General features: G+C 33.7%; 383 protein-coding genes, 1 tRNA gene, 2 other RNA genes and 3 pseudogenes (1 of these 389 only partly in view). 169 read left to right on the top strand and 220 right to left on the bottom strand.

Annotated elements, in window-relative coordinates; genetic code table 11:
- A partial coding sequence (locus tag ABS764_RS00005; RefSeq protein WP_408078688.1) for a PKD-like domain-containing protein occupies positions 1-1955 on the bottom strand: 1955 nt, incomplete at its 3' end.
- A 566-nt stretch (positions 1956-2521) separates the two neighbouring features.
- Here ABS764_RS00005 and ABS764_RS00010 point away from each other — a divergent pair.
- Genes ABS764_RS00010 through ABS764_RS00025 form a run of 4 tightly spaced genes read left to right on the top strand, consistent with a single transcriptional unit; the run spans position 2522 to position 6589 of the window.
- Positions 2522-3007 carry a SixA phosphatase family protein gene (locus ABS764_RS00010; RefSeq protein WP_408078690.1) on the top strand — a complete coding sequence of 162 codons (486 nt, stop codon included), beginning with the start codon at positions 2522-2524 and terminating at the stop codon, positions 3005-3007.
- Positions 3008-3010: 3 nt separating this feature from the next.
- Positions 3011-5083, top strand: coding sequence for a polyphosphate kinase 1 (ppk1, locus tag ABS764_RS00015; protein ID WP_408078692.1), 2073 nt, complete (start codon positions 3011-3013; stop codon positions 5081-5083).
- 26 nt (positions 5084-5109) lie between these two features.
- Positions 5110-6000, top strand: a complete 891-nt coding sequence (locus ABS764_RS00020; RefSeq protein WP_408078694.1) for a Ppx/GppA phosphatase family protein — start codon at positions 5110-5112, stop codon at positions 5998-6000.
- Between the two features lie 4 nt (positions 6001-6004).
- Positions 6005-6589 (top strand): TMEM175 family protein, encoded by a 585-nt coding sequence (locus tag ABS764_RS00025; RefSeq protein WP_408078695.1) that lies wholly within the window; start codon positions 6005-6007, stop codon positions 6587-6589.
- A gap of 1 nt (position 6590) precedes the next feature.
- Here ABS764_RS00025 and dnaX read toward each other — a convergent pair whose 3' ends face one another.
- Together dnaX and ABS764_RS00035 are read right to left on the bottom strand one after the other, a co-directional pair.
- Positions 6591-8300, bottom strand: coding sequence for a DNA polymerase III subunit gamma/tau (gene dnaX / locus ABS764_RS00030; protein WP_408078697.1), 1710 nt, complete (start codon positions 8298-8300; stop codon positions 6591-6593).
- An 85-nt stretch (positions 8301-8385) separates the two neighbouring features.
- Entirely contained in the window at positions 8386-8685 is a 300-nt protein-coding gene (locus tag ABS764_RS00035) for a hypothetical protein (RefSeq protein ID WP_408078699.1), read from the bottom strand.
- Positions 8686-8814: 129 nt separating this feature from the next.
- Between ABS764_RS00035 and rnpB the strand changes: the two genes are divergently transcribed.
- Positions 8815-9169: RNase P RNA component class A (gene rnpB / locus ABS764_RS00040), an RNA gene on the top strand.
- 80 nt (positions 9170-9249) lie between these two features.
- Here rnpB and ABS764_RS00045 read toward each other — a convergent pair.
- The 5 genes from ABS764_RS00045 to ilvD form a co-directional block, all read right to left on the bottom strand.
- Positions 9250-10083: a DUF6048 family protein gene (locus tag ABS764_RS00045; RefSeq protein ID WP_408078701.1), complete on the bottom strand. Its 834-nt coding sequence runs from the start codon at positions 10081-10083 to the stop codon at positions 9250-9252.
- Entirely contained in the window at positions 10055-10579 is a 525-nt protein-coding gene (locus tag ABS764_RS00050; protein ID WP_408078703.1) for a DUF6452 family protein, read from the bottom strand. Before ABS764_RS00050 ends, ABS764_RS00045 begins: the two co-directional genes overlap by 29 nt.
- Positions 10580-10671: 92 nt before the next feature.
- Complete coding sequence (gene rlmD, locus ABS764_RS00055) at positions 10672-12084, bottom strand: 23S rRNA (uracil(1939)-C(5))-methyltransferase RlmD (protein WP_408078705.1); 1413 nt, start codon at positions 12082-12084, stop codon at positions 10672-10674.
- A gap of 112 nt (positions 12085-12196) precedes the next feature.
- Positions 12197-12694, bottom strand: coding sequence for a YdeI/OmpD-associated family protein (locus ABS764_RS00060; protein ID WP_408078707.1), 498 nt, complete (start codon positions 12692-12694; stop codon positions 12197-12199).
- A 156-nt stretch (positions 12695-12850) separates the two neighbouring features.
- Complete coding sequence (ilvD, locus tag ABS764_RS00065) at positions 12851-14539, bottom strand: dihydroxy-acid dehydratase (protein ID WP_408078709.1); 1689 nt, start codon at positions 14537-14539, stop codon at positions 12851-12853.
- 152 nt (positions 14540-14691) lie between these two features.
- Between ilvD and ABS764_RS00070 the strand changes: the two genes are divergently transcribed.
- Positions 14692-15141 (top strand): hypothetical protein, encoded by a 450-nt coding sequence (locus tag ABS764_RS00070; RefSeq protein WP_408078711.1) that lies wholly within the window; start codon positions 14692-14694, stop codon positions 15139-15141.
- Positions 15142-15190: 49 nt separating this feature from the next.
- Here the strand turns inward: ABS764_RS00070 and ABS764_RS00075 are convergent, their stop codons facing one another.
- Complete coding sequence (locus tag ABS764_RS00075) at positions 15191-15802, bottom strand: NAD(P)H-dependent oxidoreductase (protein WP_408078713.1); 612 nt, start codon at positions 15800-15802, stop codon at positions 15191-15193.
- Between the two features lie 95 nt (positions 15803-15897).
- On the opposite strand from ABS764_RS00075, the gene ABS764_RS00080 reads away from it, so the two are divergent.
- Positions 15898-16794, top strand: a complete 897-nt coding sequence (locus tag ABS764_RS00080) for a LysR family transcriptional regulator (protein ID WP_408078714.1) — start codon at positions 15898-15900, stop codon at positions 16792-16794.
- Between the two features lie 41 nt (positions 16795-16835).
- On the opposite strand, the gene ABS764_RS00085 is transcribed toward ABS764_RS00080, so the two are convergent.
- Together ABS764_RS00085 and ABS764_RS00090 are read right to left on the bottom strand one after the other, a co-directional pair.
- Positions 16836-17822 (bottom strand): aldo/keto reductase, encoded by a 987-nt coding sequence (locus ABS764_RS00085; protein WP_408078715.1) that lies wholly within the window; start codon positions 17820-17822, stop codon positions 16836-16838.
- 12 nt (positions 17823-17834) lie between these two features.
- The gene (locus ABS764_RS00090) at positions 17835-18461 is read right to left on the bottom strand and encodes an SGNH/GDSL hydrolase family protein (protein ID WP_408078716.1); all 627 of its coding nucleotides are present in this window, start codon (positions 18459-18461) and stop codon (positions 17835-17837) included.
- A gap of 147 nt (positions 18462-18608) precedes the next feature.
- Between ABS764_RS00090 and ABS764_RS00095 the strand changes: the two genes are divergently transcribed.
- Entirely contained in the window at positions 18609-19664 is a 1056-nt protein-coding gene (locus ABS764_RS00095; RefSeq protein WP_408078717.1) for a sensor histidine kinase, read from the top strand.
- A gap of 72 nt (positions 19665-19736) precedes the next feature.
- Here ABS764_RS00095 and cysM read toward each other — a convergent pair whose 3' ends face one another.
- Together cysM and epsC are read right to left on the bottom strand one after the other, a co-directional pair.
- Positions 19737-20624 carry a cysteine synthase CysM gene (gene cysM / locus ABS764_RS00100; protein WP_408078718.1) on the bottom strand — a complete coding sequence of 296 codons (888 nt, stop codon included), beginning with the start codon at positions 20622-20624 and terminating at the stop codon, positions 19737-19739.
- Entirely contained in the window at positions 20625-21416 is a 792-nt protein-coding gene (gene epsC / locus ABS764_RS00105) for a serine O-acetyltransferase EpsC (RefSeq protein WP_408078719.1), read from the bottom strand. It abuts the gene before it with no gap.
- 245 nt (positions 21417-21661) lie between these two features.
- Between epsC and ABS764_RS00110 the strand changes: the two genes are divergently transcribed.
- Together ABS764_RS00110 and ABS764_RS00115 are read left to right on the top strand one after the other, a co-directional pair.
- Positions 21662-21844 carry a hypothetical protein gene (locus ABS764_RS00110; protein WP_408078720.1) on the top strand — a complete coding sequence of 61 codons (183 nt, stop codon included), beginning with the start codon at positions 21662-21664 and terminating at the stop codon, positions 21842-21844.
- Positions 21834-22382 carry a Smr/MutS family protein gene (locus ABS764_RS00115; RefSeq protein ID WP_408078722.1) on the top strand — a complete coding sequence of 183 codons (549 nt, stop codon included), beginning with the start codon at positions 21834-21836 and terminating at the stop codon, positions 22380-22382. Before ABS764_RS00110 ends, ABS764_RS00115 begins: the two co-directional genes overlap by 11 nt.
- A gap of 79 nt (positions 22383-22461) precedes the next feature.
- On the opposite strand, the gene ABS764_RS00120 is transcribed toward ABS764_RS00115, so the two are convergent.
- Positions 22462-23433, bottom strand: coding sequence for a hypothetical protein (locus tag ABS764_RS00120; RefSeq protein ID WP_408078724.1), 972 nt, complete (start codon positions 23431-23433; stop codon positions 22462-22464).
- 82 nt (positions 23434-23515) lie between these two features.
- Here ABS764_RS00120 and ABS764_RS00125 point away from each other — a divergent pair, with 82 nt between their 5' ends.
- Positions 23516-24640 (top strand): cysteine desulfurase family protein, encoded by a 1125-nt coding sequence (locus ABS764_RS00125; RefSeq protein ID WP_408078726.1) that lies wholly within the window; start codon positions 23516-23518, stop codon positions 24638-24640.
- Between the two features lie 107 nt (positions 24641-24747).
- On the opposite strand, the gene ABS764_RS00130 is transcribed toward ABS764_RS00125, so the two are convergent.
- The 23 genes and pseudogenes from ABS764_RS00130 to ABS764_RS00235 all read right to left on the bottom strand — a co-directional run bounded on the left by ABS764_RS00130 (position 24748) and on the right by ABS764_RS00235 (position 45562).
- Positions 24748-25818 carry a DUF262 domain-containing protein gene (locus tag ABS764_RS00130; RefSeq protein ID WP_408078728.1) on the bottom strand — a complete coding sequence of 357 codons (1071 nt, stop codon included), beginning with the start codon at positions 25816-25818 and terminating at the stop codon, positions 24748-24750.
- Positions 25818-26402 (bottom strand): hypothetical protein, encoded by a 585-nt coding sequence (locus tag ABS764_RS00135; protein ID WP_408078730.1) that lies wholly within the window; start codon positions 26400-26402, stop codon positions 25818-25820. The genes ABS764_RS00130 and ABS764_RS00135 overlap by 1 nt, the downstream gene beginning before the upstream one ends.
- Positions 26403-26831: 429 nt before the next feature.
- A complete protein-coding gene (gene trpA, locus ABS764_RS00140; protein WP_408078732.1) occupies positions 26832-27593 on the bottom strand; it encodes a tryptophan synthase subunit alpha in 762 nt (253 codons plus the stop codon).
- Positions 27594-27603: 10 nt separating this feature from the next.
- Positions 27604-27924, bottom strand: coding sequence for a gamma-glutamylcyclotransferase family protein (locus ABS764_RS00145; RefSeq protein WP_408078734.1), 321 nt, complete (start codon positions 27922-27924; stop codon positions 27604-27606).
- Between the two features lie 149 nt (positions 27925-28073).
- A complete protein-coding gene (gene trpB, locus ABS764_RS00150) occupies positions 28074-29255 on the bottom strand; it encodes a tryptophan synthase subunit beta (protein WP_408079736.1) in 1182 nt (393 codons plus the stop codon).
- Between the two features lie 39 nt (positions 29256-29294).
- A pseudogene (locus ABS764_RS00155) lies at positions 29295-29978 on the bottom strand (phosphoribosylanthranilate isomerase); the annotation flags it as partial.
- A gap of 46 nt (positions 29979-30024) precedes the next feature.
- Positions 30025-30804 (bottom strand): indole-3-glycerol phosphate synthase TrpC, encoded by a 780-nt coding sequence (gene trpC / locus ABS764_RS00160; protein WP_408078736.1) that lies wholly within the window; start codon positions 30802-30804, stop codon positions 30025-30027.
- Positions 30805-30861: 57 nt separating this feature from the next.
- Positions 30862-31098: a four helix bundle protein gene (locus tag ABS764_RS16260; RefSeq protein WP_456264501.1), complete on the bottom strand. Its 237-nt coding sequence runs from the start codon at positions 31096-31098 to the stop codon at positions 30862-30864.
- A 6-nt stretch (positions 31099-31104) separates the two neighbouring features.
- The gene (locus ABS764_RS16265; protein ID WP_456264495.1) at positions 31105-31230 is read right to left on the bottom strand and encodes a four helix bundle protein; all 126 of its coding nucleotides are present in this window, start codon (positions 31228-31230) and stop codon (positions 31105-31107) included.
- Positions 31231-31330: 100 nt separating this feature from the next.
- The gene (gene trpD, locus ABS764_RS00170; RefSeq protein ID WP_408078738.1) at positions 31331-32323 is read right to left on the bottom strand and encodes an anthranilate phosphoribosyltransferase; all 993 of its coding nucleotides are present in this window, start codon (positions 32321-32323) and stop codon (positions 31331-31333) included.
- 60 nt (positions 32324-32383) lie between these two features.
- The gene (locus tag ABS764_RS00175; protein ID WP_408078740.1) at positions 32384-32950 is read right to left on the bottom strand and encodes an anthranilate synthase component II; all 567 of its coding nucleotides are present in this window, start codon (positions 32948-32950) and stop codon (positions 32384-32386) included.
- A gap of 92 nt (positions 32951-33042) precedes the next feature.
- Positions 33043-34443 carry an anthranilate synthase component I family protein gene (locus ABS764_RS00180; RefSeq protein WP_408078742.1) on the bottom strand — a complete coding sequence of 467 codons (1401 nt, stop codon included), beginning with the start codon at positions 34441-34443 and terminating at the stop codon, positions 33043-33045.
- Between the two features lie 331 nt (positions 34444-34774).
- Positions 34775-35341: a YceI family protein gene (locus ABS764_RS00185; protein WP_408078744.1), complete on the bottom strand. Its 567-nt coding sequence runs from the start codon at positions 35339-35341 to the stop codon at positions 34775-34777.
- Between the two features lie 27 nt (positions 35342-35368).
- On the bottom strand, positions 35369-36001 hold the full coding sequence (locus ABS764_RS00190; RefSeq protein ID WP_408078746.1) for an NAD(P)H-dependent oxidoreductase: 633 nt from the start codon (positions 35999-36001) through the stop codon (positions 35369-35371).
- 12 nt (positions 36002-36013) lie between these two features.
- Complete coding sequence (locus ABS764_RS00195) at positions 36014-36466, bottom strand: MarR family winged helix-turn-helix transcriptional regulator (protein ID WP_408078748.1); 453 nt, start codon at positions 36464-36466, stop codon at positions 36014-36016.
- Positions 36467-36632: 166 nt separating this feature from the next.
- On the bottom strand, positions 36633-37595 hold the full coding sequence (locus tag ABS764_RS00200) for an alpha/beta hydrolase (RefSeq protein WP_408078750.1): 963 nt from the start codon (positions 37593-37595) through the stop codon (positions 36633-36635).
- Positions 37596-37606: 11 nt separating this feature from the next.
- Positions 37607-38824, bottom strand: a complete 1218-nt coding sequence (locus tag ABS764_RS00205) for a cation:proton antiporter (RefSeq protein ID WP_408078752.1) — start codon at positions 38822-38824, stop codon at positions 37607-37609.
- 230 nt (positions 38825-39054) lie between these two features.
- Positions 39055-39348 carry a chaperone modulator CbpM gene (locus ABS764_RS00210; RefSeq protein WP_408078754.1) on the bottom strand — a complete coding sequence of 98 codons (294 nt, stop codon included), beginning with the start codon at positions 39346-39348 and terminating at the stop codon, positions 39055-39057.
- Positions 39345-40244 (bottom strand): DnaJ C-terminal domain-containing protein, encoded by a 900-nt coding sequence (locus ABS764_RS00215; RefSeq protein WP_408078756.1) that lies wholly within the window; start codon positions 40242-40244, stop codon positions 39345-39347. The genes ABS764_RS00210 and ABS764_RS00215 overlap by 4 nt, the downstream gene beginning before the upstream one ends.
- A gap of 274 nt (positions 40245-40518) precedes the next feature.
- The gene (locus ABS764_RS00220; protein ID WP_408078758.1) at positions 40519-42756 is read right to left on the bottom strand and encodes a cation:proton antiporter domain-containing protein; all 2238 of its coding nucleotides are present in this window, start codon (positions 42754-42756) and stop codon (positions 40519-40521) included.
- Between the two features lie 140 nt (positions 42757-42896).
- Positions 42897-44243, bottom strand: coding sequence for an adenylosuccinate lyase (gene purB, locus ABS764_RS00225; protein WP_408078760.1), 1347 nt, complete (start codon positions 44241-44243; stop codon positions 42897-42899).
- A 97-nt stretch (positions 44244-44340) separates the two neighbouring features.
- On the bottom strand, positions 44341-45036 hold the full coding sequence (locus tag ABS764_RS00230) for an SIR2 family NAD-dependent protein deacylase (protein ID WP_408078763.1): 696 nt from the start codon (positions 45034-45036) through the stop codon (positions 44341-44343).
- A 4-nt stretch (positions 45037-45040) separates the two neighbouring features.
- A complete protein-coding gene (locus ABS764_RS00235; RefSeq protein ID WP_408078765.1) occupies positions 45041-45562 on the bottom strand; it encodes a GNAT family N-acetyltransferase in 522 nt (173 codons plus the stop codon).
- Positions 45563-45683: 121 nt separating this feature from the next.
- Between ABS764_RS00235 and ABS764_RS00240 the strand changes: the two genes are divergently transcribed.
- A complete protein-coding gene (locus ABS764_RS00240) occupies positions 45684-46346 on the top strand; it encodes a TrmH family RNA methyltransferase (protein WP_408078767.1) in 663 nt (220 codons plus the stop codon).
- Positions 46347-46413: 67 nt separating this feature from the next.
- Here ABS764_RS00240 and ABS764_RS00245 read toward each other — a convergent pair whose 3' ends face one another.
- The 10 genes from ABS764_RS00245 to ABS764_RS00290 all read right to left on the bottom strand — a co-directional run bounded on the left by ABS764_RS00245 (position 46414) and on the right by ABS764_RS00290 (position 60175).
- Entirely contained in the window at positions 46414-48009 is a 1596-nt protein-coding gene (locus ABS764_RS00245) for a PepSY domain-containing protein (protein WP_408078769.1), read from the bottom strand.
- A gap of 82 nt (positions 48010-48091) precedes the next feature.
- Positions 48092-50242 (bottom strand): TonB-dependent receptor, encoded by a 2151-nt coding sequence (locus ABS764_RS00250; RefSeq protein ID WP_408078771.1) that lies wholly within the window; start codon positions 50240-50242, stop codon positions 48092-48094.
- 94 nt (positions 50243-50336) lie between these two features.
- Complete coding sequence (locus ABS764_RS00255) at positions 50337-50717, bottom strand: hypothetical protein (RefSeq protein WP_408078773.1); 381 nt, start codon at positions 50715-50717, stop codon at positions 50337-50339.
- A gap of 112 nt (positions 50718-50829) precedes the next feature.
- A complete protein-coding gene (locus tag ABS764_RS00260) occupies positions 50830-51345 on the bottom strand; it encodes a GNAT family N-acetyltransferase (RefSeq protein ID WP_408078775.1) in 516 nt (171 codons plus the stop codon).
- A gap of 156 nt (positions 51346-51501) precedes the next feature.
- Entirely contained in the window at positions 51502-53652 is a 2151-nt protein-coding gene (locus ABS764_RS00265) for a KAP family P-loop NTPase fold protein (RefSeq protein WP_408078777.1), read from the bottom strand.
- A 154-nt stretch (positions 53653-53806) separates the two neighbouring features.
- Complete coding sequence (locus tag ABS764_RS00270; RefSeq protein WP_408078779.1) at positions 53807-54727, bottom strand: hypothetical protein; 921 nt, start codon at positions 54725-54727, stop codon at positions 53807-53809.
- 422 nt (positions 54728-55149) lie between these two features.
- Positions 55150-56778: an acyl-CoA carboxylase subunit beta gene (locus ABS764_RS00275; RefSeq protein WP_408078781.1), complete on the bottom strand. Its 1629-nt coding sequence runs from the start codon at positions 56776-56778 to the stop codon at positions 55150-55152.
- A gap of 266 nt (positions 56779-57044) precedes the next feature.
- Positions 57045-58043, bottom strand: coding sequence for a UDP-3-O-(3-hydroxymyristoyl)glucosamine N-acyltransferase (gene lpxD, locus ABS764_RS00280; RefSeq protein WP_408078783.1), 999 nt, complete (start codon positions 58041-58043; stop codon positions 57045-57047).
- 203 nt (positions 58044-58246) lie between these two features.
- Positions 58247-58696, bottom strand: a complete 450-nt coding sequence (locus ABS764_RS00285; protein WP_073245529.1) for a YhcH/YjgK/YiaL family protein — start codon at positions 58694-58696, stop codon at positions 58247-58249.
- 399 nt (positions 58697-59095) lie between these two features.
- On the bottom strand, positions 59096-60175 hold the full coding sequence (locus tag ABS764_RS00290; RefSeq protein WP_408078785.1) for a phosphatidylinositol-specific phospholipase C1-like protein: 1080 nt from the start codon (positions 60173-60175) through the stop codon (positions 59096-59098).
- 252 nt (positions 60176-60427) lie between these two features.
- On the opposite strand from ABS764_RS00290, the gene ABS764_RS00295 reads away from it, so the two are divergent.
- The 4 genes from ABS764_RS00295 to ABS764_RS00310 all read left to right on the top strand — a co-directional run bounded on the left by ABS764_RS00295 (position 60428) and on the right by ABS764_RS00310 (position 67073).
- Positions 60428-60928 (top strand): RNA polymerase sigma factor, encoded by a 501-nt coding sequence (locus ABS764_RS00295; protein ID WP_408078787.1) that lies wholly within the window; start codon positions 60428-60430, stop codon positions 60926-60928.
- Between the two features lie 109 nt (positions 60929-61037).
- On the top strand, positions 61038-61949 hold the full coding sequence (locus tag ABS764_RS00300; RefSeq protein WP_408078789.1) for a FecR family protein: 912 nt from the start codon (positions 61038-61040) through the stop codon (positions 61947-61949).
- A gap of 78 nt (positions 61950-62027) precedes the next feature.
- Positions 62028-65303, top strand: coding sequence for a SusC/RagA family TonB-linked outer membrane protein (locus tag ABS764_RS00305; RefSeq protein ID WP_408078791.1), 3276 nt, complete (start codon positions 62028-62030; stop codon positions 65301-65303).
- A gap of 3 nt (positions 65304-65306) precedes the next feature.
- Entirely contained in the window at positions 65307-67073 is a 1767-nt protein-coding gene (locus ABS764_RS00310) for a RagB/SusD family nutrient uptake outer membrane protein (RefSeq protein ID WP_408078793.1), read from the top strand.
- 79 nt (positions 67074-67152) lie between these two features.
- On the opposite strand, the gene ABS764_RS00315 is transcribed toward ABS764_RS00310, so the two are convergent.
- Positions 67153-68664 (bottom strand): hypothetical protein, encoded by a 1512-nt coding sequence (locus ABS764_RS00315; RefSeq protein ID WP_408078795.1) that lies wholly within the window; start codon positions 68662-68664, stop codon positions 67153-67155.
- Positions 68665-68805: 141 nt separating this feature from the next.
- Here ABS764_RS00315 and ABS764_RS00320 point away from each other — a divergent pair, with 141 nt between their 5' ends.
- From ABS764_RS00320 to ABS764_RS00335, 4 genes are all read left to right on the top strand, one after another.
- Positions 68806-69240: a PaaI family thioesterase gene (locus ABS764_RS00320; RefSeq protein ID WP_408078797.1), complete on the top strand. Its 435-nt coding sequence runs from the start codon at positions 68806-68808 to the stop codon at positions 69238-69240.
- Between the two features lie 39 nt (positions 69241-69279).
- Complete coding sequence (locus ABS764_RS00325) at positions 69280-70341, top strand: chorismate-binding protein (protein WP_408078799.1); 1062 nt, start codon at positions 69280-69282, stop codon at positions 70339-70341.
- Between the two features lie 80 nt (positions 70342-70421).
- Positions 70422-71138 (top strand): bacillithiol biosynthesis deacetylase BshB1, encoded by a 717-nt coding sequence (gene bshB1 / locus ABS764_RS00330; protein WP_408078801.1) that lies wholly within the window; start codon positions 70422-70424, stop codon positions 71136-71138.
- Positions 71139-71213: 75 nt separating this feature from the next.
- Positions 71214-71287: transfer RNA gene (locus ABS764_RS00335), tRNA-His, on the top strand.
- Between the two features lie 136 nt (positions 71288-71423).
- On the opposite strand, the gene ABS764_RS00340 is transcribed toward ABS764_RS00335, so the two are convergent.
- The 7 genes from ABS764_RS00340 to tsaD all read right to left on the bottom strand — a co-directional run bounded on the left by ABS764_RS00340 (position 71424) and on the right by tsaD (position 77246).
- Positions 71424-71993 carry a hypothetical protein gene (locus tag ABS764_RS00340; protein WP_408078803.1) on the bottom strand — a complete coding sequence of 190 codons (570 nt, stop codon included), beginning with the start codon at positions 71991-71993 and terminating at the stop codon, positions 71424-71426.
- A complete protein-coding gene (locus ABS764_RS00345) occupies positions 71974-73176 on the bottom strand; it encodes a class I SAM-dependent methyltransferase (RefSeq protein WP_408078805.1) in 1203 nt (400 codons plus the stop codon). The genes ABS764_RS00340 and ABS764_RS00345 overlap by 20 nt, the downstream gene beginning before the upstream one ends.
- Before the next feature lies 1 nt (position 73177).
- A complete protein-coding gene (locus ABS764_RS00350) occupies positions 73178-74269 on the bottom strand; it encodes an AI-2E family transporter (protein ID WP_408078807.1) in 1092 nt (363 codons plus the stop codon).
- A 33-nt stretch (positions 74270-74302) separates the two neighbouring features.
- On the bottom strand, positions 74303-74806 hold the full coding sequence (locus ABS764_RS00355; RefSeq protein ID WP_408078809.1) for a TrmH family RNA methyltransferase: 504 nt from the start codon (positions 74804-74806) through the stop codon (positions 74303-74305).
- 6 nt (positions 74807-74812) lie between these two features.
- Entirely contained in the window at positions 74813-75451 is a 639-nt protein-coding gene (locus ABS764_RS00360) for a DUF4159 domain-containing protein (protein ID WP_408078811.1), read from the bottom strand.
- Positions 75452-75512: 61 nt separating this feature from the next.
- Positions 75513-76220, bottom strand: a complete 708-nt coding sequence (locus ABS764_RS00365; protein WP_408078813.1) for a 16S rRNA (uracil(1498)-N(3))-methyltransferase — start codon at positions 76218-76220, stop codon at positions 75513-75515.
- Positions 76221-76223: 3 nt separating this feature from the next.
- The gene (gene tsaD / locus ABS764_RS00370) at positions 76224-77246 is read right to left on the bottom strand and encodes a tRNA (adenosine(37)-N6)-threonylcarbamoyltransferase complex transferase subunit TsaD (protein WP_408078815.1); all 1023 of its coding nucleotides are present in this window, start codon (positions 77244-77246) and stop codon (positions 76224-76226) included.
- A 207-nt stretch (positions 77247-77453) separates the two neighbouring features.
- Here tsaD and ABS764_RS00375 point away from each other — a divergent pair, with 207 nt between their 5' ends.
- The 5 genes from ABS764_RS00375 (at position 77454) to ABS764_RS00395 (ending at position 85579) form a co-directional block, all read left to right on the top strand.
- The gene (locus tag ABS764_RS00375) at positions 77454-81893 is read left to right on the top strand and encodes a translocation/assembly module TamB domain-containing protein (RefSeq protein ID WP_408078817.1); all 4440 of its coding nucleotides are present in this window, start codon (positions 77454-77456) and stop codon (positions 81891-81893) included.
- Between the two features lie 262 nt (positions 81894-82155).
- A complete protein-coding gene (gene pfkA, locus ABS764_RS00380) occupies positions 82156-83142 on the top strand; it encodes a 6-phosphofructokinase (RefSeq protein WP_408078819.1) in 987 nt (328 codons plus the stop codon).
- 78 nt (positions 83143-83220) lie between these two features.
- Positions 83221-84225: a type I glyceraldehyde-3-phosphate dehydrogenase gene (gene gap / locus ABS764_RS00385; protein WP_408078821.1), complete on the top strand. Its 1005-nt coding sequence runs from the start codon at positions 83221-83223 to the stop codon at positions 84223-84225.
- Between the two features lie 122 nt (positions 84226-84347).
- Complete coding sequence (locus ABS764_RS00390) at positions 84348-85199, top strand: N-acetylglucosamine kinase (RefSeq protein WP_408078823.1); 852 nt, start codon at positions 84348-84350, stop codon at positions 85197-85199.
- A gap of 5 nt (positions 85200-85204) precedes the next feature.
- Complete coding sequence (locus tag ABS764_RS00395; RefSeq protein WP_408078825.1) at positions 85205-85579, top strand: methylglyoxal synthase; 375 nt, start codon at positions 85205-85207, stop codon at positions 85577-85579.
- Here the strand turns inward: ABS764_RS00395 and ABS764_RS00400 are convergent.
- Entirely contained in the window at positions 85569-85949 is a 381-nt protein-coding gene (locus tag ABS764_RS00400) for a RidA family protein (RefSeq protein WP_408078827.1), read from the bottom strand. The two genes, ABS764_RS00395 and ABS764_RS00400, sit on opposite strands and share 11 nt — an antisense overlap.
- Positions 85950-85998: 49 nt before the next feature.
- Positions 85999-88728: a putative LPS assembly protein LptD gene (locus tag ABS764_RS00405; RefSeq protein WP_408078829.1), complete on the bottom strand. Its 2730-nt coding sequence runs from the start codon at positions 88726-88728 to the stop codon at positions 85999-86001.
- Between the two features lie 81 nt (positions 88729-88809).
- Here ABS764_RS00405 and ABS764_RS00410 point away from each other — a divergent pair, with 81 nt between their 5' ends.
- The 8 genes from ABS764_RS00410 to ABS764_RS00445 all read left to right on the top strand — a co-directional run bounded on the left by ABS764_RS00410 (position 88810) and on the right by ABS764_RS00445 (position 96528).
- A complete protein-coding gene (locus tag ABS764_RS00410) occupies positions 88810-89862 on the top strand; it encodes an N-acetylmuramoyl-L-alanine amidase family protein (RefSeq protein ID WP_408078831.1) in 1053 nt (350 codons plus the stop codon).
- 45 nt (positions 89863-89907) lie between these two features.
- Positions 89908-91029, top strand: a complete 1122-nt coding sequence (locus ABS764_RS00415; RefSeq protein ID WP_408079738.1) for an N-acetylmuramoyl-L-alanine amidase family protein — start codon at positions 89908-89910, stop codon at positions 91027-91029.
- A 47-nt stretch (positions 91030-91076) separates the two neighbouring features.
- Positions 91077-92036, top strand: a complete 960-nt coding sequence (locus tag ABS764_RS00420; RefSeq protein WP_408078833.1) for an MlaD family protein — start codon at positions 91077-91079, stop codon at positions 92034-92036.
- Positions 92037-92045: 9 nt separating this feature from the next.
- Complete coding sequence (locus tag ABS764_RS00425) at positions 92046-93383, top strand: 4Fe-4S dicluster domain-containing protein (protein ID WP_408078835.1); 1338 nt, start codon at positions 92046-92048, stop codon at positions 93381-93383.
- Positions 93384-93454: 71 nt separating this feature from the next.
- Entirely contained in the window at positions 93455-94246 is a 792-nt protein-coding gene (locus tag ABS764_RS00430) for a (Fe-S)-binding protein (RefSeq protein ID WP_408078837.1), read from the top strand.
- Positions 94247-94303: 57 nt separating this feature from the next.
- The gene (locus ABS764_RS00435) at positions 94304-94786 is read left to right on the top strand and encodes an ABC transporter ATPase (RefSeq protein WP_408078839.1); all 483 of its coding nucleotides are present in this window, start codon (positions 94304-94306) and stop codon (positions 94784-94786) included.
- A gap of 130 nt (positions 94787-94916) precedes the next feature.
- The gene (gene bshA, locus ABS764_RS00440) at positions 94917-96080 is read left to right on the top strand and encodes an N-acetyl-alpha-D-glucosaminyl L-malate synthase BshA (RefSeq protein ID WP_408078841.1); all 1164 of its coding nucleotides are present in this window, start codon (positions 94917-94919) and stop codon (positions 96078-96080) included.
- Positions 96081-96096: 16 nt separating this feature from the next.
- Entirely contained in the window at positions 96097-96528 is a 432-nt protein-coding gene (locus ABS764_RS00445; RefSeq protein ID WP_408078843.1) for a protease complex subunit PrcB family protein, read from the top strand.
- A 180-nt stretch (positions 96529-96708) separates the two neighbouring features.
- Here ABS764_RS00445 and ABS764_RS00450 read toward each other — a convergent pair whose 3' ends face one another.
- On the bottom strand, positions 96709-99324 hold the full coding sequence (locus ABS764_RS00450; protein WP_408078845.1) for a beta-glucosidase: 2616 nt from the start codon (positions 99322-99324) through the stop codon (positions 96709-96711).
- 274 nt (positions 99325-99598) lie between these two features.
- Between ABS764_RS00450 and ABS764_RS00455 the strand changes: the two genes are divergently transcribed.
- The 11 genes from ABS764_RS00455 (at position 99599) to ABS764_RS00505 (ending at position 116690) form a co-directional block, all read left to right on the top strand.
- Positions 99599-103939 (top strand): hybrid sensor histidine kinase/response regulator transcription factor, encoded by a 4341-nt coding sequence (locus tag ABS764_RS00455; RefSeq protein ID WP_408078847.1) that lies wholly within the window; start codon positions 99599-99601, stop codon positions 103937-103939.
- 224 nt (positions 103940-104163) lie between these two features.
- On the top strand, positions 104164-105849 hold the full coding sequence (locus ABS764_RS00460) for a glycoside hydrolase family 43 protein (protein WP_408078849.1): 1686 nt from the start codon (positions 104164-104166) through the stop codon (positions 105847-105849).
- Positions 105850-105864: 15 nt separating this feature from the next.
- Positions 105865-107094 (top strand): glycoside hydrolase family 88/105 protein, encoded by a 1230-nt coding sequence (locus tag ABS764_RS00465; RefSeq protein WP_408078851.1) that lies wholly within the window; start codon positions 105865-105867, stop codon positions 107092-107094.
- 7 nt (positions 107095-107101) lie between these two features.
- Positions 107102-108769 (top strand): glycoside hydrolase family 28 protein, encoded by a 1668-nt coding sequence (locus tag ABS764_RS00470; protein ID WP_408078853.1) that lies wholly within the window; start codon positions 107102-107104, stop codon positions 108767-108769.
- Positions 108770-108842: 73 nt separating this feature from the next.
- The gene (locus ABS764_RS00475; protein WP_408078855.1) at positions 108843-109481 is read left to right on the top strand and encodes a TetR/AcrR family transcriptional regulator; all 639 of its coding nucleotides are present in this window, start codon (positions 108843-108845) and stop codon (positions 109479-109481) included.
- Between the two features lie 55 nt (positions 109482-109536).
- The gene (locus tag ABS764_RS00480) at positions 109537-110871 is read left to right on the top strand and encodes a TolC family protein (protein WP_408078857.1); all 1335 of its coding nucleotides are present in this window, start codon (positions 109537-109539) and stop codon (positions 110869-110871) included.
- An 11-nt stretch (positions 110872-110882) separates the two neighbouring features.
- On the top strand, positions 110883-111926 hold the full coding sequence (locus tag ABS764_RS00485) for an efflux RND transporter periplasmic adaptor subunit (RefSeq protein WP_408078859.1): 1044 nt from the start codon (positions 110883-110885) through the stop codon (positions 111924-111926).
- Between the two features lie 7 nt (positions 111927-111933).
- Positions 111934-114987, top strand: coding sequence for an efflux RND transporter permease subunit (locus tag ABS764_RS00490; RefSeq protein ID WP_408078861.1), 3054 nt, complete (start codon positions 111934-111936; stop codon positions 114985-114987).
- Between the two features lie 35 nt (positions 114988-115022).
- Positions 115023-115826 carry an SDR family NAD(P)-dependent oxidoreductase gene (locus tag ABS764_RS00495; RefSeq protein ID WP_055092979.1) on the top strand — a complete coding sequence of 268 codons (804 nt, stop codon included), beginning with the start codon at positions 115023-115025 and terminating at the stop codon, positions 115824-115826.
- A 1-nt stretch (position 115827) separates the two neighbouring features.
- A complete protein-coding gene (locus ABS764_RS00500) occupies positions 115828-116265 on the top strand; it encodes a PaaI family thioesterase (RefSeq protein ID WP_408078863.1) in 438 nt (145 codons plus the stop codon).
- A gap of 242 nt (positions 116266-116507) precedes the next feature.
- Positions 116508-116690, top strand: a complete 183-nt coding sequence (locus ABS764_RS00505; protein ID WP_408079740.1) for a helix-turn-helix domain-containing protein — start codon at positions 116508-116510, stop codon at positions 116688-116690.
- A 588-nt stretch (positions 116691-117278) separates the two neighbouring features.
- On the opposite strand, the gene nagB is transcribed toward ABS764_RS00505, so the two are convergent.
- The 21 genes from nagB to ABS764_RS00610 form a co-directional block, all read right to left on the bottom strand.
- On the bottom strand, positions 117279-119204 hold the full coding sequence (gene nagB, locus ABS764_RS00510) for a glucosamine-6-phosphate deaminase (protein ID WP_408078865.1): 1926 nt from the start codon (positions 119202-119204) through the stop codon (positions 117279-117281).
- A 41-nt stretch (positions 119205-119245) separates the two neighbouring features.
- Positions 119246-120631 carry a sugar MFS transporter gene (locus ABS764_RS00515; RefSeq protein ID WP_408078867.1) on the bottom strand — a complete coding sequence of 462 codons (1386 nt, stop codon included), beginning with the start codon at positions 120629-120631 and terminating at the stop codon, positions 119246-119248.
- Positions 120632-120655: 24 nt separating this feature from the next.
- Entirely contained in the window at positions 120656-121444 is a 789-nt protein-coding gene (locus tag ABS764_RS00520) for a gluconate 5-dehydrogenase (protein ID WP_408078869.1), read from the bottom strand.
- Positions 121445-121701: 257 nt separating this feature from the next.
- Positions 121702-122832, bottom strand: a complete 1131-nt coding sequence (locus ABS764_RS00525; RefSeq protein ID WP_408078871.1) for a DUF4861 family protein — start codon at positions 122830-122832, stop codon at positions 121702-121704.
- 162 nt (positions 122833-122994) lie between these two features.
- Positions 122995-127083, bottom strand: a complete 4089-nt coding sequence (locus ABS764_RS00530) for a hybrid sensor histidine kinase/response regulator transcription factor (RefSeq protein ID WP_408078873.1) — start codon at positions 127081-127083, stop codon at positions 122995-122997.
- 247 nt (positions 127084-127330) lie between these two features.
- Positions 127331-130096 (bottom strand): DUF4962 domain-containing protein, encoded by a 2766-nt coding sequence (locus ABS764_RS00535; protein ID WP_408078875.1) that lies wholly within the window; start codon positions 130094-130096, stop codon positions 127331-127333.
- Positions 130097-130141: 45 nt separating this feature from the next.
- Positions 130142-130996: a DUF1961 family protein gene (locus ABS764_RS00540; protein WP_408078877.1), complete on the bottom strand. Its 855-nt coding sequence runs from the start codon at positions 130994-130996 to the stop codon at positions 130142-130144.
- Between the two features lie 76 nt (positions 130997-131072).
- Positions 131073-132161, bottom strand: coding sequence for a polysaccharide lyase (locus ABS764_RS00545; RefSeq protein ID WP_408078879.1), 1089 nt, complete (start codon positions 132159-132161; stop codon positions 131073-131075).
- A 37-nt stretch (positions 132162-132198) separates the two neighbouring features.
- Positions 132199-132906, bottom strand: a complete 708-nt coding sequence (locus tag ABS764_RS00550; protein WP_408078881.1) for a DUF6250 domain-containing protein — start codon at positions 132904-132906, stop codon at positions 132199-132201.
- 51 nt (positions 132907-132957) lie between these two features.
- The gene (locus tag ABS764_RS00555) at positions 132958-134340 is read right to left on the bottom strand and encodes a sulfatase family protein (RefSeq protein ID WP_408078883.1); all 1383 of its coding nucleotides are present in this window, start codon (positions 134338-134340) and stop codon (positions 132958-132960) included.
- Positions 134341-134655: 315 nt separating this feature from the next.
- On the bottom strand, positions 134656-135969 hold the full coding sequence (locus ABS764_RS00560; RefSeq protein ID WP_408078885.1) for a sulfatase-like hydrolase/transferase: 1314 nt from the start codon (positions 135967-135969) through the stop codon (positions 134656-134658).
- Between the two features lie 71 nt (positions 135970-136040).
- Positions 136041-137273 carry a glycoside hydrolase family 88 protein gene (locus ABS764_RS00565; protein WP_408078887.1) on the bottom strand — a complete coding sequence of 411 codons (1233 nt, stop codon included), beginning with the start codon at positions 137271-137273 and terminating at the stop codon, positions 136041-136043.
- A 365-nt stretch (positions 137274-137638) separates the two neighbouring features.
- Complete coding sequence (locus tag ABS764_RS00570) at positions 137639-140152, bottom strand: polysaccharide lyase family 8 super-sandwich domain-containing protein (protein WP_408078889.1); 2514 nt, start codon at positions 140150-140152, stop codon at positions 137639-137641.
- 11 nt (positions 140153-140163) lie between these two features.
- Positions 140164-140505, bottom strand: coding sequence for a hypothetical protein (locus tag ABS764_RS00575; RefSeq protein WP_408078891.1), 342 nt, complete (start codon positions 140503-140505; stop codon positions 140164-140166).
- A 39-nt stretch (positions 140506-140544) separates the two neighbouring features.
- Positions 140545-141993, bottom strand: coding sequence for an alpha-L-fucosidase (locus tag ABS764_RS00580; RefSeq protein WP_408078893.1), 1449 nt, complete (start codon positions 141991-141993; stop codon positions 140545-140547).
- A gap of 10 nt (positions 141994-142003) precedes the next feature.
- The gene (locus tag ABS764_RS00585) at positions 142004-143890 is read right to left on the bottom strand and encodes a RagB/SusD family nutrient uptake outer membrane protein (RefSeq protein ID WP_408078895.1); all 1887 of its coding nucleotides are present in this window, start codon (positions 143888-143890) and stop codon (positions 142004-142006) included.
- Between the two features lie 16 nt (positions 143891-143906).
- Positions 143907-147059, bottom strand: coding sequence for a SusC/RagA family TonB-linked outer membrane protein (locus ABS764_RS00590; protein ID WP_408078897.1), 3153 nt, complete (start codon positions 147057-147059; stop codon positions 143907-143909).
- Between the two features lie 480 nt (positions 147060-147539).
- Entirely contained in the window at positions 147540-149513 is a 1974-nt protein-coding gene (hepC, locus tag ABS764_RS00595; protein ID WP_408078899.1) for a heparin-sulfate lyase HepC, read from the bottom strand.
- Positions 149514-149600: 87 nt separating this feature from the next.
- Complete coding sequence (locus ABS764_RS00600) at positions 149601-154088, bottom strand: chondroitinase family polysaccharide lyase (RefSeq protein WP_408078901.1); 4488 nt, start codon at positions 154086-154088, stop codon at positions 149601-149603.
- A 212-nt stretch (positions 154089-154300) separates the two neighbouring features.
- A complete protein-coding gene (hepC, locus tag ABS764_RS00605; protein ID WP_408078903.1) occupies positions 154301-156283 on the bottom strand; it encodes a heparin-sulfate lyase HepC in 1983 nt (660 codons plus the stop codon).
- A 6-nt stretch (positions 156284-156289) separates the two neighbouring features.
- A complete protein-coding gene (locus ABS764_RS00610; RefSeq protein ID WP_408078905.1) occupies positions 156290-157522 on the bottom strand; it encodes a glycoside hydrolase family 88 protein in 1233 nt (410 codons plus the stop codon).
- Positions 157523-157768: 246 nt separating this feature from the next.
- On the opposite strand from ABS764_RS00610, the pseudogene ABS764_RS16270 reads away from it, so the two are divergent.
- Together ABS764_RS16270 and ABS764_RS00625 are read left to right on the top strand one after the other, a co-directional pair.
- Positions 157769-158562 (top strand): annotated as a pseudogene (locus ABS764_RS16270) (IS982 family transposase).
- 2 nt (positions 158563-158564) lie between these two features.
- Positions 158565-159796, top strand: a pseudogene (locus tag ABS764_RS00625) (IS256 family transposase).
- Positions 159797-159868: 72 nt separating this feature from the next.
- Here the strand turns inward: ABS764_RS00625 and ssrA are convergent.
- Both ssrA and ABS764_RS00635 read right to left on the bottom strand, forming a co-directional pair.
- Positions 159869-160266, bottom strand: a transfer-messenger RNA (tmRNA) gene (gene ssrA, locus ABS764_RS00630).
- 94 nt (positions 160267-160360) lie between these two features.
- Positions 160361-161569, bottom strand: coding sequence for a serine hydrolase domain-containing protein (locus ABS764_RS00635; protein ID WP_408078912.1), 1209 nt, complete (start codon positions 161567-161569; stop codon positions 160361-160363).
- Between the two features lie 216 nt (positions 161570-161785).
- Here ABS764_RS00635 and ABS764_RS00640 point away from each other — a divergent pair, with 216 nt between their 5' ends.
- On the top strand, positions 161786-162994 hold the full coding sequence (locus ABS764_RS00640) for an NAD(P)-dependent oxidoreductase (protein WP_408078914.1): 1209 nt from the start codon (positions 161786-161788) through the stop codon (positions 162992-162994).
- A 113-nt stretch (positions 162995-163107) separates the two neighbouring features.
- Here the strand turns inward: ABS764_RS00640 and fumC are convergent, their stop codons facing one another.
- The 3 genes from fumC to arsC all read right to left on the bottom strand — a co-directional run bounded on the left by fumC (position 163108) and on the right by arsC (position 167950).
- Entirely contained in the window at positions 163108-164493 is a 1386-nt protein-coding gene (gene fumC / locus ABS764_RS00645; RefSeq protein WP_408078916.1) for a class II fumarate hydratase, read from the bottom strand.
- 526 nt (positions 164494-165019) lie between these two features.
- The gene (locus ABS764_RS00650) at positions 165020-167515 is read right to left on the bottom strand and encodes a TonB-dependent receptor domain-containing protein (RefSeq protein ID WP_408078918.1); all 2496 of its coding nucleotides are present in this window, start codon (positions 167513-167515) and stop codon (positions 165020-165022) included.
- A gap of 75 nt (positions 167516-167590) precedes the next feature.
- Positions 167591-167950 carry an arsenate reductase (glutaredoxin) gene (gene arsC / locus ABS764_RS00655; protein WP_408078920.1) on the bottom strand — a complete coding sequence of 120 codons (360 nt, stop codon included), beginning with the start codon at positions 167948-167950 and terminating at the stop codon, positions 167591-167593.
- Positions 167951-168047: 97 nt separating this feature from the next.
- On the opposite strand from arsC, the gene ABS764_RS00660 reads away from it, so the two are divergent.
- Positions 168048-168971 carry a CPBP family intramembrane glutamic endopeptidase gene (locus tag ABS764_RS00660; protein WP_408078922.1) on the top strand — a complete coding sequence of 308 codons (924 nt, stop codon included), beginning with the start codon at positions 168048-168050 and terminating at the stop codon, positions 168969-168971.
- Between the two features lie 2 nt (positions 168972-168973).
- A complete protein-coding gene (locus tag ABS764_RS00665; protein WP_408078924.1) occupies positions 168974-170023 on the top strand; it encodes an AMP-binding protein in 1050 nt (349 codons plus the stop codon).
- A gap of 2 nt (positions 170024-170025) precedes the next feature.
- On the opposite strand, the gene ABS764_RS00670 is transcribed toward ABS764_RS00665, so the two are convergent.
- The 5 genes from ABS764_RS00670 to ABS764_RS00690 all read right to left on the bottom strand — a co-directional run bounded on the left by ABS764_RS00670 (position 170026) and on the right by ABS764_RS00690 (position 173967).
- Complete coding sequence (locus ABS764_RS00670; RefSeq protein ID WP_408078926.1) at positions 170026-170724, bottom strand: Crp/Fnr family transcriptional regulator; 699 nt, start codon at positions 170722-170724, stop codon at positions 170026-170028.
- A gap of 190 nt (positions 170725-170914) precedes the next feature.
- Positions 170915-171469, bottom strand: coding sequence for a DUF1697 domain-containing protein (locus tag ABS764_RS00675; protein ID WP_408078928.1), 555 nt, complete (start codon positions 171467-171469; stop codon positions 170915-170917).
- Positions 171470-171487: 18 nt separating this feature from the next.
- Complete coding sequence (locus ABS764_RS00680) at positions 171488-172123, bottom strand: HAD family hydrolase (RefSeq protein WP_408078930.1); 636 nt, start codon at positions 172121-172123, stop codon at positions 171488-171490.
- A 13-nt stretch (positions 172124-172136) separates the two neighbouring features.
- Positions 172137-172784, bottom strand: coding sequence for an HAD family hydrolase (locus ABS764_RS00685; protein WP_408078932.1), 648 nt, complete (start codon positions 172782-172784; stop codon positions 172137-172139).
- A 166-nt stretch (positions 172785-172950) separates the two neighbouring features.
- Positions 172951-173967: a M28 family peptidase gene (locus ABS764_RS00690; protein WP_408078934.1), complete on the bottom strand. Its 1017-nt coding sequence runs from the start codon at positions 173965-173967 to the stop codon at positions 172951-172953.
- Between the two features lie 227 nt (positions 173968-174194).
- Here ABS764_RS00690 and rocD point away from each other — a divergent pair, with 227 nt between their 5' ends.
- The 16 genes from rocD to ABS764_RS00770 all read left to right on the top strand — a co-directional run bounded on the left by rocD (position 174195) and on the right by ABS764_RS00770 (position 189195).
- Complete coding sequence (gene rocD, locus ABS764_RS00695; protein ID WP_408079742.1) at positions 174195-175445, top strand: ornithine--oxo-acid transaminase; 1251 nt, start codon at positions 174195-174197, stop codon at positions 175443-175445.
- Positions 175446-175452: 7 nt separating this feature from the next.
- Complete coding sequence (locus ABS764_RS00700) at positions 175453-176415, top strand: arginase (RefSeq protein WP_408078936.1); 963 nt, start codon at positions 175453-175455, stop codon at positions 176413-176415.
- A 230-nt stretch (positions 176416-176645) separates the two neighbouring features.
- Positions 176646-177818, top strand: a complete 1173-nt coding sequence (locus ABS764_RS00705) for a molybdopterin molybdotransferase MoeA (RefSeq protein ID WP_408078938.1) — start codon at positions 176646-176648, stop codon at positions 177816-177818.
- 7 nt (positions 177819-177825) lie between these two features.
- The gene (locus ABS764_RS00710; protein ID WP_408078940.1) at positions 177826-178395 is read left to right on the top strand and encodes a molybdenum cofactor guanylyltransferase; all 570 of its coding nucleotides are present in this window, start codon (positions 177826-177828) and stop codon (positions 178393-178395) included.
- A gap of 5 nt (positions 178396-178400) precedes the next feature.
- Positions 178401-179201 carry a uroporphyrinogen-III C-methyltransferase gene (gene cobA, locus ABS764_RS00715; RefSeq protein WP_408078942.1) on the top strand — a complete coding sequence of 267 codons (801 nt, stop codon included), beginning with the start codon at positions 178401-178403 and terminating at the stop codon, positions 179199-179201.
- Positions 179201-179437 carry a MoaD/ThiS family protein gene (locus tag ABS764_RS00720; protein ID WP_408078944.1) on the top strand — a complete coding sequence of 79 codons (237 nt, stop codon included), beginning with the start codon at positions 179201-179203 and terminating at the stop codon, positions 179435-179437. Before cobA ends, ABS764_RS00720 begins: the two co-directional genes overlap by 1 nt.
- Before the next feature lie 30 nt (positions 179438-179467).
- Positions 179468-180523 (top strand): molybdopterin-synthase adenylyltransferase MoeB, encoded by a 1056-nt coding sequence (gene moeB / locus ABS764_RS00725; RefSeq protein WP_408078946.1) that lies wholly within the window; start codon positions 179468-179470, stop codon positions 180521-180523.
- A 56-nt stretch (positions 180524-180579) separates the two neighbouring features.
- Positions 180580-181011, top strand: coding sequence for a molybdenum cofactor biosynthesis protein MoaE (locus ABS764_RS00730; protein WP_408078948.1), 432 nt, complete (start codon positions 180580-180582; stop codon positions 181009-181011).
- Positions 181012-181013: 2 nt separating this feature from the next.
- Entirely contained in the window at positions 181014-181928 is a 915-nt protein-coding gene (gene moaCB / locus ABS764_RS00735; protein WP_408078950.1) for a bifunctional molybdenum cofactor biosynthesis protein MoaC/MoaB, read from the top strand.
- On the top strand, positions 181915-182922 hold the full coding sequence (gene moaA / locus ABS764_RS00740; RefSeq protein ID WP_408078952.1) for a GTP 3',8-cyclase MoaA: 1008 nt from the start codon (positions 181915-181917) through the stop codon (positions 182920-182922). The genes moaCB and moaA overlap by 14 nt, the downstream gene beginning before the upstream one ends.
- Before the next feature lie 696 nt (positions 182923-183618).
- Positions 183619-184449, top strand: coding sequence for a 1,4-dihydroxy-2-naphthoyl-CoA synthase (locus tag ABS764_RS00745; RefSeq protein WP_073245717.1), 831 nt, complete (start codon positions 183619-183621; stop codon positions 184447-184449).
- A 112-nt stretch (positions 184450-184561) separates the two neighbouring features.
- Positions 184562-185524, top strand: coding sequence for a 1,4-dihydroxy-2-naphthoate octaprenyltransferase (gene menA / locus ABS764_RS00750; RefSeq protein ID WP_408078955.1), 963 nt, complete (start codon positions 184562-184564; stop codon positions 185522-185524).
- A 98-nt stretch (positions 185525-185622) separates the two neighbouring features.
- Entirely contained in the window at positions 185623-186300 is a 678-nt protein-coding gene (locus ABS764_RS00755; RefSeq protein ID WP_408078957.1) for a metal-dependent hydrolase, read from the top strand.
- 123 nt (positions 186301-186423) lie between these two features.
- Positions 186424-187623: a tetratricopeptide repeat protein gene (locus ABS764_RS00760; RefSeq protein WP_408078959.1), complete on the top strand. Its 1200-nt coding sequence runs from the start codon at positions 186424-186426 to the stop codon at positions 187621-187623.
- Positions 187624-187660: 37 nt separating this feature from the next.
- Positions 187661-188074 (top strand): hypothetical protein, encoded by a 414-nt coding sequence (locus tag ABS764_RS00765; RefSeq protein WP_408078961.1) that lies wholly within the window; start codon positions 187661-187663, stop codon positions 188072-188074.
- A gap of 74 nt (positions 188075-188148) precedes the next feature.
- Positions 188149-189195 (top strand): o-succinylbenzoate synthase, encoded by a 1047-nt coding sequence (locus ABS764_RS00770; RefSeq protein ID WP_408078963.1) that lies wholly within the window; start codon positions 188149-188151, stop codon positions 189193-189195.
- Positions 189196-189206: 11 nt separating this feature from the next.
- Here ABS764_RS00770 and ABS764_RS00775 read toward each other — a convergent pair whose 3' ends face one another.
- The 5 genes from ABS764_RS00775 to ABS764_RS00795 all read right to left on the bottom strand — a co-directional run bounded on the left by ABS764_RS00775 (position 189207) and on the right by ABS764_RS00795 (position 191294).
- Entirely contained in the window at positions 189207-189428 is a 222-nt protein-coding gene (locus ABS764_RS00775) for a hypothetical protein (protein ID WP_408078965.1), read from the bottom strand.
- Between the two features lie 23 nt (positions 189429-189451).
- Positions 189452-189832, bottom strand: coding sequence for a DoxX family protein (locus ABS764_RS00780; RefSeq protein ID WP_408078967.1), 381 nt, complete (start codon positions 189830-189832; stop codon positions 189452-189454).
- A gap of 11 nt (positions 189833-189843) precedes the next feature.
- Complete coding sequence (locus tag ABS764_RS00785) at positions 189844-190263, bottom strand: VOC family protein (protein ID WP_408078969.1); 420 nt, start codon at positions 190261-190263, stop codon at positions 189844-189846.
- A gap of 93 nt (positions 190264-190356) precedes the next feature.
- Positions 190357-190794, bottom strand: coding sequence for a VOC family protein (locus tag ABS764_RS00790; RefSeq protein WP_408078971.1), 438 nt, complete (start codon positions 190792-190794; stop codon positions 190357-190359).
- A gap of 233 nt (positions 190795-191027) precedes the next feature.
- Positions 191028-191294 (bottom strand): hypothetical protein, encoded by a 267-nt coding sequence (locus tag ABS764_RS00795; protein WP_408078973.1) that lies wholly within the window; start codon positions 191292-191294, stop codon positions 191028-191030.
- A gap of 203 nt (positions 191295-191497) precedes the next feature.
- On the opposite strand from ABS764_RS00795, the gene ABS764_RS00800 reads away from it, so the two are divergent.
- Complete coding sequence (locus ABS764_RS00800; protein ID WP_408078975.1) at positions 191498-192475, top strand: GlxA family transcriptional regulator; 978 nt, start codon at positions 191498-191500, stop codon at positions 192473-192475.
- Positions 192476-192481: 6 nt separating this feature from the next.
- On the opposite strand, the gene ABS764_RS00805 is transcribed toward ABS764_RS00800, so the two are convergent.
- The 13 genes from ABS764_RS00805 to ABS764_RS00865 all read right to left on the bottom strand — a co-directional run bounded on the left by ABS764_RS00805 (position 192482) and on the right by ABS764_RS00865 (position 204606).
- A complete protein-coding gene (locus tag ABS764_RS00805) occupies positions 192482-193714 on the bottom strand; it encodes a cation:proton antiporter (protein ID WP_408078977.1) in 1233 nt (410 codons plus the stop codon).
- A gap of 50 nt (positions 193715-193764) precedes the next feature.
- A complete protein-coding gene (locus ABS764_RS00810; protein ID WP_408078979.1) occupies positions 193765-195507 on the bottom strand; it encodes an APC family permease in 1743 nt (580 codons plus the stop codon).
- A gap of 113 nt (positions 195508-195620) precedes the next feature.
- The gene (locus tag ABS764_RS00815) at positions 195621-196106 is read right to left on the bottom strand and encodes a nuclear transport factor 2 family protein (protein ID WP_408078981.1); all 486 of its coding nucleotides are present in this window, start codon (positions 196104-196106) and stop codon (positions 195621-195623) included.
- Positions 196107-196220: 114 nt separating this feature from the next.
- The gene (locus ABS764_RS00820) at positions 196221-196745 is read right to left on the bottom strand and encodes a hypothetical protein (protein ID WP_408078983.1); all 525 of its coding nucleotides are present in this window, start codon (positions 196743-196745) and stop codon (positions 196221-196223) included.
- A gap of 7 nt (positions 196746-196752) precedes the next feature.
- A complete protein-coding gene (locus tag ABS764_RS00825; RefSeq protein WP_408078985.1) occupies positions 196753-197217 on the bottom strand; it encodes a hypothetical protein in 465 nt (154 codons plus the stop codon).
- Position 197218: 1 nt separating this feature from the next.
- Positions 197219-197842 (bottom strand): peptidoglycan DD-metalloendopeptidase family protein, encoded by a 624-nt coding sequence (locus ABS764_RS00830; RefSeq protein WP_408078987.1) that lies wholly within the window; start codon positions 197840-197842, stop codon positions 197219-197221.
- 156 nt (positions 197843-197998) lie between these two features.
- Positions 197999-198739: an acyl-[acyl-carrier-protein] thioesterase gene (locus ABS764_RS00835; protein WP_408078989.1), complete on the bottom strand. Its 741-nt coding sequence runs from the start codon at positions 198737-198739 to the stop codon at positions 197999-198001.
- A gap of 31 nt (positions 198740-198770) precedes the next feature.
- Positions 198771-199694 carry a tRNA (adenosine(37)-N6)-dimethylallyltransferase MiaA gene (miaA, locus tag ABS764_RS00840; RefSeq protein WP_408078991.1) on the bottom strand — a complete coding sequence of 308 codons (924 nt, stop codon included), beginning with the start codon at positions 199692-199694 and terminating at the stop codon, positions 198771-198773.
- A complete protein-coding gene (locus tag ABS764_RS00845) occupies positions 199694-200527 on the bottom strand; it encodes an ion transporter (RefSeq protein WP_408078993.1) in 834 nt (277 codons plus the stop codon). Before ABS764_RS00845 ends, miaA begins: the two co-directional genes overlap by 1 nt.
- Positions 200528-200538: 11 nt before the next feature.
- Positions 200539-201900 carry an exonuclease domain-containing protein gene (locus ABS764_RS00850; protein ID WP_408078995.1) on the bottom strand — a complete coding sequence of 454 codons (1362 nt, stop codon included), beginning with the start codon at positions 201898-201900 and terminating at the stop codon, positions 200539-200541.
- Positions 201901-201976: 76 nt separating this feature from the next.
- On the bottom strand, positions 201977-202639 hold the full coding sequence (locus ABS764_RS00855) for a YggS family pyridoxal phosphate-dependent enzyme (RefSeq protein ID WP_408078997.1): 663 nt from the start codon (positions 202637-202639) through the stop codon (positions 201977-201979).
- A 27-nt stretch (positions 202640-202666) separates the two neighbouring features.
- Positions 202667-203554, bottom strand: coding sequence for a 3-hydroxyacyl-CoA dehydrogenase family protein (locus tag ABS764_RS00860; protein ID WP_408078999.1), 888 nt, complete (start codon positions 203552-203554; stop codon positions 202667-202669).
- A gap of 86 nt (positions 203555-203640) precedes the next feature.
- Complete coding sequence (locus tag ABS764_RS00865; protein WP_408079001.1) at positions 203641-204606, bottom strand: Gfo/Idh/MocA family protein; 966 nt, start codon at positions 204604-204606, stop codon at positions 203641-203643.
- 123 nt (positions 204607-204729) lie between these two features.
- Here ABS764_RS00865 and ABS764_RS00870 point away from each other — a divergent pair, with 123 nt between their 5' ends.
- Complete coding sequence (locus ABS764_RS00870) at positions 204730-205371, top strand: protein-L-isoaspartate(D-aspartate) O-methyltransferase (RefSeq protein WP_408079003.1); 642 nt, start codon at positions 204730-204732, stop codon at positions 205369-205371.
- A 10-nt stretch (positions 205372-205381) separates the two neighbouring features.
- On the opposite strand, the gene smpB is transcribed toward ABS764_RS00870, so the two are convergent.
- Positions 205382-205837, bottom strand: coding sequence for an SsrA-binding protein SmpB (gene smpB / locus ABS764_RS00875; protein ID WP_408079005.1), 456 nt, complete (start codon positions 205835-205837; stop codon positions 205382-205384).
- A gap of 70 nt (positions 205838-205907) precedes the next feature.
- On the opposite strand from smpB, the gene ABS764_RS00880 reads away from it, so the two are divergent.
- Positions 205908-206135 carry a VF530 family protein gene (locus ABS764_RS00880; protein WP_408079007.1) on the top strand — a complete coding sequence of 76 codons (228 nt, stop codon included), beginning with the start codon at positions 205908-205910 and terminating at the stop codon, positions 206133-206135.
- A gap of 7 nt (positions 206136-206142) precedes the next feature.
- Here the strand turns inward: ABS764_RS00880 and ABS764_RS00885 are convergent, their stop codons facing one another.
- Positions 206143-206712: a DUF3575 domain-containing protein gene (locus ABS764_RS00885; protein WP_408079009.1), complete on the bottom strand. Its 570-nt coding sequence runs from the start codon at positions 206710-206712 to the stop codon at positions 206143-206145.
- A gap of 119 nt (positions 206713-206831) precedes the next feature.
- Positions 206832-207686: an aldose 1-epimerase family protein gene (locus ABS764_RS00890; RefSeq protein WP_408079011.1), complete on the bottom strand. Its 855-nt coding sequence runs from the start codon at positions 207684-207686 to the stop codon at positions 206832-206834.
- 120 nt (positions 207687-207806) lie between these two features.
- Between ABS764_RS00890 and ABS764_RS00895 the strand changes: the two genes are divergently transcribed.
- Both ABS764_RS00895 and cmk read left to right on the top strand, forming a co-directional pair.
- Complete coding sequence (locus ABS764_RS00895) at positions 207807-210062, top strand: M1 family metallopeptidase (protein ID WP_408079013.1); 2256 nt, start codon at positions 207807-207809, stop codon at positions 210060-210062.
- A 154-nt stretch (positions 210063-210216) separates the two neighbouring features.
- A complete protein-coding gene (cmk, locus tag ABS764_RS00900; RefSeq protein WP_408079015.1) occupies positions 210217-210912 on the top strand; it encodes a (d)CMP kinase in 696 nt (231 codons plus the stop codon).
- 130 nt (positions 210913-211042) lie between these two features.
- Here the strand turns inward: cmk and ABS764_RS00905 are convergent, their stop codons facing one another.
- The 4 genes from ABS764_RS00905 to ABS764_RS00920 form a co-directional block, all read right to left on the bottom strand.
- Positions 211043-212161 (bottom strand): PepSY-associated TM helix domain-containing protein, encoded by a 1119-nt coding sequence (locus ABS764_RS00905; protein ID WP_408079017.1) that lies wholly within the window; start codon positions 212159-212161, stop codon positions 211043-211045.
- Positions 212162-212206: 45 nt separating this feature from the next.
- Positions 212207-214651 carry a TonB-dependent siderophore receptor gene (locus tag ABS764_RS00910; protein ID WP_408079019.1) on the bottom strand — a complete coding sequence of 815 codons (2445 nt, stop codon included), beginning with the start codon at positions 214649-214651 and terminating at the stop codon, positions 212207-212209.
- 458 nt (positions 214652-215109) lie between these two features.
- Positions 215110-216300 carry a DUF4998 domain-containing protein gene (locus ABS764_RS00915; RefSeq protein ID WP_408079021.1) on the bottom strand — a complete coding sequence of 397 codons (1191 nt, stop codon included), beginning with the start codon at positions 216298-216300 and terminating at the stop codon, positions 215110-215112.
- Positions 216301-217196: 896 nt separating this feature from the next.
- Complete coding sequence (locus ABS764_RS00920) at positions 217197-218465, bottom strand: Shedu anti-phage system protein SduA domain-containing protein (RefSeq protein WP_408079023.1); 1269 nt, start codon at positions 218463-218465, stop codon at positions 217197-217199.
- Positions 218466-219002: 537 nt separating this feature from the next.
- Here ABS764_RS00920 and rpsA point away from each other — a divergent pair.
- From rpsA to ABS764_RS00945, 5 genes are all read left to right on the top strand, one after another.
- Complete coding sequence (rpsA, locus tag ABS764_RS00925) at positions 219003-220778, top strand: 30S ribosomal protein S1 (RefSeq protein WP_408079025.1); 1776 nt, start codon at positions 219003-219005, stop codon at positions 220776-220778.
- A 221-nt stretch (positions 220779-220999) separates the two neighbouring features.
- Positions 221000-223159, top strand: coding sequence for a gliding motility-associated C-terminal domain-containing protein (locus ABS764_RS00930; RefSeq protein WP_408079027.1), 2160 nt, complete (start codon positions 221000-221002; stop codon positions 223157-223159).
- A gap of 31 nt (positions 223160-223190) precedes the next feature.
- A complete protein-coding gene (locus ABS764_RS00935; RefSeq protein ID WP_408079029.1) occupies positions 223191-224126 on the top strand; it encodes a PorP/SprF family type IX secretion system membrane protein in 936 nt (311 codons plus the stop codon).
- A gap of 10 nt (positions 224127-224136) precedes the next feature.
- Positions 224137-226194, top strand: a complete 2058-nt coding sequence (locus ABS764_RS00940; RefSeq protein ID WP_408079031.1) for an OmpA family protein — start codon at positions 224137-224139, stop codon at positions 226192-226194.
- 169 nt (positions 226195-226363) lie between these two features.
- Positions 226364-226918 carry a fasciclin domain-containing protein gene (locus tag ABS764_RS00945; protein ID WP_408079033.1) on the top strand — a complete coding sequence of 185 codons (555 nt, stop codon included), beginning with the start codon at positions 226364-226366 and terminating at the stop codon, positions 226916-226918.
- A gap of 83 nt (positions 226919-227001) precedes the next feature.
- Here the strand turns inward: ABS764_RS00945 and pheT are convergent, their stop codons facing one another.
- From pheT to ABS764_RS00980, 7 genes are all read right to left on the bottom strand, one after another.
- On the bottom strand, positions 227002-229422 hold the full coding sequence (gene pheT / locus ABS764_RS00950) for a phenylalanine--tRNA ligase subunit beta (protein ID WP_408079035.1): 2421 nt from the start codon (positions 229420-229422) through the stop codon (positions 227002-227004).
- A gap of 123 nt (positions 229423-229545) precedes the next feature.
- Positions 229546-230409 (bottom strand): bestrophin family protein, encoded by an 864-nt coding sequence (locus ABS764_RS00955; RefSeq protein WP_408079037.1) that lies wholly within the window; start codon positions 230407-230409, stop codon positions 229546-229548.
- A gap of 112 nt (positions 230410-230521) precedes the next feature.
- Entirely contained in the window at positions 230522-231832 is a 1311-nt protein-coding gene (locus tag ABS764_RS00960; RefSeq protein WP_408079039.1) for a TolC family protein, read from the bottom strand.
- Positions 231833-231838: 6 nt separating this feature from the next.
- On the bottom strand, positions 231839-234940 hold the full coding sequence (locus ABS764_RS00965; RefSeq protein ID WP_408079041.1) for an efflux RND transporter permease subunit: 3102 nt from the start codon (positions 234938-234940) through the stop codon (positions 231839-231841).
- Positions 234941-235055: 115 nt separating this feature from the next.
- Positions 235056-236117 carry an efflux RND transporter periplasmic adaptor subunit gene (locus ABS764_RS00970; RefSeq protein ID WP_408079043.1) on the bottom strand — a complete coding sequence of 354 codons (1062 nt, stop codon included), beginning with the start codon at positions 236115-236117 and terminating at the stop codon, positions 235056-235058.
- Between the two features lie 212 nt (positions 236118-236329).
- Positions 236330-238441 (bottom strand): ATP-dependent DNA helicase RecG, encoded by a 2112-nt coding sequence (recG, locus tag ABS764_RS00975; RefSeq protein WP_408079045.1) that lies wholly within the window; start codon positions 238439-238441, stop codon positions 236330-236332.
- Between the two features lie 126 nt (positions 238442-238567).
- A complete protein-coding gene (locus ABS764_RS00980) occupies positions 238568-239029 on the bottom strand; it encodes a cupin domain-containing protein (RefSeq protein WP_408079047.1) in 462 nt (153 codons plus the stop codon).
- Between the two features lie 161 nt (positions 239030-239190).
- Here ABS764_RS00980 and nadC point away from each other — a divergent pair, with 161 nt between their 5' ends.
- The 4 genes from nadC to priA are packed head-to-tail and all read left to right on the top strand — an operon-like array spanning position 239191 to position 243942.
- Positions 239191-240051 carry a carboxylating nicotinate-nucleotide diphosphorylase gene (gene nadC / locus ABS764_RS00985; protein ID WP_408079049.1) on the top strand — a complete coding sequence of 287 codons (861 nt, stop codon included), beginning with the start codon at positions 239191-239193 and terminating at the stop codon, positions 240049-240051.
- 20 nt (positions 240052-240071) lie between these two features.
- The gene (locus ABS764_RS00990; protein ID WP_408079051.1) at positions 240072-241019 is read left to right on the top strand and encodes a YihY/virulence factor BrkB family protein; all 948 of its coding nucleotides are present in this window, start codon (positions 240072-240074) and stop codon (positions 241017-241019) included.
- Positions 241016-241447, top strand: a complete 432-nt coding sequence (locus ABS764_RS00995; protein WP_408079053.1) for a DUF2147 domain-containing protein — start codon at positions 241016-241018, stop codon at positions 241445-241447. The genes ABS764_RS00990 and ABS764_RS00995 overlap by 4 nt, the downstream gene beginning before the upstream one ends.
- Positions 241448-241488: 41 nt before the next feature.
- Positions 241489-243942: a replication restart helicase PriA gene (gene priA, locus ABS764_RS01000; protein ID WP_408079055.1), complete on the top strand. Its 2454-nt coding sequence runs from the start codon at positions 241489-241491 to the stop codon at positions 243940-243942.
- Here the strand turns inward: priA and ABS764_RS01005 are convergent.
- A complete protein-coding gene (locus ABS764_RS01005; protein ID WP_408079057.1) occupies positions 243939-244634 on the bottom strand; it encodes a LytR/AlgR family response regulator transcription factor in 696 nt (231 codons plus the stop codon). The genes priA and ABS764_RS01005 overlap by 4 nt on opposite strands.
- A gap of 167 nt (positions 244635-244801) precedes the next feature.
- Here ABS764_RS01005 and rpsF point away from each other — a divergent pair, with 167 nt between their 5' ends.
- From rpsF to ABS764_RS01090, 17 genes are all read left to right on the top strand, one after another.
- A complete protein-coding gene (gene rpsF, locus ABS764_RS01010; RefSeq protein WP_071185910.1) occupies positions 244802-245143 on the top strand; it encodes a 30S ribosomal protein S6 in 342 nt (113 codons plus the stop codon).
- Positions 245144-245148: 5 nt separating this feature from the next.
- Positions 245149-245445: a 30S ribosomal protein S18 gene (rpsR, locus tag ABS764_RS01015; protein WP_007138295.1), complete on the top strand. Its 297-nt coding sequence runs from the start codon at positions 245149-245151 to the stop codon at positions 245443-245445.
- A 62-nt stretch (positions 245446-245507) separates the two neighbouring features.
- Positions 245508-245951, top strand: coding sequence for a 50S ribosomal protein L9 (gene rplI, locus ABS764_RS01020; RefSeq protein ID WP_408079060.1), 444 nt, complete (start codon positions 245508-245510; stop codon positions 245949-245951).
- Positions 245952-246103: 152 nt separating this feature from the next.
- Positions 246104-246577, top strand: a complete 474-nt coding sequence (locus ABS764_RS01025) for a DUF6495 family protein (RefSeq protein WP_408079062.1) — start codon at positions 246104-246106, stop codon at positions 246575-246577.
- 76 nt (positions 246578-246653) lie between these two features.
- Positions 246654-248654, top strand: coding sequence for an NAD-dependent DNA ligase LigA (gene ligA / locus ABS764_RS01030; protein ID WP_408079064.1), 2001 nt, complete (start codon positions 246654-246656; stop codon positions 248652-248654).
- A gap of 155 nt (positions 248655-248809) precedes the next feature.
- A complete protein-coding gene (locus ABS764_RS01035; protein WP_408079066.1) occupies positions 248810-249328 on the top strand; it encodes a DUF6913 domain-containing protein in 519 nt (172 codons plus the stop codon).
- A gap of 9 nt (positions 249329-249337) precedes the next feature.
- On the top strand, positions 249338-250219 hold the full coding sequence (dapA, locus tag ABS764_RS01040) for a 4-hydroxy-tetrahydrodipicolinate synthase (RefSeq protein WP_408079068.1): 882 nt from the start codon (positions 249338-249340) through the stop codon (positions 250217-250219).
- 136 nt (positions 250220-250355) lie between these two features.
- Positions 250356-251150, top strand: coding sequence for an outer membrane protein assembly factor BamD (locus ABS764_RS01045; protein WP_408079070.1), 795 nt, complete (start codon positions 250356-250358; stop codon positions 251148-251150).
- A 9-nt stretch (positions 251151-251159) separates the two neighbouring features.
- Entirely contained in the window at positions 251160-251477 is a 318-nt protein-coding gene (locus ABS764_RS01050; RefSeq protein ID WP_073243113.1) for a DNA-directed RNA polymerase subunit omega, read from the top strand.
- A 6-nt stretch (positions 251478-251483) separates the two neighbouring features.
- Positions 251484-252695 (top strand): bifunctional phosphopantothenoylcysteine decarboxylase/phosphopantothenate--cysteine ligase CoaBC, encoded by a 1212-nt coding sequence (gene coaBC / locus ABS764_RS01055; RefSeq protein ID WP_408079073.1) that lies wholly within the window; start codon positions 251484-251486, stop codon positions 252693-252695.
- Positions 252688-253572 carry a type IX secretion system protein PorD gene (gene porD, locus ABS764_RS01060; protein ID WP_408079075.1) on the top strand — a complete coding sequence of 295 codons (885 nt, stop codon included), beginning with the start codon at positions 252688-252690 and terminating at the stop codon, positions 253570-253572. The genes coaBC and porD overlap by 8 nt, the downstream gene beginning before the upstream one ends.
- A 53-nt stretch (positions 253573-253625) precedes the next feature.
- The gene (gene recN / locus ABS764_RS01065) at positions 253626-255278 is read left to right on the top strand and encodes a DNA repair protein RecN (protein ID WP_408079077.1); all 1653 of its coding nucleotides are present in this window, start codon (positions 253626-253628) and stop codon (positions 255276-255278) included.
- Positions 255279-255378: 100 nt separating this feature from the next.
- The gene (fabV, locus tag ABS764_RS01070) at positions 255379-256569 is read left to right on the top strand and encodes an enoyl-ACP reductase FabV (RefSeq protein WP_408079079.1); all 1191 of its coding nucleotides are present in this window, start codon (positions 255379-255381) and stop codon (positions 256567-256569) included.
- Between the two features lie 152 nt (positions 256570-256721).
- Positions 256722-257720 carry a glycosyltransferase gene (locus ABS764_RS01075; RefSeq protein WP_408079081.1) on the top strand — a complete coding sequence of 333 codons (999 nt, stop codon included), beginning with the start codon at positions 256722-256724 and terminating at the stop codon, positions 257718-257720.
- Positions 257721-257723: 3 nt separating this feature from the next.
- Positions 257724-258299: a dephospho-CoA kinase gene (gene coaE / locus ABS764_RS01080; RefSeq protein WP_408079083.1), complete on the top strand. Its 576-nt coding sequence runs from the start codon at positions 257724-257726 to the stop codon at positions 258297-258299.
- A gap of 80 nt (positions 258300-258379) precedes the next feature.
- The gene (locus tag ABS764_RS01085; protein ID WP_408079085.1) at positions 258380-259960 is read left to right on the top strand and encodes a sensor histidine kinase; all 1581 of its coding nucleotides are present in this window, start codon (positions 258380-258382) and stop codon (positions 259958-259960) included.
- Between the two features lie 3 nt (positions 259961-259963).
- Positions 259964-260668: a response regulator transcription factor gene (locus tag ABS764_RS01090; RefSeq protein ID WP_408079087.1), complete on the top strand. Its 705-nt coding sequence runs from the start codon at positions 259964-259966 to the stop codon at positions 260666-260668.
- A gap of 91 nt (positions 260669-260759) precedes the next feature.
- Here the strand turns inward: ABS764_RS01090 and ABS764_RS01095 are convergent, their stop codons facing one another.
- The 13 genes from ABS764_RS01095 to clpB form a co-directional block, all read right to left on the bottom strand.
- On the bottom strand, positions 260760-263168 hold the full coding sequence (locus ABS764_RS01095; protein WP_408079089.1) for an alpha-ketoacid dehydrogenase subunit alpha/beta: 2409 nt from the start codon (positions 263166-263168) through the stop codon (positions 260760-260762).
- Between the two features lie 184 nt (positions 263169-263352).
- The gene (locus ABS764_RS01100) at positions 263353-266190 is read right to left on the bottom strand and encodes a gluzincin family metallopeptidase (protein ID WP_408079091.1); all 2838 of its coding nucleotides are present in this window, start codon (positions 266188-266190) and stop codon (positions 263353-263355) included.
- 92 nt (positions 266191-266282) lie between these two features.
- Positions 266283-267011, bottom strand: a complete 729-nt coding sequence (locus ABS764_RS01105) for an LOG family protein (protein ID WP_408079093.1) — start codon at positions 267009-267011, stop codon at positions 266283-266285.
- 260 nt (positions 267012-267271) lie between these two features.
- Complete coding sequence (locus tag ABS764_RS01110) at positions 267272-268147, bottom strand: DUF808 domain-containing protein (RefSeq protein WP_408079095.1); 876 nt, start codon at positions 268145-268147, stop codon at positions 267272-267274.
- Positions 268148-268296: 149 nt separating this feature from the next.
- Complete coding sequence (locus tag ABS764_RS01115; RefSeq protein ID WP_408079097.1) at positions 268297-268620, bottom strand: hypothetical protein; 324 nt, start codon at positions 268618-268620, stop codon at positions 268297-268299.
- A gap of 55 nt (positions 268621-268675) precedes the next feature.
- Complete coding sequence (locus tag ABS764_RS01120; RefSeq protein ID WP_408079099.1) at positions 268676-268798, bottom strand: hypothetical protein; 123 nt, start codon at positions 268796-268798, stop codon at positions 268676-268678.
- A 240-nt stretch (positions 268799-269038) separates the two neighbouring features.
- Entirely contained in the window at positions 269039-270223 is a 1185-nt protein-coding gene (gene nhaA, locus ABS764_RS01125) for a Na+/H+ antiporter NhaA (protein WP_408079101.1), read from the bottom strand.
- A gap of 144 nt (positions 270224-270367) precedes the next feature.
- On the bottom strand, positions 270368-271126 hold the full coding sequence (locus tag ABS764_RS01130) for a GDSL-type esterase/lipase family protein (protein WP_408079103.1): 759 nt from the start codon (positions 271124-271126) through the stop codon (positions 270368-270370).
- Positions 271127-271241: 115 nt separating this feature from the next.
- Positions 271242-272141: a pirin family protein gene (locus ABS764_RS01135; protein WP_408079105.1), complete on the bottom strand. Its 900-nt coding sequence runs from the start codon at positions 272139-272141 to the stop codon at positions 271242-271244.
- A 120-nt stretch (positions 272142-272261) separates the two neighbouring features.
- Positions 272262-273053, bottom strand: coding sequence for a 3-keto-disaccharide hydrolase (locus ABS764_RS01140; protein ID WP_408079107.1), 792 nt, complete (start codon positions 273051-273053; stop codon positions 272262-272264).
- Between the two features lie 243 nt (positions 273054-273296).
- A complete protein-coding gene (locus ABS764_RS01145) occupies positions 273297-273455 on the bottom strand; it encodes a hypothetical protein (protein WP_408079109.1) in 159 nt (52 codons plus the stop codon).
- 411 nt (positions 273456-273866) lie between these two features.
- Positions 273867-275615 (bottom strand): AIPR family protein, encoded by a 1749-nt coding sequence (locus tag ABS764_RS01150; protein WP_408079111.1) that lies wholly within the window; start codon positions 275613-275615, stop codon positions 273867-273869.
- A 460-nt stretch (positions 275616-276075) separates the two neighbouring features.
- Positions 276076-278685 carry an ATP-dependent chaperone ClpB gene (gene clpB, locus ABS764_RS01155; RefSeq protein ID WP_408079113.1) on the bottom strand — a complete coding sequence of 870 codons (2610 nt, stop codon included), beginning with the start codon at positions 278683-278685 and terminating at the stop codon, positions 276076-276078.
- Positions 278686-278831: 146 nt separating this feature from the next.
- Here clpB and ytxJ point away from each other — a divergent pair, with 146 nt between their 5' ends.
- On the top strand, positions 278832-279221 hold the full coding sequence (gene ytxJ / locus ABS764_RS01160; RefSeq protein ID WP_408079114.1) for a bacillithiol system redox-active protein YtxJ: 390 nt from the start codon (positions 278832-278834) through the stop codon (positions 279219-279221).
- A gap of 141 nt (positions 279222-279362) precedes the next feature.
- On the opposite strand, the gene ABS764_RS01165 is transcribed toward ytxJ, so the two are convergent.
- The 14 genes from ABS764_RS01165 to ABS764_RS01230 form a co-directional block, all read right to left on the bottom strand.
- Positions 279363-280364 (bottom strand): DUF4421 domain-containing protein, encoded by a 1002-nt coding sequence (locus ABS764_RS01165; RefSeq protein ID WP_408079115.1) that lies wholly within the window; start codon positions 280362-280364, stop codon positions 279363-279365.
- A 15-nt stretch (positions 280365-280379) separates the two neighbouring features.
- Positions 280380-281234 carry a hypothetical protein gene (locus ABS764_RS01170; protein ID WP_408079117.1) on the bottom strand — a complete coding sequence of 285 codons (855 nt, stop codon included), beginning with the start codon at positions 281232-281234 and terminating at the stop codon, positions 280380-280382.
- Positions 281235-281435: 201 nt separating this feature from the next.
- Positions 281436-282716: an argininosuccinate lyase gene (gene argH / locus ABS764_RS01175; RefSeq protein ID WP_408079119.1), complete on the bottom strand. Its 1281-nt coding sequence runs from the start codon at positions 282714-282716 to the stop codon at positions 281436-281438.
- A gap of 153 nt (positions 282717-282869) precedes the next feature.
- On the bottom strand, positions 282870-283940 hold the full coding sequence (locus ABS764_RS01180) for a M20 family metallo-hydrolase (protein WP_408079121.1): 1071 nt from the start codon (positions 283938-283940) through the stop codon (positions 282870-282872).
- 103 nt (positions 283941-284043) lie between these two features.
- Entirely contained in the window at positions 284044-284823 is a 780-nt protein-coding gene (argB, locus tag ABS764_RS01185) for an acetylglutamate kinase (RefSeq protein ID WP_408079123.1), read from the bottom strand.
- 44 nt (positions 284824-284867) lie between these two features.
- Positions 284868-285818, bottom strand: coding sequence for an N-acetylornithine carbamoyltransferase (locus tag ABS764_RS01190; RefSeq protein WP_408079125.1), 951 nt, complete (start codon positions 285816-285818; stop codon positions 284868-284870).
- Positions 285819-285901: 83 nt separating this feature from the next.
- Positions 285902-286663 (bottom strand): glutamate 5-kinase, encoded by a 762-nt coding sequence (proB, locus tag ABS764_RS01195; protein ID WP_408079127.1) that lies wholly within the window; start codon positions 286661-286663, stop codon positions 285902-285904.
- A gap of 95 nt (positions 286664-286758) precedes the next feature.
- On the bottom strand, positions 286759-287955 hold the full coding sequence (locus tag ABS764_RS01200; RefSeq protein WP_408079129.1) for a glutamate-5-semialdehyde dehydrogenase: 1197 nt from the start codon (positions 287953-287955) through the stop codon (positions 286759-286761).
- 65 nt (positions 287956-288020) lie between these two features.
- On the bottom strand, positions 288021-289157 hold the full coding sequence (locus ABS764_RS01205) for an aspartate aminotransferase family protein (RefSeq protein ID WP_408079131.1): 1137 nt from the start codon (positions 289155-289157) through the stop codon (positions 288021-288023).
- Positions 289158-289283: 126 nt separating this feature from the next.
- Entirely contained in the window at positions 289284-290261 is a 978-nt protein-coding gene (gene argC, locus ABS764_RS01210) for an N-acetyl-gamma-glutamyl-phosphate reductase (RefSeq protein ID WP_408079133.1), read from the bottom strand.
- 101 nt (positions 290262-290362) lie between these two features.
- Positions 290363-291556 (bottom strand): argininosuccinate synthase, encoded by a 1194-nt coding sequence (locus ABS764_RS01215; protein ID WP_408079135.1) that lies wholly within the window; start codon positions 291554-291556, stop codon positions 290363-290365.
- A 39-nt stretch (positions 291557-291595) separates the two neighbouring features.
- Positions 291596-292261 (bottom strand): GNAT family N-acetyltransferase, encoded by a 666-nt coding sequence (locus tag ABS764_RS01220; protein WP_408079137.1) that lies wholly within the window; start codon positions 292259-292261, stop codon positions 291596-291598.
- 419 nt (positions 292262-292680) lie between these two features.
- The gene (locus ABS764_RS01225) at positions 292681-293865 is read right to left on the bottom strand and encodes a hypothetical protein (protein WP_408079139.1); all 1185 of its coding nucleotides are present in this window, start codon (positions 293863-293865) and stop codon (positions 292681-292683) included.
- A 135-nt stretch (positions 293866-294000) separates the two neighbouring features.
- On the bottom strand, positions 294001-295470 hold the full coding sequence (locus tag ABS764_RS01230; protein WP_408079141.1) for an MFS transporter: 1470 nt from the start codon (positions 295468-295470) through the stop codon (positions 294001-294003).
- A gap of 278 nt (positions 295471-295748) precedes the next feature.
- Between ABS764_RS01230 and ABS764_RS01235 the strand changes: the two genes are divergently transcribed.
- A complete protein-coding gene (locus ABS764_RS01235) occupies positions 295749-297776 on the top strand; it encodes a beta-N-acetylhexosaminidase (protein ID WP_408079143.1) in 2028 nt (675 codons plus the stop codon).
- Between the two features lie 149 nt (positions 297777-297925).
- Positions 297926-301165, top strand: coding sequence for a cytochrome c biogenesis protein CcsA (gene ccsA, locus ABS764_RS01240; protein WP_408079145.1), 3240 nt, complete (start codon positions 297926-297928; stop codon positions 301163-301165).
- 115 nt (positions 301166-301280) lie between these two features.
- Here the strand turns inward: ccsA and ABS764_RS01245 are convergent, their stop codons facing one another.
- From ABS764_RS01245 to ABS764_RS01260, 4 genes are all read right to left on the bottom strand, one after another.
- Complete coding sequence (locus ABS764_RS01245; protein ID WP_408079147.1) at positions 301281-302078, bottom strand: serine protease family protein; 798 nt, start codon at positions 302076-302078, stop codon at positions 301281-301283.
- Between the two features lie 184 nt (positions 302079-302262).
- Positions 302263-303207 (bottom strand): tRNA dihydrouridine synthase, encoded by a 945-nt coding sequence (locus ABS764_RS01250; RefSeq protein ID WP_408079149.1) that lies wholly within the window; start codon positions 303205-303207, stop codon positions 302263-302265.
- Positions 303208-303313: 106 nt separating this feature from the next.
- Positions 303314-304099: an anti-sigma factor gene (locus tag ABS764_RS01255; protein ID WP_408079151.1), complete on the bottom strand. Its 786-nt coding sequence runs from the start codon at positions 304097-304099 to the stop codon at positions 303314-303316.
- Positions 304100-304103: 4 nt separating this feature from the next.
- On the bottom strand, positions 304104-304634 hold the full coding sequence (locus ABS764_RS01260) for an RNA polymerase sigma factor (protein ID WP_408079153.1): 531 nt from the start codon (positions 304632-304634) through the stop codon (positions 304104-304106).
- Positions 304635-304849: 215 nt separating this feature from the next.
- On the opposite strand from ABS764_RS01260, the gene ABS764_RS01265 reads away from it, so the two are divergent.
- The 10 genes from ABS764_RS01265 to ABS764_RS01310 all read left to right on the top strand — a co-directional run bounded on the left by ABS764_RS01265 (position 304850) and on the right by ABS764_RS01310 (position 323955).
- Entirely contained in the window at positions 304850-305422 is a 573-nt protein-coding gene (locus tag ABS764_RS01265; protein ID WP_408079155.1) for a glutathione peroxidase, read from the top strand.
- A gap of 163 nt (positions 305423-305585) precedes the next feature.
- Complete coding sequence (gene menD / locus ABS764_RS01270; RefSeq protein WP_408079157.1) at positions 305586-307247, top strand: 2-succinyl-5-enolpyruvyl-6-hydroxy-3-cyclohexene-1-carboxylic-acid synthase; 1662 nt, start codon at positions 305586-305588, stop codon at positions 307245-307247.
- Between the two features lie 299 nt (positions 307248-307546).
- On the top strand, positions 307547-309973 hold the full coding sequence (locus ABS764_RS01275; RefSeq protein ID WP_408079159.1) for a TonB-dependent receptor plug domain-containing protein: 2427 nt from the start codon (positions 307547-307549) through the stop codon (positions 309971-309973).
- Between the two features lie 212 nt (positions 309974-310185).
- Positions 310186-312621, top strand: coding sequence for a hypothetical protein (locus ABS764_RS01280; RefSeq protein ID WP_408079161.1), 2436 nt, complete (start codon positions 310186-310188; stop codon positions 312619-312621).
- A gap of 11 nt (positions 312622-312632) precedes the next feature.
- Positions 312633-315014 (top strand): Plug domain-containing protein, encoded by a 2382-nt coding sequence (locus ABS764_RS01285; RefSeq protein ID WP_408079163.1) that lies wholly within the window; start codon positions 312633-312635, stop codon positions 315012-315014.
- A gap of 32 nt (positions 315015-315046) precedes the next feature.
- Complete coding sequence (locus tag ABS764_RS01290) at positions 315047-316252, top strand: carboxypeptidase-like regulatory domain-containing protein (protein ID WP_408079165.1); 1206 nt, start codon at positions 315047-315049, stop codon at positions 316250-316252.
- Positions 316253-316275: 23 nt separating this feature from the next.
- Positions 316276-318720, top strand: coding sequence for a hypothetical protein (locus ABS764_RS01295; RefSeq protein WP_408079167.1), 2445 nt, complete (start codon positions 316276-316278; stop codon positions 318718-318720).
- Positions 318721-318732: 12 nt separating this feature from the next.
- Entirely contained in the window at positions 318733-321183 is a 2451-nt protein-coding gene (locus tag ABS764_RS01300; RefSeq protein ID WP_408079169.1) for a hypothetical protein, read from the top strand.
- Positions 321184-321268: 85 nt separating this feature from the next.
- The gene (locus ABS764_RS01305) at positions 321269-322867 is read left to right on the top strand and encodes a family 43 glycosylhydrolase (protein WP_408079171.1); all 1599 of its coding nucleotides are present in this window, start codon (positions 321269-321271) and stop codon (positions 322865-322867) included.
- A gap of 233 nt (positions 322868-323100) precedes the next feature.
- On the top strand, positions 323101-323955 hold the full coding sequence (locus tag ABS764_RS01310; protein WP_408079173.1) for a CvfB family protein: 855 nt from the start codon (positions 323101-323103) through the stop codon (positions 323953-323955).
- Between the two features lie 103 nt (positions 323956-324058).
- Here the strand turns inward: ABS764_RS01310 and ABS764_RS01315 are convergent, their stop codons facing one another.
- The 21 genes from ABS764_RS01315 to ABS764_RS01415 form a co-directional block, all read right to left on the bottom strand.
- Complete coding sequence (locus tag ABS764_RS01315; protein ID WP_408079175.1) at positions 324059-324610, bottom strand: acyl-CoA thioesterase; 552 nt, start codon at positions 324608-324610, stop codon at positions 324059-324061.
- Positions 324611-324639: 29 nt separating this feature from the next.
- Positions 324640-326085, bottom strand: a complete 1446-nt coding sequence (locus ABS764_RS01320; protein WP_408079177.1) for a rubredoxin — start codon at positions 326083-326085, stop codon at positions 324640-324642.
- Positions 326086-326170: 85 nt separating this feature from the next.
- Positions 326171-329689 carry a molybdopterin-dependent oxidoreductase gene (locus ABS764_RS01325; RefSeq protein WP_408079179.1) on the bottom strand — a complete coding sequence of 1173 codons (3519 nt, stop codon included), beginning with the start codon at positions 329687-329689 and terminating at the stop codon, positions 326171-326173.
- Between the two features lie 378 nt (positions 329690-330067).
- Positions 330068-330526 carry a DUF305 domain-containing protein gene (locus ABS764_RS01330; protein ID WP_408079181.1) on the bottom strand — a complete coding sequence of 153 codons (459 nt, stop codon included), beginning with the start codon at positions 330524-330526 and terminating at the stop codon, positions 330068-330070.
- A 102-nt stretch (positions 330527-330628) separates the two neighbouring features.
- A complete protein-coding gene (locus ABS764_RS01335) occupies positions 330629-331180 on the bottom strand; it encodes a dihydrofolate reductase family protein (protein ID WP_408079183.1) in 552 nt (183 codons plus the stop codon).
- 94 nt (positions 331181-331274) lie between these two features.
- Entirely contained in the window at positions 331275-333185 is a 1911-nt protein-coding gene (locus ABS764_RS01340; protein ID WP_408079185.1) for a hypothetical protein, read from the bottom strand.
- A gap of 168 nt (positions 333186-333353) precedes the next feature.
- Positions 333354-333704: a hypothetical protein gene (locus ABS764_RS01345; RefSeq protein WP_408079187.1), complete on the bottom strand. Its 351-nt coding sequence runs from the start codon at positions 333702-333704 to the stop codon at positions 333354-333356.
- Between the two features lie 273 nt (positions 333705-333977).
- Positions 333978-334799, bottom strand: coding sequence for an ABC transporter ATP-binding protein (locus ABS764_RS01350; protein ID WP_408079189.1), 822 nt, complete (start codon positions 334797-334799; stop codon positions 333978-333980).
- Positions 334800-334992: 193 nt separating this feature from the next.
- The gene (locus ABS764_RS01355; RefSeq protein ID WP_408079191.1) at positions 334993-335832 is read right to left on the bottom strand and encodes an ABC transporter ATP-binding protein; all 840 of its coding nucleotides are present in this window, start codon (positions 335830-335832) and stop codon (positions 334993-334995) included.
- 77 nt (positions 335833-335909) lie between these two features.
- Complete coding sequence (locus ABS764_RS01360; protein ID WP_408079193.1) at positions 335910-336998, bottom strand: ABC transporter permease; 1089 nt, start codon at positions 336996-336998, stop codon at positions 335910-335912.
- A gap of 185 nt (positions 336999-337183) precedes the next feature.
- Positions 337184-338557, bottom strand: coding sequence for a CmpA/NrtA family ABC transporter substrate-binding protein (locus ABS764_RS01365; protein WP_408079195.1), 1374 nt, complete (start codon positions 338555-338557; stop codon positions 337184-337186).
- 28 nt (positions 338558-338585) lie between these two features.
- On the bottom strand, positions 338586-339848 hold the full coding sequence (locus ABS764_RS01370; protein ID WP_408079197.1) for an alginate export family protein: 1263 nt from the start codon (positions 339846-339848) through the stop codon (positions 338586-338588).
- A 365-nt stretch (positions 339849-340213) separates the two neighbouring features.
- A complete protein-coding gene (locus ABS764_RS01375) occupies positions 340214-340636 on the bottom strand; it encodes a DoxX family protein (protein ID WP_408079199.1) in 423 nt (140 codons plus the stop codon).
- Between the two features lie 106 nt (positions 340637-340742).
- Positions 340743-342299 carry a S41 family peptidase gene (locus ABS764_RS01380; protein ID WP_408079201.1) on the bottom strand — a complete coding sequence of 519 codons (1557 nt, stop codon included), beginning with the start codon at positions 342297-342299 and terminating at the stop codon, positions 340743-340745.
- A 172-nt stretch (positions 342300-342471) separates the two neighbouring features.
- A complete protein-coding gene (locus ABS764_RS01385) occupies positions 342472-342774 on the bottom strand; it encodes a hypothetical protein (RefSeq protein ID WP_408079203.1) in 303 nt (100 codons plus the stop codon).
- Between the two features lie 485 nt (positions 342775-343259).
- On the bottom strand, positions 343260-344144 hold the full coding sequence (locus ABS764_RS01390; RefSeq protein WP_408079205.1) for an XAC2610-related protein: 885 nt from the start codon (positions 344142-344144) through the stop codon (positions 343260-343262).
- Positions 344145-344293: 149 nt separating this feature from the next.
- Complete coding sequence (locus ABS764_RS01395; protein WP_408079207.1) at positions 344294-344881, bottom strand: hypothetical protein; 588 nt, start codon at positions 344879-344881, stop codon at positions 344294-344296.
- Between the two features lie 168 nt (positions 344882-345049).
- The gene (locus tag ABS764_RS01400; protein WP_408079209.1) at positions 345050-345247 is read right to left on the bottom strand and encodes a tyrosine-type recombinase/integrase; all 198 of its coding nucleotides are present in this window, start codon (positions 345245-345247) and stop codon (positions 345050-345052) included.
- 210 nt (positions 345248-345457) lie between these two features.
- Complete coding sequence (locus ABS764_RS01405; RefSeq protein ID WP_408079211.1) at positions 345458-346687, bottom strand: ATP-binding cassette domain-containing protein; 1230 nt, start codon at positions 346685-346687, stop codon at positions 345458-345460.
- 149 nt (positions 346688-346836) lie between these two features.
- Positions 346837-347607, bottom strand: coding sequence for a patatin-like phospholipase family protein (locus tag ABS764_RS01410; protein WP_408079213.1), 771 nt, complete (start codon positions 347605-347607; stop codon positions 346837-346839).
- Positions 347608-347680: 73 nt separating this feature from the next.
- Positions 347681-348118: an acyl-CoA thioesterase gene (locus ABS764_RS01415; RefSeq protein ID WP_408079215.1), complete on the bottom strand. Its 438-nt coding sequence runs from the start codon at positions 348116-348118 to the stop codon at positions 347681-347683.
- Positions 348119-348261: 143 nt separating this feature from the next.
- Here ABS764_RS01415 and ABS764_RS01420 point away from each other — a divergent pair, with 143 nt between their 5' ends.
- Entirely contained in the window at positions 348262-349101 is an 840-nt protein-coding gene (locus ABS764_RS01420; RefSeq protein ID WP_408079217.1) for a transglutaminase-like domain-containing protein, read from the top strand.
- A gap of 24 nt (positions 349102-349125) precedes the next feature.
- On the opposite strand, the gene ABS764_RS01425 is transcribed toward ABS764_RS01420, so the two are convergent.
- The 3 genes from ABS764_RS01425 to ABS764_RS01435 all read right to left on the bottom strand — a co-directional run bounded on the left by ABS764_RS01425 (position 349126) and on the right by ABS764_RS01435 (position 351769).
- Positions 349126-350409, bottom strand: a complete 1284-nt coding sequence (locus ABS764_RS01425; protein WP_408079219.1) for a serine hydrolase domain-containing protein — start codon at positions 350407-350409, stop codon at positions 349126-349128.
- 33 nt (positions 350410-350442) lie between these two features.
- Entirely contained in the window at positions 350443-350832 is a 390-nt protein-coding gene (locus ABS764_RS01430; RefSeq protein ID WP_408079221.1) for a DUF1398 domain-containing protein, read from the bottom strand.
- Between the two features lie 73 nt (positions 350833-350905).
- Positions 350906-351769, bottom strand: a complete 864-nt coding sequence (locus tag ABS764_RS01435) for a mechanosensitive ion channel family protein (RefSeq protein ID WP_408079223.1) — start codon at positions 351767-351769, stop codon at positions 350906-350908.
- A 367-nt stretch (positions 351770-352136) separates the two neighbouring features.
- Between ABS764_RS01435 and dnaK the strand changes: the two genes are divergently transcribed.
- From dnaK to ABS764_RS01465, 6 genes are all read left to right on the top strand, one after another.
- A complete protein-coding gene (dnaK, locus tag ABS764_RS01440; RefSeq protein ID WP_408079225.1) occupies positions 352137-354017 on the top strand; it encodes a molecular chaperone DnaK in 1881 nt (626 codons plus the stop codon).
- Positions 354018-354631: 614 nt separating this feature from the next.
- Complete coding sequence (locus ABS764_RS01445) at positions 354632-355852, top strand: hybrid sensor histidine kinase/response regulator (RefSeq protein WP_408079227.1); 1221 nt, start codon at positions 354632-354634, stop codon at positions 355850-355852.
- Between the two features lie 20 nt (positions 355853-355872).
- Positions 355873-359433: a hybrid sensor histidine kinase/response regulator gene (locus ABS764_RS01450; RefSeq protein WP_408079229.1), complete on the top strand. Its 3561-nt coding sequence runs from the start codon at positions 355873-355875 to the stop codon at positions 359431-359433.
- A 14-nt stretch (positions 359434-359447) separates the two neighbouring features.
- A complete protein-coding gene (locus ABS764_RS01455) occupies positions 359448-359813 on the top strand; it encodes a response regulator (RefSeq protein ID WP_408079231.1) in 366 nt (121 codons plus the stop codon).
- Between the two features lie 2 nt (positions 359814-359815).
- Positions 359816-360625 carry a CheR family methyltransferase gene (locus tag ABS764_RS01460; RefSeq protein ID WP_408079233.1) on the top strand — a complete coding sequence of 270 codons (810 nt, stop codon included), beginning with the start codon at positions 359816-359818 and terminating at the stop codon, positions 360623-360625.
- Positions 360622-361188, top strand: a complete 567-nt coding sequence (locus tag ABS764_RS01465; protein ID WP_408079235.1) for a chemotaxis protein CheB — start codon at positions 360622-360624, stop codon at positions 361186-361188. Before ABS764_RS01460 ends, ABS764_RS01465 begins: the two co-directional genes overlap by 4 nt.
- An 18-nt stretch (positions 361189-361206) precedes the next feature.
- On the opposite strand, the gene ABS764_RS01470 is transcribed toward ABS764_RS01465, so the two are convergent.
- The gene (locus ABS764_RS01470) at positions 361207-361641 is read right to left on the bottom strand and encodes a DUF6526 family protein (RefSeq protein ID WP_408079237.1); all 435 of its coding nucleotides are present in this window, start codon (positions 361639-361641) and stop codon (positions 361207-361209) included.
- Between the two features lie 205 nt (positions 361642-361846).
- On the opposite strand from ABS764_RS01470, the gene corA reads away from it, so the two are divergent.
- From corA to ABS764_RS01485, 3 genes are all read left to right on the top strand, one after another.
- Complete coding sequence (gene corA / locus ABS764_RS01475; protein WP_408079239.1) at positions 361847-362917, top strand: magnesium/cobalt transporter CorA; 1071 nt, start codon at positions 361847-361849, stop codon at positions 362915-362917.
- Positions 362918-362966: 49 nt separating this feature from the next.
- Positions 362967-365060, top strand: coding sequence for a phosphate acetyltransferase (gene pta / locus ABS764_RS01480; protein WP_408079241.1), 2094 nt, complete (start codon positions 362967-362969; stop codon positions 365058-365060).
- A 63-nt stretch (positions 365061-365123) separates the two neighbouring features.
- Positions 365124-366308: an acetate/propionate family kinase gene (locus ABS764_RS01485; RefSeq protein WP_408079243.1), complete on the top strand. Its 1185-nt coding sequence runs from the start codon at positions 365124-365126 to the stop codon at positions 366306-366308.
- Positions 366309-366310: 2 nt separating this feature from the next.
- Here the strand turns inward: ABS764_RS01485 and ABS764_RS01490 are convergent, their stop codons facing one another.
- The 4 genes from ABS764_RS01490 to ABS764_RS01505 form a co-directional block, all read right to left on the bottom strand.
- On the bottom strand, positions 366311-367414 hold the full coding sequence (locus ABS764_RS01490) for a PAS domain-containing sensor histidine kinase (RefSeq protein ID WP_408079245.1): 1104 nt from the start codon (positions 367412-367414) through the stop codon (positions 366311-366313).
- Between the two features lie 259 nt (positions 367415-367673).
- On the bottom strand, positions 367674-368537 hold the full coding sequence (locus ABS764_RS01495) for a hypothetical protein (protein ID WP_408079744.1): 864 nt from the start codon (positions 368535-368537) through the stop codon (positions 367674-367676).
- A gap of 15 nt (positions 368538-368552) precedes the next feature.
- A complete protein-coding gene (gene kdsA / locus ABS764_RS01500) occupies positions 368553-369371 on the bottom strand; it encodes a 3-deoxy-8-phosphooctulonate synthase (RefSeq protein WP_408079247.1) in 819 nt (272 codons plus the stop codon).
- Positions 369372-369486: 115 nt separating this feature from the next.
- Positions 369487-369912: a 2-dehydro-3-deoxyphosphooctonate aldolase gene (locus ABS764_RS01505; RefSeq protein WP_408079746.1), complete on the bottom strand. Its 426-nt coding sequence runs from the start codon at positions 369910-369912 to the stop codon at positions 369487-369489.
- A 280-nt stretch (positions 369913-370192) separates the two neighbouring features.
- Here ABS764_RS01505 and ABS764_RS01510 point away from each other — a divergent pair, with 280 nt between their 5' ends.
- Both ABS764_RS01510 and ABS764_RS01515 read left to right on the top strand, forming a co-directional pair.
- Positions 370193-370750, top strand: coding sequence for a YeeE/YedE family protein (locus ABS764_RS01510; protein WP_408079249.1), 558 nt, complete (start codon positions 370193-370195; stop codon positions 370748-370750).
- A gap of 95 nt (positions 370751-370845) precedes the next feature.
- Positions 370846-371259: a DUF6691 family protein gene (locus ABS764_RS01515; RefSeq protein ID WP_408079251.1), complete on the top strand. Its 414-nt coding sequence runs from the start codon at positions 370846-370848 to the stop codon at positions 371257-371259.
- Between the two features lie 73 nt (positions 371260-371332).
- On the opposite strand, the gene ABS764_RS01520 is transcribed toward ABS764_RS01515, so the two are convergent.
- From ABS764_RS01520 to ABS764_RS01545, 6 genes are all read right to left on the bottom strand, one after another.
- A complete protein-coding gene (locus tag ABS764_RS01520) occupies positions 371333-371608 on the bottom strand; it encodes an ATP-dependent Clp protease adaptor ClpS (protein ID WP_408079253.1) in 276 nt (91 codons plus the stop codon).
- A gap of 44 nt (positions 371609-371652) precedes the next feature.
- On the bottom strand, positions 371653-372486 hold the full coding sequence (gene prmA / locus ABS764_RS01525) for a 50S ribosomal protein L11 methyltransferase (RefSeq protein WP_408079255.1): 834 nt from the start codon (positions 372484-372486) through the stop codon (positions 371653-371655).
- Between the two features lie 107 nt (positions 372487-372593).
- Positions 372594-373346: a triose-phosphate isomerase gene (gene tpiA / locus ABS764_RS01530; RefSeq protein ID WP_408079257.1), complete on the bottom strand. Its 753-nt coding sequence runs from the start codon at positions 373344-373346 to the stop codon at positions 372594-372596.
- A 43-nt stretch (positions 373347-373389) separates the two neighbouring features.
- Positions 373390-373896, bottom strand: coding sequence for a TlpA family protein disulfide reductase (locus tag ABS764_RS01535; RefSeq protein ID WP_408079748.1), 507 nt, complete (start codon positions 373894-373896; stop codon positions 373390-373392).
- Positions 373897-374164: 268 nt separating this feature from the next.
- Positions 374165-375265 carry a BT_3928 family protein gene (locus ABS764_RS01540; protein WP_408079259.1) on the bottom strand — a complete coding sequence of 367 codons (1101 nt, stop codon included), beginning with the start codon at positions 375263-375265 and terminating at the stop codon, positions 374165-374167.
- A gap of 7 nt (positions 375266-375272) precedes the next feature.
- Complete coding sequence (locus ABS764_RS01545; RefSeq protein WP_408079261.1) at positions 375273-375821, bottom strand: DUF1599 domain-containing protein; 549 nt, start codon at positions 375819-375821, stop codon at positions 375273-375275.
- Positions 375822-375902: 81 nt separating this feature from the next.
- On the opposite strand from ABS764_RS01545, the gene folP reads away from it, so the two are divergent.
- Both folP and ABS764_RS01555 read left to right on the top strand, forming a co-directional pair.
- Positions 375903-376727, top strand: coding sequence for a dihydropteroate synthase (folP, locus tag ABS764_RS01550; protein WP_408079263.1), 825 nt, complete (start codon positions 375903-375905; stop codon positions 376725-376727).
- The gene (locus ABS764_RS01555; protein WP_408079265.1) at positions 376727-377365 is read left to right on the top strand and encodes a hypothetical protein; all 639 of its coding nucleotides are present in this window, start codon (positions 376727-376729) and stop codon (positions 377363-377365) included. Before folP ends, ABS764_RS01555 begins: the two co-directional genes overlap by 1 nt.
- Before the next feature lie 18 nt (positions 377366-377383).
- Here the strand turns inward: ABS764_RS01555 and ABS764_RS01560 are convergent, their stop codons facing one another.
- From ABS764_RS01560 to ABS764_RS01570, 3 genes are all read right to left on the bottom strand, one after another.
- A complete protein-coding gene (locus ABS764_RS01560; protein ID WP_408079267.1) occupies positions 377384-378283 on the bottom strand; it encodes a mechanosensitive ion channel family protein in 900 nt (299 codons plus the stop codon).
- A gap of 134 nt (positions 378284-378417) precedes the next feature.
- Positions 378418-378891, bottom strand: coding sequence for a 23S rRNA (pseudouridine(1915)-N(3))-methyltransferase RlmH (rlmH, locus tag ABS764_RS01565; protein WP_408079269.1), 474 nt, complete (start codon positions 378889-378891; stop codon positions 378418-378420).
- Positions 378892-378996: 105 nt separating this feature from the next.
- A complete protein-coding gene (locus ABS764_RS01570; RefSeq protein WP_408079271.1) occupies positions 378997-380205 on the bottom strand; it encodes an MFS transporter in 1209 nt (402 codons plus the stop codon).
- A 100-nt stretch (positions 380206-380305) separates the two neighbouring features.
- On the opposite strand from ABS764_RS01570, the gene ABS764_RS01575 reads away from it, so the two are divergent.
- The 3 genes from ABS764_RS01575 (at position 380306) to ABS764_RS01585 (ending at position 382538) form a co-directional block, all read left to right on the top strand.
- Positions 380306-381100, top strand: coding sequence for an AraC family transcriptional regulator (locus ABS764_RS01575; protein WP_408079273.1), 795 nt, complete (start codon positions 380306-380308; stop codon positions 381098-381100).
- A gap of 131 nt (positions 381101-381231) precedes the next feature.
- Positions 381232-381837, top strand: coding sequence for a transcriptional regulator (locus ABS764_RS01580; RefSeq protein WP_408079275.1), 606 nt, complete (start codon positions 381232-381234; stop codon positions 381835-381837).
- On the top strand, positions 381831-382538 hold the full coding sequence (locus ABS764_RS01585; protein WP_408079277.1) for a DUF3307 domain-containing protein: 708 nt from the start codon (positions 381831-381833) through the stop codon (positions 382536-382538). The genes ABS764_RS01580 and ABS764_RS01585 overlap by 7 nt, the downstream gene beginning before the upstream one ends.
- Positions 382539-382645: 107 nt before the next feature.
- On the opposite strand, the gene ABS764_RS01590 is transcribed toward ABS764_RS01585, so the two are convergent.
- Positions 382646-383686 (bottom strand): agmatine deiminase family protein, encoded by a 1041-nt coding sequence (locus ABS764_RS01590; protein WP_408079279.1) that lies wholly within the window; start codon positions 383684-383686, stop codon positions 382646-382648.
- Positions 383687-384240: 554 nt separating this feature from the next.
- Here ABS764_RS01590 and ABS764_RS01595 point away from each other — a divergent pair.
- Positions 384241-385503: an OmpA family protein gene (locus ABS764_RS01595; protein WP_408079281.1), complete on the top strand. Its 1263-nt coding sequence runs from the start codon at positions 384241-384243 to the stop codon at positions 385501-385503.
- A 289-nt stretch (positions 385504-385792) separates the two neighbouring features.
- Here ABS764_RS01595 and ABS764_RS01600 read toward each other — a convergent pair whose 3' ends face one another.
- On the bottom strand, positions 385793-386680 hold the full coding sequence (locus ABS764_RS01600) for a carbon-nitrogen hydrolase (RefSeq protein WP_408079283.1): 888 nt from the start codon (positions 386678-386680) through the stop codon (positions 385793-385795).
- A gap of 218 nt (positions 386681-386898) precedes the next feature.
- Here ABS764_RS01600 and ABS764_RS01605 point away from each other — a divergent pair, with 218 nt between their 5' ends.
- Together ABS764_RS01605 and ABS764_RS01610 are read left to right on the top strand one after the other, a co-directional pair.
- A complete protein-coding gene (locus ABS764_RS01605) occupies positions 386899-391257 on the top strand; it encodes a PKD domain-containing protein (RefSeq protein WP_408079285.1) in 4359 nt (1452 codons plus the stop codon).
- Between the two features lie 15 nt (positions 391258-391272).
- Positions 391273-392274 carry a PorP/SprF family type IX secretion system membrane protein gene (locus tag ABS764_RS01610; RefSeq protein ID WP_408079287.1) on the top strand — a complete coding sequence of 334 codons (1002 nt, stop codon included), beginning with the start codon at positions 391273-391275 and terminating at the stop codon, positions 392272-392274.
- A gap of 8 nt (positions 392275-392282) precedes the next feature.
- Here the strand turns inward: ABS764_RS01610 and ABS764_RS01615 are convergent, their stop codons facing one another.
- Positions 392283-392645: a winged helix-turn-helix transcriptional regulator gene (locus tag ABS764_RS01615; protein WP_408079289.1), complete on the bottom strand. Its 363-nt coding sequence runs from the start codon at positions 392643-392645 to the stop codon at positions 392283-392285.
- Between the two features lie 120 nt (positions 392646-392765).
- Here ABS764_RS01615 and ABS764_RS01620 point away from each other — a divergent pair, with 120 nt between their 5' ends.
- The 6 genes from ABS764_RS01620 to kdsB all read left to right on the top strand — a co-directional run bounded on the left by ABS764_RS01620 (position 392766) and on the right by kdsB (position 396675).
- Positions 392766-393644 (top strand): SDR family oxidoreductase, encoded by an 879-nt coding sequence (locus ABS764_RS01620; protein WP_408079291.1) that lies wholly within the window; start codon positions 392766-392768, stop codon positions 393642-393644.
- Between the two features lie 105 nt (positions 393645-393749).
- Positions 393750-394580 carry a 4,5-DOPA-extradiol-dioxygenase gene (ygiD, locus tag ABS764_RS01625; RefSeq protein ID WP_408079293.1) on the top strand — a complete coding sequence of 277 codons (831 nt, stop codon included), beginning with the start codon at positions 393750-393752 and terminating at the stop codon, positions 394578-394580.
- Between the two features lie 106 nt (positions 394581-394686).
- Positions 394687-395025 carry a type II toxin-antitoxin system RelE/ParE family toxin gene (locus tag ABS764_RS01630; RefSeq protein WP_408079295.1) on the top strand — a complete coding sequence of 113 codons (339 nt, stop codon included), beginning with the start codon at positions 394687-394689 and terminating at the stop codon, positions 395023-395025.
- A gap of 4 nt (positions 395026-395029) precedes the next feature.
- The gene (locus ABS764_RS01635; protein ID WP_408079297.1) at positions 395030-395323 is read left to right on the top strand and encodes a helix-turn-helix domain-containing protein; all 294 of its coding nucleotides are present in this window, start codon (positions 395030-395032) and stop codon (positions 395321-395323) included.
- A gap of 44 nt (positions 395324-395367) precedes the next feature.
- Entirely contained in the window at positions 395368-395868 is a 501-nt protein-coding gene (locus tag ABS764_RS01640) for a hypothetical protein (protein ID WP_408079299.1), read from the top strand.
- 81 nt (positions 395869-395949) lie between these two features.
- Positions 395950-396675 (top strand): 3-deoxy-manno-octulosonate cytidylyltransferase, encoded by a 726-nt coding sequence (gene kdsB, locus ABS764_RS01645; protein WP_408079301.1) that lies wholly within the window; start codon positions 395950-395952, stop codon positions 396673-396675.
- A 70-nt stretch (positions 396676-396745) separates the two neighbouring features.
- Here the strand turns inward: kdsB and ABS764_RS01650 are convergent, their stop codons facing one another.
- Complete coding sequence (locus ABS764_RS01650; protein ID WP_408079303.1) at positions 396746-397411, bottom strand: spermidine synthase; 666 nt, start codon at positions 397409-397411, stop codon at positions 396746-396748.
- 178 nt (positions 397412-397589) lie between these two features.
- Here ABS764_RS01650 and ABS764_RS01655 point away from each other — a divergent pair, with 178 nt between their 5' ends.
- A complete protein-coding gene (locus tag ABS764_RS01655; RefSeq protein WP_408079305.1) occupies positions 397590-398591 on the top strand; it encodes a hypothetical protein in 1002 nt (333 codons plus the stop codon).
- Positions 398592-398646: 55 nt separating this feature from the next.
- Here ABS764_RS01655 and ABS764_RS01660 read toward each other — a convergent pair whose 3' ends face one another.
- Positions 398647-399111 carry a helix-turn-helix domain-containing protein gene (locus ABS764_RS01660; protein WP_408079307.1) on the bottom strand — a complete coding sequence of 155 codons (465 nt, stop codon included), beginning with the start codon at positions 399109-399111 and terminating at the stop codon, positions 398647-398649.
- A gap of 313 nt (positions 399112-399424) precedes the next feature.
- Here ABS764_RS01660 and ABS764_RS01665 point away from each other — a divergent pair, with 313 nt between their 5' ends.
- From ABS764_RS01665 to ABS764_RS01680, 4 genes are all read left to right on the top strand, one after another.
- Positions 399425-400579, top strand: a complete 1155-nt coding sequence (locus tag ABS764_RS01665) for a M14 family metallopeptidase (protein ID WP_408079309.1) — start codon at positions 399425-399427, stop codon at positions 400577-400579.
- Positions 400580-400656: 77 nt separating this feature from the next.
- Positions 400657-401136: an Lrp/AsnC family transcriptional regulator gene (locus ABS764_RS01670; protein ID WP_007139244.1), complete on the top strand. Its 480-nt coding sequence runs from the start codon at positions 400657-400659 to the stop codon at positions 401134-401136.
- A 111-nt stretch (positions 401137-401247) separates the two neighbouring features.
- The gene (locus tag ABS764_RS01675) at positions 401248-403833 is read left to right on the top strand and encodes a phosphoenolpyruvate carboxylase (RefSeq protein ID WP_408079311.1); all 2586 of its coding nucleotides are present in this window, start codon (positions 401248-401250) and stop codon (positions 403831-403833) included.
- 10 nt (positions 403834-403843) lie between these two features.
- The gene (locus ABS764_RS01680) at positions 403844-404359 is read left to right on the top strand and encodes a DinB family protein (RefSeq protein WP_408079750.1); all 516 of its coding nucleotides are present in this window, start codon (positions 403844-403846) and stop codon (positions 404357-404359) included.
- 1 nt (position 404360) lies between these two features.
- Here the strand turns inward: ABS764_RS01680 and ABS764_RS01685 are convergent, their stop codons facing one another.
- The 6 genes from ABS764_RS01685 to aroB form a co-directional block, all read right to left on the bottom strand.
- Positions 404361-404837, bottom strand: a complete 477-nt coding sequence (locus ABS764_RS01685; protein ID WP_408079313.1) for a DNA-deoxyinosine glycosylase — start codon at positions 404835-404837, stop codon at positions 404361-404363.
- 4 nt (positions 404838-404841) lie between these two features.
- The gene (gene recQ, locus ABS764_RS01690; RefSeq protein WP_408079315.1) at positions 404842-406956 is read right to left on the bottom strand and encodes a DNA helicase RecQ; all 2115 of its coding nucleotides are present in this window, start codon (positions 406954-406956) and stop codon (positions 404842-404844) included.
- Positions 406957-407047: 91 nt separating this feature from the next.
- Complete coding sequence (locus ABS764_RS01695; protein WP_408079317.1) at positions 407048-407452, bottom strand: DNA primase; 405 nt, start codon at positions 407450-407452, stop codon at positions 407048-407050.
- A gap of 10 nt (positions 407453-407462) precedes the next feature.
- Positions 407463-408434 (bottom strand): deoxyhypusine synthase family protein, encoded by a 972-nt coding sequence (locus tag ABS764_RS01700; protein WP_408079319.1) that lies wholly within the window; start codon positions 408432-408434, stop codon positions 407463-407465.
- Between the two features lie 99 nt (positions 408435-408533).
- Complete coding sequence (locus tag ABS764_RS01705) at positions 408534-409934, bottom strand: type III PLP-dependent enzyme domain-containing protein (protein ID WP_408079321.1); 1401 nt, start codon at positions 409932-409934, stop codon at positions 408534-408536.
- A gap of 294 nt (positions 409935-410228) precedes the next feature.
- Positions 410229-411299, bottom strand: coding sequence for a 3-dehydroquinate synthase (gene aroB / locus ABS764_RS01710; protein WP_408079323.1), 1071 nt, complete (start codon positions 411297-411299; stop codon positions 410229-410231).
- A gap of 89 nt (positions 411300-411388) precedes the next feature.
- On the opposite strand from aroB, the gene ABS764_RS01715 reads away from it, so the two are divergent.
- Positions 411389-412558 (top strand): proline dehydrogenase family protein, encoded by a 1170-nt coding sequence (locus ABS764_RS01715; protein WP_408079325.1) that lies wholly within the window; start codon positions 411389-411391, stop codon positions 412556-412558.
- Here ABS764_RS01715 and ABS764_RS01720 read toward each other — a convergent pair whose 3' ends face one another.
- The 3 genes from ABS764_RS01720 to ABS764_RS01730 form a co-directional block, all read right to left on the bottom strand.
- On the bottom strand, positions 412559-412975 hold the full coding sequence (locus ABS764_RS01720; RefSeq protein ID WP_408079327.1) for a thiol-disulfide oxidoreductase DCC family protein: 417 nt from the start codon (positions 412973-412975) through the stop codon (positions 412559-412561). It abuts the gene before it with no gap.
- A 64-nt stretch (positions 412976-413039) separates the two neighbouring features.
- Positions 413040-413663 (bottom strand): hypothetical protein, encoded by a 624-nt coding sequence (locus ABS764_RS01725; RefSeq protein WP_408079329.1) that lies wholly within the window; start codon positions 413661-413663, stop codon positions 413040-413042.
- A 94-nt stretch (positions 413664-413757) separates the two neighbouring features.
- Positions 413758-415923 (bottom strand): endonuclease MutS2, encoded by a 2166-nt coding sequence (locus ABS764_RS01730; protein ID WP_408079331.1) that lies wholly within the window; start codon positions 415921-415923, stop codon positions 413758-413760.
- Positions 415924-416055: 132 nt separating this feature from the next.
- Between ABS764_RS01730 and ABS764_RS01735 the strand changes: the two genes are divergently transcribed.
- Complete coding sequence (locus tag ABS764_RS01735; RefSeq protein WP_408079333.1) at positions 416056-416721, top strand: uracil-DNA glycosylase; 666 nt, start codon at positions 416056-416058, stop codon at positions 416719-416721.
- Positions 416722-416782: 61 nt separating this feature from the next.
- On the opposite strand, the gene ABS764_RS01740 is transcribed toward ABS764_RS01735, so the two are convergent.
- The 4 genes from ABS764_RS01740 to porX form a co-directional block, all read right to left on the bottom strand.
- A complete protein-coding gene (locus tag ABS764_RS01740) occupies positions 416783-417160 on the bottom strand; it encodes a DUF4258 domain-containing protein (RefSeq protein ID WP_408079335.1) in 378 nt (125 codons plus the stop codon).
- 37 nt (positions 417161-417197) lie between these two features.
- Positions 417198-418397, bottom strand: coding sequence for an alanine dehydrogenase (locus ABS764_RS01745; RefSeq protein ID WP_408079337.1), 1200 nt, complete (start codon positions 418395-418397; stop codon positions 417198-417200).
- Between the two features lie 212 nt (positions 418398-418609).
- Positions 418610-419017 (bottom strand): tRNA (adenosine(37)-N6)-threonylcarbamoyltransferase complex ATPase subunit type 1 TsaE, encoded by a 408-nt coding sequence (gene tsaE, locus ABS764_RS01750; protein WP_408079339.1) that lies wholly within the window; start codon positions 419015-419017, stop codon positions 418610-418612.
- Between the two features lie 89 nt (positions 419018-419106).
- Positions 419107-420660 (bottom strand): T9SS response regulator signal transducer PorX, encoded by a 1554-nt coding sequence (gene porX, locus ABS764_RS01755; RefSeq protein ID WP_408079341.1) that lies wholly within the window; start codon positions 420658-420660, stop codon positions 419107-419109.
- A gap of 246 nt (positions 420661-420906) precedes the next feature.
- On the opposite strand from porX, the gene ABS764_RS01760 reads away from it, so the two are divergent.
- Positions 420907-421344, top strand: coding sequence for a CBS domain-containing protein (locus ABS764_RS01760; protein ID WP_408079343.1), 438 nt, complete (start codon positions 420907-420909; stop codon positions 421342-421344).
- A gap of 26 nt (positions 421345-421370) precedes the next feature.
- On the top strand, positions 421371-421559 hold the full coding sequence (locus ABS764_RS01765) for a membrane or secreted protein (RefSeq protein ID WP_408079345.1): 189 nt from the start codon (positions 421371-421373) through the stop codon (positions 421557-421559).
- A 2-nt stretch (positions 421560-421561) separates the two neighbouring features.
- Here ABS764_RS01765 and ABS764_RS01770 read toward each other — a convergent pair whose 3' ends face one another.
- The 7 genes from ABS764_RS01770 to ABS764_RS01800 all read right to left on the bottom strand — a co-directional run bounded on the left by ABS764_RS01770 (position 421562) and on the right by ABS764_RS01800 (position 428561).
- A complete protein-coding gene (locus ABS764_RS01770) occupies positions 421562-422566 on the bottom strand; it encodes an FAD:protein FMN transferase (RefSeq protein ID WP_408079347.1) in 1005 nt (334 codons plus the stop codon).
- 9 nt (positions 422567-422575) lie between these two features.
- Positions 422576-423841 (bottom strand): NADH:ubiquinone reductase (Na(+)-transporting) subunit F, encoded by a 1266-nt coding sequence (nqrF, locus tag ABS764_RS01775; RefSeq protein ID WP_408079349.1) that lies wholly within the window; start codon positions 423839-423841, stop codon positions 422576-422578.
- Positions 423842-423860: 19 nt separating this feature from the next.
- Positions 423861-424475 carry an NADH:ubiquinone reductase (Na(+)-transporting) subunit E gene (nqrE, locus tag ABS764_RS01780; RefSeq protein ID WP_408079351.1) on the bottom strand — a complete coding sequence of 205 codons (615 nt, stop codon included), beginning with the start codon at positions 424473-424475 and terminating at the stop codon, positions 423861-423863.
- A gap of 10 nt (positions 424476-424485) precedes the next feature.
- Positions 424486-425166 carry an NADH:ubiquinone reductase (Na(+)-transporting) subunit D gene (locus ABS764_RS01785; RefSeq protein WP_408079353.1) on the bottom strand — a complete coding sequence of 227 codons (681 nt, stop codon included), beginning with the start codon at positions 425164-425166 and terminating at the stop codon, positions 424486-424488.
- Between the two features lie 12 nt (positions 425167-425178).
- Positions 425179-425913, bottom strand: coding sequence for an NADH:ubiquinone reductase (Na(+)-transporting) subunit C (nqrC, locus tag ABS764_RS01790; RefSeq protein ID WP_408079355.1), 735 nt, complete (start codon positions 425911-425913; stop codon positions 425179-425181).
- Complete coding sequence (locus ABS764_RS01795; protein WP_408079357.1) at positions 425906-427087, bottom strand: NADH:ubiquinone reductase (Na(+)-transporting) subunit B; 1182 nt, start codon at positions 427085-427087, stop codon at positions 425906-425908. The genes nqrC and ABS764_RS01795 overlap by 8 nt, the downstream gene beginning before the upstream one ends.
- 118 nt (positions 427088-427205) lie before the next feature.
- The gene (locus ABS764_RS01800) at positions 427206-428561 is read right to left on the bottom strand and encodes a Na(+)-translocating NADH-quinone reductase subunit A (RefSeq protein WP_408079359.1); all 1356 of its coding nucleotides are present in this window, start codon (positions 428559-428561) and stop codon (positions 427206-427208) included.
- A 228-nt stretch (positions 428562-428789) separates the two neighbouring features.
- Here ABS764_RS01800 and ABS764_RS01805 point away from each other — a divergent pair, with 228 nt between their 5' ends.
- Positions 428790-429275: a GyrI-like domain-containing protein gene (locus ABS764_RS01805; protein WP_408079361.1), complete on the top strand. Its 486-nt coding sequence runs from the start codon at positions 428790-428792 to the stop codon at positions 429273-429275.
- Positions 429276-429412: 137 nt separating this feature from the next.
- Positions 429413-430540 (top strand): chromate efflux transporter, encoded by a 1128-nt coding sequence (gene chrA, locus ABS764_RS01810; RefSeq protein WP_408079363.1) that lies wholly within the window; start codon positions 429413-429415, stop codon positions 430538-430540.
- 84 nt (positions 430541-430624) lie between these two features.
- On the opposite strand, the gene ABS764_RS01815 is transcribed toward chrA, so the two are convergent.
- The 4 genes from ABS764_RS01815 to ABS764_RS01830 are packed head-to-tail and all read right to left on the bottom strand — an operon-like array spanning position 430625 to position 436837.
- The gene (locus tag ABS764_RS01815) at positions 430625-432025 is read right to left on the bottom strand and encodes an efflux transporter outer membrane subunit (RefSeq protein ID WP_408079365.1); all 1401 of its coding nucleotides are present in this window, start codon (positions 432023-432025) and stop codon (positions 430625-430627) included.
- Positions 432026-432029: 4 nt separating this feature from the next.
- Complete coding sequence (locus ABS764_RS01820; RefSeq protein ID WP_408079367.1) at positions 432030-435182, bottom strand: efflux RND transporter permease subunit; 3153 nt, start codon at positions 435180-435182, stop codon at positions 432030-432032.
- A gap of 19 nt (positions 435183-435201) precedes the next feature.
- Entirely contained in the window at positions 435202-436314 is a 1113-nt protein-coding gene (locus ABS764_RS01825; RefSeq protein ID WP_408079369.1) for an efflux RND transporter periplasmic adaptor subunit, read from the bottom strand.
- 22 nt (positions 436315-436336) lie between these two features.
- Positions 436337-436837 carry a GbsR/MarR family transcriptional regulator gene (locus ABS764_RS01830; protein WP_408079371.1) on the bottom strand — a complete coding sequence of 167 codons (501 nt, stop codon included), beginning with the start codon at positions 436835-436837 and terminating at the stop codon, positions 436337-436339.
- Positions 436838-437019: 182 nt separating this feature from the next.
- On the opposite strand from ABS764_RS01830, the gene ABS764_RS01835 reads away from it, so the two are divergent.
- The 23 genes from ABS764_RS01835 to ABS764_RS01945 form a co-directional block, all read left to right on the top strand.
- Positions 437020-438249, top strand: coding sequence for an HD domain-containing protein (locus ABS764_RS01835; RefSeq protein ID WP_408079752.1), 1230 nt, complete (start codon positions 437020-437022; stop codon positions 438247-438249).
- 39 nt (positions 438250-438288) lie between these two features.
- Entirely contained in the window at positions 438289-439335 is a 1047-nt protein-coding gene (lpxD, locus tag ABS764_RS01840; protein ID WP_408079373.1) for a UDP-3-O-(3-hydroxymyristoyl)glucosamine N-acyltransferase, read from the top strand.
- Positions 439328-440719, top strand: coding sequence for a bifunctional UDP-3-O-[3-hydroxymyristoyl] N-acetylglucosamine deacetylase/3-hydroxyacyl-ACP dehydratase (locus ABS764_RS01845; RefSeq protein ID WP_408079375.1), 1392 nt, complete (start codon positions 439328-439330; stop codon positions 440717-440719). Before lpxD (ABS764_RS01840) ends, ABS764_RS01845 begins: the two co-directional genes overlap by 8 nt.
- A gap of 80 nt (positions 440720-440799) precedes the next feature.
- A complete protein-coding gene (lpxA, locus tag ABS764_RS01850) occupies positions 440800-441585 on the top strand; it encodes an acyl-ACP--UDP-N-acetylglucosamine O-acyltransferase (protein ID WP_408079377.1) in 786 nt (261 codons plus the stop codon).
- Between the two features lie 117 nt (positions 441586-441702).
- Positions 441703-442269, top strand: coding sequence for an elongation factor P (gene efp / locus ABS764_RS01855; protein ID WP_408079379.1), 567 nt, complete (start codon positions 441703-441705; stop codon positions 442267-442269).
- Between the two features lie 76 nt (positions 442270-442345).
- Positions 442346-443302: a UDP-3-O-(3-hydroxymyristoyl)glucosamine N-acyltransferase gene (locus tag ABS764_RS01860; RefSeq protein ID WP_408079381.1), complete on the top strand. Its 957-nt coding sequence runs from the start codon at positions 442346-442348 to the stop codon at positions 443300-443302.
- 144 nt (positions 443303-443446) lie between these two features.
- Positions 443447-444319 carry a succinate--CoA ligase subunit alpha gene (gene sucD, locus ABS764_RS01865; protein ID WP_408079383.1) on the top strand — a complete coding sequence of 291 codons (873 nt, stop codon included), beginning with the start codon at positions 443447-443449 and terminating at the stop codon, positions 444317-444319.
- Between the two features lie 205 nt (positions 444320-444524).
- Positions 444525-444947: a hypothetical protein gene (locus tag ABS764_RS01870; protein ID WP_408079385.1), complete on the top strand. Its 423-nt coding sequence runs from the start codon at positions 444525-444527 to the stop codon at positions 444945-444947.
- Positions 444948-445082: 135 nt separating this feature from the next.
- On the top strand, positions 445083-445829 hold the full coding sequence (gene fabG / locus ABS764_RS01875; protein ID WP_408079387.1) for a 3-oxoacyl-[acyl-carrier-protein] reductase: 747 nt from the start codon (positions 445083-445085) through the stop codon (positions 445827-445829).
- Positions 445830-445938: 109 nt separating this feature from the next.
- On the top strand, positions 445939-447966 hold the full coding sequence (locus ABS764_RS01880) for a hypothetical protein (protein ID WP_408079389.1): 2028 nt from the start codon (positions 445939-445941) through the stop codon (positions 447964-447966).
- Positions 447967-447987: 21 nt separating this feature from the next.
- A complete protein-coding gene (locus ABS764_RS01885) occupies positions 447988-448965 on the top strand; it encodes a YeiH family protein (RefSeq protein ID WP_456264498.1) in 978 nt (325 codons plus the stop codon).
- A 325-nt stretch (positions 448966-449290) separates the two neighbouring features.
- Complete coding sequence (gene hisG / locus ABS764_RS01890) at positions 449291-450148, top strand: ATP phosphoribosyltransferase (RefSeq protein ID WP_408079391.1); 858 nt, start codon at positions 449291-449293, stop codon at positions 450146-450148.
- An 87-nt stretch (positions 450149-450235) separates the two neighbouring features.
- Positions 450236-451519: a histidinol dehydrogenase gene (gene hisD / locus ABS764_RS01895; protein ID WP_408079393.1), complete on the top strand. Its 1284-nt coding sequence runs from the start codon at positions 450236-450238 to the stop codon at positions 451517-451519.
- A 104-nt stretch (positions 451520-451623) separates the two neighbouring features.
- A complete protein-coding gene (gene hisC / locus ABS764_RS01900; RefSeq protein WP_408079395.1) occupies positions 451624-452670 on the top strand; it encodes a histidinol-phosphate transaminase in 1047 nt (348 codons plus the stop codon).
- A gap of 25 nt (positions 452671-452695) precedes the next feature.
- Entirely contained in the window at positions 452696-453466 is a 771-nt protein-coding gene (locus ABS764_RS01905; RefSeq protein ID WP_408079397.1) for an abortive infection family protein, read from the top strand.
- Between the two features lie 47 nt (positions 453467-453513).
- Entirely contained in the window at positions 453514-454650 is a 1137-nt protein-coding gene (gene hisB / locus ABS764_RS01910) for a bifunctional histidinol-phosphatase/imidazoleglycerol-phosphate dehydratase HisB (RefSeq protein WP_408079399.1), read from the top strand.
- Between the two features lie 67 nt (positions 454651-454717).
- Positions 454718-455305, top strand: coding sequence for an imidazole glycerol phosphate synthase subunit HisH (hisH, locus tag ABS764_RS01915; RefSeq protein WP_408079401.1), 588 nt, complete (start codon positions 454718-454720; stop codon positions 455303-455305).
- Between the two features lie 92 nt (positions 455306-455397).
- The gene (gene hisA / locus ABS764_RS01920; RefSeq protein WP_408079403.1) at positions 455398-456120 is read left to right on the top strand and encodes a 1-(5-phosphoribosyl)-5-[(5-phosphoribosylamino)methylideneamino]imidazole-4-carboxamide isomerase; all 723 of its coding nucleotides are present in this window, start codon (positions 455398-455400) and stop codon (positions 456118-456120) included.
- Positions 456121-456196: 76 nt separating this feature from the next.
- Positions 456197-456952: an imidazole glycerol phosphate synthase subunit HisF gene (gene hisF / locus ABS764_RS01925; protein WP_408079405.1), complete on the top strand. Its 756-nt coding sequence runs from the start codon at positions 456197-456199 to the stop codon at positions 456950-456952.
- Positions 456953-457054: 102 nt separating this feature from the next.
- The gene (gene hisIE, locus ABS764_RS01930; protein ID WP_408079407.1) at positions 457055-457654 is read left to right on the top strand and encodes a bifunctional phosphoribosyl-AMP cyclohydrolase/phosphoribosyl-ATP diphosphatase HisIE; all 600 of its coding nucleotides are present in this window, start codon (positions 457055-457057) and stop codon (positions 457652-457654) included.
- 140 nt (positions 457655-457794) lie between these two features.
- Positions 457795-458928 (top strand): alpha/beta hydrolase, encoded by a 1134-nt coding sequence (locus ABS764_RS01935; RefSeq protein ID WP_408079409.1) that lies wholly within the window; start codon positions 457795-457797, stop codon positions 458926-458928.
- Positions 458929-460359 carry a leucyl aminopeptidase family protein gene (locus ABS764_RS01940; RefSeq protein WP_408079411.1) on the top strand — a complete coding sequence of 477 codons (1431 nt, stop codon included), beginning with the start codon at positions 458929-458931 and terminating at the stop codon, positions 460357-460359. It abuts the gene before it with no gap.
- Between the two features lie 4 nt (positions 460360-460363).
- Positions 460364-461373, top strand: partial view of an ATP-grasp domain-containing protein gene (locus ABS764_RS01945; RefSeq protein ID WP_408079413.1) — the 5' portion only. Its footprint extends 205 nt past the window's final position; 1010 of the gene's 1215 nt are visible here — the first part of the coding sequence; the start codon lies at positions 460364-460366; its stop codon lies off the right edge, out of view.

Here is a 461373-nt window from a genome sequence, read left to right on the forward strand (position 1 = left end):
CCAGCACAATTATCCGTTGTAGTTGGAGCCGTAGCTGTAGCGGTACATTCACCCGTTACATCTGCTAAAATTGGTTTTACCGGTTTAGTAACATCTTTAACAATTACATTTTGAGTAGCTGTTTGGGTATTTCCATTACCATCATCAAAAGTCCAAGTGATTACATGAGTACCTTGAGTAGTGTAAGTTAAAGCATCAGTAGTAGTTGCTGTGATTGTTCCAGCACAATTATCCGTTGTAGTTGGAGCCGTAGCTGTAGCGGTACATTCACCCGTTACATCTGCTAAAATTGGTTTTACCGGTTTAGTAACATCTTCAACATTAACTGTTGATGGCGCAGAAGTAGTTTCGCAAGAAGTTAAACTATTAGTTATTTTTACTTTATAATCTCCATTGCTGTTAACTACTAAAGTAGATGATGTTTCATTAGGGATAACAACATTATTTTTGTACCAAACATAAGTTGGAGAAGTAGCGTTTGTATTAGCTGTTAAAATTGTGGTTAAACAAGCTGTTAGTACACCGCTAATTGTTGCTGTTGGTGGATCATTTACAGTAATTGTAGCAGAACCTGTTTGTGCTTGAGAACAAGTTGTTGTACTAGCATCTTTAACACTTACTAGTGAGTAAACAAATGAGCCTGCAGTACTAGTTGGTACTGCCACTGTAGCAGAATTACCACTTGTAGTTGTGATTGTTAAATCACTTCCTCCATTAATTTTATAAGTAAAAGTATACGGAGCTGTTCCAGATGCCCCCGTAAAAGTTATAGTTGGAGGTGTACCATCTTTACATACCGCATTTGTTCCGTTAATAATAGCTGTTGGCAATGGATTTACAGTAACAGTAACAGTAAAAGGAGTACCAGTACAGGTACCAGATTTTGGAGTTACTGTATATACTACATTTACAGGAGCGTTGGTTGAATTAGTAAGTGTGCCGCTAATGTTTGTAGCATTTGTTCCAGCCATTGTTCCTGTAATTCCTGTTACACTTGGTGCGGTCCAGCTATAAGTAGTACCCGATGGAACGACTTCTGAACCACCATTGACAGGAGTAACAGTAAATGTACTTCCACAACAAATTGAAGCAGTCTTATTTGCTATGACAGGTGTAGTACAACAAATACCTGCGGAAATATTTGAAACTGTTTCGCTATCTACATTTTGAGGAGTTGATCCATCGGTTACAGTTAATTTTATGTAGTAAGGATTATTATTTCCTGGTGAAAACGTTGGAGATTGAATTGTAGAAAATTGAGTCCAAATTGAACCATCTGTAGAACTTTCCCATTTATAAGTATAATTATTGTTTCCTCCAGTAGTAGTGCTATTTAAATTTATTACACCGAAAGATGTTCCTCCAGGACAGTTAGGGGTGTAGTTAAATTTTGCAACTAATGGAGTAGCAATTATAGTGTTACCATAGGTTCTACATTTAGAATTTGGTATACCTTGACAAGTTTCTTGGCATATAGATCCACTACCAGAACCCCATCCAACAAATGGATTAGTCATCGTAAGTTCTTCACCACAAGTCCATGTAAATGGAGTAGGATCTACAGCAATTGTTGGAGTACCATTGTTTAAAATTACATCAAAGCATCTTGCATAAGAAATAGTATTCCCCGCAGATGAAATATTTCCCGCTAAAAAAATACCTCGTCTGGATGAGTTAGTACCATTTGTAATACTTACTGCAAGATAAACATTTACATTGCCTAGTTGTGAACAAGCTGAAGTAGCTAAAGGAGTTCCTGCTAAATCAGATGCAAGGTAAATTTTATTAAGTGTAAATTCTCCCGAAGAACCTGGAGAACTCCAACATGATTGAGAAACTTGAGCAGATGTGGATAACGATATAATGCTAAAAAGTAATAAATAAAAAATCGGATTTAAAATCACTCCTAATCTTATTTTTTTATTTTGTTTTAGGTTAGGTAGAATTGTTTTCATATAATCAATTTTAATATTGTTGGAGCTTAATATTATGTCTCAGTGTAAAAAAATACGGTATTCTATAATTTGATACGAATCTAGATACATTATAATTCAAGAATAAATTTTCTCTTCAAACAACCTAAAAACTCGTTAAAAAGCGTTTTTAATTGTGGAATAAAACTTATAACTTGGTTAAAATTTTCTTATAGGTTTAGTTTTGTTCTTAAAAACGTGTTAAAAAGTAATTTTCCTTTTTTATTTTATTAGACGATAAATTGTTAATAAAATATATAGTTCTTGTTTTTTTAGCAAAATATTTTTTATAATCTCAAATTGGAATAAAACGCAAAATTTAAGAAATTAAAAAACCGATAAAATGTAAAAAAAACGGGTAAAATACGTTAAACGTTAATAAAAGTAAGTTAATTATTATAAAATAAATGTTTTGAAAAAATACTCAGGTGTGGTTTAATGGTAAAACTAAGAGATGTTTATTTTGTTTTGATTTATAATTTATTCCCAGATTAATTGTATCTTTCTAATAAAGAAATTGTAAAACAGACAGTCATAAAAATAATGATATGAAAAATTTAATATTAGTAAGGCATGCCAAATCCAATTGGGATATGCCTTTGAAAGATATAGACAGACCTTTGGATCAACGGGGCTTAAATGATGCTCATCTGGTTTCCTCGAATATTCAAAAGCATATTCCTGGAAAATATATCATCTGGAGCAGTATTGCTAAAAGAGCTTCGGACACAGCGGTAATTTTTGCGCAGAATATTTTATACCCTATCGAAAATATTTTGTACAAAGAAGATTTATATACTTTTGATGAAAAACAATTAGAACAAGTTATCAAATCATGTAATAATAGTTTTGATAGTGTAATTCTTTTTGGTCATAATGCTGCCATTACAAATTTTGTTAATAAATTTGGAGATGAATTTATAGAAAATGTGCCCACCAGCGGCTTTGTTTCACTTCAGTTTGAAAGCAATTGCTGGGAAGAAATAAGTAAGGGAAAAACTAAAAAAATAATAATTCCAAAAGATTTTAAATAAAAAATGTTTGATCAAAAATATATTGACAGAGAAAAAAGTTGGTTAGCATTTAACGCCAGAGTACTTCAGGAAGCCGCAGACGATTCGGTTCCATTATTAGACAGATTACGTTTTTTAGGAATTTTTTCCAATAATTTAGATGAGTTTTTCCGAGTCAGATTTGCAGCCATTCGGCGATTAAGTTTGTCGGGTAAATCCGGTGAGAAAATATTAGGAGGCATATCAGCGCAGCAATTGGTGAAAGACATTACTGAAATTGTAATTGAACATCAGACTGAAAGTCTGGCAATCCTCAGAGAAATAGAATTAAGATTAGAAACGGAAAACATCTTCATTATTGATGAAAGTGAAATTTCAACAGAACAGGAAGTTTTTTTAAAGGATTATTTTATTCAGACTCTGAGTCCTGAATTAGTGACGATTATCTTAAATGATCTGGCTGAATTTCCATTGTTAAAAGATAATATTGGTTATTTAGCCGTGAAATTAGTAATGAAAGAGGATGAAGCCGTTCATTATGCCATAATTGAAATTCCAAAAACAATAAATCGTTTTGTTGTTCTGCCTTCAAATGATAATAAAAAATACGTCATTCTTATTGATGACGTGATTCGACACAATCTAAAAAGTATTTTTAATATTTTTGATTGCGAAAGTATTTCTGCACATATGATTAAAATAAGCAGAGATGCCCAGCTCGATATTGATAGTGATTTGAGCAAAAGTATGCTGGAAAAAATTTCTACCAGTGTAAAAGAAAGAAGGATAGGGGAGCCGGTACGTTTTATCTACGATCAGATGATTGAAGAGGATACATTGCAGTTTTTTCTGGATAAAATGAAAATTGTTTCTACTGACAGCATTATTCCCGGGGGAAGATATCATAACAGAAGAGATTATATGGAGTTTCCTAATCTGGGAAGATTTGATTTATTGTATAAAAAGAATATTCCGTTACCTATTCCGGGATTAAATTTGGAAGGCAGTATTTTAGAAAAAATCAGCAAGAAAGATTATCTTTTACATGCTCCTTATCAGTCATTTTCTTATTTGACAAAATTTTTAAGAGAAGCCGCCCTGGATCCGAAAGTGACTTCCATAAAAATTACTTTATACCGACTGGCTAAAAATTCCCAAATCATCAGTTCCTTAATTAATGCTGCTAAAAACGGGAAAAAAGTGACTGTTCAGATTGAATTGCAGGCACGTTTTGATGAAGCATCGAATATTTCCTATTCCGAACAAATGCAACAGGAAGGAATTGATCTTATTTTTGGTATCAAAGGCCTGAAAGTACACAGTAAAATTTGTGTTATCGAAAGAATTGAAAACGAAAAAACAAAACGCTATGGCTTTATTTCGACAGGAAATTTCAATGAAGCCACTGCAAAAATTTATACTGATGTAACCCTTTTTACCAGTCATCAGCAAATATTGAAAGATATTTCTAAAATATTCGATTTTTTTAATATCAACTACAGGGTTCATCGTTACAAGCATCTAATTGTTTCACCGCATTATACCAGAAGTAAATTTTATAAATTTATCGAAAGAGAAATTTCTCATGCACGTGCCGGCAGAATCGCTTATATGAAATTAAAAATGAACAGTCTGTCTGATTTTGCTATGATTGATAAGCTGTATGAAGCAAGTAATGCAGGCGTGAAAATCCAGTTGGAGGTAAGAGGAATTTGCTCTTTAATTCCGGGTATAAAAGGAATGAGTGAAAATATTGAGGCTATAAGTATCGTAGATAATTATCTGGAACATTCCCGTATTTACATTTTTGGTAACGGAGGACAAACAGAAGTTTACATTTCATCAGCGGATTTTATGACGAGGAATTTAGATGGCAGAGTTGAAGTCACCTGTCCTATATATGATGAAGATATAAAAAATGAATTAATTGAGAACTTTGATATCGCCTGGAAAGGAAATGTTAAAGCTCGTTTTCATTCGTATAAACTGGATAATAAATACCGTAGCAATGACGGAGAAAATATATTCAGGGCACAAATTGAAACTTATAAATATTACCAAAGAAAGGTAGGACTATCAGAGAAAATTATTCTTTAATAAGAAAATAACACAAGTGAGAATAAATGATTAAAATTAAAAAATATGCAGCCATCGATATTGGATCTAATGCCATGCGCTTGTTAGTAGTCAATATTGTGGAACAGGAAGGAAAAGAAACTCAGTTTAACAAAAGTGCTTTGGTGCGTGTTCCTATTCGTTTAGGTCAGGATGCTTTTACTGTGGGAGAAATATCACAAGAAAATTCAGATAGAATGGTAGATGCTATGAAAGCATTTAATCTTTTGATGAAAGTTCATAAAGTAGAAGCCTATAAGGCTTTTGCAACATCAGCAATGCGCGAAGCTTATAATGGTAAAGAAGTAGTAGCGCTGATTAAGAAAAAAGCCGATATAAAAATTGAAATTATTGATGGGAAAAAAGAAGCTGCAATTATTGCATCAACTGATTTACATCATTTGTTAAAAACAGATAAAACCTATTTGTTTGTTGATGTAGGTGGTGGTAGTACAGAATTTACGTTGTTCTCTGATGGAAAAATAGTGACCTCCAGATCATTCAAAGTGGGAACAGTACGTTTACTTAACGAAATGGTATGTGATGTGGTATGGCAGGAAATTGAAAAATGGATTAAAACCAATACTGCTGATTTTGATGAGATTTCTTTAATAGGTTCCGGTGGAAATATCAATAAGTTATTTAAAATGTCAGGGAAAATGCAGGATAAGCCGTTGTCTTATTTGTACATCAATTCCCAATATGCTTTTTTAAACTCACTTACTTATAATCAGCGAATTTCAGAACTTGGATTAAATCCCGATCGAGCCGACGTAATTATTCCTGCTGTTCGTATTTATCTGAATGCCATGAAATGGAGCGGATCGAGAAATATTTATGTGCCTAAAATTGGTCTTTCTGACGGTATTGTGAAAGCAATGTACTTTGGTAAAATATAAAAAAATGAATAAAAACAGATTAGAAGCTTTTAGTGATGGCGTTTTGGCGATTGTAATTACCATTATGGTCTTGGAATTAAAAATGCCCGAAGAGGAACATTTTAGTGATTTGCTTCCTCTTTTTCCTGTATTTATGAGTTATATTTTAAGCTTTATTTATGTTGGAATTTATTGGAACAACCACCATCATTTGTTACATAGTGCAACAAAAGTAAATGGTAAAATTTTGTGGGCAAATCTTCATTTGCTTTTTTGGCTTTCCTTAATTCCGGCCTCTACAGCCTGGATGGGAGAACATAATTTTGCAAAAGCTACGGTTACCGTTTACGGAATTGTGCTTTTTATGTCGGCGGTGGCATTTGTTATTTTACAAACAACCATTATTAGTTTAGACGGTAAAAAATCGTTTCTGGCTCAAGCCATCGGAAAAGATATTAAAGGAAAATTGTCAGACGGATTGTATTTAGCAGCAATTATTATTTCTTTTTTCAATCAGTGGATTTCACTGGCCATTTATCTTATAGTTGCCTTAATGTGGTTGATTCCGGATACCAGAATTGAAAAGAAAATTTTAGAAAAGCAAAATTAAACTAAGCATTTATATCTAATCCAAATGTAGAACGTAACAAGTCTATGTTTGGATTTATTTCTTGTAAACGATTGTATTTATCCTGGTCGTTTAATGCTTTCTTGATTGATACATTTTCATTTACAATTACTTCTATCGTAACATTGTGATTGTGAAGATGTCCCCTAAGATGCCCTAAAAGGCCGTTCATTTCTTTTTCAAAATCCAGTTTCGAACCTTCATTGGGTAATTCAATACTTATTGTGGTTCCGTTTAAAACAGGGTCATTAATCAGTAATAAAGATTCCATGATTCTAAAACCTTTATCACCTAATCTTTTAGCATAATTAGTCCATTGCAATAGCATTTCGGTCTCTGTGAAAGCTTCAGTAGGCAAATCAACGGTTTCCCGGACTATTACTTTTTTAGTTTCTTCTAATGCTTTTTTGGCACGAATACTTGATAGTGATAGTGCTGAAAACTGAGGACCTGTTGGTTCTGCTTTTTTTACAGCTTCCGGAGAAGGTGGAGTTGCAACAGCGGCTTCTTTTGGAGGAACTGCCGGTGATGAAACCGTATTTTCAATAGTTTTTTTAGGTTGTTCAGCTATTGAATAATCATTTTTTCTAAAATAAGTGGGCGGAATTATAAAGGACTCAGCTTTTTTTTTTTCTCCATCAAAAGTGACAGAGGCTAATTGCATTAAGCAAAGTTCAACCAGTAATCGCTGGTTTTGACTTAATTTGTATTTTAAATCACATTCATTTGCAATAGCAATTCCTTGTAAAAGAAATTCCTGAGTACATTTTTGAGACTGAACTCCGTACATTTTTTGTGCTTGTTCACCTACTTCCAATAAACTTAAAGTGGCAGGTGTTTTACTGACTAATAAATCTCTGAAATGAGATGCTAAACCCGCCACAAAATGATGTGCATCAAATCCTTTAGCAAGAATATCATTGAAACTTATTAGTAAATCAGGGATTTTATTTTCTAAGATTAAATCGGTTACATTAATGTAGGTTTCATAATCCAGTACGTTCAGGTTTTCGGTAACAGCCTGACGTGTTAAATTGCTTCCGCAATACGAAACTACACGGTCAAAAATAGACAAAGCATCGCGCATAGCACCATCGGCTTTTTGAGCGATAATGTGCAAAGCATCATCTTCAAACTCAATCCCTTGGTTTTGTGCTACTTCAGCCAGATGTTCCTTAGCATCTTTTACGGTAATTCTTTTAAAATCAAATATCTGACAACGGGATAAAATCGTTGGAATAATTTTATGTTTTTCGGTCGTTGCCAAAATAAAAATGGCGTGTTTAGGTGGTTCCTCTAATGTTTTCAGGAAAGCATTAAAAGCTGCCGATGACAACATGTGCACCTCGTCAATGATGTAAACTTTGTATTTTCCGGTTTGTGGCGGGATTCGAACCTGATCAATCAAATTACGAATATCGTCTACCGAATTGTTTGAAGCAGCATCCAATTCGAAAACATTAAAAGCAAAGTCTTCGTTAGGATCGTCATATCCGGGCTGATTGATTTTTCGGGCCAGAATTCTGGCACAGGTAGTTTTTCCAACACCTCTGGGACCTGTAAATAAAAGGGCAGAAGCCAAATGGTTGTTTTCTATAGCGTTCAGTAAAGTATTGGTAATCGCTTTTTGTCCCACAACATCATTAAATGTTTGCGGGCGGTATTTGCGTGCTGATACTATAAATTGTTCCATAGAAATTTTATTCGAAAGCAAATATAGGGTTTAATTTAAAGATGGAAAAATTTAAATATTGAAAGATTTTAGAAAAAATTGACGACTATTTTTTCCTCGCTTTAATACTAAGATTGATTAATAACTGAGCTGTTTCAGTAATAGAATTAGCAGCAAAACCGGTTACATAAACTCCTTTTTTTCCTGATTTAGACTGGATACCAAACACAATAGCTTCATCATCAGGATTGGATTCTCCTTCATAACGATAAATGTGTTTGATTTGGTAATTATCAGGATTTTTTAATATCACATCTTCATGTTGATTAAAATCATAATTAAAACCATTTTCGTTCAGTTCATCTAAAGCTTTTGAAACCGATTTGTAGTGATATACAGCATCCATAATGTTGGTTTTTTAGAAGTTAAAAAAGTTACTTAAATATAACTATTTTATTTTGAATGTGTTGTATGAAATATCAGTTAATGTACTTTTATCGGAGTTGTTAGCATGGTTTTATTATTGTACTTTTGCAGCGCAGACCGCCTTATCGCTTTATACTGAACTTGTTTCAGTGTCTTAATTTAAGTTTCCGAATCAAGTTCGGAATAAAGAGGAAAGTCCGGACACCACAGAGAAGCATAGCGGGTAACACCCGTCATCCGCCGCGGCGGATAGGACAAGTGCAACAGAAAGTATGTACAGGTAATGCTGTAGTGAAACCAGGTAAACTCTATGCGGTGAAATACCAAGTATATCAGCATTTAAGGATTTCTCGTCCGTTGCTGAAGGGTAGGTAGCTCGATCTTGTTGGTAACAACAAGGCTAGATAAATGATAAGGGTTCGCCTCGGCGAATACAGAATCCGGCTTACAGGTCTGTTTTTTATTTAAAAATAAAAAAGACCGATATTGAAAATCAATATCGGTCTTTTTTGTTTCAGAGATTTTTTATCACGGAATCTGAAAATTATTTTTTCGGTGTTTTTTTAACTTCTTCAGCGGGTTTTACTTTCTTTTTATAAAGAGGCACAAAATAAGTTACGGTGTAATTAAAACCAACTCCAAAATTACCATTATAGGTCCGGTTGAATCCCGGAATATACAGGTTTTCAAAATTATCCGGTTGTTTGTTAGTAATCAGTCTGTTGAACCGGAGACTGAATCCCATAAATACATTATTAAATACCTTAGCTTTCATTCCGGCTACTACTTCAATCCAGCTTGCTGTTAAACCATTGTATTTTTGTCCGGAATTGACTGGGGGAATTTCTCCAAAATATTGGTTGGTGTTGTAAATTTTATAATTATTTAATTGCTGGTTAAAAGTACTGAAACCATAACGCAAACCTATAGAAATTATGTTTTCCATATCGAGCCAGTTTTCGTAGCCGTTATAATCAAAACCTGCTTTTATATAAGAACCCTTGGTTGTGAAATTAAGGCGCGCATCATCGGTAGTTTTGTTTTCATTTCCTACCTCGGCAGCGATGTAATATTTTTTATTTAACCGATAATCACCTACTAACTCTAATCCTGTATAATCTTTGTCATAAAAACTGCGACTCAGTTTAAACAAATCAATTCCCAACCGTATTCCGTAACGATTTGTTTTAACAGGAACAACAACCGAATCTTTTTTTATAGTTACCGTATCTTTAGCAACAACGGTTTTAGAAGATACAGTAGCACTTGTAACGCTGTCTTTGAGTTTAAGCTGCGGAGCTTCTTTTCTTTGCGCATTCGCTAAGAACAATGACAACAGGAAAATAAGGTTAAAAATAGATTTCAAGATGTGTTTCATTTTCGTTAGCTATACTATAATTATTAACTGCGATAACCTGCATCCATAATAAATCCGGTGTTGCAGCATCTGTTTGTACAAATGGAGTTATCGGGTCTAAAGTAAAATTGGTCTTAAATCCGCAGGCACGTGATACATATACATTTTCGGTTTTGTAATTAAAAGTAATGATATCTTCGTTGGCCGGTGCTGCCGGATTGGTACTGCCAAAATTTCTTATGAAACGAAAAGTGGTTGTTTCGGCATTTGTTTGCAGCGGAACAGCAACTGTACTTCCGTTAATTAATGTGCTTCCGTTATAGCTAATACCTTCTTCCATACCCTCAGCAATTATGGTCAGATTGGTTACGCTTTTTTCTACTGAAGAATTGTTGAAATCATAAAAAGTAATGACTAATCGCGATGTTGTCACTGTATTAGCATCACAAATATCATCTTTCTCACAACCAGAGAAGGTGAAGCAGAGTATTAATAAAAGTAATATCGTTTTTTTCATATTTTTTAGTCTTAGTCCCTAGTTATTAGTTCTTAGTCCTTAGTCTTTGGTTATTTTTTTAAAACTAAGGACTAGGTACAATGTACTAATTGCTATCTTCTTTCTAACAACACCACATTTTCTACGTGATGTGTTTGCGGAAACATATCTACAGGACGTACTTTAGTTACTTTATATTTCTCGTCCATTAAAGCCAAATCACGCGCTTGTGTAGCCGAATTACAACTTACATAAACCACTTTTTCAGGAGCAATTTTCATGATTTGTTCAATCACGTCTTTGTGCATTCCATCACGTGGTGGATCCGTAATAATAACGTCAGGCTGACCCTGTTGTGCAATAAAAGCATCGTTGAAAACGACTTTCATATCTCCAACAAAGAACTCACAATTGTCAATGTTATTGCGTTCGGCATTGGCTTTAGCATCTTTAATCGCATCCGGAACACTTTCTACACCAATTACTTTTTTTGCTTTTTTAGAAACAAATTGTGCAATAGTTCCTGTTCCGGTATATAAATCATAAACGGTTTCTTTTCCGGTCAATCCGGCAAAATCCCGCGTTATTTTGTATAATTCGTATGCCTGATCTGAGTTGGTCTGGTAAAAGGATTTGGCATTAATGCTAAATTTTAAACCTTCCATTTCTTCCAGGATGTAATCACGTCCTTTGTACAGTTTAATATCCTGATCGTAAAGCGTATCATTTGCTTTATTGTTCACTACATATTGCAACGAAGTGATTTGCGGAAATTTGGCATACATGTGATCTAATAATAATTCCCTGTTGGCTTTATCATCTTCGAAAAACTGAATCAAAAGCATGATTTCGCCAGTCGAAGCGGTACGCAACATAACGGTTCTCAACAAACCCGAATGTTCTCTGGGATTAAAGAAAGTTAAATCATTTGCGTTAGCAAAATCACGAATTTCATTTCGAATTGCGTTTGAAGGATCTTCCTGCAAATGACATTTTTTGATGTCCAGGATTTTGTCCCACATTTTTGGGATATGAAAACCAAGGGCATTTCTGTTTCCTAAATCTTCATCGCTTCCAATTTCAGCTTCGGTTAACCAACGGCTGTTGGAGAACGAAAATTCCATTTTATTTCTGTAGAAAAACTTTTTCTCCGAACCTAAGATCGGTTCGAACTCAGGAAGTTCAATTTTTCCAATGCGTTGGAGGTGATTTTTTACTTCGTTGTGCTTGAAAAATAATTGTTGGTCGTAGTTCATATTTTGCCATTTGCAACCACCGCAAACACCAAAATGCTCGCAGACAGGATCTACACGATGCTCTGAAAATTCATGGAATTTAACCGCTTTTCCTTCGTAATAGGCTTTTCGCTTTTTGAAAGTTTGGACATCCACCACGTCACCCGGAACCACATTTGGAATAAACACTACTTTTCCATCGGGAGCCTTTGCTACCGAAACGCCTTTTGCACCTGCATCAAGGACTTTTATCTGATGAAAGACAACTTTGTCTGTATTTTTTCTACCCATGGCGCAAAAATAAGTGTTTGTTCGCTTTTATAAATTCAAATTGGGAAATATTTTTGAAAAGTGGCGAATTTTATTGTAGTTGCAATTTGTAAGTGCCTTTTCTATTGCAAAATCAAGGCTTCTCTCTCCCTATAAATTTTTCTTTTCCTAATAAAAAGTCAATAGATTTAAGTACATTTTTATCGACACTTTCTTCCGTTTTTAAATGCGAAATGTATCGAATGATTTCATGTTGTAATGAAGGTCTTAAATTTTGAAAAACAGTATTAGCTTCTTCGTTTTCGTTTAAAGCTTGTAAAAGTTTGGGGTGAATGGGGATTTCTCTTTTTTCAGCATCATAACTTATGCTAATTTCTATTTGTTCTCCAATTCTTTTAGGTGAATTTTTAAGCATTTTAGTATTGATGTACAAACGCCATTCCCCCTTAAATTTCATTAAAGTTTGAATATAAGGAAGTGAATTAACAGTTCCTTTAATTGGAATAGGACCTTTGGATTTTCCGGCTTGTTCAAAAATGGCATTTAAAATTTCTTCGGGTACAAAAACAAACGGATTGATACCAATAATTTCAATGGTTGCCAAAAAAGTATAGCTTGTTTCTACTGCCATAAAGAAAGATTTTATCTATTTGCTAAAATAGAAAAAATGCTCTGGAATTTAGTAAATACAAAACCTCGTTTACCCAAAATTGGAAAACGAGGTTTTGTATTTTAAAAGAAGGAATTTTTCAATCCTTCAATCTTTTAATCTTTCAATATAAAAAAATTACAAATCCGATTTTAAAACCGCACCGTTGCTGGCATTGGTTACTAAAGAGCGGTATTGTCCTAACCATCTTGAAGTTAATTCTTTTTTCAACGGAACAAATTCCGCTTTTCTTTTAGCAATTTCTTCATCAGATAAGTTTACCGATAAAATGTATTGATCTACGTCGATGTGAATTTCGTCTCCATCTTTCAATAAACCAATCATTCCACCTTCGGCAGCTTCCGGAGAAACGTGTCCAATAGAAGCTCCACGTGTTGCACCACTAAAACGACCATCGGTAATTAAAGCAACCGACTTTCCAAGTCCCATTCCCATAATTAAAGAGGTAGGAGCCAGCATTTCCTGCATTCCCGGACCACCTTTAGGACCTTCGTAACGAATAACAACAACATTTCCTGCTTTGACTTTTCCGCCAAGAATTCCTTCAATAGCTTCAGCCTGTCCGTCAAAACAAACGGCTGTTCCTGTGAAAACACGGTCTCCGGTAATTCCGGCAGTTTTAATAACAGCACCTTGTTCCGCCAGATTTCCGTACAAAACCGCTAAACCACCCACTTCAGAATAAGGGTTGTCGATGGTGTGGATAATGTTTGTATCCTTGATATAAGCATCTTTGATTTTTTCTAAAATCGTTTCTCCTGTAATAGTAAGGTTGTCTAAAAGGATGTCATCACCACGTTTGGTCATTTCTTTCATTACGGCATTTACACCACCTGCAGTGTTAATGTCTTCCATGTGAACGGTTGATAAACTTGGAGAGATTTTAGCAATGTGAGAAACTCTTTTTGAAATTTTATTGATGTCTTCCAAATTAAAGTTAACATTCGCTTCTTTAGCAATAGCCAACATGTGTAAAACCGTATTCGAACTTCCGCCCATAGCCATATCTACTGCAAAAGCATTTCTTACGGCATTTTCATTAAGGATGTTTTTCAACTTGAATTTTTCGGTTTGTGCACTGTCTTTGGCAATTTCGCAAATTCTTCTTGCCGCCTGACGGTATAATTCTTCACGTTCTTTGGTTAAAGCTAAGATGGTTCCGTTTCCAGGAAGTGCAATTCCCATGGCTTCCATCAAAGTATTCATAGAATTAGCGGTGAACATTCCGGAGCAACTTCCTCCTGATGGACAGGCATTACACTCAATGTCTTTTAATTCTTCATCGGTAATTTCACCTAATTCGTGTTTTCCTACAGCCTCAAAAGCCGTAGCCAAATCGATAGGCACACCATCTTTAGTATGTCCTTTTTTCATTGGTCCACCACTCACAAAAATAGTAGGAACATCAACTCTTAAAGCTCCCATAATCATACCCGGAACAATTTTATCACAGTTAGGAATCGCAATCATAGCGTCCAGCTTGTGAGCGTTCATTACAGTTTCAATAGAGTTTGCAATAAGTTCTCTTGATGGTAACGAGAAAAGCATTCCGTCATGTCCCATAGCAATCCCGTCATCCACTCCAATAGTGTTGAATTCAAAAGGAACGCAGCCATTGGCTTTAATTTCTTCTTTAATCACTCTTGAAACTCTGTCCAGGAAAAAGTGTCCGGGGATAATTTCGATATAAGAATTGGCAACCCCAATAAATGGCTTGTCAAAATCTTCATCGACTAAGCCTGTTGCTCTGAATAATGATCTGTGCGGCGTTCTTTGATGTCCTTTTTTTACTTCATCACTTCTCATAATAAACTTAAGTTTTTATATACTTTTGTAATTTGTATGATTATTTTTTTTTCGGCGGCAAAGATAAGTAATCTTAGAAATAAACTTTTAATGAATTCTGTTATTATTAATAAAAGAGCTATTTTATCTTTGTTTCTAAATTAGTTAAGAAAATGAATTTTATATCAAAAAGGAAAGTAGTATTTATTAGCTTTTGTACTATTGTTTGTGCTGTGTTTTATAGTTGTGCAGATGCTAATAAGGAAGGTGAATATTTTTATTATCGTGCCATAAATGACAGGGATACTGCTTTGCTTCGCTATACCAAGTTAGAAGACAATCGTATTTTTGGTCAGTATGAAGTGATTTATAGTCAATCCAGAAAAGATTCAGGCGAAATAAGAGGCATTATTTCCGGTGATACTCTTAAAGGGAGTTTTTATTATCATCCTTATGGTGGCGGAGTTTTAAAGAGATATCCTGTTGCTTTACTGAAACGAGAAAATAAATTATTGTTAGGTAAAGGAGTAATTTCAATTTATATGGGAATTCCTTTTTTTTTAAAAGGGGATACCATAGATTATAGTAATCCTGAGTTTATATTTGAAGAAATTAAAAAATAAAGTTGATAAAAATCCGTCCCTTTTTTTAGAATGAAACGGATTTTCATTTTTAGTCCAAAACTACTAAACAATCAAAAAATGTTTCTTTTAAATGTTGGTTGTAAGTTTTCATGTCTTTTTCAATATTGGCATTTTTTTCCACATCATGAAAGTGATAACTTTTTAATGGAGTCATTCCTGTAAAAGCATTCATGCGGTGGAAACCAAAAAAAGGTCCTTCGTCAACGGATTTTTGATTGAAAAATTCGCCTGGAAGTGTAAAAGCGGTGGCAGGAGCATTCCAGGTGGTAGTAAGCATGTATTTTTTGCCATGCATCATTCCGCCCGTACCGTAATTGATGTCCGGATTGCTTGATTTTCTGCCGTCACTGCGATAAATTCCTTTGTTGTGTCCTGCAGTAAAAACTTCGTCTATGTATTTTTTAAAATTGTATGGCAATTGAAACCACCAAACGGGTGTGTGGTAAATAATAACATCAGCCCAGACAAATTTGTTGACTTCTTCGTCAGCTGTGTATCCGTTTTCGATTGTTGTGGTTTGAACGATTATATCTTCTGCTTGTTCGAAAAATTGCTGAGTAGTTTCAGTAATGGTGTTGTTAAACAATCCGCCGGAATGACCAAAACGTTGTCCTGCATTTATGATAAATATCTTTTTCATACATGTTTTATTTTTATGTTGGTACAAAGTTAGAGTAGATATTAGTATTATTAAAATAGTATAATTTATATATTTGTATTATAAATATAATAGTTATGGTCAATTTAGAATGGTATCGTACTTTTAAAGCGATTTATAAAACAGGAACATTAACAAAAGCTGCCGATGCACTTTTTATTTCGCAGCCCGGCGTGAGTTTGCATCTGAGTTCCTTAGAAAGTTATGTAGGTTATAAACTTTTTGATAGGACAGGACGTAAAATGATTCCAACTGAAAGAGGCAAAATTTTATACAACGCCATTGCTGAAGGTTTGAAAATTCTGGAAGATGCCGAGAAAAATTTTCAACGCAGTACTGAAAAGCACACGCCAACAATTAGTATCGGAATGTGTTTTGAGACTTTCCAAATTACTTTAGAACAATACATTTCGACCTTACCCTTTAATGTGATTATTCGTTTTGGTGAATATCCTGAAATGCTCGAAAATTTAAATAAGGGAATTTTAGATTTGGTAATTTCTCCACAAAAAGTAGATTCAGTTAATATTTCCTATGAAGCATTTTCGTCAGAAACCATTGTTTTGGTTGGAGGAAGTGAAGTTGATGATTCGGAGTTACAGCAATTGGTCAAACAAAAAAAATATAAAGCAGTTGAGAATTATTTGAAAAGTCAAAAATGGTATGGAACAACGGGAGATATGGAACATCTTTTTCGTTTTTGGCAACTCAATTTTGATAATTTTCCGGATTTCAGACCCAATTATATTGTTCCCAATATCCATTCTATTGTGCGATGTTTAAATGGAGCCAACGGATTAGCTGTTATTCCTGATTTTTTATGTAAAAAAGAAGTAGAAAGTGGCACTGTAAAATTGCTTTGGGAAGGACATAAAAAGTTGAAAAACACGCTTTATTTTGCGAACAGAAAAAATACTGCTTACGAGAAAGAGCTCGATTTAATAAAAGATTTGTTTAAAAAGGTGATGTTGTAAAATCAACACAGCCCGTTACCGGACTATGTTGACTTTTATTTTTACCATAAATGCTGTACTTCTTTTTTGATGTAGTGCTCGTAGATTTCGTTCATGGCAGCAATTTTTTCCGGATTTAATAAAGGCAAATCTAATGTTGAAAGATTGGACATTACGTGACCTTCGGTAGAAGCCCCGGGTATAATACAGCTTACTTCTTTAAAATTTAAAATCCATTGTAAAGCTAGAGGAGCCAGATTTGTTACTTCAGGAAACAATTTTTTTAATTCGTTTACAGCTATTAAACCCAATTCATAGTTAATGCCTGAGAAGGTTTCTCCTTTATCAAAAGAAGCGCCCTCGCGATTGAAAAAGCGATGATCTTTGCTGTCAAAAATAGATTTTTCAGAGAATTTTCCGGTGAGAAGTCCGCTGGCTAAAGGGACACGGGCAATGATTCCCACATCTTTTTTCTGTGCTTCTTTAAAGAAAAGTTCTGACGGACGCTGTCTGAAAAGATTAAAAATAATCTGAACTGTAGTCACATTTGGAAACTCAATAGCTTTGAGACCTTCTTCTACTTTTTCAACACTCACCCCAAGATTCTGAATTTTACCTTCTTTTTTTAATTTGTCAAAAAGTTCAAAAATTTCAGGACGGTAATAAACTTCAGTAGGGGGACAGTGCAACTGAATTAAATCGATGGTATCTAATTGCAGTCTTTTCAGGCTGTCTTCTACATATTTTTGTAACACCTTTGGCTGATAGCCTTCATTAACATGCGGATTAATTTGACGACCGCACTTAGTAGCGACATAAATTCGTTCGGAACGCGACCGGACTACTCTTCCTACAGCAGTTTCACTTAATCCATTTTCATAGACATCAGCAGTGTCAATAAAGTTCACTCCTTTATCAATTGCGGCATTTAACAATTCATCAGCAGACTCATTATTAAATGAAGAACCCCATTTTCCGCCCACCTGCCAGGTTCCAAGGGCTATTTCTGAAACTTCAAAGTTTGTTTTTCCTAATTTACGATAGTTCATTTTTGTATATTTTTATAAATTATTTATTATTTCCTGAATCGCTTTTTCGATAAGCGGACTCATAATTTCATAACCGGCACTGTTAGGATGCACCCCATCTTCTGACAGTTGTTTCTTTAAACCTTTTTGCTCATCAGCCATTTCAGGATAATAATCTACAAAAGAGATTCTGTGAGACAGTGCATATTCCTTGAGTAGTGCATTTAGTTCTGTAATTAAATCTGCTGGTTTTTCTTTTGGATTCCAATAGAAATAATTAGCCGGTAAGACAGAACAAAGGATTACTTTGATTTGGTGAACCTGAGCCAGTTCAACCATTGAATAAATATTATTGGTAATCATTTCAATTGTTGCCGGTCCTGTATTTCCGGCAATATCATTACCTCCTGCTAAAATTACAACAATTTTAGGATTTAATGCAATAACATCTGCTCTAAAACGCAGTAGCATTTGTGGTGTCGTCTGACCGCTGATGCCTCTGTTAATGTAAGATTTGTTTTGAGAAAAAAAAGGATGTTCCTTACTCCAGAACTCAGTAATTGAATCGCCTAAAAAAATTACTCTGTTTTCATCAGAAATGGGCAGAGGTAGTGAAGCATTCTCTTGTTGGTATTTTGATAAATAAGGCCAATCCTGCATAGCATATTATTTTTTAGCTTTCATAATAGCGTTATAAACAAAGCTAACAATTTTTTTGAAATTACTATTTAGTTTAAAAGATGGATTTTTAAGTATTAATATGATATTTTCGTACATTTGGATTGCACTGCAAAAACAAATGATTTTATGAGATTATATCAAAAATTAGGAACTATTGGTTTTCTTAAAAATAGTTACGTTTATAAATTTCTATTTGTAGCTTTTATTGGCATTCATATTCCGTTAATAGGAATTTTATTTTTTGTTATTTATACAAAAGTAAATTTTTCAGCAGCTTCTTTATTGGTTTTTTCTTTAATAATTACCTTACTGGCTACCGGAATGACATTATTTGTTTTAAATAAATTAATGAAGCCTATAGAATTAGCTTCTAATGCACTCAATGCCTACAGAATGAATAAAAAGATTCCTGTTTTACCATTAAATCATAGTGATGAAGCGGGTTTACTATTATCCAATATTCATGATTCTATTGCAGAATCTGAGAAATTTATTAGAGAAAAACAAGACTTAATTTATTTGCTTTCACACGATTTGAAAACATTTGCCGGGCATCCGGGATCTTTAGCAGCATTAATTTTAGAATCGGATCCAACAGAAGAAATAAAGGAATTAGCACAGTTAATTTGTCAGTCTTCAAATGAGCAATTTCAATATATTGACAAGTTTATAAAAATGCTGAAAGAACAGGATGAGCTGTTGAAAGTAAATTCAGAATTTAGCACGATTAATCTGGATGAAATGATAATTTCGATTGAAAATCAGTTAAGCAGACTTTTGAGTACTAAGAAAATCAGCTTGGTCAAAAATCTTGATGTTATTGTGGTAAATCTGAAAATAGATCCGGAATTACTCACTCGGGTGATTTTTAATATTATGCATAATGCTATTAAATTCTCTTTTACAGCGTCAAAAATTGAATGTTCCAGTTATGCGGATAATAAAAAAGTATACCTGCAAATTACAGATCACGGAGTAGGTTTTGATACGGATAAAAACGATACAATATTTGCTAAGTTTACTACAATGGGACGTTTAGGTACCTCTGACGAAAAATCTACAGGTTTGGGGCTGTACCTATGCAAACAAATTATTGAAAGAAATGGCGGAACTTTAACAGCTAACAGTGAAGGCGAAAATAAGGGAGCCTGTTTTACAATTGCTTTTGATATCATAAACTAATTGGCTTTTCATTTTATAAAAAAAAGGCAGCTTTAAGAATAAAACTGCCTTTTGGATGATTATAATAAAAAATTAGTCAAATAAATCAGAAGACAAGTAACGGTCACCACGGTCACAGATAATAGCTACTATTACACCTGATTCTAATTCTTCGGCCAGTTTTACAGCTACTGCCACAGCTCCTCCGCTGCTCATTCCGGCAAAAACACCTTCTTCTAAGGCCAGTCTTTTAGTCATTTCACGGGCTTCTTTTTCACTCACGTCAATAGTACGGTCCACTTTTGAAGGATCAAAAATTTTAGGCAGATATTCTGCAGGCCATTTTCTGATTCCGGGAATCTGAGAACCTTCTGAAGGCTGCGCACCAATGATTTGAATTTCCATATTTTGTTCTTTTAAATAAGTAGAAGTTCCGATAATAGTTCCTGTGGTTCCCATTGCCGATACAAAATGTGTAACCGAGCCGTGAGTATCATTCCATATTTCCGGACCTGTTGTTTTATAATGCGCTTTCCAGTTATCAGCATTAGCAAATTGATTCAGCATTAAATAACCACCATCGGCTACTTTTTTATCGGCATAATCTCTGGAACCAATAATTCCTTCTTTGGCAGAAGTAAGGATTACCGTTGCACCATAAGCACGCATAGTCTGAGTACGTTCTTTGGTGGAGTCTTCCGGAAGAATTAATTCGATTTCAATGCCTAATAACTGGGCAATCATGGCTAGAGCAATTCCTGTATTTCCGCTGGTAGCTTCAATTAATTTATCCCCTTTTTTGATTTCGCCACGATCCATGGCACCCTTAATCATAAAGTAAGCTGCCCTGTCTTTGACACTGCCTCCTGGATTATTGCCTTCTAATTTTAATAATAATTTTACGTTTTTATTTTTAACCAGATTGGTTGTTTCTACTAAAGGGGTATTACCAATCAGGTTTAATATTTTTTGCGGATCCATTTATTTTAATTCTTTTATTTTTACTTCGGTGGTAGTGGTATTGGTAACTATTGATCGTTCGGGAATGGATTTAGTTACCCAGGCGTTTCCTCCTACAATGCTGCCTTTTCCTATAACGGTTTCTCCGCCCAGAATAGTTGCATTTGCATAAATACAAACATTTTTTTCTACAGTAGGATGTCTTTTAGAATCTTTCATTTCTTTGCTTACGCTCAATGCTCCCAGCGTAACTCCCTGATAGATTTTTACATATTTCTCAATTACAGCTGTTTCTCCAATAACGATTCCAGTGGCGTGATCGATGAAAAAAGGCGAATCAATCTGGGCACCGGCATGAATGTCTGTTCCGGTAATCCGATGTGCATATTCACTCATTAAACGGGAAAAAAGCAGTAAGTCAAGTTTATATAATTCATGACTAATCCTGTAAATAGCAATAGCATAAAATCCGGGATATCCCAGATAAACTTCTTCAATACCATTTGATGCAGGATCGTTTTCTAAGATATATTGCGCATCCTGATTTAATTTTTCAAGCACAGCAGGCAATTTGTCAACAAAATCATCCCAGGTTTCATTGCACAAAGAGTTTGGTTTTTTACAGGCAATAGAAGCAATTTCTTTAAACTGTTTTTCTAATTCATCAATGCTTTCGCTCAACGGTGCATTTGCATCAAATAAAGTATAAAAAATTTTTTCTGTAAAGACTTCAACTTTTGTTTTAATACCGTAATTAATAGCGGTATGGCTTTTAAGCAAACCAATATTTTTTATAATCAGATCCTTTGTCATTGCTTTTGGATTGTATAGTTAGTAGAAGAGCACTACTTGATTCTAATCGTGTTGATAATTTAAAACAAATATATTGAACTATTTTGAATAATAAGAACAACATTCAGGATGCTTTCATACCGGAGTTCTGTTTTTTTGTTAAAAAGTTTTTCAGGATTGCAAAAATCAATTTAACCCAATTGAAACTGACTTTCGTGAAACAACAATTTTAAATTTATTACTTTTGAAAACTGATACGATTAAAAATGAAAAAAATAGTTTTTCCAATTATGTTACTTGCTATAGCTGTGGCTTTTTATGAGCAGACTGCAAACGAAAAAAATGTATATGTTACGGTAGCTGCCATAGCGGTATTTATGTTTGGAATGATGCAGTTGAGTGCAAAAATACCAAGTAAAAATCAAGAAAAAGAAGAAGATGCTGAATAAAGGGGATAAAGTTGCCGTGCTTGATGATGCTATTAATGGCGTAGTTCTGTCTGTAAAAGGAGAAGAGGTTACTGTGGAAACCGAGGATGGTTTTGTAATGAATTTTACAGCCGGTGAACTCATAAAAACAAATGATACCAGTAATTTAATGGATTCTGTCAGAAGAATTAATGTGGAAGAAATTAAAAAAGAAAAAACAATTCCTAAGCCCCGAAGTTTTGTGAAGGAACGTAAAGAAAAGGAAACGGGAGTTCCGGAATTTGATTTACACATTGAGAAATTAGTTAAAAACAAAAACAGAATGTCCAATTATGATATTTTGACACTTCAGGCTGAAACGGCTCAGAGACACATAGAATTTGCCATTAAAAACCGCATTCCTAAAATTGTTTTTATTCATGGCGTGGGCGAAGGAATTCTAAAAGCTGAACTGGATTTTTTATTAGGCCGTTATGATAACATTGATTTTCAGGAAGCCAATTATCAAAAATACGGACAAGGCGCTACCGAAGTTTTTATCAGACAAAGTAAAAAATAAACTAATAATCAGGTGTAAAAAAAACGCTCATTTGACAAGAGACAAATGAGCGTTTTTTTATTTAAAACTGCAACTACTGTTAATCTGTAGTAAATAATTCTCCTAAAGGATAATTGTCTCCGAGGGTAAAACTAACTATTCCTCTTTGTAAGGTAACTTTCTTTAGAACAATAGTATGTTTGTAACTGTTGGCTCCATTAGTGGTAGTAGTTACTTCTATTATACCGTTTGTTCCGCTTACGCCGGCAACACCAATCCATTCCTGATTAAGAACAGGAGTAACAGGAGTAGTAGGCTGACAAAAATAATCTCCGGTTAATAATCCGCCATTAACAAATGAACGATAAGTAAATACATTGGTAGTAGTTCCTATCAATCCTGTTCTGGGAGCATTGAGAGGTGTAACTTCGTTTGCAATCAGGGCAGGGTCAATATTTAAAATCAAAGCTTCACTGGTGTTGTAGTTATAAACTTCATTAGTAGCCGTACATTTTTCTAAAGTCTGATCAAATTTAAAAGGTAACGTGGTAATAGAAATTTTATAATTGCCAAAAGGAAATGTTTCATATACCTGAGTACCGTTGGACTTTGCAAAAGTTACATTTTTTAGTACAATATTGTAGTTGTAACCGGTAATTTTAGTACTGTTATTTGTTTCATCAGTACTTTTGTCTGCTGTAGTTACAATGCGTATTTTTCCGGATGTAGCTGTCCATTGATCTGTAATAACAGGAGTTGCCGGAACTATGGTTTCACATATGTTAGCAGAAGATACAATACCATCATAAAAACGATAAACAACCCTGTTAGCCGTAGCACTTATATCCAGTTCGATGGTATCATTAGCAGCAGTCAGCTCAGTGGGAAAATTGGTTTTTGGGATTTCCAGTATTAAGGCTTCCTGATCTTTAAGCTTGTAAATAATATTATTATTAGTACAACTTTGGGTTGCGGTAATATCTTCAAAGCTAATATCTTCCTGGGTTAAATTTCCATCATCACAGGCAACGAACAATGCCGCAAGTATCAATAGGTTTAGGACTTTTTTCATTTTTTAAATTTTCACAAAAATAGGTAAAAAATGATAAATGCTATTCCACTTTTGATAATTGATATTTTATAACTTTGCAGCAATGAAAAAAATATACCTCGATAACGCCTCAACTACCGCCATAAGACCTGAAGTTGTTCAGGAAATGACTAAAATAATGCTGGAAGATTACGGAAATCCATCTTCTACACATAGTTTTGGCCGAAATGCTAAAAACATCCTCGAACTTTCCAGAAAAAGTATTGCCAGACAGCTGAATGTCAATGCACAGGAAATTATTTTTACTTCAGGAGGAACCGAAGCCAATAACTGGATTTTGCGTTCTGCCGTTCAGGATCTGGGGATAAAACGAATTATCAGCAGTAAAATAGAACATCACGCTGTATTATCAACCATAGAGGAATTACAAAAAGAATATTCCATTCAGGTAGATTATGTAAAGTTGTTAGCTAATGGGGAAGTCGATTTAACTGATTTATCGGTATTACTTTCAAAAGATGTGAAAACTTTAGTGAGTTTGATGCACGTGAACAACGAAATCGGAACTATTTTAGAACTGGAACGTACCGCAGTAATATGCAGGCAATATAATGCGTTGTTTCATTCGGATACGGTACAGTCTATGGGCAAAATGAAACTGGATTTGCAGACCGCGACTGTAGATTTCGTGGTTGCCAGTGCTCATAAATTTCACGGACCTAAAGGTGTTGGCTTTGCTTTTGTTCGAAAAAATGCCGGATTGCAACCCTTGTTTTATGGAGGCGAACAGGAAAAAGGCCTGCGTGCCGGAACCGAAGCCGTTCACCAGATTGCAGGAATGGCAAAGGCACTGGATATTTCGTATGCCAATTTGGAGCAGGAAAAGCAACACATTACTGCTGTTAAACAGTATTTAATCGAACAATTAGAGCAACATTTTACGGGTTTTTCCATCAATGGAAACAGCGATGGTTTTTATAATATTATAAATGTTGTATTGCCTTTTTCAGAGGAGAAAACGGCGATGATTTTATTTCATCTGGATATGCGGGGTATTGCGGTTTCCCGTGGAAGTGCCTGCCAGAGCGGCAGCATCAGACCCTCACATGTACTGGCTGAATTACTCCCGGACAACTTAATACGAAAACCGAGTTTACGCATTTCATTAAGCCACTATAACACTACAGCAGATATTGACGGCTTAATCGAAGCCTTAAAAACAGTATAAACCATAAAATCCGTTTCTTTTTAAAATGAGACGGATTTTTTTGTGGTTTTTATTGTTGTGGGCACAAGCCGGACGCTTGTGTTAGCGTGAGGTTAGTGGCAGTTTTTTTATGTTATAGAGTTATCAATTATTTCATTAATATATTTATCTCTCAATTCCCTTTCTCTTTTATTATTTACAGCTTCGGTTGCTGATAGTTTATAATCACCTGGTATATCTTGTTCAAATAGTTCTAGATTATCTTTAAACTTTTCAATTTCTATACTATCAATATCTTCTATTTTATTTGCTATTGCAACTGTTAATGAAAAAACATTGGATTTATTATACCAATAGGATTTAGGTTTTAATTTTAGTTTAAGGATGAAATCAGCAGTTGATTCTAGTTTTAATATTATATCATTCTTTCCTTCAAATTCTAAAGCATAATCAACTAAAAAATCATTTGTTCTCTCATTTCTATTAAAAAAGCCTGTCAATGTTGTTGACATAATATTTAAAATGTGCATTAAGTGAGCTTTCTTAGCAATATCTCTAGAAGTAAAGACGTTTTTTCCAGTTATTAATTGATTAAATTTTGAAACTTTTTGCTTTCTTGCCCAAACAAAAAATTCTTTTGGAATATTTGGGTCTTCTTTGAAATCTTCATTATTATTTTCATTTTCCAAATCGATCTGGTTGCCAAGTAGCTTGGCAACTAACATATACTCTGAAGTTGAAAATTCTGAGGCCATTTTTTCAATTGCTGTTAATGAATTTGAAGTCCTGTTAATTCTCTGAAATATTTCTTGAACTTTAGGATCATCATTTTCTAAATCTAATTCGATTACTGCAATCTCATATTTAAGAAAGTCTGATTGTTCATCACTAGTCAAATCTTTATAAAATCTACCTTCAACATCAAAAGTATTTTCTATAAATCGATTTATTGCGTTAGTTCTTTGTTGACCATCAACAATGCAAGAAATGGTAGACATATTTTCAACATCAACTTTTCCTTTTGATATAAAAATTTGTGGAAAGGGATATCCTAAAAGAATAGTTTTTATAAAATCTTTGTTATGTATTTCCCTCCAGACTAGATTTCTTTGAAAATATGCATCAGGAATTAAAACTCCTTTTCTAATATCATTTACTAAATTAAGTAGTGAAACGGAACGTACTCTATAATCTATCATTATATCGCTTTTGTAGTTAAATAATCTTTTATAATTGAAGTTTGTTTGTGTTCAAAATATAATTGAGACATATAAATACCTGCATTTATTGTCTCAAATAAATCTTTATGTTTTGTAGATAATTTTCCGAAGAACATAAACCACTCAGCTCTTTTAGGACCATTTATCATTAAGTCAGGACGAAAAATTCCTTTTGTTATATAGCTAATATATTCATTATATGTTGATATTCCACTTCTTATGGGAAAAAGAGTTCTATCTTTAAATCCTCTTGAAGTTTTAAATACATATTCAGTGTAGTATCTATATAATTCGGGGTCAATTATAGCAATATCTAAATCAGATATTTTTGGTGTAAATGGTGTGTTTTTATGATAACTATTTCCAGTCTTTGCTGAGCCAGCTATTTGAACATTATTGATTGGAATGTTAAAAAATTCACTAATTTCATTAAGAATTGAAAACTGTCTTTCTTCGTCACCAATTAATGCTGAAGTTGGATAAGTTAGGTATACTTTTCTAATAATTTCAATATGAGGTCTCTTTTCATTTAGCCCTAATTCTATTGATTCTGTATGAGTCATTATTTTAAATGATTTCTTGTTTTTTGTGGGTAAAATAGCCGTTAACTTGTATGTGAATCCATGAAAATACTCAAATCTCCCAAAATCGGGTTGCTTTGTGTGATAAAGTCAGAGCTTATTTTTTTAGCTAATATATAAATAAATCTTACAAAATTTAATTAACTAACTTTATTTCTGAATTATTTCCAGCTGGATTTCCAGATTATCAATATAGGCAGTTTTCTCTTTCCCTTTTTTTCAATCATTGTTTGGAAGAATTAAAAAACACATAACAAAAATAATCTGTGCTAATCTGTGTAATTTGCGGTTAAAAAAAAAAGCAATTACAATGGCAATAGCAGTGAACTAATCGCCATTCAAAAAAAATACCGCAAATTCACAAAATTTTAATCTGAGAATCTGCGGTAAATAAATTTATAAAAATAAAAACTATCGAATTGCTTTTACAAAATCAGCAATTTTTCCGCTTCCGTTTTCTTTTAAGTGAGTGATAAATGCACTACCAATAATAGCGCCTTTAGCATATTGAGTAGCCTGCTTGAAAGTCTCGGCATTGTTGATTCCGAAACCTACAATTTGAGGGTTTTTTAGATTCAAATTGGCAATACGCTTGAAATAATCTTCCTGTGTGCTTCCAAAACCTGCTGAAGACCCTGTAACACTTGCCGAGCTTACCATATAGATAAACCCGCTGGAAACGCTGTCTATAAAACGAATACGTTCATCAGATGTTTGTGGTGTGATTAAAAATATATTGATTAAACCGTATTTATCAAAAGTAGCTTTGTATTGTTCAGCATAAACATCAACAGGCAAATCCGGAATGATTAATCCATCAATACCCACTTCGGCACATTTTTGACAAAAAGCTTCCACACCAAATTGCAACATCGGGTTGAAATAGCCCATAATTACCAAAGGGATAGCAACCGTTTTACGGATGTCTTTTAATTGGTCAAACAAGATTTGTGTGGTCATACCGTTGTGCAATGCAGTGGTAGAACTTGCCTGAATAGTAGGTCCATCGGCCAATGGATCACTAAAAGGCAAACCAATTTCAATCATGTCTATTCCGTTCTTTTCTAAGTCCCGGATAATTTGTACCGTATCGTTTAAGTTAGGGTATCCCGCCGAAAAGTAGATCGAAAGTATTTTTTTATCTTCCTGTAATTTTTGTTCGATTCTGTTCATCGTATTTTTTTTAATTAGTAACAATATATGCCCAGGCAGTTTGAAGGGATTCCAGAGTTACTTCAATGCGCTTGTAATGCAGGCCTTCATAGGTGTCCGCCATATGCAGGTCTTCTTCGGTAATATCATATACTAATCCTGTAACAATGTCATTTGGATTTTCGGTAGCAACAATAATAGGGTATTTTTCTATTCCAAATTCTTCTTCAATCTCGATATAATTTATTTCAAATCCGATTAATTTGTCTGGCGTTCCTTTTAGTGAGCGTCCAAAAATATTTTCCTGAATGTCTTTGTCCTTTAAAGTTCCGTAAGCGAATAATTTTTCCATTTGTTCTGGTTTGAAAATTGAACGTTCTTTATTGTTTTTGCGTTAGGGATGGCAGCGATATCCTTTTTATTTTGTCATGCTGAGCTTGTCGAAACACAAAATAAAAGATTTAGCGAACAGCCCGACCCGCCGCGGCGGGTAACGCTTTGTTAAATTTTAAAATGTTCGATATAATTGTTTAAATCCTTATCGCCCCGTCCTGAAAGGCAAATAATAACTATATCTTCGGGTTTAAATTTTTTATCGTTCAAGACCGCTAAGGCATGTGAGGACTCGATTGCCGGAATAATTCCTTCCAGTTTACACAGTTCCAGACCGGCGTCCATAGCGTCATCGTCAGTCACTGAGAAAAACTCGGCACGACCAGTTTCGGCCAGATGTGCGTGCATAGGTCCAACGCCCGGATAATCTAAACCTGCCGAAATAGAATAAGGCTCAGTGATTTGTCCATCTGGAGTTTGCATCAAAAGGGTTTTGCAACCGTGGATGATACCTACTTTTCCCAGTTTGCTTGTGGCAGCACTGTGTCCGGAATGGATTCCTTTTCCTGCTGCTTCTACGGCAATGATTCCTACTTCGGGTTCGTGTAAAAAGTGGTAAAAAGTTCCGGCAGCGTTACTTCCGCCACCAATACAGGCTACCACATAATCTGGATTTTCACGTCCTTCTTTTTCTTTTAACTGCCATTTGATTTCCTCAGAAATAATACTTTGAAAACGTGTTACCATATCCGGATAAGGATGAGGTCCAATGGCAGAACCGATGATATAATGGGTATCCACCGGATTATTAATCCAGTCGCGAATAGCCTCGTTAGTCGCGTCTTTTAGTGTTCTGGAACCTGAAAGTGCAGCACGGACTGTTGCGCCCAGCATTTTCATTCGGGCTACGTTTGGCGCCTGACGGGCAATGTCAATTTCGCCCATATAGACAATACATTCTAATCCCATCAAAGCACAAACGGTAGCGGTTGCTACACCGTGTTGTCCTGCTCCGGTTTCGGCAATGATACGTTTTTTACCCAGTTTTTTAGCGACTAAAATCTGTCCAATAGTATTGTTGATTTTATGTGCTCCGGTATGATTTAAATCTTCTCTTTTCAGGTAGATTTTAGTATTGTGCTTTTCAGAAAGACGTTTTGCAAAATACAGCGGACTAGGACGTCCTACATAATCTTTAAGTAATTGGTCAAACTCAGCTTTAAAACCAGGTTCGGCCATGATTTTTAAGTATTCCTGACGTAATTCCTCTACATTAGGATATAACATTTCAGGAATGTAAGCTCCTCCAAATTGGCCATAATAGCCTTTTTCATCAACGTTGTATGACATTTTATATGTTTTATTGGTAGTAATGCGTTGCAACGCATTTTTACATAATTGTACGTTTTTTAATCCCGGTTCTATTTCAAATTTACTGTTTACATCAATAGCATAAACCGGTAAATTGGTTTTTAGTATTTCATTAACAGCATCTGTTTCATCAGGTCCAATGCCTCCGCTTAAGAAAAACGGTTTCTTTGAAGGGTATTTTTCCAATACTTTCCAGTCAAATGTAGTTCCGTTTCCTCCGGGTAATTTTCCTTTGGTGTCAAAAAGAAAATAATCGCAGGCATTTTCAAAAGCTGCTAAAACAGAGAAATCAAAATCATCGGCTACCGAAAATACTTTTATAATTTCGATAGCGTTTGCTAATTCAGTTTTCAAATTTAAACAAAAATCTACAGATTCCTTGCCATGTAACTGAACTGCCTGCAAATCGTGTTGTTGTACTTTTGCAAGAATGTTTTCGATTGTTTCGTTGACAAAAACCCCCGTTTTTTTAATCGATTTTGGCAATTCAGGGATAACACCATCAAAATAACGAGCCGATCTTTCCCAGAAAATAAATCCCATATAATCGGGCAGGAGCGCGCCTACTTCGAGTATATTATTGGGATATTTCATGCCACAGATTTTAATCCCCACCCCAGCCCTCCCCGAAGGGGAAGGAGTCGTTGTGTTGTATTTGTTGGTATTTTCCATTTTATTTTGTAATAGTAAATCATTCCCCATTTTTTATTTCCTTAAAATTAGAGTTACCCTTCGGGGGCTAGGGGGATTATAGTTTCTCAATAAATTCAGTGGCTGCTTTTCCGGCATTGTCTGTTTTCATAAAGTTTTCGCCAATTAAGAAGCCTTTGTATCCATAAGGTTTTAATTCTTGTATTGCTTCCACAGAAGAAATTCCGCTTTCGGAAACTTTTACAAATTCATTTGGAATTAAGTCGGCTAATTGCTTGCTGAAATCCAGACTTACTTCGAATGTTTTTAAGTTTCTGTTGTTTACCCCAATCATATCCAATGTAGGCATGATGGATTTTTCCAATTCTTCCTGATTGTGAACTTCTAATAAAACTTCTAATCCTAAGCTTTTAGCAAACTCCGATAAAGATTTAATTTCTTCACGTGTTAAAACCGCTGCGATTAGCAAAATCAAATCGGCTCCATGGGCTTTGGCTTCTAAGATTTGGTATTCATCAACGATGAATTCTTTTCGCAACAGCGGAATATTCACAGAAGCTCTAGCCAACAATAAATCGTCTAATGAACCACCAAAATATTTTCCGTCCGTCAAGACCGAAATTCCGCAAGCACCGGCACTTTCATACCCTTTTACGACTTCTTCAACTGTAAAACCATAATTGATTTCAGCTTTAGAAGGGGAACGGCGTTTGTGCTCGGCAATAATGCCCGAATTACTGTTTCGCAAATTGTTGCTTAAAGAAATGGTTTTTTTATCAAAGAAAACCGAAGCTTCCAATTGAGAAACGGGAATGATTGATTTCTTAAGAATGACTTCTCTTTTTTTGTCAACGATTATTTTATCTAATATGTTCATTTATTTAATTTAAAGATTGAAAAATTAAAGATTGAAAAATTTGTGATGTGTAACAAATTACTCTTTAATTTTAGTGTTTAAATATTTTATAAAGTTGGATAAGTTTTGAGAAATCTCAACGCTTAAATTATAACTTTTTTCAATTTCTAATTGTGATATTAATTCTAATTCTCTAGCTAAAACTAGCATACTTCTAACTTCTGCACAACTACCTTTAGAAATTTTGAGATAACGTATTAATTGTTTGTTATTATTATATTCAGAACCTTCTGCAATATTATTCGTAATTGAAATAACGGCTCATTTAATTTGATCTTTAAAACTGAATTCTTTTTCGAAAGATTTATTTTCTAATAATTTAAAAATCAATTTAGCTAATTGAATTCCCTTTTGGTAAACTTCAAATTCTTCAAATGATTTTGTCATAATTTATAATTTAAATATTTAAGAATTTAAAGATTAAAAAATTTCTAGTGTATTATAAGTAGTTTAGTTTTTCAATCATTCAATCATTCAATTTTTTAATTTAAAGACTTAACTCTTGTAATTTTTTCAAAGCTGTTAATCCTTTGCCAGAGAATAAGCTTTCTTTAGCTTGTTCAAATCCTTGTAAAGGCGTGCATCCTGTTACGGTAGCAATTGCCATAGCAGCATTGGCACAAACCACATTGTTTTGCGCTTCAGTACCTTTTCCGGAAATAATATTCAGGAACATTTGAGCTGATTCTGCAACGGTGCTTCCACCTTCAATTTCACTTTGTTTGATTATATTAACTCCGAAATCTTCAGGATTTAGCATTCCTTCTGTACTATGCGTAATTACTTTGGTAGCTCCCGTTAGCGAAACTTCATCATAACCATCTAAGGCGTGTACGATGGTAAAGTTACTATCGGTATTTTGATAAAGATACGCATACATACGAGCCAATTCAAGGTTAAAAACACCTAATAATTGGTTTTTAGGGAATGATGGATTAATCATTGGACCTAAAATATTGAAAATAGTTCTTACTCCTAGTTCTTTTCGAATAGGTCCCACATTTTTCATAGCAGGATGGAATAGTGGAGCGTGAAGAATACAAATTCCAGCCTGATCCACACATTTCTTCAAGAAATCAGAGTCGTTACTGAATTTTATTCCTAAACTTTCCATTACATTACTGGAACCTGTAATAGAAGAAACACCGTAATTTCCGTGTTTGGTTACTTTAATTCCTGCTCCGGCTGTGATGAAAGAAGCCAAAGTAGAGATATTAAAAGTATCTTTTCCATCTCCTCCGGTACCTACTAAATCAATGGTGTTGTAATCGGATAAATCAATACGAACACACAGCTCCTGAAGCGCCTCTCTAAAACCAGCTAATTCGTCAATACTAATGCTTCGCATCATGTATACGGTTAAAAAAGCGGCTATCTGGCTGGTGTTATAGTCTCCGTTAGAAATGTTAACCAACACGTTTTTAGCTTCTTCTTTAGAAAGCAATTCGTTATTGATTAATCTATTTAATATGTTTTTCATTTTTTTTAAGTTGCTAAGAATCTAAGTAACTAAGGTTCTAAGTTTTTTATTAACTGAATATTATGAATTGACCCAGTTTTCAAGCATTTTTTTTCCATTAGGAGTCAATACACTTTCCGGATGAAACTGTACTCCGCGAACATCATAAGTTTTATGACGCAAAGACATCACTTGGCCGTTTTCGTCAAAAGAAGTAGCTTCTAAACTTTCTGGCAAAGTAGCATCAACTACCCATGAATGGTAACGACCGACTTCGAATTCTTTGTCTAAACCTTGGAATAAAAGTTCGTCGTCAACCACTGTTTTTACGTTGGTTGCTACTCCGTGATACACTTTATCTAAGTTAGAAAGTGTTCCGCCGTAGACTTCGCCAATGGCTTGTTGACCAAGGCAAACTCCAAAAATGCTTTTAACAGGACCATATTTTTCAATAACAGGTTTTAACAAACCTGCTTCATCAGGAATTCCAGGACCTGGTGACAAAAGGATTTTATCAAAATGAGCAATTTCGTCTAATTCAAATTCGTCATTTCTATACACAGTAACCTCACAATTCAAATCTTCAAGATAATGCACTAAATTGTAAGTGAAACTATCGTAATTATCTATAACTAGTATTTTCTTCATTTTTTCATTGAAAAATTAAAAGATTAAAAGATTGAAAAATTAGCATAGTAGTCAATCTTTAAATTCTTAAATTATTAAATCTTTAAATTATTTTAAATAGTTTCTGCTAAATCTAAAGCTGTATTTAAAGCTCTCAATTTGTTGTATACTTCCTGCATTTCACTTTCTTCATCTGAACTGGCCACAATTCCGGCGCCCGCTTGTGAATGCAATTGGTGGTTTTTACTCAGGAAAGTACGAATCATAATGGCGTGGTTAAAGTTGCCTTCAAAATCCATAAAACCAATGGCACCTCCGTAAAAATTACGATTTGTTTTTTCGTAATCTTCAATTAATTGCATGGCTCTGTGCTTTGGAGCTCCACTCAGGGTTCCGGCAGGGAAGGTATCGGCAACAACCTGCATTGCCGTGGCATTGTCATGCAAATGTCCGGTAACTTTTGATACCAAGTGGATGACGTGAGAAAAGAATTGAACTTCTCTGTAACGCTCCACATTTACATTATGTCCATGACGGCTTAAGTCATTTCGAGCCAAATCTACTAACATCACATGTTCGCTGTTTTCTTTCTTATCTTCCGATAATTGTTTGGCTAAAACCGCATCTTTTTCGTCATCACCTGTTCTTTTGAAGGTACCGGCAATAGGGTGAATTTCGGCTTTTCTGTTTTTTACAATAATTTGAGCTTCCGGTGAAGAACCAAATATTTTAAAATCGCCATAATCAAAAAAGAATAGGTAAGGGGATGGGTTGATGCTTCTTAAAGCGCGATACACGTTGAATTCGTCTCCTTTAAAACCTTGGGTAAAACGTCTTGAAAGAACCAATTGGAACACATCTCCCCGATGACAATGTTTTTTAGCTAAGGCTACATTGTGTTTGAATTCTTCGTCAGTTAAATTGGATTTCCCTTCGCCATCTCGTGAAAATTTATATGAAGGAATATTTCTGGATTGCATCAACTGCTCAATTTCTGAAATATTATTTGTATCATCTACACTGTGACAGAAAATATAAGCCTCATTTTTAAAATGATTGATGGCAATGATATTTTGGTAAACTGCATAATAGACATCAGGAATTGTGGTTTCTTCATCTTTTTTAGCGATAGTTACTTTTTCAAAATAACGTACAGCATCATACGAGATGTAACCAAATAATCCATTATTGATGAACTTGAAATTATTTTTCTCTGATTTGAATTGTCCAGAGAATTGCTGAATTACTTCTGGAATATTCGTTTTTGCATCGATAACACTGGTTTCGGAAGTTCCGTCAGGAAATTGTTTGACAATCGTTTCGTTTTCAATTTTTATCGAAGCAATAGGGTTGCAACAGATGTACGAAAAACTGTTATCATTTCCGTGGTAATCACTGCTTTCCAGTAATAAACTATTTGGAAATCTATCTCTTATTTTAAAATACACACTAACAGGAGTAATAGTGTCAGCTAGTATTTGCTTGAATTTTGTATTTAGTTTAAATTGTTTCAATGGGAATAAATTTAAAATTTGTAAGCATTTGTTTGTAATTCGTCTGGCATAAAAAAAAGGCCTGTCGTGATGACAAGCCTTTTATATTTATTTAGAATAATACCATAGGAGCTTAGTTCACGACTATTGACGTAAATTGTTCCACCACCAAGTATTATTTGTAATTGTTTTCATGTTGCAAATATAGGAATGTAATTTTAATTTACAAATACTATAAAATAAAAAATAGATTTTAATTTGATAAAAGATGAGGAATTTTAGCTAAAAAAGAAACCCCGACAAGAAAATGCCGGGGTTGTCTCCAGTAAAATGAGTATTAATTGCGTATTAATTAGAACTTTAAAGTTACTGCTAAGTCAAATTCGTCATTGATTGTTTTATCTCCCAGGTTTTGAAAGAAGTTACCAGAATTGTACTCAATGCCATATTTAGTTCTGTCTACCTTAAATGCTGTTGTTGCTGTATTTCCATTTACGGTAATATCAAAATTAACAGGTTTAGTAATTCCTTTGATAGTTAAATCAGCAGTTACATTGTAAACGTTTGCTGATTTTGCGCCAATTTTTTTGAACACTAATGTAGCAGTTGGATATTTATCTGTACCAAAGAAATCATCCGCTTTAAGATGCCCGTTTAATTTTCCTTGATATTCACCAGTTAAATCAGTGGCAGTAAGAGAAGTCATGTCAACTGTAAAAGAACCACCTGCTAATTTCTTTCCTTTAAATACTACAGCACCATCTTTAAAGTTTACCGTTCCTGAGTGTTCTCCGGTTACTTTTTTACCAACCCATTTGATAGTTGATGCTTTGGTGTCAATTTTTTTAGTTTGTGCATTTACTGAAATGCTTGCTACTGCTACGAATAATGCTACTGCAATTGTTTTTAAATTTTTCATTTTGTTTGAATTTGATTTAATTAATAATTATAATGTGATAAATAATTCTTCTTCTGATTTTCTGACTTTTTTATAATGCTGTGTAGCATCTTCTTCATGTCTGTACCCTAATGTTGCAATAAGCGAAGTGTTAAGGTTTAGTTTGTCCAGACCTAAAATTTCGTTTAGCTGTTCAGGAACAAATCCTTCCATAGGAGTAACATCAATTTTTAATTCAGCAGCAGCATTTAATAAGTTTCCTAAAGCCAAATAAGTTTGTTTTGAAGTCCAGATGTTTTTGGAATCATCGGATAGTGTTACAATTTTTGATTTCATAAAATCACCATAAGCGGCTAATGATTCTACAGGAATGTTTCTTACGGTACTAATATTACTAACATATTCATCTATATCAGAATTGTCCAGTTTTGTTTTATTTGCAAAAACAATAAGATGAGATGCTTCTGTGATTTGAGATTGTCCCCAGGCTGCAGGCTGGATTTTAGCTCTTATTTCGGGATTTTCAACAATAATAACTTTGTAAGGTTGTAAGCCGTAAGAAGAAGAACTCAGACGGATCGCTTCTTTTAAAGTTTTTAAATCTTCTTTTGATATTTTTTTTGTTGCATCAAATTTCTTTGTTGCGTATCTCCAATTTTGGTTTTCTAAAAAATTGCTCATGATATTCTATTGTTAATTTCTATATTTTTCTAATAAATTGTTTAATTGTTCTAATTCTTCGATAGTCAGATTATTTGTCAAAGCATTTTCGTGTTCAATCACTTTTGGATCCAGTTCGGCTAAAACGTTTAACCCTTTTTGAGTAATCAGAACTTCTATTTTTCTGCGGTTGTCCGGACAAACATTTCGGGTAACCAATTCCTTTAATAATAATTTATCTACCAGTCTTGTTGTATTGCTGGTTTTAGCAATCATTCGTTCCTGAATGACACACATATTAGCGGGATTCCCTTTTTGACCTCTTAGAATGCGCAATACGTTGTATTGTTCTCCTGATAAATCATAAGGTTTTAAGACTTCATTAAACTTTTCAGTCAAAACATTCTGTGTATACATGATATTGAGAATAATTTTTTTCGAAAGGTTTAATTCAACCGTACTTTTTATTTCATCTTCAATTTTCATTCCAATACTGTTTTTATTTGTTGGTACAAATGTAACACTTTTTTTATTTGTATATACAAGTATTTAAATAAAAATTTTGATTTATTTTTGTTGTTAAAACATAAAGAGTCTTGTTAAGTGTTGATTATACTGGGTTTTTGCATGTTTTTTTACAAAAAAATAAGTTTTAAAAACGATTTTTTTTTAATAAATCAGCTTTAGGAGGAGTGATTTCTGATTTGGTTTTGTCCATAATTCCCAAATCATAGAGCCATTCTTCACATAAGCTCGTCCATAAATTTATAGACTTTGGATTGTTTTTTAATGCGATAGAATGACCGCCTTCAGGAAAAATATGTAAACTTCCTGAAATATTTTTATCGGTAATGGCCTGATAAAACAGCATTCCGTTAACAGGATTTACAACAGGGTCATTTTGTGCCAAAACGATAAAAGCAGGCGGAGTAGTGGCAGTAACCTGTTTTTCATTTGAAAATAATTCTACTTTTTCTGGAGCCGGGTTTTTCCCAAAAAAATTATCAAGGCTTCCCTTGTGGGCATATTTACCCATGGTGATAACAGGAGAAATTAAAATCATAAAGTCAGGATGGAAAGAAAACTCATCGAGAGCATCTTTAATAGAAGAATAATCCTGAACGTGAGTTCCTAATGTTGTTGCCAGGTGACCGCCTGCAGAAGCGCCCATCACACCAATTTTAGATGAATTTATCCCCCAAACTGACGCATTAGAACGAATGAATTTCATAGCTCTTTGTGCATCCTGTATAGGACCTTTTTCTCTTTCGGTTAAGTCAGGTGATGTTGGCAAACGGTGAATCAATACAAAAGCATTAATTCCCAATGTGTTTAGCCATTTGGCAAATTGAAAGCCTGCAATGTTATAAGTTAATTTCGCATAACCTCCTGGAGGACATATTAGTACAGCGCTTCCGGTATTTTCCTCTTTAGAAGTAAGGAAAGCGTACATTCCCGGTTGTGCTACCTGGGTGATTCGCTCTCTCTCCTCAAGGTGTTCCAGTGACAATCCTTTGGTATTCGGCATTTTGTTACTGGGCCATAAAGGAAAAAATTCCTGAGCCTGTATAGTGCCAAAACTAAAAAGTAGTATAATAAATGTTTTGATTTTCATTTTAAATTTCATTATAGATCATTTTCCTGTTGCTGAAGTAATGCCTTTCTTGTTTCCTGAATAGATTTTTTTCTTTTAATTGTGGTCAGCATAATTCCCAGCATCATTATTATTGCTGTTAAGAGAATTACCTGAATAATGAGAGATTTGTTTACCAAATGAATTTGACTCTCCGGCGCAATAGATAAAAACAAAAGGATAGTAATTAATCCCCTTGGAGCAACAAATAACAAGGGGAATATTGGGATTCCTGAAATTTTTAATTGCAGAAAACGTAAAACCAGAGCGATTCCCACAATGACTAATGCCCATAGGATAGAGTCGGGGTTTATAATCTCAGAAGTTTTAATCAGATAACCAAACAGTAAAAAGAATAATGCTCTGATTAAAAAAGTAGCTTCAATAATCAATTCTTTAAATTTCTGAACTTCTTTATTCAATAAATCGAGTCTGAATTGGTGTGCCCATCGGTAATTTTTTAATTCGTCTAAATTACCTATGGATAATCCAAAAACCATTATAAAAAGAAGAGCAGGTAAATGGAATATTTTTGAAATTTCATAAATTAATATGATAAGTAAAATAATAGGTACGAACTTGATGTGATGATCTATTTTATTCAAAAGAAACGAAAGTAAAATAGTAGCAACAAAAGAAATAATAATGATAATTAAAATTTCCAAGCAAAAATAACCAAAAGTATTGACTCCAAAACTGGTGTTGAAAGCCACGAAATTAAAAAATATTACACCAAAAATATCCGACAGACTGCTTTCATAAATCACAAATTCTTTATGACTTTGACGTAAATTACGAACGCTGGGAATGGCGATAGCACTACTAATTACACAAAAAGGGATCGCGTTGCTAAGACAGGTTTTAAAATCAAATTCAGTATAATAATAAAAAAGATAAGCAAGAGTAAAGGCCATCACAATTAAAGGTAAAAAAGAGCCTAAAGTTGATTTCTTTATCAGACCGATTTTGGATTTATTCAATTCCAGTTCTAACGATCCTTCAAGTACAATCAATATTAATCCAAGGGTTCCCAGAATAGGTAAAGTAGAGCTTAGATCAGGAAGTTTTATAACGAAAAAAGTGGTTATTTCTTTTACTATCCAACCTAAAAGCAGCAACAAAATAACAGAGGGAATTTTTGTTTTTGAAGCACTTAAATCAAACAAATAAGAAACCAACAATAAAATGCAAAGTGAAATTATAATTGTCATATATTTTATTTTTTATACCATATGACTGTTAAAATACGCGGCAAAAGGTATCTTTAAGTTGGCATATGCTGTATTCTGATGTTAAAATATAAAAAAAAATATAATTTAAAGACTTTGGAATTTTGTTTTAAGTTAATTTTTTGAATTGTTGCAGGCAATTTTTTTGCTGATTTCTATAAGATGTTTAAAATCAGCTGTTTTTTTATAAACATAATGAAACAGTGTTGAGCTTAATTTTCATATAATAACAAACGATTCCTAACATTTAATAATTCTGTTTGTAAAGCATCAATTTTTTGAAGTAAATTAAGTACTACGTCAATTCCTTCTATATTTACCTCTAAATCTTTATGCATCCGTACTATTTTTTCAATTTCATAAATAGATTCTTTGTGGACATATTGTACCTGATCTACAAACTGAATTTCAATCAGACCATTTTCATTTAAAGTATTAAAAAAATTAATTTCTAATTTGTAATGCTGACAGAGCGTATTTAAAGGAATAAAATTTTCGGTATTCATGATGTTCGTAATTTAGAAAGTTCAGTAAATAATTCGGTTTCTTTATTGGAAAGATTTGTAGGTATCCTGATTTCGAAAGTAATATATAAATCACCAAAAGCACCTTCTTTCTTATAGACAGGAAAGCCTTTACCTTTTAGTTTTACTTTAGTACCATTTTGAGTTCCGGGTTTTATATTTAGTTTGACTTTTCCATCAAATGTAGCCACTGTAATTTCGCCTCCTAATACGGCTTTGTACAAGTCAATTGTTTCTGTAATATACAGATTTTCTTTATCTCTTTTAAAAACAGCATGATTGTTTATCGAAAAAGTAATGTATAAATCACCTTTAGGGCCACCACCTGCACCTTCGCCTCCGTGTCCGGCAATTTTGATGGTTTGACCGTTCTCAATTCCTGCGGGGATCGTAAAACGAATGTTTTTACCATTGACGGTAATAGTTTGTTTATGAGTGGTGTATGCATCTTCTAAATTTAAATGCAATTCACTACTAAAATCGGGACCTTTAAAGGCGTTACTTCTGCCTCGGTTTCTTGTTGCATTACCAAAAAGGGATTCGAAAAAATCAGAATAATCGTCTCCGTCTCTGCCATAAGATCTGAATTCTTCCTCCGATCCGCTGCTGCCATAATAGCGTTGTTGCTGATGTGCTTTTTCATATTCAGCAGCATGTTGCCAGTTTTCACCATATGCATCATATTTTTTCCTTTTCTCGGCATTGCCTAATACTTCATTGGCTTCATTTATTTGTTTGAATTTTTGTTCTGCTTCCTTATCGTTAGGATTGATATCAGGATGGTATTTTCGGGCTAGTTTTCGGTAAGCCTTTTTTATTTCGGCATCTGTTGCTTTTTTATCTATTTCTAATACTTTGTAGTAGTCTATAAATGCCATATTGAATTATTTTTAATTATTTTTTCGGTAGCGCTCTTATAGAATTTCCTTTTGGAAATATCAAAATTTAATTTGGTTTTAAATTATCTTACCCTTATAAAGTTACTCAAAATTCAATTTAAAAAAGTGATATGATCATTTATTTTTGAAAAAAAAATCTTTTTTAGTATCTCTTTTTCAAACTATGTATGGAATAATATCAGAAAATTAAAAATGCCCGGATCAATAAGAAACGGGCATTTTAAATTTGAATGTACTAATTAAATTCCGAAAATTAATCCTGGAATGTTTGTGCGAGCAGTTTTTTATCTCCTACAATCCACAGCAGATCATTTTTTTCCAGAACAATATGAGATTCAGGGTTCAGTATGCGCTGTCCTTTTCGTTCTATTCCGACTAATAAACCATGGGTGCGTTCTCTAAGTTTTGATTGTCCGACACTTTGTCCAATGAACTCATTACTTGTAAGTTCAATTTGGCGTAAAATAATTTCATCTGTTACTTTTGTCGGGATTTCAATTTCATTTTGTGTTAAAAAGTTGGAGAATTCTTTGATTTGAGCATCCGAGCCAATCACGCCAATTTCATCGCCGGGGAATAAACGTTCCATTTTATTGGGAATCGGAATCATAATTTCCCCTCGCTTGATGTAAGCGATATTGACCCCTACTAATTCCCTCATTTTTATTTCACGAAGAGTCTTTCCAGCTAAATTAGATTCTCTTGCAATTTCAAAAGTCGTCATGTGTCCGTCCCAAGGGGTTAAATTAGCATAACGACGGTCTATTTTCTTTTCTTCTCTGTCATTAAGATTGGTCAGAAAATGACTTTCAATTTTATGATATTGTTCGTGTAATTTCTTCGGAAAAAACAAATAAATAATAATTGCTGTTACCAAAGCAAAAAATGCAATTACCGGAGAGAAAAATATATTTAACAGAAAACCAATGTAAAACACCGCTAGTCCCATCCGGAAAAAGAAAAGCATTAAAATAGGACCCCGGTATTTTTTTTCTTCAAATAACATGTCTACTTCCTTTACGGCAACCCGGCGTAGTGACAGCGCCCATAAAAAAGGTGAAATAATTACCATTGTAATTAATGCTGCAATAGCATTTCCAAACTTAGAATTTTCGACTAATGGTAATACAAATTTTGAAGACATTAAAATCACCGATGTGATGATAATCGTATGTAATATAATTTGGAGTAAATGTGCTCTGATCACTATCTGCCAGGTGCTTACCGATCGTATAGCCTGAGCATTTGTACTATAACGGGCAATTCTTTTCACCCATTTTCGGGGTAGTTTTTTCTCTAAATAACCAGAAAAAGGAACAGCCATCTTAACCATAAAAGGCGTTGTAAAAGTAGTTACTGCTGATACCGCTACCACTACAGGATAAAGAAAATTACTGGTAACATTCATCGACATTCCCAAAGTAGCAATGATAAAGGAGAATTCCCCAATTTGAGACAAGCTCATCCCGGTTTGTACCGATTGTTTTAGCGGTTGCCCCGAAATTAGTGCACCAACAGTCGAACTGATTGACTGACCAAAAATAGTAACTAAGGTCAGAATCATTACCGGAATAGCATATTCATATAAAGTTGCTGGATTAATCAGCATCCCTACGGATACAAAAAAGACGGCACCAAATAAATCTTTTACAGGTTTTATTAAATGTTCGATGTGTTCTGCCTGAGTAGTTTCAGCAATGATAGATCCCATTATAAAGGCTCCTAAAGCCGGAGAAAAACCAACATTGGAAGCTAAAATTACCATCATTAGGCATAAAGCTAAGGAAAGAATCAACATCATTTCGTCTGTTAGTAAATGCTTCGTCTTTTTTAACAATGTAGGAATAAAAAAGATTCCGCCCACAAACCACGCAACCAGAAAAAAACCTAATTTAAGTACAGAAAGTAATAATTCGCCCCCTGAAAATTGCTGACTAACAGCAACTGTGGATAGTAAAACCATCATTAAAATGGCAACAATATCCTGAACAATAAGCGAACCTATTACTATACCGGCAAATTGCTGGGCTTTTACTCCTAATTCGTCAAAAGTCTTAAGGATAATAGTGGTAGAGGATATCGAGAGAATTACTCCCAGAAAGATACAATCCATTTCTTTCCATCCCATCCATTGTCCCACCAGATATCCTATAAGTACCATGGCTATAATCTGGGTAATAGCAGTAATAGAAGCAGTTCCGCCCACTTTCATCAATTTCTTAAAACTGAATTCAAGTCCTAAACTAAATAAGAGGAAAATAACCCCTATTTCGGCCCAGACTTCTACACTGTGAACGTCTTTAACCGATGGGAAAAAATCAAAATGATTTCCCGCTAAAAATCCGGCTATTAAATAACCCAGTACTAAAGGTTGTTTAATTATTTTAAACAGCAATACAGCTATACCTGCTGTCATAAGGATTAATCCTAAATCACTAATTAAAGGTTTCAGATGTTGCGATGCTTCAGCAACTGCTGCGACTGTACTCATATATTATTCTTAATTTTTGCAATCGTGTTAAATATACTAAAAGCAGTTTTTATTTCCTATTTCAGAATTAATTAAAAACAGATTCATAAAAAAAGCTATCGGTAAGGATAGCTTTTAAAAAAAAATTAAATGTCTTGTAATTATATTCCTAAAAAGGTACTTGGTGTAATTTGTAATAATTCTGCTTTAATAGCATCCGATACTTCCAGTGTTCCAATGAACTCATGCATCGATTTTTTAGTAATGGCTTCGTTAGTTCTGGTTAAACCTTTTAAAGCTTCGTAAGGATTTGGATAGGCTTCACGACGTAAAATAGTCTGGATGGCCTCAGCGACTACTGCCCAGTTGTTTTCTAAATCTTCATGGAATTTAGACTCGTTCAATAATAACTTGTTTAATCCCTTTAAAGTAGCTTCAAAAGCAATAATGGTGTGTCCCATTGGTACCCCAATATTTCTCAGAACAGTACTGTCAGTCAAATCACGTTGCAATCTTGAAACAGGCAATTTAGCTGATAAATGTTCGAAAATCGCATTCGCAATTCCTAAGTTTCCTTCGGAGTTTTCAAAATCAATAGGATTTACTTTATGTGGCATTGCCGATGATCCAATTTCTCCCGCTTTGATTTTTTGTTTGAAATATTCCATCGAAACATACGTCCAGATATCTCTGTCTAAATCGATAATGATGGTATTGATTCTTTTTAATGCATCAAAAAACGCAGCAAAATGATCGTAGTGCTCAATTTGAGTAGTAGGAAACGAATGGTGTAATCCTAAATTTTCCTGAACGAATTGAGTACCAAATTGTTTCCAGTCAATTTGTGGGTAAGCCACGTGGTGGGCATTGTAATTTCCTGTTGCTCCACCAAATTTAGCCGCAAACGGAATGTTGAATAACAAACGCATTTGTTCTTCGATACGTTCTACAAAAACAGCAATTTCTTTCCCTAAACGGGTAGGAGAAGCCGGTTGTCCGTGCGTACGGGCAAGCATGGGAACATCCTTCCATTCTACACTTAATTCTTTTAATTTTGAAATTAAAGCAATCAATGATGGCATGTATACGCTCTCAAAGGCTTCTTTTGTAGAAAGAGGAATGGCTGTATTGTTGATGTCCTGAGAAGTCAGTCCAAAGTGAATGAATTCTTTGTATTCGGATAAACCTAATTTTTCAAAGGCATCTTTGATAAAATATTCAACGGCTTTAACGTCGTGATTCGTAACTTTCTCTGTTTCTTTAATCCAAAGTGCGTCTGCAGTAGAGAAATTTTTATAGATGTCACGTAAACTTTCGAATAAATTAGGGTTTACATTTTTTAATTGTGGCAAAGGGACTTCGCACAAAGCAATAAAATATTCAATTTCTACCAATACACGGTACTTGATTAAAGCTTCTTCAGAGAAAAAAGGAGCCAATGAAAGTGTTTTATTTCTATATCTGCCATCAATTGGAGAAATAGCATTCAATTCGTTTAAAGTCGTCATTGTGTTGTTATTTTTTCGAAAGGCACAAATATAGACAGAATTTTAGGAATTTCGGGCTATTTTTTGAATAGATTTATCTACTTTTTTGAATAGATTGTTACTGAAATTCGGCTATTAATCTGTTTTTTAATTGCAGTACTCCTTCTGATGCCCGGAGCGGAAATGTTTCCAATGGATTTCTTAAATCAGGAATTTGGATTGGTTTAGGATCGATATAAAAAACAGGTACATGTGGAGGCACAAAAGCTATTAATCCTGCTGCCGGATATACCTGTAATGAAGTTCCGATAACGGCAAAATAATCCGCACTTTCAGTAATCGTAAGGGCTTCATCAAAAGCCGGTACCGATTCACCAAACCATACAATATGCGGACGCAATTGATTTTTATATGAATCCATATCTCCTAAATTCAAATCGCCTTCCCATTCTAAAATATACTTTGGGTTTTTGGTACTTCGCACTTTAAGGAGTTCACCATGCAAATGCAAAACTTTTTTGCTTCCGGCGCGTTCGTGCAAATCATCTACATTTTGGGTGATGATGTGAACATCATAATGAATTTGGAGTTGGGCTAATTCTCTATGTCCTGCATTCGGCTTTACCTCTTTGAGTTGACGGCGTCTTTGATTGTAAAAATCCAAAACCAATTCGGGATTTCTGTACCAGCCTTCCGGCGAAGCAACATCCATTACATCATGACCTTCCCATAGTCCATCACCATCTCTAAAAGTTCTGATACCGCTTTCCGCACTGATTCCGGCTCCTGTTAAAACGACTAATTTTTTCTTCATTGTATTATTTCAACATTAATTTCATCAGTAAATCAGTTTGTTCATCATCACCTAATTTAAAAATATGTGTATCAAATTCCATAAAGCCATTTTTTTTATAAAAATTTATGGCTCTGTGGTTTTCCTCCCAAACTCCTAACCAAAGATAGCTTAAATCTTGTTTTTTAGCTATTTGTATGGCTTTTTCATATAATAATTGTCCAATTTTAGCTCCGTGAAACTTTTTTAAAACATAAATACGTTCTATTTCTAAAGCATTTTTGTCTTTTAGCTCTGTTTGTTCTTCTCCAAAGTTAATTTTCAAATAGCCTAGAATTTCAGTACCACGTACAGCAAAGTAGAATGCTGAATTGGGATTTGTTAATTCATGGGTTAGACGGTCAATTGAAAAATTATTTTTCAAATATTCTTTCATGTTTTCTTCGGAATTCACTTCAGCAAAAGTTTCAAAAAATGTTTGCGTGCTTATTTGTTGTAGTTTTTCTAGTCCTTCAACTCCTGTTTTTTTTATTTTTACTGTTTCCATATTCTATTTTTTTTACGAATTTAACCAATCTTTTTTTGATGGCAGAAAAGCTCGATACTTTTAGTTGAAATCTAATAAAAAATAAAAAAATGTATTTTTGCGCCAAAATTAAACCACAACAATGATTGATATAGATTACTTAAATTATCTGGAAACAATATTGACAGACAATCGCAAAGAACGTTTTTTAGAAGTATTGCAAAACCGAACGAAGCATTTTACGGTAGCTGTAGAAGATGTATATCAATTGCATAATACTTCAGCAGTAATGCGGAGTTGCGAGGTTTTTGGTATTCAGGAACTGAATGTAATAGAAGAACGCTTTGGAAAAAGAATAGACAAGCAAATAGCTATGGGCGCTCAAAAATGGGTGGATATCAACCGACATGATTCGGTTTCCAACTGTATTTCAACTTTAAAAGAACAAGGATATCAAATTATAGCCACCACACCACATGAAAAGGATTGCACACTGGAAAAATTTGACATTTCAAAACCAAGTGCTTTGTTTTTTGGAACAGAAAAAGAAGGTTTGTCCGAAGAAGTGATGCAAAATGCCGATAGTTTCTTGAAAATTCCCATGGTAGGATTTACCGAAAGTCTGAATATTTCGGTTTCAGCGGCTATCATCATTCAGGATTTGACCAATAGATTGCGTCGTTCTGATATCGACTGGAAATTAACTGATGCCGAAATTCTTGAAAAACGATTGGATTGGGCCCGAAAATCAATTAAAGATATCAAACGAATTGAAGCCAGATATTTCGAAGAAAATCCTAAGTAAGTTGCTGAGAAGCTAAGGCTCTAAGTGAAAATGAACTCAGAATCTTAGCTTCTTAGGAACTTAGAAACTATTTCTTTATAAAAAGAATTAACCCTAACACACTCACAATTAAAATACAAAGTGCCGCTAGAACCATTGTTAAATCACGCACGTTTTTGCCAGCCCAATCCATAAACAGGTATTTGTGTAAAATAGCAAAAGAATAACCTTCCACCATATCTGAATTTTTAATTTTAGCAGCCAGCCTGGAAGTGGCAGTTTCAATAAAATAAGTTGTTTTTTCAGGTGTATCATAAGCCAGTTTTACAACCGGTAAACGCTTGTTGACAAATCCATATTCTCTGCTTTCAAAATTAGTAATCACTTTCGATTCTAATAATTTTACATTTTCTAAAGAAGCTTCTGATTCCTCAGGAATTTCCGGATTCATCATTTCACAACAGGCTGCTTTTGGTGCGCCATCTGTAAAATAATAAGCCAAAAATTCAGCATATTCTAAGTCTAAATCAGCAGCAATTGTATTTGTGGAAGCATTAATGTAAACCACTTCAGTTTTCTGATTGTCTTTTTTATTCCATTTTGAATTGGCATTTGACTTAGGTTTTTTGAATTTTCCACTTGCTTTTTCTTCTAATTCACAACGGTAATAAATGCTGTCATTAAAGGTAATCAGACTCGCATTTTGAAAACGATTCCAGTCTAAATTCAGTTTGTTGTTAGCCAGTTGAATTTCGCTGGTTTTAAATGTAGGCTCGTACACCATTTTGTCTAAAGTGTATGGATCCCACTTGGTAGTAGCATGATACCCGCCACTAAACGCAAAAGTTAGGGTAAACAAGGAAATCCATATTCCTATTTGTCGGTGGTATTTTCGGATTCCTTTTTTAGGTTCTACGCTGTCAGATTTTTTGAATTGTTTCCACAAAAAGCCATAAATCACAATTCCGCTGATGGCCGAAAGTCCAATTATCGACAACAAAAAAATCATCGTGATAATGCGAATACTGTTATTGCTGATCGCATCAATAAACGACCAGTTATGAAACACATCAAAAAACCAGATAAAAAACTGTCTTGATGTGGGGTTGTAAGTAGCCAATTTGCCGGATGAAGTTTCCACATACACTTCCATGGTGTCGGGACGGTCTAAAGTAACTTTATAAACCGGTAAATATCTGTTGACATACTTGTACTGATTGTCAAATTCAGTAATGATTTCGCTGTTTTTTACGCTGCTTTTCTGATCGTCCAGAAAGTAACGGGAGAGCCATTCTGCATATATTGTATCTCCGTTTTTAAGTTCATTTCCGTTGGCGGTATCAAAATAACGCAAATCACCAATCAGGTTTTTTACCTGATAAAAAGTAGTATTGTTGAAAGAAACAATCCTGAAATTAGTAAATTGTTTGATATTGTTTTTCTCTAAAACTTCCTGAATGGAAAGAGACAGCTTACTTTGAGGAATTGTTACAGTTTCTAATTTGTCACGGGCAATCTCCGGTTTGAAAAAATGCGCCATAAAGGGATGCATCAATCCTGATAATGTCCAGAAAATAACCGGAATGATAGTGATAATGCCAATGATTCTGTGCCATTGGTACATATTCTGCTTGATTTTCCGGATAAATTTGGAATCTTTTTTTCTGTTGTTTTTCTTGCTCATCTTTGAGGATATATGATTTATTTTTTAGCCACAGATTTAAAGTCTTCTTCTAAAATAGTTACAATCTGAGATAATTTTATTATTAGTTTTTCAATGAAAAATTATATTGTAATCCTAATAAGAAAGTTCTGGGAGCAGCAGCTAAATAAGAAGGTTGTGATGCACTTAGATTTCCTCTGGATACATTATAAGCATATAATTTATCAGTGAGATTTATAATGTTTCCGTAAATTTCAATGCACTTCCATCGGTAACCCGCTCTAAAATTAAAAATATCATAGCCGGAATATTTTACAGTGTTTATCTGATCCTGATAATAACTTTCCACATGTTGCCATTCTACAGAAGTCCTGAAATTAGGAAACCATTCCGGATAATAATAAAGTTCTGAATTTCCGGACCATCTTGGAGCAGCAGGCATTTCTTTTCCGTTTAAATTTTGTAAAGCATCTGTAGTTATGTCAGAAACTTTGAAATCAACATAATGGTGCTGGGCATAAGTTCCTCCAAGTCTAAAATTAATTTCTTTACAAGGTTTGTAGTTAAAACCTAATTCAATTCCTTTATGACGGGTTGCTCCGGCCGAACGATAATCGGTTGAATTATCTTCCAGTTTTACATTTAATAATTCGTTTTTACCTTCCATATAGTAAAAGGCGTAGTCAAAGTTGAGTTTGTTTTCGAATAAGCTCATCCAGCCGCCAATTTCATAATTGTTGAAAGTAGCAGGTTTTAGATTGTAATAAAACTCAGCCGCAATTCCTGTTGTTCCACCCGTTCCTGATTTAGTTCTGAAAATAGAAGTGATTCCCGGAGGAGCAAACCCTTGAGAATAATTACCATAAAATCCGGCATTGTCTAACGGATTATAATTGGCTCCAATTTTAAAAGTAGCTTTATCATAGGTTTTACTTCCTGATGAAAGGTCTATGGCATTTTCATAATCTACTTTCATGTTGTCATAACGACCACCTAACGAAAGCACTACTTTTTCAAAAGGGTTAAAACTCAATTGTGCATAAGCAGCACTGTTGTAAATATCGGCAGTGTAATCGGCTATTTTTAAGTCTGGGCGTTCTGCAATAATTTCATAATTGTTTACTGTGACTCCACCGGGATTTAAGTTGGCTTTTAAATCAATTCGGTAAGACCAGTAGGTAACCGGAGAATAGTCATATAAAGCACCCGCTACTAATTTGGTATTTAAGAAATCAAATTTTTGGGTGTGTTGTCCAATAGCACCATAACTTTTAAAGTTATTCGAATTAATTTCTCCGGTTGCAGTAGTTGGATTATTTGTGGGACTCCATCGAATGCCGTAAGAAGGGTTTTGTCCCAGTTTGTTGTTCCTGTGATAGACTGTTAAATAACTGCTCGCGTTTAAATTCCAATCGTGTTCCAGTGTTAATCGCGTACGCAAAGCATCCGATTTTCTATAGGTAAAATCAGAGGTGCTTTTGTAATCCCGATTGTAAAAATCATTCTCATTCACACCGCCGCTCATATCCGAATAATATTTACCCCACATGGTATTGCTGATTAATCGGGTAGAAGGACTAATATTATAGTCAATCCGTACATTCAGATTGTCTTTATTATAATCTGAAAAAGTCATCCAGCCATTTTCCTGTAAACTGGAAATTCCGGCAATATGAAAACCAATTTTTCCAATAGTGGCTCCTCCGGCAGCCTGAACTCTTTTATAACCCCATTGATCAGCCTGGATTCCAAATTTAAATTCCGGATTCATACTTGGTTTTAACGATATAAAGTTAATCGTTCCGCCTACTGCTTCGGGTCCGTAAAGAGAAGAAACCGGCCCTTTTACGACTTCAATACTCTGAAGATTGAACTGGTTGATTTCCAGCAAAGCATTGTGGTTGAAGATTCCCATGGGTCTGATGGGTAAACCATCTTCCAGATATAAATAATAAGCATTCGTGGTCATGGGCTGACGAATGGACATCATGTGTTGTTCATTTCCCAGATTCACCATCAATACACCGGGCGTTTTATTGATAATTTCGTAAGCGGCTGTAGCTTTAGATTCATCGATGGTTTTAGCAGTTAATTTGCTAATGGCGACCGGCGTTTCTTTACGTAAAGTTGCGGTACGATTGGCGGTTATAAAAACATCATGAAGTTCGTGGACATTTGTAGTATCGGATTTGCTTTTATTTTGAGCAATAACAAATTGGCTTATCACTAATAAAGCCAGAAACATTTTTTTCATTTTAATGGATATAAATTATGAAATAACGAGCTTTTCCCGGATTGAATCCAAGAAAATTTCTTTTCAGTAAGAAATTGAAAAGAGATATTAAAATTTATATCAAAACGGATGGAGGTCTAAAGGAAGAAAGAGAAACTGAAACGGGTTGCTTCTCTATTGTATAGAAATTAGGTTTGATAATAAAATCAAATGCTATTAACTTAAAATCATCAGCAACAACGGTATTTTGAATAAAAACCAAATCTACTTTGCTGTCGAGATTGTTTTGCATTCTTTTTTCGTTGTCTTCATATTTTTTAAGACTTTTTTGAAGTTCACAACGACCGTTACAACTGTTATTGATCATTTTTCGCTGTACACAAATGGTTTTTGCAATTTCGTCCTGATTTAATTTGAATGAAGTATAAACAAAGAAACTACCAAAACTAGGTAGTAATAAAAGGATAGAAAGTACTATGCTGAATAATGACTTCAAAAAAGCGGTCTTTTGTTTCGGCTGCAAAAATACAGTTTATTATTTTTTAGCGAATACTTTTTACTTTTTTTAACACAAAAAAACAGCTTTGTCTAAAACGGATTAGTTTTTTCTAGAGCTTTTTTGGCAATACTTTTTCAAAAGCTTTTCTGGCACTTCCTCTAAAATACACTTCACCACACAATTGATAACCTTGTTTTTCAAAAATTTTCAACATGGCGATATTGTCAAAATTAGTGTCGGCTTTGATGCTGTAAATTTGATTGCTCAGGGCAAATGCTTCAATGAAATTTAAAATTGTTTTTGACAAACCTTTCCCTAAATGCGCTTCATCAATAGCAACGCGGTGGAAAACCACAAAATCAGCATTAGTCAGCCATTGCCCAATGATGTTAGCATATTCAGGTTCGTCATTTATCATTACGGCGGTGTAACCGATGATTTCCTCGTTAAGAGTCAACACAAAACCCGCCTCTTTTTCAATGTCTTTTTGAATCACTTCAGGATTAGGATAGCCATCCTGCCATTGATTGCTGCCGTCTTCTTTGCGGCGCTGAATGGCTTTTTGTAAAATAGCCCAAATTTGAGGAATCTCAGCAATAGTGGCTTTTCTAAATTGATAATTCATGAATTAGACTTTTAATAAATTACAAAGATTTTTTCATAATTAGGGTAGTTGTGGGTGAAATTTTCATAGCAATATAAGGTAGAGCGGTTCCTTTCAACATGGGTTTCATTGTTGGTGCTACGAACGAAACGAAAGTCTATCTGTTATGTGACGTTTTTAATTTTCTACTACTTCTGTTATTCTTAATTTACTTTCTAAATCGTACCAATGCACAAATTGACGCATTGCATTTATATTATCTTGTCCTTCATTTGTGTCAAAAAAAATTGCTTCTTCGCTTCCTATTTCGGTAGAATATTCCTTAATTAAAATGCTGTAAAATTCATCAATATCACAATATTTTTTTAGTAATTCAAAACTATCTTTCTTAAAATCTATTTTATAAGGATTTGGATTAGATGAACTATATATAGTTGAAGTTAAAGCATATGTTATTTTAGAAACTATTTTTGAATTCAAATTAATTAACTCATTTATATATTCTCTTAACTCTTTCGTGTTTTTTTCGTACCAAATTTCTAGTAATGAAAATATATTATTTTCATATTTTTCAAATAAGTTAGTATTATTGATAGAACAATCTAATGAAGCTCTTTCAAGAAGTATGTTGTCTAATAATTTCATGTCAGAACTTTTTACTGTTTTTTCATCTTCTGTATTACCTACTTTTAACCATCTATTAATTTCTTTTGAAAATTCAAAAGGTATTTCATTTGTCATTAAGTATTTTGAAAATTCAAGTTTTTCAGGATAATTATTATGTTTTAAAAGTAATCTACTAATTGTTATTGCGGCTTGAGATTTTGGATTGCTAAATCCAAACATAAAGGCGCCACCTTTCATTCCTTCAAATTTATTTTCATTTTGACAAACTATTTTTGAAATTATTTGTCTTGAATTCCAATCTAAGTTGTCTTCATAAAAACTTATTTTATTCAGATATTCTAAAGCATCAACATTTTTTAATATTTCATTTGTTTCAGCTAAAATTTCATCAAATGTTTTTGAATCAAGGCTTTCCATATAGCTGTCAAAATAAACATCTGAAATATCATCTTTTGGAACACTGTAAATAAAGTATCTATTAAAATATTTTAGTGAAGTAATTCTTTTTCCTTTCGTCCAATCTTGGCTAGCATTCCTAAAACTATAATTTTCAATAGCTTCTTTTATATATGGAAATAAATTTTTAAGTAAGTTTAATATCGCTTTTTTTTCATTTTTAGACAATTTGCTGTTTAATTCTTCAATTTTGGATTTAAATTCCTCGATCTTTGAATTATCTTTTCCATTAGAGAATTTGTCATTATATGACTCAATAAAGTATTCAGGAGAATCTTTTATAAATTCGTAATGCTTGGGATAAAATATTTTTACTCCTTCAAAAAGAATTAAATCAGAAATATTAACTTCTCCTTTCAAAAGTGGAATTAAAAAGGATAGGGAATTTGAATATCTAATAGCTAACCTAGGTGTTTTTATTTTTAAAAGAATATTTTGTGAAATTAAATAACCAATATTTTGTTCCTCGTTTGTTCCTAAATCAATTTCATTTTCACTTAAAATATTATTTAATAATTCAAAAGTATAATTAAGTAAATCTTTACTCAACGCTTGAGGTATCCTTAAAGGAACTTGAATTATTTTTTCAAGAAAATTATGTCCTGAATTTCTATTTCCTTCTGCAAATCTTTCTCCAATTGCGGAAGCTACCATTTCATCATCAAATGATAATATATAATAAGTTTTTGAAAAATCACCTGTTAATTTAATAAGCTTAAACAATGAAAATAATTCTTGTTTATCAAGGCGATCAATATCATCGATTATAACGACAATTTTTTTATCGCTTTCTTGTAGAAAATCATTAACTCTATTTTTCAAATCCTCTAATTGTGTATCGGAGAAATTTTCACTTAATTTTGATAAATCAAAATTGAAAATACTTGTAACGCTTCCGTATTTTTTTAAGAAATCAACAAATTTTTCAGATTTAGTATTTAATTCTCTATTTAAAACTTCTGAGATGTTTTTCAGAAAATTTAAAATTAAATCATCTTCATCTTTAAATCTCCAAGGATTAAATTTTACAATTAGAACATCATCATTTGTGATCAATTCTTCTTCAATCATATTTAAAACTGAAGATTTTCCTTCTCCCCAAATACCATATAATCCAATTACTAAACCATCATTATCAATTCTTTTAGTTATAGTATTAGCTATTCTATTTGAAAATTTATTTCTGTTAAATCTATCTTGTGCTTTAGCAAAAATTGGTTTGTCAGAATTGTAAATTTGTTTCATAATTTCGTTATTTTTGGGTAAATGTCACATAACATTATTCTGTTTTGAGATGGCTAGAAATTCGTAAACGCTCAGTTTTCTGCTTAACGTAAACTTGATGCGAAACATTAATTCCACTAAATTCCAGCTATATCAAAATAGCTGTTGTGCATAGTTATTCTTTAAGATGTTCTAATACTTGATCTTTAGTTGTCAATATTTCTGATTGGTTTTCTTTCCACTCAAGATCGTTATTAATATCAATTTCTTTACAGTAATATTTTCCATTAGCAATTAGACTTTTCATTCCTTTTTTGTAAAGAATTTGAGTGCTGCAAATTTTTGGTTTTAAATATGTTCTAACCACTTCTGGTGTTAAAACAATATTTACTCCAAAATAATCTGTTTGTACACTTGGATAAGTTATTCCACTTACATCTGGATGTAAAAGAGCTATATTCGTATATGCTGCACTTATCTTGTATTCTTCTGGATTAATTACTTTTTTTGAAAACTCTTCACTTATAAATTTCAAAAACTCTAAGTGAAAAGCTATTTCTTGTGGCTCTAAATTATGTTCTTGAAGTAATTTTGTTTGATTTTCGAATGATTTAGCTATATCAGGATTATTTTTTAAAGCATATTCAGAGAAAACGACTTCTACGACTAATAGTTCTTTTTGAGTTTCCCATCTACTAACAGTGTAATGCTCTCCATCTGTGCAGTCTGTTCCAGATACTCTAAAAATATGTGAGGTTTCAGCTATTGCTGTAAGTCTTGGTTTGTCAATTAACGTTGTTTCTAATGCTCCATAAAACATAACCTGATGCGGATTATTTGCCCTGCCAAATGAGGTTAGTACATTGTCGATTACATTTTTATCTTTTATATACCCGAGGTCGTCGATGTGTCTAAATAATGCTGTTCCATTGTTTGGTCTTACTCTGTCTATAAAAGCATTTGTCCACAACTTGGCAATTGGAAGTGGAATAAATTTAATTCCATTTTTTAATAAATCATATATTTCTTCATATGATATTGAAGTTAGATTTTGTGAATGTTCCTTTAACTTTTCAAATGCTTGATATTTATCCATTTCGTTTTTCTATTATTACGCACAACTAATGAATACCCGAAGCAAACCTTCGTATATCTACCGAGAATCAGCTAGATTGGAGAAGTTTTGTTTCGCTTTATAGTTTTGCCAAATATATTGATTTTTTCTTACAAAGAATCAAAAGGGCTTTTTATTTGTTAACCACTTTTGGAATTAAGCAACAATTCTATTGATAGGTAACATTGAAAACCAGACGTACTACAATAGCCCCGATAGCAGCGACATCTCCCGCCTTTTTTGGCGGGAATATAGTGGATAGCGGGAGGGAAGTGATTATGAAAAGGAGTAGTTGTGCTGCTAATGAAAAAATATTAAAACGATTCTCGTCCCGATAGTTATCGGGACATTTTTTGTTTCGTTTCACTGCACAAAAAACACTCGAATTGACGTTTAATATTAGATTACACCTGAATCACACCCAGATTAAATTGCTTTTCAATAGGAGCGTGGTTAGCGGCTTCGATACCCATAGAAATCCATTTTCGGGTTTCCAGTGGGTCGATGATAGCATCTGTCCACAGGCGGGAAGCGGCATAATACGGCGAAGTTTGCTCATCATAACGCGCCTTGATTTTAGCGAATAATTCGGCTTCCTTAGCTTCGTCAACGGTTTCACCTTTGGCTTTTAGAGACGAAGCTTCAATTTGGGCCAAAACTTTAGCGGCCTGAGTTCCGCCCATAACGGCCAATTCAGCACTTGGCCAGGCTACAATTAATCGGGGATCATAAGCTTTGCCACACATGGCATAGTTTCCGGCACCATAGGAATTCCCCACAATCACAGTGAATTTAGGCACTACCGAATTGCTTACGGCATTGACCATTTTAGCGCCATCTTTGATGATTCCTCCATGTTCTGATTTGGAACCCACCATAAAACCGGTAACGTCCTGAAGGAAAACCAAAGGAATTTTTTTCTGGTTGCAATTGGCAATAAAACGAGTGGCTTTATCGGCACTATCAGAGTAAATAACACCGCCAAACTGCATTTCGCCTTTTTTAGTTTTGATTACTTTTCGTTGGTTGGCAACAATTCCCACCGCCCAGCCGTCAATACGGGCATAACCGGTAATAATAGTTTGTCCGTAGCCGTCTTTGTACGCTGCAAACTCCGAATTATCCACCATACGACTGATAATTTCCATCATGTCGTATTGCTCGGTTCTGGCTTTAGGAAGGATTCCGTAGATTTCTTTTTCGTCTAAAGCAGGTTTTACAGCTTTGATGCGGTTGAATCCTGCTTTATCATAATCACCTATTTTATCAACGATATTTTTTATTTTATCTAAGGCATCCTTGTCATCTTTGGCTTTATAATCCGTCACGCCTGATATTTCGCAATGTGTAGTAGCTCCGCCCAGGGTTTCATTATCAATGCTTTCGCCAATAGCGGCTTTAACCAAATAACTTCCCGCCAGAAAAATGCTCGCTGTTTTGTCAACAATAATCGCTTCATCACTCATAATAGGCAAATAAGCACCGCCGGCAACGCAGCTGCCCATAATAGCCGAAATTTGGGTAATTCCCATACTGCTCATGAGGGCATTGTTTCTAAAAATGCGTCCAAAATGTTCTTTGTCCGGGAAAATTTCGTCTTGCATAGGCAAATACACTCCGGCACTATCCACTAAATAGATAATTGGAATTTTATTTTCCATCGCAATATCCTGTGCACGAAGGTTTTTCTTAGCAGTAATTGGAAACCAGGCACCTGCTTTTACAGTAGCATCATTAGCCACTACAATACATTGTTTTCCTTTGATGTAACCTACTTTCACCACAACACCTCCCGAAGGGCAACCACCATGTTCTTTGTACATTCCGTCTCCCACAAAAGCTCCAATTTCGATACTTTCGGCTTTGTCATCCAATAAATAATCCACACGTTCGCGAGCGGTCATTTTGCCTTCGGAATGTAATTTTTGAATGCGTTTTTCGCCTCCTCCTAATTTAATTTTAGAGAATCTTTGTCTTAAATCAGAAAGTAAAAGTTTATTGTGGTCTTCGTTTTTGTTGAAGTTTAAATCCATAGTGTTTGTAATTGCAAGAAAATTGATGGCTAAAATACAAAACCAATTGAAGTTTTTTACTTTTTTACCCTATAAGTCATGTAAGTTTTTTGATTTTATCTGAAGAAAAAAGCTAAGCTCATATAAGGTTTAGTAATCTGTGTCATCTGTGGTAAAAACTTTTTAGACAGTATCTTTTTTTAATTGAATTTAGAAAAAAAAGAACCGCAGATTCACAAAGTTTAAATTTCATGAATCTGCGGTAAAAATAAAAAAAAATAAAAAAATTATTTTTTAGAGTCGTTTACGAGTCTTTTTAAGATTGCCCATTGTTTGAGTGCGTCACGAGCTTCCACAGCCGGGTACCCCAGCACGGTTTTACCCGCCGCAATATCGCAGGTTACTCCTGATCCGGCACCCACTACAGCACCATCGCCAATAGTGGTGTGATCTTTTATAGAAGCGCTTCCGCCAATGATTACACCATTGCCTAAAGTCACTGAACCTGCAAGACCGCTGTTCCCGGCCATAATACAAAACTGTCCTAACTTGCTATTGTGTCCTATTTGTACTAAGTTGTCTATTTTACAGCCATTCCCTAAAACGGTCGAGCTGAATTTTCCTCTGTCAATACAGCTGTTAGCTCCAATTTCGACATTGTCGCCAATAATTACATTTCCAATCTGTGGTATTTTAGCCAAGCCCTTTTCAGGACAAGGACGAAAACCAAATCCATCTGCCCCGATAGTTACATTTGGATGAATAATGCATTCATTTCCTATATGACAACGCTCTCTGATTACAGTACCGGACCAAATAATAGTATTTTCCCCGATGGTAGACTCATCCAGAATAGTGGTGTTTGGATAAATGGTAGTGTTTGCTCCAATTTTTACTTTAGGGCCAATATAGCTTCCGGCACCAATTTTAGCTCCGGGACCTATAGAAGCCGTTTGATCCACTACAGCTGTAGGATGAATAGCTACATGAAATTCAGGTAGTGATGGCGCAAAAAGTTCCAGAATCTGAGACATGGCCAGATCGGCATTTTTAACAATTATAAAGGCTCTGTTTTCTCCCGGTTCAATAGAAATATCTTCATTTACAACGGCAACACTTGCTTTTGAAGCGGCCCACAATTTTTCATACTTTTTATTTCCAATAAAAGAAATCTCAGAATCAGACGCTGCTTCAAGTTGCTCTGCCGCAGTAATGTTTTGAAGCGTATATCCTGATATAACGCCTTTTAGGACATCATTTATTTCCTGTATTGAATAAGATTTCATGTTTTGTTAAGAAGATTAGGTTAAATAGAAGGGTCAAATAAAGTGATTCTATATACATAATCCTAATTTTTTAAGAATAGCAGCAGAAGATTTAACATCAGCTTCTATTTAATGCATATTTGTAATAATTTTATTAAATAAAAAAAGTGTTAAAACAAAAAAAACTACTTGAGAAAGTAGTTTTTTAAGAAGTAAAGAGGTCTTTATATTTTAACCTTGATGACTATTTTTTTTATTTTTCCATTGCTTATCATGGCAGCATGCACATCTTCCGGAAATAAGATAGTAAACTGACCCGGATTTAGTTCAAAAAACATATCGGGTTGGTCAAAGAAAAATCGAACGTCTTTTTCATCGCTGTAATCGCCATTAGGGCTTACACATTTTTCTCTTGGTTTCCAGGCATAGGTTTCCGGTCCGGCAACGCAAACCTGAATGTCGATATTTTTATCGTGGCATTCAAAATGTACTAAACTTTGTTCCTTAGAATTTCCATTTCCTGAATTTACAATGATTTTTAAATCATCAGTATATTGGGTTACGCCATCAGCCAGATTAGCTAAATCATTTTCATTTAAAAATTGGAATGCTTTTTCGAAGGCTGGATGTAAGCCATAATATTTTGCAGCATTGTTTAATGAATCTACAATCATTTTAAAGTTGTTTTTTAAATTTTAGGTTTTAAATTTTAGGTAAAGTAATAATTCCGTTTTGGGAATAAAAAATAAAAATACAGTTTTAAATTTAATGGTCAGACAAAATTTGCAAGAAATAATGCTGTGACAGCCGAAGATTGAAACTAAGCCGTTGGGTGTAATTAGCTTTTGATAATGATTTTTCGTCAGTTCGAGTGATTTTCGATAAAATTGTATCGAGAACAAGAAAAATTATTATCAAAAAAGATTCTCGATACATTTTTTACTCCATTTTATTACGTAAAAAACACTCGAATTAAGGTTTTTGATAATTACACCCAACGGGCTGAAACTAATAAAAGCACAAAGGGATAATCAGTACTAATTATCCCTTTGGTTATATAAAAAAAACGATTGTTATTTTTTTTCTGAAGCTGCTGTTACGGGATTTACCCTTACATAACTGTTGTCCTTAAATTTTATTTGGTATGCAGAATCAAAAAAAGTACTTGGTTTGTAATAATCGGTGGTAATAATTTGTGCGCCGGAATTACAGGCCTGATTGAAATGAGTGTAGTCGTTTTTACGGGCTTCTTCAGTATTACTGTCGGCACGGGTTCTGATGATATATCCTTTTTTTACTAAATCGGTTATGGTTTTGTCTTCGGCGTTATTTCTAAATAAAGTAGCCGCTTCGGGAGTTCCCGGATTAGCATTTACAAAAACCATTCGGTCTTTAAGGGAAGGATGATTTTGCATGTATAAATCACGTTTTTTACCACTATCATCCAGGATAAATAAAAATTTTCCTTTGGCCTGAGCTAATGTTGGCCAGTTATTATTCCGTACCGCTTCTTCAAGAGTATTATATTTTCCTCGAACCATATCCGGAGTAATAACCTTATCCATTCCTAAATTAGTTTTAATAACCTGATCCACCTGATCAAATAATTCAGCGGTAAAAATTTCCGGTTCGGTACCGTATTGATTCTTTTTACCATCTTTAGGCTCTAAAGTAATAAATACCGGTATGTGTCCGGGATTTGCATCTGACCAGGATTTTAACGCCTGCAAACAATCTTCAAAAGTTAAAAACGAAGTTCTGAAATCAATATCCGGAATATGCAATATTTTGAATCCGGGCTTATTCATTTTTCCTTCAGCATCAAAAGGTTCTTTTGATGTTGCCAGTTCCAGACCTTTAGGTTTTGCATATTTTCCACCTTTACTGTCGGCATAAATATCGATTTCAAGATTACGTAAACCCATATTGAGCTGGTCAGTAATGGCAATGTGTTCGTATTGAAGCCCTTTTAGCTGGTGTAACGAATCTTTACTTTCCAAGTATTGGTATAAATCAGATTCGATTGCTTTTTTATAACTGTTATGAGAACCAATTAGCTGTATTTTATTTAATCTCAATTGGTCGTTTTGAGCTGACAACTGATAGGATACTGCTGTAGAAGCGATAAGCATTACTAAAGTAGAAAGTTTCATGTTTTTTGAATAAAAAAATTAATGCTGACAAAAATAGCTTGTAATACGCACTGTTCTTGTCGTTTAAAAATAATAAATGGTAATGTAAATGTTATTATTTAAATGTTAAAAATCTTTTTTACAACTATGTTGCTTAAGATAAAATTACTGTAAAAAATATTGCTGATTATTAATTTAAAAATAACCTTAGGATAAAATGCAGGGAAGTTAATTTTTATTATTTAGCACCTCACTTTGTTATGCTTTTTAAAAATGGGTTATTCTTTCGATTTCGAGAAAATATATAATGACTATTGGGAAAAGTTAACAGCATTTTCGTTAAAAATGACTCAGGATGAGCAACTGGCTCAAAATGTAGTTCAGGATGTATTTATAGATCTTTGGGAAAGGAAAGAAGACGTAAATATTGCTGCTGTTGAGAGTTATTTATTCAGAGCTGTAAAAAATCAGATTTTTAAGAGTTACAGAAATGAAAAATTTGACAAAACCATTCTGGAAGATAAATTTGAAAACTACCTTATAGAAAATCTTTCTACTGTAGAATCTGATTTGACCGATAAAATTTATGCTCTTTTGGATACTTTGCCGGAGAAGAGAAAGGAAATTTTACTGATGAATAAACTTCAGGATATGAATATTGATCAAATTGCCTCCGAATTAGATCTTTCGAAACAAACGGTGAAAAACCAAATTTCATCAGCATTAAAGCAACTGCGACACGGTTTAAAAGAGTTTACTTTTCTTTTTATGTAAGCTTATTTTAAGTTGTTTTTTTAAGATAACCTTCCATTAACAATCTCATAATATTTCCGGATAGTACGATTATTCAATTTGGGTACTTAGTAGTAGAAGACTATTCAGGATGACAAAAAAAATAAAACACAGTTTAGAAACTCTTATTGAGAAAAGTTTACAAAAAAAAGCAACACAAGCCGAAGAAGATTTGCTGGAGGGATTTATGCGTTCGGAATACGAAAAAACGAGTTGGGAAAAAAACTTAATGGGAACTGCTGTTAATGGATTCGGTAAGATAGAAAAACACATAGCTAAGAAAAGAATTTCCCGATACATCGCTTATGCTGTTGCAGCAAGTGTTGTGGTTTTATTGAGTCTGGGATTATTAATACAACCAGAGGTCTCAGATTCAGCTAAAATGCTGACATTAAAAACAGGGAAGTCTTCGGATTCTGTTCGTTTAGCAGACGGTTCGGTGATTTATCTGGCAGCCAATAGTGTTTTTGAGTATCCGGATCATTTTGAAACAGAAGACCGCCAGGTGAAACTAATTAAAGGAAAAGCTTTTTTTGAAGTGGCTAAAGATCCCCGGCATCCTTTTATAATTCGTTCAGGAGATGTACAAACAAGAGTGGTAGGGACTTCTTTCCACATTCAGATGAATAAATCAGGTTGTAATGTTATTGTAGTTACCGGAAAAGTAAATGTATCGGCTAAAAACCAAAGTGTCGATTTAGTCCCTAATGAAGAAGCCCTCTTTGAAGCTAATACATTAGTGAAAAAGAAAGCCTCCAAAATGCTGGTTGTAAATTGGTATAATGAGGATATCGAACTGAAAAACGTAAAACTGCATGAAGTTTTAGAACTATTGAAAAATAAATACAATGTAACATTTGAGGTAAAAAAAGATTCCCTTTTAAATACCTCACTCACTTTATACATTGAAAAAAATGCTGCATTAGAAAATATTTTAAAACAAATAAATTATATCTCTAACCTAAATTTTGAAACAAATGGCAATACCGTAACAGTGAACTAAATACCACAAAAAAAGAAGCCATAGTTGCTGTGAACAACCATGGCTCATAAATAAGTCATAAACTAATAACTTAAATAAATGTATTTTAAATTCTCTTATTTAAAACTAAAGAGTGCATTCTTTTTAGCAATCATCTTACTGTCTTTTCAAACAGTATATTCGAAAAAGATAGTAACCGAGGCACCAAAAATAACTATTAATTCTAAAAAAGCAACATTAATCTCTATTTTCTCACAGTTAAGCAAGCAAACAGCTTATAAATTTAGTTATGGTCAGGCAGTAATTCAGGATAAAACCAACTATGAGGTAAGTTATACCACTACATCATTAGATGCGGTTTTGAGTGATTTATCTAAAAAAGCTCGTTTTGATTTTAATATTGTTGAAAAAACGGTTTTAATAAAAAAGCAAGCTGTTCTTAAGAAAACTGTTGTTCAGCAACAAGTGGTAAAAGGAGTAGTTGTGGATGAGTCCGGTCAGCCTTTACCGGGGGCTACAATTATAGAAACAGCAACTAAAAATACAGCTGTTACTAATATGGACGGTGAATTTCAATTGAAAGTTGCTCAGGGTAAAACGGTTGAAGTGTCTTTTATTGGATATAAAACTAAAACAGTTGTGATTAAAGGATATACATTGAATATCACAATGGAACCGGATTCATCAGAACTAAATGAAGTAATGATTGTAGGGTATGGAAAACAATCTAAAGTAGATGTAACCGGTGCAGTAACGCAGTTAAAAGCGGCTAATTTTAAGGAAGGTGTTAATATCTCAGCAGATAATTTATTGCAGGGAAAGGTTGCCGGAGTACGGGTGGTAAGCACCAGTGGAGAACCGGGAGCAGGAGTGAATGTTTCTATTCGCGGGGTAGGATCTATCAGAAGCGGGAGTACCCCATTGTTTGTTGTGGATGGAGTGCCGTTGGCAAATGATGATGTGAGTCCGTCAGGCACAAATGTTGGTTTTGGAGCTTCGGCGGCTAAGAATCCACTGAATTTTTTGAATACAAGTGATATTGAATCTATCACAGTATTGAAAGATGCATCGGCAGCAGCCATTTACGGAGCAAGAGGTTCTAATGGTGTGGTAATTATCACGACTAAGAAAGGTTCTAAAGGAGAAGCTTCGTTTACAGTTGATTCCTATTTAGGATTCTCAACAGTGGCTAAAAAACTGGATGTGTTGTCGGCTGATCAATACAGAAACGCTATTACAGAACCTGCTTTTGATCATGGAGGAAACACCGACTGGCAGGATGTGATTTACAGAACAGCTGTTACTAAAAACAATTCCTTGTCATTTGCTAAGCAGACTAACTCAGGGAATTACTATGTTTCTCTGGCACAAATGGATCAGGAAGGTATTGTAAACCAAAGTAATTTTAAACGTACTTCGGCCAGAATTAATGCCGCAGAATCTTTTTTGGATAACCAAAGATTAAAATTAAAAGTGAATTTAACGGCAAGTGAAACGACAGACAATGGTGTTCCTACCAGTGATGACGGAGGTTCTAACGGGCAATTGATTATTCACACTTTAATGGCAAACCCTACCAGATCCGTATTCGATGAAAATGGCGAGTACACTAACTTTAATATGAATGCTCATTATAATCCGGCTTATTTATTGAGTATTTATGAAGACGAAACCCGCACTTTGAGAGTTTTGGGAAATATCGAAGCTTCTTTTAGAATCTTTAACGGACTGGAATACAAATTGAATTACGGAGTAGATCGTTCCATTGCAGAAAGAAATACAACTATTTACCCTAATATCACTGATTTAAATCCGATAGGAAGATATGCTCAGAATAATCTGGAGTCAAAGAGCTCACTTCTGGAGCATTATTTAACGTATAATCTCAATCGTGAAAAACATAAGTTAGAAGTATTAGGCGGTTTTTCATATCAAAAATTTGAAAGATCAGGAACCGCTTTCACCATTGATGGAATTGCTGATAAATCATCAGGAATTAAGCCTGAAAACAATCCGGCTTTTTCAGGAGTAAAACCCAATTTAACAGGATTTGCTCAGGAAAATGAATTGCAGTCTTATTTTGGAAGATTAAATTACACTTTTGACAGAAAGTATCTTGTAACTGCTTCTATGAGAGCGGATGGATCAACCCGTTTTGGTGAAAATAACAAATACGGTTATTTTCCTTCATTTGCTTTAGGCTGGAATATTAATGAAGAAAATTTTTTAGTAAATTCTGCTGTGGTTGATAACTTAAAATTGAGAACAAGCTGGGGACAAACAGGGAATCAGGAAGTTGAAAATAAAATTACACAAGCAAGTTATGCACTCGCAGGTGCAGATGGTTATTATCTTTATGATGATCTTGCGTTAGTAAACGGTATTTCAGTGACACGTACTCCAAATCCCGATTTAAAATGGGAGGTGGTTACACAATATAATGTGGGGCTTGACTTTAATTTATGGAGAGGGAAATTATACGGAACCTTAGATTATTATAATAAAACGACTACTGATGCCATTTTGAATATTCCTTCCCAGGTACTGAGTCCTACTAATACGGTTTGGGTAAATATTGATGGCAAAATTGTAAATAAAGGGCTTGAATTTATGTTAGGCTCTCAAGTTATGAAAACAGATAATTTCTCCTGGGATATTGATTTTAATGGTGCCACTCTTAATAATGAAATTAAAAATTTACCTGTTTCGGAAATTCTTTCCGGTACCATTTCCGGTCCCGGACAATCGGGAGTACTGGCAAATATCTACAAAAGCGGTCATGCTGCAGGTTCGTTCTATTTATTAGATCATATTGGATTTGATGAGGATGGAGCCGATATTTACAGAGATACTAATAATGATGGAGTAATTAACAATAGTGACCGTATTATTATTGAAGGAGCACTACCAAAATTCACTTATGGATTTAACAGCCAGATGCATTATAAAAATTTTGATTTTTCATTTTCTATTATTGGACAATCGGGAGGATATTTATTAAATAATACAGGGTTAAATGCGTTGAATATAAACAACCTGGCATCTGATCGAAATGTATCTTCAGATTATTATAATTCAGGTGCCAATGCGACGAATTCCCCTCAGCTATCTACATTATATTTAGAAAAATCAGATTTTATCCGACTGAACACTGCCCGTATCGGATACAATTTCAAAAATCAAAATTTAAAATGGATGCAGAGTTTAACACTCTACCTGACAGGTTCCAACTTACTTACGCTGACAAACTACAGTGGATATGATCCTTTGATTAACAGTCCAAAATCAAGTGGAGGAAATCAGTCTATTGGTATTGATTATTCCAGTTATCCTACATCCAGAACATTTATTCTTGGCGCAACTTTAAAATTATAAATTATGAAATTAAATAAATTAAAATCAAGTCTGTTAGTTGTATTTGCATTGTTGTTTCTAACTGGCTGTACTAACTTAGATGAAGTAGTACTTGATGAGGTATTGGGGGCAGATGCTTCCAGTGTTGATGGTGCTTTGGCAGCTGCATATGACCGTTTGGGAGACGGAACTTTTGTGAGCAAAAATGTGTTTGCCATGCAGGAATTCACTACTGATGTTGCTTTGCTGCCTACAAGAGGCAGTGACTGGGGTGATGGTGGAAAATGGAGAGCAATGCATGAGTTTACCTGGACTCCTGGTAGTGCCATTGTTACTGATAACTGGAACTTGCTGACGAATGGAATTACAAGATCACTTTCGGCTATTAAAATTATTAATAACAGTAATGATCCTCAAAAAGTACTATTTCTGGCTGAAGCCAAAGGACTTTTGGCTTTCTATACCTACACTACTTTAGATTTGTACGGTCAGGCTCCTTATCGTGATCCATATACTGAAGATGCATCTTTGGAGATTTTGAAAGCAGATACTCATATTGATCAGTTAATTTCAGATGTAGAAGCCATCATTCCGGATCTGGCTTCTTTAGGTCAGAATAATACGCATACAGGTCGATTTACTAAAGAGGCTGCTTATGGTTTACTTTCAGCAATGTACTTAAACAGAGCTGTTTTTAAAGATCGTTATAATAAGACTTCCGGTTTTAACTTTACTGAGCTGGCCGTTTCCGGCGAAGGAACGGATATGGACAGAGTAATCTATTACACTTCTTTACTGATAAATTCTGGAAAATTTACTCTGGAGCAAAATTATTTTGACAATTTTGCAATTGATAATTCAAACGGTTCGGAAATCATCTTTGCTATAGTTCAGAAAATTGATAATATCAGAAACGGAGATAATGATTTCGCTTATAACTCCATGGCACGTAATCAAAGAGCTTCCCCTGATAACAGAGGTACAAACGGTTCTTGTACTACTCCTGAATTTTACCACAGCTGGGATAATAATCATGATGATCCGCGTTTTGGAAGAGCTTATCAGTATGAAGACGGAACCTGGTTTACAAATACCGAAGAAGGAAGTGTACCTGCAAGCGATATTGTACCTAATAACAGCAAAAACTTACCCTGGTTTCATTTTACCAGAGGTATGATTGCCGGACCGCAATACGGTCCAAAATTAACTTCTTCAGGTGGTTTCGAAATGACTGCTGACGGAAGAATCAAAGTGTCCGAATTGTATATGGAAAAAAGTACGGGAACGAGAATGGATTTTACACCGGAATTGAATTTTGATGATCCTACAAAATCAGTATTTGCGCAAAACCAAATCAATCGCGGGGTACGTTGCTTTAAATGGGAATTTGATCCCGAAGCAGGAAACGGAGCCAGTAAAGTGGATATTCCTTTATTTAGATTAGGCGGAATTTACACGATGAGAGCCGAAGCTTATTTCCGTAAAGGACAAACAGGAGCCGCTTTAGAGGACGTCAACGCATTACGAATTAACAGAACCAGAGAAGCTTTGTATAATAATGCTCCGGGTAAAGCGCTGTTGTCTATTGACAGCGAAATATTATACAAAGAAATTGGTTTCGAAATGTATTGGGAAATGTACAGAAGACCGCAAATGATTCGTTTTGGAAAATTTGATTTGCCTTATACAGCTAAACCTGCTTCTGAACCTTTCAGAAGAATCTTTCCTATACCGCAACAAACATTGGATGTGACCAAAGAGTTTAAACAAAATTTTGGTTATATCGAATAATAAATAATTCAGATCAGATTACAGAATCCGTCCAATAATTTTTGGCGGATTCTTTTTTTAGATCTAATTGCTTTGTACTTTATTTAGGAAAAGGCATATTCTGATACGCACCTAAATCGGGAGGAGAAGTTCTGGATTTTCCATTAATATCCAGTGGAATCAGATAATTGGGATTTCCTTTTGCGAAAGCGGCAGAAGTATTATCAATATTAAGTTTGTTTTTTGCAATATCAAAAAAGCGGGGACTTTGATTTAAAATAACAGCATTGTAATGCATTTTATCATCAAAATTATACAATGGATTTGAATTATCAGATTCTGATTTTAACAAGCAATTATTGAATTGATAGTTAAAAGAAGCTTCGTTATTTTTATCTAAATAAAGCGCATTAGAATAGCTTCCGTAAATAATACAGTTGTTAAATGTAGCCTGTGTTAAAACTGAAGCTACCGGATTTAAGCCGGGTTTGTAATTGCTTATGGTTACTGTAGACTGATTTGGATTATTCCAGTAATTAGCAAATGTGCAATGAGTAAATTTATAATTGCCTCCATACGTACATGCTAAAGCAGCTTGTCCGGCAGTATTAATTACGATATTTTCGCCGATTATGTGTGCGTTTTGAGCTAAAATCCCATAGTTGGAAGTATTATAGATTTGGCTGTTTTTTATGGAAACGGTACTTTCGTCATGATTGTCAATTCGCAAACCAATGGTGGCATTTTTAATGGTTACATGATTAATACTGTGATTGGTGCTGCCATTACGCAACCAGATGGTACTCCATTGTCCGGGAATGTCAGCATATCCCGCTTCCAGACGATCGCCTTCAAAGACAATTTCATTTTCCTGTTTGCTGGTTTCAGAAGCTTTTCCATTGCATTGTAAACTGGCTGATTGTGGCACTATCAATCCAGAATCAGAATGAAAATATATTCTTGCTCCTGCATCAAAAGTCACTGTTTTTCCTTCGGGAACAGTGGCATATCCATAAATAACATAAGGTTTTTGATTGGTGAAATGCAATTCATTACCATTTACAATATCATTTTCATCCAGATAAAAACCGCTGAGTGCTGTATCGTCAAAAGTCACGGTTTCCTTATTTCCATTGCTTAAACGCTTTGGATATAAAAAAACAGCATCTTTCACTAAGGTCAATAGTGCTACTTTTTGCAAATTGGTTCCGCTGTCAAATTCAATATTGTCTGTATATAAAAAATCATCCGGATTTGCATCAGCAATGTTTGGCGTAGTTTCGATAAAAACATACATGCTGTCTCTGGCTAACAAAACGACATTGTTAAAAACTCTGTTATTATCTCCCTGCATGCCATCAACCGTCATCCGGTATTTAGAATTTAATCCTTTACTGAATTGAATTTTAGGGATATGGATGTCATTTTTACTTTGGTTATATACTTTTAAAAGATATGTACCGGAGCTGATAGTTGAAAAAACAGTGTCTAAAAAAACAGTGTCTTGTGAGAAACCTAATTTTCCGGAACTGGGTACGGTAGAAAAATCCGAACGGCACGAACTAATGGAGAGTAGCATTCCAAATATAAAAAGCAGTGGAAAGAAACGCATGGGTTTTTGGTTTTTTTGTAAAAATAGAAAAAAACTTATTCCTCACTGCTGAATTTTTAAATCCTTTGCAGAATATGCTTCTCATTTAGAGGATAGTCTCTATTCTTTTCTTTATTTTTACAATCGATTAAAATAAAATTCATGACATTCGATAAAGAAAAAATATTGGAATACTGTAATCGTATTTCAAAAAATACTTTAATGGAAACTTTAAATATAGAATATGTGGATGCAGGCGAAGGTTTTTTAACCGCTACTATGCCGGTTAATCCAAGTGTTCATCAGCCGATGGGCTTATTACACGGAGGAGCTTCGGTGGCCTTAGCAGAAAGTGTAGGTAGTGCGGCATCTTTTATATTCATCAATCCGGAAGTAAGTGAAGTAAGAGGTATAGAAATTTCGGCTAATCATTTAAAAGCCAAGCGGGAGGGTATTGTAACGGCAACGGCAAAAATCATTCATCAGGGAGCAAGTATTCATTTATGGGAAATCCGTATTACAGACGAGCGGGACAACCTGATTTCACTATGCAAACTGACAAACATGGTTTTGCCTAAAAGAAAAAAAACAAGCTAGATTTTATTGAGATAAATGAACCTTTAATAAAAACAATATATGATTGATTTTTTTATAAAAGTAAAGCAACAAGAAGCTCAGGAATTGCCATTTGTTATTTACAGCAAGCCTTACAAAACAGAAGTAAGAGGTTTTTTTCAAAAAAATGATCACCTTTATTTTGCCGAAACCTTAGATGAAACCGGTTTTGTATTTGCTCCGTTCCATGGCAGTCAGATGATATTAATTCCTAAAAATCAGTCGGTAATCTGGGAATCAGAAATTGATCCTTTAGAGGAAAATCCAATTGCTGATTTGGAGTTTACAGTAAATGAACAAGGAAGATCACAATTTGAAAATCTGATTCAAAAAGCAATAAAAGCTATTGAAAACGGGGAATTTACAAAAGTGGTTTTATCCCGAAAAGAAATTCTTGAAGTTCCTGACTTTGATTTGGTTACCGTTTTTACCAGATTGATACAGCGTTTTCCTAATGTTTTTTGCTATTGCTGGTACCATCCTAAAATAGGTTTATGGATGGGAGCTACACCGGAACGATTGTTAAAAGCCAGCCGGAAAAAATTTTGTTCGATGGCATTAGCCGGAACACAAAATTTTAATGGTACTACTGATGTTGTCTGGGAACGAAAAGAAATGGAAGAACAGCAATATGTTACTGAATTTATTTTAGAAAACCTGAAAGGCTTAACATCTGAAGTGGCTGTTTCGAGTCCGTACACCGTTCAGGCCGGAAATGTGTTGCATATAAAAACGGATATTGAAGGGATAATAAATAAGACCTCTAAGCTGACACAGGTTGTTTCTGTTTTACATCCTACACCTGCTGTTTGTGGTTTACCCAAAGATGCTGCAAAAGAATTTATCATGGAAAATGAAGGTTACGACAGAAAATATTATACCGGCTTTTTAGGAGAACTGAACAAGAAAGATTTTACAGAGAAAAAGCAAAAATCGGATTTGTTTGTTAATCTGCGTTGTATGCAAATAAAAGAAAAGCGTGCACATTTATATATGGGTTGCGGTATTACTAAGGAAAGCATTCCGGAAAAAGAATGGAAGGAAAGCGTGAATAAGTCGATGACCATGAAAAGCGTGCTTTGAAGGGAGTGTTCAATTAGCAGATTTCAGAAGGCAGAATATATAGAAAAGAATATAGAAAATAGAAAATAGAGAAGAGAGTAATGAAACTAGATATATTAGCATTTGGAGCGCATCCGGATGATGTTGAATTAGGTTGTGCAGGAACAATTTTAAAAGAAATCTCATTAGGGAAGAAAGTGGGTATTGTTGATTTGACCCGTGGTGAATTAGGAACCCGTGGATCGGCAGAAATTAGAGATCAGGAAGCTAATGCTGCGGCAAAAATCCTGGGGGTGTCAGTAAGGGAGAATTTAGGAATGAGAGATGGGTTTTTTATCAATGATGAAAAGCACCAGCTTGAAATTATCAAAATGATCCGTAAATACCAACCTGATATTGTATTATGCAATGCCATTGAAGACCGGCATATTGATCATGGCAAAGGAAGCAAGTTAGTTTCTGATGCCTGTTTTTTATCCGGATTAATGAAAATAGAAACAGCGCTGGAAGGAAAGCAGCAAAAAGCCTGGCGTCCTAAAGTAGTATACCATTATATTCAGTGGAAAAACATTGAACCTGATTTTGTAGTTGACATTTCTGGATTTACTGAAAAGAAAATCGAAGCTATTTTAGCCTATCGTTCTCAATTTTACGATCCCGATTCTACAGAACCGGAATCACCAATAACATCAAAAAACTTCTTTGAAAGCTTAAATTATCGCTCCAGAGACTTAGGCAGGCTCTCAGGGTTAGATTATGCTGAAGGTTTTACAGTTGAAAGATGTTTGGCAGTCAATAGCTTAGGTGATTTGATGTAAAAATCTTTGTTTTTTTTCAAAAAATAGTTTGCAGAAGCCAATAAACGTTGTATATTTGCAACCGCAAAGCAAATGGTGGTTGTAGCTCAGCTGGTTAGAGCATCGGTTTGTGGTGCCGAGGGTCGCCGGTTCGAACCCGGTCATCCACCCAAAAGGCAAAAGCCTCGAAGAAATTCGGGGCTTTTTTTGTACTCTTATTTTTCGTCAGATTTTTGAAAATCGGAACAAAAAAAACGGACTTGTTTCCAAATCCGTTCTTCTTAACTGAATGCTAAAACAGCTGTTTTAATTCTCAATACAGTGTAAGTTTTTCATGAAATAAGTTTCCGGTTCGTAAACGGTTCCGTTTAACTCTGAAGTTATCTTTTTTCTGATAACGTAATCTTCAATATCCGTTAAGAACTTAATTCGCATTAAGGAAACCGGCGAATTTTTTAAATCTTCCATCGTTCCTTTCATAAACATAAAAGTACCCACAATTACACGGTTGTCAAAACCATTTTCATCTCTAATCATGCTACCGCAATATTCTAAATCAGTATGAACAAGAGTAATTACTTTTCCGTTGTTTAATTGTAAATACAATCGGGAATTTTTGTTAAAGCAATTTGCTTTGATGAAACCTTTGCTTTTTTGAATAAGCTGTACATTTAAGGTGGGTAATCCATCGGTGGAGGCCAGCGAACAAAAAATGTAACTGGAAGTTCCTGCAAATACTTTTTCGGACATCAGGCATTCTTTGGTTACCTTATAAGTCCCGAGAGAGTCTGTAATATTAGTGGTATAATCGCAATTGGTCTGCGAAAAAGTGTTGATAGTTAATAAGAATAAAGTGCTAAGTAATAGTTGTTTCATTTTGATTTATTTTGGTGCAAATTAACACTATTTTATTATTATTAGCATCTGTAGTAAAAAAAGAATATAAATTTCCTCCTGTTTTGATTTTCCATTTAGTTCTGATTTTTTCTACTGTTTCAGGAAAATTCCGGGTAGTAATATGAAATTGTTTTCCTTGCATCTGCTGTTTCATTTCGGCTTTATTGTATAAAAAAGCAGCTGTGATTTTAAATGTTCTTCCGGGAAAAGAGATGATATCGTCTGAGGTGTACAAATGGGAATGTTTGTGTAATTTACTGATGTTATAATGCATAGCGACCTCGTCAAAACCGCCTGATTTCATAATGGCGCTATTGGGTTCAAATAAATATTTTTTTTGTAAACTATACGAAGGGGATACAGTATGTTGCTGCATTACAAATTCAAATGCATCCACAGTTTCTTTTGTAATATTAGCTGTTTTTAATGTGACTGCTCCTGAATAATCTTTATGTAACTCCCATAAAAGCTCTTTGACTTCATTGTCCAAAGCTATGATATGAATGGCTTTTACATTTTTTAACTCCGATAAACCGGCAGAAATATCCAGTAATGGTGCTGTTTTTATTAAAATTGCATTAGTGTTTTCAAAATAAAAATCAAGATTTTCAGGGACATTTGGTAAACAGTCTTTCAGCATAAAAACTTTACCTTTGGCATCATTTCGTCTCGAAGGATCGATATAAATCCAGTCCCATTTTTGATGCAGTTTTTTAAGAATTTCAAAGCTGTCTCCGGTATGGCATTCGATATTTTTAACTTGTAACTGGTCGAAATTATGTTGAACGATTTCAGAAAGTGCAGCATTGATTTCGCAATGAACTACCCACTTTACTTTTTTAGCAAAATAATAATCGTCTACCCCAAAACCGCCTGTTAAATCGATTAATTTTTCACCCGAAATGAGTTCGCTTTTATATAAAGCCGTTTTTTCAGAAGATGTTTGTTCTACCGAAACCTTTGAAGGATAAATAATATTATCGGTTTCAAACCACGAAGGAAGTTTGTTTTCCGCTTTTGATTTTGCTGTAATCTGATTTAAAATAACAGCAAAATCAATTTCCGGAAACGGATTTTTTTTCAACGCTAATTTCGTAATATCATTACTTAGATTAGCGTTTATGAATTGTTGTATTTCTGTGCTTAAAATTTCTGAAGTCAACTTAAATTCCTCTTGTTAATACTTTTACTACAGGATTTTCCGGGAAAAATTCTTTGGCAACTACCTTAATAATGGTGTAAAGCGGTACAGCTACAATCATACCTAATACGCCAAAAAGAAAACCACTCGCCAAAATTACAATAAATATTTCCAACGGATGCGAGTTGACACTGTTAGAAAAAATCAACGGAGTGGTCACATTATTATCAATGATCTGTGCCACAGAATAACCAATTAAAACGTATAGCGTGGTAGAGAGCATGTCGCCCTGAGCTTGGGGATCCAGATGACCGAGCATAGTTAAAACAGCCACTAAAATAGTAGCTATAAGTGGTCCGATATAAGGTATAATGTTTAACAGTGCGGTGATAAATGCTATAATAAGGGCATTTTGTACTCCAAAAATAAGCAGTACAATTAAATATAGCACAAAGAGAATGGTAATCTGACCAATCAAACCAATAAAATAACGGCTTAATAAATGATTGATTTTTCTGAATGAGTTTAGAATTTTGTCTTCATGTTCCTCAGGTAATATTTTTTTAGCATTTATAGTAAAAAGCTTTTTGTCTTTTAAGAAAAAGAAAGAGATGAAAATGATTGAACCAATTGCCATTCCAATGTTTCCAAGAGTTCCTAAAAAGGAGTTCAGGAAATTAGGAATGAAATTGAGATTGATTTTAGATGCAATATTAGATTCTTTCAGTAGATTTTGGGTGTCAATATTGCGATCTGAAAAATAATTGTTTAGACGTTCCGCAAGCTGTGTCAGGTCACCTTGAAGTTTTTCTGTATCTAAAAGTGATAAGTTTTCACTCTGCGAAATAATCAGCGGTACAAACATCATTATAAAACCGGCTAATAACAAAATAAAAAAAAGCATCGTCACTATCACGGCAGCAATGTGGGGAAATTTTAATTTTTTCTCTAAAAAATGTACAATTGGACTTCCAATCATACTTACAATTAATGCAATAAAAAGGAAATAAATAACGGGCTGAATCAGGTATAAAATGTAAAGTAGTAATGCCGCTCCCGCTGTGATGATTAAGGCACGCAGGATTCCGTTACCAATAGTTTTTGATGTTATCATAAGTGTGTTTTAGTTTATAAAGATAAAGAAATATCAAATCAATTTTGATGTAAATTCATATAAAGCAATACTGGCAGACTGAACTACATTCATACTGCTGTTTTTTCCAAACATATTGATGTGTACAATTTGATTGGAAACATCCAGAAGTTCTTCGCTGATTCCGTTAATTTCACTCCCGATAATAAGTGCAATTTTTTTACCGGAAGGCAATTTAACTTCTTTTAAAGGCTTACTTGAAGAGGCTATTTCTAAAGCAATTATTTCATACTCCTTTTGCTGTAAATAAGTAATTAGGTCGCTTTTTTCTTCAAATACAGTATGCGGAACGTGTAAATGTGTACTTCTGGAAGTTTTGTTTATTTTTCGGGGATTTAACGGGATGTCTTTTCCAAGAAAAATAATTTTCTCAATTCCGAAAGCTTCACCAATTCTAAAAAGGGAACCTATATTTTGCTGAAAATAAACAGCGTCACAAACTAAGGTGATCGGAAATTGAGTAGGTGTAAACTGGTTTTCTTCGTGTTTTAATTGCACTTGAATTTAGTTATTAAAAATGTAATGAATAATATTGGCTCCCATTTTCAAGGCTTTCTCACGAACTGCTGCAGGGTCGTTGTGGACTTCCGGATCTTCCCAGCCGTCGCCTAAATCACATTCAAATGTATACAAAAGGACTAATCTGTTGTCAATAAAAATCCCAAAAGCCTGTGGGCGTTTGCCGTCGTGCTCATGAATTTTGGGCAATCCATGGGCAAATAAATATGGTTTTTGAAAAATAGTGTGTGTAGCGGGAATTTCGACTAATTCTTTATTTGGGAATATTTTCCTGATTTCTTTTCTGATGTATTCGTTCATACCATAATTATCATCAATGTGTAAAAAACCGCCGCCTTTTAAGTATTTTTGGAGGTTCTGTACATCGGAAGGACTGAAAATTACATTTCCGTGCCCGGTCATGTGTACAAAAGGATAAGAGAATAATTCAGGACTGTCAGGTTCTACCGTTGCCGGTTTAGAGGTGATAGTAGTGTTGATATTGCTGTTGCAAAAGCGAATCAAATTAGACAAAGCTGTAGGATTAGCATACCAGTCGCCACCGCCGCGGTATTTTACCAAGGCAATTTCCTGGGAAAAAGAAGTGAAAGAAACTAATAGTAAAACAAGACAGAGTTTTTTCATTTTTTAGGTTTTAAGTCCTTAGTGTTTACTTCCTGGTTCTTAGTTACTAAGTGCTAATCAGCTATTCTTCATTAAAAAACACCACACTATGACAAGCCACTACAGCGGCTGTTTCGGTTCTTAATCTGGTGTTGCCTAAAGAAACCGGGATAAAATTATTTTCTAATGCCAAAGCAATTTCTTTAACCGAAAAATCGCCTTCGGGACCTATTAATAAAGTAATGTCTTCATTAGATTTTAAAACGGATTTTAAAGTTTTTTTATCCGTTTCTTCACAATGGGCAATGAATAAAGTACCGTTGTTTTTTTGGTTCATAAATTCTTTAAAAGTAACGGCTTTGTTTAATTTAGGTAAATACAATTCATTAGATTGTTTTAATGCTGATAAGATGATTTTGTCAAATCGTTCTTTATTAATAACCTTTCTTTCGGAACGATCACAGATTATCGGGGTGATTTCCTGAATGCCAATTTCTGTAGCTTTTTCAAGAAACCATTCGTAGCGGTCATTCATTTTAGTAGGGGCAACAGCCAAATGTAAATGGAATTTTGCTGTTTCTTTTTTTTCAAACGAATTGATCTGCACCGTGCATTTATTGTCTGACGCTAAGATAATTTCGCATTTAAACAAATAGCCTTTTCCATTGGTTACAAACAAAATATCACCGTCTTTTTTTCTTAAAACTTTGATAATATGTTTGCTTTCTTCTTTGTCAAAAGAAAAAGAGGCGGTTGCTTCATCAATATCTGGATTGTAAAATAATTGCATAGTTTAGAATTGGATTCGCGCTTTAGACACTACTGAAGCATCTTCGAAATTTTGGGCTAGAAATTTTTGATAACCTGTAATTCCTATCATTGCAGCATTATCGGTAGTGTATTCAAATTTTGGGATAAAAGTTTTCCATCCGTATTTTTGTTCGGCATCTTTCAATGTATTTCTGATTCCTGAATTAGCAGAAACGCCTCCGCCAATGGCTATTTGTTTAATTCCGGTTTCCTGAACGGCTAATTTCAATTTGTCCATTAAAATCCCGATAATGGTGTATTGTACAGAAGCACAAATGTCCTGTATATTTTCGTCAACAAAATTTGGGTTTTTAGCTTTTTCTTTTTGGATAAAATATAATATAGCTGTTTTTAATCCCGAAAAACTAAAATCCAATCCGGGTACTTTTGGTTTTGTAAACGAAAAAGCTTTTGGATTGCCTGATTGAGCATATTTATCTACCAACGGACCTCCGGGATAAGGCAGGCCGAGAATTTTGGCTGTTTTATCAAAAGCTTCTCCCACGGCATCATCAGTTGTTTCACCGATTATTTGCATGTCAAAAAAATGATTGACTTTTACAATTTGCGTGTGTCCGCCACTGATGGTTAAAGCCAGAAACGGAAATGTAGGTTTGTCAAAACCCTCTTCGTCAATAAAATGTGCCAGAATATGAGCGTGCATGTGGTTAACTGCAATAAGCGGAATACCCAGTGCTAATGCCATTGATTTAGCAAAAGAACTACCTACAAGTAAAGAACCCATTAAACCGGGACCCTGTGTAAATGCAATAGCCGAGAGCTGCTCTTTTTGAATGTTCGCTTTTTTAAGCGCGGCATCAATTACCGGAACAATATTCTGCTGATGGGCACGCGAAGCTAATTCTGGAACAACACCGCCATATTGTGTATGAATTAATTGATTTGCCACAACATTTGAAAGTACTTTGTCGTTACATAAAATAGCTGCTGCGGTGTCATCACAGGAACTTTCGATAGCAAGAATAAAAACCTCAGGATTTAGCATAAAAGCACACAATTTTTGAATTATCTATAGAAACCGATTTTATTTTTTTTAATTTTACGGCGCAGCCAAAATTAAAGAATTTTTATTTAAGGTTTCGCTCTTTGCCTGAGCAAAATAATATTTGATAAAATATAATATACAGAACATATCAAAAAAACGATTAAAATAATTTCGGGTATAATTCTTGGGCTCATCATTTTTTTACTGATGCTTGGTATTGCATTATCATTACCAACGGTTCAAACTGCCGTAGGCCGATATTTAATGAACCGGGTTAATAATGATTTTGGTACAAATATTAATATTGATAAAGTAAAGATTACAGCTTTTGGCGGTGTTAAGATTCAAAATGTATTGATTTTGGATCATCATAAAGATACTCTTATTTATACTAAAATTTTAAGCACAAATATTTTTGATCTTAACGGATTTGTTAATACCGGAGATTTGCTGTTTAAAAGTGTTCGTCTTGATGGTGTTTTATTTGATTTAAAAACCTATAAAAACGAAAGCAAAACCAATATTGATGTTTTTATTGATGCTTTTGATTCAGGAAAACCGTCTACAGGAAAACATTTTCTTTTAAAATCCAATAAAGCTTTTATAAGTAATGGTCATTTTAGACTTACTGATGAAAACAAGGAAAACCCAAAAGATGTAGATTTTAAAAATTTAAATATCGAGTTGACTGATTTTAAGTTATACGGTCCGGATGTAAATACTACCATTAATAAATTATCTTTTTTGGATTACAGAGGTTTATTTGTAGAAAACATGAGTACTGTTTTTAGTTATTCCAAGAAACAAATAAAGCTTGAAAATCTGGATTTGAAAACAGCTGCCAGCAAAATTAAAGCCGATGTAGCGTTAAATTATAAAATTGAAGATTTTGTCCAATTTAATGATAAAGTTAAATTTGATGTTAAAATTCATTCAGCGGCAATAGGAACTAATGATATCCGGTTTTTTTATAAAGAGCTAGGTGTTAATCAGTCCTTTTATATCAATAAAACTATTGTAAAAGGAACACTGAATAATTTGTATGTAAGTGATTTAAAACTCACTGATTCGGGAAAATCCAGTATTGAAGGCGCTATTAATTTCAAAAATATTTTTGGTAAAGAAAATCAGCCGTTTTATATGAATGGTGATTTTACCAAACTTACTTCCAGTTACGATAATTTAGTAACGTTGCTTCCAAATGTTCTGGGGAAAAAATTACCGTTGGAATTAAAGACTTTGGGTAATTTCTGGATGGAAGGGAATTTGCAATTAACAGCATCGGCGATTGACGCTGCTTTAAATATGAGATCTGAAATAGGAAGAATGCAGGCTGTTGTTTCTATGAACGATATTGATGTTATTGATAAAGCAACTTATAATGGAAATGTTGTTTTAGAAGATTTTAATGCCGGAATATTTTTAAATCGTGAAGATTTAGGGTTGGTTACCATGGATATTAATGTCGATGGTAAGGGGTTTACTGAAAAGTATCTGAATACACAGCTAAAAGGAATTATTAATAAAGTTCATTTTAAAAAGTATACCTATAGTAATATTTCTCTGAACGGGAATTTTAAATTGCCTTATTACAAAGGACAAATTGTAGTTGCAGATCCTAATTTAGAAATGGATTTTGACGGACTCTTAGATTTAAGTACTGCTGAAAATAAATATGATTTTCATATTAATGTAGTACAGGCTGATTTAAATAAGCTACATTTTGTTAAAGACAGTGTTTCTGTTTTTAAAGGAGATGTAGTAGTTCAGCTTACAGGAAATACTATTGAAAATTTGCAGGGGAATGTTTCCTTCAAAGAAACATCTTATCAGAATATAAAAGATACTTATTCTTTTAATGATTTTAATGTCAATTCTACTTTTGATAATCAGGGAATTCGTACTTTGACTATTGATTCTCCTGATATTATTGACGGAAGAGTAGTGGGACGCTTTCAGTTTAATCAGTTAGGCAGATTAACAAGAAACTCTCTGGGAAGTTTATACACTAATTTCAAACCTGAGAAAGTAAACAAAGGCCAGTTTTTAAGATTTAATTTCACTATTTATAATAAGATAGTTGAAATTTTATATCCTGAAATCGAATTAGCGACGAATACTGTTTTAAGAGGAAATATTAGATCTGATAATCAAGAGTTTAAAATGAATTTTAATTCGCCTCAAATTAGTTATGACAAAAATGTTTTTGATAATATCAGGGTCGCTATTGATAATAAAAACCCTTTGTATAATGCTTATATAGAGTTAGATAGTATTAAAACGCCTTATTACAAGATGCGTGATTTTAGTTTGATTAATATTACCACTAAAGACACTTTGTTGTTTAGATCGGAGTTTAAAGGTGGTGAAAAAGGGGAAGATTTTTTTAATTTAAACTTGTACCATACCATTGATAAAAATAATAATAATGTGGTAGGTATCAGTAAATCAGAAATGAAATTCAAAGAAAATATCTGGTATCTCAATCAAAATGATTATTCTGATAATAAACTGGTTTTTGACAAATCACTCAAGAATTTTATTTTTGATAATATTGTATTGTCTCATGAAAACCAGTCGGTTACATTAAATGGTAGTATAAAAGACGATTTTAATAAAGATTTAGAACTTCGTTTTAAAGATATTGATTTGTATAAAATTACCCCTTTAAGCAGTACGTTTGTTTTTAATGGTAATGTGAATGGAGCAGTTCATTTTAAACAAAATAATTTAATGTACAAACCCACTGCATCATTAGTTGTAAATAAGCTGAATATTAATAAAACGGATTTAGGAACACTGAAATTTAATATTGAAGGAAATCAAAACTTAGAGAAATTCACTATTGATTCCTACTTGCAAAATGACAATTTAGAATCTTTTAATGCAAATGGAAGTTTTGAAGTGGTAGATAAAAAGACCATTCTGGATTTAAAGGTAAAACTGGATAAATTTAATTTAGGTGTTTTTAGTTCGCTGGGAGGCAATGTTTTGTCTAATATCCGCGGTTATGTAACCGGTAATTCGGTAGTAAGCGGTGATGTTAACAAACCTAAAATCAGTGGCAGATTGTTTGTAGACGAGGCCGGAATGACTATTCCGTATTTAAATGTTGATTATCAGTTAAATGATCGTTCCATTGTGGATTTAATTGATGAGAAGTTTTTATTCAGAACTAATACCATAACCGATTCCAAATTTAATACAAAGGGGATGCTGAATGGTACTATTGAACATACAAATTTTTCTGACTGGCGACTGGATTTGGCAATTAACTCCAAAAGACTGGCGGTTTTAGATACAAAGGATTCGGAAGAAGCAGCTTATTACGGTACAGCATTTATTAATGGTGATGCTACTATAAAAGGACCAACAAATGCTTTGTTTATTAAAGTAGCAGCAAAATCAGAAAAAGGATCAGAAATAAAAATTCCTATTAATTCAGCTGAAAGTGTAGGTGAAAATTCCTTTATTCATTTTGTAACTACTAAAGAGAAGTACAATACTAAGATGGGTATTGTTGAGAATACAAAAAGATATAATGGTCTTGAATTAGAATTTGATCTGGATATTACTCCTGATGCTGAGGTCGAAGTGATTCTGGACAGAAATTCCGGTCATGGGATGAAAGGAAAAGGATACGGGTCATTGTTATTTAAAATTAATACGCTGGGCAAGTTTCAGATGTGGGGAGATTTTCAGGCTTATGAAGGGACTTATAATTTTAAATATGGCGGTTTAATTGATAAAAAATTTGATGTTAAAAAAGGAGGTTCCATCACCTGGGAAGGAAACCCAATGCGGGCACAATTAAATTTACAGGCTGTTTATACAACTATAGCTAATCCGGCAGTTTTATTAGCTAATTCTTCTTTTAACCGAAAAGTTCCTGTAGATGTAATTATTGGAATTCAGGGAGATTTAGCCAGTCCGGAACCTGATTTTACAATTGAGTTTCCTACGGTAAGTAATGTTTTAAAATCAGAAATTCAATATAAGCTCTATGATAAAGATGTAAGGCAGACTCAGGCTTTGTATCTGCTTTCTTCTGGTGGATTTTTGAGTCCTGAGGGAGTTAATCAGTCGGATTTTTCAGGAAGTTTATTTGAAACAGCTTCCAGTTTGCTGGGCGATATTTTAAAAACAGATAATGATAAATTTAAAGTTGGTCTGAATTATGTTTCTCCGGACAGAAGAATAGGAAGGGAAACTGATGGAAGAGTTGTGGCAACTATCTCGTCCAAAATTAATGAAAGGATATCGATTAACGGAAAAGTAGGTGTGCCGTTTGGAGGAATTAATGAATCAGCGGTTGTAGGAGACGTGGAAGTGCAGTACAGAGTCAATCAGGATGGTACTATGAATTTAAGGTTGTTTAACAGAGAAAATGATATTAATTATATTGGTCAGGGTATAGGATATACTCAGGGCATAGGATTGACTTATGAAGTAGATTTTGATACTTTTAGAGAATTGGTCAGTAAAATATTTAAAAAATATAAAATTGAAAGAGTAAATACTCCTAATGAATATTTTCAGGATTCTAATGTTACTCCCGAATATATCAATTTCAACAATAATAAAGAACCTGAAAAAGAAGATCCCGAGCATAATACTGAAGGAACTAAAACGGATGAGGAGGAATAATAATCTTACAGCATAATTCGTTAGTTTCGGTATTAACAGCATGTTATATTTTTAACAAATGTTAACTAAATATCATTAATAAGTTATTCTTAGTTATATTGTTTAAAAATCTATTTATATTAAAAAAATGATGCTTTTTTTGGTTTTTTTAAAACTTATTAACGAAAACGTTTGAATTTATAATGATTAGTTAAAATAATAACGCAGAAAGGGTTAAAGTAATTTATGTTTCCTAAATTTACACTTTAATACTTTAAAAATAATGCAAAAAACAATAAAAAAAGTAGGTGTTCTCACTTCTGGTGGTGATTCTCCCGGAATGAATGCTGCAATACGATCAGTAGTCAGGACTTGTGCTTATCACAATTTAGAGTGCGTTGGTATTTACAGAGGATATCAGGGAATGATTGAAGGTGATTTCATTGAAATGGGACCCAGAAGTGTAAATAACATTATAAATAAAGGAGGAACAATTTTAAAATCAGCGCGTTCCGCTGAATTTAGAACTCCGGAAGGAAGAAAGAAAGCCCACGATAACTTAGTAAAAGAAGGAATAGATGCTTTAGTGGTTATAGGTGGAGACGGAAGTTTTACAGGAGCTTTAATGTTCAATTCAGAATATGGTTTTCCGGTAATGGGAATTCCCGGAACTATTGATAATGATATTTTTGGAACCAGTCATACCTTAGGTTATGATACTGCTTTAAATACGGTAGTTGAAGCAATTGATAAAATCAGAGATACTGCCAGTTCACATAACCGCTTGTTTTTTGTAGAGGTAATGGGTAGAGATGCCGGACATATTGCCTTGAATGCAGGTATTGCCGGCGGAGCCGAAGAAATCTTAATACCTGAAGAAGATTTAGGTTTAGATCGTCTGCTGGAATCCCTTCAAAAAAGTAAAGCTTCAGGAAAATCATCCAGTATCGTAGTAATTGCCGAAGGAGATAAAATAGGTAAAAACGTATTCGAATTAAAAGATTATGTAGATGCTAATTTACCTGAATATGATGTGAGAGTTTCAGTATTAGGTCATATGCAGCGTGGTGGCGCTCCATCTTGTTTTGACAGGGTACTTGCCAGCCGTTTGGGAGTAAAAGCGGTAGAATCGTTATTAGACGGAGTATCTAATTTTATGGTAGGATTAAAAAATGATAGCGTAAATCTGACTCCATTAGTACAGGCAATAAAGGGAAAATCAGAAATTGACAGAGAATTATTGAGAGTTTCTGATATTATAACAACTTAATAAAATTTGTAGCAAAATTAATTATTAAATTTGCACAAGTTTTTTCATTCGAATAATAAATAATAAATAAAAATAGAAATGTCAAAAGTAAAATTAGGAATAAACGGTTTTGGAAGAATCGGAAGAATTGTTTTTAGAGAGTCTTTCAACAGAGACAATGTAGAAGTAGTTGCAATCAACGACTTATTAGATGTAGATCACTTAGCTTACTTATTAAAATATGATTCTGTTCACGGTCGTTTTGATGGAGATGTAGAAGTAAAAGAAGGAAAATTATATGTAAACGGAAGAAACATTCGTATCACTGCTGAAAGAAATCCAGCTGATTTGAAATGGAACGAAGTTGATGTTGATGTAGTTGCTGAATGTACTGGTATTTTTACAACTATTGATACAGCAAGTGAGCACTTAAAAGGTGGTGCTAAAAAAGTAATTATTTCTGCTCCTTCTGCTGATGCTCCAATGTTTGTAATGGGAGTAAACCATGAAACTGCAAAAGCTTCTGATTTAGTTGTTTCTAATGCTTCTTGTACTACTAACTGTTTAGCTCCTTTGGCTAAAGTTATCAATGATAATTTTGGAATTGTTGAAGGTTTAATGACTACAGTTCATGCTACTACTTCAACTCAGATGACTGCTGATGGTCCTTCAAGAAAAGACTGGAGAGGTGGACGTGCTGCTGCTATCAACATCATCCCATCTTCTACAGGTGCTGCTAAAGCTGTTGGAAAAGTAATTCCTTCATTGAATGGAAAATTAACAGGTATGGCTTTCCGTGTTCCTACTGCTGACGTTTCTACAGTAGATTTAACTGTAAAATTAGCCAAAGAAACTTCTTATGAAGAAATCATGTCTGTATTGAAAAATGCTTCTGAGACTTCATTAAAAGGAATTATGGGGTATACTGAAGATGCTGTTGTTTCTCAGGATTTTATTTCTGACAAAAGAACTTCTATCATTGATGCTACTGCAGGAATTGGTTTGAACTCTACTTTCTTTAAATTAGTTTCCTGGTATGATAACGAATACGGTTACTCTAGTAAACTAATTGATTTATCAGTTCATATCGCTGGTTTAAAATAATATTTTACAATTTTATAAAATCCCGTTCGATGCGTCGAACGGGATTTTCTTATTTTATACCTTTGATTAATGTGAAAATCACATTTTTAAATTAAAGAAAACTTCATCTAAAAACTAAAAAAATGAAATTAATAGTTGATAGTGGTTCTACTAAAGCCGATTGGATTGCAATAGATGACCATGGAAAAATATTGTTTACTACTCAAACTTTAGGTTTGAATCCGGAAATCCTGGAAGGAGATCAGATAATTTCCCGTTTAGATGAACGATTTGATATCCAGCAAAGTAAAAAAAGCGCTACTCATTTGTTTTTTTATGGAGCAGGCTGCGGAACAGACAGAATGAAAAGAAGCTTATCTGCTGTTTTTCAGGATTATTTTCCCCATGCCAAAATAGTAGTAGAAGAAGATACGTATGCAGCAGTATATGCAACTACTCCAAAAGATCAGCAAGCCATTGTTTGTATTTTAGGGACAGGCTCTAATTGCAGTTATTTTGACGGAAAGGAATTGCATCAAAAAGTTCAATCATTAGGCTATATTGTTATGGATGATTGTAGTGGAAATGTTTTTGGTAAGGAACTTATCAGAAAATATTATTTTAATAAAATGCCTCAGGAATTAGCCGTTGAATTTGAAAAGGAATTTAATGTTGATCCTGATTTTATTAAAAATAAATTGTATAAAGAAGAAAATCCAAATGCCTATTTAGCCACTTTTGCAAAGTTCTTAATTAAGCATAAAGACACTTCGTTTTGTCAAAAAATTATTCGCAAAGCAATGAAGTCTTTTATCAAAAATTATATTATGCAATATGAAAACTGCAGCGATGTACCAGTGCATTTTGTGGGGTCTATTGCTTATTATTTAAAAGACGAATTGCAACTGGCTTTTGATAAATATGATTTAGAATTAGGAAATGTTTTAAGAAGACCGATAGACGGATTAATTTCTTACCATATTGCTAACAAATAGATTTTATGGAAATTGCTATTATTTCACACGATGGTAAAAAAGTTGACATGGTTCAATTTTTAAATAAAAACAAAGATGTTTTATCCCGGGAAAGCATCCAGCTGATTGCTACAGGTACTACAGGAGGAAGAGCTGAAAAAGCAGGTTTTAATGTAATCAAAATGCTTTCAGGTCCAATAGGAGGAGATGCTCAGATTGCTGCCAGAGTAGCGGAAGGAAAGACGAATATGGTTTTCTTTTTTAAAGACCCTTTAGCAAGTCATCCACACGAACCAGATGTTAGTATGCTCGTTCGTGTGTGTGATGTACATAATGTGCCGTTAGCGACTAATGAAGCTACTGCTCAATTGTTATTAGATGCAATTTCGACTAGATTGTAGCAATAACAGAAATCTCAATATTTACATTTTTTGGTAAACATGCCACCTGAACCGTTTCACGAGCTGGAGCGGTTTTTTCGTTAAAATAAGAACCATACACGGTATTGATAGCTCCAAAATCATTCATGTTTTGGATAAAAATGCTGGACTTAACTACGCTTTCAAAAGTCATTCCTGCGGCTTCTAATATGGCTTTCAGGTTTTCCATAACTTGGGTAGTCTCAGCCTCAATAGTTTCAGTTATTAATGTTCCATTAACCGGATTTATTGCGATTTGCCCGGAAACATAAAGTGTATTTCCTGTAAGTACAGCCTGATTGTATGGACCTATTGGTGCCGGTGCTTTTTCAGTAAAAATTATTTTTTTCATGATAATAGCTTGTTAGATATAAAACTTATACTTGTGTTTATTTGTCTGATTAACGATTGTTGAAATTTCGTTTTTCCCACTTGATATCGCTTAATATACCTGATTTAATTCCGATAAAGAAATTCCAGTTGGCATTATTACCAAAAGGCATCCAGTTTAAACTCATTCGCCAGCTGGCTAAGTCGCGTTCAAATCGCAACTGTGTATAAGTAACCCCTTTTTGAACAAAATCATACCCTGTAGAAACGCCTACTTTCCATTTCGGTGTTAAATCGGTATTAGCAGATATCATCAGAGAGTTACCGGTAATCTTATTTTCTCTGTTGTTATTTCCATAAGTAAAGGAATAGGCAAAAGTCATATCCCATGGAATTTTAGATCTGAAAAATTCAGAAATAGTATCTTCTCCTTCTTCTTCACTGCCATCAAACATGCTTTTTCTGTTGTCTGTTAAATCGGTTGCTGTTCCGAATAAATCGTCTTCACGACCACCATTTCGGGCTGTCTGGTCTGTTTTTTTATTATTCTTATCATCACCATCTTTACTGGATAAAGCGTAGTTTAAAGTGATGTTAGCGCTAGTCATTCTAAACAAACTTCCGCCATTATCAATATTAAATGTATTAATTCTTCTGCCTGAATTATCAATTGCATAAGGATCTAATGTAGCTGCAAAGTTGGCGTTCAATTTGTTTTCAAAAAATTGTGCTCCCGTACTGACTCTCACTGGCGACCATGCTAATGTAGTGACACCATCGGCATCTAAATTATAGCTGGTAGAAAGGTTTAAATTGTTTAACAGCATCACTTTTTTCGGTTCTGTTTTAGTTGAATCCTTATCAGTTACCTTTGCTTCAAAGGTATTACTGATACTTATTCCCATGATATTTGAATTTGCTAATCCCGGTGCACCAAAAATACCGCCTTCGAATCGGGTGTATCGCTGGTCCATAGTTCCACTTGCATCTGAAGCATAGGTATCATAGTATTTTTCAAAGCTGGGTGTGTATGCATAGGATATCGATGGTCGCATTACGTGGCGGATAGCCTGAATTTTTTTGTTTTCTCCAAAATTAAAAGTACCGTAAACAGTAGTTCCTAAGCTGGCTGAGAAATTATAAGTTCTAAAGGCATCAAAACCATTTACAGTAGTATTTACCACAGTATTCTGATTTGGGTCATAAGCTTTACGAATGGTTTTTGTATACCATATTTCTTCATAATTAACTGATGTTGAAGCACTGAAATATTTAAAAATTTTAAAGTTAGTGCTTAACGGAATGCTGTGCTGAAATCCTATTTGTGCATCTTTGAACATTTCGGGTTTGAAAAATAACGAATCAGTAGTGGTGATGTAATTTCGACCGTTTAAGTTATATTGCAGGTTGATGTTTTTAAAGAATCCTTTCTTTACTCCGTCTTTCCCAACAAATGGATAGATTCTGTCCAGACTGAATTGCAATGTTGGCAACGTCATGTTGATGGATTCTGTCTGAGTATTTTGTGAATGAGTTGCTGTTAATGATAAACGAGCCTGAGGGATAATATTAAACGTTTTAGAGTAAGAAATAGAAGAACTTAATGTATTGTTTAACGATGAACCTATGTTTGACTGATTAATCGATTGTTGGAAATACTTACTGCTTCCTAAGTTAACAGAAGCAGAAAAACTTGAATTGGGATTTGCTTTTGTATCTCTGGAATGAGACCATTGAATATTGTAAATGTTTTGCTTGGAATAATCCGGATAACCTCTTTCACTATTAATCAGATTCTCAAAGCGAACATTTACGTTTCCTCTGAATTTATATCTTTTGGCATAAGAAGATTCAAATCGCATACCATAACTACCATTTGTATAATAATCGCCTAATACTGTTAAATCATAATGATCGCTTAAAGCAAAATAATATCCTCCGTTCTGCAAAGAAAATCCGCGGAGATTAGAATCATTATAGCTGGGTAATATCAAACCGGAAACACTGGTTTCTTTATTCATGGGGAAAAAAGCAAAGGGCAGCGCTATAGGGGTAGGAACATCTGCAATAACAAGATTTGTTAATCCTGTAATCACTTTTTTGCCCGGAATAAATTTTACTTTTGAAGTTCTGAAATAATATTCAGGATTTTCTTTATTAGTAGAAGTTGTAAAACGGGCACCCTTTAAAAAGTAAACAGAATCATTTTCTTTTTTTGTGATAGAGGCTTTTACATTAAATTCTCCCTGATCTGTTTTAGAGTTCCAGATTAAAGCTTTTTTAGTTTTAAAATTAAAACGTATCGAATCGGGTTCTATAATATTTGTTCCCTGTTTAAAATTTGGATATTGTGTGTATTTACCTGCTGAATCTTTAATTCTGCCCGCATAGACTTCGTTTTTTTCATAATCCATTATAATTATACCCGACTTTAATTCGATATCCTGATAATAAAGTTCGGCTTCATCATATAAAGTTGTGAGTTTTTGTTTGTTATCTAATTTGGTGTATCCTAGAGCTTTGTATTTCACTTTTCCATCCAGAAAAGCTTTTTTGGGTTTTATACTGTCATTTTCTTTTTTGATAGTGTCAGTACTAATTACCGTGTTTTTTTTAATAGTGTCAGTTGCTTTGTTTTGCTGCTTGGCAACAATGCCTTTTGTTGTTTTAATATCTTGTGAATATATGCTGGACACCCCAAATGTGAGGGAAATTGATAATAAAACGATATGAAATAAGTTTGTATGCAAAGGTATAAATGCTATTTTTGTAAAATTATGGCTTGTTTTTTGAGTTGTCAAACTTACAGATTATTTTTCGTCAAAAATAGTCAAATACAAAATTTATAAGCATAGTGTTTTTAATTAAATTAACTTTTAAAAATGAAATTTAATAGCAGGAACTTTTTTTTTATAACAATTTTAATGTTGTCAGGATTCAGTTCCGTTTTTTCTCAGAATAATAAAGTTTTTACAATCATTTTAGATGCAGGACACGGAGGGAAAGATCCCGGAAATTCTTATCACGGTTTTGTAGAAAAAAAAATAGCTCTTAAAACCGTTTTAAAAATTGGTGATTTTCTGGAAAAAGAAAAAGGAATTAAAGTCATTTATACCCGAACCTCTGATGTGTTTGTTGAACTGGCAGACCGCCCTAAGGTGGCAAATAATGCAAAAGCTGATTTATTCGTGTCTGTCCATTGTAATTCTGTTAAAAACGAAGGACCACATGGTACAGAAACTTTTGTGATGGGATTATCACGATATGATATGAATCTGGAGGTTGCCAAAAACGAAAATTCAGTTATTCTGCTTGAGAAAGATTATAAAACAAAATATCAGGGTTTTGATCCTAAAAAACCTGAAACATTGATAGGACTGACTATGGTTCAGGAAGAAAATCTAAATAACAGTATCAGTCTGGCATCAGGTATACAGAATAATTTCACAAAAAAATTAAAGCGAAATTCAAGAGGTGTAAAACAACAGCCTTTGTGGGTTTTAGACGCAGCTTATATGCCCAGTGTTTTGATAGAGTTGGGTTTTTTGTCTAATAAAACTGAGGGAGAGTTTTTAAATTCAGAAGAAGGACAAACTAAGATGGCGAAACAAATTGCCGATGCAATTCTAAATTACAAGCGTCAAAATTATGGAACAGCAGAATCAGCTTATACTGCAAATGATAAAACTGCTGATAAAAAGGACGCTGATTTATCAGCCGATTTATATAAAATACAACTTTTAGCAAGTTCGAGAAAAATAAAATTGGAACCAGGCAATTTTAAAGGATTAAAAAATGTATCTTATGAGTTTTCAAATAAGCTGTATAAATATATGTTTGGAGCAACTTCAGATTTTGCAGAAGCTAAAAAAAAGCAATTAGAAGCACGTAACGCAGGATATTTAAAAGCATTTATCGTCAGGGTAAAAAAATAGTTGGATTAGATTTAACAGATAAAAAAATAAAAGATTTTGGAATTAATAGTTAAAATTAAAAAAGTCACCGCAGTAATAATATTAATATTAGTATATAATTCAGTATATAGTCAGTCAGATGTTTTTAAAGTTACACTAGATGCAGGTCATGGAGATCACGATTTTGGAGCTTCTTATCATGGTTATGTAGAAAAAAACATTGCTTTGGCAGTTGTGTTAAAAGTGGGAAAAATTCTGGAATCCACTCCTAAAATAGATGTGATTTATACCCGAAAAACAGATGTCTTTATTGATTTAGTTGAAAGAGCTAATATTGCTAACAGAGCAAACGCTAATATTTTTGTTTCCATTCACTGTAATGCCAACAGGAATACTTCGGCTGACGGTACGGAAACATATGTGATGGGGATGACGAAGATTGCTTCAAACCTTGAAGCATCTAAAAAGGAAAACTCTGTTATTACTTTGGAGAAAGACTATAAAAGAAAGTATGAAGGTTTTGATCCTAATTCTCCGGAAACTATGATTGGTTTTACCTTGATGCAGGAAGAATATTTAGATAACAGTATTTCATTAGCCAGTAAGGTAGAAGGTCAGTTTGCCAGTTTAGGAAAAAAAATAAGAGGCGGTGGTGTAAAACAAGCTCCTTTTATGGTTCTTCATAAGGCTTATATGCCAAGAATTCTTATCGAGATGGGCTTTATTTCGAATCCTGCCGAAGGAAGAATATTGGCTTCTGAAGAAGGACAGAATGAGATAGCAAGAGCGATTGCTGATGCAATTATTAGTTATAAAAACGAATATTTTGGCTCAGGAGAGTTGGAACCAGCGGTAAAACCTTCGCAAAAAATGGTTGAAACTACAGCTCCGGAAGCAGCAGCTCCTAAAAAAGAAACTGTAGTTGAGGCAAAGAAAGATGTTGTTTTTAAAGTACAATTAGCTCTTTCGAGTAAAAAAATAGCATTAGTTCCTAAAAATTTTAAAGGATTAAAAGATTTATCTATTGAACCAATTGGTAAAAATTATAAGTATTTTTACGGTCAAACCAGTGATTATGAGACTTCAAGAGAGTTGTTAGCCGAAGCGAAAGCTAAGGGGTTCAGTTCAGCATTTTTAGTAGCATATAAAGATGGAGTTAAAATAGATATTCAGGAAGCAATTAAATAACGTCAGGTTTTAATATTTATATTAAATTTGCATTAAATACTTATATTTTGAAACTAACAAGAGAAATTAAAACAGCAATTTTAGTAATTGCATCTATATTATTATTTATTTGGGGATATAGCTTCTTAAAAGGGAAAGATCTTTTTAATACCTATACCACGCTATATGTACAATATAATAGTGTAGAGGGCTTAGCTCCCTCAGCAGCCGTTACTTTAAACGGTTTGGTTATTGGTAAGGTAGAACAGATTACAATTAATCCTAATGATGGAAAGTTATTAGTTGAATTGCAAATTAAAACCGATTTTCCTATTTCAAAATCCAGTCGTGCTGTTATTTATGAGCCAGGATTTATAGGAGGAAAGCAAATTTTAATCGAGCCAAATTTTAATGATAAAACGGTTGTAGAACAAGGTGATATGCTGGCAGGAAACGTTCAGTTAGGAATGACAGAATCCTTAAGCAAAAAATTAGTTCCACTTCAGGATAAATTAGAAAAAGTATTAACGAATATTGATACGTTAGTTACCGGAATTAATACTGTTTTAGATCAGCAAACCCAAAAAGATTTAAAGAAAACCATAGCTGAGTTAAGTAAAACAATGGAGCAATTTCATCAGGCTTCTGCGGGAATGAATTCTTTAATTACAGAAAATAAAACTCAAATTAACTCAGCCGTTTCTAACTTTAATAAAATGTCGGGTAATTTTGCTAAAATATCCGATTCTTTAAATAAAGCTGATATGGGAAAAACAGTTAAAAGTTTGAATACCACTTTAGCTAAAGTCAATGTGATTATGACAGATTTAGAATCCGGAAACGGAAGTATGGGGAAATTATTAAAAGACGAGGCTTTTTATAATAATCTTACCAAAACTACTAAAGAATTAGAATTATTGCTTCAGGATGTTCGACTGTATCCTACAAGATACATTAACGTTTCTCTTTTTGGAAAGAAAAACAAGCCTTACAAAGCTCCTGTAGATACAGTTTCTGATAGTAAATAATAACAAAATATGAGTTTTTTAGACAATATATTATTTGCAATAATTTTAATTATTAGTTTCGGCTATTTTATTTCCAATATTAAAAAAATCTATCGCAATGTAAATTTAGGAATTGATATTGACAGAAAAGACAATTCAAAACAGAGATGGAAAAACATGGCGATGATTGCTTTGGGGCAGTCTAAGATGGTTAAAAGACCTGTTGCAGGTTTTCTTCACATCATAGTTTATGCAGGTTTTGTAATTATAAATATTGAATTGCTCGAAATCATTATTGATGGATTATTTGGAACTCACAGGATTTTTGCTCCTTTTTTAGGTGGCTTCTATGATGTATTAATAGCATCTTTCGAAATATTAGCCTTACTGGTTATTGTTGCAGTAACGGTATTTTGGATCAGAAGAAATGTAATCAAATTAAAACGTTTTATAAATCCTGATTTGAAAGGATTTCCTAAAAATGATGCTAATTACATTTTGTATTTTGAAACAATATTAATGTTTTTGTTTCTTTTTATGAACGCTTCTGATTTGCATTTACAGCATGTTCCCGGAGGTTATTCTCATTTTGTTAAAGCAGGTTCCTTTCCGGTAAGCCAGTTTCTTGCGCCATTATTCAACGGTGTCAACAGTGATTTAGTAGCATTGTTTTATGAATTATTCTGGTGGTTACATATTGTAGGGATTCTGATATTTATGAACTATTTGTATTTCTCCAAACATCTTCATATCCTTTTAGCGTTCCCCAATACTTATTTTGCCGATTTGAATCCGCTTGGGAAATTTGATAACTTAGAATCAGTTACTAAAGAAGTGAAAATGATGATGGATCCTAACGCAGACCCGTTTGCAGCTCCGGCCGCAGCAGAAGGTGAGGTTCCGGCTAAATTCGGAGCCAGTGATGTTCAGGATTTAAACTGGGTACAACTGTTAAATGCGTATACTTGTACAGAATGCGGCAGATGTACTTCTGCGTGTCCGGCCAATATTACGGGTAAAAAACTATCACCTCGTAAAATTATGATGGACACCCGTGACAGGATGGAGGAAGTAGGTAAAAATATAGATGCTAATAAAGGCGTTTTTGTTCCGGATAATAAAACATTATTAAACGATTATATAACTCCCGAAGAACTTTGGGCCTGTACTTCCTGTAATGCCTGTGTGGAAGAATGTCCCGTAAGTATTAGTCCGTTATCGATTATTATGGATATGCGTCGTTATTTAGTAATGGAACAAAGTGCTGCGCCAGCTACACTAAATGCGATGATGACGAATGTTGAAAATAACGGAGCACCGTGGCCGTACAATCAGCAAGACCGATTGAACTGGAAAAACGAAATATAGTTAAATTGTTTATTCGGTAAAAACGTCTAGCCGATTAAACCATTAACAAATCAACGATTAAACAGAAAGAAATGTCAGAAAATTTAATAGTACCTACAATGGCAGAAATGCTCGCCCAAGGAAAACAACCTGAAGTTTTGTTTTGGGTAGGTTGTGCGGGAAGTTTTGACGATAGAGCTAAAAAAATAACGAAAGCATTTGTACGTATTTTAAACAATGCCAATGTTTCCTTTGCAGTGCTGGGAACCGAAGAAAGTTGTACCGGAGATCCGGCCAAAAGAACCGGAAATGAGTTCTTGTTTCAAATGCAGGCCATGATGAATATCGAGGTTTTAAATGCATATGAAGCCAAAAAAATTGTTACTGCCTGTCCGCATTGTTTTAATACTTTAAAAAATGAATATCCTGAATTGGGCGGTAAATATGAAGTCATTCATCATACCGAATTTTTAAAATCTTTATTGGATGATGGCAGATTAGCTGTTGAAGGAGGTCAATTTAAAGGTAAAAAAATTACTTTTCATGATCCCTGTTATTTAGGAAGAGCCAATAAAATATATGAAGCACCCCGTAATTTAATTGAAAAATTAGATGTAGAATTGGTAGAAATGAAACGTTCCAGAGCTAATGGATTGTGTTGTGGAGCCGGTGGAGCGCAAATGTTTAAAGATGCCGAAAAAGGGAATAAAGAAGTGAATGTTGAAAGGACCGAAGACGCTCTTGAAACCGCACCGGATATTATTGCTACAGGATGTCCGTTTTGTAATACTATGATGACTGACGGAATTAAAAATAAAGAAAAAGAAGGCGAAGTAAAGGTGATGGATATTGCCGAACTGATCGCTAATGCACAGGATTTGTAAAGGGAGTTTCTGATTTACTAAAAATCTAAAATCAACAATTTAAAATCTAAAATCAAAATGTACGTACCATTTGAAAATTTACCCGAAGAATCCAGAATCTGGATTTATCAATCTAATAGAAAATTTTCGGATGCCGAGTTTTCTGAAATTGAAAAAGATTTACAACAGTTCCTCGAAAACTGGGCTGCTCACGGAACTAGTTTGGAAGCTTCTTATCAGCTAAAATACAATCGTTTTATAATTATTGCAGTCAATCAGGAGGTACAGCTTGCTACAGGTTGCTCTATTGATGCTTCTGTAGCTTTTATTCAAAGCCTGGAGCAAAAATATCAGGTTGATTTGCTGGATAAAATGAATGTCACGTTCAAATTAGGAGAACACATTGCGCATAAACCTTTAATTGATTTTAAAAAAATGGTTAAAGATAAAGCAGTGACCGGAAACACTATTGTTTTTAATAACCTGATTAATACGATACAAGAGTATAATGAGTCTTGGGAAGTTCCCGCAATTGACAGTTGGCACAGTAGATTTTTTTAATAAAATAAAAAGGAGGAAAATTTTTCTCCTTTTTTTATGCTTTGTTTTTGCAGTATTAATAGTTAGTTTTAACTTAATTTAACTCTTTTTTAGTCCTTTTTGAGTATTTTCGTAATACTAAATTTTATACATGAAAATAGCAATAGTTTGTTATCCTACCTTTGGAGGAAGTGGTGTTGTCGCTACTGAATTAGGTTTAGAATTAGCCCGTTTGGGACATGAAGTTCATTTTATTACCTATAGCCAGCCAGTGCGTTTGGCATTATTGAATCCCAATGTTCATTATCACGAAGTAAATGTTCCTGAATATCCTTTATTTCATTATCAGCCGTATGAATTAGCTTTATCAAGTAAATTAGTTGATATGGTTAAACTCTATAAAATTGATGTCCTGCATGTGCATTATGCCATTCCACACGCTTATGCGGGGTATATGGCGAAGCAAATGCTTAAAAATGAAGGGATCGAAATACCAATGATCACGACTCTTCACGGAACTGATATCACTCTGGTAGGAAATCATCCGCATTATAAACCGGCAGTAAGTTTTAGTATCAACAAATCAGATGTAGTGACTTCTGTGTCCCAAAGTTTAAAAGACGATACCTATAAGTTGTTTAATATTAAAAGAGATATTCATGTAATTCCTAATTTTATAGAATTAGAAAAAAACAATATAGAATATAATGTTCCTTGCCAGCGAACGCTTATAGCCAAACCTGAAGAACGAATTATTACTCACATTTCTAACTTTAGAAAAGTAAAAAGAATACCGGATATTATTAGAATATTTGATAAAATACAACAAAACATCCCGGCTAAATTACTAATGGTGGGCGATGGTCCGGAGAAAGAAAAAGCCGAAATTTTATGTCAGGAACTGGGGATATTAGATAAAGTAATCTTTTTTGGGAACAGTAATGAAATCGACAAACTGTTAAGTAATTCCGATTTGTTTTTATTACCATCAGAGACGGAGAGTTTTGGATTAGCTGCCTTAGAAGCTATGGCTTGGGGAGTTCCTGTTATTTCCAGTAATTCAGGTGGTTTACCGGAGGTGAATTTTGAAGGAGTTTCCGGGTATTTAAGCAAAGTAGGAAATATTGATGAAATGGCTCAAAATGCATTAAAAATTCTGAAAGATGATGCCCTTTTAGCTCAATTTAAAGAAAATGCTTTATCAGTAGCCAAAAAATTTGATATCAAACATATTTTACCTTTGTATATTGATATTTACGATAAAGCAATAAAAAAGTATAATAAAAAGACGAAACATTCCAGTAAGCCTTCATAATAAAATAGTCATATAAATGAAAAATATTCTTCTTTTATCAGCCCTTGCTTTAGTATTATTTTCCTGCGGAACAAGTAAGAAAACAAATAGTTACGCTAACCGTATGTATGAGGTTTTGCTGCAACAGAATGATGGAGGCGGGAACATTCACTTTTATGAAATTCTTTCCGAAGCTGATGAGATTAAAATGTTGTTACATGATGAAAAACTAAAGGGAAAGATAAATGCTGCTGATGTACAACAATCTAATTTTGTAATTTTAAATATGGGTGAAAAGCCTACATCCGGATATGCAATAGCAATTGACAGCGTTATCGAAACCGATGAAAATATTGTAATAAAAGTACGTGAAATAAATCCTGATCCAAATGCGATGCTAATGCAGGTTATTACTTATCCTTATACAGTTGTAAAAATTAACTCGAAAAAGAAAATTATTATAAAGTAATTTTTTAGATAATTATCAGGAATACTCAGATACATTAACTTCCAATTTATTGATTTTTCAAAATTAACAAATGTCACGTAGTTAAATTTGTAAAAAAATATAACGTGGAATTAAAGTTCAATTCCACGTTACATAAAAAAGCAACAATTTTATAAATACCTGGGTTGCAACGAAAATATATTATTTATCGAAACCTGATATTTGCCTTTTAACTTCAAATCTTTGCTGTAACGTTTCATTCGAATCATCAGGCAGTTTTCCTCCCACAGAAATAGTAAACCAACCGGGTTCAATTACGCGCTCACCTTTTTTATTTATCAGAGAAAGTTGTCTGGGACTGATTGTAAAATGAACTGTTTTTGTTTCTCCACTTTTAAGGTGAATGCGTTCAAAACCTTCTAATTGCCATATTGGTCGGGGAGTAGAAGCTTTTTCATCTTTAAGATACAGTTCAGCTACTTCATCACCATCATACGTTCCTGTATTAGTTATGTCAACAGATACTTTAAAATCTTTTTCAGGGTTATTCATTTTTGGAACTTGCAAGTTGCTATATTTAAAAGAGGTATAACTTAACCCAAAACCAAAAGGGTACAATGGTTTTTTGTTAAAATAACGATAAGTACGGCCTTTCATGTCATAATTTTCGAAATCAGGAAGCTGGTCAGCCGATTTGTAATAAGTAACTGCTAATCGTCCAGCAGGATTATAATCACCAAAAATTACATCGGCAATTGCATTTCCGCCCTGTTGTCCGGGATATCCGGCGGTAAGGATTGCAGGAACATTATCGTTTGCCCAGTTAATAGACAGAGCACTTCCGTTTATCAGTACTAGAACCACCGGCTTTTTTGTAGCAACCATCGCCTTCATTAGTTCTCTTTGATTAACAGGCAGGTCAAGACTGGTACGGTCTCCGCCTGCAAACCCATCAGCTTCAACTTTCATTTCTTCACCTTCTAAGCGTTCATTCAATCCCAAAACTAATACTATAGCATCCGCCTGGTTAGCAACATCCGTAGCCTGCTGAATTAAATTTTCTTCTGGTTCTGCCCATAAAAGCTGAGCAATAGCATCACCATAGAAATTCTGGTATTTTACTTCTATTTTGTATTTTTTTCCTGCTTCTAGTGCTATTTTTTGAGCACGAATACGGGGATGGTGATTGTTTTTTCCACCGCTAGTTTCTCCTCCTTCAATGTTTACAGTCATATAAGGTTTTGACCATTCAGATATACTGTAAGTTCCGGTTTTTGGTGCTACAATATATCCCGTCCATTTTACACTGTAATTACCCATTTTCATGCGTGGGTCAGGAGTATTTATATCCCAGTGAAAATCTATATTATCATCTGTACGGCTAAAAAGAGGTTTTCCTTCCCATTCTTTATTGTCAAAATAATGAGCTGTTAAACCCTGTTTACCGTTTTCATTTTGAAAATAAACTGATGGAATCACTTTCATTTCTGGTACTCCTTTAGCCAGATCAGTACCTTTGGCATATAGCACATTTGTATTTGGTTCTAATTTGTTTTTAATGCCTTTTAATACGGTGACAGGATTGCTTGGAATACCGCTGTAATTGCCCCATAAAGATTGAACATCATCAGCATTTGGACCAATAACGGCAACAGTTTTTATTTTTTTAGAAAGAGGAAGTGTCTGATTCTGATTTTTTAATAAAACAATACTTTTCTGAGAAGCCACTCTGGCAAGATAATCGTGTGCAGGACTGTTGTTGACAGCATACGGAATCTGAGCATATTTTACCCTGTCTTCCGGATCAAACATACCCAGCTTAAAGCGGGCAGTAAAAAGACGTTTTAACGTAATATCAATGTCAGCTTCAGTAAGTAATTTAAAATCTAATGCTTTTTTTAAGTCTTTAAAACTACTTCCACATTCTAAGTCTAATCCGTTTTTTACGGCTAATGCCGATGCCGATGCTGCATCATTAGTAATTTTATGGTATTTCCAGATATCGGTAACAGCACCACAATCAGATACAATGTATCCATTAAAGCCCCAGTCTTTTCGAAGAATATTAAATAAAAACGGACTCGCACTGGCTGATTCTCCTCTAAAACGGTTATACGCACCCATGATCGAGTACACATGTCCTTCTTTTACCAGAGTACGAAATGCCGGAAGGTAAGTTTCATATAGATCAATGTCGCTGGTTTCAGCATTAAAATGATGGCGTGAAGGTTCAGGGCCAGAATGAACGGCATAATGTTTAGCCGTTGCAATTACTTTTAGATACTTAGAGTCGGTGCCCTGCAAACCATTTACAAAATTTAGTCCAAGTTGTCCCGTAAGATAAGGATCTTCTCCATACGTTTCATGTCCGCGACCCCAGCGAGGATCACGGAATATATTGATATTGGGTGACCAGAAAGTCAATCCCTGATACATACCATGTTGTCCATTTCTTAAATATTCGTGGTGTTTGGCGCGCGCTTCATCCGAAATGACAGTGGCAACGTCTAAAATTAACTGTCGATCCCACGAAGATGCAATAGATATAGATTGTGGAAAAACAGTGGCATAACCAGCACGGGCAACTCCATGTAAGGCTTCATTCCACCAATTGTATTGCGGGACATCAAGACGGTCAATTGCCGGTGAAGAATCCATTAACTGACTTATTTTTTCATCAATAGTCATTCTCGACACTAAGTCATTTACTCTTTGTTCAATTGGTAAATCCGGATTCTTATAAGGAAATTGTTTTTGTGCAAAGGTGCTTAGTGTTAAAAGACTAAATAATAACACCCCAATATGTGTTTTTGTCATTAATTTTTGGTTTAAAGGTTTTAGTTATATGAAAATATAAAATTTAATTACTGATCTAACAAATTTAGTTTTTAAAATATTCACTGGATTGGGTTAAATAACTATTTTACAGGTGAAGTAAAGCTTTTCGTTAGGTTTGAACTATTGACAGCATATTAAAATGGAGACAAAATGCTATTTAAAGGGTGGTAAATTGCTAGCAGGAAGTCATGATTTATGTTCCAAAAGTAAATTTGATACATTTGTACATCCGGTAATAAAAAAATAATAAATTTTGAAAAAAAAAATACTTCTTACTTTATTGTATCTGATTATTGAGAATTGTTTGGCTCAGCCTGTCGGAGTTTTAAAACATTTTTCTCATGATGTAAAGTTGAGTCAGTCAAATATTCTCGAGATTCAGCAAGATTCTAAAGGATTTATTTGGTTGGGTACATATAATGGTCTGATAAGGTATGACGGTAATAATTTTCAAAATTTTGAAGTGGTTCAAAAAGGAAGACTAAACTTGGCTTCTAATCGTGTTTCCAGTTTTAAATTTGATAAAAAAGGCAGAATTTGGATAAAATCTGAAAAAAAGGAAGTGTATTATTTTGATACTGCAACTCTTAGTTATCATTTTCCATTAGAAGAAAAAAATAATGCGTTTTCAAAATATTTCATTGTTGATTATAAAGTAATGCCTTCAGGAAGAGTATGGTTATCTTCTCAGAACAGCAGTAATTTGATTGTTTTAGAACCCAATAATGAAAAAAGAATCATTTTATTTAATTCCTCTAAACTTAAGGGAACAAGAATTCAGGAAATATTTGAAGATGCCATGGGAACTACATGGTTCTTAACAAAATATGGTATTTGCAGGTTAAAGAAAACAGAGATTCATCCTGAATATATGTTTTTTAATATGACCGGGCTTTCGGGAAAATCATATTCAATCAATACTGTAATGGAATTAAATGATGAATTATGGTTTGGGGGTACTAATGGAAAACTGATACGATATTCTAAAACCACAAGTACTTTTTTTGATGTTCAACTTCGTATTGATTCAAATATCACTAAAATTAAAAATGTTACAGCTGCAAAAATCTTGATTTTTACAGCCTCTTTGGGAATTTATTATTACGATATAAAGTCAGGTAAATCAACAATCTATAATAATAAAACGGTTGCAGGATTCCCTAATGGAAATATCAATTATATGGGGATAACCAATGAAAGAGAATTATGGTTTGATAACTCAGAATCGGGGATTTATCAGTTTAATTTAGAGACAAAAAAAGTAACACATCTCCATAGTGATATAAGTGACCCTACGGCGGCTAAAGTAAAAAGAAAAACTTTTTTCCTTACCGGAGCTGATGGAACCATCTGGATTCAGCCTAATAGAGAGTCGTTGTCTTACTGGGATCAAAAACAAAATAAATTGCTTTCGATATCCCATTGTATAAAAGAATCTATTGATGAAGCTTCAGATGTTATGCACGCAACAGCATTTGATAATCAGGGAAACTTATGGTTTTGTTCTTTTAGAAAAGGATTGGATTTAATAATTTTTAATAATCCCGTTTTCTCTACACTGAAATCAGATTTGTCTAAACGTAAACAGAATAATAATGTAAGAGCTTTAATGGAGGACAAAAAGAAGAATTTATGGGTTGCCAGTCGTTCTCAGAAAATTACAATATTTGATTCTGATAAGAAAAAAATAGGATATTTAGGATCTGACGGAACTTTATCGGAAAACAGTCCCGGATGGGGAGCCGATATCTATGCAATTTTTCAGGATAATAGCAGTAGAATATGGGTAGGAACCAGAGGAAATGGTTTATTTTGTTTGATACCAACAGAAAAACCGTTTAAATTTAAAGTGCTTCATTATACTTACAATGAATTAAATCCTTTCAGTATCAGTGCAAACGATATTTATAAAATTTTCCAGTCTGCTTCGGGTAAAATTTACCTGGCCACATGGGGAGGCGGGGTAAATCTTGTGCAGGAAACAAATCAAGGAATACGTTTTATTAATTACAGAAACATCTGGAAAAATTATCCTATAAAAATTGCTGATAGGGTACGCTCGATAGTGGAAGATAAGTATCAGCATTTATTTTTTGTTTCGTCGTATAATCTGTTTTCTTTTACAGAACAGAATAAAATTTCTGATAAATTAGAATTTAAAGAATTTCCTCAGGTTTCAGGCAATGATATTCTGGATATATTAGTGACTTCAGACAATAAATTACTGTTAGGAACTAATGGAAAAGGGATTCAGGTAGCTGATCTGAACAGGAAAAGGGAGCTGAATTTTCAAAATTTTGCTACAGAGAACGCTAATTTTCCTATGGATGAAGTCATAGGTATGCAGGAAGACAAGTCGGGCAAAATCTGGCTGATGGGGGACAATCAAATTGTTCGTTTTGATATTAAAAAAAATACAGCCGAAACATTTCCTAAAATAAAAGCACTTATTGAAAATGAAATTTTTTCAGAGGCAACAAAATGTCGTCTTGCTAATGGTCAGATTGTACTGGGGTATTCTGATGGTGCAATTTATTTCAATCCTGCTCATATTCCTTCTTTTGATTTTAAACCCTATTTGGCTATAACAGGATTTGCTGTTAATAATAAAGAACTCTATGAAATAAATCCTAAAAACCCTAAAAATCCGGATTTACTGAAAAAGGTTGTATTGGAACATGATCAGAATTTCTTAAGAATTCAGTTTGCTGCTTTAGATTATATCAAAAATGAGAATGTTGTTTATCAGTATAAGTTAGAAGGAGTTGATAAAGAATGGAATTATATAAAAGGCGGACAATCCATAAATTATACCAATTTAGGAAGGGGGAAATATACACTTTTACTGTCTTCTACAAACAGCCATAATTTATGGGTAAATAATCAACGAGAAATAGAAATCACCATACGTCCTTCAATGTGGTGGACCAATTTTGCGTTTGTATGTTATTTTTTGATAGCTATCGGTCTTTTTATTTTGATAAGACGAATTTTTTTAACCATCATAAAATTACGCAACGATGTACAAATTGAACAGGAATTATCAGAGTTAAAACTAAGGTTTTTTACGGATATATCACATGAAATAAGAACACCGCTTACTATGATTACAGCGCCGTTAGAAAAAATGCTGTCAGATAAAACAATTTCCGATTCGGTTAAAATTCAGCTTCAGGGTATTGAACGGAACAGTAACAGACTTTTAAATCTGGTAAATCAAATTTTAGATTTAAGAAGAATTCAAAACAAAAGATTAGAAGTCTCTGAGATTAATGTAGTGGATTTTGTTTCGAACGTTTGTGAAAACTTTAGAGAAATGAGCTTACAGCAGAAGATACGATTAGAATTAAAAATCAAAGCTTCGGATTTGAAAGTGTGGGCTGATTCAGATAGTCTGGATAAAATTTTAGTAAATTTAATTTCAAATGCATTTAAATATTGTCATAAAAATGATGTAATTAAAGTAATCATTGGAGAAACCGATAAGCATATTTTTATAAAAGTCAAAGATAACGGACCGGGAATTAGTCCTGTACTTCAAAAACGACTATTCAGACGTTTTTCCAATTACAATGAAAACCCCAATAACCCCAGTACCGGAATTGGACTTTCGATAGTAAAAGATTTGGCAGATAAGCATAAAGCTACTATACTGGTGGATAGTGAACCTAATAAAGGAAGTTGTTTTCAGCTTTATTTTTTAAAAGGTTATGAGCATTTTAATCATGAAGCAGATCTTGTATTTCAGCAAACAGATAAAGGTTCATCAGAAGCAGCTAAATCAGAAAATAAAAATATACTTCCGGTATCAGTGGAAATGAACAAAAATAAACCATCAGGATTAATTGTGGAAGACGACCCGGAGTTAAGAGCTTTTATTGTTTCGGTTTTAGAATCAGATTATAGTATACATATCGCCGAAAATGGTATACAAGGACATTTAAAAGCAACAACATTGAATCCGGATTTTATCATTAGTGATGTAATGATGCCCCAAATGGATGGGATAGAAATGCTAAAATTAATTAGAAATAATATTGCGACAAGTCACATTCCGGTAATTTTGCTTAGTGCTAAATCTTCTGTTGAAAGTAAATTAGAAGGAATGGAGTATGGAGCAGATGAGTATTTGACCAAACCATTTGAACTGAGTTATTTAAAAGCCAGAGTCAAAAATATTCTGGAACAACGGAAACGTCTTCAGTTTTTATATTCTACAGGTAATATTACTGAAATTCCAATCGAAAAAACTTTACAGATTTCTAATCAGGATCACAAATTCATGTTTCAGGTAATCAAATTAGTAAAGGATAATATTTCTAAAACTGATTTTTCAGTTGAAGAATTAGGTAAATTGATGTGTATGTCACGGGCAAGTTTTTTTAATAAATTAAAAGATCTTACGGGAGTATCGCCTGTAGTATTTATTCGGGACATAAGATTAAATGAAGCTGCGGAGATGCTTAAAAAAGAAGACATGTTAATAAAAGAAATATGTTTTGAAGTAGGTTTTAATGATTTAAAATATTTTGGAAAATGTTTTAAATCCAAATTTAATTATACCCCGGCAGAGTACCGTCGTCTTTATAAATAATGGATTTAGTTGTGTATTTTAGATAAATCACCCTTGTTATTTATCAATTTACCTCCCCCGGTTTTTTGTTTTTTACAATTTAAAAACCTGAGTATTAAAACCACCCGTAATGAAAAGCAATTTGTCTACCGGACTGGGGTATACTTTCTTTAGTTTTACATTCAACCAAAAGGAATATCTGGTATCGATATTTCTTAAGAACTATTTGATTAAAAAGATTAATTATGAGATTACGACAACTGTTAGTATTATTTAGTTTTACAATGTGTACTTTGAGTGCTAACGCTCAGGTATGGAATGCCGATTTAGGCAATGGAAAATATAAAAATCCAATTATCCATGTGGATTATTCTGATCCGGATGTATGCGCAGGCGATGATGGTTATTATATGACTGCTTCGAGTTTTAATAGCTCTCCCGGGCTGCCTATTCTTTATTCAAAGGATTTGGTCAATTGGAAATTAATTGGGTATGCCTTACAAGATCAGGTTCCCGTTGCACATTATCGAACCGTTCGTCATGGAGATGGTGTTTGGGCACCTTCTATCCGATATCATAAAGGAGAATATTTTATTTATTGGGGAGATCCTGATTTTGGGATTTACATGGTCAAAACTAAAAATCCTTCTGGTTCCTGGGAAGAACCTGTTTTGGTAAAAGAAGCCAAAGGAATTATTGATACCTGTCCGTTTTGGGATCAGGATGGAAAAGCTTATCTGTCCTATGCATTTGCAGGTAGCAGGGCAAATGTAAAAACAGTTTTAATGTTGTCAGAAATGGCAGCAGATGGAACTAAATTAATTGGAAATCCGGCTATGGTTTTTGATGGTCATGATGGTCATACAACTGCAGAAGGAACTAAAATTTATAAAAAAGAAGGCTACTACTGGATTTGGTCACCTGCTGGAGGAGTTAAACCCGGATGGCAATTGGCAATGCGGTCTAAAAATATTTGGGGACCTTATGAAGCAAAAATTGTATTGAATCAGGGAAATTCGGCAGTAAACGGACCACATCAGGGCGCTTATGTTGAAACACCAAATGGGGAGGGCTGGTTTATCCATTTTCAGGATCGTTGGGCTTACGGGCGAATTGTTCATCTGCAACCGGTAATCTGGAAAAATGCCTGGCCAATTATTGGAGTGGATACGAATAATGATGGTATAGGTGAGCCTGTTGAAGGATGGGAAAAACCTAATGTAGGGCGTAAATACCCTGTAACTCCTTTAGAATCTTCAGATCAGTTCAATTCGCATCAGTATGGTTTACAATGGCAGTGGCAGGCAAATCAAAATCCTGCTGAACAATGGGGATGGTCTTCTGCTAATTTAGGTTTTTTAAGACTGAACTGTATTCCACGTCCGGAGGAAATGAAAACCATGTGGATGATGCCTAATCTGTTTTTGCAAAAATTTCCGTCGGATAATTTTACGGCTACAACCAAAGTAACTTTTGAGAATAATCCGGATGCTAAAAAATGCAGTACCGGACTTATCATATTTGGAGAAGATTATGGCTATATCGCCATTGAGCAGGATAATGAAGGAAAGCTAAAAGTAGTACAACGTTCGATGAAAAACGCACGTACTTCTAAAGACACTGAAATTGAATTAGCCTCTTTACCAATTCAACAGAAAGAAGTTTTTTTTAGAACCAAAGTGGAAATGATTCAGCAAAAAGAACCATTTGATGCTAAAGTAACTTTTTATTACAGTTTAGACGGAGAGAAATATACCGCATTTGGAAAACCTTTTAAGCCAACAGCCGGACGCTGGGTTGGGGCTAAAATAGGTCTTTTTGCTACCGGAACTAAAGCAATTAACGATAGTAGTTATGCTAATTATGATTGGTTTGAAGTAGTGAGTAATAATGATGTTAAAAATTCTTCATTATCCAGTTTTCAGCAGTAAATACATTTTGTAATTATGAGAAATAAAATTAAATATTGCCTGTTTTCTGTACTCTTTTTCCATTTGATTTCATCAGGACAGTCAAGTCAGAAAGCTGGTTTTCAGGGGATTTCGCCAATTGAGTGGTCTAAAAAAATGGCTGATTCTGATCAAAAAAGGGTTCCGAATCCGGTTTTTCTGGACGGGGTTAAATATCCAAAATGGAATTATACCAATGGTTTGGTATGTCTGGCCAACCAAAAGTTATTTGATTACACCAAGGATAAAAAGTATTGGGATTATGCCTTTGAATATGCAAATCAATTGATTGATGATAAAGGGCAAATTTTGGGCGGGTTTGCTGTTGACAGATACAGTCTGGATCTGGTTAATTCCGGGAAAATTCTTTTTGATATTTATAAAAAAACAGGAGATAGTCGTTATAAAACAGCAATGGATTCACTTCATAAGCAGTTGGAACATCATCCCAGAAATACAGACGGAGGCTATTGGCATAAAAAATCATATCCCTGGCAAATGTGGCTTGACGGGGTTTATATGGCTGATCCGTTTGCTGCGCAGTACGGTGCTGAATTTAAATTGGATAAAGCCATAGATGATGCCATTTTACAAGTGGAATTAATCCAAAAACATACGTTTGATCCTAAAACGGGATTGAATTTTCATGGTTATGATGAAAAACGCCAGCAATTTTGGGCCAATAAAACAACAGGAACTTCTTCGCATATTTGGGGACGTGCTCAGGGCTGGTATTGTATGGCTTTGGTAGATATTTTAGATTTTGTGCCTGAAAATCATCCCAAGCGTAAAGAGCTGATAAAAATTGTTCAAAAAGTTTTTTCTGCTGTTTTAAAAGCACAGGATACAGAAACTAAGGTTTGGTGGCAGGTAATGGATCAACCTCGCAGACAAGGTAATTATTTAGAATCAACCTGTTCCACTATGTTTATCTATTCGTTTGCTAAAGCTTATAATAAAGGATATGTTGAATCCAAATTTCTCACTGCTGCGAGGACTGGTTTTGAGGGAGTTTTAAAACAGTTCATAAAACAGAATCCTGACGGAACAATTTCTATCACAAAATGCTGCGCCGTTTCCGGATTAGGAGGGAAAAATCCTCAGGATCGGGACGGTTCATTCGAATATTATATTTCTGAACCCATCAGAGAAAATGATGCAAAAGCGGTAGGTCCATTTATTTTAGCAGGTATTGAATTACAAATGATTTTGGATAAACACAACTAAAGTAACGATGAAAAAGATAAAAAGAGTAGCTTTTATTTTAGGAACAATATTTACTTTCTTTTGCAATAGTACCAATACTGTAGCGCAAATTGCAGGACAAAGTAAACTTCCTTTTGATATGCCTCAGGTGCAAATTCCCGTTTTTGAAAAGGACACTTTGAATGTTGTTGATTTTGGTGCCATACCGAATACCAATATTCTTTGTACTCAATCGATTAATGAAGCTATTGACCGTTGTTCTAAATCAGGAGGAGGAGTAGTGTTAATTCCTGCCGGTTTATGGACTACAGGTCCTATAAAAATGAAAAGTAATGTGAATTTGCACACCCAAAATGGTGCTTTTATTCAGTTTACCAGTGATTTGAGTCAGTACCAATTGATTGATTCCTATTTTGAGGGTAATAAAACCTTACGATGTGAATCTCCAATTATGGGCACTGAATTACAAAATATAGCTATTACCGGTCAGGGTATTTTTGACGGAAATGGTTCAGCCTGGCGTCCGGTTAAAATTGGTAAAATGACCTCAGGGCAATGGGAAGAATTGGTCAAATCAGGAGGTGTACTTGCTAAAAATGGCAAAACCTGGTATCCTTCAGAGGGTGCTTTGATAGGAAATGAAGAACAGGATAAATTACCTAAAGTGCGTACGGTTGAAAATATGGAACCTTACAAACAGGCTTTGCGTCCGGTTATGGTAAGTTTAGTGAATTGCAAAAAAGTATTGCTTGATGGAGTCACTTTTCAAAATTCTCCGGCCTGGAATGTAAATCCATTGATGTGCGAACATTTGACTCTTACTAATTTAACTATTCGTAATCCCTGGTATTCACAAAACGGTGACGGACTGGATATAGAATCCTGTCGCATTGGGACGGTTACTAATTGTCGTTTTGATGTAGGCGATGATGCCATTTGTATTAAATCAGGTAAAGATAAAGAGGGAAGAGACAGAGGAAAACCTACTGAATTATTTGTCATTTCGGATTGTGTAGTTTATCATGCTCATGGTGGTTTTGTTGTGGGTAGTGAGATGTCTGGAGGTGTACGAAACATTCTAGCCAGGAACCTCACCTTTATTGGAACAGATTGCGGATTGCGATTTAAATCCACCCGTGGTCGCGGTGGAGTAGTCGAAAATATTTGGATGGAAGATATCCGAATGAGTAACATCCCTACAGAAGCCATTAGGTTTAATTTATATTATTTCGGAAAATCGGCAAAAGAAGACCCAATTACAGGAGAATTATTAGTTGAGAATATGCCGGTAACGGAAGAAACTCCGGTATTTAAAAATATGTTTTTCAGCAATATCTATATCAATGGCGCTAAACAGGCATTGAAAATTATGGGACTCCCTGAAATGCCGGTTCAAAACATCCGATTTAAAAATGTATTTGCACTATCAGAAGTGGGAATGCAAATCAATTATGCCAGACAAATTGAATTTGACAATGTTGATTTAAACCTTGATACACAAGATTTTTCGGTTAAAATGGCTAACAGCCAAAACGTTCGTTTTCAAAATTTTAATTCTATAGGTCAAAAACAATTATTCTTAATTGGAGGAAATTCGACCAAAGCAATTTCCTTAAACAGCAAGAACAAAAAGATGGGTTTTCAGGAAATTAAAGTTTCTGAGGCAATTAAAAATCAGATTAAAATAATCCAATAGTAGCGTCTATTGGGATTGCCTATTTCTAAATTTTATCAAATAATTGAACATTGTTCAAAAAATAAACATATCTTTGCAGAAGAATTTATCTGATATGAGTGTAGCCGATAGAAAAGCAAGAGAAAAAGAAGCTTTAAGAGAACTTATCTTAAAAGGAGCTAAAAAACTATTTTTAGAAAAAGGAATAGAACAAACCACTATTCGAAATATTGCTGACGAAATAGATTATAGTGTAGGAACGGTATATGTTTATTTTAAAGATAAAAATGCCATATTACATGATTTACATTCTATAGGTTTTCAAGAATTGGGTAGTCATTTTGCTGATTTATTTAAAATAGAAGATCCAATGGAACGCTTGCGTAAGATGGGATTTGTTTACATCAAATTCGCATTGGAAAATCAGGAAATGTATGATCTGATGTTTAATGTAAAAGCGCCGATGGAATTTATTGAGAACTCAGAATGTTCTGTATGGAGTGAAGGAGATAACACTTTTGGAGCTTTAAAAACCACCGTTCATCAGTGTATAGAAAAAGGACATTTTGTAGGCAATAGATTAGAACCATTGGCTTTTATGATTTGGAGTTTGGTTCACGGTATGTGTTGCTTAGAAATTCGTCAAAGAACAAAAGGGGTAAAGTTTACTAATCCCGATACTATTCTTTATGACGGATACAATGAATATTTAAAAATTATAGAAAAATTATAGTTTTTTTTGATTTCAAAAATGAACACTGTTCAATTAATAAACAATGTAATTAAAAATGGAAAAAGTAGTAATTTTAATGAGCATTTTACTTGGATATCTGGGATATTCACAGAGTAAGTTAGACAGCTATATTGAGGCTGGGCTAAAAAATAATGAGATAATAAAGCAAAACAATTTTGATATAAACAAAAGCATGTATGCTTTAAAAGAAGCACAATCGTTGTTTTATCCGACTGTATCTTTAAATACAAATTATACTGTTGCAGATGGGGGAAGAACCATTGATATTCCTATTGGAGATTTGCTAAATCCAGTTTATAGCAGTTTAAATCAAATTACAAATTCCAATGCTTTTCCTAGTCTGCAAAATCAATCCGTTTTAATTAATCCGGATAATTTTTATGATGCTAAAATTCATACCACGATGCCATTGTTGAATTTTGAAATTATCTATAACAAGAGAATTAAAAGTCAACAAAATTCTTTGCAAAAAATCGAATTGGAAATCTACAAAAGGGAACTGGTTAAGGAAATTAAAATTGCCTACTACAAATACTTACAATCTGTTGAAGGTGTTAAAATTTACGAAGAGGCTTTAAAATTGGTTAAAGAAAATCAAAGAGTGAATCAATCGTTATTTAAAAATGATAAAATAAACCGAACAGCAGTTTTAAGAAGCGATAATGAAGTAATTCGAATTCAGGCTAATTTAGAAACGGCCAAACAAACCAGTAAAAATGCACAAGCCTATTTCAATTTTTTAATTAATCAAAAATTAGATGCTACAATTGAAACAGACCAAATTGAAACATTACCAGAAGATTGGCTTGCAGACAATACTCAAAATAGAGAAGAAATTAAAAAACTCAATCAGGTAAAAGAATTAAATGAAACTGTTGGCAAACTTACCAAGTCATATTGGTTCCCCACTTTAAGCGGATTTGCCGATTTTGGTTTTCAGGATTTTGATTTTGAAGTAAATAAAGATTCCCGATATTATTTTGCCGGTTTAGGTTTACAGTGGAATATTTTTTCAGGTAATAAAAATAAATTCAAACTGAAACAAGTAGAACAGGATACCCAAAAAATCAGTTCACAAATTGACAATGTGAAACAGCAATTATTACTTCAGTATCAGATTTCACAAAATAATTTGAAATCCGCTTTGGAACAATTCAATGCCAATAAAAATCAAAAAGTAGCTGCAAAAAAATACAATGAAGATATAACTAAGTTGTATAAGGAAGGTCAGGCCATTTATATAGAATTGCTCGATTCTCAAAATCAATGGGTTAATACTCAGTTGAGTACCAATATAGCACTTTATAATTCCTGGATTGCTTATGCTGAATTAGAAAGAGCCAATGCCACTTTTACCTTAAACCAATAAAAATTAAGATCATGAACAAATCAATAATCATTTCCCTATTCGTATTACCTCTCTTCTTCGCTTGCAAAGAAGAAAAAAAAGAAAACAATCCATTTGAATCAACTGATATTATTTCAGTAAAAACAGCAACAGTTGAATCATTAGCATTTGCCAACAATATAAGTGCTTCGGGATTAGTAACCACAGAAAACCAAGCTAATTACGGTTTTAAAATCGGTGGTGTGGTGAGTCGTATTTATGTAGAAGAAGGTCAGTTTTTCAAAAAAGGACAACTTTTAGCGAGCTTAAATAACACTGAGATAAGTGCAGGCTTAAATCAAGCAGATTTGAATGTCAAAAAATACGAACGTGACTATACACGTGCTGTTAATTTGTATAAAGACAGTGTTTATACTTTGGAACAACTTCAAAACACAAAGACAGGTTTAGACATTGCTAAAAAGCAAAAAGAAGCAGTAGCATTTAATTCCCGTTACTCCAAAATATATGCTACTACCGATGGATTTGTAGCCCATAAAATAGCAAATGAAGGTGAAGTAGTTGGTCCTGGATCCCCAATATTGGCAATCAATGAAACCAAACAAAACAACAATTATTTGTTGAAAGTAGGCTTGACTGATAAAGAATGGGCTTCAGTAAAAATAGGACAAAAAGCAAAAGTAACACTTGATGGATTTCCTGATGAAGAATTTGAAGCTAGTATTTTTAGAAAATCGCAAGCGGCTGATGCTGCGCTCGGGTCATTTCAAGTTGAACTAAAACTGAATATGAAAAATCGAAAACCAGCTGTAGGAATGTTTGGAAAAGCAGAAATACAAACCGATAAAGCTGATGATTTTATGGCTATCCCTTATAATTCACTTATTGAAGCTGATGGTAACAAAGCCTTTGTTTTTGTAGTGGAAAACAACAAAGTGAAACGTCAACCCATTACGATTTTCAAATTTGACAATAATCAGGTTTTTATAAAAGATGGTCTTCAAAAAACAGACCAGGTAGTAATTTCTAATAGTGCCTATCTAAACGAACAATCGACTATCAAAATAATTAAATAACAACATCATGAAAATAACAAATTTTTCAGTTAAGAATTATCAGTTTACACTGATTCTCGCTCTTTTAGTCGCTGTGGTAGGAGTTCTTACTTTATTCACGATGCCAAGAGCTGAAGACCCTAGTACGCATCCTCCACAATATTTAATTACAGTTATTTATCCAGGAACAAGTCCAAAAGATATGGAAGAACAGGTTGTAAAACCTATTGAAAATAAGATTTATGGCTTAGAAAATATCGAAAAAATATTAACGACTGTAGAAGACGGTGTGGCTGCTTTTCAGGTAAAATTCAAATATGGAGTTGATGTTGATAACAAATATCAGGAAATCTCTACTGAAATGAATGCTCTTAAAAGTAGTGAACTGCCAAAAGATATTTATCAAATCAAAACGGAAAAAATTTCGTCTTCAGATGTAAAAGTTCTGCAGGTAGCTTTGGTTTCTGAAAATGCATCTGACAAAAAACTACGAGATGAAGCTGATAAACTAAAAGCAAAAATTGAAAAGATAACCAATCTTAAAGATGTAAAATACAGTGGTATTCCGGAACAGGAAATCCGTGTGGATTTGAATTTAGAAAAATTGGCACAATTAAAAATTCCATTAAATATAGTGATGGGAAGTTTACAAAGTGAAGCTGCCGACATTCCCGGTGGAAGCATCAATCTGGGGAGCAAAGTTTTCAACGTAAAAACGAGCGGTAAATTCAAAAATGCGGAAGATGTTGCTAATACGGTTATTTACAATGCCAATGGAAAAATCATCTATATGAAAGATATAGCTGATGTGAATTACAAATCTGAAGTGCCCTATCACATTACAAGAATTAATGGACACCGATGCGTTTTAGTAACTGCCGGAATGAAAGACAATGTAAATATTAGTGATGTTCAAAAAGAATATTTACCAATTGTTGATGCATTCGCTAAAGAGTTGCCAGCAAACATTAAACTAATAAAAAACTTTGACCAAGCCGATATGGTATCAAAGCGTTTGGGGCATTTAGGTTTTGATTTTGGATTAGCTATTATTTTGGTTATTGTTACATTATTACCGTTAGGATTAAGAGCATCTGGTATAGTTATGATTTCCATTCCTTTATCTTTAGGTTTAGGATTAATCGCGATGAATGCTTTAGGATATTCATTAAATCAATTAAGTATTGTAGGGTTGGTTGTTGCTTTAGGATTACTGGTTGATGATAGTATTGTTGTTGTTGAAAATATTGAGCGTTGGCTTCGAGAAGGGCATTCAAAAATGGATGCTGTTTTAAAGGGTACAAAGCAAATAGGTATTGCAGTTGTAGGTACTACGGCAACTTTGGTTATAGCTTTTATTCCATTGGCTTTTCTTCCTGATATGGCTGGTGAATTCATCAGAAGTTTACCTATGGCGGTAATCACAAGTGTATTAGCTTCCATGATTGTGGCTTTGACCTTGGTTCCATTTTTAGGAAGTCGTTTCTTAAAAACACACGACCATGAAGGAGGAAATATATTTCTTCAGTATTTACAAAAATTCCTTACAAATACATATAAAAACATTATGCCTAAAGCATTGAAGTTTCCAAAAACTACGATTACCATTTCTATATTTTTAAGTGTTATTGCTTTTGGATTGTTTTCTGTAGCCGGATTTAAATTATTTCCTAATTCTGAAAAGCCGATGTTTCTAATCAATATAAAAATGCCGCTTCAAGCCAATATTTCAGAAAGCGACAGGGTAACAAAAATCGTAGAATCCGAATTAAAAAAACATAAGGAAATTGTATATTTTACTTCAAATGTTGGACACGGAAATCCGCAAATTTACTACAACGTGCATCCACAGGACAGAAAATCTGATTTTGCTCAAATTTTCGTTCAATTGGAAGAGGAAGCAAAACCTTCAGACAAAACCATTCTGATTGAAGAATTGCGTGAAAAATTCAAAACAATGCCTTATGCTAAAGTGGAGGTAAAAGATTTTGAGCAAGGAACACCATTGGAAGCCAATATTGTGGTGCGTTTATTTGGCGAAGACCAGGAAGTTTTACGCAAGCTATCTGCTCAGGTAGAAACTATTTTACGAAATCAGGAAGGAACGGTTTATATCAACAACGAGTTGAATACCTATAAAACAGATGTCAAAATAAAAATTAATAAAGAAAAGGCAAGAACTTTGGGCGTACTAACAAGTGAGGTCGATAAAGTCATTCGTCTTGCCGTTGCCGGTTTAACCGTTGGAGATTATATAGATAATCGAGGTGATACCAGAAATGTGACTATCACTTTGCCAAGAGATAAATTTTCCAATCTTGATGCACTGAAAAATTTATATGTAAATAATGTTCAGGGAACACCAATTGCACTCAATCAAATTGCAACAGTATCTTTTGAAACAGCACCTACGGCAATTAACCATTTTAACAAATCGCCTTTTTCAAAAGTTAGTGCCATGACAAAAGAAGGTTATTTAGCCAATGACCTGCTAGTGGATATTATACCACAATTGGATAAACTTAAAATGCCAAAAGGCTACTATTATAAACTATCCGGAGAAAAAGAATCAGAAGGGGATGCGTTAGGAGGTAATTTTCTGTCGGTGATTATATTGAGCACCTTTTTATTTATAGCCGTTTTGTTGCTGCAATTTAAAACGTTTAAAGGTATCATCATCGTCATGTCTATCATTCCATTGGGTGTTTTAGGAGGTGTACTGTTCTTAATAGCTTCAGGAAACCCAATGTCGTTGGTTGCTATCATAGGTTTCATTGGATTGTCTGGAATTCAGGTAAAAAACTCTCTGCTCTTAGTTGATTTTACAAACCAATTAAGACAGGAAGGAAAATCCATTGATGAAGCGATTGCTATCGCCGGTGAAACCCGTTTTCTTCCGGTAGTTCTAACATCCGTTACTGCAATTTGTGGTTTGATTCCGCTGGCTGTAAACCCCAATCCTCAAATATCTCCATTGGCGATTGTATTGATTGGTGGGTTGATAAGCTCTACCATTCTTGCAAGGATTGTAACACCCGTAATGTATAAACTGATGCCTCCTAAACTTGAGGAAATAGATTAAGAAATTTTAAAATGTATGTATTAAAAAATATCAAAATGAAAAAAACAATTTTAATAACAGGTGCAACATCAGGCTTTGGCTTGAAATTAGCAAACAAATTACACGAACAAGGCTACAATGTAATTGGTACTGGTCGTAATCCGGAAAAACTACAAAGCACAGTTCCTTTTAAGCTATTACCACTAGATATCAGTAATGATGATTCTATTACTTCTTTTACAAAAGAACTTTTTTCGCAAATAGAAAAGTTAGATATTTTAGTAAATAATGCGGGTTATTTCATAACAGGACTTGCAGAAGAAACTCCAATTCATGTTGGGTTAAAACAATTTGAAACCAACTTCTGGGGTACCGTAAAACTTACGAATGCAATATTGCCAAAAATGAGAAATCAAAGACAAGGAAAGATCATTAATGTCAGTTCATTTTTAGGTTTAATAGGACATCCAAACTTAAGTTACTATTCCGCATCCAAGCATGCTTTGGAAGGCTATTTTAAATCTTTAAGATTTGAATTAAATCAGTTTAATATCAAAATTAGTATGGTGGAGCCGATGTTTCATAAAACGAATTTGATTAACAATTCCATTTCGACTCACGGAACTATTAAAGATTATGATAGGTTTAGACAAAAAGTGCAATCTTATTATAACGAGGAATTTAATAAAGCTCCTGAACCAACAGCCGTTGTGGATACCATCATAAAAAGCATTGATTCCAACAATCCGAAATTCAGTTATCCTGTTGGAAAAGGAACTTCAATGATTCTTACTTTGCAACGATTTGCCTATAATGTTTTTGAAAGTGTTGTTTTAAAGGGAATAAACAAATCAAAATAAGATGGAAAACAAAAGACTTCAGTTACTTCAGCGTTTCATTGGAAAACCATTTTCAGGAAGTCCGTCACCATTTGCCAGGTGGCTGAATGGAACAGTAATTTCTGTTGATGAAAATTCGGTCGAATTTCAATTTGAGGTACGAAAAGAGATGACCAATCCTGCCGGAACGCTTCACGGTGGTGTTATTTGTGGAATGTTTGATGATTGTATTGGCATAAACTTTATGATTTTAGGCACAGAAAATTTCTTTCCAACGATTAATCTAAATGTGGAATTTTTTAGTGCGGTAAAAGAAGGATATATTGTAACAGTAAAAACAAAGCTTATAAAAAGAGGAAAATCTGTAATCAATATAAAAGCAGATATGTTTAATTCAGAAAGAATTATAGCTTCAGCAACATCAAATCTTGTTATAAGTGAAATGAGGATAAACATGTAGATAGATTTTGTATCAGGAATTAAATCTTAAAAGCCTCGATTTGGATACATCGCTCAGGGAATTGACTATTCTGATAATTTCAAGGTTTCAGGCCTTTGCTTTATAATTAGTGATTTAAAAAATGGCAACAAAAAAATTGGACAGCAGATAAAATTCCATCACAGCAAGGAAATTAACCAGGTTAAAAGTATTACCATCATAATACAAAATATAAGTATAATAATGAATTTGAGAAAATAATTATCACTCTGGACGAGTGGCTGAAGAAGAAAAGATTGGAAGAGGCTTATTTTCAGATTAGTGAGAACGGACAAAAACCAAGTGAAGTATATCTAAATGTAGGTTTTGAAGACCTTTCGCACTTTTCTTTTGTATCTAAGAAAGAATTTGGTATATCACCAAATAACTTAGTGAGATCATCCTGAATTGTTTAAGTAATATCTTTCGATTTCAAATAAATATATAGAATCATACTGTCTATTTTGCTTTAAAGAAAAAAATAAACAGAGCAATCTCATATTTTTTTAATATTTTGAAAATGAAGGATGTAAGCTTTCTTGTTTATGATAATAAAACGGGATAATTGAAAAATTATCCCGTTAAGTGGAGTCGATGGGATTACAGTCGAACACCTTATAACTATATTAATGTTCATTGATAACCTCGGTAAATAGTGTGTAATCCCTTTGCTTTATTGGGGTTACCGCGAATGATTTAATTTTTAAATTGTTTTTCAATATTAATAATCAGTTTGCTTTTTTTAGAATTTTTACAAAAAAGAGTCATTTAAAAATGGAGGATATAACTTTAATAGTAGCTTAAATTGTTCGTCGATCGAACACTTTTTTGGTTGTTATTTTGGATTAGTAATAAAATATATTATCAAGAAATAATATACTGATTTATTATTTTCATAGACTTAAAGTTTATATAAATACTTCTTCGTTTACCTTTTTCTAAATAAAAAAATGAGGCCTAAAGCCTCATTTTCTACTACAACAAATTAAAAAAATCTAAAATTCCCATCGTACAAAAGCTTCCATAGCCGCATAATGCGCTAATCCAAGCTGGTTGTATAATTGAGCAGTTTCACTATTTCTGTCTTCGGCTCTTTGCCAGAATTCCCTAGAATCAGTTCCCTGAAATACCACACCGTCTTTTTGAGACTGATGTTTGAAAATTCCGTGTCTTTTAGTTAAAACCTGATCCGGGCTCATGGGTACAGCCATTTCAATTTCATCAATTCCCCATTCTTGCCAAGCCCCTCGGTACAACCAAACCCAACAGTCTTTCATAAAATCTTTCGGTTTTAATTGTTTTACCGCTTCAAAAATAGCGTCCAGACATACTTTGTGTGTTCCGTGTGGATCGGCTAAATCTCCAGCAGCATATATTTGGTGTGGTTTTATCTTTTCGATCAAATCCATCGTAATTTGAATATCGGCTGCACCGATAGGTTTCTTCTCAATAGTTCCTGTTTCATAAAACGGAAGTTCCATAAAATGAATCTGGGCATCAGGTAATCCCACAAAATGACTTGTAGCACGCGCTTCTCCTTTTCGAATCAATCCTTTGATGTAACGAACTTCAGGAATATCAATCTCGCTGGCTTTTTTATTCTTTAAAAAGGCAGTTGCTTTTTTATAAATGTCTTCGGCTTCACTATTTTTGATTCCAAATTTCTCATTGTAATCCACTACAAAGCTGGCAAAACGTAAGGCTTCATCATCAGCAACGGCGATATTTCCTGAAGTTTGATAAGCCACATGGACTTCATGACCTTGCTCTTGCAAACGCATAAAAGTGCCTCCCATACTGATGATGTCATCATCCGGATGTGGGCTAAAAAGTAATACTCTTTTTCTTGCTGGTTCTGCTCTTTCCGGACGATTAGTATCATCTGCATTTGGTTTTCCACCTGGCCAACCTGTAATGGTATTTTGCAGTTTATTAAAAATGGCGATATTGATGTCGTAAGCAGGGCCTGAATCGGCTAATAAATCGCTCATTCCGTTTTCAATATAATCAGCATCGGTAAGCATTAAAATTGGCTTTTTCAAGTCCAATGCTAATCCTAAAACTGCTTTTCGGATTAATTTATCAGTCCACACAATTTTTTCTACTAACCAAGGTTTGTTGATTCGGGTTAGTTTTGAAGAAGCTTCTTTATCTAATACAAATACTGCATTGTTATGCTCTTGCAAAAAAGAAGCAGGAATTTGATGGGTTACTTCACCTTCAACCGATTTCTGAATAATTTTTGATTTTCCTTCACCCCAAGCCATTAAGATTACTTGTTTGGCTTCCATTATTTTTTTTACTCCTAAGGTAATAGCCGTTCTTGGTGTATTGCTCAATCCAGAGAAATCGCCACTTGCGGCCACTCTGGTAATGTGATCTAAGGCAACTAATCTTGTTTTTGAATTTTGCAAAGAACCCGATTCGTTAAATCCGATGTGACCGTTTCCTCCAATTCCAAGTATTTGCAAATCAATGCCTCCTAAAGCTTCGATTTTGACTTCATAATCAGCACAATATTCTGCAATTTCCTCTTTTGATAAAGTTCCGTCAGGAATATGATAATTTTCGGGTAATATGTCTACCTGATCCAGTAGTAATTCTTTCATAAAGCGCACATAGCTGTTTATAGAATCAGGTTGCATTGGATAATATTCGTCCAAATTGAATGTAATTACATTTTTAAAACTCAATCCTTCTTCTTTGTGAAGACGAACTAATTCAGCATACAATCCTTTAGGAGAAGAACCTGTAGCAAGTCCTAAGACACAAGATTCGTTATTTTCCTGTTTTGATTTGATAAGTGCTGCGATTTCCTGAGCCACAGCTTTAGAAGCTTCAGTTGAATTTTCGAAAACTATAGTGTTAATATTTTCGAATCGTTTTTCAAACCCTGTCGCTTTGTCTATTGTACTTTTCATCGTTTATTGATTTATTTTTATAATCTTGATTTTAATAGGTATTATTTTCTTGACCAGCTTCTGTATTTATGTCCTTTAAAGGCATAAAAAATGATCATTAAGTAGGTGGGTACTAATATTAAATAAGCTATTTGATTCCCACTTTTGGCTGTTGTAGCTACGCCATTTGCAACGTTAGCTGTATTAATAGTTTCTACTATGGAACCATAAATTAGAGGAAAAATCGCTCCCCCAATGATTCCCATAATCAATATTGCACTTCCTATTTTAGTATATCCACCCAAATCCTGTAGAGCCATTGGCCAAATGGCAGGCCAGCAAAGTGCATTAGAAAGTCCCATAAGTGCTACTAAAATAATAACTAGTGGCAAGGCAGGAATTCCAGGTAATTGAACAATTATAGTGGGAGAAATGGTAACAATCAGTAGTACTAAAATTAAACCTAAAATACCGGAAGCTTTTAGTGCCTGAACCTGAGAAACGTATTTTGGAATAAGCGTAATTCCCAGAATGTATCCTACTACCATTGCGGTCATAGTAAAGGAAGTTAGTTTCAAATAAAAATTACCATCTTCACCGTAAACACCTAGTTGTTTACCGAAACCGCCAATAGAATCTCCTGCTAAAACCTCGGCAGAAAGATAGAGCATCAAGGTAATTACTCCTAAAACGAGTTGGGGAAATTGGAAAGCATTTTGAATTTGCTTAAAAATACTCATGTGGGCTACATTTCCATCTTTGTCCAAATCGATTTCCGGTAGTGGAGAAAATTTTACTAATAAGGCTAAAACAAGAATTATAGCTCCCATATAAGTATAAGGAGTTTGTAATTGCAGTGCGAGTGTATCTAAGGCTGCCGACTTAGCCACGCTGTCAAGAGCTGTAATCTTATCGGCAGTGTAATCCTGCATGTTTGACAATACTAAAGCCGTTAATACTAAAGGAGCTATAAAGCCGGCTAATTTATTTGCAATTCCTAGTACGCTGATTCTGGCAGCAGCACTTTCTCGAGGACCAATAACAACCACATAAGGGTTTGCAGCTGTTTGTAAAATAGCCAGACCTGTTCCCATGATAAATAATGCTAATAAAAACAAACCAAAAGTTCTTGTTTCTGCGGCTGGGTAAAATAGAAATGCCCCCACAGCTATAGTAATTAAACCAAATGAAATTCCGTTTTTATAGCCGATATTCTCAATCACCTTAGAGGATGGAATAGCCATTACAAAATAAGCAATATAAAAGGCAAATGTCACAAAATAAGCTTGTGAAGATGATAATTCGCAAGCCAATTCGAAGAAAGGAATTAGCGGTCCGTTCAACCAGGTTACAAATCCCAGAATAAAAAACAAACTGGTTAAAATAAGCATTGGGATTAATGCACTGCTTCGTTGATTTTGATTTATTGTACATTCAATTGTTGACATAGTTTTTAGATAAGGTTCTATAATTTATTCATTTGAGGGCTTCCCAATAGTTGCCAATATTCCTCCGTCAACATAAAGAATGTGTCCGTTTACAAAATCACTTGCTTTTGAAGATAAAAATATGGCAGCACCCTGTAAATCTTCCGGGTCTCCCCAACGATTAGCCGGTGTTCTGCTAATGATAAACTCATTAAATGGATGTCCGTCTACTCTGATTGGAGCAGTTTGGCTCGTTGCAAAATAACCAGGACCTATTCCATTAGTTTGGATGTTAAACTTGGCCCATTCGGTAGCCATATTTTTAGTTAGCATTTTTAATCCTCCTTTGGCAGCAGCATAAGCACTTACAGAATCTCTACCCAATTCACTCATCATAGAACAGATGTTAATGATTTTTCCACCACCACGTTGAATCATTCCTTTCGCTACATTTTTAGAAACAATAAACGGACTAATTAAATCGACATTGATTACCGCTGCGAAATCTTTAACCTCCATTTCGATAATAGGGGTTCTTTTGATAATTCCGGCATTATTGATTAAAATGTCTATTGGAGCTACTTCTGACTCAATCTTGTTTATACTTGCAATTACAGCACTTTCATCAGTTACGTCAAATACATAGCCGTAAGCTTCAATTCCTACCGATTTGTATTCAGCAATTGCATTATCTAATGCCTCTTGCGAAAGATCGTTGACTACAATTTTCGCTCCTGCATGTCCCAGTCCTTTGGCCATTGCCATTCCTAAACCATGAACTCCTCCAGTTATTAAAGCTGTTTTCCCTGTTAAATCAAATAAGTTAATTGACATTGTTTTAATTGTTTTAGTTAGTATTTATTTTGGCTTTTATCAGTTTTGATATTGCGAAGTTATATTTGAAATCAAAAAAGCTATTTCAATATTTACCATTTAACTTTCGAATTTGTGTAAACAGCTTGTTTTATGGTTATAAATCAATGGTTATGGGGGTTATATTTAGATATTTGAAGAAACAGGATTGATTAAAATAAAAAAAAGGCGACTAAATCTTTTTGATTTAATCGCCTTTTAATGAAATGGAATAAGCATTATTTTACAGTTACAATCAAAGGATTTTTGATGGATTGATTAAAATCATTCAAATAATCAAACCATTTTTTAGAATTGGTGATTTTTCCGGCCTTATTCCAGGCTGCTCCAGCATAGTAAACGATAGATTCGTTGTTTTTAACGGTGGTTTTAGCTAATAGTTGTTGTTTGTTAACTAACATATTAATAACAGGAGTTGTTAATATTGCACCAACACCAGTGGTACCATCTTTTTCAAAAGTAGGTTCCCAATAGCCTACTATACCTAATTGTTCGTTTAATAAAATATTTCCAGCTTCTGGTCTTTTGATAATACCAACAACTACTGGCATTGGTTTATTCCCATCAAAAGTAAATTGATTTTCGATGCGATTAAGCTGAGAACCTGCATCAATTGATATGGTTTTAGTAGCCTTAACTTGTATGCCACCAGCATTCCAAGTATCATACATTAATTGAAAAGTAGAACGCAATGGGCCGTTATCTAATACTTTCCAATGATGGTAATTTCCTGAGTATCGAATAGTATCATTGATGTAAGGTGCCATATTTCCTGCGCCTAATGAAAAACCAACATGATAATAATCTAATCCATCGCCATGATCAACATGATAATCTGCCAATTTATAACGTTCGTTTAAAATCATTCTGTCAGTTCGTTTCACCCATACATCAAAACCATAAGCATCACCAACTTGTTTTTCTAACGCTTTTCCATAAGTACGAAAGGCAATTTTATCGTTTTCCCAGGCAAAATCATCTTTGCGTTCCGGAACATAACGAGCGTAAGTTTTGGTAATAATTGCTGCTGCTTTTCCTTTTTGAATCGAAAGTAAAAGTGTTGATTTTGCTTTGACATCAACTTGTACTAATAAGTTTTGGATTGATGTATTACCCAGATGTTCTAATTGATAAGAAACCTGCTTTTTTGTAGCAAGATTAATCACTACAAAATTAGTAGTGTCTATTTGAGGAAAATGAGATAAAACAGCATCCCATTTTACAGACACCACGGCTTCTTTTCGATCTAAATCCGAATTGTTTTGGATGGAAACAGTGGCTTTTGTCTGTGCCAAAGTAGGGAAGGAGAATATAAAAGCAATTCCCCAAATTAATTGGATAAATTTCATGAGTTTTTATTTATTTATGTAATTGTTTGTATTTGTTGTACTCTATGGCTTTTAGTTTTAATACTATGTTTAAAAAATAGGCGAAATTGGGCGTACTCGTTCCTAATGACTATAGTCATTTGTCGAGATCTTGGTTTTAAAAGTAGAACTTGTTTTGACCGTTTAAAAGCCGTTTTTAGTATTGTCCATTTTGGCTAAATATTCGCTTGGTATACAGCCATAATGTTGCTTAAATGCTGTCGAAAAATAGGAAGGCGAATTAAAACCGCACATATAAGTAATTTGTGCTATGGTGTATCGCTTACTCTGCATGAGTTCTACTGCTTTTTTAAAGCGTATTCTCTTTATGAAATCCATTGCCGATTCACCAGTAATTGCCTTCAATTTCAAATAAAGGTTGGAGCGACTCATTCCTATTTGTCTGCTAAATACATCTACAGTAAATTCAGAATCGGCCAGATGTTCTTCAACGATACCTATAGCTTCTTTCAAAAATTCTTCATCAAGAGTATTAAAAGCAATATTTTCCGGAACCATTTCTTTTGATGCAGAATAATATTCTTTAAGGCGTTTACGAGAGCGAAGTAAGTTGGCTACTTTTACAGCTAATAACTGCGTTGAAAAAGGTTTTGTAATATAATCGTCAGCGCCCATTTCTAATCCTTTTATTTGCTGACTGGTTTCTGTTTTGGCCGTTAAAAGCATAAAAGGAATATGGGATGTATTGATGTTTTGCTTCACCCGTTTGCAAAAGTGTAGTCCATCAAGTTCTGGCATCATTACATCACTAATAATGATATCAAATGGTTGAACTTCCAGTAAATCTAATGCCATTTGACCATCATAAGCTACTGTTACTTCATACATTTTGCAGAAATAATCCTGTAAATACGCTAGAATTTCTTTGTTATCATCAACAATTAGTAGTTTAATAGCTTGTACCCCTTCTGTAATTTCATTGATTAATTCTTCATTTTCTTCTAAGAGGAAAATATTTTCGGTTGTGTTCTCATTTTCAGTAACTATAGAAGTTTCCTGCGTTTTACTGTCGATGTGTATATCATTTTTATAAGCTTCATCAGAAATAGGCAGACTTACGGTAAAAATACTTCCTTCTTGTTTAGTACTTTCGGCAGTAATAGTTCCATGATGCAATTCGACCAAACGTTTGGTAAAAGCCAATCCCACACCAGAACCCAAATTCATTTCTTTATTATTTACCTGATAAAAACGATCAAAAACTTTAGCTAGATCCTCTTCACTAATCCCCATTCCGGTATCGGCTACTTTGATTACTATTTGATCTTCTTTTTTCAATAATTCGATGCTTATATTATGTTCTGTTTCGGTATACTTGAAGGCATTGGATAAAAGATTAAATAATATTTTTTCCATTGCATCCTTGTCAAAATAAAAGGAGAGTTCCTTTTCAGAAGAATGGTTTGAAAAATGAATTTGTTTTTTTTCAGAAAGCGGTTTGAATGATTCGTAAATTTCATTAATGAAATGTACAATATCACTTTTACCCACTTTGAGCTGTTGTGTTCCCATTTCGGTTTTTCTGAACTCAAATAGTTGGTCCACTAAATTGTAAAGTCTTTTCGCATTAAGAAACATCAATTCGTGTTTTTTCTTGGTTGCTTTATCGGTAAACGGCAATTTCAATAATTCTTCTAAAGGTGCTAAAATAAGCGTTAACGGAGTTCGAAGTTCATGAGAAACATTGGTAAAAAATTCCATTTTGACCTGATTAATTTCACGGACTCTTTTCTTATCGATCCGTTCTAATTTTAATTGTTGCAATGCTTTAATACGTTCGGTAATCATCCGGAAACCAATGTAAGAAGCTGTACCAATAACAATTAATACTAAAATAATAAACCAAGTAGCTTTATACCATGGTGGTAGAATTTTAATGTCTAAATTTCTAATGGCGCTCATTTCGCCATTAGGTCCCATAGCTTTAATTTGCAACTCGTATTTTCCTATAGGCAGATTGCTGTAACTAATTTTTAGTTGGTCCGTACGTTGCCAATCTTTATCAATTCCATTTAATTTATAATAGTATTGTGTCCGATTAGACGATATGTAATTAAACGTATTAAAAAAGATACTGAATTGTTTGTATTCATGTCCAATTTCGATGCTTTTAGCCTGATCAATGTGTTCTTGGAGAATTTTAGTTTCATCATTGACTGCAACGGTTTTATTTAACACTTCCAGTGCTGTGAAACTCAATTTTAAAGGAAGTGCTTGCTGTTTTACCATTGATGGATAGAAATAGGAGAGACCTTTGATTCCTCCAAAAAGGAGCATACCATCTTTAGCCTTATAAAAGGAATATTCGTTAAATTGTTTATTTTGTAAACCATCACTTTCATCAAAGGTTTGTACCGTCCCTTTGTCTGGGTTGAATTTTATCAAACCTCTATTAGTCGAAATCCATAGATTTTCATCATCATCTGGAACTATACCGTAAATTGTTTCTTTTACAAAATCTATTGTTCCTTTAAAGCTTTTAAACGATTCCTGAGCTTCATCATACAGGCGCAATCCTTCTCTGGTTCCAATCCAGATTCGATGTTTTTTGTCTTCGGTAATACAATTGATAATATCATCACTTAATTTTCCGTGTCCCAGATCTCCAAATAGAATATTGTCAGGATAAAACAATGTAACTCCATTGGTAGTTCCAATCCAAATTCGATGTTTGCTATCTTCGAAAAGATAGGTAATATCATCTGAAGAAGGGCGTTTTCCTGCTTTGTCTAAATGGAAATGCGTGAAAGATTTGGTTTCAGGATGAAACTGATCCAATCCGGATCGTGTACCCACCCATATACGGTTTTTGGAATCTTTTAAGATGCTATAAACCAGGTTTCCAGCTATGGAACTGGGATTGTTTTCATCGTGAAGAAAACGCTGTACACTACCACTGTTGGGATTTAGCAAATTTAATCCCCCATTATGAGTACCAATCAATACATTTCCGTTACTATCAAAAGCAATGGCTTTGATATTGTTTGAACTTAAGCTATTTGGATTATTTTCATTATTTGAATAATAAGTAATGGTATTGGTATTTTTATTCCAGTAATTTAGTCCTTTATCATTACTTCCAATCCAAAAATTACCTTTCGCATCCTGTTTGATTACACCAATGACTTCATCATTTAAAGATGGTTTTCCTGAATTCTGACTAAGTAGATTAAACTTGATATCATTTTTATGGTAATAGTTAAGCCCACCATAATAAGTTCCTAACCAAATACCATTTTGTTTGTCTCTAAAGAAACAGCGCACCGAATTTTGACTTATGGTATATGGCTGCGCTATTTGGTGGTAATAGTTAGTAAAAGAATTGTTTTTTAAATCGTAAATGGAAAGCCCTTTAAAAGTCCCAATCCAGATATTCCCTTCTGTATCTTTCCCTACACATCTAACATTGTTATCCACTAGACTATTTGCAGTAGTGCTGTGTAGTAGTGAACTAATTTTTCCGTTTTCAGCATTGTATTGAATTAGACCATAACCCTCTGTTGCAATCCACATTATTTTACCTTGGATAAAAACATCGTTGATATAAGGTTTTTTTGCTCCTAGATTAAATTTGATTAATTGATGGGTATTTGGTTTTAATTTAAAAAGGCCAACATCGGTACCTAAAATAATTTGCTGTTGCCAAAGCCCGATGTATGCGATTTTTTTAATTTCATGGGAGGAAGCATTGAATTTAATTGGGACAAAGTTTTCTGCATTTGGCGAAAGCATAAAAACATCTCCAGCAATTGAGGTTGCCCAAATTTGATGAGCACTGTCTTCTGTAATAGAGGAAATATACCATTCACCTAAAGTACGAGGCAGTTTGTAGTTTATAAAACTATCCGTATCATAATTATAAACGCTGATTCCCTGATTTCCACCTATCCATAATTGACCATTATGATCGGTAAATAAACTTCGGATATAATAGGATTGCAGACTGTTTTTAACATTTTGTAAGGGACGATATACCTTAAAACCTTTACTGTCATAACGATTTAGACCATCCTGAGTTCCAATCCAAATGAAACCAAGAGCATCTTGTTGAATTGCAAAGACAGAACTTTGTGAAAGTCCTTTATCTACTGAAATATTTCTAAACTGTTTATTACTATTTTGAGCAGTAACTGTACCTGCAGGAAGTAATAAAAAAAGTAAAATACCAAAAAAGGTATGTAAAATTACTATATGTTTAGTCCAATGTTTCATTTTCTTTATAATGGATTGTAATTGTTGCATTTTACAACTACAATATAGTTATTATTGTGTGTTTTTTACTTCTTTTGAACATTAAAAAGTTAAAAAACAGTTAGATTCTTGAGAAGTAAAACTAATGATATCTTTTTTGAATGGGTTTAGATTTTAATTAAAAATATTTAGATTTTGTTTAAACTTTTATTAATAACTTTTGTATTCGCATTTTTAATTTTTTAGCAGAAAATAATATTCGTTACATTCATTTTTTATCTGTAACCATCATTGGATAGCGGTCTATCGATTCCTGAAAACCATTCGAACTATTTACTAAAATGGTACTTAACGAAAATTTACGTCCTTTTGCTTTTGAAGCACCATTAGATGGACCATACAACAAATATTCCCCAGTTTTTTTATTTTCTATTTCCAATCTCGCCGGCTGATCTAAGTTCAGTTGGGCATTTATCATATAATCACCTATAGCGATATTCCCTTTGTTATCTGGTTGTATGTTTGTAAAAGATAGACCATTACTTTCATCGATTTGTATTACGGCAAAGTAGCGCATCTGTTTTGATTTTTCGACGTTTTCAACCTTGTAATGAAATTGTTGTTTGTCAAATTTTTTGGCAGGTCTTCCTCTTTGTGGATTAAGCCAATCAAATGGTTTTACAAAAGAACTATCGACCAATTTTTTAGCCGTTGGCAAGCTGCTAAAAACATTTACCAAAGCATCACCATTATCGGTATTAGCAATTAATGATTTATCATTGGGATTTAATGTCATATTTGCTCTTTGCAAACCATTCAGTTGGAAAGTCCAGTTTACAGGCTTTTGCGCTTCCAGTTCGTCATAGACTACCACAATATTGGGGCGTAAAAGAGCTACATGTCGACGAAATTTACTCACTTTAGGATCGTCCTCATCGTTAATGATAAATCCGTTTTTAGTATCGTAACTATTGGCATTTTTTAATACTGTAATCCAGTTGATTATAGTTGAATCCATTTTTTTATAAGCGTTTGAAGCATCACCCATCACATAGGTAATGTTTTCTCCGTCTAAATATCTGGGCAACCATCCGTAATCTTTTTGACTATAGCCTTGTGTCATTCCGTCAACAGTAATAGTGTTTCTGGCTCTGCTGTGTTTTTGTGCTAACAGATAATGTTTATCTTGTGTAGTAATACGGTAGCCAGTTGGGTAAAACAAAGGTTTCCCTTTGTAAATGATATTAAAGCTGTTTTGTTCGGCTAAAGCATGCGATCCTATTCCGAATGGCGAACTGTAAAAGGAAAGAAATAAATTCTTTTTGGCATCCAGCACATCCGTATTCATAACTGCAATACCGCTTTCAGGAAAAACTGCCGATTGTGGAATTGTTTTCCAATCTAATTGCATTATTTTTTTTGGCTGGTGTTGTAGGCGATAATCAGAAAAAACACTTCCATTAAACTGATAAATGCTGTCTAAAGATTGGTTGGAAATTTTATAAGCGTAGTTAATAGCAAAAGGATTGTTTAGCTCCTGCCCAAGAATATAGGCAAATCCGGTTCGTAATTTGTTTAATTGCTCCCATTCATCACTTCCGTCAGCAAAACCGTCACCTGCTGATTTGATAGGAATAGTGTAGGCCAGGGCATTGGCACAATTTAAGTACCAGGGATGGCTAAAAGTATTTACGTTAAATAAATCTCTAAATAAAATAAAATTACTAACCATTGATTCCATACTCACATGAAGGTATCCCATATTGCCATTAGGCCAAACACCATCAGAAGCAAAACCTCCTGCCGGAGAACGGGAAAGCCAGATATTATATAACATATCAAACCATATTTTTGCTTCCGGAGTATGGTCTTTCATGACCATTGATGTTACAAACACGTTATGGAATATATGTTGAAAAAAATGTTCCCCTACGATACCATCAGCTGAGCCTATATTTTCTTTTAAAGCTTCTCCCATTATCAATTTTGCCACAGGAATGATAAAATTTTCATATTGTTTTTTATCAGCCAAATTAATTTTATCATAAGCGATATCATAAGTCATAGCTAAAGTTGACATTGATTTAGAAGCAGAGAAATCGGCCATTTCGTACATCTCTACACCATTTAAAGAAGCTATGTATCTGGTAAACGTAAGTGCTTTATCCAAATATTTTTCATTGTGTGTAATATCATAAGCCATCAATAGGTTTTCTATATCACTACACATTCCTTCTATTTCGTAACGCAAACGAAATTTCAAAATTTGGTCTCGCTCTTGTTTTGATGCTGTAGCTGGTATTTCTTCTCCTTTAACTTTATAGGTTACTATATTTTTTCCCAGAGCGGCATTAGCTTTGCTTTTATATTGAGCGATTAAATTACTTTGGTCAGCTGTTGGAGAATTTATTTTCAAGGGCTTGAAAATACGTGGATGTTGCGAGGGAATTAGTTTTAATGCAACATTTTCTTTTGGGGATTCAAATTTTGGTATGTTTGGTAAAATATCAATTTCAAATGTTTGTGACCATTGTTTACCAGCTACTCTATAACGCCAATACCAGGTTCCGGGTGCCAAGGCTTTATGATTATTATAAAAAGGCATTCGTAAACCATTTGCATTAATTATAGTCTTGAAAAATTTTTTATCCTGCCCCAATTGAAAATCATAACGCAGGTATTCCTCTAATTTTTTTTTACTGGGTGTTTCAGGAAAAGTTTTTGGATATTCATAATCGGCCATTGGCCAGGTAAATATTGGAGGATTAGCAATCAACGTATGTCCTTTTACAGGATACGGAAATTCTCTGTTGCCTTGTTGTCGAATAGCGTTTAAGCTGATGTTTTTAATACCGTTACCGTTGTCAGATTCGTTATTACTAATTTTATAAGCCTCTGAAAACTGATTAAACCCTTTAAAAATTTCTTTTACTGTAGATTGTGCAAAAACATTCTGTACCAATAGAAATAGAGGAGCTAATAAGAGGAGTTTAATGAAGACCTTATGCGCTGATGGATAATTTAATTTGAACATTGTTTTATACGGTTAGGTTTTGAATTGGTAATAACAGTTTATATTTTATTTGTAATTGTACACTTTGATGTTGTCATACGCTCCTAAAGCACAAGGCATGAGTCTGAATCCCCAATAACCACCTGCTAAAGGTTGATTATCTTTGTAGCTAAAAATCAATTTACCGTCAACTATATAGCTGATTTCATCATTGATTTTTTTGATTTCACAGTGATAGGTTTTATCTGGATTTTTAGAAACAATGTCTTCTCCTTCATACAACAATTTTCTACCTGGAGCTTTCCGAAGATTGGCTGTTTTGCGTTGTGGCTCAAAATATGAGATGCGATAATTATTCAGGTTTCCAGTCATAAGTTCGGTTGAAAGTCCATTACGCTTAGGAAATGTTTCATCAAAAATTCCTTTTCCGTTGGTTCCCAAAGCAGAAAATAATACCATATGCAATGGAGTGGGATAAAGTGCTTTAAAGTCAAATTCGATAGAAAAACTGGATTCGGTTAAAAATTTTTTGTTCCAAATATTAAAGCTGCCTCCATAAAATTGTAGGTCATTTTTGTTTGAATCTGAATCGGTAGTATTATTAACATAATAACGTGAAATATACTTTCCATACTTTTTTTTCATCGCTTTGATAAGGTATGGTTGATATTCTTCGGTATTATTTTTTTTTGAAATCTTTCCTTTATCCATTAACTTTTTTAGCATCTGAAAATGCAAAGGCTCTAAAATTAACATTCCATTTTTGATGTATGATTTTCCTTCTCCTTCCATTTGCCAGTCTTTTAATTCACTATTATTGGTAAATTGATAACTGCAAACTAATACTTTGTTTTTTTCAGTTTGAGCTTGATTGGTAAGGCTAATGAGTAAGAAAATAAAAGCTAGAAACGTTTTATTCATTTGATGTTTTTTAAACATTATTGAGTATAATCAGTTAAGTTTTCCGAATGTAAATAAATGACTAACGGGGATTTACTTATTGTTTTTGGATAGTCTCTTTAAATCCACTATGTTCTACTGTAAAACCATCTTTAAAGGGTTTGTAAATACCATATTTGAAGTAGGGGCCTAATTCGTCGTTTTTACCTATGTCAACATTTTTGATATCGCACAACACTTTGTCATCCATCCACATTTTAATATACCCTTTTTCTAAAACCTCGTCAGCGTTGTGATTGTATTTACTGTATTTTATTTCCATTTTAAAATGAATCCACTTATTAATAGGCACACTGCTTGTTGGCTCAGAAAATGCCAAGAATCCGGTTTTTCCATTTTCACCGATTACCTTACCTACAGCTACTTTATTAGGGTAAGGTCTGGTTCTGGTTTCACTATCAGATACACGTTCGGCACTGCTGCGAACCAACATATATAAATAAGGCGGACGATAACTCATTTCGGCAATTGGACCTCCTGCAGCTGCATCGACACGCCAACCGTTTGTTTTTTTTGTTTTAATGTTTTTGCCTATGTGTTTATCAAAATACATAGTATCCAGCATTTTTGTCATTTCTTGTATTGATAATTTTACCAACTTTCCTTTAGGATTTATCAGTAATGTGCGGTCTGGTCTGCCGTGGATTTGTGCAATAATTCCACCTTTTGTAGGGGATTCGGCTTCCGGAAATCTGGTATACCAATCGTAAGTTACTATATCACCATAATTTCCATGAAATGAGTTAATATAGCCTTCATAGATTTTTGATAAGTCTTTGATTTCCTCGTCAGAATAGCCTTTTAGGTTTTCTTTGGTTCCAAATGTTGAAGAAAGTTCAATTCGGTTAGCTTCTCCAGTGCAAATGAACTTATAGACAGGATTGCCATTATGTTTGTTTTTCATGTCTTCGATAATGATACCTTTTGGTTCTTTATCACCGATAGGAATAAATTGATTGTCCAGGATTTGTTCTGGTGTAGCTATGTCTTTTTGCTCACTTAACCGCCAATTAATATTCCGTATCGTGTTTTGCTCTATTTGTTTATTGTTTTGAGCATAGGATGCTGTTATAAATAACATACTTACCAGAGAAAAACACAGCTTTAATGATTTACTTTTTTTCATTTTATATGATATAAATTTTTAATATTTTTTTTAAATGCTAAAGAGCATAGATACGAAGGTTTTTAATTTGTTGTCGGGAATGCAAACTCCTAAAACCAAAATATCCCGAAGTAAGTGGAGCTGGATCTACATAATTAAAAAATAGTTTGTCATTTACCCAAAAACTAGATGTGCCGTTTTTTACTATTATTTTGATATGGTATGTTTTTTCAGCTTCTATTAAATGTGCTTTATCGGTATATTCTTGTATGACAGGTTTTGATGTGGCAAGGTATTTTCTAAAGCGAGTAGAAGTGTTATTCCATCCTCCAATACCTACATAGTATAATAACAGATCGTCATATTCGTCAAATTTACCATTACGAGAGAACAGCTTTGCGTTTTTTGGGTCGCTTGCCATCCAGAATTGGTTTAAATCACTGACACGGTCGTTACATTTATTATCCATTCGTACAATTCTATCGTATTCAATTTGTATGTTGCCATTCAATACCTTATTTAACCAAACGGTAACACCTCCTTGAGTATCTAGTACCAAAGCGTTTTTATGAGTATAAACCGTCGAGGTATAACCCGGAATATTGTCTATTTCAGCTATCCAAGCATTACAGTCTAGAGGTTTAGAAAAATCTGATCTATAAAGTAACCTAACTTTTTTTTGTGCCACACAGCTAGCACTTACCATTAAAAAGAGGATAGAATTTAATATCGTCTTTTTATATCCTAAATCAGAAAATATTTTCATTGTTTCTTTTTAACTGTTTATACCGTTTATCAACAGCTTGAAAAATAATTATTACAGACTCAAAATAAACTTATCGTCATTAGCTTTACACCATTTTTTTAAATAGTTACGCATAACAATGAGTTGTTTTTTGTATGATTTATTTACTGCCAGATTAGTTATTTCTCCCGGATCTTTTGATAAATCAAACAACTGTTCTTTTATTTCGCCTTTATTGTAAACAATGTATTTAAAATCTTTTGTTATTACAGCTCTACCACTAATGCCTAATAGATCTTCGTTATCAGCAAAATCAGTTTCAATCACTAAAGTATCTCGTAGTTTTAAACCAGGATTTTCTATTTTTTTACTGATATCAATACCTTTTAAATAATTAGGTTTTTCTACACCGGTAAAGCCACAAATGGTAGGAATAATATCGATACCATTACAAACCAACATGTCATCAGTTCGGGGTTTCCATTGGCCTATTTTCGAAATGATAAAAGGAATTTTAGTGGCTTCCTCATACAAAACCTGTTTTTGGTTCCAACTATGTCCCGCATTTCCATCGCCATGATCGGCTGTGAAAATAATGATGGTGTTTTTTTCGATATCATATTTTTTTAGCGAAGCCAAAACCATTTCGATATAAGCATCCACTTTCTCTACTAATCGGTTATAAGCCCAGCGGTATTGACGCCATTTTTCCGGAGTGTAATTTACCGATGGATAGGTGCGTAAGCCCACGGTTTTTTGAAGTTCACGTAATATTTTTGGTTCATTGTCCGGAATTTCCCAGTTGGCTGGTAACTGAGGGCATTGATGAGGTGGTGGTGCATCTTCTAAAACATCCATTTTTAAATCTTCATCCCGTGCCCATTCGCAAATATCATGTGGATTTAAGAATGAAGCTACCAATAAAAATGGATTACTTTTATTCTCTTTAATAAAGCGTGCGCAAAAGGAAGGTGTGGCAGCATCATTATAATCTAAAAAGTTTGTGTTCTCAATGTATTCAAAACCATGTTGGCTTTTCTTAGTAACTGGGACAGGCAAATGCCATTTACCCACATAGCCTGTTTTATAACCGCCATTTTGGAAAATTTTTCCCATCATCAATAAATCATCTGGCCAAAGACCATCTCTCTCTGGTATATTGCCTACGAAACCAGTTTCAAAAGGCATTTTACCACTAAAAATAGCGGTACGAGACGGGCTACATAACGGTTGGGCACAATAAGCTTTTGTAAAGCGAACACCATTTTGCGCTAACTTATCCATAGCTGGTGTTTGCAAATCTTTGTTGCCTGCTATACTCATTGCATCAGCAGTTTGCTGATCGGTCATGATGATAAGGATATTTGGGCGATCAGCTGTTTGTGCTACAATTGCCAATGGAAAATTTATCAATCCCAACAGGTAAAAGAAAACTATGTTTTTTTTGAATTTCATAATCTTTTGATTTATACAATTTTAAAGTACAACACGAATTTAGCTATGAATACTTTAAAGCAGTTTTAAATATGTTCAAAATGGTATTAAATTTAGTTAAAGTGTTTATTTACTAATGATTATTTTAACTGATATTGTATTTAAGGTTGTTTTTTGAATTTTTATTCTTACAGTTATGCTATTGTGTACATTACTTTAATTTTCATAAAAAGGTTTAATCATGTTTATTGGTTAGATTAGAACTTTTTTATTTTTCTTTGAATATGAGAAGGTAAATTACAGATTTTAAGTTTGACTGAAATCAAACGAGTAAAATCATCCCGGATACTGATTGAACAGTAGTAATAATTGTTCTTGTTTTTGTTTGTAGGCTGGATTGTCAAACAGGTTTACTCTTTCTGCAGGATCTTCTGAGAGATTGTACATTTCATTTAGATTTTTACCATCCTTTACAGTTTTTCTTAACTTCCATTCGCCATCCTTTACTCCTTCTAATACACGATTGACATAATAAATAGGCTGGTGCTGTTTATTATAATTTTTAATACTTAAGATATTTTTTACTGATTCTCCGTCAATGGTGTAGGCAGGTAATTTTACTTGTGTCCAATCGGCAATGGTAGGCAGTATATCAATATTTGCAAGAGGAGTTCTTATAACTTCATTGACAAGAGTATGTCCTTTATAATAAATAATAAAAGGAACACGATGTCCGGCTTCGTAAGAGATTCCTTTTGAACCTTTAAAAATACCAGCGGTTCCAATGTGGTACGGTTGTGTGATTCCGTCTTCAAACATTCTTTGTGGAGCATTTAGCCAAGGACCGTTGTCACTTGTAAAAATAAAAATAGTGTTGTCTGCCTGCCCGTTTTTTTCTAATGTTTTCCAAAGATTCGCAAGTGCATCATCCATTTCTTCTATGACATTTCCTAACGCTCCACCAGCGGATTGTAAACCATTTTTTTTGGCAGCTAAACCCACAGGCAGATGTGGCATATTATAGGTGAGATAAAGGAAAAAAGGCTTTTTTTGTTTAGCAGATTCGTTAACAAACTTAATACTTTCTTTGGTATAAATAGAAGTCAATATGGTGTCTGCAGGTTTATAAATCTCAGGTTTAGTGTTTCTGAAAATTTTAATGATGGTATCAGTTTGTACATAAGGAGTTCTGTAATCATGGCTGTACATCATACCAAAAAACTCATCAAAACCTTGCTTATTAGGCAATGCCGTACCATAATCGCCCATGTGCCATTTCCCTATACATGCCGTTTTATAACCAGCAGGTTTTAACATTTCGGCAATGGTAACCTCTTCATCTTTTAAACAAGGTTTTTCACCTGGACCGACCGGCCATACTAAATCGGTTCTGGTACAATATCTACCGGTGATTAAAGAAGATCGGGAAGGGGAGCAAGTAGGGGATGTTGTTACAAAATTAGTAGCCAAAACTCCTTTTTTTGCCATACCATCAATAAAAGGTGTATTAATTAGTGGATTGCCATAACAGGAAAGATCACTATATCCCATATCATCTGTAAGTACAATCACTATATTTGGTTTTTTTTGTGCAACCACTTGTAAGCATATTGTAGAAAAAAGAAATAGAGCCAATAAGTTGGTATTCATTTTTTTAAACATGATCATTATTTTTAATTAGGTTAATTTGTTTTTTCTCAATTTCCAGATTGACAATTGGTTTAATTAAACTTTTTCTTCATTTGTTGATAAGAAAGTAAAGCTTCTAAAAAATAATAATCGGCATAAATTAAACCACCATCTATTTCAGAATTTCTTAAAAAATTTCCAGTAGCATGCTTTAATAAGTAATCTCCTTTTTTACTCGTATTAAGATAGGTGTCAGAAGATAAACTTTTTAAAATCTGTTCTGCAGCTTTAAAATATTTTTCACCATTTTCAGGTGATAAAGGCGCTAAACGCAATAAACCAGAAGCTAATATAGCTGCAGCAGAAGCATCTCTAACTGTTGGTATTTGTGGAGCATTGTAATCCCAGTACGGAACCATATCTTTTGGCATATTAGGGTTGTTCAAAATATAGCTTGCTACATTTTCTGCCTGTTCTAAATATTCTTTTTTATGAGTATATTGATACATAAAGCTAAAACCATATAATCCCCAGCTTTGTCCACGACTCCAGGCAGCAGTATTTGCGTCACTATTTCCGTTGTTCCAGTCTCTTTTACGCATTTTTCCTGTTTCAGGATCATAATCTACCACGTGCGAACAGCTAAAATCTGCCCGGTACTGGTTTTTCATGGTTGTATTGGCATGATTAACCGCTATTTTGTAGTAAGTACTGTCATTTGTAAATTCGGTTGCTTTTACCAATAATTCCAGATTAATCATATTATCAATAATTACCGGAAATTTCCAATCTCTTCCTGAATCTGGATTCCAGGACATGATAGATTTTACTGTTGGATTGTATCTTGTTACAGCAGTTTTTGCCGCTTCAATAATCACTTGCTTATACTTATCGTTTTTAGTTAATCGGTATCCATTACCATAACTGCAATAAATCATAAAACCTATATCATGGTCGGTAGTAAAATATTTGTTACTTTCTACCAATGCGGTCGCATATTCGGCTTTTTTAAGGATATTTTTGTCCTTTGTAAATTCGTAAGTTAACCATAAGTTTCCAGGGTAAAATCCACTGGTCCAATCACTGATAGCTGTATATCCTTTTGAGCTGGATCGAGGCATTTTGCCCGTTTTTTTTACTTTTTTTAAAATATTATTCGAATAAATTTTTTCTAAATCAAATATGAAAGCTATTTTTTTATCGCTTAACTCTGATGATTTTTGAGCATATGTATTATTGCCACCAATACTAAAAATTGATAGTAAAATAATACCGCTTGTTAATTTATTTAATCCTTTTTTTTGTTGTTTTATAAATTGTATCATATTGTAATGCTGATTTTTTTTAAAAATTAAAATACATTTTTACGATTCTTAAGCTATAAATAAGTCTCAACATTTAAGAAGCTTTTACTTTTGTTTAAAATGAAATTTATTTAAGTCTTTATTTGTTCTTTAGATTTAGTAATGCTAAATAAAGACATCTGACAGTCTATTAAGTTTGGTTTTCGCTAAAAAACTATCAATTTTGATTAAAACCCATTTTAAATGATGAATATTTACAGGTATTTTGACCATTGTAGATTTTATGTAAAAAAAATGCAGGGCTTTTCGGCTCTGCATTTATTAAGTTGATCTAAAGAATTTCTGTTTTTATCTTTTTAATAAGATACTGGATTAGTTGAAACGTTTTAGTGGGCTTTAACCAGTTCGATTTGCATGGTTTTACCGTTTACGGTGCTAAAAGTAATTTTAGTATCTGTTCCGTTAACCGTTGTCGTAACACCTGTAACAGCTTTTTTTAGAATCCATTTTCCTATAATATTTAAATTCACTTCTTCCGTAACCGGTTTTCTATATAAAAAGGAAGGAGTTTTACTGATGGTATTCCAATCGGGATTTTCGTCCTCTTTAAGTAAACCTAAATTTGGGTTGGTAAGACTTATTTTCAAATTCCCCCCGGTTATTTTTTGCGTCATAATAACTGATGGTTTGTCTACGTTTTTAACTACATCCGCATTAAATTTTGCAGAAGAATCGAAAACTACATAGCCAAATATACTATCTGGCACATATTGCGCTACGTGCGCTTTTTCATCCTGTTGGATAACGTTAAAATATTTACTAAAATTATCAGCTAAATCTTTGGTGTTTGTCTCGCCTTTTAGCCATACCGCATAGCGATAGGTAGCAGATGTTGGCGCCACACCGTGGTTAATGTATGCCTTGGTAAAATTACCAGTGGATGTCGCAGTTTTGCTGTTTTCGTTAAACGAGGTTTGTTTGCCCCTTGTAATTACCACATTGTTGTTATTCACCACAGCTTTAGGCAACACATAGCCATTTCCGTTAGCATCGGTAGCCCAAACGCCACCACTGGTTTGATCAAAAATATAATCGTTACCAGTTTCTGTTTTTCCGTTAACGATAGATTTATTGTTTGTACCATACGATGTTTGGAACAACGTTGTGTGAATAGGATGAGTGCCGTTTGTATTCTTGATGTCAGAACCGAGGCATAATATTTTATCATTAAAAAAGAAATACGATTTTAAAGCTGTCATTTCCGTATCCAGATTATAGTCTTTATAATCGATAGCAAATACACCCTGATTATCTAAAGATGCGTGTGCTAAGAATGCTTTTCCATTAAATTCACGTGCCTCGCTTTTTGCCATTTCTGTAAAAGGAACATTTGCAACGGTTGTACCCGCTACATGAGCCCAGTCGTAGCCTTCCAAAGTTAAACCGTTCGTTTCCGGAGTTTTTGGAACACCAAGTGTGAGTAATTCCATTGCTCCTGCAGATGAATATTGGCCATAAAGATTGTTTTTATCACTGTTTTCATAATGCCAAACGTTTTTGCTTGTGCCTTTTACACTAGCCTGGTAGCCTTTGTATTTATGGACACTTAAGCCTGCATACGGAAAACCAAAATGACCTTCCATAATTGGTTTCCCTTCGCTCACTTTTGACAAAACATCATTCATGATTTGCATTCCGGCCAAACCGTTTACCATAATCAAACTTACACCACTTGATTTTATCAGTTCTGTTTTAGTTTCTTCAGATGTCAGATTCCATAATCTTTTAAATTCCTGACCTGCATCCAAATTACCAATCGGATCAGCTTGAAATAAATTAGCAAAAGCAGGTAATAAATCACTAAAAGAAGTATTCTTCGGAAATCGTCCGGTTATTCCTCTTGGCATTGTAAAATCAGTACTAAATTTTGCATAGTTCATGATGGCATTTTTAAGGTTGCTTTGTGCCAATTTGTCCAGTTCATAAACGGTAGATTTAAGTATCATATTCAAAACACTTGCCTGTAGCAGAGCGCTAAGACCGTAACTATTAGCATAAACACCCCGATGATGAAAAGTTATAAAATCAGGCTTAATACAGTCGTGCCAGCCTCCGCTAATTTGTAGTGCGGTATTATAAAAGCGCCTGAAGAATTCCATATTTATGACTTTATCTTTACTGCTGTCTTCTTGTGCAAAAATATAGCATAGTCTTTGTTGTGATCCTGCCCTGATCATATCAGAATTCATACCAGGATTGGTGGGATATCCCGGTATTCCAATCTTCGTACCAAAATCAGGAGCAATATAAGCAGTCAAAGTGTTTAAAGCCTCCATATGATGCTTGAATGTGCCGACTGCTTTTAATTCGTCTTTCATCAATAAAATAGAAGTAGCGTAGGCCGATGTACGCAAAGCGACTCTTGCGCTAACATCCTGACCGGAAATTTCATAGTTAAAATCTGATTTACCACTAACACCTTTCGCTTTTATATAATCGAAAATCATGAAAATACTATCACGAAGACTTTTGCGATGATAGGCAGGATTCGGATTATTTTTTGGTCCTTTTATTTGGTATAAAAAAACCATGCTTGCCAAATGTTTCTCTCCCAGATTAGTAAATAAAGCTTGGTGTTTAAAATTCTTAAAATCCCAAGGAGTACCTGGCGAGGCGAAATTATAATCACTAAAATCTCTTGTTGTAGCCGAATTTCCACTAACAAGGAACTGCTTATACCTTGTTAGTAATTGGGGATTAGTATAATCTGCATTTTCGCCCAACATCCAGTTGACGTATTTTGTTTTAAGGGCGTTAATCTCGGTAAGCTGTGCAAAAACACTTCCATTTAGTAGAAAAAGAAATCCTATCAACAACGATTTTTTTAAAATACGGTTCATATAAATACTAATTACTGCTTTTTTTCTTTGTTTCTCATAGCGATAGCGAAATCTTTCCAAATTTGATATTGTTCTGGAGTTAGTATAGTTTCCTGTTTTGCTCTCATTTCTTTGTTAAAAGCTTTTTTCTTTTCTTTTTTTTGTTCTTCAGTTAGTGAAGCATCTTCTTTGATTGCTTTTCCGCCTTTTCCAGTTTCGGCAATTAAATCATGCATTTTTTGTCGGTTAGCATCGCTCAATTTCATTACTGTAAAAATAGAATCTCTCAATTCTCGCATATTTTTCTGTTTGTTCTGGCCAAAGCTAATGGTGGTAATAAAAATCATACTGAATAATACTATAATTTTCTTCATGTTTCTTATATTTTAATTTTTGAAGTTATATGCTTTCTTTTAATTTAAAGCAAAGACTAAAGCTTCTGTTTTCATTCCCACAAAATTTTTAGGGATTTCTACAATTACGCCGTTACCTTCTTTTTTCCAATTGACGTTCTTAGCCGTTGAAACAAGCTTAATTGTGCCGTTTTTTGTAGGCTGATTTCCTTTCCATTGTACACTAGTAGGAACAGCTTCTCCTTCTTTAATACAAACAATAGCATATTTAGTTTTTCCATCTTTTGATTGTGTAAACCAAGTATTACCATCATTATAATTTTGAGTAATTCGAGTACTATAAATAGCAGCTCCATTTACTTTAAGCCAATTGCCTACTTCTTGCAAAGGTTTCTCGATTCCCTTAGGAAATTCACCTTCCGGTGTAGGCCCCCAACTTAAAAGCATGTTTCCGCCTTTTGCCACAATTTCCGCTAGTGTATGAATTACCCATGCTGAAGATTTTATCTTCTCTTCTTCCGGTTTGCGATAGCTCCAGGCTTTAGTAAGAGTTATGCAGGTTTCCCAAGGAGTACTCATTTGTTCTTTTGGGATTTGTTGTTCTGGTGTACGGTAGTTTTCGTATGGACCATGTACTGTTCTGTCAACTATTATTATACCAGGTTGTTTTTCCCTTGCCATTTTAGCGATACGTGGCATATCTACTTCCTGGTTAAAATTAGGATAGTTAGACCTACCTCTTTTATCAAGTCCCCATTCTGTACGTGCTAATTCACTTTTTAATGCAGGACGAATCCATCCGCCATCCAACCATAAAATATCAATATTCCCGTAGTTTCCTAAAATTTCGCCAATTTGATTGAAGGTGAAATTTTTAAATTTTTGCCATTTCTCAGGATATTTAGCTATGTCATAGTTAATGTTACGACTCGGAGTAGGAAAACGATCCCACCAAAAATCTTGCGAATGCCAATCTGGTTTAGAAAAATAAGCACCAATCATCATTCCCTGTTTGCGGTAAGCATCAAAAATATATTTAGTTACATCGGCCTTAGGATTGTTTTTAAACGGACCGTTTGTGATTTTATAGTCGCTCTGCTTGGTATCAAACATATTAAAACCATCATGATGTTTTGTGGTGAAAACTACATATTTCATTCCTCCATTTTTCGAAATTTCAGCCCATTTTTCAGGGTTGAATTTAGTTGGATTAAATTGCTTAGCGAGGTTCCAATACCATTTTTTGTACTCTTCGTAATTTAATGTAGTATCGCGTTTCGGCCAGGGTTCACCACATATCACCCATGATTCTGGTATACCGGCTTGGGTATATACGCCCCAATGAAGAAGTACGCCAAATTTTAGATCCTGCCATTTATCCAGTTTGTCTTTTACCAGTGGGTCAGTTGGATATTCGTATTCTTTAGAAGGATCGTAAATATCTTCTTGAGCACTGCCTAGCAAAGGAATAATTAGTAAAAGAGATATGAAATATTTTTTTAATGTCATTTTTTTAAATTTAATAATTAGGATTTTGACGAGTGATACTGCTATTAACATCTCTTTCATTTTGAGGGAAAGGATATAATTCGTGCTTTCCACTTACAAAATTGCCAAATGAAGGATAGAAATAGTTAGAACGAATTTGTTTTACAGCTGTATTTGTTTCTGTGATTTTATCGGCTAAAATTCCCCAACGAATTAAATCGGCTCTGCGCATTCCTTCGCCAGAAAGTTCCCAAGCTCTTTCTTGTTGGATAGCTTTTAGGAAATTAGCCTTATTTAATCCCGAAAGATTAATTTGGGAAGCTGTTGGTTTGGTCAGAAGTGTTGCTGTTGCTGTTGCACCGGAACCTTTTCCATCAGTACTGCTAATAGTAACTGTAGGAGCAGAAGTATAACCATCTCCCGAACGCAACATAGCAATAGTACCAATGCGACCTCCGCTGGCCATTGTTACTGCAGCTGCAGCTGCATCGCTACCACCTCCGCCAGAGATATTAATTACCACAGTAGCTGCGGATGAATATCCTGTGCCTTGACTTCCTAAAGTAACGTTGATACGACTTCCGGGAATATCCATACCAAAACCTCTTCTTCTTACCTGATTAATGGCATCATAAGCAATAGTGTTAGGGCCATCGTTTAACTCATTTTCTACTTCGGCACGCATTAACAAAAGATCAGAGTAACGCATGATTACCCAATTGATATGAGTATAACTTCTTTCTAAAGTAGAATTAGTTTGATATTCCCGGCTCCATTTAGCCACGGTCCAACTTTCATCTTGTCTACCTGAAAGAAGAGGGATTTTATTTCCAAGATTATTAATCGTATAAGTAGCTATCGAAAAATCTCTTCGTTGATCGGCTGAGTTGAAACTGCTATGAAAAGGTTTTGGGACTAATGATCGGCCTATAGTACCGGCATACAAACCATTTGTAGTAAGAGGTCCATTAAAATAACCGATCCATGAGGCATTTCCTTGGCTTCCTGCAGGATTGTAAAAAGCTACCTGGAAAATATTTTCTGTAGGTTCTAGCACGTGCTGGCATTGGTTTTTAAAAACTTTTGAGTAGGATGGGTTTAATTTAAAAGGATTGGCATTCATAATATCATTTATTTCTTGTTGTGCCAATACGTAATATTCTCTGTAATTATCAGGACGTTGTATTGTTCCGTCTGCTCTCAGGGAATATCCTCCCGCAAATAAGGCAACTCTGGCAAGCATTGCTTTGGCACCCCATTTATTGATGCGTTCATCAACGGGTAATTCTTCAGGTAAAACCATTGCCGCTTCCTGCATATCTTTTATGATTTGAGCGTATATTTCATAGCGATCTACAAGACCAGCTTTAAAATTATCTCCTGTTTGTGAACTTTTAGTTTTAAAAGGGACGTCTCCCCACAAGCGAACTAACTCAGAATAGTAAAAACCACGTAAAAATTTGGCTTCGCCTAGCATTCTGTTTAATTGATCTTTTTGGTTCTGGTTTCCATTTTTATATAACTCCATTTGAGGTATTTTTTCAATCACTACATTGGCTCTGTCAATCCCAATGTATAACTGGCTCCATACATCGAAAAAAGTATTGGTTTGAGAAATTCCTTGATAGTGAGCAATTGTTCGCCAGTCTACTGTACTTGAACCACTATTTTGAAGAATATCTGTATCAGCATCAAAAATCATTGGAATATTCCAGCCATAAGTGTCTAAGGAAGACATTATTTCATAAACGCCTAGAGTTGCCATGTAAGCTTCATTTTCATTAGAGAAAAAATTAGCCGATGTAAAGTAAGAGTAGGGCGTTACATCTAATTGGTTATCACAGGAGTTAAGAGGCAGTATAAGAGAAGCTATACCAGCTACCATTAATACTTTTAGGGAAAATATATTGTTTTTCATTTTCTTTAATTTTAAATTATAGTGAAATATTTAAACCTGTAATAAATGATTTTGATCTTGGATAAGCACTAAAATCAACACCAGGTGTTAAGGCATTATTTAAGACACTCACTTCAGGATCATAACCAGAATATTTAGTAAATACATGTAGATTATAAAGCGTTAAATAAAATCTCATGTTAGCAATTTTGGTATTGCTTAGCCATTTTTTAGGGAAAGTGTATCCTAAACTTACATTATTGATTCGTAAGAATGAACCATCTTCAATAATATCACTATACAAACGCCCGGTAGGATTTCCGTTATACACAGGATTTGTTTTTCCTTCGTTTAGTGCAGCCAGTTCAACAGGATCAGTTACTCTTTGTCCGGCAGCATTAATTGTTGTCCATCTGTCAGCAAATCTTGCTAATGTGTTTTGGTTTTCCAGATCCAATCTGGAACTGTTCAATACGTTGGCATTATAAATATCGTTACCTACTGTAAAGTCCAGGAATACACTTAAATCTAATCCTTTATAACTAAAAGTGTTGTTTATACCACCAGTAAATTTTGGGTTAGCATTACCTATTATTGTTCTGTCTGAGTCGTTAATTACCCCATCTGGGACCCCATCGGGACCACTAATATCTTTAAATTTGATAAATCCAGGTTGTACTACTATATTATCACTAACAACATCTGGTTTTAAAGTATAAGTTCCATTTGTAGTATTATAATCAAAATCATTAACTTGATATAAGCCATCATTAATATATCCATACATTAGACCTACAGGTTTTCCAACTTGTAATATATAGTCGTTTGAAGAAGTATAACTATTGGTTATTAATGAAGTTTCGCCATTACTTAAGCTAAGCACTTTAGTTTTATTGAATGCAATATTAAAACTGGTGTTCCAGCTAAAATTAGTTTTTTTAATATTTACAGTATTTAAAGTAAATTCGAGACCCTGACTAGAAGTTGACCCAATGTTTTGAAATTGTCTTTGAAAACCGGAATTAGCCGGAATACGTGTATTAAAAAGTAAATCTTTAGAACGATTGTCATACCATTCTGTTGTAAGAGCAATTCTTTGATTAAAAAATCCTAAATCCAAACCAATATTAGTGGATTGAGTAGCTTCCCACTTCAAAGTAGGGTTTGGCAGGTTATTTTGGAAAGCAGAGATAACTACTTGATTGTTTAGAGGATATGATCCTGTGTTGAAAACACCTAATGCGGCATAATTTGCAATTCTATTATTTCCTGCCTGACCGTAACTTAAACGAAGTTTCAAATCAGAAAAGGCAGTTGCATTTTTCATGAAGCCTTCATTAATAACTCTCCATGCTGCAGATACTGCTGGAAAATAACCCCATCTGTTTTCTGTTCCAAATTTAGAAGAACCATCCGTTCTAATACTTGCTGATAATAAATATTTATTATTAAATGAATAATTAGCTCTGGCAAAAAAGGACATCATTTTATCTTCTTCAGCTGATGATGAAGGAATTCCCGGGATAGTTCCTAATTCTAATTTATTCCATCCGGAATTAACTTCAGGGAAAGCAGAAGCGCTAACAGAATTAGCTTCTGAATAATTATAGATGTATTCCTGACCGGCTGTAATATCAAACTTATGCTTTTTATTAAAAGTATTGTTGTAGGTAATGGTATTGTTATAATTAAAACGTGTTGCAAGGTTATCGGTAATTCCACCATTTGGACCACCGCTTCTGATAGCTTGTATTCCTAAATTTCCATTAAAATACTTTCTGGAAATGGCATTATCAGTAAAACTTACCAATCCTTTGTATATTAATTTAGGACTAAGATTGTATTGTAGCTGTACACTTGCATTAATTGCTCTTCTAACAGATTCTCTTTTTTGGTTTTCAATGGTAATTAACGGACTTTGAAAAACAGGAGAACTTGGATTATCAAGAGGATCCAGAGGCAGGTCAGTAAGATCATCGTCAGCACCTAATTGACCATTGGTAGGACGATATTTCAAGATATTTTGTAGCATACTCAATCGGGCATTTCCTCCTTCATTTGTCCCTAGTCCGGTTATTTTTTGTTTGGAATAGTTCACAATAGCATTTACTGAAAACTTTTTGCTTACATTATGGTTAACGACAAGTTTAGCAATATCTTTTCTGGAGCCACTACCAAGCATAATACCTTCGTCATCATTTACAGAATAAAAAAGATTGAATTTAGTATTGTCTTCACCACCACTAATACTTAATTTGTGATATTGGCTTACTACGGGTTTACCAAAAACTTCTTTTTGCCAATTTTTACCGGGGCGATTGCCATATAGAGATTCTAATTCATCAAAGTTTCCGTAATTATTTATAAAGCTGGGCATTTTTGTACCATCAAGTGCATTTTCATATTGCAATAGTACATACTGGTAAGGATCCATTACCGGAATATTAGAAGTAACCTGTTTTACACCTGCATAAGCATCATAATTAACTCTTACTTTTCCAGATTTTATTTGTTTGGTAGTAATTAAGATAACTCCGTTAGCTCCCTGAGCTCCATAAATAGAGGTTGCAGAAGCATCTTTTAATACGTCAACTGTTTCAATATCCATAGGATCTAAAAATCCTACTCCGTCTGTTTGAGGTACTCCATCAATAACATATAGAGGTTCGTTACTTTGAGTTATAGACATTCCTCCACGTATTTTTATAGAAGGTTCAGAACCAGGTGTTCCGTCAGTCATATTGACCTGCATACCAGCAATACGTCCTTGTAGTGCCTGAGCCACGTTTTGTACCGGTACTTTAGCTAATTCTTCTCCTTTAACAGATGAAATAGCGCCAGTAAGATCTTTTCTGGATTTAGTCCCATAACCAATTACTACTACTTCATTAAGACTGTTAGCTTCATCTGATAATTTGGCGTTTATGGTGGTTCGGCCATTTAGCTTTTCTTCGATAGTTTTTGTACCTATAAACGAGAATACTAATGTTGCATTAGGTTTTACTTTAATTTGATAGAAACCATCTATGGAAGTTATCGTACTGTTTTGAGTTCCTTTCTCTAAAACTGTAGCACCCGGCATTGGTAAATTTTGGTTATCACTTACCATACCATTTACAGTTATGTTATCTTGAGAGTAGAGAAGACCGCAGGTTGTAAGCAACAAAAATAAAAATATAGTCCTTTTCATAATTTTATTATTAAAACGGAAAAGGGTTAGACCTTTTTCCTAATTGGTAATGATTTAGTTAAAATGATAGTTTTGACATCTGTTTTTTTTTCTTTTCTCGAGTTAAATTTTAAAAAAGATATCATATTATTTTTTGTAGAATATTATAAATACTCTGAAATTAATTTCTTCATAAAGAGTGGTTTTAGGTTTTGTTTAGTTATAATGGTTTTTTATAAAATAGATTGATTATTTATTCCTTGATTTTTATTTCAATCCTGTTAATTAACATTTGTAAAGTTAGAAATCATGTATAAAGTATGGTTTTGAAAATGTCTAAAATACTATTGAATTTGTTGAATACTGTTTTTTATTTCTTAAATATCAATCAAAAAATCAGTAAATACAGAGTTTTATTGAATCTAATAAATTTGGGGTAGGATTTTAGAAATGATTTATTTGAGATAAACTTTAAAAAAATAATAATCATGGTTTTTGGTATTATATTTTTGTTTTTAAATTGGTTTTTTTACCATCAACGATTAAAGTCAAATTGATTTCTCCTTTTTCAAAATCATTCCCTTTATTTTCTTTTATTCCAATTACAGGAACTTTAGTGCCATCATACGGATAAATAATACTTATAAAATCTTCTGTTTTTTCATTGTCTTTTTGTTTTTCAAAGACAAAAGCAGGTCTTTTCAATTCTTTTTGGTAGGTATAAGATACTTTCCCTTCTTCTTCGTTAAGTGATACTTTATCGGTGTTGAGTGATTGTATCAAAAGGTTGTTACCATCAGCATAAGTGGTATAAATTCTGTTTTTATATTTATCAAAAACAGGATTGCTGTCTTCTTTTAATTGAAAGTGAATGCCTAAATTTCCCGTGGCTTTTCCAATGGCTCTGTCGATAATTAGAAAATATTTTTTATCAATGAAAAGAACACTACGTTGATGATTTAAGTCTGTGTAACTTGGATTAGTATAGATTAAAATATCTAAATTTTCACCAGTTTCCCATTTATTTTGTAGGGCATTAGTGATCGACATATTTTGATTATTCAGGGTAAGGGTGGAGTGGACCTTTGTCTGGCGGTACCAATTTCTCATTTTAGTGATTAATGAATCTCCACTGTACACATATGCACCTGCATCAGGAGTGAAATTTCTTCCTTTAACCCAAAGTTCAAATGTACCGTTATCTGGCTGCGCATGAAATTTTCCAGGAGGACTGGCTTTTAGAACCATTACTGTCGATTGGTCATTCCATCCGTTTCTGAAAGTATAAAACCCAGAAGGAATTAGAGCGCTTGATAAATAATTTGGCAATTGACCTTCTTTGCCTTCGGTGGCGAAGTATTTGATAAGTTGGTTGTTTGGAAATACTTTTGACCAGTTTTGAAAACGCTTGATTCGTTCGTCTTTTTTTACGAGCCATGCATCGCCAAACATTGGGTTGTTATAATCAGGAAATGAAATTTTTGCCGTTGCTTCTACCATTTTTTCAATGGTTTTGATGTAGCTTGCAGGAAATTCATTTGTTAAATCAGACATTTTTGCAGCATCATATCCTCTCAGAAAAATATCTATAGTAGCAACCTGATAAGCTGGAGATAGTTCCCATTGAATACCATCAGGATACACCTGTTTAACGATTTCGTCATTAAGTACTTTTATTCCGCTTTTACGCCAAGATTCGGCATTTTTAAGTTCCGGAAAAAAGCTTCCTGCACTTAAAACTCGTTGTGCTTCAAATAATAAATGGTTTCCTTCTTCACTATAATTTGCAGGAATATAATCGGCTTGTTTTTTGTAAAGATTTAAAAACTCCAATAGAAAAGCAGCTGTAAAGTTTGGTGAGTTTATAAATAAATTAAAAGTACCGGGTAAACTCTGTATTCTTTCAGAAACCTCCAGCGGTCGCCAGGCATATTGGTCATTTTCTTTGGATAGACCTAAAGCATTTTTTTTTGCCCAATCTCTAAATTGAAAAATCCATTCTTTGGCATATTTTTCATCACCACTGCTGCGGTAAGCCATTCCCATAGGTTGCCACCATGTAATGCGGTGTAATTGCCAGCGCACTTCATTGTCTTTTACTGGCCAAAACTCCCAGTTAATGTCTTTACCATAATCATAATAACCATATCCTTTCTGAGGTTGAAATTTATGTTCTAAAGCATTATCAGCTTTTAGCTGATTAGCTTTGCCAATGTCTTTTCCTCTAAATCGATTTTCATCACCGATATTAAACTCCGGATGTTTTACATTTTTACGGTTTCTAAAATAGCTCAACAGTTCTTTGGCTGCATCTTCATACTTAGCTTCATTAAAAAGCGTTTTTACTTTTTTAAGAGCAGGGTAATTCAGATTTATATTATCAAAACTTTCTTTGGTAATTTTCGTTTCCTGAGCCTGTGCAAGTACAGCAGAAATTAAAATAAAGAAAAGGGATATAAAGTTTTTAATTTTCATTGTTTTATTTATTAAGTATTAATTGCAATTCTTTTTGAAATTTCAAGAATTTATAAATTTGTTTTGTGAAATTACAGAAAATCTAATTTACTGTTTTAATAATTTAACTGTTTGCTTATTCATTCCCTGAGTTATTTCTGCAAGGTAGATTCCTGGATAAAACTCGTTTCCTAAGGTTATTATCTGACCGGATTTTGCGTTTAAAGATTTTATTTTTCTTCCTGTGATATCAAATATATTAATAGAAACAGTTTCGGTTGAAACAGCTGTTATACATAATTGAAATTCGGATTTTGTTGGATTAGGAGAAAATGCTACTTTAAAATTGTTTACTTGTTGTTCTGTACTTACAATAATATCCTTGTTGGTCGATAGTATCTTACCAACACAACTTCCTAAGTAACAGCCATGAGCTAAATGAGCAGAAACTCCATTTGCAGAAATACAAAGGCTCTTATCATGATTAGAGTTACTGTGACAAATTTTTACTTTTCCGTCTGAACAAAGAATATCAATTACCGTTATTTGTTTGATTACCGTAAAGGAACAACCTAGTGCATCAGTAATAGTTAGTGTATAATCATGTGTACCAGCAGTTGATGGACTTACTGTTGTAGTAGCAGAAGTATCACCATTGCTCCAAGAAAAATTGTAAGGTGCTGTTCCGTTTACAGGAGTTGCAGTCAGTGTCAATGAAGAAGGACCATAACCTAAATAAATAGTGTTAGCTGTACCTCCTGGATTAACGGCATAAACATCGGCAATAGTTCCGGTTATTTCACTATTAATTGTAACATTTGTTGTTGTCGTATTAGTATTTCCAGCATTGTCGGTTACTGTCCATATTATTGTTGAGATCCCCACATTGAAAGTTCCGCTTGCATCAAGATCATTTCCATTTCTTACCGTAGCACCAGTTATTTGATAAGTAATTGTATTTATATTGCAATTATCAGTTGCAGTTGCGGTAGGTATATTGTAATTACCATTTGTATTATAACATAAAGAAACTGATTCAATAGCATTTATAATCGAAGCTTCTGCATCCGTAACAGTAACGTTGAAACTGTTAGTTACAGTGCTGCATAAATCAGTTGCAGTCCAACTAACGGTAGTAATTCCGGTATTAAAAACTACATTTTCTATCGAGTGATTTCCAGAGCCTACCGTAGCACCACTTAGCGTATAACTAATTGAGCTGTTTCCACAATTTCCTGTAACATCAATATCAAATTCATTTCCATGGGCAGTATAAGTGCAAACGCCGGGATTTGTTGTTTTAGTAACGTTTGATGTACTTTTAAAAGTTAGAGATGCTTTTACTAATGTAGTTTCTAATGTTGCTCCATCAGAAGTACTAAAAAAAACTTTTGTGACATTACCGTCAATAGTTGATGTGATATTAGATGTTGGTGATTCCAAAAACCATTTACCATCAAGCGTCAGTGTTACAATATCTATTGGTGAAGTTCTGTGAAAAACAGTTGGATCATTAGTAATTTGATTGTAGGTGTAGTTTTCATTGGAAGAAAGTAAGTTAAGTGGATTAGTAAGGCTAATTTTTAATTTATTTCCTGATTCAGTTTTTTTTGTCATCACAACTGCAGGTTTGTCTACGCTTTTAACTACATCAGCGTTGAATGTTTTTGTAGCGTTAAAAATGGCATAGGCATAAATAGAATCAGGGACATATTTAGCCACATGAGCTAAACTATCTTGTTCTATTATATTGAAATAATTAGAAAAATTTGTAGCAAGTTCTTGCGTTCCCATTGATCCACCTTGCAACACAATAGCATAACGGTAGGCAGCTGAATCCGGTGATGCACCATGGTCAATATAAGCAGTAGTAAAATTACCAGTGCCTGATACTAAACCTCTATTATTCATAGAGGTTTGTACTGCTCTTTGGATAGTTATAATGTTATTATTTGTTGAACTGGTGTCTACTACAACGTATCCATTGCCAACTGCATCAGTTGCCCAGGCAGAACCTCCTGTTTGTGTAAAGTTATAGGATGTTCCGGTTATTGTATTTCCATTTACATACGTTGGAGTGGAAGAACTCGCTAAAGCAGTTTGAAATAAAGTGGTATGGATAGGATTATTTCCGTTTACGTCTTTGATATTCGAACCAAGACAGAGTATTTTATCTCCAAAAAAGAAATTAGTTTTTACTGCTGACATGTCAGTTGTTGCATTTGCATCTCTGTAATCCATAGAAAACACACCATTATTACCCAAAGAAGCATGCGCAAGGAATTGTTTACCGTTATACAATCTCATTTTGGCAGGAAGTGAAGCTAATGGAAGATAGGCCACTGTAGTACCTGCTAAATGTGACCAATCCCAACCGGTTTCAGTAAGACCATTTGCCTGTCTATTTATGGGGTTACCGAGTGCTAATATTTCCATAGTTCCTGCAGAAAAGTAACGACCATAAATGTTTTCACTACTTCCATTTTCAAAATGCCAAATATGTTTGCTGGTACCTTTTATACTCACTTGCCAACCATTATACTTGTGTATGTTTAATCCGGCATATGGAAACGTGAAGTGTCCTTGTTGAAGTTTTACAGCTGGTGTAAGATTAGTGTTAAGAACCTGAGCCATATCCTGGATACCACCCAGAGTATTTACCATATTAATACTAACGGTATTCGCTCTTTGCAAAGGAATGTTTGCAGAAGGCAAAAGATCCCACAGGCGAATGAATTCCTGACCAGCATCAGCATTAGCAATCGGGTCAGCTTGGTATAAATAGGCTAAGGCTGGTCTAAGGTCATTAAAAACATCAGTATTAGCAGGAAACCTTCCGGCCAGTGCAGTGGGCATTTCAAAGTCATTACAAAATTTGCGGTAAGCCATTACTGCATTTTTAATGTTATTTTGAGCTGTAGAATTGAGCTCAAATTCCGTGTTTTTAAGTATTAGGTTGAGGATGGATGCCTGATGAAGAGCATCTACTCCATACGAATTCGAATAAGCTCCCTGATGATGAAAGGTGATAAAATCGGGTTTTATGAATTCAGCCCATCCATTACTTATCTGCATTGCATTATTAATAAAGCGTTTTAAGAAATCCATATTAGCAGCTCTGTTGCTACTCGTTTGGTCCTGAGCAAGTACATAACATAATCGCTGTTGGACGGATGCTCGTACTACATCGGCATTATAGCCAGGATACGTAAAATTAAAATAAGGATATTCAGGAGAGATAAAAAAGGTAAGTCCGTTTAATGCTCCCAAATGATTAGCAAATTCTCCTGTATTTACGAGCTCTTCTTTCATTAGAAAAAGAGAAGTAGCATAAGCGGAAGAACGCAATGCAATACCATTAGCACTAGTGGCTACCATTTCGCTGGAAGAATGCTCTTCGTATGCAAAATTTGCATTTGGAGTTACACCTTTTGCCTTCAGGTAGTTAAAGATAGTAAGTATGGTTTCTTTAAGTGCCGGGTGATGGTAATTAGGATTTGGGCTAGCAACAGGTCCTTTTATTTGGTATAAAAAAACCAATCGAATAAGCTTTTGTTCCACTAATGCAGCATAATCACTTTGGTCAGCACTGTTTGTGAAATCCCAAACAGAGCCAGGATTGATAAAATCATATGAAGATAAATCCATTGCAGCAAGTCCGGAGGAAAGGAAACGGTTATAACGTTCCATAACCTGACTTTTTGAATAATCTGCATTTTCGCCAGTAAGCCAGTTGCGGTATTTGGTACTAAGACTATTGATTGCCGCAGGATTGGTATTCCCTTCTTCTAAAAAGTTGCTGTAAATAATGTCATCCACGTAAAGGGTAGGCGTAGATGAACCAGCTCCAACATTCAGTAAATTCATCCCGTTAATAATTGTTCCTTGGGGTAGTGTACCAGAGCCCGGGTCTGCATTGATTAAAAGTTTATTACCGTCCAACCATATATCAAAAGTACCTGCAGGCAGATGATAAAGTCCGCCATTGTTAGTATAAGAGATATTGGTACTGCTATTGTTCATAAAAAACTTCAGCTTGTAAACCTGGTTTTTATTAATTGTAGTCTTTGCAAGACCAGTGGTTGTATATGTAACACCACCTGAATTGATTAGCCAGTCAAGATTCACACCAGTAGAGGCAGGTGTAAATCTAAGAGCAGCAAATGTTTGACCAACATTGATTCCGCCACCACTTGTGAAATTACCACCATTCCCAAAATACAATAAGAATCTACCATTAGTTCCTGAGCTAATATTAATTTTACATTCAAAAGAGGCTAAGGTTGTGCCTGAAAAAGGAGCAAGACCAAATTTTGCACCTGATGTTGTGGCACCTCCAGTCATTTTAAGTTCGGCTCCACTACCGCCAGCTAGACCAGTTGTTGTTAGTTCAATTTTTCCTTCTGTAGAAGAAGAAGCTCTTACACCAGCATTGCCACCTTCTGTCGTTGGAGCGGGTAAATAACTGGTGTTGTATGTGGTGGATGTATAGGGAGCTGCTGTAGTAGTGCCGAAGTCATACATCCAGGTAGAATTTTGTGCTTTTACTTCTAATAAAGCAAATACACAGAGTAAAGCAAGTAAACTTTTTTTCATGATTTTTTGGTTTTAGGGTTTTTAATAAGGAGTAATTATTAGAATTGTTTTTTATGTTTATTCTTCGCAATTAACCCGTTATTATCCTGAACACATTTCAAGGGTGTTTTTCTTTAAATGCTGTTTAATCATTTATAAAAAATCAGGATATTACCTTTTTTGGTTGAGTTATTAGGTTGATATTTTTTTAATTCATTAAATTCAAATTATAATTAAAAATTGAGATCTTGTTTTACAGTAGTGATTTTTCCATTGATGTTCAAAATGATATCTATTTTACCATTTGCAATATCATTAACTTTGTTTTCTGAAATTTTTATGACAGGAGGCAGGCTGCCATTGTAAGGATATACTATCGAAATAAATCCTTGTATTTTGCTGTCGTTTTTAGCTTTTTCGAAAACAAATGAAGGGCGGACTGTTTCTTTTTGATATTGATAAGAAACAAAACTCGATTCTGCTTTGACACTCACTTTGTCTTTATTTAGTACTTGTATCAAAAGATTATTTCCATCGGAATAGTTGGTGTTAATGCTGTTGTTATTAGCATTGGCTGTAGCCTTACTATCTTCTTTTAAATTGTAATGAATGCCCAAATTGCCTTTGGCAGTACCAATCGCTCTGTCAATAATTATAAAAAAGGTTTTATCGATGAATAAAAATGTACGTTGGTGACTTAAATCGTCGTAGCTAGGATTGGTATAGCTAAGGATGTCCAAATTAGATCCAGTTTGCCATTTTTGCAATTGTGCGTTGTTTACAATGTTTTTATTGTCCAGAGTTAAGGTTTGGTGTGCTTTGGTAGAGCGGTACCAGTCTCTTTTTGAGTTTTCTTGATTACCTACATTCGCATATACAAAACTTCCTGAATCGGGTGTAAAATCACGGCCTTTTACCCAAAGCACAAAATTGCCATTATCTGGATGAGCGTGAAACTCAGCAGGAGGTCCGGCTTTAATTTGCATTACAGTTGATTTTGTATCCCAACCGTTTCTAAAAGCGTAAAAACCGGCATTAGGGAGACATCCCGAAAGATAATCCGGTTGTTTACCTGACGCACCATCTGTAGCAAAATATTCGATTACTTTATTTTCAGGAAAAACCTTAGCCCACAGTTGATAGTTTTTTAGCATCAAATCTTTATTGGTCAAAAATGCATTGCCATGCAAGGGAAAAGTATAATCAGGAAATGAATAATTGCTTACAGCCAATACCATTTTCTCAACTAAGCTGCGGTAACTTTCGGGAAACTCTTTTTCAGCATCGTTTAATTGGGCGATTTGCAAGGCATCCAGAAAAATTTTAATAGTTCCAATGTGGTATGATGGAGACAATTCAAATTGTACACCATCTGGTAATAATTGTTTTTTAATTTCCTCGTTTAAAATTTCGATTCCACTTTTACGCCAAGCTGTAGCTTCTTTCATTTTTGGAAATGAACTACCGGCGTACATCATGTGAAGTGCTTCATACAACCTATGGTTCCCAATATCAGTGTAATTGTTCATTACATAATTGGCCTGTTCGTTGTAAGAGCTCAAAAACTCCATCAAAAATGCAGGAGTGAAATGAGGTGAATTAAGAAACATATTAAAATAAGCCGACCAATGATTTAGTCTAAAAGAAACCACAAAAGCTTTCCATGCATAATCTTTGTCATCAGGGTAAGCTCCATTTTTGTTTTTCTTAATCCAATCACGCACCTGGCACACCCATTCTTTAGCATATTTTTCATCGGCAGTACTTTGATAAACAATGCCTAAAGGCTCCCAAAAAGCAGTTCGGTGTAAAAAAGTAGTCAACAATTGGTCTTTTACAGGACGATATTGCCAGTTGATATTTTTCCCATAATCGTATGTAGGATAACCTTTGTGTGGTTTAAATTTGTGTAACAAAATATTATTAGCCAGTGCTAAAGTATTCTTATTTACTTTTTTACTAGCCAGTTTTTCTTTATTATCGATATTAAAATCCAAATGTCTCACATTGCTACGATTACGATAAAATCGTAATAATTCAGCTGCTGCTTCATTGTATTTTGCAGAGTCAACCAAGTTTTTTACTTTTTCCAATCCCATTTGGTTTAAATTGATAAAATCGAAACTTGATTTATTGATTTTAGACTCTTGAGCCAAAATGCTTTGAGTAATAAATAGAATAATAGCAAAAAACAATATGTTTTTTTTAATATTCATATCTTATTATTGATTAGCAAGTTTTTTAAAAGAATCAATCTTTTTGATTGCAGCATATCTATTTAATGCTTCTAAATAGTAATAGTCAGCATAATCTAAAGGGGTATCAATCTCCGAATTGTAAAGAAAAGCTCCTACGCTGTGTTTTAACAGAAAATAACTGTTCTCACCCGGCTTAGCCAAATAAGTATCTGATGATAATGATTTTAATATTTCTTCAGCATAATCAGCATACTTTTGTCCGTCTTTTACCTGAGTGCTCAAGTCCAATAAAGCAGAAGCGATAACCGCAGCAGCCGAAGCGTCTCTTGGTGCACGCTCCTCAGTATCCATAGCATTGTGTACATCAAAATCCCAAACAGGTACTTTATCTTTTGGCATTCGCGGATGATTCATGATAAAGCTGGCAATATTTTCGGCTTGTTTTAAAAACTTTGGATTTTTAGTGTTTTTGTAGCATAATGTATATCCATACAATCCCCATCCTTGCCCACGTGCCCAAGCCGATTCGTCAGTAAGTCCTTGATGTGTTGCTTTACGCAATACTTTTCCAGTTGCAGGATCATAATCAACTACATGGTAGGAGCTATAATCTTTTCTAAAATGATTTTTCATTGTAGTCAATGCGTGTGTATTGGCTGCATTGGCATAATCAGGATGATTAAATTCCTGAGCTGCCCAATACAGGTACTCCAGATTCATCATGTTGTCAATAATAACAGGATAATGCCACCACGAGAAATCCCAGGATTTTATTACACCAACTTTTGGATTAAATCTATTGGCTAAATTTTGAGCTCCATCACGTAATGCAGGAAGATAGATTTTATCATTTGTAATTCTGTATCCGTTTCCGTAAGAGCAATACAACATAAAACCCAAGTCATGTGTGTTTTTAATGTTTCGGATGGAATCCAGTGCAAGTGTGAATTTTTTAGCTTCCTGAGCTAATTTTTTGTCACCAGTAAGTTCGTAACCGTACCACAGACTTCCCGGGAAAAATCCAGTAGTCCAATCGGTCAGACCAGCCAGTCTCACTGTTCCGTCAGGATTTATCGAACGCGGATTTTTACCAGGTATGTATGTTCGTGTGGCTTGGTTTAATTGGTAATTAATTACTTCAGTCGCTTTTTTAAACCATTTAAATGATTCATTATTTTGATTGGGTTGGGCAAACGAGCTAAAAGTAATGGCCGAGATAGCTAAAAATAAGCTAAAGGTTTTTTTTGTAATCTTCATCTTTTACATTTATAGTTTGTTTATTTTCTATGTTTTGATAAAGCGAAGTTATATATGAGTTAGAAAACGCTATTTCAAATTCTACCATAAAACTTTTGAAATTGGTTAACTAGGAGTAAAAGATGGTTGATTTTAGCTTAGTTGCATAATTTTAATGGTTAATTCAAGTTGCTAGTTAGAAATAATAAAAAGTAAGCATCAAAAGTGAGAAATTTGGTTTACCACAACTAAAGACTCACAGGTATGATGCTTACAAAAGACAAAATTATTTCAATTTTTTGTTTAATCGATGATATTTTACAAGGAATTGATCACAAAGAAGATCTTAGAAGACGAGTAAGTAACAGTGAAACAATAGTAATAGCTATAGTTTCCTCAACGAGTTTCTATGGCAATCATTCTTCTGCAATTCAATTTATGAAGCAATACGGATATATTCCTAATATGCTTGATAAAAGTAGGTTCAATAGACGGCTTCATAAAATAGGGAACCTTCTTTATGAATTATTTGAAATAGTAAGTTCTTATTTTAAAGACTTTTGCTGCGAAATGCAATACATAATTGATTCTTTTCCGATAGCGGTATGAAATAATATGAGGATTTTAAATTGTAAAATTCTTAAAGATAAAAAATGGAGAGGTTACACGGCAAGTATGCGGAATTATTTTTATGGTGTCAAAGTACAATTGGTAACAACAAAATTAGGTATTCCAATAGCATTTCACTTTACACCAGGAAAAACAGCTGAAGCAAAAGCATTAGGAAAGATGATTGATAAATTACCAGCAGAAGCATCAATATATGGCGATAGTGCTTATTTAGATTATAGCTTAGAAGATAAAGCTTTCGAGAGAAAAGGAATTTTATTGAAAATTCAAAGAAAATCGAATTCCAAAAGGATAGATACTTTGGAGCAAAAAACGGAAAAATTAAAAATGAGAAAAAGAGTAGAAACAAAATTAGTGACATTAAAAAACTTTTCCCAAGAACAATACACGCTGTGAGATTGGAAGGGTTTCTTATTTTTAACATTACATAGTTATGATTGACAAAGACGACTTATTAAACAACAAGGATTTCTATAAATCCTTCAAGAATGCAGAAGATTTAACTTCATTCTTCCAAACAATGCACAAACGGGCAGTAGAACATATGCTCGATGCGGAACTTGATGTTCATCTAGACAATGAAAAGCACGATAAAACTACTAAAGGTAATTATCGCAACGGACACGGAACTAAAAAAATAAAGACCTCTTTTGGCAGTCAGGAAATCAAAGTTCCACGTGACAGAGATTCTTCCTTTAACCCAATGCTTGTTCCTAAAAGAGAGAATATAGCTCAAGGTATTGAAAATATAATCATCTCACTTTATGCTAAAGGGATGACGGTAAGTGATATTGAAGAACAAATCAAAGAAGTTTATGACTTTGATATATCTTCTTCAACCATATCTTGCATTATCAACACGATTGCAACAGAGGTAGTTACTTGGCAAAATAGACCCTTATAGGAGCTTTATTTAATTGTTTGGATGGACGGAATTGTTTTCAAAGTCAGAGAAGGTTCCAAAGTCATCAACAAAACCATCTATTTAGCGGTAGGACTTAACCGAGAAGGTAAAAAAGAAGTTTTAGGAATGTGGTTAGGCAAAAACGAAAGTAGTAGCTTCTGGATGAGTGTTTTAACCGATTTAAAGGCTAGAGGTGTTGAAGATATACTCATTACAGCCACCGACAATTTGAAAGGTTTCACACAAACAATACGAAGTGTTTTTCCTGACCCGAGAGCTTGCTCGAACAGGCGAAGCAATCATAAACACAAATATGCGTAGTTCACCAAATTAGAAATGCTTGCAAATACGTTGTTTGGAAAGACCGAAAACAATTTACGGCCGATATGAAGCATATTTACAATGCTCCAAATAAACAAGCTGCAGAGCTGGCTTTAAATAATTTTACCCACAAATGGGAAGACAAATATTCTTACGCTATCAAATCCTGTCGTGATAACTGGGATTAATTAACCGTATTTTTTGAATTTCCAATTGAAATCAGAAAGATAATTTACACTACAAATCTAATCGAAAATTTCAATGGAAAAATTAGAAAATACACCAAAAATAAATTGTCATTCCCAACGGATGATGCGGTATTAAAATCAGTATTTTTGGCTTTAAGAGAGGCAACAAAAAAATGGACCATGCCTATTCAAAATTGGGGAATTGTTTTAAACCAATTTACCCTTATATTTGAAAAAAGGCTCCGATTATAAAAATCGAAGCCTTGACTTTTCAACTTACACACTTTTTGGGACAGTGTCGGATAATTTTTCAATTATCCCGTTGAGTGGAGTCGCCGGGAATCGAACCCGGGTCCAAACAAGCAACTAAAGAGCTTTCTACACGCTTATTTCCTGATTGAATTTTCGATAGTTTGCCAGGCCAGAAACAGCCACAAACTACTTAGCTTCTTAATTTTCGAAAACCACCCGAAGCTTATGGAAATCTAGGTCTATTTTTACGGTTCCCCTGTACTGACCGCCATAAACCAAGGCTTTCAAGGAGAATCCAGCTTCCCTACCTTGTAGGGACGTGGCGTAATCGTACTATAATTCGGATTATGCAGCTAAAGCGTAGTTATTTTCGCCGTGTAAAAGTTCGAGATCTTATATTTACGAGCAAGATCTCAATGCTCGACGTGCTTACTGTTCAATTCGACTTGCTGTCAAAACCAGTCGACCCCAGTGTCTTTTGGACTCAAAAAGAAAAAATTTGAGTGCGCGAATATACAATTTTTATACTAATATCACTATTCATCAGGTTTGTTAATACAAAAATTATTCCTCTTTTTCGTCGTTCCCTAATTTGAATGGATAATCACCAAATAAAGGAGCTAGTTTTCTAACCTGATAAGTTTTTGTAGTGAACTTATTTGAGAGCGCAATGATAGTTACATGTTCTTTTAATAATGTTATATAAGAAGAAGTATTACCATGCCACCATCCGTTATGAAAATAGAAATTTTGTCCGGTTTCCCAATTAATCATTCTAATCCCAAGTCCGTAATTTTTTTCGCCTTTATATTCCTGACTAAAAGGAGTATAAACCAATTTTAATAGTTCAGGACTTAAAAAATCAGGTGAATTTCTGGCAAGGTCAAATTTTAATAAATCTCTTGGTGTTGAATAAATATTTTTATCTCCATAAACAGCATCCAGATAATCTTTACCTATTTCTATTTTATTACCTTTATAGGAAGTCACAGCGGTATCTTTATCTTTTTCATAATCAAAAACATAGGTATGATTCATTCCCAATGGTTTAAAAATCATGCGTTGCATGGCATTTTTATAACTAAGACCGGTTTTCTTTTCTATAATAAGTGCCAATATGGCATAATTAGTATTGCAATAACTAAATCTGCTGTCGGTTCTGGACTCTAATCCAATTTTTTTGGTTGCCATTAAATCAAGAATATCCTGATTAGTCAAAATTTTATGTCTGTCCCAGATCCCATCATTTTTATCGGTAAAATAAGCATAGTTGCGCATTCCGCTACGATGATTTAAAAGTGTTTTAATGGTTACTTCCGGAAAAGGAAAAGTAGGCAGGATAGTATTTACTTTCTGATCCAGACTAATTTTTTTAGCATCTATTAATTTTAAAATTGCTGAAGCAGTTAAAATTTTACTCACAGATGCTAAATGAAGCGGGGTAGTAGCTGTGATAGGTCTTTCATCACGAAAATCAGCCATACCATCATATTTTTCAAAAATAATCTGTCCATTTTGAGCCACAAGAAAACTGCCGTTCATACTGTTGTTACGCCAGTTTTTATTGTAAAAATGTTCTATTGCATTTTTTTTAGAATTGGTATATTGTGCCGTTAACTTAGGGAGTTTTTTTGCAGGAGGCTCCATGTGAGGCATGGTGTCTTTTGGCTTTTCATCAGAAAGCACAGCTTCTTTGTTCTTTTGTTTACAAGAATTCAAAATTAAAAGAAGAAGCAGTATTTGTAGTATATTTGTCTTTTTTACAGAAATCATTATTTTATAGGGTATAGGGGCAAATATATAGAATCAAATGCTTTTGTTCTTTGTTTTTTTTAATGTTAACAGAATTTTTTGAAACTTTTTAAATGTCCTTTTTTCTATGTTTTTGGGATTCAGCTTCTAATGTTTTTTTGTTGTTTTTTTGTAAAATAAATCTCCTGCGTAATTAGGAAGTAAAATAATGTCTTGAAATTAAAGGTATAACAGTATATGAAATTTGGAATAATAAAAGAAAGTAAAAATCCTCCTGACAGAAGAGTAGTATTTTCTCCCGATGAATTAGTAAAGATCAAATCACTTTACCCCGAAATTACAATTGTAGTTCAAAGTTCGCCTGTAAGGGTATTTAGTGACTTAGAATATCAAAATGCAGGAATTGAGGTGGTGTCTGATATTAAAGATTGTGATGTGCTATTGGGAGTAAAAGAAGTTCCTGTAGAAAATTTGATTCCCAACAAATCGTATTTCTTTTTTTCGCATACTATCAAAAAACAGGTTCATAACAGAGGATTATTACGAGCCTTATTAGAAAAAAATATTGATTTCTATGACCATGAAACACTTGTAGATGCAAAAAATAATCGCCTTATTGGTTTTGGTCGCTATGCAGGAATGGTAGGTGCTTACAATAGTATTCGCGCTTTTGGGCTAAAATTTGAATTATATAAATTGCCTAAAGTGGAAACTCTTTCCGGGAAAGAAGATTTAATCCGTCATTTAAAAAGAATAGTTTTACCGCCAATAAAATTTGTTGTTACCGGAACGGGAAAAGTAGGAGGAGGAGTAAAAGAGATTTTGGATGCTATAAAAGTAAAACCGGTTACGGTGGATAATTATTTAACTAAGAATTATACGCAGCCTGTTTATGTTCAAATTGATGCTTTAGATTACAATAAAAGAAAAGACGGAACTGTATTAGAAATTGCCGATTTTTTTCAAAATCCGCAGGAGTATGAAAGTAATTTTGATCGTTTTACAAAAGTTTCGGATATTGTGATTACAGGACATTTTTATGCAAATGAAGCGCCAAAGATTCTGACACAGCAAATGCTGCAGTCCAAAGATTGTAAAATAAAAGTAGTTGCGGATATTTCCTGTGATTTAAACGGACCAATAGCCTGTACATTGCGTTCTTCTACTATTGAAGAACCTTTTTATGGTTATTTACCCATAGAAAATAAGGAAGTTGATCTGTTTCATCCTGCAGCAATAGTGGTTATGGCAGTGGATAATCTGCCTTGTGCCTTACCTAAAGATGCCAGCGAAGGTTTTGGCGAAATGTTTCTGGAAAAAGTGATGCCTGCTTTTTTTGACGATGACAAAGATGGTGTTTTAGCTCGCGCAAAAGTAACTGAAAACGGTAAATTAACTCCTAGATTTAGTTATTTACAGGACTTTGTTAGTAATGGTGAATTGTAAATTGTTAATTATAAATGAAAAGAGCTTTCTATATTTTTATAGAAAGCTCTTTTTTATGATAAAAACCTTAGGTGATTTACTTAACAACTAATAATTAATAATTCACCATTAACTCAAACCATCTCTTCCGGTTTTACCCAGTTATCAAAATCTTCAGCGGTTACATACCCTAAACGAATAGCTTCTTCTTTGAGAGTCGTTCCGTTTTTATGCGCGGTTTGTGCGATTTCGGCGGCTTTGTAGTAACCAATTTTAGTATTTAATGCGGTAACTAACATCAGTGAATTATCGACCAACTCTTTAATACGTTTGTAATTAGGTTCGATTCCCTGAGCACAATGTTCATCAAAAGAACTGCAGGCATCTCCTAATAATCGAGCCGATTCCAGAAAGTTAGCGGCCATCATCGGTTTGAAAACATTCAGTTCATATTGTCCCTGCATACCGCCTACACTTATGGCTATATCATTTCCCATCACCTGAGCACAAACCATTGTTAAAGCTTCGCATTGCGTAGGATTTACTTTTCCCGGCATTATGGAAGAACCGGGTTCGTTTTCCGGAATCAGGATTTCGCCAATTCCAGAGCGTGGTCCGGAAGCCAGCATTCGGATATCATTAGCAATTTTGTTTAGAGAAACCGCCAGTTGTTTCAGTGCGCCATGTGATTCTACAATAGCGTCATGAGCGGCTAAGGCTTCAAATTTATTTTCGGCTGTTACAAATGGCAGTTCTGTAAACTGAGCAATATAATGGGCTACTTTCACATCATAACCTTCGGGTGTGTTTAATCCTGTTCCTACAGCTGTTCCGCCTAAAGCAATTTCGGATAAATGTGCTAAGGTGTTTTTGAGTGCTTTTAATCCATGGTTTAATTGTGCTGCATAACCGGAAAGTTCTTGTCCTAAAGTGAGTGGAGTGGCGTCCATTAAGTGCGTGCGACCAATTTTTACAACGTTTTTGAATTCTTTTGCTTTAGCGTCTAATGTATTTCGTAATTTTTCAACTCCCGGAATGGTGTGATCAACAATTGATTTGTAAGCAGCAATATGCATGGCGGTAGGGAAGGTGTCATTAGAAGATTGTGATTTATTCACATCGTCATTGGCTTTGATGAATGGTTCTCCTTCGCCAATTTCAAATCCTTTCAGTACTTGTGATCTGTTAGCAATCACTTCATTTACGTTCATATTGCTTTGTGTTCCGGAACCGGTTTGCCAAATAACCAACGGAAATTGATCGTCTAATTTTCTTTCTAAAATTTCATCGCATACTGTGGCAATGGCATCTCTTTTTTCGGTGCTCAAAACCCCTAAATCACAATTAGTGTAAGCGGCGGCTTTTTTTAAATATGCGAAACCCATTATGATTTCCTTTGGCATCGAAGCCGGAGCGCCTATTTTAAAGTTATTTCGGGAACGTTCTGTTTGTGCTCCCCAGTATTTATTGGCTGGGACTTGTACTTCGCCCAGTGTATCTTTTTCAATTCTGAATTTCATAATATTATTTATTTTTAATTTTTTAAAAAAAATTGCTTTTTGAAACGGAGTATCCTAGCCCTGATGGAAACGGCATCCTTTTATGTCTTTCTTTAAGACATAAAAGATACAGTGGACAGCAGGAAACAGCTCCCGGAAATCAAAATGAAGCTTAAATGTACGGATAAATGTATTTTTATGAAAATTGAGTGTGGTTTTTATTGCTAAGAAAAAAATTAACTGTTACATTTGTGGCTACATTCAAAATTCCGGAAAACATGTTTGAATTTTCACAGTATTTAGGCTTTTTACTTTTCTTAACCATCCTTACAATGGGATTCTGGTTAATGTTCTTTCTAGTTAGTTTCGTATCCTATTGGGTAGGAGGTGCTACATGGGAAAGATTCAAAGAAAAGAGAGCAAAAAAACAACAGTCACTATAAGTATTGATTGTTTAATAAAAAAGGATTCGTGAAAGCGAATCCTTTTTTTATGCAAAGCTGTTTAAAAAAAAAGACTCGTTTTTGGCGAGTCTTTTTTAGTTGTATTATCCTGGGAATTCTCCGCCTCCGGCATCATCACCATTATTATTTTTAGGCATATTTTTATCTTTGTCTGTTTTCTTCATATTCAGACGATATGTAAACGACAGGTTAATTTGTCTTTTTCTCCATTGAAATTCACTGTATGACATCACACTTTCCAGATTAGTTTGTGATTTCATTCTTCTCGAATTAAAAACATCACTGATATTGAAAGCAATAGTAGCGTTGTCTTTTAAAATGTCTTTGCTAAAAGCAGTATTCACCACATAATTTCCTAAACTTTTTCCCTGAGCGGTATTTCTTGGACCAAAATACATTCCGGATAATTGCCAGTCAATTTTGAACGGAAGTGTCAAACGAGAGTTTACTCTTGAAAACCAGGAGAAAGTTTCATTGTTTAAGTTTTGCGTTATTTCTTCATTATTTATGTTTGTATAAGTATAATTTCCGGTTGTTTTTGTATTAGCAAGATTGAAACTACTGTTGATTTTCCAAACCTTAAACGGACTGTAATTTAAAGTAAATTCGAAACCGAATTGCTGTTCCTTAGCTAAATTGATTGGACTGCTTAAAATTACCGGATTGTCTCCTACGTAATCTCCTGTTTCAGTACGGACAAAAGAGAATACATCTTTAGTATTTTCAAAATACATAGAAGTACTAAAAGTTACTTTTTCCCATTTTTTTAGATAACCCAAGTCAAATTTATCAGTAAATGATGGATCTAAATCAGGATTTCCTCTAAACAGATTGATATTACTGGAATAGTTAGTCGCAGGATTTAGGAAACGTCCTCTGGGTCTGGACAAACGTTTACTATAGCTTAAGGAAACACTACTTTCATCGGATATTTCATAGTTTACAAAGGCACTAGGGAAAAAATTGTTGTATTTCTTAGTATTGAAATTATTTGTGTCTAATAAATTAACATCGATTTGAGTGTCTTCCCAACGTAAACCAAATAAGTAAGAGAATTTGTTAACTTTAAAACCATATTGTGTATATAAAGCATTGATGCGTTCATTGTATTCTAAGGTGTTCGAAAGAAAACCTTCTATAGGGCTTCCTGTATCATCAGTATTCACGCTGTAATTACTATCCAGGTTGTTAAAGTTTCCTTTGTAACCTGCTTCAAACTGACTGCCTTCACCAATCGGTAATACGTAATCAGCCTGTATCTGATATTGTTTCTGTTTTTGATTGTTTAAAGTTTCATCAAAAGTAGCGGGATTTCCGCTATCAATGGTTTCGTCAGTAATTATTGAACTTTCATTATCTCTGTCAGTTGAATATGAAAAGTCTATCGTTAATTTATGACCTTCATCGTTGAAGTTTTTCAGAAAATTAGAAGCATATTCTAAATCTTTTCCATTGTCATCTCCTTCGCTTAAACGGTAGCGTGTTGATACAAAGTTATTATTTGCATCAAAGGAATTGTAGTTTACTAAATCATTATTTGAACCTCTGCTGTCTCGATAACTGATTGCATTAGTCCAGTAAGTATTAGGAGCCACAGTCCATTCTACTCCTGTTCTTGTAGAAATTCCTTTTCGGATACGTTCTGTATTTTTGTCTTCATAATTGTATCCAATGATTTCCTTAGTTTCTCTGTTTAAATTAGTCGAATTAGTAAAACCTGTTCCTTCACTTGTTCTGTAATCATAACCTGTAGAAGTAAAGAAATTTAATTTTTCGGTTTTATAATTCAAATTAGCACTTGCCCCATAAGTTTCAGGGTTTCCAATTGAAGCAATAAAACTTCCGTTGAAACCAAGGTTTTTTCCTTTTTTCAAAACAATATTTAGAATTCCCGCACCACCTTCTGCATCATAACGTGCCGATGGATTAGTGATAACTTCAACTTTATCAATAGCGTCAGCCGGAATTTGGCGTAAAGCCTCAGCCATATTTAAAGAGTTAGAAGGACGACCGTCAATAAAAATACGCACGTTTTCGTTTCCACGTAAACTTACGTTTCCTTCTACATCAACAGTTACCGAAGGTACGTTTTCAAGTACATCGCTTACTGTTCCTCCTTTTACAATCATATCCTGACCTACATTGTAGACTTTTTTGTCCAGCTTAATTTCAACCGTTGATTTTTCAGCCCGAATAACTACTTCGTCTAATTGTGCAGCATCTTCAACAAGGGCGATTGTTCCTAAATCGGTATTTTTTTGAAGATCTTTTTGGTTGAATTCAATGGCTTTAAAAGAAATGAATTCTATTTTTATATTGTAAATTCCGGGAGTTACTTCGATAGAAAAATTACCTTTTGAGTTGGTAATTCCGCCAGTAATTGCTTTTGGATTTTTTGAATCTGTAATTGTTACTGTGGCGTATTCAAGAGGTTGTTTGCTTACTTTTTCAATTACGGTCCCTGAAATTTTTACTTTTTCTTTTGCAGGTTCCGTCACAGGATCTCCTGTTGAAGCAAAGCTGCTTAGGCAGGTAAAAAAGAAAGTGAGACTTAAAATGAATCTTAATGGTTGTCGCATTTTTATTTTTTTTAATGTTTTTTGGTAGGAGTCTAAAAAAGCAAGATGGTTTAAACTCTATATATTAAAATAATGTTAAAGTAAGGAGCTGTCTTTAAAAAAAGCTTCGATTTTATCAGTCTCGCGGGCTATAATTGCTTTATTTCCTCTGATAATAATCGGTCTTTCAATTAAAATAGGGTAATCAATCATTGCCTGAATAATTGCTTCATCAGTCATTTTGATGTTTTTAAAATTTTCAATCCAGACTTTTTCTTTTTGGCGTACTAACTCAACAGGCTTTAAATGGAGTTTTTTAAGTAAATCTTTAATTTGTTCTGCATCAGGTGTTTCTTCCAGATATTTGATGATTTTACACTCCTGATTTGTATTTTCTAAAAATGCCAGACAGTTTCTTGATTTTCCGCAACGCGGATTATGATAAACTTCAATCATTTGAATAGTTTGTTAAGATTTAAAATAAAAGAGGTATTTTCGAGGTACAAAAATAGCCTTTGAAAGTTTAATAGTATTACTTTAATTCATAAAATAAATGTTTATAGAGCAGGGAATTCATTCGGAAAATAGATTTTGGAAATATTTATTGGGTTCGTTACTCATTATATTTGCTTCTTTTGTGGGGCAGATTCCTTTATTACTGGCTGTAATTGCAAAGATTTTTATCAGTGGGGAAAGCTATCCGGCAACGAATGCGGAAATAATGCATTTTTTTGAACCCAATCTCACTTTCTTTTTAATTCTGATTTCATTTGTATTTGCTTTTACAGCAATCTGGTTAGTTGTTAAATTTTTGCATAAGCAAACGTTACTGTCAGTGACTACTTCCAGAAAAAAAGTAGACTGGAACAGAGTCTTCTTTTCTTTTGGGATCTGGGCTGTTTTTTCAGTTGTGTCCACATTTATTTTTTATTTGTTCAATCCCACTTTGTATGTGCTGAATTTTAAACCCATTCCGTTTGCAGTTTTATTGCTGATTGCTGTTGCGCTGGTTCCTGTTCAGACCAGTACAGAGGAATATATTTTCAGAGGCTATTTAATGCAGGGATTTGGTAATCTGGCTAAGAATAAATGGTTTCCTTTAGTGATGACATCATTGATATTTGGTGGTATGCATCTTTTTAATCCTGAAGTTTCAAAAATAGGCAATATCATTTTTGTCTATTATATAGGAACCGGATTGTTTTTAGGAGTTATTACTTTAATGGATGAGGGCATGGAATTAGCCCTGGGGTTTCATGCGGCAAATAATCTCATTGGAGCTTTATTAGTCACCTCTGACTGGTCAGCTTTTCAGACCGATTCCATTTTTAAAGATTTATCAGAACCTCAGACCGGCTATGATATTATTTTGCCGGTTGTAGTGGTTTATCCAGTGCTTTTATTTATATTTAGTAGAAAATACCGCTGGTATAACTGGAAAGAAAAACTCACAGGAAGCATCAATGTAAACCAATAATCATGAAAAAAGTTACCTATAAAAACATTCATAATTTTTTTAAATTCAACGGTGTCCATTTAAATAGTAAGGAGTTACAAATTGCGGCTTATTACTTGATTAAAGAAGGCACTGAATATGAAAAATCAATGGGTGATTTTTTGCTGGACTGGTTTGATGAAAAATCTTATATTGATTTACAGACTTCCGGAACCACAGGAATTCCTAAACTTATCAGAAAAAATAAGCAGGCATTGGTAAATTCGGCATTAGCAACGGGGGATTTTTTTGGTTTAAAACCCGGAGATACTGCTTTATGTTGTTTACCTGTACAGTTTATAGCCGGAAAAATGATGCTGGTCAGAAGTTTTATTTTAGGATTAGCCATAGATGTGGTAGAACCAACTTCAAATCCGCTGGCAAATCTGAACAAAAATTATGATTTTGCAGCGATGGTACCACTTCAGGTTGAAAATTCATTAAACGAACTACATAAAGTAAAAAAACTTATCATTGGCGGAGCTAAACTCAATGATTCTCTGGTAAAAAAGCTAGTAAATACTAATTCAACAGCTTATGAAACCTATGGAATGACCGAAACAATTACTCATATTGCAGCTAAAAAAGTGGGAGAACAGGCGTTTTCTGTCCTGCCTCATGTTAGTATTTATCAAAATGAAAAAGACTGTTTAGTTATTAATGCACCGTTAGTGAGTGAGGAGCATTTGTTTACAAATGATTTGGTAGAACTGCTTAATGAGAGACAATTTGTACTTTTGGGGCGTATTGATAATGTGGTAAATAGCGGTGGAATAAAACTTATTCCGGAGCAAATAGAAGATAAACTTGCAGACAAAATTAACTCTGCTTTTTTCATAGGCGGTATTCCTGACGCAGTTTTAGGAGAAAAATTAGTATTAGTTGTCGAGGGAGAAAAACAAGAGATTGCTGAATCTGTGTTTGCTGTTTTAGCTAAATTTGAAAAACCAAAAGAAATATTTTTTGTTCCGGTATTTGAAAAGACAGCCAGCGGAAAAATAAAAAGAAAAGCAATTTTAAAGGCTCTGGAATAATTTTATTTATGTTCTATAATTTCAGATTTTAATTTATCTGCTTGTAGTATTCCAATTTTTTTATTGACAATTTTAATGGCGTTTTCTTTTTTCAGGCTGGACAGAATCCTTGTTACCTGTTCATCAGTAGTTCCGGCAAAATCGGCGATTTCTTTTCTTGAAAGATTGATATTGAGTAAATTGTTTGTATGACCAAATTTTTTAAGTAAGTACAATAAAATGTCAATTACACGTTCGCGAACATTCATTTGGGCAATTTTTTTGACTCTGTTTTCGCTTTTATTTAATTCTTCAGCGTAAAAAAGCATCATGTCATAAGTAAATTCCGGAATTGATTTTAGAATGGCATGCATGATATCATTACTGAAATTACATAATACCGTATCTTCAATTGCTGAAGCCGCAATCAAGTAGCGGTTACTTGTTCCAAATCCTCTAAATCCTAAAGTATCTCCATCAGTAGTAAGGCGAACTATTTGTTCTTTACCGTAAATTCCCGTTTTTAAAACCTTTACTTTTCCTTTATAAATAAAATACAAGCCTTGAATAGGAGCACCTTCAATCATGAATTGTTGTCCTTTTTTACAGGTATAATTGGTTTTCTCCAATACAAAATCCTGCATTTTTTCCAGATGTAAATGTTTTTTTATAAAACAATTGCTGTTGATGCAACTGCTGCAATCAGTAGTAATTCCTCTCATTTGTGCATTATTTGATGAGTTGAACTCAGGTTTGAATGGAACAAATGTATTTAAAAAATAAGTATTAATACTTATTTTAAAGATTAAATTACTTAGTTGTAAGTATTTTTATTGATTTGAAAATTGATGAGCTGCTTTTTATCAGAATCTTATTTTTTGGATAAAAAATCAATCATATCATTACTGTTGTTTACAATTGTTCCAACTCTTCATACATTTTTAATAATTGTGTAACCGTATTCCAATTCCGGATTGTAGCAGTAAGATTGAGCTTTTTTTCAATATATTTTTGATCCAGTCTGGTTTTTCCAGCAGAAACCGCATATTTGATGAAGATTTTATTTTGGTCAATATGAACTTCATCAGGTTTAACAGCACTCATTTTGAGGTCGTGAATACGGTCTTTATGCAATTCCATGGATACAAAAGCAACATAAAGTTTCTTAGTATCAGGATTGTTTTCCTGTAGAAAAAGATTGTTTTTTTGACAGGCTTCTAAATCTGATTTGTTAATCACCACAACAGGAACATCATGTCCAAAAGTCTTAAAAATCTCCTGTTTGATTTTGAAACCTACGGCGGCAGGGTTTTCTTCTTCGGTAGTTACAAATACATTTCCTGTTTGGATATAGGTTTTTACATTTGTAAACCCCATATTTTCTAGCATTTTTTGCAAAGCATCCATTTTTATCATGTTGTGCCCGGAAACATTAATCCCGCGAAGTAAAGCCAGATGTGTAGTCATTCTTAATATTTTAAATATTTATTGTAAAAGTAAATCAAGTTGGCTCATATCATCAAATAATGGAATATTCATTTGCTGTAAAGCGTCTAAATTAGCATGATTAGTAAAGCCAAAAACGTCAAAACCTCCTGTTAAAGCTGCCTGAACTCCCGCCGGACTGTCTTCTATAACCACGCAGTCTTTGACTTTAAATCCCATAGTTTTAGCTGCATGCAGATAAAGTTCGGGATTGGGTTTCCAGCTGTTAATATCGTAGGCACTAAAAATATTTCCTTCGAACCTATCGATTAATTTAGTTGTTGTTAAGTTTAGCCGTATTTTATCAGCAGGACCATTAGAAGCTACAGCTATTGGAACATCAATTTTGGCTAGCAGTTCATGAATTCCTTTAATTGGTTTCAATTCTTTCTGAAAAGCATTAAAAGTACAGGTTCTGAATTCTTCTTCAAAAGTGTCAGGTAATTTTTTTTTGGCTAATCCAGCAATATAATCAAAACAAAATTGCAGGGATTTTCCTAAGAATAATTGGTGCGCTTCGGTTTCATCCAGGATTGCTCCGTGAATTTTAGCCATGTTTACTAAAGTGCCAATAGAAATGGCTTCGCTGTCTACCAGAACTCCGTCACAATCAAAAATAATGCATTTGTATTTCATGTTTTTTTCTTCACTATAAAAGTTCAATTAATTCTAATGGGTGACTGATGATGGATTGCGCGCCTTCGGACAATAATTCTTCTTCCGGGCGGTATCCCCAAGTAACCCCTACAGCAAACATCTTAGCATTTTTAGCGGTTTGCATGTCAATATCAGAATCACCAACATAAAGAACTTCTTCGGTAGTACATTCTAAATCATGACAGATTCTGATAGCTGCTTCGGGATTTGGTTTCTTGGTAGCCTCACTTTTCAAACCTGCTACGATGTCAAAATAATCAGGAAATAAAGTAAGACCAATTTTTTTAGTCAGTTCGTCAGCTTTATTCGACAAGATAGCCATTTTGATGTTTCGGGATTTTAGTTCTTTCAATAGTTCAGTAATTCCGTCATAAACAATCGTTTTATTGGTACAATTATTTCTATAGTGAAGCATCATGGCTTGAAAAAACTTTTCGATATTTTCTTCATTTCTATGTGTTTCCGGAAGCGCTTTGGTGACTAAAACCCGAAGACCACTACCTATAAAATTATTAATCACTTCATAACTATGAGTAGGTAACTGATTTTCCTGAAGCACCTTATTTATAGAATCGGCAATGTCAATTAGAGAGTTTACAAGTGTTCCGTCCAGGTCGAATAGTACTGCTTTAAATTTCATTTTTTATTTAGTATCAATGTGCGTAATGATGCAAAGATAGAAAACAGAAAATAGAAGGCAGAATTTAGAATAAAGAAAGCGATAAATCAACGGTTTTAAGAATTAAACTTAGTGAACCTTTGTTTCTTCTTGGTGAATCTTTCTGTAATGAACTAATCTCGTAAAGTTACTTTTTATCAACCACAATTTGGTTTTCTCTATTGGCTAATTCCCAAACAATAGTAAAAGCAAGTTGGGCTCTCTTAGTTAATGCATCGTATTCGATTTTGTCAGGGGTATCTGTTTTTCGATGGTAATCGGCATGAGTGCCGTTGAAAATAAAAACAGCGGGAATACCATTTTTAGCAAAATTATAATGGTCAGAACGGCGGTAAAAATTATTCGGATCGTTTAGTGCGTTGTATTTGTAATCTAAATCGAGATGAATATATTTTTCATTTACTGTTTTGCAAATTTCATCCAGCTCACTCGAGAGTCTATCGGCACCAATGAGGTATACATAATTGTTAGAATTAGCATGGGCATCGTCACGGCGACCTATCATGTCAATATTGACATTAGCAACGGTATTTTTTAAAGGAAAAACAGGGTTTTCGCTGTAATATCTCGAACCGTGTAAACCGTGTTCTTCACCCGTAACATGAAGGAATAAAACGGAACGCTTTGGTCCATGTCCGTTTTTTTTAGCTAATTGAAAGGCTTGTGCAATTTCCAATAAGGCTACGGTTCCGGACCCATCATCATCGGCGCCATTAAAAACAGCTCCGTTTTTTGTTCCCACATGATCGTAATGCGCGGAAATCACAATTACTTCATCGGGTTTTTCTGTTCCTTCAATATAAGCCCAGATATTTTCAGAATCGGGAAGATTTTCGTTTTTCTTCGCATTCAAAAATGCTGCCGGAATGTGTTGGTAATAATTTTCAGCCCCTTTTGGAAAAGTAATTTTATCTTTTTGATACTGACTAATGAGATATTTTCCGGCTCTTTTCTGTCCAATAGATCCTGTTTCTCGTCCTTCCATAGAATCATTAGCGACAATGTACAGATGTGTTTTTAATTCATCAGCGGTAATGCTATTCGTGTATTTTGTTGGTTTGTAAATGTTTTTGGAGCTTATTTCTTTTGTTCCCTGGCATGAAGCCAAACAACTAAAGACAAGAAGGAGTAATGTTTTTTTCATGATATAAATGCGAGCCATTAAATCGGTCTTATTACAAATATCTGAAAATTAATTAAATAATGATGCGGATTATTTTTCTACTTAAAAAAAACTCAATTTGTTGTTTCAGGATGTTTACAAATTCATGCTTAGCAAAGTAATTTTAGCTGATTTAGCTCTTAGGATAAGGTTTTGATAGGCAATAAAATATGCGTAATTTTGTAGACTTAGAATATAATATACATAACATGGAACAAATGCAACAAATACTATCTTCAAAATCAGAAGCCTTAATCAAAAAAGAAAATAATTATGGTGCTCATAATTACCATCCATTACCAGTAGTTCTTGAAAAAGGAGAAGGAGTGTTTGTTTGGGATGTAGACGGGAAAAAATATTATGATTTTTTATCGGCCTATTCCGCAGTGAATCAAGGACATTGTCATCCTAAAATTGTTGGTGCAATGGTGGAGCAGGCGCAAAAGCTAACTTTAACGTCTCGAGCTTTTTATAATGACCAATTGGGAGTTTACGAAGAATATGTTACTAAGTATTTTGGTTTTGATAAAGTTTTGCCAATGAATACTGGTGCAGAAGCTGTTGAAACCGCTTTAAAATTGTGTAGAAAATGGGCTTATGAGGTAAAAGGAATTGCCGAAAATCAAGCTCAGATTATTGTTTGTGAAAATAATTTCCACGGTAGAACAACCACAATTATTTCTTTTTCTAATGATGAAACGGCTCGCAGGAGTTTCGGACCTTTTACCGAAGGTTTTATAAAAATTGAATATGATAATTTGGATGCTTTAAAAAAAGTATTAGAATCCTCTCAAAATATTGCAGGGTTTCTGGTAGAACCTATTCAGGGGGAAGCCGGAGTTTATGTGCCTAGCGAAGGTTTTTTGGCAAAAGCCAAAGCCTTATGCGACAAACACAATGTTTTATTTATTGCCGATGAGGTACAAACAGGTATTGCACGTACAGGAAAATTATTAGCAGTTCATCATGAAAATGTTCAGCCAGACATCCTCATTTTAGGAAAAGCCTTGTCGGGTGGTGTGTATCCGGTTTCGGCTGTTTTAGCCAATAATAATATTATGAATGTTATTAAACCAGGACAACACGGATCTACTTTTGGAGGAAATCCTGTAGCTGCAGCGGTTGCTATTGCAGCATTAGAAGTCATAAAAGAAGAAGAATTAGCCGAAAATGCTGAGCGTTTAGGAGTAATTTTGAGAAAAGGCTTAAACGAAATTGCTGCTAAAAATCCTTTGATAACCTTAGTAAGAGGAAAAGGGTTATTGAATGCTATTGTGATTGATTGTGATGAAGAATCGGATTTAGCTTGGGAAATTTGTTTAAAATTCCGCGATTATGGTTTGCTTGCAAAACCAACTCATGGAAACAAAATCCGTTTAGCTCCGCCATTAGTAATCACCGAAAATCAAATACAGGACTGTCTTTCTATAATTGAAAAAGCATTAAACGATTTTAAATAAAAAAATTATGGATCGGGTTGTAAAGTTGATAAAAAACCGTTCGGATATTGGTGGAGGAACGCGTGGTTCTGATTTAGGAGTTGACGCATTAGAAATTGCTGCCATTAATCGGGGCAGCGAGTATTTTAATCAGTTTACTTATGAAGATATAAAAACGCATAACGAAACTATTTATGATAAAACCCGAAATGCATTTGCTAAAAGAATCGAATTTGTTTTAGAGCAATGTACGCGTGTTTCTTATACGATAAAGCGCACTTTGGAAGCTCATTTTTTACCCATTGTTTTGTCTGGAGATCATTCGTCGGCATTGGGAACCATAAGTGGAATAAAAGCGGTTTATCCACATAAAACTTTAGGAGTTATCTGGATTGATGCTCACGCTGATTTGCATTCACCTTATACCTCTCCATCCGGAAATATTCATGGAATGCCTTTGGCGGCAGCCTTAGCAGTCGATAATTTAAAATGCCAGATTAACGAAGTCATTCCGGAAACCCAACAACATTGGGAAGAGATGAAAAATATAGGTGTTGAAGGAGCTAAGATTGATCCGGAGCATTTAATTTATTTTGGTGTTCGTGATACTGAAGAAGCAGAAGATCAGCAAATGACCGAAATGGCTATAAAAAATTTCAGAGTAGATGAGGTTCGTTATAAAGGTTTGGAGCTTTGTGTTGAAAGAGCTTTGTCACAATTAGCGAATTGTGATATGATTTATATTTCGTTTGATGTGGATTCGCTGGATTGTGACTTAATTTCTAATGGTACCGGAACGCCTGTTTCTAAAGGTTTTGACCAATATGAAGCAATCGCTATCATAAATCAGATTATTGCTTCGAGAAAAGTAATCTGTATTGAATTTTGTGAAATCAATCCGCTTTTGGATACCAAAGGAAATAAGATGGCAGAGACTGCTTTTGAAGTTTTAGAACAAATAACATCAAGTTTGATTTTGCCTTTTGAGTAGGGTTTTAGCCGTTTTTGAACCATAAATAATAGTATTTTATGTTCTAAGTGCTGTTTTAGCTTTAGTAAATTATAACAAAAAACAGTAAAATATTTGTTTTTTCGCAATTTATACGCTGTTAATCACAAATTGTATATTTCTGTTATTTTAAGTATTAATTTCGATACGTATTTTATATAATTACTTATATTTGCATAAGTATTTATACTTAGTTTTAAAAATTAAGTTTTATGATTCAAGTAGCCGAAGCATTAAAAATAATAGGAGAGAATAGTGTTCAAATGTCTATTTCAAAAATCAAAGTGAGTAAATCACTTGGTTATGTTTTGGCTGAAGCTGTTTATGCTCCCATAAATATGCCTCCTTTCCGTCAGTCGGCGATGGATGGATACGCATTTACTCACAGTGAATTGGCACAATTTGAAGTGGTAAGTACGTCCCAAGCAGGCGATTTTTTAGAGGATAAAATCCAAAAAAATCAAGCGGTTCGCATTTTTACAGGCGCTTTTGTTCCTGATGATACAGATACTGTGGTCATGCAGGAGCATACAAGAGTAACCGATAATTTGTTACAAATTGAAAAAATGCCATTGCCTGGTGCTAATGTAAGAGCTAAGGGCGAGCAAATTAAAAAAGGCGAGTTAGTACTTGATGCTAATACCGTAATTACTCCTGCAGCTATTGGTTTTTTAGCCTGTTTGGGGATTACTAAAATCAAAGTATATGAAAAGCCTAAAGTAGCCATTTTGGTTACCGGAAACGAATTGGTTTCAGCCGGGAAAAAATTACCGAAAGGTAAAATTTATGAAAGCAATTCGGTAATGCTGGAAGCGGCTTTAAAAACAATCGGAATTAAAAAGACCACGGTTTTTAAAGTTAAAGATAGTTTGAAAAAGACAAAAATGGTTATTGAAAGTTGTCTTTCTAATTTTGATGTAGTCTTGATTTCAGGAGGAATTTCGGTAGGGGATTACGATTATGTCAAAGAAGCTTTATTGAAAAATGGTGTAACCGAGTTGTTTTATAAAATCAATCAAAAACCAGGGAAACCTTTGTTTTTTGGTCGGAAAGAAAACAAATTAGTGTTTGCTTTACCTGGAAATCCAGCTTCGTCATTGACTTGTTTTTATGTGTATGCTATACCGGCTTTAAAAAAGTTAATGGGATTTGAAGCAGTGCATTTGCCGGAAACAAAAAGAAAAATAAATACAGCTTTTAAGAATACATCCGGAAAGACTTTGTTTTTAAAGGCCTTGTATGATGATGAAAAAGTAACGGTTTTAGAAAGTCAAAGTTCAGCAATGCTAAATACTTTTTCTATTGCCAATGGCTTGATAGTGGTTCCGGAGAATGTAACTGCACTTGAAGCCAATGATGAAGTAACGGTTTTGCCTTTTAATTGATTTAAAAATGGAAAAACTAACCTTATCCATTCTTTGTGGCGGTAAAAGTAGCCGAATGCAATCGGAAAAAGGATTGGTGCTTTTTCAGGAAACGCCATTTATTGAGCATATTATTAAAGCGGCTTTGCCTCTTGTTGATGAAATACAATTAGTGACCAATACATCTCATTATGATTATTTGTCCTATAAAAAAATAAAAGATATTGAATTAGATAAAGGACCGGTTGGCGGAATTTATTCGGCTTTGGTTCATTCAGATTCAGAAAATAATTTAATATTAAGTTGCGATATTCCGCTGATTTCAACGGAATTATTATCCGAATTGGTAATAAAGCATCAATCGAATTTTGAAGTTTCTGTTTTTTCAGATGCCAATAAAATTCACCCTTTAATTGGAATGTATTCGAAAAGAATTATTCCAATTTTGAAAAAGGCTATTGAAGAGAATGATTTAAAAATGATGCACTTGTTAGAAAAAGTAAATCATCAGATAATAAAAGTTGCAGGAGAACGAAGTGAGCAGTTTAAAAATGTGAATTCGCTCGCGGAATTAAAGGAATTGAATACCAAAAATTGAAGATTATGAAAAGTACTAACACACCAAGGTTGACAATTGTAGGAGCTGGTCCTGGCGATGTGGAATTGATTACCATAAAAGCCATAAAAGCCATTGGAGACGCTGATGTAATCCTTTATGATGCATTAGTAAATGAGGATTTATTGCAATATGCGGCAGAAGGAACAGAGATTGTTTTTGTAGGAAAGCGTTTTGGTTGTCATGCGTACACTCAGGATCAAATCAATGAATTGATTGTAGTAATGGGTAAAAAGCACGGTCATGTAGTACGATTAAAAGGTGGAGATCCGTTTGTTTTTGGCAGAGGAAGTGAAGAAATTGAATTTGCTCAAAAACACGGTTTGTTAACGGCCATTGTTCCAGGGATTTCTTCTTCTTTAGGAGTTCCTGCTTCTAATGGAATTAGTTTAACACAACGCGGAATTTCAGAAAGTTTTTGGGTGATTACCGGAACTACTTCGGCACATAAATTATCTACAGATGTTAGTTTAGCCGCTCAATCATCTGCAACTGTAGTGATTTTGATGGGGATGCATAAATTAGACGAAATTGTGGCTATCTATCAAAACAACAGAACTGATGATTTGCCGGTAGCTATTATTCAAAACGGGACAAAAGACACACAGAAAAAAGTAATAGGAACAGTAAGTTCTATCAGTAAATTAGTGGCTGAACACCAATTGTCATCACCTGCAATTATTGTAATAGGCGAGGTGGTAAAACACGCTTCTGAATTGGCTGTTTTTACCAAAGAAGGATATAGCGATGACGAATTTATTTTTCAAAATCTAAACGTAACGGAATAATGCTAGATGTAAAATATTTTGGTGCAGTTGCCGAGAAAACACAAGTTTTAGGAGAAACGCTTCCTTTGTCTAATTTATCCTTGCAGGAATTAATGGATGAGTTGGAACAAAAATACGATTTGACTTCGCTTTCTTATAGTATTGCAGTCAATCAAAAATTGGTTCAGGACAAAAACAGCTACATGTTAATGAGTAATGATGTTGTGGCTTTGTTGCCTCCATTTGCAGGAGGTTAAAAGGCACAATTTTCTAATTGGGTAACAATTATGCGATACAATAGACAAATTATACTTCCTGAAGTAGGCGAAAAAGGCCAGGGAAAATTAAACCAAGCCAAGGTTTTAATCATTGGTGCTGGTGGTTTGGGCGCGGCAATTTTACCGTATTTAGCAGCAGCCGGAATTGGAGAAATAGGTATTATTGATGATGATACTATTGATATTAGCAATTTACAACGTCAGGTTATTTATAAAAGTACTGCTATTGGAAAATCCAAAGTACTAGAGGCTAAAGCGATGGCGGAATCTTTAAATCCGAGTATTCAAATTAATGCCACTACCGATACTTTAAACGCTAAAAACGCGATTTCTTTATTTGAATATTATGATATTATGGTGGATGCAACTGATAATTTGCACACCAAATATTTAATTAATGACGCTTGTGTGGTAACCAATAAACCATTTGTTTACGGTTCAGTTTATAAGTTCCAAGGACAGGTTTCGGTTTTTAATTATCAAAACGGACCTACGTATCGTTGTCTTTTTCCAAATGAGGCTGCGCACAGTCAAAATTGTGTAGACGCCGGAGTTATGGGGATTTCGGTTGGAATCATTGGGATGTTTCAGGCAAATGAAGTTTTGAAAATGGTTCTCGAAACAGGAAAAGTACTTTCGGGCGAATTGTTGATTTACAATATGCTTAACAACGACCAGCAAAAATTTGATTTGAATAGAACGGAAGTGTCTTCAATCAGTCGATTGGATTTCGAAAAAAAATACGATTCTGTTTTAGAGATTTCAGCCAAAGAAGCTTTAGAACAAATAGATAATCCGGATGTTGTTTTTCTGGATGTTCGCAATGAAACCGAATTACCTAAAATAAGTTTGCCAAATAGTCTTCAAATTCCATTGGCTGATTTGGAAGATAATTTAGAAAAATTAGATTTAAACAAAACGATATTGGTGTATTGCCAATCGGGAATTAGAAGTAAAGCAGCAGTTGAAATACTTAAAAAATATTCTTTTTTTAATACTCAAAGCATTGCAGGTGGAGCATTAAAATTACAAGAAGCTATAGCAAATAGTGCTATTTCAATTTAAAAATCACCAATTATATTGTTTAAAAATCTGCGAATCTGCGGTGAAAAAATAAAAAAATGAGTAAAAAAGTTTTTATAGAAGGAGCAATTTCTCCGGAATTTATAGCCGATTCCATTGCCAAACATCAGGGCAAGCACAGTATTGGTGCGCATAATATTTTCTTAGGTCAGGTTCGCGCCGATGTTCATGAAGAAAATGTAGTTAAAGCAATTGAATATACCGCTTACGAAGAAATGGCTAACAATGCTCTGGCAGTAATTAGAGAAAGAGCTTTTGCTGAATTTGACTTGGTTTGCATGCATATTTATCACAGTTTAGGTGTGGTAAAAACAGGTGGAATTTGCTTGTTTGTTTTTGTTTCTGCCGGGCATAGAACTCAGGTTTATGAGGCTACAGCAGCAATCGTCAACTGGATTAAAACAGAAGTGCCTATCTTTGGGAAAGAAATATTTGAGAATGAAGATTTCATTTGGAAACAAAATAAATAATAATGGTTGATATTACCCATAAAATAAGTACGTTACGTTCGGCAACAGCCATGGCAACAGTCAAAGTGAGTTTGCCCGAAACGATTGAAGCTATTGAGAAAAATTTAGTTCCCAAAGGCAATGTGCTTGAAATGGCTAAAACTGCTGGTTTATTTGCAGTTAAAAACACCCATTTATCCATTCCTGATTGTCATCCGCTGCCTATTGAATACACGGCGGTGGATTATGAAATCAAGGATTTAACAATTGATATTTTGTTTACGGTAAAAACTGTTTATAAAACAGGTGTTGAGGTCGAAGCCATGCACGGTGCATCAATTGTAGCTTTGACCATGTACGATATGTTGAAACCGATTGATAAAAATATCGAAATATCAACTATTAAATTAGTAGAGAAAAAAGGTGGAAAATCATCGTATAAAAATAAATTCCGCGAGGCTTTAAAGGCAGCTGTTTTTGTTTGTTCCGATTCTATTTTTGCTGGAGAGAAAGAAGATCGTTCCGGTAGAATTATTGTTGAAAAATTAGAATCTTACGGAGTTGCAACTTCGCATTACGAAATTATTCCTGATGAGGTTGATTTTATTCAGGACAGAACTAAAAAATATGCTGAGGATAACCAATTGGTGATATTTACAGGAGGAACCGGGCTTTCACCAAGAGATGTTACTCCAGAAGCACTAGAACCATTATTGGAAAACAGAATTCCGGGAATAGAAGAAGCCATTCGCAATTACGGACAGGACAGAATGCCGTATGCTATGCTTTCTCGTTCTGTGGTGGGAACTATTGGCGATAGTGTAGTGATGGCATTGCCAGGTTCGGCTAATGGTGCCAAAGAATCTATGGATGCTGTTTTTCCACATGTTCTGCATGTTTTTCACATCCTAAAAGGGAGTAATCATGATACCAAATAACACCATATTAACGGATTATTTTGGACGTAATCACAACTATTTGCGCATTTCTTTAATTGAGAAATGCAATTTACGTTGTACGTATTGCATGCCTGCTGAGGGAATTGCATTATCTTCTAAAAAGGATTTAATGACCGCCGATGAGGTTTTTGTTATTGCCCAAACATTTGTAAATAATGGCGTTAATAAAATTAGATTGACAGGAGGCGAACCACTGTTGCGAAAAGATTTTCCTGAAATTATTGAAAAACTGACTCAATTAGAAACGGAAATTTCCATTACTACAAACGGAATTCTAATTGATCGACATATTGACGTTTTAAAACAATTTAATGTCAAGAAAATCAATTTGAGTTTAGATACTTTAGTTCCAACCAAATTCAATACGATTACGCTTCGCAATCAGTTTGAAAAAGTAATTGATAATTTGCATTTACTTTTAAACAACGAATTTAAGGTGAAAATTAATGTGGTTTTGATTAAAGGATTTAACGATAATGAAATCATTGATTTTATAAATCTAACCCAATTTTTACCGATTTCCATCCGTTTTATAGAATTCATGCCTTTTGCGGGAAACGAGTGGGATAGGAGTAAAATGGTTTCTCAATCAGAAATTCTAGACAAACTTTCGGCTCATTTTTCGGAATCCAATTTAGAGAAATTAGAAGATGAAAAAAACTTCACAGCCAGGGAATTTAAGATAAAAAATTATTTCGGAAGCTTTGGCATCATTAGTTCTATTACAAATCCGTTTTGTGACGGTTGTAACAGAATTCGCCTTACGGCAAATGGTAAAATCAAGAATTGCTTGTTTTCCAATTCAGAAACTGATTTATTGACTCCTTTTAGAAATGGTGAAGCGATAGAAAATGTGATTGCTTTAGCTATTAAAAACAAAAAGAAAGTAAGAGCAGGAATGACAACTCTTGAAGATGTTGATAATCCTGTTTTAAATCAGGACAATCGCTCTATGATTACGATAGGGGGCTAAATGTTTATTTGATTTTAATAAAAAAAAAGAAAGACTAATCCTGTTGGTTAGTCTTTCTCTTTTATAGCTATTCTTATTTTTGGATTAGCTATAATGTATTTAACAATTGGAAACTACATCAAATAGTTTCACGTTTACTGTTCTTTCTTTATCATTTTTTAACTCTGATTACTGTTTGGAATTTCATTTTGCATTAAAAAAACCGTTGGTATAAAAAGTTTCGTTGGATTTTACGCATTCATTTTAATGATTTTTCCATCTTGTATAGTAATCCAATTTGTTTACCGTTGGTGCTACTTTGAATAAATTCTAACCGGTATCAGTGCTTCCCTTTTGGGCTCTTTTTTTCCGAAGTTTAAATTTAGTAACGTACAAAAAAGAGTGATAAAGCTGGTTGTTTGTTTCAATATTCTTTTTTTAAGTTAATAAATCAGTTAGGAACTCATAGTTAGTTTTGCATTGTAAATATTTTACCAATTCCAGAACTAACTTTTCTAAAATTAATAAAAAAAAGTTTTAAGTGATAGAAAAGAAAATGTTTTTTATCAAATTTTAACATTTTAATTGGATTAACGGGAGAAGGATTACCATGAGGAAGTAGGGTAGGTTTTAAAGATTGTTACTTTAGCCAAGGTATCTTAGAAAATGAAAAAAAAATGCTTTAATTTTACGCTATAATAATTTAAACCCATTAAAATGGATTGGATCACTGCAAAAGAATACGAAGATATCACTTATAAAAAATGCAACGGTGTTGCCAGAATAGCGTTCAACAGACCAAATGTCAGAAACGCTTTCAGACCCAAAACTACCTCAGAACTTTTAGACGCTTTTCATGATGCTCAGGAAGACACTTCAATAGGAGTGGTGTTGCTTTCTGCTGAAGGACCAAGCACAAAAGACGGTATTTGGTCATTTTGTAGTGGTGGCGATCAAAAAGCGCGTGGACACCAAGGATATGTGGGAGAAGATGGCTACCATCGTTTGAATATTTTAGATGTGCAGCGTATGATTCGTTTTATGCCAAAAGCCGTTATTGCTGTGGTTCCGGGTTGGGCTGTAGGAGGCGGACATAGTTTGCATGTGGTTTGCGATATGACGCTGGCCAGTAAAGAACACGCTATTTTTAAACAAACGGATGCCGATGTTACCAGTTTCGACGGAGGTTACGGTTCCGCTTATTTAGCTAAAATGGTGGGACAGAAAAAAGCCCGCGAAATTTTCTTTTTAGGGCGTAATTATTCGGCTCAGGAAGCTTTTGAAATGGGAATGGTCAATGCAGTTGTTCCTCATGACGAATTAGAAGCTACCGCTTACGAATGGGCTCAGGAAATTTTGGCTAAATCGCCCACATCTATCAAAATGCTGAAATTTGCTATGAACCTTACCGATGATGGAATGGTAGGACAGCAAGTTTTTGCCGGTGAAGCGACTCGTTTGGCTTACATGACTGAAGAAGCTACGGAAGGAAGAAATGCTTTTCTGGAAAAAAGAAAACCTAACTTTGAAAAGAAATGGTTACCATAGTTCAGTAAGCAGTACACAGTACTTAGTTAGCAGATTTAGAAAAAGTAACTACAAAAAATATAAATGCTTTGTAACTTAGAACCTTAGTTTCTTAGCAACTAAATAAAACAAAATGAAACACTGGATTGAAGCCGCAAGATTGCGCACCTTACCTTTGTCTGTATCAGGAATTATAGTAGGAAGTATGTATGCTCTGGCACATCCTACCGATGAAATATTAACACCAACAGAAGTTTTTAACTGGAGACTTTTTGGTTTTGCTATTCTTACTACTTTAGGATTGCAAATCCTTTCCAATTTTGCCAATGATTATGGAGACGGAATCAAAGGAACTGATAATGAGGATCGCATAGGTCCCAAACGTGCCATTCAAAGTGGCGTGATTACACCTGCCGCGATGAAACGCGCTATTATCATTACCTCATTTTTAACCTTGCTCTCAGCCATTGCATTGATTTATTATGCATTTGGTGATACAAATATCTATTACTCCGTTTTTTATCTTATTTTAGGAATCTTAGCTATTTTATCGGCTATTCGATATACAGTGGGGAATACCGCTTATGGTTATCGCGGTTATGGTGATTTGTTTGTATTTGTTTTTTTTGGATTAGTAAGTACTTTAGGAGTAAATTTTTTGTATTCAAAACAAATAGATTTCGAATTGATTTTACCTGCCATGGCAATTGGATTTTTAAGCGTTGGTGTTTTAAATTTGAACAACATGCGCGATGAAGCTTCTGATAAAAAAGTAGGAAAGAATACAATTGTAGTAAAAATTGGTGGAGAAAAAGCTAAAAAATACCACTATTTTTTAATTGTCAGTGCCATGATTCTAATATTAGGATTTGCATTAATCAGTAATTTTAAGTTCGATCAATATTTATTTTTACTGGCTTACATTCCTTTAACTAATCATTTAATTATTGTGTCTAAAAATAAAGTTCCCAAGGAATTAGATCCGGAGTTAAAAAAACTGGCACTAAGTACATTCTTGCTTTCAGTTTTATTATCGCTTTGTATGATTTATTTTTTTTCAGATATAGTTGTTAACACGCTTTTAGGCGGAAGATAATTTAGTAGTAACTAGTAAAGAGTAAGTTCGTGATTAGTCAAAATTTAATAGACGGCTAATTACTTTTTACTAATTACGAATCACTTAAAAAATAAAATATGAAAATAACTTATTATGGTCACGCTGCTTTAGGGATTAAAGTAGGTGGAAAACACATTATTGTAGATCCTTACATTTCAGCTAATCCCTTAGCTGAACACATTAATATTGATGAGTTAAAAGCGGATTATATTTTGCTTACTCACGCTCACGGAGATCATATTGTAGATGTTGAAGCTATTGCAAAACGTACTGGTGCAGTGATTGTTTCTAATGCTGAGATTGCGGGTTATTATGCTGCAAAAGATTTTCAGACACATCCTATGAATCACGGTGGGAGCTGGAATTTCGACTTTGGAAAAGTAAAATATGTCAATGCGATTCATTCCAGTACTTTTCCTGACGGTACTAACGGAGGGAATCCGGGTGGTTTTGTTATTGAAGGGGAACATAAAAATATTTACATTGCCGGAGATACCGCTTTGACTATGGATATGAAGTTAATCCCAATGCGTACCAAACTGGATTTGGCTATTTTCCCAATCGGGGATAATTTCACTATGGATGTTCAAGATGCTATTCTGGCATCTGATTTTGTGGAATGCGATAAGGTTTTAGGGTATCATTACGATACTTTTGGATACATCAAAATTGATCATAAAAAAGCCATTCAGCAGTTTTTTGATAAAGGCAAAGATTTGATGCTGCTGGAAATAGGCGATAGTATTGAATTGTAATTGCGAGGAACGTTGCTGTAGCTATTTCCTGCTATCCACTACAATCTTAGGCGGCGAACCCCGCCACCTAAGGATTTTCGCTACTATCAGGGCTAGTTTCGTATCGTTAATAAACTAACATCAGTGAAAAAAACAATTTTAGTGCTATTTATTAGCATTTTTTACCAGACTATTTCTGCTCAGAAATCTGGCTACTGGGACAAAGAAAGAGCTACTTACAAAGAAGTTATTGTTTCGGCCAGAGACAGAATCATTGTAGAAACCGATGATTTTCCATCAGGAACCACCGAATTAATTTATAGAATCACGCTTTTGGATGATAACCAGCAAATGGCGGGAAGTTTGGTTTCTATTCTTAAATCCATTCCGGATCCTACAGGAATTAGTCAAGGGTCGGCTGGTGCTGTTTTCCTGATGTCTAAAATCTCAGGAGACGACAAATGCAAATACGCTATTTTTTCCACGAATGAATTGGCAAAAGTCTATAGTTCAAAAGGAGAAATGGCTGAGGCTTGTCTGGCTCAGAATACTGCTGTAAGCAAAGATGCGAAACGGCTTTCTATTGATAAATCTGCTTGCATAAAATCCAATACAACCAAATTGTATTTTGGTTTCGAAAGTTCTAATTGGATTATGAAGCAAAAAATCATTTTGGAAGTTGTGCCTTGGGTGGATGCTAAGTTAAGCCGAGGATGGACATTAGAAAACAGGAAAAACATAATTAGCCAATGCAAAACTTCGGCATTGGCAAGAAAAATGGCAAATTCAGATGATTTCTGCGTTTGTATTGGTGAAAAGATTCAAAAAAAATATACTTTTCAGGAATTTCAAAAACTGCTGCCTATAGAACAGGCAAAAGCATATAAGGATTTTGGAGCAAACTGTTTTGAAGAAACCGGAATTGCAAACACGGTTTTTAATGATTTAAGAACAAAAGCTTCTAATAGTATTTTAAAAGGAGATTATGGCGCTGCAATTAAAAACTACAACGAAATTGTTAATCAAAAGAAAGCAACTGCTTTGGATTACGCTAATTTGGGTTATGTTTATCTTATAACCAAACAATACGGAAAAGCCATTAAATCCCTCAAAGAAGGCGAAAAACTGGATGATACCGAGTTGTTGGTTAAATTGAATTTGGCACACGCTTATTTGCTAAATGGAGAATATGCAAAAGCAAAAACAATTTATAAAGAATATCAAAATCAAAACGTAACCGATAGTGTAAGTTGGACTCAAAAAATAAAAGATGATTATCAGGCTTTCGCGAAAGCAGGAATTCAAAATGAGGATTTTGAGAAGGTTTTGAAGTTGGTTAAATAATTTTTTTACCATTAAGAGATTAAGAAAATTAAGTGTCATGGAATCTGAAGATGAGTTAGAAAAGCGAGGAAATGAAATTAGAAAAAATCTATTTTTGGTATTTATTCCCATTGTTATATTAATAATAGGAAAAGGTGTTTATGATTCTAATTCTTTGGAATACAATAAAAAAAGATATTTTGAAGCTAGAGAAGCTAGTTTTAGTGGCAAAATTATCAAAAAGAGACAAGATGGTGATTATCCCAGAGCTGAAAGATATGTTCTTTTAGATAATTATCATAAAGAAAATGTAGAATTTGGTATTTATTATAAATTAAATATTGGTGATTCTGTATACAAGAAAAAAGATAGTGATTCAGTTTATTTTTGCTTGAAAAATGGAGAAATCCTGATAATTGATTGTAATAGATTTTATAGAGAGAAATATAATAAGTTACTTAAAAATAACTAAAAGAAACTCTGTATTCTTTGCGAAAAAATTTGCGCTCTTTGCTGTCAAAAAAAAACTCTTTACGTTAAAAAAAAATGAAAGCTACCTGTCACAAATACATTCTTAATTTCAAACGTCCATCGGGAACTTCCCGTGGTGTGATGACCGAAAAAGAAACCTGGTTTTTGGTCTTAGAAAAAGACGGAAAACAAGGAATAGGAGAGTGCGGAATTTTAAGAGGATTAAGTGCGGATGACAGACCGGATTATGAAGCTAAATTGCAATGGACTTGTGCTAATATCCAGTTAGGAAAAGAAGTTCTTTGGGAAGCTTTAATAGAATTTCCGTCAATCCAGTTTGGTGTTGAAATGGCTTTCCAGTCTTTAGAGAGTGAAACACCTTTTTTGCTCTTTCCTTCGGCTTTTACTGAAGGTGAAAAATCTATTGAAATTAACGGCTTGATTTGGATGGGAGAACCCGCTTTTATGAAACAGCAAATCGAAGAGAAATTAGCTCAGGGTTTTCGATGTGTAAAACTCAAGATAGGCGCTATAGATTTCGATAAAGAATTGGAATTATTGCGTTATATTCGTAAACATTTTACTGCTGAACAGGTGGAAATCAGGGTTGATGCTAATGGAGCTTTTGGTTTAAATGAAGCTTTAGTTGAACTAAATCAATTATCTGGTTTTGAATTACATAGTATTGAGCAGCCGATTCAAAAAAATAACACTGACAGGATGGCAGAGTTGTGTAAAAGCACTCCTTTTCCAATTGCCTTAGATGAAGAGCTAATTGGAGTCTTTACCTTGGCAGAAAAAGAAGAATTATTGCAAAAAATCAAACCCCAATATATTATTTTAAAACCAAGTTTTGTAGGTGGTTTTAAAGGAACGCAACAGTGGATTTCTTTAGCCGAAAAACATCAAATTGGTTGGTGGATCACCTCCGCTTTAGAGAGTAATATTGGTCTGAATGCCATTTCACAATGGACTTATTTATTACAAAATCCGATGCCACAAGGTTTAGGAACAGGAGCGCTTTATACCAATAATTTTGATTGTCCGCTCGTAGTTTCTCAGGGCGAATTATGGTATAAAAAAGAATTAGAATGGTGTTTTGATTTTGGTCAATTAGACTAAAAAAAACAGTTTTAATTGTCATCTAAAACGCTGATTTGATACCCTGATTCACGAACCAGATTTTGGATAGAATCAACATTTAAATGGTGTTTTTTGCTTTCAACTCTTAAAATATTATCACAGTCTTCCAGATCAAAATTGAAATAACAATTCGTGAAAGTTTCAGACAGCTTTTGTAAAATTAAAGCTGCCTGATTTTTACAAGTAACGTTTGTGCAAAAAACTTCTATCATTTTTAATGTAATTAAAACTTTTTTCAGGGATTCGCAGTATTTATTTTATGATAGTACACATAAGAAACCATCAGCACACCTAAGACAATAAACGGGAAGAAAGCTTCAAAACCTATTCCGTCTACTGCATAATGACTGATAGCTGCAAAAATGAAATCAAAAGTAAATCCGGCATAAGCCCATTCTTTTAATCGTTTTGGTATTTTCGGAATGATTAAAGCGATAACGCCCAGAATTTTGAATACTACCAGTGCATTCCCAAAATATTCCGGATAACCTAGGTGTCTGATTCCTTCTTTTGCCATTTCAGATTGGGATGTTAATGCAGGCATTACACCTTCGAATAAGAAAATAAGGATCGTGGCTGTCCAAAAGATTATTTTATTTTTTTTTGTTGTTATCATTTTTTATTTTTTTAAACATTCATTAAAGTTTCAATATCAAATTTAGTCATTTGCATAAAGGCCTGCATTACTCGTGGCGCTTTTTCCGGATCGGTCATTAATTTCCCTAAGACAGCCGGAACTATTTGCCAGGAAACCCCAAACTGATCAGTAAGCCAGCCACATTGACTGTATGTACCGTTACTGCCTAATTTTTCCCAGTAAAAGTCAATCTCTTCCTGAGTTTCGCATTCGATAACATAAGAATTAGCAGGTGAAAACTGATATTGTGGTCCACCGTTTAATCCCATAAACTGAAATCCATTCAGTTCAAAACGAACTACCATCGGGTTTTCGCTTGTAATTTTCGAATTTGGAAAAATAGAACAATAATATTTGGCTGCAATTTCAGCCTGACCATCAAACCACAAACAAGGATATAATGAATTCATAAGTAATAGATTGGTTTTTCTGATTAAAGTTGCGTCGTCTGAAAAATTTTTTTTCAGTTGTTTGTTAGATTTTTTGTAAGCTGTACATGAATTTTATTTTTCAGGGTGATGATTAAACATCCAGCGGATACCAAAACGGTCCAGACAACAACCCCAGTAATCACCCCAGAACATATCCTGCAATGGCGCAATATCAGAACCACCTTCGGATAACGCATTAAATAAGCGTTCGGTTTCTTCTCGGGTATCAGGCTCCAGATTGATAGTCGTATTATTGCCAATGACTACCTTGTGTCCCATTGATTCCAGCATATCGGTTGCCATGATTTGAGTTCCCCCTAAAATAGGTAAACAAACATGCATTACTTTGTTTCCGTCTTCTTCAGAAAGGGGAGGTTGCCCTTCTTGAGCAGGAATATCTTTATTGTACATTATCGAGCCCACAAATTCAGTATTAAATACTTTTTTGTAGAAATTAAAAGCTTCTTCGGTGTTGCCCTGAAAATTAAGATAGATTGATACTTTTGCCATTTTATTTTAATTTAAATGATTACTAATACTACAAAGTTCTCTTATTTTTATAAAAAAAAGAATGTGTAATAATGACAACAAATAGGGGAATTACGTCAAATAAATATTTTAAACATAAATAAAAAATCAGGAAACGAAGGTCAGTAGGCACACTACTGTTAATGTGGAAGGATATAGAAAAAGCCAATACATTTTCACTGTATTGGCTTTGTTTTTTGAGTTTTAAAGAAAAATTATTTTTTAATTTCCAGATTAGCACTTCCGTCTCCTACTGTTACATTCGTTTCTTTTTTTCCGTCTTTGGTCTGAATATCCACACCTTCGGAACCAACATTAACTGAGGTGCCATCTGCTTCTTTATCCGATTCAGCAGCAGGTACCGGTTCAGCGGGTACTGATTCTGCCTGAGGTGGTGGTGGCGGTGGAGTTTCTTTTTTATCTCTGCAGGAAATAATCGTCAGGACTGTCAACAGGCCTAAAAGCATCGTTAATTTTTTCATTTTGTCGGTTTTATGTTGGTAAATATTAATCTACAAGATAGTAATTTTATTGTTTATAATGAAAGAAACGGTGTTTTTAAATCTTGAAAATACTTTTTACAGGAATGATTATTCTTAAAATATTTGTCGTTTTGATAAATATGAAAAGTAGTATTTAAGTCAAAAAAAAGTATTTTTGATTGTTGAATATAAAATTGAGTCAAATGAAGCATGTTAGTATTTTAGTTCCCGAATCTTCTGTTTTACAAGCTATAGCTGATCCTCAGTATTTATTTTCTACAGTGAATCAGTTTTTGGCTGTAGCCAAATTACAGTCTTTGTTTCAAGTACATTTAGTAGGACTTAAATCGCAGGTTAAACTTAATAATGGTTTATACACGGTAAATCCTACTCACCTGATAGGAGAAATTGAAAAAACAGACTTGATTATTATTCCGGCTCTGTTTGGCGATATGAAGATGGCTATCGATAAAAATGTTGATTTTTTACCCTGGATTAAGGAACACTATGAGAAAGGAACAGAAGTAGCTTCGCTTTGTGTAGGCGCATTTTTGTTAGCTGCTACAGGATTACTGGATGGGAAAAAATGCTCAACGCACTGGGGGTTTCAAAATGAATTTAGAGCCCTGTTTCCGAAAGTTGAAGTGGTAGAAGGGAGTATTCTCACCGAAGAATCCCGTCTTTATTCCAGTGGTGGAGCTAATTCCTATTGGAACCTTTTGTTGCATCTGGTTGAAAAATATACTGACAGACCTACTGCGATTTTAGCTTCTAAATATTTTGCTATAGATATTGACAGAGAAAGTCAGTCGGCTTTTGCATTATTTCAGGGACAAAAAAATCATACTGACGAAGCTGTCAGGAAAGCGCAGGATTTTATTGAAAAAAATATAGAAGAGCGTATTTCAATTGATGAATTAGCGGAGCATGTGTCATTGGGACGCCGAAGTTTTGAAAGACGTTTTAAATCAGTGACTAATAATTCAGTTTTAGAATATATCAATCGGGTAAAAATTGAATTTGCCAAAAGAAATTTCGAAAATAGCCGAAAAAATATCAACGAAGTCATGTTTGAAATTGGTTATACAGATACCAAGTCTTTTCGAACCATTTTTAAAAAAATGACAGGTCTGACTCCTGTTGAATATCGAAATAAATATAATAAGGTAATGATGAATTAGATTTTTTTATGGACTGTATTTTTTAGCTAATTTTCCAATTGTTAATCCCTGAACCAAAATAGAAAAACATACAATCACATACGTAATAGTTACCCAGATTTCTTTGTGATACTCCGGATTTATGGATAAAGCCAATGCAATGGAAATCCCGCCTCTCAAACCTCCCCAGGTTAAGATTAATCTCGTTTTTTGAGTGATTTTTTCTTTGAGACGTACTGAAATCGAGGGAATAAAAATAGAAATATAACGGGTGATAAGAGTAATTCCTAATATAATTATTGCGGCCAAAAGAATTTTCTCGTCCGTTTTTATAACTAATAATTCTAAACCAATTAATACAAAAAGAAGTGCATTGAGAATTTCATCTATTAATTCCCAAAACCCATCCACATATCTTGCTGTTGTGTCGGACATTCCAAGTGCTTTTCCCTGATTGCCCGTTATTAACCCGGCAACAACCATAGCAAGCGGTCCTGATACATGAATGTAATGTGCTAAGGTATAACCGCCCATAACAATCGCTAAGGTTATTAATATTTCGACATGATAATTATCAATACTGGCTATAAATTTAAATCCGGTAAAACCTATTATCAAGCCTAAAAAAATGCCTCCAATAGCTTCCTGACCAAATAACATCAGGATACTGCCAGTGTCCAGATTTGCCCCCGGAGCTGCTAATTTTAATATTGTGATAAATACAACAACAGCCACACCATCATTAAATAAAGATTCGCCGGCAATTATAGTTTCTAAAGATTTTGAAATTCCGGTACTTTTTAAAATGCTTAATACAGAAATTGGGTCAGTAGGAGAAATTAATGCTCCAAACAGCATAGCATGTATCAGTTCTATTTTAAAGCTAATGAAAGTTAAAACATAAAAAGACGAAAATCCAATAATAAAAGTACTAATCAGTACACTGATAGTAGAGAATAATAAAATACTTAATTTTTCATTATTTAAATCTTTGAATTTGATATGTATGGCTCCTGCAAAAAGCATAAAACTAAGCATTCCTTCCAGTAATAATTCGCTAAAATTGATGTTGTACATGGTTGTAGTGACATCATTTGTAAAATCAGGAAAATAATTGCCAAAGATTAATATAAATAATGAAAAGACCAATGAAACCAGCATTAAGCCAATAGTATTAGGTAATTTCAGGTAGCGAAAATTAATGTAAGCAAAAACAGCCGATACTACAATCAGAATTGAAAACAGATGAAATAAATCCATTTTAAAGTTTTATTTGGTTTTAAAATATTTCAGCAAAAACTCAGAATGCATCACATGATTAACCGGACACCACCAAGTTCAGAAATTCGATATGAGAAACGATCTCCGGGGGATCCGATGAACATAAAGTTTTTAGGGATTTTCCACTTTTCAGATAATTCATCAATGATTTCAGGTCCAAAAACGCCTTCTAATTCAATAAATTCAATGTCAATGTCCGGATAAGCTCTGTCTAATACTTTCAGGTCAATAATCAGCGGATCATTGTTAGCACCTTCGAGTTTAATGTTTACAATTTTTAATTTGCGGGTAGTTTCATTATTCTGAACATATTGCATTACTTTATTTAATATAGCTACATCATCGCCTTTAGTAAAAAATACAAATTCCTGAGAAGTAATTTTTGAGTTCAATTTGATTAAATAACGATTACTGAAAATAACTAATTTACGTAATGGATTATAAAAATATTCTAAGGCTTCAATAAGAACCAAAATTAAAAAAGAGCGGTTTAACATGATGGCAATAAATATAAGTGCCGGAACTAAATATTGTAAAAAAGTATAAAAGGAATCTACATTTAACTCAATATTGCCAATAAAAGCTGTTATTACTAAACTTACGGCCAGTACGACAGCAAAACCTCTTGCTTTTTCCGGACGGGGAAGTTTTTTACGTTTGAATTTTAATAATAAATTACCAATACCAAATAAGCCCATCACTGCTAAAAAAGAGAATGTATAAACACCTGCCAGTACAATAATATTGCCTTCAGTGACCACTAAAACGGATACGCAAAGCAGCAGGAAACTGATTATAATTCTGTAATTTGATCCTCTTTTATTTTGTTTTAAAAAGTAATTAGGTAAAATACGGTCTAATGTCATACGATTTAATAACCCTGAAACACCTACAAATGAAGTCAGAACTGCTCCGCAAAGTACTAAAACGGCATCGATAGAAATCAGATAAGCTAACCAGGAACCTCCTGTTGTATGTCCTAAAAAAGCTAATAGAGACTCTTTGTGTTCGCCTACTTCGGTTAAAGGGATGATACAAATAATTAAAAAAGCCAATGCCGGATTAAAAAAACTAACAATCCCCCACATATTTCGTAATGTTTTCGGGAAAACACCCTGTTGTTGCTCTTCGACAAAATTAGCGGAACTTTCAAACCCTGAAATTCCTAACATAGCCGCTGCAAAACCAAGAAAAAGTGCATGGGGAATACCTTCGGAGGTAAGGGGAAGACTCCAGTTAAAATGTAGTGTATCCAGACCATGATTGATTATAAACCAAGCTGAGGCAAAAACCAGCAAACTTAATGTTACTAAGTGAATTATAAAAATGATTACTGCTACAAATGCCGATTCGCCTATTCCTAAAATAGCCAGATAAGTAAAGGCCAGTAATATGACAATTGTGGCTATGGGTACATTAATAAGTGAAAAAATTCCATGAAGATAATGCATGCCTTCAGAAGCAGAGATAACAGCTGTGGCCATATATGACAAGACTGTTAAAGTAGCGGCAAGAGAGGCCATTTTTTTAGAAGAAGTATTTAAAAGAACATTGTAAGCCCCTCCGTTAAGCGGAATAGCACCAACTACTTCCCCGTATATTTTTCTGAATAAAAAAAGCACTACCGCAACAATTAACAATGAAATCCAGGCGTATTGACCGGCATACATAATTGTTAAAGCCGAAACATATAGACAGGAAGAACTGATATCATTTCCGCAAATAGCAGTTGCTTGTAACTCATTTAACTTTTTGTGAATTGTTTCTTTCATTTTAATGTCGTTTATTCTAGATTTTCTAAAGATAGACATTTGATACAAACAGCCCAATAAAAGTACTCAATCCTTAATCATTGTTTTTTAACATAGGACTGTTAAAAAAATATTTAAGAATTAATTTTAAATGAAGTTTCGTTAAAAGTACTAAGCGAAGACTGTGCTTTCATTTGAATTTTTCGTTGCATGTATCCGGTCCATCCAAAAAGAAATCCTGAAAGCCCAAAAGCCTGCCGAGTCCATTTCCAAATGTTAAAATCATCATTTTGCTTAATAATAAGTCCGTCTTTAAAATGAAATACAGAATGAATATTATTTATTATTTTTCGTTTCTTTTTACCAAAAATATAAACTGCTTTCCATTTTACTTCAGCCGTATGCTCATTGATTTTAATGATTTTATACTCAATGTCCGGCTTTTCATAGCTTTTCTGTATGAGCATTTTCCACATTTTTGGAACTTTGTTTGCTGTTAACTTTCCAAATACCGGATCGTGAAATTTTACAGCAGCCGAATAACACCGATCTATTGCAGAGAGATTTCCCTGAGCAATGGAAGTATACAACTGATGTATTGTTTTTTCTGATGAAATCATTTTTTCCCAACTTATAAAACCTTTAAAGGGGTTTTAAATTCGGTATAAATGTAAGAATATATTTCTTTATATTAATTGTCTTAATTAAAAAAAATGAAAATTATTCTCAGGTATTTAAATATATAATTGGGCAATCTCTTTAAATGTTTCAAATGTATTTCGACTGCCTGACTGAGCTGTAGTGAAGTAGGATTGTTTATTAATGGCGGTAAAATTTCCGGTTTGGCTGCTAAAGCTATTAGAATTTCCTTTGATATTAAAGCGTATCGATTCAATATTTGATTTTTTTAATCTGTTCATTTCGGCAGCTGTAAAGATAAAATAGGAATTAAGAGTATTTACGCTATTTTCAAAAAGACCTTTGTCGGTACAACTTATAAAACTGTTATCACTCAGGTAAACATATACTGTTCCGGAAAGTATAAAATCAGTGTTGGTTGTAGCTGCTGAGAGTTTTAAAATACCGCCGTTCTCTGTTCTGGCTATTTGTACCTGAATTTTATTACTTAAGGCATAATTAGGTGTGATAAAACTCCAAGCGGTAGTAGCTTTATAGTTTTGGGATTTAAGTGTCATTATTTCCTGGCTTTCAACTGCAAAAGAAATAAATAAAAACAGTAACAGTATTTTTAATCTCATGATGTTTTTATTTGTTGTAGGTAAAAGTATCGGTCCAATCAGAGGTTTTTATGGCAGAAACAAGATTGTTGTCATTCATAAAAACGCGTAATTCTTTGTTGGCTACTTTTTTAGTATATAAAGCTTTAAATCGGTAAACAGTAGTGTGGTCATCGGTGTTTTGGTATACTTCTGCTAATTGTAAATCTTTAAAAGTACCATACCACTGTCTGAATTTAGTACAGGTTTTAGAAAGTTTTTCAATAGTAATGTTGTTAATGACAGACTGCGTGGCTTCACTGTTGTTAAAGGGTTTGAATTTAGAAGTATTACAAGTCATTAAAACACGTTTTCCTAACTCATAAGCTTTGTTTTTTTGACTGCTGTTAATTTGGGTAGTGGTTAATTTTACAGTTTCAACTTTTTGATGCGCTTTTTTTGATTTACATCCTACTACTGCAATTAGGCTTAAGATTACGATCAGTTTTTTCATTTTAGTTTTTAATTTTTAATAATAAATTTGGGTTTGGGCAATTTTCCATATAAAAATTCAGATCCGATTTACTGCAAACACCAGGATAATCTCCTTTATAAGTTTCCATATTTTTAATAATCTGAAAATGTAAATGGGGAGCATAATCACCATTTTCTGAAGAATTCCCAAGGTTTCCCAGCAGTTCTCCTTTTTTGAACAACATTCCGGTTTTTAAATTTTTTATACTTTCTAACGATAAATGCCCATATAAAGTATAAAAAGTATGATTTTCTAACTTATGTTTTAAGATTATTGTGGGACCATAATCTCCAATGGAATCATTATTTTTAAAACTGTGAACCCAGCCGTCTATTGGGCAAATTACTGCTGTCTCTGCCTGAGTCCATAAATCGACACCAATATGAATGTTGCGCTCTTCAATGGATTCATTTTTAAAATGCTGACTTCTCTGGTATAAGTTCCGCTCTTCAAGATAACCGCCATATGCCACTTTGGAGTTCTGAAGTCTGGCTTGTTGTGCAATGTAATCTTCAACCGCAGCGGCATCAGTTAGATTTACTCCGGCTAAATCAGAATTTGAAACAGATAAATCCAGTAAAAAATAATCTTCTTGTGAATGCACATTGTGTAACAAATGAATGGATTCAATATTTTTTAAAAGATTTTCGATAATGGCTGTTTTTTTTGAAGCTTAAATTAAATAAAAAAAAATCAGCTTAAAAAATTTCAAAGAGATTTATAACTTTTAATTAGGAAAAATGAATGATATTTTTGAAAATTATTCCAAATTTAACTGTAAGGCAAAACAGTTTTTATCTTCTTTGGTAATACTGAAAACAATAACATTATCAGCTACATTTTCATGAATCATTACTTCATCGCGCAGCGAAAGCTCTTTCATGAAATTCATCTCAAAGCTTTTTATTTTTTGTTTTAAGATGATATTTTCATCTACTAAGTCCATGCACCATTCCAGATATTTGACATGATTAACATGGTTAACAATGTCTAAATCTGATAAAATAACAGTTTTGCTAAACACCTCTTCTTTTTCAGGATTAATGTCAATTTTAGAAAAACCTTCCTGAGTGGCTTTTACATCTGGAAATAATTCAAAATGGTCGTGTTCGAGAGTAAGTAATTCAGGGCGGCGTTTCTGAGTATTGAAAACAGCCCAGAAAGTCTCACAACCCACTAGTTTTTTACCATTTACATATATTTCTAATGCACGTACAGAACGTGAATTTTCTAAGCTGTTAATCCACGTTTTTACTGTTACCGTATCTTTCCATTTTGGCAAAGCGCTAATTTCTACACGCATTCTGCTCAAAACCCAGGCCTGGTCAAATTCCTGCATATCTGTAAAACTAATCCCTCCAATTTCAGAATGGGTAGCTGCTGTGAGCTGTAATAAATTACATAATTCAGTATATTTTAAGTAACCATTAGGCAAACATTGTGTGAAATTGATTTCATAGTCTTTGCTTAATATAGAAGTAAAATCAGGTGCTATTGGCATGAAAATTATAATTTCAGATTAACGGTTTAATTTAAGATTTTGTTTGAGTTTCAATATAATCAATTACCTGGTGAACCGGTGTTTCAAAATGGAACCATTTTGTATTGTTGTCTCTTTTGAACCAGGTTAGTTGGCGTTTTGCAAAACGTCGGGTATTTTTCTTGATTTCTTCGACGGCAGACTCTAACGAAAATTCTTTGTCAAAATAAGCAAATAACTCCCGATAGCCTACTGTTTGCAATGCATTTAACTCTTTGTTGGGATACAGTTCTTTGGCTTCTTTTAATAAACCTTCTTGCATCATGAGGTCAACCCGCTGGTTGATACGGTTGTACATCACATTTCTTTCGGCTTCCAGACCAATAAGAACTGGGGTGAAGTTTCTTTTGTTTTTTTTCTGATTTAAGAAAGAAGAATAAGGCTTTGATGTACCTATACAAACTTCAACAAAACGCATCATTCGTTGCGGATTGAGTAAAGTTTGCGGATTTTCCAGATTAATTTTTTCAAAATAATCGGCATCGTGTTTTTTTAATTGCTGTTGTAAATAAGTGATTCCTAATTTCTCATAATTAGCATTTACTTGCAGGCGTATATCCGGATTGATTTCAGGAAAGTCATCAAAACCTTGTAAAACAGCATTAACATACAAACCGGAACCTCCAACAAGGATTACATAATCGTTGGTTTTAAATAATTCTTCAATAGTAGCAATGGCTTCTTTTTCAAAATCACCAACGGTATAATGTTCAAAAATGCTTTTATTCTGAATAAAATGATGTTTGGCAGCTGCTAATTCTTTTGAATTAGGTACAGCAGTTCCAATGGTCATTTCCTTAAAAAACTGACGGCTGTCACAGGAAACAATTTCGCACTTGTAATAATTAGCTAATTGAATGCTTAAAGCTGTTTTTCCTATAGCTGTTGGTCCTGTTATGGTAATTAGTTTTTTCATTATTTGTTGTCTAAAGCATGTCCGCATTTTGGACAAAAGTTAGCGTCTTTTGGATATTCTTCATTACCACAATCAGGGCAGGGATTTTGATAAACAGTATCATTATTTTCATAATTGTGTCTGGCAATTTCAGCTGTTACAATTCCTGTGGGAACGGCAATAATCCCATATCCCAGAATCATAACTAAAGAAGCCATAAATTGTCCCAAAGGTGTTTGTGGAGAAATATCGCCATAACCTACTGTTGTTAAGGTAACTATTGTCCAGTAGATACTTACCGGGATACTGGTAAAACCACTTTCTTTACCTTCAATCAGATACATAATTGAACCAATGAGAATGGTACTTATCAAAACAAAATAGATGAAAATTACTATTTTATTTCTACTGGCAATAAGTGCTTTTTTTAATTTTATAGATTGGGTGTTGAACTGGGGATTATTTAAAATTTTAAACAATCGCAAAAGCCTTAAAGCTCTGATTACGGTTAAAATATTAGTTCCTACCAGAAAAAGAGATACATACATTGGTAAAATAGCCAGCAAATCAATAATGCCGTAAAAACTAAAAATATAACGAATGGGTCTTTTTATAGAAAAAATCCGAAGCGCATATTCAATTGTGAATAAAATGGTAATAATCCATTCTAAAGTAATCAGGTAAGAATGGTATTTTAAATTGAATCCGGAAACGGTTTCCATCATGACCAGAAATACACTAAACAAAATCAATCCCAGTAGTATCAAATCAAATAAACGTCCCGCTTTAGTATCGGTCTGGTATATAATTACATAGACTTTTCTTCTGAAAGATGTATATATTGAATTTGTCATTTGATTAAAGTTTAAAAATGGATAATCTTTAAAGCTTTGTTTTTTCGGATATAAGTTTGAATAATACGCTGTATATCGCGGCTGCTGTCCATCGGGATGAGAATGTTTTTTAAAATTTCCGGATTATTAATCTGATAGTTTAAGTCGTAATAGGCATATCCTTTATAATCACCATTTTCCACCAGTACAGCACTTCTTTCATTAACATTTCTGCCTCTGTCGACAATAATCATATTTTTATTTTCAAAACTATTTTTATCAATAAAATTTTGTACTCTCAGATTATAGTCTGAAGGAGAAATTTTACCGGTACAGGCACCCTCACATTCATTAGTTGTCACCTGAAAACAATTGGTTTTACTTTCGTATAAACCGGTTAGTTTTTGGCACAACTGATAATTTTCAGTAATGCTGTGTAAGGCATTTTTACCATCAGCAGCATTTAGATAGGAAAGAATTTCTTTTTTTCTGCCATCTGTTTTCTGAAGTTTCAAACGCAAATAACCCGCACTGTCTTTTTCAGAATAAATAGCCCAGGAAAAATGATTTTTGCGGGACATACGATTATAAACCGGTTTATTTATTTTGATTTCCTGTGCTTCTTTTATCAGTGCTATGAGTTCGTTTCCGGTTTCTTCGAAAGTTACCGTGTAAACTTCAGACTGTATTTTTTTTGCGCTTCGGGTGATTCCTGTAAAATGCTGATTGACTCTTTTTTTTATGTTTCGGCTTTTACCAATAAAAATTATTTTACCTTGCTCATTATGAATGTAGTAAACCCCTGTTTTTGAAGGTAAACTTTCTATGATATCTAATAATTTAGGAGCTATCCCTTTTTGGATTTCCGACTTGATTAATCCGGTAATAATTTCTTTTTCTACATCTTTATCCAAAAGCATTTTAAAGAGCTTAACAGTAGCCATGGCGTCTCCGCTGGCACGGTGTCTGTCTGCCATTGGAATTCCTAATGCACGAACTAATTTTCCTAAGCTGTGGGAAGTTTGTTCAGGCAATAGTTTTTTAGACAATTCGACTGTACAAAGTGTTTTGGTATTGAAATCATAACCCAGACGACGAAATTCAGTTCGAAGGATACGATAGTCAAAATCAGCGTTATGAGCCACTAAAACACAATCCGTTGTGATTTCCACGATGCGTTTGGCAACTTCGTGAAATTTTGGAGCCGAACGAAGCATCGCATTGTTAATTCCGGTTAGTTTTACCACAAAAGGCTGGATAGGAATTTCGGGATTGACCAGACTGATAAATTGATCAACTATTTGATGACCGTCAAATTTATAGATAGCAATTTCAGTAATCCCTTCTTCATTAAACTGTCCTCCGGTAGTTTCTATGTCTAATATTGCGTACAAAATAAGTATTCAGTTTACAGTTTTTAGTATTCAGTTTTAAATCTGAATTCTCAAATGGTTAATCATTAATCAATAATCAATTTCTCTCTCCAAATATACTACTTCCTACCCGAATCATCGTACTGCCACAATCGATGGCTAGTTTATAATCGCCGGACATTCCCATTGATAGTACTGAAAGTTTTAATGTCGGAACTGACTGCATTTGAATGGTGTCAAATATAGCTTTGAGGTGAATAAATTCCTGTTTTATTTGATCCTGATTATTTGTAAATGTTGCCATTCCCATTAATCCCAAAATACGAATATTTTTCATTTCCTGAAATTCAGTTAAATTTAAAAGAACTTCAAGTTCCTGTTCGTCAAAGCCAAATTTGGTTTCTTCTTCAGCAATGTGTATTTGCAATAAACAATCAATTATGCGATCATTTTTCTGAGCTTGTTTATTGATTTCCTGTAATAATTTCAAGCTATCTACGCCATGAATCAGACTTACATATTCTGCCATAAATTTTACTTTATTGGTCTGAACATGGCCTATCATGTGCCATTGAATGTCTTTGGGCATTTGCTCCCATTTTTCAGTCATTTCCTGAACCTTGTTTTCACCAAAAATTCTTTGACCGGCATTATAAGCTTCCATTAAATCCGATACGGGTTTGGTTTTAGAAACGGCTACCAGTGTAACGTGATCTGGTAAAGATGATTTTATTTTTTGCAAATTAGAAGGTATAGACATTTTAAACTTTTTATTTAGTTAAAATTATTAAAGAAACTGTTTAGCAACTTTTTCGGCTTTTTTATTTTCTGAATAATCGTAAAAACCTTCTCCCGATTTCACGCCTAATTTTTTAGCATTAACCATATTGACTAAAAGTGGGCTGGGAGCGTATTTAGGGTTTTTAAAACCTTCGAATATAACATTCATTATTGAAAGACAAACATCAAGACCAATGAAATCTGCCAATTGTAAAGGTCCCATTGGGTGTCCCATGCCTAATTTCATTACTGTGTCAATTTCCGTTACACCTGCTACATTAGTATGTAAAGTTTCGATGGCTTCATTGATCATCGGCATTAAAATCCTGTTGGCAACAAATCCCGGAGCATCATTTACTTCTACCGGATTTTTACCAAGTTTTTGGGCTAAAGTCATCGTGATTTTAGTTACTTCATCACTGGTTTGATTTCCACGAATTACTTCAACTAATGGCATTAAAGGCACAGGGTTCATAAAATGCATCCCAATTACCCGTTCGGGATGTGCTACTTCTGCAGCAATTCGGGTAATTGAAATAGAAGAAGTATTGGTTGCGAAAATGGTGTTATGCGAGCATAATTCATTTAGTTTTCTGAAAATACGAAGTTTTAAATCCAGATTTTCGGTTGCAGCTTCAACTACCAGATCGGCACCAACTACACCATCTTCAATATCAGTATAGCAAATAATATTGGTAATGGTTTTCATTTTATCTTCGGCAGTAATACTTCCTTTGGCAAGCATTCTGTCTAAATTAGTAAAAATAGTAGTCATTCCTTTTTCCAAAGCAGCTTCGGAAACATCAATTAATTTTACCGTAAAACCATTTTGCGCAAAAGTATGAGCAATTCCGTTGCCCATCGTTCCTGCACCTATTACTGCTACTATTTTCATATTGTAAAAAATGCTGTTTATATTTTAGCCACGAAATCACTAATTAACTTTGTGATTTCGTGGCTAACTTATTATTTTGTCTGAAATTATTTCTTAAAACAAGCTATAATTTGATATGCCACTCTCAAAGCTTCTGTTGCCTGATCCAAAGTTACAATTGGGGTAGTGTTATTGTTAATTGCATCCGCAAACGTTTCTAATTCATCTAAGATAGCATTATTTTGCTGTACTTCAGGGTTTGAAAAGTAAATTTGTTTTTTCACGCCTTCAGCATTTTGCAAAATCATATCAAAATCGCCAGGAACTTCGGGAGCATCTTTCATTTTTACCACTTCACATTTTTTTTCTAAAAAGTCAACAGAAATGTAAGCATCTTTTTGGAAAAAACGTGTTTTTCGCATGTTTTTCATCGAAATTCTGCTCGAAGTTAAATTAGCAACACAGCCGTTTTCAAATTCGATTCGTGCATTAGCTATATCCGGCGTATCACTGATTACAGAAACCCCACTGGCACTAATATTTTTCACTTTGGATTTTACGACACTTAAAATGACATCAATATCATGAATCATCAGGTCTAAAACCACTGGAACATCGGTACCTCTCGGATTGAATTCAGCCAGACGGTGTGTTTCTATAAACATGGGATTTTCGACCATGCTTTTGGTCGCTATGAAAGCAGGATTAAAGCGTTCTACATGACCTACTTGTCCTTTTACATTATATTCATTTGCTAAAGCAATAATTTCTTCAGCTTCTTCAATAGTATTCGAAATAGGTTTTTCTATAAAAACGTGCTTACCTGATTTTATAGCAGTTCTCGCACATTTGTAATGGGAAAGAGTGGGGGTTACAATATCAATTACATCTACAGCATGAATCAATTTGGCAATAGTATTGAAATTTTTGTATCCAAATTCTTTTGAAATTTTTTGAGCGTATTCCTGATTTTCATCATAAAAACCAACTAATTCGTATTTTTCAGATTGTTGTAATAAACGCAAATGAATTTTTCCCAGATGCCCGGCACCTAAAACTCCAACTTTTAGCATGATAATGTATTTTTAACAAAAGTAGGAAATTCAAATTAAAAATATAGAATAATTGATTTGGATTTTGGGTTTTGGATTTTGGAATTTTTACTGTTATTTTTACCAAAAAATAAACTCCACGCATTGAAAGATACAGCCAAACATCAAGGACTTCGCAATCAGTTAGTAAGCACTTTACAGCAAAAAGGAATTACTGATTTAAGAGTACTCGATGCGATAAAAAAAATCCCGAGACACCTTTTTCTGAATTCAAGTTTTGAGGATTATGCCTATCAGGATAAAGCATTTCCCATTGGTGCCGGACAAACCATTTCCCAGCCTTATACCGTAGCTTTTCAGTCGCAGTTACTGGAAATTAAAAAAGAACATAAAATATTAGAAATAGGCACCGGTTCCGGATATCAGACGGCTGTTTTATGCATGATGGGAGCAAAAGTGTATAGTATAGAGAGGCAAAATGAGTTGTTTAAACAAACATCAGCATTGTTGCCGAAGTTAGGAATAAGACCTAAACACCTCACTTTTGGCGATGGGTATAAAGGCTTGCCTACTTATGGTCCTTTTGACGGAATTATTGTGACAGCCGGAGCACCATTTATTCCTAAACCTTTAATGGCTCAGTTAAAAATAGGAGGCAGATTAGTAATCCCTTTAGGAGAAGAGGTTCAGATTATGACATTGCTGATTCGGAAAAACGAAACCCAGTTTGAAAAACACGAGTTAGGAGAGTTTCGGTTTGTTCCTTTGTTAGAAGATAAAAATTAAGCTTTTAAAATTAATTAAAAGCTTTTTTTATTCTGTCCAGATCACGTTTGGTATCCTGTTCTTTCAAAGATTCGCGTTTGTCATAATTTTTCTTACCCTTACAAAGTCCGATTTCGAGTTTTGCAAGCCCTTTTTCATTTGTAAACAAACGTAACGGGATAATCGTTAATCCTTTGGCCTGTACACTTCGGGCAAGGTTTTTTAATTCCCGTTTATTTAAAAGTAACTTTCGTTCACTTCTTGACTTATGGTTAAATTGGTTTCCAAAAGAATATTCTTCTATGTAAGTATTGATAGCAAAAAGTTCGGTACCGCTAAATTCACAAAAACTTTCTGTAATATTGGCTTTTCCCAAACGTATCGATTTGATTTCAGTTCCTGCCAGAACAATTCCGGCAGTGAATTTTTCGATTATTTCATAATCAAATCGCGCTCTTTTATTAAGTATGTTGACAGTTTTTAGCATAGGATTGCAAATGTAGAACAATTACTAAAATTCCACAATTTTTTAATCAAATTGATATAAATTTGCTTTTATGGAAAAACAAACATCAAATGATCCGCTTCACGGGGTTACTTTAAAAACAATAATGGAAAAATTAGTTGCTTTTTATGGTTTTGATACCTTAGGGGAATTGATAAAAATTAAATGTTTTACGGATAATCCAAGTATAAAATCAAGTCTGACTTTTTTAAGAAAAACCGATTGGGCCAGAAAAAAAGTAGAAGAATTATATATTAAATCATTGCCTAAGTTTGATTAAATTGTAATTACAACTTGTAGGAAATCATAACGCCGCCTCTGTAAGGAAGCCATTCACCACTTTTATTATACTTGGTAGCTGATTCATATCTTCCGGGCTGATCGGTGTAATATCCTTTATAAAATCCCTGATGCCAACCGCCGCCAATAAAAGCATCTAAGGTTAATTTATCGCTTAATTTTTTTTGATAACCAATTGTGGCGCCTATACGGTAACCCAAACCTTTTTCATATTTATTAGTTCCCCAGTAATTCCATTTTTGTAATTTATAAGCATCAGGTCCGGTATGGGCACCTAGATACAAGCCCTTGTATTTTTCTTTAAAGTAATAGCGGTATTCAGGTGTTAACATAATTGCCTGCATGGGTTTTCCATCAAAAGATTTCCAGAATGATGCAAAAATATCAATACTCAGGGTAGATTTAACTCCAATACTGGTTTCAATTCCTACTTGTGGTACTCCCACTAAAGCGGATAATCCGTTAAATTTTATATAAGTCTGACTTTGTATTGTAATCGAAAATAAAAAAATAAAAAGAGAGAAGCTGAGTTTTTTCATAGATATATTTACCGCCATTTTTTGATGTAAAATGGGGGGGTAAGCTGGCAAAAGTATGTTTTTTACTGTAAAGTATTTACTATAATTATGTTAATTGTGATAGGAATACTAAATAACCGGAACTACAAATATTAATTTTAAAACAGTGTAATGCTGAATTTTGAATCGAAAACTTCATTAGCTTCTATTATTTGGATGCCTTCTTTTTCAAAAATATTTCCTGTAGTATCGTTTGTATCTGAATAACCATACCAGGGTTCGATACAAATAAACGGAGCGTCTTGCTTAGTCCAGATTCCTAAATGCGGAAATCCATTATAAGCCACTTCAAGTAAAGGTTTTTTGTTTTTTAATATAGTTAAACTGCTTGATTTCAGGTTTTTAAATATAAGAGCGTCATTTTCGAATAAAGTATAATTTAATGCTACTAAATCATCCTGTTTTTCGATTGTTTCCGTTTTGTCTGAAATTAAATCATTCTCTAAAAGATTATAAACCAAAGCTTCGTCTTTTTCGAAAGCAATGGCATAATTTTCAAAATTTCCTTCTAAAGCAAAAGCCGGGTGTGCACCGATAGAAAAAGGCATTTTAGATTTACTTTTGTTAATTACTTTGTATTCAATATTAATGCTTTTATGTTCAAGGGTGTAAATAATTTGCAATTCAAATTCAAAAGGATAGACTTTTAATGTTTCAGCTGTTTCCTGAATGGAAAAAACAGCGCGATTTTCTTTCTGTTCAGTTAATTCAAACACTAAATCTCTTGCAAAACCATGTCTGGGTAAATTATATTCAGAATTATCTATTTTAAAAGAATTGTTTTTAAGTGTTCCCACGATAGGAAATAATACGGGTGAATGTTTTCCCCAAAATTCAGGGTTTCCTTCCCAGATGTATTGTTTACTGGTTTCATTAGATTGTAAGGAACATAATTCCGCTCCTTTATGATTTATTTTTGCGGTAAGACCGGCATTAGAAATTGTTGTAATCAAAGCGTATTTTTTTAATAAATTAAGTTCGTATAAAGATATTTCATAAATTTTAATTAAACCTTAAATTATATTAAAGTAATCTGTAATTTTTTTTATTAATTTGTTTCAAATTGAAAAAACATGAAAAACATTCGATTGGGAGTTATTTTTCAAATAGCTCTTTTTTTAGGGGGAAGCGCTCTAACAGCCCAGGAAACTACTGCTTTAAAACAAAAATCTAACTATGATTACCACGATGCTTTTGCTCCGTTTTTTTATACTAAAAATGGGACAGCTACACGTTCAGCAAGTGGAAAACCGGGAGTTGCGTATTGGCAAAACCGTGCCGATTATCAATTAACTGCCAGTTTAAATGAAAGTACAAATGAAATTACAGCTACTGATATTATTACGTATACCAATAACAGTACGGACGAAATGTCTTTTTTGTGGCTAAATTTAGATCAGAATTTATTTAAAGAAGATTCCCGCGGTGAGGCAATTGTGCCTGTAACCGGAAGCAGAAACGGAAAACAGGGACAAATTTTTGACGGAGGTCATAAAATTAGATCGGTTAAAATTATTAAAATTGATAACAAGAAGGTAAAGGATTTAGAAGCGAAATATCTTATTACTGATACGCGCATGCAGATTTTTTTACCTGAAACTTTAAAATCTAAAGGAGGGAAAGTTGAGTTCAAAATAGAGTTTTCTTATATTTCTCCAAATGAAGGATCAGACAGAACTGGAGTTCTGGAAACTAAAAACGGAAAAATATTTACTATTGCACAATGGTATCCGCGTATGTGCGTATACGATGACATTAGAGGCTGGAATACAAATCCTTATCTGGGTGCATCAGAGTTTTATTTAGAATATGGTGATTTTGATATTTCTCTTACCGTTCCGTCCAATCATATTGTGGTTTGTTCCGGAGAATTATTAAATCCAAAAGAAGTGTATTCTTCTGAAGGATTCAAACGATTCAATCAGGCTAAGGAAAGTGATCAGACAGTAATGATTCATTCTGTTGAAGATGTAGTAGCGGCTAAAACTCCGGATTCAACTACTAAAACCTGGCATTATAAATTAAATAATGCTCGTGATGTTTCATGGGCATCTTCGGCAGCTTTTATTTTAGATGGAGCCAAAATTAATTTGCCAAGCGGAAAAAAAGCATTAGCCTTATCTGCTTATCCGGAAGAAAGTGCAGGAAACGAAGCCTGGGGAAGATCTACTGAATACGTAAAGCATTCGATAGAAAATTATTCTAAAAGATGGCTGGAATATACTTATCCTGTAGCGACTAATGTAGCCGGAAATGAAGGAGGAATGGAATATCCGGGAATTGTTTTTTGCGGATGGAAAGCTAAAGGAAAAAGCCTCTGGGGCGTTACGGATCATGAATTTGGTCATAACTGGTTTCCAATGGTTGTGGGATCTAATGAGCGTTTATTTGCCTGGATGGATGAAGGATTTAACTCTTTTATTAATACATTAAGTGATGTTGATTTTAATAATGGTGAGTATAAAGGCGAAAAAGAAGACATGCATGAACACGCCTCTACCTATACAAGAGCCGATTTAGAAACCATGATGAGTTCACCGGATAACATGAAGGAAGCAAACATAGGTACTTTATGTTATTCAAAACCTAGTGCAGGACTAGTTATATTAAGAGAGCAAATTTTAGGTGAAGACCGATTTGACAGGGCTTTTAGAACGTATGTAGAACGATGGGCTTTTAAACATCCTACACCGGATGATTTTTTCAGAACAATGGAAAATGTAGGCGGTGAAGATTTAGGCTGGTTCTGGAGAGGATGGTTTCAGTACAACTGGCAATTTGATCAGGGCGTTAATGCTATCAAATACATAAAAAATGATCCTAAAAAAGGTGTTTTAATTACGATTGAGAATTTCGAAAAAATGCCAATGCCGGTTATTATGGACATCAAAACAAAAAGCGGAAAAACGGAAAGAGTTAAACTGCCTGTAGAGGTTTGGCAAAAAAATGTGCAATGGACTTTTAAACACCCTTCGACTGAAGAAATAGAAAGCATAACACTGGATCCCGATCATGTATTTCCTGATATTAATGAAACCAATAATAGCTGGACTGCTGATAAGGGAATAATTGAAAAGGATATTATTTTAGATCCTTATTTAGGAAGTTATTCTAATTCCAGAATGCCTATTAAGATTGTAATTACTGAAAAGAATACTCTTTTGAATGTAGAAATTACAGATTATCCGGAATTTTCACTAAGCCCTATTGGTAAAGATTTTTTTGAGTCTAAACGTGCCGGTTTGAAATTTCAGTTTAATGAAGATAAAACAGGATTTGACATGATTGTAAGTGAAAGCAGAAAAATTCCTTTTACAAAAGATAAATAATTGTAATCTAATTGTTAACGCTGAACGGCTATTGAAAATACTCAATAGCCGTTTTTGTTTTTTCAAAATTATATTGCCGTAATCTTTGTTTGTAAAGGGTAAAAAAATGTACTTTTATTGTTTTTATTTATTTAATAATCTCAAGAACTTCATTTTGGATAAAAAAATTATAATTGCAATTGATGGGTTTTCTTCCACAGGAAAAAGTACATTAGCAAAACAACTGGCAAAACATTTAGGATATGTATTTATAGACACGGGTGCTATGTACCGTGCAATTGCTTTCTTTTCTATGCAAAAAGGATACATTAATGATGAATTTTTTGATAAAGAAGCTTTAATAAAGAGTTTACCGGCTATTCGTTTGCAGTTTAAATTTAATAGCGGATTAGGTTTTGCCGAAATGCATCTGAATGGTGAGAATGTAGAAAAACAAATCCGAAGCTTTGAAGTTTCCGGTTTTGTGAGCAAAGTAGCTGAGATTACAGAAGTACGAAAAAAACTGGTGGAACAGCAGCAGGAAATGGGTAAGGACAAAGGCATTGTGATGGACGGAAGGGATATAGGAACAGTTGTCTTTCCTGAGGCTGAACTTAAAATATTCATGACGGCAAGTGCCCAAACCCGTGCTCAAAGACGCTATGATGAATTGCTTCAAAAAGGAGATTTGGTTACTTTTGAAGAAGTCTTTAATAATGTAGTAGAGCGTGATTATATTGATACACACCGAAATAATTCGCCATTGACAAAAGCAGACGATGCGGTTGAAATTGATAATTCTAACCTAAGCCGTGAAGATCAGTTTGATCTGGTTTTAGAAGTAGTAAATAAGATTACGAAAAAGAAATAATTCTTTAAAATCCGGTTTAAATTTTGAAGTTTATTAAATCAACAGAATTTATTTGCTGGAGGCAGGATGTGCATTTAATTATAAATAACTTTAAGTACAACTACTTTTTTTAAAGAATTTAGTACTTTATCTAATGTAGAATTTTTTTCTTTTTTTTTGGTCGCCACCAGATTAAAAATCCTGTAATGGGGGCGCTGGCAGCAAAAAGACATACTAAAAAAGCAATTATTTTAGTAGGTAAACCATAAATATTTCCCGTATGTACAGGATAGATAATGCGTCTTAATTTGTCTCCTTTTGTAAAGGTTTCATAAGGTTTTGTTTGGATGTTTTTAGCCGTATATCTATCAAAATAGGCAATGCTGGATTGATTAGGAATACGTTTTTCTGTATTTTCTTTGGTTACTAAAATACTACTAACTGTGTCGTTTGGCATTCTTATCTGAACGTTCCCCTGGTAAGGATAAATTTCATTTGTTTGATCTATAATGCTTTGATAGAAAAATGTTTTTTGAGACAGTGACTCTGTTTTAGGAGGATTGGTTACTTTTATAGATGGTTTTACAGCAATGCCATCCGTTAGATAATAAAGACTGTTTTCAAACCATTTAAATGACCAGGTTAACCCTGTAAGCGCTATAATGAATAAAAACAGGAAACTATAGAAACCAAGAACAGAGTGAAAATCCCAATTAACTCTCTTGAATGAAGCATTCCATTTGATAGTTAGCCGTTGTTTTAAATTCTTGAGTTTTTTGGGCCACCATAAAAACAAACCACTCAATAGTATAATAATAAAAATTAAGCAGGAACAACCGGTGATGAATTTTCCGGTTTTTCCAAGTAAAAGACTGCGATGTAATTTATTGACAATAGAAAAGAAATGTCTTTTTTGCTCCATACTACCGACGATTTTTCCGGTATAAGGATTCACAGCAAAAAAGAAAGTCTTGCCTTTGGTATTTTTGCCCATGACAAGAACGGTACGTTCAGGATCATTAAAAGTATAAATACGGTTGATCGTGTCAATAGCGTATTCTTTTTTTAATGTATTTATGGAATAATCTATTGGCTTTTTAAATTTTCCAACAGTTTCCACTTTGTAAAATTCAGGGTGAATGAACGTATCAATTTCTTCTTCAAAAACCAAAATACTTCCTGATAAGGCTACAATAAATACAATAAGCCCGGACGCAAGTCCGAGCCATAAATGTATTTTTCCGATACTTTTCTTGATTCTTTTATTCATTTCAACCTTATTGAATAAGTGTTTTTTTGTACAAATAAAAGAGAATTAAAACGAATAACCTAAGGTTAATAACCAGTTTTTAGGTGCTCCCGGGAATACCCGGATGTAATCGTATCCGCCAACCCAATACGTTTTATTCGCAATATTATTCGCATTCAACTGGATTTTGAATTTATTAATAGTGTAATACAAAGCAGCATTCATCACAGTATAACCCGGAATCGTCTGAGTTGCACTAATACTCAGGTTACGTTGGGTAACAAAATTAGAACCAAAAGCCAGTCCAAAATCTTTCAATGCTCCTTCGGTAAAATTATATCTTGTCCAAATATTTCCCTGGTGTTTAGGTGTGTTCGGTTTTTGTCTGCCAATTTCACTCGCTACCGGACTATCGGTAATACTGGACTCATTGAAAGAGTAAGCTGCCGAAATGCTCCATTGATTAGTAATTCTCCCATTAAGATCAATTTCAATTCCTTTGGATTCCTGTTCACCAATAGCTCTCATTAAATCAATATTGCTGGAATCATTGGCATTGTACAAGCTATTTTTTTCTTTGATTTTATAAAAAGCTAAGGTTACATACAAACTTTCGTTAAACCATGATGATTTTCCACCAAATTCAATCATATTGCTTTCCAAGGGATCAAATGGACCTCCCGCATTTGGATTAGAAATTATCGATGCCGTTTGCGGATTGTATCCTTTTACATAAGTACTGTATAAATTAACATTAGGTGTCAAAGTATAGGTAAGTCCCAGACGTGGTAAAAAAGAATGTTGTTTTACTTTCTTTTCATTGTCTTTAGTATAGTTTTCCCTATCAATATATTCGTCATAGCGCACACCCAGTAATGCTTTCAGCGAACCTAGTTTTATCTGATCCTGTAAATAGATTCCATACGTAGAGTAAAAAGTAGGGTCATAAGCTCTGGTGGTGTAAAAATATTTACTCATGTCTTTTAATTGCTGAGAATTGTATGGATTTGATAAATCAAAATGTGCCACATTGGGAACAGGATTTCCATTTGCATCTAGTAAATAAGCACTTTGGTTATTAGGATTATAGGTATTAATAGCACCGGTATTGGCTGCGTTTCTATAACCTTTTGCTTCTAACTGAGAACCTCCCGCAGGAAGTTTTTCCTGAGCATAATCATAACCTAAAACTAAGTTGTGATCCAGTATTCCGGTTTTAGTTTTATAAACAAAAAAGTTAGAAATATTATCGATATATCGTTTTCTTTTTCTCATAAAAACCTGCATTTCAATCGCGGTTGGGATGGAAACTCCGTTGCCGTCAACTGCATATTTATTAGCTCCGCGATGTTCTAATAAATCTTCGTTGTATCCTGTACGGATATAAGATGCCGAAAAAGAAAGATTATCACTTAATTGATGGTTTAATGAAGTGGTAAGAATATACGTTTCTTCATTTAAGTAATCATTTGAGGCATTGAGCGATTGTCTGATATTGGTAGAGTACAAATCATTTTCATAAGTAGATTGTCCCCGGTCTAAAATACTTTTGGAATTGTTATAAATTAAATCAAAGTTCACACGCGTTTTGTCATTAGGCAGGAATGAAAAGGAAGGAGCAATAACGATGTTTTTGTCAAATTGTAGGTCTCTGAATGAATTAGCATTTTCGTAACCAATATTCAGACGATACAAAAGCGTTTTGTCTTCATTAAGTGGTCCCGTAAAATCACCTAAAGCTCTTAGGGTGTTAAAACTTCCGGTTGAAAAACTGATGCTATTAGCAGCCTGATCCAATGGTTTTTTGGTAACTCTGTTCACCACACCACCCGGAGAAGCATTTCCGAAAAGGGCAGAAGATGGTCCTTTTAAAACCTCTACACGTTCAAGGTAATTGGTTAAAGGCTGTTTCCAGAAACCCGTAGAAGTTCGCAATCCGTTTAATAATTGGGTATTGCTTTGTCCGTTAATTCTAAATCCTCTGATGGAAATATCATCGTAAAAGGTGAATTGTGTTACGCCACTAAAGTTTTTTACCAGTTCTCCCACACGCATCGTTCCCTGATCGGCAATTAATTCTTTTGTAGCATAAGAAACGGATTGTGGCAGGTCTTTTAATGCAATTTCGGTTTTTGCACCAATAAAAGAGCGGGTATTTTTATATGACTTTTCTTTTCTACCGATAATTTCCACCGTTTGTAAAGCATTTATGTTTTCTTTTAAAGTAACATTAATAATTGTATTTTCATTCTCGCTTAAGGTTACTTTTTTTTCCTGACTAATGTATCCTAAAGCTGTAAAAAGTAAGGTATAGGTTCCGGAATTTAAATTTTTAAGTTCGTAATTTCCATTTTTATCAGCATCTGCCTGACGATTGTTTTCTTTAATAATAACAGTCGAATATAAATAATCCGGAGTGTTTTCGGTGTATATTTTTCCTTTTACAGAACTGCTTTGAGCTCTTAATATTGCGGACAGCCCGAATAACAATATGATGCAAATTTTTTTCATGATAAATACGTTAATTTTTTGCAAATTTATTTTTATTTAGAACAAGTACAAATAAAAATAACTGTTATTTTTTATATTTATATTAAAGAGCTGTTATATAAGGTATTGTGATTTTATTTTTTAGTTGACTTCAGGAAGTGTAAAAAAAAAACAGCTAAAAGACTGCTAGCTGAATTCCTGTTTGCTAATTCGTTCTCCATCTTTGAGTTCGTTGTTTAGTTTTTTTCTGATGAAACGGTTAATAAATCATTTCAAAATCATCATTGAAAAATCTGTCAAATAGATCAGGCAGGCTGGGAAAGAACTTTCCCGATAACCCGTTAAAGTGTTTTTAGAGCAAACTTGCTAAGAAGATAGAGAGTTGTTCTGTTTTCAATAGTTTTAGATACTAAAAAAGACAGCACTTTAATTTAAAAGGACTGTCTTTTCTAATTTATATGTTAATGTTTTTTTAATAATTATTGTACATGGACCAGTTCCCATGATTTTATATTGCAATAACGACCAGCTGCAGATTGAGTTGTAAGTTCTCCAAAAGATACCTCAGAGGCTTGATCTACAGTGAATTCTACAGAATAAACTTTTACGGTTTCAATTCTTTCGTATCCTAAAACTCCGATTGCTGTATTCAGGTCTTCAACATCGGGAAGTCCATTTCCACTGGAGATAACAAAATATGCACCACCTTCATCTGCAAGGGAATGATTTGTAGCTGTTACAGTAACTTTTAACTGATAAGTTGCCGGCTCTAAACTAATAGTTTGATATATTTTTCCATTAACAATTTCAGGAGCTCCCCAGCCGGATTCGAGATTAAAAATATTGCCGTTTTTCTGATCCCATCCACCATATCCGTCGTGGTTTTTTGCTGCATCATTGGTAATCCATGGGGATCCTAAATTACCCCATCTTGAACCGGCTTCTTCTGCTACATAAGGTACTGCAGCATTTTGTAAAATAGGTAAAACAAATGGTTTATGATTAGTGTAGTCCGTGTAAATGGTGTCCAGTGCTAGTGGTGAGTATTTAAAAGCGGTGCGGTATTTTAAGGTTGTACCACTTTTGAAATCAGATATAGCAATTTTAATATTGTTAGTTTTGTTGAAAATCTCAATTTCCTCATCCTGATCATTGGTATAGATTATTTCAGTACCTAAAATTCCGGTAATAAGAGCTATTGGGCTAAACGTAAAATTTAATTGACTGTGTTTTAATTCTGAAGTAACAATTTCTCTGTTTTCAATAGAACTCAGATAAGTATCACCATAAACTTTGGCTCCTCCGCTGGCAAGCTCAGTGTTATTTCCTTCACTGTCAACGGACAGAATTTCGAATATGTGAAGTTTTTCATCAAGATTATTGATTTCTGTTGCAAATAAGTTTTCTTCACCTTCATGTGTTACTGGTACTGTAACAGATTGAGATTTATTGTCCCAATATATTTTTACTTCAGACATATTGGCATCATCAACTTTTCCTTCAATAGAAACCATATTTATTCCCGGTCTTATTTCAAAAGAGGAAATTTCAGTTGCTGTATTTGAACCATTATTTGAAGAATACATAGAGTATTCATCATCACAGGATAAAATGGTTAAAAATAAGCTCAAAATAATTAATTTAATCGCATAACGGTGTTTGAAATTCATAATAATTTGGTTTGGTTAATAATCGGTTAGTTTTGATAAAATTCCCTCATTAATGTGTGTTTTTAATCAAAATTTCAGCAATAAAAGAGGTGTTTTTTTTGAAGTTATAAAATGCAAGTATTGTCAGTATCCTGTTGTGTCCTGTATTAAATACTGTTTATTATCGCTATTTAAATTAATTCATAGCCAGTGTTTTAATTTTTTTTTAGCAGGAAATACGCAGTTAAAAAACGGTGTTAGCAGTAGTTTTTATAGTAGTTCGTCTTTACGTAAATTTTTGAAATAGGAATGCCGGTTTATTAAAAAAAGACCATTATTTTTCAGTGTTGATTTTTTGTGATAAAAAATCGTTTTTTATTGATTTTTTTTGCTGAATTAGTATTTTTCTTAAAAAAAATGATTAAAAAATAGAGATAAAGCAAAATTCTTACAAATGAAAAACCTTTTTAAAAAGCAGATAAGTTTTTTTTGTAAGAATTAATGTAAATCGAATAAAGTAATTTTTAATATTTAATTGAATTGAAATTTTATTCTTCGGTGGTTCTTCGAGTGATGATAAGATTGAAATATAAAATATAAATAGGTACAATTTTACTAACTTTTAGTCACAAATTTTTCATACTGACAAAGGAAGCTTTGTATTAAGTGGATTAAAATATTTGAATGTGGCTTGCTTGTTCATTGTTGCGGACTTGGAAAGAACTTTTTCGCTATCGTGTTAAAGTATTTTTAGTACAGTTCATTGCGAGGAACGAAGCAATCTCATTTAGTAACTCGACAAAGTTGCTCATTGTTGAGGGCACGGATTACAAATCCGCGCTATCGGGTTAATCAAGATGCCACACGAAAGGATTCGTGCGGCAGCGTAAGGGTAGTTTGATAGTGTTAATTAAGTTTCAAAAAGGCAAATCATCTGGACAATTATCGGGTGTTAATGTAGCAGATGTTTGTATGCTGGCTAAAAGGTTTTTTAATCTTTCTAGTAATTCGTCATATAAAACAAATTCAATATCTTTTAAACTTTCTCTTAGATTTTTAAAATGATTTCGTTTTTTTTCAGTATCTAATTGTTTTGTGTGACCAATTACAATTATCGCTCTAGGATTTATAATATTAACTTCTAATCCTTGTTCAGTATCAGTTTCTGTTTCTTCTTTTATAGTTTTAGCGTAAGGTAAAGCGTTTTCTTTAGATTTTTGAATATAGTCTGAAACTTGTGCAATTACCATGGAAACATCTTTACTCCAAAACCAAGTTTTATGACTTTTGTCATATTGAATCAAATCTGTACTACTTTTTTTAAGTTCATAAAAATCAATATATCCATATATGTCAACTAAAACTAAATCAGGATATTTAGTGATTCCTGTTGCAATGTTTTTATAATTTACTTTATGAACATATCTACTATCAAATAGAGTAATATATTCATCAAAAAACTTTTGCCACTCGCTTTCTGCAGGATTTTCGGTTAGTAGTTTTTCATATTTTATAATTATTTCTTGCAAGGATAGGATTTGTGCATTTTTCATTAAGCCTGCAGTCATCTTTTTAATGATATGACCAGCTTTAAATTTTTGAGTAGCTTTCACGTAAAATTCACCTAATGCCTGAATTTCGTTAGCTGTTAACTTTGCTATCAATTTATCATTTAGATTTCTTAATATTAAGTCTTTATTGTTATTCGTTTCTGAATAATCAAAATTAACATCAGGAAAAATATCAACGATAAGATTTTTAATAAGGGTTTTTTTAGTGTCATCACAAGCTCTTTGTTCTTGACGTATTAATTTTAAAAGCAATTCTATATCATCATAATTTAAAACTAGACTGCTCTTTTGTCTAGTTGAAGTTTTTGATTCACTTAAAATTATAGTATCAATCTTATTGTCATTGAATTTATATCGAAAGAAATTATTTAAACTCCTTTCTGAAAAACCATAACCATATTGGCTAATGAATGAAGGAAATTCATCAGAATCTTCTATTATAATTTTCTTTATTTTTTCACCGTCATATTCGTAATCAATATTTCCTTTAATAAAGGAATAAATTAAAAATTTCTCTTTTTTTTCATCATCCTTATTTTGTCGATATATTTTCTTTACAGACTTTGTGATTTCTTCAAATAAGATTAGTTTTTCTGTATTTTTTATTTCTTTCATGTTGATAATCTATTTTTAAAACTGCCTACATTTTGCATAACAAAATCATACTAGTATTCGGGAGTCTAAATAATTTATTAAGTTTCAAATATATCAAAATATCTTTACAAAAGTTATTGTGAAAACAAAACGAACTAAATAGCCCTGATGGAAGTGGCATCCTTTTTATTTTGTCCTTTGATTCATGAATTGTTTATTGTTTGAAAATGGCTTCGACAAGCTCAGCCTGACAAGTAAAATCTAAACCTGACAAAATAAAAAGATAGAACGGACAGCAGGAGGGAAGTAGTTTGAAAACCAACTCCTTGTGCTGCTGAAAAAGGAAAAAAAGCGTATAAAAAGTGGTGAGTTTGGGTTTAGTGGTGATTATCAGCGTGATTTGTTTTGTGATTACAAATAAAAGTTTTAATTTTGCGCACCTTTTGGTGAATAGGAGTTTCCTTTAGGTATCAACTAATTATACAAACAACTTCTGTTGTTTTCTATCACATTAAGAAACTCGAGCGAACACAGAATACAAATTTTTTATCAGAACATATGTCTGAACAAATTAAATCACAAGAAGAGTTTTTAGCAAATTTTAACTGGCACAACTTTGAAGAAGGTATTGATGCAGTAGATGAAAAAAACTTACAAGAGTTTGAAGAACTAGTATCTAAAACTTTCATTTCTACAGATCAGGAAGAAGTAGTTGAAGGAGTTGTAGTTAGAATTACAGATAGAGACGTTATCGTTGATATCAATGCTAAATCTGAAGGTGTTATTTCTTTAAATGAATTCCGTTACAATCCAAACTTAAAAGTAGGTGACAAGGTTGAAGTATTAATCGACATCCGTGAGGATAAAACAGGTCAGTTAGTATTATCTCACCGTAAAGCACGTACTATCAAGTCTTGGGATAGAGTTATTGCTGCTAATGAAACTGGAGAAATCGTTAATGGTTTCGTTAAATGCAGAACTAAAGGTGGTATGATCGTTGACGTTTTTGGAATTGAAGCGTTCTTACCAGGATCTCAAATTGACGTTAAGCCAATTAGAGACTATGATGTTTACGTAAACAAAACTATGGAATTCAAAGTGGTAAAAATCAACCACGAATTCAAAAATGTTGTTGTATCTCACAAAGCGCTTATCGAGGCTGATATTGAAGTACAGAAAAAAGAAATCATCGGTCAATTACAAAAAGGACAAGTATTAGAAGGAGTTGTTAAAAACATTACTTCTTACGGTGTGTTTATTGACTTAGGTGGAGTTGACGGATTAATCCACATTACTGACCTTTCTTGGTCAAGAATCAACCACCCATCTGAAGTTCTTGAATTAGACCAAAAATTAAATGTTGTAATCCTTGATTTTGATGATGAGAAAACAAGAATTCAATTAGGATTGAAACAATTAAACGCTCACCCATGGGATGCATTAGATGCTAACTTAACTGTAGGTGATAAAGTAAAAGGTAAAGTAGTTGTAATCGCTGATTACGGTGCATTTATCGAAGTTGCTGAAGGTGTTGAAGGTTTAATCCACGTTTCTGAAATGTCATGGTCTACTCATTTACGTTCTGCTCAGGATTTCGTAAAAGTAGGTGATGTAGTTGAGGCTCAAATCTTAACTTTAGACAGAGACGATCGTAAGATGTCATTAGGTATCAAACAATTATCTCAGGATCCATGGACTGACATTACTTCTAAATACCCGGTAGGTTCTAAACATACAGGTATCGTTAGAAACTTTACAAACTTTGGTATTTTCGTAGAATTAGAAGAAGGAATTGATGGATTAATCTACATCTCTGACTTATCCTGGACTAAGAAAATCAAACACCCATCTGAATTTGTAAACGTTGGTGAAAAATTAGACGTAGTTGTATTAGAGTTAGATGTTGAAGGACGTAAATTATCTTTAGGTCACAAACAAACTACTGCTAATCCTTGGGATCAGTATGAGGATTCATTCGCTGTTGGAACTATCCACAACGGAGAAATTTCTGAAATCGTTGACAAAGGAGCTACTGTAGAATTTGGAGATGATATCGTTGCTTTCATTCCTACTCGTCACCTTGAAAAAGAAGACGGTAAGAAATTGAAAAAAGGAGAATCTGCAGATTTCAAAGTAATTGAATTCAACAAAGAATTCAAAAGAGTAGTTGCTTCTCACACTGCTATCTTCCGTGAAGAAGAAGAGAAAAACGTGAAAGCTGCAACTGAAAATACTTCAAATGCTTCTACTAATGCACCAGCTGCAACTTTAGGAGATAACAATGATGTATTAGCTGCTTTGAAAGCTAAAATGGAAAAATCTGAGAAAAAATAATTCTCAAACTTTTTTATAATTTAAAGGTCCCGCAAATTGCGGGACCTTTTTTTTTGAAATATTTTTTACTTAATTTTAAAAATATAAAAAGCTATAGTTTATTTTAAAAGCAGTTTTGTCTAAATGCTTTAATGTATTTTGTCGATTTTTTTTGATATTCTTACTGCTTTATTTCTTACATTCGCTTTACTTTACTCCAAATTTAACCTAAAAAGTACTGTATGATAGTAAAACTACTTTCTTTTATAAAAACCAGTTTTATAAAATGTTCTTTTCTTTTTTTGTGCCTTTTATCCACAAACAGTTATTCGCAATGTGCAGGTGAAGATGCCACGGTCACCATTTGTAATATTCAGGATCCCGTTAATAAAAGTATTAATCTTTTTAATCTGTTAGGCGGAAGTCCGACACCGGACGGAACCTGGATAGATAATTCAAAACCGCTTGGAGATAATACCTTTAACGGAATATTGGATGCTCAGTCGCTTAGAAACAGCGGTATTTACAGTTATACCTATGTTCAGGATCCTTCAGGCTGTACGGATAATCAAGCCACAGTTATTGTTACAATTGGACCTTATGCCGGGGTTCCAAGTCCTAATATTACTACTTGTGATGATGTAGAGTCGTTCAATTTATTTCAGGCTTTTGACGGAACGCAATTAGCTCCGCAGCAAAATGGTAGGTGGACTGCTAATAATACTCCGGCTACATTATCAGGAAATATTATTAATCCAAAAGTTTTAGGTGCAGGCACTTATTCATATACCTATACGATTCCGGCTTTGGATACATGTCCGGAACAATCAGCTACTGTTTCTGTTTCGGTATTTCGTAAACCAGTATCGGGGAGTCCTACGCATTTAAGAGTATGTAGTACGGATGACTTAACAGTCTATAGTAATTTAAATTTGAATGAGCGATTAGCTAATGAAGATGCGGGTGGAAGATGGACAGAGCTGTCGGGAACAAGTGAATTGTCAAATTCTGTTGATAATATAATTGATGTAACACGTATCTATAATACATTAGGTGCAGGAACTTATAGTTTTAGATATACTGTTTTATCTTCAAATCCTATTTGTACGAATTCACAATCGACAGTTCAAATTATAATTGAAGATCCATTGGATTTTACAGGAAGTACTTTAGTGGTGAATTCGGATATTTGTGAAGACGAAATAACATCTGCCACTTATTCAGCAACTTTGACCAAAGGGCCTCAGCCTATTCCTGATGGGAATTATAATGTAACTTATTCTATAAACAATGGCAGTACTACAAAAAACATTACGGTTAATGGGAATTTTATAAGCGGAACTTTTGTTTTTGATGTTGATCGTTTAAATCTTCCCGCCGTAGCTAATTATACTTTTACAATTAAAAACATTGTAAAAACATCGTCTTCGGGCATTTGTAATAATATAATTGGAGTTATTTCAGATGTTTTATCCATTTCTCCATTACCACGAATTAATGATGCAACTCTAACAATTAATTCGGTTTGTAGTGGATATGATGCTGAAGTTGAAATTTCAGGAAACACTAATTTAGCCAATGGAAATTACAGAATAGTTTATAGTTTATCCGGCGATAATGTAGCTAGTAATCAGGCTTTAGAATTCACTGCTGTAAATGGAACAGCTTCATTTTCTTTACCCGCAAATTTACTTACCAATGTAGGTACTAATACTGTATTTACAATTAATAATATCATTAATTTAACAACTTCTTGTTATAATACAGCCACTTTATCAAAAGGGTTTATAATTAATGCTACGCCTGATGTATCAGGAATTTCTTTAGATATAAAGAATGAATGTTTAGAAGGCGATACGGTGGTTGAGTTATCCGGTTTAGGAGATGTAACTAATCTTACTTTTGATTATACGTTAACAGGAGCAAATGTAGCTGCAAATCAAACAATTAATGCAGAAGTTAATTCAGGAAAAGCGAGTTTTATTATACCAATGTCCGTTTTAGTAAATATTGGAACTACAAATTTTACTCTTAATTCTTTAATCGATGATTCAAACGGTTGTAGTGCTATTGTGGTAGATAATAACACTGCTTCATTTACGCTTGACAATTGTATTGTTTTTATTCCGGATGGTTTTTCGCCAAATGGAGATACTGTGAATGATACTTTTAGAATACCTCAAATTGAATTCTTGTATCCTGATTTTTCATTAGAAATTTTTAACAGATATGGTAATATACTTTTCAAAGGGAATAAAAATAAACCGGCCTGGGATGGTAGAAATTCAGATTACAAAATAGGAATTGATGGTGTAGCTCCAAACGGAGTTTACTTTTATATTCTTCATTTTAATAAAGGAAATAAAAAACCAGCTCAGGGGAGACTATACTTAAACCGATAGTTGATTTTGTTACACTAAAATTAAATTTCTAATGAAAAGAAAAATACTTATTATAAGCTTTTTATTAATCATAATAAAAGCATCAGCCCAACAAGATCCTGAATACACTCATTATATGTACAATATGAATATTGTCAATCCGGCTTATGCAACCGGTACTCAGGCAATGTTAGATTTTGGTGTTTTATATCGTTCGCAATGGGCAGGAATAGAAGGAGCTCCTAAAACCTTCAATTTTTTTGGGCATACTTCTTTAACTAAAAAAGTAGAAATGGGCTTTTCATTAATCTCTGACGATATTGGTGACGGAGCAAAAAAAGAAGATAATTTCTATGCTGATTTTGCCTATGTTTTAGATTTGAATGCTACAGCCAAATTATCATTTGGATTAAAAGCGGGGTTCACTTCCTTTAAAACTAATTTTAACGGATTTCAATTTGAAAGTGGTGGCTCGTCAACAGATCCCGCTTTTGAAGAAAATATAAATAATGTATTTCCTAACATAGGCGTAGGAGCTTATTACTTTACAGATCATTATTATTTAGGTTTGTCAGCACCAAATCTACTTTCTTCTAAACACATCGAAGAACGTGCCGGAATCAATGCTTTTGGTTCCGAAAAAATTCATATGTTTTTTACCGGAGGTTATGTTTTTGACTTATCCAATACTTTTAAATTAAAGCCGGCATTTATGTCTAAAATTGTGGCCGGTTCAGCAATTTCTTTAGATGTTTCTGCCAATGTATTGTTTAATGAAAAATTTGAATTGGGTGCTTCGTATCGATTTGATGATTCGGTGAGTGCTTTGATGAGTATTAAAATTTCCCCAACTATCAATTTAGGTTATGCTTACGACTATACGACTTCTAATTTAGGGCAGTTCAATTCCGGGACTCATGAAGTTTTTGTTTTGTTTAATATCGATCTTTTAGGGAAAGGATATGATAAATCACCTAGATTCTTTTAATATGACAGCAATGAAAAGAATATACCTTATTTTAATTGTATTTACATTACAATTTACTCAGGCGCAAACACAGGATTTACAAAGAGCCAAACGCTTATTTGACAGAACATACTATAGCGAGGCTATTCCGGTATATGAAAGAATTATAGAGAGGAACCGCTCTTTAGAAGTGGTAAAAAACTTAGCCGACAGCTATTATTATACGAGTGATTATGCGAATGCTCAGCGACAGTATCGTTTTTTGATTTCCAGATTTCCCGAAGCAGCTGACGCTGAATATTATTTTAAATATTCGCAGACTTTAAAAGCATCCGGAAATTATGATGAAGCCAATAAAGTATTACATGATTATTATTGGAGTACCAATAACCAAAAAGCAATTGAGAATCTTGAAAAAGAAAATTTAATTTTAGAAAATATCTCGGCTTTAGGTAATCGGTTTGCTATTAAAAACATGAATATCAATACGCCAAATTCAGAATTTGGTGCTGTTCCTTTAGGAAATAAACTTGTCTTCTCAGCTGTAAAACGAAAGCCTTTTACTTTTGAAAAAGTGTACAAATGGAATAATGAGAGTTACTTAGATATCATGTCGGTTTCACTTAAAAATGTGAATGTTGATTCTATTAAAAAGTTTGCTGTCGAATTAGATTCTCCTTTGCACGAATCGAATGCTGTTTTTACAAAAAACGGAAAAACAGTATATTTTACACGTAATAATTCTAAAGACGGTGCAAGAGTTAAAAACGAAGATAAAGTTTCTGTTCTTCAAATTTTCAGAGCTGAATTGATTGATGGAAAATGGCGAAATATAACCGCTTTACCTTTTAATAGTGATAATTATTCAGTGGAACATCCTGCTTTAAGTCAGGATGAAAAAACCTTGTATTTTGCTTCAGATATGCCAGGTTCTTTAGGTTCTTTCGATATTTACAGTGTAGCTATTTTAGGTTCAGATTATGGAATCCCTAAAAATCTTGGATCCAAAATTAATACGGATAAAAAAGAACAGTTTCCGTTTATTTCAAAGGATAATAAACTCTATTTTTCGTCAAACGGTCATGCAGGATACGGCTTCATGGATGTTTTTGTTTCCGAAATAAAAAACAACGAATTTACGGCTCCTTTAAATGTTGGTTTACCGGTAAATTCAGGTTATGATGATTTTTCATTTGTAATTGATTCCGATAAGCAACATGGTTATTTTGCTTCGAACCGGAAAGGAGGAAAAGGAGCTGATGATATTTATGAAATTAGTGAAATTCAGCCTTTAGTAGTCGAAAATTGCATGCAGTATATATCAGGAATTATTACCGATACCGATACGAAACTTCCGCTGAATAAAGCTATAGTGAGTTTAAAGGATGTAAGTGATAAAGAAATTCAAACAGTGATAACTACTGCCGACGGGCGTTTTTCTTTTTCAGTAGATTGTGAAAAAAGTTATGCTGTACACGCTTCTAAAGAGGATTATACAAAATCTTCTAAGTTCTTAAAATTGTATAAAGACAGAAAGAAAATCAATGATGCTTCAATGGCTTTAAAATCTCCTGAAGCTGTTAAAAAAGAAGCCGCAATCCTAGCAGAAAAAGCTAAAATTGAAAAAGAAACTGCAGCTAAAAAGGCAGTTGCAGAAGCTGAAATCAGAAAAAAAGAGAAGATTGCCGCTATTGTTGCTGCCGAAAAAGATATTGTTAAAGACAAAGAGCGTTTATTGATTAAAACGGATCCCATTTATTTTGATTATGATTTATGGTACATTAGAAAAGAATCAAAACCAATTTTGAATAAAGTAATTGATTTGATGAAAAAATATCCGGAAATGGTAGTCGAAATAGGTTCTCACACCGATAATCGCGGAAATGATAAATACAATTTAGATTTATCAGCCAAAAGGGCTAATTCTACCAGAGATTATTTTTTAAGTCAAGGTATTCCTGCCAAGCGAATTTTTGCAAAAGGCTATGGAGAAACCGTTCAGATTATAAAATGCCAGCCAAGTGAATCCTGCTCCGAAGAACAACACGAATTGAATCGTAGAAGTGAGTTTGTGATTAAGAATTTATAAACAGGATTTAAAAAAGAGAGTAAAATGAGGTTCACAGAACCTCATTTTTTATTTTATATTGTTTTTAATGATTTAAAAATAAGCAGCTTATATTTTTTTTGTTTTTTTTAAAACCAAATCGAATCTATTGCCGTAAATGCTTTTATATAACTTTAAAAAAAGTATCATTATGAAAACCAGAAAATTTTTATCAGTAGCATTTTTTGCATTAGTATTTGGAGCCACTTCGTTCGCTCAGAAAACAGTAACGGTTGGTGGAGCTCCAATGTATCCAACTAAAAATATTATTGAAAATGCTGTTAACTCTAAAGATCATACTACATTAGTTGCAGCAGTAAAAGCAGCCGATTTAGTAGAAACTTTACAAGGAAAAGGACCGTTCACCGTTTTTGCCCCAACAAACGCCGCTTTTGATAAATTACCAAAAGGAACAGTGGAAACTTTATTAAAACCGGAAAACAAAAAAATGTTGCAAACCATTTTAACTTATCACGTAGTAGCGGGAAAAATGAATGCATCAGATATTGCAAAAGCAATTAAAGCCGGAAATGGAAAAGCGACTCTGAAAACAGTAAGTGGCGGAACTTTGACAGCCTGGATGAAAGGAAAAAAATTATATGTTACCGATGAAAAAGGAGGAATGTCTCAGGTTACAATTGCTGATGTAAATCAATCTAATGGTGTAATTCATGTTGTAAATGCTGTTTTGTTACCAAAATCATAGTTGTTTGTTAATAGATTAATTGTTAAAAAGAAAAACCCATTTGCCGCGGCAAATGGGTTTTTTGATATTCCGGTATTTTATCTTTATCTCAAACTGGCTCCCAGTTCTGTTTCAAAATTCTTTTGTAATTTGCCCATGATTTTATCAATCTGAGCATCAGTAAGTGTTTTTGAATCATCCTGAAGAATAAAGCTTAAAGCATATGATTTTTTTCCTTCCGGCAAGTTTTTACCTTCGTAAACATCAAAGAGATTAATATCTTTCAACAGACTTTTTTCTGTTTGTCTGGCAATAGCATAAATACTGTCGTAACTTACACTTTGATCGAGAAGCAAGGCTAAATCTCTTCGCACTTCAGGATATTTAGTGATTTCGCTGTATCTGATTTTGTTTGGAATTGTTTTTAAAACAGTTTCCCAGTTAAAATCAGCATAAAAAACCTCTTGTTTGATTCCAAAGTGTTTTAGGATTGATTTTTTTACAACACCAAATTCTACCAATACATTATGACCGGTACCTATAGCAATTCCTTCTGAGAAAACATCTGATTTTACAGGACTGTTTTGTGTTTTATGAATTCCTAAACGTAATAAAACTGCATCAATATATCCTTTGAATAAAAAGAAATCTGATGGTTTTTGAGGATTTGTCCAGTTTTCCTGATTTTTGTTACCGGTTAAAAATAAAGTAAGATGTTTTTGTTCTTCATATCCGGAAAGAAATTTATGGTAGGATTTTCCAAATTCAAACAATCTTAAATCGGCATTTTTACGGTTAATATTATAGGCAATAGCTTCTAATCCTGAAAATAATAAGGATTGACGCATAGTAGCTAAATCATTACTTAACGGATTTAACATGGTTACATTATGCTCTTCTTTTAACATCTCAGAAAGCTGAACATACGAAGCTGTGGTTAATGAATTAGCCATCATTTCGTGAAAACCTTGTGAATTCAGTTGGTTCCCGACAATATTCTGAAGTTTGTAGTCCTCGTTTCTTGGTGCGTTAAAAACGGTCGCATTCAGTTTGTTTGAAAAATCAATTTTATTGTAACCGTAAACTCTCAAGATTTCTTCAATAACATCAATTTCTCTCTGAACATCCACGCGGTAAGCAGGGATTGTAAGACCTAATCCGGCATCTGATACACTGTTTACTTTTATGTCTAATGAAACTAAGATTTGTTTGATAGTGTCTTTTGGTATTTTTTGACCAATAATTTTAGTCACTTTATCAAAATTCAAAAAGACGGTGAAATCCTCAATTTTTTTAGTATAAATATCTGTAAGCTCAGAAGTTATGTTTCCACCGGCAACTTCCTGAATCAATAAAGCAGCACGTTTTAAGGCATAAGCTGTTATGGTAGGATCAATTCCTCTTTCAAATCTAAAAGAAGCATCCGTGTTTAACTGATGTCTTTTGGCTGTTTTTCGAATGCTGACCGGATTAAAATAAGCACTTTCTAAGAAAATTGCAGTAGTATTGTTGGTAACACCAGAATTTTGCCCGCCAAAAACCCCTGCAATACACATTGGACCTTTATCATCACAAATCATCAGGTCTTCTTCATGTAGGGTTCTTTCAACTTCATCCAGAGTGGTGAATTTTGTACCCGCTTCAACTGTTTTTACATGAATTTTACCATTAATTTTTGCAGCATCAAAAGCGTGTAATGGCTGACCTAAATCATGCAGAACATAATTGGTTACATCAACAATATTATTTTTTGGATTGATTCCAATAGCTTTCAGACGATCCTGCAGCCATGCTGGTGAAGGTTTAACCGTAATTCCTGAAATGGTAACACCACAATAACGTGGGGCTAAAAGCGGAGCATCAACTTTAACATCTATTTTTAAAGTACGCATGTCTACTCTGAAATTACTCACTGATGGTGTGATTAATTCAACGCTAACTCCGTTTTGCAATAATCCGGCTCTCAAATCTCTTGCTGTACCTAAATGGCTCATCGCATCGGCGCGATTTGGCGTTAAGCCAATTTCAAAAACTTCGTCATTTTCTATTTTGAAAACTTTTGCCGCCGGAGTTCCGGGAACCAAATCCGGGTCTAATACCATTATTCCGTCATGACTTTCTCCTAGACCTAATTCGTCTTCAGCGCAAATCATTCCGTGACTTTCCTGTCCGCGGATTTTTCCTTTTTTTATGGTAAATGGATTTCCTTCTTTATCGTATAATACGGTTCCAATAGTAGCTACAGGTACTTTTTGACCGGCGGCTACATTTGCAGCACCACACACAACTTGTATTGGAGTTCCGGTTCCTACATCAACTGTGGTCACTTTTAGTCTGTCAGCATCGGGATGTGGTTCACAAGTAAGTACATGTCCTACTACGATACCTTCTAATCCTCCTTTGACAGATTGATATTTTTCAACAACTTCTACTTCAAGACCTAAATCAGTCAGTAATGCTGCTGTTTCTTCTGAATTCCAATCGGTTTTAATGAATTGTTTTAACCAGTTGTATGATATTTTCATTTCTAAATTTTAATAAGGTTGCAAATATAAACATTGTCAGCCGAGCTTCAAAGTTATTAAAGTCTCTTTTTGTTATTTAAAATGAATGTAATTTTGAATTTTCAAAATTGATTTTTATATAATCTAAAGCAATTCTTCTACATGTTTTTTTATGTTTTCGGCAATTTTAGCAGTAGGTAAATCATTTGCATCATGTCCAAATGGTTCTTCAATTTCCTCGGCTATAAGTTCTAAACTCGCCAATACATAAAAAATAAAAACAACTACCGGAATAACAAAATACCCCAGATTAAAAACATAACCAAAAGGCAGTGTCATGACATAGAAAAAAATAAATTTTTTAAGAAATACACTGTAAGAATAGGGAATAGGTGTGTTTTTAATTCGTTCACAAGCACCACAAATATCTGTAAAAGACTGAATTTCGCTGTTCAGAATAATCAATTGGTCGCCTGTGATTTTTTGATTTTTATACAGCTCATTAATTCTCATAAATATCATTTTTGCCACCTGATTAGGACGGTGATAATGATGATCTGCAGGCAGGATAATATCTTCTGATAATTGCTTACTTGTTTCTTCATCTTTTAAATGTTTATTCAAAATAGAAGCATAACCGGGAATAATTTTTCTAAAGAAAGCGCGGTCTTTTTCATCATCTAAAATAGCATGAAGCTTTAAGGCTAAATTACGGCTGTTGTTGACTAAAGCGCCCCATAATTTACGTCCTTCCCACCAGCGGTCGTAAGCAGTATTGGTTCGGAAAACCAATAAAAGCGAAATAACAAATCCCAGCATGCCGTGCATTATAGAAATGTTTTTTACGCGGCTGTCTTCAGGCAAGTCCCAGTATTCGAGTTCGAGATAAGCTACTGCCGCCGAATAAAATCCGATTAACAGAATTAAAGGAAATAACTTTCGGAAAGTATCAGCTTTGTGAAAACGGAATACAAAAGTAATCCAGTCTTTTGGGTCGTATGAAATCATATCAGTTAATTTAGCGTAAAATTAATTTTTTATTGTGGCATTTTAAATAAATAAACCTCAAAAACGACTTGAAAAAGCTGTATTTGAGGTTTTAATTTGTCGGGTATATATTTTAATAATCCAGTTTTCCGGCTAATTCTTTCAGAGCGATTTCGGATAATTTTGCCTGAAACTGAGCATTGCTGTAACGAACGGTTGCATTGACATAATTCAATTGTGCGGTTCGGAATTCTAATGTTGTAATCGTTCCAATGTGGAATTTGTCCAGCGTGATGTCCAGATTTTTTTTAGCAATTGCCTGATTTGTTTGTTCTAATTCAATGAGTTCTAAATTGGTTAAATAAGTTTGAAAGGCGGTAGCCAGCTGCGTTTCAATATTTAGATTTTGCTGTTCTATTTGTAATTTAGCATTATCAATCGCCAGATGAGCTATTTTTTCATTCCGATGTTGGGCAAAGCCGTCAAATAAATTCAGTGAAGCACTAAAACCATAATTAAACCCTCTTGCCGAAGATTGGGTGGTAAACCCTAAACTGGATTGTGTTTCAGAAAAATTATAACCAGAGCTGACTCTTATTGTGGGGTATCTGGTTGATTTTACTTGTTTCAATTGCAGTTCGGCAACTCTTTTATTGATGATTTGTGCTTGTAATTGTGGGTTTTGTTTTTGTGCCAACTCACTTAATTTATCCAGTTTTAAAGCTGAATCTACGTTAAAAATATCATTTACTATAAAATCAATTTTGGTATCTCTGGCCAGAATCTGATTTAAGAGTGTTTTAGTATTGGAAAACAATTCTTTTTGCCTGAGCAACATCACTTTGTCAGTATTCAAATCAACTTGTGCATTTAAAACCTCCAGTTTTGAAGCTTTGCCGATGCTAAAACGATTCTCGGCTAAAGCTAATCTCTGATTGGAAATGACAAGAGTTGAATCTAAAGCGGCTAATTGCTGTTGTTGTTGAACTAAATCAAAATAGGTTTCATAAACATCGCCAATTTTAGTTAAAATGCTCAGTTTTAATTTTGATTCCCCCAACTTTTGAAGTTCCTGAAATTGCGCTCTTTTGGCAAACATACTCATGCCGTCAAAAATCGTCCAGCCTAAACTCACGCCGTAATTCAGACTGTTGTTTTTAGCATTATTTAAGCTGTTTTCCGTTCCGTCAATTCGAATTTGGGATAGATTCTGAATGTTGTTGTTATCCACTACATTTGCAGTCAGTGTGGGAAGCATTCCTGCATTACCAATAGTATTATTAGCCTGATCTGCTTTTAAATCATTCGTTGCAATTTTAATTTCGTAGTTGTTTTCTAATGCAATTTTTAAAGCATCTTCAATCGTCAGCATTTGCTGTGCCCGCAGTGATGTTGCTGAAAGAAGTATTAAAATTAGTAACTGATAGCTGTTTTTTAACTTCATATCTTTTTAATGCTTTTTAGTTTCCTGCTCATATTCTTCGATACGATCAAATTCAGGATAATGTTTTCTGGCTCTGGACCACATAAAATAAATAGCCGGAATCACAAAAAGGGTTAATGCTAATGAAAAAATAGTTCCTCCGACAATTACAACTCCCATTCCAATTCTGCTGGTTGAAGCAGCTCCAAGAGACATGGCGATTGGCAAGGCTCCTAAAGCTATGGCTAAACTCGTCATCAAAATTGGGCGTAAACGCGCTTCTGAAGCTTCCATAATGGCCTCATATTTAGATTTTCCCTGTTCGCGTAATTGATTAGCAAATTCGACTATCAAAATACCGTTTTTGGTTACTAAACCAATCAACATAATAGTTCCTATCTGGCTGAAAATATTCCAGGTCTGATCAAAAAGCCATAATGAAAATAAAGCTCCGGCAACTGCCATTGGTACGGTAAGTATAATAACTAAAGGATCGATGAAACTCTCAAATTGGGCTGCTAAAATGAGGAAAATTAATAATAGTGCTAATCCAAATGCAAAAGAAGTATTGGAACTGCTTTCTACAAAATCTCTAGATTCACCACCCAAATCGGTTGTAAAGGTATCGTCTAAAACTTTTGATTTTATCTGATTCATGGCTGCAATACCATCGCCAATACTTTTGCCCGGCGCAAGTCCTGCAGAGACTGTTGCCGACATATACCGATTGTTATGATACAATTGTGGCGGATTGCTTTGTTCTTCCACTTTTACCACATTATCCATCTGAATCAGCTGTCCTTTGTTGTTTTTGACAAACATAGAAGTCAAATCCAATGGTTTGGAACGGTCTTGCTGATCAAACTGACCAATTACCTGATATTGTTTTCCGTTTTTAATAAAATATCCAAAACGCTGACCACTTAATGAAAGCTGCAATGTTTGTGCAATATCAACTATCGAAATACCTAAACTCTCTGCTTTTGCACGATCAATGGCTACATTTAGTTCTGGTTTATTGAATTTTAAATTTACATCGGTAATTGAGAAAACTTCACTGTTGCCTACTTCTTCCATAAATAATGGAATTTTTTCACGAAGTTTCTCAAATGTAGGTGCCTGAATGATATACTGAATAGGTAATCCACCACGCCTGTTTACTGAGATGGTGGGTTGCTGGATAACAGATATTTTAGCGTCCGGATATTTTTTAGTCCATTGCGATAATTTATCAGCAATTTCTTTTTGGGATCTGTCTCTTTCATCCGGTTGCGTTAATGAAAGTCTGATAAAGCCGGAATTGGCAGCCGCACCTCCGGAATTAGGAGCTGTAAGTACCAGACTTACTTTTTTCTCAGGAATAGAATCGTCTACCAGTTGTGAAATCTCCTGCATAAAACGATTAGTATATTCATAAGTTGATCCCTCAGGTGTGGTCATACGCATTACTACAGAGCTTCGGTCATCATAAGGAGCTGTTTCTTTAGGAAGTATGGTGAAAAATAAATAAATCATTCCAAAACAGACAATCAAAATAGGAAAACTAATCCACTTTTTATTCATAAAAGCCGACAATGATTCGGCATAACCGCTGTTTAGTTTCTCAAAATAGGGTTCTGTTTTAAGGTAAAATTTTGATTTTTTCTGTTTGCCGCCTTTCATTAAATAGGCATTCAGCATCGGGGTTAAAGTCAGGGACACAAATGCCGAAATTAAAACAGCAGAACCAATAACGACACCAAATTCACGGAAAAGACGACCTACAAATCCTTCTAAAAAGATTACCGGTAAAAATACCGCTGCCAGTGTTACTGAAATTGAAATTACAGCGTAGAAAATTTCGTTGGAACCTTTTATTGCCGCTTCAATTGGTGACATTCCTTCTTCTACTTTTTTGAAAATATTTTCGGTTACTACAATCCCGTCATCGACTACTAAACCTGTTGCCAAAACAATCGCCAAAAGGGTTAATACATTAATAGAAAATCCCAACAGCCACATAATAAAGAAAGTAGCAATTAAGGAAACAGGGATGTCAATTAAAGGTCTGAAAGCAATTGCCCAGTCTCTGAAAAACAGATAAATAATAATGATTACTAAAAGAATCGAAATTCCTAGTGTTTCAACTACTTCTAATACTGATTTTTTTACAAAAGCAGTATTGTCTAAGGCAATATTGAGTTTGATATCTTTAGGTAAATCCTTTTTTAACGCCTCATATTTTTTATAAAACTCTTTTGAAATATCTAAATAATTAGCGCCCGGCATGGGTACAATAGCCATCCCAATCATTGGAAGTCCTGATGATGTTAATCCGCTTTCAATATTTTCAGGTCCCAGTTCAGCAGTTCCAATGTCACTAAAACGAACAATTTTGTCTCCGTCTGTTCGGATAATGATGTTGTTAAATTCTTCGGCTTGGGATAAATTACCAATCGTTTTTACGGTAAGTTCAGTATTTTTTCCGGTCAGTTTTCCTGATGGTAATTCTACATTCTGCGCATTTAAAGCATCACGAACTTCAGAAACAGTACAACCATAAGCGGCTAATTTTACAGGGTCGATCCATAAACGCATCGCATAGCGTTTTTGTCCCCAAATCTGAACGGCACTAACACCCGGAATAGTTTCTAAACGCTGAGAAATTACATTTTCGGCATAATCACTTAATTCCATTTGGTTACGGCTGTCACTTTGTAAAGTCATCGAAATAATTGACTCGCTATCGGCATCTGCCTTGGAAACTACCGGAGGAGCGTCAATGTCTTTAGGTAGGTTTCGAACGGCCTGCGAAACTTTGTCACGGACATCATTTGCTGCATCTTCTAAGTTTTTATCCAGATTAAATTCGATGGTGATATTGCTGTTCCCCTGATTGCTCGAGGAAGTAATATTCCGAATTCCGTCAATAGCATTTACCGCTTTTTCAAGAGGTTCGGTGATTTGGGATTCAATAATATCCGAATTAGCTCCTGTGTAAGATGTTTTTATGGAAACCTGAGCCGGATCAATGGAAGGGAATTCGCGTACTCCCAAAAAAGTATAACCAAGAAAACCGAACAATATGATTAAAAGATTCAGTACAATGGTTAATACGGGTCTTTTTATACTTGTGGTTGATAAACTCATTTTTTTTTTTGAATTATAAATTATAAATTATAAATTATGACTTATGAAGTATGATTAATGAATTATGAGTTTCAAATGCGAATTGATTTTAAAACTTATAATCTAAATTCATAACTTATAACTTTACTTTCACTTTCACTGGCGTACCATCTTTTAAAGACATTACGCCACTTGTAATTAGTGTGTCTCCTGCTTTTAATCCGGAAAGAATTAAAATCTCAGCAGCTGTTCTTGTAGTTGCTTCAACCATCACTTCTTTGGCTTTTCCCATATTTGAAATGTATACTTTTTTCCCTTCCTGAACAGGAATTATGGATTCTGATGGAACTACAATAGCATCTTTGATAATGGCTAAAGGTAATTTTACATCGGCAAAAGTACCGGGAAAAAGTTTTCCGTCGGCATTGTCAGCAATAGCACGAATTTGTAATGTTCGGGTCGCTACTTCTACCTCTGGCTCTACAGCATAAATTGCAGCTTTATACACTTTGTCAGATCCTGAAACTGTAAAATCAATAACAGCATCCGACTGCACCTGAGAGGCATACTTTTCAGGAATAGAAAAAGTAATTTTTAATTTAGCCGTATTGACTAATTTTGCGACTAAAACAGCAGGAGTAATATAAGTTCCTACGGATATAGAACGCAAACCTATTTTTCCTGAAAATGGCGCTCTAACAACAGTTTTCGCTAACTGGGCTTTTATTAATTGGCTTTGTGCTTTTGCAGAAGCATATTCGGCTCTGGCCACATCATATTCTTCCTGACTTATGGCTTCTTTTTCTAATAAAAGTTTGGCTCTTCTTTCATTTTCGGCGGCTAAAGTCTCTTTGGTGGTCGTCTGACTTAGTTGTGCTCTTAATTCAGAATCATTTACTTTAAATAATAATTGCCCTTTGGTTACCTGACTTCCTTCTTTAAAATTGATGCTTTCGACAATTCCTGAAACTTCTGAGCGAATTTCCACCTGCTCATTGGCTTCAATAGAACCTGATAAAGAAAGATTATTATCGAAAGTTTGTGGCTGTATTATAATCCCGTCAACATTCACCGGACCTTTAGTATTTGATTTGTTTTTAGAATTTTCCGAATCATTTTTATTTTCCATAACCCGATAGGTCACAAATGAACCCAATCCTATGATTAATAAAGCGTAGATTAAGTTTTTTATTTTCATATAAAAGATTTGTTTTTAAAGCGCTGTATTCTGTTTTTTTTTGCAAGTTAATTTTTATTTAATTGCGGTAAATAAAAATAGTTGAATTAAATACAATTTAACCGCAATAAATAAGTGGGAACTGTTGACTAATAGCTGGTTTGACTTGTTTTTTGTACAAAGGTTTATTTGAATTATTAAAAATAAAAATAATACTTTTAAAAGAGGGAGTTTTAACTAATGTAGTTCCAGATGTTTTTTTTCTTCGTCAATTCCAGATAAACAGCTTTTAAGATAGCATGTTCCGGTTTTTGTAAAGGAGCATCTTCAGAAAGTATTTTTATAGCATGCGCTCTTGCCAGAGATAAAATTTCCCTGTCTTTAACAATATCGGCTATTTGAAGATTGAGTACGCCGCTTTGCTGGGTTCCCATAAGATTTCCTGGGCCCCGCAATTTTAAATCTACTTCTGAAATTTCAAAACCATCATTAGTCCGCACCATTGTTTCCATTCGGGTTTTGCTGTCAGCACTTAGTTTATGACTGGTCATCAAAATACAATAACTCTGATCGGCACCACGTCCTACACGACCACGCAACTGATGCAATTGAGAAAGTCCAAAACGTTCGGCACTTTCAATAATCATTACGGATGCATTAGGTACATTTACACCTACTTCGATAACGGTAGTGGCTACCATAATGTTTGTTTTTCCTTCGGAAAAGCGTTTCATTTCGGCATCTTTATCGGCTGGTTTCATCTTTCCATGAACAATAGAAATGGCATATTGTGGTAAGGGAAAATCTCTCGAAATACTTTCGTAGCCATCCATTAAGTCTTTATAATCCATTTTTTCCGATTCCTGAATCAACGGATAGACAATGTAAATTTGGCGACCAATAGCAATTTCGTCCCGGATAAATTTCCAGACTTTTAACCGGTTACTGTCATACCGGTGAACTGTCTGAATTGGTTTTCGCCCCGGAGGCAATTCGTCAATTACAGAAATGTCTAAATCACCATACAAACTCATCGCTAAAGTACGCGGAATAGGAGTAGCGGTCATCACTAAAATGTGTGGCGGAATATTATTTTTCTTCCACAATTTAGAACGCTGTTCTACGCCAAAACGATGTTGCTCATCTATAATTGCCAGACCTAAATTTTTAAATTTCACTTTGTCTTCCAGTAACGCATGAGTTCCTATAAGAATTTGCAAAGTTCCGTTTTCCAGTGCTTCATGAATGATTTTTCTTTCTGAAGTTTTAGTAGAGCCCGTGAGTATTTTTATGTTTATATTCAGTTTATTAGCTAATTCTGAAAGTCCTGCAAAATGTTGATTGGCTAATATTTCTGTGGGTGCCATCAGGCAGGCCTGAAATCCGTTATCCATAGCCAACAGCATGCTCATAAAAGCGACAATGGTTTTTCCTGAACCTACATCGCCTTGTAATAAACGATTCATTTGAGCATTGCTGCCCATATCTGTCCTTATTTCTTTTATCACCCTTTTTTGGGCATTGGTAAGTTCAAATGGAAGATGGTTTTGGTAAAAATCATTGAAAAATTCACCTACTTTAGTAAACGGATGCCCTTTAATTTTATGTTTCTGAATCAGGTTTTTCATAATTAGCTGGAGCTGAATGAAAAATAATTCTTCAAATTTTAATCGGAATTGGGCTTTCGCCAAAGCTTCGGCACTTTTTGGAAAATGAATATTGAATAAGGCTGCGTTCTTTGGGATTAACTTCAAGTTTTGTATTAAGTAATCAGGTAAAGTTTCTGAAAATAAAGCTTGTGTTTCTAAAAATAATTGCTGCATCATTTTACTAACTGTGCGATTTGAAATCCCCCTGTTTGTTAGTGTTTCTGTAGAAGGATACACGGGCTGCATCGCTGAACGCAAACTTTGTTGATGTTCACTCCATAATTCAATTTCAGGATGAGCCATGTTGTACATACCGTTGAACGAAGTACATTTTCCAAAAATGACTATTACTTCATTTAATTTCAATGATTCGCGAATCCATTTATGCCCCTGAAACCAGACGAGTTCCATTTGTCCGGTGTCATCTGTAAATGTGGCTACGAGACGTTTTCTGCCTTTGGCAAATTCGACAGTTTTAATATTGATTATTTTTCCAATAATCTGAACCTCGGCAATGTTGTTTTGCAATTCATTAATCTTATAATAACGGGTTCTGTCAATGTAGCGATTAGGATAAAAATTAAGTAAATCCGCATATTTATGAATTCCTAATTCCTTACGCAGCAGTTCGCCTCTGCTGGGACCAACGCCTTTTAAATATTCGATAGGAGTAAGCAGGAGATTATTAGAAGACATGAATTGTTTTTAGAATTTAGATTGCATATTTAACCGAAGATAATTTAGACCAATCTTTAAATTGAAAGACGAAGATAGTTTTTAATTAGGAATTTAAAAAATGGAGTTTTTTTTAGAATGATTATCTTATTTTGGATTATTGGTGGTGATAACAAAAACAATTAAAACTTCATTGGTAGTATTGATGAGCGAATGAAACCCGATACCACTCACGGCGGTAATACTTCCTTTTTTAAGTATTTTTTTTCGAATAATACCTTCTTTTTTGGTCATTTCAGTATATTCGCCTTCTCCGTGCATGACAATATAAAGTTCTTCTTCGTTTCGGGAGCCGTGGGTATGAAAACCGGCTTCATCGCCTTTGTTAAAAAGTACCATATAGGCGCCGATGCGGTTATTAGTCAGTTCGCCTTCATCAAACATCTGTAATAAATAAACCACTCCGTTTCCTCCGTACATAGGAGCGCGTTTGTCTACTTTTACCACGGTTCTTTCGGGTTTGTTGAATGGAGTGACACTCAGGTCAATGTATTGGGAGACTAATTCAATAATGCGGTTGTTTTCGTTTTCAGGAGATTCAGATGACATTTCTATAAAAAATTAAAAAGGGTTATTTGGGTTATTTTTTCAAATATAATATTTAAATCTTTGACAGAATTAGCTTCAGAATAAATTAAAGCGAAACAGAAACAAATTTTCTATTCCACAAAATATGTCCTACTTTAGCAAGATATAAATTTGGAGTAAAAATGATTAGCGAAACACAATTTCAAAACGAGTTACAACTATTAATAGCAAATGCGATAAGAGAAGATGTAGGAGATGGAGATCATAGTTCATTAGCCTGTATTCCGGCATCTGCGCAAGGAAAAGCCAAGTTGCTGGTTAAGGACGAAGGGATTATTGCAGGAGTTGCATTTGCTGAGATGATTTTTAATTATGTGGATTCTGATTTAAAAATAGAAACTTTTATAGAAGATGGTGCTGCTGTAAAGTTTGGAGATGTTGTATTTTATGTTTCAGGAAGTTCTCAGTCCATTTTAAAGGCAGAACGTATGGTTTTAAATTCGATGCAACGGATGTCGGCTATTGCTACTAAGACAAGTAATTATGCACGGTTACTGGAAGGAACAAATACTAAAATTTTGGATACCCGTAAAACAACGCCCGGTTTTCGTGTTGCTGAAAAATGGGCAGTAAAGATAGGCGGTGGAGAAAATCATCGTTTTGCATTGTATGATATGATTATGCTGAAAGACAATCACATTGATTTTGCCGGCGGAATTACATTGGCTATAGCCAAAACCAAAGAATATTTAAAAGAAAATAATCGCGATTTAAAAATTATTGTTGAAGCCAGAGATTTAAATGAAGTAAAAGAAATCGTGGCAGCCGGTGGTGTTTACAGAATCCTGTTGGATAACTTTGATTATGATATGACGAGAGAAGCCGTTGCTTTTATAGGTGATTCCTGTTTAACTGAGTCGTCGGGAAATATAAACGAAGATACTATTCGGAATTATGCGGAATGCGGAGTAGATTATATATCCTCCGGAGCGTTGACGCATTCTGTTTACAATATGGATCTGAGTTTAAAAGCAATCGAATAACTGCTTTAAAAAAGAAATGAATGTCAGTAGAAATAGAAGAAAAGCTTCAGAAAATCCCTGTATTACGCAATTTTGTCAATTGGTCTAAAACAGTAAAACTCAATTGGCTGGAAGGATTAGCGTTTTACGATTTATTGGAATTATACATTATTGGACTGACTGAAGGAGCTTTGTCTAATAGAGCAGGAGCTATTGCATTTAGTTTTTTTATGGCATTATTTCCGTTTGCTTTATTTATTTTAAATTTAATTCCTTTTATTCCTATTGAAGGATTTCAGGATGATTTTCTGAAATTTGTTGCTGATGGTGTTCCGCCGAACACTTTTTATGCGATAAAAAATATTATCAATGATATTCTTCATAATAGTCATTCCGGTTTGCTGTCATCAGGATTTTTATTATCTGTTTTTTTGATGGCGAATGGGTTAAATGCGATTTTGGGAGGTTTTGAAAATTCGAAACATGTTTTGGTTAAAAGAGGTTTTTTTCATCAGTATTTGGTAGCTGTTGGTTTGTCTTTGCTTTTGGCTGTTTTGTTAATCGTTACTGTTGCTACGATAGTTGTTTTTGAGGTTTTTATTCAGCAGCTTCAAAGCAGGGATTTTTTAAGTGATAAAATTCCGTTGATGGTTATGGGGCGTTATGCTTTTTTGATTTTGATGATTTTAGTAACCTCTTCGATTCTGTTTAAATTTGGTACAAAAAATCAGGAAACGAGGTCTTTTATTTCTATAGGTTCTGTTTTTACAACCATTCTTACTATCCTGACTTCCTATTTTTTTGGAGTTTGGGTAATTCGTTTTGCAAAATACAATGAATTATATGGTTCTATCGGGACTTTATTAATTGTGATGTTTTACATCTGGATTAACTGCATGATTTTATTGCTTGGTTTTGAGCTCAATGAAGTGATTAAAAAGTTGAAAAACAGAAATGAAAAACAGGCAGTAATGGAAAATAAATTATGAAAAAAAATATCACAATATTTTTGTTATTGGTCAGCAGTATTTTTTATTGTCAGAATACAGGTGTTTTAGGAAAATGGAAGACCATAGATGACAAAACAGGAAAACCAATATCTGTAGTTGAAATTTATGAAAAATCAGGGAAAATTTACGGAAAAGTAATTGAAATTTTTGATGCGACTCACAGAAATATTCTTTGTAACGAATGTTCGGGAGAAGATACCGGTAAACCTATTTTAGGAATGATTGTGATAAAGGGACTGAGTCAGGAAGGGACAGAATATGGCTCAGGTAAAATATTGGATCCTAAAAACGGAAAGTTATACCAATGTTATATAACCCTTGTTAATGCTGATAAATTAAAAGTTCGCGGTTATATTGGGTTTTCGTTATTAGGACGAACGCAGTATTGGCAAAGAGTCAAAAAATAATTTTCATTTCCCCTCTTTCTATTAATTCTACTTACTGTTATATGTATTTTGTTGAAGTAATTTTACCATTGGCTCTGGCCAAAACCTTTACCTATAGTGTTTCTGAGGCTGAATATGATTATATTCAAAAAGGGATGCGAATAGCGGTTCCGTTTGGTAAGAGTAAAATTTACACCGCTTTAGTTATTGATTTACATCAAAATAAGCCGGCATTATATGAAGCAAAAGAAATCCATCAGATTTTAGATGAAAAACCAATTGTTACTGAAAATCAAATCAGACATTGGCAATGGATAGCGGATTATTACATGTGTGCTATCGGTGATGTGTATCGCGGGGCAATGCCGACTGCTTTGTTGTTGGAGAACGAAACTTTAATTACGCAAAAAAGCGGAGTATTTGTTGATGAAAGTCAGCTTACTGATGAAGAATTTTTGATTTATCAGGCTTTGCAACAGCAATCATCGCTCCGGATTCAGGATGTCATTGGAATTTTGAATAAAAAAAGTGTTTTTCCCGTTATTCAGAAATTAATAGACAAAGGAATTTTAATTTTACAGGAGGAGATACAGGAAAGTTATAAACCAAAATTAGTCCGGTACATCAGGCTGCATCCTAAGTATGATTCAGATCAGGGACTGAATAATTTATTAAGTACATTAAAAAATGCCAATAAACAGAAAGAAATAGTACTTGCATATTTTCAGTTAAGTGCCAGTGAAAAGAAACAGCCTGTTGCTGTGAAACAATTAACGGAAGTTTCGGGAGTTTCTTCGGGTATAGTAAAAGCTTTGATTGATAAAGAGGTATTTGAAGACTATCTGATACAGGAAGACCGGGTTAGCTTTACAGGAGAATCTGATTCTAATCAATTGCAATTAAGTGAAGCGCAGCAAAAAGCTTTTGAAGAAGTTAAAGCGAGTTTACTGGAAAAAGAAGTTTGTTTGTTGCACGGTGTCACTTCGAGTGGGAAAACAGAAATTTATATTAAACTCATAGAAGATTATCTGGTTCAGGGAAAACAGGTTTTGTATTTATTGCCTGAAATTGCTCTGACCACACAATTAGTAACGCGATTGCAGGCTCATTTTGGAAATAAAGTAGCTGTTTTTCATTCGAAATACAATAATAATGAGCGTGTAGAAGTCTGGAGTCAGGTGTTGCAGAATTCGGAGAAAGCACAAATTGTAATAGGAGCGAGGTCGGCTTTGTTTTTACCATTCTCAAACTTAGGTTTTGTAATTGTTGATGAAGAGCACGAACAGACTTTTAAGCAAACAGATCCCGCACCCCGATATCATGCCCGTGATGCTTCGATAGTTTTAGCCAGTTTTTTCAAAGCGAAGGTTTTGCTGGGTTCAGCTACGCCCAGTATTGAATCTTATTACAATACGGTGACAGCTAAATATGGTTTGGTTCAAATCAGCAAGCGCTACGGGAATGTGATGATGCCTGAAATTGAATTAGTGGATTTAAAAGACAAATATTTCAGGAAAAGGATGACGGGACATTTTAGTGATGTTATGATTGATGCAATTGCTGTCGCTTTGTCTTTAGGAGAACAGGTAATTTTGTTTCAGAACAGAAGAGGGTATTCACCATTATTAGAATGTATGACGTGTGGTCACGTGCCGCAATGCCGGCAATGTGATGTTAGTCTTACCTATCACAAACATAAAAATCAACTGCGTTGTCATTATTGTGGATACTCGATTGCTAAACCTACAAATTGTCACAGCTGTTCCAGTATTGATTTAACAACTAAAGGTTTTGGAACTGAACAAATTCAGCAGGAACTGATACAATTGTTCCCAGATAGTAAAATAGGCCGGATGGATCAGGATACTACCCGCGGAAAATTTGGTTTCGAAAGAATTATTGATAGTTTTAAGAATCGCGAAATCGACATTATGGTTGGAACGCAGATGCTTGCCAAAGGTCTGGATTTTGATAATGTGAGTTTGGTAGGAATTATGAATGCTGATAATATGTTGTATCATCCTGATTTTAGAGCTTTTGAAAGAAGTTTTCAAACCATGACTCAGGTTGCGGGACGTTCAGGGCGTTCAGAAAAGCAGGGAAAAGTAATTATTCAGACTTATAATCCTAATCATAATACCATTCAGCAGGTTACTAATAATGATTATGCCGGGATGTATAAGGAACAGTTGTATGATCGCAGGATATATATGTATCCTCCTTATTTCAGAATTATTAAAATAACTTTGAAACATCGTGATTTTGATAAATTAAAAGAAGGATCGATGTGGTTGTATCAGGTGTTAAATCAAAATTTAAATATTCCTGTTCTTGGGCCCGAAGAACCAGGGATTAACAGAATCAGAAATGAATTTATCAGGACAATAATGATTAAAATTCCTCAAAATTTGTCGATTAACAATATAAAAAAAACTATCCAAAAAATATTGAATAGTTTTGATGCTGTGCCGCAATACCGGGTGATAAAAGTGGCGCTAAATGTAGATTTTTATTAAGCGAAAGATAATGCTTTAATTAAATCGTCTTTTTTGTTTCTGCTTAACGGAATTTTTGTTGCTCCGATTTCGGCAAACTTACTATTGAATCGTTCTACTTTGTCTATATTAATAATGTAGGATTTGTGAACGCGAACAAATTTCTTGCTTGGTAAGTCGTTTTCAAATGATTTCATTGTGGAAAGCACCAGATTGCTGTCGTCCTCAGTAACTACTCTTACATAATCTCCAAAGGCTTCAATCCATTTGATTCTTGAAGTGTAGATTTTTAATTTTTTCAAATTACTTTTGATAAAAATATGCTCACCTTCTTCTTCTTTTGTATCTTGTTTAAGTAGATGTAAGTCAATCGCTCTTTTTACAGAGGTACTAAAACGATCTAATGCTATAGGTTTTTGCAAATAGTCGGTAGCATCATAATCAAATGCTTTTAAAGCATATTCTGCTTTTGAAGTAATGAAAATAATCTGAGGTTTGGTTTTTAGTCCGTCTAAAAAGTCAAAACCGCTAATGACAGGCATTTCTATATCAAGAAAGATTAAGTCTACTGAATGTATAGACATGCAGCTTTTTGCTTCAATTGCATTTGAAAAATCACCCACAAGATGTAGATTAGGGTGATTATTTACTAACTTTGTGATAATCATTCTTTGTATTGAACTATCATCTACTATGACACAATTAAGTTTCATATTTTTTATATTTTAAGATTTGGCTAAGTAAAAGTATTGTAATTTATTTACAAATGCTAATCTTAATCGGTTTTTTTTGCAGTACAACGAATAAAGTTTATTTTTGTTTTTTTATTCGAATAAAAAGATTACTTTTGCAGCCAATTTAACAAATAAATAAAATTTTTATGAATCATTATGAAACTGTTTTCATTTTAAATCCCGTTTTATCTGATGTTCAGGTAAAGGAAACAGTAAGCAAATTTGAAGATTTTCTTACTAGTAGAGGAGCAGAAATGGTAGCTAAAGAGGATTGGGGTCTGAAAAAAATGGCTTACGAAATCCAAAACAAGAAATCTGGTTTTTACCATTTGTTTGAATTCAAAGTATCAGGAGAAGTTCTTTTGGCATTTGAAACTGAATTCAGACGTGACGAAAGAGTTATGCGTTTCTTAACTGTAAGTCTTGACAAACATGCTATCTCTTGGGCTGAAAGAAGAAGAGCAAAACTTAAATCTCAAAAAGCTTAATTATCATGGCAACATTACAACAATCTGCTTCAGGAAAAAAAGACGGAGATATCAGATATCTTACTCCTTTAAATATAGAAACTAACAAAACTAAAAAGTATTGTCGTTTCAAAAAATCAGGAATCAAATACATCGATTATAAAGATGCTGATTTCTTATTGAAATTTGTTAATGAGCAAGGAAAAATTCTTCCACGTCGTTTAACAGGAACTTCATTGAAATACCAAAGAAAAGTGTCTGTAGCTGTAAAAAGAGCGCGTCACTTAGCTTTAATGCCATACGTGGCCGATTTATTAAAATAATATAAAAACAACAGTTGTTGCCTCGCCACGGCGGGCTAACTTCTATAACAAAGGACAACAACATGGAATTGATTTTAAAACAAGACGTTCAGAATTTAGGATTTAAAGACGATGTAGTAACTGTAAAAAACGGATACGGTCGTAATTACTTAATCCCTCAAGGATTTGCTCAATTGGCTACTGCTTCTGCAAAGAAAGTATTAGCTGAGAACCTAAAACAAAGAGCGCACAAAGAAGCTAAAATTGTTGCTGATGCTAAAGCGTTAGCTGAAACTTTAAAAGGGCTTGAAATTAAAATTTCTGCAAAAGCAGGTGGTGAAAAATTATTTGGTTCAATCACAAATATTGACATCGTTGCAGCTTTAGAAAAAGCAGGACAGTCTATCGACAGAAAATTCATCACAAGCGGAATCGTTAAACGTACTGGAAAATATTCAGCTACTGTAAGATTGCACAGAGATGTTATCGTTGATTTACCATACGAAATTGTTGCTGAAAAAGCATAATTTCTTAATAATCATATTTAAATCCCGTCTCGTTCTAAAAAACGAGATCGGGATTTTTTTTTGTTTGATGCCATTGCGAGGAACGAAGCAATCGCATCATTTTTGAATTTTTAATTAAACTGGAACGAGATTGCTTCGTTCCTCGAAATGACATGAAATACACAAGACTTACAAAAGAACAGTTTGAAGAACTACATCCGGAATTTACTAATTTTTTAGCGACCCAGTCTATTGATAAAGCAGAATGGGATAAGATTAAAACAGAAAAACCAGAAGTGGCTGAGCAGGAACTGGATGTTTTTTCTGATTTGATTTGGGAAGGTGTTTTGTCTAAAGCAGAATATTTAGAGCATTTTTCTAAAAATCATATTTTCCTTTTTCAATGTTTTGAAACTGAAGTAAAATCAATTGTTTTAAAATCCTTAGTTCCTGAAGTTGATTTTTTAACCAAGGATGGTTTGCAATGGCTGAGTGATAACATGTTCACCGAAACAATTGAAATGAAAGTAGGAAAAAAAGTGTTTACTGATGAACGTAATGCATCCGTTTTTTCGTTGATTCAGCAAGGTGCTTTCCTTAGTGACGGACAATTATTTCAACAAATAAATTCAATTATAGAATCGTAATTTTTAAGATTATTTCTTTTAAATTGGTTATTTTAGTACGCTGTTTACAGAAGCTAAAATGACCAATTTTTTTTATATGGATACGCTAAATACAATTCAGGAATTAAGAGAAGAACTTAATCTTCATAATTATAACTACTATGTTTTAGATAATGCTACAATCTCTGATTATGAGTTTGATATAAAACTAAAAGAACTTCAGGATTTGGAGAATGCATATCCGGAATATTTTGATTCAAATTCTCCAACCCAAAGAGTGGGGGGAGCAATCACTAAAAATTTCCAGACTGTAGTGCATAGGCAGCGAATGTATTCTTTAGATAATTCTTATTCTAAAGAAGATTTAATAGAATGGGAGAAGCGTATTCAGAAAGTTTTAGGTGACGTCGATTTGCAATACACCTGCGAATTGAAATATGACGGAGCTTCTATTAGTATAACTTATGAAAAAGGAAAATTAGTTCGTGCGGTTACCCGTGGTGATGGGTTTCAGGGTGATGATGTGACAAATAACATTAAGACTATTCGTTCTGTACCGCTGACTTTAAAAGGAGATAATTATCCTGAAAATTTTGATATTCGAGGTGAGATTATTTTACCTTTTGCCGGGTTCGAAAAAATGAATCAGGAATTGATAGAAATTGGTGAGATTCCTTATTCTAATCCCAGAAATACGGCTTCCGGAAGTTTAAAATTACAGGACAGTACTGAGGTGGCTAAAAGACCTTTGGAGTGTTTACTCTATTCTGTTGCAGGTGAAAAGCTGTCTTTTTCTTCTCAGTTTGACGGATTGATTGCTGCCCGAAACTGGGGGTTTAAAGTGCCTAAAGAAGCTATTGTTGCTAATAATTTACAGGATGTTTTTGATTTTATAGATTATTGGGATATACACCGACATAATTTACCGTATGAGACTGATGGTGTGGTTGTAAAAGTAAATAGTATACAACATCAGGAAGAATTAGGTTATACGGCTAAGTCCCCGCGTTGGGCAATGGCTTATAAATTTAAATCAGAGCAGGTATTTACCCGTTTAAATTCTATTTCGTATCAGGTAGGGCGAACGGGATCGATTACGCCTGTTGCTAATTTGGAGCCGGTGCAATTAGCAGGAACAATTGTAAAACGTGCTTCGTTACACAATGCTGACCAAATTAAAAAACTGGATGTCAGAATTAATGATACTGTTTTTGTCGAAAAAGGAGGAGAAATAATCCCTAAGATTATTGCGGTTGATTTGTTTAAGCGTCCTGGAAATTCAGAGCCTACTCAATATATTACCCACTGTCCGGAATGTCATACCGAATTAATAAGAAACGAAGGTGAAGCGAATCATTATTGTCCTAATTTTTATGGTTGTCCACCGCAGATTATTGGGCGAATTCAGCATTTTATTTCCCGAAAAGCAATGGATATTGAAGGCCTGGGTGGAGAAACAGTTGCGCTTCTTTTTAATAATGGTTTGGTTCATAACTATGCTGATTTGTATGAATTAACAGTTGAGCAAATCTTGCCTTTGGATAGAATGGCACAAAAATCAGCAGAAAATTTGGTCAACGGAGTAAAAAAATCAACTGCCGTTCCTTTTGAAAGTGTACTATATGCCCTTGGAATTCGTTATGTAGGGGAGACAGTGGCCAGAAAATTAGCCAAGCATTATAAAAATATTGATGCGTTAAGTAAAGCCAGTTTGATAGAATTGGTTTTGGTGGATGAGATTGGGGATCGAATAGCACAAAGCGTGGTTGATTTTTTTGAAAATGAAGAAAATAAAATTATCATTGAACGACTTAAAAGTTACGGTGTTCAATTTGAAATTGTTGAAAAAATAAACCTGAATGCGACCAATAAATTAGAAGGAAAGATTTTTGTTGTTTCAGGAGTTTTTACAGCGTTTTCAAGAGAGGAGCTCAAAAAAGCTATTGAAGATAATGGAGGGAAAGTAGGGAGTTCTATTTCGGCTAAAACAAATTATGTTGTTGCAGGAGATAATATGGGACCGGCAAAACTGGATAAAGCTAATAAATTAAATATCCCCATTATTTCAGAAAATGATTTTATGAATATGCTACAATAGTATAAGATGTTTTGTCAGGATAGTTTTTTTTAGTAGAAGTAAAAATAAGTGTTAAGAATTTAACAAAAAGTTTCAAATCGTCATTATACTTTTTTAGATTTGCCGGCTATAGTGTAACTTAATTAATTAATTTTGTTTGCTAATAAAGATAAGTTATGTTTTTAAATTACTTAAAAGAATTTTTGCTAAGAAAAGCATTAAAAAACAGCTTACTTGATGTAAAAAGTAGCGTGTTTTCGGGTAATATAAAAACAGTAGGATTAGTAGTTGATGCAAGTCATTTTGCAGGTACGGAGTTATTAGTCAAAGATTTAATAGCTAATGGAATTGCAAAAGAAAATATTGATTTGTTACTTTATAAAAGTAAAGCGAATATAGATTTTACAACTTCTGTAACAAAACTGGAAGCCTCTCATTTAAATTGGAAAGGTCAGATTAAAAATGAAGCGGTAAATGATTTTATTACTAAGGAATTTGATTTGTTGATAAATTATTATGATATTGAAAAATCAATTTTACTAATTGTAACAAATGAATCAAAAGCTAAATTTAAAGTTGGTTTTTCAACAATTGACAAGCGTTTGAATAATTTTATAATAACGACTAATCCGGAAAACAACAGAGTCTTTATTCAGGAATTATTTAAGTATTTAAAAAAATTAAACAAAATATAAACTAAAAACATGCAATCATTAATAGGAACTGGTGTTGCTCTTGTGACTCCTTTCAAAGAAGATTTTTCAATTGACACCGAAGCATTAAAAAGAATTGTACATTTTTCTGTAGACGGTGGAGTGGAATATCTGGTTATTTTAGGAACCACTGCTGAAAATGCAACTTTATCCGGTGACGAAAAAGAATTAGTAATTCAGACAATTATAGAAGCTAATAATGGTCGTTTGCCTTTAGTTTTAGGAGTTGGAGGAAATAACACTATGGAAGTAGTCGGAGAGTTGAAAAAGAGAGATATGTCTCCATTTGCGGCAATTTTATCAGTTTCTCCTTATTATAATAAACCAACACAGGAAGGAATTTATCAGCATTTTAAAGCTGTTGCAGAAGCATCTCCGGTTCCGGTAATTCTCTACAATGTTCCGGGCAGGACTTCAAGTAATATGTTGCCAAAAACAGTTTTGCGTTTAGCAAATGATTTTAAAAATATAGTCGCTATCAAAGAAGCGGCAGGTGATATTGTTCAGGCGATGCAATTGCTAAAAGATAAAGCAAAAGATTTTCATGTGATTTCGGGTGATGATATGACGGCACTGGCAACTGTATTAGCAGGTGGTTCAGGAGTTATTTCTGTTATTGCTCAGGGTTTTCCAAAAGAATTTTCTGAAATGATTCGTTTAGGACTGAATCGCAAGGTGGATGAAGCTTTTAAATCACAGTATTTGTTGTCAGATTGTATTGACATGATTTTTGAACAGGGCAATCCGGCCGGAATTAAACAGGTTTTTCAGGCATTAGGTCTTGCTGATAATACAGTGCGTTTACCATTGGTAAGTGTAGATGAAGATTTGCAAAACAGAATAAATGAATTTGTATCTAAAATAGACAAATAGCTATTTATTGCAAGTATTTTTTTATGCTAAGAAATATTTTGTAGTCGCTAAATTAATAACTAAATTTGCCACCGAAACTTCGGTATGATTTTTTATAGATTTTAAAGAGAAATCTGTATTTAAAATAAAATTAAAGATGAAAAAAATTGTATCCTTATTGCTTCTTATAGCTCTTTTTAGTTCATGTAATGAGTATCAAAAAGCTTTGAAAAGCGAAAATGTTGCGGTAAAATTTGCAATGGCGGATACGTTATATGCTCAGGGTAAATATTCGAAAGCGATTCGTCTTTTTGAACAAATAGCTCCTGAATACAGAGGTAAACCGCAGGCAGAGAAATTATTTTATATGTATGCGCAGTCTTATTATAAAACGAAGCAGTATTATCTGGCTGCTTATCAGTTTGAAAGTTTTGCTTCAGGTTATCCAAAAAGTACAAAGATTCAGGAAGCTTCTTTTTTAGGGGCTAAAAGTTATGCTATCTTATCACCGGTTTATAGTTTAGATCAGGCCGACACTTATAAGGCAATTGAAAAACTGCAAGCGTTTATTGATAGATTTCCGAATTCAGAATACCTCGCAGAAGCCAATGGTTTAACGAAATTGTTGTCTGAAAAAATAGAGAAAAAAATATATGAAAATGCAAAATCATATAATACTATTTCCGATTACAAATCAGCGTTAGTAGCATTTGATAATTTTATTGCGGAATATCCGGGAACTAAATTTAAAGAAGATGCTTTATTTTATAAGTTTGACTCCGCTTATAAATTAGGTATTAATAGTGTACCTGCAAAGATGGAAGAAAGGCTGAATGTAGCTAAGGTTTCATATCAAAATTTAGTAAAATTTGATCCTGATACCAAATATAAAGAACAGGCTGGCGAAATGTATGCCCGTGTTGAACAAGAATTACAAAAATATACTAAATAACTAAAAGTCATGGATTTAAAAAAGACGAATGCTCCGGTAAACACAATAACTTATAACAAAACGGTTATTGAACAACCTACCGGAAATGTGTATGAAGCAATTACCATTATGGCTAAAAGAGCAAACCAGATCAATTCTGAAATTAAAAAAGAATTGACTGAAAAATTGGAAGAGTTTGCTACATATAATGACAGTCTTGAAGAAGTTTTTGAAAATAAAGAACAAATCGAGGTTTCTAAATTTTATGAAAAATTACCAAAACCACATGCTTTAGCTGTTCAGGAATGGTTAGATGGTAAAATATATTACAGAGAATCAAATAAATAAGTTACTATGTCAGTTTTAAGCGGTAAAAGAATTTTGCTAGGTGTTTCTGGCGGAATTGCCGCCTATAAAACAGCGTCTTTAGTACGACTTTTTATAAAAGCAGGTGCACATGTCCAAGTGATCATGACACCTGCTTCTAAGGATTTTGTAACCCCGCTTACCTTATCTACTTTATCTAAAAATCCTGTTTATTCTACTTTTTTTAATCAGGATGATGAAGATGAAAAATGGAATAATCATGTTGAACTCGGTCTTTGGGCTGATTTGATGGTTATTGCTCCTGCTACAGCAAATACCTTGTCTAAGATGGCAAACGGTACTTGTGATAATCTGCTTATTGCTACTTATTTATCCGCAAAATGTCCTGTTTATTTTGCTCCTGCAATGGATTTAGATATGTATAAGCATCCTTCTACAATTGCAAGTTTTACCGCTTTAGAACAATTTGGAAATACCATCATTCCTGCCGAAAGTGGTGAGCTGGCCAGTGGCTTATCCGGTGAGGGAAGAATGGCAGAACCGGAAAATATTATTCGTTTTCTTGAAGCTGATTTAGAAAGTAAACTGCCTTTAAAAGGTAAAAAAATATTAATTACAGCCGGCCCTACATATGAGGCTATTGATCCTGTCCGCTTTATAGGCAATCATTCGTCTGGGAAAATGGGTTTTGATATTGCAAAAAGTGCTGCTAATCTTGGAGCTTCAGTTATTCTGGTTACGGGACCAACACATTATGTAATCAATCATTCTTTGATAAATGTTGTAAAAGTTACTTCTGCACAAGAAATGTATGATGCCTGTCATGACTGTTACAATGCAGTTGATGTGGCAATTGCCGCAGCTGCCGTTGCTGATTACAGGCCTAAAAATATTGCTCAACAAAAAATTAAAAAGACCGCAGATAATTTTGTTATTGAACTTGAAAAAACAAAAGATATCCTGCTGTCACTGGGAGAAGCTAAAAAACATCAGTTTTTAATTGGCTTTGCATTAGAAACTGAAAATGAAATTGAGAATGCAAAGGCAAAAATCCGGAAAAAAAACTTAGATTTGATTGTTTTAAATTCTTTACAGGATGAAGGTGCCGGTTTTCAGAAAACGACAAACAAAGTTACTTTTATTGATAAAGATTTTAAAACAGAACCGATGGAATTGAAATCCAAAGAAGCGGTTGCCGATGATATTTTAAATAAAGTAATAGCTCATTTTTATGAATAAGATAGTGTTTTTCCTTTTATTAGTTAGCTTTAGTGTTGTTCACGGACAACAATTAAACTGTACCGTAACAGTAAATGCTCAGAAAATGGGAAATCCTAATCAGCAAATTTATAAAACGCTGGAAACCTCTTTAAATGAATTTGTAAACAAAACCGACTGGACAACTGAAACATTCCGACAACAGGAAAAAATCAATTGTTCGATGTATATTACCTTGCTTTCGCACAGTTCAGATCAATTCTCCGCAACCATTCAGGTGCAGTCTTCCCGTCCGGTTTTTGACTCTTCGTATGAATCTCCGGTGTTGAATATTAATGATAAAGATTTTAGTTTTACCTATACAGAATTTGAAAATTTAGTATTTAATGTCAATTCTTTTCAGTCTAATTTAATTTCGGTAATCTCATTTTATACGTATGTGATTTTGGGAATGGACAGAGATACTTTTGAATTTCAATCAGGTGATTCTAATTATCAGATTGCGCAAACTATTGCTACAGTAGCGCAACAAAGCAGTTATAAGGGCTGGAGCCAATTAGACGGAAACCAAAATAGATATTATTTAATTAATGATTTGCTTTCGCCAACGTATGTTGAAATCAGAAAAACATTATTCGATTATCATCAGGGTCTAGATGTTATGATTACCGATAAAAAAGCAGCCAAAGAAAAAATAAAAACAGCTTTAGTTTCCTTAAATAAATTATACAATTCTAAGCCAAATGCTTATTTAACCCGAATATTGTTTGATGCTAAATCGGATGAAATTACTTCCGTTTTTTCAGGCGGTCCCAGTATTACAATTACAGATTTAGTTGATAATTTGAACAAACTTTCGCCTTTGAATTCCAGTAAATGGGCCATGTTGAAATATTAGTTATTTTTAATTTTTTAAAATCAACGAACACAACTTCATAATAATTACTACCAATGATTACTGCACTATCAATAAAAAACTATGCTTTAATAGAAAAATTAACTATTGATTTTTCTAAAGGATTTTCAATTATTACAGGTGAAACCGGTGCGGGAAAATCTATTATTTTAGGAGCATTAGGATTAGTGTTAGGAAAACGGGCCGATTTGACTTCGCTTAAAAATAAAGAAGAAAAATGCATTATTGAAGCTCAGTTTGATATTTCTAAATACAATTTAGTTGCTTTTTTTGAAGCCAATGATTTAGATTATGAAAACGAGACAATCATTCGAAGAGAAATTCTTCCTTCGGGAAAATCGCGTGCTTTTATTAATGACAGTCCTGTAAATCTTCAGGAACTTCAGGATTTAGGAGTGTTTTTGATTGATATTCATTCGCAGCAGCAAACCAGAGAATTGACTGATGAAAATGTCCAGTTTGATATCATAGATGCTATTGCTGATAATCAGCAGGTTATTGCGGGTTATCAAATGCTTCTTAAAAATTATAAAGCAGATAAATCTAAACTAAACACGCTGATTAAAAAACAAAGCGAATCTAATAAAGAACAGGAATACCATACTTTTTTATTAAATGAATTACTTGCTGCTCAGTTAAAATCAGGAGAACAGGAAGAATTAGAAACTGTTTTTGAACAGCTTAATAATGTTGAAATCATTAAAGAGTCAATTGATAAGTCTCTGGCTATTGCCAATGAAGAGCAGTTTGGTGTTTTGAGTAATTTAAAGGAAATCAAAAATTCGATTCAAAAAATTGCTCCATTTTCTTCCGAATATCAGGAGTTGTTAGAACGAATTACCAGTTTAGCTATTGAATTTGATGATATTTCAGACGAAATGAATCGCCATTCTGAAAAAATAATTTTCGATCCGGAGCTATTAGAGCAAACCAATCAAAAATTACAATTGATTTATAATTTACAAAAAAAGCACCAGGTGCTTACGGTAGATGAATTATTGGACATTCAGGCCAAATTAGAAAATGAGGTTGTAGAATTAGGAAATATAGAAGAGGAAATAGCACTTTTGAATAATCAAATTCAGGAAAAAGGAATCCAATTAGATAATTTAGCAACCACAATTCATGACAACAGAATTGAGGCGATTCCGGTTTTGTCTGATAAAATGATAGCGATTTTAGCCACTTTAGGGATGCCGAATGTACGTTTTAATATTGAAGTCATTCAGGGCGAAACTTATTTTGCTAATGGAAAAGACGAATTGCAGTTTCTGTTTTCGGCTAATAAAGGAACTGATTTCGGCTTACTGAAAAAAGTGGCGTCAGGAGGGGAAATGTCCCGAATTATGCTCGCTGTAAAAGCAATTTTGGCACAATATTCAAAATTACCAACTTTAATTTTTGATGAGATTGATACCGGAGTTTCCGGGGAAATTGCTATTAAAATGGGGGAGATCATGAAAGAAATGAGTCAGAAAATGCAAATCTTTGCCATTACTCATTTACCACAAATAGCGGCTAAAGGCGATGCACATTTTAAAGTTTCTAAATCAACAGTAGATGAGGATACGCAATCAGAGTTAAAGTTATTAACGAACCAGGAACGTGTGGTGGAAATTGCTCAAATGCTATCAGGAACCATCGTTTCTGATTCGGCTCTAAATCATGCAAAAGCCTTGTTGAACTAAAAAAATGCCCTATATTTGCCTTCCAAAATGATAGCCTTTCCGGCACATGTCATTGTTTTATTCGCTAAAAAAACAAATAAAAATATAATATTGATACGTTATGATCATAGAACCTAGAATGAGAGGATTTATTTGCCTGACAGCACACCCGGCTGGAGCTGAGCAAAATGTCAAAAATCAAATTGAATATGTTAAATCAAAAGGAGCTATTGATGGCGCTAAAAAAGTATTGGTAATTGGTGCTTCTACTGGTTTTGGTTTGGCTTCAAGAATTTCAAGTGCTTTTGGTTCTGATGCAGCAACTATTGGAGTATTTTTTGAAAAACCACCAGTGGCTGGAAAAACAGCTTCACCAGGCTGGTACAATTCTGCCGCTTTTGAAAAAGAAGCTCACAAGGCTGGTTTGTATGCAAAAAGTATTAATGGAGATGCCTTTTCAAATGAAGTAAAAAGAGAAACTTTAGATTTAATTAAAGCTGATTTAGGTCAGGTTGATTTAGTTATCTATAGTTTGGCTTCTCCGGTACGTACTAATCCAAATACAGGAGTGACACACCGTTCGGTTTTAAAACCTATTGGTAACACTTTTACAAATAAAACAGTAGATTTTCATACCGGGAAAGTTTCTGAAGTTTCTATTGAACCATGCAGTGGTGACGATATTGAAAATACAATTGCTGTTATGGGAGGAGAAGACTGGGCTATGTGGATGGATGCTTTAAAAGCTGAAAATTTATTGGCTCCGGGTGCCGTAACAGTTGCTTATTCTTATATTGGGCCATCAGTAACGGAGGCAGTTTACAGAAAAGGAACAATTGGTCGTGCAAAAGATCATCTGGAAGCTACAGCTTTTGAAATTTCAGATAGCTTAGCGGATATTAATGGAAAAGCTTATGTTTCGGTTAATAAAGCTTTGGTTACTCAGGCAAGTTCAGCTATTCCTGTAATTCCATTGTATATTTCTTTATTGTATAAAATAATGAAAGCTGAAGGAATTCACGAAGGTTGTATTGAACAAATTCAACGTTTATACCAACAAAGATTATTTACAGGAGGAGAAGTGCCAGTGGATGAAAAAGGCAGAATCCGTATTGATGACTGGGAAATGCGTGATGATGTTCAGGCTCAGGTTGCTCAGTTGTGGGAACAGGCAACTACTGAAAATTTAGCTGAAATAGGAGATTTAGAAGGATACAGAAAAGATTTCTATAATTTATTTGGTTTTGATTTAGCTGGAGTAGATTATAAAGCTGAAGCTGACGAAATGGTTCAGGTGGAAAGTATCGCCTAATTTTATTTCGAAAAATAAAGAACAAATTTTAGTGTAATGCGTCTTATTTTAAGTGTATAAAAACATTTAAAAGTAAGGCGCATTATTGTTTAAAGTCTATCTTTGTTAAAATATTACATTTATATTGTATAATTAATACCGCTTTTAAGAATATGTATTTTTCTTTGATTATTCCCGTGTATAATCGCCCGGATGAAGTAGATGAACTTTTAGAAAGTTTATCAAAATTAAATTACAAAGAAGATTTTGAAATTGTAATTGTCGAAGATGGTTCTGCAATTCGTTGTGAAGATGTTGTTCATCAGTATCAAAACAAATTATCAATTTCGTACTACTATAAAGAAAATTCAGGTCCCGGAGATTCCAGAAATTACGGAATGAAAGTAGCTAAGGGAGATTATTTTATCATTTTTGATTCTGATTGTATTATTCCGGCAGAATACTTAACAGAAGTTGATAAGGCATTAAAAACGCATTATGTAGACTGTTTTGGTGGACCTGATCGGGCTTTGGATAGTTTTTCAGATATTCAAAAAGCTATCAATTTTGCAATGACTTCTTTTCTTACTACCGGCGGAATCAGAGGTGGGTCAGAGAAAATAGATAAATTCCAGCCCCGAAGTTTTAATATGGGAATTTCCCGCAAAGCATTTGAAGCATCTAATGGTTTTGGAAACATTCATCCGGGTGAAGATCCTGATTTGTCAATCAGATTATGGGATTTGGGTTTCGAAACAAAACTTTTTCCTGCGGCTTACGTATATCATAAAAGAAGGATTGACTGGGACAAGTTTTCTGTACAGGTAAATAAATTTGGGAAAGCAAGACCTATTTTAAACAGCTGGTATCCTAAATATAATAAATTGACGTTCTTTTTCCCATCGGTGTTTATTATTGGTCTGGCGCTTTCGGTAGCATTGCTGATTTTTACTTATGATTTACTGGCAAAATTATATTGCGTTTATTTTTTTATTATATTTTTAGTTTCCACTGTTCAAAATAAAAGTATCAAAATTGGATATCTTTCAGTAACTGCAGTCTGGAAACAGTTTTTAGGATATGGAATGGGATTTTTAGAATCTTATATTAAAATAATTATTCTGAAGAAAAAACCAGAAGAAGCTTTTCCTTATTTATTTTTCAAAAATTAATCTATGCAAAAAGTTGTTGGTTTAACAGGAGGAATAGGAAGCGGGAAAACCACTATTGCAAACTATTTGGTATCATTAGGAATTCCTGTGTATATCGCTGATGATGCCGGAAAAAAAGTAATGCAACAACAGGAAATTACTGAAGCCATTGAATCGAAATTTGGGAAAAATATTTTTGAAAATGAGCAATTGAACAGGTCTAAATTAGCAGAAATAGTATTTAATAATCCCGATCAGTTAAAAGAACTAAATGCTATTGTGCATCCGGCTGTAAAGAGAGATTATAAAAAATGGCTTTCAGAACATGCTGACTTTCCTTTGTTAGTGTATGAATCTGCTATTTTGTTTGAAAGTGGTAGTTATAAAGATTTTGAATATATTATTACCGTAACAGCACCTTTAGAGTTAAGAATTTCGCGTGTTTTGCAACGTGATAATACTCAAAGAAAGCAAATATTAAAAAGAATGGATGCGCAGTGGACAGATGAGCAACGAATTTCTAAAAGTGATTTTGTGATTGAGAATATTGATATTGACTTAGCTAAGGATGAAATCAATAAAATTCTTAAAATTTTGTAGATTAAGCAATAACTATGGTAGATGTTAATGTTTGGTTAATACATTATCAACCATAGTGTTAAAATGTTAATTTTGTTTTGATGAATAAATTGTTTTTTAAATTTCTGGTTTTATTAATGAGTTTGTCTCTGATTGGGATAATACTTGTTCAGGTATATTGGTTTAATACATCATTTAAAAATAATGATGAACAGTTCAAATATCATGTTACTCAGGTTATTGATAATGTAGCAGATAAACTTGAAAAGCAGGAAGAATATACTTTTTATGAAAAAATAAATCGGATAAAAGACAGTACAGGTAAAATTCCTGAAAAGAATGATTTGTTTGAAATTTTATTTGTTCAGAGAAACACAAAAACAAATAAAACGATTATTTACAAAAACAGTATTTCATCTGAAAAATATGATTTTAACGGATCATTATTTAATAAAAAGAATGACGGTTTTAAAAGTTTTAGTTCTAAAAGGTTAACTGAAGTATATAACAATAATAATAATGTTGATAATTCAGGATTGAATAAGAGTGTAATGCCGGATTCGAGGGATTACAAAGATGGTACGCTGGATGTTTTGAATAAGGTGCAGTTGCAAATTTCTTATAAAGATTATGCTTCGACATTGTCTATCGAGGAAAGAATTTCAAGAGAAAAATTAAGAGAACTTTTGAAAAAAGAACTGGTTGACCATGGAGTGAACACTAAATTTGAATTTGCAATTTTCAGCAAAGGATCGCCTACAAAAATAAAATCAGAAGGATTTCATTTTGATGAAGATGCTACTTATTCAATTCCTATTCTTGCTGATAACGAAGGGAATGAAAGGTATCAGTTGTCGGTTGCATTTCCTAATAAAAAGAAATTTCTTTTGTCTGAATTAGTAAGTATTACCATTTTGTCAATAGTATTTACATTGATTATTTTAGTTGCTTATTCAAGTGCCCTAAATCAATTAATCCGTCAGCGTCAGATATCTGAAATTAAGACCGATTTTATTAACAACATGACGCATGAGTTTAAAACGCCTATTGCTACCATTAATCTGGCATTAGACGCAATAAAAAACCCTAAAATCATTGAAGACAAGGAAAAGGTTTTCAGGTATTTGCAAATGATCAGGGATGAAAATAAACGCATGCATGCTCAGGTGGAGAATGTATTACGAATTTCAAAATTAGAAAAAAAGGAATTAGATATAGAAAAAGGTTCGAGCAATGTTGAAGAAGTGATTTATGATGCTATTGAGCATGTAAATTTAATTTTGCAGGACAGACAAGGCGAAATTAATAATCATTTTGAAGCAGCCAGAACCACCGTTTTGATTAATGAAGTGCATTTTACAAATGTTATTGTTAATATATTGGAAAATGCAATAAAATATTCGCCGGAGATGCCAAAGATTGATATTTATACGGAGAATATTAAAGATATGATTCTTATTAAAATAAAAGATCAGGGATTAGGAATGAGTAAAACAGCTCAAAAACGGGTGTTTGAAAAATTTTACAGAGAGCATACCGGAGATTTACATAATGTTAAAGGACACGGTTTAGGCTTAGCTTATGTAAAAAGAATAGTTGAAGATCATAACGGACAAGTTTACGTAGAAAGCGAAAAGGGTAAAGGAAGTACCTTCATTATAAAATTACCTCTAATAAACTAAAATATGGAAAATATAAATAAAAAAATTCTTTTAGTAGAAGACGACTTAAATTTTGGAGCTGTTCTTAAAGATTATTTAATGCTGAATGACTTTGATGTTACTCTGGCAAAAAATGGGATGGAAGGTTTTGAAAAATTTAAAAAAGATTCTTATGATTTATGCATCTTAGATGTAATGATGCCTTATAAAGACGGTTATACATTAGCTAAAGAAATAAGAGAGAAAAATGCCGAAGTGCCAATAATCTTTCTTACTGCTAAATCTATGAAAGAGGATGTTTTGAAAGGATACAAAGCCGGAGCAGATGATTATTTAAATAAACCATTTGATTCTGAAGTTTTGTTAATGAAAATTAAAGCAATCATTCAAAGAAAAGCTTCTGATGTTAAAGCAGAACAAGTTCCTTTTGAATTTACAATTGGTAAGTTTCATTTGAATTCTAAACTACGTTTTTTAAGTTTTAATGGTGAAGAACCTGTAAAACTATCTCCAAAGGAGAATGAATTATTGAAAATGTTAATTCTTCATGAAAATGATTTAATGCCAAGAGAATTAGCGTTAACTAAAATCTGGAGAGATGATAATTATTTTACTTCCAGAAGTATGGATGTTTACATTGCTAAACTGAGAAAGTATCTGAAACTGGATGAGAATGTAGAAATTCTTAATATACACGGAGAAGGTTTCCGATTAGTAATAAAAAAATAGAAGAAGAATTTTCTTTTCATAAAAAATGCCCCAAATAGTTTGTGCTTTTTGGGGCATTTTTTTTTGTTAAAGCTTTTATATCATTTTTTCTTTAGTACAAGCTTGGATATTTCGAAGGGTTTGCTTCAGAAATAATGCTGTATACTTTCTCGTAAATGTCTTCTATAGAAGGTTTAGAAAAATAATCCCCATCAGTACCGTAAGAAGGGCGGTGTTCCTTTGCGGATAAAGTTTGCGGTTTACTGTCTAAAAATTTAAAGGCATCCTGATTATCTATAATTTGCTGTAGGATAAAAGCAGAAGCTCCGCCCGGAACATCTTCATCAATAACAAGAAGGCGGTTTGTTTTTTGAACGCTTTTAGCAATATCATGATTAATATCAAACGGGAGTAAAGACTGGATGTCGATGATTTCACAATCAATACCAATTTCAGCGAGTTCTTTTGCAGCTTGTTCTACTAATCTCAGAGTGGAACCATAAGAAACAAGTGTAATGTCAGTTCCCTCTTTAATAGTTTCAACGACTCCGATTGGTGTTTTGAATTCACCATAATTCAAAGGCATTTTTTCTTTCAGTCGGTATCCGTTTAAGCATTCTACAACTAAGGCAGGTTCATCACATTCTAATAAAGTATTGTAAAATCCGGCTGCTTTAGTCATATTTCTTGGAACCAAAACATGAATCCCTCTAATTGCATTTATAATCATTCCCATAGGAGATCCGGAATGCCAGATTCCTTCTAAACGATGTCCACGGGTTCTTATAATTAAAGGTGCTTTTTGTTTTCCTGCTGTTCTGTACTGCAGTGATGCTAAATCGTCACTGAGAATCTGGATAGCATATAATAAATAATCCAGATACTGAATTTCGGCAATAGGACGGAGTCCTCTTAATGCAAGACCTATTCCTTGTCCTATTATGGTGGCTTCCCGAATACCTACATCGGCAACACGGGTTTCTCCGTATTTCTCCTGCATTCCTTCAAGTCCCTGATTAACATCGCCAATATTTCCGGAATCTTCACCAAAAATGAGTACTTCAGGATATTTAGCAAATAATGCATCAAAGTTATCCCGGATAACCATTCTTCCGTCCGTATCTTTTCGTGCATTTTCAGGGTAAACCGGAAGAACTTCTTTTACAGAAAACACATTATTTTTAGATTCTGAGTAAAGGTTATTACTGAAAATAGCCTGCGTTTTTTGGGTGTATTTTTGTATCCAAAGCGATAACTGAGTCCCGCCTGTTTCATTTACTAATAAACGAAGTGCTTTTCTGGCAGTAACTAATATTTCTTTTTTTAGAGGATCTTTTATGTTTTTCAGATTATTAGAAAGTTTTAAGATCTGATCCTTATTTTTGCTTGTTGCGGCAATTTTTTCTAATAATAAAACAGCTTCATTTTTTTCAGCAACAATAGGGGTTATAAAAGAATTCCATGCTGCTTTCTTAGCTTCTAAAACCTCTTTTTTAATAGCGGCATCAATTTCGTTTAACTCTTCTGCAGAAGCAATGTTAATAGCTATCATCCACAAACGCATTTGCCTGATACAGTCAAACTCTTTTTCCCAGTTAAGTCTTGCAGAACTCTTATATCTTTCATGTGAACCGGAACTGGAATGTCCCTGGGGCTGTGTCAGTTCCTGAACGTGAACTAATACAGGTATGTGTTTTTCACGGGCAATTTTGGATGCCTTTTCATAAGTTGTTATTAAATCAGAATAATCCCAGCCTTTAACTGTAAGTATTTCAATTCCGTTACTGTCTTCCTCACGCTGAAAACCGGATAGTATTTCGGAGATATTCTCTTTTGTGGTCTGGTGTTTTGCATGTACCGAAATACCGTATTCGTCATCCCAGATGCTAATCAGCATTGGAACCTGTAGCACTCCTGCAGCATTTATGGTTTCAAAAAAGACTCCTTCGGAAGTACTTGCATTTCCTATTGTTCCCCAGGCAATTTCATTTCCTGCGTGAGAAAAGTTTTTTTGATTCGGAATATTGGTAACTTCACGATAAAATTTAGAAGCTTGTGCTAGCCCTAATAAACGGGGCATTTGAGCAGCAGTAGGAGAGATGTCTGAACTTGAATTTTTCTGTTTCGTTAAGCTTTTCCAACTCCCGTCGTCATTGAGGCTATGAGTAACAAAATGACCTCCCATTTGCCTTCCGGCCGACATGGGTTCTTGTTTTATATCTGTATTTCCATATAATCCGGCAAAAAAATTAGCAATTGTCAATTCGCCAATGGCCATCATAAAAGTCTGATCACGATAATAACCCGAGCGAAAATCTCCGTTTTTAAAAAACTTCGCCATTGCTATTTGCGGAACTTCTTTTCCATCTCCAAAAATTCCAAATTTTGCTTTACCTGTCAAAACTTCTCTGCGTCCTAAAAGACTACATTCTCGACTTGTTACTGCAATCTTATAATCATTCAATACTTCGGTCTTGAAATCCTCAAATGTCAATGTCGTATTGTTTTTTTCTTTTATCATAATTGAAAGATTATAATTCATCGTGCAAATTTACTTAAAAACTGGCTATTATCATAATTCAATTATAGAAAAATTATTTGTAATTTGATATTTTTATTCAATACTAATCAGTTATTTTTTAAATATACGCGTTTTTTAACCTTTTTATTTGAGAATAATATAATTACGGCTTTGGTTTAGTTATTTAGAACCATTTCCGATTAAATAGATTAACCAAAATTTTTGGTGAAAAAGTAATTATAAATCGTATTTTTTCATTGTAATTTTTCTGGCCTATTTCCCATCCGTTAGAAGAATAAACCGGTAGGTAGAGTTCAAAATAATCGGTTACTAAATTGAGACGGATACCGCTGTCAAAAGCAAAAACAGGATTTTTAGTTCTGTTTTTCAATACACCTATATCACCATACACTTCAATCCAGTTCCAAATGGTGTATCCTGCATTTAGGGTGCTAATCCACTGATTGGCAAATGCGGTGTCCAGTTTTGATTTAAAGCCACCTTCGGCAATAATTAATTGTTGGCTAAAAAATCCACTACTTTCAGAACGTCCGTAATAACCATAATCAAAAAGATAATCGGTAGGTCTGTCTAAAGCAAAATTAAAAAAATCTGAATTGCTCTTATTGTACAAAAAAGTTCCTGCATAAAAACGTAAATTAATCTGGCGGTTGTTTTCAAATAATTTCCGGTATTCAAATTCTGTTGCTATTTTCCCAAATTTATCAGATAACTGGACATCACTTACAAAATTAGAATGCGCAGTAACTTCTGTTTTTGTATTGAAATATTTAGCATTAAATACAGAATAGTTTTCACTCGAATTGTCATTAGAAATGATGGCACTTTTTTCCCGGTTTACCATAACCTGACGTAAATAAATTAATTGTTTCCGGTTGTCTCTGAAATCATTTTCTCTGATTCGTATTTGTATATTTGGATTGAATCTGGTGTAAAACGCATCGGGTGCATAATGAAAATAAGAACCCGATAAAGAGTATTTTACATTGTACAACCTGCTGCTTCTATAATTTTGATTAATGGTAAAAGAGCCTGAACCTGAAAAAGTATTCGTATTAGTGGAATAAGCCGGATTTATATCAAAGATAAAAGGTTTGTCCAAAATAGTTTTATTATGCAGTCTCATTCCGGGGATAAGTCCGTCATAAAGGTTGTATTCTAAAGTGGGTACATACAAAACCTGGTTGTAAAAAGGATCTTCTAAATCCTTCATAAAGACAAATTTTATGGGACGGTTGTTAGGAAAAAAAGGCTTTAATGATTTCCAGTTGTTTCTTAGGTTGTATTCCGGAACTTCATTTTTATAGTTCAGTACAATTTTATTGGCATCATTTCTTTTTATGCTGTAAACACTGTCATTTGTAGCTGGTTCTAACCATTTTTTAAATACAATTTCTCCATTTTTTATACCATAAACAGGAACGGGAACATTATTAACATTCGTTTTATTTTTTAGTGAAAAATAAATACTGTCGTTCGTTTTACTAACCTTATTGAATTTGTAGTCAATTAAATCTCTGGAGTGGATTATTGTTTTAAAAAACCAGTCTATTTCTTTAGCTGTTTGTCGTTTCAGGATGTTTTCAAAATCAGATTCTGATGTTTGTTTTGTTTTATTTTCGGTATAAAACATGCGAATGCTACTGCTTACCGCATTGTTTTCACTGTAGTTTTCTAAAAAACGCAGGCTTAAACCGGCACGGTATTTACTAGCAATTTGTTCGTTAAATTTTATCAGATAATTTTTAGGTGCTCCTAATTCCTGATCCAGATTTTTTCGGGCCATCAGCATATAAAAATAGCTGTATTGTTCGTTGAAATCAAGATTTGTGAGGTTGTAGCTTTTTAATAATCTAAAAGTAGCGGCTTTTCCCAGCATTTTTGCATCGGGATAATTTTCTTCAATGTATTTCATCATGATGAATACCTGAATCCCATTGTGTATCCAGCTTTCTTTTCGGTTATTAATAAAAAGACTGTTATTGAGAAAAACGTTGAGATAGGTTTTTAAAAATTTCAATTCATAAGTAAACTCGTCTGTAAAAGGTCGTATTAATGAGGGTAACTGACTGAGTCCGTAAAATGGATTTCTTTCATAATCTGTTTGGGAAACTACAATTTTTTCAAATGGATAATCACCAATGTTGTTTTTCACAAATCGTACGACACAATCAATAGCTTTAGCCTGATCTTCCGGAACTACTTTATCTCCGTCTAGATTGGTGATTACTTCAAAACGTTCGCTTTTAAAATTAGTAAAACTGGATTTGGGTTCTATAAAAAGTTCAAAATCAACTCTGTTTTTTCCGCTCAGTTTATAAACAGCATAGTCGTTATTGCTAATTTCTTCGGTTGTATTTAAATCAGTAGTAACAGTAAAACCTTTTGCCAGTTTTAGTTCAAGATCATAATCAGTCACTGTATTAGCAATATCATCCAGATTTTCATTGTTATATACTACAAAATCATGATTCTCATATCGGGCAGGGGTGAGAAACCAGGATTTAAGGTACATATTTCCTAAATCATCATAACCAAATTTTGTAAACTTACTGCTTGGAATTTTTACAGTATATTTTAATCGGAGTTTGATTTTTTGATTGGGAGCAAGTTTATTTAATAATTGTATCACTACAATATCCGGATTTTTTTCGGTGCGTTTCCAGGATAATAGTGTTTTATTGTTGTCGGTAATGGTTATATTCGAAGTCTTTCCGCGTTCTTCTTCTTTTGCCAGATGAAATCCACGGTAAAATTCATCCGAAAAACGTTCAGCTAAAGGAGTTTTTACATCGGCGTAAGCATTATTCCAGTCATTAAGTACAATTTCTGAAATAGTGTCAGTAGAGGAGTTGTAGTAGTCAATTTCCTGTCTGATATCCAGTCTGTGTACTTCAGTATCTATTTCTACCCATAGCCGGTTGCTGTTTTGTGCCGTTACGCTACAAGCACAGGCAAAAAACAAGACATAAGCAAATGAAAATCTGAAAATTATATTCAATGGTTGACAGGGGTTTTAATAGTATTTCAATATACATTTTTTTTAGATTATACAAAATGAATTAAACAAAAAAAGCTGTAAAAAACAGCTCTTTAAAAATTAGGTTTCAATGTGTATTTCTTATAGAAGTTATCTAAAACTTCTACGACTTCATCTTCATGATCTACTATCTTAATTAGTTTTAAATCATCAGGACTTATGGTTTCTTCCTGTTCAATTAACACTGTTTTTATCCAGTCTATCAGACCGGACCAATAGGTACTTCCCACTAAAATAATTGGAAAACGCGCAATTTTTTTGGTTTGAATTAAAGTAATTGCTTCAAACATTTCATCGAGTGTTCCAAAACCTCCGGGCATCACTACAAATCCCTGTGAATATTTGACAAACATTACTTTTCTAACAAAAAAATAATCAAAATTGAGGTTCTTATCATGGTCAATATAAGGATTAAAATGCTGTTCAAAAGGCAGTTCTATATTTAGTCCTACAGAGGTACCGCCTCCCAGGTGTGCTCCTTTGTTACCGGCTTCCATAATTCCGGGACCGCCACCTGTAATAACACCGTAACCGGCTTTACTGATTTTAAAAGCAATTTTTTCGGCCAGATCATAATATTTATTTGCTGCTTTAGTACGAGCTGAGCCAAAAATAGAAACGCAGGGACCAATGCGACCCATGGTTTCATAACCATTTACAAATTCAGACATGATTTTAAAAATAGCCCAACTGTCATTGGTGCGGATTTCATTCCATGTTTTTTGCTTCAATCTGTCCTGAATTATTTTTTCTTCATCATTGTCAAAATCTTCTAATCTCATATTGCGTATTCTTTTTGATTGTTATTCTCTGTGAAGCATTTCGTTTTTTTGGATAAAAAAACCAGAAAAAACCGGAACGACCTCTACTAAAATAAGGTTTTTTAGTTATAAATACTACAATAGGGCATTTAATTTTTCTTCGCTGAAATTTTAAGATGTTAATGGTTTATACAACAGTAGTTTGTGATTACCATCAAGTGTTTGCCATAAAAAAAGCTGTAAAAAAATACAGCTTTATAACAAGATAATAGGTGTTTAATTCAATTTTTCTTTCCAAATATTTTTTTAAAAAGAGTGACTATGCCTAAAACAATAAATCCAATAACTAGTCCGATAATGAATTCTTTTACAAATGAAGGCAGCTGAGGAAATAAATGATGAAAAAAATCAATGTTATGTACAAATATTCCTCCCGAAACCAGCAGTAACGCAATCGTTCCAATGATAGCTAAACTTTTGATTACTTTAGGTAAGGCGAGTACTAATACTTTTCCGGTTTTTTTAAGAATACTGTGTTCTCTGTTACCAGCCCATTGTATCAGTTTATAACCCGCTTCATCCATTCTTACTATCAAAGCCACAATTCCGTAAACACCCACAGTGGCCAGTATAGCAATAACTGAAACTACAAGAATCTGTGTTGAAAGAGATTCTTCGATGACCGTACCCAGTGCGATAATTATAATTTCTACTGATAAAATAAAATCGGTTACAACAGCTGATTTTATTTTGCCTTTTTCCATTGCTAAAATTTCCTCTTCTGTAAGCTTTTCAACTACCGGCTGAGTGGTATGATGTTGCCTGTGAAATAAGAATTCATAAATTTTTTCGGCACCTTCATAGGCTAAAAAGAGTCCGCCAAAAATTAATATCACTGTAATTGCTACCGGAAAAAAAGCACTGAGCAAAAAGGCTACAGGTAAAATAATGATTTTATTCAGTAATGAGCCTTTTCCAATGGCCCACAATACCGGTAACTCTCTTGACGATACAAATCCGGAAGCTTTTTCAGCATTAACCGCTAAATCATCGCCCAGAATACCGGCTGTTTTTTTTGCGGCTACTTTACTCATTACCGCAACATCATCCATGATTGCTGCTATATCATCTAATAATGCGAAAATACCTGATGCCATATTTGTTTAATTTTTCTGAGCGCTAATCTACTATATCTTTTGTTTTTTACAGAATATTTTATAAAAAAAATACAGTAATTTTTTATGTTTTGCAATCTGTTTTTATAGTACCGTCAGCTGAATTATGACAGTGCAGCTGTTATTGTGGTTTATTCTTCTGATTTTTTGTTGTCCGGTCGATTCTCAGACTTTGAATTAGGATATCTGTTTGGAGTAATATCCGAATTAAGGTCCTTGTTTTCTACCGTTTTCATCGCCTCTTTCTCAGTAGTAACTCCACGGTTGATATTGGGATTGTCAGGATCTGCATCGTTCAGAATGCCTTCATCAGTTGCATCTTCTTCTCTTGCTCTGTCAACCACAGTTTTGTTTCCTTCGGTATCTACATCTATTTCTTTACGCAATTTAGGATCTGTGTTATCAATTTCCTCACTGCTGGTTGTTTTCTTAGTTTCTGTATTTTTATCTTCCATAATACTTTTTTTTTTAATGTTAGTACTGTGTTGAAACACCGCTATAAAAATGCCTTTAATGACTGCATTGTCCCAATAATACCCAGATAAGGATAAAAATCAGGATGGTGCTAAAACAGCCTCCGCCTAACTTTTTTGCTCCATAACCTGCTATTAGCGCTTTAAATAATTTATTCATAATAAGCTGTTTTTAATTCGTATCTTTTATAGTAATCAATAGTAATTACTACGAAGTAAGTTCGGAATTAAAATAGCGTTTCATTTTACAAAACAATTGAAAATAGTTTCAAAATTTATGGCGCTTCCGCAAAAGGGTATCGGGTAATATTAGGCATACGAAGTCAGCAGATTCTTCTATTGCAAAAGAAAATGTTTCAATAAAACAGACTGATAGCCAGTAAGAAAAAAAAACAGCTTTTTAAATATCAGCAGTATTACTGTTTTTACAAGAAAATTTCAAAATCAGATAGCCTAAAATACCCGCAATTAGTGAAGTAATCAATATTGATAATTTGGCTTCTTCAATGAGCAGCTGATTACTAAAAGACAGCATCGAAATAAAAATAGACATTGTAAATCCTATTCCGGCTAATAAACCTAAACCAACCATATGAATTATTGTACTGTTAGCCGGTAACTGACCCAATCCTAGTTTAGAGCATATAAAGGAAGTAGTAACAATTCCGATAGGTTTACCAAAAATCAGTCCCATCGAAATACCTAAGCCTAATGGTGAAGTTAAGCCTTCAATCATTTCGTTATGAATCGTGATATTTGTATTGGCAAATGCAAAGAGCGGAATGATAAAAAAGTTAACCGGTTTTACAAGTGTGTGTTCCAGTCTCTCTAAGGGTGATGCTATATTTGTATCGTTTGTAGGCAACGTCATGGCAACCAGTACTCCGGCAATTGTAGCATGAATTCCTGAATGATGTACAAAATACCAGATAAATATACCAGGGATTAAGTACAGATAGGGATTCTTTACATTGAAGCGGTTCATTAAAATAAGTACCACCATTCCAATACCCGCATAGGCTAAATATGTCAGTTCAATTCCGGATGAATAAAAAATGGCAATTACTAAAATAGCGATCAGATCATCCACAATAGCTAAAGCTGCCAAAAATATTTTTAAACTCGCAGGTACTCTTTTGTCTAACAAAGAAATTACAGCTAAAGCAAAAGCAATATCGGTAGCCATAGGAATTCCCCAACCCGAAACAGTCTCCATTCCGGTATTAAAAAACGAATAAATAAACGCTGGAACCACAGCTCCGCCTATGGCAGCTATGATAGGCAGAATAGCTTTTTTAGGTGAAGAAAGTTCTCCCTCTATAATTTCTCTCTTGATTTCCAGTCCTACCAGCAGAAAGAAAATAGCCATTAATCCGTCATTAATCCACATGCTTACGGAATAATTGAGATGTACTGTCTGGTTTTCAAAACCGAGTTTGGTTTCCAGCAGGTTTTGTAACGGATCAGCAAGCGATGAATTTGCAATTATTAATGAAATTATTACGCATAAAAAAAGGAGGAACCCTCCGAAATTACTTGATTGAACAAATTCTTTAAAAGCTTTTAAATTGATCGTTTTCTGCATGTTTTATTGTAGTTGTTAAATATCGCAATTTACCAATATTTGAACAACCATCCTAAAAAAACATGCGTTAAAGTTATCAAAAAATGTAGCTCAGGGAGAAGCAGATTCTAATTTAGAACAGAAAATAGGCCATAAAGTTTTAGGCTAAAGTGCCTGGATTGTTGGTTTCTCAAAATTAACCCATTGCTGATATCCTTTCTCATTTAAATGAACGCCATCTTTGGTCAGTTCCTTGATTAGTTCGCCGTTTGCATCTGCAAATTCAGCATACCAATCAATTAGCTTATAATAGCCCTTAGCTTCATTTTTTTTAATAATTGTATTCACTACCAGAATGTCTTCTTTCAGATAAGCTCTCCTAACAGGCAAAAGGGTACGAACATACAACTTGGTAAATGGTGATTTATGATGAATAATTTTTGCGATTTTCAATATGTTTTTTGCAATATATTCAGGTGAAGGAACCACTTTGTCATATTTTAGAGCAGAATTATCTTCTTTATGATGAAGGCTAAAAAGATCATTAATTCCAATTAGGATAAATACTGCTTTTGGTTTAAAATACGTAATTTCATTTAAGCGTTGGAGTACACCATCAGTAACATCTCCGGCAATTCCTCGGTTGCGAATGTGTTTTATTCCAAATTTAGCACTCCAGTCGAGTCCTCCTTCTGTAATACTATTGCCAATAAAAACAATGTCGCCCATCTCTAAAGGTTCTTTCTCAAAAAGCGCTATTCTTTTTGGGTAATGCTTTTGTGTCCAGTTGTTATGGTATCGGGAAATAATTTCCTGATGTGGATACAGTTTTGCTTTTTGCTCATCCGTATGTGAAGTCGTTTGTGCTGTCAGCGCTTTGCATACTAAAATGAGAGACAGAAGAAAAAATTGTTTTTTTAGCATTTTAGGATAATTTATTTTTTTAAAATGGAAAGTGCTTCAAACGTTAGGTTTGTTTTTTATGAATTTTAGTTCTGTTTCTATCGCATTTTATTAGTTTTTGAAGTAGGAGGGATTACTAATTATTGAATTTTGGTTTTGGTAAAGGAACAAATTCTTTATCATCATTAGGAATTTTAGGAAAAGCTTCCGGGTTTTGATTCTCCCAATTTTCTTTAGCTTTTTCCAAAATAGTTTTATCCGAATTGACAAAATTCCAGTACATAAAACGTTCTTCTTCAAAAGGTTCTCCTCCAAAAAGGTAAAGTGTCGTTTCTCCGTTGGTTTCAAATGCACATAATGAAGCGTTCTGGGCAATTAATAATTGTTTACTGCCATAGTCAGTACTGTCAATTTTTACACTTCCGTTTAAGACATACATTCCCACTTCACCAAAAAGATGGTCTCCAATAGTTACTTTTTGAGCCGATTTCGTTTTTATTTCAATAAAATACAACCGGCTATGCACCGGAACAGGTGATTTAATAGTTTTCAATTCTCCTGCTATGAGTTTGTAGGTAACGCCATTTTCTTCCCAAACAGGGATTTCTTCTTTATCAAAATGACTAAAAGCGGGTTCGCATTGCTCGAGTTTTTTTGGTAAACCAATCCAAATTTGTAAACCGTGTAAAAATTTATCTTTGGTACGCAAATATTCCGGAGTTCGTTCAGAATGTACCACACCTTTTCCGGCAGTCATCCAATTGACCTCACCAGGCTTTATTTCTATAGCATTCCCCATGCTGTCACGATGAAAAATGGCTCCGTCAAAGAGATACGTCAAAGTAGAAAGCCCGATGTGGGGATGAGGAGGAACATCCAGATTTTGATGTTCTTCAAGACAGGCGGGACCCATGTGGTCTATAAATAAAAAGGGACCTACGGCTCTTTTTTGTCTAAAAGGCAAAAGCCTTCCAACCAAAAAATTACCAATACTTACTGCTTTTTCTTCTATTATTAATCCTACGTTTGATTGCATATCAGGCAAATTTTAATTTAGATATTTTAGTTGCAATGGTGGCGGAATAAGCACCTACACTGCATTTTTTAGTTACTTTCCATTCAGGATAGTAAGGTATGTAAAGTCTTTGTGGGAGAATTATTTTTTAGATAAATCTTTAAGTTGTATGTTTCTGAAATCTACTGGTTGTCCTTCGCTTTGTAACGCTATAAAACCACTTTTTAACAACTTACCATCCACTTTAACGGCAGGATCAAAACGATTTACCACACCTCCGCCTATCTGCGGTTTCGAATATTCCAGCACCTTTTCACCATTGATAATATGAGTAATCAGTGAATCACCCAGCACAATTATTTCTGCTTTTACCCATTGATCGCCGTCATAGGTTTTTGATTTAGAATTGATACAGTGGGTTTCATCAAGCTTGCCGTTATAGACTACGTTAGTACCCGGGGAACACATATTTCCTGTTGGTCGCGACTTGCCATCACCCAGACCTCCCAACAGTTGAAACTCAACTGAAATAGGCCAATCCTGTTCTTTAGGCATCGTTCTGGGATCCTGAGAATGAAACATAACACCACTATTGCGTAAGGTATAACTTGGCGCCCCTTTTTGGAGTTCGCCTGTAAAACGATATTCTAATTTAAGATGGTAATAAGAATACGGAATCTTGTAATACAAATGCCCAAACTGGTCATTAAAATCGCCGTATTGGTCATAGCGTACTTTTAAAATACCGTCTTCTGCCCTGAAAGTATTACCAAAATTTTCTCCCACTTCATGGTGGTGAATTTTTACAAACCAATCCTTGATATCCTTGCCGTTAAAGAGGCTAATCCATTCGTTGTTTTTTGGTAAGCTTTTAACAGAAGTACAACTGTTTATTGCTAATACCATCAAAACCGAAATTATAACTATTCGCATATGCTATATCTTTAAGTCTATAAAAATAAGTATTTTTAGCTGCAATGCAAATGTTACGATTTATCTTTTGATGGGTATTTAGTTTTATATCACGAACCACACGAAAGGATTGACTACGTCGAATTTCATTTTGTGCGGTAGCATGGGAAGAAACATAAATTAATTGTAATGAACTTTTTTACCAGCCCAACTAGCAAAAAACTTGTCATGCTGACGCAGTAAGCATCTCCGCGAGCTGCGTGTTTACTCATTGTTGCGGGCACAAATACGCATTAATTGTAATGAAGTTTTTACCATTCCAATTATCCACAAACTTGTCATACTGACGCAGGAAGCATCTCCGTAAGATGGTTGTTTGGAGATTTTGTTGTTGTGTTGCGAACGATAGCGTGGCAATCTCACTACAAAGAGCTGAGAAGTTGAGCAACTTAGTGGGATGGCGCCCGTTCCTCGCAATGAACTTATACCTACTTACTTTTGAAAATCATATAAAGCATTTGCAATGCGGCTTAATACTGATTAGACATTACATTTTACAAAAGCAAAGTATTATTTTCGTTATAATTTCTATCATGAAATACAATTCCAGCTTCTAAAGATAGCCGCGTTGCAAACGCTACGATTTATCTTTTGATTGATAATTGGTACTCGCCGCAGGCAAGCACCAGCGTTGCGGACAAACGAGACCCAGTGGGAGCCAGTTTTTAACTTCAACTAACCACAAACTTGTCATGCTGAAGAAGGAAGCATCTCCGTAAGTTGCTTGTTTGCTAATTGTTGCGGGCACGGATTGCAAATCCGCGCGATCGGGGTTTATTTACTCACTGTTTCTGTTACTGAAAGTATTTCTATACTATTGTCTGTGATATTCAGTAATTTTTCATCAACGTAAATTTTAAAATTGAGCTGTATTAGTTTACGTGCTTCTGACAGTACTTTCCCCGAGGTAGGTTCGTAAGATTCTATTGTGTCTTCTAACAATTTAATAAGCTCAATAATTGACTTTTTAATTACTGAACTCAAATAAAGGATATAAAATACTTTCTGTTCACTTATTGTTATTGTTCCCTTTAATTTTTCATATTCTTTTTTAATTAAAAAGTAATTACTTATCATTTTAGGACATAATTCAAGTTTAAATTTATCACTAAGAAATAGTTCATCATAATATTTTTCGAAAATGAACTTCTTTTGATTTGTAGCTCTTTCGGGCATGCCTTGTAAAGACATTAAAATCTGACCAAAACGTTCCATACTAATTTTGTGTATGTATTTCTTACTATTATCTAATCCTGTATCTCCTGTTTTTCTTGAATATATGATGTTATAATCGTTAAGATATTGCTCTATTTGTAATTGTTCACTTCTTAGTGATTTTAAATCAACATTTGAAATAGAATTTTGGCTATTTGTATATTCGGCAATTTTATTATTCAAATCTGAGTCTTTTGAAGTCTTAAAAATTCTAACTAGAACTTCACTTCTAGAAAGGTAATCTTCTAAATGTTTAGGATCTTCAGAATTAAATTGATGAATTGTTCTCAAAGATTGACCTCCATTTAAGACTTGAAGAGAGTCAATTGTTAAACGTATTTTTTTATTAGCATTAACTGGTTCTGCTTTAATATCATTAGCAGTGAGTGTTAAACCATTATTATACATGAAAAATTTGGTAGGATCGTTCTTCAAACTAAAAGAAATGTTCTTGTTATATTTTGATTTTACAACCAAACCACGAACATTATCAAATAAAACTGAATAGTCAATTCCAACTTTGGTTAAAGGCTCTAAATTTTCTATACCATAATTCATTCTTAAATTATTATCAGAGCATGTTATTCTGATTATTTCTGACAAAGGCAATCTTATAATATAAGATTTAGATGACGAAATTGAGCTTTCAGAAAAAGACATTATTGCATCGTTATCAACAATCAATTCTGCATTAACAGGGTTCGGTCTTAATGAAACAAATTGACTTATTTGTTCAAGGCCAATGGGGATAACTTCCAGACCGTAAACTTTTTCCATTTGTTCAAGATGATGATCTTTTGAATTGATTTCAATATCTTCATTACTGACAACAAATAATGAGATTTTCCATTCTTCATTGCTATTCAATTTTTCAACAATCTCTTTTGCACCTTTTTTAGTTTTACCATATAGTTGCGATAAATCCTCAGTTGTAATGGCATTAATAAATTTGCTGGATAAAATCGTTTCATTGAGACTTTGTTTTCCAATATTAAATTTAGTTCTATATTTAAAATTGAATAATTGAATGTGATGCTCTTCTTCATCCAATATAATTGCGTCAATTCCACAATCATCAGATTTTTGATTAAAAAGAATAGAATTAAATTCTGTATCTGTTACAATATCAGCTATATCTAACACGTCATTTATATTAGATAAGTGCTCAAGTATAAACAAATAAAAACCCAGTCTTTCAATTTGTTTATCTTCTAAGTTTGAAAAATCAAAGTCTAATTCTGTGGCTAATAACTCAAAATATTTTGAACTTTTCTTGCCAATAATTTTATAATCATTTATTCCTGCCATATTTTTCAGTAATGTTAAATTATTTTAAAAATCTGTTTTATTTCTAATGTCTTTTAATCAAATATATCCTTTTCTTTCAGAATTATACTCCAAAATACAATCTTATTTGTAAACGATTACTGTAAAATCTTTAAAAAGCATAATAACTCGTTGAAACACTCTTTTTTGTAGTAAAATAACTTTTAAGTTATTGAAAAAATGAAAAGTGATGAATAGCCCTGATCGAGCCGGTATCCTCGTGAAGTGAAGCAAAACGAGATAAAGGTGAGAGCAGGAGGGAAGTACTTATGGAAAACATTCGTTCTGCTCCTAAATAAAAAAAAACACCAATCGGTTAGGACTGGTGTTCTAATTATTATATTTCTTGTCAGTCATTACGAGGAACGAAGCAATCTCATTACTAAAAGCAAGTTGAGTAACTTAGTGAGATTGCCACGCTGCGCTCGCAATGAACTATGGCTTACACTTCTGTTTTTTCGCTTTGGTTTCTGAAAACCAATTGGCCGTCAAAAGCATCTAAAAGTATAATGCTGTCGGTAGTGATTTTTCCGGACAGGATTTCCTTAGATAACTGGTTCATAACCTCTCTTTGAATCACACGTTTAACAGGACGGGCACCAAATTGCGGGTCGAATCCTTTATCAGACAAATACGCTATCGCTTCGGGTGTGGCATCCATCGTAATGCCTTGTTGTGCGAGCATTTTAGTCACTGATTTCAGTTGGAGACCTACAATCTGCGCAATATTAGCATTGGACAGTGGTGTAAACATTACAATTTCGTCAATACGGTTGATGAACTCCGGACGAACCGTTTGCTTCAGCAATCCCAGAACTTCTGTTTTGGCTGCTTCGGTTGCGGCTTCTACACTTCCTTTTAGGTTTTCAAATTTCTCCTGAATAATCTGGCTTCCCATATTAGAAGTCATGATGATAATGGTGTTCTTAAAATCGGCGAGACGTCCTTTGTTGTCTGTTAAACGACCTTCGTCCAAGACTTGCAACAGAATGTTAAACGTATCGGGATGTGCTTTTTCAATCTCATCCAGCAAAATCACCGAATACGGTTTTCTACGCACGGCTTCGGTCAGTTGTCCGCCTTCATCATAACCTACATATCCCGGAGGCGCACCTACTAAACGGCTTACCGAGTGACGCTCCTGATATTCGCTCATATCGATACGGGTCATCGCGTTTTCATCGTCGAATAAATATTCGGCCAGCGCTTTGGCCAATTCGGTTTTACCCACACCGGTGGTTCCCAGAAACAGGAAGGTGCCCACAGGTTTTTTCATATCCTGCAATCCGGCACGGCTGCGACGCACGGCATCACTGATGGCTTCAATGGCTTCTTCCTGACCCACTACTCTGCGATGCAGTTCTTCTTCCAGATGCAGCAGTTTTTCACGCTCACCCTGCAGCATTTTTACCACCGGAATTCCGGTCCATTTCGCCACCACTTCGGCAATGTCTTCACGGGTGACTTCTTCTTTGATTAACGAACTTCCGCCGGACTGATTCTCCTGCAGCTCTTTTGTTAATTGGTCTAATTGCTCCTGAGCTTCTTTGATTTTTCCGTATCTTATTTCGGCAACTTTTCCATAATCACCATCGCGTTCGGCACGTTCGGCTTCGTATTTAAAGTCTTCGATTTCTTTTTTAACCGCCTGAATATTATCTACTACATCTTTTTCAGTTTTCCACTTGGCAAAAATCTTGTTTCTTTCTTCTTTCAGGTTAGCTAATTCCAAACCTAAGATTTTTAGTTTTGCCTCGTCTTTTTCCCGTTTGATGGCTTCGATTTCAATCTCAAGCTGCATGATTTTACGGTCTAAAACATCCAGTTCTTCCGGTTTCGAATTGATTTCCATTCGGATTTTAGAAGCGGCTTCGTCCATTAAGTCGATGGCTTTATCCGGTAAAAAACGATTGGTAATATAACGCTGTGATAATTCTACCGCAGCAATAATGGCTTCGTCTTTAATTTGGACCTGATGGTGAGTTTCGTATTTTTCCTTGATACCACGCAAAATGGAAATGGCACTTTCCGTATCCGGTTCTTCAATTTGTACTTTTTGGAAACGTCTTTCCAGCGCTTTGTCTTTTTCGAAATATTTTTGGTATTCGTCCAAAGTCGTTGCACCAATTGCTCTGAGTTCGCCACGAGCCAAAGCCGGTTTCAGAATATTAGCAGCATCCATGGCACCTTCGCCACCACCGGCACCTACAAGTGTGTGGATTTCGTCAATGAAAAGCACAATATCTCCTTCGGCAGAAGTAACTTCTTTTACCACTGATTTCAAACGTTCTTCAAATTCTCCTTTGTACTTCGCACCGGCAATCAATGCTCCCATATCCAGTGAATAAACGATTTTTTCTTTCAGGTTTTCAGGAACGTCGCCATCTACAATTCTATGTGCTAATCCTTCGGCAATAGCGGTTTTACCTACTCCGGGTTCTCCCACAAGCATTGGGTTGTTTTTAGTTCTTCGGGTTAAAATTTGTAATACTCTTCGAATTTCCTCATCACGACCAATTACCGGATCCAGTTTTCCTGATTTGGCTAACTCATTCAGATTTTTAGCGTATTTATTTAACGAATTGTAGGTTTCCTCAGCCGATGCTGAAGTCACTCTTTCGCCTTTTCGCAATTCATCAATAGCCGCTTTAAGTCCTTTTTCGGTTACGCCCTGATCTTTTAATATTTGGGAAACCTTTGATTTAGAGTCAAAAATAGCCAGAATTAAGTGTTCGACAGATACATATTCATCGTTCATTTTTTTAGCTATAGTTTCTGCTTCATTCAATGCTTTATTGGCATCACGGGAAAGCATCACATCGCCGCCCGAAACTTTTGGGAAGCTTTGAATCGTGCTATCCAGAACCTGCAAAAACAACGGTACATTTACATTGAGTTTTTTTAAAATAAAAGGTGCTACATTTTCATCGACTTCAAAAATAGCTTTGAAAATGTGTTCGTTTTCAATTTGCTGTTGTCCGTTACTCTGAGCCAGTTGCTGGGAACGTTGTATGGCTTCCTGAGATTTGATTGTAAATTTATTAATGTTCATATTTTTATAGATTTGGTTTAAACTTATACTTAACTTTGCAGAAAGGGACAAATTATATTCCATCTATAAAATTAAGGACAAAAAGGCATTTTAAAGCTGATTTTTATCATTTTTAAACGCCAAAAAGTCAGAAAATCTGTCAAAATATGAGTTTTTTTAAAAATATTTTCGGGAGTGATGAAACTCCAAAACAACAAGAGTCTAAAATAAACTGGGAAAATCTGACTACAATCGATCAGTTAGGAGCGATAATTTTTAATTCAAATGAAAAACCTTCGCTCATCTTTAAACACAGTACACGTTGCAGTATCAGCAGAATGGCGCTGAAACAGTTTGAAAGGGATTTTGATTTACAGGGCGAGGTTACACCTTATTTTCTGGATTTAATCGCTTACCGCGAAGTTTCGAATGAAATAGCAAATCGTTTTAATGTGTATCATGAATCACCACAAATTCTATTGATTAAAGACGGAAAATCGGTTTATGATGCTTCACATTCAGATATTGATGCTACAGTGTTGAAAGGGAAGCTGTAGATTTTTGTTTCAGTCATTGCTACTAATTCACGAATTGATAATTCCTTCTTTAGCCACATAGTACAGATTAAAAGTGTAAAGCCTCGTATTCACGAATTATAGTAACTTAATTCGTGAATTCGGGGTTTTTTTATTTATGATTTATTTCTTTTTAATTATACTCTGAGGATTGTTTACCGCATTACTGATTTTTTCAGGTGCTTTAAAACGGTAGCCTATATAAAATTCAAAAAACTGCTGTTGGTCCTGAATATGAATTCTGGGATCAGTTTTGTAATAAAAGGTATTCAGTCTGCTTGTAACTCCTGTATAAAATCTTTCAGAATTGTATCCTATATTGAGTGATAATTGCGCCTGCAGTGAAAGTCCGTCTACCTTTTCGTCAGCTGTGCCGTCAGTATAGGTCGTTTTGGTATTATTGTAACCAACTCCGCCATAAGCTCCTGCAGCAATTAAAAATTTCTTATTAATCACCCAATTATAGTAATAGCCGGGACCTGCAGCAATGTCAATACTGTTGTCTTCGCTGGGAGTGTTATTTTTTATCCGGGTAAAATAATAACTGATGCCGGGTACAAAACTTCCGGCGCTTTTCTTTTGCCATTCACTTTGTAAAAAGACGGCTCTAAATGAAAAATTTGGATTAAAAATGTATGAAGTGCTTCCGCCAAATTTCCGAACCTGAAAATCTGAAAACAATAAGTTTTCATCAATTCCTATATCGTCTTTATCCACATAAAATCCTTTTGTTTTGCTATAATCAATACTCTGCATCCATTTACCCAGATAGAGTCGGGTGCTGAAATTATAGAATGTTGTTTTACCATTACTTTCATTGTCTTTATTAAAACGGATAAATTCAGGTGTGTAACCCAGATCAAATTCGATAAATTTGTACATAAAGGTAAATGTAGTGCGTACTCTCTGATTTGGAGACAGTGTAAAATCCAGATTACTATTTTTATCTTTAATGTGAAACGAGTTAAAACTGTTACTGAAACCCAGTCTTGTTTTTATGTCATCCTCATACAACTGAATGTACTCATTTGCTAAGCTGTCTTTGACAGAAGCATCCGGCTCGGGATTCTGACACCAGCTTAGTGCAGAAAATAACAACAGAAAAAAGAAACAGTGCTTTTTCATAACTTCAGCTCAGTATTAGTTTTTTACTTTAGAACCAAAAGGACAACGCTTGATCAGATAGTTGATAGTGGCATGATAAGCATCGAAACTGGTGCCAAAAGAATTTCTGGATTCTGAATAAAGATTTGTTCCCTGATCATTATAAAAATTTAAGCTAATCTTAGTGTCATAATTAATAATAGTGGTTGCATTATTAGAATTGTAAATATTGCCGGATGATTTAGTCTGTTCTTTATTTCCTTCTTTTTTCTCTGTTTCCTTACCATTATAGGTAGATACTCCGCTGCCGTATGAAGAAGTCCCTTTGTTTGTAACATTTGCAATTCCGTAAACGATGTTTTCGACACCTAACAGCATAGCCATTTCTGCCGGGCTTTTTGATTTGATGGATGTATAAGGGATTCCGTTTCGGGCTAAAATGCTGTTGGTTGTTACCGGATCCTGAATTTGTAATCCATGAGTGTTTTCTTTAATGGAAAGGTAGCTGTCGTTTTGCAATTGCTCTGCCATAGCATTCGCATTAAGTGCGGAATCATTTGTAATAAATTCAAAAGGTAAAACAGCAATTCTGCCTTTTCTCTCTGTGGTAGTAGAAGCAGAAGCAGATGGAATATCAGTGTTTGTAATTATTTCAGTTCTTCCACTGGCAAATTCAATTTTGCTGATTCCTGATTTTTTCAATTCATATTCCAAAGCTTCTCCCTGATATGTAAATTTAATAGCATTTTCGCTGACAGATACAACTTTTCCAACTTTTTTCTCTCCATTAGTCATAATAACAGTATCTGTTTTATTCTGAGCACTTAAAATAAGCAGGTTAAAAAAGAAGATTAGAAAACACACGGTTTTTTTAAAAGTAAAGGATGCCATAGTTTAAAATTTTAAGAATTTGATATCCTAAAATTAATTCTTACAAACTTATAATCCTACAAAAAAAAAACTAAAAAGAGTCGATTTAATAAAATGATAATATAATAATACAATATTTTAATTATAAACGAAAAAAAGCCATGAATTCAGAAATTAAATTATAATTCCTGAATTCATGGCTTATATTGAAATATCTTTTTTTTAATAAGCGCGGTTCATTTTACCTTTTATCTCTTTCAGACAGAGGTTGTTGACACTTCCTTCATGAGTATGTCTTGTTTCTTTTGGAGACTGATAAGTGCCGGCTTCTAATTGCTCAGCAACAGCTTTGTACGCATCTCTAAAAGGCATTCCTGCCACTACCATTTCATTTAAAGTATCCACGGTAAACAGGTAATTGTATTTAGGATCGTTTAGGATTTCGTCTTTTACCTGAATGTCTTTAATCGAGAAAATAGCGATATCGAGACAGGCTTGTAAGTTTTGAATTGCCGGAAATAAACCTTCTTTTAGTAATTGTAAATCACGGTGGTACCCACTTGGCAGATTATTGGTAATCAAAGTGATTTCGTATGGTAAAGACTGGATTTTATTGCATTTTCCACGGATTAATTCAAAAACATCCGGGTTTTTCTTGTGTGGCATAATGCTGGAACCTGTAGTTAAATGAGCAGGTAAAGAGATGAAATCAAAATTCTGACTCATGTATAAACAGACATCCATAGAAAATTTGGCCAATGTTGCTGCCACACTGCTCATGGCAAAAGCGACTGTTTTCTCCGATTTTCCACGGCTCATTTGTGCCGCCACCGAATTGTATTTCAAAGTTTCGAAACCTAATTCTTTGGTGGTAAAGCTTCGGTTGATAGGGAAAGAACTTCCGTAACCGGCAGCCGAACCTAAAGGGTTTTGATCGACCACTTTTAAAGCGGCATTCAGCATCGTAATATCATCAATCAGGGTTTCAGCATAAGCAGAAAACCACATTCCGAATGAGGATGGCATCGCGATTTGTAGATGCGTATAACCGGGCAATAACACATTCTGATGTTTTTCAGCTGATTCCATCAGCAAATCAAATAATGTTTTTACCTGAGTTTTAAGGTCTTTTACAACGTCTTTTAGATATAAATTCACATCTACTAAAACCTGATCATTACGGGAACGGGCAGTGTGGATTTTTTTTCCGGCATCGCCTAGCTTTATCGTTAACAGATATTCTATTTTTGAATGTACGTCTTCAAAACTGTCTTCGATTTCAAAATCGCCTTTTTCAACATCAGTGATAATTTCATTTAAGGCAAGTACTAATGAATCGGTTTCCTCCTGGGTTAATAAACCAATTTGTCCCAGCATTTTAGCATGAGCAATTGAACCTAAAGCATCATATTTGGCTAAAACCAAATCCAGTTCACGGTCGTTTCCTACAGTGAATTGTTCGATTTGTTTATCTGTTGGTATTCCTTTTTCCCAAAGTTTCATAAGATATTTTTTTTGTTAAAGGGACAAGTCGTGACTTGTCCGTACTTATTATCCTTTTATAATTTTTAGCCCCGATAGTAGCGAAAATCCTTTTTATCCCGTCTTTAGGGATAAAAAGATTGTTGCGGATAGCGGGATTAGCTCCTAAATATTTTAAATTTTGAAGAAATCGCTTAGTATTTTGATATACAATTCAATTCCTTCTTCGATTTCGTGTAAATAAATAAACTCATCTGCCGAATGTGAACGCAGACTGTCTCCGGGACCTAATTTTAAGGATTTACAATTTAAAACCGACTGGTCTGAAAGAGTAGGAGAGCCATAAGTTGTTCTTCCAAGTGCGATACCTGCCTGAACTAATCCGTGAGAAACGGGAATAGAAGAGGCGTTTAAGTGCATGGAACGCGGATTTACTTCGGCATCAACATTAGCTCTTACCGTTTCTAAAATCTGGCTGTTGTTGTAGCAGTCATTTACCCGGATATCTACGACCAAATCACATTCTGACGGGACTACATTGTGCTGTTTTCCGGCATTAATCTGAGTTACGGTCATTTTTACAGGTCCTAATTGCTCCGAAACTTTTTCGAAAGAATAGTTTTTAAACCATTCTACGATAGGCAGTGTTTTATAGATGGCGCTGTCATCGTTTTGATGTGCAGCATGACTTGGAGTTCCTTTTACTTTTATATCAAGAACCAGTAATCCTTTTTCGGCAACAGCTAATTGCATTAAGGTAGGCTCGCCCACTATAGCGCATTCCAGTTCAGGCAGGTGTTTTAAAACGCTGTTTAAACCATTTTTTCCGCTGCTTTCTTCTTCTGCGGAAGCAACGATAACCACATTATGTGCTAAATTTTCTTTGTCATAAAAATAAACAAAGGAAGCCAGTAATGAAACTAAGCAGCCTCCTGCATCATTACTTCCTAAACCGTATAATTTTCCATCTTCAACTATAGCTTTAAAAGGATCATTGGTATAGGCCTGATTAGGGCGTACTGTATCGTGGTGTGAGTTTAATAAAAGCGTAGGTTTGTTTTTGTCAAAGTGTTTATTGAATGCCCAAACATTGTTGTTCTCTCTCTTGAAAGGTATTTCGTTCTGGTTAAACCAATTTTCTATTAAAAGAGCTGTTTGTTGTTCTTCGCTTGAAAAGGAAGGCGTTTCAATCAGGTTTTTTAATAGTGCAATTGCTTCTTGAGTAAGTGTTTCGATGTTTTTCATTTTGTTTTGTTTTTCCAATAAGAATTTACTTTTGGAGTTTTCTTAGAAGTTTTTCTTCTAATTTTTCAGCGGTTGTTTTTTTATAAAAAAAAACGACTGCTGCTTATAGTTGGATGCTGGTGCAAACAGCAGCTGAATCTTTCAGCATTTTGTGGTGACCGATTCTGATTTTCTGTACTCCTTTAGACAAACTGTTGAAACAATTATCTAATTTAGGAATCATCCCGGAATGGATGGCACCTTCTGCTTTTAGTTTGGCATAAAGGTTGGAATTCATTAGTTCAATTACTGAATTTTCATCTTCAACATCTGTAAGAACTCCTGCTTTTTCAAAACAATAATTTAAGGTTACCTCAAATACTTCTGATAAAGCGATAGCTAATTCGCTGGCAATAGTATCTGCATTTGTATTTAACAATTGTCCGTTTTTATCATGAGTGATGGCGCAGAAAACAGGAACAATTCCGTTATTAATTAAGGTTTCTAATAAAGGTGTATTTACTTTTTGTACATCACCTACAAAACCGTAATCAATGGTAGGATGATTTCTTTTGGATGATTGGATTAAATTTCCGTCAGCTCCTGAAAATCCCATTGCATTCGTATTATTCGCCTGTAACTGTGCAACAACATTTTTATTAATTTCGCCGGCATAAATCATCACTACAACATCAAGCATGGGTTGGTCCGTAATACGGCGTCCATCAACCATCTGAGGAACTAAACCGATACTTTGTGCCATTTTAGTTGCTGATTTTCCACCACCGTGAACTAATAGTTTATTGCCTTCTATTTTAGAAAAATCAGCAAGAAACTGGCTTAATTCTGTTGGGTTATCAATGATATTGCCGCCTATTTTTATGATTGAAAGTTGTTGTTTCATTGTTTTAAAATTTTGAAATACTGAAAAAATAATAGCTTTTGGTATTATTTATACACTTTTTTTAATATTTTTTCTAATACTAACTGTGCAGCATACGTTCTGTTATTAGCCTGTTGGATTACAATTGAGTTTTCGCTGTCAATTACTTCATCAGCCACAATTACATTACGTCTTACCGGTAAACAATGCATGAATTTTGCATTATTGGTTAGTGCCATTTTTTCGGCTGTTATAGTCCAGTTAGTGTCAGCATTGGTAATTTGACCGTATTCAATATAATTACTCCAGTTTTTTGCATAAATAAAATCGGCATTTTCAAAAGCTTTATCCTGATCGTATTCAATTTTAGAATCTTTGGTTATTTCAGGATTTAACTCGTATCCTTCCGGATGAGTAATCACAAAATCAGCATCCTGTAACTGCATCATTTCCACAAAGGAATTAGCAACTGCCTGAGGCAAAGCTTTAGGATGTGGTGCCCAGGTTAAAACAACTTTTGGTCTGTGAGGTGTTTTAAATTCCTCCATAGTAATCGCATCTGCCAATGATTGTAAAGGGTGTCCTGTACAGCCTTCCATATTGACAATTGGCACAGTTGCATGTTTTAAGAAACCTGACAGTACAATTTCGGCATTGTCTTTTTCCTTTTCTACTAATCCGGCAAAAGCTCTGATAGCAATAATATCACAATATTGAGAGACTACTTCGGCAGCTTCTTTAATATGCTCAGAAGCGCCCTGACTCATTATAGCTCCATCTTCAAATTCAAGAGTCCAGCCTTCATTTGTAAAGTTCATTACCATCACATTCATGCCTAAATTCAAAGCTGCTTTCTGGGTACTCAGACGAGTTCTTAAACTAGGATTGAAAAATAACATTCCTAAGGTTCTGTGTTTTCCTAATTTTTTATTTTTAAGAGGATTGGCTTTTATTTTAAGTGCATCCTGAACCCATTGGGATAAGTTGTCAATATTCTGAATTGATATGTAGTTCATAGTATAGAGGGTTATTTGTTTATTTGGTTGTTTTTTGATTTGTTTAGTGAATATCCAAATCAGTAAATAACCAAATTAGCTTCTTATATTATTTTAGTAAAAAGTATTTCGTTTTTTAATGCGTTCAATATAAAATTATCGTTGAGACCATTCACAATCCAGGTTTCAATATTAGCTTCCTTTGCAATGGCTGCTGCTTCTATTTTAGATTGCATTCCGCCTGTTCCGTGAGATGATTTTGCTTCGCCAATTTCTTTTTCTAAAATTCTTAAATCATTCACAATGGCTATGGTTTCTGGATTTGGATTACCAATAGATGCTTTTGTATATATTCCATTTGTGTTTGTTGCAATAATCAGAATATCCACTTCCAGTAAAACAGCTGTTAAGGCAGCCAGTTTATCATTATCACCAAATTTGATTTCGTCAGTAGCAACGGTATCATTTTCGTTAATAATAGGAATGTAGTTGTTTTTAACTAATACATTAATGGTGTTTACAATGTTTTTCTTAGTCTGCTCTTTTTCAAAATCAGAATAAGATAGCAGACATTGCGAGGTGTGTAATCCTAAATCTTTAAAATTCTCATTGTAAATCCGCATTAAATGAGGTTGCCCAATAGAAGCCAGAGCCTGTTTTATAAAAACATCTTTGTCATTCTTATCTAATTTTACAAATTGCTTGGCAGCAGCAATAGCGCCAGAACTTACAATGATAAATTCGTATTCATCATTCAAAGCAGCTATTTGAATTCCAATATCTTCAATCTTTCCTCTGGAAATATGATTGGTTTCTTTGGTTAAGGTATTGCTGCCTAATTTTAATAATATTCTTTTTTTTGCCATGGTTTTAGATTTAAAGATTTAAAGATTTAAGAATTTAAAAATTAGATATTCCAATTTTAATCTTTTAATCTTTTCATCTTTGAATTCTTCAATCTTTATCTAATCTGTCCTTCCCCGTAAATATACCATTTATTAGTAACCAAATGCTGTAACCCAATAGGTCCGCGTTGGTGCAATTTATCAGTACTAATGGCTAATTCTCCACCTAAACCAAATTGTCCTCCATCAGTAAATCGGGTAGAAGCATTGTGGTATACGGATGAAGCATCAATGTTTTCCATAAATTCCTGTGCAGTAGCTTGGTCTTCGGTAATGATAGAAGCTGAGTGTCCTCCACAGTACTTGTTGATTTTAGCAATCGCTTCCTGGTTAGAATTTACTGTTCCAATGACAATTTTGTAATCTAAAAATTCTTCGTACCAAATCAAATCGTTTTCGATGGCCTGAATCCCGGTTGCTTTTGCAACAGAATTATCACCCAAAACAGTCACTTTAAATTTCTCTAATTCACTTACTAATTGTTTTGCAAATGCTTCCCAATTTGGTAAATTAGTATCAATTAAAACTTTATCTAAAGCGTTGCAAACTGATATGTTTGAGGTTTTTCCATTAATAATAATGTTCATTGCTTTGTTTAAATCGGCATCAGCATTTACATATACAAAATTGTTTCCGCGACCACTTACAATCACTGGACAACTGGCGTGTTTTTTAGTAAATTCAATCAGTTTTTCTCCACCACGTGGTACAATTAAATCGACTCTTTGTGTTGGTTTTTCTAAGAAAGCCTGGGTTTGTACACGGTCGTAATTCAAATATTCAACCCAATCCGTGCTCACGCCATTGCTTTCTAAAGCCTGGTGCCAAAGGCTAACAATCTTTTGATTAGAAAGTAAAGACTCTTTTCCACCTTTCAATAAAATTTTATTTCCTGATTTAAAAGCAATACCACCCGCTTCAACAGTTACATCCGGGCGAGACTCGTAAATAATTAAAATCGTTCCAAAAGCAGCAGTTTTATTGCTGATTCTCATTCCGTTATCATGGGTGAATTCATAACGAATCTGCCCAACAGGATCTTCCTGACTTGCCAATTGTTGAACTGAAAGTATCATTCCGTCTACTTTAGCATCATCTACAAGAAGCCTTTTTTCCATCGCTAAATCTTCACCATTATAATTGGCTAAATCCTGTTGATTGATGGCTTTTAAAGTTTCTCTTTCTTGTTCTAAAAGTGTCGCCATAGTACTTAGTACAGCGTTTCTTTTTTCAATTGGAAGTAAGGTATTCATGTGTTGTAAAATTATTCAAAAACCTTTGTTCAATTTTTAAATTCAACAAAGGTTATGGATTTATATTATTTTAATTCCGCTAGGGATTCCTGTAGAGCAACGATAAAAGTATCAATCGCTTCCTTAGTAATCGTCAGGGGAGGAAGGATTCTCAATAAATTTTTATTATTGGCACCTCCTGTAAAAATATGTTTTTCAATAATCATTTTCTTTCTCAGAGCACTCACGTCAAAATCAAATTCGACTCCTAACATCAATCCTCTTCCTTTTACCTGTTTGATTTCAGGAATTACTTTAATCGCTTCAAGAAAATAAGCTTCTACTTCTTTAGCATTTGCCATTAAGTTTTTAGCTTCCATTACATCCAGCACTGCAATTCCTGCTGCACAAGCTAGGTGGCTTCCGCCAAAAGTGGTTCCTAATAAACCATAACTGGCCTGGAATTTTGGAGAAATTAAAACGCCTCCAATAGGGAAACCGTTCCCCATTCCTTTAGCAGTGGTTACAATGTCTGGGTTGATTCCGTGATGTTGAAAAGCAAAAAACTTTCCACTTCTTCCATAACCTGATTGTACTTCGTCTAAAATCAGAACAACATCATTCGCTGCGCAAGCTTTTTCTAATGCTTGGAAAAATTCGGTTGTTCCCTGGTCTAAACCACCAACCCCCTGAATAGGCTCGATGATAACGGCACAAACATCTCCTTTTTGCAATTCAGCTTCAACCAATTCGATTTGGTTCAATGGCAGGAAAGTAACTACTTGTTGTGCATTGATTGGTGCCACAATTTTTTTGTTATCTGTAACCGCAACGGCTGCCGAAGTTCTTCCGTGAAACGAATTATCAAAAGCAATAACTCTTGATTTATTGGTATGAAAAGAAGCTACTTTTAAAGCATTTTCATTGGCTTCAGCCCCAGAGCTACATAAAAACAAGCTGAAATCAGTTAAGCCAGAAGCTTTTCCTAATTTCTCAGCTAATTCCACTTGTAATGGATTCTGAATCGCATTCGAGTAAAAACTCAAATTATCCAACTGTGCTTTTACTTTAGCCACATAATCCGGTTGGGTGTGACCAATAGAAATTACTCCGTGACCAGAGTATAAATCTAAATATTCAATTCCTTTATCATCTGTAATCGTACAATCTAATGCTTTTACAGGGGTAATAGGATATAATGGGTAAACGTCAAATAAGTTCATTTTGTTTTAATTTAAAGATTTAAAAATTGAATGATTTAAAGATTCATTGTTGTATCTGAATGAATTTTAAATGAATAAGATTTACTAATTTTTAAATTATTAAATCCTTCAATCTTTTAATTGTTTTTAGAATCCACAAGGTTTCAAATGCAATCCTGTAGTCTCGTCTAATCCAAACATCAAATTCATGTTTTGAACGGCCTGACCAGAGGCGCCTTTGAGTAAATTATCAATAACAGATGTTATTAAAACCCGGTTTCCTTTTTTCAATAAACTAATAATACATTTGTTGGTTTGAACTACCTGCTTCATGTTGATGTTAGTAGTTGTAACAGTTACAAACGGTTGATCAGCATAAAAAGCTTCGTATTTGGCAACCAAATCTTCTAAACTTTCTTCTGATTTTGTATATAATGTTGCAAAAATCCCTCTTGGAAAATCTCCTCTGTTAGGAACAAAAATCAATTCGTCACTATAAGAAGCCTGCAATTGATTAATGCTTTGATTGATTTCACCCAAATGTTGGTGTTCGAATGCTTTGTAGTGTGAGAAATTGTTGTTTCTCCAACTAAAATGTGATGTAGCAGACAAACTAACTCCAGCTCCTGTACTTCCTGTTGTAGCATTGATATGCACATCTTCAGTCAATAATCCATCAGCTGCTAATGGCAATAAAGCCAATTGGATTGCTGTAGCAAAACAACCTGGATTTGCAATGTATTTGGTATTCTTAATATCGGTTTTGTTTAGTTCAGGCAAGCCGTACACAAATGTTTTTCCGTCGAAATTTTTATCTTTTGTTAAGCGGAAATCATTTCCTAAGTCGATGATTTTGGTGTTGTCAGAGAATTTGTTGTTCTCTAAGAACGAAATTGATTTTCCGTGTCCTAAACACAAGAAAAGTACATCTACGTTAGGATTGATAGTGTCAGTAAAATTCATTTCTATATCACCCATTAAATCCTGGTGTGCAACAGAAAGTGGTTTTCCGGCATTAGTAGTACTGTAAACAAAATCTAATTTGGCATTCGGGTGAAACATCAGGATTCTAATTAATTCTCCTGCCGTATATCCCGAACCACCTATTATTCCAACTTTAATCATAATATTTTTTTTAGTCTAAAGTCATAAAGTCTAGAGTCATAAGTTTACTGAAGGCTATTTCTAGCTCTTTTTACTTTATGACATTCGACTTTTGGACTTAATTATTCGTATGTTTCATTATTTACTGATGAAAAGATGTTTTGAGCATTGCCCAAAATTTTGATAAATCCTTTCGCATCTTCTGATGTCCAGGCATTATTCATTTCACCGTATTGACCGAAACCTGTATTCATTAAATCATTTGGCGATTCGATTCCGTCTAATGAAAAGTGATACGGTTTCAATGAAACTGTTACAGTTCCATTTACTGTTTTTTGAGTGTCTTCCAGGAAAGTCTCGATGTTACGCATTACAGGATCTAAGAATTGTCCTTCATGGAATAACATTCCGTACCAGTTACCCAATTGTTCTTTCCAGTATTGTTGCCATTTTCCAAGAGTATGTTTCTCTAATAAATGGTGCGCTTTGATAATAATTAATGGAGCAGCAGCTTCAAAACCAACTCTTCCCTTAATTCCAATAATCGTATCACCTACGTGAATATCTCTACCAATGGCATAAGCGTTAGCTAATTTTTCAAGAACAACAATGTTGTTTGAAGGTTTGTCAGCAACACCGTTTACAGCTACTAATTCTCCTTTTTTAAATTCTAAAGTAACTTTTTCTTCTCCTTCTTTTTGTAATTGAGAAGGATATGCTTCGCCAGGTAATGGTTGTCCGGAAGTCAATGTTTCCTTTCCTCCAACAGAAGTTCCCCAAAGTCCTTTGTTGATAGAATATTGTGCTTTTTCCCAAGAATAGTGAACTCCGTTTTTAGAAAGGTAATCTACTTCTTCCTGACGCGATAATTTCAAGTCACGGATAGGAGTGATGATTTCAATTTCAGGAGCTAAGGTTTGGAAAATCAAATCAAAACGAATTTGGTCGTTACCGGCACCTGTACTACCATGAGCAATTGCACTGGCACCTACAGATTTTGCATATTTAATAGCTTCAATGGCCTGAAAAACACGTTCAGCACTTACTGAAAGTGGGTATGTATTGTTTTTTAATACGTTACCAAAGATTAAATACTTGATAGCTTTATCGTAATATTTATCTAAGATAGTAAGGTTAGCATGTTTAGCACTACCTAATTCATACGCTCTGTCTTCGATAGCTTTCAATTCGGCATCATCAAAACCTCCTGTATTAATTAATACGGTGTGAACTTCATATCCTTTTTCATTTTTTAGATATTTAAGGCAATATGAGGTGTCTAAACCTCCACTATAAGCTAATACAACTTTTTTCATTTTTATGTAACTATTATATATGCTATCGGCTTTTGGCTTTTAGCTGATTAGATTTAATTTTTTAAATAATTTGACATATTCGTCTTTGTTTTCTAAAAACAACGCTTGCTTGATTTTTTTCAAACGATTCCAGATCCGGACATTAAATGGATGTTTAGGCGGATCTTTTGGCTTTTCGGCAGGATCGTATAACATTCCTGTACACAAACACATTTTGTAATCTTTACTTTTTAAAATTTCAAAATTAGTACAGGTTTTACAACCGGACCAGAAAGTAGGGTCATTAGTCAACTCAGAAAAAGGAACTGGTTTGTATCCTAAATCAGAATTGATTTTCATTACTGCTAAACCAGTAGTAATACCAAAAACTTTGGCTCCTGGGTATTTTTTTAAAGAATAGTCAAATACAAAGGTTTTTATTTTTTTGGCTAAGCCTAAATTTCTAAAATCAGGATGTACAATTAATCCGGAGTGAGCAACAAATTTACCGTGTTGCCAACTTTCGATATAGCAGAAACCTGCAAAATCACCGTTTTTATCTAATGCGATAACGGCATCCCTGTTTTCCATTTTTTTCTGGATGTACTCAGGAGTTCTTTTTGCTATTCCGGTTCCTCTCAATAGGGCAGACGTTTCTATCGTATCGCAAATAATTTGTGCGTACTTAAAATGTTCTTCCTGAGCTATAACAATAGAGATATTCATTTCAAAAGATGAATTTTGGGTTAAAAAAAGTTAAATAATTATATTTTAGTCTTGAACCTTTTTTGAAATTGATTGCAAAATTAACATAATAAAACCAACAAGAAAAAATGTAGGAATATAAAATAAATAAAATTTCACTTTTTGGATATGTTAATCCAACGGATAACGGCTGTAATTTCAATGTGGTACTAATAAAAGAATGAATATAATAAAACAAAAGCATTTTAGATACTATACAAGTATCCGTACTTCGGGCGAAGTAACTGGTTTGTCTATCCGTGACAAGGTAGTAATATGTAGACTTTTGTAATTCATTGCAGCAAAAGTAAGCATATTTTTGAAACTGAACACGATTTTATAATTTATTTTAACATTTAGAAACGCAGTTTAAATAGATTATAATTAAATCTTTCCAGAAATTAATTACTGATTTTGTTTTTAGTAAAAATATCCTTCAGCCTCACTTTTAAATCTTCTCCTGCATCATAAATCATTTGCTCATTGCTGGGAAACGGAACTAATTTTCGATTAAAATAAGAATAATAAGCTTCTTCAGTAGCTCTTTTATCACCTTTGTAAGTTGCATAATCATTTCTGAAAACAGATTCAGATGCTAAAGGGAAGCTGTGTAAGACTTGTTTGTTTTTGTAATCAACATAATCCACAGTAGCTGTAATCTGGCATGCTTTAAACTGATTAAATTCTTTTATTCGGATGACAATAGTTTTTAAATTATCCACCTTAATCACTTTTCCAAGGCTGTCTTTTACCTGCTTTCCGTTTTTGTCTAAAAGATCTTTTACACCGTCTTTAATTACTTTTTCTTTAACAAATTCTTTTTCTTTAATTTGTTCCGGTGTGATATTGATTGCTTTGAAATTAATAATAATCTGATAGTCGTATTCTGTCTTATTCTGAAAAGTATTGTGATAAACAGTCCATTTATCATCCATTCCGAAAGTGTTGAAATTCAATAAATCATTTTGCAAAGCCACAGGAATAACCATATTAGTCTGATTGCGTAATGCTACATTTACATAATATCTTCCTTTGTTTAATGCTTCCTGCTGAAGTTGTAAAGTATTGTTGTAATTAGGATTGATTTGATTCAGATATTCTAAATCGTCATAAGCTTTTCTGATTTGTTTTTTATCGGAAGATTTTAATAAAGCGATACTATTGGTATATAAAAATTGAGATAAAGCATTTTTACTTTCTGCAATTTGTTTGTTATAATTATCGAATGGAAATTTGGCATTCTTACCTTCTTTTATAAATTTTAACGGAAGTAAAGGTTTTATTTTTTCCTGTCTGTTATCTAACTGAATATAGGTGTTAAAAATTTTCTCCAGATTCGCTGGGTTTTTCTCCTGTTCTAACAGGTTTAAATGGTTTAAATCCCTTTCTTTTGCTTTTGCAAAAGCTTCTTCGAGCAGGTATACATAATCCTGATTTCCTTTCTTGTCTTTGTTTGAGCGTAAGTTATAAACAGCATTATCAATTGCCTCGTCATAATTTCCGGAAGTCAACAGGTTTCGCGTTTGTTTCACTCCACAGGAAGTAATAAAAAGGATACAGATAAACAGGACTAATTGTTTTTTCATTTTCAAAATTTTGAACAAATATATTTTTAAAAAATCAATTATTCTATTATTTAAATTCTGAATATGTTGTTTCAGTAAAAAAGTCATCAAAATAAGTTTGATGACTTTTTACATATAAAATATAACGGTATTTTTCTAATGCCCACCACCTTCGGTTTCGACATAGAAAACACCTTGTTTTTTTAAGATTTTAGGACAGTAAAAACCATAAAAACCTAAATAAGCAAATCCTAAAAGCGGAACGATATATGAAAAATGCGTCCAGGAAATCCCTATAATTCCTTCCGGGTTACTTAAGTCAAAATCGCATATTCTTCCCTGAATTAAAGGAATTATACCACCTCCCAGAATCATCATAATTAAAAAAGAAGACGCTTTTCCGGTATTTTTTCCTAAACCTGCAATGGCTAAATCAAAAATAGACGGCCACATTATTGATAAAAACAATCCACCTGAGATAAAAAAGAATTTTGCAATTTCCCTGTCTGGGTATATTAAGCCAATTAACATCATCACTAATCCTGAAACTCCAAAAAGCATTAAAGTCTTGCCGGCATTTTTTCCTCCAATAAAACTAATCAGTATAAAAAGCAATATCCATGCAGGATAAATATAGAAGGCAGAAACATTGTGTTCAGCAAAAATATTAGTAAAAATAATGACTCCAAAAGCTAATGCCGGAACAATAAATTTAAGTGCGATGGTAGTTGTTTTAGAAGTATTAAACACATTTACTCCGCCGTTCCAGCGTCCAATCATTAAACTTCCCCAATACAAAGCGATGAATGGAGGAATGGCTTCTTCCAGTATATTTCCAAATTCGGCAGTTTTTAATAAAGCTGGAAGGTTGCTTATTATAGTAACTTCGGTTCCTACATAAATAAAGATAGCAATCATCCCTAAATACAACTGTGGATAATCTTTTATAGCAAATTTTTTATTTCCGGCTTCTATTTTTACCTCTTCTTCTTTAGCGGGATCTTCTATTTTTGAAAGTAACATAAAAAGCGCTACCGCAATAAACGCCATTCCGAGTATAATAAACGGAAGTTTAATATCTTCTAATGAAAGAGCTGTTTTTTGATTATCTCCCATTCCAAACAGTGCGATACCAAGTAAGATAGCACCGATAGTGGTTCCGAATGAATTAACTCCTCCGGCTAATGTTAATCGGTGGGCGCCGGTTACAGGACTTCCCATTTTTATAGCTAACGGATTAGCTACAATTTGCTGGATTGAAAAACCCAATCCTACAGTAAAAAGTGCTGTTAAAAAAAAAGGAAAACTTTCCATAGTGGCAGCCGGAACAAACAGAAAAGAACCCAATGCCGAAAGTGTTAAACCGGCAGCTAGAGTTTTTTTATAGCCAAATCTTTGTAATACATCTGATTTTAATGATATCAGGAAAAAAATTAAAGAACCCACAAAATAAGCCGCATAAAATGCCCAGGCTACTAATTGGGATTGAACTTGTGATAAGGTAAATACTTTTTTAAAGACAGGTATTAAAATGTCATTGGCAGAGCCAACAAATCCCCAAAAAAAGAATACGGTTACCAGAGAAATAAACTGCCCCCATTTTGTTTGTAAATTTTCAGAATCCATAATTTTTCAGGTGTTTTTTTAGTGAAGTGTTTTTTTTAGTGCAGGTAAAAGTATTTTTAAAAAACTGAATAAAAAAATAATAGAAAGCCCAAATTTAGAAGAATGTTGACAGAATGTTATGATTGATTAAATACTCCTGATTTATGAATGATTTGTCCATGTGAATGCTCGTTTTTCAAGGCATTTAAACAAATGTTTTTTTAAATTAATCTTTTTAAAACAGTTATCTTTATGGGCTGTATATCGTTTTTTTTGTAATTTATAAATGTATCAGCACTATGAAATATTTATTTCTGTTATTAATTGTTGTTAGTTCAAATGCTCAAACTAAAAAGGAACAGCAGTTAAGTTTAATGCCTTTGCCACAAAAAGTAGTTGTTTTAAATCATACTTTTTTATTAACTAAAGATTTCAAAATAAATATTTCCGGAAACCCAGATTCCAGAATTTTCAAAGCAGCTACTGTTTTTTTAAGAAGATTGGATGAAAGAACGGGATTGTTTTTCAATCAGGGTTTTATATCAAAAAAAGATGAATTTCCGGAAGCACAATTACAAATTAATTGCCTTCAAAAAGGAGAAACCGGAATCCATGATGATGAAAGTTATCATTTATCTGTACAGTCAAATAAGATTCAGATAGAAGCAACGAATGATTTGGGTGCGCTTCATGCTTTAGAAACACTTTCGCAGCTGCTTCAGAATAATAGAACTTCATTTTATTTTCCTTCAGTTGTAATTGAAGATAAACCAAGATTTTCCTGGCGTGGCTTAATGATTGACGGTTCGCGGCATTTTCAGCCTGTTAACGTAATTAAGCGAAATCTGGACGGAATGGCTGCTGTTAAAATGAATGTTTTTCACTGGCACTTAGCTGACGATCAGGGTTGGCGAATTGAAATAAAGAAGCATCCCAAACTTACGGAGTTAGCTTCTAATGGTAGTTTTTATACTCAGGAAGAAATTAAAGAAGTGGTGAAATATGCTGATGAAAAAGGGATTATGGTGGTTCCGGAAATTGATGTTCCCGGGCATGCATCGGCAATATTAACAGCTTATCCCGAAATAGGAAGTCGGTTATCTGGTGAAGAACCTTATGCTGTCGAAATCAGATCAGGAATTCACAATCCTGCTTTAGATCCTTCTAATCCTTTAACTTATCAAATACTAAGTGAAATTTTTGATGAAGTTTGTCCGTTGTTCCCCGGTCCTTACTTTCATATTGGCGGGGATGAAAATAACGGGAAGGAATGGGATGCTAATCACAAAATACAGAAATTTAAAAGAAAAAATCATTTAGAGACCAATCATGATTTGCAAACTTATTTTAATTTGAAATTAGTTCCAATGTTAGAAAAACATGGCAAAAAACTGATGGGGTGGGAGGAGATCATGACTAAAGAGATGCCAAAGAATGCTGTTATTCATTCCTGGAGGGGAGTAAATGAGGGTCTTGAGCCAGGAGCTTCTCTTGTAAAAGCCGTCAAAAATGGCTATAAAACAGTATTGTCAAATGGTTATTATATCGATTTGATGCTGGGTGTAGACAGTCATTATCTGAATGATCCAATGCCTGAAAATGTGGTTTTGACCCAAGAGGAAAAAGCAGGAATTCTGGGAGGTGAAGCCACTATGTGGAGTGAACTTGTAACGCCTTTAACGATAGATTCCAGAATATGGCCTCGTACAGCAGCTATTGCCGAAAGATTGTGGTCTAATGACACCGTGACAAATCTGGAAAGTATGCACAAGCGGTTGAAGCAAATTTCATTTCGGTTAGAAGAAATTGGTTTGACACATATTCGAAATAAACAAGTAATCTTAAGAAACATCAGTAATTATCAGGATACCCAATCTTTAAATGATTTTACGAATATTTGCGAACCTTACAAAATTTACAAACGCAATGGAGGAGGAAAAAAATACATGATGTATTCTCCGTTAACTTTGTTTGCTGATGCCTGTACTGCCGATGCAGCTGATGCTTATGAGTTTAATAAAGCAGTAAAAAACTATTTAGAAAATAAGGAGTTGGTTAATCAAAAAATAGTGACTGATTATTTAAAAAAATGGATAGCTATGGATTTAGATTTAACTCGTTTGAGTGCCAATGCTCCTTTAATTCAGCCTGTTTTACCAATGTCGAATAATTTAAGTAAGGTGAGCGGATTACTTTTACAAACGATTGAAAATAAAAGAAATATCAGTAAAGCATATTTGAATGAATTGCTGGAACAATTCAATATCAGGAATCCGGCTGATGTGGAACTGGCAGTTTATGATAGTCTGAAAAAGCTGGCTGAGTAAAAAAACATATAATTTTTGCATTCATAAAAGAAGATTACATAAGGAGTTAGTGGTTCTTAATTTTGGATTAAATTAACAATTACACCGCTTTAGTACTCAACATTTTTGAGTACTTTTGTCGCACTTTTATAAAACGCAATCCTTTTAAAATGGATAAAAAAATCTACTCTTTTTTATTTTCTACCCGCTTAATGGCTTTTCTTTTTATTGCTTTTGCAGTAGCAATGGCAACAGGAACTTTCATCGAAAGTAAATACAATACGGATACAGCCCGAATCTGGGTTTATAATACCTGGTGGTTTGAGGGAATTATGGTGTTTTTTATGATAAACTTCATCGGAAATATCAAACGTTACCAATTATTAAAAAAAGAAAAATGGGCTACTTTATTGTTGCATTTGGCTTTTATTTTAATTCTGTTAGGTGCTTTTATCACCCGTTACATTAGTTATGAAGGCGTGATGCCTATTCGCGAAGGCGCTGCTGAAAACCAATTCTATTCCGAGAAAACCTTTTTATCTGTTTTTGTTGATGGAGAATATAAGGGCGAAATGAAACGACGCGTTTTTGAAAAACGTTTATTACTTTCCCCGGTAACGGATAATAATTTCTCTGTTTCAGGACAATTTGCCGATACTCCCTTTGAAGTAAAATACAAAAACTTTATTATGGGAGCAAAAGAGTATATAAAACCTGATGCTAACGGAACTTTATACATGAAATTAGTGGAAGCCGGTGATGGCGGACGTGAAGAACATTTTCTGAAAGAAGGCGAAGTGCAGAATATTCATAACGTACTTTTTGCTTTGAATAAACCTACTGATGGTGCTATCAACATTAATTTTGACGGAAAAGAATATACTATAGAAACACCATTTGAAGGAAACTTTATGCGTATGGCTGATAAGTTTCAGGGAGCGGTAACTAAAGATAATGTTCAGCCGTTGATGATGCGTTCGTTATACAGTATTGGTGATATCAGAATCGTTTTTCCGGATCCTGCTGTGAGAGGAACTATTGAGTATGAATCCAATAATGACTTTAAAGCTAAAAATCACGAAGATGCTCTGGTTGTAACCGTAAATGCCGAAGGACAGGAAAAAGAAATTACGCTGCTGGGTTCTAAAGGGAAAACTGGAGAACCAAAAACAGTAAAAATTGGAAACATTGAATATTCTTTATTCTACGGCAGTAAAGCTTATATTTTACCATTTAAAATTCAATTGAATGATTTTATAGCTGAAAAATATCCCGGAACAGAGAAAAGTTATTCTTCGTTTGAAAGTAAGGTAACCGTTCAGGATTCAGCAGAAAAATCCTTTGATGCCCGAATTTATATGAATCACGTATTAGACCATAAAGGCTATCGTTTTTTTCAATCAGGTTTTGATCCTGATGAAAAAGGAACCATATTATCAGTAAATCATGATTTCTGGGGAACGAATATTACTTATGCCGGTTATTTTTTGTTGTTTTTTTCATTGATGGCAATTATGTTTACCAAGCATTCCCGTTTTGCTGATTTGAAACGAAAATTGGATGTCGTTAAAACCAAAAAAGAAAAACTAATTACCATTTTAGTTTTGTTCTTAAGCTTCAATGGTTTTGCACAAATGCAGGATCACGACCATGATCATGAAGGGCACGACCACAATCATGAACATACCGAACAGGAAGCCGGGCATAATCACGCACATACAGAACAGGCGGGAACAATGCCGGCAAGAGTGGCTCCGACGGAAAAACAAATAGATTCCTTACTTACAAAATATAAAGTTTCTGAAAAGCATGCCGCTCAGTTTGGTCGATTAATCATTCAGGATGCAGGCGGAAGAATGAAACCGATTAATACTTTTTCGTCTGAATTGTTGCGAAAAGTAAGCCATGCTAATGAATACAAAGGCATGAACTCTGATCAGGTATTTTTGTCCATGTCACAGTATGCACAATTATGGATTGAGGTTCCTTTGATTTACATTAAAAGCGGCAATGACAGTATCCGTAAAATTATTGGTATTGATACTAAGGCCAAATACGCTCCTTTTATTGCCTTTTTTGACGGGCAGGGTAACTATAAATTATCTCCTTATTTGGAAGCAGCATATCAGGCCGCAAATCCAAATCAGTTTGAAAAAGACTTTGTAGAAACCGATAAGAAAGTCAACCTGATGGAATCAGCTTTAAGCGGAACTATTTTGAAAATTTTCCCGATTCCGAATGATGCTAATAACAAATGGATTTCTGTTAACGATTTAGCAACAGCAGGCTTAAAAGGCATGGATTCTACGTACACTAAAAGCGTTTTACCATTGTATTTTGGTTCTTTGACGAATGCTGCTGTCTCAGGAGATTATAAAAATTCAGATGATTTGCTGGAAAGTATTCATGGTTTTCAAAGAAAATATGGTGAAAAAGTATTGCCTTCAGAAGACAAAGTCAGTATGGAGATTTTGTATAACAAATACGATGTTTTCCAAAAATTACCATATTGGTATTTAACAGCGGCTATTTTAATGCTTCTGTTCACTATCTTAAAAATATTCAAAGAAAGAAAAGTACTGAATTACTTAGTTAACGGAATGCATATTTTCATTGGATTATTATTTGCATTGCATACCTTAGGATTAATTGCGCGCTGGTACATTTCAGGACATGCGCCATGGAGTAATGCTTATGAATCGATTGTGTATGTTTCCTGGGCAACGATGTTTTTTGGTTTGGCTTTCGATATCAAATCAAAGCTGACTGTTGCTTCATCGGCTTTTGTAACTGCAATGATTTTAATGGCAGCCTACATGAACTGGATTGATCCGGAAATTGCTAATCTGCAGCCGGTGTTGAATTCCTATTGGTTAATGATTCACGTTGCGGTAATTGTAGCGAGTTATGGCCCGTTTGCATTAGGATTTATACTTGGGTTTGTATCGTTGGTATTAATCTTTTTTACCAATGAAAAGAACAAAACCAAGATGGATTTAAATATTAAGGAAATAACTTATATCAACGAAATGGCATTAACCATCGGATTGATTATGTTGACTATTGGGAACTTCCTGGGCGGACAATGGGCTAATGAAAGCTGGGGACGTTACTGGGGCTGGGACCCAAAAGAGACTTGGGCTTTAATCAGTATTATGGTATATGCTTTTGTAATTCATGCTCGTTTTGTACCCGCATTACGAGGGAAATGGGTTTTTAACTTAATGAGTATGTTTGCTTTTATTTCCATTTTGTTTACGTATTACGGAGTTAATTTCCACTTGGTAGGATTGCATTCGTATGCCAGTGGGGAAGCACATTCACTAAACTGGATTTATTATTCGCTGGGAGGAATTGCTCTAATTGGAGCGATCACATACCCCACATACCGAAAGTATTATAAGAAATAAATAGGTTTCATTTTAATGTAAAAAGGTTCAACTCTGCAGTTGGACCTTTCTTATTTGAATTAAGTGGGATACTCCGTTAGTTTCTAGCCAAACCGAACATTCAAAGTTTTGAAATTTAATTTAAATTATTCAATAAATCCCAAATGTAAAATGATGGCGTGATTGCTGCTAATTTTCCACCAGTATTATCTCCAGCTGTTCCGTGAACAACTCCAATTAATAATGTTCTACCTAAGCCCATATACATTGTTTTTTTTACTGAACAAAATACACCGCCACCACTTGCTCCTTGCATACTAGGTTGATCCAAGTAATAAAAAGTGCATTTTGATTTAGTATCATATCTTTTATTGGTAATTAAACCACTTGCAAGATATGCAGTAAAACTAAGTGATGAAAAATGTTTAAGATCTAAATCAAGTAATGGATAACCAAAAAATGTTACATCATTATCTCTCGGTAAGGTATCTTGTCCTTTATATATAAACTTTGATGAAAATGAGGATTCATAAAATCGTTTTTGAACATCATTATTAACAGGTAAAAGTTCAATAATAGATAAATCTGCCTCGATATGGTTAATCCAATCAATTTTATGGTTAGGAGTAAATAAAGAAAGATTAAAAATTACGGGTTTATCACCTGTTATACGAAAAACAATTTGTGAATTTATTTTCATTTCTTTTGCAACATGATTAGCAGTTAAAAGAAAATACCGTTTATTATGGTTAATTATTGTTCCAGTTCCACCTATTCCTGATGTATCGGTGACTTTTTGATATAAATAAACAGACATGTTAGAAATTTCGTCTATTGTCCAAAGTGAGTCCTTTTCCATTTTAACTGATTGACCAAAAGCAGTTAAATTGAAAAGTAAAAAGTAAAACCCTATAATTTGGATGTTTTTTTTCATAAGTTTTAATGGAGATTTCCGTATAGTTTTTGGCGATTGTCACTAACAGTATACTTTATAAATAGCGGTAATCTAACCAATTTTAGGCGTACAGAACTACTGAATAGCCTAATTTTAACAAATGTATTATTTTTTCTGGTAAATTGTAGTTAAGCAGATTTTTTTGGTATTATCTATTGGAAACCTACCCCTCCTTAATAATCTCCCTAACCGCCTGCTCATAATTCCGGATACTTTTCGCCTTTTTGATCTTTTTATGCACTTTGTGTGGATTCGAGAAAATAACTGAAAAGTACTCCCAGAGATGGTGCATTTTTAGCAGAATATGCGTCGCTCCTGATAAAGATTCGCTATAACCAGCGTACAAAGTATCATGAAAATCACTGAATAATTCCATTTTGTTGGACGGATATTCGGAGCTGTTGTTTTTAATCATGGAAGGTAAAAAAGGATCGGCAATTAATCCGCGACCAATCATCCAATGATCAATCGATGGAAAGCGTTCCTGCATTTTGTGAAATTGAGCTACCGAAGTGATATCGCCGTTGTAGTACAGTTTTAGTTTAGTATTATCTACACATTGCTGGAAACCGTCTAAATTCACTCCGCCATTGTATAATTGTTTTCCAATGCGGGCATGAATGGCTACATTTTTAATGGGATATTTTTCTAACAACGGTAAAACATCCAGAATTTCCTCGGCATTATCATATCCCAAGCGCATTTTCATCGAAACAAGGATATCTGATTCGGCATGTACTCTTTTAAGAATGTCATCAATTTTTTCACTCTGGCAAATCAGTCCGGAACCCATTCCGGATTTGGTTACCATTGGATACGGACAGCCTAAATTCCAATTCAATTCTTTGTATCCTAATTCCTGAACATATTTGGAAACAAACAAAAATTCGTCCGCATCATTAGTAATCACTTGCGGAATCACTTCTAATCCTTCATTATTTTCAGGAAGCAAGTCCCGTTGATAAGATGATTTGATAATGAGTTTTCCGTTTAAACGAATGTAAGGAGAATAGAAAGTATCAATTCCTCCAAAATATTTGTTTTGGGCATTTCTAAAACGAAAATCGGTAAATCCCTGAAGAGGCGAGGAAAGGAGGGTATAGCTCATGAAAAATTATAATTGTGCAAATATAATCAATGCAAACTAGAACTGTATGAAACAAAAAAAGACTTTCATGAGAAAGCCTTTTTAGTATTTTAAATTTCGAATGGAATTATACTTTTCCTAAAGTATACAATTGTTCCATTGTAGGTGTTAAGCTTCCGCCTGCAGGTTCCAGAGTAATCCCGAAAGCTTCTGCATCACCGGTATTATTAACAGCAAAAAAGCGTTGGTCGTTTTTATCAAAATTATCCAGTAATCCAATGCTTGTTGGCGTAAGCGGATTTAATTTTAAAGCCCAAACCTGATATACCATTCCTTTAGGTGGTTCCGGTAAGCCCGTTGCGTCTACATAAACCACTTGCGTTTCTTTGTTCCAATACACTTTAGCGGAAGATTCCGGAGCTACAGCCTGACCACCCAGAGTAACTACAGTATTGTTAACATCTTTGATAACTGCTAAGTTTTTCTCTACAGCTGCTTTTTTTACAGCTAGTTCATTTCGTTCTTTTTCAATTTTTGCTTTTTCAATAGAAGTATTCACTACCTGATTATTGGTTTCTTCTAATTGGTTGTATTGGAACACAATTCCAGCCAATAATACGATTGCAGCAGCCCAGCCAATGTATTGTGACCAATTTTTCTTAGGAGTCATTGGGATTACTTCAGCGGCTTGTAAATTTAATTTTTCTTTAATCTTAGCGTAATTTTCAGCTGATTGAAATGGTGAGAAGCTGGATGATAGTGCCACAACTGATTTTTCAATTGCTATAATTTCAGCGTTGATTTCGGGGTGTTTTTTAGCCATTGCTGCTACTTCTTCACTTTCTACTTCTGATAATAAACCATAAACATAAAGTTCTAATATCCCTGATTCTATATATTCTTTCGTTTCCATTGTACTATACTTTCAAATAGTTTCTTAAATCATTAATACAGTTTCTGTTATGTGTTTTTACTGTTCCCAGAGGAATCTCCAGTTCTTCCGCTGCTTCTTGTTGAGTATAGCCTTTAAAAAATAATAAATCTATTATCTGGATACATTTGGGTTTTAACCTTTTAATAAATTCCTGCATTCCTATTCCGTCAACTTTACTGTTCAGTTTGTTACTGTCTTCTAATAGATTTACGAAATTATCAGAGGAAAGGTTTTTTTGACTGTTATTAAAGTTTTTAGAGCGTAATTTATCAATTGAAGTATTACGGGCAATATTGAGAATCCAGGTATAAAAACGACCTTTACTTTCGTTATAAGTATCCAGATTTTTCCAGATTTTTACAAATACTTCCTGAAGCACATCTTCTGCTTCCTCTGTGTTTTTAATAAGAACACTTATTACAGAAAAAAGACTTTTCGCATACATATCATACAGATGTGTAAAAGCCTTTTCGTCCTTCCTGTAGATTAAAACTAATAATTCGTCCTGGCTCATAGTTTTGGATTTTTTTTGCAATACAAACTTATGAAACTTATTTAGAAATGTATGATTTTTATGCAATTAAAGAATGAGAATTATTTTTTGATTCCGTTTTTTATTTTATATGGAGGAATATTAAGTTTTATTTAACCAATGTTTAATTGAAATTACTCTTTGAAAATAATAGGTGTATGTAGAATTTAACTAATTTTATAAAAAAAATAAATGATATGAAAAACCTATTATTTGCGGTCTGTACTGCCTTTATCCTTTTTAGCGGAATGACTCAGGCACAGCATAAAAAAACAAAAGCAACCATGGATCCACAAAGTATTTATCAGTTTAAAACAGAAGATTTATCAGGAAACACTTTTGATTTTTCTTCTTTAAAAGGAAAAAAGGTGTTGATTGTAAATACAGCTTCAAAATGTGGTTTTACACCACAATATGAGCAATTAGAAGCCATCTATAAGCAATACAAAGACAAGGGTTTCACTGTAATTGGTTTTCCGGCTAATAATTTTAACGGACAAGAGCCTGGAACTAATGAAGAAATTGAATCTTTTTGCAAATTAAATTACGGAGTTACGTTCCCAATGATGGATAAAATTTCTGTAAAAGGAGCTGATATGAGTCCGATTTATCAATTTTTAACCCAAAAAGAGAAAAATGGCGTAAAAGATTCAGAAGTAAAATGGAATTTCCAAAAGTACCTGATTGATGAAAAAGGCCATTTGGTGGAAGTGTATTATTCTAAAACTAAACCGGATGCTCCGGAAATTGTAAACTGGATTAAACAATAAATAAAATTTATATTCTTTTAAAAGCGATTTCTAAATCAATTTAGAAATCGCTTTTTTGTATAGAAGATTTATATTTAAATGTAATTATTTTATGTTTTTAGTATAAATATTTGGCTTTAAAATAAGGTCATCTTTGTATCTTTGACTCTTTGAAATAAAAACAATGATTTACCCCAAAATACCTTTAGCGCAAAGCATCATCCAAATTTGCTTAGCCAAAGGAGTTACCGATATCGTAATTTCTCCCGGATCCAGAAATGCTCCGTTAACCATTGGTTTTGCCTCTAATCCTGATTTTAAATGTTACAGTATTGCTGATGAACGCTGTGCAGCATTTTTTGCGTTGGGAATAGCCCAGCAAATCCGGCGACCTGTGGCTGTAGTATGTACTTCAGGTTCGGCATTGCTGAATTATTATCCGGCTGTTGCCGAAGCTTTTTACAGTCAGATTCCTTTGATTGTTATTTCGGCTGACAGACCACAAAACAAAATTGATATTGGCGATGGACAAACCATTCGTCAGGAAAATGTTTTTGCTAATCATTCTTTGTATAATGCTAATTTAACCGAAGAAGCTTCAAAAACAAACGATCATAAAATCAACGATGCCATTGATACAGCTTTCTATAAAAAAGGTCCTGTTCATATTAATGCACCTTTTGAAGAACCTTTGTATGAAACCGTTTCGGAGCTTTCAGTTGATGTAATGACTCATAATTTTGCCAGTTTGAATCCCATAACTCCTTTAGAAGATTTAACAGCTTTTGCGGATATTTGGAATCAATCTACTAAGAAATTAGTATTGGTAGGAGTAAATAATCCTAATTTAATTTCGGATTCCACTTTGGAAACTTTAGCGAAAGATGAATCGGTTGTGGTAATGACAGAAACAACTTCTAATTTACACCATCCTGATTTTATTTCGAATATTGACACCATAATCACCCCATTCACGGATGCTGATTTTGAAGATTTCTGTCCGGAAATTCTAATCACTTTTGGCGGAATGATTGTTTCCAAACGCATCAAAGCTTTTTTACGAAAGTATAAACCCAAACAACATTGGCATATTGATCCTTTGCGTGCTTACGATACTTTTGGTGTTTTAACAAAGCATTTTGAGGTGAATCCCAATACTTTTTTTGAAACTTTTTTACCTCAGACTAAAAGTATTAAAAGTGATTATTTTGCGAAAATGAATCATATAAAATCCATTAGAAAAGAAAAGCAGTCGCTCTTTTTAAAAAACACTCCTTTTTCAGATTTTCTGGCTTTTGACACTATTATTAAAAGTTTACCAAAAGACAGCCAATTGCAAATCAGTAACAGTTCGGCCATTCGATACGCACAATTAATGGAAATTGATCCTTCGATTGAAGTATTTTGTAATCGCGGTACGAGCGGAATTGACGGAAGCACTTCTACCGCTATTGGTGCGGCTGTAGCCAATAATAAGCCAACGGTTTTTATTAGCGGCGATGTGAGTTTTTTATATGACAGTAATGCGCTTTGGAACAATTATATTCCTGATAATTTCAAAATTATTCTTATCAATAATGGTGGTGGAGGTATTTTCAGAATTTTACCAGGGCATCAGCAAACAGCCGTTTTTAATACTTTTTTTGAAACAACACATCATTTAACGGCCGAACATTTGGCTAAAATGTATGGTTTTAAATACATCATAGCTACTGATAAAATAAGCTTAAAAGAAGGCTTACAGCAATTCTATTCTCAAAATAACCAGCCCGTAATACTAGAAGTTTTTACACCAACACTTGAAAATGATGTTGTTTTAAAACAGTTTTTTAAAGAGTTAGTTTAATAAAGCAGAATTGATTTTAATGAATGCTTTTTTGTGGTAAATAATTGTATTTACTACAAAAGAGCATTTTTTATTTCTGTTTTTTTGTTTAGAAAATAGGTGATTTTTTAAAATGGAATAGTATTAAAGCTTTAGTCTCTATTTTACAGGATAGTACAGGTTAGATAATTTATTTTAAGTAGCTATTTTAGTAAAATTTTACTTATCTTAATATTTAATTGTCTAAGTGTTTTCATACTTATGACGTAGAGGAATTAAAAGAAGTATTATTTTGTATTAATATAAATTCTGAGTTTTATATGACTAAAGCTGTCTTTCGCAATAAAAATTGCTTTTTAATTTATTTCTTTTGGTTGGTTACTTCATTGAGTTTTTTGCAGGCACAGGATAAAAAGACAATTGCCGATGTTGAAAAAGTCTATCTTCATACAGACCGATCCATTTATTTTATGGGTGAAGATTTGTGGTACAAAGCTTATAATGTGCGTGCTTATAATAATATTCTTTTTGACAACAGTAACATCTTATATGTTGAATTGATTTCGGCTGATTCTAAAATCATTGCCCGAAATAAGACCAATCTGGAAATGGGATTGGGAAACGGCGATTTTCAATTGCAGGATTCTCTTGGTGTCCAACCAGGAATGTATCAGTTGCGTGCTTATACGAATTGGAATCGAAATTTTGGAGAAGATTTTATTTTTAAAAAAGAAATTCAAATTATTGATGTTTTCGAATCCCATTCGAAGGCCAATAAATCAAAGTTTGAATTGGTTCAAAATGATGAGGATAATGCCGGTAAACAAAATATTAAGGTTGATTTTTTTCCGGAAGGAGGTTCGCTTTTAGATAATGTAGCCAGTGTTGTGGGATTCAAAGCAGTTGACGGCAACGGAAATCCAATAACTGTTACAGCAGATGTTTTTGATTCCGATAGTGAACTGGTTACTTCATTTGAAAGTGCTCATGATGGTATGGGGAAATTTCAAATGATACCCAACACCGGAAAAAAATATTACGTAAAAATTAAAACTCAAACAGGAACAGTACAACGTACCGATCTTCCTGATGCACTTAAAAACGGTTACGCTCTAAGTTTTAGAAATTTTAAAGGCAGAAATATTATCGTTATTAATACAAATCCGGAGACGTTAGCAATTAATCCTAATGAACAGCTTACAGTTGTTTGTAAGTCGCGAGGAGTCACTTATTTTGAAACAACTCAAATGCTAACTGAAAGCAATCTTTCTTTTGAACTGGCAAAAGACAAACTTCCTGAAGGGATATGCCAAATTACACTTTACGACAGTAGTTCTAAACCATTAAGCGAACGATTAGTTTATATTGAAAAAGAACATGATTTGGATGTACAAATAACAACAGATAAAGCAACTTATCAGCCTAATGAAAAAGCAACTATTACTGTGACTTCAAAATCAAAAGCGGGGCTTGGGAAATCGGCCAGTTTTTCATTAAGTGTAACGGACAGGAACGGAATAACAGAAGAGAAAGGTTATGATTCCACTATTAGTTCTTATTACCTGATGGAATCAGATATTAGAGGAAAAGTGTATAACCCCGGCTATTATTTTGATACAAACAATCCAAAACGACTGGAACATTTAGACAATTTATTGTTAACTCAGGGCTGGCGTGATTTTATTTGGAAAACAACTCCTAAAATCAGTGATTCAATTCATTATATTGCCGAAAAAGGAATTACAATATCGGGTAGGGTAAAGCAACTTCTTGGCGAAAAGGCATTAGTAAATAATACCATGACACTGGCTTTAATGAATAAAAAACATTTTAATATTTTTAATGCTACTACAGATTCTGAGGGCGGTTTTAAGTTTGAAAACCTGATGTTTTCCGGAAAAACAGGTATGTTTTTAAATTCCAGAAATGCGAAAGGGAAGTTTAGAGGCGAATTATTATTAGATCCAATAGAACAAAACCCCATTAGTATTTCAATCGAAAATAAAGCTATCAATTGGGACCTAACAACAAGAATGTTGGTTGATAATGTTTACAGGAAATTTGCTGCTTTTGGTGTACAATCTGAAAATATTCTGGACGAAGTTAAGATTGTTTCTAAAAAGAAAAGTCTGCCACCGGTTTTTTATGGAATTGCTGATAACAGTTATGTTCCAGACGAAAGTGTAGCTACATTTACGGATATTTTCCAACTAATTGAACAAAATATTCCAGGTGTTGTTGCCACCGATGATTCAGTACGTTTTACACGTTTTGAAGGAGCACCACTTTTTATTATTGATGGTTTTGTAGCTATTGACAGAGGACAGGTAAGTTTTATTCAGCCCGAAGATGTATTAAAAATTGAAGTAGTAAAGGGAGCAACTGCAACAGCTTATTATGGAGAAGAGGCAGCAAATGGTATTATTTCCATTTTTACTAAAGCAAATACCGGACAACATGCTAAAAAAGAAGTTTTTCATTCCATTAAGAAAGATATTGATGGTTTTTATACTGCAAGGGTATTTTATGCTCCCGATCCCGCAAAACCAAATCCAGAGTTAGATAATCAGGCCGCTGTAAGAAATACGATTTACTGGAATCCTTATGTGCATCCGGACAAAGAGGGAAACAGTACGCTGAATTATTACAATACAAAGGTAGAAACCAAAGTGAAAGTGGCTTTGGAGGGAATTACCAGTAATGGCATTCCTGTAGTAAAAAACACCTATTATACGATTAAAAAATAAGTTAATAATATAGAATTTTAATTAAGCCTCTGAAAAGTGTAAAAATCTTTTGATTTCACTCTTTTTATCGGTTTTTTTTGTGTAGTTGATTGTTGTATAGTGATTTTTGTTTAAAGTTAATATTTAAATTATAATAATTGGCTTAATAATTGTAAGATAATTTATTAGGAAATTTAGGTGTTTTAATTGTGTGATTTTAATTCATAAACCTTATGGTCAATGCTTTTGTGAGAAGTAGAAAAAGCGGTGTTTTTAGTGTTTTATTATTGGGTTTAGCCTCCGTTTTTTTGAAGGCACAAGAGCAGAAAACAACTCAGGATATTGAAAAAATCTATCTTCATACCGATCGTTCTACTTATTTTATAGGTGAGGATTTATGGTATAAAGCGTATAATGTTCGAGCTTCAAATAACTTACTTTTTGATAACAGCAACATTTTATATGTAGAATTAATTTCATCTGAAGCTAAAATCATTGCCCGAAATAAAACCAATTTAGAAATGGGTTTAGGTCACGGTGATTTTCAATTGCAGGATTCTCTGGGCGTAAAATCCGGAAAGTATCAATTAAGAGCTTATACCAATTGGAATCGGAATTTTGGAGAAGACTTTGTGTTTAAAAAAGATATTGAAATTATAGATGTTTTTGAGTCGAAAGAAAATACAAAAGTGGCTCAAAAATCGGTTTTGGAAACTCAAAAATCGAATAGGGAAGTCGCCAAACAAAATGCTTATAAAGTTGAATTCTTTCCCGAAGGAGGTTCACTTTTAGAGAATGTCGCCAGTGTGGTCGGTTTTAAAGCAGTTGACAGGAACGGAAAACCAATTGAAATTAAAGGAGAATTATTGGATTCCAATAACGAATTGGTTACCACTTTTGAAAGCGTTCACGATGGTATGGGGAAATTCCAAATGGTACCGATGGAAGGCAAAACCTATTATGTAAAACTTAAAACTTCCACAGGATCAGAACTTCGCCAAGAGTTTCCTAACGTTCTTAAACAAGGTTATTTACTTAATTTCAGAACAATTAAAGGAAAAAACATCATCAGTATAACAACGAACGAGATAACTTTAGCAAAAAATCCTAATGCGTTCCTTACTGTAGTTTGCAAAGCAAAAGGAATCTCGTATTTGGAAACCACACAAACTTTAAACGAAACGAGTTTATCTTTTGAATTACCAAAAGACAAAACACCGGAAGGCATTAGTCAAATAACAGTTTACGATAGCAATAATAAGCCACAAAGCGAGCGATTAATTTACATTGAAAAAGAACATGATTTAGAAGTAGAACTTTCAACAGATAAACCAACATATCAACCGGAAGAAAAAGCATCGATTTCTGTTTCTTCTAAATCAAAATCCGGAGAAGGAAAATCAGCCAGTTTTTCGTTGAGTGTGACAGATACGAATGGAGTTGAAAACGATAATTTTGAATCGAATTTAAGTTCTTATTTTCTGATGGAATCAGACATTAGAGGAAAAATACATCATCCGGGTTATTATTTTGATGCAACCAATCCTAAACGATTAGAACATTTAGACAATTTATTGTTGACCCAAGGCTGGCGTGATTTTGTATGGAAAAACATACAAAGATCTGACGAAACTAACAGTTTTAAAGTAGAAAAAGGAATCACCATTTCAGGAAGAGTTAAGCAGGTGTTTTCTGATAAACCATTAGTGAATAATAATTTGACTTTGGCTTTAATGAGTAAAAAGAATCATGGAATTTTTAATGAAATTACAGATTCTGTAGGTCGTTTTCAATTTGAAAACCTTATGTTTTCTGATAAAGCAAGTATGTACTTAAATAATGTAAATGAAAAAGGAAAATTCCGAGGGGAAATCGTTTTAGATTCCATTGAACGTGCTCCAATGTTTGTTAGGTTAAAAAAGAAAATCATTCTTTTGCCTGAAACAACTCATTCGGTTGTTAAAAATGTATCTAAAAAATATATTGCTTTTGGAATAAAACCGGAGAATATGTTGAAAGAAGTTGAAGTGAAGGCTAATAAAAACAAAATAAACCCATTTTATGGAGTTCCTGATTATACTTTTAAGGTAAATAAAATAGAAGCCAATAAGTTTTATAATTTTATTGATTATCTGGAACAAGAATTAAGAGGCGTTGTTTCTGTTAATTATGACAGTATTGTTGCAAAAGATGCATCTAAATTACCTTTTGCAATATTAATAGATGGTTTTCAGGCGGTAAGTGGAGATCAATTGCTTTCAGTTTCCCCTGATGAAGCTCTTAGAATAGAAGTTATAAGTGGATGGCATATAGCGGCACTATACGGTAGTTATACTCTTGTTTCTATTTTTACAAGTGCAAAAGATGGTCAACGTAAAAAAATAGTTCCTGTATATGCTGTTAAGAAAGAACTAGAAGGCTTTTACACCGCAAGAGTTTTTTATTCGCCAGATCCTGAAAAACCAAATCCAGAATTAGATAAAAATGCAGCTATAAGAAATACTATTTATTGGAATCCTTATGTACATCCTGATAAAACAGGTAATACGACTGTGAATTATTTTAATACTAAAGTAGAAACAAAAGTAAAAGTAGCTCTGGAAGGGATTACTGGTAGCGGAATTCCTGTGGTTAAAAAGATGTATTATCAGATTAAAAATAATCAGTAAGATAGAATTATATGATTCAAAATAAAAAAACACTTTGCTTCTTATTGTTTTTATTATCAATTGTTTCTTTTAATGCACAGGACAAAAAAACAATTCCTGATATTGAAAAAATCTATCTTCATACCGATCGATCCACTTATTTTGTTGGCGAAGATTTATGGTACAAAGCTTATAATGTAAGAGCTTCTAATAACTTGCTTTTTGATAACAGTAACATTTTATATGTCGAATTAATTTCGGATGATTCAAAAATGATTGCCCGAAATAAAACCAATTTAGAAATGGGTTTAGGTCACGGTGATTTTCAATTAGTAGATTCTGTTGGAGTAAAACCGGGGATTTATCAACTTAGAGCTTATACGAATTGGAACCGGAATTTTGGAGAAGAGTTTGTTTTCAAAAAAGACATTGAAATTATAGATGTCTTTGAAGAGCATTCCCAATCACAGTCAAAACATACTATTTCAGAGAATCAGACTAAAAATATAAGAAAGAAAACCCAAAGTAATTTTAAAGTTGATTTTTTCCCCGAAGGTGGTTCACTTTTAGAGAATGTAGCCAGCGTTGTTGGTTTTAAGGCAGTTGATAGTAACGGAAAACCAATTGAAATTAAAGGTGAATTATTGGATTCCAATAATGAATTAGTAACAGCTTTTGAAAGTGTACATGATGGAATGGGAAAATTCCAAATGGTACCGATGGAAGGCAAAACCTATTATGCAAAAATTAAAACACTATCCGGGGAAGAATTGAAAACAGAATTACCAAATGTTTTTCAGCAAGGGTATTTAATCAGTTTCAGAACAATTAAAGGAAAAAACATCATCAGTATAACAACGAACGAGATAACTTTATCTCAAAATTCTAATGCGTTCCTTACTGTAGTTTGTAAAGCTAAAGGAATTCCATATTTAGAAACCACACAAACGTTAACCGAAACGAGTTTATCTTTTGAATTACCAAAAGACAAAACACCTAACGGCATCAGCCAGATTACATTATTCGACAATACTAATAAACCCCAAAGTGAGCGCTTGATTTATATTGAAAAAGAACATGATTTAGACGTTCAGCTTTTGACAGATAGTAATACTTACGGACCTAATGAAAAAACTATAGTTTATGTTTCTACTGTATCAAAAGATGGCACGCCAAAATCAGCCAGCTTTTCATTGAGTGTCACCGATACAAACGGAGTTGAAGAAGATAATTTTGAATCCAACATCTGTTCTTATTTTCTGATGGAATCTGACATTAGAGGAAAAATACATCATCCGGGTTATTATTTTGACAATAATAATCCAAAACGATTAGACCATTTAGATAATTTACTGTTGACCCAAGGCTGGCGGGATTTTGTATGGAAAACTACTCCAAAAGTTAATGAAAAGAATTTGTTCAAACCAGAAAAAGGAATCACCATTTCAGGTAGAGTGAAGGAGGTTTTTTCTGATAAACCATTGATAAATAACAATCTGACTTTGGCTTTAATGAATAAAAAGAATAGCATTTTTCTTAGCGCAATTACGGATTCAATGGGTCGATTCGAATTTAAGAATTTGATGTTTTTTGATAAAACGAATATGTATTTGAATAGTGTAAATGAAAAAGGGAAATTCAGAGGTGAAATGGTTTTGGATTCGATTGAACGGGCTCCAATTCCTGTAAGATTAAAAAAAGAGCTATTTCTTTTGCCTGAAACAAAGCAGATTACTGAAAATGTATTGAATAAATTTACAGCTTTTGGAGTAAAACCGGAGAATGTTTTGAATGAAGTTGTAGTTAAATCTAAGAATAAGTATTGGCAACCAGTGTATTACAAGAATCCTTTTAGTACTTACACCCCTGATATAGTAACAAAAACATTAGTTTCTATTTGGGATGTATTGGAGATAGTTCCTGGTATTTGGGTTAAGGATAGATTTGATAGGGATTTACGCGTTGTTGGTGAAAAGGATGTTCCAAGTATATTGGTAAATGGTTTTGGCGTTTATAATTATGACTTAGATTATATTTTACCTAATGAAATTGTAAAAATTGAGGTAGTAAGAGAACTAGGCGTACCTATTATTTCAATTTTTATAAATAGAAATTGGAACGATAAACCTAAAAAAGTCCCCGTTTATGCTGTAAAACAAGAAATAGAAGGTTTTTCTACAGCCCGTATTTTTTACTCCCCAGATCCGGAAAAACCAAATCCCATGTTGAATAAAAATTCAGCAGTTAGAAATACGATTTATTGGAATCCTTTTGTCCATCCCGATGGGACAGGTGAAACAAGTGTTGATTATTACAATACCAATGTTGAAACTAAAGTAAAAGTGGCATTGGAAGGAATTACTGCTCATGGAATTCCTGTGGTGAAAACAACGTATTATTCGATTAAAAAATAAGTTCTGACGGTCATTTTAAGAAAATAGAAAGAATGAGAAAAATAAAAAATTGCTTTAGGATTATTCTGCTATTAAACAGTATCATTTCCTATTCTCAAAACAGAGAAATTTTGATATTAGACAGTGCAACTAAATTGCCTGTTGAAACCGTAAATATTTATTATCCGGAAATTCAGGAAGGTACTTTTACTAATTCTGATGGAAAAGCAACAATAAATATTCGGGAATATGATTTAAGAATTTCACATATAGCTTATCAGGAAAAAATAATTAATTCTAAAGAATTACAAAATTTAAACACTCTTTATTTAACTCCAAAATCAGTTATTCTGGATGAGGTCATTGTGAGTTCTTTTAATATAACCAAAGCACTAAAGTATGTACTTGAAAACTATGAAAATTTATATGAAAATCAGCCTTTTGAAAAAGAATGTAATTTTAAAGAAACATTATCTATTGATAATAATCTCAAGCGATTGATAGTAACTAAAGTCAATTGGTGGAGTAGAAGCTATAACTACAGACAGTTAAGAGACTTAAAGTTACGTTTAGGTTCAATAGATTTTAATATCAATAACCCTATGGATATTTTTACAGATATTCCTAAAGAAAATATACCTTCAAATAGTGGTTTTATTGACACAAAAAATCTAATTAACAATGTCTATTTGAATATTTTTCTAATTAATTTCATAAAAATCAATCCTAAACTTAATTTTATTATTGAAAATTCTTCTGCAAATGAAATACTAGTTTCCTTTACATCAGACTGGAAAAAGAGGTATACTTATTCTTTTAGAAGTAAAGGGAAAATTATATTCGATAAAGAGACTAAAGCAATCATTTCATTTACAAATGAAGTCGAAAATAAAAATAGAGTTACTAAAAGTTATACTATAAGAGCTAATAAAGAATTCTCGTATGAGACTATTAGTTCTAGTTCAATATTAAATTTTCAAAAAAATAAAAATAACAAATGGACAGTAAACTCATTTGAAGTCAGCGCCGATTTTAATATCACCTACAATGATGTAAAACATAATGGAAATATCAAAAACAATTTATATGTCCTAAAAAATACTCAAATAGAAAAAGTTAAGAATGCAGGTCTTATCAATTTGTCAAAACCGATATATCAAAATCTTCCTAAAGATATTGTTACAAATTCAAACGCTATATTATTATCTGAGGAGGAAAGAAATTTTATTGATGTAAATGATGTTGTTAAAAATAAATGAATTCAACTTTTAAAATACTGTTTATGCAAAAAGATTTTATCATTAATAAAAAATATGTTTTAGGATTTTTAGGGAGTATTTTTTTTCTTCCTTTTTGGGTTCAGGCACAAAATATTCAAAATAGTTATGATATTGAAAAAATCTATCTTCATACCGATCGATTAACTTATTTTATAGGTGAGGATTTATGGTATAAAGCGTATAATGTTCGGGCTACGAATAATTTACTTTTTTATAACAGTAATATTCTATATGTAGAATTAATTTCGGCTGATGCTAAAATCATTGCCCGAAATAAAACCAATTTAGAAATGGGTTTAGGTCACGGTGATTTTCAGTTACAGGATTCTCTTGATGTAAAACCTGGAAAATACCAATTAAGAGCTTATACCAATTGGAATCGAAATTTTGGAGATGATTTTGTTTTCAAAAAAGATATTGAAATTATAGATGTTTTTGAGTCGAAAGAAAATACAAAAGTTGCTCAAAAATCGGTTTTGGAAACTCAAAAATCGAATAGGGAAGTCGCTAAGCAAAATTTTTATAAAGTTGAATTCTTCCCTGAAGGCGGATCACTTTTAGAGAATGTAGCCAGCGTTGTTGGTTTTAAGGCAGTTGATAGTAACGGAAAACCAACAGGTATTAAAGGTGAAATTTACGATTCGGATAACGAATTAGTAACAGCTTTTGAAAGCGTTCACGATGGTATGGGGAAATTGCAATTTGTACCTATGGAAGGAAAAAGCTATTATGCAAAGGTTAAATCTCCATCCGGAGAAGAACTGAAAACAGGACTTCCCAATGTTCTTCAGCAAGGCTATTTAATCAGTTTCAGAACAATTAAAGGAAAAAACATCATCAGTATAACAACGAACGAGATAACTTTAGCAAAAAATCCTAATGCGTTCCTTACTGTAGTTTGCAAAGCAAAAGGAATCTCGTATTTGGAAACCACACAAACTTTAAACGAAACGAGTTTATCTTTTGAATTACCAAAAGACAAAACACCGGAAGGCATTAGTCAAATAACAGTTTACGATAGCAATAATAAACCCCAAAGTGAGCGCTTAATTTACATTGAAAAGGAACATGATTTAGAAGTTGAACTTTTAACAGATAAACCAACGTATCAACCTAATGAGAAAGCAACATTAAGCATAAGTTCAAATTCCAGATCTGGAGAAGGAAAATCAGCTAGTTTTTCATTGAGTGTCACCGATACGAACGGCGTTGAAAATGATAATTTTGAATCCAACATCTGTTCTTATTTCCTGATGGAATCTGACATTAGAGGAAAAGTAGATCATCCGGGGTATTATTTTGATACCAATAATCCCAAACGATTAGAGCATTTGGATAATTTATTGCTAACCCAAGGTTGGCGTGATTTTGTATGGAAAACAATGCCTCAGGCTGATGAAAAGAATTTGTTTAAAGTTGAAAAAGGAATTACGATATCAGGAAAAGTCAAGCAACTTTTTGCTGACAAACCATTAGTAAATAATAGTTTGACATTGGCTTTATCAGGTAAGAAGAATCGAAATATTTTTAGCGCTATTACTGATTCCATTGGACGTTTTCAATTTGAAAACCTGATGTTTGCCGGCAAAACGAATATGTACCTAAATACCAGAGATGAAAAAGGAAAATTCAGAGGGGAAATTGTTTTAGATTCTATTGAACGTGCTCCAATTCCTGTAAGATTAAAAAAAGAGCTATTTCTTTTGCCTGATACAAATCAGATTACTGAAAATGTATTGAATAAATTTACAGCTTTTGGAGTAAAACCAGAAAATGTTTTGAAAGAAGTGGAAGTTAAAGGAAGAAAAAAAAATAATGTTATTGTTCCATACGGAGTTCCTGATTACAGGTTTGTTGCAGACGCAACTACAAAAAGCTTAACTACTATTTATGATGTTTTAGATAAAGTTCCTAGTGTTCAAGTTGTTGATAGAGGGGTGACGATTTTGGGAGAACATAATCTTCCGCCACTTATATTAATTGATGGTTATCAAATGTTAGAAACTAATGAATTAGACTGGATATCGCCCAATGATGTTGTAAAAATTGATGTTGTAAGAGGTGGAGAAATTGCACAATTATTTATTTTAGAAAATCCAGAAACTTTAGGCGGCGTTATTTCAATTTTTACAAATGGAAATAGAGGAAATAAACCTAAAAAAGATCCTCTTCATTCTATTAAACAAGAACTAGAATGTTTTTATACTGCACGTGTTTTTTATATGCCGGATTCTGAAAAAACCAATGAAGAATTAGATAAAAATGCAGCTGTAAGAAATACTATTTATTGGAATCCTTATGTGCATCCAGATAAAACGGGAAATGCCACTGTAAATTATTTTAATACAAAGGTAGAAACCAAAGTAAAAGTAGCTCTGGAAGGAATTACCGGTAGCGGAATTCCTGTAGTTAGAAAGACTTTTTATACTATTAAAAACAGTCAATAAATTAGATTCTATATGCTTAAAAATAAAAAATGCAGTTTATTCTGTTTCTTTTTGGGGTTAGTATCATTCGGTTTTTTGCAGGCTCAACAACAAAAAACCATTCCTGATATTGAAAAAATCTACCTCCATACCGATCGATCAATTTATTTTGCAGGTGAAGATTTGTGGTATAAAGCTTACAGTATTAAAGCCTCTAATAACTTGCTTTTTGACAATAGTAACATTCTATATGTGGAATTAATTTCATCTGATGCTAAAATCATTGCCCGAAACAAAACCAATTTAGAAATGGGACTGGGGCATGGTGATTTTCAATTACAGGATTCTCTTGGAGTAACATCAGGAAAATATCAATTAAGAGCTTATACGAACTGGAATCGGAATTTTGGAGAAGACTTTGTATTCAAAAAAGACATTGAAATTATAGATGTTTTTGAAGAACAAGCCGAATCCAAAACCACAAATACTGTTAAACAAACGAATACGACTAAAAAAAGCACTGTTCAGCAAAATACTTTTAAAGTTGAATTCTTCCCTGAAGGCGGATCACTTTTAGAGAATGTAGCCCGCGTTGTTGGTTTTAAGGCAGTTGATAGTAACGGAAAACCAACAGATATTAAAGGTGAAATTTACGATTCGGATAACGAATTAGTAACAGCTTTTGAAAGCGTTCACGATGGTATGGGGAAATTGCAATTTGTACCTATGGAAGGAAAAAGCTATTATGCAAAGGTTAAATCTCCATCCGGAGAAGAACTGAAAACAGGACTTCCCAATGTTCTTCAGCAAGGCTATTTAATCAGTTTCAGAACAATTAAAGGAAAAAACATCATCAGTATAACAACGAACGAGATAACTTTAGCACAAAATTCGAATGCATTCCTTACTGTAGTTTGCAAAGCAAAAGGAATTTCGTATTTGGAAACCACACAAACCTTAACCGAAACGAGTTTATCATTTGAATTACCAAAAGACAAAACACCGGAAGGCATTAGTCAAATAACAGTTTACGATAGCAATAATATGCCACAAAGCGAGCGATTAATTTACATTGAAAAAGAACATGATTTAGAAGTTGAACTTTCAACAGATAAACCAACATATCAACCGGAAGAAAAAGCATCGATTTCTGTTTCTTCTAAATCAAAATCCGGAGAAGGAAAATCAGCCAGCTTTTCATTGAGTGTAACCGATACGAACGGAGTTGAAAACGATAATTTCGAATCAAATATAATTTCGTATTTCCTGATGGAATCAGACATTAGAGGAAAAATACATCAACCGGCTTATTATTTTGATGCAACCAATCCCAAACGATTAGAGCATTTGGATAATTTATTGCTAACCCAAGGTTGGCGTGATTTTGTATGGAAAACAATGCCTCAGGCTGATGAAAAGAATTTGTTTAAAGTTGAAAAAGGAATTACGATATCAGGAAAAGTCAAGCAACTTTTTGCTGACAAACCATTAGTAAATAATAGTTTGACATTGGCTTTATCAGGTAAGAAGAATCGAAATATTTTTAGCGCTATTACTGATTCCATTGGACGTTTTCAATTTGAAAACCTGATGTTTGCCGGCAAAACGAATATGTACCTAAATACCAGAGATGAAAAAGGAAAATTCAGAGGGGAAATTGTTTTAGATTCTATTGAACGTGCTCCAATTCCTGTAAGATTAAAAAAAGAGCTATTTCTTTTGCCTGAAACAAATCAGATTACTGAAAATGTATTGAATAAATTTACAGCTTTTGGAGTAAAACCGGAGAATATTTTAAAAGAAGTTGTTGTTAAAGCTCCAAATAAAAATAATGTAATTGTTCCTTACGGAGTTCCTGATTATAGTTTTGTAACAGATGTAAATACAAAAAAATTAACTACTATTTATGATGTTCTAGAAAAAGTACCAAGTATTAAAGTTGTTGATAGAGCGGTGACTATTTTAGGTGAAGAAAGGGATTTTTCTTCAGGTGAACCAAGAGATGTTTCACCATTAATATTGATAGATGGTTATCAAATGTTAGAAATTAGTGAATTAGATTGGATCTTGCCTAAGGATGTTGTGAAAATTGATGTGATAAGAGGTGCAGAAATTGCAAAGTTGTTTGTATTAGAAAATGAATTAACAATAGGCGGTGTTATTTCGATATTTACAAATGGAAATAGAGGGAATAAACCTAAAAAAAATCCTCTTCATTCTATTAAACAAGAATTAGAAGGTTTTTATACCGCAAGAGTTTTTTACTCTCCAGATCCTGAAAAACCAAATCCGGAACTGGATAAAACTACAGCAGTTAGAAATACTATTTATTGGAATCCTTATGTACATCCAGATAAAACGGGAAATGCCACTGTAAATTATTTTAATACAAAGGTAGAAACCAAAGTAAAAGTAGCTCTGGAAGGGATTACCGGTAGCGGAATTCCAGTAGTTAGAAAGGTTTTTTATACTGTTAAAAATTAGATTGTTTTATTTTCAGTACAGTACAGGATGATTTCTTGTTTTTTCTAATTTATTTTAGCCTTTCTAACCCTTTAAATTACGATAAATGAGTATTGCTATTAGATTACATTATCAGCTTTTATGTATTGGAATTTTCTTTTTATTTTGTTCTGTCGATATATCAGCACAGAATAAAAATATTAAAAATGATGTATTTTGGGATACCCAAGAGGGGAGACCTATTTACAGTCAGGGTGGAGGTATTTTCAGGTTTCCAGATCCACAAACAGGAATTGAAAAATATTATTGGTATGGCGTGCATTATGAAGAGGCGGAGAAGTACAGAAAGAATCCTGTAAAAAAATACGATCATTGTTCTTTTCAGTCGGTGAGCTGTTATAGTTCTACGGACTTAGTAAACTGGACTTTTGAGAGAGATGTTTTAACTAATACCTCTGAAACTCCTCAATCCTGGAGAACCTGGGTAGGACGTTTAGGAGTTGCTTATGTTAAGGAAATCAATAAGTACGCTATGTTTGTGCAGCACGGCAATCAGGTTTTAGTCACTCTGGCTGATTCTCCTGCAGGAGATTTTAGCTGGCATCATAAAATAAATATGGAACCCATAATTGGAACATCAAATACCGGTGATCAAACCGTTTTTACCGATGAGGATGGAAAATCTTATCTGATTTATTCTTACGGAAAAGGGCGTAATAAAATTTACGTTTCCGAAATAGGCGTGAAAGACGGAAAGGTCACTATTTTAGATTGTACACAAATATTTAAGGGAGCGAGCAGAGAAGGAAATTGTATGTTTAAATACAAAAACAAATACTATATGGCAGCTTCAAATATTTATGGATGGGATTCCTCTTTTGCCTATTACTTAGTTTCAGATGATATCAGAGGACCTTATTTGCCGGCAAATGAAATGGAAATTATGGAAGGTTCTGCTGAGGATTATGCGCATGTAACGCAAACAGGATTTTTTTATACCATAAAACGTAATGATAAAGAAACAGTCATTTATTGTGGGGATCGCTGGTCTGATTTTGCAGGGAATGGTTTGGGATACAACCAATGGGTACCGCTTTCTTTTGATGGACATAAGCCTTATTTTAATTCGTTAAGTTCGTGGAATCTGGATGAAAAAACCGGGAATTGGAATGTAGCAGCAGATAATAATTACGTAAAAAACGGCAGCTTTGAAGCAGACAGAAATAAAATACCCAGCGATGTTAAGCCTGTTCAGGAGCAATTATTAGGATGGAAAACGGTAGTAATTAAGGGAAATCCGATTGCAGTAAAAAGCGAAATTTCGCCACAACTGAATTATTTTAATACTGAAGAGGACCGTAAAGAAGTTATAGGCGAAAAAAGTCTGAATATTAACGATACAGTCGATTTTACAAGAGAAATTACACAACAAATAAGTTCTTCTCCTTATGTGGCTTTAAAAGATGGTGTTTATACTTTAACAGCGAGAGTTAAAAACAGCAATGGTTTTAAGGAACTTATGATGTCTGCCAATACTGGTGGAGTAGATTATAAAGTTGCTATTGAAAAAGAGAATACTTCCTGGACAAGTATTAGTATCTCTGATATTAATGTAAAAAAAGGAAAAATTACTATCGGATTTTATGCTGACGGAACGGCTAATGCACAGTGTTTAATAGATGATGTGACATTGGTGATAAAATAATTTAACCGCTAAGTTTACAAAGCTTTCGCAAAGTATATAAATAAAATTTAATAACAATTTACCGCCGATTTACAGATTATATAATTTGTGAATCTGCGGTTTATTTTTTCTTCACGTTACTATAAATTTCAAGTTATTTTAAGCTAATTATAACTTTGCGCAACTTTGTCTCTCTTTGGGAAACTTTGCGTAATAATTTCTTAGTACCTTTGCGGCTTAGAAAATTGAAGAAAATGCTTGAAATAGGAAAATACAATAGCTTAACCATATTACGTGATACTAAAGTAGGTTTGTTTTTGGGTAATCCCGAAAAAGATCCTGAAGGAATTCACGATGTACTGCTGCCTAATAAATATGTCCCTAACGAATTTGAAATAGGAGAAGAACTGATTGTTTTTGTGTATTTAGATCACGAACAACGTCCTGTGGCTACCACATTAGAACCTTATATATTATTGAACGAATTTGCGCTTTTACGTGTGAATTACATCAATCAGGTAGGTGCCTTTATGGATTGGGGAATGGAAAAAGATATTTTGGTCCCGTTTAAAGAACAGGCCAGACCGATGGAAAAAGGAAAACGCTATTTAGTTTATCTTTATATGGACGAAAAAACCAACCGATTAGTTGCTTCAAGTAAGACGAATCAGTTTCTTAATAACGAATCACTTACGGTTGAAAAAGGAGAGGAAGTAGAACTGATTGTTTCACATATTACCGAAATTGGAATCAATGTAATTATAAATGAAAAACATAAAGGTCTTTTGTATAAAGATGAGGTTTATGATGACAGTATTCGTACCGGTGACAGAATGCGAGGTTTTATTAAAAATATTCGTCCTGACAATAAAATCGATGTTTCGCTGCAAAAACAGGGATATGAAAGTATTGAACCGAATGCCGATAAAATTTTAGACGAATTAAGAGCGAGTCGGGGCTTTTTACGATTAAATGATAATTCGCATCCGGAAGATATTAAAACAGTACTTAAAATGAGTAAAAAGACTTTTAAAAAAGCGATTGGAGCTTTGTACAAAGAAAAACTCATTGAAATTAAGGAAGATGGAATTTATCTGATTACAGAATAATACAAATACAAAAAGCACAGTAGATACTGTGCTTTTTTCGTTTTTAGATGTTGTTTACAGATTTGGCTGTTTAAAAAAAACAACCGGGTTTATAGTCAATATATTATTTTTCAAAATCGACTTTAACTTTATAATTATTAGACTTTAATATCGATTCAATTGAACCAAAAGATGCAATGGTTTTTTGGTATTCTTTTTCTTTTTTCAATGCAATTTGTCTCAATGCATTTTGAAAACGACTCACTTCTTTAAGTGTAGTCAAAATCAAACCCGGAACAGCCACATTTTTACCTGTTTTATCTTTGGCAACCATTGTAAAATAAGATGAGTTGCAATGTTTAATAACGCCAGTCTGGATGTTTTCAGCTTCTACCCGAATGCCTACCACCATAGAACTGTTTCCCACATAATTCACACTGGCTTTCATAGTGACTAATTCTCCCACTTCAATAGGTTTTAAAAAGTTCACTGTATCCACAGAAGCAGTTACACAGTAATTACCTGAAAATTTAGAGCCACAGGCAAAAGCAATTTGATCCATTAAAGATAAAATATAACCACCATGGATTTTCCCACTGAAATTTGTGTGCGAAGGCAACATCAATTCCGAAATTGTTATTTTAGAAGAATCAACGGTTTTATATTCGGTATTCATATTCTTTTAATTTTAGTGATAGTGTTGTTTTAGATGTCTTGTTTTTCAGCTGTTAAAAGTACAAAATTAGATTTGGGTGCCTCACATAAGGAACAACAATAGCTGTCAGGTAAATTTTCAAATAAAACACCTTTTTCAATTCCCTGAACTATATCACCATAATCTGAATTGTAAATAGTCAGGCATTCAGCACATTGATATACATCCTGTTCCTGTTTTTCCTTTTTCGTAACAGCAGCTGAATTGTTATGCTCCATTGGTGTATTATTTCCCAACTCGTTAAAGTATTTTTTACTGAGCTCAATTAGGATACCTGGTAATTCCAGTTTGTCAATATCCTGTGTGTGAATAATATATTCTCTCGTGTTCGGATCAAAATGTCTGGCGTATAGTACATTATACGTATCCCGGATTTTGATTGATTCTAAATCTTTTGGCAAATTATTTTTTTCAATAACAATAGACGTAAAATAATGTCCTTCACGATTGTAATCTGATATCCCAAAAGTAAGTCCGTAAGTACTGATGTCAAATTGATCGAGTGTTCGTACCAGAAAAGTTTTCAGGTTCAGAGACCATTCAGTTGCTACGGGAAGGTGCCAATTTAATTCTAAAAGAGAATGTCTTACATTGATTCCGTTTTTTCCGAGGAATTTCTCCCAGTCCAGTTTTCGGTCTTTCGGAATTCCTTTTATGATAAAGGATTTCCAGGAGGTAATGCATATTTTTCCAATTTTACAGTCAAAACACAAATCACACATTTCTTTTAGAAATTCCAAATCATACAGATTATTTCTCCAATACAATCCCAGCCAGTACTGATCAATCCCCAGTCGGTTCATTCCTTCATAATACGGAAACGGGTAAAAAGGAATATTGAGTGCTTTATCGATAGTACGGTTATTGGTATCTAAATTTTCACTTACAAGATTAAAAATCATGTCGATTCCGATGGATTCTTCGTTTGCAAGACGTTCAATTTCATAGTAAATTTTAGCAATATCCCAGCTGTAAATTAATACCGGATAGACTTCCATACGCTGCCAGTTAGGCAAACGAATATATAAATACCAATAATCCTCGTGCTCTGAAGCAATAAAATTAATATGTCCGGTAAACAAAGGAACCAACTGTTGCTTTGGATCGGTTATATTTACTTTTAAAGCAGGCTGATCTTTAAATTGTTCTAAAACGTACAAGAATTTATTACCTGTTAACCAGGCAGTATTTCTAAAAATATCAGTAGATACATAAGAAGAAACGATATTATTTCCGCTTTGTTCGTTAGGATATACAATATGGAATTTACCATTGTTTTCTGTTTCCGAATATTCAAACCCATTTGGGAAAATAATATCCTGTCTGGAACCAAAAGAAATGGTTTTAAGTCCTTGTGCCAAGCTCATGTTGACAATACTACGTAATTCACCTGGTGAGATAACGCCTCCTTTTACTATTAATCGGGTTAATTCCATGTTCTTGTTTTTTAGTCCTTAGTCCTTAGTTTTTAGTCCTTAGCAGTTTGAAAAACTAGGGACTAGGTACTAAGTACTCTTCAACTTATTTACACTTTGCTAATATTTCTTTTACTTCAGTTTTACAGCTTCCGCAGCCTAATCCGGCGCCGGTTGATTTGCACAATTCGGTAAAATTAGTGGTACCTGCTTTTACAGCTTCTTCAATATTTCCGCTTCCTACCTGACTGCAGGAGCATACTAATTTACCTATTACCGGTTTGGCAGAGGCACTGCTGCCTCTTAATAATTGATTTCGTTTATCTGATAATTCAATTTTGCTCTCAATCATGGTTTTGAATTCGGCAAATTCATTTTTGTCGCCCATCAGAATAGCACCTACTAACAAATCGTCTTTTACAATACATTTTTTGTAATACCTTTTCTTTAAATCGGCAAAGACAATTTCTTCATAGCTGTCATCATTTTCAGGAATAGCCAGTTCGCCAATGCTGCAAAGATTAATATCCTCCAGTTTCAGAATATTCATTAATACCGAACCTTTGTAATAACTGCTGATATCACCTGCTAAATAGTTAGCCAGAATATCAGCCTGTTCCTCAGCGGCAGAAGTAATTCCGAATAGCTTTCCGTTAAATTCAGCAATTTCTCCAATGGCAAAAATATCCGGATTTGAGGTTTGCAAATATTGATTTACTTTCACGCCACGTCCGCAGGTAATCCCGGATTCTTTGGCAATTTCAATATTCGGAATGGTTCCAATGGCATATACAATAGCATTTGCCGTTAATATTCGACCACTTTTTAATGCGATTTCAAGTTCGTTGTCATTATCTGATTCAAATACAGTGCTGACTTCATTATCAAAATAGATCTGAATATCCCGAAGCTGTACTTCTTCGGCTAATAATTTACAGGAAATTCGGTCTAACTGACGCTCCATTAATCGCGATGCTCTTTGAATAATGGTGATTTTTACTTTTTTGTGTTTTAAGGCTGCTGCCAATTCTAATCCTAATAAACCACCACCTACAATGACCACATGCTGATCTTCCGGAGCTAAATTAGTCTGATCTAAGTAATTCTTTAATTTGTCAGCGTCTTCTTTTTTACGCATTGTAAAACGTCCCGGAAGATGCAACTGAGCATTTTCAGGAACAAAAGGACGGCTCCCTGTTGCCAGAATTAAACGGTCAAAAGTATGTGTCCTACCTTTGCTGTCTGTAATAATTTTTGCCGAAGCATTAATATTTTCAATTCCTACAGATGGTTTTAAAGTAATATTTAATTTACTTAAAACATCATCATTTCTTATTTTTAATAAACTTTCCCAGGACAATTCATTGGTTACATATTCCGGTAAAAGCACCCGATTGTAAAACGGATTAGCCTCATTTGAAAAAACAATAATTTCATCAGTGGTGTTGAGTTCCCGGTAATTTTGAATAAACCGGAAAGCAGCAGCTCCGGCGCCCACAATGGCAATTTTTTGAAATGGCTTTTCGTATTTTTTTACAGCAACTGAAGTAAATTTAAAATCAGGTTCTTTAGAAACAGGATCAACAACCGTATTGGTTAAGTTATTGGCTCTGTTTAAATCGTTTTCTAATTGTTTTCCCCAGTGCATTGGTAAAAAAACAACGCCTTCCTTGATGGTATCTGTAACATTCGCTTTTACCCGAACCTCTCCGTTTTTACTGCTTACCACCACAATATCTCCATTTTCAATTCCTGTTTTAAAAGCATCAATAGGATTGATTTCTAATAAAGGATTCGGAATATGAGAAAGTAAGCGGGCTACTTTTCCGGTTTTTGTCATCGTATGCCATTGATCTCTGATACGGCCTGTGGTAAGGATAAAAGGAAATTTATCGTTTGGTTTTTCCGAGGTGTTTTCAATAACAGCAGGCAGATTAAAAATGGCTTTCTGAGACGGAGTATAGAACTTTTTATCGGTAAAAAGACGTGGTGTTCCCGGATGTCCGTAATCAGGAACCGGCCATTGAAAAGTACCTTCGTATTTTAAGCGGTTATAATTAAGGTAAGAAATATCAATATTTGTATTTTTTGTCATTTGGCAATACTCCTTGTAAACTTCTTCGGCGGTATTGAAATTAAAACCATTGAATCCCATTTTTTTGGCAAAACGGCAAAGGATTTCAATATCCGGAAGTGCTTCTCCGGGAGCATTTATACCTTTTGGTAAATACGAAATTCGTCTTTCCGAGTTGGTCATGGTTCCTTCTTTCTCTAACCATCCGGCAGCAGGAAGCAGTAAATCGGCAAATTTTGCGGTATCGGAGTTGTGTGAGATTTCCTGAACAACAACAAATTTGGCATTTTGCAGGGCTTTCTCGACTCTTCTGGAATCAGGTAAACTCACCATTGGATTGGTACAGATAATCCAAACGGCTTTCATTTTTCCGGATTCTAAAGCATCAAACATTTCTGTTGCGGTCAGTCCCGGTTTTTCTGAAATGCTGTCTACGCCCCAAAAATCAGCCACTTCCTGACGGTGTTCGGGATTAGCCAGTTCTCTGTGTACCGCAAGCAAATTAGCCATTCCGCCCACTTCGCGTCCGCCCATAGCGTTAGGCTGACCAGTTAATGAAAAAGGTCCTGATCCCGGTTTTCCTACATGTCCGGTTAATAATGAAATATTAAGCAATGCAGTGTTTTTATCCACACCCACAGCACTTTGATTTAATCCCATGGCCCAAAGAGACAGGAAACCTTCGGCTTTGCCTATTAAATCAACAGCCAGATCAATTTCTTTAATAGAAATCCCGCATAATTGAGAAGCTTTCTCTAACGAAGTTCCTAAAACTAAATCCTTATACGCATTAAAGTTTTCGGTATGTTTTCTGATAAAATCGTTATCGGTGTAGCCTTTTTCTATAATTCGTTTTGCCAGAGCGTGGTATAAAATAATATCACTTCCGGGAAGAATTTGTAAATGTAAGTCGGCCGTTAAAGCGGTATCTGTTTTTCGGGGATCGATAACAATGACTTTAACTTTTGGGTTTTTCTCACGGTGTTGCTCTAAACGTCTGAACAGAATCGGGTGGCACCAGGCAGGATTAGCTCCTGTGATTAAAAAGGTATCTGCCAGTTCAATATCATCATAAGCAATGGGAACTGAATCTTCACCAAAGGTTTTTTTGTAACCCGCAACAGCCGAACTCATACAAAGGCGTGAATTAGTATCGATGTTATTGGTTTTTAAAAAACCTTTTACGAGTTTGTTAACCAGATAATATTCTTCTGTCAGGCATTGTCCGGAGATATAAAATCCCACACTGTCAGGTCCGTGTTTTTTTATGATGGAAGAAAATACGGCTGCAGCACGATCCAGACTCTCGTCCCAGCTCACCCGTTCCATAGGGTGCGATTTGCTCCAGCGCATTTCAGGATAAAGGATTCTGTCAGAAGTATCGTTGGCTACATAGTGCAGGTTCATTCCTTTTGAACACAGCATTCCTCTGTTTACAGGGTGGTCTTTATCTCCTTTTACTGTAACACCATTGCCGGGATCTTTGCTTACAATGATCCCGCATCCTACTCCACAATACGAACACGTAGTTTTGATTTCTGAATTTTGCATTAGCCTCTGTATTTTTTTATTGCGAAATCTTTTTTCCAAGTATCTATCTAATGGTACTTTTGAAATGTAAAAGTAAGTATTAATTAAGTATTAATACGTATTTTTGTGTGATAATTTTATCACTTTGTTGAAATCACAAAAGAAATCTAAAATAATGTTATTTCTCTTTTTTTTAGGCAAAAAAACATTTATTAATTCAAAAAATAATTTGGACGAATAGCGTGTTTTCTGATTCCATCTGATAAAAAGGGGAGAAACCGTGCTGTTATGGGAACCGAATTTCAAATAAATTATGGAATAAAAAAGAAAAAAACCGTTTAAAAATTAATTTAAACGGTCTGATGTTTTTTAGAATGCAACACAGAAAACCTTTTTTGCTTACTGTATCCTTTTTAAGATAGATTTCATTTGGCTGATTTCTTCTTCCTGAGATTTTATAATACTATCCGAAAGCTGTCGGACTTCAGGATCCCGGATATTTGCATTTTTACTGGTCAATATCGCAGAAGAGTGGTGCGGAATCATTGCTTTCATATATTGTGCATCACTTATAAAAGCCTGACTTCTTAAAGCAGTCAATGCAAAAACAAAAACAACAATGGCCGAAACTGAAATTATTTTGTTGGTCTTTTTGTTAGGATACATCGCTGGCATCAATAAAATCATCAGTAAAGCCATTGGAGTAACCATTAATAATGACATATAAGTTCTGGTGTAACTAAAATAGATGTGATTTAGTTTATCGACATTTAAAAACATCACAGCATACATGATTATAAAAGAAAGGATTAGCATTAAAAGCATTTTTTTATAATTTGATTTGCCCATATTTTCCATAATTTCATTTTTTAAGTTCAATGAAAGTTAGGGCTTTCAACGCAATTTTATTTACCCAAATACTTAAAATGTGTGCTTTTTTGAAATGTTGCTGTTTCTGATTTATTGTTTTATTGGCTCGTAATACAGAATGATGGCGCCTGATGCAAAGGTTTTAGTTTTTAAAAGTTTAAAAAATTGCCTGTCTTTTATTTTATCAAATAACGGAAACCCTTTTCCTTCTATCATCGGGTGAATGCAAATTTGGAACTCATCAACCAAATTAAGGTTCAACAACTGAATAATCAAACTCCTGCTGCCCACTAATATGTCTTTACCCGATTGTTGTTTGAGCGCTATAACTTCCTTTTCAATTTCGTTTGTAGCAAGTGTTGCTGTGTCCCAATCGGTATTTTTTAAGGTATTCGAAAAAACAATTTTAGGAATTCTGTCAATAGCCACAGCAAAATCGTCCATTGATTTCTCATCGGAAGGATTTATTAAGAGTGTTTGCCAGTATTGCATCAGTTGGTAAGTGATACGACCATATAATATAACTCCTGCCTGATCTAAAAGTTCCTCATAATGCTTGTGTAAAGCTTCATCAGGAATTCCTGCGGTATGATCGCAAATCCCGTCAAGGGTCATGTTGATGGCTGCAATTACTTTTCTCATGGTTTTCAAATTAAATTTTAACTTGATTTTTTATATTACTGGCACAAGCGAGACGCTTGCGCTAGCTGGGGAATTTTGCTTTTTGAAACGGATGTTAGCACCAGTTTCTTTTTGCTGAATAGATATATAAATCATCAATAATTTTCAAAGTAATTAACAAAAAGATTTTAAGTAATATTTTATAATCATATTCTTGTTGCTCTTCAGAGAAACTGTTGGTTCCATGCATATATTTATTTCGTAAATCTAAACCATTAGTGAATTTTTTATTTAAATGAAAATTAATATATCGATTTTCTTCTTTTGTAAATAGTTTGTGTTCATTACATAAACTCTTGTTTTTAATCATTAAATCTATTTCATCTCTTATGTCTTTAGGTTGATACCAATAAGATATTACTTCGTGATTTCTTAGAATTGCTAAAATGTAAACTTTGTTAAGATTTTTTATTTTTAGAATATTTTGTTCATTGATAAATAAATATTCCCTTTCAATTAAAAAGTCTATTTTTTGGCGGTCAATATCTAAAAGCGTATTGTATACAACATTTTCAGTTGAAAGAAGTAAGAATAAATTCTTGTATTTTCCTACATAAGGTTCGGAGTATAAAACACTACTATTGCTAAAAAAACAATTAATTGCTCTCGTAATTTCTATATTATCAACATAAACATATTTTCTATTTACAAGGCTTTTGATTTCTCCAATATGTAGTTGTGAAGTACTGAATTGAATTAATTCAAAATCTATATGCCCTTCTTCTGTATAACTATTGAATTGTCTTAGTAATGATTCAATTTCAGGCGCTACCATCCTAATTTTTTCTAAAATTGTAGACTGCTGATTTGGTATGATAATTTTAAAACCATCAATTTTAAAGTCCGCCTTTATTAATGTATTTATAATTTGCCCTAGGACATTTTCAATGTATATGTTTTTTGATTTAAGTAAATGTGTGTAAACCTCAAATTGCATTTGAGAAAGCATATTCTTAAAATGAAAAGTTGAACTGATGAAATATTCATTTTTAGACTTTGTAGATATGACGTTTTCAAACGTGTCTATTTCATAGTTTTTAGTTACTAAATTAATACAACCATATTGATCGACAAATTCAAATAATGCTGCAAAGTTTCCCATGATTGTTTCAGGTGAGAAATCAGATATTAGTATTTTTTCGCTGTATGAATAAATAGATTTATTTTCTTTTGATGAAAAAATCTTTGGCTCAATTTGGTCTTTAGATATTGATAATTCAATGGTGTTTTTCCAACCCGAACCTTTCGTAAATATTTCTTCATTCAATTTTTCTGAAAGCTTTTTTGCTTTAAGTTTTGTCTTATCTAATAGTTTAATATTTCTAGATTTCACTATTAGCCTAACATAATTTATGTTTGCTTGCTCATAATCTAAATAATTTAAAATGATTAACTCTTTTATATCATCTGTTAGAGATTTTGGAAAATAGAGTTCTGCTTGTTTAGTGAGATGTTCCTGTTCAAAATGGGATAGGAGAATTTCTGCTGAATTTTTCTTTTCGAGAAAATACTCTTTAATTTCAGTTTTAAAAAATTGAACTAAATTTTTTTGGTGTAAAATTTCATTTATAAAAAATCTCTCTTTGAAGATTAATTTTTTAAAATCTGTTTTATCGATTTGTTTATATAGTTTTAGTCTTTCGACTATATCCCAGAAATGTTTTGTATAATCAAATTCAATAAGATGGAATTTGCTTAAGCCATTCTCCGTAACCCAATCTATGAATGATTTTAATACAACTTTCCATCCATTTTTTATTTTTTGAGAATAATTTTCTGTTTCTGTTTCAGTCCATTTTAGAAGATAAATTTCATTATCAAAGAATAATTTGATATTATAAATTTCAATTATTTCGTTTATGTTTGAGAATGTTCTACTGTCTAATGTATCAAGTATATTCTCTGCAATGGATAAATTTTGTCCTGCTGATAAATCTTCTTTAGAATAAAAAACAACCTTATTCATACTTTCGTGAGGAATTGGTACTAACTTGTAAATATGCACATAAATTAAACATTTTTTATGCTTAATTAGTATGTTATGCGCCTATATTGATTTCTGTTGTTGCGTATAATTTTTAAACACACAATACAAAAATAAAAATATTTCTTACACACAAAAGCAATTACGTTTTTAATTTACGACATCACTAATCCTAAAACAACGTTCAGTTCCCAGATATAATGGATCCCCGTGTTTTTCAGACCAAAAACCATCCAATAAATCTTTAGAAATACAACGATACACGACTACACCTTTGAAGGTTTTATTGTCTTCGCCCAGGTATTTGAAATTGATCACCAAAATATTATCTCTGAAAAACCCGCTGCCGGTTTGAAGCTGTTCGTTATTGATGAACCATTGGGCTTTGATTCTTTTGTTGTGGTCTAAACTTAAAGAAAGTGTTCCTTTGTATTGGTGGTTTTCGGCATCCTGATTGCTGCCTGTAATTTGGAATTTGCCTACGAGTTCTTCGATGTTCATTTTTTAGTTCACAATAGTTAGAGTTATAAAATAAAGACTTGCCACGAATTCACAAATTAAACAAATTAAATTCGTGAATTATTGGTATTTTAAACTAAACCAATTTGCGACCCGAGCAATAGCGAACAGGCAAAGCAATCTGTGGTTGTTTATTTCGTGCAAGAATACTCATTTCATTTGGAAAAGGCATAAAAAAAATCGAAGTTTTGAGGCTTCGATTTTTAAGTAAAAATAACTAAAGTAAAATTGTGGGGGCTATTTAAAATGCTGATATTAATGTTCCAGAAAATTAATCAAATGTTCTCTGTTGTCATAATAAGTAGGATGTTCGAGGATAGCTTTTCTATTTCGGGGTCTTTCGTAATTGATGTCTAAGATGTCACCAATTTGCGCTCTCGGTCCTGAGGTCATCATAATCACACGATCCGCAAGGAAAATGGATTCATCCACATCGTGTGTAATCATGATTCCGGTTGTTTTTTCTTTGTTTAAAACTTCTAATAGAACGTCTTGCAATTCGCCTCGGGTTAGAGAATCTAACATTCCGAAAGGTTCATCCAGTAATAAAATTTGAGGTTTTAAAGCCAGAGCTCGCGCGATACCAACTCTTTGTTTCATTCCTTGCGAAAGGTCTTTGGCTTTTTTGTCAAAAGCCCCGTCTAATCCCACTTTGCTCAAATAGTATTTACAAATGTCAATACGTTGTTTTTTGGTTGCATAAGCAAAAACTTTATCTACTCCCAGAGCTACATTTTCTAATGCACTCATCCAGGGTAATAAACTTGGAGATTGGAAAATAATCCCTCTGTCTGGTCCCGGTCCGGTGATAGGGGAGCCGTTCAAAACGATTTGGCCTCCTGAAATAGGATTTAAACCGGCAATCATCGAAAGTAAGGTGGTTTTTCCACAACCTGAATGTCCGATGATGGAAATAAATTCACCCTCTTTAATTTTTAAATTTAAGTTTTCCAATACAACAAAATCACCGGTTGGAGTAGGATAGACTTTTTTTAGATTGTTTATTTCCAACATGTATTTTTCAAAACCTGCCGGATCCAGAGGGACTGTTTGTGTATTTAATATCGTTTCTGTCATGATGTTTTTTCTTTAAAAAGGTTACATATAAGTCATTAGCTTATTTGTGTCACACTGAGCTTGTCGAAGTGTTTTTTACTATCTAAAAGGAGTCTTCGACAGGCTCAGACTGACAGCAAAAAATATATTTGGACTTAAACATGCTCTACGTTTTATTCAGGTTTTAGCTTTAATCACTTTTATATTTAAAAAATTAACTGAATTGCATCGGAACTAAATCCGGTAATTCGTAAGTGGTCACTTGCTGTCCGGCGGTTCTTTCAGCGCCTATTTCCATCAGGTATTCGATAATTCCGTTTCTTAATTTTTTGAAATTATCATTATGATTCAAATCGATTTTATTTCTTGGTCGTTCAATTTTAATGTCAAATTCAGGTCCCAGAGTGGCTTTTGGTCCCGGACGAAGCGGAATTACTTTGTCGGCCATAAAAACACCTTCGTCAACATCATTTGTAATCAGTAAGGCAGTACGTTTGTCTTCGCTCCAGATATTCAAAATTTCTTCCTGCAAATTTCCTCTGGTCAAAGCATCCAATGCTCCTAATGGTTCGTCCATCAAAATCAACTCCGGTTTCATAGCCAAGGTTCTGGCTACCGCCACACGCTGACGCATTCCGCCTGAAAGTTCTTTTGGTTTTTTATGAGCGGCATGTGAAAGATTTACTTTGGCAATAAAACTATTAACATGTTCTTCGACTTCTTTGGGTTTCCAGTTTGGAAAAACGGTTTTAACCGCCATCGCTATATTGTCATAAACCGTTAACCAGGGAAGTAAAGAGTAGTTTTGAAAAATAATCCCTCTTTCGTGACTGGTTCCTTCAATAGGTTTTCCTTTGAAAAGCACCTGACCGGAATCCGGTTCTATTAAGCCTACTATCAAATTGATTAAGGTGGTTTTTCCACTTCCGGTAAATCCAACGATGGCAACAAACTCTCCTTCTTCAATTTTCAAATTGATGTTTCTTAAAACTTCTGTTTTGTTTTTTCCTTCACCGTATGATTTACAAACGTTTTTAAGTTCTAAATAAGCCATTTCTTTTAGTTTTTAGGTTCATAGGTTCTAAGTTGCTGAGATTCTTAGTGTCTCAGTAACTTAGCGTCTTAGTTACTTTAATTATTGAAGGTTAGTAATTTTTGGAAAATCATCATAATGCGATCCAGCATAAATCCGATTAAACCAATGACAAACATGGCAACAATAATTTTCGAATTGGAATCACTGGAACCATTTTGGAATTCTTCCCAAACAAAAGAACCTAATCCTGGGCTTTGCGCCAATAATTCGATAGCGATCAATACCATCCAGGCTACAGAAAGGGTAATTCTTAATCCTGTGAAAATCATTGGGAAAGAAGAAGGTAAAATGATTTTGAAAATCTTGCTGTAGGTTCCAAGTTGTAACACTCTGGCAACATTAATGTAGTCTTTATCTACTGAGGAAACTCCGGCGCTGGTATTTACTAAGGTTGCCCACATAGAACACAATCCCACACTAATAAAGGAGATTACAAATGATTTTTCAACATCTACATTTGCTAAAATGGTTTTTACAATCATCGAAACTAATAACAACCAAACTACTGGTGATACCGGTTTGAAAATTTGAACAATCCAGTTGAACGAAGTTCTTAATGTTTCACTTAAACCTAACAGGATTCCCATTGGGATAGCAATAATAATGGACAATAAAAATCCGGCAAATACGGTTTTTAAACTGGTGAAGATCTGATCTACAAATGAAGGTCTTCCTGTATATTTAATTTCGGTTTCTCCTTTTGCCAAACGCTCTTTGTTCATAGCAGCATATTGTTGGATAAAATCTGATTTTTTAGCTGATAACAGCAAGTGATCATCCCATAATTTTCCTAAAGCACCTACCACCATTATTGGAGAAGGTAAAGAATTCGGGCGGCAGCTTATATCTCCGGAAGCAATACATTCTTCCAGTTTTTTGGCCGCTTCAGGTCCCTGATCTTTTAACGCTTTTTCAATTTTCATTTCTGATTCAACATTATTTAAATAATCTGAAAATGATTGCCATAAAAGGATAAAAAGAAAAACAGAAAGTAAAGGAATAAATATTCTTTTGAATACATCTTTTGCATTTTTTTTCACTTCTTCACCTGCAATCATTCGAATAAGAGGTTCTAAATAACCTAATCCTATAAATTTCACCGTTTTTATTGTCATTGTTTTCATAATGCTTGTATTTAATAATGTTGGTTTAAAAGTGTTTAAAAAAGTATGATTTCGTAAAATCCTTTTTAAACTTTTTAATTAAGAAATATAAAATTGAGTTTTTGTGTTTTTGAAACTCAAAGGTGTTTTTGTTTTAAATAATGCAGAGACTGTCCTGAAAACAGCCCCCACATTATGAATTTTTATTAGTTTTGATTACCTATTTTTAGACCTTTTAAGTATTCCAATGGTTTTTTACCATCATACGTAATACCGTCAATAAATTCGTTAGTAGCTGGTTTATAACCGTCAGTAGTTGGGATATCAGCCTGATCTAAGTTTCCTTCTTTAACCAATAATTCAGCAGCTTTAGTCCAGATTTCAGGTTTGTAAACTTCTTTGATTTTTGAAGCATACCATTCCGCTGATTGTGGCTCTGTAATTTGTCCCCAACGTCTCATTTGAGTCATGTACCAAATACCGTCAGAGTAGAATGGGTAAGTAGCATTGTATTTAAAGAATACGTTAAAGTCTGGTTCATCACGTTTGTCTCCTTTTTCATATTCGAATGTTCCTGTCATTGAGTTTTTCAACACATTTTCGTCAGCACCTACATAAGCCGGACTTGAAAGGATTTTAACCGCTTCAGCTCTGTTTTTTGGATCATCTAACCATTTTCCTGCTCTGATTAAGGCTTTAGTAATTGCTATTGCAGTATTTGGATTTTTCTTGATAAAAGCTTCTGTCATTACGAATACTTTTTCCGGGTGATTTTTCCAGATGTCGCTTGAAGTGATAACCGGAACTCCAATTCCTTTAGCAACTGCTTGTTGGTTCCAGGGTTCACCTACACAGTATCCGTTGATTGTTCCTGCTTCAAGAGTTGCCGGCATTTGTGGTGGAGGCGTTACTGAAAGTAATACATCTGAATTGATGTTTCCTTGTACGTTGTCTTTTGTATACTGACCCGGGTTGATTCCTCCTGCAGCCAGCCAGTATCTTAATTGGTAATTGTGTGTTGATACCGGGAATACCATACCCATTTTGAATGGTTTGTTAGCAGTTTTGTATTCTTTGATTACCGGTAACAAAGCGCTTGCGCTGATTGGGTGAACCGGTTTTCCGTCTTTCAAAGGGATTCCCGGTTTCATTTTTGACCAAACATCGTTAGAAACTGTAATACCATTTCCGTTCAGGTCCATAGAGAAAGTTGTAACTAATTTGGCTTGTCTTCCAAAACCAACTGCAGCAGCGATAGGTTGTCCGGCAAGCATATGCGAACCGTCAATTTGTTCGTCAATCACTCGGTCTAATACATTTTTCCAGTTTGATTGTGCTTCCAGAGTTACAAACAAACCTTCGTCTTCAAAGAATCCTTTTTCTTTGGCTATAGCCAATGGAGCCATATCAGTTAGTTTGATGAAACCCAATGTTACCTGAGGTTTTTCCAAAGTTAATTTTTCAGTTTTAGAAGCGCTTGCTGTTTCCGTTCCGGCTTCTTTTTTTACGTCCTTTTTACAGCTAACAACACTTAAGGTTGTTAAAAGAATCATCGATAATCTTAATGCTATTTTTTTCATGTGAAATGTTCTTAAGTTATGGTTTCAATTATTTTTTTACTGAGAATATTTGCGGGTTGATATTTACCATTAAGTAAGCCCAGTTGTTAGTAGTATCTTTTAGCCCGGTTCCTCCTTTAAGAGTAACCATTGCATCTGAAGCAAACATTTGTGAATATCCGGCAACTAGTGTAATATCTTTAGTCGCTTTGTAAACAGCCGTTAAATCTATTTCAGTTCCCAGATATTTATCATCAGTTGCAGCCAATTCATTTGCAGTATAAAATAAATGAGGAGCAACAGAAAGGTTTACTTTTTGGATTGGGAAATCTAATTTTAATGATACATCCTGCAATCCCACAGAATTAGCATGGTTTCCTACGTAGAAATAATCCATAAAACCGTTGAAAGCGTGGTTTGTACCAAACACTGGATTGAAAGATTTAACCATTGTCGAAGTAGCGGTCTGGTCTTTTCCGGATAAAAATTCATATCCTAAAGTTGCTTTAAATTTTGGAGCAAAAGCATAGCCTAAGTTGGCTGCTGCTTCATAAGCCGAAACCTTATTGGCTCCTATTTTTCCGGTTTGTCCGTAGAAACTAAAATCAAAGGCAAGTTTCTTTCCCATATAGTTCATGTAAGTTCCGAATGTCTGAGAATAACTGTTTTCTATTTCTGAAGGTGATTTTTGATATTCTCTTCCAAGATTTAAGGCTAATAAACTAACCCCTAGCTTTTTAATACTGGTATGATACCAGGCATATTGCATGTCTTTAAAATCGGTTGTAAATGGAGCAGAAGGAGCAACTTTAGCTTCTGAATCAGCATTTAAAGCAAATCCCAAATCTAAAAGGCTTTTTTCTCCTTTGTATTTGATTAATGCGGCATCAAAACTACGTCCCTGATTTGCCCAGTCTAAACCTCCTATAATCCTTTGGTTATCATAAGAAAGCATCTGACGACCTACTTTTGTGCTCCATTTATCAGTAAAACTGTATTGAGCCCATCCTTCATAAAGTGCTACTCCGTTTTTATCAGTTGACATATTTCCAAGAGTATTTACATTTCCCCAGGTGCGAACATTTTGCAAAGCTACTTTTACTTTCAGTTTTGTATCTCCATAGTTAAGGTTGATTCTGGTACGTTGTCCAACAAAAGAAGTATGACTTGTAGCAGGTGTAAGTAAGGTTCCAAAACCGTTCGTATATTCATATCGGGGTCTGATTTGAATATCTGAACTAAATTCCTGTGCCATTGCTGCAGTACCCATAAGGCCTAGTACTGATAAAGAAAATGTTTTGAGTAATTTCATGATTATTTGGTTTTAAAATTTGTTTTGTTGAATTATTACATTGCAAACATACTTACGTAATTTTACTTATGTTTAACATCTTGCGCAATAAAAACTAACTTTTTAAACCAGAAACTTTTATTTTATTAGACAATAAAAAACAGGTGTAAAAGCATAAAATAATTTTAATGTGTTGTTTTTTAATGTTTTATATTCACTTATACGTACTAAGTAATGTTGAGAATTTAATGCTGATGAACTAGTTGGATATACGTAATCGTGAAATTCGGGATATAAAAAACAAAAAAAAGCCCGATGTCTATATCGGGCTTTGATGTTATAAATAATGTAAGCTATTAGTTGTATGCTAATTTTTCAATAATACATTACTGATACATTTTAAAATAATAATCTGCAGAGTGTTTTCCACTGCCGTAAACCAGAAAAAATAAACAAACAGCCAAAGTAGCTAAAGCAAGTAACAGACTTTCTGAGTGCATTTCTCCCATAAAATTAATTAGTATCGCACCAATTAATATGGGTAGTTGTGCAATAATTGCCCATCGGGTCAGTAAACCAAAAGCAATCATTATACCTCCAATCATGTGTGCAGGTGTAATGTAATGAACGAGAAACATTCCTCCTCCAATGTTGTCTACAGGAGAAATCAAATCTACTAAATAGGGAATATTAGTAATGAAATGAACTCCTTTAACGAATAAGAACACTCCCAGTGCAATTCGTACTAAATCCAAAGTGAAATAAGTGTGCGCATTGGCCCATTTATTTAATTCTTTTACATTGTTCATATTGCGGTGTTTAAAATTTATACTACTAAGGTAGTGATTTTAAGAACGATAACGATAAATTTTGGGGTAAAAAAAGAAGGATTAATAACATTTCAGGCATTATTTACTATTGGATTAACTCCTTCTTCAGCCAATCAAGTACGGCGTCTTTTTCCTTAATCTGATCTTCTAATGTTGGAATTATTAAAATATCAGGATAAATCCCATGTCCGTGTACATTTGTTTGATAAGTTGGTTTCATACTCATGATTCCTATTCTGACTTTCAGTTTCGAATGCGGTAGTCGGAGTGCAGGCATAAATCCGGCAACAGTACCGTTATAATCTCCTCCTGTTTCCTCTCCGATAAAAGTGGCTCTTTTTGAGCCTTTTAAATGGGAAGAAAGAATACTGGAAGCCGAAAAACTCCCGCCATTAATCAAAACATAAAGTTGTCCGCTAAAAGCGTTTTTATGGATTTTGTGCGGTTTAGTTTCGGTGGCAAAATAGTTTTTACCCTCTTTATCTTTCTGAACAGTAAAGAGCAGATAACCATAAGCAAAAGGAGAAAATAGAGTTTTGACGGCTTTTTCAGCCACAGAACCGTTATTAAAATAAGCACCCTCAAACAGACTCGCTCGTGAAACCACTTCTGAGTTTTTTAAGAAAACAAAAGTAGAATCGGCAAGATAAGAGTACAGGCTGATTATTTCTGAGAGTCTGCCACCACCATTATTTCTTAAATCGATAATGAGCGTTTGGACATTTTTTTTCTGTATGGCAGCAAAACTATTTTTATAAAAACGATGGTAATTTCCTTTTTTAAAAGCTTTAATTTTTAAAATTGCGACACTGCTGTCTTTTGAAAAAAAATCCAGGCTTCTTATAAAAGTTTTTGTTGTTTTATCGTAGCCGTTGATTCGTTTTTTTCTTTTTAAAGCGTGTTGGTTTTTTGAACTTACCGGAGTTGTTTTTGAAGACTTTTTGTTATCTTTTTTACCGTTACTGTCTTTTTTAAACCTGCTGATAGTTACGGTTTTGATACTGTCATTTAATTTAAAAGTATAATTAAGACTGTCTTTTATACCAAATTCTGTTGTGAAAGCAGCAACAAAACGTTTTGCTGCCCAATTGGTTTTAAGTGTTTTGTTAAAACCGTCGGAAGTATAATATTGGTCGTATTCCCTAATAAGATCCTGAGGATGTATGCCATTTACAGAAACTACTTCGGTGCCGGCTGTTATTGTTGTATTGTGCGATTTGTTTTTGATAACATACAGTTTATTGTTATAAAATGAAAAATCAAATTGAGAAAAAGGTCCGGTTCCTTTTTTAATAATGGCTTTGGTTTCTTTTTTCGAATATGCTTTTTCCGGAGCTAAAACATAGGTATGACCCTGACGGATAGCAGCAACAACCGGACTTATTTTTTTGTAAAATTCAAGAGGTTTTAATGGTGTTGTAATAGTCGCTTTTAGGCTGTCAAATATATAATCAAGTTTCTCTTTATTGCTGTAATAGTAGAGGTTTGGATGGAGTTTTTTTAATTTTCTGTAGGTGAAATCAACATCTTTTTTAAGTTGATTTGGTACAATTAATTGCTGTAAATGAGCATTATTTTTTTTAACAGTGCTGCAATGGGTAAAAAGATGCAGTATAAAAAAGAGCAGCATTATTCTTTTCATTCTTTTAAAAACAGTTGGGTTGAGCAGTCAAAAGTATTGTTTAATTCGGGAAAAAGATATTTTTTTAGCTAAAAAACTTTTGAGTTTCAGGTATAAAAAAAACCAATCCGGAGTGTAGAAGATTGGTTTTGTCATAATGTTTTACTGGAGCGCAAATAGCTTTGGTACAAAATTAATCGTCTTTTCCCTTTGTGCTCAAATCATTTAAAATCATAGCAGCACTATTTTCGGTATAGGCATTTAGGCCCGCGACAAAGACTCCTTTTTCTCCCGATTTTGATTCTATTCCAAATACAGTGGCCTCATCACCCGGATCTGATTCTCCTTCATAACGATAGATATGCTGAATTTCAAAATCATTGGGATTGTTTATTATTTTGGACTCCTGAACATTGAAATCTACCGTATATCCTTTATTGTTTAGTTCCTCTAATGCTTTGCTGACTGTAGCATAATGATACATTTTCTTATCCATAACTTTTTCATTTTATAGTTGGATGATAAAGGTAGTTTTAGTCCTTGTTTTTTCTATTACATAATTACTATGAAGTATTGTATAATTCTAAGATAGCATATTGAAAATGTCAGTTCCAGTGTTTTTTGTTCCGTTCCCGCACATTGAAAACTGTTTTATATCCCAACAGGATAATGGATAACTATTCCGGAATTCTGGTGCTTGTCTGCGGGGAGTATATAATTAAAATTATAAAGGTAAAATATAGCGTTTGCAACGTAAGTATTTTGTGATATTAGTGTTTTTAACCGCGTTGCAAACGATTCGATTGGTTTATTGAAGTATGTAGGCACTCGTTGCAAACGAGCGCCAGAGGGGTGCTTTGCGTTCGGGCGGGAAATAGAAGCCTAAACGTTCATCTAATATACAAATTTTCATAGATGTACAAAACCTGAATTTTGCACTTCAGCCCGCCTGACGCAAAACCCGTGTTAGCGGTTCGCCGTTTATTCATATCCGTTTCCTGTAAACCAGTCATAGCCTTCAATTTTCTTATATTCTGTCGGCACCGAATTTAAAACTTTTAATGTTTTGAATTTGTCACCATATGGTCTGTCAGTTGATATTATAATCTTTCCTGTTTTTCCTTTTTCGTTTCTTTCGTATGAAACATATTCCAACGTGTCCACTTTTTCTCCGTTCCATTTGTATTTATACATTTCTGTTTCGCCTGGATGTCCATAGCAAACGCCTCTAATAATTTTCTCTCTTGGTGAAAAAGTCGGATTTATAAATTCAAAGTTGTCCGAAAATGCTTTTTTGTCTTGTCGTAAAAGATAAACATTACTGAACGCTTTTAAGCAACATCCATTTGCTCCATACCAGTTTACAACAAAGTCATTTAGTCCGTCACCGTTAATATCTTGGATTGTATCGTTCACATAAGTCATAGTCCATTGTTCGTGTGAAACTACTTTTTCAAATTTATTTTCACCTTTTGTATAGATGTCAATATAAATAGCACTTGGCTCGTTTCTCCTTACTATAAGATGAGGATTTGTCTTTGTAAAATGGTAGTCTAAATTGATTTCAACACTTACTGAAATACTGTCAGGCGAAATTTCATATTTCTCTACAAATTTGTCCTTGCCGATATTTTGATTTGCAATTTTTAGTGCGTCTTGTAAAATCTTATCAAGTCGTAAACTGTCAGCATAGTCTTGTTCTTCGATTGCCCTTCTTTTCTCTAAACGCTCTTTTTCTTTTTTGCTAAGACTTGTCTGTAAAGTGTCTTTTGTAACGACAGAATTTTCCTTCTTCCTGCTCGGTTGTCCGCACGAAATAAGTGTCGATAAAAGCACTAATGTCAATATGTGTAATTTTGTCTTCATACGGTTACCGCTAACGTTTGGCCGCTTGGCGATGTGGTGGATTAAGAAAGCCTAAAATTTCGGTTAATGACTAATTTTCCAAATACAAAACCTTCTTTAAATTAAGCCAAATCCCGCCATATTGCCAAACGGCGGTTGTGCGTTCGTTTTTATTTTACGCTAATTTTATCTCCTTTTTTTGTGTTTAGTTTTAACTCCTTTAGGAAACTTAAAATATTTTTTTCTTTATCTACATTACCTACAAAACCAAATTCTTTAGAATAATACAGTAAGTACTCTTCATTTTTATTTAAATCTCTATTTGTTAATTGTTTACAGCTTACTAAAATACAATCTTCATAATTTCTATTCGGTGTATTAAAAGTTTTATTTTCTTCTATTACTTCATATTTCCAGCTTCCATCATTTTCAATCCAATTGTCACCGATTTTTGGTTCAAGAGGTAATAATATTGATTCCGCATTTGTTTTTCTGTTAAATTGCAAATAGTTAGTATCTGATTTTCTTATATAAGTTGTGTCAATATCTCCAAAAGAGTATTTTCTAATTTCAACATAATATAGATTCCCATTTATTTCTTTTTTTTCATCCATAAAATACTCATAAAAATAATCTTTGCCATATTTATATAACTTTATATTGTTAGCTTTTTCAAATAAAATATAGTAGCTACTATCATTTATGAAGCTGAATGACATTGTAAATATTAAAATGAATCCCAAAATTATTTTTCTCATTATTTATGTTTTTTGTTAATTAATTATTCCTGATTTGGCTATTCGGTTCTTCAAAATGACGCACAACTTGTTTATACCAGCCATAAAATGGCTCCAATCTACCTAATTTTGGCTGGCTTTGTGCCATAAGTAAGCTGATATTTATTTAGGCTAATATAGGAAAAATTCTCATAAATTATCAAATGGACTTTTTATTTGTTGAATGTTTTTTGTGCTTACATGGGTATAAATTTCTGTGGTCTTACTACTAGAGTGACCTAATAATTCTCGTATGTATCGTAAATCAGTGCCGCTTTCTAATAAATGAGTGGCAAAACTATGGCGTAAGTAAAGTGTGTAAGCTGATTCTTTTTGTAATTCCCGCATTTTTTGCAGCTTGCTGTAATACTGATTGTGCGCTTCTACTACTATATCGTAAGCCAGTATCTAGAACTCTAGTTTAAACAAGGCTTCTCAATACCCGACGAAGTGTCCCGAAACTTCGGCAGCAGAAGAGGACATTCCCAAATAAAAAAACCGGCTTGTAGTGAACAAACCGGATGCTTATGGAAATTAATTTTTTGAAACGAAAGAAGTTTATCTGATAACTCCTGTTGAACCTTCCTCGGACGGAATCAATTCAAGAACTGAATTTGGAGCCAAATTAGCTTCGATACGGTGAGAAACATACACAATAGTCATATTCGATTCCTGTTTAAGCAAATTGATCAACTGACAAACCAGAGCTACATTTTCATCGTCAAGACCTTCTACAGGTTCGTCCAGAATAACTAAAGGCGGATGTTTTAAAACCGAACGCACAATCATAGCCAGACGCTGTTGCCCAACAGAAAGGCGTTTGAACATTTTGCTTTTAAGGTGTTTCATGCCTATTAAATCAAGCCATTGATCGGCTATGTTTTTTTGCAGGGTAGTAGGCAGATCGTATAATCCAATAGAATCAAAAAAACCCGAAAGTATCATTTGCTCCAGAGTGTGATTTCGGGTAAACAGACTGGTCATATTAGTGGCAAAATAACCGATGTTTTTTTTGATATCCCAAACACTTTCGCCGCTTCCTTTTTTATGTCCAAAAAGGTGTAAGTCCTGACCGTAACCTTTAGGGCTGTCACCATTAATTAGAGATAAAAGCGTGCTTTTTCCCGAGCCATTAGGTCCGATAAGTTGCCAGAATTCATTTTGCCTAATGGTCCAGTTAATGTTTTTCACAACAGGGCGTTCTTCATAACTTACCGAAACATTATTCATTTGCACCAGAATATTTTGCTGGTTTTCAATAGCGTGTGCCGGCTGCGGAATACCGGATTGTGTAATTATTTTAGTTTCGTGCGCACCGGTATTTATTTCTTCTAAAATATAGGCATTTGAATTAATTTGTCTGTTATTCGAAATGAAAGGCAATACATCGGCAGAACGATTAATTAATTGAATAATCTTAATTTTTGAAGCCATTTCTTCCAATGATTTTGACAGCTCTGCTCTGGAAGCCTGATCTAAATGATCCATCGGGTTGTCAAAAATAATATAATCGGGTTTTTGATCCATACAGTACTGCAGGAATTTTTTTTTGCGCTGACCAGAAGAAAAGGTGCTGAGTTTTCTGCCGGAATCTACCGTGGTCAATTCCAGGTATTGGAACTCTTTTTGAATAAAATGATCAATGGCTAAATCAGAATAAAGGATTCCTTTCAGGGTATTAAAAGGAGCTAATTCGCCAGTGGCATTTCCGGAAAGAATGGTTTCTATGAATTCTTTTTTATTGATTTGATTGGAAAGTAAAATGTTCCAATGGGTAGCAGTTTGCATTAAAAAGTCTCTTTTTTATTGACTGCAAAGATAAGAAGTTTTAAGTTATGAGTTCCAATAGCTATCGGGATGAGTTGGAAAGCAGTGTTCAGATAACAAACAACAAATAGATTACTTAACTGACTCTAATTTGTAATCCAAATTCACAACTAAATCTGAATATTGAGCGCTTTGATCTGGTCTCCGAGTGTTAAGGCGTATTGATAGCTGTAGTCGAAAATTTCATCTGCGTTTTTTAGGTTGTAAAGACTAAACTGACTCATATTTGGCGGTTCAAAATAAAAGTCACAGCTTAGTGTTTTTTGCTCTACAGAACTTTTCATCGCCAAATGAAAACAACGATCCAGAATATTATTCATCCCTACTTTATCTACTTCCTTTTTGATCGAATTGACATAACTTCCAATAATAACATCACATTGTCCCATAAGAGGTTCTATGGGGAAATTGTTAATCACGCCGCCATCGACATACAAACTGCCGTTGTAAGAAATGGGTTGAAATAGTAGGGGCAGGCAGGAAGAGGCCATGATGGCACTGGATAGATTTCCGGAGGAAAAATAGACTAATTCACCTTTTAAAATATCTGTAGCGGTAATGTATAGCGGAATTTGTAAATCTTCAAAGGTGTTGGCGGGAAAACAATTTAGGTAAATATCGTGAAAACCTTTCATCGCAAACAAACCCTGTCGTTTGATTAAAAGATTTGAAAAACTAAAGATTTGTCCTTTTTTCAGAATTTCTAATATTTCAGTTGCCGAGTAACCAGCTGCATAAAAAGCAGCAGCAATAGCACCTGCACTGGTTCCTGAAACATGTGAAGCCTTTATATTTAATTCTTCGAGAGCTTTCAGGAGTCCTAAATGTGCAATTCCGCGGGCCCCTCCGCCGGATAATACAATTCCAACTTTGGTTTTCATTTTTTTTGTTTAGGTTAAGAATTATGAGTTATGAGTGTAATGTTTAGACATTATTTTACTGAACTGCTATTGCCTAAGATTCTGTAAAATCTTCACATTTTGGAATACTTAACATCGCATTAAGAGCAATTTCCGGAACAGGATTTACAAGTTTACGCAGTTTGGTATCCATCCAGGCACCATCTACAGTCAGCGTTGCACAGAGCACATTATCCTCTGTCCTAAATTCATGAGCAATAGACCAGCGGGATGCATCGGTTTTCATTTTAGCTACTTTAGTATAAAGTGTTATGGCATCACCCAGTTTTAATTCTTTTCTAAAAACACATTCTTCCCGAAAAAGTACCGGACCAAAATGCTGTTTTTGAAAAATCTGTAGAGTGAGTCCCAGACTTTCTAATATTTCCATACGATGCTGAGCGGCAAAATCGTAATAAACACTATGACGAACATGAAAATTAGGGTCTAAATCGGACCAGCGAAAAGATAATTGCTTGCTAAAAGAGGTCATATTGTTATTTTAAAATTTAATTCTCGTAAATTTAGAAAAAATAAGCCAAAAGACAGAGAAGAACTCTATAGTTTTAGCTATATTTAATTTAATTGATTTTGTTTTTTTGAGGTGCTTTTTTAAGGAATAAATATCTTTATCAGATGAGATTTAATGTAAGCAGTTTTTTATCCTATGAAGTTTTTTCTGCAACAACCTTTATTTTTAATATTCAGGCTGCTGTTTCGGAAACCCAGATTATTGTTTCAGAATTGCTTAAAATTACTCCAGAGATTAAGTACGAAGAATTTATGTTGAAAAATTCAGCTACTCGTTTTATAAAAATGGAAGTAGCTCAAGGAACTGCTTTTACAATTAGTTATGAAGCAGTGGTGGAAGTGTTACATCAGCTGATTGCTCCCGAAAGACTGTCTACAGCTATTCCTTTAATTAATTTAGATAATGAAATATTACCTTTTATTTCTCCCAGCAGGTATTGTGAATCGGATAAATTATTAGATTTTGCACACCGGCAGTTTGGACATTTACCGAATGAATTTTCTAAGGTAAAAGCAATTAACGAATGGGTTTTTAATTCCATAGCTTATAAAGCCGGAACTAGTGATTCCAACAGATCTGCCTGTGATGTTCTCCATTTAAAAGAAGGGGTTTGTAAAGATTTTGCTCATCTTGCCATTGCTTTATGTCGTGCCTTAGATATTCCGGCGCGATATTTTACGGCTTATGCTTATGCCCTTGATCCACCTGATTTTCATGCTTGTTTTGAGGCTTATGTAGGAGGGAAGTGGTTGTTTTTTGACCCTACTCAATTAAGTATTCCTAATGGATTGGTCAAAATAGCTGATGCTAAAGATGCCAGTGAGGTAGCTGTGGCTAGTTTTTTTGGTGAAGTGAATTGTACTTTTATGAAAATCGAATGCCATCCTCTTTCTGTTTTTATCCCTATGGATGCAAAAAAAAACAAAGCCATTTCTTATGGTTGAAATGACTTTGTTCTCCAGAATGTGTTAATCATCGATAGCCTGTTCAGCTAATATCTGGAATTTCCAGCCAGTATTGTCTGATGTTTTTTGTGTTTGTTTCAGAATGATTCCTATGAGTTCTTCTTTTGGATCAGCAAAATACTGGGTATTAAAGTAGCCGCCCCAGTTAAAGGTTCCGGCGCTTCCCTGACCGCCTGAATCTTCGCCCATCTGGTTCAAAACTCTAAAACCTAATCCGTGACCGGCATCGGTTTTGCCCCAGATTTCGCCAATTTGGTTTGACAGCATAAATTGAACAGTAGTTCTGCTTAATAATCTTATTCCGTTTAATTCGCCTTTATTCAGGAACATTTGCAGGAAAGTAGCATAATCTTTTGCTGTGCTGGATAATCCGGCGCCACCTGAGAAAAAGCTTTTGGCTCCTTTTATTGGATAATTTACGTCATAAAAAGTATTGGGAAACGGAATCCATTTGCCGTTTTCTTTGGTTTGGATAGTAACCAGTCGGTTGGATTTTGATTCCGGTAAATAAAAATAAGTATCATTCATTCCCAAAGGTTCGAAAATACGGGTTCTGTAATAGTCATCCATTGGCATTCCTGACATGATTTCGATAAAATAACCGATGACATCCAAACCTTCACTATAAGTAAATTTTTCTCCCGGATTGTGGTGCAACGGAAGCTTTGCCAGTTTTTTGACACTTTCGGCAATGGTAATTTTATCAGTTGTAAACAAATCGGTTACGCCGGCATCTTGGTATATTTTTTTAAAACGGGCATCGCTGTCAATTTGTCCATAACCAATCCCGGAAGTATGCGTTATTAAATCGCGAATGGTAATTTCTCTTTTGGCAGGTTTTGTCGTGTATTTTCCATTTGGATAAACACTGTCCAGAACCTGTGCATTTTTAAATTCCGGAATGTATTTTGAAATGGGGTCGTCGAGTTTGAATTTGCCTTCTTCCCAAAGCATCATCACAGCGGTTGTAGTAATGGCTTTGGTTTGTGATGCAATTCTGAAAATGGCATCGGTTTTTAAGGGGGCTGAATTAGCATTATCGGCATTTCCAAAGGCTTTTAGATATACAATTTTTCCTTTTCGGGCGACTAAAGCAACAGCGCCGGGAATTTCTGAATCAGCAACGGCTTTGTTAAGCATATTATCAATTCGTGCCAGTCTTTCGCTGGATATTCCCACACTGGCAGGAGCGGCTTCACTGAGTTTGGGTGAGTTTTTTATAGATTTAGTTTGGGCATAATTGCTAAAACCTGACACTATAAAAAAAGCAATAAAAAGATTTTTCATGTTGGTTAATTAGTAGTAGGTATTGAAATAGTTTTATTCCGGAATTTTTTCTATCAAAATAGGATTTTCGGCAGTATCATAATAGGTACAACTCATATCGATAATGTCCACACGCCATTTGGCAATACCGCATTGGGCTGCATGTTGACAAAAAGTATAATAATCTGTCTGACCGTCCTGATGCATCACCAGAAATTCAATAAAACGCTCTTTGTTAGCTACAGCAGAAATTGTTAATGTATCGTATTTTTTATCGGTGCTGACAACAAAATTATTGACACCATAATAAGAAACACTTCCATCAGCGACAATTGTATCATAGCCTTTCACGCCCAGACTAATTAAGTCTTGTATGTAATTTGGGAAATCAGCACCCGACTTTACTTTGGAATGTGCTGCTTTAATTTGGTCTATTGTAAACATATTTATCTTTTTTTTTTTAGGTTTTTCAAATATAGCGTAAAAACGCAAAAAATCTGTTTTTTGATGTTTTAGTTTAAGAAGAAAGTCTTTTATCCTCTGGAATTGTTTTAATCGAAATTTCCCTTTGCGGATAAGGAATAGAAATTTTTTCGGCATCAAAACGTTTTTTTATACTTTGCAATAAATCACAGTACATGATAAATCCATCACTATGGTTTTTGGCCCAAGCCCATGCTTTTAAATTCACGCTCGAATCGGCCAGAGCAATTACTCTTGCAACTACTAATGGTGAATTTTCTCTAATGTTTTCCGGTGTTCTGGTATCAATAAATAAAGGATGTTTTGCCACTTCTTCCTGCATTATTGCCAAAGCTTTATCAATATCTGATTCGTAGCCAATACCTATTTCTATAGCTTTGCAGCATTTAGTATCCTGCATATTTGTATTTTTTATTATTTCATTACTGATAACGGAGTTAGGAATGATAATCCGGTTGTTTTCTGCATCTTTTAAAACGACCTGTCTAAGATTAATATCTTCTACAATTCCTGTAAAATCATTTATGGTTATGCGATCGTTAATACGAAAGGGTTTAAAAATAACTAAAAATATTCCACTCATGATGTTGCTTAAAGCCTGCTGCGAAGCTAAACCTGCAATTAAGGAAAGTACTCCTGCACCAGCTAACAGAGAATGTCCGATAATTTTAAATTGGGGTATTTGTATTAGTGCAAACGAAATCCCCAGAATATAAATAATACTGATAATAAGGTGTTTTAAGAATTTTAATCCGGTGCTGTCAAAATCTTTACGCTCGAGTCTTCTGTATATTAAACGTTTTAATATTTTATCGACAATAGCACCTAATAAAAAAGTAAAAAGAATAATTATAACAATGCTAAGAAGCAGTTTAAAGTCGGTTTTGAAGTTAAGCATAACAGATGTTTTTGAAATTTTAAAAATAATAAAATGAACCGATATCTGATCCTATTTTTTTATACTATATGACATATTCAGACACAGAATAAAAATAAGGGATAGAAAATGTATTTTATGATGAGAATGGATATAGTTTCTGAAGCTTCAGAAACAGGAATAGCTTTTGATTTTAATTGTGACAGTATTATTACTGTTTTTTGAAAATTCTGTCAGTTATTTTTAAAATGTCATATTGTCAGCTAATTTTGCGACAGCTTTTCTGTTTTCTGACAATTTACAGGAGGCTTTGATATTGGCACAAAGATTGACTTATGCACCATGAGTTATTAAATCGAGTATATAATAAAAATTAAATATATTAAAAATGGGTAAAATAATCGGAATTGATTTAGGTACAACGAACTCTTGTGTTTCTGTAATGGAAGGTAGCGAAGCAGTTGTTATTCCTAATGCAGAAGGAAAAAGAACAACGCCATCTATCATCGCTTTTGTAGAAGGTGGAGAAATTAAAGTAGGGGATCCTGCTAAAAGACAAGCGGTAACTAATCCAACTAAGACTATTGCTTCTATCAAACGTTTTATGGGACATTCATTTGCTGAAGTTACTGAAGAAGCAAAAAGAGTTCCTTACAGTGTAGTAAAAGGAGACAACAATACACCACGTGTGGATATTGACGGTCGTTTGTATACTGCTCAGGAGTTGTCTGCAATGACACTTCAAAAAATGAAAAAAACTGCTGAAGACTATTTAGGTCAAACTGTAACTGAAGCGGTTATTACTGTTCCTGCTTACTTTAACGATGCACAACGTCAGGCTACTAAAGAAGCTGGTGAAATTGCTGGTCTTAAAGTGATGCGTATCATCAATGAGCCAACTGCTGCTGCACTTGCTTACGGATTAGATAAAAAAGGAACTGATCAAAAAATTGCTGTTTACGATTTAGGTGGAGGTACTTTTGATATCTCTGTTTTGGAATTAGGAGACGGTGTATTCGAAGTATTATCTACAAATGGAGATACTCACTTAGGAGGAGATGATTTTGACCAGGTTATTATTGACTGGTTAGCTGATGAATTTAAAGCTGAAGAAGGAATTGACTTGCGTTTAGACCCAATGTCATTACAACGTATTAAAGAAGCCGCTGAAAAAGCTAAAATTGAATTATCTGCTTCTGCTGAAACAGAAATCAACTTGCCATACGTAACTGCTACTGCTTCAGGACCAAAACACTTAGTTAAAAAATTATCTCGTTCTAAATTTGAACAATTAGCTGATTCTTTAGTAAAACGTTCTATGGCACCAGTTGCTAAAGCGTTAAAAGATGCTGGTTTATCAGTTTCTGATATCGACGAAGTGATCTTGGTTGGAGGTTCTACCCGTATCCCAAGAATCGTTGAAGAGGTTGAAAAATTCTTTGGTAAAAAAGCTTCTAAAGGAGTTAACCCTGATGAAGTTGTAGCTATTGGTGCTGCTATTCAAGGTGGAGTTTTATCTGGAGATGTAAAAGATGTATTGTTACTTGACGTTACTCCATTATCTTTAGGTATTGAAACTATGGGTGGTGTAATGACTGTTCTTATCGAAGCTAACACTACTATCCCAACTAAAAAATCTCAGGTGTTCTCTACTGCTGCTGATTCTCAACCATCTGTTGAAATCCACGTTTTACAAGGAGCCAGAGCAATGGCTGCGGATAACAAAACTATCGGTCGTTTCCACTTAGACGGTATTCCGCCAGCACCAAGAGGAGTTCCTCAAATCGAGGTTTCTTTTGATATTGATGCTAATGGTATCATCAAAGTTTCTGCTACAGATAAAGGAACTGGAAAATCTCACGATATCCGTATCGAAGCTTCTTCTGGTTTAACTGCTGAAGAAATCGAACAAATGAAAAAAGATGCAGAAGCTAATGCTGATGCTGATAAAGCTGCAAAAGAAAGAGCTGAAAAATTAAACGAAGCTGACAGTACTATTTTCCAAACTGAAAGTCAATTGAAAGAATTGGGAGATAAAATTTCAGATGAGCATAAAACAGCTATCGAATTTGCTTTAACTGAACTTAGAATGGCACACCAGTCTCAGGATATTGCTGCTATCCAAAAAGGTTTAGATAATGTAAACGCTGCATGGAAAACTGCTACTGAAGCTATGTACGCTCAAGGAGAGCAAGGTCAGGCAGCTGCTGCTGAACCACAAGCTGAAGGAGATAACGTTCAGGATGTAGATTACGAAGAAGTAAAATAATTTTATAATTAAGCAATTAGTATTAAAATCAAAACCGGGCCAGAAATGACTCGGTTTTTTTGTTTTTTTAGAGAAGTAATAAAATGAAATTTTGAAACATATCTCATAAATTATATAAGGACTTGTAATGATTTATTCAGCAATTTTGAGATATCGAAAATTGAAATAATGAAAAAACGGAATGCCTCACATTTTATATGAAAATTATGGTTTTGAAATAAAAATTAAAAACATATTGTTTTTTATATAAATCGTGTTCATACCTTATAATACGTTAGCTATTGTAGCCAAATATATCGATTGAAATTTCAGCACAAAAAAAACAGCTTTCTAATAAGGCTGTTTTTTTTTATGATAGCAAAATGAATGACTATTTTATAGAATTTGTAACACAAAATATAAGTTCGGAACATAGTGCTTTGTAAGTTTAAATATTTGGTTCAAAAAAAATGAAAATTGCCGTTGTACACCGCTGCTTTATGACTTCTTTTCTTTATTTTTGATTCAACTATATTAAAAATTTTATAAATGTTACTCTTGTGAAAAGTTTTATTAATTTAAATTTTAATCTCTGACCATCTAGCTGATCTATTTGTAAAGAGTCATACTTAATTATGATTTTAATTGTTGATGATATAGAGGCAAATATAATTGCTCTGAAAAAAATTCTGGAGTTACATAACCTTGAAGTTGATACAGCAACATCCGGCGAGGAAGCGCTTAAAAAAATTTTAAAGAAGAATTATTCTTTAATAATTATGGATGTTCAGATGCCTAAGATGGATGGTTTTGAGGTGGTTGAAATTTTAGCCGGTAATAAAAAGACAAAAGACATACCTGTCATCTTTCTTTCAGCAGTTAATAAACAAAAAAAATTCATTTCCAAAGGCTACCAAACAGGAGGAGTTGAATATATTACCAAACCGGTAGATCCTGAATTACTCATTTTAAAGGTAAAAACTTTTCTGAAAATTTATAATCAGCAAAATGAACTTAAAATTGTTCGTGATTTATTAGCAAAAGAAATAGAAATTCGAAAAAAAGATCAGGAAAATCTGGAAATCATTGTAGCGGAAAGGACTAAAGAGCTGGTACAAAAAAACGAAGAATTAGAGATGCGGAATCATGAATTACAGCAGTTTTCCTGGGTTGTTTCCCATGATTTGAAAGAACCAGTTCGTAAAATCCAGATTTTTATTAAGATGATTAAAGAAAGATTTCTCATTCAGGAAGAGAAATCACTCGATTATATTGACCGGACGATTCGTTCTGCAGAAAGAATGGAAAACCTGATTACGGATTTATTAGAATATTCCAGACTCTCGTCGAATGTACCTCCGGAAGAAACAGATTTAAATCTCATTGTAGAAGAAATTGTGACTGACTTTGATTATCTGATTGATAAAAAAGAAGCTTCTATTTATGTCGGTAATTTGCCTGTACTTAATGCTATTCCAAGTCAGATGCGTCAGGTATTTCAAAATCTGATAGGTAATTCTTTAAAATTCACCAAAAAAGATGTAAAACCGGTTATCGCTATTTCCTCTCAGATTATCGCTTCTAAATCTTTTGACAGCGAACCTTCAGAAGACGGAAAATATTGTCGTATTGAGGTCAAAGACAACGGAATTGGTTTTGATGAAAATTATATAGATCGTATTTTTATGATTTTTCAGAGCCTGAATGTTCGAAGTGCTTATGAAGGAACCGGAATTGGTTTAGCAATCGCAAAAAAAATAATTGAAAAACACAATGGTTTAATTACCGCTAAAAGCGTTGCTAATGAAGGTGCCACTTTTATTCTGATTTTACCTTTGACTAACGAAATAAATTAATCAAACTATTCTTTATTTACATGAACGGAAATTTTAAAAGAAACGTACTTATTAGCTCTTCTGTATCAATATGCATATTATTGATTAGTTCGATAGCCTCTTTTTTAAGTATTCGAAGTCTCTTAAAAAGTAACAATCTGGTTTATCATACTCAGGAAGTTATTTATAATATTAACGAAGGAAAAGCCCTTTTACTTGAATCGCAGACAAGTATGAGAGGCTTTTTAGTTACCGGAAAAGACAGTTTTTTAGCAGGTTTTAATGAAAATGAAGCTAAAACAGATACATTTTTCTATACAGTGGAAGAGTTGACTATTGATAACCCTGTTCAGCAAAAGAGATTAGTTCAGCTAAAACCTTTACGTGCCCAGTATTTCAGATTTCTGAATCAAAAAATTGTAGAGAAAAGAAATGGTTTTAATTTTCTTGCTTATGATTTAGACAGAGGTAATGAGCTGATGGCAAAAATGAATGATCTTACCAATCGTATTGAAAAGGAGGAACAAAGATTATTAACTGAACGCATTTCCAGCTCTGAACGGTATGGTCAGTATAGTTCTATATTGATTGTGGCAGCTTTCATTATCGCTTTTATTATTAGTGTGTTATTTTTAATACGAATACTAAAAGATTATAAGCAAAGATTAGAATTACAAAAAGAGCTGCAAAAGAAAGAAGAAGAAACACAATTGCGCATAAGTACAATCAGTTCAGTAGCAAAACAAATTTCGGAGGGAAATTATGATATTGAAATTGAAGGCGCAAAAAATGACACTTTAGGAAGTGTGAGTGTTTCACTCAATAATATGGGAAAATCGCTAAAAGAATCATTCCGGTTATTAGAAGATCAGGAATGGCTACAAGCCGGTATTGCCGAATTAAATAACGTAATGCTTGGCGAAAAACTGATAGATGTTTTTTCTAATGATGTGGTCAACTTTTTAGCAGTATATACTAATAGTAGTGCGGGGGTTTTATATGTACTGGAAGGAGATACATTATATGCTAAAGCCGGTTATAACTTTTCTTCAAATGCAAAACGAGAGAAATTTAAACTTGGTGAAGGTTTAATTGGTCAGTCCGCGGTTTCTAAAGAATTATTAGAATTAGACATTATTGAAGAAGATGCAATTCATATTTCTTATGCTTTAGGAGAGGTGAGGCCAACACACATTGTGGCATTTCCATTAATCGACAACAAGGTTGAAGGTGTTATTGAACTGGCAAGTCTTACTACTTATACAGCATTAGAATTAGAGTTTTTTAAAGTAATAGCTAAGAATATAGGAGTGGGATTGCGGGCTACAATTAATCGTAAACATTTAAGTGATTTACTGGAAGAAACGCAGGCACAATCAGAAGAATTACGCATTCAGCATAGTGAAATGGAAGCTATTAATGCTGAACTGGAAGCGCAGACAGAAAAATTACAGGCCTCAGAAGAAGAATTGCGTGTGCAGCAGGAGGAATTACAGCAAACTAATGAGGAATTAGCGGAGCGAAGTGTTTTATTAGAAGAGAAAAATACTGAAATTCAGAAAAAATCCGAAGATTTAGAAATCACAACACGGTATAAATCAGAGTTTTTAGCTAATATGTCTCATGAATTGCGTACACCATTAAATTCTATTTTGTTATTAAGTCGTTTGCTTTCTGAAAATAATGACAGCAATATGAATGAAGAGCAGATTGAATTTGCAAAAGTAATTCAGAGTTCAGGAAACGGATTGTTAGGTTTAATTGACGAAATTCTGGATTTATCCAAAATTGAAGCCGGTAAAATGGAATTAGAATTTTTAGAAGTTTCTGTTAAGGAAATCACAGATACAATGAAAAATCTATTTTCTCAGGTAGCTAAAGAAAAAAATATTTCTTTTGAAATTATTGCAGAAAATGCCCCAGTAGTAATTAGAACGGACAAAATCCGTTTAGAGCAAATTATTAAAAATTTGATTTCAAACGCTATTAAATTTACTTCTGAAGGTAAGGTTACACTGGAAATAAAAATGGATCCTGATAATGACAAAACAGTTTGTTTTATAGTTACAGATACCGGTATAGGAATTCCGTTAAACAAGCAGCCACTTATTTTTGAAGCTTTTCAGCAGGCTGACGGTTCAACAAAACGTAAATATGGTGGTACAGGCTTAGGGTTATCTATCAGCAGAGAGCTGACTAAATTATTAAAAGGAGAAATTAAATTAAAAAGTACTGTTAATCAGGGAAGTGAATTTACTTTGTGTTTGCCGGCTTATGGACAAAAATCTGTTCAAAACGATGAAACAAACCATAAATCATCAGAGGATGAAACCACTGATATCACCTCAAGACCTATTGTAAAAAAGTACATCAGTCCGGTTATTCCGGATGAAATTGAGGACGACAGAGCGCAATTACAACCGGGTGATAAAGTTATTTTGATTGTAGAAGACGATATAAATTTTGCTAAATCACTTTTAAAATATACCCGAAATCAGGGGTATAAGGGGATAGTGGCTGTCCGGGGTGATTATGCTTTAGATTATGCTTTGCTTTATAGTCCTATCGGAATTTTACTAGATGTAGAATTACCCATAAAAAGCGGTTGGGAAGTAATGGAAGATTTAAAAGGAAATTCTCAAACACGTCCTATTCCGGTGCATATTATGTCATCTCATAAATTAAAACAGGAAAGTTTGTTAAAAGGAGCGGTAAACTTTTTAGACAAACCAGTTGCGTTTGAAAAATTTCCGTCTGTTTTTGAAAAAATAGAACAAATTATCAATAAAGAATCCCAAAAAGTATTAATTATTGAAGACAATTCTCATCACGCACAGGCATTAGCTTATTTTCTGGAAACCTATAATATTAATTCAGAAATTAAAAGTGAAGTTGGAGCAGGAGTAGAAGCTTTGATGAATAGCGATGTTGAATGTGTAATTCTTGATATGGGAATTCCGGACAAACAATCGTATGCTATTTTAGAAGGTTTAAAGAAAACCGAAGGAATGGAAAGTTTACCTGTTATTGTTTTTACGGGTAAAAGTTTATCGATGAAAGAAGAAGTGAAAATTAAAAAATATGCTGATTCAATTATTGTTAAAACAGCTCATTCTTACCAGCGAATGCTGGATGAAGTGTCATTATTTCTTCATTTGGTTGAAGAGAACAAAGACAGTTCCAAAGTGGATAAAAAATTAAATTTATTAAACAATATTCTCAACGGCAAAAAAGCCTTAATCGTTGATGATGATGTTCGTAATATTTATTCATTAACTAAATCTTTGGAGGTTTTTAAAATGAATATAATTACTGCAATTGATGGTAAGGAAGCCTTAATTGCATTAGAAGAAAATCCTGATACTGATATTGTTTTATTAGATATGATGATGCCTAATATGGATGGTTATGACACAGCTGTTCAGATTCGAAAAAATCCATTGTTTAAGAAAATGCCTGTAATTGCAGTTACAGCAAAAGCAATGATAGGAGACCGCGAAAAATGTATTCAGGCAGGCGCGTCAGATTATATTACAAAACCGGTAGATGTTGACCAGTTACTTTCATTATTAAGAGTTTGGTTGTATGACAAAACCAACTAAGAATTTGTTTTAAAATGTCCAGAAAAAGAATTTTAATTATTGATGATGATGCTCGAAATATTTTTGCACTTACAGCAACATTACGAGCCAGATCTTTTGAATGTGTTTCTTGTTTAAGCGCTGAGGAAGCTTTGAAAAAATTAGAAACAGAGGAAATTTTTGATGCTGTTTTAATTGATATGATGATGCCTGATATGGATGGCTATGAAGCGATTCCTTTAATAAAAAAGATACCTGAAAGGAAAAATGTTTTGATAATTGCAGTTACCGCACAGGCTATGGTAGGTGATCGGGAGAAATGTTTAATAGCGGGAGCAAATGATTACATCTCTAAACCTATTGATGTAGACAAGTTGCTGGTTGCACTTGAGAAAATATAAAAATGATAGAAGAACTAGAGTTGGAAACACTTATTAATGAGGTTTATGAACATTACGGTTTTGATTTTGGAAATTATTCAAAAGCTTCTTTAAAAAGACGGGTGGAAAGACTCTATCTGATGGATGGTTTTAGTCATTTTCACGAATTTTTACATCGTATTACCACCGATGAGGATTATTACAGAAGGATGATTGAAGAAATTACGGTAAATGTAACTGAAATGTTTCGTGATCCTTTGTTCTACAGTGTTTTACGAAATGAAGTTATTCCTCTTTTGGCACCAAAACCATTTATCAGAATCTGGCATGCCGGCTGTTCAACAGGAGAAGAGGTTTTTTCAATGGCTATTTTGTTAAAAGAGCTCGGACTTTTACATAAATCTCTTTTGTATGCAACTGATATCAACGGTACTGTGCTGGAAACGGCTAAAAAAGGGGTTTTTCCATTACGAATGATGAAGCAATATTCTGAAAATTATTTAGCGTCAGGAGGAGCAGAAGATTTTTCGTCATATTATAGCGCTAATTTTAATATTGTAAAATTCAATCCGGATTTATCTGAAAAAATGGTTTTCTCACAACACAATCTGGTTTCAGACACTTCCTTCAATGAGTTTGATTTAATTTTATGCCGCAACGTTTTGATTTATTTTAATAATGATTTACAATCCCGGGCTATAAAATTATTTGATGATAGCTTATCTGTTTTGGGGTTTTTAGCATTAGGCTCTAAAGAGACAATAAAATATACACAGGGTGACAGTAAATTTGTTCAGCTGCGTAAAGAAAAAATTTGGAGAAAAACACAATGACAAGAAAATGTGAGTTAGTTATAATCGGAGGTTCAGCAGGAAGTTTACAGGTATTAATTAATATTTTGCCGCAAATAAAACTTCCTATTCCCTTTGCAATAGTGATTGTTGTACATCGAAAAAACTCATATGACACTGTTTTAGAAGATTTAATTGCGCTTAAAACTTATATTCCTATTGAGTATGTAGAGGATAAATCAAAACTTCAGCCAGGAGTGCTATACATTGCTCCTTCAGATTATCATATGCTCTTTGAAGACAAGAATAGCATTGCGCTTGATGGATCCGAAAAAGTTAATTACAGTCGTCCCAGTATCGATGTCTCTTTCGAATCTGCGGCCTTAGTATTTAAGGAACATTTAGTTGGGATTTTGTTGTCAGGAGCAAATACAGACGGAACATTAGGCTTACAGATTATTCAAAAAAAAGGCGGACTAACGATTGTTCAAAAACCTGAAACTGCCGAAGTTCCTTATATGCCAAAATTTGCAGTATTAAATGCTAATCCTGATTTTATTTTCAGTGAAGAAGAGATTATCGCCTTTTTAAATTCTGATATTTAAAGTTTTTAAAACCGCAAATTATACTCTTTCATAATCTCCTTTCCACTTTACAATTGACTTTTTGATGCTTTTTGAATCTAAATTTTCAGCAATGGTTTTTTCAATTAATTGGATAAGTTCCTCATCCGGCGCAAATCGTAAAGAAAAAATCTGACTGTCATTTAACTGTGCTTCAATCATCTCAAAACGCTTTCCTGTTAGGGAAAAATAGCGGTAACGAAGTTCCAGTTTCACTATCCTGTTTTGTAAAGTTAATGCATAATGCTGGCGAAGCATAAATGCTAAACAGAATAAAATAATAAATAAAACAGCAAACATTGCCCATACTAAATATTCTGCACGGGTGAAAGCGAAGTAAATGCTAAGTCCGGTTAAAAATAAGATTACAGGATAATAAATAAAATGATGTGGGGTATAAAACCGAATATGATTGTTGTAATTCTGATTAGTCATACTGTTTTTTTTTTAGATGATATAAATTTAGCCTTTACCTAATAGAATTCAAAGTTTTTTAGGGTTCTTTTAAAATATGATTTATCTCATAAAACAAAAAAACATTTAAAATTACTTTTACCGGCATTAATCACTGTTTTTAAATTGTTAAGTTGTTATAGTTTGCCAAAAGTTTTTTGTAATATTACTATCAAATGATTTTTATATGAGAAAAATAAAATATAAAAAAACAAGAAAAGTACAGCCAAATCCTTTAGAATATACCGGTAAACACAAAAAATCCGAATCAGAAATGCAATTGTTTGTGTACGATGAACCGGGTTTTAAAGAAAATAAAAGCATTCATTTATCCGATTTAAAATCCAGTATAGATTTAACTAAAAATAATTGGCTGAATTTACATGGTCTGAATGATATTGAAATTGTGGAAGGAATTGGTTCCCTTTTCGAAATAGATAGTTTTTTATTATCTGACATTCTGAATACTACCCGAAGAACAAAATTAGAAGAGACTAATAATAGTTTGTTTTTTAATATTAAATCTATTTTGCCAACAGAAAACTCAGATAATATAACTGTTGAGCAAATTAGTTTTATGATAAAAGACGGTGTGTTAATTTCGTTTCAGGAAAAACGAAGTGATTTTTTCACACACATCAGAGAACGAATCCGTACAAAATCAGGGATTGTGCGAACGAAAAAAGTTGACTTTTTGTTATACCTGCTTTTGGATGCTGTTATTGAGAATTTTTACATCACCATTGAAAACGAAGAAGATAAAGTCGAAGAATTGTTAACTCTCTCAAAGGGAAGTGCTAATCCGGAAATTTTAATACGTATAGAAAAACACCGCGATAATTTTAATTTTTTAAAACGTTCTATTGTACCTCTTCGGGATTCTTTAACCGGAATTAAAAGTTTAAAAGACGATGCTATTTGTAATGTAATTGAAATGGATTCCTTTGTCTATTTTTCCAGACTGCATCAAAAAAGTTTAGAACTCTTAGAACAAATTGAATCCGATATGGGGATGCTGGAAAGTGCTTCCAATTTCTTCTTTTCTTCCCAGGGGCATAAAATGAATGAAATTATGAAAACGCTGACTATTATTTCTTCAATATTTATTCCGCTCACTTTTCTGGCCGGAATCTACGGGATGAATTTTGAATACATTCCTGAACTGAAAATACATAACGGTTATTTTATAGTTATAGGTGTTATGTTTTTAATGGTGCTGGGTATGATAGCTTATTTCAAAAAAATTAAATGGTTTTAAACCAGTATCAGATAGCTTAAAAATAATTATTAAATCTAAAAAAATTACCATGAACAAAGCCATTTATATTGCAACTTCCGAAAGTAATAGTGGAAAATCAATGATTACTTTAGGACTGATGAGTATGCTAATGGGTAAAACTGCTAAGGTGGGTTATTTTAGACCTATTATCGAAGATTTTGAAGATGAAAAATTAGACAATCATATTGAAACGGTGATTTCGCATTTTGGTTTAGATATTCATTTTGAAGAAGCTTTTGCAGTTACAAAAAGTCAGTTAATCAAAAAGAAAAACAAAGGAAAAATAGGAGATGTTCTGGACTTAATCATTCAAAAATTCAAACATCTGGAAGAACGTTTTGATTTCGTTTTAGTGGAAGGAACCAGTTTTAGTGGTGAAGGAACAGCGATTGAATTAGATATGAACGTCCTTATTGCAAAAAATTTAGGTATTCCGGTCATTATTGTAGGTTCAGGAGTAGGAAAGACACTAGAGGAATTTTTAGACGGAGAATATTTAGTTTATGATTCTTTCAAAAATAAAGAAGTCGAAGTTCTGGCATTTATTGCTAATAAAATTCAGCCTGAAAATCTGCAATTGGCTACCGATGGTTTAAAGAGTATACTGCCAAAAGATGTTTTGGTAAGCGCTGTTCCTCTGGTATCAACTTTAGACAATCCTACAGTTAAAGAAATTGTAGAAGAACTGAATGCTAAAATACTATTTGGCAGCGATTTTATAAACAATGAGGTGGGAAGTTTTAGTGTGGGAGCTATGCAGTTACGAAACTATTTATTGCACTTGAAAGAGAATGCATTAGTAATCACTCCCGGGGACCGGGCTGATATTATTTTAGGAGCTTTGCAGGCCAATGAATCGGCTAATTATCCTACTGTTTCAGGAATTGTTCTTACCGGTAATATTTTGCCTGAAGAAAGTATTTTATTGCTGATTCAAGGGTTAAATAGTATTGTACCTATAATTTCAGTAGATGGCGGTACTTATCGGATAACTAATAAAATAGGTTCTATTCGTTCTAAAATTTACGCTGAGAATAAGCATAAAATTGAAACTTCTTTGAGTACATTTGAAAAATATGTAGATATAGAGGTTTTGTCGGATAAACTCAGTGCTTTTGAAGCAGATGGAATGACGCCAAAAATGTTTCAGTATAATTTAGTAAAAAGAGCCAGACAGCACCGAAAGCATATTGTTCTGCCGGAAGGAAATGATGACAGGATTATTATTGCAGCATCCCGGCTGTTAACAATGGATGTAGTTGATATTTCGATAATTGGAAACAGAAAACAAATCGAAAATAAAGTAGCCGAATTAGGAATTACATTTGATTTTTCCAAGGTTAATATTATCGTTCCAATCGAATCACCTTTTTATGAAGAGTATGCAAATACCTACTACGAACTTCGTAAAAATAAAAATGTTTCTATAGCTATGGCTAAAGATTTAATGGAAGATGTGTCTTATTTTGGAACGATGATGGTTTATAAAGGGCATGCGGACGGAATGGTTTCCGGAGCAGCACATACGACTCAACACACTATTTTACCTGCTTTACAATTTATCAAGACCAAACCTAACTCAAGTGTGGTTTCTTCAGTATTTTTTATGTGTTTAGAAGACCGGGTTTCCGTTTTTGGAGATTGCGCTATCAATCCGAATCCTACAGCAGAACAATTAGCCGAAATCGCTATTTCTTCTGCTGATTCCAGTCTTGCATTTGGAATAGAACCTAAAATAGCGATGCTTTCTTATTCTTCAGGTTCATCAGGAAAAGGTGATGAAGTTGAAAAAGTGAGAAGAGCCACAGAAATTGTTAAACTCAAACGCCCCGATTTAAAAATTGAAGGACCTATACAATATGATGCTGCAGTAGATATGGGTGTTGGTCAGAGTAAAATGCCTAATTCAGAAGTTGCAGGACAGGCGAGTGTGCTTATATTTCCGGATTTAAACACAGGAAATAATACGTATAAGGCAGTTCAGAGAGAAACAGGTGCATTAGCAATCGGACCGATGTTACAAGGGTTAAATAAGCCTGTAAACGATTTAAGTCGTGGCTGCACTGTTGATGATATTATAAATACAGTGGTTATTACAGCAATTCAGGCGCAGGGGTTGTGAAAAAAAAGCTTAGTGCCTTACGGGCTTAGTATTTTATAAACTAAAATAAAGAAAATAAAGAAAATGAAAATAGTTATTATAAATTCAGGAAGTTCTTCTATAAAATACCAATTGATTGATATGCCTTCACAGGAAGTGATTTGTAGTGGTATGATTGACAGAATAGGATTGGATACATCAAATTTAAGTTACAAAACCAATAAAGATTCATTGGAGGAAAGAATACCAATAGCTAATCATAAAACAGGTTTAGAAAAAATAGCCCAATTATTATTGGATGAAAGTATTGGTGTAATTAAAACAACACAAGAAATTGAAGCAGTAGGACATAGAGTAGTACATGGGGGTGCCAGTTTTTCAGATACTGTTTTGATAAATGATGAAATAAAAGAAAAGATTAAAGAGCTTTTTGAGTTAGCTCCTTTGCATAACCCTGCTAATTTAGAAGGAATTATTGTAGCCGAAGAAGTTTTTGCTTCAGCTAAACAAGTAGTGGTTTTTGATACTGCATTTCATCAGACTATGCCTGAAGTTGCTTATCGATATGCCATTCCAAATTATTTATTGACAGAAAACAAAATAAGAGCCTATGGTTTTCACGGGACTTCTCATAAATATGTTTCAGAAAAGGCTATCAGTTTTTTAGAAAAAAGTAATAAAATTATCAGCATTCATTTGGGGAATGGCTGTAGTATTACTGCCGTAAAAGATGGAAAAAGTGTTGACCACAGCATGGGGTTTAGTCCTGTAAACGGATTGATAATGGGAACCCGTAGTGGTGATATTGATCAATCAGTGATTTTTTATATGGTAAATACGCTGGGGTATCAATTAAATGAAGTTAATACAGTATTACAAAAACAAAGTGGTATGCTGGGGCTGACTGGTTATAGTGATTTGAGAGATATTCAGGCAAATGCGGAAAATGGAGATGTTAATTGTCAACTCGCTTTAGATATGAATGTATACCGCATTAAAAAATATATTGGTGCTTATGCTGCGGTTTTAAACGGAATTGATGCTGTTGTTTTTACAGCAGGAATAGGAGAAAACTCCGCATACATTAGGAAAAAAGTCTGTGAGCAAATGGATTTTCTTGGAATAGAATTGGATGAAGATAAAAATAATATGCGCTCGAATGCTATCCGTCAAATCAATACAGTCCGGTCAAAAACTAAAATTTTAGTTATTCCAACTAATGAAGAATTAGAAATTGCTCATCAGGTTTATGATTTAATAGTTAATTAGTGTTACTTTAAAGGAAAGCTAATTGTAAATTTTGATCCCTTATTCACCTCACTATCCAGAGTAATCTGACCACCGAGTGTTGTGATATGATTGTGTACCAAATAAAGCCCGATACCATTACTATCTGCATGTGTATTAAATTTCTGAAATAACCTAAATACTTTGTCTTTTACTTTATCTAAATCAAACCCAATACCATTATCTGAAATAATTAACTGGATGGTATTGTTTTGTTTTTTCGATTTAATAGAGATTGAAGGTACTGTATTAGGTTTTACATATTTTATAGCATTCGTAATCAAATTTAAAAAAATACTTTTTAAATAGGATTTGTTGAAATGTACTTTATCAATTGCAGAAAAATCAACATTAATGGTAGTTTTAGAATTATGGATTAAGGCATTAATCGAAGTTAAAACTTCATTCAGCGAATTGTTTAAATCAATTTCTTCCAATTGGTTATCGCTTTGATTTTTATAATTCAGTACCCGAATGTACTCGTCTAAATTTTCTTTTAAAGTATGAGTGGTACTTTTTAGAATAGTAATAAACTCAGCAATTTCCTCTTTATCAATATTTTCTGTTTCTAAAAGCTCAAAAACAGAAAGCATGTTATTTACAGGTGATCTTAAATCATGTGCTGTAGAATAACTCAATTGTTTAAACTCATTATTGATTTCAGTAAGCCTTTTAAGATGATTTTTTCGTTCCTGTTCCAGTTCTTTTTTATCGGTAATATTTTTTGCTACAGCATAAATTAGTTTTTTATCCTCTACGGGTACTGAAGTCCATAAAAGCCAAACGATCTTTCCGCTTTTAGTTTCATATCTGTTTTCAAAACTAAACAGAGGAACCTGGTTTCTTAAATTCTTTCTGGCTAAGCTTGTTTTTTCTTTATCATTGCTATACACAAAGTGATTAACAGGTTCTGCTAATAATTCTTCGGTAGTATATTCTAAAAGATCAGAAACCGCATTATTGATTTTTTTAAAATAACCATCATATCCTACTATGCAGAATAAATCTTGTGATACATCAAAAAAATGTTCAAAGTTCTGGAAAACATCATAATTATGTACTAAGTCAGTTTCTCTATTTTTGGTCATAAACATTTACTAAAGATTAATTAGTGTTAGGACAAATAAATAGGTTAAAAAAAGACTTGGGGAGAATTTTTATACAAAAATAATTTTTTTTAGAGATAAAACTGTAAAATTAAGTTTTTTTTTGTGAGATATTTAAATTAGTTTTTTTATTGAGTTAAAAGTTTAGATAATCTCAATGAAATAAAATTTTTCTCTGCATAAAATAAAAAAAAGCTGCTTTGACAGATTCAAAACAGCTTTTGTAAAAAGTTAAAATATTTTATAATTTAAAAATCCCTCCGAGTGCGATAATCCGCTGCAAGAAGAAAAAGTCCTGCGAAGCTTTATCTGCTGTACTTTGTGTAGTACGAATATCCTGCATATTGATGTAACCGCCTTTTAATTCGCCCTGAATGTAAAAATGTTTAAAGAAAGTGATGTTTAAACCTGCTTTTGCAGATATTCCATAACCCGAAACATGAAAATCATCGTGGCGTTCTTTTCCTAGCAAGGTAGTATTTGTTCGAGGATATAAAAGACCGGCACCCAAACCTTCTGTTAAGTTAATTTGCACTTTGTCGGTGTTGGGAAGTTTGAATAGTTTTGAAATATCGTCAAAACGAGACACTTCAGTATGCACATAATTTAAACCATCAGTATGCTCATAGATAAGAAAAGTCATGTCTGAAAAATCAACAGGAGTATTGTTGTATACCCCGTTGTGAATCGAACCCGGATCAGTTAATGGTAAATTGATTTCTCCGCTGACATTTGCAGTCTGATTTTGCGTCATCACATATTTCATGTGATCTACTCCGATAGTCACACTGTAATGATCACTAAAAAAATATCCTAAGCGTAAATTAGTCTGCGGAATAGTCATTCTCGCAGGGTTAACATAATCTACATTCCAACCTTTGGGTTTATCATGCGCAACCATGTTTTTTACAGTAAAATTATAATCTTTTCCTGTGTAGGTTACATCCGATTTTGAATAATCTTCTCTGTTTCCACCCCAGGAAATAAAAAACTTTCCTTTGTTATGTGCGGTATATTTATCTTGTATTGTTATATTTTCCTGAGCGTTTAAGTTGTTAACAAGTAGAACAGCTGCAAATGCAGTTGTGAATAATTTTTTCACGATTTATTAAAATTTTAATTAAAATGTATTGATGGTTTTTCTAATGGCTACAAGTTTAGTCATTAAACTTTCAAAATAATCCAAATGCAGCATGTTAGCTCCGTCACTTTTAGCATTAGCGGGATCAAAATGAGTTTCAATAAAAAGTCCATCAACACCTACGGCAATACCTGCTTTGGCAACGGTTTCAATCATATCTGGTCTTCCGCCAGTTACTCCGGCTGTTTGATTAGGTTGTTGCAGTGAATGGGTAACATCAAGTACGGTAGAAGCATATTGTTGCATAGTAGGTATTCCTCTAAAATCAACAATCATATCCTGGTAACCAAACATAGTACCACGATCGGTAACCATTACGTTTTGATTGTTGCAGTCCAATACTTTTTGTACGGCGTGTTTCATACTCTCCGGACTCATAAATTGTCCTTTTTTAAGATTTACTACTTTTCCTGTATTGGCAGCAGCCACAACTAAATCAGTCTGACGTACTAAGAAAGCGGGAATTTGCAATACATCAACGTATTGAGCTGCCATAGCTGCATCTTCATTGGTATGAATATCAGTTACCGTAGGAATATCAAATGTTTCAGATACTTTTCGAAGTATTTTTAATGCTTTTTCGTCACCAATTCCGGAAAAGCTATCAATTCTGGAGCGATTGGCTTTTTTAAACGAACCTTTAAAAACATAAGGGATTTGAAGTTTGTCTGTAATACCAACTAATTTTTCGGCAATACGCAGCGCCATTTCTTCTCCTTCGATGGCACAGGGACCTGAAAGCAAAAAGAAATTATCACTTTCTGTATGCTTAATTTTGGGAATATTATGTATGTTCATGGGTGTTTTTTAGTGATTGCAAATGTAGTTATGATTTGCGATTTAAGACTTAATTTTGTGATTTTTTTAATTAAAAAAAGATGTCTTATTGAGGGTTAAACAAAAACGTATTTGTTTAATCCTGTTTTTTTATGCTTAATCCTACAGGACATTTTAAATACCCTTTTTCATATATATTTAAGTATAAAAGGATTGGTTTTTTCTGACCTTCCCAGCTAATTTCATAAATATTAAGAAATCCGGCTCCCATAGCTGTTCTCTTAGACGGAAAAGGGCAACAGGTTTCTATTTTAGTATACGTTATTTTTTCTCCTTTTGGTCCGGCCAAGGCGTTCAGAAAACGTTCTTCGTTTAATTGTTCATTATAGGTGTTGTAATAGAAAATATTAACGGGATAATCTTTATTGTAACCGTATCTTTTGTCCTTACTGTATTCGGTGATAATAAAAGTGTTGTTCTTAGAAAGTTTGGGAATAGGAGCGTTGTCATCTACATTTTTCAATGTAGATCGTGTACTGATACAAGAACTGCTTAAAAACATTAAAACAATTGCAACTAATATTTTTTTAGAAACTATAAAAAAGAGGAGTTTTCTATTTTCCTGAATTTTTTTAAGTAAATTAGTTATTAATGGTAATTTCATAAAATAAATTAATTTAGAAATAGGTATTCTTACAACAGTGATACAAAGATATTCAGAACTTTAAAGTTTATACCAGCTTTTATGTATTTTTTTAAAAGTAGTATTGTTTTGACCTTCTGTAACTTTTCTCACATACCATTTACAGCCTACTGTTTAACTTTGCCAGAAAATAATAAATATGGAATCAATTTATCACACCTGGACATGGTATGTTTCGGGGTTTCTAATCGGCTTAGTAATGCTAATTCTGACTTATTTTGGAAAGTCATTTGGGATGTCTTCCAACTTAAGGACTTTGTGTAGTATGGCCGGCGCCGGAAAAAGAGTTTCTTTCTTTGATTGGGACTGGAAGTCACAACGATGGAATCTTGCTGTAGTGGCAGGAGCCATGTTGGGCGGTTTTGTGGCTGTAAATTTTTTAAGTGACCCTTCAAATGTTTCGATAAGCCCAGAAACGATAGGAATGCTTCAATTGATCAATATTGATGCCCCTGAAGGTAAATTAATGCCGGATGCATTGTTCTCAAATCAGATTTTTACTTCTCCGAAGACAATTTTAATTTTGATGATTGGAGGAATTCTTATAGGATTTGGTTCCCGTTATGCTGGTGGTTGTACTTCAGGACATGCTATTTCGGGATTGAGCAATTTGCAACTTCCATCTTTAAAAGCCGTAATAGGATTTTTTATTGGCGGATTAATTATGGCTCATTTTATTTTACCTTTAATTGTATAAAATATGAAATGTGCATAAACTAAAGTTGGTTGAAATTACCAATTGGTTATATACGAATTACATATTACCTATAAAAAGATAATAAATATTTAAATATGAAATTAATAAAATTTATTTTGGTTGGATTTGTTTTTGGAATTGTACTAACAAAATCAGAGGCAGTTTCCTGGTACCGCATTTATGAAATGTTCCAGTTTCAGTCTTTTCACATGTACGGAATTATTATGGTTGCTGTTTTAACAGGAGTTATTGGTATCCAAATCATTAAAAAATATCAGTTAAAAGACAGTACAGGAACTCTAATCTGTATTGCCGATAAAGAACCATCAACTGCTCGTTATGTTTTAGGTGGAATAATTTTTGGATTAGGATGGGCTTTAGCAGGTTCTTGCCCGGGGCCTATATTTATTTTAATTGGAGCAGGTTTTACAAGTGTTATCATAGTTTTTTTAGGTGCTATGATTGGAACTTTTCTTTATGGCGTTTTAAAAGATAAATTACCTCATTAATTTGGTAATTATGTATAAAAAAAAGCATTCGCTATGACGAATGCTTTAAAAATTGGGTAAATTTTGTAGTTTATTAAATTATTTCGGCACTTAAACCAGCTTCTAAAAGCTGGGTGCATTGTGGTTTTAATTTGTCTAAAGGGCCTGTTTTTACCGTACATTTTCCATTGTAATGAACAATTAATGAGCATTGCTCAGCTTGTTCTGCTGTATGTTCGCAAACACGCATTAGGGTTTCAATTACGTGGTCAAAAGTATTTACATCGTCATTGTAAACAATAATTTCATTGTTTTTAGCCGTGACTTCCTGTACGCTTACTCTTTCTCTAATTTTTTCTTTAGTACTCATTGTGTTCTATTTTTGTACTTTAATCATTGATTATAAACAGAGTACTAATTTACGTATTTTAGTGAAACCCAGTTGTTTCTTTCGAATTTTTTAACATAAGTCAAACCTTTTTCTGTGCAGGAAGCATCAATAAAAGGGATGTCTTCATTGTAAAAACCACTTAGTAACAAAGTTCCTTTTGGGTTCAAACAATCGACATACGTTTGCATATCGTTCAACAAAATATTTCTGTTAATGTTGGCAATAATTAAATCATATTTTTTATCTTTTAATAAAGAAGCATCGCCTTCATAAACACTAATGTTTTTACAATTGTTGCGCTCAGCATTTTCAATAGAGTTTAAATAACACCAGTTGTCAATATCGATAGCATCAATAGGCTGAGCACCTTTCATTTCGGCAAGAATAGCAAGAATAGCAGTTCCGCAACCCATGTCTAAGGTTTTCATTCCAGTGACATCCATTTCCAATAAATGTTGAATCATCATGTGTGTTGTTTCATGATGACCTGTACCAAAACTCATTTTGGGTTCAATTAGAATATCAAATTCTGCATTTGTTTTTGGGTGAAAAGGAGCGCGAACATGACATCTTCCATCTACATCAATAGGTTCAAAGTTTTTTTCCCATTCTTCATTCCAGTTTACCTGATCAATTTCTTCAAAAGAATAATCAATTTCAAATTCTTCTGAGTGCAAAATATTTACATTTTCAAGAATCATTTCGTCCCATAAATCTTTTTGAACAAAAGCGGATATTCCGGTTTCTGTTTCGGTAAAACTCTCGAAAGCAAGTTCGCCTAATTCGGCAATTAAAATTTCAGAACCCAATTCTTTTGGTTCAATGCTAAAATGGTAGGCGATATAAATATTGGACATAATTGTTTTAATTTTTTGCAAAGGTAGTATTTCTCTTTTATGAAAATCAGAAAAATAAAAAAAGCGATAAAATGAATTATCGCTTTTCTGTATGTAGGATTGTTTTTTTAGATTGCTGTTACAATTGCAACAAAATCATCCGCTTTTAATGCTGCTCCACCAATAAGACCTCCGTCTACATCTGGTTTTCCGAAAATTTCTTTAGCATTTTCAGGTTTTACTGAACCTCCGTAAAGAATAGTTACGTTTTCAGCAATTTCTTTTCCGTAAGCTTTAAGAACTGTTTCTCTGATGAATTCGTGCATTTCCTGTGCTTGTTCCGGAGAAGCAGTTTCACCTGTTCCAATAGCCCAAACCGGTTCGTAAGCTAAAACAACTTTTTCCCATGATTTAGCATCAATTTGGAACAAACCATCTTTTAATTGGTTTTCAACAATATTAAAGTGATTGTCAGATTGACGGTCTTTTAATTCTTCACCAAAGCAAAAAATAACAGTCATATCGTGTTTTAAAGCAGTGGTTACTTTATCAGCAATTAAAGCGTCTGTTTCATGGAAAATAGCTCTACGCTCAGAGTGTCCAAGGATTACAGTGTTTACACCAACTCCTGTTAACATGTCAGCAGAAATTTCTCCTGTAAATGCACCACTTTCAGTTTGGTGAACGTTTTGTGCCGAAACACTAATGTTAGTTCCTTTTAATTGGTTTACAGCTGCAGCTAAGTTTACAAATGTAGGAGCCACAATTACTTGTGCTGTAGTGTTTGCAGGTACTTTTGCAATTAATTCACTTAATAATTCGCTAGTTTGTGCGGCATTTTTATGCATTTTCCAGTTTCCTGCTACAATCTTTTTTCTCATTTTAGTAGTGTTATATTTGAATTTTGTTTTTTTATGTGGTAAATTATTCTTTTTCTAATTGGCTTAGAGTATTGTTAATTTGGTCAAAATCAGTTTCAATGGCGCGATACAATACAATCTTTCCTGTTTTGTCTATAATGATATATCTAGGAATCCAGTCTAAATCAATCGCTTTTGCAAATACGCCACTCATTTGATCATTTGCCATAAAATGCGCTCCTTGTAATTGATGTTTTTCAATTCCGGATTTCCATTTATCGGCCGTTTTATCCATTGAAATAAAAACATAAGCGGTTTTGGGATGTGCTGCTTGCAATTCTTTTATTTTTGGCATTGCTTTTACACAATCTCCACACCAGGAAGCCCAGACTTCAATAACTACAATTTTACCTTTGTTTTGAGACAGTATTTCACTAAAAGCAACTTGCCCGTTGTTAGTTGATAACAGTGTTTCAGATAAGGCTTCTTTAGAAAATTCCGTTTTTTGTGCTGTTGATTTTGCACAGGAAACGAAAACTAAAGCCAGTAGAATAAGGGTTATTTTTTTTATTTTTTCCATTGTTACAAAGTTAAAATAAACAATTTGATTGCTGTTTTCATATTGTTATTTTTTAAATATTCTTTAATAAAATAACAAATACAGTATTTTGAGTTATAAAAAGCCAAATGAAAACGTAATAGTTGCTTTCCCATTTTTTATTTGGTATAATAAAATTGAAAATTATAGTTTCAAAAAGCTAAAAAACTACTTTTTTGCATACGAAAACTAAGATGAAAATATAAAAAAACTATCAGAGTAATGATAAAAGCTTTTATTTCTATAGTTTTAAATCACTAATATCCTCGTAATGTACTTTTTGTTTTACAGTACCTTTTTCCAGAATTACAATACTTGGGTTGGCTCTTTCAATTGTTTTTAATGCAATCGCATCACAAGTATAAAAATCGAAGTCTAAATTGTATTTTTTTTGTGCTTTCTTAATTTCCTGCTCAGAAGAATTGGTCATACCAATGACTTTATATCCTTTTGCAACAGCTGTTTTATTTAAATCTGCTAATTTTTGCATTCCGTCAGTGTCTGATTTAGTGAGGTCATACGTCACTATCATCAGTAATTTAGGTTCTAAAAGTAATTCCTCTTTATAATCAGAACCATCTTTCATCATCGTAAAATCGTGAATAGGGGGAACGTAACCTTCGCTGATTACCTGATCTTTTCGGTCTACAAATTCAGCGCCTTCAGGAAGATTCATTAAGTCATCTTCACTAAATTCTTTGTTAACACCGTTTACTTTATAAATAAAAGTCATTTTAACTACGGCTTGCGGAGCACCTTCAGGTATTTCCATTGCTTTTTGAATATTCGTTCCTACTTTGTAAGGACGGAAATCAATAATTGGTAAATGATTTAAGACATAATATGCCATAAAAATGGAAGCAGTCATTCCTAAAGCTACTAATAGATTTTGAGTTCCTTTACTGAATAATGGTTTCACTAATTTTTTATTGATAAATAAAACCAGGATAAAGAATAAAAGGACTACATCTTTAGTAAATGATTCCCAAGGCGTAAGATGCAATGCATCTCCAAAACAACCACAGTCTTTCACTACATTATAATATGCAGAATAAAATGTCAGGAAAGTAAAAAATACAATCATTAACAATAAACTCCAAATGGTAAATTTAGGCTTGTAACCTATGAGTAACATGATTCCTAAAAGGACTTCTGCAATAACCAAAAATAGCGCTAATGATAAGCAGAAAGGTACTAAAAAAGGCAGGTTAAATACAGCTTCACTAAAATATTCGGCCAATTTATATGAGAAACCTACGGGGTCATTTAGTTTAATTAAGCCTGAAATGATAAATAAAATACCAACAAATATTCTTGAAAACTGAGTAATGATGTTCTTCATAAGAATGTTATTTTTTATTGGCAAAACCCATTAAAATTAAAGCAAAAACAGAGTAGTTAATCATGTCCTGATAATTGGCATCAATCCCTTCAGAAACAATTGTTTTTCCTTTATTGTCTTCAATTTGCTTCACGCGAAGTAATTTTTGCAAAATCAAATCGGTCAAAGAACTTACACGCATATCGCGCCAGGCTTCGCCGTAATCATGATTTTTAGCTTCCATTAAATCTTTGGTTAACTTTACTTTAGCATCATATAAAGAAGTGGCTTTAGCAGTGTTTAAATCCGGTTGGTCTACAACGCCCAATTCTAATTGGATTAAAGCCATGATAGAATAATTGATAATTCCGATGAATTCACCCGATTCGTCTTCATCAACTTTTCGAACTTCGTTTTCTTGTAAACTACGAATTCTCTGGGCTTTGATAAAAATTTGATCGGTTAAAGAAGGCAAACGTAAAATACGCCAGGCGCTTCCATAATCCTGCATTTTATTCACGAATAAGGAACGACAAATTTCAATTACCTTATCGTATTCTTGAGAAGTATTCTTCATTATTGATGTATATTTGTCTAAAATTTTCTCAAAAATAGGGATAAATTTTAAAAGGATTCTACTTTAAACAAAGATTAAAAAATGACAATTAATTGCAAAGGACAACTGATTGATTTATCGCAGCCTAAAGTGATGGGGATTTTGAATATAACACCCAATTCTTTTTTTGATGGAGGAAAGTATTCCAGTGATGATGAAATTATTGCTAAAGCTCAAAAAATGCTGGACGAAGGAGCCACATTTATTGATGTTGGTGCTTATTCCAGTAAACCAAGTGCCGAGTTTGTTTCGGAGGAAGAAGAACTCAGCCGAATTGTTCCTGTAGTACAGTTGTTGTTGAAACATTTTCCGGATATTTTATTGTCTATAGATACTTTTAGAAGTAAAGTGGCTAGTGCTTGTATCGATAATGGTGCTGCTATTATTAACGATATTTCAGCCGGAAATTTAGATGATAAAATGATGGAAGTGATTGCAAAATATAATGTGCCTTACATCATGATGCACATGCGTGGTACGCCACAAAGCATGCAAAGTTTAACGCAATATGATGATATTATAAAAGAAATTTTATTCTATTTTTCTGAAAAAATAAGCAAAGCCAGAAGCTTAGGGATTAATGATTTGATTGTGGATCCAGGTTTTGGTTTTGCAAAAACAATTGAGCAGAATTATGAAGTTATGCAAAAATTAGAATTATTTCATAATTTAGATTTACCGTTATTAATTGGGATTTCCAGAAAATCAATGATTCATAAAACCTTAGAAATTAGTGCCGAAGAAGCCTTGAACGGAACTACTTTTTTAAATACAATTGCATTGACTAAAGGAGCTCAGATTTTAAGAGTACATGATGTGGCAGCAGCTGTTGAATGTGTAAAATTATTTCAAAAACTGAACCAGTAATGATGAAATATTTAAGTCTTATTTTAGGGTTGTTGTTTCTTTCCTGCGGAAATAAAGAAGATATTTTATTGCCAAAATCAGATACTACAGTGGTTAGTGATGTTCAGGATCATTCGCCCATTTATATTTTTTTCAGAGTAAGTGAAAAAGATACTCTGGCAGAAGTCAATCGAAAAAACAGTATTATTACAACTAATTGGATTTTTAGTATTGATAAACGTTTGCCCTTAAAATTAGTGATTCCCGAAGTAATAAAATTACAGAATAAAAAACGTCAGGAAAAAGCGCATAAGAATGAAAAAGCTGAGAATTTCTATGCTTATGCCGATACGGTAAAAGAAAATTTGGCTTTTTTACCTTTTACAAAAGTGAATTATACAATGGGGAAACCTAAAAATAATGATTTTGTAATTTTATTTAAAAAAGCTACTGATATGGTTTGGTTAAATGGAAGAGGCATTAAAAAATCAGATTTGATTCAGGAATTTTTCAGTATTCAGTTTATTACAAAACCTCATGTGGTTACTCAGTTTGAAAAAAATATGTCTTATGGAGAATACATTGACAATAAAGTGCTATTGCTAAAATTTGATTTGTACAGTACCAATCCAATTTCTCCAAATGAATTTATTTTTTAGTACTAACTTTAAAATAGCTTACTCTTTTTCCTGTTTAATTTGAACAGGCATTTCGTTTAAAGTTGTTCCTCCTTTGATGCCAAAATCTAATGTTCGGATTGGGAACGGAATCATAATATCATTAGCATCATAAGCTTTCTTGATTTTTATAATTGCTTCACTGCCTACTTTATTGTAAACGGATTGCTCAGGAGTATTGATCCACATTCTAACGGATAAATTCACAGAACTATCGCCAAATTCAACAAAGAAAACATTTATAGTATCTTCTTTTGACAGTTCTGCAATATCACTAACGGCATCAAGTGTAATTTGCCTTACTTTTTCTAAATCATCTCCATAAGAAACACCTACACTTAAATCGAAACGCCTTTTTTGAAGAAAACTGTAATTTTCTATAGGATTCTGGAAGACTTCTTTGTTTGGAATAATAACGGTTTTACCTTGAAAAGTTTCTATGATGGTATCTCTAAGATTAACCTCTTTTACTTTTCCCATATAATCTCTGATTTCGACAATATCACCCACTTTTAGAGGTTTTCTAAACGAAATAAAAATCCCCGACATGAAATTAGCTGCAATATCCTGAAAAGCAAAGGCTAAAGCTAAGCCTAAAATCCCTGCACCGGCTAATATAGAAGTAACCGCTTTATCTAATTTAAGAATGCTTAGCACCGTAAATATTACAATTCCTAAAAAGATAAAATAAATGATGGAACTGAATAAATTATTTAAAGTTAAATTTTTAGAAATTTTACCAATTAGTCTGGTTGCAGTTTTTTGAATAAATTTAGCCAGATAAAACCCTAATACCATTACAATTGCCGCTACGGCAATATTAGGAAGGAGTTTGATAAGTGCTTCGCTCCAGACAGTTAATTTTTCAGTTATTAAATCAGTAATTTTATTGATGTCCATATTTTTTCAATGAAAATTTAATTAGTAATTCATTGACAAGATACCAAAAGTTTCGTTTTATGACAACTATTGCTCCATCAAAGTAGAGCATTTTAAGCTGTATGGATATAATTTATCCCTTTTGAAAGACAATTTTACTGATGGTGATACGGTTCGTTTCTTAAAATAGTAAACCCACGGTATAATTGTTCGATAAAAAATAAGCGTACCATTTGGTGAGAAAATGTCATTAACGAAAGTGAAATTTTTCCTTGTGCTTTGGCATAAACCGTATCCGAAAAGCCATAAGGACCGCCAATGACAAAAACCAGTGTTTTAATTCCGGAGTTCATTTTCTTTTGTAATTCTTCTGAAAAACCTACGCTGGAAAAGTTTTTTCCGTTTTCATCCAATAAAATCAGTTGGTCAGTTGAAGTTATTTTTGACAAAATCAATTCACCTTCTTTTTCTTTTTGCTGACTTTCGGATAAGTTTTTTACATTTTTGATATCCGGAATAATTTCTAAATCAAATTTGATGTAGAAAGACAGGCGTTTGGTATAATCGTCAATTAAGCTTTGTAACGCTTTATTATCAGTTTTGCCTATGGCGATGAGTTTGATGTTCATTTTGGATAATTTTCGAAGCCACAAAGATATTAAACTAGTTTTTGATTTAATAATTACCGCAAATTCGCAGATTTAATAAAAATTGCGAATTTGCGGTAAAAAAAATTAGTTTACTTTTTTACTTTCAATATTAGGTAAAAAACCGGTTATGATTCCCAATAAAGGCAAGTAAGCACAAACATTAAAAACATAAGTAATGCTTGTGGTATCTGCTAAATTTCCTAATACAGCTGAACCTAAACCAGCCATTCCAAAAGCAAATCCAAAGAATAACCCGGCAACTAAACCCACTTTTCCCGGAAGTAATTCGGTAGCATATACTAAAATCGCTGAAAAGGCTGAAGAGATAATCAATCCAATAATAACCGATAAGATTCCCACCCAAAATAAAGAAACGTACGGCAATAAAAGAGTGAAGGGAGCCGCACCTAAAATGGAAATCCAGATTACATATTTTCTTCCAAACCTATCTCCTAAAGGACCTCCTATTAAAGTTCCGGTGGCTACAGCACCTAAAAAAGTAAATAAATACAGCTGAGAATCCTGAATACTTATATGAAATTTATCAATCAAAAAGAAAGTATAATAGCTGGTAATACTGGTCAGATAAAAATATTTTGAAAATATTAAAGCCAGTAATATTATTAATGAAAAAGTTACTCTTGTTTTTGATAAATGATGCGGTATAATTTCATTTTGAATTTTTCCTGCATTTTTTAATGATAAATGATCGCTGTACCATAAAGCAATTTTGTACAAAACAAATATTCCGATTAGTGCAATAAGGCAAAACCATACAATATAACTTTGTCCATGCGGAATGACAATTAGAGCCACTAATAAAGGACCAATGGCGCTGCCGGCATTTCCTCCTAATTGAAAAATAGACTGAGCCAATCCTTTTTTTCCACCTGAGGCTAAATGAGCTACTCTGGAAGATTCAGGATGAAAAATAGATGAACCTACACCTATTAAACTAACTGAAATCAATAAAAAAGTAAAGCTGGAGGCTATTGAAATAAGGTATATTCCGATTAAGGTAAAACTCATTCCGATTAATAATGAATAAGGTTTTGATTTTTTATCCGTATACATTCCCACAAAAGGCTGTAAGACAGAAGCTGTAACCTGATAAGTAAAAGTGATAAGTCCGATTTGTGAAAAGCTTAGTTTAAAATTATCCTTCAATAAAGGATAAACAGAAGGGATTACTGCCTGTAATAAGTCATTAATTAGATGAGAAAAACTAATGATAAACAAAATAGAATAAGTTGTTTTTTTGATTATATCGGGATGTGTTTTAACATTTTCCATGAGTTGTTTTTTAATTATAAAATTCTTTTAAAATAACAGCTGTATTATTTTTTACAAAGATGATAAGAAAAATTATTGTCTTAATTGTTATATTTGGACAATGAATAACGATAATCAGACATATAAAGTAGTAGATTTTGGATTTCAGATCAATTCTGCTTTGCCGGTTACAGGATATACTGAAACAGTTACCAATGCTGTTTGTTTGTCTCACTCACATCCTCGCGCACAATTAATTTATGCCACCAGCGGAGTAATGAATGTAGTGGTTGATAATCAAATTTGGGTTGTGAATCCATTACAGGGATTATGGATTCCGGGAAATACGGAACATCAGGTTTCTTTTCAAAAAGATGTGAAATTGTATAGTGTATTTATTGATCCGGCCTTTACAGCTGATTTGCCCACGGTTAGTTTTTCTTTTGATATTTCGGTTTTTTTAAAACAATTATTGTTTAAGATTATTTCATTTGAAAGTATTGATGTAATTACTCCTTCACAAAAAAGAATCATGGATGTTTTTTTGGACGAAATGGCTTTGATTGAACCTAGTGCTACTTTTTTACCTACTACAAATCATTTGAGATTAAAAAATGTAGTTCAGCTTTTGCTTAATGATGTGGCGAGTAGATATACGATAGATTATTACGCTGAAATTTCGTCTATGAGCAGCAGGACATTATCCCGTTTGTTTATCAGGGAACTAGGTATGAATTTTAGTGATTGGCGTATTCGGTTAAAATTACTGGAAGCCATAAAACGACTGGGAGAAAAACAATCAGTAAAAGAAATTGCTTTTGATCTGGGTTATGAAACCACAAGCGCATTTATTTTTATGTTCAAAAAGCATCTGGGCAAGACCCCTTCTACTTATATTTTAGAAAGTAATGAATAATTTTTAAAGTGATTTATCGTTAAATAAGACGATATTTTAAATTATCGTTAAAATAAGCGATAATTTTACTATATTGCTTTTATTTTTATAAGAGTTCAAAATATTTACAGACAAATCCATCACACTTATCTATGAAAGCAGTAATTACAGGAGATATAATTGATTCGCGAAAATTGAGTTCGGCAGTTTGGATGTCGGATTTAAAAGCAGTTTTAAATCAATACGGGAGTGAACCCAAAAACTGGGAAATTTATCGAGGAGACAGTTTTCAATTAATTATAGCTGTTGAAGATGCTCTTGAAACAGCATTGCTTATCAAGGCTGCGGTAAAACAACATAAAGAATTAGATGTGCGTATGGCAATAGGAGTGGGGAAGGTAGATTATTTATCTGATAAAATTACCGAATCTAATGGTGCGGCATTTATTAATTCAGGAGAATGTTTTGAAAATTTAAAAAAACAAACTCTGGGAATACAAACACCCTGGGAACAATTCAATACTACTTTTGCTGTTATCTTTTCTTTTATGCTTATTATTGTCGATAACTGGACAAGTACCTCAGCGGAAATAGTAAAAAAAGCTTTGGAAAATCCGGAAATTAATCAAAACCAGCTGGCTTCTGCTTTAAACAGAAAAAGTCAAAGTTCGATTAGCTCATCGCTAAAGAGAGCAGCTTATGATGAATTAAAAAACATGATTGTATTTTACAAACAAGAAATCAAAAAACAATGGTAGCATTATTTTTAAGTTTGCTTTTAGCACATTTTGCAGGCGATTTTTTAATGCAGCCTTCTTCCTGGGTAAAAGATAAAAAAAAGCGAAAAATAAAATCGAAGTTTTTGTATTATCACGTGGCCGTCCATTTAGTATTATTACTAATTACTACACAATTTAATTCCGAATATTCAGGTGCCGTTTTTTTAATTACAGTAAGTCATTTTGGTATTGATTGTGCTAAATTATATTTCGAAAAAAAGAAAACTGAAAAAAAATGGTTTTTTGCAGATCAGTTTTTGCATCTGTTGGTAATTGCGTTTGTTGTAAATTATTATTATCCATATCAGATTCCGTTTGCTCAATTGTATTCGGAGCAAAATTTAGCCCTAATTACAGCTTTAATTTTAGTAACTTACGTAAGTGCGGTTCTTTTAAAAGTATTGTTATCAAAATGGAGTGAACAGATTGTGAAAACAGACAGCAATGACACCAATAATGCGGGTAAATATATTGGAATTCTGGAGCGGTTATTTATTTTCTTTTTTGTTGTAATGGATTTTTGGGAAGGAATTGGTTTTTTGCTGGCAGCAAAATCTATTTTTCGTTTTGGTGATTTGAAAGAGTCAAAAGATGTTCGACTTACAGAATACATTTTAATAGGTACATTAATGAGTTTTGGATTAGGAATTCTTTTTGCAATGCTTTATAAATGCTTATAAATAAAATATCGCTAAATAAAGCGATATTTTTAAATATTGAGTTATTTAGCGATATTGCTAAAAAGAGAACGGATATTAATTTCTAATTGTCGTTTTGAGATGCTTTTTTAAGCAGGAATTTGTTGGCTCAGGCAGTGTAAAGTACCGAATCCCCAAATTAAATCGACAGCACTGATTCCGATTATTTCTCTGTCAGGAAAACATTCTGCCAAAATATTTAATGCTTTGCGATCATTTACATCATTAAAAGTAGGTACCAGAACACAATTGTTTAAAATCAGAAAATTAGCATAACTTGCCGGCAAACGTAAATCTTCAAAATCCAAACGTTTTGGCATAGGCAAAGTTACAATTACAGGTGATTCTCCATTTTCTAATTTAGCATTCTGCAATCGTTTTAAATTATCCTGTAAAGGTTCATAATTTTTATCTGATTGATTTGTTTCAATAATGGTTACAATAGTGTTTTCGTTGATGAAACGACATAAATCATCTATATGACCATGCGTATCGTCCCCCTGAATACCATCGCCCAGCCAGATCACATTAGTAACACCTAAATATTCTTTAAAAACAGTTTCATAATCTTCTTTGCTAAAACCTGCGTTGCGTACCTGAATGCTTGGATGCATCAGGCATTCTTCGGAAGTTAATAAAGTACCGCGACCGTTTACATCTATAGCACCGCCTTCTACAATTACAGGTTTTCCATTGTAAGTAACCTGTGTTAGAGGAAGGTTTAAAAAATCAGCAACTTTAGCAGGGACATGTTTGTCAAGTTGGAAGTTTTTGTATTTAGCCCAGCCGTTAAAGTTAAAATTCAAGGCTTCTCTTTTACCGTCTTTATAAACAACAATAGGTCCGGAGTCACGCATCCAGCTGCGATTTGTTTTTTGAATAATAAAGAAAACCTGTTCTAAGTTTACATGCGCTCTACTGAGCATCTCATTAACTTTCGCTTTTAATTTTTCGTCAATCACTACCAGAAATACCTTTTCATAAGTAGCTACTTTTTTAATAAACTCCACAAAAGCCCATTGAATCGCTTCATATTTCCCTGGCCAATCGTTTCCGTTATGCGGAAAACAAAGCAAAATTCCTTCTTGTTTTTCCCATTCAGCAGGAAAACGTCTGTTTGTAGTTGTCATAAAAAAAGCTAAAAATTATAAGACTGCAAATATAAGCATTCACAAGGATTATAAAAATCATAGATGTAAACAATATTAAAAACAGGATGCTGTTAAAACAGAAAGTTTTTTTTGTATTATGGTAAAAAAATATTGCATTTTAATGTTGTACAGGATAAAAGCTTTTACCAATACAATAATTGTGATAAAATGACGTTGCAAATGATTTTTTTATCTTTTGAATGGTATATAACTTCAGTTTTATTAGAAAATATTTGTTGTTTTATTGCTAAAAAATTACCTTTGATTTGATGAAATAGCGATAATATCTCAAGTAAATTCAGATAATTAAGAGATTAATTTAAAAAAAAGTGTTTTTTTTTAAGTCTTTACAAACAGAGTTAAATACCGTTTTAACACTTTGATAATCAAAATAATAGTACGATATTGTTTCCATAATAAGGAACGAAGAATTAAAAAAGTGGGAATTATATAACTCTAAAATAACAATTATCAGAATTATATGATTTATATTTGCATTGATTAAAAAATAAAATAAATTAAAATAAATAATCATGAAAAAGAAATTTGCCTCTTTATCTCTGTTAATACTGTCATTTGCAGCAAATGCACAAATTATGGGGACAACATCTGAAGAAAACATCGTTGATCCAAATCCTTATGACAAATGGTCTATTGAATTGAATGGTGGTGTAAACAAACCATTAAGAGCTATGACACCAGGTTATTCAACAGCTACACTTAATCCTTTTCATGCTGATTTAGGAGTAAGATACATGTTTAATCCTAAATTTGGTTTGAAACTTGATTTTGGATATGATAAATTTCAAGAGCGTGATGATACTGCACCATTTGAAAGCAGAATGATCAGAACAAGTTTACAAGGGGTTATCAACTTGGGTAGAACTTTAAACTTTGAGACATGGACTAACACTATTGGTTTATTAGCACATGGTGGATTTGGAGTTTCTCAATTATCTGCTAAAGATAATGGTTTTGACGGAGAAGATTACATGGGACATGGTATCCTTGGTTTAACGGGACAAATTAGATTAAGTAATAGTGTTGCTTTAACTGGAGACTTAAGCGGATTAGTTTACGGAAGACAAAACTACAATTTTGATGGTATGGGAGCAGCTAGTACAGGTGCTTTAGACGGAGTAACTCTTAATGCTTCTGTTGGTTTGACTTTTTACTTAGGTAAAAATGAAAAACATGCTGACTGGTATTCTAAAGATAAGTACGATGAGTTAGATGAAAGAGTAACATTGATTGAAACAGGTCTTATTGATTCTGATAAAGATGGTGTAGCTGATTTGTATGATTTAGAGCCAAATACCGTTGCAGGTGTAGCAGTAAATACAAAAGGACAAGCGATAGATAAAAATCAAAATGGAGTTCCTGATGAATTAGAAAGTTATTTAGATAGCAGATTTGCGCAAAACAACAATACTAGTGCAACTAATAGTACTGTAGAAGAATTAATCAACGGAGGTTATGTAAATGTTTATTTTGATTTTAATTCATCAAAACCAACAAATACTTCTTTATCAGGTGTTGATTTCTTAGTGAAATATTTGAAAAATAACCCTTCAAAAAGTGCAGACGTTATAGGTTATGCAGATGAAATTGGAGGTTCAGGATACAACCAGACTTTATCTCAAAAAAGAGCAGAGGCAGTTAAGAATGTATTAATCAATGCTGGAATTGATGCTTCAAGATTAACTGTATCAGGTAATGGAGAAGATGCTTCAGTGAACAAAAATTCTAAAGAAGCTCGTCAAATCGTAAGAAGAGTTACTTTTAAAGTAAAGTAATTTTTAAACACTAATATTATAAAAAAGCTGTTTTGACAAATTGTTGAAACAGCTTTTTTTTTAACTGTTAACTATTTATTGTTGCAAAACAAATTGTCAGTTTTGAAAATGTATAGAGGATTCAGTATCCTCTTTTTTATGCATTTTAATTTTATTGGCTTAAAATTACAACGGATATAGCGTTTTTTATTTTTTATTTAAATACACTTTTATAATTATCAAACATAAAAAATGGACTAAGGCAAATAGCTTTAGTCCATTTTTTATTTTAAAATCTGTGAGTTCTATATTAATCAATCGCTCGTTTTGTAATATCTCCAAAAGCATCGATTCTTCTATCTCTGAAGAAAGGCCAGTTTTGACGTACATTTTCCTGTAAATCTAAATCCACTTCAGCGATTAAGATTTCCTCTTTGTCATGGGAAGCCTGTGCCAAAATTTCTCCTTGCGGTCCACAGATAAATGAAGCTCCCCAAAATTCAATTCCGGGTGTATCCGGTAAATATTGTTCTAAGCCAATTCGGTTTGCTGCAGCTACAAATACACCATTAGCAACCGCATGACCTTTCATTACATTCATCCAGGCACCATATTGGTTTTCACCATAGTGCTCTTTTTCTTGTGGGTGCCACCCAATTGCGGTTGGATAAAATAATACTTCAGCACCTTTTAAAGCGGTCAAACGGGCTGCTTCAGGATACCATTGATCCCAACAAATTAAAGTTCCAATATTCCCTTTTTTAGTCGGATTGTTTTTAAAACCTAAGTCACCCGGTGTAAAGTAAAATTTCTCATAGAAAGCAGGATCGTCAGGAATATGCATTTTTCGGTATAATCCTGCTTCAGTTCCATCCGTATCAATTATATAAGCACTATTATGATAAATTCCGGCCATCCTTTTTTCGAAGAAAGGAACAATAATTACGACACCCAATTCTTTAGCTAATTCGCTAAAAGCAATAAAAGAAGTGCTGTATAAAGGTTCAGCCAGGTTAAAGTTTTCTACATCTTCGCTTTGGCAGAAATAATGACTGCTGTATAATTCAGGTAATGATATGACTTCGGCTCCCTGACTGGCAGCATCTCTCACCCAATTGATACATTTTTTCAAATTGTTTTCGGCATTATCATTCAGGTTTAACTGAACAACGGCAATTTTATATTTTTTGTTTGGCATCGTAAAAAAAAATTAGACTGTAAAAATAGTTATTTTTATGAAGAGTAGAAATAGTGACTTTTATTAAAAAGAGGTTTTTCCCTCTTTAACAAATATTTTAAGTATCTGAATAGTAAATATTGGGAACTTAGCTCATAAAACACCCGAATATTATTTTATATAATGTTTATTTAAAAATTATATATATTTTTGTCAGAAAAATACAGAATCCGTTTTTTATGATAAAACTTTACAGGATTGTACATTGTTTATGTATATGCATTGCTCTCATAGGAATAAATGAAACAATTGCCAATACTTTAAATACCACTGTTGAAAATACTGTTGCTGCTCCTGTAGTAGATTTTACTTTTAACAATAACAATAGTTGTTCCGGAACTCCCATTACTTTTGCTCCGGTAATTAGTGGTGATGCACCTTATACTTACAATTGGGATTTTGGTGACGGTACCAACTCTGCTAATAGTAATCCTACACATAATTTCATCGCTTTGGGGTGTGGAATTCAAAATTTCAGTGTTAAGTTAACGGTTACAGATCAAAATGGTTTAAGCAATTCAGTAACTAAAACAGTTTCAGTACAACAAAAGCCTGATTTAAAGTTTGTCAATTTAGATGCGGGTTCTACTTCAGTTTTTGAACGTTGTGGTGATAATAACACCAATTTAACCTATACTATTCGAGTAGGTAATGCTTCTGCTTCGGTCTCCTGTATTAGTTCTTACAATATAGATTGGGGTGATGGAAGCACTGAAACGAATGTTAGTTTTCCAAAGACACATACGTACCAACGTTTAGGTTCTTTTAATATGGTTATTACAGCCGTAGGAAGTGCAGGTTGTAATAATAGTATTTCGTACATCGTAAAAAATTCAAACAATCCTGTAGGAGCTTTGATTGCTCCAGGAAATACGACCAACTTTTGTATTCCGGTAGCACCAATGAATTTTGCCATTGGTTCCTGGGCATTAAATCCTTCTGATACCAGATATACGGTGAATTTTGGCGATGGTACAATTGAAAATTACACACAATCGCAATTAGAAAGTTCAGCATATTATAATGCTTCAAATCCTTCTGTTTCACAGGATTTTCCTATTCCGCATACTTTTACACGATTTAATTGTCCGGGTGGAAGTACGGTAACTTTGACGATTAGTAATTCTTGTGGAAGTACGAGTTTATCTGCCGGTCCTATCATTATTTTGGATAAACCAACTGTAAGTTTTAGTTCGCCAAGTATAGCCTGTGTGAATTCGTCAGTTTATTTTAGTAATACCACTGTTGCCGGATTTAAAAATGATTGTAGTACAGTGGGAGTATATACCTGGGATTTTGGTGATGGAACACCCGTATCTAATCAGGTTAATCCAAGTCATGTTTATACCTCACCAGGGTCATATACCATTAAACTAAATGCTGTAACGCCTTGTGGTGTGGGAGTAGAATACAGAAGAGATATTTGTGTGGAACCTGTTTTACAACCCAATTTTACTTATACAAAAGCTTGTATCAATTCGAATACTCAGATAAGCAATACAACCGATACGAGATTTGCCTGTGGTTCTCAAAGTTATTATTGGACAGTTACTTCTTATTATGATCCCTATTGTGAAAATGAAAGAGGGAATTGGTATTTTACTTCCGGAACAAGTTCAAACTCGAAAGATCCAGTAATCAATTTTACGGTTTCGGGAACTTATTACCTTCGATTAAGAACTATAAATTCCTGCGGTATCGAAAGAGAAATTACTAAGATTATAGAAGTTAAAAAACCTCCAATTATTACCTTAGATCCTATTTCTAATTTTTGTAATTCTGCCACAATCAATCCGGTTGGAAAAGTAGTAGAGAATTGTGCACCAAGTTCTGAATTGACTTATTCCTGGAGTTTTCCCGGAGGTACGCCTTCAACATCTAACTCCTTAAATCCTGGAGCTATTAATTATACAACCAGTGGAAATTATACGGCTACATTTACTGTAAGTAATAGTTGTGGATCGGTTTCAACGACACGAACTTTTTCTGTAAATACAGTACTTTCTCCAATTATTTCCGCAAAAACAGATAGAATATGTAGTGGAAGTTCTTTTAGCATAACTCCTAGAAGTGGTGGAGGAGATAATGTTCCGTCCGGTACTACATACACCTGGTCAACACCAACAGTTTCGCCTGCCGGAGCAATAAGTGGCGCATTTGCACAATCTTCTCCTCAAACGAGAATCAGTCAAACATTAACTAATCTTACCTCAAATCGTGCTACTGTTACTTATACTGTTTCGCCTACAGCAGGAAGTTGTCCGGGACCTAATTTTACCGTTACCGTTACCGTAGATCCATTGATTACTGCTAATCCTGTAATTGTAAATACGAGTTGTTTTGGTTCTGATGATGGAGCGATTAATTTAACAGTAGCAGGAGGAATCCCTTTTACTACAGGAGCTCCATATCAATTTTCATGGACAGGACCTAATGGCTTTACCAGTACTCATGAGGATATTTCCAATTTAATTGCAGGAACTTATACTTTGAGAATTACAGATAATGGAAATTGTCCATTTGTAGCTACTTATCAGGTAAATCAACCGGCTAAATTTGCATTTACTGATTTTAAAACAGACATCTCCTGTCATAATTTGAATGACGGACAAATTATTCTAAATGTTAGTGGCGGAACAGCGCCTTATACATATGTCTGGACCAAAGATGGTAATCCATTTTCTTCTTCGAAAGATATTCGGAATTTAGCCGAAGGCGTTTATCAGGTCATCATAACTGAAGTCAATAATTGTGATATTCTCGAAAAAACTTATACCATTGTCAATCCTCCTTTATTAGAAGTAAGTCTGGCCGGAAAAAAAGACATTCTTTGTTATGGTTATGCTACGGGTGAAATTGATGTTGATGTTATTGGTGGGAGAGCTGTAGAAATAAGTCCGGGTCTTTTCAATTACAGTTATTCATGGACCGGTCCTAACGGATTTAGAAGCTCTTCTAAAAACTTACGCAATCTGTACGCGGGAACTTATCGCTTAAGTGTAACTGATAATTCGGGATGTGTTGATAATCTGGATGTTATTCTGAATCAGAACAGCGAAATTAAACTGGAGTACACTAAAACAGAAATTGCCTGTTATAATGATGCGAATGCATCCATTACTATTACAAATATTACTGGCGGAGTTCCATTTGCTTCAGGTGAACCTTATAGTATCAAATGGAGTAATTTAGGTTCGGGAAGAATCCAAAACGATTTATCAGCAGGAACTTATGTTATTACTATCGAAGATGCCTTAGGCTGTCCAAAAGTATTTCCTGTTACCATTGATAATGTTCCTGAGTTTGCCATCCATCCTGATGTAAAACAAATTAGCTGTTTTGGAGCGAAAGACGGTCATATTCGATTGAACTTAGTAGGAGGAGTAGCTCCTGTAAAATTAATATGGAGTGATGATCCTACAGCCGGAGTTGAACGAAACAATCTTGGACCTGGAAGATATTCCGTCATTATTACAGATAAAAAACTATGTAAAATTGAGGATACTTTTATTATAAACGAACCTTTAGCTATAGAATTAAAAGCAGATGTTTCTAATCCGTTGAGTTGTAATGATGCCAATACCGGAGCAATTAATTTGATTATTACCGGAGGAACACCGCCTTTTACTTATGCCTGGTCGAATGGAGCAAAAACAAAAGATTTAATCAATTTGCCTCCGGATAATTATATTGTAAATGTAACTGATGCGAATGGTTGTAAAGCAACAGACTCCTGGAAAATTACCCGATTTGAACAATTAACACCTACTATCGAAACCATAACGGATTACGATTGTGATACTAAATATGTCAAACAAACTTTTGTAGGACATGTAAAAGGAGGGATTCCGCCTTATACTTTAAGCTGGTCTGACGGTGTAATTAGCGGCAGTAATAACCAGATTATGAACACTAAAAATAATGGTTTAATCGTATTTAGTGTGGAGGACAGTTTTGGCTGTAAACAGGATTTGCCTTTCAATGTAAACACTCCGGTACTGGGAAATGCCGGTTTTTCCTTTGAATCGTATGGAAATGATGTTTATAATTTATATTCCATATTTGACCCTGTTTTGTTTACCAATTTAGCTACGGGAGATTTCACTACTATTGCCTGGGATTTTGGAGACGGGAATTTCTCTGATGAAGAAAATCCTTCTCATATTTATACCAGAACAGGAACCTATACGATTAGGCAAACTGTTAGCTATCCTTTTGGTTGTCAGTATGTTTTTTCTAAAACTATTCAAATAGAAAAAGGATATAGTTTAGTAATGCCTACCGCTTTTACTCCGAATAATGATGGTACTAATGATAGTTTTGCTCCTGTATTTTTAGGTCTTACCCAAATTACATTGCATATTTATGATACCTGGGGGAGTTTAATTTACAGTGAAACAGGAGAAACCATAAAAGGCTGGAATGGAAAAGTAAAAGATACAGATGCCGAAAATGGAAATTATTATTTTAAAGTAATAGGTACAACCTTTTACAATCATACCATTACCGAAGAAGGAGCTGTTACATTAATAAAATAAAAGAATACCATTAAAATGAGAATTAAATTAATTATTATCCTGATTTCGTGTTTCTTTTATTCGAATGTTAAAGCACAGGATCCTGTTTTTACACAGTACTTTTTAGTGCCAGAAACTTTGAATCCCGGTTTTACGGGTTTTATGGAAACTACCTATTTGGGAATTATTCACAGAGAACAATGGCCGGATTTAAATTTAAAAATAGATACTGATTATGCTTTTTTGAATACCTGGAGTGACCAAATGAACAGTGGTATTGGCATCAGCTTTTTAAATCAGAGGGAAAGTGCAACCAATTATAATTTTTCTCAAATCAATGCCAATTATGCTTACCGTGTTCGAATAAGTGACGAATGGGATTTCAGACCCGCAATAGAAGTTGGTTTTGGATTAAAATCATTTGGATTCCAAAATTTATTATTGGAAGACCAAATCAATATTCGAACAGGAATTAATAATGCCACTTCAATTGATCCGGCATTACAAAATGATAAAGTTGGTTTTTTTGATATAGGAGCAGGGATGGTTTTTAATACGGAGGATTTATGGATCGGCTTGTCTGTAAAACACCTCAATAAACCTAATATTGCTTTTAATAAAGACGGAAATGTTCCTTTGAATACCTTTTTCTCCTTGAGTTCGGGATACGAATTTCTTTTAGCCGATTATATCGATGTACAATTTTTTCCGTATGCCACTAAAATGTTTGCTACAGCAAATTATATGCAACAAGGGCGTTATAACCGTCTGGATATAGGAACTTCTATATTATTTGAAAAAATGTTTTTTGGTATTACTGCCGTTACTAATCCTGCTAAGAACGGAATAGACGGACACTTACTCACTTCCTTAAATTTCTTTACCGGATTGCAATATGAGCATTTAAGGCTGGGACTTTCTTATGATGCCAATACAACTAAAATAGGCCGGACAGGAGGTATTTATGAACTTTCGCTGACTTACCAGTTTAATTTAGACAAAAAATGTTTTGGCTGTCCTAATTATACCGGAAGGTAAGTTGAATGTTACTTTTCTGAAAGTACCGCTTCCCGGTGTTGTATTCCCCATTCCAGCATTTTATCCAGAACATCACTCAGTAATTTTCCTGATTCAGTCAGTTCATATTCAACGGTAATAGGTGTAGTATCATAAACAGTACGTTTTACCATTCCGTTTATTTCTAAATCTTTTAATTCTTTGGATAGCATTCGGGGAGTAATCTTTGGAATATTACGCTGAATATCTGTAAAACGTCTTTTTTCGAATAAAAGCGAACCGATAATGGGCAATTTCCATTTTCCACTAATAACATTCAACGTATCATTTACTGCTAAAACAAACTGAATTGGACAGGATTTAGCTTCTTTAAAACTAATTATGTTTTCCATAATGTATTGATTTTATTGTTACTATACAAAAGGATAGTAGTATACTTTAGTACAGTAGTATATTTTGTATAGCAAATGTAAGTATCTTTGAATTATTATTAATGAAAAAAAACAGAAAAAATGAATACTACTATTTTAGTTACCGGAGCTACCGGAAATTTCGGAAAATTAACAATTGATTTTTTATTGAAAAAAGGAATCGCTCCGGCAAATATTTCAGCATTAGTCAGAGACGAAAACAAAGCAGAAGATTTGGCTGCAAATGGAATCAATATAAAAGTTGGAGATTATGACAATTATGAATCTTTATTAAATGCTTTTCAAGGAATCGATAAGTTATTATTGGTATCCGGTACTGATTTGGCCAACAGGATGAGCCAACAATTAAATGTTATAAAAGCGGCAAAAGAAGCAGGAGTGAAGCATATTTTGTATACCAGTTTTGAACGTAAAAATGAAACCGAAACTTCACCAATTGCCTTTTTAGCCAAATCCCACATTGCTACGGATCATGCTATCAAAACAAGCGGAATCAAGTATACTATTTTTAGAAACAATTTATATCTGGACGTTTTACCTATGTTTCTGGGAGAAAAAGTATTAGAATCCGGAATTTATTTTCCTGCCGGAGAAGGAAAAGCAGCTTATGTTTCCAGAACTGATTTGGCAGAAGCAGCTGCGAATGTATTGAGTTCTGAAGGACATGAAAACAAAGAATATGCAATGAATAATATCGAGAATTATTCGTTTCAGGAAATTGCCGAAGCTATAAGTAAAATTACATCTAAAGAAATTAAGTATTTCAGTCCGGCTACAGAAGAATACTCAGAAACACTCAAAAATGCCGGAGTTCCTGGAGAATACATAGAAATGTTTACAGGTTTTGCTGAAGCTATCAAGCAAGGAGAATTTGATTCTGATAAATCTGATTTGGAAAAATTATTGGACAGAAAACCTACAAGTCTGAATGATTTTTTAAAGAATGTTTATGCTAAATAAAATCCAGCACTCAGAAAATCAATAAAATTTCATTAACCACAAACTATACCAATTAATTTTCGCTAATTTGTGTAATTTGTGGTTGAAAATAAAAAATCATTGTTTATGAATACTTTAAACGATTTATATAAAATTTCGGGTAATTTTTCTAAAACGGATAAAATGCCGGTGCTGTTTTTAGGACATGGAAGCCCGATGAATGCTATTGAGGAAAATCAGTTTGTGGCTGGTTTTAGGAATATGGCTAAAACTTTACCGCAGCCGAATGCTATTTTGTGTATTTCGGCACATTGGTTTACTAAAGGAACTAAAGTTACAGCTATGGAAATGCCTCGAACGATTCATGATTTTGGAGGATTTCCAAAAGAATTATTCGCAGTGGAATACCCTGCCCAAGGAAATCCGGATTTAGCCATCGCAACTAAGGAATTATTATTGCCCACAGAAGTCGAACTCGATCACGAATGGGGATTGGATCATGGTGCCTGGAGTGTGATTAAACATTTATATCCTGAGGCTAATGTTCCCGTGATTCAGTTGAGTATTGATTATTCAAAATCACCACAATACCATTTTGAGTTGGCGCAAAAATTAAGTGATTTGCGTCATAAAGGCATTCTTATTATAGGTAGTGGAAATATTGTACACAATTTACTATTGGTCGATTTTTATAATATGGATGTAGATAATTATGGTTTTGACTGGGCAATCGAAGCCAGAGAAAAAACAAATTCCTTTTTATTGGATGGAAATTTCCAAGCCTTAATTGATTATGAAAAACAAGGACAGGCTTTACAACTAGCAATTCCAACACCAGAACATTATTTACCGTTGATTTATACTTTAGGATTAAAAGAAAAAAACGAAGAACTCAGTTTGTTTAATGATAAATTATTAGGTGGTTCTTTGAGTATGACTTCGGTGAAGATTGTTTAATATTTTGAATTAAAATAAGACTGTACATAGTTTAAAAATTGTAAATCAACAACCATTTGTTTCCTTATAAAGAAACTTGTATCTTTGTTAAATTAAGCGTATAAATATGGATTATAAATTCAAAGTTACATTTCTTGAACCTGTTTTGGAGTTTTTAGAAAGTTTAGATCAAAAAACTAAAGAGAAAGTTCTTTACAATATTTGGAAATCAAGAAGTGTAAATGATAATGAACTTTTCAAAAAACTGGAAGGTGAGATTTGGGAATTCAGAACTTTGTATAATAAACAATATTTAAGATTATTTGCTTTTTGGGACAAATCAGACAAGCAAGATACAATTGTAATTTCAACTCATGGAATAATTAAAAAAACAGACAAAACACCAAAAGTAGAAATGGAACGTGCAGAATCATTAAGAATAAAATATTTTAACGAGAAAAAATAAGATTATGAAAACATATAGTTTAGATGAAGTAACAGATAAATTCGTTGGAAAAAAAGGAACAGCTAATAGAGATGCTTTTGATAACGAGTTAAAATTAGAGCTTATAGGACAAACTATTAAACAAATTCGTAAAGAAAGAAATTTAACTCAAGAACAATTAGGAGAATTAGTGGGAGTTAAAAAAGCGCAAATTTCAAAAATTGAAAATAGTTTAACTGATGCGAGATTTGATACCATTATAAAAGTGTTTAAAGCGCTAAATGCAAAAATCAATTTTAGTGTTGAATTAAGTCATTAAAAATAAATTGCAAAACCATCTTAGATGAATTATATCATTTTAATATGAAAAAATATATTTTGATATTATGTTGTTTTCTTATAATTGTTTCTTGTAATAAAAACAAGAAAAAAGTTGTTGAAAAATCAAACATTGTAAAAAGTATAGTTGTATCTAAATTTAATTCCTCAAATAATTTAATACCTAAAGTTAATAGTGACACTTTGATTATTAAAAGTAAATGTGCAATAATATATGATCAAACAGAAAAGAATATTGAAAAAAGAAAAAAAGAAATTGGAGAAGAAAAATTTTATGTAGGTGCAGACGATTTTCTTTTTTATCTCAATGAAGCCAATGAATATTTGGAATCAAAAGAAATAAAAATCATTACAACTGAAAATCATAAAATTTTGAAATTTGTTTCAGATAATAAAAAAGTTACAATTATAAATCTTGATTTAGAAAAAGATATGGGTGGAGTTTATTTATTTAATTCCAAACAAACACCTAAAAAGATTAACATCATGGACATAAGTGACGAATTTGAATCTTATATGAAATAAAACATAGTTTAGAAAAACAACAAATTTCAATTTTAAATATATCTTTGCGCCTTTCTGCCTTTGTGGCAAATATAATTTTATATGAAAATAATAGCAGTCATTCCCGCCCGTTACGCCTCAACCAGATTCCATGCCAAATTAATGCAGGACCTTGGAGGGAAAACAGTCATTTTAAGAACCTATCAGGCAGCAGTAAACACTAATTTGTTCGATGATGTTTTTGTCGTAACGGATTCCAGTTTGATTTTTGACGAAATTACAGCTCACGGCGGTAAAGCGATTATGAGTATCAAAGAACACGAATCGGGGAGTGACCGAATCGCTGAAGCGGTAGAAAATCTGGATGTAGATATTGTAATTAATGTTCAGGGCGACGAACCTTTTATTAATGCCGAACCGTTGAAAGAGGTCATTGAAGTTTTTAAAAACGACCATGAACAAAAAGTAGATTTGGCTTCATTGATGTATGAAATCAAAGACGAGGAAGAAATCAACAATCCGAATAATGTGAAAGTAGTGGTGAATCAAAATAATTTTGCCTTATATTTTTCCCGCTCAGTTATTCCGTATCCCAGAGAGAAAAATGTTGGGGTACGCTACATGAAGCATATCGGAGTCTATGCTTTTAGAAAACAAGCTTTATTGGATTTCTATCATTTGCCAATGAAAACTTTGGAAGCTTCCGAAAAATTAGAACAATTACGCTATTTGGAATTTGGTAAACAAATAAAAATGGTAGAAACGACTCATGCCGGAATTGGTATCGATACCAAAGAGGACTTAGACAAAGCCCGAAAAATAGTTTAGTCAATAAATAAACTTTTTAGCCACGAATTCACGAATTGAAAATAAATTTGTGAATTCGTGGCTTAAAATTTCAGATCAATTTTTCAATAATAATTAATTCATTGTGCTGTTCTACCCTTGGAATGGTTTTAATTGCGAAAGACTGTTTTTTAAAATCGGTAATTAATTTTTTATTTCTAAGATTGTCCGCTCCGTTTAAAAGCATGGTGTTAAAAAGAATGTTCCCTTTGTTTTTTAACAGCAAACAAATCCGGTCGATAAAAAAGGATTCAAAAAGGAAGTTTGGCATTTTGGTATCCTGAAAAATATCGACTACAATCAAATCATATTTTTCGGTTGTTTTTAAAACAAATTCAAAAGCATCGTCAATCACAATGTCGAGCTGTGGAATTTCATTCAGTTTAAAAAAGCGATTCGCAATTTTAATAATTTCCGAATCAATTTCTACAGCTGTTATTTTTCCTTTAAACTCAATTTCATCAACCAGCGTTTTGATGACGCTTCCGCCTGCAACTCCTAAAACTAAAATATGCTGCATTTGCTTTATTCTGGCAAAACCAATGTTTTTTAAACCTAATTTTAAAATTCGCTGCAAACTTCCATACGAATAATTAGTATTTAAAGAATCCATGACCAAATCGCCATTAGACCAGCTAATTTCTAAAGTCTGACTTATAGCTGATTTTTGAGTATAAATTTTTATGGGGTAGAAATAACTTAAAAGGCGTTTAATCATAAAATATGGGCTTTTACCAAAAATAGCGCATAATTTTTAAAATTCTATATTTTATTACAGAAAAAAGAGTGAGATTTTGCTTATTCTGTTAAAATTTAATAACAGGATTTTTTTTGATAATTTTAAAACCATGACTGGGAAATTTTCGTAAATAAATGAAACTTTAAAAAATACAACTATGAAAAATTTATTTATCTCTTGCGCAGTCTTAATTTTATCACTGAGTTCCTGTTCTAATGATGACAAAGAAATGAAGGATAAAAAACTGGTATTAGTTACGTCAAGTAATACTTCAGGAAAAGTAACTTATGTTGACTTAGAAAAGCCTTCTCCAATGGTTCAGTCATTTACAATTGCTTCACTGGATGCTGAAGGAATTTCGTATGATCCGGATACAGATGCTATTACTGTAGCATCGCGTACAAATAACAGATTAGAAAGTTATTCGGATGTTAAAACCGCAGCTGCTTCCGGGGCTTTAGCATTAACAGCTTCTGTAAGCAGCTCAAATCTTGATTTTACAAATGCACGGGAAACAGCAGTTGCAGGGGATAAAATCGTAGTTGCTCAGGATCAGTTGGCGTCTAACGGGATGGTTAATAAATTATTTGTTTACCAGAAAACGACCTCAGGTTTTACGCTTTTAAAGTCTTATACCGTTGATTTTAAATTATGGGGAATTCATATGGATGGAAATGATTTATATGCAGTTGTTGATTTAACCTCAGATATTGCTGTGTTTAAAAACTTTATGAATAATCCTTCGGGGAATATTACTGCCACTAAACGGGTCAGTATTGAAGGTCTTGTAAGAACTCATGGAATTACTTATTCTGCTAAGGAGGACCTAATGGTTCTTACTGATGTTGGAAGTGCAACTTCTGATTCTGATGGCGGATTGGTTTATATTAAAAATTTCACCAGTGTATTTGCTTCAACTGCTAATATGGGAACTATCAGTACGGGAAATCAAATCAGGATTTACGGCCCCAACTCTCAGTTAGGAAATCCTGTAGATGTAGTTTATGATGATAAAACTAAAATGACGTATGTTGCGGAACGATTAAATGGAGGTGGAAAGGTATTGACTTTTGCAAAAGCTACTATGTCCGCTGATGCTAATCCTTTAAGTGTAAGAACTGAAGCTGGTGTTACTTCAATTTTTATTATAAGAAATTAAGATAGGTTTTTATTTGTTTTGTATAACCCTAAATGCTGTAAAAAGGTATTTAGGGTTATTTTTTTTGGTTAGCACTATAGGTCTTAAAAGTTCCGTCTTTGTAAAAAAACACTATTTTATCAATAGTTTCTTCAAAGAAATGAGCTGTGATTTCCGGTTTCTTTTCCGCAACGGTCTCTTTTTTATCTTCTTCTATAGTACCTTGAAAGCTTTTGGAAAACAAATCCTCTTTTATTGCAGTCCTAGTATCTGAAAAACTGCTTATAGCTTCAGCTTCTGTAGGGACTGAGTTATTTTTAGGGAAAGTTCCTTTACCGTTTAAAAGCCAGTACAAATCCACTTCAGGATAAACTTCTAAAATTTTAAGTATAAAATCCAGACTGGGTTTGTTTCTTCCGGAAAGGAGGTGGGACAGACTGGAGCGTTGTACTCCAATTTTATCTGCAAATGCAGAAGCGTTTACACCGTAGTATTCCAGTATAACTTCGAGTCTTTTTATAAAATCATCCGTGTTTACCATTGTAAATCAGTATTTAAATTTGACTATTTACAAATGTAAATAAAACAATCGGTATTAACAAATTTACAACTGTAAAGAGCGATTTTAAAGTTTAAAACATTAATTTTTAAGTTTATTTTATTAAGTATAAAAGACTGATAATTAAAATTTTATAATATTTATATAAACTAGGTAACATTTGTTAATTCCGGATTTAGTTTTTAGATATAGTTTTCTAAAACGACTGTTTACAATTCTAAAAAATCAAACCAAACAACTGTTTACAAATGTAAAAATAAAGATGTTTACTTTTGTAAATCAAATATATCAGATTATGAATTTAGAGCAGTTGTTTCTAGACAACAAGGAAAAAACGATTGAAGGCAGGTATTTGACTTTGGAGTCAATTGAGCCAATTTTGAAACGAATTAATACAGATAACCAACTTTCTATTATTGGACAATCGGTTCAGGGGAGACCAATTTATAAGTATATTATTGGTACCGGAAAAACTAAAATTTATTTGTGGTCACAAATGCACGGAAATGAAAGCACGACTACTAAAGCATTATTCGACTTTCTAAACCTCTTGCATAGCGGTAGTGATTTAGCCGAAAGCTTTCTGGAAAATTTTACATTTTGTTGTTTGCCGATGCTTAATCCGGATGGAGCTGTGTTGTACACTCGTGCGAATGCTAACGAAATTGATTTAAACAGAGATTCTCAGGATTTAACCCAACCGGAAAGCAAATTATTACGAGCTGTTTTTGAAGAGTTCAAACCGGATTATTGCTACAATCTTCATGATCAGCGTACTATTTTTGGTGTAGCAGACACCGGAAAACCGGCAACTGTATCTTTTTTAGCACCTTCTTACAATGAGGAAAGAGAAATAAATGATTCGAGACAAAAAGCGATTAATTTGATTGCAGGAATGAATGAAGTTTTACAAAAATTCATTCCGGGACAAATAGGCAGGTTTGATGATTCTTTTAATATCAATTGTATTGGTGATACATTTCAGTATTTGGGCGTGCCAACCATTTTATTTGAGGCTGGGCATTACCCTGGTGATTATGAAAGAGAAGTGACCAGAAAGCATATATTTATCGCATTAGTGACGAGTTTTAAAATACTTAGCGAAAACGTTATAGAAATTAACAGAACAGAGGATTATTTGAATATTCCTCAAAATAAAGTCACTTTTTATGATTTTATATACAAAAAGGTTAAAATAAATTATGACGGTAATGAAAAAATAACGAATTTTGCTGCACAGTACAAAGAAGAATTAGTTGACGGAAAAATCAACTTTAATGCTTACATTGTAAAAGTGGATGATTTGGAAGGTTTTTTTGGTCATGAAGTATTTGATGCCCGGGAAGGTGTTTATGAAGATGAGGACGAAAATTTTCCAAAATTAGATCAAAAAGCAAATTTTTGTGTAAATAAAAACATTAATTTTGTTAACGGATTGATAAAAAAGTAATTTTTTGTAAGAGTTCTTCATTTTTATGTATATTTTTATGCTTTAAAAATGATAATTAATAATATAATTAGAGAAATATGAGTAAGTTCCGTTTAGATGAAGTTGATCATCAAATATTAGACATGTTGATAGACAATACGAGAGTTCCGTTTACGGATATTGCTAAAAAATTATTGATTTCTGCTGGAACAGTACACGTGAGGGTAAAGAAAATGGAAGATGCCGGAATAATTATGGGATCTTCATTAGTATTGGATTATGACAAATTAGGCTATTCTTTTATAGCTTATGTGGGCGTTTTCCTGAATAATACTTCTCAGACTAAATTTGTTTTACAGCGAATTAATGAAATTCCATTTGTAACTGTTGCTTCGGTAACTACAGGTAAATTCAATATTTTTTGCAAAATCAGAGCAAAGGATACGAAACACGCTAAAGATGTAATCTTTATGATTGATGATATTGATGGTGTTTACAGAACCGAAACTATGATTTCTCTTGAAGAAAGTATAAACGATAAAAAGCGTTTGATGCATACTATTTTTAAAAATATGTAATCAACTTGAATGCGAAGTAAAAATATTACCTCAAGTTGACTCTTGGGGTTATTTTTTTTAATACTCAACAATAAAATACACTATAATTAACTTAATAATTTAACATAATTTATGTATACGCTCCCTAAAATAGAACGTTTTAACCAAAACGTACTCTCTAAATACAATATTTACAACAGCGTTTTTATTACTTTACCTTTTGACTCTATAGATAACACAGGTGCTTTATTACCTTTATTCACAGAAGTTTGTGAAACGGGTTTTAAAAAAATGGAAACTCCTAAGGAAATTTTCGAATTTTTCTCCAAAAAATATTTACATACTGACGTAGAAGCAGACAAAATCGATTTGATGTTTCGCTTTATTCAATATATTGAGCGCCAAATTGTATTGTTTGATGCTGTAGAAGATGCTGCATTTCCAATTGTAAATAATATGGAAGGGCGCGGTTCACTTAGAGATGTTAAAGAAAAATCAGATGCAAGAGGAAAAAATGAAGAGTTAGTTGAATTTTTAGAGAATTTCAATGTCAGAACTGTTTTAACAGCGCATCCTACACAATTTTATCCCGGAGCTGTATTAGGTATCATTAATGACCTGACGCAGGCAATTCGTGATAATAATTTACTTCAGATTAAACAGCTTTTAGCGCAGTTAGGGAAAACACCTTTTATTCAAAATGAAAAACCAAATCCTTTTGATGAAGCTGTAAGTTTGATTTGGTATCTTGAAAATGTATTTTATAATACTGCCGGTGATCTGATGCATTATTTGGAAACGAATATTGCTCCAACAGGAAATATTAAAAACCCAATTATCCAGCTTGGTTTCTGGCCGGGAGGAGACAGAGACGGTAATCCGTTTGTAACGACTGATATAACCTTAAAAGTAGCCGATCGTTTAAGAACTTCTATTTTGAAATGTTATTATTTTGAAATGAGAAACTTAAAAAGAAAATTAACTTTTTCAGGAGTAGATGTATTGGTGGCTGAACTTGAAAATAAATTATACCGTTCTGTATTTTACTCAAGAGGAGAAATTTATATTACTTTAGAAGAATTCAAAGCACAATTAAATAAGATCAAGACTATTATTGTCGAACAGCATCAATCTTTATATGTTAATGAATTAGAGGCTTTATTGATTAAAGTAAATTTATTCGGTTTTCATTTTGCGACCTTAGATATTCGTCAAAACAGCAGAATTCACGATGCTGTATTCAGAGATATTTTTGATTTCTATCAAAATAATGGAGGCGATATTTTTCCTAAAAACTATTACGAATTATCTGAGAATGAAAAATGTAAAGTTTTAACAAGTGTCCTGGGCAATCTGAATCCGGCTGATTTTAAAAACGAAATGACTAAATCTACTATCGAGTCAATTCAGGCTATCAAACAAATTCAGACCAGCAATGGTGAGCTTGGTGCTAACCGCTACATTATCAGTAATAACGAAAATGCGGTGAATGTTTTAGAAGCATACGCTTTATTCAGGTTGAGTAACTGGGAAAATCCTTCAGTTGATATTGTTCCTTTATTTGAATCTGTTGATGATTTACAAAATGCACATCATGTTATGGAGCAATTGTACACTAATCCTGTATATGCAGCTCATCTGGCTGACAGAGGAATGAAGCAGACTATTATGCTTGGTTTCTCTGACGGAACAAAAGATGGAGGATATCTTATGGCTAACTGGAGTATTTATCAGGCTAAAGAACAGCTTACAGCAATGTCCAGAAAATATGGTATCAAAGTAATTTTCTTTGACGGACGTGGTGGGCCGCCTGCACGTGGAGGAGGAAAAACACATAAATTTTATGCTTCTTTAGGTCCGGATATCGAAAACAAAGAAATCCAGGTAACTGTTCAGGGACAAACTATTAGTTCTAATTTCGGAACTTTAGATTCCTGTCGTCATAATTTAGAAAATTTATTGAGTGCCGGAGTCACTAATCAGGTATTTAATAAGGAATTAAATAAGTTTTCTGAAACTGACAAAGAAGTAATGACTCAGTTATCAGAGCTTGGATATAAAAAATACCTGAGTTTTAAAAATCACGACAAGTTTATTCCATATCTGGAAAAAATGAGTACGCTGAAATATTATGCTAAAACTAATATTGGTAGCCGTCCTTCAAAAAGAAGTAAATCTGAAAAACTTGATTTCAAAGATTTAAGAGCAATTCCATTTGTGGGTTCATGGAGTCAATTGAAACAAAATGTCCCTGGTTTTTACGGAGTAGGATCAGCTTTGAGACATTTTGAAGAGACAAATCAATGGGATAAAGTTCAGGATTTATATAAAAATTCTATGTTCTTTAAAACATTGTTGGAGAACAGTATGATGTCATTAGCAAAATCATTTTTTCCATTAACAGCATATATGAAGAATGACCCTGAATTTGGGGAATTCTGGCAAAATATCTACGATGAGTTTTTAGAAACGAAACGATTATTGTTGAAAATTGCAGGACATAAAGAACTGATGGAGAATTATCCTGACGGAATGGCTTCGATTCAGATACGTGAACGTATTGTATTGCCTTTATTGACAATTCAGCAATATGCTTTATTGAGAATTAATGAACTGAATAAAGAAAGTGTTCCAGATGATAAATTGATTAAGGTATACGAAAAAATCGTAATGCGTTCTTTATTTGGAAACACCAATGCTAGTAGAAACTCAGCTTAATGACAAAATAATGAAGCGAACTGATATTCCGGAAAACGAATATTCTAAATTTAATGCTACTTATATTAACGCAGCAACTGATGGAGATTTACATGAAGACTTAGAAATAAGTCTTCATGATTTTATTCGATTTGTTCAGGATATTCCAATGGATAAATTTGACTATCGTTATGCTGAAGGCAAATGGACGATTAAAGAAATTATTCAGCATATTATTGATACAGAACGTGTTTTTAGTTACCGTGCTCTTCGGGTTTCCAGAAATGATAAAACACCATTGCCGGGTTTTGATGAAAACGATTTTGCTTCCAATACCAATGCCAATGACAGGCACTTGCAAAGTTTGTTAACAGAATTGTCTATTGTTCGTCAGAGTACTTTAGCACTTTTTAAAAGTTTTTCCGAAGAACAATTAAAACGAATCGGAATCGCTTCAAATGATGAAATTTCAGTGCGTGCTATTGGTTTTATTATCATTGGACATCAAAAACATCATCAAAAAGTTTTTCAGGAAAGATACCTGTAAATTATTCAAAACAAGTTGACCAGATTTTCAGCTTGTTTTCAAAAGACATCGTATTAGCGGGACTTGTAGAAGGCATTACATAATAAGTAATGCCTTTTATTTGTCCAAAACTTTTTACAAAATACCGGTGACTTTCTTTTCCGTTAAAAATAATTTTTCTAATATTTGGAAATTGACTGAAGAGAGTTTGAAAATCATTAGGTTTGTGATTTTTAATATGAATATCTAAACTTCCTTTGCGCTCGCAATTTTCTAAGACATCCCAAATTCCGATTTTATTCTTTTCTAATAGTTTTATTTTTTCTTCGAAATGAACTGAAACGGGTAATTTATCAAAAAGTGTATAGATTATTTTCCAAAAATGATTTCGTGGATGCGCATAATATTCCTGTTTCTCTAAAGAGGCAATTCCGGGCATAGTTCCTAATATTAGGATTTCAGTTTCAGAGTTTACAAAAGGAGGAAAGGAATGAATCATGATTTTAGAGGTTTTCTTCTTCTTTTTCAATTATAGCTAATCCCAGCCTTATTTTTCCATAACTAATTTGTTCTTCAAAATAGTCAAAATAAGGTCTTAGTGCATTTGGGGTTTCTAAAGTTTTTCTTGCTTGTGAAATTTTGCTAACTTCTTCTTTTGAAATGAATTGGTATAAATCAATTAAAGCTCCGTCTGAATATAATTTTGCTAAATGGGACATGATAGTTCCTAAGCCTAATTTTCGTTTTTCAGCAATTTCATCAACAGATAATCCTTCGTTGAATAGCGCCAGTGTTTCTTTATAAGTAGCCGATTCTTTTTTTGTTTTACTCTTTTTATCTTTTTGAAAAGCAATAATAGCTTTGATGAAAGCATCACCATATTTTTCTAATTTCGCTTTTCCTACACCGTCAATAATGATAAATTCTTCTTCACTCATCGGGCGGTTTATTTCCATTTGGCGTAAAGCAGCATCACTGAAAATTACATAAGCGGGAACTTCTTCTTCTTTGGCGATCTCATAACGCAATTTGCGTAAACTTTCAAAAAGAGAATTTGCAATTACCTTTGTTTTAGTTTCTTTATTTTTAACTTTTTCAGTATTTACTTTTTGTAAGGTGTTGAGCTGTACTTTTTCACCTTCAAATAATACTTTTTTAGCTAACGGAGTAAGTTTTATTTTATTTTGCTGATGAAATGCAATTTCGCAATATCCTAAATTAATAAGCTGAATCAGGTATTGATTCCAGTCTTGCCATGAGATTTCGATACCTACACCGTATGTTTTTAAATTCTGATATTCTTTTTCATAAATATAAGCATTTTTAGAACCTCTTAAAAAGTCAACTACTACAGCTAATGATTCTGATTCTTTAAGTCTGATAATTGCCGAAAGTGCTTTTTGTGCAATGATAGTTCCATCAAAAAAGGCGGGAGGATTTTTACAAATATCACAATTACCACAATTTTCGGTTACGATTTCTCCAAAATAGGAAAGCAATATTTTACGTCGACAGCTCAAAGCGTCTGCGTATTGTTTCATTCTTTCTAATTTTGCCAGCTGGATTTCGGCATTTTGTCCCTGTGAGGCAAATTTTTGCAACTGAATCAAATCGCCATAACTTTCGAATAAAATAGTTTCTGAGGCTAATCCGTCTCGTCCCGCGCGACCAATTTCCTGATAATAGCCTTCAATATTTTTAGGCAAATTATAATGAATAACCCAGCGCACATTCGATTTATCAATTCCCATCCCGAAAGCAATGGTAGCACAAACTACCTGGCATTGATCATTTATGAATTCATCCTGAGTTTTAAAACGAATCTCACTATCTAAACCAGCGTGATAAGCCTTAGCTTTGATTCCAATTTTACTGAGTTTTTCGGCAAGTTCTTCAGTTGTTTTTCGGCTAAGACAATAAATAATACCGGATTCAGCAGGTTTTGATTCAATAAAATCAATAATTTGTTTGACTCTGTCCAGTGCAGGACGCACTTCCAGACTCAGATTTTTTCTATCAAAAGGAGCTACAAAAGTTCTGGGGTTTTTTAAATTTAACTGATTGCCAATGTCCTGACGTGTAGCTTTATCGGCAGTTGCAGTTAAAGCTAATATTGGAGTAGAAGGGAAGCGGTTTTTCAGGTAGCCTAAATTAGTATAAGCAGGTCTGAAATCATGTCCCCATGACGAAATGCAATGTGCCTCGTCAATAGCAATGAGGCTGATGGTAACAGCACTAAATGCATTTTCCAGATAGGATAAACTTTCAGGAGCTATATAAACAAGTTTAACTTTATTATTTCTCAGGTTTTCAATATGCAACTGCTGTTCATTATCAGTTTGTGTACTATTGATGAAGCAGGCAGCAATTCCGTTAGCTTTCAGACTGTCTACCTGATCTTTCATTAAAGCAATGAGAGGGGAAATCACAATAGTAATTCCCGGGAATAATAAAGCCGGCAACTGAAAACAAATAGATTTTCCACCACCTGTAGGCATAATTGCTAAAGTATCTGTTCCGTTTAAAACGGTACTTATAATTTCTTCCTGATTAGCTCTGAATTTTTCAAATCCGAAATTTTCTTTAAGAGTATGATGTAGGATTTGAGAAGTAATCATTTTGTACTACTTAATTTGATTGTGTTTTTATGGATAAAAAAAGGAACTCTTTTTTGGAGTTCCTTTTGGTGTATTATATTCTGAAAATTAATTAATCTTCGTCCTCTTCGTCGTCATCCTCTGCGATGTCTTTGTCATCAGCATCAGCATCTTCATCTTCGTCATCCAGATCCGGTTTGTCTATATTTTCGTCTTCATCATCATCGTCATTAATATCATCATCAAGATCTAAACCTTTAATTGGAGCAATTGGTTCGATTTCATCATCAATATCATCATCTTCATCAAAGTTTTCGATTCTGTCAGCAAGTTTTGTACTTACTTTTACTAAATAAATGGTGTCTTCAGTACGCACTTCTACTGCTTCCACTAATTCGTTTTTAGCATTTTTAAAACGGATGATATCTTCGTCGTCATATCCATCAGGAAATTTTTCAACCAATAAGTTTAAAATTTCATTTGTCAGTTTAGCGTACTCAACAATAACTCTTCTCATAAAAATGGTATTATAAATCTAATAAATAAGCAAAAATTAATGGCGCTACAATAGTAGCATCTGATTCAATGATAAACTTAGGAGTAGTAATATCTAATTTACCCCAAGTGATTTTCTCGTTCGGAACTGCTCCTGAATAAGAACCATAACTGGTTGTAGAATCTGAAATCTGGCAAAAATAACTCCAAAACGGAATATTATGCATTTCCATATCCTGATATAACATTGGTACTACACAAATAGGGAAGTCTCCAGCGATACCACCGCCAATTTGGAAAAATCCAATACCATTATCACTATTTTTTGGATACCAGTCTGCTAAGAAAGTCATGTATTCAATACCTGACTTCATTGTAGACGCTTTTAATTCTCCTTTAATAACATAAGATGCAAAAATATTACCCATAGTGCTGTCTTCCCATCCTGGAACAATAATAGGCAAATTTTTCTCAGCTGCAGCATACATCCAGCTATCTTTTAAGTCAATTTCGTAATACTCTTCAAGAACACCTGAAAGCAGCATTTTGTACATAAACTCATGAGGGAAATAACGCTCTCCTTTATCATCAGCATCTTTCCAGATTTTGTAAATATGTTTTTGCAGTCTGCGGAAAGCTTCGTGTTCCGGAATACAGGTATCAGTTACACGGTTCAGTCCTCTTTCTAATAAATCCCATTCATCCTGCGGAGTCAAATCGCGGTAGTGAGGCACTCTTTCATAGTGAGAGTGTGCTACCAGGTTCATGATGTCCTCTTCAAGGTTTGCTCCCGTACAGGAAATAATCTGCACTTTATCCTGACGAATAATTTCAGCGAATATTTTTCCAATTTCTGCTGTACTCATGGCACCAGCCATACTTACCATCATTTTAGCTCCATTGGCCAATTGTTGTTCGTAGGCTTTTGCGGCATCGACTAAAGATGCAGAATTGAAATGTAAATAATGCTTTTCAATAAACTGACTGATCGGTCCTTTACTCATTTTATGGGGTTTAAATATTTTGTAAATTTATAGCTATCTGAATCTAAACTGGCTCAAATATAATGAAATTATAAATCTACTAATTGTGTGTTTTGTTAATTATTTTTTATTGTAACCTAAAATTTTTAATACATCATCAGAGGTTTGTTGTTCTGAAAAAACTTCTGTTGCTAATATACCATTTTCATCCCGGTCTATTAAGATATGTTTGGGCTGCGGAATCAAACAGTGGTGTAAACCACCATATCCGCCTATGGTTTCCTGATAAGCTCCGGTATTAAAAAAACCGATATAAAGTGGTTTTTCTTTGTTGTATTTAGGTAAATAAATAGCATTCATGTTTTGTTCTGAGTTGTAATAATCATCACTGTCACAAGTCAGACCTCCTAATAACACCCTTTCATAAGTATCATTCCAGCGGTTTACTGCTAACATAATAAAACGCTTGTTTATTGCCCAGGTATCCGGTAAGGTGGTAATGAATGAAGAGTCAATCATGTTCCACTTTTCTCTGTCATTTTGTTGTTTTTGATATAAAATCTGATAAATGGCGCCACCGCTTTCTCCTACTGTAAAGGAACCAAATTCTGTAAAGATATTTGGAACATCTACTTCTGCTTCGTCACAGGCAATTTTTATCTGATTAATGATTTCATCAATCATATATTGATAATCGTATTCAAATGCAAGCGAGTTTTTGATAGGAAAACCACCTCCAATATTTAGACCGTCTAAAGAAGGGCATTCTTTTTTTAAGGCAATATATACTTTGATACATTTTACCAACTCGTTCCAGTAGTAAGCAGTATCGTTTATTCCTGTATTGATAAAAAAGTGAAGCATTTTTAATTCAAGATTACTGTTTTCCTGAATTTGCTTTTTATAGAAATTAACAATGTTTTTATAACCAATTCCTAATCTGGAAGTATAAAACTCAAATTTAGGTTCTTCCTCGGCAGCAATACGGATTCCAATTTTGAATTTTCCTTTAATTTCAGCCTGAAGTAAATCTAATTCTTCGTAGTTATCAATAATAGGAATTGTATTTTTATGACCATTGTTGATTAAACGTGCAATATTACTGATGTATTCGTCTCTTTTAAAACCATTACAAATGACATAAGTGCTTTTATTGATTTTGCCGTTTTCTAATAAATTTTCAACTATATTAATATCAAAAGCAGAGGAAGTCTCAACGTGAATATTGTTCTTGAACGCTTCATTCATGATAAATTCAAAATGAGAACTTTTAGTACAATAACAATAATAATACTTTGCCTCATACTTGTTTTTTTCCATCGATTTACGAAACCAGCTTTTGGCTTTGTTAATGTTGTTGGAAATTTGAGGCAAATAAGTAAATTTTAATGGCGTACCATATTTTTCAACCAGTTTCATCAAATCAATATTGTGAAACAGCAGATTGTCTTTATTGAGTTTAAATTCTTCCTGAGGAAAATAGTATGATTGATTTATTAAGTCAGAATATTTTGTATTCATTGAATTTTAGGATTTTATTTTTTTTATAGCTTAATGTACTAAATTAATCTATAATTCAAACCCTAATATTGGCATAAATAATTTGCAGCTTTTCGTTTTCTACTTTTAAATACTGAAAAGTATCAAAATTAAAGCGCCCTATAACTAAGTTCAAACGCTTCAATATTCTTAAAAAAGAACTATTGTTAACGCTTTGATTTTTGTTATAATTTCTTTGTTTTTGATCTCTTTTCATTGCGGCAAATGTAAAAAATAAAATATAAGTGATGCAATCCTTTTTTATAAAAAAAACAGCTAAGATTTATAATCTTCAAAAGCTTCAAGAATTAATTCATTCTCAACTGCTTGATTAATTTTTATCTTTCCAATTCCTTCGATTAAGGCAAACTGAATGCTTCCGTACTCATTTTTTTTATCATGAATCAGCAATTCCAGAATCGGTTCTATGTCTGCTTCTTCAAAAATAATATCTTCGTAAATTGATTTTAATACGCTTTTAATTTGTGTATATTCTTCTTTAGAAATCAAATCTTTCTTTAATGAAATATAACTTTCCAAAATCATTCCCACAGCAATTGCTTCTCCGTGAAGCAGGGTTGTTTTGCTTTGGCTTTCCAGAAAATACCCTTCGATTGCATGTCCTAAAGTATGCCCAAAATTCAATGCTTTTCGAATGTTTTTCTCAGTAGGATCCTGCTTTACAATTTCATTTTTAATTTCTACTGATCTAAAAATTAATTGATCTAACGCTTCAAAATCAATAGTAGAAATATCTAAAAACTCTTCCCAGTATTTTTTATCATAAATCAAACCGTGTTTCAGCATTTCGGCAAGACCGGAACGCATTTCGTTTTGAGGAACGGTTTCTAAATATTGAGTATCAATAATAACCATTCCGGGAACATTAATTACACCAATCTGATTTTTTAAATTTCCTAAATCCACTCCGTTTTTTCCACCTACCGAAGCATCCACCATTGAAAGTAAAGTAGTAGGAATATGGATAAAATCAACACCGCGTTTGAATGTTGAAGCAACAAAACCACCCAAATCAGTAACAACTCCGCCTCCCAGATTGATAACAAGACTTTTTCGGTCTCCTCCAAGTTCTGTTAGTACTTTCCAAATTTCAACGCAGGTTTCAATGTTTTTGTTTTCTTCTCCGGCCTCAAATTCAATAATTTCAACATTTAAATCCGTTTCGATATAAGGTAATAATTTTGGCAGGCAAAATTCGTTGGTGTTGCTGTCTACAATTACAAAAATATTAGAATATTTATTTTTAGTAAGGTGAATGTTTAATTCCTCATATCCTTTTTCGTTGAAATAAACATTATAGTTATTGGCTTGAATTGTTTGTGTCATCATTAATTAATTTGAAATGCAAAATAAGGTAATTTCCAGTAATTAATATTCATAACTCTGGCTATATTTGTTTTAAATAGTAAAAAAAGATGAAAAAGATATTTGAAAATACCCAAATCGCTTTTGCTTTAAAAAGCAATAATCAATTACAGTTATCGTATTTTCTTTTTAAAGTAATGAATTCTAAACTATTGGTTCAGTTAGGTACAAAAATCCTTTTACTGACTTTAAAATTACATTTACCGGTTCAGAATATAATCAGGAAAACCATATTCAGTCAATTTTGTGGCGGTGTAAATGAAGAAGATTGTCTGAAAGTAGTTGATACCTTGTTCACTAAAGAGGTTTCTTCAGTTTTAGATTATGCTGTCGAAGGGAAAATAAATGAAGAGGAGTTTGATATTGCTTTTGTAAAAACGCTTAAAATTATTGAATTTGCTAAAGAACGCCAGGCTATTCCGTTTGCCGTTTTTAAACCGACAAGTTTTGGGCGTATTAGTTTGTATGAAAAAATAACCGCTAAAAAGATACTAAGAGATGCAGAGCAGGAAGAATGGAATAGGGTAGTGAACCGTTTTGATTTAGTTTGCCAGGCAGCTCATCAAAAAGACGTTCCCGTTTTGATTGATGCCGAAGAATCCTGGATGCAAACCGCTGTCGACAGTTTAGTTCTTGAAATGATGCGTAAATACAATACCGAAAAAGTGATTGTTTATAATACTTTACAAATGTATCGTTATGATCGGATGGAATATTTAAAAAAAATCAACCAGGAAGCTAAGCAAGGAGCATTTTATATTGGAATAAAATTAGTTCGCGGCGCCTATATGGAAAAAGAAAATGAACGAGCCGAAGAAAACAATTATCCATCGCCAATTTGTGCCAGTAAGTCAGAAACCGACGAAAATTATAATACTGCTTTACAGTATATTACTGAAAATTTAGAGTTTTTTTCTCTTTTTGCAGGAACACATAACGAAATCAGTACTTATTATTTAATGGAATTAATGCAGAAAAAAAACATAGTAGCTAATGATTTCAGAATCTGGTTTGGTCAATTGTATGGGATGAGTGATACAATTAGTTTTAATTTGGCAGCCAATGGTTATAATGTGGCTAAATATATTCCTTTTGGTCCGGTGAAAGAAGTGATTCCGTATTTAATTCGGCGTGCACAGGAAAATACAGCCGTTGCAGGACAAACCAGCCGGGAATTAGAAATGATAAAAAAAGAACGTAGTCGAAGAAAACAAGAATAACTATTCTAAAAATTTAGCTTTTAACTCAGGAGTAGGGATCATACACTGTTCTTTCTTGCCGTACCATCTGTATCGGTTTTTAGCAATATAATCATAAATAATATCATTTATCTTTTTTGGAAAAACGTTCAAAGCTGCTAGAAATCCATAGAAGCCACCTAATTCAGAAGCTATTTTCAAAGCTGCTTCTGATTTATGATAATAAGCAATTCCGGGTTCGTACAGAATTATACTATCATTCTTTTTTTGGTCTACACCAATATAACTGCAAATTTTCTGACCCAAATCAGATTGCAGAGCCACAAACCGGAAAATATCTTTTTGGTCTCTTTTAATGATAAATTGTACCGCCGAATCACAAAGATTGCAAACGCCATCAAAGAGAATTATTTTTTTATTTTTGGGTAGGTTTTGCATTTTGTGGTTATTGCGAGGGACAAAGCAATCTCAGGAAGTTTGATATCCCATTATTAATATCAAATTATTTTATATAAATTTCTGACTTAGGTTTAGATTCTAAAACAATTTCCATATTTGTATCTTTTACTTTAAAGATCTTAGATTTAAATCCATCTAAATAAAATACCAAAATATCATTTTCACAAGCGCTTAATGAATAATTTCCATTCGAATCAGCTTTAAAAGATTCTTTTCTGTTCAAATTGGAGATAAAAACATTTGGAATTATTTTCTTATCTACATCATAAACTACTCCTGATATTCTTTGTTGTTTGGAATTGTCGTTATTTAAACCATAGAAAGTTTTAAATTTTTCAAGAGTATTAATGTTTTGATCTTTCAATGTTAAAAATAGCACTCCATTTTTTCCTTTTTCGCCATAAATATTATAATCTTTATCTTTTAGAACGGAAATATCTTTTATATCAGTAGGATTAATAATACTTAATACAGTAGTGTCGTTTCCCCAAATGAAACCATTTATTAATAATAATGGATTTTCAGATTTTTCATTTAAAAAAATATATAATTCCTGTGCTATTGATTTTTTTAAACCATCACTGTTTGTTGAATCTTGATTTTGCGCATGAACTGCAAAAACATTTGCAAAGAAAACAATTAGTAATATTGGTGTAATATTTTTCATTTCCAGGTTAATTAGAATCGTAAATATAAAGAAAAATCTTAATTAACTAATAAAAATATGATTGCTTCGTGCTAAACAATGAACTTACTGAACACTATTTCTTCACCGCTTCCACCAAATCCAATTCATCCAAGCTCACCTTTGAAGTAAAGAGTCCATAATTGACAACCGCTTTGTTTTTCTCAATCTTATCAATACTTCCCACGGCTTTTCCGTCTAACATTCGCACGCGATCGCCTACCTTTAAAATAGGTTTTGGTTTTTCAATAACAGGTTTTAGTTTTTTTTCTTTCTTTTCCTTTCGTATTTCTTCCACCTGAACTTTTACCTCCTCAATGATTTCTTTTTTCTTAGCTACAATTGCCTTTGTTTCTTTTGGTGTAGCTTTTTTACGTTTTGAATTTTCAATTTCTACAATCTTCAAAAATTCTCCAATGAGTTCTTTTTTGTTTTTATTATTGAAATATTTCTCTGCTATATCTTCTATTTTCTGACCAATGTAAATTGTTTTCTGATTACTATCATACAATTCCTGATAGCTTTCCAGTTTTTGCTTTATTTTGACGTTGATATTTTCCATTTTTTTGCCTTCTTCACGCGCTCTGGTTTCTTCTTCTTTCAGGTTTTGAGAAGTTTTTTCCAGTTTGGAACGTTCTTTTTGCAGGGTGGCAATGGTTTTGTCAAAACGTACTTTACCTACTTCGATTTTCTTTTTGGCACGATTAATTAAACCAAACGGAATCCCGTTTTTCTGTGCTACTTCAAAGGTAAAGGAACTTCCGGCTTGTCCTAAAGCCAGTTTGTACATGGGTTCTAATGATTTTTCATCAAACATCATATTCGCATTGGTAGCAAAAGGCAATTCGTTAGCCAGAATTTTCAAATTGGAATAATGCGTTGTGATAATTCCAAAAGCTTCTCTGTGATAGAATTCTTCTAAGAAAATTTCAGCCAGAGCACCACCTAATTCCGGATCGGATCCGGTACCAAATTCGTCAATTAAAAACATGGTTTTTCGATTGCATTTCTTCAGGAAATAGTTCATGTTTTTTAATCGGTAACTGTATGTACTCAGGTGATTTTCAATAGATTGATTATCTCCGATGTCTGTTAATATTCTGTCGAATAAAAAGGTTTCCGAACGTTCGTGAACCGGAATCAACATTCCCGATTGTAACATCAATTGGAGTAAACCGACTGTTTTTAACGAAATAGTTTTTCCTCCTGCATTAGGACCTGAAATTACAATAATTCGGTTTTCCTGTTTTAGTTCAATAGTCTGCGGATAAGTAATTTCCTTTTTTTGTTTGTTTGTTAAATACAAAATAGGGTGAAAAGCATCTCTAAAATACAAACGACGTTCCTCTGTAATTGTGGGTAAAATTCCGTTGATTCTTTCGGCATATTTCGCTTTAGCAGCAATGACATCTATATCACTTAAAAAATCCTGATACTCTTTTAATAAAGGTAGAAACGGACGAATAGCATTCGATAATTGCTTTAAAATACGGGTGATTTCTTCTTTTTCCTCATATTCTAAATTGCTCAGTTCTCTGGAATATTTAAGCGTCATTTCAGGCTCGATATAAGCAATACTTCCTGTTTTAGAACTTCCTAAAATAGTTCCTCTTACTTTTCGGCGGTACATAGATAATACGGCAAGAACACGACGGTTTTGAACAAAACTTTCTTTAATATCATCCAGATAACCCAAACCGTTATATTGTGTTAAAGCAATCCCAAAGCTCTGATTGACTTTCCCTCGGACCAGATTCATATTTCTGCGTATGTCGGATAAAACAGGGGAGGCATTATCTTTAATTTCGCCATATTTATCCACTACAACATCAATCTGTGAAATAATTTCTTTAGTAAGTTCCACACGCGAAGCACGGGCATTTATATTGGGGTAATAATCATCAAATTTCTTAAGAAAATTTAATAAAAAGTTTACTGTGGAAGACAATGTGGCAATTTTTCTAAAACTACCCACTTCCAGAAAACTGTCTTCAATGGCTAAAAATTTTATTTCGTGTGTTATCGCATCAAATCCGTGATTGGGAATTGCATTATTATTCTGAAAAGAAGAAACATACTCTGAAGTTTGCAGTAAAGCCTGCATCAAAGTTTCTTTATCTCTGAACGGAGTAATTTGTAGAGCTTTATCTTTTCCTATTTCGGTGTTACAGATATCTGAAATGGTTTCCAAAATTGTTGGAAACTGTAAGTCCTGTAAAGTTTTTTCGGTAATACTAATCATTTAATTTCTTTAAGAAAGTCTCGCAAAAGTACAAAAAATACCAGCATTCATTACGGTAAGTATCTTTCTAATTTTTATCTAAAGTAAATATGAATTGGTTAAAAAAATTCTGAAATTCGCAAAAAAAAAGATATGGATGTAAAAATGCATGATTCATGGAAGACTGTTTTAAATGAAGAATTTGAAAAAATATATTTCAAAGAATTAATTGATTTTGTTAAATCCGAATATATGACAAAAATCTGTTATCCTAAAGGCAGTCAGATATTTTCAGCTTTTGATCATTGTCATTTTGATCAGGTTAAAGTGGTAATTATTGGTCAGGATCCTTACCATGGTCCGCATCAGGCAAATGGTTTATGTTTTTCTGTAAATGACGGGATTCCGTTTCCGCCTTCATTGCAAAATATTTTCAGAGAAATTTCTACCGATTTAAATGTGTCCATGCCAGCATCCGGAAATTTAGAACGTTGGGCAGATCAGGGTGTTTTTCTTTTAAATGCGACATTAACTGTCAGACAATCAGAAGCAGGAAGTCATCAGGGAAAAGGCTGGGAAAAATTTACGGATGCCGTAATTAAAAAAATTTCGGAAGAATCAGAAAATGTAGTGTTTTTACTTTGGGGCGGTTTTGCACAGAAAAAAGCTGCTTTGATTGACGCATCCAAACATCATATTTTAAAATCAGGGCATCCTTCCCCTTTGAGCGCTAACAGAGGTTTTTGGTTTGGAAATAAACATTTCAGTAAAACAAACGAGTATCTAAAAGTAAATAACAAACCTGAAATCAATTGGTAAAAAAAAGCCACTTAAATTCCGTAGAAGAAACTTAAATGGCTCATTTGCATCGTAAAAGAACTTATTTTTTTATAATATTTACAAGAATAGCTTTGTCTGACTGATTTTTTACAGTCAGAATAATTTCAATATTCTGAGCCGTTTTCCCTTCAATAACATACAGTTTGGTGTTTTTTCCAAATTCGGTATCACTTTTATCGAAATCTACATCTCCAAATTCCAAAGAGTTTTTGATATCAGTTGTGTCAATCCATTTTTCTGCTAAAACCTGAGAAGCTTTTTCAGAATATTCAAAAGGTTTATTTCTGATATCATTTAAAACGCGGGCATTGGGAAAATAATTGCAGCGGGTATCTTTTCCGCTAAAAACAAGAGCTACAAAAAAGCAGCCTAAAACCAACCCAACTAAATAATAAGAAAAACGATATGCAAACTTCATGAAGTGTTTTTTTTTGCAAAGGTAATTTAAAGTTTGCTTAAAACACAATTAAATTAATGTCGTTGTTAGGCAAATCAAACCAGTCACCGATGGCTCTGTTTGTCAGTATGCCATGATAAGTATAGATTCCGTTTTTCAGACCTTTGTCGCAACGAATAGCACTTTCTATACCGCCATCCTCGGCTATTTTTAATAAATAAGGAGTGATAATATTACTTATAGAAAGCGAAGCTGTCTTTGAATAACGGGAAGGGATATTAGGAACACAATAATGCAAAATATTATTTTTTATAAAAGTCGGTTTTTCATGAGTAGTAACTTCAGAAGTTTCAAAACAACCCCCGGTATCAATACTTACATCTACAATTACAGCGCCTTTTTTCATATGTTCCACCATAGTCTCAGTAACTACAATAGGGCAGCGTTCTATGCCACGCATGGCTCCAATAGCCACATCACAACGTCTTAAAGCCTTCATTAGAGCTTTTGGCTGAATAGTAGAAGTAAAAATTCGCTGGCTTAAACTATTTTGCAGTCTTCTTAATTTGGTAATAGAATTATCAAACACTTTTACATTAGCCCCTAAACCAATAGCTGTTTTTGTTGCAAATTCTCCCGCTGTTCCGGCACCCAAAATGACTACTTCTGTAGGAGGAACACCTGTTATGTTACCAAATAAAAGTCCTTTTCCAAAAGTATTGGCAATCATCAGTTCGGCTGCAATTAATATAGATGCTGTACCTGCAATTTCACTCAAAGACTTAACAATAGGATAGGTTTCATCGACGTCTTTAATATATTCAAAAGCAAGTGCGGTTATTTTTTTCTTGGCTAAAGCTTCGAAATATTCTCTTCTCTTCGTTTTTAATTGAATTGCCGAAATGAGAATCGCCTGATTGTTCATCATGTTGATTTCGGCAACAGTAGGTGGTTCAACCTTTAAAATCATAGGGCAACCAAAAACTTTTTGAGTATCCTGAGTGACTTCGGCACCTGCCTCAGAATATTCTTTATCGGAATAACTGGCATTTTCTCCTGCACCTGATTCAATCATTACACGATGACCGTGACATACTAAAGAACTCACAGCATCCGGAGTTAAACAAATGCGACGTTCCTGATAGCTGGTCTCTTTAGGAATACCTATAAATAGTTCCCCTTTTTTTCGGGCTACTTCCAGTTTTTCTTCCTGAGGTAATAACTGTTGTTTTGTAAATGGCGTTATTGATATTGACATCGTTTTTTGTACTATTAAAAAGTAAAATTACGCAAAAAGATTAAAAAAATAAGCTTTATAATTTTATAAAAGGCTGAAAAGGCTCAATTATTAACATAGATGAAAAAACAAACTTATTTTATATTATAAATTAAGAAGTAATTTCGGAATAAGCCTTTTATTTTAAAACACAAATCATTATTAATCAACAGGTAATACTTTTAATTTACAGTTTAATTTAATTTTAAAAGCCTTTTATTATCAGGAAGCACTTCTATGGTAATTGTTGAATATTTTTCAGGCAGAAGATTAGCAATATTTTCGGCCCACTCAATAAAGCACCAATGTCCGGAATACAAATAATCATCTATTCCCATATCTAAAGCTTCTGTTTCTTTTTTTAAACGATAAAAATCAAAATGATAAACAATCTGATTATCTGTAGTTTCATATTCGTTAACTAAAGAAAAAGTTGGACTGCTTGTTGCTCCGGTCACACCCAGAGTTTTACATAGTTGTTTAATAAAAGTAGTTTTTCCGGCTCCCATTTCACCGTTAAAAAGCAATACTTTATTAGGTTTCGCAGCCACAATTAATTCGGCAACATTTTGTATTTCTTCTAATGAAAAAGTGATTTCCATATTTTAGTAATTAGTGAATAGTCATTAGTAATTAGCTATTTGTGAATTATTAAAAAGCTAACTAATCACTATTCACTAGTGACTAATTACTACTTCGGATTAAATATCAAACAGGGAATAATCATTTCTTCCAGAGAAATCCCTCCGTGCTGATAGGTATTTTTATAATAACTCACATAATGATTGTAATTATTGACATATGCCAGAAACAAATCATTTTTTGCAAAAATATAAGAACTACTCATATTTATAGCAGGTAAACCAATTTTTTTTGGGTCTTTTACAGCATATACGTCTTTATTTTCATAAGTAAGACTTCGGCCTGTTTTGTAGCGTAAATTGAGACTGGTATTTTTATCGCCCACAACCTTTGATGGATTTTTTACATTTATGGTTCCGTGATCAGTAGTTAAAATTAATTTGAATCCTAATTTTTGAGCCTGTTGGATAATTTCTAATAAAGGAGAATTTTTGAACCAGCTCAAAGTAAGGGAACGATAAGCTTTATCATCCGGAGCTAGTTCTTTTACAACATCCATTTCAGTTTTAGCATGTGAAAGCATGTCTACAAAATTATAGACAATGGTAACCAGATCGTTTTCTTTCAGTGCCCTGAAATTCTCTACGAGTTTTTTACCCGATGCCATATTGGTAATCTTGAAATAATCTTCTTTAATGTTTAATCCCAAACGCTTTAACTGAGCGGAAAGAAATTCGGCTTCAAATAGATTTTTTCCACCTTCATCAGGATCATTTTTCCACAAATCAGGATGTTTTTTTTCCATATCTGCCGGTAGCAAACCAGAGAAAATAGCATTTCTTGCATATTGCGTAGCGGTAGGCAGAATAGAGTAGTAGGGTACTTCTTTTTCCAGTTTGTAATAATCTGCCACGACACTTTCAAATGCTTTCCATTGATCGTAACGTAAATTATCAATAACTACAAATAAAACAGGTTTCTCTTTTTTCTTTAGTTCAGGAACTACTAATTCTTTAAATAAGGTATGAGACTGAATCGGTTTGTCTGCTTTGGGTAAAAACCATTCTTCATAATTGCGTTCAATAAATTTTCCGAACTGTGAATTGGCTTCCACTTTTTGGGATTCCAAAATTTCAATCATACTCTGATCATTGATATCTTCAAGTTGTAATTCCCAGAATAATAATTTTTTATATAATTCTATCCAGTCTTCAAAACTATTTACCATTCCTAATTCCATTGCTATTTTACGGAATTCTTTCTGATAATCCAGAGTGGTTTTTTGCGAAATCAGTTTTGAATGATCTAAATTCTTTTTCAGACTCAGTAATATCTGATTAGGATTGACCGGCTTAATAAGATAATCAGCAATTTTAGCCCCGATAGCTTCCTCCATGATATATTCTTCTTCACTTTTAGTAATCATAATCATTGGGACAGCACTCTTTTTTTCTTTCATTTCGGATAAAGTTTCTAATCCGCTCATTCCGGGCATATTTTCGTCTAAGAAAACAATATCAAAATTTTCATTTTCAAATATTTCGATAGCATCAAGACCATTGTTACAAGTCGTGACTTCGTAATTTTTTTTTTCTAAAAAAAGAATGTGAGGTTTCAGATATTCAATTTCATCATCCACCCAAAGTATTTTTATCTTGTCCATATATGTTTAAATAATAATCTATTATAATAGTTACTCAACAACGTTTAAAAAAGCTGTTCATTGTGCAAATTACAGATTTTATATAAGCTGAGTTCCTAATATTATGATAAAATTTCTTTCTAAAAAAGGATAGCTCAATGCTTTATTTTACACGAATAAACCAATACTAATTAAAAAATTAATACAATTTTATAACTATATGCATTATTTTTTCTTAAATTTATAAATAACATAAAATCATCTATTATGACTGTAAATCAAATATTAGGCGTAAAAGGAAATGAAGTTCATTCCATACTTTCTACCATTACAGTTTATGAAGCATTGCGGATTATGGGAGAAAGAAATATTGGTGCTGTTTTAGTTATTGAAGATAATATTTTGAAAGGCATTTTATCAGAGCGGGATTATGCCAGGAAGATTGTTTTGAAAAATAAAACATCAAGAGAAACGTTTGTTCATGAAATTATGGATACTGAAATCATTAGCGTTAAACCCGATGATGATATAAATTATTGTATGGATTTAATTACTAATAAAAGAGTCAGACATCTGCCGGTAGTATCAGAAACGGAAGTGATTGGTATTGTTTCTATTGGTGATGTGGTAAAATCTATTATTGAATTACAACAAAACACCATCCATCATCTTGATTCTTATATTCATGGAACTAAAGCGGAATAGAATATATTATAATTAGAAATTTCATTATGGTAACAATCATTCTATCAGTTTTTCTTTTAGCTGTGGGAATTGCCGGAATTGCAATCAAACTATTAGTTAAAAAAAACGGACGATTCTCAGGTACCTGCAGTAGCAATAATCCTTTAATACAAAGTGAAGAAGGAGAGGTATGCAGTATTTGTGGCGCTAAACCACAGGAAAAGTGCAAATCTTAAGTCTAAGATACTGTTTTGATGCGCTTCATCAAACCGGGAGAAATATAGGTTTTCCATTTTCCTTTTTCATCATATATAAAGAAAACTTCCAAATTTAATTCTTTGTTTTTTTCTACAAAATCAATTGATTTCTGTAAACCCATTACCATAAAAGCAGTTGCATAAGCATCCGCAGTTATGGCATCATTGGCAATGACGGTAGTGCTTAGCAAATTATGTTTAGCCGGATACCCTGTTTTAGGATTTATAATATGTGAAAATTTTTGATTGCCTTCTCTGTAAAATTTCCGGTAATTACCTGAGGTAGCAAGTGCGCGGTTGCCTAAATTAACAATGGCCTGTAGTTTTCTGTCTGATGCATTTTCTTCGTCAGGCTGCTCAATGCCCACTTTCCATTCTTCTTTTATTTTTTTTCCGTTTGATTTTATTTCGCCTCCTAATTCAACTAAATAATTTGTTATTCCTTTTTTTTGAAAAAAATCGGCTAATACATCCACTGAATATCCTTGTGCTATAGCATTAAAATCAATTTTAATTTCCGGTTTTTCTTTTACTATTTTGCTGTGCTGAAGGCTTAGCATTTTATAATTGACCAATGGCAACAGACTATCAAGCTTTCTTTTATTTAAGGTCTTTTTTGTGGCCGGACCAAACCCCCATGCATTTATTAAAGGACCTACGGTAATATCAAAATCACCTTTTGTTTTATCAGACACTTCGACTGCTTTATTAAAAACTGTTCTGAAATAATCATCAATAATTACATCCTTTTCATTATTATTTATCCGCGAAATGATTGAATTTGGAATCCATGCAGACATAGACCTATCAATATCAGCTAATAAAGAATCGATTTGTTTTTTGGAAACGATTTTATCTTGAGAAACATAGCTTATATGGTAACTGGTTCCCTGTGCGTTTCCCTGAAGAAAAAAAATGGCTTCTTCTTTCGCGCAGGCAACAACGAATATTGCTGTTGTGAAAATAATGAATACGTTTTTTATCATATAATTGTTTTAACTTCCAAAATCATCAAAAGCGATATTTTCCTGTGGAACTCCTAAATCGTCCAGCATTTTAAATACTGCAGCATTCATCAGCGGCGGACCGCAAACATAGTATTCGATGTCTTCCGGAGCTTCATGTTCTTTTAAATAATTGTCAAATAATACATTGTGAATAAAACCGGTATATCCTTTCCAGTTGTCTTCAGGCAATGGTTCAGAAAGCGCGATATTATATTCGAAATTATCAAAATCCTTTTCAATATCTCTAAAATCTTCGGTATAAAAGACTTCTTTTAAAGATCTTCCTCCGTACCAAAAACTCACTTTCCGGTCTTTTTCTTTTAACGTATGAAACAAATGAAATAAATGAGAACGTAAAGGAGCCATTCCGGCTCCTCCGCCTATATAAATCATTTCTCTTTGTGTGTCCTTAATGTGGAAATCACCAAAAGGCCCAGCTATACTAACTTTATCACCCGGTTTTAAAGAAAATACATAAGATGATGAAACTCCTGGATAAACCTTCATAAATCCACCTGCTTTTCTATCAAAAGGGGGAGTAGCTAATCGGATATTAAGCATAATTATATTGCCTTCCGCAGGATGATTAGCCATAGAATAGGCTCTGAAAACGGCTTCCGGATTTTTAATTTTTAAATCCCAAACTTTAAATTTATCATAATCTGATTTAAAACGGTCATCTATCTTATATAAATCATTTTTAAAATCCAGTTCAAATTCAGGAACATCAAGTTGGATATAACTTCCGGGTTCAAAATCTAAAAAATCGCCTTCAGGTAATTTTACTATTAATTCTTTGATATAAGTTGCTACATTGTCATTAGAAACCACTTCGCATTCCCATTTCTTAATTCCCATTACACTTTTAGGAATTACAATTTCCATATCCTGTTTTACTTTTACCTGACAGCCTAACCTCCAGTTGTTTTGTTGTTCTTTTCTGGAAAAATAAGGAGTTTCTGTTGGTAAAATTGCGCCACCGCCAGACAGTACCTGACATTTACATAAACCGCAGGTACCACCACCTCCACAGGCTGATGGCAAAAATATTTTTTTATTGGATAAAGTAGAAAGCAGTGATGAACCCGCTTCTGTTTTTAATTCTTCTTCTTCGTTTATAGTGATATTGACTAATCCGGAAGGAGTCAGCTTGGATTTAGTATACAGAATTATATATACAAGAATAGCATTGAAGAGTAAAAATACAATTACACTACAAATGATTGTTATGCCATCAAAATCTGATATATTCATTTTAATTAGTTTATATATTTTATAATGAAATCCCCATAAAACTCATAAAAGCAATTGCCATCAAACCGGTTAAAATAAACGTGATTCCTAAGCCTCTTAAAGGTCCGGGAACATTAGAATATCTCAATTTTTCACGTATTGCAGACAAAGCAACTATCGCTAAAAACCATCCTACACCAGATCCCAGAGCAAAAGCGCTTACTTCTCCTAAGTTGGCATATTCTCTTTCCTGCATGAATAACGCGCCACCGAGAATAGAACAATTTACAGCAATCAGAGGTAGAAATATTCCCAAAGAAGTGTATAAAGCCGGTGCAAATTTTTCAACAATCATCTCTACCAATTGTACAATAGAAGCTATTGTTGCAATGAACATGATAAAACTTAAAAAGCTCAGATCTACAGTCGAAAAATCAGCAGACAGCCATTGTAAAGCACCGGCTTTCAAAACATATTTTTCCAAAAGATAACATACAGGAACAGAAACAAACAATACAAAGGTTACTGCAAGCCCCAGTCCTACAGCACTTTTTACTGTTTTAGAAATGGCTAAATAAGAACACATACCTAAAAAATAAGCAAATATCATGTTCTCGATAAAAATTCCTTTTATAAAAATATTGACGTATTCCATGATGAAATATTTATTTTGATTCTATTAGTTTTTGATTTCGGCTTCTTTGAATCCAAATAAGGATACCCACAATAATAAGTGCCATGGGTGGCATGATAGCCAGACTGTTGTTAAAATACCCAGATTCATAAAAAGAATCAGGTACAACCCGATAGCCTAATAATTCTCCGGATCCAAAAAATTCACGTAACATAGAAACAATAATCAGGATTATACCGTATCCAAAACCGTTTCCGATGCCGTCTAAAAATGAAGCCCAGGGTTTATTAGACATAGCAAAAGCTTCTAGCCTTCCCATAATAATACAATTAGTTATAATCAATCCTACAAAAACCGATAGTTGCTTACTGACATCGAATAAAAAAGCTTTCAGAAACTGGTCTACTAAAATTACCATGGTAGCAACTACTGTTAACTGAACAATAATCCGGATGCGGTTGGGAATAATATTTCGAATAAAAGAAATAATAACATTTGAAAACGCACAAACAACAACTACAGCAACAGCCATTACAATGGATGGTTTCATTTTTACTGTAACTGCTAATGCCGAACAAATACCCAATACCTGAACTGTAATAGGATTATTGTCATTCAGCGGATCATATAAAAGGCGTTTGTTTTTAGCTGAAAACAAAGGCTCTTTTGATTTTTTCTTTTTGGCAGGAACTGCGATAGTTTCTTTACTCATATCCTGTAGTTTTTAATTTTTAAATGCAACAGTCTGCTGTTTTTTAAAATACGGAATGTAATTTTCAAGGATATTTTCCAGCATATTACTAACTCCGTGACTGGTGATGGTAGCTCCGGAAATTGCATCAACGCCGTGTGAATTATCCGCTTTAGCGCCACCTTTAATTACATCAACTGAAACAAATTTGCCTGATTCATCAAAAATTTTTTTCCCTGCAAACTGTTGCTGGAATTTTTTTGTTTCAATTTCTGCACCTAAGCCTGGTGTTTCACTTTTATGACTAAAACTAACTCCGTAAACTGTGTTCATATCATTTTCCAGAGAAATATAACCCCATATGGGACCCCATAAGCCTTTTCCTCTGACAGGAATAATATAGAATGATTTTCCGTCTTTATTGCAAATAAAAAGTGGAAACAGTCGTTTATCTTCGTTTCCTGTTTTGGATTTATCCAGTTCTTTTTTAATATCAATATCAAATGCTTTTACGTTGTTATTAGTAAGTTCTTCTCCTTTGTTATTCAATACAATTTGCTTTGTGATATATTTATCAAAAGTAGCTTCGGTCTGATCTGATTCAGTGGTGACGGAAATACTGCTAAGTATGTTTTTCATTTTCTCCACTCTGCTATTCTTTTCCTGATAAGGTGCCAGACTAATGGCAGTTACGGATAGTACTATTGCAACAATAATGACCATAACTGACGAAAAAATAAACGTTGTTTTATTATTATCTTTATCCATTTTGTTTCTGTATTGGCTTTATTCTTTTCAATCTTCTTTTAATATTGGCTTCCACCACATAATGGTCTATCAACGGTGCCATTACATTCATAAACAGGATTGCCAGCATCATTCCTTCAGGATAAGCGGGATTAAATACTCTAAAGAGAATTGCCAGCAATCCTATTAAAAATCCGTAAATATATTTTCCTGTATTTGTCTGAGTGGCGCTAACAGGATCAGTGGCCATAAATACGGCTCCAAAAGCAAAACCTCCCAATACTAAATGATGCAGAGGGCTTATTTGCATCAGCGTATTCAATCCAAATAAATTAAATATTAACGCCATTAAAAATCCTCCTGCAAATACTGAAGTCATGATCCGCCAGCTGCCAATTCCTGTAAATAATAAAATTCCAGCACCAATCAGGCAGGCAAGCGTAGATGTTTCACCAACAGATCCGGGAATAACTCCGATAAAAGAATCGATTATATTCGGAAGTTTATCACCATATCCAGCAGCGGCATCACCTAAAGCAGTTGCACCGGTATAAGCATCCACAACGCCCTGTCCTTTTTCAGGATCAGTATTAATCCATACTTCATTACCGGACATTTTAGCTGGATATGCAAAAAATAAAAATGCTCTGGCTGTTAATGCCGGATTTAAAATATTCATTCCGGTACCACCAAATACTTCTTTTCCTATAATAACTGCAAAAACTGTAGCAACTGCCAGCATCCATAAAGGAACTTCAACGGGCATAATAAGAGGAATCAGCATTCCTGAAACTAAAAAACCTTCATTAATTTTATGTTTTCTGATTATGGCAAAAATAAACTCGGTGGTCAATCCTGCTCCGTACGAAACTAAAATTAACGGAAGTACTTTGACAGCTCCAAAAATAAAATTATCCATTAAGGAAACATTTGCAATTCCCAGTGCCTGATAATGCTGGTAACCGATATTCCACATTCCGAATAATAAACAGGGAACTAACGATAAAACTACCAATATCATAGTGCGTTTTAAATCAATCGCATCCCGAATGTGTGTTCCTTTACTGTTTGTTGTATGATTAGGAACAAACAAAAAAGTTTCAAACGCATCGAATGCAGGGTAAAATTTTTCCAGTTTTCCCCCTTTTTCAAAATTTGGCTTGAGATTATTTAGTAATTTTCTAAGTGGTTTCAAATCTTATTTTTTTAAATAATTATATTAAATAATTCATTGGTTATAAAATTATTATCAACACTAAAATGAACTGATACATTAATATGAAATAGCGGCAATATTCCTGAAAAAGAATAAATCAGCTGAATTCCTTTCGAACCATATCAAGACCATGGCGAATGATTTCCTGTGATTTAATTTTGGATGTGCAAATCAATTCACAGAGCGCAAAATCTTCTTCTACAACTTCGTAAATTCCCAGCTTTTCCATTAAATCTATATCTTCAATCAGGATAGATTTTAATAATTGTACCGGGTAAATATCCATGGGAAAAACTTTTTCATATTGTCCTGTCATCACAAAAGGGCGTTCTTCGCCGTGCAGATTTGTATTTAAATTGTGTTTTTTATTTGGTGATAACCAGGAAAAGAAAGTGCGTGAAACACTAAATTTATTAAAACCGGGCGCAAGCCAGCCCATAAATTCATAATCGTTTCCTTCTAAAATAACAGAAATTTGTGTATCATAAAAACCTAAAAAACCATCAGCCGGAATTTGGCTTCCTGATAAAACAGAACCACTAATAATTCTGTTATCACCTTTTTTGAGCACGGCATCAGCAAGGATATTTTTTATTGTAGTTCCTACTATTGTTTTGTAATATTGTGTTTTTTCAAGTTGTGTACCGGTGACTGCAATTGTTCTTACGGCATCAAAAATCCCTTTGCTAAACAATTTGCCAATAATTACCACATCCTGCGGATTGATATGCCATACCACTTCACCCTTATTAATGGGATCAATATGGTGAATTTGAACACCAACATTTCCTGCGGGATGCGGACCTGAAATGGTATTAATTTGTACATTTTGAGCCTGAGAAAAAACAGCAGGGGGTGAACTATCCGCTTTAAGATTCAAATGTATTTTGCCTGTTGTTAATTTTTTTAATGCATCTAATCCTGTCTGAAAATCAGTTTCTTTTTCGGAGAATATAAAATCATAATCAGGAGCCAGCGGATTGGTATCAAAACCTGAAATAAAAATAGCTTTAGGACGGTCTTTTGGATTAGCAATAGTTCCGTAAGGACGCTGACGTATAAATGGCCATATACCATTTTTTAAAAGTTTTTCTGTAATCTCTTTTTCAGAAAGCAGATTTGGATCCGACGGTGTACAGGAACGGTATTTTATATCTTTGTCAGCGAGAATTCTGATTTCTAAAATTACTCGTTTATCCCCGCGTATAATTTCAATAACTTCACCACTTACCGGGGAGCAAAATAAGACACTTTCATCATTTTTATCATAAAATAAAGGAGTTCCTGCTTCTACATTAGCTCCCGCCTTAACTAATAACTTTGGTGTAATACCTACGAAATCTTTTGGTTTAATTGCAAATATACCGGCAACCGGAAGTTCAGTAATGGTTCTGACCGCTTCACCGACTAATTTGAGATTTAGCCCCTTTTTAATTTTTACATATTCACTCATACATTGGGTAGTTTTTAGTGGATATTATTTTAGATTTTTATGATAACTGATGTATTCTTATAGATAATGAATTTTAGTTTTTGTAAGTGTAAAGTACTAATTTAATGAAATTATGTAGAAAATACAATAATAAAAATGACTATATAACAAATATTTAAAATGGAATTCTTTAAAATCAAAATGAATCCACTAACTTAGTACAGTATTTTTTTATTCTAACTTTTAAAAATGAAACCCCGAATCACCACACTTACTGAGAAAAAGCTTATGGGTTATAGACAAAGCATGAATTATGCATCTTACAATCCGGTTTCTTTATGGCAGCGTTTTATGCCTTTAAAAAAAGAAATTAAAAATACTGTAACTGCGGATTTATATTCGCTTCAGCAATTTCCGGTAGGTTTTTGGCAAAAGTTTAGTCCCGATGCTGAGTTTGAAAAATGGGTCGCAGTCGAAGTCACTGATTTTGATATTATTCCTGAAAACATGGAAACCTTAATAATTCCCGGAGGCTGGTATGCTGTTTTTGATTACCGAGGTGATGGAAGTGATGCTTCCTCTTTTTTTGAATCTATCTTTAGCAATTGGATTCCTGACTCAGCGTATGTAGTGGATGATAGACCTCATTTTGAAATTTTAGGTTCTAAATACAAAAAAGGAGATCCAAATTCAGAAGAAGAAGTTTGGATTCCAATTCGCTTAAAAAACCTTTAAGTTTTATGGTACACGGATGAAACAGATTTTAGCAGATTGGAACAGACTTTTTATACTTTAAAAATTCCCTTTATTTGTTGTTAAATTAATTTGTTTTCTCATTATAATGCTGAATTTAGCATAAAATAATCTTTGTAATGAATGAAAAACAATGTTTAAAAGAGCTAGCACAACTCTTTTTGAAGTTGGGGATTATAGGTTTTGGTGGTCCTGCAGCTCATATTGCGATGATGCAAAATGAAGTGGTTGTAAAAAGAAAATGGCTTGATGAACAGCATTTTCTCGATTTATTAGGGTCGACCCACTTGATTCCGGGGCCTAACAGTACAGAAATGGCAATTCATATTGGGCATGAAAGAGCAGGTGTGAAGGGTTTAATTATTTCGGGACTTTGCTTTATTCTGCCTGCTGTTTTTCTCACAGCCGTAATTGCATGGCTTTATAAAGAATATGGGCAGTTACCGGAAATTCAGCCTTTCTTATATGGAATCAAACCAGCTATTATTGCCATCATTCTGGGTGCTATTTTTCCTTTGGCTAAAAAATCATTTAAAACTATTCAACTCGGCGTTATTGGTGCTTTAGTTTTGGTACTTTCACTTTTGCATTATAATGAAATTGTCCTGCTTTTTGGAGCAGGTTTTTTAGCTTTGTTTTGGTTTTCTATCAAGAATAAAAATGCGGTTCAAAGTAATGCTAGTCTCTTAATTTACCCGTTTATTGATCAAGGCTCTTTTATAACAGCCAGTAATTTGAATTTATTTTTGATTTTTCTAAAAATAGGGGCTATTCTTTATGGAAGTGGTTATGTTTTATTTGCTTTTCTGGATGCTGAATTAGTGAGCAAAGGTTTACTGACTCGAACACAGCTGATTGATGCGATAGCTGTAGGGCAGTTTACTCCGGGACCTGTTTTTTCCTCAGTAACATTTGTAGGCTATCAGATTAATGGATTTTCAGGTGCATTAGTCTCTACGCTGGCTATATTTTTACCCTCTTTTGTATTTGTAGCCTTACTGAATCCATTGGTTAAAAAATTACGGAATTCTAAATCCTTTTCGGTGTTTTTGGATGCTGTAAATGTCTCTTCTGTAGCAATTATTATATCCATCTGTGTTCAAATGGGGATAGCAACTATTATTGATTGGCGTAGTATTCTAATTGCACTTTTAAGTATTTTTATCGTTTTTAATTATAAAAATATCAATAGTGCTTTCGTTGTTATTGGAGGTGCTTTTGTTGGTTATTTACTCACTTTTATATAAAAACAAAAAATCCATTAAGCACGAAACTTAATGGATTTTTTTTGAATATATAACCTAATTTAATTCCGGGTAAAAGAATTAAGCTTATTGCCATCCACCGCCTAAGGCTTTGTATAATTGGATAATGGCTTTATATTGTTGAAATTTATTATCAACTAAATTTAATTTTGCATTTAATGCATCATTTTTAGAGGTTAATACCTCCAGATAGTTCGCTAATCCGTAAGTAAGTAATTCATCTGAAAAAGCTGCAGCTTTTGTTAACGATTCCACTTGTTTTTCTCTCACAGTTATTTTATAAGTTTCGTTTTTATATTGTGCCAGAGCATCTGAAACTTCTTTACCGGCAGTTAAAAGAGACTGTTCAAATTGTAAATATGCTTTTTCCTGATTGGCTTTTGCAATTTCGTATTTAGTTTTGATTTGTCTCTGATTGAATATAGGCTGGGTTATACCCGTTACAATATTTGCAAAAACCGAATTGGCACTCAGCCATTTTTTTATATCAATACTTTGTAAACCTCCGGTTGCAGTTACTTTCAGCGAAGGATAAAAATTGCTTTTGGCAACATTAGTCATTTCAAAATTACTAATCAGATTGTATTCTGCAGCAATTATATCAGGTCTGTTTCTAAGCAAACTTGCTGGTACTCCTAAAGTAATAGCAGGTTCCAGTTTTTGAGATTCAAAACTACTGCGTTCTATTTTAGCCGGAGCTTCAGCTAAAAGTATACTTAAGGTGTTTTCTAATAAAATGCTGTTGTTTTTTAAATCGGCAATAATTAATTCGGTAGCATATTTTTGAGCTTCAGTTTGTTTTACACCAACTTCAGTAACATTTCCTGATTTTTTCAAAGCATTGATGGTTTCAACACTTTTATTTCTGTTGATTAAGGTTTCTTCGGCTACTTTAATTTGTTCGTCTACCGCTAATAACTGATAATAAGTAGTGGCAATACTTGCAATTAATTGCGTTTTTATCGCCTGATTAGCTGCATTAGTTTGTAAATATGCCGCTTGTGTACCTCGTTTATTACTTCTTATTTTTCCCCAAATATCGGCTTCCCAGCTTAATGTTCCGGTCAATTGATACTGATTCACTGTAGTATTATTAACAATAGCACCAAATTGGCTGTTCTTTGATAATTCCTGATGGGTCCAGTCGGTACCGGCGGATAGTGTAGGGAAGTATCCGGCTTTTCCTTGTAACATGGTTGCTTGTGCAGCAGCTAAATTTTGCATAGCAATACGTATATCATAATTGTTTTCTAAACCTTTTTTGATATAGTTTTGCAAAATTGGATCAGTAAAAATCTTATCCCAGGATGCATTTGCTAATGAAACAGAGTCTGTTGAAGCAACTTCTGTGCGGTATAAATCTTCTGTTTTCAGGTCTGGACGTTTATAATCTTTCGCAACAAAACAGGATTGTAATAAAGTTGCCGACAGGACTAATAAAGTGATTTTATATATTTTATTTTTCATTTTTTTATTCTAAAGATTCAACATCTGATTCGGCAATTGGTGCTGGAAGTGGTTTTGTCGACACTTTTTCCTGTAAATGTTGGAAAACAATAAACAAGATAGGAATTACAAATACTCCTAAGACTGTTCCAATTAACATTCCTCCAATAGCTCCTGTACCAATGGCTTTGTTACCTACAGCACCGGCACCTCTGGCTAACATTAAAGGTAGTAATCCTAAAATAAAGGCAAACGAAGTCATTAATATAGGACGTAAACGCGCCACTGCTCCTTGAATAGCAGCCTGAGTAACGCTATGACCTCTTCTTCGGGCATCAGCTGAAAACTCAACTATCAAAATGGCATTTTTGGCTAATAAACCAATAAGCATAATTAAGGTAATTTGAAGGTAAATATTATTACTTACATTAAAGAAGTAAGCAAAAATAAATGCTCCTGCTAAACCAACTGGTAACGATAACAAAACGGCAAAAGGCAAAATGTAACTTTCGTATTGGGCTGACAATAAGAAATACACAAATACTAAACACAATAAGAAAATAAACAAGGTTTGTCCACCAGCACTAATTTCTTCACGTGTCATCCCCGAAAATTCATATCCATATCCAAGAGGTAATTTTTGACTGGCCACTTCTTCAACCGCTTTAATTGCATCTCCTGAACTAAATCCTTCGTTTGGAGCACCTGTAATCTTAACCGATGTGAACAAGTTGAAACGGTCGATAGCCTGAGGACCGAATACTTTTTCCAGTTTTACAAATTGTGAAATAGGAGCCATTTGTCCGGCATTATTTCGAACTAATACATTATTTAAAGATTCCGGATCACTTCTAAATGATGGTTCCGATTGATACATTACACGGTATTGTTTTCCGAATTTGTTAAAATTTGAAGCATAAACTCCACCAAAGTATCCTTGCATTGTTCCTAATATATCCGTAACAGTCAATCCTGATTTTTTGATGTTAGCTACATTAAGATCAATTCGGTATTGAGGGTAATTTGGTGAAAAAGAAGTAGCAGCATATTTGATTTCCGGACGGCTGTTTAAAGCCGCTAAAAAGTCATTGTTTACAGAGCTTAATTCTTGAATAGTTCCCCCTTTTTGATCTTGCAATTGCATCTCAAAACCATTAGAATAACCAAAACCTGATAATGTAGGACGTGCAAAGAACAATATTTTGGCGTCTTTAACAGTAGTTGCACGTTTAAATAACTCCTGGACAACAGCATTTATTTCCTGATTGGCTTCTTTACGTTCAGCCCATGGTTTTAATTTCAAAATTACCATACCATAGTTACTACCAGAACCACTAATTATACTTCTACCAGAAATACGAAGTATTTCTTTAATTTCTGGCATGTCTTTTATTTTGTTCTCTACTTCTAATAAAACCTCTTCTGTTTTTTTCAACGAAGTTCCTGGTGCTAATTGAATATCTGAAAAGATAGATCCGGTATCTTCACTCGGCACAAACGCTTTTGGAGTAGTGTTTAATAACAAAGTGAATACACCTGCAAAAATGGCAATTCCTAAGAAAGCCAACCATTTGCGTTTCACTAAAAATTCAACCGATTTTTTGTATTTATTAGTTGTTGTTTCAAATCCAGCATTAAATGCAGTGTAAAAACGTTCTAAAAATCCTTTTTCCTTGTTAGGGTCATGCTCTTTCAAGAAAATTGCACATAAGGCAGGTGATAGGGTAAGGGCGTTAATTGCAGAAAGTACAATAGAAATAGCCAGTGTTAATCCAAATTGTTTATAGAAAACCCCTGCTGATCCACTAATAAATGAAACCGGAATAAATACCGCCGACATAACCAATGTAATGGAAATAATAGCACCACTAATATCTCCCATGGCACTATGTGCTGCTTTTTTAGGATCGTGTTCTCCGGCTTCCATTTTGGCATGCACGGCCTCTACCACCACAATGGCATCATCCACAACAATACCCACGGCTAAGACTAAAGCAAATAAGGTTAATAAGTTGATGGTAAATCCAAATAAACTCAGGAAAAAGAAGGTTCCTAAAATAGCAACTGGAACCGAAATAGCCGGAATAAGTGTTGATCTCCAATCCTGTAAAAAGATAAAAACAACAATAAATACCAGTATAAAAGCCTCTATTAAGGTATGAATAACTTTAGTAATAGATTCGTCAAGGAAATCATTAGCATTAATTAATGAGGTATATTTTACTCCTTTAGGGAAATTTACCTTTGCTTTTTCTAATTCTTTTAAGGAATTTTCAATTACTTCTTGTGCATTAGAACCTGCAGTTTGCGCTATAGCGATACCTACCGATTGATTTCCATTGGTAAGCGTACTACTGGCATAATTTACAGCTCCTAATTCTATTCGGGCAACGTCTTTTAGTTTAAGGACTTCACCATTTGGAGTAGAACGGACAATGATATCTTCAAACTCTTTTGTACTTTGTAAACGGCCTTTATATTTTAAAACATATTGAAAAGACTGGTCGGCACTTTCACCCAATTGACCTGGTGCTGCTTCAATATTTTGTTCTGCTAACAAAGTAGTAATATCTGAAGGGACTAAGCCATAAGCTCCCATGATATCTGGTTTCAACCAAATACGCATAGAATAGTCTCTTTGACCAAATATAGTTGCATCACCTACACCTGCAACCCTTTTTATTTTAGGTAAAATGTTGATATTGGCATAGTTTTGAAGAAAAGTCATATCATAATCAGGATTTTCACTGTATAAAGAGAAAATCAATATATTATCACTCTGTCTTTTTGAGGTGGTAACCCCAGCTTTGGTAACTTCTTGCGGCAATAAAGGTGTGGCACGCGATACACGGTTTTGAACGTTTACCGCAGCCATATCAGGATTTGTACCTAATTTAAAATAAATATTAATCGAAGCAGAACCATCATTATTGGATGTAGAAGTCATATAAGTCATGTCTTCCACACCATTAATTTGTTCTTCCAGAGGAATAACAACTGAATTCATTACTACTTCGGCACTAGCTCCTTGATAATTTGCTGATACCGATACGGTAGGCGGTGCTATTTCGGGATATTGTGAAACGGGAAGCGAAATTAACCCCAATACTCCCAGTATCACGATGATGATAGAAATCACCGTTGACAATACGGGTCTGTCAATAAATTTTGAAAACATACTCTATTATTTATTCGGGTTAATTAATTGCTTTTTTTTCAGGAGTAATTATAGTTGCATAATCTACTAATTCAGGTTTGATTACAGTTCCTTCAGAAACGATTCCAATTCCTTCAATAAGAATTTTATCATTTGCATTTAATCCTTTGTCTACTACGAAAAATTTTCCGCCAGGTACAGCACGTACTTCAACCGGGATGGCTTTTACTTTGTTTTCTTTATCTGCAATAAGAACAATACGTTTGTCCTGCATTTCTAAAGTTGCATTTTGCGGGATTAAAATAACATCTTTTAAATGTGTTGGAATTTGAACTGTTCCTGTTCCTCCGGAGCGCAACAACTTGTTTGTATTAAGAAAACGTGCTCTTACATTAAACGAACCTGTTTGTGTATTGGCTTGACCACTAAAAGTTTCAATTCTTCCTTTTTGTTCGTATTCCATTCCGTTACTCAATATCAAGTTTACTTGAGGCATTTTAGCAATTTTATCCTGGAATGTTTTTCCCTCTGCATGCATCATGATGTCTAATTGTTGCTTTTCATTCACTGAAAAATAAGCATACACCGTACTAATATCAGAAATACGGGTTAATGGTTCAGTAGTCTGGCTACTAACATAACTTCCTAATCTTAAAGGTAAAGTGCCTACAATTCCGTTTACAGGACTTTTGATAGAGGCATAATTTATTTTTTCCAGGATGCTTTGGTACGTACTTTTAGCGCTTGCTAAATTTGCTTTAGCTGTTTCTAACTGTACATCACTTATGATATTTCTTTCTACTAAAGGTTTTAAACGATTTACTTCTACCTGGGCAGCATCTACTTTTGCTTTAGCAGCACGGGCTTCCTGATTGGCAGTTTGTGTTTCTAATTTAAAAAGCAATTGTCCTTTTTTTACTTCCTGTCCCTCCTGAACGTATATTTTTTCAATATAACCATCCACCTTAGCACGGATATCAATATCAGTAACTCCTTCTAATGTGGCAGGATATTCAGCTAATAAAGAAGTATTAGATTTTGCTACAGCAACAACTTTGTAAGGCATTACAGGAGGAGCTGCTTGTTCTTCTTTTTTTCCGCAAGCAGAAAAAATAAGCAAAACGGTTATAAGTGATAATGAAATTTTTCCCATTTTTTAAGATTTAATTTAATGATTATTGACTATTATTTTTATTAATTATTTCTATTTTTTTGAATTCAGCTATCGTTTTTTTTAGTGATTTTTCAACCTCATACAGGTTTTTTTTGTAGGATTTGATGTTTTCCAGATTAGTTCTCTCTTCCAAACATGAAGCTGTTTTTTCGCGATAGTTGAGTATCTTGTCTGTTAAATAACATTCAGATTCTAATATTTTTAAATAATTGGATAAACGACTACTTAACGGTGCTGACTTAAAGTATTTTTTTCTATCACAAGGAATGGTGAAATAATATATTTTTTCCATTTTGAGTAATAAATTCAAATTAGTTGAAATAGAACTTTTACTTGCTCCGAGTTTTTCTACAATACTTTCAAAAGTTACACCTGATTTGCATCCTTCCACAATTAACAGACCTATAATTCTTCCTGCCAACGGAGGAATATGGTATAGCGATTCAAAGTGAATACCGAACATCTCAATGAGTTCTTCTTTTTCTTTTTGTATATCGTCCATGGTAATTTTTTTTGCAAAGATACGTTTAGTTCGTAATTTACCGAACCAACTGAACCTTAATTTTTTGTTAATAATTTTGGATGTTTTTAAGTATAATTTAAAGTTGCTAAAAAAGTTTTGTTGCAATAAAGCCTAAAGAATTAACATTGAATTTACTTATATTTGCTCTCAAAATTAAAATAGTGACTCAAATCAATAAGCTTAAAATATTTAATGATCCTATTTATGGGTTTATAAGCATTCCTAATGCTTTAATATATGATTTAATCCAACATCCTTATTTCCAACGATTGAGACGGATTTCTCAAATGGGATTGTCATATTTAGTCTATCCGGGAGCAAACCACACCCGTTTTCATCACGCTTTAGGCTGTATGCATTTAATGCAAAAAGCCGTAGATGTCCTTAGATCTAAAGGAGTTTCTGTTTCAGAAGAAGAAGAAAATGCACTTTATATCGCTATTTTATTGCACGACATCGGTCATGGGCCTTTTTCACATGCAATGGAAAAAAGTATCGTTGAAGATGTACATCACGAAGAAATTTCACTACTGTTTATGCGTCAGCTGAATATTGAATTTAAAGGACAGTTGAGCTTAGCGATTAAAATATTCGAAGGAGATTATCACAGGAAATTTATGCTGCAATTGATTTCAAGTCAATTAGATATGGACCGTATGGATTATCTGAAACGCGATAGTTTTTATTCGGGTGTAGCCGAAGGAAATGTGAATTCGGAACGCTTGATTCAGATGATGAATGTGCAGGATGATTTTCTGGTTATTGAAGAAAAAGGAATTTACTCCGTTGAAAAGTTTTTAATGTCGCGACGGTTAATGTATTGGCAGGCTTACCTGCACAAAACTAGTCTGGTAGGCGAACTTATTCTTACTAAGATTCTTAAACGCGCTAAGGAACTTACTTTAAAAGGCGTTCTTTTACCTTGTAGCGAACCTTTACAGTTTTTTATGCAAAACAAAGTAGGACTGGAATTATTCGATACCGAAACTTTAGACTTGTTTTCCCAACTGGATGATTTTGATATTATTAGTGCTTTAAAAGCCTGGCAAAAAAACGATGATTTTATTTTGTCTTCTTTGAGCAAAATGATTATCAACAGAGATTTATTAAAAATAAAATTAACCAGTGACAAAATAGCCATTGAGGATTTAAATCCGCTTAAAGAGCGTTTTGCATTAGAGAACAACATAAGTATAGCGGATACTAATTATTTTATTTTTAAAGGGAAGATTAAAAATCAGGCTTATGACAAAGAAGCTGAACCCATACGTATTTTAAAAAAAGACCGTACTGTGGAAGATGTAATAGAATCCTCCGATCAGTTGAATTTAAAGTCTTTATCAAAATCGGTGACTAAATATTACATTTGTTTCCCAAAACAACTAATATAAATCCACATTTAAAATCTATTTTTTTATATTTTTGTCGGAATGAAATTTACAGCAGAACAAATAGCGGGCGTTTTAGAGGGCGAAGTTGTTGGGAATCCCCAGGCTGAAGTACATGAGCTGTCTAAAATTGAGGAAGGAAAAGTTGGTTCTTTAACTTTTTTATCTAACCCCAAATACAACAATTATATTTACACTACCGAGGCGACAATAACCATTGTTAACAGAAATTTTATACCTGAGTCAGATTTAAAAACCACTTTAATTAAGGTTGATGATGCCTATATGGCTTTTTCTAAATTATTAGAATTTTATGATCAGGCAAGAAAAGACAGCAAACAAGGAATTGAAGCGCATACCGTAATTTCAGAAAACGCTAGATATGGTAAAAACTTTTATTTAGGCAGTTTTAGTTATTTAGGAACGAATGTAATAATAGGTGACAATGTAAAAATTTATCCTAATTGTTTTATAGGAGATAATGTTGCTATTCGTGATAATGTCACTATTTTTGCAGGCGCGAAGATTTATTCAGAAACGGTAATTGGTAATAATTGCACCATTCATGCAGGGACAGTTATAGGTTCGGATGGTTTTGGTTTTGCGCCCAATCCGGATGGTAGTTATACAAAAATTCCTCAAATTGGAAATGTTATAATTGAAGATAATGTTGAAGTTGGCTCCTGTACTACCATTGACAGAGCCACATTAGGATCAACAATTATCAGAAAAGGAGTAAAGCTAGACAATCAGATTCAGATTGCGCACAATGTTGAAATAGGAGAAAATACAGTGATTGCTGCACAAACAGGAATTGCAGGTTCTACTAAAATAGGTAAAAACGGAATGATTGGCGGTCAGGTAGGAATATCAGGGCATTTGACAATTGGAAATAATGTTCGGATTCAGGCTCAGTCAGGTGTCGCCAGGAATATAAAAGATGATGAAGTTTTGCAGGGAAGCCCTACATTTGGCTACAATGATTTTAGTAAATCGTATGTTCATTTTAAAAACTTACCTAAGATTATTGCAGAGATTGACGAATTAAAAAAACAAATATTAAACCAAAAAAATGCAAACAATGGTTAAACAGAAAACCATCCAAACAGAGATTTCATTAACGGGAGTGGGCTTACATACTGGTAAAGAAGTTAAAATGACTTTCAAACCTGCTCCGGTAAATAATGGTTTTACTTTTGTCAGGGTAGATCTTGAAGGACATCCTATTATTGAAGCCGATGCTAATTATGTTGTTAATACACAACGCGGAACTAATTTAGAGAAATTAGGAGTTAAAATCCAGACACCTGAGCACGTTCTGGCAGCTTTAGTGGGCTGTGATTTAGATAATGTTATTATCGAATTAAATGCTTCTGAACTTCCTATTATGGATGGTTCTTCAAAATATTTTGTTGAAGCTTTAGAAAAAGCAGGTGTTGAAGAACAAACTGCAAACCGTAATGTTTATGTAGTAAAAGAGGTTATTTCTTTTACTGATGAAGCCAGCGGAAGTGAAATTCTCGTAATGCCTAGCGACCATTATACTGTAACCACAATGGTTGATTTTGGTACTAAAATTTTAGGTACACAAAATGCAACTCTTAAAAATATTGGCGATTTTAAAACCGAAATTGCTTCTTCAAGAACATTTAGTTTTTTACATGAGTTAGAATCTCTTTTGGACAATGGCTTGATTAAAGGAGGCGATTTAAATAATGCTATTGTATATGTAGATAAAGAAATATCTGCTGCTACAATGGAGAATTTAAAAATAGCTTTTGGTAAAGAAACCATTAATGTGAAACCTAATGGAATTCTTGATAATTTAACTTTGCATTACCCAAATGAGGCTGCAAGACACAAATTATTAGATGTAATTGGTGATTTGGCTTTAATTGGAACAAAAATTCAGGGAAAAATTATAGCTAATAAACCAGGTCATTTTGTGAACACACAGTTTGCTAAAAAAATGGCAAAAATGATTAAAATCGAGCAACGTAACTACGTTCCTGTATATGATTTAAATCAGGAGCCATTAATGGATATCCATAAAATCATGGCTATGCTGCCACACAGACCACCATTTTTATTGATTGACAGAATTATCGAAATGTCGGATAGTCATGTAGTGGGAATGAAAAATGTCACAATGAATGAGAATTTCTTTGTAGGGCATTTCCCTGATGCACCGGTAATGCCAGGAGTTCTAATTGTAGAAGCTATGGCTCAAACAGGAGGAATTCTTGTTTTAAGTACTGTTCCGGATCCTGAAAATTATTTGACGTATTTCATGAAAATTGATAACGTTAAGTTCAAACACAAAGTATTGCCCGGAGATACATTAATATTTAAATGTGATTTAATCACTCCTATCAGAAGAGGAATTTGTCACATGCAGGCTAACGCTTACGCAAATGGAAAATTAGTTGCTGAAGCTGAACTGATGGCTCAGATTGCAAAAAAACAACAATAAACACAATAGTTTCCTTTCCTGTTACTATTAAAAACTTTTCATAGTAATTAAGGTAATTAATTATAAAAAACAACAAACAGATGAATCAACCATTAGCATATGTTCATCCTGGCGCAAAAATCGCCAAAAATGTAGTTATCGAACCCTTTACAACCATCCACAACAATGTGGTCATTGGGGATGGTACCTGGATAGGTTCTAATGTAACCATTATGGAAGGAGCAAGAATTGGTAAAAACTGTAATATTTTTCCAGGAGCGGTAATCTCTGCGATTCCTCAGGATTTAAAATTTGGTGGTGAAGACTCATTGGCTATCATTGGTGATAATTGTACCATCAGAGAGTGTGTTACTATCAACAGAGGTACAAATGCTTCCGGACAGACTGTTATAGGAAACAATTGTTTAATTATGGCAGCTGCTCATATTGCTCATGACTGTGTAGTAGGAGATAATGCTATTATTGTAAATGGAGTTCTTTTAGGAGGACACGTAATTGTGGGTAAATATGCTGTATTAGGTGGTTTAGCCGCAGTTCACCAGTTTATTAATATTGGAGATCATGCCATGGTTTCCGGAGGATCATTAATTCGTAAAGATGTTCCCCCTTATACAAAAGCGGCCAAAGAGCCACTATCTTATGTAGGTATTAATTCTGTGGGATTAAGAAGAAGAGGTTTTGCAACCGAAAAAATCAGAGAAATTCAGGATATTTACAGAATTTTATATCAAAAAAATTACAATACCACTCAGGCAGTTGGAATAATTGAAGCTGAAATGGAAGCTACTCCGGAAAGGGATGAAATTATCGATTTTATTAGAAATTCATCTCGCGGTATTATGAAAGGTTATTCTGGAAATTACTAAAAGAGAATAGAAAAAAGAAGAAAAAGAAAAGACCAAAAAAAAAATATTTTGTCTTTTAAATAATAAATTAAGATTTTAGAACTAATCTAAAATCTACAATCTTAAATCATATATAAAATGGCATCTACATCAGATATTAGAAACGGACTTTGTATTAAATACAACCACGATATTTATAAAATTATCGAATTTTTACATGTTAAACCAGGTAAAGGACCTGCTTTTGTACGAACAAAATTAAAGAGTTTAACCACCGGAAAAGTTTTGGATAATACTTTTTCAGCAGGACATAAAATTGATGATGTTCGTGTAGAAACGCATACATATCAGTATTTGTATGCTGAAGGAGATCAGTTTCATTTCATGAATAATGAATCTTTCGAGCAAATTACTTTGAATAAAAGTATTCTTGATAATCCGGATTTATTAAAAGAAGGAACAAATGTTATGGTGCAAATTAATACCGAAACAGATTTGCCTTTATCAGTAGATATGCCGGCTTCAATTATTCTTGAAGTAACTTATGCTGAACCGGGAGTAAAAGGAAATACAGCTACAAATGCTACAAAATCTGCCACTGTTGAAACTGGTGCTACTGTGAATGTTCCTTTATTTATTAACGAAGGAGATAAAATTAAAATTGATACAGCCTCAGGTTCTTATATGGAACGTGTAAAAGAGTAGTCTGTTAAAGATTAAAATACAAATTTATTTTAAGCTTTAAGTTGGCAATAGCATTTTTCAATCTTTACATTAATTTATGAAATTTACAAGATCATATTCTTTAATAGAAATAGCAAGTTTACTTAATTGTGAATTTGTGGGTGATGAAAACTTTGAAGTTTTGGGCATGAATGAAATTCATGTGGTAGAGCAGGGGGATATTGTTTTTGTAGATCATCCTAAATATTATGACAAAGCTTTAAATTCTGCTGCAACTATTGTTTTAATTAATAAAAAAGTAGCTTGCCCGGAAGGAAAAGCACTTCTTATTTCAGATGATCCGTTTAGAGATTTCAATAAGCTAACCAATCATTTCAGACCTTTCCGGTCTTCGGGAGCTGCAATTTCTCCAACAGCAATCATTGGTGAAGGAACGGTTATTCAGCCTAATTCTTTTATAGGAAATAATGTTGTTATCGGGAAAAATTGCTTGATTCATTCGAATGTTTCTATTTACGATAATACCGTTATCGGTGATAATGTCATTATTCATGCAGGAACCATTCTTGGTGCTGATGCTTTTTATTATAAAAAACGTCCGGAAGGTTTTGATCAGTTGCTTTCAGGTGGTCGTGTTGTTATTAAAGACAATGTTGGTATTGGTGCACTTTGTACTATTGATAAAGGAGTTACCGGTGATACCACTATTGGCGAAGGTACTAAAATAGACAATCAGGTGCATGTAGGGCATGATACTGTTATTGGAAAAAAATGTTTGATTGCATCACAAACAGGAATTGCAGGTTGTGTAATTATCGAAGATGAAGTAACACTTTGGGGACAGGTAGGAATAACTAGTAGTGTTACTATTGGTGAAAAAACAGTCTTATTGGCTCAGGCCGGAGTAACTAAATCTTTAGCGGGTAATAAAGTTTATAATGGAAATCCTGCACAAGAGTCAAGAGCATTTTTGAAACAAATGGCTAATATTAAGAAGATTCCTGAAATCCTGGATGAAATCGAATCTATAAAAAAAGAAAAAATTAATTATTGAATTTGTTTAAAAAAGGAATATTTTGTGTCGGAGTTAACAAAAGAATGTAATTACTAACTTTTTTTTGATAATAAAAAAGCCTGAAATAATTTCGAAAACCCTATTTTTGCATCACAAATTTAAAAATCATATAAAATATATATCATGAGTGTTTTAGTTAACAAAGATTCTAAAATAATTGTTCAAGGATTTACAGGAAGTGAAGGTACTTTTCACGCTTCTCAAATGATTGAATACGGGACAAACGTTGTAGGTGGTGTAACTCCGGGAAAAGGTGGTTCAACTCACTTAGATCTTCCTGTTTTTAATACTGTTAAAGATGCTGTTGAGCAAGCAGGTGCTGATACTTCTATTATTTTTGTACCACCGGCTTTTGCTGCTGATGCAATTATGGAAGCTGCTGATGCAGGAATTAAAGTAATTATTGCTATTACAGAAGGAATTCCTGTTGCAGATATGATTAATGCTAACAACTACGTTAAAGAAAGAAACGCCAGATTGATTGGTCCTAACTGTCCGGGTGTTATTACTCCGGGTGAAGCTAAAGTTGGTATTATGCCAGGTTTTGTTTTCAAAAAAGGAACTATCGGTATCGTTTCTAAATCAGGAACTTTAACTTATGAAGCTGCTGACCAAGTTGTAAAACAAGGATTAGGAATCACTACTGCAATTGGTATTGGTGGAGATCCAATCATTGGAACAACTACTAAAGAAGCAGTTGAATTGTTGATGAATGATCCTGAAACAGAAGCAATCATTATGATTGGGGAAATAGGTGGACAATTAGAAGCTGATGCTGCTAAATGGATTAAAGCTGATGGTAACCGTAAGCCTGTAATTGGTTTCATCGCCGGAGAAACTGCTCCTGCTGGTAGAACTATGGGACATGCCGGTGCTATTGTTGGAGGTTCTGACGATACTGCTGCTGCTAAAAAACAAATCATGAGAGACAACGGAATTCACGTTGTTGATTCACCAGCTGAAATTGGTAAAAAAGTAAAAGAAGTTTTAGGTTAATCTCTAAAACCGAATTTTAAATAAATTAAGCCTCACATTTGTGGGGCTTTTTTAGTATAAAACAGAATTAAAGAAATACATTTGCACGCAATTAAAATCAGGCGTACTGATTTAGTATAAAATAATTAAAAAATTAATAATTGGTTTCCAATGACTGGCATTCTGATCAGTCCTTTTTTTAGAAATCAATTCAAAAGAAAATAGTATGTATAAGGAATTAGAAGGTTTCAAAGTAAAAAATCAGTTTTCATTAACAATCGAAGATAGCCTGGAAGAAGTATGTAATGCTACTGAAGGCTCCGGAGTATTTTTAGTTTTTGATGTAGCTGAAGAAAAAGAATTAATCATGGTAGGTTCTACAGGAACCGTACAAAATGATGGCTCTTTGAAAACCAAAAATGGTGGATTGTATGACAAAATTGTAAACGGTCATCAATTTGCTAAAACAGGAAGAAAATATTCCTGGCCTGCACAAATGAAAAAAGAAGATATCAGCCGCTTAGAAGTGGTTTGGTACGAAACCTATAACGAAGATGAAAAAGTAATTCCTACTTTTGTTGAAGCACAGGTTTTACAAAACTTTTTAAGTGAAAATGCAAAGTTGCCTAGATGGAATGTTGCTTTCTAGTTCATTTTCAACACAATAAAAGAGTGTTTTTAAAAGCCTTGCTTCGGTAAGGCTTTTTTTATAGCATAAATTTTATAAAACAGCTAAATCGTTTATATTTGTAACTCAATTTAGTTAATAAACTTATATCACAATATGAAATTACTTGAAGGAAAGGTAGCTATTATTACAGGCGCAAGTCGCGGAATTGGTAGAGGAATTGCAGAAGTTTTTGCAAAAAATGGTGCCGATGTGGCTTTTACTTACAGCTCATCTACTGAATCAGCTTTAGCCTTAGAAAATGAATTAAATGCTTTAGGTATTAAAGCTAAAGGTTATAAATCAAATGCAGCTGATTTTGAAGAAGCGCAAACTTTAGTAGATACTGTTTTAGCTGATTTTGGTACAGTAGATATTTTAATCAACAATGCCGGAATCACTAAAGACAATCTTTTAATGCGTATGTCAGAAGCTGATTTTGATCAGGTAATTGATGTGAATTTGAAATCGGTTTTTAATATGACTAAAGCCATTCAAAAAACATTCTTGAAAAAACGTGCTGGTTCTATCATCAACATTAGTTCAGTAGTAGGGGTTTCTGGAAATGCAGGACAAACTAACTATGCTGCTTCAAAGGCTGGTGCTATTGGATTTACAAAATCGGTAGCTTTAGAGTTAGGTTCACGTAATATTCGTTGCAATGCTATTGCACCAGGATTTATTGAAACTGAAATGACAGCTAAATTAAGCGAAGATGTCGTAAAAGGATGGAGAGAAGGAATTCCGTTGAAACGTGGAGGAACTACTGAAGACGTTGCAAATGCTTGTTTGTTCTTAGCTTCAGACATGAGTGCTTATGTTACAGGACAAGTATTAAATGTTTGCGGAGGAATGCTAACATAAATCATATTCAAAGATTTAATGATTTAAGAATTTAAAGATTTTTTATATTCGTAAATGTTTAAAATTTTTAAATTATTTAATTTTTCAATCTTTAAATTAATAAAAATAAATGACAACAAACACCATTCTACTTATTATTCTTTCTGTAATAGTAGCTGCTGGTTTGTCATACTTTCAATATTATTATAAAGCCAGGAGTAAATCTAAAATTAATTTACTCTTGGCTTTTTTACGTTTTTCAGCCATTTTTGGACTGCTGTTATTGTTGATAAATCCAATCATTACAAGTAATACTACTGTGGTTGAAAAACCAACACTTGCTCTAGTTGTTGATAATTCCAGTTCTGTTGCTTATTTAAAATCGGATAAGCTGGCAACTGAATTGTATTCAAAAATTGCAGCTAATGCGGATTTAAAGGAAAAATACACCATTCAATCGTTTCAGTTCGATTCGGATTTTTTGCCTTTTCAGCAATTGAATTTTAAAGGAACGCAAACACATATAGATGCAGTAGCCAAAGATTTAAAAGCAATTAATAAAAACAGTACATTTCCAACGGTTTTAATTAGCGATGGGAACCAAACGTCAGGAAATGATTATGTGTATAGTTTTGATACTTCTAATAAAGTTTTTCCCATTATTTTAGGAGATACGACTCAGGTTTTAGATTTAAAAATCAACCAACTGAATGTCAATAAATATGCTTTTCTAAAAAATCAATTTCCGGTTGAAGTTTTTTTGCAATATTCGGGAACAAAAAGTATAACTGCTGATTTTCAAATTTCGCAAGGAAATTCGGTTTTAAGTAAACAAAAAGTAAGTTTCTCTCCAACTAAAAATACGGCGGTTGTTAATGTGCTTTTAACAGCCAATAAAATAGGGTCGCAGTTGTATAAAGCAACTTTGATTTCGACTGAAAAAGAAAAAAACAGCTACAACAATACTAAGAATTTTGCCGTTGAAGTTTTAGATCAAAAATCTACTGTGGCTATTGTTTCTGCCATAAATCATCCGGATATTGCTGCATTTAAAAGAGCAATTGAATCTAATGCACAACGTAAAGTAGTTGTTGTTAACCCAAAACAAATCAATCAATTAACGGATTATAATGTTTTGGTTTTATATCAACCTACAGCGGAGTTTAAAGTTGTTTTTGATTCGAATAAATTAGTCAAAACCAATACTTTTATCATTACAGGAACGCATACTGATTTTAATTTTTTAAACCAGCAGCAGAACAATTTAGAGTTTAAAATGACTTCTCAAAAAGAAGATTATTTAGCTGCATTTAATTCACAATTCAATCTCTTTGCTATTGATGATATTGGTTTTGAAAATTTTCCTCCTTTACAAAATCCGTATGGAAAAATTAATGTAAAAGGGAATGCATCGGTGTTACTTTCTTCTAAAATTAGAAATATTGATACTCAGGCTCCGTTGCTGGCATTTAGTGAAAATCAGGGAACTCGTGCTGCATATTTATTGGGTGAAAACAGTTGGAAATGGCGTTTAGAAAGTCACAATCAAAATGATTCTTTTGAAAAATATGATATTTTTATTGATAAAATTATTCAATTTTTAACTTCTAATACTGCTAAGAAATCATTAGTAGTTCATCACGAAAGTTTTTACAACTCAGGAGAAGCTATCGAAATTACAGCCCAATATTTTAATAAAAACTACGAGTTTGACGAAAAGGCTCATCTGACCATTATACTTGTTAATTCGAAAACCAAAGCCTCAAAAAGTTATGATTTATTAAAAGGTAATAATGCTTACAAAGTAAATCTTGACGGTTTATCGGCTGGGAGTTATAATTTTACGGTAAAAGAATTGAATTCAAAAGCAAGTTATTCCAGTCGTTTTGAAATATTAGATTTTGATATCGAAAATCAATTTGTAAATCCAGATGTTGTTCGATTAAAACAATTAGCTAGTTTAACACAGGGAAAAGTCTATTTTCCTAATCAAGTTGATAGTTTAATTCAGTCGCTTTTAGAAGATGAAAATTATAAAACTATCGAAAAAACAAGCAGTAGCCGTTCGCCTTTAGTGGATTGGAAGTGGTTACTGGTCTTAATTTGCAGCTTTTTTGCAATTGAATGGTTTGTTAGAAAATACCATGGTTTACTATAAATTTAATAGAAGTATTAGCTCTTGAAAAAACAAACAAAACTTTTTCCTGAAAACGGAATCTTTAATTTAGAAAAACACAGCAGAACACAGCAAATTATCTTTGTATGCTTGTTATTAATATGTTTGACAGGTTATATAACACCACCCATTGCTTTGTTGTTAGGATTGCTTGTGGCTAATATTTCCGGGCATCCCTGGTTGCATTTGAATCATAAAATTATTCACGTTTTATTGCAGGTTTCGGTTGTAGGATTGGGTTTTGGAATGAATGTTACTAATGCTTTATTGTCCAGTAAACAAGGATTTATGTTAACTGTGGCTACTTTGTTTAGTACCATTTTAATTGGAGTGTTTTTAGGAAAATGGTTCAAAACAGATAAAAAAATTACTCACTTGATTTCTTGCGGAACAGCCATTTGCGGTGGAAGTGCCATTGCAGCTATTACGCCGGTAATTCAATCAGATGAAAAACAAACCTCAGTTGCTTTAGGAGTTATTTTTATTCTGAATTCTATAGCCTTGTTTTTGTTTCCGGCTATTGGACATTATTTAAATCTTTCTCAGGAGCATTTTGGATTGTGGTGTGCTTTATCCATTCACGATACGAGTTCGGTGGTAGGAGCGGCTAATAAATACGGTGCTGTGGCTTTACAAATAGCTACTACGGTAAAATTAGCTCGTGCTTTATGGATTATTCCAATTGTATTGCTTACCAGTATATTGTTTAAAAACAAAGCCAGTAAGATAAAAATCCCTTATTTTATTGGATTTTTCATACTGGCTATGATTGTAAATACTTATGTTCCGCAAATAAAAATTGTAAGTCCGTATATCGTGGCTGTTGCTAAAGTGGGACTTACGGTAACCTTATTTTTTATTGGTTCCGGATTGAGTAGTTCTGTTTTACTAGCGGTTGGAATCAAACCTTTGATTCAAGGAATCTTATTATGGGGCTTTATCGCAACTTTATCTTTAATGGCTATTTTGTATTTTAATTAGAAAACACAAAATTATACGTCCATAATAAGTAATCAGGTAACTCTCATGGTTTTTAATATTTTCTAAACATTTAGTTAAATTAAAAATTTGTTTGTAATGTTTTTATCTCTTATATTTGCGCAACAAAATACGAATACAAAATTATAATGTTATCAAATCAATTGCATCATCATCATTCACATTATTGCTCTCAGGCGATGTGTTAATGGTATGCGTGTAAGTCATCATATTAATAAACCCGTTTGAGTACATCAAACGGGTTTTTCATTGTGTGTTAAGTCCTTTGTACTCAAACACATTCAATAAAACATAAAAAAACAAAACAATGAGTACGTTAAAAATTGCAATTCAAAAATCAGGAAGACTAAACGAAGACAGTATCCAAATTCTTAAAGATGCGGGGATTTCTATCAACAATGGTATTGATCAGTTAAAAGCTGAAGCGTCTAATTTTCCATTAGAAGTTTTGTATTTAAGAAACTCCGATATTCCTCAATATTTGATTGATGGAGTAGTAGATATCGCTATTGTAGGTGATAATTTATTGGTTGAAAAAGGAAAAAACATTGAAGTTATTCAAAAATTAGGTTTTTCTAAATGTAAAGTTTCAATCGCTGTACCTAAAACATTTCAGTACAATTCTATCCAGGATTTAGAAGGTTTGCGTGTAGCAACTTCGTATCCAAATACGGTAATTGATTTCTGTAAGTCAAAAGGAGTAACAGTTGATATTCACCAAATTTCTGGTTCGGTAGAAATTGCGCCAAACATTGGTCTGGCCGATGCCATTGTAGATATCGTTTCCAGCGGAAGTACGTTGTTTAAAAACAATTTGAAAGAAGTCGAAGTAATCTTTAAAAGTGAAGCAGTTTTAGCGGTTTCTCCAAAAGTTTCTGCTGATTCTCAAAAAATAATTGATACCTTAAAATTCAGAATCGAATCGGTATTAAGAGCGCGTAAATCAAAATATATTTTGATGAATGTTCCAAACGATAAAATTGAAGCGGTAAGCAGTATTCTTCCCGTTTTAAAAAGCGCTACAGTTATGCCATTAGCCCAAGAAGGATGGAGTAGTGTGCACACTGTGATTGACAAAGATACTTTCTGGGAAGTGATTGACCAATTGAAAGCAGCCGGTGCCGAAGGAATTTTGGTTTGCCCAATTGAGAAAATGGTACTTTAATTAAGTTGTAAGTTGTAAGGTTGAAGTATTAAGTGAGAAATTAATTTTTAAATCTTTCAATTTTTCAATCATTTAATTAAAAAAATAATGAACAAAATATACAATCCAACACCTGATACCTGGACTTCTATTTTAGAAAGACCAACCAAAACGGTAAATGATATTGAAGGAACAGTAAAAGAAATATTTGCTGCCGTTCAAAAAGAGGGAGATGTGGCTGTAGCCAAATATACGACGCAATTTGATGGCGTTTCTTTTGAAAATATCGAAGTAACAGCTACTGAAATTGAAGTCGCTGTGGCTAGTTTGTCAAACGATTTAAAAGAAGCGATTGCTTTGGCGAAAGCCAATGTAGAGACTTTTCATAAAGCGCAAAAAACAACCCGAGTTTCTGTAGAAACTGCTCAAGGAGTACAATGCTGGCAGGAAAAAAGACCAATTCAAAAAGTAGGTTTATACATTCCTGGCGGAACTGCTCCTTTATTTTCTACGGTATTAATGCTAGCTGTTCCTGCTAAAATTGCAGGTTGTAGCGAAATTGTTTTGTGTTCACCACCGGATAAAAACGGAAATATCAATCCTGCTATTTTGTATGCTGCCAATTTGTGCGGTGTGACTAAAATCATCAAAGTTGGAGGGATCCAAGCGATTGCCGGAATGACTTTTGGAACACAAGCAATTCCTAAAGTGTATAAAATTTTTGGACCTGGAAACCAATATGTGACGGTAGCCAAACAATTAGCAACCCAATTTGGTGTCGCTATTGACATGCCTGCTGGACCATCTGAATTGTTAGTTGTAGCCGATGATACTGCGGTTCCTGCTTTTGTAGCTTCAGATTTGTTAAGCCAAGCAGAACACGGAACGGATAGTCAGGTAATTTTAGTTTCGACTTCCAAAGCGATGATGGATGCTGTTGAAAACGAAATCCAATCCCAATTAGAAGTGTTGCCAAGAAAAAACATTGCCGAAAAAGCCATTGCTAATTCTAAGTTGATATACGTTGAAAATGATGCTATTGCATTGGATTTAATCAATGAATATGGTCCGGAGCACTTTATTGTTTGCACGGCCACTAACGATTTGTATGTTGATGGAATCCAGAATGCTGGTTCGGTTTTTATAGGGAATTATACGCCTGAAAGTGCTGGTGATTACGCTTCAGGAACCAATCATACGTTGCCAACGAATGGTTATGCTAAAAATTACAGCGGTGTCAATCTGGATAGCTTTATGAAATCAATGACCTTCCAGAAAATTTCTGAAACAGGAATTAAAAACATCGGAAGCGCTATTGAAATCATGGCAGAAGCCGAAGGTTTACAGGCGCATAAGAATGCGGTAACGTTGAGATTGAAAAGTTTAGAATAAGAAGCAAGAGACAAGAAGCGAGAAGAAAGAGAAGAAAAATATAGATTTCGTTTAGAAGTCTTTGTTCTTGCTTCTTTCCTCTTTTCTCTAAAAATGAAAAAAAAATGAAAAATTTCGATATAAATAATTTAGTTCGTGCGAATGTTAAGGTGTTGAAGCCTTATTCATCTGCGCGTGATGAGTTTGAAGATTTTGATACTGCCAATATGGTTTTCCTGGATGCCAATGAAAATCCTTATCAAAACGGGGTCAATCGTTATCCTGATCCACAGCAAAACAGTGTAAAAGCAGTTTTGGCAAAAAACAAAGGTTTGAATACCAACCAAATTTTACTAGGAAACGGAAGCGATGAAGTACTGGATTTGTTGTTTAGAGCTTTTTGTGAGCCTAAAGAAGACAATGTCATTTCTTTGCCGCCTACTTATGGAATGTATGGGGTGCTGGCAAACATCAACAATGTAGAGCACAAAGAAATTGTACTTTCAGAAAGTTTCCAACCGAGAGTAGAAGCTATTCTAGAAGCGGTTACTCCAAACACAAAAATCATCTTTTTGTGTTCACCAAATAACCCAACAGGAAATTCATTTACCGAAGAAAGTGTAACAACATTATTAGAAAAATTCAATGGTTTTGTCGTAATTGACGAAGCTTATATTGATTTTTCGGATAAGGCAAGCTGGTTAGCAAAATTAGACCTATATCCTAATTTAATCATTACACAAACGCTTTCTAAAGCTTATGGATTAGCAGGAATTCGTTTGGGAATTTGTTATGGTTCTCCAGAAGTGATTGCGGTGTTGAATAAAATCAAACCACCGTATAACGTTAACGAATTGACGCAACAAAGAGCTTTGGAAAGGTTAAAAGATCAAAATAAAATTGATAATGAAATCACTTCAATTATAGCTCAAAGAGATTCTTTACTTAAAGTGTTGAATGAATTGTCGTTTGTGGAGAAAATTTATCCTTCTGAAGCTAATTTTATTTTAGCAAAAGTAGATGATGCTAACAAACGTTATGATGAATTGATTGGGAAAGGAATTGTGATTCGTAACAGAACAACGCAACCACTTTGTGAAAATTGCTTACGTTTTACTATTGGAACAGAAGATGAAAATAAGAAGTTGATGGAGGCATTGTTAAACGTTTAATATTTATATAAATAATATTCTACAAATGGAAGACGAAGATATTAAAAAGTTGAAACGTATTTTAGAATATAATGGCAGGAGAGATTTATCTGAACTTTTTATTAATTCTATTTCATATTTAGATCAAACAAACACTTTCGGGAGTAGATGGAATTCATGGATTTGTTATTTAGAAATCAAATCTCCACTTAAAAATCAAGTGTTAATTGATAAACTTTCAGACGAAGACAAAAAAGTAATTTTTGATGCAGTCTTACAAATTTATCCAAGTAGAAATAATGAACCAGAAATAGTAGAGATAATTTATTTACCTAATTTTGAACAATCTGAAGATGAAACAATTGATACAAAAGAGTTAGATAGAATTTCATTTGAATATATTCGTGATCAAATTAAAAAATGCAATAAAAAAATTATAGAAGAAGATTTTGAAGGTTCGATAACTAATGCCAGAACATTAATTGAATCAATATGTTTATTTATTATTGAATCAAAAAATGGATATAAATATGACTATGATGGGAATTTGTTAAGACTGTATAAAAAAACATCTGAAATATTAAATATGTCTCCTCAAAAGCATGATAATGAAAGTTTAAAACAAATACTTTCAGGTATCATTAGCATTATTAATGGTGTTACAGGTTTAAGAAATTCGCATAGTGATTCTCATGGAAGTGGACCATTAAAAAAAGAATATAAAATTGATCAAAGACACGCTGTTTTAACTGTCAATGTAGCAAAAACTATTTCAGAATATTTGTTTTTGAGTTTTGAAAAGACAACATCTGCATAAAAATATAAAAAAATAAACCTTGAATGAGGTGTAATAATATAATATAAATGAAAAAAGTACTTTTTATAGATCGTGATGGAACGATTGTTTTAGAACCGGAAGGATACCAATTAGACAGTTTGGAAAAATTAGAGTTTTATCCAAAAGCATTTCAATATTTGGCTAAAATTGCTGCCGAATTGGATTATGAATTGGCAATGGTAACTAATCAGGATGGTTTAGGAACGGATTCTTTTCCGGAAGATACTTTTTGGCCAACACAGGATTTTATCTTGAAGGCATTTCAAAACGAGGGGGTGTTATTTGATGATATTTTTATCGATCGTTCTTTTCCGGAAGACAATGCGCCAACTCGTAAACCTAGAACAGGAATGTTGACAAAATACATTGACAATCCCAACTACGATTTGGCAAACTCATTTGTACTAGGAGACCGTTTGACAGATGTGGAATTAGCGAAGAATTTAGGAGCAAAAGCCATTTTTTTAAATACCACTGACGGAGTAGGAAGTACTGAAATCAGTGCTAAAAGAGAAGAATTAGATGTTGTTATTGCGTTACAATCTACCGATTGGAAACAGATATATGAGTTCTTGAAATTAGAGGCACGCACCGCTTCGATTACCAGAAAAACACACGAAACTGATATTTATATCAAGTTGAATTTGGACGGAACAGGAAAAAGCAACATCGATACCGGAATTGCCTTTTTTGACCATATGTTGGACCAAATTTCGCGTCATGGTCAAATGGACCTAGACATTAAAGTAAAAGGAGATTTAGAAGTTGACGAACACCACACTATTGAAGATACAGCGATTGCTTTAGGTGAAGTTTACGCTAAGGCTTTAGGAAATAAATTAGGAATTGAGCGTTACGGATTTTGTTTACCAATGGACGATTGTTTAGCGCAAGTAGCGATTGATTTTGGTGGTAGAAACTGGTTAATTTGGGAAACGGAATTTAAACGTGAAATGGTAGGAAAGATGCCAACAGAGATGTTTTTCCATTTTTTTAAATCGTTTTCTGATGGAGCCAAAGCCAACATCAACATCAAAGCCGAAGGCGATAATGAACATCACAAAATTGAGGCGATTTTTAAAGCTTTTGCGAAAGCGATAAAAGTAGCGGTAAAACGTGATACGGAAAAAATGATTTTGCCAAGCACGAAAGGGATGCTTTAAAAGTTTATGGTTGTCGGTTGATAGTTGTTGGCTATCAATGGACAACGGACAACTAACAATAAAAAAAATGAAAATAGTTATCATAAATTACGGAGCAGGAAACATTCAGAGCATTATTTTTGCCATCGAGAGATTGGGCTATAAAGCTGTTTTGAGTAATGATCCAGCCGAAATCAAAGCTGCGGATAAAGTGATTTTTCCAGGAGTGGGAGAAGCTAGTTACGCTATGAAAATGCTAAAGGAAAGCGGTCTAAACACTTTGATTCCAACATTGACGCAACCCGTTTTGGGAATTTGTCTGGGGATGCAATTGATGTGCAAACACACTCAGGAAGGAAACACAGACGGATTGGGGATTTTTGATGTGGATGTAGTTAAGTTTTCTCCAAAAGTGAAAGTACCACAAATGGGATGGAATACCATATACAATCTAAAATCGGGATTGTTTAAGGATGTAGCTGAAAACGAATACATGTATTTGGTACACAGTTTTTATGCGCCATTATGTGCTGAAACCATTGCTACGACTGATTATGAGATGGCTTATTCATCGGCTTTAGAGAATAAAAATTTCTTTGGAACACAATTCCACCCGGAAAAAAGTGGTGATGTAGGAGAGAAAATTTTAGCAAATTTTCTTGAATTGAAAAATTGAATGATTGAAAAATTGAATGATTGAAAAATTGAATGATTGAAAAATTAAAAGATTGAGTTTCGTTAATTACAAATCTTTAAATTAAAAAATAAATGAGAATAATACCAGCTATAGACATCATCGACGGAAAATGTGTTCGTTTATCCAAAGGGGATTACAGTACCAAAATTATATACAACGAAAATCCGTTGGAGGTTGCCAAAGAATTTGAAGCACACGGAATCGAATATTTACATTTGGTAGATTTAGACGGAGCAAAATCAAGTCGAATTGTAAATCATAAAATTTTAGAACAAATTGCGACGCAAACTAGTTTAAAAATTGATTTTGGTGGTGGACTAAAAGCAGATGCTGATTTGAAAATTGCTTTCGAAAGTGGAGCAAACCAAATTACCGGCGGTAGTATAGCTGTAAAAAACCGTGAAGTTTTTGAACAATGGATTTCTAAATTTGGTGCCGATAAAATTATTTTAGGCGCCGATGCAAATAACGAAAAAGTAGCGGTTTCAGGATGGTTAGAAGAATCTAAAGAAGAATTAGTACCTTTTATTCAAAATTATCAGTCTAAAGGAATTGAATATGTAATTTGTACGGATATTGCCAAAGACGGAATGCTGGAAGGTCCAAGTTTTGATTTATATGCTAAAATCCTAGCGCAAGCTAAAGGTTTAAAATTAATCGCTTCTGGTGGAATTTCGACTTTTGATGAATTGCCTAAATTAGCCGAAATTGGTTGCGAAGGAACAATTATCGGAAAAGCGATTTACGAAGGAAGAATTTCGTTGAAACAATTGGAACAATATATAATAGGTTAATAGTTGATAGTTGTCGGTTGATAGTTTGTACCATTGACCAATAACCAACAACCAATAACCAACAACTTTAAAAACAATGCTTACAAAAAGAATAATCCCTTGTCTGGATATCAAAAACGGAAGAACCGTAAAAGGTGTTAATTTCGTAGATTTGCGTGATGCGGGTGATCCGGTGGAATTGGCAAAAATTTATTCGGATGAAGGTGCGGATGAATTGGTGTTTTTGGATATCTCGGCAACGGAAGAAAGAAGAAGAACTTTAGTAGATTTAGTTCGCAAAGTAGCGGCAACCATTAATATACCATTTACTGTAGGTGGTGGAATTTCTGCAGTTTCGGATGTGGAAGTGCTTTTGCAAAATGGAGCCGACAAGGTTTCCATCAATTCCTCGGCAGTAAAGAATCCGCAATTGATTAATGATTTAGCTCAAAAATTTGGAAGTCAATGTGTAGTTGTTGCGATTGATGCCAAACAAATTGATGGCGAATGGATGGTGCATTTAGTAGGTGGAAAAGTGCCAACAGATATTAAGTTATTTGACTGGGCACAAGAAGTGGAGCAAAGAGGCGCCGGAGAAATCCTTTTTACCTCAATGAACCACGACGGTACTAAAAATGGATTTGCTAATGAAGCTTTGGCAAAATTGTCTAGCTTAGTTAATATTCCTATTATTGCATCGGGTGGAGCAGGAAATATGCAGCATTTTGCAGATACTTTTATTGATGGAAAGACAGATGCCGCTTTGGCAGCGAGTGTTTTCCACTTTAAAGAAATTGAAATCAAAGCTTTGAAAAAAGAGTTAAAAAATAACAATATAGAAGTTAGATTATAGAAAATAGAGTAAAGAATAAAGAGAAAAGATATATTGTTGTAATGATTTTCTTTGTCCTTGCTTCTTTCTTCTTTTCTCTTTCTAAAAAAAATAATTATAAAAATGGAAATAGATTTTTCAAGATTGGCTCATGGATTAATTCCGGCCATTATTCAAGATAGTGAAACCAAAAATGTGTTGATGTTAGGCTATATGAACGTAGCAGCTTATCAAAAAACAATTGAAACAGGCAAAGTAACTTTTTTCAGCCGTTCTAAACAGCGTCTTTGGACAAAAGGGGAAGAAAGTGGACACTTTTTGAATCTGGTGAATATCAAAAACGATTGTGATGAGGACACTTTATTGATTCAGGCAAAACCTGTAGGACCAACTTGTCATACAGGAGCAGATACCTGCTGGCAAACACCAAATGAAACCAGTTATGGATTTATTTCAGAATTAGAAAAAACGATTCAGTCTCGAAAAGAAAATGCTGATTCTGAACAAAGTTATGTGGCTTCGCTTTTTGCGAAGGGGATTAATAAAATTGCTCAAAAAGTAGGGGAAGAAGCTGTAGAAGTAGTTATTGAGGCGAAAGATGCAAATGACGATTTATTTTTAAGCGAAAGTGCCGATTTACTTTTCCATTATTTAATTTTATTACAAGCCAAAGGATATAAGCTGGATGATGTGATGAATGTTTTAAAAAGCCGTCAGAAATAGCATCTATATTTTGTGTTAATTTATTGTAAAAACGAGTCAATTGGAGATTAAATTTCCTCAGTTGACTCGTTTTCATTTTTACACCAAAGTCCAATCTGTTATATTTACAACAGAAATTAATTATTTATAATCAATACCTTATGATTTTTGATAAGACTCATTTTTCAGAAGCATTCATCGATACTAAAATAGAAACAGGATTACATATCATACTTACAACAGACGAAGACGATTCCCGTTCCGTTTATATATCCGGAAATTTTAATGACTGGCGTACTCAGGATAAAGATTTTATGATGGAAAAAGTAGGTACTGGTTTGTATCATTTTAAATTCACTCATGATTTTAATTATCCTGAAGTTTTATTGTATAAGTTCACTAAAGGAGATTGGAGTGCTGTTGAAATAGGTGCTAACGAAGAGCGAACAGAAAATCGTTTTACATCTAAACATACAGGTATTCAAAATGAACATGTTTTTCGCTGGAGAAAAAACTGGATGCCATTCAAGCCTAATTTTTTGCCACAAATTCAGTTAATTTCTGATGAGTTTGAAATCCCGCAATTAAACACTACCCGTAAAGTCTGGGCACTATTACCACATGATTATGATTTTTCCAATGAAAGTTATCCTGTGATGTATTTACAGGATGCACAGAATTTATTTAATGAAAATGCAGAATACGGCAATTGGGAAATTGATAAAAAACTGGCTGTAATGTCCGAATACAATGTGGGTAAAATCATTGTTATTGCTGTAGAACATGCAGAAGAAGACCGGGTTAAAGAATACAATGTTGGGAAAACAGTTTTAGGAAAAGGACAGGGTAAAAAATATATTAAATTTTTAGCAGAAACCCTGAAACCATATGTTGACAGTAACTTCAGAACAAAAAAAGAAAGAGAATTTACCGGAATAGGAGGCAGTTCTATGGGAGCTTTGGTCAGTATTTTTTCCGGTTTGCGTTATCCTGAAATTTTTGGTAAATTAATGATTTTTTCACCTTCGCTTTGGGTAGCTCCTAAAATGAAAATCAAAAACTATGAGGATTCCGGAAATACAAAAATTTATTTATACGCAGGCGGAGAGGAGAGTGAAACCATGATTGAGCATGTAGAAACTTTTAAAAACCGGATGCTTGAAAGTGAATTTGTTACAGATAAAATGAAAATCAATCTTAGTATTAATAAGTTAGGAAAACACAATGAAACTTATTGGAGTGACGAATTTCCCAAAGCTATAGAATGGCTGTTTTTTAACACAAAGGACAATTAAATGATAACAACAAAAATTAATAGTTTAGAAAATTTTTCAGGAACAATATTAATTCCTGTTTTTGAAACAACAGAAAAAAATCTAATCCCTGTTAAATTTGACGATTTAGAAATTCCTTCTTCTGTTTTTTATGGTAAAAAAGACAGCACGTATCTAACTCAAAAAAGAGAAAATTTATATTTATTTATTGGTATAGGAAAAAATCCGGATTATAAATCATTAAAAACAATATTCAGAAGAATTTCTTTTAAAGAAAAAAAACTTTTTAATAAAAAACTATGTCTTTTTTTACCCGAAGAATTTGCTTCTGAACAGGCAGAAGCTGCTATGTCCGGTTTGCTTTTAGGAACGTATGATTTAGGGCATTATAAAGAACAGGAAAAGCATCCGTTTTTAAAAGCAGATTTTGAATTAAATATATTAGCTGTTCAGGATTATTCTGTTTGGCTTAATAAGGCTATAAAAATAGCCCGTGCCCAGTTAGAAACACTCTCGTTAGTTGATTTACCACCCAATAAGGTAACACCTAAATACCTGGCGTTATGGGCTCAGGATAAAGGTCTTCAATACGGTTTTGATGTAAAAGTACTGGGTCTGGAAGATGCTAAAAAAGAATATTTGGGCGCCTTTGTAGCTGTGGGAAGAGGCAGTGATAACGAAGCCCAGTTTGTAATTATGAATTACACGCCCAAAATTGCTCCTGCTTCATTAAAACATATAGGACTTGTAGGGAAAGGAATTACGTTTGATACAGGTGGTCTGAATATCAAAACATCCGGTATGGTGCATATGAAGTGTGATATGGCCGGTGGCGCTGCTGTTTTTGGTGCCATGCAGCTCATTGCTGATTTACAACTGCCGGTACGCGTTACCGCTATTGTTCCCTGTGCGGAAAATGCAGTGGACAATAAATCATTTCTGCCCAGTGAAGTTATCCATAGCTACAGTGGGAACTCTATTGAAATCATTGATACCGATGCTGAAGGCCGTCTGATCTTAGCCGACGGTTTATCGTATTTAATTAAAAATTACAAACCGGAGTATATTATAGATATTGCAACTTTAACAGGGAGTAGTGTTGGGACTTTTGGCTATGAATGTGGTGCTTTGTTTACTAATAATGAATTTATTTCTAAAAAAATTCAGGAAACAGGAACATCCATTGGTGAACGATTATGGCCATTACCTTTATGGGATGCTTATAAAGATGATATTGAAAGTGATATTGCCGATGTGAAAAATTTTAGTGGAAAACCGGTAGCAGGAGCCATTAGTGCAGCAAAATTTTTAGAGTTTTTTACTAAAGAACATCCTGCCTGGGCACATTTAGATATTGCCGGAGTAGCATTTGGCGATGATGAATTTGCAAAAAGTAAACATGCAACTGCTTATGGTGTTCATTTATTAACTAAATTCATAGAAAATTTATGAATTTATGGAAAATGCTAAAACCTTCATTTGTATTTCAAATTATTATAAAGGAGCCGATTTTTTAATTCAGTTAAAGAATTCAGGAAATAAAGTTTATCTCGTTACCAGTGAAAAATTAAGAGATAAACCATGGCCACATGAAGCAATAGACGAAATATTTTATATGCCTGATCAGGATACCGAATGGAATTTAGAGCATTTATTACTGGGAATAGGTAATTTAATGATTACTAATAAGGTTGATGCTATAGTTGCTTTGGATGATTTTGATGTAGAAAAGGCCACCTATCTTAGAGAAAATCTTAGAATTGGAGGAATGGGACAAACTACTGGTCGCTACTTCAGAGATAAATTAGCCATGCGGATGAGAGCCAAAAGTTGTGGCATACCTATTCCTGCTTTTTGTTCCTTATTTAATGATCATGACATCAATACTTTTGCCGACAGAGTCGCTCCTCCATGGGTTTTAAAGCCCCGTTCTGAAGCTTCTGCCTCAGGGATTATCAAGGTTTTCGATAAAGAAAATTTATGGATTCATATTAATGAAATGGGGAATAATCGTTTTAAATATTTGTTAGAACAGTTTAAACCCGGTGCTGTTTACCATTGTGACAGCTTAGTTTTAGATAAAAAGATACTTTTTAGTCTCACTTCAAAATATCTGGCTACACCGATGGAAATTACTCAGGGTGGTGGTGTTTTTAGAAGTTCCAATATTCCTTATGACTCTGAAGATGATGTAGAAATAAAAAAAGTAAATGAAGCTGTTTTAAAAAGTTTTGGTTTAAAGCATGGTGTTGCTCATACAGAGTTTATTAAATGTACCGAAGATGGAAAGATTTACTTTCTGGAAACTTCTTCCCGCGTGGGCGGTGCTCACATCGCTGAGATGGTAGAAGCTGCCTCCGGTATTAATCTATGGAAAGAATGGGCCACGATAGAAGATGCCTTAGTCAAAGAAAAAGAATACCAATTACCGGAAATAAAAAAGGAGTATGCCGGAATTGTACTGAC

This window comes from Flavobacterium plantiphilum, assembly GCF_046000495.1.
Classification (GTDB): Bacteria; Bacteroidota; Bacteroidia; order Flavobacteriales; family Flavobacteriaceae; genus Flavobacterium; species Flavobacterium plantiphilum.

Excerpts from the sequence above, each read along its gene's own strand:
- ABS764_RS01400 (WP_408079209.1), bottom strand. The coding sequence starts at position 345,247 with ATGCGGGAATTACAAAAAGAATCAGCTTACACACTTTACTTACGCCAT.
- ABS764_RS00115 (WP_408078722.1), top strand. The coding sequence starts at position 21,834 with ATGCTGAATAAAGGGGATAAAGTTGCCGTGCTTGATGATGCTATTAAT.
- miaA (WP_408078991.1), bottom strand. The coding sequence starts at position 199,694 with ATGAAAAAACTAATTACCATAACAGGACCAACAGCTATAGGAAAAACA.
- ABS764_RS00795 (WP_408078973.1), bottom strand. The coding sequence starts at position 191,294 with ATGAAAAAATTAACGATGCTTTTAGGCCTGTTGACAGTCCTGACGATT.
- ABS764_RS00535 (WP_408078875.1), bottom strand. The coding sequence starts at position 130,096 with ATGTTCAAATTAAATTATCCATCAGCGCATAAGGTCTTCATTAAACTC.
- ABS764_RS00050 (WP_408078703.1), bottom strand. The coding sequence starts at position 10,579 with ATGAAAAAAACGATATTACTTTTATTAATACTCTGCTTCACCTTCTCT.
- ABS764_RS00770 (WP_408078963.1), top strand. The coding sequence starts at position 188,149 with ATGAAAGCTACCTGTCACAAATACATTCTTAATTTCAAACGTCCATCG.
- trpB (WP_408079736.1), bottom strand. The coding sequence starts at position 29,255 with ATGTCATACAACGTTGATGAAAAAGGCTATTATGGCCAATTTGGAGGA.
- ABS764_RS01725 (WP_408079329.1), bottom strand. The coding sequence starts at position 413,663 with ATGAAAAATATTACACCAATATTACTAATTGTTTTCTTTGCAAATGTT.
- ABS764_RS01660 (WP_408079307.1), bottom strand. The coding sequence starts at position 399,111 with ATGGTAAACACGGATGATTTTATAAAAAGACTCGAAGTTATACTGGAA.
- ABS764_RS00410 (WP_408078831.1), top strand. The coding sequence starts at position 88,810 with ATGAAATTTAATAGCAGGAACTTTTTTTTTATAACAATTTTAATGTTG.
- ABS764_RS01130 (WP_408079103.1), bottom strand. The coding sequence starts at position 271,126 with ATGCTAAAAAAACAATTTTTTCTTCTGTCTCTCATTTTAGTATGCAAA.
- ABS764_RS00860 (WP_408078999.1), bottom strand. The coding sequence starts at position 203,554 with ATGAAAATAGTAGCAGTAATAGGTGCAGGAACGATGGGCAACGGAATT.
- ABS764_RS01225 (WP_408079139.1), bottom strand. The coding sequence starts at position 293,865 with ATGAAAAAACAATTAGTCCTGTTTATCTGTATCCTTTTTATTACTTCC.
- ABS764_RS00960 (WP_408079039.1), bottom strand. The coding sequence starts at position 231,832 with ATGAAGTTAAAAAACAGCTATCAGTTACTAATTTTAATACTTCTTTCA.
- lpxD (WP_408078783.1), bottom strand. The coding sequence starts at position 58,043 with ATGAAATCTTATTCAATACAGGAAATAAATGATGTCCTAAAAGGCGTT.
- ygiD (WP_408079293.1), top strand. The coding sequence starts at position 393,750 with ATGAATACTTTAAACGATTTATATAAAATTTCGGGTAATTTTTCTAAA.
- ABS764_RS00970 (WP_408079043.1), bottom strand. The coding sequence starts at position 236,117 with ATGAAAATAAAAAACTTAATCTACGCTTTATTAATCATAGGATTGGGT.
- ABS764_RS01105 (WP_408079093.1), bottom strand. The coding sequence starts at position 267,011 with ATGAGATTAGAAGATTTTGACAATGATGAAGAAAAAATAATTCAGGAC.
- ABS764_RS00820 (WP_408078983.1), bottom strand. The coding sequence starts at position 196,745 with ATGAGATTAAAAATACTGTTACTGTTTTTATTTATTTCTTTTGCAGTT.
- ABS764_RS00650 (WP_408078918.1), bottom strand. The coding sequence starts at position 167,515 with ATGCGACAACCATTAAGATTCATTTTAAGTCTCACTTTCTTTTTTACC.
- ABS764_RS01745 (WP_408079337.1), bottom strand. The coding sequence starts at position 418,397 with ATGTCAATATCAATAACGCCATTTACAAAACAACAGTTATTACCTCAG.
- purB (WP_408078760.1), bottom strand. The coding sequence starts at position 44,243 with ATGACGACTTTAAACGAATTGAATGCTATTTCTCCAATTGATGGCAGA.
- ABS764_RS00390 (WP_408078823.1), top strand. The coding sequence starts at position 84,348 with ATGAAATTAATAGTTGATAGTGGTTCTACTAAAGCCGATTGGATTGCA.
- ABS764_RS00425 (WP_408078835.1), top strand. The coding sequence starts at position 92,046 with ATGAGTTTTTTAGACAATATATTATTTGCAATAATTTTAATTATTAGT.
- ABS764_RS00530 (WP_408078873.1), bottom strand. The coding sequence starts at position 127,083 with ATGAAACATTGGACTAAACATATAGTAATTTTACATACCTTTTTTGGT.
- ABS764_RS01555 (WP_408079265.1), top strand. The coding sequence starts at position 376,727 with ATGATGAAATATTTAAGTCTTATTTTAGGGTTGTTGTTTCTTTCCTGC.
- ABS764_RS00010 (WP_408078690.1), top strand. The coding sequence starts at position 2,522 with ATGAAAAATTTAATATTAGTAAGGCATGCCAAATCCAATTGGGATATG.
- ABS764_RS01390 (WP_408079205.1), bottom strand. The coding sequence starts at position 344,144 with ATGAAGACAAAATTACACATATTGACATTAGTGCTTTTATCGACACTT.
- ABS764_RS00340 (WP_408078803.1), bottom strand. The coding sequence starts at position 71,993 with ATGAAACAACTATTACTTAGCACTTTATTCTTATTAACTATCAACACT.
- ABS764_RS00185 (WP_408078744.1), bottom strand. The coding sequence starts at position 35,341 with ATGAAAAATTTAAAAACAATTGCAGTAGCATTATTCGTAGCAGTAGCA.
- ABS764_RS00945 (WP_408079033.1), top strand. The coding sequence starts at position 226,364 with ATGAAAACCAGAAAATTTTTATCAGTAGCATTTTTTGCATTAGTATTT.
- hisG (WP_408079391.1), top strand. The coding sequence starts at position 449,291 with ATGAGTACGTTAAAAATTGCAATTCAAAAATCAGGAAGACTAAACGAA.
- ABS764_RS00935 (WP_408079029.1), top strand. The coding sequence starts at position 223,191 with ATGAAAAGAAAAATACTTATTATAAGCTTTTTATTAATCATAATAAAA.
- ABS764_RS00600 (WP_408078901.1), bottom strand. The coding sequence starts at position 154,088 with ATGAAAAAAAGTTTACTTGCTTTACTCTGTGTATTTGCTTTATTAGAA.
- ABS764_RS00785 (WP_408078969.1), bottom strand. The coding sequence starts at position 190,263 with ATGAATTCATTATATCCTTGTTTGTGGTTTGATGGTCAGGCTGAAATT.
- rplI (WP_408079060.1), top strand. The coding sequence starts at position 245,508 with ATGGAATTGATTTTAAAACAAGACGTTCAGAATTTAGGATTTAAAGAC.
- ABS764_RS00880 (WP_408079007.1), top strand. The coding sequence starts at position 205,908 with ATGGAAAAACAAACATCAAATGATCCGCTTCACGGGGTTACTTTAAAA.
- ABS764_RS01430 (WP_408079221.1), bottom strand. The coding sequence starts at position 350,832 with ATGTTTACAATAGACCAAATTAAAGCAGCACATTCCAAAGTAAAGTCG.
- ABS764_RS01490 (WP_408079245.1), bottom strand. The coding sequence starts at position 367,414 with ATGACCAAAAATAGAGAAACTGACTTAGTACATAATTATGATGTTTTC.
- ABS764_RS00130 (WP_408078728.1), bottom strand. The coding sequence starts at position 25,818 with ATGATAGATTATAGAGTACGTTCCGTTTCACTACTTAATTTAGTAAAT.
- ABS764_RS00060 (WP_408078707.1), bottom strand. The coding sequence starts at position 12,694 with ATGGCAGTAGAAACAAGCTATACTTTTTTGGCAACCATTGAAATTATT.
- ABS764_RS01300 (WP_408079169.1), top strand. The coding sequence starts at position 318,733 with ATGCTTAAAAATAAAAAATGCAGTTTATTCTGTTTCTTTTTGGGGTTA.
- ABS764_RS00700 (WP_408078936.1), top strand. The coding sequence starts at position 175,453 with ATGGATCGGGTTGTAAAGTTGATAAAAAACCGTTCGGATATTGGTGGA.
- ABS764_RS01620 (WP_408079291.1), top strand. The coding sequence starts at position 392,766 with ATGAATACTACTATTTTAGTTACCGGAGCTACCGGAAATTTCGGAAAA.
- ABS764_RS01880 (WP_408079389.1), top strand. The coding sequence starts at position 445,939 with ATGACAACAAACACCATTCTACTTATTATTCTTTCTGTAATAGTAGCT.
- ABS764_RS01735 (WP_408079333.1), top strand. The coding sequence starts at position 416,056 with ATGGATGTAAAAATGCATGATTCATGGAAGACTGTTTTAAATGAAGAA.
- ABS764_RS01630 (WP_408079295.1), top strand. The coding sequence starts at position 394,687 with ATGGATTATAAATTCAAAGTTACATTTCTTGAACCTGTTTTGGAGTTT.
- ABS764_RS00285 (WP_073245529.1), bottom strand. The coding sequence starts at position 58,696 with ATGATTGTAGATTCATTAAACAATGCTGCAAAATATTATGGCTTACAT.
- ABS764_RS00680 (WP_408078930.1), bottom strand. The coding sequence starts at position 172,123 with ATGAAATACAAATGCATTATTTTTGATTGTGACGGAGTTCTGGTAGAC.
- ABS764_RS01695 (WP_408079317.1), bottom strand. The coding sequence starts at position 407,452 with ATGAGAAGAGTTATTGTTGAGTACGCTAAACTGACAAATGAAATTTTA.
- ABS764_RS00250 (WP_408078771.1), bottom strand. The coding sequence starts at position 50,242 with ATGAAAAAAATGTTTCTGGCTTTATTAGTGATAAGCCAATTTGTTATT.
- ABS764_RS00855 (WP_408078997.1), bottom strand. The coding sequence starts at position 202,639 with ATGTCTATACCTTCTAATTTGCAAAAAATAAAATCATCTTTACCAGAT.
- hisF (WP_408079405.1), top strand. The coding sequence starts at position 456,197 with ATGCTTACAAAAAGAATAATCCCTTGTCTGGATATCAAAAACGGAAGA.
- recN (WP_408079077.1), top strand. The coding sequence starts at position 253,626 with ATGATTACTGCACTATCAATAAAAAACTATGCTTTAATAGAAAAATTA.
- aroB (WP_408079323.1), bottom strand. The coding sequence starts at position 411,299 with ATGACACAAACAATTCAAGCCAATAACTATAATGTTTATTTCAACGAA.
- ABS764_RS01820 (WP_408079367.1), bottom strand. The coding sequence starts at position 435,182 with ATGTTTTCAAAATTTATTGACAGACCCGTATTGTCAACGGTGATTTCT.
- ABS764_RS00125 (WP_408078726.1), top strand. The coding sequence starts at position 23,516 with ATGAAAAAAATATACCTCGATAACGCCTCAACTACCGCCATAAGACCT.
- nqrC (WP_408079355.1), bottom strand. The coding sequence starts at position 425,913 with ATGGATAAAGATAATAATAAAACAACGTTTATTTTTTCGTCAGTTATG.
- ABS764_RS01415 (WP_408079215.1), bottom strand. The coding sequence starts at position 348,118 with ATGACCTCTTTTAGCAAGCAATTATCTTTTCGCTGGTCCGATTTAGAC.
- ABS764_RS00095 (WP_408078717.1), top strand. The coding sequence starts at position 18,609 with ATGAGATTATATCAAAAATTAGGAACTATTGGTTTTCTTAAAAATAGT.
- priA (WP_408079055.1), top strand. The coding sequence starts at position 241,489 with ATGTATTTTGTTGAAGTAATTTTACCATTGGCTCTGGCCAAAACCTTT.
- ABS764_RS01410 (WP_408079213.1), bottom strand. The coding sequence starts at position 347,607 with ATGAAAACCAAAGTTGGAATTGTATTATCCGGCGGAGGGGCCCGCGGA.
- arsC (WP_408078920.1), bottom strand. The coding sequence starts at position 167,950 with ATGATTGAAGTTTATCATAATCCGCGTTGCGGAAAATCAAGAAACTGT.
- ABS764_RS01325 (WP_408079179.1), bottom strand. The coding sequence starts at position 329,689 with ATGCAAAATTCAGAAATCAAAACTACGTGTTCGTATTGTGGAGTAGGA.
- ABS764_RS00910 (WP_408079019.1), bottom strand. The coding sequence starts at position 214,651 with ATGAAAAAAATTTGCATCATATTGTTATTCGGGCTGTCCGCAATATTA.
- ABS764_RS00825 (WP_408078985.1), bottom strand. The coding sequence starts at position 197,217 with ATGAAAAAACTGATCGTAATCTTAAGCCTAATTGCAGTAGTAGGATGT.
- ABS764_RS00295 (WP_408078787.1), top strand. The coding sequence starts at position 60,428 with ATGGGTTATTCTTTCGATTTCGAGAAAATATATAATGACTATTGGGAA.
- menA (WP_408078955.1), top strand. The coding sequence starts at position 184,562 with ATGAAACACTGGATTGAAGCCGCAAGATTGCGCACCTTACCTTTGTCT.
- kdsB (WP_408079301.1), top strand. The coding sequence starts at position 395,950 with ATGAAAATAATAGCAGTCATTCCCGCCCGTTACGCCTCAACCAGATTC.
- ABS764_RS00310 (WP_408078793.1), top strand. The coding sequence starts at position 65,307 with ATGAAATTAAATAAATTAAAATCAAGTCTGTTAGTTGTATTTGCATTG.
- nagB (WP_408078865.1), bottom strand. The coding sequence starts at position 119,204 with ATGAAAAGTACAATAGACAAAGCGACAGGGTTTGAAAAACGATTCGAA.
- ABS764_RS00245 (WP_408078769.1), bottom strand. The coding sequence starts at position 48,009 with ATGAGCAAGAAAAACAACAGAAAAAAAGATTCCAAATTTATCCGGAAA.
- ABS764_RS01715 (WP_408079325.1), top strand. The coding sequence starts at position 411,389 with ATGAAAAAGATATTTGAAAATACCCAAATCGCTTTTGCTTTAAAAAGC.
- ABS764_RS00300 (WP_408078789.1), top strand. The coding sequence starts at position 61,038 with ATGACAAAAAAAATAAAACACAGTTTAGAAACTCTTATTGAGAAAAGT.
- ABS764_RS00375 (WP_408078817.1), top strand. The coding sequence starts at position 77,454 with ATGCTTGGTATTGCATTATCATTACCAACGGTTCAAACTGCCGTAGGC.
- ABS764_RS01355 (WP_408079191.1), bottom strand. The coding sequence starts at position 335,832 with ATGGCTTATTTAGAACTTAAAAACGTTTGTAAATCATACGGTGAAGGA.
- ABS764_RS00920 (WP_408079023.1), bottom strand. The coding sequence starts at position 218,465 with ATGAAAGAAATAAAAAATACAGAAAAACTAATCTTATTTGAAGAAATC.
- ABS764_RS00885 (WP_408079009.1), bottom strand. The coding sequence starts at position 206,712 with ATGGCGGTAAATATATCTATGAAAAAACTCAGCTTCTCTCTTTTTATT.
- ABS764_RS00520 (WP_408078869.1), bottom strand. The coding sequence starts at position 121,444 with ATGTCAATTAACTTATTTGATTTAACAGGGAAAACAGCTTTAATAACT.
- ABS764_RS01205 (WP_408079131.1), bottom strand. The coding sequence starts at position 289,157 with ATGAACTTATTTGACGTTTACCCATTATATCCTATTACCCCTGTAAAA.
- ABS764_RS01200 (WP_408079129.1), bottom strand. The coding sequence starts at position 287,955 with ATGAATACCTTACTTCCAATTGAAAAAAGAAACGCTGTACTAAGTACT.
- ABS764_RS00470 (WP_408078853.1), top strand. The coding sequence starts at position 107,102 with ATGAAAAAGATAAAAAGAGTAGCTTTTATTTTAGGAACAATATTTACT.
- cysM (WP_408078718.1), bottom strand. The coding sequence starts at position 20,624 with ATGGATCCGCAAAAAATATTAAACCTGATTGGTAATACCCCTTTAGTA.
- ABS764_RS00570 (WP_408078889.1), bottom strand. The coding sequence starts at position 140,152 with ATGAACCGTATTTTAAAAAAATCGTTGTTGATAGGATTTCTTTTTCTA.
- ABS764_RS01335 (WP_408079183.1), bottom strand. The coding sequence starts at position 331,180 with ATGAGAAAAGTAATTGCAGCCATCAACATGACCCTTGACGGGATTTGC.
- argC (WP_408079133.1), bottom strand. The coding sequence starts at position 290,261 with ATGATTAAAGTTGGAATAATAGGTGGTTCGGGATATACGGCAGGAGAA.
- ABS764_RS01005 (WP_408079057.1), bottom strand. The coding sequence starts at position 244,634 with ATGAAACTTAATTGTGTCATAGTAGATGATAGTTCAATACAAAGAATG.
- fabG (WP_408079387.1), top strand. The coding sequence starts at position 445,083 with ATGAAATTACTTGAAGGAAAGGTAGCTATTATTACAGGCGCAAGTCGC.
- lpxA (WP_408079377.1), top strand. The coding sequence starts at position 440,800 with ATGAATCAACCATTAGCATATGTTCATCCTGGCGCAAAAATCGCCAAA.
- ABS764_RS00610 (WP_408078905.1), bottom strand. The coding sequence starts at position 157,522 with ATGAAGATTACAAAAAAAACCTTTAGCTTATTTTTAGCTATCTCGGCC.
- ABS764_RS01050 (WP_073243113.1), top strand. The coding sequence starts at position 251,160 with ATGGATTTAAAAAAGACGAATGCTCCGGTAAACACAATAACTTATAAC.
- ABS764_RS00780 (WP_408078967.1), bottom strand. The coding sequence starts at position 189,832 with ATGATAACAACAAAAAAAAATAAAATAATCTTTTGGACAGCCACGATC.
- ABS764_RS01310 (WP_408079173.1), top strand. The coding sequence starts at position 323,101 with ATGCTTGAAATAGGAAAATACAATAGCTTAACCATATTACGTGATACT.
- ABS764_RS01385 (WP_408079203.1), bottom strand. The coding sequence starts at position 342,774 with ATGGATAAGAAAATGTATCATTATGCTACAGTCAGCAAAGCATTAGAG.
- ABS764_RS01640 (WP_408079299.1), top strand. The coding sequence starts at position 395,368 with ATGAAAAAATATATTTTGATATTATGTTGTTTTCTTATAATTGTTTCT.
- ABS764_RS00895 (WP_408079013.1), top strand. The coding sequence starts at position 207,807 with ATGAAAAACATTCGATTGGGAGTTATTTTTCAAATAGCTCTTTTTTTA.
- porD (WP_408079075.1), top strand. The coding sequence starts at position 252,688 with ATGAATAAGATAGTGTTTTTCCTTTTATTAGTTAGCTTTAGTGTTGTT.
- ABS764_RS01380 (WP_408079201.1), bottom strand. The coding sequence starts at position 342,299 with ATGAAAAGAATAATGCTGCTCTTTTTTATACTGCATCTTTTTACCCAT.
- recG (WP_408079045.1), bottom strand. The coding sequence starts at position 238,441 with ATGTCTTCTAATAATCTCCTGCTTACTCCTATCGAATATTTAAAAGGC.
- ABS764_RS01570 (WP_408079271.1), bottom strand. The coding sequence starts at position 380,205 with ATGGAAAATGTTAAAACACATCCCGATATAATCAAAAAAACAACTTAT.
- moeB (WP_408078946.1), top strand. The coding sequence starts at position 179,468 with ATGCGATACAATAGACAAATTATACTTCCTGAAGTAGGCGAAAAAGGC.
- chrA (WP_408079363.1), top strand. The coding sequence starts at position 429,413 with ATGAATGAAAAACAATGTTTAAAAGAGCTAGCACAACTCTTTTTGAAG.
- ABS764_RS01405 (WP_408079211.1), bottom strand. The coding sequence starts at position 346,687 with ATGCAAACTGCTACCCATTGGAACATTTTACTTTCCAATCAAATCAAT.
- ABS764_RS00660 (WP_408078922.1), top strand. The coding sequence starts at position 168,048 with ATGTTTATAGAGCAGGGAATTCATTCGGAAAATAGATTTTGGAAATAT.
- rpsR (WP_007138295.1), top strand. The coding sequence starts at position 245,149 with ATGGCAACATTACAACAATCTGCTTCAGGAAAAAAAGACGGAGATATC.
- ABS764_RS00260 (WP_408078775.1), bottom strand. The coding sequence starts at position 51,345 with ATGAATTATCAATTTAGAAAAGCCACTATTGCTGAGATTCCTCAAATT.
- ABS764_RS00810 (WP_408078979.1), bottom strand. The coding sequence starts at position 195,507 with ATGAAAGAAACAATTCACAAAAAGTTAAATGAGTTACAAGCAACTGCT.
- trpA (WP_408078732.1), bottom strand. The coding sequence starts at position 27,593 with ATGAACAGAATCGAACAAAAATTACAGGAAGATAAAAAAATACTTTCG.
- ABS764_RS00835 (WP_408078989.1), bottom strand. The coding sequence starts at position 198,739 with ATGCCAATAGCACCTGATTTTACTTCTATATTAAGCAAAGACTATGAA.
- smpB (WP_408079005.1), bottom strand. The coding sequence starts at position 205,837 with ATGCTAAAAACTGTCAACATACTTAATAAAAGAGCGCGATTTGATTAT.
- ABS764_RS01760 (WP_408079343.1), top strand. The coding sequence starts at position 420,907 with ATGACTGTAAATCAAATATTAGGCGTAAAAGGAAATGAAGTTCATTCC.
- ABS764_RS00350 (WP_408078807.1), bottom strand. The coding sequence starts at position 74,269 with ATGATAACATCAAAAACTATTGGTAACGGAATCCTGCGTGCCTTAATC.
- moaA (WP_408078952.1), top strand. The coding sequence starts at position 181,915 with ATGATACCAAATAACACCATATTAACGGATTATTTTGGACGTAATCAC.
- ABS764_RS01455 (WP_408079231.1), top strand. The coding sequence starts at position 359,448 with ATGTCCAGAAAAAGAATTTTAATTATTGATGATGATGCTCGAAATATT.
- ABS764_RS01860 (WP_408079381.1), top strand. The coding sequence starts at position 442,346 with ATGAAATTTACAAGATCATATTCTTTAATAGAAATAGCAAGTTTACTT.
- ABS764_RS00450 (WP_408078845.1), bottom strand. The coding sequence starts at position 99,324 with ATGACAAAAACACATATTGGGGTGTTATTATTTAGTCTTTTAACACTA.
- coaBC (WP_408079073.1), top strand. The coding sequence starts at position 251,484 with ATGTCAGTTTTAAGCGGTAAAAGAATTTTGCTAGGTGTTTCTGGCGGA.
- ABS764_RS16265 (WP_456264495.1), bottom strand. The coding sequence starts at position 31,230 with ATGACAAAATCATTTGAAGAATTTGAAGTTTACCAAAAGGGAATTCAA.
- kdsA (WP_408079247.1), bottom strand. The coding sequence starts at position 369,371 with ATGAACATACATAATATTCCCAAAATTAAGCATACAGAAAGTGATAAT.
- ABS764_RS00575 (WP_408078891.1), bottom strand. The coding sequence starts at position 140,505 with ATGAAGAAAATTATAGTATTATTCAGTATGATTTTTATTACCACCATT.
- ABS764_RS01800 (WP_408079359.1), bottom strand. The coding sequence starts at position 428,561 with ATGAGTGAATATGTAAAAATTAAAAAGGGGCTAAATCTCAAATTAGTC.
- ABS764_RS01365 (WP_408079195.1), bottom strand. The coding sequence starts at position 338,557 with ATGAAAAAAATAGCATTAAGATTATCGATGATTCTTTTAACAACCTTA.
- ABS764_RS01275 (WP_408079159.1), top strand. The coding sequence starts at position 307,547 with ATGACTAAAGCTGTCTTTCGCAATAAAAATTGCTTTTTAATTTATTTC.
- ABS764_RS01845 (WP_408079375.1), top strand. The coding sequence starts at position 439,328 with ATGGTTAAACAGAAAACCATCCAAACAGAGATTTCATTAACGGGAGTG.
- ABS764_RS01700 (WP_408079319.1), bottom strand. The coding sequence starts at position 408,434 with ATGAGTAAAGGACCGATCAGTCAGTTTATTGAAAAGCATTATTTACAT.
- ABS764_RS00955 (WP_408079037.1), bottom strand. The coding sequence starts at position 230,409 with ATGATTTCATACGACCCAAAAGACTGGATTACTTTTGTATTCCGTTTT.
- efp (WP_408079379.1), top strand. The coding sequence starts at position 441,703 with ATGGCATCTACATCAGATATTAGAAACGGACTTTGTATTAAATACAAC.
- ABS764_RS01115 (WP_408079097.1), bottom strand. The coding sequence starts at position 268,620 with ATGGAAGATAAAAATACAGAAACTAAGAAAACAACCAGCAGTGAGGAA.
- ABS764_RS01180 (WP_408079121.1), bottom strand. The coding sequence starts at position 283,940 with ATGAAAAACATCGAAACACTTACTCAAGAAGCAATTGCACTATTAAAA.
- ABS764_RS01305 (WP_408079171.1), top strand. The coding sequence starts at position 321,269 with ATGAGTATTGCTATTAGATTACATTATCAGCTTTTATGTATTGGAATT.
- ABS764_RS00485 (WP_408078859.1), top strand. The coding sequence starts at position 110,883 with ATGAACAAATCAATAATCATTTCCCTATTCGTATTACCTCTCTTCTTC.
- rocD (WP_408079742.1), top strand. The coding sequence starts at position 174,195 with ATGGAACAAATGCAACAAATACTATCTTCAAAATCAGAAGCCTTAATC.
- ABS764_RS00545 (WP_408078879.1), bottom strand. The coding sequence starts at position 132,161 with ATGAAAAAAAGTAAATCATTAAAGCTGTGTTTTTCTCTGGTAAGTATG.
- tsaE (WP_408079339.1), bottom strand. The coding sequence starts at position 419,017 with ATGGAAATCACTTTTTCATTAGAAGAAATACAAAATGTTGCCGAATTA.
- ABS764_RS00540 (WP_408078877.1), bottom strand. The coding sequence starts at position 130,996 with ATGAATAAAACGTTTCTAGCTTTTATTTTCTTACTCATTAGCCTTACC.
- dnaX (WP_408078697.1), bottom strand. The coding sequence starts at position 8,300 with ATGGAACAATTTATAGTATCAGCACGCAAATACCGCCCGCAAACATTT.
- ABS764_RS00070 (WP_408078711.1), top strand. The coding sequence starts at position 14,692 with ATGAATTTTATATCAAAAAGGAAAGTAGTATTTATTAGCTTTTGTACT.
- ABS764_RS00665 (WP_408078924.1), top strand. The coding sequence starts at position 168,974 with ATGAAAAAAGTTACCTATAAAAACATTCATAATTTTTTTAAATTCAAC.
- hisH (WP_408079401.1), top strand. The coding sequence starts at position 454,718 with ATGAAAATAGTTATCATAAATTACGGAGCAGGAAACATTCAGAGCATT.
- argB (WP_408079123.1), bottom strand. The coding sequence starts at position 284,823 with ATGAAACAACAACTTTCAATCATAAAAATAGGCGGCAATATCATTGAT.
- hepC (WP_408078903.1), bottom strand. The coding sequence starts at position 156,283 with ATGAATATTAAAAAAAACATATTGTTTTTTGCTATTATTCTATTTATT.
- ABS764_RS00710 (WP_408078940.1), top strand. The coding sequence starts at position 177,826 with ATGGAAAAACTAACCTTATCCATTCTTTGTGGCGGTAAAAGTAGCCGA.
- ABS764_RS01445 (WP_408079227.1), top strand. The coding sequence starts at position 354,632 with ATGATTTTAATTGTTGATGATATAGAGGCAAATATAATTGCTCTGAAA.
- ABS764_RS01505 (WP_408079746.1), bottom strand. The coding sequence starts at position 369,912 with ATGTTTTTAAGCAGTTCTTGTATCAGTACACGATCTACATTGAAAAAT.
- fabV (WP_408079079.1), top strand. The coding sequence starts at position 255,379 with ATGATCATAGAACCTAGAATGAGAGGATTTATTTGCCTGACAGCACAC.
- ABS764_RS00775 (WP_408078965.1), bottom strand. The coding sequence starts at position 189,428 with ATGATAGAAGTTTTTTGCACAAACGTTACTTGTAAAAATCAGGCAGCT.
- ABS764_RS01575 (WP_408079273.1), top strand. The coding sequence starts at position 380,306 with ATGAATAACGATAATCAGACATATAAAGTAGTAGATTTTGGATTTCAG.
- ppk1 (WP_408078692.1), top strand. The coding sequence starts at position 3,011 with ATGTTTGATCAAAAATATATTGACAGAGAAAAAAGTTGGTTAGCATTT.
- ABS764_RS01730 (WP_408079331.1), bottom strand. The coding sequence starts at position 415,923 with ATGATTAGTATTACCGAAAAAACTTTACAGGACTTACAGTTTCCAACA.
- ABS764_RS00865 (WP_408079001.1), bottom strand. The coding sequence starts at position 204,606 with ATGCTAAAAGTTGGAGTTTTAGGTGCCGGGCATCTGGGAAAAATTCAT.
- nqrF (WP_408079349.1), bottom strand. The coding sequence starts at position 423,841 with ATGAATATATCAGATTTTGATGGCATAACAATCATTTGTAGTGTAATT.
- ABS764_RS01260 (WP_408079153.1), bottom strand. The coding sequence starts at position 304,634 with ATGAGCCAGGACGAATTATTAGTTTTAATCTACAGGAAGGACGAAAAG.
- ABS764_RS01510 (WP_408079249.1), top strand. The coding sequence starts at position 370,193 with ATGGAATCAATTTATCACACCTGGACATGGTATGTTTCGGGGTTTCTA.
- ABS764_RS01605 (WP_408079285.1), top strand. The coding sequence starts at position 386,899 with ATGATAAAACTTTACAGGATTGTACATTGTTTATGTATATGCATTGCT.
- moaCB (WP_408078950.1), top strand. The coding sequence starts at position 181,014 with ATGGTTGATATTACCCATAAAATAAGTACGTTACGTTCGGCAACAGCC.
- ABS764_RS01825 (WP_408079369.1), bottom strand. The coding sequence starts at position 436,314 with ATGGGAAAAATTTCATTATCACTTATAACCGTTTTGCTTATTTTTTCT.
- ABS764_RS00120 (WP_408078724.1), bottom strand. The coding sequence starts at position 23,433 with ATGAAAAAAGTCCTAAACCTATTGATACTTGCGGCATTGTTCGTTGCC.
- ABS764_RS01350 (WP_408079189.1), bottom strand. The coding sequence starts at position 334,799 with ATGACAGAAACGATATTAAATACACAAACAGTCCCTCTGGATCCGGCA.
- ABS764_RS01665 (WP_408079309.1), top strand. The coding sequence starts at position 399,425 with ATGAATTTAGAGCAGTTGTTTCTAGACAACAAGGAAAAAACGATTGAA.
- hisD (WP_408079393.1), top strand. The coding sequence starts at position 450,236 with ATGAACAAAATATACAATCCAACACCTGATACCTGGACTTCTATTTTA.
- ABS764_RS01025 (WP_408079062.1), top strand. The coding sequence starts at position 246,104 with ATGAAATACACAAGACTTACAAAAGAACAGTTTGAAGAACTACATCCG.
- ABS764_RS00190 (WP_408078746.1), bottom strand. The coding sequence starts at position 36,001 with ATGAGCAATTTTTTAGAAAACCAAAATTGGAGATACGCAACAAAGAAA.
- ABS764_RS01590 (WP_408079279.1), bottom strand. The coding sequence starts at position 383,686 with ATGACAACTACAAACAGACGTTTTCCTGCTGAATGGGAAAAACAAGAA.
- ABS764_RS00275 (WP_408078781.1), bottom strand. The coding sequence starts at position 56,778 with ATGGATTTAAACTTCAACAAAAACGAAGACCACAATAAACTTTTACTT.
- argH (WP_408079119.1), bottom strand. The coding sequence starts at position 282,716 with ATGAAACTTTGGGAAAAAGGAATACCAACAGATAAACAAATCGAACAA.
- lpxD (WP_408079373.1), top strand. The coding sequence starts at position 438,289 with ATGAAATTTACAGCAGAACAAATAGCGGGCGTTTTAGAGGGCGAAGTT.
- ABS764_RS00400 (WP_408078827.1), bottom strand. The coding sequence starts at position 85,949 with ATGAAAAAAATAATTTTTACTGAAAAAGCACCGGCACCAATAGGTCCA.
- ABS764_RS00980 (WP_408079047.1), bottom strand. The coding sequence starts at position 239,029 with ATGTCATCTGAATCTCCTGAAAACGAAAACAACCGCATTATTGAATTA.
- ABS764_RS00765 (WP_408078961.1), top strand. The coding sequence starts at position 187,661 with ATGGAATCTGAAGATGAGTTAGAAAAGCGAGGAAATGAAATTAGAAAA.
- ABS764_RS01635 (WP_408079297.1), top strand. The coding sequence starts at position 395,030 with ATGAAAACATATAGTTTAGATGAAGTAACAGATAAATTCGTTGGAAAA.
- ABS764_RS00755 (WP_408078957.1), top strand. The coding sequence starts at position 185,623 with ATGAAAATAACTTATTATGGTCACGCTGCTTTAGGGATTAAAGTAGGT.
- rpsF (WP_071185910.1), top strand. The coding sequence starts at position 244,802 with ATGAATCATTATGAAACTGTTTTCATTTTAAATCCCGTTTTATCTGAT.
- ABS764_RS01595 (WP_408079281.1), top strand. The coding sequence starts at position 384,241 with ATGAAAAAGAAATTTGCCTCTTTATCTCTGTTAATACTGTCATTTGCA.
- ABS764_RS01245 (WP_408079147.1), bottom strand. The coding sequence starts at position 302,078 with ATGAAAAAAAACATCCAAATTATAGGGTTTTACTTTTTACTTTTCAAT.
- ABS764_RS00555 (WP_408078883.1), bottom strand. The coding sequence starts at position 134,340 with ATGAAATTCAAAAAAAACATAGTTTTCTTTTACCTGTTGGGATTGATA.
- ABS764_RS00215 (WP_408078756.1), bottom strand. The coding sequence starts at position 40,244 with ATGGCATTTATAGACTACTACAAAGTATTAGAAATAGATAAAAAAGCA.
- pheT (WP_408079035.1), bottom strand. The coding sequence starts at position 229,422 with ATGAAAATATCATACAACTGGTTAAAACAATTCATTAAAACCGATTGG.
- ABS764_RS00205 (WP_408078752.1), bottom strand. The coding sequence starts at position 38,824 with ATGACAATTATAATTTCACTTTGCATTTTATTGTTGGTTTCTTATTTG.
- porX (WP_408079341.1), bottom strand. The coding sequence starts at position 420,660 with ATGGACAAGATAAAAATACTTTGGGTGGATGATGAAATTGAATATCTG.
- ABS764_RS00465 (WP_408078851.1), top strand. The coding sequence starts at position 105,865 with ATGAGAAATAAAATTAAATATTGCCTGTTTTCTGTACTCTTTTTCCAT.
- ABS764_RS01655 (WP_408079305.1), top strand. The coding sequence starts at position 397,590 with ATGAAAAATTTATTTATCTCTTGCGCAGTCTTAATTTTATCACTGAGT.
- ABS764_RS01135 (WP_408079105.1), bottom strand. The coding sequence starts at position 272,141 with ATGCAATCAAACGTAGGATTAATAATAGAAGAAAAAGCAGTAAGTATT.
- menD (WP_408079157.1), top strand. The coding sequence starts at position 305,586 with ATGATTTACCCCAAAATACCTTTAGCGCAAAGCATCATCCAAATTTGC.
- ABS764_RS00365 (WP_408078813.1), bottom strand. The coding sequence starts at position 76,220 with ATGCAATTATTTTACAATCCAGATATTGATGAAGCAACCGCCTCTTTT.
- ABS764_RS01765 (WP_408079345.1), top strand. The coding sequence starts at position 421,371 with ATGGTAACAATCATTCTATCAGTTTTTCTTTTAGCTGTGGGAATTGCC.
- ABS764_RS01520 (WP_408079253.1), bottom strand. The coding sequence starts at position 371,608 with ATGAGTACTAAAGAAAAAATTAGAGAAAGAGTAAGCGTACAGGAAGTC.
- hepC (WP_408078899.1), bottom strand. The coding sequence starts at position 149,513 with ATGAAAATTAAAAACTTTATATCCCTTTTCTTTATTTTAATTTCTGCT.
- ABS764_RS01560 (WP_408079267.1), bottom strand. The coding sequence starts at position 378,283 with ATGGACATCAATAAAATTACTGATTTAATAACTGAAAAATTAACTGTC.
- ABS764_RS01460 (WP_408079233.1), top strand. The coding sequence starts at position 359,816 with ATGATAGAAGAACTAGAGTTGGAAACACTTATTAATGAGGTTTATGAA.
- ABS764_RS00085 (WP_408078715.1), bottom strand. The coding sequence starts at position 17,822 with ATGAACTATCGTAAATTAGGAAAAACAAACTTTGAAGTTTCAGAAATA.
- ABS764_RS01295 (WP_408079167.1), top strand. The coding sequence starts at position 316,276 with ATGCAAAAAGATTTTATCATTAATAAAAAATATGTTTTAGGATTTTTA.
- gap (WP_408078821.1), top strand. The coding sequence starts at position 83,221 with ATGTCAAAAGTAAAATTAGGAATAAACGGTTTTGGAAGAATCGGAAGA.
- ABS764_RS01465 (WP_408079235.1), top strand. The coding sequence starts at position 360,622 with ATGACAAGAAAATGTGAGTTAGTTATAATCGGAGGTTCAGCAGGAAGT.
- ABS764_RS00235 (WP_408078765.1), bottom strand. The coding sequence starts at position 45,562 with ATGGAAACAGTAAAAATAAAAAAAACAGGAGTTGAAGGACTAGAAAAA.
- ABS764_RS00075 (WP_408078713.1), bottom strand. The coding sequence starts at position 15,802 with ATGAAAAAGATATTTATCATAAATGCAGGACAACGTTTTGGTCATTCC.
- ABS764_RS01515 (WP_408079251.1), top strand. The coding sequence starts at position 370,846 with ATGAAATTAATAAAATTTATTTTGGTTGGATTTGTTTTTGGAATTGTA.
- ABS764_RS00145 (WP_408078734.1), bottom strand. The coding sequence starts at position 27,924 with ATGGAAAAATTATTCGCTTACGGAACTTTAAAGGACAAAGACATTCAG.
- ABS764_RS01045 (WP_408079070.1), top strand. The coding sequence starts at position 250,356 with ATGAAAAAAATTGTATCCTTATTGCTTCTTATAGCTCTTTTTAGTTCA.
- ABS764_RS01935 (WP_408079409.1), top strand. The coding sequence starts at position 457,795 with ATGATTTTTGATAAGACTCATTTTTCAGAAGCATTCATCGATACTAAA.
- ABS764_RS00815 (WP_408078981.1), bottom strand. The coding sequence starts at position 196,106 with ATGATTTCATCAGAAAAAACAATACATCAGTTGTATACTTCCATTGCT.
- ABS764_RS01805 (WP_408079361.1), top strand. The coding sequence starts at position 428,790 with ATGAAACCCCGAATCACCACACTTACTGAGAAAAAGCTTATGGGTTAT.
- ABS764_RS00640 (WP_408078914.1), top strand. The coding sequence starts at position 161,786 with ATGAAATTTGGAATAATAAAAGAAAGTAAAAATCCTCCTGACAGAAGA.
- ABS764_RS00210 (WP_408078754.1), bottom strand. The coding sequence starts at position 39,348 with ATGAATACCGAAAATTTTATTCCTTTAAATACGCTCTGTCAGCATTAC.
- ABS764_RS01770 (WP_408079347.1), bottom strand. The coding sequence starts at position 422,566 with ATGATAAAAAACGTATTCATTATTTTCACAACAGCAATATTCGTTGTT.
- rlmH (WP_408079269.1), bottom strand. The coding sequence starts at position 378,891 with ATGAACATCAAACTCATCGCCATAGGCAAAACTGATAATAAAGCGTTA.
- ABS764_RS00525 (WP_408078871.1), bottom strand. The coding sequence starts at position 122,832 with ATGAAATTTATCCAATTAATTTGGGGAATTGCTTTTATATTCTCCTTC.
- tsaD (WP_408078815.1), bottom strand. The coding sequence starts at position 77,246 with ATGCTAAATCCTGAGGTTTTTATTCTTGCTATCGAAAGTTCCTGTGAT.
- ABS764_RS00500 (WP_408078863.1), top strand. The coding sequence starts at position 115,828 with ATGGAAAACAAAAGACTTCAGTTACTTCAGCGTTTCATTGGAAAACCA.
- ABS764_RS00805 (WP_408078977.1), bottom strand. The coding sequence starts at position 193,714 with ATGGATTTATTTCATCTGTTTTCAATTCTGATTGTAGTATCGGCTGTT.
- ilvD (WP_408078709.1), bottom strand. The coding sequence starts at position 14,539 with ATGAGAAGTGATGAAGTAAAAAAAGGACATCAAAGAACGCCGCACAGA.
- ABS764_RS01255 (WP_408079151.1), bottom strand. The coding sequence starts at position 304,099 with ATGGAAACGAAAGAATATATAGAATCAGGGATATTAGAACTTTATGTT.
- ABS764_RS00730 (WP_408078948.1), top strand. The coding sequence starts at position 180,580 with ATGAGTAAAAAAGTTTTTATAGAAGGAGCAATTTCTCCGGAATTTATA.
- ABS764_RS00990 (WP_408079051.1), top strand. The coding sequence starts at position 240,072 with ATGTCAGTAGAAATAGAAGAAAAGCTTCAGAAAATCCCTGTATTACGC.
- hisB (WP_408079399.1), top strand. The coding sequence starts at position 453,514 with ATGAAAAAAGTACTTTTTATAGATCGTGATGGAACGATTGTTTTAGAA.
- ABS764_RS01265 (WP_408079155.1), top strand. The coding sequence starts at position 304,850 with ATGAAAAACCTATTATTTGCGGTCTGTACTGCCTTTATCCTTTTTAGC.
- ABS764_RS00565 (WP_408078887.1), bottom strand. The coding sequence starts at position 137,273 with ATGATACAATTTATAAAACAACAAAAAAAAGGATTAAATAAATTAACA.
- ABS764_RS00230 (WP_408078763.1), bottom strand. The coding sequence starts at position 45,036 with ATGAAGAAAAAATTAGTCGTTTTAACAGGAGCCGGAATCAGTGCGGAA.
- ABS764_RS01585 (WP_408079277.1), top strand. The coding sequence starts at position 381,831 with ATGGTAGCATTATTTTTAAGTTTGCTTTTAGCACATTTTGCAGGCGAT.
- ABS764_RS01815 (WP_408079365.1), bottom strand. The coding sequence starts at position 432,025 with ATGAAAAATAAAATATATAAAATCACTTTATTAGTCCTGTCGGCAACT.
- ABS764_RS00490 (WP_408078861.1), top strand. The coding sequence starts at position 111,934 with ATGAAAATAACAAATTTTTCAGTTAAGAATTATCAGTTTACACTGATT.
- nhaA (WP_408079101.1), bottom strand. The coding sequence starts at position 270,223 with ATGCAGAAAACGATCAATTTAAAAGCTTTTAAAGAATTTGTTCAATCA.
- ytxJ (WP_408079114.1), top strand. The coding sequence starts at position 278,832 with ATGAGTTTTTTTAAAAATATTTTCGGGAGTGATGAAACTCCAAAACAA.
- ABS764_RS00265 (WP_408078777.1), bottom strand. The coding sequence starts at position 53,652 with ATGAAACAAATTTACAATTCTGACAAACCAATTTTTGCTAAAGCACAA.
- pta (WP_408079241.1), top strand. The coding sequence starts at position 362,967 with ATGAACAAAGCCATTTATATTGCAACTTCCGAAAGTAATAGTGGAAAA.
- ABS764_RS00675 (WP_408078928.1), bottom strand. The coding sequence starts at position 171,469 with ATGACTACACATCTGGCTTTACTTCGCGGGATTAATGTTTCCGGGCAC.
- ABS764_RS00915 (WP_408079021.1), bottom strand. The coding sequence starts at position 216,300 with ATGAATTTCAAACACCGTTATGCGATTAAATTAATTATTTTGAGCTTA.
- ABS764_RS01435 (WP_408079223.1), bottom strand. The coding sequence starts at position 351,769 with ATGCTTAACTTCAAAACCGACTTTAAACTGCTTCTTAGCATTGTTATA.
- pfkA (WP_408078819.1), top strand. The coding sequence starts at position 82,156 with ATGCAAAAAACAATAAAAAAAGTAGGTGTTCTCACTTCTGGTGGTGAT.
- ABS764_RS01215 (WP_408079135.1), bottom strand. The coding sequence starts at position 291,556 with ATGAAAAAAGTTGTATTAGCTTATAGTGGAGGTTTAGACACCTCATAT.
- ABS764_RS01095 (WP_408079089.1), bottom strand. The coding sequence starts at position 263,168 with ATGATAAAAGAAAAAAACAATACGACATTGACATTTGAGGATTTCAAG.
- ABS764_RS00430 (WP_408078837.1), top strand. The coding sequence starts at position 93,455 with ATGTCAGAAAATTTAATAGTACCTACAATGGCAGAAATGCTCGCCCAA.
- ABS764_RS01370 (WP_408079197.1), bottom strand. The coding sequence starts at position 339,848 with ATGAAATTACTCAAAACATTTTCTTTATCAGTACTAGGCCTTATGGGT.
- sucD (WP_408079383.1), top strand. The coding sequence starts at position 443,447 with ATGAGTGTTTTAGTTAACAAAGATTCTAAAATAATTGTTCAAGGATTT.
- ABS764_RS00790 (WP_408078971.1), bottom strand. The coding sequence starts at position 190,794 with ATGGCAAAAGTATCAATCTATCTTAATTTTCAGGGCAACACCGAAGAA.
- ABS764_RS01190 (WP_408079125.1), bottom strand. The coding sequence starts at position 285,818 with ATGAACTACATATCAATTCAGAATATTGACAACTTATCCCAATGGGTT.
- epsC (WP_408078719.1), bottom strand. The coding sequence starts at position 21,416 with ATGACAAAGGATCTGATTATAAAAAATATTGGTTTGCTTAAAAGCCAT.
- nqrE (WP_408079351.1), bottom strand. The coding sequence starts at position 424,475 with ATGGAATACGTCAATATTTTTATAAAAGGAATTTTTATCGAGAACATG.
- ABS764_RS00445 (WP_408078843.1), top strand. The coding sequence starts at position 96,097 with ATGAAAAATATTCTTCTTTTATCAGCCCTTGCTTTAGTATTATTTTCC.
- ABS764_RS00965 (WP_408079041.1), bottom strand. The coding sequence starts at position 234,940 with ATGAGTTTATCAACCACAAGTATAAAAAGACCCGTATTAACCATTGTA.
- folP (WP_408079263.1), top strand. The coding sequence starts at position 375,903 with ATGACAATTAATTGCAAAGGACAACTGATTGATTTATCGCAGCCTAAA.
- ABS764_RS01250 (WP_408079149.1), bottom strand. The coding sequence starts at position 303,207 with ATGAGCTATACCCTCCTTTCCTCGCCTCTTCAGGGATTTACCGATTTT.
- bshA (WP_408078841.1), top strand. The coding sequence starts at position 94,917 with ATGAAAATAGCAATAGTTTGTTATCCTACCTTTGGAGGAAGTGGTGTT.
- ABS764_RS00800 (WP_408078975.1), top strand. The coding sequence starts at position 191,498 with ATGAAGCATGTTAGTATTTTAGTTCCCGAATCTTCTGTTTTACAAGCT.
- ABS764_RS01600 (WP_408079283.1), bottom strand. The coding sequence starts at position 386,680 with ATGCCAAACAAAAAATATAAAATTGCCGTTGTTCAGTTAAACCTGAAT.
- ABS764_RS01420 (WP_408079217.1), top strand. The coding sequence starts at position 348,262 with ATGAGATTTAATGTAAGCAGTTTTTTATCCTATGAAGTTTTTTCTGCA.
- ABS764_RS01170 (WP_408079117.1), bottom strand. The coding sequence starts at position 281,234 with ATGGCATCCTTTACTTTTAAAAAAACCGTGTGTTTTCTAATCTTCTTT.
- ABS764_RS01290 (WP_408079165.1), top strand. The coding sequence starts at position 315,047 with ATGAGAAAAATAAAAAATTGCTTTAGGATTATTCTGCTATTAAACAGT.
- ABS764_RS00045 (WP_408078701.1), bottom strand. The coding sequence starts at position 10,083 with ATGAAACACATCTTGAAATCTATTTTTAACCTTATTTTCCTGTTGTCA.
- ABS764_RS00035 (WP_408078699.1), bottom strand. The coding sequence starts at position 8,685 with ATGGATGCTGTATATCACTACAAATCGGTTTCAAAAGCTTTAGATGAA.
- rpsA (WP_408079025.1), top strand. The coding sequence starts at position 219,003 with ATGTCTGAACAAATTAAATCACAAGAAGAGTTTTTAGCAAATTTTAAC.
- ABS764_RS00685 (WP_408078932.1), bottom strand. The coding sequence starts at position 172,784 with ATGAAATTTAAAGCAGTACTATTCGACCTGGACGGAACACTTGTAAAC.
- proB (WP_408079127.1), bottom strand. The coding sequence starts at position 286,663 with ATGGCAAAAAAAAGAATATTATTAAAATTAGGCAGCAATACCTTAACC.
- ABS764_RS01545 (WP_408079261.1), bottom strand. The coding sequence starts at position 375,821 with ATGAAGAATACTTCTCAAGAATACGATAAGGTAATTGAAATTTGTCGT.
- ccsA (WP_408079145.1), top strand. The coding sequence starts at position 297,926 with ATGGATAAAAAAATCTACTCTTTTTTATTTTCTACCCGCTTAATGGCT.
- ABS764_RS01740 (WP_408079335.1), bottom strand. The coding sequence starts at position 417,160 with ATGAAGTTTGCATATCGTTTTTCTTATTATTTAGTTGGGTTGGTTTTA.
- ABS764_RS01150 (WP_408079111.1), bottom strand. The coding sequence starts at position 275,615 with ATGGCAGGAATAAATGATTATAAAATTATTGGCAAGAAAAGTTCAAAA.
- rlmD (WP_408078705.1), bottom strand. The coding sequence starts at position 12,084 with ATGGGTAGAAAAAATACAGACAAAGTTGTCTTTCATCAGATAAAAGTC.
- ABS764_RS00940 (WP_408079031.1), top strand. The coding sequence starts at position 224,137 with ATGAAAAGAATATACCTTATTTTAATTGTATTTACATTACAATTTACT.
- ABS764_RS01235 (WP_408079143.1), top strand. The coding sequence starts at position 295,749 with ATGAAATATTTATTTCTGTTATTAATTGTTGTTAGTTCAAATGCTCAA.
- ABS764_RS00220 (WP_408078758.1), bottom strand. The coding sequence starts at position 42,756 with ATGAGTACAGTCGCAGCAGTTGCTGAAGCATCGCAACATCTGAAACCT.
- ABS764_RS01140 (WP_408079107.1), bottom strand. The coding sequence starts at position 273,053 with ATGCGAATAGTTATAATTTCGGTTTTGATGGTATTAGCAATAAACAGT.
- ABS764_RS01340 (WP_408079185.1), bottom strand. The coding sequence starts at position 333,185 with ATGAATAAGGTTGTTTTTTATTCTAAAGAAGATTTATCAGCAGGACAA.
- ABS764_RS00135 (WP_408078730.1), bottom strand. The coding sequence starts at position 26,402 with ATGACTCATACAGAATCAATAGAATTAGGGCTAAATGAAAAGAGACCT.
- ABS764_RS01315 (WP_408079175.1), bottom strand. The coding sequence starts at position 324,610 with ATGAATACCGAATATAAAACCGTTGATTCTTCTAAAATAACAATTTCG.
- ABS764_RS01360 (WP_408079193.1), bottom strand. The coding sequence starts at position 336,998 with ATGAAAACAATGACAATAAAAACGGTGAAATTTATAGGATTAGGTTAT.
- ABS764_RS00905 (WP_408079017.1), bottom strand. The coding sequence starts at position 212,161 with ATGAATAAAAGAATCAAGAAAAGTATCGGAAAAATACATTTATGGCTC.
- ABS764_RS01540 (WP_408079259.1), bottom strand. The coding sequence starts at position 375,265 with ATGAAGAACATCATTACTCAGTTTTCAAGAATATTTGTTGGTATTTTA.
- ABS764_RS00435 (WP_408078839.1), top strand. The coding sequence starts at position 94,304 with ATGTACGTACCATTTGAAAATTTACCCGAAGAATCCAGAATCTGGATT.
- ABS764_RS01685 (WP_408079313.1), bottom strand. The coding sequence starts at position 404,837 with ATGATTCATTCCTTTCCTCCTTTTGTAAACTCTGAAACTGAAATCCTA.
- ABS764_RS01230 (WP_408079141.1), bottom strand. The coding sequence starts at position 295,470 with ATGGATTCTGAAAATTTACAAACAAAATGGGGGCAGTTTATTTCTCTG.
- ABS764_RS00240 (WP_408078767.1), top strand. The coding sequence starts at position 45,684 with ATGATTGATATAGATTACTTAAATTATCTGGAAACAATATTGACAGAC.
- ABS764_RS00690 (WP_408078934.1), bottom strand. The coding sequence starts at position 173,967 with ATGAAAAAAACATTACTCCTTCTTGTCTTTAGTTGTTTGGCTTCATGC.
- ABS764_RS00515 (WP_408078867.1), bottom strand. The coding sequence starts at position 120,631 with ATGTCAACAATTGAATGTACAATAAATCAAAATCAACGAAGCAGTGCA.
- ABS764_RS01705 (WP_408079321.1), bottom strand. The coding sequence starts at position 409,934 with ATGAATACAAAATATTCTGACTTAATAAATCAATCATACTATTTTCCT.
- ABS764_RS01615 (WP_408079289.1), bottom strand. The coding sequence starts at position 392,645 with ATGGAAAACATAATTAGTTTTAAAGAAGCTAAATCCTGTCCAATTCAG.
- ABS764_RS01035 (WP_408079066.1), top strand. The coding sequence starts at position 248,810 with ATGTTTTTAAATTACTTAAAAGAATTTTTGCTAAGAAAAGCATTAAAA.
- ABS764_RS01905 (WP_408079397.1), top strand. The coding sequence starts at position 452,696 with ATGGAAGACGAAGATATTAAAAAGTTGAAACGTATTTTAGAATATAAT.
- ABS764_RS01110 (WP_408079095.1), bottom strand. The coding sequence starts at position 268,147 with ATGGCATCAGGTATTTTCGCATTATTAGATGATATAGCAGCAATCATG.
- ABS764_RS01375 (WP_408079199.1), bottom strand. The coding sequence starts at position 340,636 with ATGAACAATGTAAAAGAATTAAATAAATGGGCCAATGCGCACACTTAT.
- ABS764_RS00560 (WP_408078885.1), bottom strand. The coding sequence starts at position 135,969 with ATGAATACCAACTTATTGGCTCTATTTCTTTTTTCTACAATATGCTTA.
- ABS764_RS01330 (WP_408079181.1), bottom strand. The coding sequence starts at position 330,526 with ATGGAAAATATGGGCAAATCAAATTATAAAAAAATGCTTTTAATGCTA.
- corA (WP_408079239.1), top strand. The coding sequence starts at position 361,847 with ATGAGAAAAATAAAATATAAAAAAACAAGAAAAGTACAGCCAAATCCT.
- ABS764_RS00110 (WP_408078720.1), top strand. The coding sequence starts at position 21,662 with ATGAAAAAAATAGTTTTTCCAATTATGTTACTTGCTATAGCTGTGGCT.
- coaE (WP_408079083.1), top strand. The coding sequence starts at position 257,724 with ATGCAAAAAGTTGTTGGTTTAACAGGAGGAATAGGAAGCGGGAAAACC.
- ABS764_RS01320 (WP_408079177.1), bottom strand. The coding sequence starts at position 326,085 with ATGGAATTAACCCGATTAATAGTAAAAGGAGGCGTTATCTCACCAGGT.
- ABS764_RS01870 (WP_408079385.1), top strand. The coding sequence starts at position 444,525 with ATGTATAAGGAATTAGAAGGTTTCAAAGTAAAAAATCAGTTTTCATTA.
- ABS764_RS00360 (WP_408078811.1), bottom strand. The coding sequence starts at position 75,451 with ATGAAAAAACTCTGTCTTGTTTTACTATTAGTTTCTTTCACTTCTTTT.
- ABS764_RS01785 (WP_408079353.1), bottom strand. The coding sequence starts at position 425,166 with ATGAGTAAAGAAACTATCGCAGTTCCTGCCAAAAAGAAAAAATCAAAA.
- ABS764_RS01670 (WP_007139244.1), top strand. The coding sequence starts at position 400,657 with ATGAGTAAGTTCCGTTTAGATGAAGTTGATCATCAAATATTAGACATG.
- ABS764_RS00745 (WP_073245717.1), top strand. The coding sequence starts at position 183,619 with ATGGATTGGATCACTGCAAAAGAATACGAAGATATCACTTATAAAAAA.
- ABS764_RS00175 (WP_408078740.1), bottom strand. The coding sequence starts at position 32,950 with ATGAAGAAAATACTAGTTATAGATAATTACGATAGTTTCACTTACAAT.
- ABS764_RS00635 (WP_408078912.1), bottom strand. The coding sequence starts at position 161,569 with ATGATTTCTGTAAAAAAGACAAATATACTACAAATACTGCTTCTTCTT.
- ABS764_RS01120 (WP_408079099.1), bottom strand. The coding sequence starts at position 268,798 with ATGAATAAATTATTTAAAGCGCTAATAGCAGGTTATGGAGCAAAAAAG.
- ABS764_RS01165 (WP_408079115.1), bottom strand. The coding sequence starts at position 280,364 with ATGAAAAAGCACTGTTTCTTTTTTCTGTTGTTATTTTCTGCACTAAGC.
- trpC (WP_408078736.1), bottom strand. The coding sequence starts at position 30,804 with ATGAACATATTAGATAAAATAATCGTTGACAAAAAAAGAGAAGTCATT.
- ABS764_RS01090 (WP_408079087.1), top strand. The coding sequence starts at position 259,964 with ATGGAAAATATAAATAAAAAAATTCTTTTAGTAGAAGACGACTTAAAT.
- ABS764_RS00200 (WP_408078750.1), bottom strand. The coding sequence starts at position 37,595 with ATGAAAATCAAAACATTTATTATACTACTTTTTAGTTTTGGCACTATA.
- ABS764_RS00930 (WP_408079027.1), top strand. The coding sequence starts at position 221,000 with ATGATAGTAAAACTACTTTCTTTTATAAAAACCAGTTTTATAAAATGT.
- ABS764_RS00845 (WP_408078993.1), bottom strand. The coding sequence starts at position 200,527 with ATGACAAATTCAATATATACATCTTTCAGAAGAAAAGTCTATGTAATT.
- ABS764_RS01485 (WP_408079243.1), top strand. The coding sequence starts at position 365,124 with ATGAAAATAGTTATTATAAATTCAGGAAGTTCTTCTATAAAATACCAA.
- ABS764_RS00590 (WP_408078897.1), bottom strand. The coding sequence starts at position 147,059 with ATGAAAAGGACTATATTTTTATTTTTGTTGCTTACAACCTGCGGTCTT.
- cobA (WP_408078942.1), top strand. The coding sequence starts at position 178,401 with ATGAAAAGTACTAACACACCAAGGTTGACAATTGTAGGAGCTGGTCCT.
- fumC (WP_408078916.1), bottom strand. The coding sequence starts at position 164,493 with ATGAAATTCAGAATTGAAAAAGATACACTGGGCGAAGTACAAGTCCCA.
- hisA (WP_408079403.1), top strand. The coding sequence starts at position 455,398 with ATGAGAATAATACCAGCTATAGACATCATCGACGGAAAATGTGTTCGT.
- bshB1 (WP_408078801.1), top strand. The coding sequence starts at position 70,422 with ATGAAACTAGATATATTAGCATTTGGAGCGCATCCGGATGATGTTGAA.
- ABS764_RS01220 (WP_408079137.1), bottom strand. The coding sequence starts at position 292,261 with ATGAATATCTCTATTGTTATAGCTCAGGAAGAACATTTTAAGTACGCA.
- ABS764_RS01940 (WP_408079411.1), top strand. The coding sequence starts at position 458,929 with ATGATAACAACAAAAATTAATAGTTTAGAAAATTTTTCAGGAACAATA.
- ABS764_RS01610 (WP_408079287.1), top strand. The coding sequence starts at position 391,273 with ATGAGAATTAAATTAATTATTATCCTGATTTCGTGTTTCTTTTATTCG.
- ABS764_RS01285 (WP_408079163.1), top strand. The coding sequence starts at position 312,633 with ATGATTCAAAATAAAAAAACACTTTGCTTCTTATTGTTTTTATTATCA.
- ABS764_RS00495 (WP_055092979.1), top strand. The coding sequence starts at position 115,023 with ATGAAAAAAACAATTTTAATAACAGGTGCAACATCAGGCTTTGGCTTG.
- recQ (WP_408079315.1), bottom strand. The coding sequence starts at position 406,956 with ATGATTACTTCTCAAATCCTACATCATACTCTTAAAGAAAATTTCGGA.
- ABS764_RS01450 (WP_408079229.1), top strand. The coding sequence starts at position 355,873 with ATGAACGGAAATTTTAAAAGAAACGTACTTATTAGCTCTTCTGTATCA.
- ABS764_RS00480 (WP_408078857.1), top strand. The coding sequence starts at position 109,537 with ATGGAAAAAGTAGTAATTTTAATGAGCATTTTACTTGGATATCTGGGA.
- tpiA (WP_408079257.1), bottom strand. The coding sequence starts at position 373,346 with ATGAGAAAAAAGATTGTAGCAGGAAACTGGAAAATGCATAAAAATGCC.
- ABS764_RS00705 (WP_408078938.1), top strand. The coding sequence starts at position 176,646 with ATGATTCAAGTAGCCGAAGCATTAAAAATAATAGGAGAGAATAGTGTT.
- ABS764_RS00995 (WP_408079053.1), top strand. The coding sequence starts at position 241,016 with ATGAAAAAAAATATCACAATATTTTTGTTATTGGTCAGCAGTATTTTT.
- ABS764_RS01280 (WP_408079161.1), top strand. The coding sequence starts at position 310,186 with ATGGTCAATGCTTTTGTGAGAAGTAGAAAAAGCGGTGTTTTTAGTGTT.
- ABS764_RS00025 (WP_408078695.1), top strand. The coding sequence starts at position 6,005 with ATGAATAAAAACAGATTAGAAGCTTTTAGTGATGGCGTTTTGGCGATT.
- ABS764_RS01395 (WP_408079207.1), bottom strand. The coding sequence starts at position 344,881 with ATGAGAAAAATAATTTTGGGATTCATTTTAATATTTACAATGTCATTC.
- ABS764_RS00315 (WP_408078795.1), bottom strand. The coding sequence starts at position 68,664 with ATGCGTTTCTTTCCACTGCTTTTTATATTTGGAATGCTACTCTCCATT.
- trpD (WP_408078738.1), bottom strand. The coding sequence starts at position 32,323 with ATGAAAAACATATTAAATAGATTAATCAATAACGAATTGCTTTCTAAA.
- ABS764_RS01085 (WP_408079085.1), top strand. The coding sequence starts at position 258,380 with ATGAATAAATTGTTTTTTAAATTTCTGGTTTTATTAATGAGTTTGTCT.
- ligA (WP_408079064.1), top strand. The coding sequence starts at position 246,654 with ATGGATACGCTAAATACAATTCAGGAATTAAGAGAAGAACTTAATCTT.
- ABS764_RS00720 (WP_408078944.1), top strand. The coding sequence starts at position 179,201 with ATGCTAGATGTAAAATATTTTGGTGCAGTTGCCGAGAAAACACAAGTT.
- ABS764_RS00550 (WP_408078881.1), bottom strand. The coding sequence starts at position 132,906 with ATGAAAATATTTTCTGATTTAGGATATAAAAAGACGATATTAAATTCT.
- ABS764_RS01830 (WP_408079371.1), bottom strand. The coding sequence starts at position 436,837 with ATGGACGATATACAAAAAGAAAAAGAAGAACTCATTGAGATGTTCGGT.
- ABS764_RS00270 (WP_408078779.1), bottom strand. The coding sequence starts at position 54,727 with ATGGATAAATATCAAGCATTTGAAAAGTTAAAGGAACATTCACAAAAT.
- ABS764_RS00585 (WP_408078895.1), bottom strand. The coding sequence starts at position 143,890 with ATGAAAAACAATATATTTTCCCTAAAAGTATTAATGGTAGCTGGTATA.
- ABS764_RS00460 (WP_408078849.1), top strand. The coding sequence starts at position 104,164 with ATGAGATTACGACAACTGTTAGTATTATTTAGTTTTACAATGTGTACT.
- dapA (WP_408079068.1), top strand. The coding sequence starts at position 249,338 with ATGCAATCATTAATAGGAACTGGTGTTGCTCTTGTGACTCCTTTCAAA.
- ABS764_RS00325 (WP_408078799.1), top strand. The coding sequence starts at position 69,280 with ATGATTGATTTTTTTATAAAAGTAAAGCAACAAGAAGCTCAGGAATTG.
- ABS764_RS00305 (WP_408078791.1), top strand. The coding sequence starts at position 62,028 with ATGTATTTTAAATTCTCTTATTTAAAACTAAAGAGTGCATTCTTTTTA.
- ABS764_RS00580 (WP_408078893.1), bottom strand. The coding sequence starts at position 141,993 with ATGACATTAAAAAAATATTTCATATCTCTTTTACTAATTATTCCTTTG.
- ABS764_RS01650 (WP_408079303.1), bottom strand. The coding sequence starts at position 397,411 with ATGATTAAACGCCTTTTAAGTTATTTCTACCCCATAAAAATTTATACT.
- ABS764_RS01720 (WP_408079327.1), bottom strand. The coding sequence starts at position 412,975 with ATGCAAAACCTACCCAAAAATAAAAAAATAATTCTCTTTGATGGCGTT.
- ABS764_RS01680 (WP_408079750.1), top strand. The coding sequence starts at position 403,844 with ATGAAGCGAACTGATATTCCGGAAAACGAATATTCTAAATTTAATGCT.
- ABS764_RS00080 (WP_408078714.1), top strand. The coding sequence starts at position 15,898 with ATGGTCAATTTAGAATGGTATCGTACTTTTAAAGCGATTTATAAAACA.
- hisC (WP_408079395.1), top strand. The coding sequence starts at position 451,624 with ATGAAAAATTTCGATATAAATAATTTAGTTCGTGCGAATGTTAAGGTG.
- clpB (WP_408079113.1), bottom strand. The coding sequence starts at position 278,685 with ATGAACATTAATAAATTTACAATCAAATCTCAGGAAGCCATACAACGT.
- dnaK (WP_408079225.1), top strand. The coding sequence starts at position 352,137 with ATGGGTAAAATAATCGGAATTGATTTAGGTACAACGAACTCTTGTGTT.
- ABS764_RS00320 (WP_408078797.1), top strand. The coding sequence starts at position 68,806 with ATGACATTCGATAAAGAAAAAATATTGGAATACTGTAATCGTATTTCA.
- ABS764_RS00090 (WP_408078716.1), bottom strand. The coding sequence starts at position 18,461 with ATGCAGGATTGGCCTTATTTATCAAAATACCAACAAGAGAATGCTTCA.
- ABS764_RS00020 (WP_408078694.1), top strand. The coding sequence starts at position 5,110 with ATGATTAAAATTAAAAAATATGCAGCCATCGATATTGGATCTAATGCC.
- ABS764_RS00395 (WP_408078825.1), top strand. The coding sequence starts at position 85,205 with ATGGAAATTGCTATTATTTCACACGATGGTAAAAAAGTTGACATGGTT.
- ABS764_RS01580 (WP_408079275.1), top strand. The coding sequence starts at position 381,232 with ATGAAAGCAGTAATTACAGGAGATATAATTGATTCGCGAAAATTGAGT.
- ABS764_RS01470 (WP_408079237.1), bottom strand. The coding sequence starts at position 361,641 with ATGACTAATCAGAATTACAACAATCATATTCGGTTTTATACCCCACAT.
- ABS764_RS00670 (WP_408078926.1), bottom strand. The coding sequence starts at position 170,724 with ATGAGAGGAATTACTACTGATTGCAGCAGTTGCATCAACAGCAATTGT.
- ABS764_RS01675 (WP_408079311.1), top strand. The coding sequence starts at position 401,248 with ATGTATACGCTCCCTAAAATAGAACGTTTTAACCAAAACGTACTCTCT.
- ABS764_RS00195 (WP_408078748.1), bottom strand. The coding sequence starts at position 36,466 with ATGAAAATTGAAGATGAAATAAAAAGTACGGTTGAATTAAACCTTTCG.
- nadC (WP_408079049.1), top strand. The coding sequence starts at position 239,191 with ATGATTAGCGAAACACAATTTCAAAACGAGTTACAACTATTAATAGCA.
- prmA (WP_408079255.1), bottom strand. The coding sequence starts at position 372,486 with ATGTCCAATATTTATATCGCCTACCATTTTAGCATTGAACCAAAAGAA.
- ABS764_RS01345 (WP_408079187.1), bottom strand. The coding sequence starts at position 333,704 with ATGAACATCGAAGAACTCGTAGGCAAATTCCAAATTACAGGCAGCAAT.
- ABS764_RS00290 (WP_408078785.1), bottom strand. The coding sequence starts at position 60,175 with ATGAAACTTTCTACTTTAGTAATGCTTATCGCTTCTACAGCAGTATCC.
- ABS764_RS01075 (WP_408079081.1), top strand. The coding sequence starts at position 256,722 with ATGTATTTTTCTTTGATTATTCCCGTGTATAATCGCCCGGATGAAGTA.
- ABS764_RS01425 (WP_408079219.1), bottom strand. The coding sequence starts at position 350,409 with ATGAAAAATCTTTTTATTGCTTTTTTTATAGTGTCAGGTTTTAGCAAT.
- hisIE (WP_408079407.1), top strand. The coding sequence starts at position 457,055 with ATGGAAATAGATTTTTCAAGATTGGCTCATGGATTAATTCCGGCCATT.